This is a genomic window from Geodermatophilus sp. DSM 45219 (assembly GCF_900104025.1).
GTDB lineage: Bacteria > Actinomycetota > Actinomycetes > Mycobacteriales > Geodermatophilaceae > Geodermatophilus.
Genome location: NZ_FNIQ01000003.1, coordinates 113587 through 574959, shown reverse-complemented (window position 1 = coordinate 574959; position 461373 = coordinate 113587). Strand labels below are relative to the sequence as shown.

Annotated in this window: 428 protein-coding genes, 5 tRNA genes, 4 pseudogenes and 2 riboswitches (1 of these 439 only partly in view); of the genes and pseudogenes, 244 read left to right on the top strand and 193 right to left on the bottom strand. The window is 75.1% G+C overall.

All coding sequences use genetic code 11. The annotated features are described in order from the left end of the window. Both BLR12_RS11795 and BLR12_RS11790 read left to right on the top strand, forming a co-directional pair. Window positions 1-803, top strand: partial view of a transglycosylase domain-containing protein gene (locus tag BLR12_RS11795; RefSeq protein WP_255363438.1) — the end only. It extends 1405 nt beyond the left edge of the window; 803 of the gene's 2208 nt are visible here — the last part of the coding sequence; its start codon lies off the left edge, out of view; the stop codon is at window positions 801-803. Window positions 804-826: 23 nt separating this feature from the next. Beyond that, window positions 827-2353, top strand: a complete 1527-nt coding sequence (locus tag BLR12_RS11790) for a glycosyltransferase family 87 protein (protein WP_091377894.1) — start codon at window positions 827-829, stop codon at window positions 2351-2353. 78 nt (window positions 2354-2431) lie between these two features. Here BLR12_RS11790 and BLR12_RS11785 read toward each other — a convergent pair whose 3' ends face one another. Further along, on the bottom strand, window positions 2432-3244 hold the full coding sequence (locus tag BLR12_RS11785; protein ID WP_218120632.1) for a deoxyribonuclease IV: 813 nt from the start codon (window positions 3242-3244) through the stop codon (window positions 2432-2434). 214 nt (window positions 3245-3458) lie between these two features. Between BLR12_RS11785 and rpsF the strand changes: the two genes are divergently transcribed. From rpsF to BLR12_RS11750, 7 genes are all read left to right on the top strand, one after another. Then, window positions 3459-3746: a 30S ribosomal protein S6 gene (rpsF, locus tag BLR12_RS11780; RefSeq protein WP_091378522.1), complete on the top strand. Its 288-nt coding sequence runs from the start codon at window positions 3459-3461 to the stop codon at window positions 3744-3746. 2 nt (window positions 3747-3748) lie between these two features. Beyond that, window positions 3749-4231, top strand: coding sequence for a single-stranded DNA-binding protein (locus BLR12_RS11775; RefSeq protein WP_091377888.1), 483 nt, complete (start codon window positions 3749-3751; stop codon window positions 4229-4231). Window positions 4232-4319: 88 nt separating this feature from the next. Beyond that, window positions 4320-4556, top strand: coding sequence for a 30S ribosomal protein S18 (gene rpsR, locus BLR12_RS11770; RefSeq protein ID WP_091377883.1), 237 nt, complete (start codon window positions 4320-4322; stop codon window positions 4554-4556). Between the two features lie 2 nt (window positions 4557-4558). Then, the gene (rplI, locus tag BLR12_RS11765) at window positions 4559-5014 is read left to right on the top strand and encodes a 50S ribosomal protein L9 (RefSeq protein ID WP_091377881.1); all 456 of its coding nucleotides are present in this window, start codon (window positions 4559-4561) and stop codon (window positions 5012-5014) included. 592 nt (window positions 5015-5606) lie between these two features. Continuing rightward, on the top strand, window positions 5607-8222 hold the full coding sequence (gene dnaB, locus BLR12_RS11760) for a replicative DNA helicase (protein ID WP_091377878.1): 2616 nt from the start codon (window positions 5607-5609) through the stop codon (window positions 8220-8222). A gap of 221 nt (window positions 8223-8443) precedes the next feature. Next, entirely contained in the window at window positions 8444-10357 is a 1914-nt protein-coding gene (locus BLR12_RS11755) for a hypothetical protein (protein WP_091377876.1), read from the top strand. A 282-nt stretch (window positions 10358-10639) separates the two neighbouring features. Beyond that, the gene (locus tag BLR12_RS11750) at window positions 10640-12223 is read left to right on the top strand and encodes a hypothetical protein (RefSeq protein WP_091377872.1); all 1584 of its coding nucleotides are present in this window, start codon (window positions 10640-10642) and stop codon (window positions 12221-12223) included. 166 nt (window positions 12224-12389) lie between these two features. Here BLR12_RS11750 and BLR12_RS11745 read toward each other — a convergent pair whose 3' ends face one another. Beyond that, the gene (locus BLR12_RS11745; RefSeq protein ID WP_091377868.1) at window positions 12390-13619 is read right to left on the bottom strand and encodes a fatty acid desaturase family protein; all 1230 of its coding nucleotides are present in this window, start codon (window positions 13617-13619) and stop codon (window positions 12390-12392) included. A 26-nt stretch (window positions 13620-13645) separates the two neighbouring features. Then, window positions 13646-14737: a ferredoxin reductase gene (locus tag BLR12_RS11740; protein WP_091378519.1), complete on the bottom strand. Its 1092-nt coding sequence runs from the start codon at window positions 14735-14737 to the stop codon at window positions 13646-13648. Between the two features lie 106 nt (window positions 14738-14843). Here BLR12_RS11740 and BLR12_RS11735 point away from each other — a divergent pair, with 106 nt between their 5' ends. Next, window positions 14844-16031, top strand: coding sequence for a PucR family transcriptional regulator (locus tag BLR12_RS11735; protein WP_091377866.1), 1188 nt, complete (start codon window positions 14844-14846; stop codon window positions 16029-16031). 129 nt (window positions 16032-16160) lie between these two features. Here BLR12_RS11735 and BLR12_RS11730 read toward each other — a convergent pair whose 3' ends face one another. Beyond that, on the bottom strand, window positions 16161-16766 hold the full coding sequence (locus BLR12_RS11730; RefSeq protein ID WP_091377863.1) for a class I SAM-dependent methyltransferase: 606 nt from the start codon (window positions 16764-16766) through the stop codon (window positions 16161-16163). Between the two features lie 131 nt (window positions 16767-16897). Between BLR12_RS11730 and BLR12_RS11725 the strand changes: the two genes are divergently transcribed. Then, window positions 16898-17161 carry a hypothetical protein gene (locus BLR12_RS11725; RefSeq protein WP_091377860.1) on the top strand — a complete coding sequence of 88 codons (264 nt, stop codon included), beginning with the start codon at window positions 16898-16900 and terminating at the stop codon, window positions 17159-17161. A 52-nt stretch (window positions 17162-17213) separates the two neighbouring features. Here BLR12_RS11725 and BLR12_RS11720 read toward each other — a convergent pair whose 3' ends face one another. Further along, a complete protein-coding gene (locus BLR12_RS11720) occupies window positions 17214-17663 on the bottom strand; it encodes a pyridoxamine 5'-phosphate oxidase family protein (protein WP_091377857.1) in 450 nt (149 codons plus the stop codon). A gap of 30 nt (window positions 17664-17693) precedes the next feature. After that, complete coding sequence (locus tag BLR12_RS11715; RefSeq protein WP_091377854.1) at window positions 17694-19037, bottom strand: DNA polymerase IV; 1344 nt, start codon at window positions 19035-19037, stop codon at window positions 17694-17696. A gap of 150 nt (window positions 19038-19187) precedes the next feature. Between BLR12_RS11715 and BLR12_RS11710 the strand changes: the two genes are divergently transcribed. Next, the gene (locus BLR12_RS11710) at window positions 19188-19733 is read left to right on the top strand and encodes an NfeD family protein (RefSeq protein ID WP_218120631.1); all 546 of its coding nucleotides are present in this window, start codon (window positions 19188-19190) and stop codon (window positions 19731-19733) included. Between the two features lie 2 nt (window positions 19734-19735). Further along, complete coding sequence (locus BLR12_RS11705) at window positions 19736-21268, top strand: flotillin family protein (RefSeq protein WP_091377848.1); 1533 nt, start codon at window positions 19736-19738, stop codon at window positions 21266-21268. An 80-nt stretch (window positions 21269-21348) separates the two neighbouring features. Here BLR12_RS11705 and thiD read toward each other — a convergent pair whose 3' ends face one another. The 3 genes from thiD to thiM all read right to left on the bottom strand — a co-directional run bounded on the left by thiD (window position 21349) and on the right by thiM (window position 23605). Continuing rightward, window positions 21349-22155 carry a bifunctional hydroxymethylpyrimidine kinase/phosphomethylpyrimidine kinase gene (thiD, locus tag BLR12_RS11700; RefSeq protein WP_304440646.1) on the bottom strand — a complete coding sequence of 269 codons (807 nt, stop codon included), beginning with the start codon at window positions 22153-22155 and terminating at the stop codon, window positions 21349-21351. A 5-nt stretch (window positions 22156-22160) separates the two neighbouring features. Next, window positions 22161-22820: a thiamine phosphate synthase gene (gene thiE / locus BLR12_RS11695; RefSeq protein WP_091377844.1), complete on the bottom strand. Its 660-nt coding sequence runs from the start codon at window positions 22818-22820 to the stop codon at window positions 22161-22163. Further along, on the bottom strand, window positions 22817-23605 hold the full coding sequence (thiM, locus tag BLR12_RS11690; RefSeq protein ID WP_091377841.1) for a hydroxyethylthiazole kinase: 789 nt from the start codon (window positions 23603-23605) through the stop codon (window positions 22817-22819). Before thiM ends, thiE begins: the two co-directional genes overlap by 4 nt. Continuing rightward, window positions 23599-23693: riboswitch (TPP riboswitch) on the bottom strand. Its footprint overlaps the gene before it by 7 nt. 46 nt (window positions 23694-23739) lie before the next feature. Further along, a riboswitch (TPP riboswitch) is annotated at window positions 23740-23826 on the top strand. A gap of 7 nt (window positions 23827-23833) precedes the next feature. Between thiM and BLR12_RS11685 the strand changes: the two genes are divergently transcribed. The 3 genes from BLR12_RS11685 to BLR12_RS11675 are packed head-to-tail and all read left to right on the top strand — an operon-like array spanning window position 23834 to window position 26175. Further along, entirely contained in the window at window positions 23834-24847 is a 1014-nt protein-coding gene (locus tag BLR12_RS11685) for an alcohol dehydrogenase catalytic domain-containing protein (RefSeq protein ID WP_091377840.1), read from the top strand. A 26-nt stretch (window positions 24848-24873) separates the two neighbouring features. Beyond that, the gene (locus BLR12_RS11680) at window positions 24874-25386 is read left to right on the top strand and encodes a DUF3291 domain-containing protein (protein ID WP_091377837.1); all 513 of its coding nucleotides are present in this window, start codon (window positions 24874-24876) and stop codon (window positions 25384-25386) included. A 54-nt stretch (window positions 25387-25440) separates the two neighbouring features. Beyond that, window positions 25441-26175 (top strand): sulfite exporter TauE/SafE family protein, encoded by a 735-nt coding sequence (locus tag BLR12_RS11675; protein WP_176832469.1) that lies wholly within the window; start codon window positions 25441-25443, stop codon window positions 26173-26175. Between the two features lie 155 nt (window positions 26176-26330). Here BLR12_RS11675 and BLR12_RS11670 read toward each other — a convergent pair whose 3' ends face one another. Beyond that, complete coding sequence (locus tag BLR12_RS11670; protein WP_091377830.1) at window positions 26331-28055, bottom strand: DEAD/DEAH box helicase; 1725 nt, start codon at window positions 28053-28055, stop codon at window positions 26331-26333. Between the two features lie 439 nt (window positions 28056-28494). On the opposite strand from BLR12_RS11670, the gene BLR12_RS11660 reads away from it, so the two are divergent. The 7 genes from BLR12_RS11660 to pgm all read left to right on the top strand — a co-directional run bounded on the left by BLR12_RS11660 (window position 28495) and on the right by pgm (window position 36093). After that, window positions 28495-28728 (top strand): FitA-like ribbon-helix-helix domain-containing protein, encoded by a 234-nt coding sequence (locus tag BLR12_RS11660; protein ID WP_091377824.1) that lies wholly within the window; start codon window positions 28495-28497, stop codon window positions 28726-28728. Next, a complete protein-coding gene (locus BLR12_RS11655) occupies window positions 28725-29117 on the top strand; it encodes a type II toxin-antitoxin system VapC family toxin (RefSeq protein ID WP_091377821.1) in 393 nt (130 codons plus the stop codon). The genes BLR12_RS11660 and BLR12_RS11655 overlap by 4 nt, the downstream gene beginning before the upstream one ends. Before the next feature lie 146 nt (window positions 29118-29263). Next, a complete protein-coding gene (locus BLR12_RS11650; RefSeq protein WP_091377818.1) occupies window positions 29264-30106 on the top strand; it encodes an alpha/beta fold hydrolase in 843 nt (280 codons plus the stop codon). 87 nt (window positions 30107-30193) lie between these two features. Then, window positions 30194-31798, top strand: a complete 1605-nt coding sequence (locus BLR12_RS11645) for a methyl-accepting chemotaxis protein (protein WP_091377816.1) — start codon at window positions 30194-30196, stop codon at window positions 31796-31798. A 149-nt stretch (window positions 31799-31947) separates the two neighbouring features. Beyond that, on the top strand, window positions 31948-33696 hold the full coding sequence (gene bluB / locus BLR12_RS11640) for a 5,6-dimethylbenzimidazole synthase (protein WP_218120630.1): 1749 nt from the start codon (window positions 31948-31950) through the stop codon (window positions 33694-33696). A 285-nt stretch (window positions 33697-33981) separates the two neighbouring features. Then, the gene (locus tag BLR12_RS11635; RefSeq protein ID WP_091377810.1) at window positions 33982-34404 is read left to right on the top strand and encodes a DUF4190 domain-containing protein; all 423 of its coding nucleotides are present in this window, start codon (window positions 33982-33984) and stop codon (window positions 34402-34404) included. Window positions 34405-34458: 54 nt separating this feature from the next. After that, on the top strand, window positions 34459-36093 hold the full coding sequence (gene pgm / locus BLR12_RS11630; RefSeq protein ID WP_091377808.1) for a phosphoglucomutase (alpha-D-glucose-1,6-bisphosphate-dependent): 1635 nt from the start codon (window positions 34459-34461) through the stop codon (window positions 36091-36093). A 64-nt stretch (window positions 36094-36157) separates the two neighbouring features. On the opposite strand, the gene glpK (BLR12_RS11625) is transcribed toward pgm, so the two are convergent. The 4 genes from glpK (BLR12_RS11625) to BLR12_RS11610 form a co-directional block, all read right to left on the bottom strand. Then, window positions 36158-37675: a glycerol kinase GlpK gene (gene glpK, locus BLR12_RS11625; RefSeq protein WP_091377804.1), complete on the bottom strand. Its 1518-nt coding sequence runs from the start codon at window positions 37673-37675 to the stop codon at window positions 36158-36160. A gap of 46 nt (window positions 37676-37721) precedes the next feature. Then, window positions 37722-38444 carry an MIP/aquaporin family protein gene (locus BLR12_RS11620; protein WP_091377803.1) on the bottom strand — a complete coding sequence of 241 codons (723 nt, stop codon included), beginning with the start codon at window positions 38442-38444 and terminating at the stop codon, window positions 37722-37724. 152 nt (window positions 38445-38596) lie between these two features. Then, on the bottom strand, window positions 38597-40105 hold the full coding sequence (glpK, locus tag BLR12_RS11615; protein ID WP_091377799.1) for a glycerol kinase GlpK: 1509 nt from the start codon (window positions 40103-40105) through the stop codon (window positions 38597-38599). Next, window positions 40102-40854, bottom strand: a complete 753-nt coding sequence (locus tag BLR12_RS11610; RefSeq protein ID WP_091377796.1) for an IclR family transcriptional regulator — start codon at window positions 40852-40854, stop codon at window positions 40102-40104. The genes glpK (BLR12_RS11615) and BLR12_RS11610 overlap by 4 nt, the downstream gene beginning before the upstream one ends. Window positions 40855-40966: 112 nt before the next feature. On the opposite strand from BLR12_RS11610, the gene BLR12_RS11605 reads away from it, so the two are divergent. Continuing rightward, on the top strand, window positions 40967-42697 hold the full coding sequence (locus tag BLR12_RS11605) for a glycerol-3-phosphate dehydrogenase/oxidase (protein WP_091377793.1): 1731 nt from the start codon (window positions 40967-40969) through the stop codon (window positions 42695-42697). Between the two features lie 186 nt (window positions 42698-42883). Then, window positions 42884-44020: a M20/M25/M40 family metallo-hydrolase gene (locus tag BLR12_RS11600; RefSeq protein ID WP_091377790.1), complete on the top strand. Its 1137-nt coding sequence runs from the start codon at window positions 42884-42886 to the stop codon at window positions 44018-44020. Between the two features lie 12 nt (window positions 44021-44032). Here BLR12_RS11600 and BLR12_RS11595 read toward each other — a convergent pair whose 3' ends face one another. After that, window positions 44033-44905: a sensor domain-containing diguanylate cyclase gene (locus BLR12_RS11595; protein WP_255363437.1), complete on the bottom strand. Its 873-nt coding sequence runs from the start codon at window positions 44903-44905 to the stop codon at window positions 44033-44035. A gap of 99 nt (window positions 44906-45004) precedes the next feature. Between BLR12_RS11595 and BLR12_RS11590 the strand changes: the two genes are divergently transcribed. Then, window positions 45005-45943: a hydroxymethylglutaryl-CoA lyase gene (locus tag BLR12_RS11590; RefSeq protein ID WP_091377785.1), complete on the top strand. Its 939-nt coding sequence runs from the start codon at window positions 45005-45007 to the stop codon at window positions 45941-45943. A 97-nt stretch (window positions 45944-46040) separates the two neighbouring features. Then, entirely contained in the window at window positions 46041-46550 is a 510-nt protein-coding gene (locus tag BLR12_RS11585; protein ID WP_091378516.1) for a flavin reductase family protein, read from the top strand. A 4-nt stretch (window positions 46551-46554) separates the two neighbouring features. On the opposite strand, the gene BLR12_RS11580 is transcribed toward BLR12_RS11585, so the two are convergent. Continuing rightward, window positions 46555-48810 carry a SpoIIE family protein phosphatase gene (locus tag BLR12_RS11580; RefSeq protein WP_255363436.1) on the bottom strand — a complete coding sequence of 752 codons (2256 nt, stop codon included), beginning with the start codon at window positions 48808-48810 and terminating at the stop codon, window positions 46555-46557. A 151-nt stretch (window positions 48811-48961) separates the two neighbouring features. Between BLR12_RS11580 and BLR12_RS11575 the strand changes: the two genes are divergently transcribed. Beyond that, complete coding sequence (locus BLR12_RS11575) at window positions 48962-49663, top strand: hypothetical protein (protein ID WP_091377781.1); 702 nt, start codon at window positions 48962-48964, stop codon at window positions 49661-49663. A gap of 117 nt (window positions 49664-49780) precedes the next feature. On the opposite strand, the gene BLR12_RS11570 is transcribed toward BLR12_RS11575, so the two are convergent. From BLR12_RS11570 to BLR12_RS11560, 3 genes are all read right to left on the bottom strand, one after another. Continuing rightward, window positions 49781-50206, bottom strand: coding sequence for a hypothetical protein (locus BLR12_RS11570; protein WP_091377778.1), 426 nt, complete (start codon window positions 50204-50206; stop codon window positions 49781-49783). Then, window positions 50199-50564 carry a hypothetical protein gene (locus BLR12_RS11565; RefSeq protein ID WP_091377775.1) on the bottom strand — a complete coding sequence of 122 codons (366 nt, stop codon included), beginning with the start codon at window positions 50562-50564 and terminating at the stop codon, window positions 50199-50201. The genes BLR12_RS11570 and BLR12_RS11565 overlap by 8 nt, the downstream gene beginning before the upstream one ends. A gap of 200 nt (window positions 50565-50764) precedes the next feature. Then, window positions 50765-51751: an aldo/keto reductase gene (locus BLR12_RS11560; protein WP_091377772.1), complete on the bottom strand. Its 987-nt coding sequence runs from the start codon at window positions 51749-51751 to the stop codon at window positions 50765-50767. A gap of 72 nt (window positions 51752-51823) precedes the next feature. Here BLR12_RS11560 and BLR12_RS11555 point away from each other — a divergent pair, with 72 nt between their 5' ends. The 3 genes from BLR12_RS11555 to BLR12_RS11545 all read left to right on the top strand — a co-directional run bounded on the left by BLR12_RS11555 (window position 51824) and on the right by BLR12_RS11545 (window position 52683). Further along, complete coding sequence (locus tag BLR12_RS11555) at window positions 51824-52042, top strand: ATP-binding cassette domain-containing protein (RefSeq protein ID WP_176832468.1); 219 nt, start codon at window positions 51824-51826, stop codon at window positions 52040-52042. Between the two features lie 75 nt (window positions 52043-52117). Then, window positions 52118-52336, top strand: coding sequence for a ribbon-helix-helix domain-containing protein (locus tag BLR12_RS11550; RefSeq protein ID WP_091377769.1), 219 nt, complete (start codon window positions 52118-52120; stop codon window positions 52334-52336). Continuing rightward, window positions 52336-52683: a type II toxin-antitoxin system PemK/MazF family toxin gene (locus BLR12_RS11545; RefSeq protein ID WP_091377766.1), complete on the top strand. Its 348-nt coding sequence runs from the start codon at window positions 52336-52338 to the stop codon at window positions 52681-52683. Before BLR12_RS11550 ends, BLR12_RS11545 begins: the two co-directional genes overlap by 1 nt. Window positions 52684-52750: 67 nt before the next feature. Here BLR12_RS11545 and BLR12_RS11540 read toward each other — a convergent pair whose 3' ends face one another. Then, complete coding sequence (locus BLR12_RS11540) at window positions 52751-53704, bottom strand: quinone oxidoreductase family protein (RefSeq protein WP_091377763.1); 954 nt, start codon at window positions 53702-53704, stop codon at window positions 52751-52753. Window positions 53705-53907: 203 nt separating this feature from the next. Between BLR12_RS11540 and BLR12_RS11535 the strand changes: the two genes are divergently transcribed. From BLR12_RS11535 to BLR12_RS11505, 7 genes are all read left to right on the top strand, one after another. Next, window positions 53908-55689 carry an N-acetylglutaminylglutamine amidotransferase gene (locus BLR12_RS11535; RefSeq protein WP_091377759.1) on the top strand — a complete coding sequence of 594 codons (1782 nt, stop codon included), beginning with the start codon at window positions 53908-53910 and terminating at the stop codon, window positions 55687-55689. 2 nt (window positions 55690-55691) lie between these two features. Next, window positions 55692-57446, top strand: coding sequence for an N-acetylglutaminylglutamine synthetase (ngg, locus tag BLR12_RS11530; protein WP_218120629.1), 1755 nt, complete (start codon window positions 55692-55694; stop codon window positions 57444-57446). A gap of 234 nt (window positions 57447-57680) precedes the next feature. After that, on the top strand, window positions 57681-58055 hold the full coding sequence (locus tag BLR12_RS11525; protein ID WP_091377758.1) for a fluoride efflux transporter FluC: 375 nt from the start codon (window positions 57681-57683) through the stop codon (window positions 58053-58055). Beyond that, on the top strand, window positions 58052-58405 hold the full coding sequence (locus tag BLR12_RS11520) for a fluoride efflux transporter FluC (protein WP_091377755.1): 354 nt from the start codon (window positions 58052-58054) through the stop codon (window positions 58403-58405). The genes BLR12_RS11525 and BLR12_RS11520 overlap by 4 nt, the downstream gene beginning before the upstream one ends. 47 nt (window positions 58406-58452) lie before the next feature. After that, entirely contained in the window at window positions 58453-59874 is a 1422-nt protein-coding gene (locus BLR12_RS11515; RefSeq protein ID WP_091377753.1) for an alpha,alpha-trehalose-phosphate synthase (UDP-forming), read from the top strand. After that, window positions 59871-60644, top strand: a complete 774-nt coding sequence (otsB, locus tag BLR12_RS11510) for a trehalose-phosphatase (RefSeq protein ID WP_091377751.1) — start codon at window positions 59871-59873, stop codon at window positions 60642-60644. Before BLR12_RS11515 ends, otsB begins: the two co-directional genes overlap by 4 nt. A gap of 337 nt (window positions 60645-60981) precedes the next feature. After that, window positions 60982-62592 carry a methyl-accepting chemotaxis protein gene (locus BLR12_RS11505; RefSeq protein WP_091377748.1) on the top strand — a complete coding sequence of 537 codons (1611 nt, stop codon included), beginning with the start codon at window positions 60982-60984 and terminating at the stop codon, window positions 62590-62592. Window positions 62593-62718: 126 nt separating this feature from the next. On the opposite strand, the pseudogene BLR12_RS11500 reads toward BLR12_RS11505, so the two are convergent. Then, window positions 62719-63932, bottom strand: a pseudogene (locus tag BLR12_RS11500) (IS256 family transposase); the annotation flags it as partial. Between the two features lie 569 nt (window positions 63933-64501). Between BLR12_RS11500 and BLR12_RS11495 the strand changes: the two are divergent. The 8 genes from BLR12_RS11495 to BLR12_RS11460 all read left to right on the top strand — a co-directional run bounded on the left by BLR12_RS11495 (window position 64502) and on the right by BLR12_RS11460 (window position 77851). Continuing rightward, a complete protein-coding gene (locus tag BLR12_RS11495) occupies window positions 64502-66109 on the top strand; it encodes a methyl-accepting chemotaxis protein (RefSeq protein ID WP_091377744.1) in 1608 nt (535 codons plus the stop codon). Between the two features lie 231 nt (window positions 66110-66340). Further along, a complete protein-coding gene (locus tag BLR12_RS25535) occupies window positions 66341-67942 on the top strand; it encodes a methyl-accepting chemotaxis protein (protein WP_091377742.1) in 1602 nt (533 codons plus the stop codon). 281 nt (window positions 67943-68223) lie between these two features. Then, on the top strand, window positions 68224-69852 hold the full coding sequence (locus tag BLR12_RS11485; protein WP_091377741.1) for a methyl-accepting chemotaxis protein: 1629 nt from the start codon (window positions 68224-68226) through the stop codon (window positions 69850-69852). A 131-nt stretch (window positions 69853-69983) separates the two neighbouring features. Continuing rightward, on the top strand, window positions 69984-72377 hold the full coding sequence (locus BLR12_RS11480; RefSeq protein WP_091377739.1) for a chemotaxis protein CheA: 2394 nt from the start codon (window positions 69984-69986) through the stop codon (window positions 72375-72377). Next, window positions 72374-72829: a chemotaxis protein CheW gene (locus BLR12_RS11475; RefSeq protein WP_091377738.1), complete on the top strand. Its 456-nt coding sequence runs from the start codon at window positions 72374-72376 to the stop codon at window positions 72827-72829. The genes BLR12_RS11480 and BLR12_RS11475 overlap by 4 nt, the downstream gene beginning before the upstream one ends. 339 nt (window positions 72830-73168) lie before the next feature. Continuing rightward, the gene (locus BLR12_RS11470) at window positions 73169-74050 is read left to right on the top strand and encodes a hypothetical protein (RefSeq protein WP_091377736.1); all 882 of its coding nucleotides are present in this window, start codon (window positions 73169-73171) and stop codon (window positions 74048-74050) included. A gap of 160 nt (window positions 74051-74210) precedes the next feature. After that, window positions 74211-76295: a methyl-accepting chemotaxis protein gene (locus BLR12_RS11465; protein ID WP_091377734.1), complete on the top strand. Its 2085-nt coding sequence runs from the start codon at window positions 74211-74213 to the stop codon at window positions 76293-76295. Window positions 76296-76297: 2 nt separating this feature from the next. Then, complete coding sequence (locus tag BLR12_RS11460; RefSeq protein ID WP_255363435.1) at window positions 76298-77851, top strand: chemotaxis protein CheW; 1554 nt, start codon at window positions 76298-76300, stop codon at window positions 77849-77851. A 103-nt stretch (window positions 77852-77954) separates the two neighbouring features. Here the strand turns inward: BLR12_RS11460 and BLR12_RS11455 are convergent, their stop codons facing one another. Next, window positions 77955-79133 carry a glucose-1-phosphate adenylyltransferase family protein gene (locus tag BLR12_RS11455; RefSeq protein ID WP_091377733.1) on the bottom strand — a complete coding sequence of 393 codons (1179 nt, stop codon included), beginning with the start codon at window positions 79131-79133 and terminating at the stop codon, window positions 77955-77957. A gap of 339 nt (window positions 79134-79472) precedes the next feature. On the opposite strand from BLR12_RS11455, the gene BLR12_RS11445 reads away from it, so the two are divergent. From BLR12_RS11445 to BLR12_RS11420, 6 genes are read left to right on the top strand one after another with little or no spacing between them, the layout of a single operon-like run. Beyond that, window positions 79473-80600, top strand: a complete 1128-nt coding sequence (locus BLR12_RS11445; protein ID WP_091377729.1) for a protein-glutamate methylesterase/protein-glutamine glutaminase — start codon at window positions 79473-79475, stop codon at window positions 80598-80600. Further along, window positions 80597-81421: a CheR family methyltransferase gene (locus tag BLR12_RS11440; RefSeq protein ID WP_091377727.1), complete on the top strand. Its 825-nt coding sequence runs from the start codon at window positions 80597-80599 to the stop codon at window positions 81419-81421. Before BLR12_RS11445 ends, BLR12_RS11440 begins: the two co-directional genes overlap by 4 nt. Window position 81422: 1 nt before the next feature. Beyond that, on the top strand, window positions 81423-81806 hold the full coding sequence (locus tag BLR12_RS11435; protein WP_091377725.1) for a response regulator: 384 nt from the start codon (window positions 81423-81425) through the stop codon (window positions 81804-81806). Next, complete coding sequence (locus BLR12_RS11430) at window positions 81803-82357, top strand: chemotaxis protein CheX (RefSeq protein WP_091377723.1); 555 nt, start codon at window positions 81803-81805, stop codon at window positions 82355-82357. Before BLR12_RS11435 ends, BLR12_RS11430 begins: the two co-directional genes overlap by 4 nt. Continuing rightward, the gene (locus tag BLR12_RS11425) at window positions 82354-82716 is read left to right on the top strand and encodes a response regulator (RefSeq protein WP_091377722.1); all 363 of its coding nucleotides are present in this window, start codon (window positions 82354-82356) and stop codon (window positions 82714-82716) included. The genes BLR12_RS11430 and BLR12_RS11425 overlap by 4 nt, the downstream gene beginning before the upstream one ends. Beyond that, a complete protein-coding gene (locus BLR12_RS11420; RefSeq protein ID WP_091377720.1) occupies window positions 82713-83213 on the top strand; it encodes a hypothetical protein in 501 nt (166 codons plus the stop codon). The genes BLR12_RS11425 and BLR12_RS11420 overlap by 4 nt, the downstream gene beginning before the upstream one ends. Window positions 83214-83442: 229 nt before the next feature. On the opposite strand, the gene BLR12_RS11415 is transcribed toward BLR12_RS11420, so the two are convergent. The 3 genes from BLR12_RS11415 to BLR12_RS11405 form a co-directional block, all read right to left on the bottom strand. After that, window positions 83443-83901, bottom strand: coding sequence for an ATP-binding protein (locus BLR12_RS11415; protein WP_091377718.1), 459 nt, complete (start codon window positions 83899-83901; stop codon window positions 83443-83445). A 120-nt stretch (window positions 83902-84021) separates the two neighbouring features. Further along, entirely contained in the window at window positions 84022-85671 is a 1650-nt protein-coding gene (locus BLR12_RS11410) for a SpoIIE family protein phosphatase (RefSeq protein WP_091377716.1), read from the bottom strand. Between the two features lie 160 nt (window positions 85672-85831). After that, window positions 85832-86758: an alpha/beta fold hydrolase gene (locus BLR12_RS11405; RefSeq protein ID WP_091377714.1), complete on the bottom strand. Its 927-nt coding sequence runs from the start codon at window positions 86756-86758 to the stop codon at window positions 85832-85834. Window positions 86759-86900: 142 nt separating this feature from the next. On the opposite strand from BLR12_RS11405, the gene BLR12_RS11400 reads away from it, so the two are divergent. Continuing rightward, a complete protein-coding gene (locus tag BLR12_RS11400; protein ID WP_176832467.1) occupies window positions 86901-87716 on the top strand; it encodes an alpha/beta fold hydrolase in 816 nt (271 codons plus the stop codon). A gap of 33 nt (window positions 87717-87749) precedes the next feature. On the opposite strand, the gene BLR12_RS11395 is transcribed toward BLR12_RS11400, so the two are convergent. Together BLR12_RS11395 and BLR12_RS11390 are read right to left on the bottom strand one after the other, a co-directional pair. Next, the gene (locus BLR12_RS11395) at window positions 87750-88934 is read right to left on the bottom strand and encodes an ATP-binding protein (protein ID WP_091378504.1); all 1185 of its coding nucleotides are present in this window, start codon (window positions 88932-88934) and stop codon (window positions 87750-87752) included. A 54-nt stretch (window positions 88935-88988) separates the two neighbouring features. Further along, entirely contained in the window at window positions 88989-89588 is a 600-nt protein-coding gene (locus tag BLR12_RS11390; RefSeq protein ID WP_091377712.1) for a TetR family transcriptional regulator C-terminal domain-containing protein, read from the bottom strand. A gap of 67 nt (window positions 89589-89655) precedes the next feature. Here BLR12_RS11390 and BLR12_RS11385 point away from each other — a divergent pair, with 67 nt between their 5' ends. After that, window positions 89656-90372, top strand: coding sequence for a GAP family protein (locus BLR12_RS11385; protein ID WP_091377710.1), 717 nt, complete (start codon window positions 89656-89658; stop codon window positions 90370-90372). A 7-nt stretch (window positions 90373-90379) separates the two neighbouring features. On the opposite strand, the gene BLR12_RS11380 is transcribed toward BLR12_RS11385, so the two are convergent. Continuing rightward, window positions 90380-90781 (bottom strand): thiol-disulfide oxidoreductase DCC family protein, encoded by a 402-nt coding sequence (locus BLR12_RS11380; protein ID WP_091377709.1) that lies wholly within the window; start codon window positions 90779-90781, stop codon window positions 90380-90382. 211 nt (window positions 90782-90992) lie between these two features. Here BLR12_RS11380 and BLR12_RS11375 point away from each other — a divergent pair, with 211 nt between their 5' ends. From BLR12_RS11375 to BLR12_RS11365, 3 genes are all read left to right on the top strand, one after another. Then, a complete protein-coding gene (locus BLR12_RS11375; protein ID WP_255363434.1) occupies window positions 90993-91361 on the top strand; it encodes a phage holin family protein in 369 nt (122 codons plus the stop codon). A gap of 103 nt (window positions 91362-91464) precedes the next feature. Continuing rightward, on the top strand, window positions 91465-96432 hold the full coding sequence (locus BLR12_RS11370) for an NAD-glutamate dehydrogenase (protein ID WP_176832466.1): 4968 nt from the start codon (window positions 91465-91467) through the stop codon (window positions 96430-96432). A gap of 118 nt (window positions 96433-96550) precedes the next feature. Continuing rightward, window positions 96551-97219, top strand: coding sequence for a maleylpyruvate isomerase family mycothiol-dependent enzyme (locus BLR12_RS11365; RefSeq protein WP_255363433.1), 669 nt, complete (start codon window positions 96551-96553; stop codon window positions 97217-97219). 70 nt (window positions 97220-97289) lie between these two features. Here the strand turns inward: BLR12_RS11365 and BLR12_RS11360 are convergent, their stop codons facing one another. From BLR12_RS11360 to yaaA, 3 genes are all read right to left on the bottom strand, one after another. Then, complete coding sequence (locus BLR12_RS11360) at window positions 97290-98705, bottom strand: amidase (protein ID WP_091377704.1); 1416 nt, start codon at window positions 98703-98705, stop codon at window positions 97290-97292. 230 nt (window positions 98706-98935) lie between these two features. Then, entirely contained in the window at window positions 98936-101596 is a 2661-nt protein-coding gene (locus BLR12_RS11355) for a SpoIIE family protein phosphatase (protein WP_255363432.1), read from the bottom strand. A gap of 101 nt (window positions 101597-101697) precedes the next feature. Then, a complete protein-coding gene (gene yaaA / locus BLR12_RS11350) occupies window positions 101698-102456 on the bottom strand; it encodes a peroxide stress protein YaaA (protein ID WP_091377702.1) in 759 nt (252 codons plus the stop codon). Between the two features lie 217 nt (window positions 102457-102673). Here yaaA and fdhA point away from each other — a divergent pair, with 217 nt between their 5' ends. Continuing rightward, window positions 102674-103891 (top strand): formaldehyde dehydrogenase, glutathione-independent, encoded by a 1218-nt coding sequence (fdhA, locus tag BLR12_RS11345; protein ID WP_091377700.1) that lies wholly within the window; start codon window positions 102674-102676, stop codon window positions 103889-103891. Between the two features lie 80 nt (window positions 103892-103971). Here fdhA and BLR12_RS11340 read toward each other — a convergent pair whose 3' ends face one another. The 5 genes from BLR12_RS11340 to BLR12_RS11325 all read right to left on the bottom strand — a co-directional run bounded on the left by BLR12_RS11340 (window position 103972) and on the right by BLR12_RS11325 (window position 107602). Beyond that, window positions 103972-105081 (bottom strand): SPL family radical SAM protein, encoded by a 1110-nt coding sequence (locus tag BLR12_RS11340; RefSeq protein WP_091377698.1) that lies wholly within the window; start codon window positions 105079-105081, stop codon window positions 103972-103974. 101 nt (window positions 105082-105182) lie between these two features. After that, window positions 105183-105314 carry a hypothetical protein gene (locus BLR12_RS25210; RefSeq protein WP_255363431.1) on the bottom strand — a complete coding sequence of 44 codons (132 nt, stop codon included), beginning with the start codon at window positions 105312-105314 and terminating at the stop codon, window positions 105183-105185. 101 nt (window positions 105315-105415) lie between these two features. Further along, window positions 105416-105592: an endonuclease/exonuclease/phosphatase family protein gene (locus BLR12_RS11335; protein ID WP_255363430.1), complete on the bottom strand. Its 177-nt coding sequence runs from the start codon at window positions 105590-105592 to the stop codon at window positions 105416-105418. Between the two features lie 293 nt (window positions 105593-105885). Further along, on the bottom strand, window positions 105886-106650 hold the full coding sequence (locus BLR12_RS11330) for an SDR family NAD(P)-dependent oxidoreductase (protein ID WP_091377697.1): 765 nt from the start codon (window positions 106648-106650) through the stop codon (window positions 105886-105888). Window positions 106651-106747: 97 nt separating this feature from the next. Next, a complete protein-coding gene (locus BLR12_RS11325) occupies window positions 106748-107602 on the bottom strand; it encodes an SDR family oxidoreductase (RefSeq protein ID WP_091377695.1) in 855 nt (284 codons plus the stop codon). A gap of 177 nt (window positions 107603-107779) precedes the next feature. Between BLR12_RS11325 and BLR12_RS11320 the strand changes: the two genes are divergently transcribed. Then, window positions 107780-108688: a helix-turn-helix transcriptional regulator gene (locus BLR12_RS11320; RefSeq protein WP_091378495.1), complete on the top strand. Its 909-nt coding sequence runs from the start codon at window positions 107780-107782 to the stop codon at window positions 108686-108688. Window positions 108689-109729: 1041 nt separating this feature from the next. Then, window positions 109730-110866, top strand: coding sequence for a tyrosine-type recombinase/integrase (locus tag BLR12_RS11315; protein ID WP_091377693.1), 1137 nt, complete (start codon window positions 109730-109732; stop codon window positions 110864-110866). Here the strand turns inward: BLR12_RS11315 and BLR12_RS11310 are convergent. Then, entirely contained in the window at window positions 110844-111638 is a 795-nt protein-coding gene (locus BLR12_RS11310) for an exodeoxyribonuclease III (protein ID WP_091377691.1), read from the bottom strand. The genes BLR12_RS11315 and BLR12_RS11310 overlap by 23 nt on opposite strands. Before the next feature lie 207 nt (window positions 111639-111845). Between BLR12_RS11310 and BLR12_RS11305 the strand changes: the two genes are divergently transcribed. Both BLR12_RS11305 and BLR12_RS11300 read left to right on the top strand, forming a co-directional pair. Further along, the gene (locus BLR12_RS11305) at window positions 111846-113483 is read left to right on the top strand and encodes an LCP family glycopolymer transferase (RefSeq protein ID WP_091377690.1); all 1638 of its coding nucleotides are present in this window, start codon (window positions 111846-111848) and stop codon (window positions 113481-113483) included. Between the two features lie 139 nt (window positions 113484-113622). Next, complete coding sequence (locus BLR12_RS11300) at window positions 113623-113814, top strand: hypothetical protein (protein WP_091377688.1); 192 nt, start codon at window positions 113623-113625, stop codon at window positions 113812-113814. Between the two features lie 83 nt (window positions 113815-113897). Here the strand turns inward: BLR12_RS11300 and BLR12_RS11295 are convergent, their stop codons facing one another. Together BLR12_RS11295 and BLR12_RS11290 are read right to left on the bottom strand one after the other, a co-directional pair. Next, window positions 113898-115277 (bottom strand): hypothetical protein, encoded by a 1380-nt coding sequence (locus BLR12_RS11295; protein WP_091377686.1) that lies wholly within the window; start codon window positions 115275-115277, stop codon window positions 113898-113900. Window position 115278: 1 nt separating this feature from the next. Beyond that, window positions 115279-115791, bottom strand: coding sequence for a SigE family RNA polymerase sigma factor (locus BLR12_RS11290; RefSeq protein WP_091377684.1), 513 nt, complete (start codon window positions 115789-115791; stop codon window positions 115279-115281). 156 nt (window positions 115792-115947) lie between these two features. Here BLR12_RS11290 and BLR12_RS11285 point away from each other — a divergent pair, with 156 nt between their 5' ends. Further along, a complete protein-coding gene (locus BLR12_RS11285) occupies window positions 115948-116148 on the top strand; it encodes a hypothetical protein (RefSeq protein WP_091377682.1) in 201 nt (66 codons plus the stop codon). Between the two features lie 37 nt (window positions 116149-116185). Here the strand turns inward: BLR12_RS11285 and BLR12_RS11280 are convergent, their stop codons facing one another. From BLR12_RS11280 to BLR12_RS11250, 7 genes are all read right to left on the bottom strand, one after another. Further along, entirely contained in the window at window positions 116186-116560 is a 375-nt protein-coding gene (locus BLR12_RS11280) for a DUF1801 domain-containing protein (protein WP_091377681.1), read from the bottom strand. A 67-nt stretch (window positions 116561-116627) separates the two neighbouring features. Then, complete coding sequence (locus BLR12_RS11275) at window positions 116628-117839, bottom strand: acyl-CoA dehydrogenase family protein (protein WP_091377678.1); 1212 nt, start codon at window positions 117837-117839, stop codon at window positions 116628-116630. Window positions 117840-117899: 60 nt separating this feature from the next. Next, window positions 117900-118181 carry a DUF3040 domain-containing protein gene (locus tag BLR12_RS11270; RefSeq protein WP_091377676.1) on the bottom strand — a complete coding sequence of 94 codons (282 nt, stop codon included), beginning with the start codon at window positions 118179-118181 and terminating at the stop codon, window positions 117900-117902. Between the two features lie 259 nt (window positions 118182-118440). Continuing rightward, window positions 118441-118890, bottom strand: coding sequence for a DUF4383 domain-containing protein (locus BLR12_RS11265; protein ID WP_091377674.1), 450 nt, complete (start codon window positions 118888-118890; stop codon window positions 118441-118443). 235 nt (window positions 118891-119125) lie between these two features. Beyond that, the gene (locus BLR12_RS11260) at window positions 119126-120769 is read right to left on the bottom strand and encodes a carbamoyltransferase family protein (protein ID WP_091377672.1); all 1644 of its coding nucleotides are present in this window, start codon (window positions 120767-120769) and stop codon (window positions 119126-119128) included. Between the two features lie 94 nt (window positions 120770-120863). Beyond that, window positions 120864-122573 carry a RecQ family ATP-dependent DNA helicase gene (locus BLR12_RS11255; RefSeq protein ID WP_091377670.1) on the bottom strand — a complete coding sequence of 570 codons (1710 nt, stop codon included), beginning with the start codon at window positions 122571-122573 and terminating at the stop codon, window positions 120864-120866. 191 nt (window positions 122574-122764) lie between these two features. Beyond that, complete coding sequence (locus BLR12_RS11250; protein ID WP_218120627.1) at window positions 122765-123991, bottom strand: DUF2786 domain-containing protein; 1227 nt, start codon at window positions 123989-123991, stop codon at window positions 122765-122767. Window positions 123992-124092: 101 nt separating this feature from the next. Between BLR12_RS11250 and BLR12_RS11245 the strand changes: the two genes are divergently transcribed. The 6 genes from BLR12_RS11245 to BLR12_RS11220 all read left to right on the top strand — a co-directional run bounded on the left by BLR12_RS11245 (window position 124093) and on the right by BLR12_RS11220 (window position 128354). Next, window positions 124093-124488 carry a TOBE domain-containing protein gene (locus BLR12_RS11245; protein ID WP_091377668.1) on the top strand — a complete coding sequence of 132 codons (396 nt, stop codon included), beginning with the start codon at window positions 124093-124095 and terminating at the stop codon, window positions 124486-124488. A gap of 111 nt (window positions 124489-124599) precedes the next feature. Then, on the top strand, window positions 124600-125394 hold the full coding sequence (gene modA / locus BLR12_RS11240) for a molybdate ABC transporter substrate-binding protein (protein ID WP_091377666.1): 795 nt from the start codon (window positions 124600-124602) through the stop codon (window positions 125392-125394). After that, window positions 125391-126194 (top strand): ABC transporter permease, encoded by an 804-nt coding sequence (locus tag BLR12_RS11235; protein ID WP_091377663.1) that lies wholly within the window; start codon window positions 125391-125393, stop codon window positions 126192-126194. Before modA ends, BLR12_RS11235 begins: the two co-directional genes overlap by 4 nt. Next, a complete protein-coding gene (locus tag BLR12_RS11230) occupies window positions 126191-127243 on the top strand; it encodes an ABC transporter ATP-binding protein (RefSeq protein ID WP_091377661.1) in 1053 nt (350 codons plus the stop codon). The genes BLR12_RS11235 and BLR12_RS11230 overlap by 4 nt, the downstream gene beginning before the upstream one ends. Before the next feature lie 122 nt (window positions 127244-127365). After that, window positions 127366-127947 carry a nucleotidyltransferase family protein gene (locus tag BLR12_RS11225; RefSeq protein ID WP_091377659.1) on the top strand — a complete coding sequence of 194 codons (582 nt, stop codon included), beginning with the start codon at window positions 127366-127368 and terminating at the stop codon, window positions 127945-127947. Continuing rightward, a complete protein-coding gene (locus BLR12_RS11220; RefSeq protein ID WP_091377657.1) occupies window positions 127944-128354 on the top strand; it encodes a molybdenum cofactor biosynthesis protein MoaE in 411 nt (136 codons plus the stop codon). The genes BLR12_RS11225 and BLR12_RS11220 overlap by 4 nt, the downstream gene beginning before the upstream one ends. Window positions 128355-128367: 13 nt before the next feature. On the opposite strand, the gene BLR12_RS11215 is transcribed toward BLR12_RS11220, so the two are convergent. The 5 genes from BLR12_RS11215 to moaA form a co-directional block, all read right to left on the bottom strand. Further along, window positions 128368-129345, bottom strand: a complete 978-nt coding sequence (locus tag BLR12_RS11215; protein ID WP_091377655.1) for an SMP-30/gluconolactonase/LRE family protein — start codon at window positions 129343-129345, stop codon at window positions 128368-128370. Window positions 129346-129467: 122 nt separating this feature from the next. Beyond that, on the bottom strand, window positions 129468-129998 hold the full coding sequence (locus BLR12_RS11210) for a GAF domain-containing protein (protein ID WP_091377653.1): 531 nt from the start codon (window positions 129996-129998) through the stop codon (window positions 129468-129470). A 51-nt stretch (window positions 129999-130049) separates the two neighbouring features. Next, window positions 130050-130253, bottom strand: coding sequence for a hypothetical protein (locus BLR12_RS11205; protein ID WP_091377651.1), 204 nt, complete (start codon window positions 130251-130253; stop codon window positions 130050-130052). A 49-nt stretch (window positions 130254-130302) separates the two neighbouring features. After that, window positions 130303-130545: a MoaD/ThiS family protein gene (locus tag BLR12_RS11200; protein ID WP_091377648.1), complete on the bottom strand. Its 243-nt coding sequence runs from the start codon at window positions 130543-130545 to the stop codon at window positions 130303-130305. 116 nt (window positions 130546-130661) lie between these two features. Beyond that, window positions 130662-131714 (bottom strand): GTP 3',8-cyclase MoaA, encoded by a 1053-nt coding sequence (gene moaA, locus BLR12_RS11195; protein WP_218120626.1) that lies wholly within the window; start codon window positions 131712-131714, stop codon window positions 130662-130664. A gap of 178 nt (window positions 131715-131892) precedes the next feature. Between moaA and BLR12_RS11190 the strand changes: the two genes are divergently transcribed. The 3 genes from BLR12_RS11190 to BLR12_RS11180 all read left to right on the top strand — a co-directional run bounded on the left by BLR12_RS11190 (window position 131893) and on the right by BLR12_RS11180 (window position 134331). After that, complete coding sequence (locus BLR12_RS11190; RefSeq protein WP_091377647.1) at window positions 131893-133116, top strand: MFS transporter; 1224 nt, start codon at window positions 131893-131895, stop codon at window positions 133114-133116. A gap of 97 nt (window positions 133117-133213) precedes the next feature. Beyond that, a complete protein-coding gene (locus BLR12_RS24500) occupies window positions 133214-133393 on the top strand; it encodes a hypothetical protein (protein ID WP_091377645.1) in 180 nt (59 codons plus the stop codon). A 98-nt stretch (window positions 133394-133491) separates the two neighbouring features. Further along, window positions 133492-134331 carry an aldo/keto reductase gene (locus BLR12_RS11180; protein ID WP_091377643.1) on the top strand — a complete coding sequence of 280 codons (840 nt, stop codon included), beginning with the start codon at window positions 133492-133494 and terminating at the stop codon, window positions 134329-134331. Between the two features lie 8 nt (window positions 134332-134339). Here the strand turns inward: BLR12_RS11180 and BLR12_RS11175 are convergent, their stop codons facing one another. From BLR12_RS11175 to BLR12_RS11165, 3 genes are all read right to left on the bottom strand, one after another. After that, window positions 134340-134723: a GntR family transcriptional regulator gene (locus BLR12_RS11175; RefSeq protein ID WP_091377639.1), complete on the bottom strand. Its 384-nt coding sequence runs from the start codon at window positions 134721-134723 to the stop codon at window positions 134340-134342. Next, window positions 134720-135640, bottom strand: a complete 921-nt coding sequence (locus BLR12_RS11170) for a hypothetical protein (protein ID WP_091377636.1) — start codon at window positions 135638-135640, stop codon at window positions 134720-134722. The genes BLR12_RS11175 and BLR12_RS11170 overlap by 4 nt, the downstream gene beginning before the upstream one ends. Window positions 135641-135762: 122 nt before the next feature. Further along, window positions 135763-136572 (bottom strand): DUF3097 domain-containing protein, encoded by an 810-nt coding sequence (locus tag BLR12_RS11165; protein WP_091377633.1) that lies wholly within the window; start codon window positions 136570-136572, stop codon window positions 135763-135765. A gap of 316 nt (window positions 136573-136888) precedes the next feature. Here BLR12_RS11165 and BLR12_RS11160 point away from each other — a divergent pair, with 316 nt between their 5' ends. The 6 genes from BLR12_RS11160 to BLR12_RS11135 all read left to right on the top strand — a co-directional run bounded on the left by BLR12_RS11160 (window position 136889) and on the right by BLR12_RS11135 (window position 142571). Further along, window positions 136889-137803 (top strand): DUF2382 domain-containing protein, encoded by a 915-nt coding sequence (locus tag BLR12_RS11160; protein WP_091377630.1) that lies wholly within the window; start codon window positions 136889-136891, stop codon window positions 137801-137803. Between the two features lie 179 nt (window positions 137804-137982). Then, window positions 137983-138900, top strand: a complete 918-nt coding sequence (locus tag BLR12_RS11155) for an AAA family ATPase (RefSeq protein ID WP_176832465.1) — start codon at window positions 137983-137985, stop codon at window positions 138898-138900. 88 nt (window positions 138901-138988) lie between these two features. Continuing rightward, window positions 138989-140068, top strand: coding sequence for a vWA domain-containing protein (locus BLR12_RS11150; RefSeq protein ID WP_091377625.1), 1080 nt, complete (start codon window positions 138989-138991; stop codon window positions 140066-140068). Window positions 140069-140199: 131 nt separating this feature from the next. After that, window positions 140200-141321 (top strand): XdhC family protein, encoded by a 1122-nt coding sequence (locus tag BLR12_RS11145; RefSeq protein ID WP_091377622.1) that lies wholly within the window; start codon window positions 140200-140202, stop codon window positions 141319-141321. Window positions 141322-141481: 160 nt separating this feature from the next. Further along, complete coding sequence (locus tag BLR12_RS11140) at window positions 141482-141862, top strand: hypothetical protein (protein WP_255363429.1); 381 nt, start codon at window positions 141482-141484, stop codon at window positions 141860-141862. Window positions 141863-141905: 43 nt separating this feature from the next. Then, entirely contained in the window at window positions 141906-142571 is a 666-nt protein-coding gene (locus BLR12_RS11135; RefSeq protein WP_091377620.1) for a hypothetical protein, read from the top strand. A gap of 16 nt (window positions 142572-142587) precedes the next feature. On the opposite strand, the gene BLR12_RS11130 is transcribed toward BLR12_RS11135, so the two are convergent. The 3 genes from BLR12_RS11130 to BLR12_RS11120 all read right to left on the bottom strand — a co-directional run bounded on the left by BLR12_RS11130 (window position 142588) and on the right by BLR12_RS11120 (window position 145805). Further along, on the bottom strand, window positions 142588-143334 hold the full coding sequence (locus BLR12_RS11130; RefSeq protein ID WP_091377617.1) for a vWA domain-containing protein: 747 nt from the start codon (window positions 143332-143334) through the stop codon (window positions 142588-142590). 266 nt (window positions 143335-143600) lie between these two features. Beyond that, the gene (locus tag BLR12_RS11125; RefSeq protein WP_255363428.1) at window positions 143601-144494 is read right to left on the bottom strand and encodes an AAA family ATPase; all 894 of its coding nucleotides are present in this window, start codon (window positions 144492-144494) and stop codon (window positions 143601-143603) included. Window positions 144495-144677: 183 nt separating this feature from the next. Beyond that, a complete protein-coding gene (locus BLR12_RS11120) occupies window positions 144678-145805 on the bottom strand; it encodes an NDMA-dependent alcohol dehydrogenase (RefSeq protein ID WP_091377614.1) in 1128 nt (375 codons plus the stop codon). A 130-nt stretch (window positions 145806-145935) separates the two neighbouring features. Here BLR12_RS11120 and BLR12_RS11115 point away from each other — a divergent pair, with 130 nt between their 5' ends. The 10 genes from BLR12_RS11115 (at window position 145936) to BLR12_RS11070 (ending at window position 156843) form a co-directional block, all read left to right on the top strand. Next, the gene (locus BLR12_RS11115; protein WP_091377612.1) at window positions 145936-147381 is read left to right on the top strand and encodes a bifunctional 3-(3-hydroxy-phenyl)propionate/3-hydroxycinnamic acid hydroxylase; all 1446 of its coding nucleotides are present in this window, start codon (window positions 145936-145938) and stop codon (window positions 147379-147381) included. Between the two features lie 37 nt (window positions 147382-147418). Continuing rightward, window positions 147419-147628 (top strand): hypothetical protein, encoded by a 210-nt coding sequence (locus BLR12_RS11110; RefSeq protein ID WP_091377609.1) that lies wholly within the window; start codon window positions 147419-147421, stop codon window positions 147626-147628. 220 nt (window positions 147629-147848) lie between these two features. Further along, window positions 147849-148379, top strand: a complete 531-nt coding sequence (locus BLR12_RS11105; protein ID WP_091377606.1) for a hypothetical protein — start codon at window positions 147849-147851, stop codon at window positions 148377-148379. Beyond that, window positions 148376-148891, top strand: a complete 516-nt coding sequence (locus BLR12_RS11100; RefSeq protein ID WP_091377602.1) for a hypothetical protein — start codon at window positions 148376-148378, stop codon at window positions 148889-148891. The genes BLR12_RS11105 and BLR12_RS11100 overlap by 4 nt, the downstream gene beginning before the upstream one ends. Before the next feature lie 21 nt (window positions 148892-148912). After that, window positions 148913-150115, top strand: a complete 1203-nt coding sequence (locus BLR12_RS11095) for a cysteine desulfurase-like protein (RefSeq protein WP_091377600.1) — start codon at window positions 148913-148915, stop codon at window positions 150113-150115. 161 nt (window positions 150116-150276) lie between these two features. Beyond that, entirely contained in the window at window positions 150277-151509 is a 1233-nt protein-coding gene (locus BLR12_RS11090) for an iron-containing alcohol dehydrogenase (protein ID WP_091377597.1), read from the top strand. Beyond that, window positions 151509-152828 carry a sensor histidine kinase gene (locus tag BLR12_RS11085; RefSeq protein ID WP_091377594.1) on the top strand — a complete coding sequence of 440 codons (1320 nt, stop codon included), beginning with the start codon at window positions 151509-151511 and terminating at the stop codon, window positions 152826-152828. Before BLR12_RS11090 ends, BLR12_RS11085 begins: the two co-directional genes overlap by 1 nt. Continuing rightward, window positions 152821-153471 carry a MadR family response regulator transcription factor gene (locus BLR12_RS11080; protein ID WP_091377591.1) on the top strand — a complete coding sequence of 217 codons (651 nt, stop codon included), beginning with the start codon at window positions 152821-152823 and terminating at the stop codon, window positions 153469-153471. Before BLR12_RS11085 ends, BLR12_RS11080 begins: the two co-directional genes overlap by 8 nt. A 107-nt stretch (window positions 153472-153578) precedes the next feature. Continuing rightward, window positions 153579-154571 carry an oxidoreductase gene (locus BLR12_RS11075; protein WP_091377588.1) on the top strand — a complete coding sequence of 331 codons (993 nt, stop codon included), beginning with the start codon at window positions 153579-153581 and terminating at the stop codon, window positions 154569-154571. 52 nt (window positions 154572-154623) lie between these two features. Next, window positions 154624-156843, top strand: coding sequence for a glycoside hydrolase family 15 protein (locus BLR12_RS11070; protein WP_218120625.1), 2220 nt, complete (start codon window positions 154624-154626; stop codon window positions 156841-156843). A 4-nt stretch (window positions 156844-156847) separates the two neighbouring features. Here BLR12_RS11070 and BLR12_RS11065 read toward each other — a convergent pair whose 3' ends face one another. From BLR12_RS11065 to mftR, 4 genes are all read right to left on the bottom strand, one after another. Beyond that, window positions 156848-158359, bottom strand: coding sequence for a VWA domain-containing protein (locus tag BLR12_RS11065; RefSeq protein ID WP_091377585.1), 1512 nt, complete (start codon window positions 158357-158359; stop codon window positions 156848-156850). 1 nt (window position 158360) lies between these two features. Further along, on the bottom strand, window positions 158361-159593 hold the full coding sequence (locus tag BLR12_RS11060; RefSeq protein WP_255363427.1) for an AAA family ATPase: 1233 nt from the start codon (window positions 159591-159593) through the stop codon (window positions 158361-158363). 72 nt (window positions 159594-159665) lie between these two features. Continuing rightward, the gene (mdo, locus tag BLR12_RS11055; RefSeq protein WP_091377583.1) at window positions 159666-160958 is read right to left on the bottom strand and encodes an NDMA-dependent methanol dehydrogenase; all 1293 of its coding nucleotides are present in this window, start codon (window positions 160956-160958) and stop codon (window positions 159666-159668) included. A 267-nt stretch (window positions 160959-161225) separates the two neighbouring features. Continuing rightward, window positions 161226-161825: a mycofactocin system transcriptional regulator gene (mftR, locus tag BLR12_RS11050; protein ID WP_255363426.1), complete on the bottom strand. Its 600-nt coding sequence runs from the start codon at window positions 161823-161825 to the stop codon at window positions 161226-161228. Between the two features lie 124 nt (window positions 161826-161949). Between mftR and mftA the strand changes: the two genes are divergently transcribed. Genes mftA through BLR12_RS11030 form a run of 4 tightly spaced genes read left to right on the top strand, consistent with a single transcriptional unit; the run spans window position 161950 to window position 165489 of the window. Further along, window positions 161950-162063: a mycofactocin precursor MftA gene (gene mftA, locus BLR12_RS11045; protein WP_091377580.1), complete on the top strand. Its 114-nt coding sequence runs from the start codon at window positions 161950-161952 to the stop codon at window positions 162061-162063. Continuing rightward, entirely contained in the window at window positions 162048-162434 is a 387-nt protein-coding gene (gene mftB / locus BLR12_RS11040; RefSeq protein ID WP_255363425.1) for a mycofactocin biosynthesis chaperone MftB, read from the top strand. Before mftA ends, mftB begins: the two co-directional genes overlap by 16 nt. Beyond that, on the top strand, window positions 162431-163672 hold the full coding sequence (gene mftC, locus BLR12_RS11035) for a mycofactocin radical SAM maturase (RefSeq protein WP_091377577.1): 1242 nt from the start codon (window positions 162431-162433) through the stop codon (window positions 163670-163672). The genes mftB and mftC overlap by 4 nt, the downstream gene beginning before the upstream one ends. Further along, a complete protein-coding gene (locus BLR12_RS11030; RefSeq protein WP_369803442.1) occupies window positions 163633-165489 on the top strand; it encodes a mycofactocin system FadH/OYE family oxidoreductase 1 in 1857 nt (618 codons plus the stop codon). Before mftC ends, BLR12_RS11030 begins: the two co-directional genes overlap by 40 nt. A 43-nt stretch (window positions 165490-165532) precedes the next feature. Here BLR12_RS11030 and BLR12_RS11025 read toward each other — a convergent pair whose 3' ends face one another. The 3 genes from BLR12_RS11025 to BLR12_RS11015 all read right to left on the bottom strand — a co-directional run bounded on the left by BLR12_RS11025 (window position 165533) and on the right by BLR12_RS11015 (window position 167067). Beyond that, window positions 165533-166012, bottom strand: coding sequence for a pyridoxamine 5'-phosphate oxidase family protein (locus BLR12_RS11025; RefSeq protein ID WP_091377572.1), 480 nt, complete (start codon window positions 166010-166012; stop codon window positions 165533-165535). A gap of 223 nt (window positions 166013-166235) precedes the next feature. Further along, window positions 166236-166613, bottom strand: coding sequence for a YchJ family protein (locus BLR12_RS11020; RefSeq protein ID WP_091377566.1), 378 nt, complete (start codon window positions 166611-166613; stop codon window positions 166236-166238). A 25-nt stretch (window positions 166614-166638) separates the two neighbouring features. Next, entirely contained in the window at window positions 166639-167067 is a 429-nt protein-coding gene (locus BLR12_RS11015; protein ID WP_143018757.1) for an SPOR domain-containing protein, read from the bottom strand. 94 nt (window positions 167068-167161) lie between these two features. Here BLR12_RS11015 and BLR12_RS11010 point away from each other — a divergent pair, with 94 nt between their 5' ends. The 6 genes from BLR12_RS11010 to BLR12_RS10985 all read left to right on the top strand — a co-directional run bounded on the left by BLR12_RS11010 (window position 167162) and on the right by BLR12_RS10985 (window position 174688). After that, window positions 167162-169087, top strand: a complete 1926-nt coding sequence (locus BLR12_RS11010; RefSeq protein WP_091377562.1) for a mycofactocin system FadH/OYE family oxidoreductase 2 — start codon at window positions 167162-167164, stop codon at window positions 169085-169087. A gap of 14 nt (window positions 169088-169101) precedes the next feature. Beyond that, window positions 169102-169797 carry a mycofactocin biosynthesis peptidyl-dipeptidase MftE gene (gene mftE / locus BLR12_RS11005; protein WP_091377559.1) on the top strand — a complete coding sequence of 232 codons (696 nt, stop codon included), beginning with the start codon at window positions 169102-169104 and terminating at the stop codon, window positions 169795-169797. A 37-nt stretch (window positions 169798-169834) separates the two neighbouring features. Further along, complete coding sequence (locus BLR12_RS11000; protein ID WP_091377556.1) at window positions 169835-170377, top strand: cysteine hydrolase family protein; 543 nt, start codon at window positions 169835-169837, stop codon at window positions 170375-170377. Further along, on the top strand, window positions 170374-171939 hold the full coding sequence (gene mftF, locus BLR12_RS10995) for a mycofactocin biosynthesis glycosyltransferase MftF (RefSeq protein WP_091377554.1): 1566 nt from the start codon (window positions 170374-170376) through the stop codon (window positions 171937-171939). The genes BLR12_RS11000 and mftF overlap by 4 nt, the downstream gene beginning before the upstream one ends. A 10-nt stretch (window positions 171940-171949) precedes the next feature. Then, complete coding sequence (locus BLR12_RS10990; RefSeq protein ID WP_255363424.1) at window positions 171950-173278, top strand: GAF domain-containing protein; 1329 nt, start codon at window positions 171950-171952, stop codon at window positions 173276-173278. 117 nt (window positions 173279-173395) lie between these two features. After that, complete coding sequence (locus BLR12_RS10985; protein ID WP_091377551.1) at window positions 173396-174688, top strand: MFS transporter; 1293 nt, start codon at window positions 173396-173398, stop codon at window positions 174686-174688. On the opposite strand, the gene BLR12_RS10980 is transcribed toward BLR12_RS10985, so the two are convergent. Next, window positions 174685-175683, bottom strand: a complete 999-nt coding sequence (locus BLR12_RS10980) for an iron-siderophore ABC transporter substrate-binding protein (protein WP_091377548.1) — start codon at window positions 175681-175683, stop codon at window positions 174685-174687. The two genes, BLR12_RS10985 and BLR12_RS10980, sit on opposite strands and share 4 nt — an antisense overlap. A 317-nt stretch (window positions 175684-176000) precedes the next feature. Here BLR12_RS10980 and BLR12_RS10975 point away from each other — a divergent pair, with 317 nt between their 5' ends. The 4 genes from BLR12_RS10975 (at window position 176001) to BLR12_RS10960 (ending at window position 180900) form a co-directional block, all read left to right on the top strand. Further along, window positions 176001-176543 carry a (2Fe-2S)-binding protein gene (locus tag BLR12_RS10975; RefSeq protein WP_091377543.1) on the top strand — a complete coding sequence of 181 codons (543 nt, stop codon included), beginning with the start codon at window positions 176001-176003 and terminating at the stop codon, window positions 176541-176543. Continuing rightward, the gene (locus tag BLR12_RS10970; protein WP_091377541.1) at window positions 176540-179035 is read left to right on the top strand and encodes a xanthine dehydrogenase family protein molybdopterin-binding subunit; all 2496 of its coding nucleotides are present in this window, start codon (window positions 176540-176542) and stop codon (window positions 179033-179035) included. The genes BLR12_RS10975 and BLR12_RS10970 overlap by 4 nt, the downstream gene beginning before the upstream one ends. After that, entirely contained in the window at window positions 179032-179889 is an 858-nt protein-coding gene (locus BLR12_RS10965) for an FAD binding domain-containing protein (protein ID WP_091377537.1), read from the top strand. Before BLR12_RS10970 ends, BLR12_RS10965 begins: the two co-directional genes overlap by 4 nt. 132 nt (window positions 179890-180021) lie before the next feature. Further along, window positions 180022-180900 carry an SRPBCC family protein gene (locus tag BLR12_RS10960; RefSeq protein WP_091377535.1) on the top strand — a complete coding sequence of 293 codons (879 nt, stop codon included), beginning with the start codon at window positions 180022-180024 and terminating at the stop codon, window positions 180898-180900. Here the strand turns inward: BLR12_RS10960 and BLR12_RS10955 are convergent. From BLR12_RS10955 to BLR12_RS10945, 3 genes are read right to left on the bottom strand one after another with little or no spacing between them, the layout of a single operon-like run. Beyond that, on the bottom strand, window positions 180869-181546 hold the full coding sequence (locus BLR12_RS10955) for an alpha/beta hydrolase family protein (protein ID WP_091377532.1): 678 nt from the start codon (window positions 181544-181546) through the stop codon (window positions 180869-180871). The two genes, BLR12_RS10960 and BLR12_RS10955, sit on opposite strands and share 32 nt — an antisense overlap. Next, the gene (locus tag BLR12_RS10950) at window positions 181543-182214 is read right to left on the bottom strand and encodes an HAD-IA family hydrolase (protein WP_091377530.1); all 672 of its coding nucleotides are present in this window, start codon (window positions 182212-182214) and stop codon (window positions 181543-181545) included. Before BLR12_RS10950 ends, BLR12_RS10955 begins: the two co-directional genes overlap by 4 nt. Beyond that, the gene (locus tag BLR12_RS10945) at window positions 182211-182897 is read right to left on the bottom strand and encodes a DedA family protein (RefSeq protein ID WP_091378469.1); all 687 of its coding nucleotides are present in this window, start codon (window positions 182895-182897) and stop codon (window positions 182211-182213) included. The genes BLR12_RS10950 and BLR12_RS10945 overlap by 4 nt, the downstream gene beginning before the upstream one ends. 64 nt (window positions 182898-182961) lie before the next feature. Here BLR12_RS10945 and BLR12_RS10940 point away from each other — a divergent pair, with 64 nt between their 5' ends. After that, a complete protein-coding gene (locus BLR12_RS10940) occupies window positions 182962-184260 on the top strand; it encodes an amidohydrolase family protein (protein ID WP_091377528.1) in 1299 nt (432 codons plus the stop codon). Between the two features lie 40 nt (window positions 184261-184300). On the opposite strand, the gene BLR12_RS10935 is transcribed toward BLR12_RS10940, so the two are convergent. Beyond that, complete coding sequence (locus BLR12_RS10935) at window positions 184301-185131, bottom strand: MBL fold metallo-hydrolase (RefSeq protein ID WP_091377525.1); 831 nt, start codon at window positions 185129-185131, stop codon at window positions 184301-184303. Window positions 185132-185225: 94 nt separating this feature from the next. Between BLR12_RS10935 and BLR12_RS10930 the strand changes: the two genes are divergently transcribed. After that, complete coding sequence (locus BLR12_RS10930; RefSeq protein WP_255363423.1) at window positions 185226-186641, top strand: radical SAM domain-containing protein; 1416 nt, start codon at window positions 185226-185228, stop codon at window positions 186639-186641. Between the two features lie 46 nt (window positions 186642-186687). Here BLR12_RS10930 and BLR12_RS10925 read toward each other — a convergent pair whose 3' ends face one another. Genes BLR12_RS10925 through BLR12_RS10910 form a run of 4 tightly spaced genes read right to left on the bottom strand, consistent with a single transcriptional unit; the run spans window position 186688 to window position 190653 of the window. Next, window positions 186688-187785 (bottom strand): ABC transporter ATP-binding protein, encoded by a 1098-nt coding sequence (locus BLR12_RS10925; RefSeq protein WP_091377520.1) that lies wholly within the window; start codon window positions 187783-187785, stop codon window positions 186688-186690. Next, window positions 187782-188597 (bottom strand): ABC transporter permease, encoded by an 816-nt coding sequence (locus BLR12_RS10920; RefSeq protein ID WP_255363422.1) that lies wholly within the window; start codon window positions 188595-188597, stop codon window positions 187782-187784. The genes BLR12_RS10925 and BLR12_RS10920 overlap by 4 nt, the downstream gene beginning before the upstream one ends. Next, the gene (locus tag BLR12_RS10915; protein WP_218120624.1) at window positions 188588-189427 is read right to left on the bottom strand and encodes an ABC transporter permease; all 840 of its coding nucleotides are present in this window, start codon (window positions 189425-189427) and stop codon (window positions 188588-188590) included. Before BLR12_RS10915 ends, BLR12_RS10920 begins: the two co-directional genes overlap by 10 nt. Then, on the bottom strand, window positions 189424-190653 hold the full coding sequence (locus tag BLR12_RS10910) for an ABC transporter substrate-binding protein (protein ID WP_091377517.1): 1230 nt from the start codon (window positions 190651-190653) through the stop codon (window positions 189424-189426). Before BLR12_RS10910 ends, BLR12_RS10915 begins: the two co-directional genes overlap by 4 nt. Window positions 190654-190822: 169 nt before the next feature. On the opposite strand from BLR12_RS10910, the gene BLR12_RS10905 reads away from it, so the two are divergent. Next, on the top strand, window positions 190823-191449 hold the full coding sequence (locus tag BLR12_RS10905) for a CDP-alcohol phosphatidyltransferase family protein (protein ID WP_091377514.1): 627 nt from the start codon (window positions 190823-190825) through the stop codon (window positions 191447-191449). Here the strand turns inward: BLR12_RS10905 and BLR12_RS10900 are convergent. Then, a complete protein-coding gene (locus BLR12_RS10900) occupies window positions 191431-192846 on the bottom strand; it encodes a dihydrolipoyl dehydrogenase family protein (RefSeq protein ID WP_091377512.1) in 1416 nt (471 codons plus the stop codon). The two genes, BLR12_RS10905 and BLR12_RS10900, sit on opposite strands and share 19 nt — an antisense overlap. Window positions 192847-192910: 64 nt before the next feature. Between BLR12_RS10900 and BLR12_RS10895 the strand changes: the two genes are divergently transcribed. The 7 genes from BLR12_RS10895 to BLR12_RS10865 all read left to right on the top strand — a co-directional run bounded on the left by BLR12_RS10895 (window position 192911) and on the right by BLR12_RS10865 (window position 200895). Beyond that, the gene (locus BLR12_RS10895; RefSeq protein WP_091377509.1) at window positions 192911-194038 is read left to right on the top strand and encodes a flavin-containing monooxygenase; all 1128 of its coding nucleotides are present in this window, start codon (window positions 192911-192913) and stop codon (window positions 194036-194038) included. Continuing rightward, complete coding sequence (locus BLR12_RS10890; RefSeq protein ID WP_091377506.1) at window positions 193981-195495, top strand: TldD/PmbA family protein; 1515 nt, start codon at window positions 193981-193983, stop codon at window positions 195493-195495. The genes BLR12_RS10895 and BLR12_RS10890 overlap by 58 nt, the downstream gene beginning before the upstream one ends. Then, a complete protein-coding gene (locus BLR12_RS10885; protein ID WP_091377504.1) occupies window positions 195492-196880 on the top strand; it encodes a metallopeptidase TldD-related protein in 1389 nt (462 codons plus the stop codon). The genes BLR12_RS10890 and BLR12_RS10885 overlap by 4 nt, the downstream gene beginning before the upstream one ends. A 379-nt stretch (window positions 196881-197259) precedes the next feature. Further along, a complete protein-coding gene (locus BLR12_RS10880; protein ID WP_091377502.1) occupies window positions 197260-197559 on the top strand; it encodes a hypothetical protein in 300 nt (99 codons plus the stop codon). Window positions 197560-197663: 104 nt separating this feature from the next. After that, complete coding sequence (locus BLR12_RS10875; RefSeq protein ID WP_091377499.1) at window positions 197664-198152, top strand: hypothetical protein; 489 nt, start codon at window positions 197664-197666, stop codon at window positions 198150-198152. Window positions 198153-198349: 197 nt separating this feature from the next. Next, complete coding sequence (locus BLR12_RS10870; RefSeq protein WP_091377496.1) at window positions 198350-199375, top strand: C40 family peptidase; 1026 nt, start codon at window positions 198350-198352, stop codon at window positions 199373-199375. 59 nt (window positions 199376-199434) lie between these two features. Further along, window positions 199435-200895, top strand: coding sequence for an APC family permease (locus tag BLR12_RS10865; protein ID WP_091377494.1), 1461 nt, complete (start codon window positions 199435-199437; stop codon window positions 200893-200895). Here the strand turns inward: BLR12_RS10865 and BLR12_RS10860 are convergent, their stop codons facing one another. After that, window positions 200896-201474: a YdeI/OmpD-associated family protein gene (locus BLR12_RS10860; protein ID WP_255363421.1), complete on the bottom strand. Its 579-nt coding sequence runs from the start codon at window positions 201472-201474 to the stop codon at window positions 200896-200898. Between the two features lie 169 nt (window positions 201475-201643). On the opposite strand from BLR12_RS10860, the gene BLR12_RS10855 reads away from it, so the two are divergent. Both BLR12_RS10855 and BLR12_RS10850 read left to right on the top strand, forming a co-directional pair. Next, the gene (locus BLR12_RS10855) at window positions 201644-203740 is read left to right on the top strand and encodes an HNH endonuclease signature motif containing protein (protein WP_255363420.1); all 2097 of its coding nucleotides are present in this window, start codon (window positions 201644-201646) and stop codon (window positions 203738-203740) included. Between the two features lie 73 nt (window positions 203741-203813). Beyond that, the gene (locus BLR12_RS10850) at window positions 203814-204392 is read left to right on the top strand and encodes a gamma carbonic anhydrase family protein (protein WP_091377486.1); all 579 of its coding nucleotides are present in this window, start codon (window positions 203814-203816) and stop codon (window positions 204390-204392) included. A 4-nt stretch (window positions 204393-204396) separates the two neighbouring features. Here the strand turns inward: BLR12_RS10850 and BLR12_RS10845 are convergent, their stop codons facing one another. Genes BLR12_RS10845 through BLR12_RS10830 form a run of 4 tightly spaced genes read right to left on the bottom strand, consistent with a single transcriptional unit; the run spans window position 204397 to window position 207031 of the window. After that, window positions 204397-204888 carry a hypothetical protein gene (locus tag BLR12_RS10845; protein ID WP_091377484.1) on the bottom strand — a complete coding sequence of 164 codons (492 nt, stop codon included), beginning with the start codon at window positions 204886-204888 and terminating at the stop codon, window positions 204397-204399. After that, window positions 204885-205781, bottom strand: a complete 897-nt coding sequence (locus BLR12_RS10840) for a mechanosensitive ion channel family protein (RefSeq protein ID WP_091377481.1) — start codon at window positions 205779-205781, stop codon at window positions 204885-204887. The genes BLR12_RS10845 and BLR12_RS10840 overlap by 4 nt, the downstream gene beginning before the upstream one ends. Window positions 205782-205841: 60 nt before the next feature. Then, window positions 205842-206633, bottom strand: coding sequence for a thioesterase family protein (locus BLR12_RS10835; RefSeq protein WP_091378462.1), 792 nt, complete (start codon window positions 206631-206633; stop codon window positions 205842-205844). A 23-nt stretch (window positions 206634-206656) separates the two neighbouring features. After that, window positions 206657-207031, bottom strand: a complete 375-nt coding sequence (locus BLR12_RS10830) for a hypothetical protein (RefSeq protein WP_091377478.1) — start codon at window positions 207029-207031, stop codon at window positions 206657-206659. Between the two features lie 253 nt (window positions 207032-207284). On the opposite strand from BLR12_RS10830, the gene BLR12_RS10825 reads away from it, so the two are divergent. The 3 genes from BLR12_RS10825 (at window position 207285) to BLR12_RS10815 (ending at window position 210569) form a co-directional block, all read left to right on the top strand. Next, window positions 207285-209099, top strand: coding sequence for a BCCT family transporter (locus tag BLR12_RS10825; protein WP_091377475.1), 1815 nt, complete (start codon window positions 207285-207287; stop codon window positions 209097-209099). Between the two features lie 70 nt (window positions 209100-209169). Continuing rightward, on the top strand, window positions 209170-209574 hold the full coding sequence (locus BLR12_RS10820) for a VOC family protein (RefSeq protein ID WP_091377473.1): 405 nt from the start codon (window positions 209170-209172) through the stop codon (window positions 209572-209574). 47 nt (window positions 209575-209621) lie between these two features. Then, entirely contained in the window at window positions 209622-210569 is a 948-nt protein-coding gene (locus BLR12_RS10815; RefSeq protein ID WP_091377470.1) for an EamA family transporter, read from the top strand. A gap of 9 nt (window positions 210570-210578) precedes the next feature. Here the strand turns inward: BLR12_RS10815 and BLR12_RS10810 are convergent, their stop codons facing one another. Continuing rightward, the gene (locus tag BLR12_RS10810) at window positions 210579-211577 is read right to left on the bottom strand and encodes an ABC transporter substrate-binding protein (RefSeq protein WP_091377467.1); all 999 of its coding nucleotides are present in this window, start codon (window positions 211575-211577) and stop codon (window positions 210579-210581) included. Between the two features lie 104 nt (window positions 211578-211681). Here BLR12_RS10810 and BLR12_RS10805 point away from each other — a divergent pair, with 104 nt between their 5' ends. After that, the gene (locus tag BLR12_RS10805; RefSeq protein WP_091377464.1) at window positions 211682-212620 is read left to right on the top strand and encodes a siderophore-interacting protein; all 939 of its coding nucleotides are present in this window, start codon (window positions 211682-211684) and stop codon (window positions 212618-212620) included. A gap of 60 nt (window positions 212621-212680) precedes the next feature. Here BLR12_RS10805 and BLR12_RS10800 read toward each other — a convergent pair whose 3' ends face one another. The 5 genes from BLR12_RS10800 to BLR12_RS10780 form a co-directional block, all read right to left on the bottom strand. Beyond that, a complete protein-coding gene (locus BLR12_RS10800; protein ID WP_091377461.1) occupies window positions 212681-213508 on the bottom strand; it encodes an ABC transporter ATP-binding protein in 828 nt (275 codons plus the stop codon). Next, a complete protein-coding gene (locus BLR12_RS10795; RefSeq protein ID WP_091377458.1) occupies window positions 213505-214602 on the bottom strand; it encodes a FecCD family ABC transporter permease in 1098 nt (365 codons plus the stop codon). The genes BLR12_RS10800 and BLR12_RS10795 overlap by 4 nt, the downstream gene beginning before the upstream one ends. Further along, entirely contained in the window at window positions 214599-215693 is a 1095-nt protein-coding gene (locus tag BLR12_RS10790; RefSeq protein ID WP_176832464.1) for a FecCD family ABC transporter permease, read from the bottom strand. The genes BLR12_RS10795 and BLR12_RS10790 overlap by 4 nt, the downstream gene beginning before the upstream one ends. 79 nt (window positions 215694-215772) lie before the next feature. Next, window positions 215773-216492 carry a mycothiol-dependent nitroreductase Rv2466c family protein gene (locus BLR12_RS10785; protein WP_091377455.1) on the bottom strand — a complete coding sequence of 240 codons (720 nt, stop codon included), beginning with the start codon at window positions 216490-216492 and terminating at the stop codon, window positions 215773-215775. Between the two features lie 180 nt (window positions 216493-216672). Continuing rightward, window positions 216673-217077: a DUF2237 family protein gene (locus BLR12_RS10780; protein WP_091377453.1), complete on the bottom strand. Its 405-nt coding sequence runs from the start codon at window positions 217075-217077 to the stop codon at window positions 216673-216675. Window positions 217078-217240: 163 nt separating this feature from the next. On the opposite strand from BLR12_RS10780, the gene BLR12_RS10775 reads away from it, so the two are divergent. The 6 genes from BLR12_RS10775 to BLR12_RS10750 all read left to right on the top strand — a co-directional run bounded on the left by BLR12_RS10775 (window position 217241) and on the right by BLR12_RS10750 (window position 224163). Then, window positions 217241-219241, top strand: a complete 2001-nt coding sequence (locus BLR12_RS10775) for an acetoacetate--CoA ligase (RefSeq protein ID WP_091377451.1) — start codon at window positions 217241-217243, stop codon at window positions 219239-219241. Continuing rightward, a complete protein-coding gene (locus BLR12_RS10770) occupies window positions 219238-220008 on the top strand; it encodes an alpha/beta fold hydrolase (RefSeq protein WP_091377448.1) in 771 nt (256 codons plus the stop codon). The genes BLR12_RS10775 and BLR12_RS10770 overlap by 4 nt, the downstream gene beginning before the upstream one ends. Window positions 220009-220578: 570 nt before the next feature. Continuing rightward, on the top strand, window positions 220579-220932 hold the full coding sequence (locus tag BLR12_RS10765; protein WP_091377445.1) for a hypothetical protein: 354 nt from the start codon (window positions 220579-220581) through the stop codon (window positions 220930-220932). Window positions 220933-221092: 160 nt separating this feature from the next. After that, window positions 221093-222331, top strand: a complete 1239-nt coding sequence (locus BLR12_RS10760; RefSeq protein WP_091377442.1) for an acyl-CoA dehydrogenase family protein — start codon at window positions 221093-221095, stop codon at window positions 222329-222331. A gap of 93 nt (window positions 222332-222424) precedes the next feature. Continuing rightward, window positions 222425-223717 (top strand): MFS transporter, encoded by a 1293-nt coding sequence (locus BLR12_RS10755; RefSeq protein ID WP_091377439.1) that lies wholly within the window; start codon window positions 222425-222427, stop codon window positions 223715-223717. Between the two features lie 44 nt (window positions 223718-223761). Continuing rightward, window positions 223762-224163 (top strand): VOC family protein, encoded by a 402-nt coding sequence (locus BLR12_RS10750; RefSeq protein WP_091377437.1) that lies wholly within the window; start codon window positions 223762-223764, stop codon window positions 224161-224163. A gap of 36 nt (window positions 224164-224199) precedes the next feature. Here BLR12_RS10750 and BLR12_RS10745 read toward each other — a convergent pair whose 3' ends face one another. From BLR12_RS10745 to BLR12_RS10730, 5 genes and pseudogenes are all read right to left on the bottom strand, one after another. Beyond that, complete coding sequence (locus tag BLR12_RS10745) at window positions 224200-225195, bottom strand: ROK family protein (protein ID WP_218120623.1); 996 nt, start codon at window positions 225193-225195, stop codon at window positions 224200-224202. Between the two features lie 48 nt (window positions 225196-225243). After that, a pseudogene (locus BLR12_RS25650) lies at window positions 225244-225381 on the bottom strand (winged helix-turn-helix domain-containing protein); the annotation flags it as partial. Between the two features lie 4 nt (window positions 225382-225385). Continuing rightward, window positions 225386-226333, bottom strand: coding sequence for a carbohydrate ABC transporter permease (locus BLR12_RS10740; RefSeq protein WP_218120622.1), 948 nt, complete (start codon window positions 226331-226333; stop codon window positions 225386-225388). Then, window positions 226333-227271 carry a carbohydrate ABC transporter permease gene (locus BLR12_RS10735; protein ID WP_091377432.1) on the bottom strand — a complete coding sequence of 313 codons (939 nt, stop codon included), beginning with the start codon at window positions 227269-227271 and terminating at the stop codon, window positions 226333-226335. Before BLR12_RS10735 ends, BLR12_RS10740 begins: the two co-directional genes overlap by 1 nt. A gap of 12 nt (window positions 227272-227283) precedes the next feature. Further along, a complete protein-coding gene (locus BLR12_RS10730; protein ID WP_091377429.1) occupies window positions 227284-228687 on the bottom strand; it encodes an ABC transporter substrate-binding protein in 1404 nt (467 codons plus the stop codon). Between the two features lie 173 nt (window positions 228688-228860). Between BLR12_RS10730 and BLR12_RS10725 the strand changes: the two genes are divergently transcribed. Continuing rightward, the gene (locus BLR12_RS10725; RefSeq protein ID WP_091377427.1) at window positions 228861-229667 is read left to right on the top strand and encodes a sugar phosphate isomerase/epimerase family protein; all 807 of its coding nucleotides are present in this window, start codon (window positions 228861-228863) and stop codon (window positions 229665-229667) included. After that, window positions 229664-231010, top strand: a complete 1347-nt coding sequence (locus BLR12_RS10720) for a glucosylglycerate hydrolase (RefSeq protein ID WP_091377424.1) — start codon at window positions 229664-229666, stop codon at window positions 231008-231010. Before BLR12_RS10725 ends, BLR12_RS10720 begins: the two co-directional genes overlap by 4 nt. 7 nt (window positions 231011-231017) lie before the next feature. Here the strand turns inward: BLR12_RS10720 and BLR12_RS10715 are convergent, their stop codons facing one another. Then, window positions 231018-232730, bottom strand: a complete 1713-nt coding sequence (locus tag BLR12_RS10715; protein WP_091377423.1) for an alpha-glucosidase — start codon at window positions 232728-232730, stop codon at window positions 231018-231020. A 143-nt stretch (window positions 232731-232873) separates the two neighbouring features. Continuing rightward, window positions 232874-233263, bottom strand: a complete 390-nt coding sequence (locus tag BLR12_RS10710) for a VOC family protein (protein ID WP_091377420.1) — start codon at window positions 233261-233263, stop codon at window positions 232874-232876. Between the two features lie 97 nt (window positions 233264-233360). On the opposite strand from BLR12_RS10710, the gene BLR12_RS10705 reads away from it, so the two are divergent. Then, window positions 233361-233738, top strand: a complete 378-nt coding sequence (locus tag BLR12_RS10705; RefSeq protein WP_091377418.1) for an FKBP-type peptidyl-prolyl cis-trans isomerase — start codon at window positions 233361-233363, stop codon at window positions 233736-233738. Between the two features lie 37 nt (window positions 233739-233775). Next, a complete protein-coding gene (locus BLR12_RS10700; protein ID WP_091377415.1) occupies window positions 233776-234426 on the top strand; it encodes a DsbA family oxidoreductase in 651 nt (216 codons plus the stop codon). On the opposite strand, the gene BLR12_RS10695 is transcribed toward BLR12_RS10700, so the two are convergent. From BLR12_RS10695 to BLR12_RS10685, 3 genes are all read right to left on the bottom strand, one after another. After that, a complete protein-coding gene (locus BLR12_RS10695; protein ID WP_091377412.1) occupies window positions 234423-235385 on the bottom strand; it encodes an NAD(P)H-dependent flavin oxidoreductase in 963 nt (320 codons plus the stop codon). The genes BLR12_RS10700 and BLR12_RS10695 overlap by 4 nt on opposite strands. A 22-nt stretch (window positions 235386-235407) precedes the next feature. Beyond that, window positions 235408-235650 (bottom strand): acyl carrier protein, encoded by a 243-nt coding sequence (locus tag BLR12_RS10690; protein WP_091377409.1) that lies wholly within the window; start codon window positions 235648-235650, stop codon window positions 235408-235410. An 81-nt stretch (window positions 235651-235731) separates the two neighbouring features. After that, on the bottom strand, window positions 235732-235995 hold the full coding sequence (locus tag BLR12_RS10685; protein WP_255363419.1) for a hypothetical protein: 264 nt from the start codon (window positions 235993-235995) through the stop codon (window positions 235732-235734). Between the two features lie 81 nt (window positions 235996-236076). Here BLR12_RS10685 and BLR12_RS10680 point away from each other — a divergent pair, with 81 nt between their 5' ends. The 7 genes from BLR12_RS10680 (at window position 236077) to BLR12_RS10650 (ending at window position 245810) form a co-directional block, all read left to right on the top strand. Then, window positions 236077-236586: an SRPBCC domain-containing protein gene (locus tag BLR12_RS10680; RefSeq protein ID WP_091377406.1), complete on the top strand. Its 510-nt coding sequence runs from the start codon at window positions 236077-236079 to the stop codon at window positions 236584-236586. A gap of 206 nt (window positions 236587-236792) precedes the next feature. Further along, a complete protein-coding gene (locus BLR12_RS10675; RefSeq protein ID WP_091377404.1) occupies window positions 236793-238607 on the top strand; it encodes a phosphoenolpyruvate carboxykinase (GTP) in 1815 nt (604 codons plus the stop codon). Window positions 238608-238805: 198 nt separating this feature from the next. Next, window positions 238806-240020 (top strand): MFS transporter, encoded by a 1215-nt coding sequence (locus BLR12_RS10670; RefSeq protein WP_091377401.1) that lies wholly within the window; start codon window positions 238806-238808, stop codon window positions 240018-240020. Window positions 240021-240028: 8 nt separating this feature from the next. Further along, window positions 240029-240433, top strand: a complete 405-nt coding sequence (locus tag BLR12_RS10665) for a rhodanese-like domain-containing protein (RefSeq protein WP_091378454.1) — start codon at window positions 240029-240031, stop codon at window positions 240431-240433. Beyond that, window positions 240391-241137 (top strand): acVLRF1 family peptidyl-tRNA hydrolase, encoded by a 747-nt coding sequence (locus BLR12_RS10660; protein WP_369803441.1) that lies wholly within the window; start codon window positions 240391-240393, stop codon window positions 241135-241137. Before BLR12_RS10665 ends, BLR12_RS10660 begins: the two co-directional genes overlap by 43 nt. A 121-nt stretch (window positions 241138-241258) precedes the next feature. Beyond that, window positions 241259-243271, top strand: coding sequence for a HelD family protein (locus BLR12_RS10655; RefSeq protein WP_091377398.1), 2013 nt, complete (start codon window positions 241259-241261; stop codon window positions 243269-243271). Between the two features lie 100 nt (window positions 243272-243371). Continuing rightward, window positions 243372-245810 (top strand): transglycosylase domain-containing protein, encoded by a 2439-nt coding sequence (locus BLR12_RS10650; protein WP_091377396.1) that lies wholly within the window; start codon window positions 243372-243374, stop codon window positions 245808-245810. Here BLR12_RS10650 and BLR12_RS10645 read toward each other — a convergent pair. The 4 genes from BLR12_RS10645 to BLR12_RS10630 all read right to left on the bottom strand — a co-directional run bounded on the left by BLR12_RS10645 (window position 245756) and on the right by BLR12_RS10630 (window position 249282). Beyond that, entirely contained in the window at window positions 245756-246643 is an 888-nt protein-coding gene (locus tag BLR12_RS10645) for a YhjD/YihY/BrkB family envelope integrity protein (RefSeq protein ID WP_255363418.1), read from the bottom strand. The two genes, BLR12_RS10650 and BLR12_RS10645, sit on opposite strands and share 55 nt — an antisense overlap. Beyond that, window positions 246637-248190 (bottom strand): phytoene desaturase family protein, encoded by a 1554-nt coding sequence (locus BLR12_RS10640; RefSeq protein ID WP_091378446.1) that lies wholly within the window; start codon window positions 248188-248190, stop codon window positions 246637-246639. Before BLR12_RS10640 ends, BLR12_RS10645 begins: the two co-directional genes overlap by 7 nt. A 40-nt stretch (window positions 248191-248230) precedes the next feature. Next, on the bottom strand, window positions 248231-248425 hold the full coding sequence (locus tag BLR12_RS10635) for a hypothetical protein (protein WP_091377393.1): 195 nt from the start codon (window positions 248423-248425) through the stop codon (window positions 248231-248233). A gap of 320 nt (window positions 248426-248745) precedes the next feature. Next, a complete protein-coding gene (locus BLR12_RS10630) occupies window positions 248746-249282 on the bottom strand; it encodes a hypothetical protein (protein ID WP_218120621.1) in 537 nt (178 codons plus the stop codon). A 121-nt stretch (window positions 249283-249403) separates the two neighbouring features. On the opposite strand from BLR12_RS10630, the gene BLR12_RS10625 reads away from it, so the two are divergent. Next, complete coding sequence (locus tag BLR12_RS10625; RefSeq protein WP_091377388.1) at window positions 249404-249739, top strand: DUF3817 domain-containing protein; 336 nt, start codon at window positions 249404-249406, stop codon at window positions 249737-249739. 24 nt (window positions 249740-249763) lie between these two features. Further along, the gene (locus BLR12_RS10620; RefSeq protein ID WP_091377385.1) at window positions 249764-251089 is read left to right on the top strand and encodes a serine hydrolase domain-containing protein; all 1326 of its coding nucleotides are present in this window, start codon (window positions 249764-249766) and stop codon (window positions 251087-251089) included. Window positions 251090-251174: 85 nt separating this feature from the next. On the opposite strand, the gene BLR12_RS10615 is transcribed toward BLR12_RS10620, so the two are convergent. Further along, window positions 251175-251693 carry a hypothetical protein gene (locus tag BLR12_RS10615; protein ID WP_091377383.1) on the bottom strand — a complete coding sequence of 173 codons (519 nt, stop codon included), beginning with the start codon at window positions 251691-251693 and terminating at the stop codon, window positions 251175-251177. Between the two features lie 98 nt (window positions 251694-251791). Further along, window positions 251792-252334, bottom strand: coding sequence for a hypothetical protein (locus tag BLR12_RS10610; RefSeq protein ID WP_091377380.1), 543 nt, complete (start codon window positions 252332-252334; stop codon window positions 251792-251794). 125 nt (window positions 252335-252459) lie between these two features. Here BLR12_RS10610 and BLR12_RS10605 point away from each other — a divergent pair, with 125 nt between their 5' ends. Further along, entirely contained in the window at window positions 252460-252714 is a 255-nt protein-coding gene (locus tag BLR12_RS10605; RefSeq protein WP_091377377.1) for a DUF3253 domain-containing protein, read from the top strand. Here the strand turns inward: BLR12_RS10605 and BLR12_RS10600 are convergent. After that, on the bottom strand, window positions 252711-253190 hold the full coding sequence (locus tag BLR12_RS10600) for an Lrp/AsnC family transcriptional regulator (RefSeq protein ID WP_218120620.1): 480 nt from the start codon (window positions 253188-253190) through the stop codon (window positions 252711-252713). The genes BLR12_RS10605 and BLR12_RS10600 overlap by 4 nt on opposite strands. A 220-nt stretch (window positions 253191-253410) precedes the next feature. Here BLR12_RS10600 and pdhA point away from each other — a divergent pair, with 220 nt between their 5' ends. The 4 genes from pdhA (at window position 253411) to BLR12_RS10580 (ending at window position 257580) form a co-directional block, all read left to right on the top strand. Next, a complete protein-coding gene (gene pdhA, locus BLR12_RS10595) occupies window positions 253411-254547 on the top strand; it encodes a pyruvate dehydrogenase (acetyl-transferring) E1 component subunit alpha (RefSeq protein WP_091377372.1) in 1137 nt (378 codons plus the stop codon). After that, window positions 254544-255524 (top strand): alpha-ketoacid dehydrogenase subunit beta, encoded by a 981-nt coding sequence (locus tag BLR12_RS10590; protein ID WP_091377369.1) that lies wholly within the window; start codon window positions 254544-254546, stop codon window positions 255522-255524. Before pdhA ends, BLR12_RS10590 begins: the two co-directional genes overlap by 4 nt. Before the next feature lie 3 nt (window positions 255525-255527). Beyond that, window positions 255528-256997 (top strand): dihydrolipoamide acetyltransferase family protein, encoded by a 1470-nt coding sequence (locus tag BLR12_RS10585; protein ID WP_091377367.1) that lies wholly within the window; start codon window positions 255528-255530, stop codon window positions 256995-256997. A gap of 115 nt (window positions 256998-257112) precedes the next feature. Then, window positions 257113-257580, top strand: coding sequence for an SRPBCC family protein (locus BLR12_RS10580; protein ID WP_091377365.1), 468 nt, complete (start codon window positions 257113-257115; stop codon window positions 257578-257580). Between the two features lie 105 nt (window positions 257581-257685). Here BLR12_RS10580 and BLR12_RS10575 read toward each other — a convergent pair whose 3' ends face one another. From BLR12_RS10575 to BLR12_RS10560, 4 genes are read right to left on the bottom strand one after another with little or no spacing between them, the layout of a single operon-like run. Further along, window positions 257686-257946, bottom strand: a complete 261-nt coding sequence (locus BLR12_RS10575; RefSeq protein WP_091377362.1) for an HPr family phosphocarrier protein — start codon at window positions 257944-257946, stop codon at window positions 257686-257688. Between the two features lie 50 nt (window positions 257947-257996). Further along, a complete protein-coding gene (locus BLR12_RS10570; protein ID WP_091377359.1) occupies window positions 257997-260138 on the bottom strand; it encodes a PTS fructose transporter subunit IIABC in 2142 nt (713 codons plus the stop codon). Window positions 260139-260159: 21 nt separating this feature from the next. Continuing rightward, complete coding sequence (locus BLR12_RS10565; protein ID WP_091377356.1) at window positions 260160-261188, bottom strand: 1-phosphofructokinase family hexose kinase; 1029 nt, start codon at window positions 261186-261188, stop codon at window positions 260160-260162. After that, window positions 261185-261952 carry a DeoR/GlpR family DNA-binding transcription regulator gene (locus tag BLR12_RS10560; RefSeq protein WP_091377352.1) on the bottom strand — a complete coding sequence of 256 codons (768 nt, stop codon included), beginning with the start codon at window positions 261950-261952 and terminating at the stop codon, window positions 261185-261187. The genes BLR12_RS10565 and BLR12_RS10560 overlap by 4 nt, the downstream gene beginning before the upstream one ends. A 162-nt stretch (window positions 261953-262114) precedes the next feature. Between BLR12_RS10560 and BLR12_RS10555 the strand changes: the two genes are divergently transcribed. Both BLR12_RS10555 and BLR12_RS25200 read left to right on the top strand, forming a co-directional pair. Then, on the top strand, window positions 262115-263827 hold the full coding sequence (locus tag BLR12_RS10555; RefSeq protein ID WP_091377349.1) for a phosphoenolpyruvate--protein phosphotransferase: 1713 nt from the start codon (window positions 262115-262117) through the stop codon (window positions 263825-263827). Between the two features lie 135 nt (window positions 263828-263962). Then, complete coding sequence (locus BLR12_RS25200; RefSeq protein WP_255363417.1) at window positions 263963-264097, top strand: hypothetical protein; 135 nt, start codon at window positions 263963-263965, stop codon at window positions 264095-264097. 513 nt (window positions 264098-264610) lie between these two features. Here the strand turns inward: BLR12_RS25200 and BLR12_RS10550 are convergent. Continuing rightward, a complete protein-coding gene (locus BLR12_RS10550) occupies window positions 264611-265114 on the bottom strand; it encodes a DUF4396 domain-containing protein (protein ID WP_091377347.1) in 504 nt (167 codons plus the stop codon). A 172-nt stretch (window positions 265115-265286) separates the two neighbouring features. Here BLR12_RS10550 and BLR12_RS25530 point away from each other — a divergent pair, with 172 nt between their 5' ends. Further along, window positions 265287-267374 (top strand): GGDEF domain-containing protein, encoded by a 2088-nt coding sequence (locus tag BLR12_RS25530; RefSeq protein ID WP_091377344.1) that lies wholly within the window; start codon window positions 265287-265289, stop codon window positions 267372-267374. Between the two features lie 9 nt (window positions 267375-267383). Here the strand turns inward: BLR12_RS25530 and BLR12_RS10540 are convergent, their stop codons facing one another. Further along, window positions 267384-268229, bottom strand: coding sequence for a tyrosine-protein phosphatase (locus BLR12_RS10540; RefSeq protein ID WP_091377342.1), 846 nt, complete (start codon window positions 268227-268229; stop codon window positions 267384-267386). Between the two features lie 224 nt (window positions 268230-268453). Here BLR12_RS10540 and BLR12_RS10535 point away from each other — a divergent pair, with 224 nt between their 5' ends. Then, a complete protein-coding gene (locus BLR12_RS10535; RefSeq protein ID WP_091377338.1) occupies window positions 268454-270112 on the top strand; it encodes a tannase/feruloyl esterase family alpha/beta hydrolase in 1659 nt (552 codons plus the stop codon). A gap of 64 nt (window positions 270113-270176) precedes the next feature. Here the strand turns inward: BLR12_RS10535 and BLR12_RS10530 are convergent, their stop codons facing one another. The 3 genes from BLR12_RS10530 to BLR12_RS10520 all read right to left on the bottom strand — a co-directional run bounded on the left by BLR12_RS10530 (window position 270177) and on the right by BLR12_RS10520 (window position 274026). Then, the gene (locus tag BLR12_RS10530) at window positions 270177-271055 is read right to left on the bottom strand and encodes a 3-methyladenine DNA glycosylase (RefSeq protein ID WP_091377335.1); all 879 of its coding nucleotides are present in this window, start codon (window positions 271053-271055) and stop codon (window positions 270177-270179) included. A gap of 257 nt (window positions 271056-271312) precedes the next feature. Further along, entirely contained in the window at window positions 271313-273271 is a 1959-nt protein-coding gene (locus BLR12_RS10525; RefSeq protein WP_255363416.1) for a helix-turn-helix domain-containing protein, read from the bottom strand. Next, window positions 273271-274026 carry a 3-hydroxybutyrate dehydrogenase gene (locus BLR12_RS10520; protein ID WP_091377331.1) on the bottom strand — a complete coding sequence of 252 codons (756 nt, stop codon included), beginning with the start codon at window positions 274024-274026 and terminating at the stop codon, window positions 273271-273273. The genes BLR12_RS10525 and BLR12_RS10520 overlap by 1 nt, the downstream gene beginning before the upstream one ends. A 382-nt stretch (window positions 274027-274408) precedes the next feature. Here BLR12_RS10520 and BLR12_RS10510 point away from each other — a divergent pair, with 382 nt between their 5' ends. The 4 genes from BLR12_RS10510 to BLR12_RS10495 all read left to right on the top strand — a co-directional run bounded on the left by BLR12_RS10510 (window position 274409) and on the right by BLR12_RS10495 (window position 278139). Beyond that, a complete protein-coding gene (locus BLR12_RS10510; RefSeq protein ID WP_091377324.1) occupies window positions 274409-275374 on the top strand; it encodes an ABC transporter ATP-binding protein in 966 nt (321 codons plus the stop codon). Window positions 275375-275501: 127 nt separating this feature from the next. After that, window positions 275502-276302, top strand: coding sequence for an ABC transporter permease (locus tag BLR12_RS10505; protein WP_091377322.1), 801 nt, complete (start codon window positions 275502-275504; stop codon window positions 276300-276302). Between the two features lie 41 nt (window positions 276303-276343). After that, window positions 276344-277537: a sensor histidine kinase gene (locus BLR12_RS10500; protein WP_176832463.1), complete on the top strand. Its 1194-nt coding sequence runs from the start codon at window positions 276344-276346 to the stop codon at window positions 277535-277537. Then, window positions 277534-278139, top strand: coding sequence for a response regulator transcription factor (locus BLR12_RS10495; protein WP_091377316.1), 606 nt, complete (start codon window positions 277534-277536; stop codon window positions 278137-278139). The genes BLR12_RS10500 and BLR12_RS10495 overlap by 4 nt, the downstream gene beginning before the upstream one ends. 107 nt (window positions 278140-278246) lie before the next feature. Here the strand turns inward: BLR12_RS10495 and BLR12_RS24495 are convergent, their stop codons facing one another. Both BLR12_RS24495 and BLR12_RS10490 read right to left on the bottom strand, forming a co-directional pair. Beyond that, window positions 278247-278417, bottom strand: coding sequence for a hypothetical protein (locus BLR12_RS24495; RefSeq protein ID WP_176832462.1), 171 nt, complete (start codon window positions 278415-278417; stop codon window positions 278247-278249). A 37-nt stretch (window positions 278418-278454) separates the two neighbouring features. Continuing rightward, entirely contained in the window at window positions 278455-278670 is a 216-nt protein-coding gene (locus BLR12_RS10490) for a hypothetical protein (protein WP_091377313.1), read from the bottom strand. A 192-nt stretch (window positions 278671-278862) separates the two neighbouring features. Here BLR12_RS10490 and BLR12_RS10485 point away from each other — a divergent pair, with 192 nt between their 5' ends. Together BLR12_RS10485 and BLR12_RS10480 are read left to right on the top strand one after the other, a co-directional pair. Next, window positions 278863-279807, top strand: coding sequence for a phosphate/phosphite/phosphonate ABC transporter substrate-binding protein (locus BLR12_RS10485; protein ID WP_091377309.1), 945 nt, complete (start codon window positions 278863-278865; stop codon window positions 279805-279807). Beyond that, a complete protein-coding gene (locus BLR12_RS10480; protein ID WP_091377306.1) occupies window positions 279794-282349 on the top strand; it encodes a putative bifunctional diguanylate cyclase/phosphodiesterase in 2556 nt (851 codons plus the stop codon). The genes BLR12_RS10485 and BLR12_RS10480 overlap by 14 nt, the downstream gene beginning before the upstream one ends. On the opposite strand, the gene BLR12_RS10475 is transcribed toward BLR12_RS10480, so the two are convergent. The 8 genes from BLR12_RS10475 to BLR12_RS10455 all read right to left on the bottom strand — a co-directional run bounded on the left by BLR12_RS10475 (window position 282346) and on the right by BLR12_RS10455 (window position 286472). Continuing rightward, window positions 282346-282684 (bottom strand): lipopolysaccharide assembly protein LapA domain-containing protein, encoded by a 339-nt coding sequence (locus BLR12_RS10475; RefSeq protein WP_091377302.1) that lies wholly within the window; start codon window positions 282682-282684, stop codon window positions 282346-282348. The genes BLR12_RS10480 and BLR12_RS10475 overlap by 4 nt on opposite strands. A 37-nt stretch (window positions 282685-282721) precedes the next feature. Further along, window positions 282722-282886: a hypothetical protein gene (locus BLR12_RS24490; protein ID WP_176832461.1), complete on the bottom strand. Its 165-nt coding sequence runs from the start codon at window positions 282884-282886 to the stop codon at window positions 282722-282724. A 120-nt stretch (window positions 282887-283006) separates the two neighbouring features. Then, a complete protein-coding gene (locus BLR12_RS10470; protein WP_091377299.1) occupies window positions 283007-283435 on the bottom strand; it encodes a hypothetical protein in 429 nt (142 codons plus the stop codon). 333 nt (window positions 283436-283768) lie between these two features. Beyond that, a complete protein-coding gene (locus BLR12_RS10465) occupies window positions 283769-284389 on the bottom strand; it encodes a TetR/AcrR family transcriptional regulator (RefSeq protein ID WP_091377296.1) in 621 nt (206 codons plus the stop codon). Window positions 284390-284558: 169 nt separating this feature from the next. Further along, on the bottom strand, window positions 284559-284699 hold the full coding sequence (locus tag BLR12_RS24485) for a hypothetical protein (RefSeq protein WP_176832460.1): 141 nt from the start codon (window positions 284697-284699) through the stop codon (window positions 284559-284561). 118 nt (window positions 284700-284817) lie between these two features. After that, window positions 284818-284964 carry a hypothetical protein gene (locus BLR12_RS24480; RefSeq protein ID WP_176832459.1) on the bottom strand — a complete coding sequence of 49 codons (147 nt, stop codon included), beginning with the start codon at window positions 284962-284964 and terminating at the stop codon, window positions 284818-284820. Then, window positions 284961-285950 carry a ribokinase gene (locus BLR12_RS10460; RefSeq protein ID WP_091377293.1) on the bottom strand — a complete coding sequence of 330 codons (990 nt, stop codon included), beginning with the start codon at window positions 285948-285950 and terminating at the stop codon, window positions 284961-284963. Before BLR12_RS10460 ends, BLR12_RS24480 begins: the two co-directional genes overlap by 4 nt. Window positions 285951-285974: 24 nt before the next feature. After that, window positions 285975-286472 carry a DUF6328 family protein gene (locus tag BLR12_RS10455; protein WP_091377289.1) on the bottom strand — a complete coding sequence of 166 codons (498 nt, stop codon included), beginning with the start codon at window positions 286470-286472 and terminating at the stop codon, window positions 285975-285977. A gap of 61 nt (window positions 286473-286533) precedes the next feature. Between BLR12_RS10455 and BLR12_RS10450 the strand changes: the two genes are divergently transcribed. The 4 genes from BLR12_RS10450 to BLR12_RS10435 all read left to right on the top strand — a co-directional run bounded on the left by BLR12_RS10450 (window position 286534) and on the right by BLR12_RS10435 (window position 289416). Then, window positions 286534-286878, top strand: coding sequence for a DUF3140 domain-containing protein (locus BLR12_RS10450; protein ID WP_091377287.1), 345 nt, complete (start codon window positions 286534-286536; stop codon window positions 286876-286878). A 9-nt stretch (window positions 286879-286887) separates the two neighbouring features. Next, the gene (locus BLR12_RS10445; protein ID WP_091377284.1) at window positions 286888-287589 is read left to right on the top strand and encodes a methyltransferase domain-containing protein; all 702 of its coding nucleotides are present in this window, start codon (window positions 286888-286890) and stop codon (window positions 287587-287589) included. Between the two features lie 73 nt (window positions 287590-287662). Next, window positions 287663-288685, top strand: a complete 1023-nt coding sequence (locus BLR12_RS10440; RefSeq protein WP_091377280.1) for a type III polyketide synthase — start codon at window positions 287663-287665, stop codon at window positions 288683-288685. Window positions 288686-288762: 77 nt separating this feature from the next. After that, a complete protein-coding gene (locus tag BLR12_RS10435) occupies window positions 288763-289416 on the top strand; it encodes a response regulator (RefSeq protein WP_091377277.1) in 654 nt (217 codons plus the stop codon). Between the two features lie 84 nt (window positions 289417-289500). Here the strand turns inward: BLR12_RS10435 and BLR12_RS10430 are convergent, their stop codons facing one another. The 4 genes from BLR12_RS10430 to BLR12_RS10415 all read right to left on the bottom strand — a co-directional run bounded on the left by BLR12_RS10430 (window position 289501) and on the right by BLR12_RS10415 (window position 294887). Then, the gene (locus BLR12_RS10430; protein WP_255363415.1) at window positions 289501-291222 is read right to left on the bottom strand and encodes a sensor histidine kinase; all 1722 of its coding nucleotides are present in this window, start codon (window positions 291220-291222) and stop codon (window positions 289501-289503) included. Next, window positions 291219-291755 (bottom strand): universal stress protein, encoded by a 537-nt coding sequence (locus BLR12_RS10425; RefSeq protein WP_176832458.1) that lies wholly within the window; start codon window positions 291753-291755, stop codon window positions 291219-291221. Before BLR12_RS10425 ends, BLR12_RS10430 begins: the two co-directional genes overlap by 4 nt. A gap of 65 nt (window positions 291756-291820) precedes the next feature. Continuing rightward, window positions 291821-292678 carry a putative protein N(5)-glutamine methyltransferase gene (locus BLR12_RS10420; protein ID WP_091378439.1) on the bottom strand — a complete coding sequence of 286 codons (858 nt, stop codon included), beginning with the start codon at window positions 292676-292678 and terminating at the stop codon, window positions 291821-291823. A gap of 85 nt (window positions 292679-292763) precedes the next feature. After that, window positions 292764-294887, bottom strand: a complete 2124-nt coding sequence (locus BLR12_RS10415) for a putative bifunctional diguanylate cyclase/phosphodiesterase (RefSeq protein WP_176832457.1) — start codon at window positions 294885-294887, stop codon at window positions 292764-292766. Window positions 294888-295023: 136 nt separating this feature from the next. Between BLR12_RS10415 and BLR12_RS10410 the strand changes: the two genes are divergently transcribed. Then, on the top strand, window positions 295024-296391 hold the full coding sequence (locus tag BLR12_RS10410) for an aminotransferase class V-fold PLP-dependent enzyme (protein ID WP_091377266.1): 1368 nt from the start codon (window positions 295024-295026) through the stop codon (window positions 296389-296391). A 54-nt stretch (window positions 296392-296445) separates the two neighbouring features. Here BLR12_RS10410 and BLR12_RS10405 read toward each other — a convergent pair whose 3' ends face one another. Continuing rightward, on the bottom strand, window positions 296446-298920 hold the full coding sequence (locus BLR12_RS10405) for a GNAT family N-acetyltransferase (RefSeq protein WP_091377264.1): 2475 nt from the start codon (window positions 298918-298920) through the stop codon (window positions 296446-296448). A 158-nt stretch (window positions 298921-299078) separates the two neighbouring features. Between BLR12_RS10405 and BLR12_RS10400 the strand changes: the two genes are divergently transcribed. Together BLR12_RS10400 and BLR12_RS10395 are read left to right on the top strand one after the other, a co-directional pair. Next, window positions 299079-301172 (top strand): hybrid sensor histidine kinase/response regulator, encoded by a 2094-nt coding sequence (locus tag BLR12_RS10400; protein ID WP_091377262.1) that lies wholly within the window; start codon window positions 299079-299081, stop codon window positions 301170-301172. Beyond that, on the top strand, window positions 301169-302680 hold the full coding sequence (locus BLR12_RS10395) for a response regulator (protein WP_091377259.1): 1512 nt from the start codon (window positions 301169-301171) through the stop codon (window positions 302678-302680). The genes BLR12_RS10400 and BLR12_RS10395 overlap by 4 nt, the downstream gene beginning before the upstream one ends. A gap of 91 nt (window positions 302681-302771) precedes the next feature. On the opposite strand, the gene BLR12_RS10390 is transcribed toward BLR12_RS10395, so the two are convergent. The 5 genes from BLR12_RS10390 to BLR12_RS25525 form a co-directional block, all read right to left on the bottom strand. Continuing rightward, window positions 302772-303407, bottom strand: coding sequence for a hypothetical protein (locus tag BLR12_RS10390; protein WP_091377256.1), 636 nt, complete (start codon window positions 303405-303407; stop codon window positions 302772-302774). Between the two features lie 220 nt (window positions 303408-303627). Continuing rightward, window positions 303628-304251 carry a hypothetical protein gene (locus BLR12_RS10385; protein WP_091377254.1) on the bottom strand — a complete coding sequence of 208 codons (624 nt, stop codon included), beginning with the start codon at window positions 304249-304251 and terminating at the stop codon, window positions 303628-303630. Window positions 304252-304370: 119 nt separating this feature from the next. Beyond that, window positions 304371-304441 (bottom strand) — tRNA-Gly (locus BLR12_RS10380). 16 nt (window positions 304442-304457) lie between these two features. Beyond that, entirely contained in the window at window positions 304458-307142 is a 2685-nt protein-coding gene (locus BLR12_RS10375) for an ATP-binding protein (protein WP_091377251.1), read from the bottom strand. Between the two features lie 208 nt (window positions 307143-307350). Beyond that, window positions 307351-310014: a S8 family serine peptidase gene (locus BLR12_RS25525; protein ID WP_143018754.1), complete on the bottom strand. Its 2664-nt coding sequence runs from the start codon at window positions 310012-310014 to the stop codon at window positions 307351-307353. A gap of 242 nt (window positions 310015-310256) precedes the next feature. Between BLR12_RS25525 and dcd (BLR12_RS25180) the strand changes: the two are divergent. Then, a pseudogene (dcd, locus tag BLR12_RS25180) lies at window positions 310257-311360 on the top strand (dCTP deaminase); the annotation flags it as partial. Between the two features lie 249 nt (window positions 311361-311609). Next, a pseudogene (gene dcd, locus BLR12_RS25645) lies at window positions 311610-311897 on the top strand (dCTP deaminase); the annotation flags it as partial. Here the strand turns inward: dcd (BLR12_RS25645) and BLR12_RS10355 are convergent. The 3 genes from BLR12_RS10355 to BLR12_RS10345 form a co-directional block, all read right to left on the bottom strand. After that, a complete protein-coding gene (locus BLR12_RS10355; RefSeq protein ID WP_091377246.1) occupies window positions 311863-313116 on the bottom strand; it encodes an MFS transporter in 1254 nt (417 codons plus the stop codon). The pseudogene dcd (BLR12_RS25645) and the gene BLR12_RS10355 overlap by 35 nt on opposite strands. Before the next feature lie 27 nt (window positions 313117-313143). Further along, entirely contained in the window at window positions 313144-314124 is a 981-nt protein-coding gene (locus BLR12_RS10350; protein ID WP_218120619.1) for a DUF389 domain-containing protein, read from the bottom strand. Window positions 314125-314208: 84 nt separating this feature from the next. Beyond that, entirely contained in the window at window positions 314209-316500 is a 2292-nt protein-coding gene (locus tag BLR12_RS10345) for a (Fe-S)-binding protein (RefSeq protein WP_091377244.1), read from the bottom strand. A 342-nt stretch (window positions 316501-316842) separates the two neighbouring features. Here BLR12_RS10345 and BLR12_RS10340 point away from each other — a divergent pair, with 342 nt between their 5' ends. The 6 genes from BLR12_RS10340 (at window position 316843) to BLR12_RS10315 (ending at window position 322914) form a co-directional block, all read left to right on the top strand. Continuing rightward, complete coding sequence (locus BLR12_RS10340) at window positions 316843-317841, top strand: type IV toxin-antitoxin system AbiEi family antitoxin domain-containing protein (protein ID WP_091377241.1); 999 nt, start codon at window positions 316843-316845, stop codon at window positions 317839-317841. Window positions 317842-318092: 251 nt separating this feature from the next. After that, window positions 318093-319973 carry a molecular chaperone DnaK gene (gene dnaK / locus BLR12_RS10335; RefSeq protein WP_091377238.1) on the top strand — a complete coding sequence of 627 codons (1881 nt, stop codon included), beginning with the start codon at window positions 318093-318095 and terminating at the stop codon, window positions 319971-319973. Continuing rightward, complete coding sequence (gene grpE, locus BLR12_RS10330; RefSeq protein ID WP_091377236.1) at window positions 319970-320659, top strand: nucleotide exchange factor GrpE; 690 nt, start codon at window positions 319970-319972, stop codon at window positions 320657-320659. Before dnaK ends, grpE begins: the two co-directional genes overlap by 4 nt. Window positions 320660-320678: 19 nt before the next feature. Further along, window positions 320679-321902 (top strand): molecular chaperone DnaJ, encoded by a 1224-nt coding sequence (gene dnaJ / locus BLR12_RS10325; RefSeq protein ID WP_091377234.1) that lies wholly within the window; start codon window positions 320679-320681, stop codon window positions 321900-321902. Then, a complete protein-coding gene (locus BLR12_RS10320; protein ID WP_091377231.1) occupies window positions 321899-322384 on the top strand; it encodes a heat shock protein transcriptional repressor HspR in 486 nt (161 codons plus the stop codon). The genes dnaJ and BLR12_RS10320 overlap by 4 nt, the downstream gene beginning before the upstream one ends. A 62-nt stretch (window positions 322385-322446) precedes the next feature. Continuing rightward, a complete protein-coding gene (locus tag BLR12_RS10315; protein WP_091377228.1) occupies window positions 322447-322914 on the top strand; it encodes a MarR family winged helix-turn-helix transcriptional regulator in 468 nt (155 codons plus the stop codon). A gap of 63 nt (window positions 322915-322977) precedes the next feature. Here the strand turns inward: BLR12_RS10315 and BLR12_RS10310 are convergent, their stop codons facing one another. From BLR12_RS10310 to BLR12_RS10290, 5 genes are all read right to left on the bottom strand, one after another. After that, on the bottom strand, window positions 322978-324771 hold the full coding sequence (locus tag BLR12_RS10310) for an L-lactate permease (RefSeq protein ID WP_091377225.1): 1794 nt from the start codon (window positions 324769-324771) through the stop codon (window positions 322978-322980). 107 nt (window positions 324772-324878) lie between these two features. Next, window positions 324879-326510, bottom strand: coding sequence for a (Fe-S)-binding protein (locus BLR12_RS10305; protein ID WP_176832456.1), 1632 nt, complete (start codon window positions 326508-326510; stop codon window positions 324879-324881). Next, on the bottom strand, window positions 326511-327698 hold the full coding sequence (locus BLR12_RS10300) for an FAD-binding oxidoreductase (protein WP_091377222.1): 1188 nt from the start codon (window positions 327696-327698) through the stop codon (window positions 326511-326513). Next, entirely contained in the window at window positions 327698-329185 is a 1488-nt protein-coding gene (locus BLR12_RS10295; protein ID WP_091377219.1) for an FAD-linked oxidase C-terminal domain-containing protein, read from the bottom strand. The genes BLR12_RS10300 and BLR12_RS10295 overlap by 1 nt, the downstream gene beginning before the upstream one ends. 4 nt (window positions 329186-329189) lie before the next feature. Further along, window positions 329190-329540, bottom strand: a complete 351-nt coding sequence (locus BLR12_RS10290) for a hypothetical protein (protein ID WP_255363412.1) — start codon at window positions 329538-329540, stop codon at window positions 329190-329192. Window positions 329541-329713: 173 nt separating this feature from the next. On the opposite strand from BLR12_RS10290, the gene BLR12_RS10285 reads away from it, so the two are divergent. Beyond that, the gene (locus BLR12_RS10285) at window positions 329714-330502 is read left to right on the top strand and encodes an IclR family transcriptional regulator (protein ID WP_091377216.1); all 789 of its coding nucleotides are present in this window, start codon (window positions 329714-329716) and stop codon (window positions 330500-330502) included. Here the strand turns inward: BLR12_RS10285 and BLR12_RS10280 are convergent. The 3 genes from BLR12_RS10280 to BLR12_RS10270 form a co-directional block, all read right to left on the bottom strand. After that, entirely contained in the window at window positions 330483-331256 is a 774-nt protein-coding gene (locus BLR12_RS10280; RefSeq protein ID WP_091377213.1) for an enoyl-CoA hydratase, read from the bottom strand. The genes BLR12_RS10285 and BLR12_RS10280 overlap by 20 nt on opposite strands. Then, complete coding sequence (locus BLR12_RS10275; protein ID WP_218120618.1) at window positions 331253-332506, bottom strand: CaiB/BaiF CoA transferase family protein; 1254 nt, start codon at window positions 332504-332506, stop codon at window positions 331253-331255. The genes BLR12_RS10280 and BLR12_RS10275 overlap by 4 nt, the downstream gene beginning before the upstream one ends. A gap of 228 nt (window positions 332507-332734) precedes the next feature. Then, the gene (locus tag BLR12_RS10270) at window positions 332735-334258 is read right to left on the bottom strand and encodes an SLC13 family permease (protein ID WP_091377211.1); all 1524 of its coding nucleotides are present in this window, start codon (window positions 334256-334258) and stop codon (window positions 332735-332737) included. 222 nt (window positions 334259-334480) lie between these two features. On the opposite strand from BLR12_RS10270, the gene BLR12_RS10265 reads away from it, so the two are divergent. The 3 genes from BLR12_RS10265 to BLR12_RS10255 all read left to right on the top strand — a co-directional run bounded on the left by BLR12_RS10265 (window position 334481) and on the right by BLR12_RS10255 (window position 339705). Beyond that, the gene (locus tag BLR12_RS10265; protein ID WP_091377208.1) at window positions 334481-335656 is read left to right on the top strand and encodes a pyridoxal-phosphate-dependent aminotransferase family protein; all 1176 of its coding nucleotides are present in this window, start codon (window positions 334481-334483) and stop codon (window positions 335654-335656) included. After that, on the top strand, window positions 335653-338562 hold the full coding sequence (locus BLR12_RS10260; protein ID WP_091377205.1) for an FAD-binding and (Fe-S)-binding domain-containing protein: 2910 nt from the start codon (window positions 335653-335655) through the stop codon (window positions 338560-338562). Before BLR12_RS10265 ends, BLR12_RS10260 begins: the two co-directional genes overlap by 4 nt. A gap of 216 nt (window positions 338563-338778) precedes the next feature. Continuing rightward, window positions 338779-339705, top strand: a complete 927-nt coding sequence (locus BLR12_RS10255; protein ID WP_091377202.1) for a diacylglycerol/lipid kinase family protein — start codon at window positions 338779-338781, stop codon at window positions 339703-339705. A gap of 72 nt (window positions 339706-339777) precedes the next feature. Here the strand turns inward: BLR12_RS10255 and BLR12_RS10250 are convergent, their stop codons facing one another. Together BLR12_RS10250 and BLR12_RS10245 are read right to left on the bottom strand one after the other, a co-directional pair. Beyond that, window positions 339778-340215, bottom strand: coding sequence for an OsmC family peroxiredoxin (locus BLR12_RS10250; RefSeq protein ID WP_091377199.1), 438 nt, complete (start codon window positions 340213-340215; stop codon window positions 339778-339780). Window positions 340216-340283: 68 nt separating this feature from the next. Continuing rightward, window positions 340284-340727, bottom strand: a complete 444-nt coding sequence (locus BLR12_RS10245) for a MarR family winged helix-turn-helix transcriptional regulator (RefSeq protein ID WP_091377196.1) — start codon at window positions 340725-340727, stop codon at window positions 340284-340286. Window positions 340728-340927: 200 nt separating this feature from the next. On the opposite strand from BLR12_RS10245, the gene clpB reads away from it, so the two are divergent. The 11 genes from clpB (at window position 340928) to BLR12_RS10190 (ending at window position 353526) form a co-directional block, all read left to right on the top strand. Then, window positions 340928-343516, top strand: a complete 2589-nt coding sequence (clpB, locus tag BLR12_RS10240) for an ATP-dependent chaperone ClpB (RefSeq protein ID WP_091377194.1) — start codon at window positions 340928-340930, stop codon at window positions 343514-343516. A gap of 206 nt (window positions 343517-343722) precedes the next feature. After that, window positions 343723-344415 carry a proline-rich domain-containing protein gene (locus tag BLR12_RS10235; protein WP_091377191.1) on the top strand — a complete coding sequence of 231 codons (693 nt, stop codon included), beginning with the start codon at window positions 343723-343725 and terminating at the stop codon, window positions 344413-344415. Window positions 344416-344480: 65 nt separating this feature from the next. Then, window positions 344481-346136 (top strand): molybdopterin-dependent oxidoreductase, encoded by a 1656-nt coding sequence (locus tag BLR12_RS10230; protein WP_218120617.1) that lies wholly within the window; start codon window positions 344481-344483, stop codon window positions 346134-346136. Between the two features lie 100 nt (window positions 346137-346236). Beyond that, window positions 346237-346908, top strand: a complete 672-nt coding sequence (locus tag BLR12_RS10225) for a fasciclin domain-containing protein (protein WP_218120616.1) — start codon at window positions 346237-346239, stop codon at window positions 346906-346908. A 140-nt stretch (window positions 346909-347048) separates the two neighbouring features. Further along, window positions 347049-347651, top strand: a complete 603-nt coding sequence (pyrE, locus tag BLR12_RS10220; protein WP_091377188.1) for an orotate phosphoribosyltransferase — start codon at window positions 347049-347051, stop codon at window positions 347649-347651. A gap of 45 nt (window positions 347652-347696) precedes the next feature. Beyond that, a complete protein-coding gene (locus BLR12_RS10215; protein ID WP_218120615.1) occupies window positions 347697-349097 on the top strand; it encodes an FAD-binding oxidoreductase in 1401 nt (466 codons plus the stop codon). Between the two features lie 4 nt (window positions 349098-349101). Continuing rightward, window positions 349102-350454: an FAD-dependent oxidoreductase gene (locus BLR12_RS10210; RefSeq protein WP_091377185.1), complete on the top strand. Its 1353-nt coding sequence runs from the start codon at window positions 349102-349104 to the stop codon at window positions 350452-350454. Beyond that, window positions 350451-351047, top strand: coding sequence for a pentapeptide repeat-containing protein (locus BLR12_RS10205; protein ID WP_091377183.1), 597 nt, complete (start codon window positions 350451-350453; stop codon window positions 351045-351047). The genes BLR12_RS10210 and BLR12_RS10205 overlap by 4 nt, the downstream gene beginning before the upstream one ends. A 78-nt stretch (window positions 351048-351125) precedes the next feature. Further along, complete coding sequence (gene fbaA, locus BLR12_RS10200; protein ID WP_091377181.1) at window positions 351126-352160, top strand: class II fructose-bisphosphate aldolase; 1035 nt, start codon at window positions 351126-351128, stop codon at window positions 352158-352160. After that, window positions 352160-352582 carry a DUF3151 domain-containing protein gene (locus BLR12_RS10195; RefSeq protein WP_091377178.1) on the top strand — a complete coding sequence of 141 codons (423 nt, stop codon included), beginning with the start codon at window positions 352160-352162 and terminating at the stop codon, window positions 352580-352582. Before fbaA ends, BLR12_RS10195 begins: the two co-directional genes overlap by 1 nt. Before the next feature lie 110 nt (window positions 352583-352692). Further along, window positions 352693-353526 (top strand): GPGG-motif small membrane protein, encoded by an 834-nt coding sequence (locus BLR12_RS10190; RefSeq protein ID WP_255363411.1) that lies wholly within the window; start codon window positions 352693-352695, stop codon window positions 353524-353526. Window positions 353527-353539: 13 nt separating this feature from the next. Here the strand turns inward: BLR12_RS10190 and BLR12_RS10185 are convergent, their stop codons facing one another. Beyond that, a complete protein-coding gene (locus BLR12_RS10185) occupies window positions 353540-354157 on the bottom strand; it encodes a hypothetical protein (RefSeq protein WP_091377176.1) in 618 nt (205 codons plus the stop codon). Window positions 354158-354223: 66 nt separating this feature from the next. On the opposite strand from BLR12_RS10185, the gene BLR12_RS10180 reads away from it, so the two are divergent. Continuing rightward, window positions 354224-355513 (top strand): adenylosuccinate synthase, encoded by a 1290-nt coding sequence (locus BLR12_RS10180; RefSeq protein WP_091377174.1) that lies wholly within the window; start codon window positions 354224-354226, stop codon window positions 355511-355513. Window positions 355514-355614: 101 nt separating this feature from the next. Here BLR12_RS10180 and BLR12_RS10175 read toward each other — a convergent pair whose 3' ends face one another. After that, window positions 355615-356586, bottom strand: coding sequence for a glycerophosphodiester phosphodiesterase family protein (locus BLR12_RS10175; protein ID WP_255363410.1), 972 nt, complete (start codon window positions 356584-356586; stop codon window positions 355615-355617). A 165-nt stretch (window positions 356587-356751) separates the two neighbouring features. On the opposite strand from BLR12_RS10175, the gene rsgA reads away from it, so the two are divergent. The 10 genes from rsgA (at window position 356752) to BLR12_RS10125 (ending at window position 366236) form a co-directional block, all read left to right on the top strand. Next, window positions 356752-357816 carry a ribosome small subunit-dependent GTPase A gene (rsgA, locus tag BLR12_RS10170; protein ID WP_091377168.1) on the top strand — a complete coding sequence of 355 codons (1065 nt, stop codon included), beginning with the start codon at window positions 356752-356754 and terminating at the stop codon, window positions 357814-357816. A 46-nt stretch (window positions 357817-357862) separates the two neighbouring features. Then, on the top strand, window positions 357863-359119 hold the full coding sequence (purD, locus tag BLR12_RS10165; RefSeq protein WP_091377165.1) for a phosphoribosylamine--glycine ligase: 1257 nt from the start codon (window positions 357863-357865) through the stop codon (window positions 359117-359119). 10 nt (window positions 359120-359129) lie between these two features. Then, entirely contained in the window at window positions 359130-359510 is a 381-nt protein-coding gene (locus BLR12_RS10160; RefSeq protein ID WP_091377162.1) for a DMP19 family protein, read from the top strand. 65 nt (window positions 359511-359575) lie between these two features. Beyond that, window positions 359576-360883 carry an adenylosuccinate lyase gene (gene purB / locus BLR12_RS10155; RefSeq protein ID WP_091377159.1) on the top strand — a complete coding sequence of 436 codons (1308 nt, stop codon included), beginning with the start codon at window positions 359576-359578 and terminating at the stop codon, window positions 360881-360883. Then, window positions 360880-361746, top strand: a complete 867-nt coding sequence (locus BLR12_RS10150) for a phosphoribosylaminoimidazolesuccinocarboxamide synthase (protein ID WP_218120614.1) — start codon at window positions 360880-360882, stop codon at window positions 361744-361746. The genes purB and BLR12_RS10150 overlap by 4 nt, the downstream gene beginning before the upstream one ends. Before the next feature lies 1 nt (window position 361747). After that, window positions 361748-362497 (top strand): alpha/beta fold hydrolase, encoded by a 750-nt coding sequence (locus BLR12_RS10145; RefSeq protein ID WP_218120613.1) that lies wholly within the window; start codon window positions 361748-361750, stop codon window positions 362495-362497. 94 nt (window positions 362498-362591) lie between these two features. Next, entirely contained in the window at window positions 362592-362831 is a 240-nt protein-coding gene (gene purS / locus BLR12_RS10140) for a phosphoribosylformylglycinamidine synthase subunit PurS (RefSeq protein WP_091377157.1), read from the top strand. After that, on the top strand, window positions 362828-363505 hold the full coding sequence (purQ, locus tag BLR12_RS10135; RefSeq protein ID WP_091377154.1) for a phosphoribosylformylglycinamidine synthase subunit PurQ: 678 nt from the start codon (window positions 362828-362830) through the stop codon (window positions 363503-363505). The genes purS and purQ overlap by 4 nt, the downstream gene beginning before the upstream one ends. Next, complete coding sequence (purL, locus tag BLR12_RS10130) at window positions 363502-365850, top strand: phosphoribosylformylglycinamidine synthase subunit PurL (RefSeq protein WP_218120611.1); 2349 nt, start codon at window positions 363502-363504, stop codon at window positions 365848-365850. Before purQ ends, purL begins: the two co-directional genes overlap by 4 nt. Continuing rightward, a complete protein-coding gene (locus BLR12_RS10125) occupies window positions 365850-366236 on the top strand; it encodes a sterol carrier family protein (protein WP_091377151.1) in 387 nt (128 codons plus the stop codon). The genes purL and BLR12_RS10125 overlap by 1 nt, the downstream gene beginning before the upstream one ends. 182 nt (window positions 366237-366418) lie before the next feature. Here the strand turns inward: BLR12_RS10125 and BLR12_RS24470 are convergent, their stop codons facing one another. Together BLR12_RS24470 and BLR12_RS10120 are read right to left on the bottom strand one after the other, a co-directional pair. Beyond that, a complete protein-coding gene (locus BLR12_RS24470) occupies window positions 366419-366562 on the bottom strand; it encodes an MFS transporter small subunit (RefSeq protein WP_176832455.1) in 144 nt (47 codons plus the stop codon). Further along, complete coding sequence (locus BLR12_RS10120; protein ID WP_091377147.1) at window positions 366559-367974, bottom strand: OFA family MFS transporter; 1416 nt, start codon at window positions 367972-367974, stop codon at window positions 366559-366561. The genes BLR12_RS24470 and BLR12_RS10120 overlap by 4 nt, the downstream gene beginning before the upstream one ends. Window positions 367975-368213: 239 nt before the next feature. Between BLR12_RS10120 and BLR12_RS10115 the strand changes: the two genes are divergently transcribed. From BLR12_RS10115 to purM, 4 genes are all read left to right on the top strand, one after another. Then, the gene (locus BLR12_RS10115) at window positions 368214-369299 is read left to right on the top strand and encodes an S-(hydroxymethyl)mycothiol dehydrogenase (protein ID WP_091377144.1); all 1086 of its coding nucleotides are present in this window, start codon (window positions 368214-368216) and stop codon (window positions 369297-369299) included. Then, window positions 369299-369907: an MBL fold metallo-hydrolase gene (locus BLR12_RS10110; protein WP_091377141.1), complete on the top strand. Its 609-nt coding sequence runs from the start codon at window positions 369299-369301 to the stop codon at window positions 369905-369907. The genes BLR12_RS10115 and BLR12_RS10110 overlap by 1 nt, the downstream gene beginning before the upstream one ends. Before the next feature lie 89 nt (window positions 369908-369996). After that, window positions 369997-371535: an amidophosphoribosyltransferase gene (purF, locus tag BLR12_RS10105; protein WP_091377139.1), complete on the top strand. Its 1539-nt coding sequence runs from the start codon at window positions 369997-369999 to the stop codon at window positions 371533-371535. 19 nt (window positions 371536-371554) lie between these two features. After that, on the top strand, window positions 371555-372610 hold the full coding sequence (gene purM / locus BLR12_RS10100) for a phosphoribosylformylglycinamidine cyclo-ligase (RefSeq protein WP_091377136.1): 1056 nt from the start codon (window positions 371555-371557) through the stop codon (window positions 372608-372610). 180 nt (window positions 372611-372790) lie between these two features. On the opposite strand, the gene BLR12_RS10095 is transcribed toward purM, so the two are convergent. The 3 genes from BLR12_RS10095 to BLR12_RS10085 all read right to left on the bottom strand — a co-directional run bounded on the left by BLR12_RS10095 (window position 372791) and on the right by BLR12_RS10085 (window position 374615). After that, window positions 372791-373015 (bottom strand): DUF3073 domain-containing protein, encoded by a 225-nt coding sequence (locus BLR12_RS10095; protein ID WP_091377133.1) that lies wholly within the window; start codon window positions 373013-373015, stop codon window positions 372791-372793. 193 nt (window positions 373016-373208) lie between these two features. Further along, a complete protein-coding gene (locus BLR12_RS10090; protein WP_176832454.1) occupies window positions 373209-373448 on the bottom strand; it encodes an ester cyclase in 240 nt (79 codons plus the stop codon). A gap of 102 nt (window positions 373449-373550) precedes the next feature. Further along, window positions 373551-374615: a Glu/Leu/Phe/Val family dehydrogenase gene (locus BLR12_RS10085; protein ID WP_091378411.1), complete on the bottom strand. Its 1065-nt coding sequence runs from the start codon at window positions 374613-374615 to the stop codon at window positions 373551-373553. Window positions 374616-374730: 115 nt separating this feature from the next. Between BLR12_RS10085 and BLR12_RS10080 the strand changes: the two genes are divergently transcribed. Further along, window positions 374731-374943 carry a hypothetical protein gene (locus tag BLR12_RS10080; RefSeq protein ID WP_091377129.1) on the top strand — a complete coding sequence of 71 codons (213 nt, stop codon included), beginning with the start codon at window positions 374731-374733 and terminating at the stop codon, window positions 374941-374943. 6 nt (window positions 374944-374949) lie between these two features. Here BLR12_RS10080 and BLR12_RS24465 read toward each other — a convergent pair whose 3' ends face one another. Then, window positions 374950-375087, bottom strand: a complete 138-nt coding sequence (locus BLR12_RS24465) for a hypothetical protein (protein ID WP_176832453.1) — start codon at window positions 375085-375087, stop codon at window positions 374950-374952. A 212-nt stretch (window positions 375088-375299) separates the two neighbouring features. Here BLR12_RS24465 and BLR12_RS10075 point away from each other — a divergent pair, with 212 nt between their 5' ends. The 4 genes from BLR12_RS10075 to BLR12_RS10060 all read left to right on the top strand — a co-directional run bounded on the left by BLR12_RS10075 (window position 375300) and on the right by BLR12_RS10060 (window position 379684). Further along, on the top strand, window positions 375300-376487 hold the full coding sequence (locus BLR12_RS10075; protein WP_091377127.1) for a Gfo/Idh/MocA family protein: 1188 nt from the start codon (window positions 375300-375302) through the stop codon (window positions 376485-376487). Window positions 376488-376737: 250 nt separating this feature from the next. Then, window positions 376738-377715, top strand: coding sequence for a substrate-binding domain-containing protein (locus BLR12_RS10070; RefSeq protein ID WP_091377124.1), 978 nt, complete (start codon window positions 376738-376740; stop codon window positions 377713-377715). A gap of 71 nt (window positions 377716-377786) precedes the next feature. After that, complete coding sequence (locus BLR12_RS10065) at window positions 377787-378866, top strand: ABC transporter permease (protein ID WP_091377122.1); 1080 nt, start codon at window positions 377787-377789, stop codon at window positions 378864-378866. Between the two features lie 2 nt (window positions 378867-378868). Then, a complete protein-coding gene (locus BLR12_RS10060) occupies window positions 378869-379684 on the top strand; it encodes an ATP-binding cassette domain-containing protein (RefSeq protein WP_091377120.1) in 816 nt (271 codons plus the stop codon). A 173-nt stretch (window positions 379685-379857) separates the two neighbouring features. Here the strand turns inward: BLR12_RS10060 and BLR12_RS10055 are convergent, their stop codons facing one another. From BLR12_RS10055 to BLR12_RS10045, 3 genes are all read right to left on the bottom strand, one after another. Beyond that, on the bottom strand, window positions 379858-380517 hold the full coding sequence (locus BLR12_RS10055) for a histidine phosphatase family protein (protein ID WP_091377117.1): 660 nt from the start codon (window positions 380515-380517) through the stop codon (window positions 379858-379860). Between the two features lie 117 nt (window positions 380518-380634). Further along, window positions 380635-381822 carry a phytanoyl-CoA dioxygenase family protein gene (locus BLR12_RS10050; protein ID WP_091377115.1) on the bottom strand — a complete coding sequence of 396 codons (1188 nt, stop codon included), beginning with the start codon at window positions 381820-381822 and terminating at the stop codon, window positions 380635-380637. A 103-nt stretch (window positions 381823-381925) separates the two neighbouring features. Continuing rightward, on the bottom strand, window positions 381926-382762 hold the full coding sequence (locus BLR12_RS10045) for an aldo/keto reductase (protein WP_091377112.1): 837 nt from the start codon (window positions 382760-382762) through the stop codon (window positions 381926-381928). 63 nt (window positions 382763-382825) lie between these two features. On the opposite strand from BLR12_RS10045, the gene BLR12_RS10040 reads away from it, so the two are divergent. The 3 genes from BLR12_RS10040 (at window position 382826) to BLR12_RS10030 (ending at window position 386018) form a co-directional block, all read left to right on the top strand. Continuing rightward, window positions 382826-383866, top strand: coding sequence for a LacI family DNA-binding transcriptional regulator (locus BLR12_RS10040; protein ID WP_091377109.1), 1041 nt, complete (start codon window positions 382826-382828; stop codon window positions 383864-383866). A 110-nt stretch (window positions 383867-383976) separates the two neighbouring features. Continuing rightward, window positions 383977-384984: a Gfo/Idh/MocA family oxidoreductase gene (locus BLR12_RS10035; protein ID WP_091377107.1), complete on the top strand. Its 1008-nt coding sequence runs from the start codon at window positions 383977-383979 to the stop codon at window positions 384982-384984. Next, window positions 384981-386018, top strand: a complete 1038-nt coding sequence (locus BLR12_RS10030; RefSeq protein ID WP_091377105.1) for a Gfo/Idh/MocA family protein — start codon at window positions 384981-384983, stop codon at window positions 386016-386018. Before BLR12_RS10035 ends, BLR12_RS10030 begins: the two co-directional genes overlap by 4 nt. A 7-nt stretch (window positions 386019-386025) precedes the next feature. On the opposite strand, the gene BLR12_RS10025 is transcribed toward BLR12_RS10030, so the two are convergent. Then, on the bottom strand, window positions 386026-387024 hold the full coding sequence (locus BLR12_RS10025) for a sugar phosphate isomerase/epimerase family protein (RefSeq protein ID WP_091377101.1): 999 nt from the start codon (window positions 387022-387024) through the stop codon (window positions 386026-386028). Window positions 387025-387064: 40 nt separating this feature from the next. After that, the gene (locus BLR12_RS10020) at window positions 387065-388321 is read right to left on the bottom strand and encodes a Gfo/Idh/MocA family protein (protein ID WP_255363409.1); all 1257 of its coding nucleotides are present in this window, start codon (window positions 388319-388321) and stop codon (window positions 387065-387067) included. Window positions 388322-388473: 152 nt separating this feature from the next. Between BLR12_RS10020 and BLR12_RS10015 the strand changes: the two genes are divergently transcribed. After that, window positions 388474-389493: a LacI family DNA-binding transcriptional regulator gene (locus tag BLR12_RS10015; protein ID WP_091377098.1), complete on the top strand. Its 1020-nt coding sequence runs from the start codon at window positions 388474-388476 to the stop codon at window positions 389491-389493. A gap of 143 nt (window positions 389494-389636) precedes the next feature. Then, on the top strand, window positions 389637-391910 hold the full coding sequence (locus tag BLR12_RS10010) for a cytochrome P450 (protein WP_218120610.1): 2274 nt from the start codon (window positions 389637-389639) through the stop codon (window positions 391908-391910). Between the two features lie 33 nt (window positions 391911-391943). On the opposite strand, the gene BLR12_RS10005 is transcribed toward BLR12_RS10010, so the two are convergent. Next, entirely contained in the window at window positions 391944-392987 is a 1044-nt protein-coding gene (locus BLR12_RS10005; protein ID WP_091377093.1) for a LacI family DNA-binding transcriptional regulator, read from the bottom strand. Window positions 392988-393097: 110 nt separating this feature from the next. Between BLR12_RS10005 and BLR12_RS10000 the strand changes: the two genes are divergently transcribed. Both BLR12_RS10000 and BLR12_RS09995 read left to right on the top strand, forming a co-directional pair. Then, window positions 393098-394102 (top strand): Gfo/Idh/MocA family oxidoreductase, encoded by a 1005-nt coding sequence (locus BLR12_RS10000; RefSeq protein WP_091377091.1) that lies wholly within the window; start codon window positions 393098-393100, stop codon window positions 394100-394102. Then, a complete protein-coding gene (locus BLR12_RS09995; protein WP_091377088.1) occupies window positions 394099-394878 on the top strand; it encodes a TIM barrel protein in 780 nt (259 codons plus the stop codon). The genes BLR12_RS10000 and BLR12_RS09995 overlap by 4 nt, the downstream gene beginning before the upstream one ends. Window positions 394879-395124: 246 nt before the next feature. Here BLR12_RS09995 and BLR12_RS09990 read toward each other — a convergent pair whose 3' ends face one another. From BLR12_RS09990 to iolC, 8 genes are all read right to left on the bottom strand, one after another. Next, window positions 395125-396618, bottom strand: a complete 1494-nt coding sequence (locus tag BLR12_RS09990; RefSeq protein ID WP_091377086.1) for a CoA-acylating methylmalonate-semialdehyde dehydrogenase — start codon at window positions 396616-396618, stop codon at window positions 395125-395127. Between the two features lie 9 nt (window positions 396619-396627). Continuing rightward, window positions 396628-397596, bottom strand: a complete 969-nt coding sequence (locus BLR12_RS09985) for a sugar phosphate isomerase/epimerase family protein (RefSeq protein WP_091377083.1) — start codon at window positions 397594-397596, stop codon at window positions 396628-396630. Then, window positions 397593-398666, bottom strand: coding sequence for a Gfo/Idh/MocA family protein (locus BLR12_RS09980; RefSeq protein ID WP_091377081.1), 1074 nt, complete (start codon window positions 398664-398666; stop codon window positions 397593-397595). The genes BLR12_RS09985 and BLR12_RS09980 overlap by 4 nt, the downstream gene beginning before the upstream one ends. After that, on the bottom strand, window positions 398663-399655 hold the full coding sequence (locus tag BLR12_RS09975) for a sugar phosphate isomerase/epimerase family protein (RefSeq protein WP_091377078.1): 993 nt from the start codon (window positions 399653-399655) through the stop codon (window positions 398663-398665). The genes BLR12_RS09980 and BLR12_RS09975 overlap by 4 nt, the downstream gene beginning before the upstream one ends. A gap of 31 nt (window positions 399656-399686) precedes the next feature. After that, window positions 399687-401636 carry a 3D-(3,5/4)-trihydroxycyclohexane-1,2-dione acylhydrolase (decyclizing) gene (iolD, locus tag BLR12_RS09970; protein ID WP_091377076.1) on the bottom strand — a complete coding sequence of 650 codons (1950 nt, stop codon included), beginning with the start codon at window positions 401634-401636 and terminating at the stop codon, window positions 399687-399689. Beyond that, a complete protein-coding gene (iolB, locus tag BLR12_RS09965) occupies window positions 401633-402550 on the bottom strand; it encodes a 5-deoxy-glucuronate isomerase (protein ID WP_091377074.1) in 918 nt (305 codons plus the stop codon). Before iolB ends, iolD begins: the two co-directional genes overlap by 4 nt. A gap of 74 nt (window positions 402551-402624) precedes the next feature. Next, on the bottom strand, window positions 402625-403545 hold the full coding sequence (locus tag BLR12_RS09960) for a class I fructose-bisphosphate aldolase (protein ID WP_091377071.1): 921 nt from the start codon (window positions 403543-403545) through the stop codon (window positions 402625-402627). Continuing rightward, a complete protein-coding gene (gene iolC / locus BLR12_RS09955) occupies window positions 403538-404500 on the bottom strand; it encodes a 5-dehydro-2-deoxygluconokinase (protein WP_218120609.1) in 963 nt (320 codons plus the stop codon). Before iolC ends, BLR12_RS09960 begins: the two co-directional genes overlap by 8 nt. A 216-nt stretch (window positions 404501-404716) precedes the next feature. Here iolC and BLR12_RS09950 point away from each other — a divergent pair, with 216 nt between their 5' ends. Both BLR12_RS09950 and BLR12_RS09945 read left to right on the top strand, forming a co-directional pair. Beyond that, on the top strand, window positions 404717-405445 hold the full coding sequence (locus tag BLR12_RS09950; protein ID WP_091377069.1) for a GntR family transcriptional regulator: 729 nt from the start codon (window positions 404717-404719) through the stop codon (window positions 405443-405445). Between the two features lie 239 nt (window positions 405446-405684). Further along, window positions 405685-407028: a M23 family metallopeptidase gene (locus tag BLR12_RS09945; RefSeq protein ID WP_091377067.1), complete on the top strand. Its 1344-nt coding sequence runs from the start codon at window positions 405685-405687 to the stop codon at window positions 407026-407028. 63 nt (window positions 407029-407091) lie between these two features. Here BLR12_RS09945 and BLR12_RS09940 read toward each other — a convergent pair whose 3' ends face one another. Continuing rightward, on the bottom strand, window positions 407092-407610 hold the full coding sequence (locus BLR12_RS09940; RefSeq protein WP_091377065.1) for a hypothetical protein: 519 nt from the start codon (window positions 407608-407610) through the stop codon (window positions 407092-407094). Window positions 407611-407669: 59 nt separating this feature from the next. On the opposite strand from BLR12_RS09940, the gene BLR12_RS09935 reads away from it, so the two are divergent. From BLR12_RS09935 to BLR12_RS09925, 3 genes are all read left to right on the top strand, one after another. Next, a complete protein-coding gene (locus BLR12_RS09935) occupies window positions 407670-408536 on the top strand; it encodes an MBL fold metallo-hydrolase (protein ID WP_091377062.1) in 867 nt (288 codons plus the stop codon). Continuing rightward, entirely contained in the window at window positions 408533-409837 is a 1305-nt protein-coding gene (locus BLR12_RS09930) for a class I adenylate-forming enzyme family protein (protein WP_091377059.1), read from the top strand. The genes BLR12_RS09935 and BLR12_RS09930 overlap by 4 nt, the downstream gene beginning before the upstream one ends. Before the next feature lie 143 nt (window positions 409838-409980). Further along, entirely contained in the window at window positions 409981-411582 is a 1602-nt protein-coding gene (locus BLR12_RS09925; RefSeq protein ID WP_091377057.1) for a GMC family oxidoreductase, read from the top strand. A gap of 3 nt (window positions 411583-411585) precedes the next feature. Here BLR12_RS09925 and BLR12_RS09920 read toward each other — a convergent pair whose 3' ends face one another. Together BLR12_RS09920 and BLR12_RS09915 are read right to left on the bottom strand one after the other, a co-directional pair. Further along, entirely contained in the window at window positions 411586-413625 is a 2040-nt protein-coding gene (locus BLR12_RS09920) for a transglycosylase domain-containing protein (RefSeq protein WP_091377055.1), read from the bottom strand. A gap of 160 nt (window positions 413626-413785) precedes the next feature. Continuing rightward, window positions 413786-413980, bottom strand: coding sequence for a hypothetical protein (locus BLR12_RS09915; RefSeq protein WP_091377052.1), 195 nt, complete (start codon window positions 413978-413980; stop codon window positions 413786-413788). 186 nt (window positions 413981-414166) lie between these two features. On the opposite strand from BLR12_RS09915, the gene BLR12_RS09910 reads away from it, so the two are divergent. Together BLR12_RS09910 and BLR12_RS09905 are read left to right on the top strand one after the other, a co-directional pair. Beyond that, window positions 414167-414856 carry a phosphodiesterase gene (locus BLR12_RS09910; protein WP_091377050.1) on the top strand — a complete coding sequence of 230 codons (690 nt, stop codon included), beginning with the start codon at window positions 414167-414169 and terminating at the stop codon, window positions 414854-414856. Between the two features lie 159 nt (window positions 414857-415015). Then, on the top strand, window positions 415016-416014 hold the full coding sequence (locus BLR12_RS09905) for a glycosyltransferase family protein (protein WP_091377047.1): 999 nt from the start codon (window positions 415016-415018) through the stop codon (window positions 416012-416014). 1 nt (window position 416015) lies between these two features. Here BLR12_RS09905 and BLR12_RS09900 read toward each other — a convergent pair whose 3' ends face one another. From BLR12_RS09900 to BLR12_RS09885, 4 genes are all read right to left on the bottom strand, one after another. Continuing rightward, window positions 416016-416498 (bottom strand): GNAT family N-acetyltransferase, encoded by a 483-nt coding sequence (locus BLR12_RS09900; protein ID WP_255363408.1) that lies wholly within the window; start codon window positions 416496-416498, stop codon window positions 416016-416018. 47 nt (window positions 416499-416545) lie between these two features. Then, window positions 416546-416619: transfer RNA gene (locus BLR12_RS09895), tRNA-Phe, on the bottom strand. Between the two features lie 23 nt (window positions 416620-416642). Next, window positions 416643-416716 (bottom strand) — tRNA-Asp (locus BLR12_RS09890). Between the two features lie 14 nt (window positions 416717-416730). Further along, window positions 416731-416803 (bottom strand) — tRNA-Glu (locus tag BLR12_RS09885). A gap of 152 nt (window positions 416804-416955) precedes the next feature. Here BLR12_RS09885 and BLR12_RS09880 point away from each other — a divergent pair. Then, window positions 416956-417615, top strand: coding sequence for an AMIN-like domain-containing (lipo)protein (locus BLR12_RS09880; protein ID WP_091377044.1), 660 nt, complete (start codon window positions 416956-416958; stop codon window positions 417613-417615). Between the two features lie 130 nt (window positions 417616-417745). On the opposite strand, the gene BLR12_RS09875 is transcribed toward BLR12_RS09880, so the two are convergent. The 3 genes from BLR12_RS09875 to BLR12_RS09865 form a co-directional block, all read right to left on the bottom strand. Then, the gene (locus BLR12_RS09875) at window positions 417746-418081 is read right to left on the bottom strand and encodes a hypothetical protein (protein WP_091377043.1); all 336 of its coding nucleotides are present in this window, start codon (window positions 418079-418081) and stop codon (window positions 417746-417748) included. A gap of 23 nt (window positions 418082-418104) precedes the next feature. Continuing rightward, complete coding sequence (locus tag BLR12_RS09870) at window positions 418105-419595, bottom strand: metallophosphoesterase family protein (protein WP_091377040.1); 1491 nt, start codon at window positions 419593-419595, stop codon at window positions 418105-418107. Window positions 419596-419692: 97 nt separating this feature from the next. Beyond that, window positions 419693-420193 (bottom strand): GtrA family protein, encoded by a 501-nt coding sequence (locus BLR12_RS09865; RefSeq protein ID WP_255363407.1) that lies wholly within the window; start codon window positions 420191-420193, stop codon window positions 419693-419695. A gap of 192 nt (window positions 420194-420385) precedes the next feature. Here BLR12_RS09865 and BLR12_RS09860 point away from each other — a divergent pair, with 192 nt between their 5' ends. From BLR12_RS09860 to BLR12_RS09845, 5 genes are all read left to right on the top strand, one after another. After that, window positions 420386-421267, top strand: coding sequence for a Rieske (2Fe-2S) protein (locus tag BLR12_RS09860; RefSeq protein WP_091377036.1), 882 nt, complete (start codon window positions 420386-420388; stop codon window positions 421265-421267). A gap of 37 nt (window positions 421268-421304) precedes the next feature. Next, window positions 421305-422138, top strand: coding sequence for a hypothetical protein (locus BLR12_RS09855; RefSeq protein ID WP_143018752.1), 834 nt, complete (start codon window positions 421305-421307; stop codon window positions 422136-422138). 161 nt (window positions 422139-422299) lie between these two features. After that, on the top strand, window positions 422300-422443 hold the full coding sequence (locus BLR12_RS24460; protein WP_176832438.1) for a hypothetical protein: 144 nt from the start codon (window positions 422300-422302) through the stop codon (window positions 422441-422443). A 36-nt stretch (window positions 422444-422479) separates the two neighbouring features. Further along, window positions 422480-422552, top strand: a tRNA-Lys gene (locus BLR12_RS09850). A 154-nt stretch (window positions 422553-422706) separates the two neighbouring features. Further along, window positions 422707-423537 (top strand): sulfite exporter TauE/SafE family protein, encoded by an 831-nt coding sequence (locus tag BLR12_RS09845; RefSeq protein WP_091378399.1) that lies wholly within the window; start codon window positions 422707-422709, stop codon window positions 423535-423537. A gap of 141 nt (window positions 423538-423678) precedes the next feature. Here BLR12_RS09845 and BLR12_RS09840 read toward each other — a convergent pair whose 3' ends face one another. After that, window positions 423679-424014: a hypothetical protein gene (locus BLR12_RS09840; RefSeq protein ID WP_091377031.1), complete on the bottom strand. Its 336-nt coding sequence runs from the start codon at window positions 424012-424014 to the stop codon at window positions 423679-423681. 295 nt (window positions 424015-424309) lie between these two features. Here BLR12_RS09840 and BLR12_RS09835 point away from each other — a divergent pair, with 295 nt between their 5' ends. The 3 genes from BLR12_RS09835 (at window position 424310) to BLR12_RS09825 (ending at window position 426322) form a co-directional block, all read left to right on the top strand. Next, window positions 424310-424525, top strand: coding sequence for a hypothetical protein (locus BLR12_RS09835; RefSeq protein ID WP_091377030.1), 216 nt, complete (start codon window positions 424310-424312; stop codon window positions 424523-424525). A gap of 75 nt (window positions 424526-424600) precedes the next feature. Continuing rightward, the gene (locus BLR12_RS09830; RefSeq protein ID WP_255363406.1) at window positions 424601-425362 is read left to right on the top strand and encodes a hypothetical protein; all 762 of its coding nucleotides are present in this window, start codon (window positions 424601-424603) and stop codon (window positions 425360-425362) included. Window positions 425363-425656: 294 nt separating this feature from the next. Beyond that, a complete protein-coding gene (locus BLR12_RS09825; protein ID WP_091377026.1) occupies window positions 425657-426322 on the top strand; it encodes an SPFH domain-containing protein in 666 nt (221 codons plus the stop codon). Window positions 426323-426325: 3 nt separating this feature from the next. Here BLR12_RS09825 and BLR12_RS09820 read toward each other — a convergent pair whose 3' ends face one another. Further along, on the bottom strand, window positions 426326-426859 hold the full coding sequence (locus tag BLR12_RS09820; RefSeq protein ID WP_091377023.1) for a potassium channel family protein: 534 nt from the start codon (window positions 426857-426859) through the stop codon (window positions 426326-426328). Window positions 426860-426909: 50 nt separating this feature from the next. Next, window positions 426910-427290 (bottom strand): ArsR/SmtB family transcription factor, encoded by a 381-nt coding sequence (locus tag BLR12_RS09815; protein WP_255363405.1) that lies wholly within the window; start codon window positions 427288-427290, stop codon window positions 426910-426912. A 103-nt stretch (window positions 427291-427393) separates the two neighbouring features. On the opposite strand from BLR12_RS09815, the gene arsB reads away from it, so the two are divergent. Both arsB and BLR12_RS09805 read left to right on the top strand, forming a co-directional pair. Continuing rightward, window positions 427394-428518, top strand: coding sequence for an ACR3 family arsenite efflux transporter (gene arsB / locus BLR12_RS09810; RefSeq protein WP_091377019.1), 1125 nt, complete (start codon window positions 427394-427396; stop codon window positions 428516-428518). Next, on the top strand, window positions 428515-428937 hold the full coding sequence (locus BLR12_RS09805; RefSeq protein WP_091377018.1) for an arsenate reductase ArsC: 423 nt from the start codon (window positions 428515-428517) through the stop codon (window positions 428935-428937). The genes arsB and BLR12_RS09805 overlap by 4 nt, the downstream gene beginning before the upstream one ends. Window positions 428938-428961: 24 nt before the next feature. Here the strand turns inward: BLR12_RS09805 and BLR12_RS09800 are convergent, their stop codons facing one another. Both BLR12_RS09800 and BLR12_RS09795 read right to left on the bottom strand, forming a co-directional pair. Then, window positions 428962-430179, bottom strand: a complete 1218-nt coding sequence (locus tag BLR12_RS09800) for an MFS transporter (RefSeq protein ID WP_255363404.1) — start codon at window positions 430177-430179, stop codon at window positions 428962-428964. A 13-nt stretch (window positions 430180-430192) separates the two neighbouring features. After that, complete coding sequence (locus BLR12_RS09795; protein ID WP_091377015.1) at window positions 430193-431584, bottom strand: FAD-dependent oxidoreductase; 1392 nt, start codon at window positions 431582-431584, stop codon at window positions 430193-430195. A gap of 95 nt (window positions 431585-431679) precedes the next feature. Between BLR12_RS09795 and BLR12_RS09790 the strand changes: the two genes are divergently transcribed. The 3 genes from BLR12_RS09790 to BLR12_RS09780 all read left to right on the top strand — a co-directional run bounded on the left by BLR12_RS09790 (window position 431680) and on the right by BLR12_RS09780 (window position 434167). Next, window positions 431680-432042: an ArsR/SmtB family transcription factor gene (locus BLR12_RS09790; RefSeq protein ID WP_091377012.1), complete on the top strand. Its 363-nt coding sequence runs from the start codon at window positions 431680-431682 to the stop codon at window positions 432040-432042. Between the two features lie 51 nt (window positions 432043-432093). Beyond that, complete coding sequence (locus BLR12_RS09785) at window positions 432094-432534, top strand: heavy metal-responsive transcriptional regulator (RefSeq protein ID WP_091377009.1); 441 nt, start codon at window positions 432094-432096, stop codon at window positions 432532-432534. A gap of 304 nt (window positions 432535-432838) precedes the next feature. After that, window positions 432839-434167, top strand: coding sequence for an MFS transporter (locus tag BLR12_RS09780; protein ID WP_218120608.1), 1329 nt, complete (start codon window positions 432839-432841; stop codon window positions 434165-434167). Between the two features lie 28 nt (window positions 434168-434195). On the opposite strand, the gene BLR12_RS09775 is transcribed toward BLR12_RS09780, so the two are convergent. Beyond that, window positions 434196-435788: a putative bifunctional diguanylate cyclase/phosphodiesterase gene (locus tag BLR12_RS09775; protein ID WP_091377007.1), complete on the bottom strand. Its 1593-nt coding sequence runs from the start codon at window positions 435786-435788 to the stop codon at window positions 434196-434198. A 215-nt stretch (window positions 435789-436003) separates the two neighbouring features. Here BLR12_RS09775 and BLR12_RS09770 point away from each other — a divergent pair, with 215 nt between their 5' ends. From BLR12_RS09770 to BLR12_RS09725, 10 genes are all read left to right on the top strand, one after another. Then, window positions 436004-437410: a glycosyltransferase family 2 protein gene (locus BLR12_RS09770; RefSeq protein ID WP_091377004.1), complete on the top strand. Its 1407-nt coding sequence runs from the start codon at window positions 436004-436006 to the stop codon at window positions 437408-437410. After that, window positions 437410-438597: an exosortase/archaeosortase family protein gene (locus tag BLR12_RS09765; protein ID WP_091377001.1), complete on the top strand. Its 1188-nt coding sequence runs from the start codon at window positions 437410-437412 to the stop codon at window positions 438595-438597. The genes BLR12_RS09770 and BLR12_RS09765 overlap by 1 nt, the downstream gene beginning before the upstream one ends. Then, entirely contained in the window at window positions 438594-439634 is a 1041-nt protein-coding gene (locus BLR12_RS09760; protein ID WP_091376998.1) for an ATP-grasp domain-containing protein, read from the top strand. Before BLR12_RS09765 ends, BLR12_RS09760 begins: the two co-directional genes overlap by 4 nt. Beyond that, entirely contained in the window at window positions 439631-440779 is a 1149-nt protein-coding gene (gene wecB, locus BLR12_RS09755; RefSeq protein ID WP_091376995.1) for a non-hydrolyzing UDP-N-acetylglucosamine 2-epimerase, read from the top strand. Before BLR12_RS09760 ends, wecB begins: the two co-directional genes overlap by 4 nt. Beyond that, window positions 440776-441528 carry an HAD family hydrolase gene (locus BLR12_RS09750; protein WP_091378393.1) on the top strand — a complete coding sequence of 251 codons (753 nt, stop codon included), beginning with the start codon at window positions 440776-440778 and terminating at the stop codon, window positions 441526-441528. The genes wecB and BLR12_RS09750 overlap by 4 nt, the downstream gene beginning before the upstream one ends. 59 nt (window positions 441529-441587) lie before the next feature. After that, the gene (locus tag BLR12_RS09745) at window positions 441588-442130 is read left to right on the top strand and encodes a hypothetical protein (protein WP_091376992.1); all 543 of its coding nucleotides are present in this window, start codon (window positions 441588-441590) and stop codon (window positions 442128-442130) included. Window positions 442131-442318: 188 nt separating this feature from the next. Further along, on the top strand, window positions 442319-442819 hold the full coding sequence (locus tag BLR12_RS09740; protein WP_091376989.1) for a hypothetical protein: 501 nt from the start codon (window positions 442319-442321) through the stop codon (window positions 442817-442819). After that, window positions 442812-443513 (top strand): PIG-L deacetylase family protein, encoded by a 702-nt coding sequence (locus tag BLR12_RS09735; RefSeq protein ID WP_091376986.1) that lies wholly within the window; start codon window positions 442812-442814, stop codon window positions 443511-443513. Before BLR12_RS09740 ends, BLR12_RS09735 begins: the two co-directional genes overlap by 8 nt. 255 nt (window positions 443514-443768) lie before the next feature. Then, window positions 443769-445406, top strand: a complete 1638-nt coding sequence (locus tag BLR12_RS25175) for a DUF222 domain-containing protein (RefSeq protein WP_255363402.1) — start codon at window positions 443769-443771, stop codon at window positions 445404-445406. Further along, window positions 445325-445813 carry an HNH endonuclease gene (locus BLR12_RS09725; protein ID WP_176832452.1) on the top strand — a complete coding sequence of 163 codons (489 nt, stop codon included), beginning with the start codon at window positions 445325-445327 and terminating at the stop codon, window positions 445811-445813. The genes BLR12_RS25175 and BLR12_RS09725 overlap by 82 nt, the downstream gene beginning before the upstream one ends. Before the next feature lie 100 nt (window positions 445814-445913). Here the strand turns inward: BLR12_RS09725 and BLR12_RS09720 are convergent, their stop codons facing one another. From BLR12_RS09720 to BLR12_RS09710, 3 genes are all read right to left on the bottom strand, one after another. Then, a complete protein-coding gene (locus BLR12_RS09720) occupies window positions 445914-446087 on the bottom strand; it encodes a DUF1059 domain-containing protein (RefSeq protein ID WP_091376981.1) in 174 nt (57 codons plus the stop codon). Window positions 446088-446143: 56 nt separating this feature from the next. Continuing rightward, entirely contained in the window at window positions 446144-447289 is a 1146-nt protein-coding gene (locus BLR12_RS09715) for an EAL domain-containing protein (RefSeq protein ID WP_255363401.1), read from the bottom strand. Between the two features lie 651 nt (window positions 447290-447940). Further along, window positions 447941-448612, bottom strand: coding sequence for a hypothetical protein (locus tag BLR12_RS09710; protein WP_091376978.1), 672 nt, complete (start codon window positions 448610-448612; stop codon window positions 447941-447943). A gap of 216 nt (window positions 448613-448828) precedes the next feature. On the opposite strand from BLR12_RS09710, the gene BLR12_RS09705 reads away from it, so the two are divergent. Next, window positions 448829-449098: a hypothetical protein gene (locus tag BLR12_RS09705; protein WP_091376973.1), complete on the top strand. Its 270-nt coding sequence runs from the start codon at window positions 448829-448831 to the stop codon at window positions 449096-449098. Between the two features lie 110 nt (window positions 449099-449208). On the opposite strand, the gene BLR12_RS09700 is transcribed toward BLR12_RS09705, so the two are convergent. The 6 genes from BLR12_RS09700 to BLR12_RS09675 form a co-directional block, all read right to left on the bottom strand. Further along, entirely contained in the window at window positions 449209-451221 is a 2013-nt protein-coding gene (locus tag BLR12_RS09700; RefSeq protein WP_091376970.1) for a S8 family serine peptidase, read from the bottom strand. A gap of 57 nt (window positions 451222-451278) precedes the next feature. Further along, window positions 451279-451506: a hypothetical protein gene (locus BLR12_RS09695; protein ID WP_091376968.1), complete on the bottom strand. Its 228-nt coding sequence runs from the start codon at window positions 451504-451506 to the stop codon at window positions 451279-451281. Between the two features lie 184 nt (window positions 451507-451690). Continuing rightward, window positions 451691-453265, bottom strand: a complete 1575-nt coding sequence (locus BLR12_RS09690; protein ID WP_091376964.1) for a hypothetical protein — start codon at window positions 453263-453265, stop codon at window positions 451691-451693. Between the two features lie 371 nt (window positions 453266-453636). Continuing rightward, complete coding sequence (locus BLR12_RS09685) at window positions 453637-454125, bottom strand: AfsR/SARP family transcriptional regulator (RefSeq protein ID WP_176832451.1); 489 nt, start codon at window positions 454123-454125, stop codon at window positions 453637-453639. Window positions 454126-454729: 604 nt separating this feature from the next. Next, complete coding sequence (locus BLR12_RS09680) at window positions 454730-455434, bottom strand: peptidoglycan-binding domain-containing protein (RefSeq protein ID WP_091376959.1); 705 nt, start codon at window positions 455432-455434, stop codon at window positions 454730-454732. 328 nt (window positions 455435-455762) lie between these two features. Continuing rightward, complete coding sequence (locus tag BLR12_RS09675) at window positions 455763-456584, bottom strand: DUF2382 domain-containing protein (RefSeq protein WP_091376956.1); 822 nt, start codon at window positions 456582-456584, stop codon at window positions 455763-455765. A gap of 206 nt (window positions 456585-456790) precedes the next feature. Between BLR12_RS09675 and BLR12_RS09670 the strand changes: the two genes are divergently transcribed. Next, window positions 456791-457561, top strand: coding sequence for a TetR/AcrR family transcriptional regulator (locus tag BLR12_RS09670; RefSeq protein WP_091376953.1), 771 nt, complete (start codon window positions 456791-456793; stop codon window positions 457559-457561). Window positions 457562-457572: 11 nt separating this feature from the next. Here BLR12_RS09670 and BLR12_RS24455 read toward each other — a convergent pair whose 3' ends face one another. Further along, window positions 457573-457911 (bottom strand): STAS domain-containing protein, encoded by a 339-nt coding sequence (locus BLR12_RS24455; RefSeq protein ID WP_176832450.1) that lies wholly within the window; start codon window positions 457909-457911, stop codon window positions 457573-457575. Window positions 457912-458121: 210 nt separating this feature from the next. Between BLR12_RS24455 and BLR12_RS09660 the strand changes: the two genes are divergently transcribed. Beyond that, window positions 458122-460173 (top strand): SpoIIE family protein phosphatase, encoded by a 2052-nt coding sequence (locus tag BLR12_RS09660; RefSeq protein WP_091376952.1) that lies wholly within the window; start codon window positions 458122-458124, stop codon window positions 460171-460173. A 247-nt stretch (window positions 460174-460420) separates the two neighbouring features. Here the strand turns inward: BLR12_RS09660 and BLR12_RS24450 are convergent, their stop codons facing one another. Further along, entirely contained in the window at window positions 460421-460579 is a 159-nt protein-coding gene (locus BLR12_RS24450; protein WP_176832449.1) for a hypothetical protein, read from the bottom strand. A 35-nt stretch (window positions 460580-460614) separates the two neighbouring features. On the opposite strand from BLR12_RS24450, the gene BLR12_RS09650 reads away from it, so the two are divergent. Further along, entirely contained in the window at window positions 460615-461322 is a 708-nt protein-coding gene (locus BLR12_RS09650) for a hemerythrin domain-containing protein (protein ID WP_091376950.1), read from the top strand. The last annotated feature ends 51 nt before the right edge of the window (window positions 461323-461373 follow it).

The following is a 461373-nucleotide window of genomic DNA, read 5'->3' as shown; positions in this document are numbered from 1 at the left end:
CCGCCGGCGCCTCGATCGGCATCGGCCAGTACGAGATGCGCCCGATCGACCAGGCGCACGGCTTCGCCACCCTGGCCAACGGCGGCGTCGAGCACGAGCCGTTCTTCGTGTCGCGGGTGACCGACAGCCAGGGCGCGGTGCTGCTGGAGTACAACGGCGACGCCGGCGACCAGGTCCTCGAGGCCGACGTCGTCAACGACACCACCTACGGGATGACCGACGTCGCGGACTACTCGCGGCGCTCGCTCGACGGCGGCCGCGAGGTGGCCAGCAAGACCGGTACGCAGGGTCAGGGCGAGGACAACTCCGACGCGTGGATGGTCGGGTTCACCCCGTCGATCTCGACGGCGGTGTGGATGGGCACCGACCGCCTCGACCCGCTCGAGGACGTCAACGGCCGGATCATCTACGGCTCGGGTCTGCCCGGCGCCATCTGGCAGGAGTTCATGGACACCGTGCTGGAGGGGACGCCGGAGGAGGACCTGCCCGACCGCGCGGTCATCCGCGGCGACACCGGTGTGGGCGTGCCCGAGCCGGAGCCCGAGCCCGCCCCCGAGCCGGAGCCGGCCCCGGTGGTCACCCAGCCGACCCCGCAGGCGGAGGAGCCGGTCGTCGAGCAGCCGCCGGTCGTCGAGCAGCCCCCGGTCGTCGACCAGCCGGAGACCCCGGACACGGGAACCGACACGACCACCACGGACCCGACCGACGAGGAGACCGACACCGACGTGTCCAACGGCCGGCCGGCCGAGGGGCAGGACGGACAGGACCAGGCGCAGGACCAGGAGGAGCAGCCGACCGGCTGAGCCCCGGCGGGCAGACTGACCGCATGAGCACGATCCCGACCGGCCCGTCCGCAGCAGCGGACGGGCCGGCGGCGTCTCCCGGGGCGGACCGCCGCCGGCCCGACCGCGTCGTCCCCTCGTGGAGCGACCCGGTGGTGGCGCAGGCCAGCGAGGCCGTGGGCGGCCCGTGGGGCCGGCACGCCGTCGTCGGGCGCGCGGCGTTCTGGACCCCGCTGCGGGTCTGCCTGCTGTTCACCACCACCGTGCTGGCGCTGGCCTGGCTCAAGCAGGCCCCGTGCTCCGACGGCGACTGGACCGGCTCGCTGCAGTACACGCACCTCTGCTACTCCGACCCGGTCCCGCTGTTCGGCGTCTACGGGCAGGGAGACGGCGCGCTGCCCTACCTCGACGCCCGGGTGGAGTACCCGGTGCTGACCGGGGCCGCGATGGCGCTCGCCGCGCTGCTCTCCGGCTGGTACGACGGGCTGGCGGCCGCGGTGGGCGTGCTGCCCGCCGTCCCGCCGGTGCAGAGCTACACGATCGTGACGGCGCTGCTGATGGCGGTGTGCGCGCTGGTCGTCACCCGCGCCGTCCTGCCGCTGACCGGCCGGCGGCCGTGGGACACCGCGATGGTCGCGCTCTCCCCCGTCCTGCTCGTCTACGCGTTCAACAACTGGGACCTGCTGGCCGTCGCGCTGACCACCCTCGGGATGTGGGCGTGGGCCCGGGAGCGGCCGGTGCTCGCCGGCGCGCTGCTCGGGCTGGGCGTGGCCGCCAAGCTCTACCCGGTGCTCGTGCTGGGCGCGCTGTTCCTGCTGTGCCTGCGGGCCGGGGCGCTCGGGACCTGGCTGCGGGCGGCGGTCGCCGCGGTCGGGGCGTGGCTGGTGGTCAACGTGCCGGTCGCGCTGGTGGCGCCGGAGAACTGGGGCTGGTTCTTCGCCTTCAGCCGCCAGCGGGCGGCCAACCCGGAGTCGATCTGGAACGTCCTGCTGACCGCCACGGAGAACCGGGTCCTCGACGGGCCGCTCGCCGAGGGCGAGACGCCGTCGGTGCTCAACGCGGTCGTCGCCGTGCTGCTGCTCGCGCTGGCCGCCGGGGTCGCGTGGCTGGTGCTCACCGCCCCCGTGCGGCCGCGGGTGGCGCAGGTGGCCTTCCTGCTGGTGGCCGGCTTCCTGCTGCTCAACAAGGTCTACAGCCCGCAGTACGCCCTGTGGCTGCTCCCGCTGGCGGTGCTGGCCCGGCCGCGGTGGCGCTCGCTGCTGGTCTGGCAGGCCAGCGAGGCGCTGGTGTGGGTCATGACGATGCTCTACTACCTCGGCACGGAGAACCGCGGCGTCGAGGTCGAGTGGTTCTTCCTCGCCGTCCTCCTGCGGGACGCCGTCCTGGTGGCGCTGATGGTGCTCGTCGTCCGGGAGGTCCGGCGGCCCGACGACGACGTCGTCCGCACCAGCTGGCCGGGGGTGGACGACCCCGCCGGCGGGCCGCTCGACGGGGCGCGTGACGTGCTGACGCTGGGGCGCGGACGTCCGCGCGTTCCCGACGAGACGACTGCGGGGAAGTCGGCGCTCTGAGCGCCTTCGAGGGCCCCGACTCCCCCGCACCAGGCATTACCGGCAGCCATCCCGTTCCACGTGGAACGGGCCGCGAGGTCAGGCCAGGGCTGACCGCAGCAGGGTGATCTCCTCGGCGTGGCTCGCGGCGTCCCCGGGGGTCTCCAGGACGACGGGGCAGTCGGCGGCCCGGGCGACCTCGACCAGCAGCTCGGTGGGGATCTCGCCGTCGGCCAGCGGCGCGTGCCGGTCGCGGCTGGAGCCCTGCGGGTCGCGGCTGTTGTTCAGGTGCACCAGGTCGACGCGGCCGGTGATCGCCCGGACGTCGTCCACCGCCGTCGCGAGGTCCCAGCCGGCGGCCCAGGCGTGGCAGGTGTCGAGCACGAACCCGGCGCCGAACCCGCCGACGGCCTCCCACAGCCGCGCGATCGCGTCCAGGTCGCGGGCCATCGCGTTGCCGCCGCCGGCGGTGTTCTCGATCAGCAGGGGGACCGGGAAACCGCCGTCGTCGGCCTGCCGGGAGAAGGTCTTGCGCCAGTTGTCGGCGCCGGCGGCCGGGTCGTCAGTGCCCAGGACGTGACCGCCGTGCACCACCATGCCGCGGGCTCCGATGGCCGCGGAGAGCTGGGCGTGCTGGCCGAGCATCTTGCGGCTGGGGATGCGGATGCGGTTGTTCGTCGAGGCCACGTTGAGGACGTAGGGCGCGTGCACGAAGAGGGTCACGTCACCGACGAGGTCCGCCTGCTGGTCGGCGGACAGCCGCGGCGTCTTCCAACCCTGCGGGTCGCTGAGGAAGAACTGCACGCCGTCGGCGTCCATCTCCGCGGCACGGGCCAGCGGGCCGCCGTCGTCCATCCCGCCGTCCTGGGTCAGGCCTGGGCCGACGTGTACGCCGATCGGGTGAACTGGCACGCCGGCGAGCCTACGGTCGGGGTCCGACGGATGCGGCGCCCCGCGTCCCGTTGGCCGGTGCCCGTGGACGGCGGCGGAGCGGCTCGTCGGCGCTGGTAGCATGACCGACGCGCGTTCCACCGGTGGCTGTCACCGGCGGGGCGCGCGACGCGTGTACGACCCTCCTGCTGCAGACCTGCTGCAGCCGCTCAGACCAGAGGAGGTGGGGTTCTCCGTGCGTCACTACGAACTGATGGTCATCCTCGACCCCGACCTGGAGGAGCGCACGATCGCTCCCTCCCTCGACCGGTTCCTCACCGTCGTCACCAACTCCGGTGGCACCGTGAAGACCGAGATCTGGGGCCGCCGCCGGCTGGCCTACGAGATCAAGAAGCAGGTCGAGGGCATCTACGCCATCGTCGACATCCAGGCCACGCCCGCCGCGGTGGCCGAGCTCGACCGGCAGCTGAACCTCAACGAGTCGGTGCTCCGCACGAAGCTGATGCGGCCCGAGGTCCACTGACCATGGCCGGCGAGACCGTCATCACCGTCATCGGCAACCTGACGTCGGACCCGGAGCTGCGTTTCACGCCCTCCGGTGCCGCGGTCGCCAACTTCACCGTGGCCTCCACGCCGCGGACCTTCGACCGCCAGTCGCAGGAGTGGAAGGACGGCGAGGCGCTCTTCCTGCGCTGCAACGTGTGGCGGCAGGCGGCGGAGAACGTCGCCGAGTCGCTGACCCGCGGGTCGCGGGTGATCGTCTCCGGCCGGCTCAAGCAGCGGTCGTTCGAGACCAAGGAAGGCGAGAAGCGCACCGTCGTCGAGCTCGAGGTCGACGAGATCGGCCCGTCGCTCCGCTACGCCACCGCGAAGGTCACCAAGGCCTCGCGCGGTGAGGGCGGCGGTGGCGGCTTCGGCGGCGGTGGCGGTGGCGGCTTCGGTGGTGGCGGCGGGTCCAGCGACCCGTGGTCGACCCCGGCCCCGCCGTCCGACGAGCCGCCCTTCTAAGAGGACCCTCCTGCCCCCCACCGCTCGCAGGCTCGCGGCGGGACCCGGCAGGAGGGCCACACCTTCGTACTGAACTCTGGAGAATCCGGTGGCCAAGCCCCCCGTCCGCAAGCCCAAGAAGAAGGTCTGCCAGTTCTGCAAGGACAAGGCGACCTACATCGACTACAAGGACACGACCCTGCTGCGGAAGTTCATCTCCGACCGCGGCAAGATCCGTGCCCGCCGCGTCAGCGGCAACTGCAGCCAGCACCAGCGGGACGTCGCCGTGGCCGTGAAGAACAGCCGCGAGATGGCCCTGCTGCCCTACACCTCGACGGCGCGCTGACGATGAGCACCCAGAAGCTGATCCTGACGCAGGAGGTCACCGGTCTCGGGTCCTCCGGTGACACCGTGGAGGTCAAGGGTGGGTACGCCCGCAACTACCTCCTGCCCCGCGGCCTGGCCATCAAGGCCACCCGCGGTGCCGAGAAGCAGGTCGAGTCGCTGCGCCGGGCGCGTGCCACCCGCGAGGTGCGTTCGCTCGAGGAGGCTCAGACCGTGGCCGGCCGGCTGTCGGGTCTGACCGTGCAGGTGCCGGCGCGCGCCGGTGACGGTGGCCGGCTGTTCGGCCGCATCACCACCGCCGACGTCGTCAACGCGGTCACCGCTGCCGGTGGCCCCGAGCTCGACCGGCGCCGGGTCGAGCTGCCCAGCAGCATCAAGACCACCGGCCAGCACACCGTGACCGTGCGGGTGCACCCCGAGGTCACCGCGCAGCTGACCATCGAGGTCGTCCCCGGCTGAAGGAGGACCCCGCCCTCCACGGGCTGAGGGTGGGCCTCTGGACGGGGCCGCTCGGTGCTGTGCAGCGCCCGTGAGGGGCGTCGGACTCCGGTCCGGCGCCCCTCACGGCGTCCCGCGGGCCGTCGGGGGCAGCGCGGGCCCGGTGGCCCGGGTGTGTGCGCGACCTGTGGACGTGTGACCGCTGGGACGCCTGCGCCGGCTCCCCCGACACGCCGGGCGCCGACACCCGGATTTCTCCGGACTTTCTCCCGTCCACACCCGGTGGGTCGTCTTCGCGCAGGTCAACTGCGGGATACGGGGGACGGCGCCACGGCGTCCCCCGCTGTCTCCACATGTCGACACGTCTGTGTCCACCGACTTGTCCACAAGTTGTGCAGAAGCGCACCCACACCGGTGTTGGACTGGTCCGTCCGCACTTCCTAACGTCCTCTCCACACCCCGCGCCCGCCCGAACTGTCGGTGCCCCGGGGTAGGAACGTCTCGAACACACGTTCGAGACAGGTGTGCAGCGTACTGGTGCTCCCCCACCAGGCCCCGGCGATCACGCCGGGGCCTGTGCGCGGGTGCGCCGTGAGTGGATGGAGGACCTCCCGTGGCGGTGGCCGACGACTTCAGCCGACCGACCCCGACGGCGCCTGCCTACGACCGGCAGCCGCCGCAGGACGTCGCGGCGGAGCAGTCGGTGCTGGGCGGGATGCTGCTGAGCAAGGACGCGATCGCCGACGTCGTCGAGGTGCTGGCGGGGCCGGACTTCTACCGCCCGGCGCACCAGGTGATCTTCGACTGCGTGCTCGACCTCTACGGGCGGGGTGAGCCGGCCGACGCGATCACCGTCGCCGCCGAGCTGAACCGCACCGACCAGCTGTCGAAGATGGGCGGTGCGGTCTACCTGCACACCCTCATCCAGTCGACGCCGACGGCGGCCAACGCCGGCTACTACGCGGCGATCGTGGCCGAGCAGGCGGTGCTGCGCAGGCTGGTCGAGGCCGGCACCCGCGTGGTCCAGCTGGGGTACGGCGCGGCCGGCGGCAAGGGCGACGTCGACGACATCGTCGACCGTGCGCAGCAGGAGATCTACGACGTCACCGAGAAGCGCATGAGCGAGGACTACTCGCGCCTCGAGGACGTCCTGCAGCCGACGATGGACGAGCTGGACGCCATCGCCTCCCGGGGCGGCACCGCCCGCGGCGTCCCCACCGGCATCCGCGACCTCGACGAGCTGACCAACGGTCTGCAGGCCGGCCAGATGGTCGTCATCGCCGCTCGTCCTGGCGTGGGCAAGGCTCTCGTCCTCGACACCCCGATCGCGACGCCGACCGGCTGGACGACGATGGGTGAGGTCGCGGTCGGCGACCAGGTGATGGGTTCGGACGGGCGGCCGACGACGGTCGTCGCCGCGACCGAGGTCATGACCGGGCGCCCGTGCTACGAGGTGCACTTCTCCGACGGCTCGGTGATCGTGGCCGATGCCCAGCACCAGTGGTTGACCGACACCCGCGCCAGCCGCAGGTCCGCCCGGGCTGCCGCCGCCGGTGACGACGGCTGCCGCACCCAGCGCACGTCCGCCGAGGTGCGGACGACGGAGGAGATCGCCCGCACCGTCCGCTGCGCCACTCAGGACGCCCGCCTCAACCACTCGGTGACCAACGCTGCGGCCCTGGAGCTGCCGCAGGCCGACCTCCCGCTGCCGCCGTACGCGCTGGGCGTGTGGCTGGGTGACGGAACCTCCCGCGCCGCGCACTTCACCAGCAACGACCCGGAGATCGCCGTCTACATCGAGGCCGACGGCCTGGTGGTCGAGCCGACGGGTGTCGACAGGCGGTACGCGCTGCGGCTCCCGGCGCGGCCGGCCGTCGCTGCCCGGCCGTGCCCCATGTGCGGTGAGCCGTTCGTGCCGAAGACGTCGCAGGTGCAGACCTGTGGCAAGACGTGCGGCGGCCGGCTGCGGGCCAGCGGTGGCGTCGGCCGTCAGGCGGTCTGCCCCGACTGCGGCGGCCCCTCGTCGGGCTCTGCGCAGTGCCAGGCCTGCCGCGACGACCACGGCACCGTGCAGGGCCTGCTGCGCACCCTGGGCGTCTTCGGGGACAAGCACATCCCGATGGCCTACCTACGGGGCTCCGTGGCTCAGCGCCGCGCTCTGCTGGCCGGACTGCTGGACACCGACGGCACGGTGGCGCCGAGCGGCGTCGTGCAGTTCGCGGTGACCAATCGACGGCTGGCGGAGGATGCCCGCGAGCTCATCGCCGGCCTCGGCCACCGGGTGCGGGTGACGCGCAAGCGTGTCGGGGGCCGCAGCGAGGCGTCGTCCACCTGTTTCACGCTCACCTTCAGCACCGATGACGAGGTGTTCCGGCTGGAGCGGAAGAAGCTCGCTCACAAGGAACGCGGTGCCCGCGCGTCCACGGCCCGCGGCGTCCGGTTCATCACTGACGTCAAGGCCGTCGCGAGTGTGCCGGTGCGGTGCATCGAGGTCGACGCCGAGGACCACCTGTTCCTGGCCGGCCGCAGCTTCATCCCCACCCACAACTCGACGCTGGGTCTGGACATCGCGCGGTCGGCGACGGTGCGGCACAACCTGCCGGCGGCCATCTTCTCGCTCGAGATGAGCAAGCACGAGATCACCATGCGTCTGCTGTCGGCCGAGGCGAAGGTGCCGCTGCACCACATGCGCGCCGGCACGCTCTCCGACGAGGACTGGTCGAAGCTGGCCCGCCGGATGGGCGAGATCGCCGATGCGCCGCTCTACATCGACGACTCCCCGAACATGACCATGATGGAGATCCGGGCGAAGGCTCGGCGGCTCAAGCAGCGCAACGACCTCAAGCTCGTGGTCATCGACTACCTGCAGCTCATGACGTCGGGCAAGCGGGTCGAGAGCCGTCAGCAGGAGGTCTCGGAGTTCTCCCGTGCCCTGAAGCTGCTCGCCAAGGAATTGGAAGTGCCTGTCATCGCGATGAGTCAGCTGAATCGTGGTTCAGAACAACGGCAGGACAAAAAGCCAATGCTCTCCGACCTTCGCGAATCGGGCTCGATCGAACAAGATGCGGATATGGTCATGATGATCCACCGAGAAGACATGTATGAAAAGGAATCACCGCGCGCCGGCGAGGCCGACATCATGCTGGTGAAGCACCGCAACGGGCCCACGGCCAACGTCACCGTGGCCTTCCAGGGCCACTACAGCCGCTTCGTGGACATGGCCAACTGACCCAGGAGTGAACGCAGAGGGCCCGGAGCGACCACCGCTCCGGTCCCTGCGCGTCCACCGGTCGAGCGGGCCCGCAGGCCGAGCCGCACCTGTGCCAGCAGTCGGCCGACCACGTGCCGGCGAGCGTCCTGCTCGCCCGCTGACCTGCTCCCGTGACCCAACTTGTGGCCCCGGTCACGTTCGGTTAGACACGCAGGGGTCCCCCAGAGCTTGGAGAACCCGTGCAGCAACGACGCTGGCCCCGGGCGACCTCGACGGTCCTCGGTGTACTGGCCACGACGGCCGCCCTCACGGTCACCGCGACCCCCGCGGCGGCCGGCCCACCGGACGAGGCGGCACCCGTCTCGGTCTTCCCCTCCGACACCCTCACGGTCCGCGACCCCGCACAGCTGACCGGACGCCGGATCGCCTTGCCCACCCAGGACTGCGGACAGCCGGTGCTCTGCGGCCTGGTCAGCGAGCTCAACGAGCTCGACGGGTTCGATCTCGACCCGCGGATCGCGGTGCGCTTCGGCGGGCCGGTCGACCCGGCGGAGGCCGCCGCGCGGATCACGGTGCAGGAGGCCCGCGGCGACTGGCGCACCGGGGTCGACCGGGTGGTCCACGACCCGGCGACGAACACCGTCTACGCCCACCCCGCCGAGCAGCTGGCGCCCGGCACGACCTACCGCATCCGCGTCCAGGGCGGCCGGGACCACCGGGCCACGCACGAGACCTTCACGACGATGAGCGCCACCGACGGCCTGCTCGACCTGCGCCGCCAGATCGACAGCGGTGAGGCGTTCTCCGTCGCCGGCATCGAGGAGCGCGGTCTGCAGGTGGACGGCGTCTTCCCCGTCGCCGGCACGACCCTGCGCTGGGCCCGGGACAACGGCACGACCGACCCGCAGCCCGAGCCGCAGCCGCTCGCCCTGCTGCCGCCCACGAGCACCCTCGCGTTCGGCTCGTTCCTGGCGCCGACCTGGCTGGGCGAGGACGTCACCATCGAGCAGACGCCGACCCGGGACGACGGCCCCAAGCCGGTCGGCGACGAGCGGCTGCCGTTCCTCGCCGTCCTGCCCCAGGGGACGCCGCCGCCCGGCGGGTGGCCGGTGGCCGTCTACGGGCACGGCTTCACCCGGTCGACCGCAGACGTCCTGCTGGCGGCGTCCGCCAACGCGCGCAGCGGCATCGCGACCATCGCGACCAACGTGGTCGGGCACGGCTCGGGTCCGGAGAGCGCGTGGCTGGTCGACACCGTCACCGGGCAGACGCGGCTGCCGACCTACGGTCGCGGCGTCGACCAGGACGGTGACGGCGACATCGAGAGCACCGAGGGGTCCTCGGCGACCGGCGACGCCGCACCGGCCTCGTCCCGTGACGCGCTCCGGCAGACCGCCGCGGACGTCATGACGCTGGCGCGTGCGGTGGGCGGCACGGACCTCGACGGCAACGGGACGCCGGAGCTCTCCGGGGAGGACGTCACCTACTTCGGGCAGAGCTTCGGCGGCATCTACGGGACCATGCTCACCGGTGTCGACCCGACGATCGCCCGTTCGGTGCTCAACGTGCCCGGCGGCCCGATCACCGAGATCGCCCGGCTGTCACCGGCCTTCCGCCCGCTCACCACGGCGGCGCTCCGGGCAGCCGGGCTGCTCAACAGCGAGGACCCGAGCCGCCACTTCTTCCAGGAGCAGATGCCGCTGCGCGGTGAGGACCCGGTGAGCCTGACCGTCGAGGGGGCTGCGGAGATCCAGGAGTACCTGGCGCGGGCGACGTGGCTGTCCCGCTCGGGCAGCCCGGAGACCTTCGCGCCGCTCATCGAGCCGGAGCGGGTGGTCTTCCAGGTCGCCTTCGGGGACCAGACGGTGCCCAATCCGACGTCCTACACGACCATCGACGCCGGGGACCTGTGGTCGCGCACCAGCCTGTACCGCAACGACCGCGCGCCGCAGGCGGCGTCCAACCCGCACGGCTTCCTGCTCGACCCGCGGTTCGTGCCGGCGATGCAGCAGGGCCAGTCGCAGGTGGCCGCGTTCCTCGGTCGCGGCCAGGTGATCGACCCGGACGGTCCAGGGCTGTTGTGGGAGGTGCCGATCAGGGATCCGGCGCTGCTGCTCCCGCTGAACTACCCCTCGCCCGCGACGCGGCCCTGACCGACCGCTGACCGACGCGGAGGCCCGGGACGGACGACCGTCCCGGGCCTCCGTCGCGCGTGCCGCCCTTGTTCCACGTGGAGCACGCCTGGAATCGGCACGTCGACCCGGCCGATCCGGTGACCGGACTTCCTGGTCCGGACGCCGGACGGGATGCGGTGTGTCGCGCCGGGAGGCATGCCGGTGGTCCCTACCTTCCTGCCTGCTCGCACCGGGCGGGCAGCAGGGGACGGGGAGTCGATGTCGGGTCGTGCGCGCAGGCGCTGGCTGCGTGGTGGCCTGGTGGCCGCCGTCCTCGTCGGGGCGCTGACGGTGCCCGGACAGGCCGGCGCCGAGACCGCGCCGGCCGCCGCGGCCACGGCGGAGGCCACCCCGCCGTCCTCACTGCCGGACCCGGCGTCCCCGAACAGAGGGCCTCGGCCGGGAGCGGCCGCGGCGACGAGCACGCCGCTCACCGCGGAGGAGGCGGCGACCAGGGGGTCGAGCGAGCCGGCACCGAGGCCCGAGGGACGGACGGCGGAGGCGTCGGCCGCCATCGAGCCGGTGACCGGCGCAGCATCGAGTCCGATCACCGACAAGCACGCGGCCCTGGGCGGGGACGCCGGTGTGCTCGGTCCTGCCATCGACGTCGAGTACTGCGGTCTGCGCGACGGTGGCTGCCACCAGGACTTCACAGCCGGCCAGATCGTCTGGTCGCCGTCCACCGGCGCCCGAGCGCTGACCGACCCGGATGTCTACCGTGAGTGGGAGGCGTGGGGCCTCGAGGACGGCCCGCTCGGGTACCCGACCTCGGACACCTTCTGCGGACTGGTGAACGGCGGCTGCGGTCAGCACTTCGAGGGTGGGTCGGTCTACACCTCTCCTGCAACAGGTGCGTGGGCCGTCGACGCGGCCACGCTCCCGGCCTGGGCGGCGGCGTCGTGGGAGCGGGGGCTGGGCTACCCCACCGCCGACCTCGACTGCACCTTGCAGGACGGCAACTGCCTGCAGCGGTTCGAGCGCGGGATCATCTACTGGAGCCCGACGGGCGCCTTCGCCGTCCCGCGTGGTCCCGTCGAGGCCCGCTGGGCAGCGGGGGCGTGGGAGCGCGGCTGGCTCGGCTTCCCGACGTCCGGGCAGTTCTGCGGCCTTCGAGGCGGTGGCTGCGGCCAGCACTTCGAGGGCGGGTCGATCTACTGGTCGCCGGCGACCGGCGCCCGCGCGGTCGCGGCCGACGGCTACGGACGCTGGGCGGCACAGGGATGGGAGCAAGGCGGCCTCGGCTACCCGACGTCCGAACCGTTCCTCCAGGTCGACGGCTCCTACGGCCAGCACTTCCAGGGCGGATCCCTGTACGAGAAGTGGGGCGACGTGCGTGTCCTGCCCGCGGCGATCCGGACCAGCTACCAGCGCCACCACTGGGAACGCGGACCGCTCGGCGGGCCGACCTCCGAGGCGTTCTGCGGGCTGCGGAACGGCGGCTGCGGTCAGCACTTCGTGGGAGGCACCATCTACTGGTCACCGGCGACCGGCGCTGCCGCCGTCCGCGGCCTGGTGCTGCAGGGATACGAGTTCGAACGCTGGGAGCAGGGTGCGCTCGGCTACCCCACCACCGAGGTGTTCTGCGGTCTCCGCGGCGGCGGCTGCGGTCAGCACTTCCAGGGCGGATCGCTGTACACGCGCAGCCACGTCGCCGACATGGCGAACGGATGGGTGGCCGTCCCCGTCCTCGAACCGTTCCTGTCGGCCTGGGCGGCCCAGGGCTGGGAGCGGGGCGCCTGGGGCTACCCCCTGTCGGGCCCGCGGTACGCCGACGGGCGCACGCCATACCCGATGCAGGTGTTCGAGGGGGGCAACAAGCGATTGGTCGACGGGCGCTTCATCTGATCGGCGATCGAGCCCGGGTCGACGTGGTCGAGCCGGGTCGGACCCGTCCCGACGGTCACGGCGGCCGGGAGCCGGGGATGACGCCGTCCCGGCGACGACGGGTCCGGTGAACGCGAGAGGCCCAGGACGGCGAGCGTCCTGGGCCTCTCAAGTGCAGTGCTGTGGGTCAGGCGGCGGCGGCCGCCCGGGAGAGGCGGACACCGGCGGTCAGCTTCCGCTGGAGCGTGCGGCGGACCTTGGGGCTGCCCGTGGTCATCTTGTAGAGCACCGCGAGCTGCGGGAGCAGGTTGCGGCGGTTGGTCAGCTCCAGCCAGCCGTTCGGCAGCGACAGCCGGATGATCTTGTGCCAGGCCGAGCCGACCTGCTGCGGCAGCGGCGCGGTGTGGTAGTTCAGGCCGTAGCGGTCGAACAGGTCGCGGATCCTCGGGGCGATCTCGGCGTACCGGTTGCTCGGCAGGTCCGGGAACAGGTGGTGCTCGATCTGGTGGGACAGGTTCCCGGTCAGGATGTGCATGGCCTTGGAGCCGGAGATGTTGGCCGAGCCGAGCATCTGGCGCAGGTACCACTCACCGCGGGTCTCGCCCTCGATCGACTTCTTCTCGAAGGTCTCGACGCCCTCGGGGAAGTGCCCGCAGAGGATCACCGAGTTCGACCACAGGTTGCGCACCAGGTTCGCCGTGAAGTTGGCCGCGAGCGTGGGCAGGAAGTTCGGCCCCGACAGCAGCGGGTGGATGACGTAGTCCTTGCGCACCTGCTTGCCGATCTTGCGCAGCACGGCCTTGGCGCGCGCCCGGAACTCGGGGTCCCCGGTCCGCTTCTTGGCGATGGTCCCGGCCAGCTCCAGGTCGTAGGCCGCGATCCCGTACTCGAAGAAGCAGGCGTTGATGAAGCTCCACAGCGGCTGGCCCAGGTGGAACGGCTGCCACGGCTGGTCCTCGTCCACGCGCATGATGCCGTAGCCGAGGTCGTTGTCCTTGCCGACGACGTTCGTGTACGTGTGGTGCAGCTCGTTGTGCGAGTGCTTCCACTGGTCGGCCGGGCTGGCCATGTCCCACTCCCACGTCGTGGAGTGGATCTTCGGGTCCCGCATCCAGTCCCACTGGCCGTGCAGGATGTTGTGCCCGATCTCCATGTTCTCGAGGATCTTGGCGACCGACAGGCCGATCGTCCCGACCACGAAGGCGGGAGCGAAGCCCGAGGCCAGCAGCACGGCACGGCTGCCCAGCTCGATCTTGCGGTGGACGTCGATGACCTTGCGGATGTAGCGCGCGTCGTCCTCGCCGCGGGTGTCGATGACACTCTGGCGGATGTCGTCGAGCTCCTTGCCGATGAGCTCGATGTCCTCGGGGGTGAGGTGCTCGATCGGGTTGTCGGTCTTCTTCTGCAGCACGGTCATACGGGGCTCCCAGCGGGTCTCGGGGATCAGTGGTCGATGTCGCAGGCGCCGGCGGCGGCGCTGATGCAGGTCTGGACGAGGACGCCGTCGCCCGGCGCGGCCGTGGTGACCTCGCCGTTGCGCAGGTCCCGGACGGCGCCCTCGCGCAGCGGGAGCACGCAGCCGAAGCAGATGCCCATCCGGCAGCCGCTCGGCATGAGGACGCCGGCCTCCTCGGCGGCGTCGAGGATCGGGGTGGCCCCGTCGGCCTCGAGCGACGTCCCGGTCCTGGTGAAGGTCACGGTGCCGCCCTCGCCGGCGACGAGGACGGTGGGCCGGAAGCGCTCGGTGAACAGCCGGTCGGCGATGCCGGCGGCGTCCCAGTGCTCCTCCAGGGCCTCGAGCATGCCGACCGGGCCGCAGGCCCAGGTGGCGCGCTCGGCCAGGTCGGGGACCAGGTCGGCGATCGCGGCCGCGTCGAGCATCCCGGCGGTGTCGGTGTGCTGCTCGACCAGCCGGATCCGGCCGGCCGCGGCCAGCTCGCGCAGCTCCGCGCCGAAGACGACGTCGTCCGCCGTCGGGGCCGAGTGGACGACGACGACGTCGGTCAGCCCGGTGTGGTTGCGCAGGATGCCCATCACCGGGGTGATGCCGGAGCCGGCGGTGACGAACAGCGCCTTGCCCGGCACCGGCGAGGGCAGCACGAACTCGCCGGTGGCCTGGTCGAGGTGGACCAGGGTGCCGGGCCGGGTGCGGTGCACCAGGTGGTTGCTGACCTTGCCGTCGGGGATCGCCTTGACGGTGACGGCGATGCAGCCGTCGGGCCGGTCCAGGTGCGAGGTCAGCGAGTAGGCGCGCCACATGCGGACGCCATCGACGTCGACGCCGATGCGCACCCACTGGCCGGGCACGTGCGGCTGCCAGTCGGCGCCGGGGCGGATGACCAGCGTGGCGGCGTCCCGGGTCTCGGGGTGGACGGCGACGATGCGACCGCGCAGGTCCGCACCCGCGCGCAGCGGGTTGACCATGTCCAGGTAGTCGGCGGGCAGCAGCGGCGTCGTGGCGAGCTCGGCGAAGCGCATCACCCGGTCACGCAGCGCGCGCCGGGCCGACGAAGGGCGCGGAACGGTTGCGGTCATGACCTGATGGTTCCCGCTCTGGCGGGTGATCACTTGCGCTCTGGACGTGAACCTGGGGCGGCATACTGTCCCCTGCGAACAAACCACGCGGAGAGGCGGCGGACCGGTGGCACCGGAGCAGGACACCTTCCCCCCCGAGGTCGCCACCGCGATGCTCGCCGAGCTGCCGGCCGTGGCCGGGCAGACCGTCGCGGCGATCGTCGTCGAGGTGCCCAGCTACGCCGAGGCGTTCACCGGGCCCATGGGCCGCAAGATCGAGAACGCCGTCCAGCTGGCCCTGGGCGGGTTCCTGGAGCTCGCCACCTCGGCGGGGGGCGCGGACCCCAGCCGGCCCATCGGCCCGGCCCTGGAGGGCGCCTACCTGCTCGGTCGCGGCGAGGCGCGCACCGGCCGCACCATGGACGCGCTGCTGGCCGCCTACCGGGTGGGCGCCCGGGTGGCCTGGCGGCACATGAGCGAGACGGCGGTGGCGGCCGGCATGCCCGCCGGGTCGCTGGCCCGTTTCGCCGAGCTGGTGTTCGCCTACATCGACCAGCTGTCGGCCGCCAGCGCCTCCGGGCACGCCGACCACCTCGACAGCAGCGGGCGGCTGCGCCGGCGGCACCTGGAGCGGCTGGCCGAGCTGCTGCTCACCGGCGCGCCCCCGTACGACCTCACCACCGCCGCGGAGCGCGCGGACTGGACGCCGCCCCGCACGCTGACCGCCGTCCTGCTGCCGGAGGACCGCGCCCGCGGGGCGCTCGGGGTGCTCGACGTCCGCACCCTGCAGGCCGGCGAGGAGCTGCCCGGCCCGGAGTCCGGGACCGAGCGGGCGGTGCTGCTGGTGCCGGACGCCGACGGCTACGCCCGCACCCAGCTGCTCCGGGCGCTGACCGGGCGGCAGGCCGTCGTCGGCCCGCCCCGGCCCTGGCAGCAGGCCCGGTCCTCCTACTCGCGGGCCCTGCGGGCGCTGCAGCTGGACCTGCACCCCGACGGCGAGCTGCCGGTGGACACCGAGCTGCGGCTGGCCGAGCTGGTGCTGCGTGCCGACGGCGAGGCGCTGGCCGACCTGCGCGCACAGGTGCTCGCCCCGCTCGACGGGCTGGGCCCCGGTCCGCGGGAGAAGCTGGTGGAGACGCTGCGCTCGTGGCTGCTGCACCACGGCCGGCGGGAGAAGGTCGCCGCCGAGCTGTTCGTGCACCCGCAGACCGTCCGCTACCGCATGGGCCAGCTGCGCGACCTCTACGGCGACCGCCTGGAGGACCCGCAGGCGGTGCTGGAGCTGACCCTCGCACTCGGCGCGGGCGACCGCTGACCGCCGACCCCTCCCTGAGTTGATCATGGCGGTGTCGCACGTGACACGCGGCGACTCGTTGCGGTAGGCGGCAAGACCCCCATGATCACGGCGGGTCAGCGCGGCGGAGCGGGGCGGGGCGGTCCTCGGTCAGGCGGGGCGCAGGACGGCGACCAGGAAGTCGGACTTCGGCGTGAACGGGCGCAGGTCCCAGGTCGACAGCAGCAGGTCCTCGGCCCAGCCGGCCGCGCGGGCGTCGTCCCGGAACTCGTCGAAGGCGTAGCCGCGGCCGGCGCCGAAGCCGACCACCGCCCGCCCGTCGGGCGCGACGTGGGCGCGCAGCCGCCGCAGGACGGCGACCCGCGTGCCCGGCGCCAGGAAGGCCATCACGTTCCCGGCGGAGACCACGACGTCGAAGGGCTCGGTGATGCCCAGCGCGGGCAGGTCCAGCTCGGCGAGGTCCCCGACGAGCCACCGCGGCCCGGGGTGGTCCTCCTCCGCGGCAGCGATCAGCACGGGGTCGACGTCCACCCCGACGACGGAGTGCCCGGCGCGGGCCAGCCAGCCGCCGGTCCGGCCCGGGCCGCAGCCGGCGTCCAGCACCCGGGAGCCGCGCGGCAGCATCGCGTCGACCAGCCGCGCCTCGCCGGCGAGGTCGAAGCCCTGCGCCGCGAGGTCCCGGAACCGCTGGACGTAGGCGGCCGAGTGGCCGGGGTCCTGCTGGGTCATCCGCACCCACGCGCTCTGCTCGACCATGGCCCCATCCTCGCCGACCCGTGCGGATCCCGAGGGAACCGGCACCTGGCACCCAGCATCTCCACAGGTGCGCACCCCAGGGTCGGCATCCGAGCGGCCCAGCGGGGACCGCCGGACGACAGGAGGCCGCCATGGCTGCCAGCACGACCGAGTGCAGGATCCTCTGGCTGCGGACGCGACCTCTGGTGCGCCTCGAGCCCGACCTGTCCGTGGACGTCGCCGTCCAGGTGGCCACCGTGGCCCTGGTCGACCACCCGGATGCCGTCGTCGACCGGGTCGAGGTCGACCCCACCGGCTGGTACTCGGCCCACCTGGTCACCCGCGCAGGCGTGCGGGTCGTCGTCCGGGTGGACCAGGACCTCACGGTCACGGGGTGGATCGCGCTGGCGCGCTGACCCGCCGGCCCGGCCGGGTGTGCGGCCGGGCTCCGGCGTGCCCGGGTGGCGGTCAGGTCCGGGTGCGGTCCTCGAGGCCGCGGCCGGGGTGCCAGGAGAGGATCCGCAGCGCCGACCGGTCGTCGGTCAGCCCCGTCCACACCACCTCGACGAGGTCGAGCCGGAACACGGACGCGCCGTCGTCCTGCCGGCGCGTCTCCACCGCCCGGCCGGCGACCTTGGCCTCCCCCGGCCAGTTCGCACCGTCCTCCCCCGGGTCGGCGGTCGGGCCGTGCAGCGCGAAGCGGGGGTCGCGGCGCAGGTCGTCGACCTTGCGGGCGCCGGCCATGGAGCCGATCCGCAGCTCGCCGTCGTCGCCGAACTCGACCTCGATGCCGCTGATCCGCGGCGACCCGTCGGCCCGCAGCGTCGCCACGGTCGCGTGCCGGCCCGCCGCGAACGCCGACCGCACCCGCGCCGCCAGGTCGGGGACCTCCGCGGCGACCTCTGCCCAGCTCGCCATGGCCCCAGTGTGGCGCGGCCCGCTGACGGGTCAGCCCGCGTCGGCGCGCCATTCCGGTGGCTCCGCGGGGTGCAGCGCGGGGTCGCCGGCGGCCAGCGTGCGCACCGGGCCGGGCGGGGTGCGCGGGCCCTCGAAGCGCACCGTGACCCGGCCCAGCCCCCGGCCCCACACCCACCCGGCGCCGAGCTCGTCGTGCCGCACGTCCTGGCCCGGCCACCACCGCGACTCGGCGGTCACCGGCTCCGGCACCTCCTCGGCCGGCTCGTCCTCGACCGCCTCGTCCGGCTGCGGGTCGTCGTCCACCGCGAACAGGTCGCCCTGGGCGTACAGCGACAGCCCCGAGACGCCGACCCCCAGCAGCCGCAGCCCGCCCTGCGTGCCGGCCTCGGCGAGCAGCCGGTGCGCGATCGAGGCGATCACCCGCGGGTCGTCGGTCGGCTGGGGCAGCGTCTGCGAGCGGGTGAGCGTGGTGAAGTCGTAGCGGCGCAGCTTGAGGGTCACGGTGCGCCCCGACAGGGCGGCGGCGCGCAGCCGGGCGCCGACCCGCGCGGCCATGCTCTCGACGTACCGGCCGAGCACCGCCAGGTCGGTGAGGTCCCGGGCGAAGGTCTCCTCCTGCGAGATCGACTTGGCCTCCCGCTCGGCGACCACCGGCCGGTCGTCCTCGGCCCGGGCCAGCGCGTACAGCCCCGTGCCGTGCGCCCGGCCGGCCAGCGCCACGAGGTCGGGCAGCGACTTGGCGGCGAGGTCCCCGACGGTCTTCACGCCCACCTGGTGCAGCCGCTCGGCGGTCGCCGGCCCCACCCCGCCCAGCCGGGTCACCGGCAGGGGGTGCAGCACCTCGAGCTCGCGCCCCGGGGGGACGACGACCAGCCCGTCAGGCTTGTCGAGGTCCGAGCCGATCTTGGCCATGAGCTTGGAGCTGCCGATGCCGATCGACCCGGTCACCCCGCCGGTGGCCGCGGCGATCCGCTCCTTGAGGTCCCGGGCCAGTGCGGTGACGCCGTCCACCGACAGGTCGTGCGCCGGGCCGGCCGCGAGGTCCACGTAGGCCTCGTCGATCGACACCGGCTCGACCAGCGGGGACACCTCGCGCAGCAGCGCCATCACCACGTCGGAGGTACGGCGGTAGGCGGCGAACCGGCCGCCGAGGAACGCCGTCCCCGACGGGCAGCGCCGCCGCGCCTCGGCGGTCGACATCGCCGAGCGGGCCCCGTAGGCGCGGGCCTCGTAGGACGCCGTCGCCACCACCCCGCGGCCGCCCGTGCCGCCGACGACCACCGGCCGCCCGCGCAGCGAGGGCTTGTCGCGCTGCTCGACCGCGGCGAAGAAGGCGTCGAGGTCCAGGTGCAGGATGCTCGCCTCCCGCTGCACGCCCCACCTCCTCGTCGTCCTCGCCGGCTCCCCCATGGTCGCCCGTCCTCCTCAGGGGTGAGGTGCGGACGCCCCGGTACAGGAAGTCGTTGATCATCCCGGGCAGGAGCTGGGAGTCTGCGTCGCAGGACACCGACGGGGAGGGACAGCGTGGAGGCGGTCTTCCTCGTCGTGGGTGCGCTCGGCCTGGGCGTCCTCGTGCTCTCCCTGGTCGTCGGGGAGATCGGCGACCTCGGCGACCTCGGCGACGCCGACGGCCCGTTCTCCGTCCCGGCGGTCGCCGCGATCCTCGGTGGTGTCGGCTTCGGCGGCGCCGCGGCCGCGTCGGTCCTGCCCGAGGGGATGGCGGACGGCGGCCGGGCCGGGCTGGCGGTGGTCGCCGGGCTGGTCCTCGCCGTCCCGCTGGCCTGGGCCGCGGTGCGGCTGTCCCGCGGGCTGCGCGACATGCCCACCGCCGAGACCCTCACCCGCCACCACCTGGCCGGCACCCAGGGCGTCGTCGTCTCCGCCGTGCCCCACCCGGGCTACGGCGAGGTCCGCCTGGTCCTCGCCGGCCAGCAGATCAAGTTCGCGGCGCGCAGCGACACCCCGCTGCCCGCCGGCACACCCGTGTACGTCGTCGAGGCGCTCAGCGAGACCGCCGTCCACGTCGTCTCGACCGCGCCCCACCCCCTGCCCGAGACCGGAGGCACCTGACCGTGGACCCGACCCTGCTCATCGCCCTCGGCGGCATCGCCGCCCTGGTGCTCCTGCTCGTGCTGTTCGTGCTGTCCCGGATCAAGGTCGCCGGGCCGAACCAGGCCTTCATCGTCACCGGCCGGCAGGGCCGCGAGGTGACCAGCGCGTCGGGGATCACGTCGCGGGACGCCTCCGGGCAGAAGGTCGTCATGGGCGCGAGCGTCTTCGTGCTCCCGGTCGTGCAGAAGCTGCACACCCTGGACCTGTCGAGCCGGCGCATCCCGGTGGGCATCCGCGGCGCGGTGTCCAAGCAGGGCGTCAAGTGCGACCTGGAGGGTGTGGCCATCGTCAAGGTCGGCGGCAGCGAGGACTCCGTCCGTGCCGCCGCGCAGCGCTTCCTCAACCAGCAGGAGGGCATCGACACCTTCACCTCGGAGGTGCTCGCCGGTGCCCTGCGGTCGATCGTGGGCCGGCTGACGATCGAGGAGATCATCCGCGACCGGGCCGCCTTCGCCTCCGCCGTCGCCGAGGAGGCCGAGTCCTCGCTCACCGGTCAGGGCCTGGTGCTCGACACCTTCCAGCTGCAGGACATCCAGGCCGAGGGCAGCTACCTGGCCGACCTGGGCCGCCCCGAGGCCGCCCGGGTGCTCAAGGAGGCGTCGATCGCCGAGGCCCGCGCGCGGCAGGCCGCCCAGCAGGAGCAGCTGCTCGCCGACGAGGCGATCGCGGTCGCCCAGCGCCAGCTCGCGCTCCGGCAGGCCGAGATCACCGCCGAGACCGACGCCGCCACCGCCCGTGCGGCCGCGGCCGGACCGCTGGCCCAGGCCGCGCAGGACCAGGCGATCCTCACCGAGCAGGAAAAGGTCGCCGTCCGGACCGCGGCGCTGACCGAGCGGCAGCTGGACACGCAGGTGCGCCGTCCCGCCGACGCGCAGCGGTACAAGGTCGAGCAGGAGGCCGAGGCGCGCAAGAACGCCGCCATCCTCGACGCCGAGGCCCAGCGGCAGGCGACGATCGCCGCCGCGCAGGCCTCCGCGGAGCAGGCCCGGCTCTCCGGCGAGGGCGAGCGGGCGCGGCGGTCGGCGCTGGCCGAGGCCGAGGCGGTGGAGGGCGCCAAGCGCGGTGAGGCCGAGAAGCTGCGCCGGCAGGCGATCGCCGACGCCGTCGAGCGCGAGGGCTCGGCCGAGGCGGCCGCGATCCTGGCCCGCGGTCAGGCCGAGGCGGAGGCGCTGGACGCCCGCTCGGAGGCATTCGCCAAGTACGGCGAGGCGGCGGTCCTGGAGATGCTGGTCAAGGTGCTGCCCGAGGTCGTGCAGGCCGCCGCGGCCCCGCTGGCCGGCGTGGACAAGATGACCGTCATCTCCGCCGACGGCGCGGGCTCGCTGGGCCGCTCGGTCGCGGCCAACGTGGCGCAGGGACTGCAGCTGTCCGGCGACCTGACCGGCGTCGACATCGCCGCGCTGCTGCGCCGCTTCGCCGGCGCGACCCCGAACGGGGACGGCGCCACCCGCGTCCCGATCACGACGGCCGACGGGGAGGAGCCCGCCCCCTGACCCCGACTCCCCCGTGATCATCGGCGGGTGGCTGGCCGCCTCGGCGTGTCAGGTGACCACCTGCCGACGATCACGGCAGGTCACACCCTCCAGATGCCGGCGAAGTGGTGCACGGGGCCGTGGCCGGACCCGACGCCCAGGCTGCTCCCGGCGGCCAGCGCACGCTGCAGGTAGTCCCGGGCGGGGTCGACCAGCTGCGTCCAGTCGTCGGTGCGGCGCCGGGCGGCCAGCGCGGCGAGCGCGGAGGACAGCGTGCAGCCGGTGCCGTGCGTCGAGGTGGTGTCCACCCGCGGGCGCCGGGTGACCGTCACGCCGTCCGCGGTGGCCAGCACGTCGACGCTCTCCTCGCCGCCCAGGTGGCCGCCCTTGAGCAGCACCGCACGGGGGCCGAGCGCCAGGAGCGCGGTGGCCTGCCCGGACAGCTGGCCGACGTCGGTGGCCGGCGGCGCGTCGAGCAGGACGGCGGCCTCGGGGACGTTCGGCGTCACCAGGTCGGCCAGTGGCAGCAGGTCGGTGCGGACGGCGTCGACCGCGGCGTCGTCGATGAGCCGGTCCCCGCTGGTCGCCACCATCACCGGGTCGCACACGACCGGGCCGGCCGGGCGGTCGGCGAGCGCGGCGGCGACGGCGCGCACCACGTCTGCGGTACCCAGCATGCCGAGCTTGGTGGCGTGCACCTCGACGTCGGCGAACAGCGTCGCCAGCTGCTCGGCGACGAACCCCGGCGGGACGCCGTGGACCCCGGTGACCCCGCGGGTGTTCTGCGCGGTCAGCGCGGTGAGCACCGCCGTCCCGTAGACGCCGAGCGCGCTGAAGGTCTTGAGGTCGGCCTGGATGCCGGCCCCGCCGCTCGGGTCGCTGCCGGCGACGGTCAGGGCTGTCGGCACCCCGCTCACACCCGCACCCCCTCGATCGCCGCGCGCAGCCGGCGGGCCGCGGCGGCCGGGTCATCGGCGGTGCACAGCGCCGAGACGACGCAGACGCCGTCCACCCCGGTCGCCGCCACCTCGCCGGCCCGGCCCGCGTCGATCCCGCCGATCGCGACGGTGGTGAAGCCGGCGGCACGCGCCTCGGCGGCCAGCGCGCGGACGCCCTCCGGGCCCAGCGCCCTCCCGGCGTCCGGCTTCGTCGGCGTGGTCCACACCGGGCCGATGCCCACCACGTCGACGGTGCCGGCCGGCAGGGCCCGGGCGACGTCCAGCTCGGCAACGGAGGAGACGCTGAACCCGAGCAGCCGGTCGGCCCCCAGCAGGGCGCGCACCTCGGCCGGGGGCAGGTCGTCCTGGCCGAGGTGGACGCCGTCCGCGCCGGCCAGCAGGGCGACGTCGACGGCGTCGTTGACCCACAGGACGACGTCCGGACGGTCGGCGAGCGCCGCCTGCACCGCGCGGGTGAGCTCGAGCAGCTCGCGGCGGGAGGCGGTCTTGTCCCGCACCTGCACGGTGGTGACGCCGCCGGCCACCGCGGCGCGGACGACGTCGGCGACCGGCCGCGGGCGGGACAGCGCGGTGTCGGTGACCAGGTAGAGGGTCGGGTCGAACGCGCGACTCATCGGAGGTCCGCCGCGGCCAGGGCCTCGGCGTCGACGGCGTCCAGCGCGTCGAGCCAGGCGGGCGCGAAGGTGCCCGGGCCGGAGGCCACCCGTGCGGCCCGCTCGGCGGCGACGGCGACGTGCGCGTGTGCGGCCACGGTGCCGGTCAGCGCGTCCCCGGTGGCCGCGACGTAGGCGGCGACGAGGGCGCCGAGCGCGCACCCTGCACCGGTGGTGCGCGTCAGCAGCGCCGATCCCCCGCCGACGCGGACGGTCCGCCGCCCGTCGGTGACCAGGTCGACCTCGCCGCTGACCGCCACGACACCGCCGGTGCGCGCCGCGAGCTCGGCAGCGGCCTTGGCGGCGTCGTCGGCACTGTCGGTGCTGTCCACGCCCCGGCCGCCGGCGCCCGCGCCGGTCAGCGCCATCACCTCCGAGGCGTTGCCGCGGACGACGGTCGGCCGCAGCCCGACCAGCTCGGTGGCCAGCTCGGTGCGGTAGACCAGGCCGCCGACGGCGACGGGGTCCAGGACCCACGGCGTCCCGGCCGCGCCCGCCGAGCGGGCGGCCAGCCGCATCGCCTCGGCGGTGCGGGCGTGCACGGTGCCCACGTTGACCAGCACCGCGGAGGCGACGGCGGCGAAGTCGCCGGCCTCCTCCGGGGCGTCGACCATCGCCGGGGCGGCACCGGCCGCGAGCAGGGCGTTGGCGGTGATCGTCTGCACCACCGTGTTGGTCAGGCAGTGCACCAGGGGGGTGCGTGCGCGCAGCGCCGCGCGGGCGGCGCGCAGGTCGACGGCCGGCATGCCGGTGACATCCCTTCGCCAGTACGAACTGGAGCAGGTTCGACGGGTGTGCTCTCAGTCCCCGAGGGGGACACCCCGTGCCACGTGCTCCCCGAACGTAACACCGCCCGGGCGGGTAGCGTCCGGGCCGCTGATCACGGGAGCCCGCACCCAGCGGGCTGAGAGGGCGGCTGGGGCCGCCGACCGTTCGAACCTGTCCGGGTCATGCCGGCGTAGGGAGGCCGTCCCGTGCGTGCTGTCCGTTTCTCCGGGGCCGGGGAGCCCCTCGTGGTCGAGGACGTCGACCGCCCGCGGCCGGGCCCGGGCGAGGTGCTGCTGGACGTCGCCGCGGCGGGGGTCTGCGGCACCGAGCTGCACTTCCTCGACGGGCTGCTCACGCCGGCCCGGACGCCGATCACCCTCGGCCACGAGGTCGCCGGGGTGGTGGCCGAGCTCGGCGAGGGGGTCGGCGGCGTGGCGGTGGGCGACCGGGTCGCCGTCCACTACCTGCACGCCTGCCACCGGTGCCGCTGGTGCACGGCCGGGGACGACCACCTCTGCGACGCGCCGCTGGGCTTCCTGGCCTTCGCCAGCGACGGCGGGTTCGCCGAGCAGCTCGCCGTCCCGGCCTCGTCGGTCGTGCCCGTCCCCGACGGGGTGGACCTGCCGACCGCGGCGACGCTCTGCTGCAGCGGGACGACGGCGCTGCACGCCGTCGAGGTCGCCGGCGTCACGGCCGGCACGGAGGCGGTGGTCTACGGCGTCGGCGGGGTCGGGCTGGCCCTCGTGCAGGTGCTGCGGGAGGCCGGGGCCCGGGTGACCGCGGTGGCCCGCAGCGCGCAGCGGCTGGCGCTGGCCCGCTCGCTCGGTGCCGCGGTCACGGTGGACGCATCGGAGCAGGACGTCGCCGCCGCCGTCCGGCACGCCACCGGCGACCGCGGGGCCGACGTGGTGTTCGAGCTCGTCGGCACGAAGGAGACCAGCGCCGCCGCGCTCGCCGCCCTCGGCAAGCGGGGCACGCTGGTCTACGTCGGGTACTCCTCCGACCGGGTCGAGATCCACCCGCTGGCGATGGTCGTGCCCGAGCAGCGGATCGTCACCTCGGTCGGCAACCGGCGCGCGGAACTGGTCGCCGCTCTCGACCTGGCCGCCCGCGGGCGGCTGGTCACCACGGTCACCGAGCACCCGCTGGCCGACGCCGCGCGGGTGCTCGACGACCTGCGCGCCGGCCGCGTCGTGGGCCGCGCGGTGCTCGTCCCCTGACCGGCGCCGCCCGTAGGGTCCGCGCCGTGGACCACCACCTCGCCCAGGTCAACGTCTCCCGGCTGCTCGCCCCGCTGGACAGCCCGCTGCTGGCCGACTTCATGGCCGCGCTGGACGAGGTCAACGCCGAGGCCGACCGCGCCCCCGGCTTCGTCTGGCGGCTGCAGACCGAGGACGGCAACGCCACCGCCGTCCGCGCCTTCGGGTGGGACGCCGGCGGCAGCCACGGCGTCATCGTCAACCTGACCGTCTGGCGGGACGTCGAGGCGCTCGCCGGCTACGTGTTCGGCGGCCGGCACCTCGAGGTCATGCGGCGGCGCCGCACGTGGTTCGAGCGGGCGGCCGAGGCGACGACCGCGCTGTGGTGGGTGCCCGCCGGTTCGCTCCCGACGACGGAGGACGCCGAGGAGCGGGTGCGGCTGCTGCGGGCCCACGGCCCGACGCCGGCGGCCTTTACCTTCCGGCAGCCGTTCCCGTCGCCGGGGTCCGCGGGCGACCTGCGCGCGGAGACCTCCGACGACTGGCTCTGCCCCGCCTGAGCGCGCCGTCCGGCTGCTCCAGGTGCACCCGGGCCGTGCGACAGGATGGCCGGTGTGCTGCTCGCGTCCCTCGCCGTCCTGGTGGGCGCGACCGTGCAGGCCGCCGCCGGGTTCGGGCTGGCGCTCATCGCCGGGCCCGCTCTCGTGGCCGTGCTCGCCCCCACCGAGGCGGTGACCACGCTGATGGTGCTCGCCACGACCACGACCCTGCTCCTGCTGCTCGTGCGCCGCGGCTCGAGGCCGGCCGTCCGGTGGACCGACGTCCGCGTGGTGACCCTCGCCGCCGTGCCCGGGATCGTGGCCGGTGTGCTGGTGCTCGCCGTCGTCAGCAAGACGGCGTTGCAGCTCGCGGTGGGTGTCGGCGTGCTCGCCGCCGTGGCGCTGCAGGTCCTGCGGCGCCCGGTCCCCGGCCGGACGGGGCCGTCCCGGTGGGCCACGCTGGTCGTGGGGCTGGTCGCCGGCCTGCTCACCACCACGACCAGCACCAACGGGCCGCCGCTGGTGCTCTGGCTCGAGCGGCGGCAGGTGGCCCCGGCGGAGATGCGCGACACCCTCGCGGCGCTGTTCCTCGCCCTCAACCTGATCGGCGCCGCGGTGCTCACGGCCTCGGGGCGGGCCGGACAGGCCCTCCGGCCCGAGGTGGTGCTGGTGCTGCTGGTGGCGGCGGTCGTCGGCCACGTGGCGGGCCGCCGGCTGTTCCACCTGCTCGACGTCCGCCTGTTCCGGGCGGCCGGGCTGACGCTGTCGGCCCTGGCCGGGACGGCCAGCATCGCCGCGGCGCTCGGCTGAGCTCTCCGGGCGCCCCTCGGAGCGAGCGCCCCCACTGGAGTCGATCATGGGGTTGTCGCCGTCGGGCGCGCGGTCGACGGCGCGCGGTCGAGCAACAACCCCATGATCAACTCGGGAGGAGGAGGGGGATCACGGAGTACGGCGCGGGGTGCGACTCAGTCGGTGAGGGCGACCGGAGGCAGCCAGTCGGCGTCGAGCAGCTCGGCGATCTCCTGCAGGGCCGAGGTGTCCGCACCGGCGGCGGAGCCGCTGACCGCCAGCCGCTCGACCATCACCCGCGCCACGTGCTCCTCCACGGTGTCCGCGGCGAACGCGACCCGCCACGGCGAGACCTGGCCGTCGCGGTGCGTGCGGCCGGTCACCTGGCGGGCCTGGATGCCGGAGAAGCGCGGCTGGTGGAACAGCCCGACCCGCGGCGCCGTCGAGGCGGTCCCGCCACCGGGCAGCAGCTCCCCCGCGTGCAGGCTGATCGAGGCGGTCACGGTGAACACGCACACCGGTGCCTCCCCGGACTGGAAGCGCAGCCGCTCGGCCTCGACGTCGAACCGGTCGCGGCCGTAGATGCCCGCCACCGCGATCCCGGAGTCCAGCAGCGCCTCGCGGATCGGGTCGGCCGCCGTCTCCACGAACTCCACCGACACCGCGACCTGCCGCTCGGCCTCCACCTGCGCCTTCACCCAGTCGACGGTGGCCTGGGCGCGGATCAGGCCTGCCTTCTGCCGGAACCGCAGCAGCGCGGCCCGGCCGCGCGCGGTCTGCCGGGCCCTGCGGGCCAGCTGCATCTCGGCGCGGAACTCCTGCCACCCGGACTCGTAGGCGGCCTGCTCGGCCGGGGTCAGGGCGACCGGCGTCCCGGTGACCGACACCGCGCCCCACGGGGCAGGGCGGTGCAGCGTCGCGGGCGGGTCGCCGGCGGCCAGCCAGCCCTGCAGCCGGGCGAGGTCGGCACGGCGGGCGTCGGCGTCCTCGGTCCACGCCCACCCGTAGCGGCCTCGTTCCACGTGGAACCCGTGCTCGGCGAGCTTCGCCGGGAGGTCCGCCCAGGCGCGCAGCGGCTCCCCGTGCCGCTGCGCCAACTGCGGCGCGAGGTAGGGCAGCTCCAGGGGCGTGTGTGCCGGGGTGGCGGTGGCGGCGACGACGAACGGCACGTCCTTGCTCCGGCCGCCGCCGGAGACGGCCTTCCAGTGCTTCCACCGCTGCGTGGTCGTGTGCCGGACCATGTGCGCCTCGTCGGCGATGACGACGTCGAACCGCAGCTCCGCCACCTTCGCCAGCCGGTCCCAGGTGGTGACGCACCAGCGCAGCCCGCCGTCGCCGAAGCCGGCGATCGAGCGGGTCCAGTGCGGGATGGTGATGGCCGCCGGGCGGTCGGCGACGACCAGTACCCGCGTCCCGCCGCGCATCTCGCACACCTCCCGCGCGGCCAGGACGGCGGTCCCCGTCTTGCCCACGCCCGGGTCGTCGCCCAGCAGGAAGACGCGGTGGCCCGCGGCAGCCGAGGCGACCACCGCCTCCGCGCCGGTCGCCTGCTCCTCGCGCGGCACCAGCGGCCGGCCCGGCGGCACCGGCCGCGGGGTGTCGTTGAGCTCGTCCTCGAGGAACCGCTCGAGGGTGTACGGCGGCGGGTCGTAGGCGGCCAGCTCCGGCGGCAGCTCGCGGCCGACCCACACGTGGGCCTGCAGGTCCGCCCGCCACTGGGCGCCCGGCGCCGGCGCCCGGAAGGGGACGGCGAGCACCCACACCCGCTCCCCCGGCCCGGCGACCGGCCGCTCGGGCGTCGGCGTCGCAGTGCGGCGGGCCGGCGCCTTCCGGCGGGTCGTCGTCGCGGTGCGGGTGGTGCTGGTCGAGCGGCTCGTCGTCCGCCGACGCCGTCCGGGCATGTGCGAGGTGCTCCTCTCCTCGGGCGGCGGCTCCGTTCGGGCCGTGCCACCCCGGGATCGTGCGTCGGCCCCGGCCGGATCGCGTGGTGCCCCGCCGGGCGCCGGACCTGCGGACCGAGGGCCCTTCCCCGCCCTGCTGGTGAGCACGGCTGCAGACCGGCGCTCCTGCAGCGGTGAGCTGCTGCCTCCCGGCCCCGCCGACCGATGCCGCGGAGGTCCTCCGGAACGGCTGGGACGGCACGCGTCCGGTCCGCCTCGACGGCACGCCCCTGCCCCACCCGCCGTGGCCGGACCTCGCCGAGGGGCTGCAGACCCCGAGGACCTGGCGCTCCCGGTGGGACTGGCACGGTCCTGAGCCACGGGAGTGACGCCTGTCGGACGGCCCGGAGCACATGCGCACCACATGTGGTCACATGTGCGGCACATGTAGAGTGGCATCGTGCCGAAGATGTTGCAGGTCCGCCACGTCCCGGACGAGTTGCACGCCGTGCTGCGTGAACGGGCGGCGGAGAGCGGACTGAGCCTCTCGGAGTACGTGCTGCGCGAGCTGCAGGCGGTCGCTGCCCGGCCGAGCAAGGCCCAGGTGCTGGCCCGGGCCGCTCGCCGTGGCGGACGGCTCTCCTTCGACGAGGCGGTCGCCGCCGTGGCCGCCGGACGCGAGGACAGCACGTGATCGTCGCCGACGCGTCGGTGCTCGTGCCGGCCCTGGTGGACGACGGCTCGGCCGGTGCCCTGGCGCGCGAGCGGCTCCTGGGCTCCGACGTCCACGCGCCCGAGCTCGCGGACGTGGAGGTGCTCTCCGTCGTCCGGCGCGAGGTGCTGGGTGGCCGGCTCACCCGCGAGCGGGGCACTGCGGCGCTGGAGGACTACGCCGAGCTGGCCCTGGAACGCCATCCCCACCTTCTGCTGCTGGCGCGGGCGTGGGAGCTCCGGAACTCGATCAGCGCCTACGACGCGCAGTACGTGGCACTCGCCGAGCTGCTCGACGTCCCGCTGGTGACGGGCGACGGGCGGCTCTCCAGAGCGCCCGGCCTGCGGTGCACTGTCGACCTGCTGCGCTGACCACCGCAGGGCGGCAGCCGGGACGCCGCCGGCGGGTGCTTCCCGGCTGCCCGCGACCCGGCGGGCGCCCCCGGCTCCTGGCACCCACCCACCCGTCGCCGCCGGTGCCCCCGAGCGTCCCCTGCGGACTCTGGTGCAATGACCGGGTGACCGACGAGGAGGAGCGGCTGCACGCCCGGACGCTGGGCTCGGCCGGGCCGCGCGTGGTGTTCGTGCACGGGTTGTTCGGCCAGGGCAGGAACTGGACGACGATCGCCAAGGGGCTCGCCACCGACCACCGGGTGACCCTGCTCGACCTGCCCAACCACGGGCACTCGCCGTGGACCGACCGGGTCGACTACGTCGACATGGCCGAGCTGGTCGCCGCCGAGCTCGCCTCCTCCGGCGGGCCGGTGACCCTCGTCGGCCACTCGATGGGCGGCAAGGTGGCGATGCAGCTGGCGCTGCGCCACCCGGAGCTGCTGCGCGCGCTGGTCGTCGTCGACATCGCCCCGGTCGAGTACCCGGTCTCCGGCGGCCGCACCGACGACCCCGACGAGGAGGCATCCCCGTTCGCCGCGTACATCGCCGCGATGCGCGCGCTGGACCTCGACGCGGTGGACACCCGTGAGGACGCCGACGCCGCCCTGCGCACCGCCGTCCCCAGCACGATGGTCCGCTCGTTCCTCATGCAGAGCCTCGTCCGTGAGGGGATCGGGGCCGGCGGCGGCTGGCGCTGGCGGCTGAACCTGGAGCTGCTCGAGCGCGACCTCGGCGAGCTGCGCGGCTTCCCCGACCCGCCGCCGGGCGCCCGCTTCGGCGGTCCGGTGCTGTGGATCGCGGGCGCGAACTCGCACTACGTGCTGCCGGAGGACCGCGCCCGGATGGACGAGCTGTTCCCCGAGACGCGGCTGGTGACGGTGAAGAAGGCCGGGCACTGGGTGCACTCGGAGCAGCCCGAGGTGTTCCTGGAGACGATCCGGCGGTTCCTCGAGCGCGTGGAGGGCTGAGGATCCGATCCAGGATCTCGACTGGAGATCGGACGGAATCGGTCGAAACCCCGGGTTGCCCCATCCGATCGGCTCCCGAGGTATTCCGTGCGACTCTCCGTCCCCTCCCGTCTGCTCTCGCTCCCGTTGCGGGTGAAGGTGCTCACCGCGGTCGCGGTGGCCTGCGTCGTCGCCCTGACCGTCGGTCTCCTCGCCCTCCGCCAGGTGGCCGACGTGGCCGAGCGCGCGGAGGAGGTGCACACCGAGGCGCTGGACCCGTCGATGCAGCTGGCCGAGATCCGGCGCGCCTACCTGCAGACCCGCGTCGACGCGCTCGCCGACGAGCTGTTGCCCAAGGGTCCCGAGGACGTCGAGCACCAGGCCTACCTGGCCGACCTCGAGGCCATGGACGCCGCCATCGCGGCCTACGCCGAGGGCAGTGCGCTGACCACCGAGCAGCAGGCGGACGTCGACGCCCTGACCGACTCCTGGCGCGCGTACGAGGAGATCGTGAGCGGTGAGCTGCTGGCGCTCGCCCACTCCGGCCAGATGGACGCCTACCTGGCCCTGCGCACCACCGAGGTCAAGCCCATCGCGGTGGCCCTCAACGAGGCCCTCACCCGGCTCGAGGAGTCCGAGGCCGCCGGTGCGGAGGTCGCCGTGCAGGCGGCCGAGGACACCGCGGCGTCCTCCCGCACCCTGATCCTCGCCGTCCTCGGCCTCGGCCTCACCCTGGCCGTCGCGCTCGGCTGGCTCGTCGCCCAGCTGGTGATCCGCCCGGTGACCGCCGTCCGGGACGGCCTGGTCGCCATGGCCGCCGGGGACCTGACCGCGCGGGTCGAGGTCTCCTCCCGCGACGAGGTCGGCCAGATGGCCGGCGCCCTCAACCAGGCGGCCGAGAGCCTGCGCAGCACCGTGGCCTCGACCGCCGGGTCCGCCGCCGCCCTCGCCGCCGCCGCCGAGCAGCTCAGCGGCTCGTCCGAGGCGATCGCCGGCAGCGCCGAGCAGACCGCGGACCAGGCCGGCGCGGTGGCCGCCGCCGCGGAGCAGATCTCCCGCAACGTGCAGACCGTGGCCTCCGGCTCCGAGGAGATGGGCGCCTCGATCCACGAGATCGCGCAGAACGCCTCCGAGGCCGCCCGGGTCGCCGGCACCGCCGTCCGGGCGGCGCAGGAGACGACGGACACCGTGACCCGGCTGGGGTCCTCCTCCCAGGAGATCGGCGACGTGGTCAAGACCATCACGAGCATCGCGGAGCAGACCAACCTGCTGGCGCTGAACGCCACCATCGAGGCCGCGCGTGCCGGTGAGGCGGGCAAGGGGTTCGCGGTGGTGGCCAACGAGGTCAAGGAGCTGGCCCAGGAGACCGCGAAGGCCACGGAGGACATCGCCCGGCGGGTGCAGGCGATCCAGGGCGACACCTCGGGCGCCGTGGACGCCATCGGCCGGATCAGCACGATCATCGGCCAGATCAACGACTACCAGACGACCATCGCGTCGGCGGTGGAGGAACAGGGCGCCACGACCGCGGAGATGAACCGCAGCGTGGCCGAGGCGGCGACGGGCAGCGGGGAGATCGCCGGGACCATCAGCGGTGTCGCCCACGCCGCGTCGGCCACCACGGCCGGGGTCGCGCAGACCCGGCAGGCGGCCGAGGAGCTGGCCCGCATGTCCGGGGGCCTGCAGGAGCTGGTGCAGCGCTTCCGCTACTGACCGTGGCAGCCTCCGACGGGCGCCGTGGACCCCGGGTCCGCGGCGCCCGTCGTCGTCCCGGGCCGGTGGGGGTGCGGCCGTCGCGGCCGGGCGGGAACTACAGTCGGCCGCCCGGGGAGGCCGGGCACGGCGGCGTGGGGGGACAGCCTGTGGCGGAGACGTGGCCACGGCCGGTGCCGCTGATCGGCGACCGGACCTCGGCGTCGCAGCGGGCTGCCGACCCCGCCGGCTGGGCGATGGGCGAGGAGGTCCGCGACGCGCTGCACCGGGTGGTCGCCGGCCGCCGCGACGTTCGCCGGTTCCGGCCCGATCCCGTCCTCGGCGACGTCCTGGAGCGCGTCCTGACCGCCGCCCATGCCGCCCCGTCGGTCGGGCACAGCCAGCCGTGGCGCTTCCTCGTCGTGCAGGACCCGGCGACCCGGGACCGGGCCGCGGTGCTCACCGACCGGGAACGGCTGCGCCAGGCCGCGCAGCTGGAGCCGGACGCCGCCCGCCGGCTGCTCGACCTGCAGCTGGAGGGGGTGCGTGAGGCGCCCCTCGGCGTGGTCGTCTGCTGCGACCGGCGGACCCCGCCGGCCGGGGTGCTGGGCCGGGCCACCTTCCCCGACGCGGACCTGTGGAGCTGCGCGGCGGCCATCCAGAACCTGTGGCTGGCGGCGCGGGCCGAGGGGCTGGGCCTGGGCTGGGTGACCCTGTTCCGGCCCGAGGAGCTCGCCGGCCTGCTCGGCCTGCCCGACGGCGTCGTGACCCTGGGCTGGCTCTGCCTCGGCTGGCCCGACGAACGGCCGCCCGCCCCGGGCCTGGAGCGGGCCGGGTGGTCCCGGCGGCTGCCGCTCTCCGGCGTCGTCCTGCACGACCGGTGGCCGGATGAGTCCGCAGCGCCGGCCGCGCCGCCGTCCCACCTGCGCGCGCCGGGCCAGCAGGCGGTCGTCGCCACCCGGGACCACGCCGACCGGCTGCTCACCCCACCGGGCTCGCTCGGCGTCCTCGACCGGGCCGTGGACGGCGTCGTGGCGGCCGGCGGCGGCGCGACCTCCGGCGGCACCCTGGTGCTGGCCGCCGCCGACCACCCGGTCGCCGCCCTCGGGGTCTCGGCCTACTCCCCGGCCGTGACCCGGGACGTGGTCAGCGCATCCGTCGCCGGCACCTCGCTGGGAGCCACCGCCGCCCGGACCGCCGGCCTGGGGGTGTGCGTCGTGGACGCTGGGGTCTCCGGCGACCCCGTCCCGGGCGCGACGGTGCTCCGCCCCGCCGGTCCGCGCGGGGACCTCGTCGACCGGCCGGCCATGACGCCGGACGACGCGTGGCGGTTGCTGGACGCCGGCCGCGACCTGGGCCGCCAGGTGGCGGCCGCGGGACTGGTCGCCCTGGGCGAGGTCGGGGTCGGCAACACCACCGTGGCGGCGGCCCTCGCCTGCGGCCTCCTCGGCGCCGACCCGGAGGACGCCGTCGGGCTGGGGGCAGGCGCCGACGCCGCCGTCCTCGCGCGCAAGCGGCAGGTGGTGGCCGAGGCCGTGGCCCGGGCCCGGCGCGGCTCTCCGGCACTGACGCGGGACCCGCTCGTCGCACTGACCGAGCTGGGTGGCCCCGAGCTGGCCGTCCTGGCGGGCGTCGTGCTGGGCGCGGCCGCGGCCGGGTCCGCCGTGGTGCTCGACGGCTACGCCACCTCGGTCGCCGCCCTCGTGGCCGTGCGGCTGGAGCCCGGCGTGCAGCCCGCCCTGGTCGCCGGGCAGCGCAGCCGTGAACGCGGGCACGACCTGGTCCTGCAGGACCTGGGCCGTGAGCCGCTGCTGGACCTGCGGATGCGCGCCGGAGAGGGCGTGGGTGCGGCTCTGGCGAGCGGCCTGCTCCTCGCGGGGCTGGCGCTGCGCCGGGACACCGCCCGCGTCGACTCGTGATCCCGCGGATCCCGATGACCGGACGGGGGCGGCGCGGCAGCCGTGGGAGCAGCGACGCACCGCCCGGCTGGCGGCCATGGACCTGCTCGTGCCGAGTTCGAGGCCGTGGCCGCCGCTCCGGGAGGAACCGGCGCGGCGGACCCGCTGCAGGCCCCTCGCGGTCTCCCCAGTCGGAGTGGCCGGGCCGCGCGTCCTGCCCCCGGTCGCCTCGGCCGGCGTCACGATGGAGGCGAACGCCGGTCCACCGATCCCCGGCGGCCGCGCAGTGGACCCAGGAGCGAACCGATGGCACACGAAGGGCCGCACCAGCAGGGTGCCGGCGACCCGTACGGCAGCCAGAACGCCGGGTGGGGCCAGCAGCCGCAGCAGCCGTACGGCGGCTACCAGGCCCCGCCGCCGGCGTACCAGCCGCCCGGGGCGGGCTATCCGCCGCCCGGGGCCGGCTACCCGCCGCCCTACGGCTACCCGTACGCGCCGCCGCAGCGCACCAACGGGATGGCCATCGCCTCGATGGTGCTGGGCATCCTCTGGCTCTACTGGATCGGCAGCATCCTGGCGCTGGTCTTCGGCTACGTCGCGAAGAAGCAGATCCGGGAGCGCGGCGAGGCCGGGGGCGGCATGGCCACGGCCGGCATCGTGCTCGGCTGGGTCGGCGTGGGGTTCCTGGCCCTCGGGCTGGTCGCCGGGATTGCCTCTTCCGGCTTCTGAGCCGCACGCCGGCCGGGGTCGCGGGGACGACGGGTGCCGGGCCAGGATCGGCGCATGACCGACCCCCGTGCCGGGCAGCCGGCAGACCCCGGCGACCTGATCGACGTCGCCTCGCTGGTCACCGCGTACTACACCCTCGACCCGGACCCCGCCGATCCCGCCCAGCAGGTCTCCTTCGGGACGTCGGGTCACCGCGGGTCGGCGTTCGACCGGGCCTTCAACGAGCCGCACATCCTGGCCACCACCCAGGCCATCTGCGAGTACCGCGCGGCCCAGGGGTACGACGGGCCGCTGTTCGTCGGCCGCGACACCCACGCGCTCTCCGAGCCGGCCTGGGCGTCGGCGCTGGAGGTGCTGGCCGCCAACGACGTGACCGTGCTGGTCGACGCCGCCGACCGCTACACGCCCACCCCGGCGGTCAGCCACGCCATCCTGCGGGCCAACCAGGGCCGATCGACCGGTCTCGCCGACGGCATCGTCGTCACCCCGTCGCACAACCCGCCCCGCGACGGCGGCTTCAAGTACAACCCCCCGAACGGCGGCCCGGCCGACACCGACGCCACGAAGGTGATCGCCGCCCGCGCCAACGAGCTGCTGCGCGAGGACCTGAAGGGCGTCCGGCGGGTCCCGTTCGCCCGCGCCCGGGCGGCGGCGCGGCCGCACGACTTCCTCGGCGACTACGTCGACGACCTGCCCTCGGTGCTCGACATCGACGCGGTCCGGGACGCCGGCGTGCGCATCGGCGCCGACCCGCTCGGCGGCGCCAGCGTCGACTACTGGGCGGCGATCGCCGAGCGGCACCGCCTGGACCTGACCGTGGTGAACCCGCTGGTCGACCCCACCTGGCGGTTCATGACGCTGGACTGGGACGGCAAGATCCGGATGGACTGCTCGTCGCCGTCGGCCATGGCCTCGCTCATCGGCAAGCGCGAGCAGTTCCAGATCGCCACGGGCAACGACGCCGACGCCGACCGGCACGGCATCGTCACCCCCGACGGCGGGCTGATGAACCCCAACCACTTCCTCGCCGTCGCGATCTCCTACCTGTTCTCGCACCGGCCCGAGTGGGGTCAGGACACCGCCGTCGGCAAGACGCTCGTGTCGTCGTCCCTCATCGACCGGGTGGTCGCCGGTCTCGGCCGGCGGCTGGTGGAGGTGCCGGTCGGGTTCAAGTGGTTCGTGCCCGGCCTGCTCGACGGGTCGGTCGGCTTCGGCGGGGAGGAGTCCGCCGGCGCCTCGTTCCTGCGCCGCGACGGCAGCGTGTGGACGACGGACAAGGACGGCATCCTGCTGGCCCTGCTGGCCAGCGAGATCCAGGCCGTGACGGGGCGGTCCCCCTCGCAGCTGCACGCCGAGCTCACCGCCCGGTACGGCGAGTCGGCCTACGCCCGCGTCGACGCGCCGGCCAGCCGCGAGCAGAAGGCGGCGCTCGGGAAGCTCTCCCCCGAGGACGTGACGGCGACCGAGCTGGCCGGCGAGCCGATCACCGCCAAGCTCACCCGCGCGCCGGGCAACGACGCGGCCCTCGGCGGGCTGAAGGTGACCACGGAGGACGCCTGGTTCGCCGCCCGCCCCTCGGGCACCGAGGACGTCTACAAGGTCTACGCGGAGTCGTTCCGCGGCCCCGACCACCTGGCGCAGGTGCAGGAGGAGGCCAAGGCGGTCGTCACCGCTGCTCTCGGGGGGTGACCGGTGGACGCCGAGGGCCCGTTCTCCTCACGAGAACGGGCCCTCGGCGTTCACTGCTGCGCTGTCACTTCACGTCCTCGTCGACCCAGTCCAGGCTCTTGGTGACCGCCTTCTGCCAGTTGCGGTAGTTGCGCTCGCGCTCCTCGGCCGGCATCTGCGGCTCCCAGCGCTTGTCCTCGGCCCACTTGGCGGTGAGCTCGTCGAGGTCGGACCAGAAGCCGACGGCGAGGCCGGCCGCGTAGGCCGCGCCCAGGGCGGTGGTCTCGGCGATCTTGGGCCGGATGACCGGGACGTCGAGGATGTCGGCCTGGAACTGCATGAGCAGCTCGTTGCCGACCATCCCGCCGTCCACCCGCAGCTCGGTCAGGTCGACGCCGGAGTCGGCGTTCATCGCGTCGAGCACCTCGCGGGTCTGGTACGCCGTCGCCTCGAGCACCGCCCGGGCCAGGTGGCCCTTGTTGACGTAGCGGGTGAGCCCGACGATCGCGCCGCGGGCGTCGGAGCGCCAGTGCGGGGCGAACAGCCCGGAGAACGCGGGCACGAAGTAGGCGCCGCCGTTGTCCTCGACCGAGCGCGCCTGGTCCTCGATCTCCGGCGCGCTGGAGATCATCCCGAGGTTGTCCCGGACCCACTGCACCAGCGACCCGGTGACCGCGATCGAGCCCTCCAGCGCGTACACCGGCTTGCCGTCGCCGAGCTGGTAGCACAGCGTCGTGAGCAGGCCGTTCTGCGAGGGGACGGCCTCCTCGCCGGTGTTGAGCAGCATGAAGTTGCCGGTGCCGTAGGTGTTCTTGGCCATCCCCTTGGTGAAGCAGACCTGGCCGAAGGTGGCCGCCTGCTGGTCGCCCAGGGAGCCGGCGATCGGCACCCCGGCGAGGAAGCCGGCCTTGCGGCCGCGGCCGTACTCCTCGGAGTTGGACCGGATCTCCGGGAGCATCGACATCGGGATGCCCATCTCCCCGGCGATGTCGGCGTCCCAGGCCAGCGTCCGGTAGTCCATGAGCATCGTGCGGGAGGCGTTGGACACGTCGGTGAGGTGCAGCCCGCCGTCGGCCCCGCCGGTCATGTTCCAGATCAGCCAGGAGTCGATGGTGCCCATGAGCAGCTCACCGCGCTCGGCCCGCTCGCGGGCGCCGTCGACGTTGTCGAGGATCCAGCGCACCTTGGGTCCGGAGAAGTAGGTGGCCAGCGGCAGGCCGACCTTGTCCTTGTACCGGTCCGCGCCGCCGCCGAGGGCGCCGAGCTGCTCGACGATCCCCGCGGTGCGGGTGTCCTGCCAGACGATCGCGTTGTAGACCGGCTGACCGGTGCTCCGGTCCCAGACGACGGCGGTCTCGCGCTGGTTGGTGATGCCGACGGCGACCACGTCGGAGGTGCCGACGTTGCCCCGGGCGAGCGCCTGGCCCACCACCTCGCGGGTGTTGGCCCAGATCTCGTTGGCGTCGTGCTCGACCCACCCGGCGCGCGGGAAGATCTGCTGGTGCTCCTTCTGCCCGACCGAGACGACGGCGCCCTCGTGGTCGAAGATCATGCAGCGGGTGCTCGTCGTGCCCTGGTCGATGGCGGCCACGTACTGGCTCACGGTGGTTCCTCTCGCTTCGTCGCGGTGGGGTTCGGGAGAGCTGCGGTCAGATGGGGACGCGCGAGAGCAGGCCGCCCAGGACGGCGCCGATCAGCGGCCCGACGATCGGCACCCAGGCGTAGCCCCAGTTGCTGTCCCCCTTGCCGCGGATCGGCAGCACGGCGTGCGCGATGCGCGGGCCGAGGTCGCGGGCGGGGTTGATGGCGTAGCCGGTCGGCCCGCCGAGGGAGGCGCCGATGCCGACGACGAGCAGCGCCACGGCCAGCGGGCCGAGCTCGCCGGGCGTGTCGCCGAATCGCAGGATGATGTAGACGAGGACGAACGTTCCGATGGCCTCGGTCACCACATTCCACACGGGGCTCGCGATCGCCGGGCCGGTGGAGAAGGTGCCCAGCACCGGCTCGGTCGCCTCGTCGTAGTGCCGCCGGTAGGCCACCCACGCGATGACGGCGCCGAGGAAGGCGCCGACGAGCTGGCCGATCACGTAGACCAGTGACGACGCGAGGGTGATCGGCACGCCGGGCGCGTACTCGTCGGCGCCGCTCACCGCCAGGCCGAGGGTCACCGCCGGGTTGATGTGCGCTCCGGAGCTGGCGCCGGCGAACACGCCGGCGAAGACGGCGATGCCCCAGCCGAAGTTGATGAGCAGCCAGCCTCCGCCGTTGCCCAGGGTCTTGGGCAGGACGACGTTGGCCACCACCCCGATGCCGAGGAGCAGCAGGATGCCGGTCCCGACGACCTCGCTGCCGAAGACTGTCCACAGACTCATGCGGTGCTCCTCATCGCCGGTGATGCGGGTGCTCCGGATCGCGACCGCGCCGCGGGTGCGGGCGGACGACGACCGGGCCGGTGACGCTATTCACACCGGTGGAGAGCGGACAACGGCTGCTGTACGACGATGTCGGACAGTGCCGCCGGCCGTCAGGGCCGTTCGCCCCAGGCGATGCTCAGCCGCACCGCGTGCTCCCAGTCCGGGTAGGCGGCGTCCAGCGCGGTGACCCGCGCCGGGTCGGGCACCCACTGCGCCGAGCGGTGCCAGTTGCGCCGCAGCGCCCCGGTGTCGGACCACACGCCGACGGCGAGCCCGGCCGCGTAGGCCGCGCCGAGGGACACCGTCTCCCCCACCATCGGGCGCACCACCGAGCAGTCGATCGCGTCGGCGACGAACTGCATGAGCAGGTTGTTGGTCGTCATCCCGCCGTCCACCCGCAGCGCGGTGCGCGGCAGCCCCGAGTCGGCGTCCATGGCCCGGACGACGTCGCGGGTCTGCCACCCGGTCGCCTCCAGCACCGCCCGCGCCAGGTGCCCCTTGGTCACGTAGGAGGTCAGGCCGGCGACCAGTCCGCGGGCCCGGCCCTCCCAGTGCGGGGCGAGCAGCCCAGAGAAGGCCGGGACGACGTAGCAGCCGCCGTTGTCGGAGACGGTGCGGGCGAGGGTCTCCACCTCGGGCGCCGAGCCGATCAGCCCCAGGCTGTCGCGCAGCCACTGCACCAGCGCCCCGGTGACGGCGATCGAGCCCTCCAGCGCGTAGTGCACCGGCTCCCCGGCCAGCTGGTAGGCCACCGTGCTGATCAGCCCGTGCCGCGAGCGGACCAGCTCGGTGCCGGTGTTCTGCAGCAGGAAGCTGCCGGTGCCGTAGGTGCACTTGGCCTCGCCGGGGGCGAAGCAGGTCTGCCCGAACAGCGCCGCCTGCTGGTCCCCCAGCGCCCCGCCGATGGGCAGCGGCACCGGCAGGGCGGAGGCCGTGCCGAGCACGCCGACCGACGGGCGGATCTCGGGCAGCATCGCCGCCGGGACGCCGAAGAAGTCCAGCAGGTCCGCGTCCCACTCGCAGGTGCGCACGTCCATCAGCAGGGTGCGGCTGGCGTTGGTCACGTCGGTGACGTGCACGCCGCCGTCCGCCCCGCCGGTGAGGTTCCAGACCAGCCAGCTCTCCATCGTCCCGGCGAGCAGCTCGCCGCGCTCGGCCCGCTCGCGGGCCCGGGGGACGGCGTCGAGCACCCAGCGCAGCCGCGGCCCGGCGAAGTAGCCGGCCAGCTCCAGCCCGGTGCGCTCGCGCACCAGGGCGGCGTCGGGCCGCGCGGCCAGCCGTTCCACCAGCGGACCGGTGCGGGTGTCCTGCCAGACCAGCGCGTTGACCACCGGCCGGCCCGTGGCGCGCTCCCACACCACCGTCGTCTCGCGCTGGTTGGCGATGCCCAGCGCCACCACCTGCCCCGGCCCGGCGGCCACGTCGCGCAGCGCCTGCGCGGCGGTGAGCTGGGTGTTCGCCCAGATCTCCTCCGGGTCGTGCTCCACCCAGCCCGGCCGCGGGAAGTGCTGGCGGTGCTCGCGCTGGCGGACGGCGACCAGCCGGCCGCCGCGGTCGAAGACGATCGACCGGGTGGAGGTGGTCCCCTGGTCCACCGCCAGCACGTAGCGCTCCCTCACGTGAGGAGCTCCCGCGTGACGGACGCCGCCGCCGCGACCACCATCGCCCGCAGCTCCCCCCGCGCCCCCGGCGCGTCGAGCTCCTCGACCGGGCCGCTGATGCCCAGCGCCCCGACCACCAGCCCGCCCGGCCCGTGCACCGGCGCGGCGATCCCGGCCACGCCCAGCCGGTACTCCCCCCGCTGCTCGGCCCAGCCGCGGGCGCGGGTGGCCTGCAGCTCGGCCAGCAGCGCCGCCGGGTCGACGACGGTGCGCGGCGTCAGGGCGTCCAGCGGGACGTCGGTCAGCGACCGGGCCACCGCGGGCCGGGAGGCCAGCAGCACCTTGCCCACCGCCGTGGCGTGCGCGGGCAGCAACGCGCCGACCTCCATCTCCTGCGGCGAGTCGTCGGGCCGGAAGACGTGGTGGACGACGACGACCTGCAGGCCCGCCGGCGTCCCGAGCCGGACGGCGAAGCCGCTGCGGGCGGCCAGCGAGTCCGCCCAGTTCGACGCCCGGGACCGCAGCTCGTTGGCGTCCAGGTAGTGCGTGCCCAGGCCGAGCAGCCCGGCGCCGAGGGAGTACCGGCCGGTGCGCGGGTCCTGCTCGACGAAACCCACCGACAGCAGGGTGCGCAGCAGCCCGTGCGTCGTCGTCTTGGGCAGGTCGACCGCGCCGGCCAGCTCGGTGACGCCCATCTGGCCGCCTGACTGGGCGATGGCGTGCAGCAGGGTGGCGGCTCGCTCGATCGATTGCACGGTGCCCGGCACGGCGCGTCACCCTAGGCCCTCGGTGTACGACGATGTCGAACGCGCGACGTCGACCCGCGTCGGCGGGCGCGCCTACCGTTGACGGCGAGCAGTCCCCGCCAGAGGAGTCGGCATGCCCGTAGTCCCCGCACTCGGCCCCGATCAGCGTGCCCGGGCCTGGGCCGAACTGGCCGAGCAGCCCTTCGAGGTCCTCGTCGTCGGAGGCGGGGTGACCGGCGCCGGCGTCGCCCTGGACGCGGCGACCCGCGGCCTGCGGACGGCGCTGGTCGAGGCCCGCGACTTCGCCAGCGGCACGTCGTCCCGCTCGTCCAAGCTGTTCCACGGCGGGCTGCGCTACCTGGAGCAGTTCGACTTCACCCTGGTCCGCGAGGCGCTGCACGAGCGCGACCTCAGCGTCACCCGGATCGCGCCGCACCTGGTGAAGCCGGTGCCCTTCCTCTACCCGCTGGAGCACAGGGTGTGGGAGCGGCCCTACGTCACCGCCGGGCTGGTCCTCTACGACCAGCTGGCCCGCCTCGGCGCGCTGTCCACGCCCATGCCCCGGCACAGGCACCTCAGTCGCCGCGGCGCCCGGCAGCTGTTCCCCGCGCTCAAGCCCGACGCGCTCGTCGGCGCCGTCCGCTACTACGACGCGCAGGCCGACGACGCCCGGCACACCCTCGGCGTCGCCCGCACCGCCGCCGCCTACGGGGCGACCGTGCTGAACTCGGCCGAGGTCATCTCCTTCCACCACGCCGGCGGCCGGGTCACCGGGGTGCGGGTGCGCGACGTGGAGACCGGTGCCGAGGTCGACGTGCAGGCCGAGGTCGTCGTCAACGCCACGGGCGTGTGGACCGACGACATCCAGACCCTGGTCGGCGGGCGCGGGCGGTTCCACGTGCGGGCCAGCAAGGGCGTGCACATCGTCGTTCCCCGCGACCGGATCAACGGCGAGAGCGGGCTGATCCTGCGCACCGAGAAGTCGGTGCTGTTCGTCATCCCGTGGGGCAGCCACTGGATCGTCGGGACGACCGACACCGACTGGGACCTGGACAAGGCCCATCCGGCGGCGTCCCGGGCCGACATCGACTACATCCTCGAGCACGTCAACCAGGTGCTCGCCGTCCCGATCACCCACGACGACATCACCGGCGTCTACGCCGGGCTTCGGCCGCTGCTGGCCGGGGAGTCGGAGGTGACCAGCCAGCTCTCCCGCGAGCACGCGGTCGCGCGGCCGATGCCCGGTGTGGTGGCGGTGGCCGGCGGCAAGTACACGACCTACCGGCCGATGGCCGCCGACGCGGTGGACGCCGTCGCCGACGACGTCACCCGGTCGGTGCCGCCGAGCGTGACCGAGAACATCCCGCTGGTCGGCGCCGAGGGCTACCACGCGATGGTCAACCAGCTGCACGGGCTGAGCGAGCGCTGGGGCATCCCGCACTTCCGCGCCGAGCACCTGCTCAACCGCTACGGCTCGGAGACCCCCGAGGTGCTCGGGCTCGCCGCAGACGACCGCTCGCTGCTGGAGCCGGTCCCGGGCGCCGAGGGGTACCTCATGGTCGAGATGGTGTGGGGGGCCTCGCACGAGGGGGCGCTGCACCTGGACGACCTGCTCGCCCGGCGCACCCGCATCTCGATCGAGACGTCGCACCGCGGTGTGGTCAGCGCCGAGCCCGTCGCCCGGGCCGTGGCCGGCGTCCTCGGCTGGGACGAGGTGCGGATCGGCAACGAGGTCGACAGCTACCGGGCCCGCGTCGAGGCCGAGCGCCGCTCGCAGGAGGCCGCCGACGACCAGGCCGCCGACGCGGTGCGGATCGCCGCCCCGGACACCCGCGCCGTCGCGGTGGGCCGCGCGCTCGTGTGATCTGCGGTCCTACCGGACCGCACCGCGGCCAACGGCCGTCCCCGACGGCCGTTGAGCCGCTGCCCGTGTCCCGGTCGGGAGGCCCTCCGGGCCCCCGCGACCGGTCCACCGCGGCTGGCTGTCGTCCCCGGCCGTCGCTGAGCCGGTGAGGTGCGCCCCGGGGTGGCTGGGGAGCAGGATCGGCGCATGACGGCGACCGGTCCTGCCCTCGACCTCGTCGCGCTGGTGCGCGAGCTGACCGGCCGGCGGACGGTGTCCGGCGACGCGGTCGCCCAGCGCGACCTGCTCGGCGCGCTCACCGACGTGCTGCGCGAGCGGGCTCCGCACCTGGAGGTGACGCAGGGCGGCGACCGCGACCAGCCGTGGACCCTGCTGCGCACCCCGGTCGACCCGGACCGCCGGCAGCTGCTGTTCGCCTGCCACGTCGACACCGTCCCGGTGCCCGACCCCGGCGCCTGGGCGCGCGACCCCTTCGGCGCCGACGTCGAGGAGGGGCGGGTGTGGGGCCGCGGGACGAGCGACATGAAGGCCGGGGTGGTCGCCGCCGCGGCTGCGCTCGCCGCCGCCGACCCGGAGACGCCGGTGGCGCTGCTGCTGACCAGCGACGAGGAGACCGGCTCGCAGGGCGCCGCCGCAGCGGCGTCGGCGGTGGCCGACCAGCGGATCGGCGCGGTCGTCGTCCCCGAGGCGACCGGCAACCAGGTCGTCCTCGGCCACAAGGGCGCGCTGTGGCTCGCGGTGCGGACGGCGGGCCGGGCGGCCCACGGCAGCACGCCCGAGCGCGGGCACAACGCCGTCCTGGACCTGGTGGCCGTCCTGGGCCGGGCCGCCGGCGCGCTGCCGCTGCGCACCGACCCGTTCCTCGGCACCGAGACGTGGAACCCCGGCGTCGTGGCCGGAGGCACCGTGCCCAACGTCGTCCCCGACCGGGCCGAGGCGGTGGTGGACATGCGCACCGTCGGGGACGCCGGCGACCTGCTGCGCTGGTGGCGCGACCAGCCCGAGGTCGCCGACGTCGAGGTGCGGGTCGACCTGCCGCCGGTCGGAACCCCCGCCGACGACCCGTGGGTCGCCTCCCTCCCCGCGGCCGTCCGCCCCACGCCGGCGACCTACTTCACCGACGCGTCGGTGCTGGTCCGGGTGGTCGGCGGTGCACCCGTCGTGGTCTGGGGTCCGGGCACCCCCGCGGTGATGCACGCCGTCGACGAGTACGTGGAGGTCACCGAGGTCGAGCAGGCGGCGGCCGCCTTCTCCGCCGTCGTCGCCCGCTGGGGCGGCCCTCCTGCAGGGTCCCGCCGCGAGCCTGCGGGTGGCGAGGGGTAGGAGGGTCCTCCTTCAGCCCCGGCGGGCGCCCTTGTCGGCGTACATCGCGGCGTCGGCGGCGCGGACGAGCCCCCCGAACGCCTGCTCCGGGTCCGCGCCGCCCTCCACCGTGGCGATCCCGATGCTCATCGAGAGCGGGAGCACCAGCCCACCGGCCAGCCGCAGCGGCTCGGCGGCCGCGCGCCGCAGCCGGGCGGCGAGCGCCTCGGCGTCGACCCGCCCGCTGTTCTCGCACACGACGCTGAACTCGTCGCCGCCGACGCGGGCCGCGGTGTCGCTCGCGCGCAGCACCGAGGTCAGCCGCCCGGCGAAGGCGACCAGCACCTCGTCGCCGACCGGGTGCCCGTGCACGTCGTTGATGCGCTTGAAGCCGTCGAGGTCGATGCCCAGCAGGCTCGTCGGCGTCCCCTCGCGGCGGCCGCGTTCGAGGGCGTGCCGCAGCCGGTCGGTGAACAGCGCCCGGTTCGGCAGCCCGGTGAGCGGGTCGTGCAGCGACCGGTGCACGAGCGCGGTCTCCAGGCCCTTGCGCTCGGTGATGTCCTCGACGATCACCACCAGGTGGGCGGCGTCCCCGGTGGGTGTCTCGTCCACCCAGGCCGAGGTGATCTGCGTGGGGACGACGCTGCCGTCCCGCCGGACCAGCCGGGTCTCGTGCCGCATCACCCGGTGCCGCTCGACGACGTCGGTGTAGGCCTCCGCCGTCGCGGGTCGCTCGTCGGGGTGCACCCAGTCGAGCACCTGGCTGCCGACCAGCTCCTCGGCGCCGCTACCCAGCATCCCGGCCAGCGCCGGGTTCGCCGCGGTCACCGTCCCCGCGGGCGTGGCGATGAGGATGCCCATGGGGGCGTGGGTGAACACGGTGCGCTGGTCAGCGGGTGGCAGCACGCCCGAAGCGTCCACCACACCTCCTTCCACCGGGGGTCTGCGTTCCACGTGGAACGCCGCGCCGGGGCAGGATGGCACGCAACCGGACGAGGAGGGCCCGTGAACGAGTTCGACCTGGTGCTGCCCGCGACCGTGGACGTCCGCGAGGTCGGCATGCGCGACGGCCTGCAGCTGGAGGCGGCGGTGCCCCTGGAGGGCAAGCTGGCGATGCTGGAGGCGCTGGTGGCCACCGGCGTCCGCTGGATCGAGGTCACCTCGTTCGTCTCACCCAAGGCCGTCCCCGCGCTGGCCGACGCCGACCAGGTGGCCGCCGAGCTGCACCGCTTCGACGGCGTCGCCTTCTCCGCGCTCGTCGCCAACGCCCGCGGCGCGGTCCGGGCCGTGGACGCCGGCATCGCCGACCTGGAGTACGTCGTCTCGGCCGCCGACGGGCACAGCCGGGCCAACGCCGGCCGCAGCACGGCCGAGGCGGTGGCCGCGGTGGGTGAGGTGGCCGGCCTGGCGCACGGCGCCGGCGGCTCGCTGGAGGTCATCATCGCGACGGCGTGGGACTGCCCCTTCGACGGCCGCACGCCCATCCCCCGCACCGTGGACGTCGCCCGTGCCGCGGTCACCGCCGGCGCCGACCGGCTCTGCCTGGGCGACACCATCGGCACGACCACCCCGCTGCGGGTGGTGCAGCTGCTCGACGCCGTCCGCCGGGCCTGTCCCGGGATCGAGGTGGGCGTGCACTTCCACGACACCCGGGGCACCGGTCAGGCCAACGCGCTGGCCGCGGTCCAGGCGGGGGCCACCCAGCTGGACGCGTCGGTGGGCGGGCTGGGTGGCTGCCCGTTCGCGCCGGGCGCCAGCGGCAACATCGCCACCGAGGAGCTGGTCTACATGCTCGAGGAGTCCGGCGTGCGCACCGGGCTGGACCTCGACGCCGTGCTGGCCGCCGCCCGGGTCACCGAGGACGCCGTGGGCCACGAGCTGCCCAGCTCGCTGTACCGGGCGGGTGGCCGGTCGGTGCCGCGGCCACTGCCCGTCGTCGGGTGACGCCGGCGGGAGCACCGCAGCGAGCGCCAGCGAGCGAGGGGCGGACCCCGACCGGTGGGCACCGGGTGACCTGCCGCACCGTGGTTGGCTGGAGGCCATGAGCCAGCCACCGTCCGGGGACGGGGTGGTCGACCCCCGCACCATGCGCGACGTCCTCGGTCACTTCGCCTCCGGGGTCACGGTCGTGACCGCGCAGGGCGAGGAGGGGCCCATCGGGTTCACCTGCCAGTCGTTCAGCTCGCTGTCGCTGGACCCGCCCTTGGTCGTCATCGCACCGGCCCGCACGTCGCGCACCTGGCCGCGGCTGCGCGAGCTGGGCCGCTTCTGCGTCAACGTGCTCGCCGAGGACCAGACCGAACTCTCCGTCGCCTTCGCCCGCTCCGGCGCCGACAAGTTCGCCGGCGTGCCGTGGCGGTCCAGCCGCACCGGCCAGCCGGTGCTCGAGGGGGTCGTCGCCTGGATCGACTGCGAGCTGTGGGCGGAGTACGACGGCGGCGACCACACCCTGGTCGCCGCCCGGGTGCTGGACCTCGGCGCCGACCCGGGGCGGCGGCCGCTGCTGTTCCACCGGGGCGCCTACGGCCTGCTGGAGGCCTTCCCGAACTGAGGTCTCAGCAGAACCGGACGGCGATCAGCGCGACGTCGTCCCGGCCGTCCAGGGAGCCGGCGACCGCGGCGTCGCAGAGCTCCCGGGGGCCGGCCCCGGCCCGGGCGCCGGCCAGCCGGCCGACCAGCTCGCCGATGCCGTCGTCGAGGTCGGCACCGGGCCGCTCGATGAGCCCGTCGGTGTAGGCCACCAGCGTGGTGCCGGGCGGCAGGTCGATCGACGTCGAGGTACGGGGCAGGCTGTCGTCGACGCCGATGAGCAGGCCGGTCACGCCGTCGAGCAGCTGCACCGCGCCGTCGGGCGTGCGCAGCAGGGGCGGCGGGTGGCCGGCGCTCGCGAGGTGCAGCCGCCACGGTGCGCCGTCCTGCTCCGGGCGTTCGGCCCGGACGTAGACCATCGTCGCCATCGAGGCGACACCCAGGCCCTGCACGAGCCGGTCGACCCGGGCCAGCACGGCCGCCGGGTCGGGGTCGGGCGCCTCCCACACCGAGGCCCGGAGGAGCCCCCGTAGGTGCCCCATCGCCGCCGCGGCCGCGATGTCGTGGCCGACGACGTCGCCGACGACCACCCCGATCGACCCGTCGGGCAGCTCGAGCAGGTCGTAGAAGTCGCCTCCCACGTCGGCGGCGGTCGAGGCGCTGACGTAGTGGGCGGCCGACTCGACCCTGCCGATCGAGGGCAGGTCGGGCAGCAGCGACCGCTGCAGCGTGTCGGCGACGGCGTGCTCCTGTTGGTACAGCCGCACGTTGTCCATCGCGAGCGCGGCCCGGCGCGCGAGGTCCTCGGCGAGGTCGACGTCCTCCTGGGTGAAGGGGCGCTCGGCGTCGCTGCGGGCGAGCAGGATGGCGCCGCGGGTCCGCCGCCGGGCCACCATGGGGACGGCGAGCAGCGAGGCCGCACCGAGGCGCGCCGCGGCCTCGCGGGTCCCCGCGCTGGCGAACAGCGCGTCGAGGTCGAGGTCGGCGTGCTGCACCAGCACCGGCCGCGCGGTCGCGATGCTGCGGCGGGTGGGGGAGGTCTCCGGCAGCTGCCCGGCGTGCTGGGCGGCCAGCAGCGCCAGCTCGTCGGCGAACCCGTCGCGGTGACGGGAGGCGGTCTCCCGGACGGTCCCGGCGTCGTCGACCATGGAGATGAACACCCAGTCGGCGAGCAGCGGCACGCACAGCCGGGCCAGCCGGTCGAGGACGTCGGTGAGGTCGAGCGTGGCGATCAGCGTGCTCGTCGCCTCGGCCATCAGCGCCAGCCGGCCCTGCATGCGCTCGGCGTCGGCCCGGGCCCGCTCGGCGTCGGCCCGGGCCTGCTCGGCCTCCTGACGGGCAGCCCGCTCGGCGGCGAAGGCGGCCTCCCGCTCGCGCTCGACGCGCACCCGCTCGGTGACGTCGGTCTGCACGCCGACGAAGCTGACGAGCTCGCCCGCGCCGTCGAACACCGGGGTGATCGACAGCTGGTTCCAGAAGGCGGTGCCGTCCTTGCGGTGGTTGAGCAGCGTGGTGGTGACCGGCTGCCGGGCCTCGAGCGCGGTGCGGATCTCGACGACCGCCGCGGGGTCGGTGGCCGGGCCCTGCAGGAAGCGGCAGTTGCGCCCGACGGCCTCGCCGTACTCGTAGCCGGTGATGCGGGTGAAGGAGGGGTTCACCCAGATCAGCGGGTCGTCCGGCTGGCGGGGGTCGGTGATGGTGAAGGCGATGTCAGTGGCGACGACGGCCCGCTCCCGCAGCGCCTGCAGGTGGTCCTCGGCCGGGCCGTCGCCCTCGACCTCGAGGAAGACCACCAGGGACAACTGCTCCTCGCCGTCGGGCCCGGACAGCGGGAAGCCGGTGACCCACAGCAGCTGGTCGCTCCCGGTGCCGTCCTGGTCGCTGCCTCCGCCCGGCGCGATCCGCACCGCCTCGCCGGTGACCGGCAGGCCCTGCGCGACCAGCGACAGCGGGCCCGACGTGCTGGCCAGCGGCTGGCCGCCCAGGTCGGTGAGGCCCACCGAGGAGCCCCAGCGGTCGACGTCGACGGGGAGGCGCACGTTGCCGGCCAGCTCCACCGCCGCGCTGTTGGCGTAGGTGACCGAGCCGGCGCCGCGGTCGATGAGCAGCACCGCCACCGGGACGTCGGCCAGCACGCCGGGCAGGGCAGCCGATGCGGTGCCCTCCCGCTCGGAGACCAGGGTGGCGGCCGCGGTGAGGATCCCGGCCTCCTCGCGGCCCATGCCGCCGTCGGGGCGCTGGACGGGGGACGAGTCCCGCGGACGGTCCCGCTCGGCCGGCACGGGAACGACAGTAGTGCGGCTCCCGCCCTGCCAGCCACCACGGGGGTGAGCCGTCTGACCAGCGGTTGCGCCTGCGGAGGTGTGGCCGGCGGCTCGGCGGGAACCCCTCCGGCGGGGTGCGCCGGCGCCCCACCGGAGGGAGACGATCGACATGGGACTGCTCGACCGGCTGTTCGGCCGCCGCCGTTCCGGCTCCGACCAGGCATACGACGGGTACCAGCACGTCTCGCCGCAGTACGGCGGCTACCAGGGAGGTGGCCACCAGCCACCGCCCCCGCCGCAGGGCGGGACGTCGACCGACCAGCAGGCCGTCGAGCGCTACCGCTACCTGCTGCGCACGGCGCCGCCGGACCAGATCGAGGAGGCGCACGCCGAGGCGTTCGCCCAGCTCACCCCGCAGCAGCGGCAGGAGGTGCTGGTGCAGCTCGCCGCTGCGGTGCCCTCGTCGGAGCGGCCGCGCTCGGACGACCCCCGCACCCTCGCCCGCGCGGCCACCCGCGCCGAGGTGCGCCAGCCCGGGACGCTGGAGCGGGCCTTCGGACCGGGCCCCGGCGGGTACGGGGGCGGGTACGGCGGCGGGTACGGCCGGGGTGGACCCGGCTTCGGGAGCATGGTGGGCGCCAGCCTGCTCGGCACGGTCGGTGGCCTGGTGGTTGGGACGGCGGTCGCCGACGCGCTGTTCGACACCGGGCTCGGGGACGGCGGCCTGTTCGGCGGCGGTGACGAGGAGGCCTACGCCCAGGGCCACGAGGACGCCGGGGGCGACTACGGCGGCGACCCGGGCGGGGACCTCGCCGGCGGCGCCGACCCGGGTGGGGACTTCGGGGGCGACTTCGGCGGCGGCGAGTTCTAGGTGGACCGCGCGTCCCCCCATCCCTCGTAGGAGGACCCCCTCCTCCCCACCCTTCGCAGGCTCGGAGCGGGACCCGGGACGGGGCCGACGGGATCCGGCAAGAGCCGCCGTCCTCGATCAGCGGGACGGCGTCCGGGCGGTGCGGCGCAGCCACAGCAGGCCGGCGACCGGCAGCACCAGCGGGATGAAGAGGTAGCCGCGGCCGTACGCCGACCACACCGTCTCGTCGGGGAACGCGGCCGGCTCCAGCAGCGACAGCGTGCCGACGACCAGGACGCCGACCAGCTCGACGGTGATCGCGACCAGCGCGGTCCGCCGTCCGCCCCGGGCCAAGGCCACCGTCGCGACGACGTAGACGGCGGCGGCCAGGGCGGACAGCAGGTAGGCGACCGGCGCCTCGGCGTAGCGGGTCGCCAGCTGGACGACGGCCCGCGCGCCGGTGGCCAGCGCGAAGACGCCGTAGACCGCGACGAGCAGCCGGCCCGGTCCACCGGCGGCCGGCGGCGGCTCCCCCGCCGGCCGCTCCCCCGACGGCTCAGCCACCCGTTGCCTCCCACAGCTGCTGGAGCCGCCACACCATCACGCCCACCGCGGCGGCCGCCACGGCCAGGACGCTGCCCGCCCAGCGGGTCGGCTCGCTGCGCGCCCACAGCGCCCCGGCCACCGGGAGCAGCACGATGCCCGCCAGGTAGCCGAGGAAGGTCGGGGTGTCGGCCGGGCGCTCGCCCTGCACCAGCCGGACGACGGCGAGCACCGCCTGCACCAGCAGCAGCGCCTCCAGCACCGCCGTGCCCGCCAGGTGCAGCAGGCCGATCCGCCGCCGGGCGAGGGTCGAAGCGATCCCGGCCAGCGTGAGCAAGGCGGCGGCCACGGTGACCGCGACGACGAGCACGGGGGTCACCGGGAGGCCCCTGTCACGGCGGTGTCGGGCACGGGGCCATCCTCCCGCGTGCCGGGAACGTGCCGGTCACCGCCCGGTGAGGTCCTGGAACGGCCCCCCTGCAGGGGCCCGCCGCCGGCCCCGTCCCGGGTCCCGCTGGCTCCCTGCAGGGTCCCGCCGCGAGCTCGCGAGTGGGCGGGGGGCAGGGAGGCCCTCTTCCTTCAGCGGTGGATGCCGGACATGTCGGGGTAGCGGTCGCCCGAGGCGGCCCCGACGGGGGCGGCCTCGTCGAGCCGGCGCAGTTCCTCGTCGGTCAGCCGGACGTCGGCGGCCGCGGCGTTCTCCTCCAGGTAGGCCACCCGCTTGGTCCCCGGGATCGGCACGACGGCCGGGTTGCTCCCGCGCCCGCCCTGCGCCATCACCCAGGCCAGTGCCAGCTGGGTGGCGGTCACGCCCTTCTCGTCGGCGATCTCCCGCACCCGGTCGACCAGCGCGAGGTTCTGCTGGAAGGCCTCGCCCTGGAACCGCGGGTTGGACCGCCGGAAGTCGTCGGGCGCGAGGTCCTCGACGCTGCGGATCTGCCCGGAGAGGAAGCCGCGGCCGATGGGTGAGTAGGCGACGAAGCCGATGCCGAGCTCGGCGCAGGTGGCCAGCACGCCGTCGTCCTCGGGATCGCGGGTCCACAGCGAGTACTCGGTCTGCACGGCGGTCACCGGCTGCACGGCGTGCGCCCGCCGGATGGTCTCCGGCGCGGCCTCGGAGATGCCGGCGTGCCGGATCTTGCCGGCCGCCACCAGCTCGCCCAGCGCGCCCCAGGTGTCCTCCACGGGCACGGTGGTGTCCACCCGGTGCTGGTAGTAGAGGTCGATGACGTCCACGCCGAGGCGTTGCAGGGAGGCGTCGCAGGCGTGGCGGACGTAGTCGGGCCGGCCGTCGACGGCGCGGCCGCCGTCACGGCGGTCCACCCCGAACTTGGTCGCCAGCACCACCTCGTCCCGCCGGCCCGCGATGGCCCGGCCGACCAGCTGCTCGTTGGTGAAGGGGCCGTACATGTCGGCGGTGTCGAGGAAGGTCACGCCGAGGTCCAGCGCCCGCCGGATCGTGCGCTCGGCCTCGGCCTGGTCGCCGGTCCCGTAGAACTCGCTCATCCCCATGCAGCCCAGCCCCTGGGCCGAGACGGTCAGCTGTCCCAGTGTGCGTGTCTCCATGGCCACACCTCTGCCCGCTCGCTCCTGGTTGACACGTGCAACGGGTCGTGTGGCAGGTCAGTCAGGCCTCACTTGGCCGAGCCGCACCCCAGTAGGAGAGTCCTCGTCGTCCACGACGTCGAGGTGGCCTCCCGCTGCTCCGACCGGATCGCGGCCATGCGCGGGGGGCAGCTGGTCGCCGAGGGGCCGACCGCCGACCTGATGACGCCGGAGCTGCTGCGCACGGTGTTCGACGTGGAGGTCGAGGTGCACGAGCTGGCCGGACGCCGGATCGGCGTCCTCTGGTCGTGACCGGTCCGGCGCGGAGAGGCCCTCGACTCCAGCGGCGCGGTGGTGGTCACGGTGCCACCGGAGGAGCATCGCGGTGTGGAACTCGGCGTCAGCCTGTCGGAGGCCGACCTGGCCGCTCTCGACGAGCACGTGCGGACCGCCGGTCTGCCCTCCAGGTCGGCTGCGGTGCAGTGCGCCATCCGCCTGCTGACGCGCCAGCAGCTCGAGCAGGACTACGCGGCGGCCTGGCAGGAGTGGGACGACTCCGGTGACCACGAGGTCTGGGAGGGCGTCACCGCCGATGGGCTCCGCTGATGCGCCGTGGCGAGGTCCGGCTGGTCGACCTCGACCCCGTGCGTGGCAGTGAGGCGGGCAGCCGCCGCCCGACGGTCGTGGTGAGCAACGACCAGGCCGACGCGGTCGCCGGAAGGCTGGGCCGGGGCGTGGTCACGGTGGTCCCCGTGACGAGCGACACCACCCGTGTCTTCCCGTTCCAGGTGCTGCTGACCGCGGACGAGACCGGGCTGGACGTGGACTCCAAGGCCCAGGCCGAGCAGGTCCGGGCCGTGTCGGTCGATCGGCTCGGACCCGCCTTGGGCAGCGTGTCGCTCGCAGCGACGGCCGCCCTGGACGACGCCCTGCGGCTGCACCTGTCGCTGTGAGGTGAGGTCCTGGAACGGCCCCCTGCCCCCGCCGCGAGCCTGCGCGTGGCGGGGGCAGGGGCCGTCCTCAGGACGCCTGCGGCTGCAGCAGGATCTTGCCGGTGGTGCGCCGGCCCTCGAGGTCCTCGTGGGCGCGGCGGGCCCCGGCGAGCGGGTGGTGGTCGCCGATGCGGACGTCGAGCCGGCCGGCGGCCACCAGGTCCAGCACCGCGCCGGCCCGTTCCCGCAGCATCTCCGGCGTCCGCGTGTAGGTCGCCAGCGTCGGCCGCTGGACGTACAGCGAGCCGTGGGTGGCCAGGGAGTGCACCTCCAGCGGCTCGGGCTGCCCGCTGGCGGCGCCGTACACGATCATCCGGCCGGTGGGCCGCAGCGCGGTCAGCCCGGCGGCGAACGTCGTCCGGCCGACCCCGTCGTAGACCACCGCGGCGCCCTCGCCGCCGGACAGCTCGCGGACCCGCTCGGCGAAGCCGTCGTAGCCGACGACGACGTCGTCGGCGCCGGCCGCCCGCGCCAGCTCGGCCTTCTCCTCGGTGGAGGTGGTGGCCAGCACGTGCCCGCCGCGGTCGCGCACCAGCTGGGTGAGCAGCAGCCCCACTCCCCCGGCCGCGCTGTGCACGACCGCCCAGTCGCCCTCGGCCACCGGGTACGAGTCGGCGACCAGGTACCGGGCGGTGCAGCCCTGCAGCATGGCGGCGGCGGCCACGTCGAGGGGCACGCCGTCGGGCACCGGGACCAGCTTGTCCCGCGGTGCGGCCACCCGGGCGGCGTAGCTGCCCCGGACGTCGAGCCAGGCGACCCGCTCCCCCGTGCCGGCGACGGTGCCCGCCCCCTCCACGCCGATCACGGCGGACGGGCCGGCGGCGTAGGGCGGGCGGCCCTCGCGTTCGTAGACGTCGCGGAAGTTGACGCCCACGGCCTCGACGTCGACGAGCACCTCGCCGTCGCCGGGCTCGGGGTCGGGTACCTCGCGGACCGTCAGCACCTCGGGGCCACCCGGCCGCTCGTAGAACACCGCCTGCACGTCGTCTCCCGTCCTCGACCAGCTCGCGCGCCGGGCCACAGCCTGTCACCGGCGGTCGCGAGCCGCCCGCTGCACCCGGGCGGCGGGACGGTTCCCGCACGGGGACGCCCCGCCGTTCCACGTGGAACAGGGCCGTGTTGCTTCCGTGTGACGTGGGCCCGGGGCGGTCGCGCGGGCCCGGCGGGTGGGGTTGGATCGATGCCATGTGCGGCCTCTCCGGCGAGATCCGGTTCGACGGCTCCCTGGCCGACACCACCGCCGTGGCGCGGATGGTCGAGTGCCTGGTCCCCCGCGGGCCGGACGGTCAAGGGGCCTGGAGCAACGGGCGGGTGGCCTTCGGGCACCGTCGGCTGTCGGTCATCGACCTGTCCCCGGCGGGCAGCCAGCCGATGGTCGACAACGAGCTCGGCCTGACGGCGGTCTTCAACGGCTGCATCTACGACTACAAGGAGCTGCGCGCCGAGCTCGAGGGCCACGGCTACCGCTTCTTCTCCACCTCCGACACCGAGGTGATCCTCAAGGGCTACCACCACTGGGGCGCCGCCGTGGTGGAGCACCTGCACGGCATGTTCGCCTTCGTCGTCACCGAGCGCGACACCGGCCGCGTGGTGCTGGCCCGCGACCGGCTGGGCATCAAGCCGCTCTACCTCGCCGAGACCCCGGGGCGGCTGCGGTTCGCCTCCTCGCTGCCCGCCCTGGTCCAGGCCGGGGACGTCGACACCTCCATCGACCCGGTCGCGCTGCACCACTACCTCACCTGGCACGCCGTCGTCCCGGCGCCGCGGACGATCCTGAACGGCGTCCGCAAGCTGCCCCCGGCCACCGTGCGGGTGGTCGAGGCCGACGGCACCTCGCGCGAGCACCGCTACTGGGAGGCCCGCTACGAGCGCCGTCCCGAGCACGCCTCCTGGTCGGCCCGCGACTGGGAGGACGCGATCGAGGAGGCGCTGCGGGTCGCCGTCCGCCGGCGGCTGGTCGCCGACATCCCGGTCGGCGTGCTGCTGTCCGGCGGCCTGGACTCCAGCCTCATCGTCGGCCTGCTCGCGCAGGAGGGGCAGACCGGGCTGGCCACCTACTCGATCGGCTTCGAGGCCGTCGGCGGCCGCGAGGGCGACGAGTTCGTCTACTCCGACGTCATCGCCGAGCGCTTCGGCACCGACCACCACCGCATCCGGGTGGCCTCCGACGAGCTCGCCGCGGCCCTGGGCCACGCCATCGGGGCGATGGCCGAGCCGATGGTCAGCCACGACGTCGTCGCCTTCGACCTGCTGTCTGAGCGGGTCAGCCAGTCGATCCGGGTGGTGCAGTCCGGGCAGGGCGCCGACGAGGTGTTCGCCGGCTACCACTGGTACCCGCCGCTGGCCGGGGTCGGCCGCGAGCAGGCGGTCGAGCGGTACGCCCGGGCGTTCTTCGACCGCGACGCCGCGGACACGGCCCGGCTGGTCGCCGACCGGTACGCGGTGGACGGCGACCCGAGCCTGGAGTTCGTCCGCCGGCACATGTCCGCGCCGCACGCCGAGACCGCCGTCGACGCCGCGCTGCGCCTGGACAGCGAGGTCATGCTGGTCGACGACCCGGTCAAGCGGGTGGACAACATGTCCATGGCCTGGGGCCTGGAGGCCCGGGTCCCCTTCCTCGACCACGACCTGGTGGAGCTCGCGGCGGCCTGCCCGCCGGAGCTGAAGCTGGCCGACGGCGGCAAGGGCGTGCTCAAGGCGATCGGCCGGCGGATCATCCCGCCGGAGGTGATCGACCGGCCCAAGGGCTACTTCCCGGTCCCGGCGATCACCCACCTCGAGGGCAAGGTGCTCGACCTGGTGCGCGACGCGCTGTCCGACGACGCCGCCCGCGAGCGCGGGCTGTTCCGCCCCGAGTACGTCGACGCGCTGCTGGCCGACCCGAACGGTGAGCTCACCCCCCTGCGCGGCAACAAGCTGTGGCAGCTGGGCCTGCTCGAGCTCTGGCTGCAGACCCACGGGGTGTGACCGTGCCCCGGATCGCCGGGCACCGCCGCCGCGCGGCCGTCACCGAGCCCCCGTCGTTCACCAGCCGGTCGTGGCAGGAACCCTCGGAGCACCAGCGGCAGGGGATGGAGTACGACGTCGTCCTGGACCTCGCCTGGGGCCGGCTGGTGTTCGGGCAGACCTTCTCCGACCTCCGCGGGATCGTCGACGCGCTGCGCGCCGAGGAGAGCGACCGCCGCGACATCTGCATCTACCCGCGCGACCCGCACGTGCTGGTGGGGCTGGCGCCCGACGAGCTGTTCATCGACCCCAGCTACACCTACCGGCTCGACCTCCACCGGTACCGGCCGCGGCACGAGCTGATCCGCGGCGTCTTCGTGCGCACGGTGACCTCGCTGGCCGAGATGGAGCAGATCAACGGGATCTACGCCCGCAACGGCATGGTCACCGGCGACCCGGCCACGATGTGGACCAACCACCGCACCCGCACGTTCACCTACCTGGTCGCCGAGGACCGGCGCACCGGGCGGATCGTCGGCACGGTGACCGGGGTCGACCACGTGCTCGCCTTCGACGACCCCGAGAACGGGTCCAGCCTGTGGTGCCTGGCCGTGCACGCCCAGGACGCCCCGCCCGGGACCGGGGAGGCGCTGGTCCGGGTGCTGGCCGAGCGCTACGTGGGGCGGGGACGGGCCTACCTGGACCTCTCGGTCATGCACGACAACAGCGGCGCGATCGCGCTGTACCGCAAGCTCGGCTTCCAGCGGACGCCCGCCGTCTGCGTCAAGCGGAAGAACCCGATCAACAGCCCGCTGTTCGCCTCCCGCCCGGAGGGGCTGGAGGACCTGAACCCCTACGCGCGGATCATCGCCGAGGAGGCCCTCAAGCGGGGCGTGCGCGTCGAGGTGACCGACGCCGGGTGGGGCGAGATGCGGCTGTCGCTGGGTGGCCGCAGAGTGCTCACCCGCGAGTCGCTGTCGGAGTACACCAGCGCGGTCGCGATGAGCCGCTGCGACGACAAGCGGGTCACCCGGCGGATCGTGGAGCGGGCCGGCGTCCGCGTCCCCCGGGGCGCCACGGCCACCGACGGCGACCTCGCGGCCGCCCGCGCGCTGCTGGCCGGGTGCGGTGAGGTGGTCGTCAAGCCCGCGCGCGGCGAGCAGGGCAGGGGCATCACCGTCGGCGTGACCTCGCCCGAGGCGCTGGAGCGGGCGGTCGATGCCGCCCTGCACTTCTGCCCCGACGTGCTCGTCGAGGAGCTGGTCGCCGGCGACGACCTCCGGGTGGTGGTGATCGACCACGAGGTGGTGGCCGCCGCGGTGCGCCGTCCCGCCGAGGTCCTCGGCGACGGCCGCAACCAGGTCACCGAGCTGGTCCGCTCGACCAGCCGGCGGCGCGAGCGGGCCACCGGCGGGGAGTCGCGGATCCAGCTGGACGACGCCACCGCCGAGGTGGTCGCGGAGTCCGGCTACGCGATGGACGACGTCCCGCCCGCCGGCGAGCGCATCCGGGTGCGGCGGACGGCGAACCTGCACACCGGCGGCACCATCGAGGACGTCACCGCGCAGCTGCACCCGCAGATCGCGCAGGCCGCCGTCCGCGCCAGCCGGGCCATCGGTATCCCGGTCACCGGGCTGGACTTCCTGGTGCCCGACGTCGCCGGCCCCGACCACGTGTTCATCGAGGCCAACGAGCGGCCGGGGCTGGCCAACCACGAGCCGCAGCCGACCGTGCAGCGTTTCGTGGACCTGCTCTTCCCCGAGACCCGCCGGCGCTGAGGGAGGACCACCCTGCCCCCCCGCCCGCGCGTTCGGCGCGGGCCCCTGGAGGGTGGCCGTTCCGGGACGTCACCGGGCCCCGCGACGGGTCCTGCAGGGAGGCGGTCCGAGTACGAGGCCGGCACCGATCCGCAGCGGCGCGACCACCATGGGCCGGGGGTGGGGACGCGCCGGCTTCGCGCGGCGTGTCGCCACGGGGACGTCATGATCGTCGGTGACGGAGGGAGGGGTCGGGTGGCGTACCTGCTCGCGGCGCTGGGCGGCGCCCTCGGGGCGCTGGCCCGCTGGGGCGTGGCGACGGCGCTGCCGCACTCCCCCGGTGCCTGGCCCTGGGCGACCCTGCTGGTGAACCTCACCGGCTGCCTGCTGCTGGGCGCGCTGACCGCCGCCCTGGCCGCGCGCGTCCCGGAGCCGGGGTGGGTGCGCCCGCTCCTGGCCGTCGGCGTGCTGGGCGGCTACACGACGTACTCGGCGTTCGCCGTGGAGACTGTCGGGATGGTGGAGGCCGGTGCCCCGCTGCTGGCCCTCGCGTACGTGCTCGGTTCGGTCCTCGGCGGGGTGCTCGCCGTGGCCGCCGGCGCCCTGGCGGTCCGGAGCCGCACCCCGTGACGCCGCTGCTGGTGGTGGCCGGCGCGATGGTCGGCGCCCCGGTGCGGCTGCTGGTCATCCGGCTGGCCTCCCGCGGCGGCGGGGACCCGGCGCGGGGCACGCTGGCCGTCAACGTCGCCGGCAGCGCCCTGCTCGGCCTGCTGCTCGGGGCGGCCGCCGCTCCCCCGGCGGTCGTCGCCCTGGTGGGCACCGGCTTCTGCGGCACGCTGACCACCTTCTCGACCTTCGGGGCCGACGTCGTGCGGATGGTCGAGCAGCGGCAGCTCGCCCGTGGGCTGGCCCACCTCGCCGCCACCGTCGTCCTGGGGGTGGGGGCGGCCGCACTGGGGTACCTGCTGGCCACCGGATGAGCCTGGCGCTGCCGGCTGTGGCGGCACTCACTAGGGTCGGGAGCGGTATGGCTGGGACAACGGCAGGACAGGACCAGGACCGGGCGGACAGCCCCGTCGTCGTGGTGGCCAACCGGCTGCCGGTCGACCAGGTCACCGAGCCCGACGGCAGCACCCGCTGGCAGCGCAGCCCGGGCGGCCTGGTGACCGCGCTGGAGCCGTTCGTGGCCGGGCGGGGCGGCGCGTGGGTGGGCTGGTCGGGCTCGGCCGGCGAGGCCCCGGAGCCCTTCGAGTCCGGCGGGATGTCGCTGATCCCGGTGCCGCTCTCCGAGGAGGAGGTCGACCGCTACTACGAGGGCATGTCGAACGCCTCGCTGTGGCCCCTGTACCACGACGTGGTCGAGAAGCCCGAGTACCACCGCACCTGGTGGGACGCCTACGTGCAGGTCAACAAGCGGTTCGCCGACCGCGCCGCGGAGGTGGCCGCCGAGGGCGCGATCGTGTGGGTGCACGACTACCAGTTGCAGCTGGTGCCGGCGTTGCTGCGCCAGCAGCGTCCCGACCTGACCATCGGGTTCTTCCTGCACATCCCGTTCCCGCCCTACGAGCTGTTCACCCAGCTGCCGTGGCGGTCCGCGATCGTCGAGGGCCTGCTCGGGGCGGACCTCGTCGGGTTCCAGCGACCGAGCGCGGCGGTCAACTTCGTCCAGCTCGCCCGGCGGCTGCACGACCTGCCGACCCGCTCCTCGACGATCGAGTACGACGGCCGGACGGTCACCGCCCGTGCCTTCCCGATCTCGATCGACGTCAAGGCGTTCGAGGAGCTGGCCGGCTCGCCGGAGGTGGTCCAGCGGGCGAAGGAGATCCGCGCCGAGCTGGGCAACCCGGAGAAGCTGATCCTCGGCGTGGACCGGCTGGACTACACCAAGGGCATCACCGTCCGGCTCGACGCCTTCCAGGAGCTGCTGGAGGACGGCGTCGTCGAGGCCCCCGACACGGTGATGGTGCAGGTCGCCACGCCCAGCCGGGAACGGGTCGAGCACTACGTGCACATGCGGGAGACGATCGAGCAGCAGGTCGGCCACATCAACGGCGTCCACGGCACCCTCGGCGGCCCTGCGGTGCACTACATCAACCAGTCGGTGCCACGCGAGGAGCTGGCCGCCCTCTACCGTGCCGCCGACGTCATGCTCGTGACGCCCTACCGCGACGGCATGAACCTGGTCGCCAAGGAGTACGTCGCCGCCCGCAGCGACCTCGGCGGCGCCCTGGTGCTGTCGGAGTTCGCCGGTGCCGCCGCCGAGCTCAAGCAGGCCTTCCTGGTCAACCCGCACGACATCGCCGGGGTGAAGAACCAGCTGGTGCGGGCCCTGCGGCTGGAGCCGGCCGAGGGCGCCAAGCGGATGCGCGCGATGCGCCGCCACCTGGCGAAGAACGACCTCGAGCACTGGGCGAGCTCGTTCTTCGAGGCGCTGCAGGCGCAGGCGTGACCGGGCCGGCCGCCCCGCTCCCCTCCCCCGTCCGGCTGCCGGCGGAGCTGACCGCGGCGCTGACCGAGCTGGCACGGCAGCGGCCGCTGCTGGTGGCCAGTGACTACGACGGCGTCCTCGCCCCCCTGGTGGGCGACCCCTCGGCCGCCGTCCCCCAGAGCGGGGTGGCGGAGGCACTGGGACGGCTGGCCGCGCACGAGGACGTCGTCGTAGCCCTCGTCAGCGGCCGCGGCGTGGCCGACCTGCAGGCCGTCAGCGGCTTCGCCGGCCCCTACCGCTGGATCGGCAGCCACGGGGCGGAGTACGGGGGTCCGCTCAGCGGGGAGCTGGCGTCGCGGCGCGACGCGCTCGCCGAGCGGCTGGCCCCACTGGTCGCGGCGGTTCCCGGCGCGCGGCTGGAGGTCAAGCCGGCCAGCGTGGCCGTGCACGTGCGGCAGGTGACCGACCGCGCTGCGGCCGCCGCGTTGATCGAGCAGGCAGATGCTGCGGCCGATCCGTCACTGACGAAGAAGCCGGGCAAGGAGGTGCTCGAGCTCGCCGTCACCGACGCCGACAAGGGCAGCGCGCTGCTCCGCCTCCGCGACGACCTCGGTGCCGCGGCGACGCTCTACCTGGGCGACGACCGCACCGACGAGGACGCCTTCCGCGCCCTGTCCCCCGGCGACCTCACGGTCAAGGTCGGGGAGGGCGAGACGGTGGCCGGCCACCGCGTCGCGGACCCCGCCGCCGTCGTCGTCCTGCTCGACACGCTCGCCGACGCGCTGGACTGAGCGACCGCCGCTCCGGGGCGTGTCCCGGGGGGTGGCGGGATGACCGTCCCCCTCCCTGCCGGTCACCGACCGCTGCGGTGTCGACACGGGTCCACCGGGGGCACCGGCGGGGCGGGACGACGCGGGCCCGCCGCTGGCCGGTCGGACGGACGCCGGTCCGCGTGTGTCGACCTGTGCCCCACGGAGAGACGGTGACCCGGTGGTCGGAGAACGATCCGGATACCTGGGGCGCAGTTGTGCGGTACGCAATCGAGAGGCGTCCCATCATTCCTCCGGGGCGAGAACGCCTCCACTGCATACCGGGTCGCTCGCCCGCCGTCCCTCCTGGAGGAACCCCGTGCCCACCACCGCCCCTCCCCCCGCGGCCCGCCGTCGCGGCGGCTGGTTCGCCGACCGGCGGGTCAACACCAAGCTGCTCGTGCTGCTCGGCGTCCTCCTGGCCGTCGCCGGCGCGGTCGGGGGGGCGGCGGTCGTCCAGCTGAACGCCGTCGCGGCGGCAGCAGAGAGCAGCTACGCGGAGGGCGCCGTCCCGCTCAAGGACCTGTCCGAGGCCCGGGTCGCGAACGGCGGCATGCGCCAGCGGGTGCTGCTGCACCTGGCCGGGCCGGTGGCGGACAAGCCGGCTCGCGAGCAGCAGATCGCCGAGCTCGACGACAAGTTCGACGCCGAGATCGCCTCTCTGAGCACGACCTTCCCCGACCAGGCCCTCCTCGACGAGTACCTCGCCGCGGTCGAGGACTACCGGACCTTCCGGGACACCGTCATCCTGCCGGCCAGCCGCGCCCTGGACCCGAACGTCGCCCCGGTGCTGGCCGAGTGCGACCGCCTGTTCGCCGTCGTCGTCGAGCTGGGCGACCGGCTGGGTGACGCGCAGGTCGCGGCCGTCGAGGTGACGCACGACGAGGCGGCCGCGGCCCACCGCGCCGGCGTGGTGCAGGTCGGGGTGATCCTGCTGGTCGGCGCCCTGGTCGGCACCGCGCTGGCCCTGGTCATCGGCCGGCTGATCGTGCGCCCGCTGCACCGCGTCAAGGACACGCTGGACGCCATGGCGGCCGGCGACCTCACCCGGGACGCCGATGTGTCCTCGGCCGACGAGGTCGGCCAGATGGCTGCAGCCCTGGGGACGGCGCAGGAGAGCCTGCGCGTCGTGATGGCGTCCGTGGTGGCGTCGGCGGATGCGGTGGCGGCCAGCTCGGAGGAGCTGTCGGCGTCCTCGGCGCAGATCTCGGCCTCGGCGGAGGAGACCTCGGCGCAGTCCGGTGTGGTGGCGTCGGCCGCGGAGGAGGTCAGCCGGAACGTGCAGACCGTGGCCGCCGGTGCCGAGCAGATGGGGGCCAGCATCCGGGAGATCGCCAGCAACGCGGCGGAGGCCAGCGACGTGGCGTACCGGGCGGTCAGTGCCGCCGAGACGACCACGGCGACGGTGACCAAGCTGGGGGAGTCCTCTGCGGAGATCGGCAACGTGGTGAAGGTGATCACCTCGATCGCGGAGCAGACCAACCTGCTGGCGCTGAACGCCACCATCGAGGCCGCGCGCGCCGGTGAGGCGGGCAAGGGGTTCGCGGTGGTCGCCAACGAGGTCAAGGAGCTGGCCCAGGAGACCGCGAAGGCGACCGAGGACATCGCCCGGCGGGTGCAGGCGATCCAGGGCGACACGACCGCGGCGGTGGCCGCGATCGGGGAGATCTCCTCGATCGTGGCGCAGATCTCCGACCGGCAGACCACCATCGCCTCGGCGGTGGAGGAGCAGACCGCGACGACCAACGAGATGTCCCGGTCGGTGACCGAGGCGGCCAGCGGGTCGGGCCAGATCGCGGACAACATCACCGGGGTCTCGGCCGCGGCGGACTCCACCACCCAGGCGCTGACCCAGACCCGGGTCGCGATCGACGAGCTGTCCCGGATGGCCGCCGAGCTGCGGACCGGCGTCTCCCGCTTCACCTACTGAGCACGCCGTTCGCCGGCCCGGGTGGCGGTCGTCCTCGCGACCGCCACCCGGGCCGGTGGTGACGTCCCGCCCGGTGGTGTAGTCCGGTCCGGCCCGCGGGGTCTCCTGCAGGTTGGACCATGACGCCATCAGGGCTGGCTGTGCCACCTCCTCAGCGGATCGCTGGAGCAGGGCCATGGAGGCCTCGGAGTGGGAGCGGCGGTCGGAGACCTGCCACTCGTCGTGGGCCTCGACCAGGACCGCGCCGGCCAGGCGGAGCAGGGCGGCGGGGTTGGGGAAGACGCCGACGACGTCGGCGCGCCGCTCGACCTCCTCGTTCAGCCGCTCCAGCGGGTGGTCGACCAGATCTTCTTCCAGTGGCTCACCGGGAAGCCGGTGGAGGCCAGCAGCTCGTCGCGAGCACCGCGCAGCATCGTCTCCACCTGCGGAGATCGGCGGCCGAGCATGCCGGCGATGACGTCGAGCTGGCGTGCACGTGCTCGGCGTCGGGCTGGGCCAGGACCGTGCGGATCGCCGCGGCGACCATCTCGGCGTTGCCCTTGGGCGCCCGGGCCAGCACGTTGCGCATGACGTGCACCCGGCAGCGCTGCCAGGCCGCCCCCAGCAGCACCGCCTCGATCGCGGGCCTCCAGGCCGGTGTGGGCATCAGAGATGACCAGCTGGGTGCCGGCGAGGCCGCGGCCCTCGAGCGAGCGCAGGAACGCCGTCCAGAAGGCGCCGTCCTCGCTGTCGCCGACCGCGCAGCCGAGCACCTCGCGGTGCCCGTCGGCGGCCACCCCGGTGGCGATCACCACGGCCTGGGAGATGACCCGGCGGTTGACCCGGGCCTTGCAGCAGGTCGCGTCCGGGAAGACGTGGGGACAGGCCGTCCCGGTCAGCGAGCGGTCCCGGAAGGCAGCCACCTCCTCGTCCAGGTCGGCGCAGATCCGGCTCACCTCGGACTCGGAGATGCCGGTGTCGGCGCCGAGAGCGCGGACCAGGTCGTCGACCTTCCGCGTCGAGACGCCGTGCAGGGAGGCCTCCATGACCACGGTGACCAGCGCCTGGCCGATCCGCCGGCGGCGTTCCAGCGGCGAGGGGAAGAACGACCCGGCGCGCAGCTTGGGGATCCTCAGCTCCAGATCCCCGGCGGTGGTGGTCAGCGTGCGGGGCCGGGAGCCGGTGCGCTGCGCGGTGCGGCTCTCGGTGCGTTCGTGCGGGCCGGCGCCGATCACCGCGGTCAACTCCGCCTCGATCAGCGCTTGGTGGAGCGTCTCGGTGGCGGTGCGGATGCGGTCGTCGACGTCGGAGAGCTCGAGTGCCTCGAGCAGCTCGAGCAGGGCAGACTGGTCCAGGGCCATCGCGTGGATCTTCTGAGTGAACCTTGGCGGGTCCACGCAGAAGATCCACGCGGTGGCCCCTCGCACGCCAGCACCTCGCCGACGAGCTCACGACCTCCGACCAGCTACACCACGTCCAGGGACGTCACCGGGCCGGTTCGCGCCGATTGCGGAGGCACCCGGCATGGCGGCTCGCCGACGCGCTGGACTGACGCCGGAGGGCGCAACTCGGTTGCGGACGACCGTGTCCGGAACTCACCGGCCGGGCGCCCGGCGGTCACCGTCCCTGCGGTGTCGACCTGTGCACCCTCCAGCGAAGGCCCGGGGCGCTCCCGCCGTGAGGCGCTCGGCCGGCGACCTGCGCACTCCTGCCCGACCGCGCATCGGCCGGACCCCGGAACGCCATTCCACACCGGACGACGACTTCTCACCGGAAGTCGACACATCGCCGCGCGGGAATGGCTGACCCGCCTGGTCGGTGACGATTTCGTCGCTTGAGACCCTCAAGCGTGGGCTGGGGGCGTCGCTGTCCCCACACTTCTCTCGGCGCCATTCCGGACGCCGCCCCCGCCCCCCGAGAGAGACCTCCCATGCCTGTCCCCGCTTCCCGCTCCGTGCTCGCCCGGGCACGCGACCTCCCCGTCCTCGTCAAGATCCTCAGTGCGGTCCTCGTGACGCTCGTCGTCGCCGTCGGTGTCGGGCTGCTCGGCCTGGTCAACCTCGGGAAGACCGCGGACGAGACCCAGGCCATGTACGAGCAGAACGTCCAGCCGATGACCGTGCTGGCCCAGGCACAGCGCACGGCGATGCAGCTGCGGCTGGACACGCTCAACCACGCGACCAGCCTGGACGCCGCGTCCATGGACCGCATCGAGATCGCGATCGAGGACCACGAGGCCGAGCTGGCCGAGCTGCTCTCCTCCTACCGGCCGAGCGCCGCCGACCCGGCGGCGGTGGAGGCGTTCACCGAGCACTGGGAGGAGGTCGGACGCATCCGCGACGGGGTCGTCATCCCGCTGTCCCGAGTCAACGACCTGGCTGCGTACCAGCAGGCGCGGGACACGCAGCTCATCCCGGCGATCCAGGTCGCCGAGACCGACCTGGCCGCCGCCTTCGCCGCCGAGGAGGCGCAGGCCGCTGAGCGGGCGTCCGGGGCGCAGGCCGCCTACGCCGACTCGCGCACCACGATCATCATCGCGCTCCTCGTGGGGAGCCTGGTCGCCCTCGGGCTCGGTGTCGTCGTGGCCCGCCAGATCGTCGCCGCCGTCCGCTCGGTCGGCGGTGTCGCCGCCGCGCTGGCCGCAGGCGACCTCACCGTCCGGGCCGACCTGGCGTCGCGGGACGAGCTGGGCCGGATGGGCGACTCGCTGGACTCCGCAGTGGACGGTCTGCGCGAGCTGATGGCGTCGGTGGTGGCGTCGGCGGACGCGGTGGCGGCGTCGTCGGAGGAGCTGTCGGCGTCCTCGGCGCAGATCTCGGCGTCGGCGGAGGAGACGAGCGCGCAGTCCGGTGTGGTGTCCGGTGCGGCCGAGGAGGTCTCCCGGAACGTGCAGACGGTGTCGGCCGGCGCGGAGCAGATGGGTGCCTCGATCCGGGAGATCAGCCAGAACGCCGCGGAGGCGGCGCGGGTGGCCGCGCAGGCGGTCACCGAGGCGGAGACGACGACGGTCACGGTCACCAAGCTGGGTGACTCCTCCAAGGAGATCGGTGACGTGGTCAAGGTGATCACCTCGATCGCGGAGCAGACCAACCTGCTGGCGCTGAACGCCACCATCGAGGCCGCGCGTGCCGGTGAGGCGGGCAAGGGGTTCGCGGTGGTCGCCAACGAGGTCAAGGAGCTGGCCCAGGAGACCGCGAAGGCCACGGAGGACATCGCCCGGCGGGTGCAGGCGATCCAGGGCGACACCACCGGTGCGGTGGCCGCGATCGGGCGGATCAGCGAGGTGATCGGCAAGATCAACGACTACCAGACCACCATCGCCAGTGCGGTGGAGGAGCAGACCGCGACGACCAGCGAGATGTCCCGGTCGGTCAGCGAGGCCGCCGCCGGGTCGGGTCAGATCGCGGAGAACATCGGCGGCGTCTCGACGGCCGCGGAATCGACCACGCAGGCGCTGACCCAGACCCGCACCGCGGTCGACGAGCTGTCCCGCATGGCCGCCGAGCTGCGCACCTCGGTGAGCCGCTTCAGCTACTGAGGGACCCGGGCGCGGTCGGACGGGGCCGACCGCGCCCGGCGCTCGGGAATGGCTGCCCGTGTCGACAAGAGGACGGGCGGAGAACGGTCGCCGACAATTCTCGCAACCCCCGGTGCGACACGCACCTCGACGGAGCCGCCCGCCTCGCGGAATGGCACACCATTGCGCCGCGAGCCAGCACCGCAATTCCTCGCGACATCCCCTGCACCTCCCTTCCCCAGGAGCAGCACCATGCCCGATCGCACTCCCCCGACCGCAGGACGCTCCGGCTGGTTCGCCGACCGGCCGCTGTCGGTCAAGTTCGGCGCCCTCGCCGGCGTCAGCGTCCTGGCCTTCGGCGGCCTCGTCGGCTCGGTCCTCGTCGGCAACAGCGCCGCCCGAGAGGCCGACCAGGACATGACGGCGCTGGTCCACGCACAGGGCCTCGTCCTCCAGCTCGACACCCGGGCCAGCGAGCTCAAGGTCGACGCGTTCCGCGCGCTGGTCCGCGAGGTCCCGGCCGAGGCACGCACCGAGGTCGCCGAGGACACCGCCACCGCCGACGAGTTGCTGACCGAGCTCTCGGAGATCGAGCTCACCGGCGAGAGCGCCACGGCCGTGGCCGAGCTGCGCGCGAGCTTCGACGACTACACCGCCGCGGTCGGCGCGTTCGTCGACACCGCCGTCGCCGACCAGGCCGCCGCGCGGGCCGGCTACGAGCAGATCCAGGTCGCCAACGACCTCACCGACGGGACCGTCGGCGCGGCCAAGGACGCGCTCGAGGCGGCGACCGAGGACGCGGAGGGGGCCCTGGTCGACAGCATCGACCGCACCGGGACGATCACCCAGGTCGTGGCGGGGATCGGCGTCGCGCTCATCCTGGCGATCAGCTGGCTGATCATGCGGTCGATCACCCGGCCGCTGCAGCGGGTCAAGGCCGCGCTCGAGGCGCTGGCTGCCGGTGACCTGACCGCGTCCTCCGGCGTCACCTCGCGTGACGAGCTCGGCCAGATGGGCGCCTCCCTGGACGAGGCCGTGGCCGGCTTCCGCGCGGTGATGTCGTCGGTCGTGGCGTCGGCGGATGCGGTAGCGGCCAGCTCGGAGGAGCTGTCGGCGTCCTCGGCCCAGATCGCCGCGTCGGCGGAGGAGACCTCGGCGCAGTCCGGGGTGGTGGCCGGTGCGGCCGAGGAGGTCAGCCGCAACGTGCAGACCGTGGCCGCCGGTGCCGAGCAGATGGGCGCGAGCATCCGGGAGATCGCCAGCAACGCGGCCGAGGCCTCCGACGTGGCGCACCGGGCGGTCAGTGCCGCCGAGACGACCACGGCGACGGTGAGCAAGCTCGGGGAGTCGTCCAAGGAGATCGGCGACGTGGTGAAGGTGATCACCAGCATCGCGGAGCAGACGAATCTGCTGGCGCTGAACGCCACCATCGAGGCCGCCCGCGCCGGGGAGGCCGGCAAGGGCTTCGCGGTGGTGGCCAACGAGGTCAAGGAGCTGGCCCAGGAGACCGCGAAGGCGACCGAGGACATCGCCCGCCGGGTGCAGGCGATCCAGGGCGACACCACCGCGGCGGTGACCGCGATCGGGGAGATCTCCTCGATCGTGGCGCAGATCTCCGACCGGCAGACCACCATCGCCTCGGCGGTGGAGGAGCAGACCGCGACGACCAACGAGATGTCCCGGTCGGTGACCGAGGCGGCCAGCGGGTCGGGCCAGATCGCGGACAACATCACCGGGGTCTCGGCCGCGGCGGACTCCACCACCCAGGCGCTGACCCAGACCCGCACCGCCGTGGACGAGCTCTCCCGGATGGCCGCCGACCTGCGCACCACGGTGGGGCGTTTCACCTACTGACGCGCGCGTTCGCCACCGTTCCCGACGGGGCGGCAGCCGGGGTCCCGGCTGTCGCCCCGTCGCCATTCCCGGTCGAGGCCCACAATGGCGTGGAGCACCTGTGTCGACATGGGGACCGCCATTGTCCGGTCACCCGCACAATCGGTAACGATTGGTCCGACGGGGCGTGTTCGGGTGCACAAAACGGCGGGTGTGCCGTCACATTCATTGCGCACGGCCGAATGCCCCTCGGGGAGATGGCGGCCGACCCAGCACCCCCCATCTCTTCCCAGGAGAACGCCATGAGCACCACGTCCCTGCCCGCCGCCGGCCGGCGGCGCGCCCACTGGTTCGCCGACCGGGGGGTGAAGACGAAGGTGCTCCTCGCGGTGGGGGTCGCCTCGCTCGTCGCCGCCGTCGTCGGCCTCCTCGGCCTGCAGGCTCTCAACGCGTCCGCCCACCGGACCCAGGAGATGCTCGACGACAACGTCCACGGCATCACGAACGTGGCGGCCATGCGCGGCGCGGTCAAGGACACCCGGGTGGCCACCCGCGACGCCGTGCTCACCACCGACCCGGTCGAGGCGCAGCAGGCGCTCGATGCCATCGACGAGGTCGGGGCCCGCTTCCAGACGGCTCTCGACACCTACCTCGCCGACACCTCGGCGCCGGAGAAGCGGGAGCTGGCGACCGAGCTGGCCGAGCACTACGAGGAGTACCGGAGCCAGGCCGACACGGTCCTCGCCCCGCTCGCCCTCACGCACCAGGTCGACGCCTGGGTCGCGGCGAACGACACCACGGTGGGGCCGTTGGCCGGCGAGGTCGAGACCGACCTCAACGAGCTGCTGGAGATCGAGAAGGCGGAGGCCGAGGACGCCGCCGTCGCCGCCGCGGACGCCGCCGCCACCCAGCGGACCACCTCGCTGGTCATCCTGGTCGCCGGCATCGGGCTCGCCGTGGGCGTCGGCCTGTGGGTCGCGACCGGCATCGCGCGGGGTCTGCGCCGGGTGCAGGACGTGACCGAGGGGCTGGCTGCCGGTGACCTGACCCGGACCGCCGGGCTGGAGAGCAACGACGAGCTGGGTCGGATGGGCGCTTCCCTGGACGAGGCCGTGGCCAACCTGCGTCAGGTGATGGCCTCGGTCGTGGCCTCGGCGGACGCCGTCGCCGCGTCGTCGGAGGAGCTGTCGGCGTCCTCGGCGCAGATCTCGGCCTCGGCGGAGGAGACCTCGGCCCAGTCCGGTGTGGTGTCCTCGGCGGCCGAGGAGGTCAGCCGGAACGTGCAGACCGTGGCCGCCGGTGCCGAGCAGATGGGCGCGAGCATCCGGGAGATCGCCACGAACGCGGCCGAGGCCAGCGATGTCGCCGCGCGTGCGGTGACCGCTGCGGAGACCACGACGGCCACCGTCGCGAAGCTGGGGGAGTCCTCGGCGGAGATCGGCAACGTGGTCAAGGTGATCACCTCGATCGCGGAGCAGACCAACCTGCTGGCGCTGAACGCCACCATCGAGGCCGCGCGCGCCGGGGAGGCGGGCAAGGGCTTCGCGGTGGTGGCCAACGAGGTCAAGGAGCTGGCCCAGGAGACCGCGAAGGCGACCGAGGACATCGCCCGCCGGGTGCAGGCGATCCAGGGCGACACCACCGCGGCGGTGGCCGCGATCGGGGAGATCTCCTCGATCGTGGCGCAGATCTCCGACCGGCAGACCACCATCGCCTCGGCGGTGGAGGAGCAGACCGCGACGACCAACGAGATGTCCCGGTCGGTGACCGAGGCGGCCAGCGGGTCGGGCCAGATCGCGGACAACATCACCGGGGTCTCGGCCGCGGCGGACTCCACCACCCAGGCGCTGACCCAGACCCGGGTCGCGATCGACGAGCTGTCCCGGATGGCCGCCGAGCTGCGGACCGGCGTCTCCCGCTTCAGCTACTGAGCACCGCCCGCCGGCCGGGGTCTCCCGGCCGGCGGGCCCACGTCGGCCGTTGGGCTTGACCTGAGCACCACTCCCGCCGAACACCCACCAGAGCGCATCCCCCGCTTCCGGTACGAAGAGAGAAGAGCAACGTGGACGGTCTGGACGACATCGTCGAGGAGTTCCTGGTCGAGAGCCACGAGAACCTCGACCAGCTGGACGCCGACCTGGTCGCTCTCGAGCAGGAGCCCGACTCCCGCGAGCGGCTCTCGAGCATCTTCCGCACGATCCACACCATCAAGGGGACCAGCGGCTTCCTGGCGTTCCACCGCCTGGAGGAGGTCACCCACGTCGGCGAGAACATGCTCTCCCGGCTGCGGGACGGCGCGCTGGAGCTGACCCCGCAGCGGACCAGCGTGCTGCTGCAGATGGTGGACACCGTCCGCTCCCTGCTCGCCTCCATCGAGGCCAACGGCGGCGAGGGGTCGGTCGACGTCTCCGCCGTCGTCGCGGGCATCAGCGCCGCGATGGAGGACGCCCCGGCCGAGCCGGCGCCCGCGCCGGTCCCCGCCGAGCCGGTTGCCGCAGCCAAGGCGCCCGCGCGCAAGCGCGCCCCCAAGAAGGCGGCCGCCACGAAGGCCGCGGAGGCCACCGCGGACACCGCGCCCGCCGCCGAGGTGCCGGCCCCCGCGGCCGAGGTCCCGGCGCCGCGGCCGGCGCCGGTCGCCGAGTCCGCCCCCGAGCCCGAGGCCGCCGCGCCCGACGGCGACGCCGTCCCCGCCGCGCCCGACGGCGACGCCGTCCCCGCCGCCGAGAGCGGCACCGGCCAGACCCGCCGGGCGGTCGCCGACAGCACCATCCGGGTGGACGTCGACCTGCTCGACGAGCTCATGCTGCTGGTCGGGGAGCTGGTGCTCACCCGCAACCAGATCGTCCAGTACGTCGGGCGCTCCACCGACACCGACCTGGTGCGCGCCTCGCAGCGGCTCAACCTCATCGCCAGCGAGCTGCAGGAGGGCGTCATGAAGACGCGCATGCAGCCGATCGACCACATCTGGTCCAAGCTGCCGCGCGTCGTCCGCGACCTGGGCCTGCAGCTGGAGAAGTCCATCCGGCTGGAGATGGAGGGCCGCGACACCGAGCTGGACAAGACCCTGCTCGAGGCGGTCAAGGACCCGCTGACCCACCTGGTCCGCAACTCCGTCGACCACGGCATCGAGGACGCCGACGCGCGCGTGCGGGCCGGCAAGCCGGCCGAGGGCGTGCTGACCCTGCGCGCCCGGCACGAGAGCGGCCAGGTCGTCGTCGAGGTCGCCGACGACGGCGCCGGCATCGACCCGGCCCGGATCGGCGCCAAGGCGGTCGAGCGCGGGCTGGTCACCGCCGAGGCGCTGGCCCGGATGAGCCCGCAGGACATCCTGCAGATGGTCTTCCTGCCCGGGTTCTCGACCGCCGCGAAGGTCACCAACGTCTCCGGCCGCGGCGTCGGCATGGACGTCGTCAAGACCAACATCGAGTCCATCGGCGGCACCATCGAGGTCGAGTCGGTCCCCGGCCGGGGCACCTGCACCCGGCTGCGCATCCCGCTGACCCTGGCCATCGTCCCGGCGCTGACCGTGGAGTGCGCCGGTGACCGCTACGCCATCCCGCAGATCAGCCTGCAGGAGCTGGTCTCCCTCGACGCCGAGAAGGCGGCCAACGCCGTCGAGGAGGTCGGCGGCGCGCCGGTCTACCGGCTGCGCGGCGAGCTGCTGCCGCTCGTCCGGCTCACCGACGTCCTGGGGCTGACCTCCGACCGGCACGACGGGCACGTGGTCATCGCCGTCCTGCGCTCGGAGGGCCGGCGCTTCGGCCTCGTCGTCGACCGGGTGATCAACACCGAGGAGATCGTCGTCAAGGCCGTCGGCGGCCAGCTCAAGGCGATCGGCCTCTACTCCGGCGCGACCGTGCTCGGCGACGGCACCGTGGCGCTCATCCTCGACGTGCAGGCACTGGCCCGCCGGGCACTGCGCACCGAGACCAGCGAGCGACAGGAGTCCCGCACGGCGGCGCTGCAGGCCGCGGCCACCGACGCCGAGCGCCAGCGGATGCTGCTGGCCGCCATCGGCGGCGGCCGCCGGGTCGCCATCCCGCTGGACACGGTCACCCGGCTGGAGCAGGTGCGCACCGAGTCGGTCGAGCGCGTCGGCAACCGCGAGGTCGTGCAGTACCGCGGCGCGATCCTGCCGATCGTCCGGCTCGACCGGCACCTGGGCGCCTTCGGCGACAGCGAGCGCGAGGTCCTCGAGGTGATCGTCTACACCGACCACGGGCGCAGCGTGGCCATCGTGGTCGAGGAGATCCTCGACATCGTCGACGGCGAGGCGGCAGTGCGCAGCGACATCGACGACATGGGCCTGCTGGGCTCGGCCGTCCTCGGCGACAAGGTCACCGAGCTGCTCGACGTGCGCGCGGCGATCCTCGCCGCCGACCCCGCCTTCTACTCCGCCCCCGTCCCCGGGACGCCGGACGGCGTCCCCGCGTCCCTCCTGGAGGTCTCCCTGTGACCACTGCCCAGGCCGCTCGCCCGGCAGCAGCCATCGGCGGCCAGCTGGCCACCTTCTGGCTCGACGGCGACCTCTACGGCGTCGAGGTGGCGCACGTGCAGGAGGTGCTCAAGAGCCAGGGCCTGACCCGCGTGCCGCTGGCGCCGGCCGCCGTCGCCGGCCTGATCAACCTGCGCGGGCAGGTGGTGACCGCGATCGAGCTGCGCGAGCGGCTGGGCCGGCCCAGCCGCCCCGAGGGCACCGACGCCGTCGTCATCGTCGTCCGGCTGCACGGGGAGGCGGTGAGCCTGCTGGTCGACGCCATCGCCGACGTCGTCGACGTCGACCCGGCCGACTTCGAGGCCCCGCCGGACACCCTCGCCGGGCAGGCGCGCGACCTGATCCGCGGCGCGTTCAAGCTCGACGGTCAGCTGCTGCTGGCCCTCGACGTGCACAAGGCCGTCAGCCCCTGAAGGACCACCCTTCCCCCCACGCCTCGCCCGCTCGGCGCGGGTCCCTGAAGGGTGGCCGTTCCAGCACCTCACCACTCGGGCGCGGCCGGACCTTCCCCGGCGGCCTGCGCTCCTCCCCCGACCCCCGGTCGGCGGCCCCTCTCTCCGGAGGGTCGTCCGGCCGGGGGTCGGCGCACGTCCGGCTACGGAGTGTGATCGCGTGGGGACGGTCCAGTGCGGCGCGCGACGGCTCACCCCTGGGGGGTCCGGCCACCGGGTGACGCTCACGTGGCGCTGCGCGCCGGTCACGGTCAGTCTGGAGCGACCTCACCTCGGGGGACGTCGTCTGGGAGGCCTGCCGTGCCCTATTCGCTGGTCAGTGCCGCCACGCTCGGCTTCGACCTGGTCCGCCTGCCGGCCGGCCGCGCCGTCGCCGACACCCTCCTCGCCGGGCTCGCCGCCGACGCCCCCGCGCTCGAGCGGCTGGCCGCGGTGCACCCCGCCGCCGGCCGGGACCGCGAGCAGCGCGCGGTCGTCGCCGTCCGCGCGCGGAAGGCACGCGAGCTGGCCGCCGCCGTCCCGCACCTGCGCACCGCCGCCGACCCGCTGCCCGGCAGCGACCGGGCCGCCGTGCTCGTCGCCCAGCTCGAGCGCAGCACGATCGGGGACGCCGCCGCCCTCGAGCGGGTGCTCCGCGAGGACGTCCTCGGCCCCGAGCACCCGGCTGCCGCCCTGGTGGACCCGGACGTGCGGGACGCCGCGGCCGACGTGCTCGCCGACGCCGCCGTGGGCTCCTGGGCCGCCGCGGTGCTGCCGCCGCTGGTGCACCGCCAGCTGACCGGCCCGTTCGGCGTCGCCGTCGCCACCGGGGTCGCCACCACGCCGGAGCTCGACCTGGGCCCGGCCACCGGCGAGCTGTCCGGGCTGCTGACCGGCCTGCGCGCCCTGGACGCCGCCGGGCGGGCCCGCTGGATGACCGCCGTCGACGCCTCCCGCGCCGAGCGCCGTCCGTGGGCGGCCGCGATGCACGAGGCGTCCTGGGCCGCGCACGTCACCGGCCGCACCCGGACGCTGGCCACCGCCCAGCTGCTCGCCGTCCGGGCGTTCCTCGACGGCGGCTTCGACCCCTCCTCCGCCGCCGCGGGGGCCTGGAACGCCGTCGCCGGCTGCGTGCAGGGCATCGTCATGGCCGACCTGCTCGACGCGACCTCGGCGGCCGTGCTGGCCGTCCGCCTCCCGTAGGACGCCCCGGGAGCGCGTCCCGGGCGAGGAGCGGCGGATTCCTCACCCCTAGCGGGGAGCCGGAACGGAACTGGACTCAAGGCCAGGGCGGCCAGGGCCGAAGGTCCCGGCGTCCCGGTCACAGAGGTCCGGGCGCACACGTCCCGGAAGGCGCTCACCCATGGCCTCGGCTGCCGACAAGACCCCTGTCACCCAGACGCTGCACGAGTTCCAGAGCGTCATCGACGCGATCCACCGCTCGCAGGCGGTCATCGAGTTCGCCGTCGACGGCACGATCATCACCGCGAACCGCAACTTCCTCGACGCCGTGGGCTGGTCGCTGGAGGAGGTCCGCGGCCAGCACCACCGCATCTTCTGCGACCCCGCCCACGCCGAGAGCCAGGAGTACGCCGACTTCTGGGTCCAGCTGGCCGGCGGCGCCCACGTGTCCGGCGAGTTCCGCCGGCTGCGCAAGGACGGCACCGAGATCTGGCTGCAGGCCAGCTACAACCCGGTCCTGGACGGCGACGGCGTGCCGGTCAAGGTGATCAAGTTCGCCAGCGACGTGACCGCCGCCAAGCTCGCCACGATCGACCACCTCGGCAAGGTGACGGCGATCGACCGCGCGCAGGCCGTCATCGAGTTCGACCTGTCCGGCCGGGTGCTCACCGCCAACGCCAACTTCCTCGAGACGATGGGCTACACGCTCGCCGAGGTCCAGGGCAAGCACCACCGGGTGTTCTGCGAGCCGGAACTGGCCGCCAGCCCCGAGTACGCCGACTTCTGGCACGACCTCGCGCGCGGCCAGTTCACGAGCGGCCAGTACAAGCGGCTCGCCAAGGGCGGCCGGGAGGTGTGGCTGCAGGCGACCTACAACCCGATCCTCGACCCGACCGGTCGGCCGGTCAAGATCGTCAAGTTCGCCAGCGACATCAGCGCGGACCAGCTGCGCACCGCCGAGTACCTCGGCAAGGTCGCTGCCCTGGACCGGGCTCAGGCGGTCATCGAGTTCGCGCTCGACGGCACGATCATCACGGCCAACCAGAACTTCTGCGACGCCATGGGGTACCGGCTCGCCGAGATCGAGGGCAAGCACCACCGGGTCTTCTGCGAGCCGCAGCTGGCGCAGAGCCAGGAGTACGCCGACTTCTGGGAGCGGCTGGGCGCCGGCCACTTCGAGGGCGGGGAGTACAAGCGGCTGAGGAAGAACGGGCAGGAGATCTGGCTGCAGGCCACCTACAACCCGATCTTCGACGCCGAGGGCCGGCCCTTCAAGGTGGTCAAGTTCGCCAGCGACGTCTCCGAGGCCAAGCTGCGCAACGCCGAGATCGAGGCGCGCATCAACGCCGTCGACGCCTCCCAGGCGGTCATCGAGTTCGACCTCGAGGGCACCGTGCTGGCCGCCAACGAGAACTTCCTGCGCACGATGGGCTACTCGCTGCGCCAGATCACCGGCCAGCACCACAGCATGTTCTGCTCCGACGACTACAAGCAGTCGCAGGAGTACCGCGACTTCTGGCTGCGCCTGGGCCGGGGGGAGAGCGTCGCCGGGCGGTTCCACCGCAAGGGCAACTACGGCCGCGACGTCTACATCCAGGCGACGTACACGCCGGTCCTCGACCTGTCGGGCACGCCGTTCAAGGTGGTCAAGTACGCCTTCGACATCACCGAGCAGGTGGAGAAGGAGAAGAAGGTCGCCCAGGGCGCCCGGGACATGACCGCCACGGTGCGCAACCTCGCGACGTCCATCGACGAGATCTCCCGCAGCTCGCGGACGGCCACCGACCTGGCGCAGGAGACGTCGGGCAACGCCGAGCAGGGCGTGGAGGCGCTGCGGGCGTCGCTGGAGGCGATCGGCCTGATCCAGAAGTCCTCGACGTCGATCGGCGAGATCGTGCGGGTGATGGGCGAGATCGCCAACCAGACCAACCTGCTGGCGTTCAACGCCTCCATCGAGGCCGCGCGGGCCGGCGAGCACGGCGTCGGGTTCTCCATCGTCGCCGGTGAGGTGCGCAAGCTCGCCGAGCGGTCGTCGGAGGCCGCCCAGCAGATCGGCAAGCTGATCGAGGAGTCCGCCGAGCGGGTGGACCAGGGCTCGGAGGTCTCCAAGCGGGCCGAGGGCGCGTTCGAGCGGATCGCCAGCAGCGTGGCCCGCACGAACGAGGCGATCAGGACGATCTCGGAGTCCACGCGGGTCCAGCAGGCGGCCTCGCAGGAGGTGGACAAGCTCATCAACGAGCTGGCCACCGTCGACACCGGTTCCTGACCGTGGTGTCCCCCGCGACCTCCCCCGCCCCGGCCACCGGCACGCCGGCGGCGCCCACGGGAGCCGACGCCGTCTTCGGCCTGCTCCGGCTGGCCGACATGGACGTCGCCGTCCCGCTGGCCTCGCTGCGCGAGGTGGTGCCGTGCCCGGCGCGGCTGGCCGGCCTGCCGGCGGCCGCCGACGGCCTGCTCGGGGCGATGCCGCTGCGGACGCTGGTGCTCCCGGTGCTCGACCTGCGGCCGCTCATCGGCCGGCCGGCGGACCGGGGCCCGGACCAGGTCACCGTCGTGGTGGCGCACGGCGGCTCGGCGCTGGGCCTGCTCGTCGACGAGGTGCGGGGCATGGTGCGGGTGCGGGAGGCGGCGCTGGTCCCGGTCACCGCCACCGCGGGTGAGCTGCTGTTCGCCTCCGCGTTCCTCCACCCGGAGACCGGCTGCCCGGTCAGCGTGCTCGACGCGGCGGCGGTCCTCGGCCGGCCGGGGGTCCCCGTCGTCCGCGACCTGACGCGGGCCGCGGCTCCGCTCGACGAGCCGGGCGACGGCACCGGCGCGCCCGTGCGGCGCCTGGTCACCGTCCGCTGCGGCGAGTCGGTCCTCGCTCTCGACGTGGCCGCCGTGCACACCACGCTGCCCGGTCTCACGCCGCGCCCGTCGGTGCTGACCGGGCCGCTGTGCCGCGGCGTCGTCGACTTCGCCGGTTCCGAGGTGCCCGTCGTCGACCCGCTCGCCCTGCTGGGCCTGGGCCGGATGCCCGACGGCGACGCGGGGGCCGGTCTCGTGCTCGACCTGGGGCACGGGTACGTCGTGCTCGCCCTCGACGAGCTGCTGGACCTGCTGGAGGTCCCCGCCGCCGGTGTGCTGCCCTTCCCACCGGCGGCGACCCGCCGGCCGGACCTGCTGACCGGGACGGTGCAGCCCGGCGGGGCGGCGGCCTGCCTGGTCCTCGACGGGACGGCGCTGATGGCCGAGCCCGACCTGGTCAGCCTCGCCACGGTCAACACGCGGAGCGACGCGGCCGACCCGGCGGTGCCCACGCCGCGTTCCGGCACCGAGGACGCGGTCGACGGCGCCGGCCGTCCCTACCTGCTGCACTCGGCCGGCGTGGACGTCGCCACGCCGCTGGACCAGGTCGGCGAGATCCTGCCGTTCCCCTCCGACCTGCTCCCGGCCGACGTCGGGGGTGCCGTCCTGGGCGTGGCCTTGCACCGGGACGCCGCGGTGCCGGTGGTCGACCTGGCCACCGTGCTGGGGCGGTCCCCGGCCGGCGGGTCGGTGACCTCCTGCCTGCTGCTCGTCGAGGTCGACGGTGCCCGGGTCGCCTTCGCGATCGGTGCGCTGCGCGGCATCGAGCCGCTCACCTGGCGCGACCCGGAGCAGGCGCGCCGGGGCCCGGCCGGTGCCGGGCCGCGGGTGCTCCAGAGGGCACCGCTCGTGCAGCTGGGGTCCGAGGCCCGGCTGCTGCCCGACATCGACCTGCGGGCCCTGGCCCGCGAGTTCTCCGGGACGGGTGAGCCACGGCTGGAGGAACTGCGCGAGGTCGTCCTCACCGGCTGCTGACCCGCTGGCGGCGGTTCCCGCGCAACTGCGGTGTAGTCGGGGCCAGGGCGCTGGAGGAGAGCCCGACTTCCCGGCAGTCGGCGCTGCCGGCCGTCGGGCTCCTTCAGTCCTCGGGGTCGGGGAAGCGGGCGCCGGCGGGGAGCTCGCTGCCGGCCGGCACCTCCGCACGGCGGCCGACCAGGCTGACTCCCTCGTCCCCACCCACCGTGGCCCGCTCGCCGACCACCACGCCGTCGTCGAGCACCGCGCGGGTCACCGTGGCCCCGGTCCGGACGCGGGCGCCGGGCAGCAGCACCGAGTCGACGACGGTCGCCCCGGCCTCCACGACGACGCCGGGGGAGAGCACCGAGCCGATCACCCGGCCGCCCACGCGGGTGCCGCCGGACACCAGGCTGTCCTCCACCTCCGCGCCGCGCAGGATCCGGGCGGCGCTGCGCCGCCCGCCGCGGGTGTGCACGGCCCAGTCCGGGTCGTCGAGGTCCAGCGGCGGCTGGGGGGAGCGGAACTCGTGGTGGGCCTGCCAGTAGGACTCCACGGTGCCCACGTCGCGCCAGTAGCCGTCGAACCGGTACGCGCGGGCCGCGCCGTCGCGGGTCTGCGCCGGGAGCAGGTGGGTGCCGAGGTCCTCCAGGCCCTCCTCGCCGTGTTCGTCCTGCAGTGCCTCCAGCCGGTCCAGCGTCGGGCCGGGGGAGAAGACGAACACCTCGTTGGTCGCGGTGGTGCTGCGCGGCTCGTCGGGCTTGTAGGCGTAGTCGGTGATCCGGCCGTCCTCCCCGACCTCGACGATGCCGTAGCGCGAGGCGTCGTCCGCGGCGACCTCGGTGGTGACCATCGTGACCTCCGCGCCCGAGCCCAGGTGCGCGTCGACGACCTCGCGGTAGTCCAGCTTGTAGACGGCGTCGGCGCTCACCACCACCACCGCGTCGGCGGCGAAGTCGCGGACCAGCGGCGCGTACCGCCACAGCGAGTTCGCCGTGCCGGTGTTCCAGCCAGCCCGGTCGGTGCCCTGGTAGGGCGGCAGCACCATCAGCCCGCCGTCGGTGCGGTCGAGGTCCCACGGCCGGCCGTTGGCCAGGTGCTGGGACAGCGACGCCGGGTGGAACTGCACCGACACCCAGACGTCGGGCAGTTGCGAGTGCTCGCAGTTGCTCAGCGGGAAGTCGATCAGCCGGTACACCCCGGCGAAGGGGACGGCGGGCTTCGCGCGCTGCTCGGTCAGCAGCTGCAGGCGTCCACCGGCGCCGCCGGCCAGGACGAGGACGAGGACGCGGGGGAGGGCCATGACCTCGACCTACCCGGGCCGGCGCCCTTCACCCCCGGCGCTGGAGCACGTGTCCCGCCACGGTCACCCGCCGTTGCCCTGGAACGTGTCGACAAAGGGCGCGGAATGGTCGGTGACCGCATTCATGATCACCGGAGAAATGTCGCGCACGATGTTCCCGATCGGCTCAAGGAGAACGGGGGAGCGGCCGACAACACCCGTGACAGGCACCGACAGCAAGCGGACGCCGCAACCCGGCGGACCGCCGGCTGCGCCCCGCTCCCGGCCCCCCGGGCGGCTGCCGACGCACAGCGCCAGCTCGCACCTGGCCGGCACCCCGCACGGGGAGACGGAGGACGCATGGACCCGATCCGGGTGTTGGTCGTCGACGACTCGGTGGTCGTCCGCAAGATCGTGACCGACGTCCTCTCCGAGGACCCGGCCATCGAGGTGGTCGGTACCGCGGTGAACGGCCGCATCGCCGTCGGGAAGCTCGAGGCGCTGAAGCCCGACCTGATCACGATGGACATCGAGATGCCGGAGATGAACGGCATCGAGGCGGTCCGCGCCATCCGCGCCGGCACCGGCGGCCGGATGCGCAGCCGCGTGCCGATCATCATGTTCAGCACGCTGACCGAGCGGGGCGCGTCGGCCACCCTCGACGCGCTGTCCGCCGGCGCCAACGACTACGTCACCAAGCCGGCCAACGTCGGCAGCGTCGCGCAGTCGATGGAGAGCGTGCGCCAGCAGCTCATCCCCAAGATCAAGGCCCTCACCGGGCGCCCGCTGACCGCCGGCCCGGTCGCCGCCGCGCCCGCGCCCGTGGCCGCCGCGGTCCGCCCGCCCGCGCCCCGCACCGGTCCGGTCAAGCAGCCCGCCGTCCTGGTGATCGGCTCCTCCACCGGCGGCCCGGAGGCGCTGGCCAAGGTGCTGCCGGTGCTGCCGGCGTCCCTGCCGGTCCCGGTGCTGATCGTGCAGCACATGCCGCCGGTGTTCACCCGCCAGTTCGCCCAGCGGCTGGACCGGCTGTGCGCCCTGCGGGTCGTCGAGGCCGTCGACGGCACCCCGCTGGCGCCCGGCACGGTGCACCTCGCCCCCGGCGACCACCACCTGACCATCCGCAAGACCGGGCGCGGCCTGCAGACCGCGCTCGACCAGGCCCCGCCGGAGAACTTCTGCCGTCCCGCCGTCGACCCGCTGTTCCGCTCCGCGGTCGCGGCCTTCGACGGCGCCGTCCTGGGCCTCGTGCTGACCGGCATGGGCTCCGACGGCCGCATCGGCGCCGGGCGCATCCGCGAGACCGGGGGCGCCGTCGTCGTGCAGGACCAGGCGACCTCCGTCGTCTGGGGCATGCCCGGCGCCGTCGCCTCCGCCGGCTTCGCCGACGAGGTGCTGCCCCTCGACCGGGTCGCCGAGACCGTCCTGCGACGGCTCACCGGCCCCCGCACCCCCGCCCCCGTCCCTGCCAGCGCCGGAGGACGGCGATGACCCTCACCACCACCAGCTTCGACTGGGTCCGCCAACTGGTGCACCGGGAGAGCGCGATCGTGCTCGCCCCCGGCAAGGAGTACCTGGTGGAGGCCCGGCTGCTGCCCATCGCCCGCTCCATGGGCCTGCCCGACGTCGGCCAGCTCGTCGACTCGGTGCGCAGCCGGCCCAGCCCGGAGAACACCCGGAAGATCGTCGAGGCGCTCACCACGAACGAGACCTCGTGGTTCCGGGACGGCGACCCGTTCACCGCCCTGACCTCGACGGTGCTGCCCTCGCTGCTGGGTGCCCGCGGCCCCGTCGACCGGCTGCAGATCTGGTCGGCGGCCTGCTCCAGCGGGCAGGAGCCGTACACGATCGCGATGCTGCTCGAGGACGCGATGCCCAATGCCGCGACCCGGGTGTCCATCACCGCGACCGACCTCTCCCGCGAGATGGTCGAGCGCACCCGGGCCGGGAAGTTCAGCCAGCTCGAGGTCAACCGCGGGCTCCCCGCGCCGATGCTGGTGCGGCACTTCACCCGGGCGGGCAACGAGTGGCAGGTCTCCCCGGGGCTGCGCCGGATGGTGACCGCCAGCGAGTGCAACCTCGCCGCCCCGCTGCCGCGGATGGGCCCGTTCGACGTGGTCTACCTGCGCAACGTCCTCATCTACTTCGACCTGCCGACCAAGCAGGCGATCCTCCGCCGGGTGCGCACGCTGATGCGGCCCGACGGGTGGCTCTTCCTCGGCGCCGCGGAGACGACCCTCGGCGTCGACGACTCCTGGGAGCGGGTCGTCATCGGCCGCAGCTCCGCCTACCGCCCGCTGAAGGGGGCCTGACGTGCGTGCCTTGGTGATCGACGACTCACGCGCCATGCGGCGCATCGTGAGCGCAGCCCTGGAGGGGTTCGGCTACGAGACCCGCCAGGCCGCCCACGGCCAGGAGGCGCTCGACGTGCTCCACGAGGGCTACCTGCCGGACCTGTGCACCATCGACTGGAACATGCCGGTCATGGACGGGCTGCAGTTCGTCGCCGCCGTCCGGTCCAACCCGGCCTGGCGGGCCCTCACGCTGATGATGGTGACCTCGGAGAGCGAGCAGAGCCAGATCGTCCGCGCGCTGGCCGCGGGGGCGCACGAGTACGTCATCAAGCCGTTCACCGCCGACGCGCTGCGCGACAAGCTGGCGCTGCTCGGCCTGCTCCCCGAGGAGGTCGTCCTGTGACGACGCTGGACACCGGTGAGCGTCGGCGCAGCGCCGACGCCCGCCCGTTGATCACCGCGCTGATCGACGCGGCCACGGTCGAGGCGATCGCCGGCGAGGCGTGGATCGCCCTGGTGGGCGAGGACGAGGTGCTCGTCCCGGTCCCCGCCGAGCTGCCCGCCGACACCCTGTCCGCCTGGGTCGACGTCGTCGGCCCCTGGACCGGCACCGTCGTCCTGACCACCGGCCGGCAGACCGCCGCCGACCTGACCCGGGCCCTGCTCGGCGACGCCGCTCCCGAGATGCTCGACCACGAGGACGTCGCCGACGCCTTCGGTGAGATCGCCAACGTCGTGGGCGGCAACGTCAAGGCCGCCCTGCGCGGCTCCTCGGCACTGAGCCTGCCGGGCGTCGGCGAGGCCCCCGCCGTCCGCAACCCGGACGACGTGTGCCGCCTCGAGGTCCTGTGGCGCGGCCAGCCGCTGGTCGTGTCGGTGCAGGGTGCCCTCCCGGCCCTGCCCGTCCCCCACCCCCCGCACGAGAACCCGCACCCGAACGGAGCGTCCCTGTGAAGATCCTCGTCGCCGACGACAGCCGCGTCATGCGGCAGATCGTCATCCGCACCCTGCGCCAGGCCGGCTACGACGACCACGACATCGTCGAGGCCGAGGACGGCCGCGACGCCTACGACAAGGTCCAGGCGGAGAAGCCGGACCTGGTCCTGTCCGACTGGAACATGCCGAACATGACCGGGCTGGAGTGCCTGCAGGCGCTGCGCTCGGCGGGGTCGGCCGTGCCGTTCGGCTTCGTCACCTCGGAGGGGTCGGCGGACATGCGGGAGAAGGCCGCCGACGCCGGCGCGCTGTTCCTCATCGCCAAGCCGTTCACCGAGGAGACCTTCCGCGAGAACCTGGACGGGGTGATCGCATGAGCGCGCCGCTGACGGTGGTCCTGCCGGACGCCAAGGCCGTCAAGGACATGCTCACCGGCCTGGTGGGCAAGCCGGTCGGCGTGACGCCGGGTGCCCCGGTCACCCCGACGCCGAAGTCGCCGGTGTCGGTGGCCGTGTACGTGGACCCGTCGATGAGCGTCAACGCGCTGTGCGTCATGGACCTCGGCGCGTCGGCCTACACCGGCGCCGCCCTCGCGCTGCTGCCCCCCGGCGGCGCGCAGGACGCCGTCGAGGAGGACGGCGAGCTGACCTCGATGCTCACCGAGGCGCTGCACGAGGTCGTGAACGTGCTCTCGGCGCTGTTCAACGTCCCGGGTGCCCCGCACTCCAAGCTCTACAAGCTCTACGCCCCGGGGGACGACCTGCCCGGCGACATCGCCGGCTCGCTGGCGGACTTCAACCGCCTCGACCTGGCGATCGACGTCCCCGGCTACGGCAAGGGCGCCCTCTCGCTGGTCATCCCCTCGATGGCCTGACCCGATCGCCTTTCGCGCGCGAGAGGCACCGGACGCCCCGGGACGGCGCGGGAATCCACACCCCGCCGTCCCGGGCGCACGACCACGACGGCCCCGGGGCTCTCCGCCCCGGGGCCGTCGTCGTGCCCGGCCCCCTGCAGGGAGGAGGACCCCGTCCTCCTCACCGCTCGCACGCTCGCGGCGAGCCTCGGGACGGGGCCGGCGAGTGGCGGGGGGCAGGGGGTCTCTCTCAGCAGACCGCGGTCACGGGCTCCTCGGTGCTCGTGGGCAGGCAGGCCCAGACGTGCTTGCAGCCGTCGTCGACGTACCAGCCGTGGGCCACCGCCAGCCGGGCGACCAGGTACAGCCCCATCCCGCCCTGGGACGGGTCGCGGTCCACCGCGGGGTTCGGCATGGTGTCCGGGTCGTGGTCGCTGACGTCGAGCAGCCAGCCGCCGCTGCCGGCGATCACGGTGGCGACGACGGGGGACAGCCCGTGCCGCAACGCGTTGGAGGCGAGCTCGTCGAAGGCGAGGATCAGCCGCTCGGCCGCGGTGTCGTCGTCGTCCCGGGGGAAGCCGACCCCGTCGAGCCGGGCCCGCAGCACCGACCGTGCCGCGGGCAGCTCAGCGACGGCCTGGAGGTCCCAGCGCCACACCTCGCCCCGACCGTCGGGCAGCGGGCGAAGCGGCCACGCGAGTCGACCCACAGCCCTCTCCCCGTCCGTCGCGGTCTCGGATGTGTACGGGGGTTCCCCGGCGGCCGTGCGCTCAACCGCGCACTGGCGGTTTCCGACCCCAGGGAGTGACGCGTCTCTCGTCGCCGCTGGTCAGCTCCGCGCGTGCACGGAGATGGCGACCAGGGCCACGTCGTCCCCCGGCGTGGCGGGGAGCATCCGGGCGAGCAGCTCGTCGGCCATCTCCTCCAGCGGGCGGTCCGCCAGCGCGGCCAGGTGCCGCCGCAACCGGGCCACGCCGGTGTCGACGTCGCAGCCCCGCCGCTCCACCAGCCCGTCGGTGTAGAGCAGCACGACCGCGCCGGGCGGCAGCGGCACGGTGGCCTCCCGCCGCACCGCGGCCGGGTCGACGCCCAGCAGCAGGTCGCCCAGCCCGTCGGCCAGCACGGCCACCGTGCCGTCGGGGTGGGCGACCAGGGGCGGGGGGTGCCCGGCGCTGGCCCAGCGCAGCAGCCGCCCGCCGTCCTCGAGCCGCGCGATCGCCGCGGTGGCCAGCGTGCCCGTGTGCATCGCGGCCATCGCGGCGTCCAGGCCGCGCAGCACCTCGGCCGGCCCCGCGCCGCTGTAGTGGGCGATGCCCCGCAGCAGGCCGCGCAGCTGCCCCATCTCCGCGGCCGCGGCGGTGTCGTGGCCGGCGACGTCGCCGATGACCACGACCGGGTCGCCGCCGGGGTGCAGGAAGGCGTCGTACCAGTCGCCGCCGACGCGGGCGGCCTCTGCCGCGGGCACGTACCGGACCACCACCTGGGCGCCGGCGATGGTGGGCGGGTCGGTGAGCAGGCTGCGCTGCAGACCCTCTGCGAGCTTGGCCTGCTGGCTCTGCCGGTGCACCCGGTCGACCGCGCGCCCGGCCTGCGCGGCGACCTCCCGGGCGGCGGCCAGGTCGTCGTCGTCCAGGGTGCGGCCGGGGTCGAGGTACAGGGTGAGGACGCCGACGGTGCGGCCGTCGGCGGCCAGCGGCAGGACGACGGCGGTCGCCGGGCCCAGGGTCGCCAGCAGGTCGCGGGCCGGCCCCTCGGGCATGAGCGCGAGGACGGCGTCCACCGCCTCCCGCGCCTCGCTGCCGGCGCGCAGCGCCCGGGCGACCGGCGAGGCCGCGGGCAGCGTGTCCAGCCGCACCTGGGCGTAGCGGTCCAGCAGCGGGCGGCGGGTGGGGTCGGCGTGCCAGGAGCCCACGTCGCGGGCGCGGCCCTCGCGGTCGACGACGGTGACCACGCAGCCGTCGGTGAGCGCCGGGACGACCAGGCGCGCCAGGCTGCCCAGCGCCGACTCGCTGTCCAGGGCCCCGGAGAGCTCGCCGGTGACCGCGGCCAGCAGCGCCGTGCGGGTGCCGGCCCGCTCGGCCGCGTGCCGGGCGGCCTCGGCCTCCTCCTGGGCCCGCCGGCGGGCGGTCACGTCGATGAAGGCGAACGCGGCGCCGTCGTCCACCGGCCAGGCGTGCAGCGCCGCCCAGCCCGGACCCCCGCCGGGCTCGGGCACCTCCACCGAGACCGGCGCCCCGGAGGCACGCGCCTCGGAGCAGGCCCGGGTGACGGCGTCGGCGGTGCCGCCGAGCACCTCGGTCACCGGCCGGCCGAGCGCGCCGGCGGCCGCGCGCCCGATCAGCCGCTCGGCCTCGGCGTTGACCAGGACCACCCGCCCGGCCCGGTCCAGGCAGCCCAGCACGGCCGGCATCCGGGCGACCAGCTCGTCGGCGAGGCCGGTGTCCCGGTGCGGCCGACGCGAGCCGTGTGCTGGGATCACGACGGAAGCCACCCCTCTCGGCGGGCTGCCCCCGGCCCCTCTGTCAGAGCGCACCTCCCCGCCGCCCCGCGGGCGGGAGGGTGCCCGGATGGTGGCAGCGCGCAGGCGGCCTGCCAAGGCGCACCGGCGTGGCGTGGACACCGCGGCCGCGCCGGCCGCCTCAGCCGCGCGCGGCGGCCTCGCGGACGGCGGCGGCGACCGCCTCGACCCCCTGGGAGGCCCACAGGACCGAGTAGTGGTTGGTGTCGGGCACCTCGCGGGCGGTGATCCCGCTCGGCTCCAGGCCCAGCTGCGCCAGCCGCACCTCGTCGTAGAGGCCCGGCGTCTGGTCGAGCAGCCCGCGGGTGGCCCACAGCAGGGTGGCCGGCACCGGCAGGTCGGTGGTCGCCTCGAGGACCCGCTCGTTGAGCAGGACGTCACCGCCGTCGACCCGGACCGCCTCGGGGACGCACGCGCTGCGCAGCGCCGGCGGCTCACCCACCATGTCGCGGGCCAGGTAGGCCGCCACGGAGGGGACGTCGACCCACGGCCCCACCGCGGGGTGCCCGGCCCAGAACGCCCGCACCGCGGCGAGGTCGGGGAAGGTCATGGACAGCCGGTCCAGCGACGGCCCGAGGACGGCGGACAGCATCGCGTCCACGTCGGCGCCCGGCGGCTGCGGGAAGGCCAGGCCGCCGTCGACCAGCACCAGGCCGTGCACCCGGTCGCGCGCGGTGCCCGCGGCGGCCAGCGCGGCGACGAAGGCGCCCATCGAGTGCCCGACCAGCACCGCGGCGTCGGCCCCGGCGTCGCCGTCGGCCCCGAGGTGGCCGAGCAGGGCGGCGACGTCGGCCGCGTGCCGCTCGATGCCGTAGGGCCCGGGGAGGCCGGCCGAGGCGCCCCGGCCGCGCAGGTCGGGGGCGACCACCTCGAACTCGCCGGCCAGCGCGCCGGCCACCCGCGCCCACGCCATGGCGTTCGCGGTGATGCCGTGCAGCAGGACGGCGATGGGTGCGCCGGGGGCGTCGGCCGGCCAGTGCAGCGCGGCGAGGTCGCCGCCCTCCACCGGGACGCTGATCAGCTCGGGGTCACGGGCGGGGTCGGTCACGGTGGTCAGCCTGCCTGGAGGGCGCCGCGGTCGCAGCCCGTGCGACGCGCACCACCGGCCTGGCCGCTGCGCGGACCGGTTCCGACGCGGGGTGCGCCGTCCTACCGTGGGGGTGCACGGGGGCCGGCCCTCGGAGGACCCCGTGCCCCGGACGACGCCGACGCTCCGCCACGACACCGTCACCCTCCCCGGGGGGCTGCGGTTGGACACCGTCGGGCAGGGCGACCCGGCGGGGACGCCGGTCGTCCTCGTCCACGGTTGGCCGGACTCGTGGTTCTCCTGGAGCCGCGTCCTCGCGCACCTGGACCCGCGGCTGCGCGCCGTCGCCTACAGCCAGCGCGGGTTCGGCGACTCCGACCACCCGCCGGCCGGCTACGGCCTCGACCGGTTCGCCGACGACCTCCTCTACCTCTGCGACGCCCTCGACCTGGAGCGGGCGCACCTGGTCGGCCACTCCTTCGGCAGCTTCGTCGTCCGCCGGGTGGCCGAGCAGCACCCGGACCGGGTCGACCGGTTGGTGCTCATCGGCTCGGCCGACCGGATGGGGGAGGAACTGGTCCAGGAGGTGCGGGCCGCGATCGCCGACCTGCCCGACGAGGTCCCCGACGACTTCGCCCGGGAGTTCGCCGCCGGCACGGTGCACCGGCCGGTGGCACCGGACTTCTTCGACGCGCTGGTCGCCGAGAGCCGCAAGGCGCCGGGGCGGGTCTACCGGGACTCCTGGGAGGGGCTGGTCCGCGTCGACGACCGCGACCGGCTGGGCGACGTCGCCGCACCCACGCTGCTGCTGTGGGGAGACCACGACGCCCTGTTCGACCGCGGCCAGCAGGACCGGCTGCTGGCCGCACTGCCGGACGCCGAGCTGCGGGTGTACGCCGGCACCGGCCACTGCCCGAACTGGGAGCGCCCGGACGACGTCGCGGCGGACGTGGACGCCTTCCTCCTGCCCCGCGGCTGACCCCGGCGAGATCACGCGATCTCGCCGGAAGGGCTAGTCGGGGTGGCTGAGCAGGTAGCGGCCGAAGTGCGGCACGGTGAAGGCGATCTGGCCGCGCTCGGCCGAGTACACGAGCCCCTTCTTGATCAGCGAGTCGCGCGCGGGGGACAGCGACGCCGGCTTGCGGCCCAGCGACACCGCGACCTCCGACGTCGCCACCGCGCTGCCGTTCGGCCCGCCCAGCTCGGCCATCGCGTGCATGTACTCCCGCTCGGCGGGCGTGGCCCGGTCGTAGCGCGAGCCGAAGAAGCCGACCGCGAGCTCGGCCTCGGCCACCGGCGCGGCCACGGCGACGTCCGCGGCGGTGATGGGGGAGGCGGCGGCGACGTCCCAGGTGACCTTGCCGTAGGCCTGCACGAAGTACGGGTAGCCGTCCGCGGCCGCGTACAGGGCGTCCAGGGCCGCGGGCTCGAAGGTGACCTCCTCCCGCTCGGCCGGCGCGAGCAGCGCCCGGTCGGCGGCCGGCCGGTCCAGCCGGTCGATGCGCAGGTAGCGGAACAGCCGCTCGGAGTAGCTCTTGGACGCCGACAGCACCGCCGGCAGGTGCGGCAGCCCGGCGCCGACGACGATCAGCGGCGCGCCCTGCTGCGACAGCTCGTGGCAGGCCGCGCAGATCGCCGAGACGTCGTCGGCCTGCACGTCCTGCATCTCGTCGATGAACAGCGCCACGCCCCTCCCGACGTCGGCGGCCAGCCCCGCGGCGTCGCTGAGCAGCTCGACCAGGTCGATCTCCATGTCACCGGAGTCCGCGCGCCCGCTGGACGCCGGGACGTCGATGCCCGGCTGCCAGCGGTCGCGCACCTTGCCGTCTGCCGTCTGCCGCAGCGCGAACGCCTTGAGCACCCCCAGGACGGCCTCCATCGACTCCTGGTCGGGGTGCCGCAGCTCGCGCAGCGCCATGTGCAGCGCGGAGGAGACCGGCCGGCGCAGCGACTGGTCCGGCCGCGCCTCGATCTTGCCGGTGCCCCAGCCACGGCCGATCGCCGCCGAGCGCAGCTGGTTGAGCAGCACCGTCTTGCCGACCCCGCGCAGCCCGGTGAGCACCAGCGAGCGCTCGGGGCGGCCGTGCGCGATGCGCTCCAGGACGACGTCGAACGCCGACAGCTCGTCGTCCCGGCCGGCCAGCTCGGGCGGGCGCTGGCCGGCGCCGGGCGCGTAGGGGTTCCGCACGGGGTCCACGTCGACCACCGTATGGGGTCGTCTAGCCCGAGCGGTAGACGTGGGTAGACCGACCTAGCGCGTGGCGCCCAGCGCGGCGAGGTGGGTGGCCAGCACCTCCCGCACGCGGTCGGGGGGCAGGACCGACGGTCGGGTCACCGCGTGCACCGCCAGCCCGTCGAGGACGGCGTACAGCCGCTCGCCCTCCAGGTCGACGTCCAGGTCGGGCCGGGCGGCGCCCTCGGCGACCAGCACCCGCACCACGTCGACGCAGAACGCGTGCAGCTCGGCGGAGGACCGGTCGCGCAGCCCGGCCAGCTGCGGGTCCACCAGGGCCCGGGCGGTGAGCGCCAGCCACACCTCGGTCTCGGCCCGCCGCTCCTCGTCCAGGGGGAGCGTCTCCTCCAGCACCCGCAGCAGCCGGGGGACGAGCGGCCCGCCGGCCGCGGCGGCCGCCTCGGCGCGGGTCCGCGCGCGCTCCATCACGAGGGTCATCGCGAAGTGCAGCAGCTCGTCCTGCGTGCCGAACCAGTGCCGGAGCGCGCCCATCGACGTGCCGGCCTCCCGGGCGACGGCCCGTACGGAGGCGGCCGCGACGCCGTCCCGGCGGATCACCCGCCAGACGGCCTCGGTCAGCTCCCTGCGCCGCTGGTCGGCGTCCACGATCCGGGGCACGGCCTTTTCTAGCACGACTGTGCTACCTTGCCGTTGGCAGCACAGTCGTGCTGGAAAAGGAGGTCGGGTGGACGTCGGGGTGTTCCTGCCGCTGGTCGCGCTGGCCCTGGTCGACAGCACGAGCGTCGGCACGCTGGTCCTGCCGCTGTGGCTGATGCTGGCGCCCGGCCGGGTCCGGGTCGGTCGCATCCTGACGTTCCTCGGTGCGGTGGCCGGGTGCTACCTGCTGATCGGCGTCCTGCTGCTCCTCGGCGTGGCCGAGCTCGCCGGCCCGGTCGGCGCGGCCCTGGACAGCACTGGGGGACGGGTCCTGCAGCTGGTCGTCGGCGCGGTGCTCGTCGTCCTCGGGCTGACCGTCGAGCCGTGGACGAAGGCCGGCAAGGAGCGCCGCCGGGCGGCCCGCGCGGCGAGGGGACCGGGCCGGCTGGCCCGCTGGCGCGACCGGGCGCGCGGTGACGGACCGGCCGGCGCGGTGGTCACCCTGGCCGTCGTGGCCGTCGGGATCGAGTCCGTGTCGATGGTCCCGTACCTCGCCGCGATCGCCCTGCTGGCGACGTCCGGCCTGGGCACCGTGCCCGCCGCCGGCGTCCTGGCCGGCTACTGCCTGCTGATGGTCCTGCCCGCGCTGGTCCTGCTCGCCCTGCGCGTGACGCTGCACGAGCGGCTCACCCCGGTGCTCACCCGGGTCGAGGGCTGGCTGTCCCGGGCCTCGGGCGAGACGGTCGCCTGGGTGCTGTTCCTGCTGGGGCTCTACCTGGTGGCCGACGCCTTCCCGATCGGCTGATCCCCGGTCAGGGAGCCCGGTCCTCCGCGCGCGGGGGGAGGGCGCAGGCCGCCGTCCCGCCGGGCAGCCGCATGCGGTTGGCGGCGACCACCCGGTAGACGGCGCCGGCCAGCCGGTCGACGGGCGGCAGCTGCAGCAGCCGGCCGAGCAGCGCCCACCCGGAGCCGGCGGCGCGCAGGGCGGCGGCGACCGCGCGGGCCCCGCCGACGACCTCGCCGGCGCGCGGCACCCAGAGCACCTCCTGCCGGGCACGCGCGGCGGTGGTGCCGACGGCGGCGAGGTCCACCTCCTGCCAGGGGACGACGGCGCAGCCGGCGGGCAGCACCCGCCGGGCGACGTCGGCCGAGCGCGTGCAGAAGCCGCAGTCGCCGTCGAACACCAGGGCCGGTCGCTGCACGGGCGCGGTCATGCGGCCATCCTCCCGCTGTCCCCGAGTTGATCACGGAGTTGTGGCAGGCGACACGCGACGGCGCGCCGGCACGGGCGGCGCCAACCCCATGATCACGGCGGAGGGGGGTGGGTCTCGAGGGGGATCTCGCGGCGTCTACCCGGGGCGCTAGACGGTCGTAGAACCTCCGATGCACAGGGCGCTCCCAGGCGGCGCCGCTAGCGTGGGCGCCGTGCTGCGGTTCCTGGTGAAGGTCGTCCTCATGGCCGCCGTCTTCTACGGCGTCGCCTACCTGCTGAACGGCATCGAGGTGGTCCCGAACCCGGACGGGCCGCTCGGCGAGCCCGGCACGTACCTGTGGGTCGCCCTGCTCTTCGCCCTGGTCAACGCGATCGTCGGCCCGGTCCTCCGGCTGCTGTCGCTGCCGTTCGTGCTGGTCACGCTGGGCCTGTTCCTGCTGGTGGTGAACGCCGCCCTGCTCGGCATCACCGCCGCGATCAGCGACCGGCTGCAGGTCGACGGCGTGGGCACCGCGATCGCCGGCGGGCTGCTGCTGGCCATCGGCGGCTGGGTGGCCGACCAGCTCACCGAGCGCCGCTGAGGGGACGCCGCGTCGCTGTGACGGCAGGCAGGCCCCCTGCAGGGTCCCGCCACGAGCTCGCGAGTGGTGGGGGGCGGGGGGTCCTTGCTCTAGCGTCGCCGTCATGGCCCGCACCACCGGCACGGTCCCGGCGATCCCGGTACCGGCCCCCGCGGACGACGGCACCCCCGCCGCCGCGACCGAGCTCGCCGCCCTCGAGGCGGAACGCGACGAGAAGCGCCGCCTGCTGGAGCGCGCCGCCCGGGAGGTGCTGGACCGCGGCCCCGGGTTGCCCGCCGGCTGCGGCGCCGACGACGTCCCGGCCCTGCTGCGCCGCTACTACTGGAGCGAGCCGGCCGCGGAGGTCCTCGACCAGGACCCGGCCGACCTCGCCGCCCTGGCGCTGCGCCACCTGCGGCTGGCCGAGGTGCGCCCCGAGGGGTCGGCGACCGTCGACGTCCAGGAGCTGCCGGCCGGCGACGGCGCCGCGTCCCGCACGCTCGTCCTGGTCGTCACCGACGACATGCCCTTCCTCGTCGACTCGGTCACCGCCGAGGTGGTGCGGCAGGGCTTCGGCCTGGAGCACGTCGTCCACCCGGTGCTGGTCGTCCGCCGCGACGTGGCCGGCCGGATCCGCGCGTTCTGCGACAGCGCCGAGCCCGGGGCGTGCGGCGCCGACGCGCTCGCGGAGTCCTGGATGGCCGTCGTCCTCGACGGGCCGCTGGACGAGGAGGCGACCGGCGACCTCGTCGGCGGGCTGCGCACCGTGCTGGCCGACGTCCGCGCCGTCGACGAGGACGCCTCGAGGATGCGCGCCCGCGCCCTGGAGCTGGCCGACCGGCTGGCGGGCATGCCGGTGGCCGGGGACTCCGGGCCGGCCGACCCGCCCACCGCCCCCGCCGACCCGGCCGACGACCCCGCCGAGGCCGCCGCGCTGCTGCGCTGGCTGACCGACGGCAACTTCGTCTGGCTCGGCGCCCGAGACGTCGACCTGGTCCGCTCCCGGGGCCGGACGACGGCCCGCCCGGTGGCCGGCAGCGGGCTCGGGGTGCTCCGCTCCGACACCGGCACCGCCATCGAGGGCCCCCCGGGCACCACGCTGATCGCGGTGACCAAGGCCGACGCCCGCTCGACGGTGCACCGGCGCACCTGGCTGGACCTGGTCACGGTCACCCTGCCCGGCGCGGACGGCGGGCCGCCCCGCCAGCACCGCCTGGTCGGGCTGTTCCCGTCCGCCGCCGCCGCGCACACCGTCCGCGAGGTGCCGCTGGTGCGCCGCCGGGTGGCCGAGGTGGTCGAGCGCTCCGGCGTCCCGGCCGACAGCCACACCGGCAAGGAACTGCTCGACGTCCTGGAGACCTACCCCCGCGAGGAGCTGTTCCAGGTCGGCACCGACGAGCTGCTGCCCGTCGCGCTCGCCGTGCTGCACCTGCAGGAGCGCCGGCAGACCCGGCTGTTCCTGCGCCGCGACCCCGGCGACCGGTTCTGGTCGGCGATCGTGTTCCTGCCCCGCGACCGGTACACCACCGAGGTGCGGCTGGCGGTGCAGCAGCTGCTGCTCGAGCGGCTGGGCGGCACGAGCATCGAGTACACCGCACGGGTCACCGAGTCGGTGCTGGCCCGGCTGCACTTCGTGGTCCGCCCGCCGGTGGCCCGCGGCGGGCGCCCCTCGCTGCCCGAGGTCGACGTCCCGGCCCTGCAGGACGCGCTGACCGCCGTCGTCCGCAGCTGGACCGACGAGCTCGCCGACGCCCTCAAGGCGCGCTACGGCGCGGACGCCGAGACCCGCTTCGCCCGGGTCGCCGACGCCTTCCCGGCCGTCTACCAGGAGGACTTCCCCGCCACGGCCGCCGTCGAGGACCTGGAGCGGCTCGACGGGCTGGCCGAGGGCGAGCTCGGCCTGGTGCTGCGCCGCCCGGCCGGGGCGTCGTCGTCCGAGCCGCGGCTGGCCGTGTACCGGGTGGGGCAGCGGCTGCTGCTGTCCGACGTCCTGCCGGTGCTGCAGCACCTCGGGGTCGACGTCGTCGACGAACGGCCCTACGAGATCGACCGGATCGGCGCCCCGCTGGCCTGGATCTACGACTTCGGGCTGACCGCGCCGGTCGGCGAGCTGCCGTTCGCCGGCTCGCTGCCCGAGCGGTTCACCGAGGCGCTGTCGGCGGTGTGGCGCGGCGACGCCGAGGACGACGGCCTGGGCGCGCTCGTGCTGCTGGCGGGGCTCAACTGGCGGCAGGTCACCGTCGTCCGCGCCTACGTGCAGTGGCTGCGCCAGGCCGGGCTGCCCTTCGGCCAGCGGTACGTGGAGACGACGCTGGGCGCCCACCCCGACGTCGTCGCCCGGCTGGTCGCGCTGTTCGAGACCCGGTTCCACCCCAGCCGGGACCGCGGGCGGGCGGCCCGCGCCGAGGAGCTGGTGACCTCGCTGCGGCAGGCGATCGGCGAGGTGGAGTCGCTGGACGCCGACCGGGTGCTCACCGCGATGCTCGCCGCCGTCCTCGCCACCCAGCGGACCACGTACTACGCCATGTCGCCGACCCAGCCCGCCCCGCTGGCGCTCAAGCTCCACCCGGCGCAGGTGCCCGACGTCCCCGAGCCGCGCCCGGCCCGCGAGGTGTGGGTCAGCTCGCCGCGGGTGATGGGCGTGCACCTGCGCTTCGGCGCGGTCGCCCGCGGCGGGCTGCGCTGGTCCGACCGGCACGAGGACCTGCGCACCGAGGTGCTCGGCCTGGTCAAGGCGCAGATGGTGAAGAACACCGTCATCGTGCCGACCGGCGCCAAGGGCGGGTTCGTCGTCCGCAGGCCGCCGCCGGAGAGCGCCGGCCGGGACGCGTGGACCGCCGAGGGGCAGGCCTGCTACCGGCTGTTCATCGGCGCGCTGCTGTCGCTGACCGACGACCTGGTGGACGGGAAGGTGGTCCCGCCCGAGCGGGTGGTCCGGCACGACGGCGACGACACCTACCTCGTCGTCGCCGCCGACAAGGGGACGGCGACCTTCTCCGACCTGGCCAACGCGGTCGCGCTCGAGCGCGGCTTCTGGCTCGGCGACGCCTTCGCCTCCGGCGGCTCGGTCGGCTACGACCACAAGGCCATGGGCATCACCGCCCGCGGCGCGTGGGAGTCGGTGACCCGGCACTTCCGCGAGCTCGACCTGGACGTCCAGTCGCAGGACTTCACCGTCGTCGGCGTCGGCGACATGTCCGGCGACGTGTTCGGCAACGGGATGCTGCTGTCCGAGCACATCCGGCTGGTCGCCGCCTTCGACCACCGGCACGTGTTCGTCGACCCCACGCCCGACGCCGCGACCTCCTTCGCCGAGCGGCGGCGGCTGTTCGAGCTGCCGCGCTCCTCCTGGGCCGACTACGACCCCGCGCTGGTCAGCCCCGGCGGCGGCGTGTGGCCGCGGACGGCGAAGGCCATCCCGGTCAGCGAGCCGGTGCGGGCGGCGCTGGGCCTGGCCGGCGACGTCGACACCCTCTCCCCGGTCGAGCTGATCCGCGCGGTCCTGCTCGCCCCGGTGGACCTGCTGTTCAACGGCGGCATCGGCACCTACGTCAAGGCCGCCGCCGAGAGCGCGCTCGACGTGGGCGACAAGGCCAACGACGCCGTCCGGGTCGACGGCCGCGACCTGCGGGTGCGTGTGGTGGGGGAGGGCGGCAACCTCGGCCTCACCCAGCGCGGGCGGGTCGAGTACGCGCTGAACGGCGGGCGGGTGAACACCGACGCCATCGACAACTCCGCCGGCGTCGACACCTCCGACCACGAGGTCAACATCAAGATCGCGCTGGACCGGGTGGTCGAGGCGGGCGAGCTGGACGCGGCGGGCCGCGCGGCGCTGCTGGGGGAGATGACCGAGGAGGTCGCCGCCGCCGTCCTCACCGACAACCACGCCCAGAACGCGACGCTGGCCGTCGAGACGACGTCCGCGCGCAGCCTGCTCGACGCGCACCAGCGGCTCCTGCGCGCCCTGGAGCGCTCCGGGCGGCTGACCCGCAGCGTGGAGTTCCTGCCCGACGACCGGCAGCTCATCGAGCGCCGGCGGGACGGCCAGGCGCTCACCGGCCCGGAGCTGTCGGTGCTGCTGGCCTACGCCAAGCTCGTGACGGGGGACGCCGTGCTGGCCTCCGACCTGCCCGACGACGCGGCGCTCGAGGAGCTGCTCGTCGGCTACTTCCCGGCCGAGCTGCGCCGCCGCTTCCCCGCCGCGGTCACCGGGCACCCGCTGCGCCGGGAGATCGTCGCCACCGCGCTGACCAACCGGGCGGTCAACGTCGCCGGCGTGACCGGGCTGTTCCGGCTGGCCGAGGAGACCGGGGTGCCGCTGACCGGGGTCGTGCGGGCGCACGCGGTGGCCCGGGCGGTGTTCGAGGTGGACCGCCTCTGGGACGCCGTCCGCCCGCTGGACAACCGGGTGCCGGCGACCACCCAGGTGGAGCTGCGCACCGAGGCCACCCGGCTGGCCGAGCGGGCGGCCCGCTGGCTGCTGCGGCTGCCCGAGCTGGCCGCGGAGGAGGCGGCCCCGCTCGGGGCCGTGACGGACCGGTTCGCCGCGCCGGTGGCCGCGGTGCGCGCCGGGCTGCCGTCGTGGCTGCTGGGTGCCGAGGCCGAGGCGCACGCCGAGCGGACCGCGCGGCTGCAGCGGTCCGGCGTGCCCGCGGCGCTGGCCGCCGAGGTGGCCGCGGCGCCGCTGCTGCCGGCCGCGCTGGACCTGGCCGTCGTCGCCGAGCGCACCGGCGCCCCGATCGAGCTGGCCGGGCAGGTGCACCAGGCGGTGGCCGAGCGGCTGGCGCTGGTGCCGCTGCGCGAGCTGGTCGTCGCGCTGCCCCGCGACCGCCGCTGGCCGGCGATGGCCCGCGCCTCGCTCCGCGACGACCTGACCGGCGAGCAGGCCGCGCTCACCGCCGAGGTGCTCGCCGCCCGTGCGGGGGACGACGGGGACGCCGCGGGGCTGGTGGAGCGCTGGGTGTCCGGCTGGGACGGCACGCAGCAGCGGGCGGCCGCACAGCTGGTCGACATCGCGTCCGGGGACCGCCAGGAGCTGGCCGAGCTGCTGGTCGCCGTCCGCACCCTGCGCGGCCTGCGCCGCCGCCGGTGAAGGACCCCCCTGCCCCCCACCGCTCGCGAGCTCGCGGTGGGCCCCTGCAGGGGGGCCACCTCCGTCGCACTCGCCACGTCCGGCGATGACTTCGGGGGCCGACGGCGGTCTGCACGGCGTGACGGACACGTGGCAGTTGGTGGCGGCGGAGCGGGCCGCGCTGGTGGCGGACCTGGAGCAGCTGGACGCGGACGGCTGGCGGACACCGTCGCTGTGCGCGGGGCTGAGCGTCGAGGAGGTCGTCGCCCACCTCACCGCGGGGGCGAGCTCGGGCCCGGTCCGCTGGCTGGCCGGCCTCGCCCGGTGCCGCTTCGACGTCGACCGGATGGTCGACATGCGGCTGCGCGAGCAGCTCGGCGGGACCCCGGAGGAGACGCTCCGGCTGTTCCGCGGGGTCGTGGGCAGCAGGACGGCGCCGAGCGGCCACGTCGACGGGTGGCTGGGGGAGGCGGTCGTGCACGGTGACGACGTCCGCCGTCCGCTCGGCATCTCCCACCCGTACGCGCCCGCGGCACTGGAGCGGGTGGCGCGGTTCTACGCCGGGCGCAACTTCACGGTGCCGTCGAAGCGCCGGGCGGCGGGGCTGCGACTCCAGGCCACCGACGGCCCCTTCGGGGTGGGGGAGGGGCCGCTCGTGCGGGGTCGCACCGTCGACCTGGTGCTCGCCATGGCCGGCCGGGCCGTCGCACTCGACCACCTCGACGGTCCTGGTCTGCCGCTGTTCACGGCCCGGGTGCTGACACCGTCCGGTCGAGCACCGTCTCCAGCCGTCCAGCGCCCGTGGTGAAGACGCGCAGACGCCGGTCGAGGGTCGTCTGCGGCTGTCTAGCGTGTCGGCTAGAGAGCGCCAGACGGCGTCAGAGGAGCGGCCGGCGCTCGCCGAAGCGGGTCGCCTGCTCGAACGCGTGGCCGACCTCGAGCACCCGCCGGTCGGCCCGCGGCGGGGCGATGACCTGCAGGCCCACCGGCAGCCCATCGGGCGTGAAGCCCCCGGGCACGGACAGCGCCGGGCAGCCGGTCGGGGTGATGAGCGTGCAGGAGCGCATCCAGGACAGGTAGTCCTCCAGCGGCTCGCCGGCCACCTCGGTGGGGTACTCCTGCTCCACCGGGAAGGGCAGCACCTGCGTCGTCGGCGCCAGCAGGACGTCGTAGCGGTCGAAGAACTCCACCACCCGCTGGTACAGGGCCGTGTGGGCGATCTCGGCGCGGGCCACGTCGGCGCCGCTGAGCCGCGCACCCAGGGCGGCGTTCCAGCGGATCGACTCCTTGAGCCGGTCGGGGTGCCGCTGCGCCAGCTCGCTGAAGGTCGCGTCGAACACCCAGGCCCGCAGCGTGCCGAAGACGTCGTCGGCTCCCGACAGGTCCGGGCAGTCGGCCTCCACGGTGGCGCCCAGGTCCTCGAACACCCGCACGCCGTCGGTGAGCACCGCCGTGACCGCCGGGTCGACCCGCACCCGCCCGCCCAGGTCGGGCGCCCAGGCCACCCGCAGCCCGTCGAGCCGCTCCGGCAGGGGCTCGGCGAACGGGGCGGCGGGGTCGTCGAGGGAGATCGGCACCCGCCGGTCCGGCCCGGCGATCGCCGACAGCGCCAGCGCGACGTCGGCCACGGTGCGGCCCATCGGCCCCTGCACCGACAGCGGCGACCAGCCCATCGCCGCCGGCCAGGTCGGCACCCGGCCCGGCGTGGGCCGCAGCCCGACGACGTTGCAGAACGCCGCCGGGTTGCGCAGCGAGCCGCCGAAGTCGCTGCCCTCGGCGACCGGCGCGAACCCGGCCGCCAGCGCCGCGGCCGCGCCGCCGCTCGACCCGCCGGCCGACAGGCCGTGCCGGTACGGGTTGTGGGTGACGCCGAAGAGTGGGTTGAACGTGTGCGACCCGGCCGCGAACTCCGGGACGTTGGTCTTGCCGAGCCGCACCGTGCCGGCGGCGCGCAACCGGGCGACCACCAGCTCGTCGTCCGCCGGCACGGTGTCGGCGAGCGGCGAGCCCCAGGTGGTGCGCATGCCGCCGGTGGCGTGGGTGTCCTTGTGCACCACCGGCAGCCCGTGCAGGGGGCCGACCTCCTCGCCGGCCGCCAGCGCGGCGTCCGCGGCGTCGGCTGCCGCCCGCGCGCCCTCGGCGTCCAGCGTGACGACGGCGTTGACCTGCGGGTCGAGCCGCTCGATCCGCTCCAGGCAGGCGTCGGTCAGCTCGCGCGCCGACAGCTGCCGGGTGCGGATGAGCGCGGCCAGCTCGGTCGCGGGCCGGAGGCAGAGCTCCTCGGTGACGGTCATCCGGTGACTCTGGCACGGACCGCGGGTGTTCCCCATGCCATACCGGTCCTGCAGCACGCGCTGGGCGACCGGTGTCACCGGCCTGCTGCGCCCCGCGCACTCCCGCGCTGTTCCTGTCACCTGCGCGCGCCTGTACCAGCGCCGAGGCGGCAGGAACAGCGCGAGAGTGCGTCAGCCGACGGGGCTGATCAGGGCCGACCAGGGACGTCGGCACCGGACCGCGCGGTGACTCAGCCGGCAGGTTCGGGCGGGACGACGTCCGGCACGTCCTGCGGGCCGGCCTCCGGCGGACGGGGCCGGTCCTGGCGGTGCAGCCGGACGGCGACCAGCGCGACGTCGTCCTCGGGTCGGCCGTCCACCAGCCGCTCGAGCACCTCGTCGAGCAACCGCTGCAGGGGCAGGTGGGCCACCTCGACCAGTGCCTCGCGCAGCCGCACCATCCCCGCGTCCAGGTCGGCGTCGCGCCGCTCGATCAGGCCGTCGGTGAACAGCAGCACCGTGGAACCGCGGTCGAGGGTCACCACCGACTCCTGCCGCTCGGCCTCGTGGTCGACGCCCAGCAGCAGGTCGCCCTTCCAGGCGGCCAGCTCGGCGACGCTGCCGTCGGGGTTGATGACCAGCGGCGGCAGGTGCCCGGCGTTGGCCCAGCGCATCCGGGTGATGCTGCGCCGGCGCTCGTCGTCGGTCTGCTCGAAGCGGGCGACGGCGGCGGTCGCCAGCACGCGGGTCTGCAGCACCGCCATGGAGGCGTCCAGACCCCGCAGCACCTCCACCGGCGGGGCGTCGCTGTAGGTCGCGATGCCCCGGAGCAGCCCGCGCAGCTGGCCCATCGCCGCGGCCGCCTCGGTGTCGTGGCCGACGACGTCGCCGATGACCAGCATCGTGGCCCCGCCGGGCTGCAGGAACGCGTCGTACCAGTCGCCCCCGACCCGGGCTGCCTCGACCGCGGGCAGGTAGCGGACGGCGATCTCGGCGTGGTCGGGCTCCGGCGGCTCGGTGAGCAGGCTGCGCTGCAGGCCCTCGGCCAGCTGCTGCTGCTGGGCGTAGAGCCGGGTGTTGTCCAGGGCCAGCCCGGCGCGGTCGGCGACGTCCTGCGCGGTGGCGACGTCCTCCCGCGAGAGCGCCTCGCCGGGGCCGGCGTAGAGGGTCAGCACGCCCAGCGTGCGCCCCCGGCCGCGCAGCGGGAGGCAGACCGCCGAGGCCGGCGCCAGTGCGGTCAGCAGGTCCCGCGCCTCGCCGTCGGGCAGCAGGTCGGTCACCTCGCCGACGGTCGCCCGCACCGAATCCCCGGCCAGCAGGGCCCGGGCCACCGGCGAGGTGGCCGGCATGGAGTCCAGCCGGACGGCGGCGTAGCGCTCGACCAGCGTGCGGGAGGAGGGCTCGGCGTGCCACCAGCCGACGTCGCGGGGGCGCCCCTCGGCGTCGACCACGGTGACGATGCACCACTCGCCCAGCGTCGGGACGACCAGCCGGGGCAGGCGGCCCGTGGCGGTCTGGGCGTCCAGGGTCCCGGCCAGCTCGGCGCTCACCCGCGCCAGCAGCGCGAGCCGCTGCGCCGAGCGCTCGGCGCGCTCGCGTGCCATCTTCCGCTCGGTGACCTCGATGAAGTAGACCGACAGGCCCTCGGGGGTCGGCCAGGCGCGGATCTCGTACCAGCCGTCCAGCGGGGCGGGGTAGTGCGCGTCGAAGTTGACCGGTTGCGCGGTGCGGACGGCGTTGCGGTAGTTCTCCTCGAAGTCGCTGTTCACCGTCCCCGGGAACGCCGTCCAGATGACCTGGCCGAGCAGCTCCTCGCGGCTGCGGCCCAGCAGCCGCTCGGCCTCGGCGTTGACGTGCGTGAAGCGCCACTCGTGGTCCAGCGAGTAGAAGCCGGCCGGCATGGCCTCGAGCACGCGGGTGACGCGGAGCTCGCCGGTGCGGTCCTCGGTGGTGTCGTAGGCGGAGCCGAGCACCCGGACGGTGATCCCGCTCGGGCCGCCCAGCGCGCGACCGCGGGCCTGCACCCACCGGGTCTCGCCGTCGGGGTGGACGACGCGGTACTCGGCCTCGAAGTCGCCGCACGTCTCGATGCACACCCGCAGCGCCTCGCCGACCCGCGGCAGGTCGTCGGGGTGCAGCCGCCGGTTGAACGCGGTGATCGTGCCGTCGAAGTCCTCGGCGGTGTAGCCGAACATCGACATCAGCGGCTCGTCCCACACCAGCTCGCCGGTGCGCAGGTCCCAGTCGAACGTGCCCACGCCGCCGGCGTCCATCGCCAGCCGCCAGCGCAGGTGCTGCCGCTCGTACTCGCCGGTCAGCGCGGCGTACTCCAGCTCGGTCACCACCGAGGCGGCCAGCTGGCGCAGCGTGGCGGCGTCGGTCTCGGACCACTCCCGCGGCAGCGGGTCGAAGACGCACAGCGTGCCGACGACGTGCCCCTGGCTGTCGCTCAGCGGGGCGCCGAGGTAGGCGACGACCATCCCGCCGGTGACGGTGGGCAGGTGGCCGACCCGCTCGTCGGCGCGCGCGTCGGGGATGGCGAGGACCTCGCCGCCGACCGCGGCGAGCGTGCAGGGGGACTCGGCCAGCGGGGTCTCCCGCAGGGCGCTGCCCGGGGGCAGCCCGGCGACGCCGGCGACGGACTGGACCTCGTCCAGCAGCGAGATCTGTCCCGACTGCGCCCCCAGCAGCCGGGCCGCCAGCTCGACGAGGCGGTCGACGGCGGGCGAGCCGGCCTGCGAGAGCCGGAGCCGGCGTGCGGCGCGCAGGCGAGCGGGATCGCCGCTCAGTGCTTCCGCCGCCCACTCGACGTCGGGTGCGGGCGCGACGCCACGCTGACGCGGGGATCCCTCCACCGACACCTCTCCGTTGTCGACGCCCGGCCGGGTCGCCCCGAGGCCGTCGGCAGCCACGCTGTTCGGGCCTCCGCGTCCCCGACGTTATGCCACGTCCCCTCCGTTGGGCGCAACGATCCTGACGCAGATCACCTCACCGGCAACGCAGCGTGGCGCGCTCAGCGGGCCGCCTGCGCGCCGGGGACGACGAGGGTCAGCGCCGTCCCGCCGGGGTGTTCCACGTGGAACCCGGCGCGCCGCAGCAGCGCGCGCAGCCGGACGACGTCCCTCGGCTCGCCGGTCGTCGTGGCCAGCAGCCGGGCGACGCGGCCCTTGTGCGCCTTGTTGGCGTGGCTGACCACCGCACGGGTGCCGTCCGGACGCTCGCTGAGCACCTCGAGGGTCACCGCGCCGGGCACCGGCGCGAGCGCGGCGTAGGCGGTGCTGCGCAGGTCCACCACCAGCTCGTCCACCTCCGCGAGGACCGGGCCCAGCGCCGGCCGCCACAGCGCACGCAGCGCCGGCAGCCCGGGCAGCACGGAGCCGGCCGACAGCCGGTAGGCCGGGATCGCGTCGGTCCCGCGGACCGCGCCGAACAGCGCCGACCCCACCGCCAGTCGCCGGTCGGCCCGGGCCCGCTGGGCGCGGGTCAGCGAGCGCACGTCCAGCGCGTCGTACAGGACGCCGGTGTAGCGCTCCAGGGCCGGCGCCGTCGGGGCGCCCGGCAGCGCGGCGTTGCGGGCGACCTCGCCGTCCTGGCCCGTCGAGAGGCCCAGCGCCGCCCGCGCCGCCGGGAGGTCACCGGAGAGCTCCACCAGCGCCTTGACCAGCTGCGCCCGGACGTCGGTCAGCTCGGGCCAGGACAGCGTGGCGAGGTCGAGCGGGGCGCCGTCCCCACCGGGGGCCTTGGTCTCCGACGGTGGCAGCAGTACGAGCACGGCAGGCCACGCTACGTGTGTACAGGCCGCGTGTCGGATCCTGGGGCCGCGTCCCGGAGGGCCGCACCGGGGGTGGCGCGGACCACACTCTGGACCTGCCGTCTCCGAGCCCCCGGAGGACCGTCACGGACAGCGAGGGACCGGCCGCCGGGGGGCCTGGGCGGTGGGCACTGCGGCCGGCACAGAGGCGTGCCGGCGCTGAGGAGGAGGATCGTCCGTGGCAGGCAACAAGGCAGTCATGTACATGGGGCCGGGCAAGGTCGAGGTCGCCGACCTGGACTACCCCGGGCTGGAACTCAAGGAGGGGCCGGGGGTCAACCCGGCCAACGTCGGTCGCAAGACCCCGCACGGGGTCATCCTCAAGACGGTCAGCACCAACATCTGCGGCAGCGACCAGCACATGGTCCGCGGCCGGACGACGGCGCCGGAGCGACTGGTCCTGGGGCACGAGATCACCGGGGAGATCATCGAGAAGGGCTCGGACGTCGAGTTCCTCCAGGTCGGCGACATCGTCAGCGTGCCGTTCAACATCGCGTGCGGTCGCTGTCGCAACTGCAAGGAGGGCAAGACTGGCATCTGCCTGAACGTCAACCCCGACCGTCCCGGCTCGGCCTACGGCTACGTCGACATGGGCGGCTGGACCGGCGGGCAGGCCGAGTACGTGATGGTCCCGTACGCGGACTGGAACTGCCTGAAGTTCCCCGACCGGGACCAGGCCCTGGCCAAGATCCGGGACCTGACGATGCTGTCGGACATCTTCCCGACCGGCTACCACGGCTGCGTCACCGCCGGGGTGGGCACCGGGTCGACCGTCTACATCGCCGGGGCCGGCCCGGTCGGGCTGGCCGCGGCCGCCTCCGCGCAGCTGCTCGGTGCCGCGGTCGTCATCGTCGGCGACCTCAACGCGGAGCGGCTGGCCCAGGCCAGGAGCTTCGGCTGCGAGACCGTCGACGTCTCCCAGGGCGACCCCAAGGACCAGATCGCGCAGATCCTGGGTGAGCCCGAGGTGGACTGCGGCGTCGACGCGGTCGGCTTCGAGGCCCGTGGCCACGGCAAGGACGCCGAGCGGGAGGCGCCGGCCACGGTGCTGAACTCGCTCATGGACATCACGCGGGCCGGCGGTGCGCTCGGCATCCCGGGCCTCTACGTGACCGGTGACCCGGGGGCGGCCGACGAGGCGGCCAAGTCCGGGTCGCTGTCCATCCGACTGGGCCTGGGCTGGGCGAAGTCGCACGCCTTCACCACCGGCCAGTGCCCGGTCATGCGCTACAACCGCCAGCTGATGATGGCGATCCTGCACGACCGGGTGCAGATCGCGAAGGCGGTCAACGCCGAGGTGATCCCGCTGGAGGACGCGCCGCGGGGCTACGCCGAGTTCGACCAGGGCGCGGCGAAGAAGTACGTCCTCGACCCGAACGGGATGATCCCGGCCTGAGAAAGGACCCTCCTGCCCCCCGCCACTCGCAGGCTCGCGGCGGGCCCCTGCAGGAGGGCCACCCGCGCCGAGCGGCTGCCCTAGGTCCAGTAGAGGAGGCGGGCCTGGGGCAGTCGCTCGGGCAGCGCGGCCTCGAACCAGCCGCGCAGCCCGGCCATCGTCTCTTTCGGGTACACGTGCTTGACCGACCCGAACTTCCCGCGCTTGGTGGTGCGGCGGGCCTCGTCCATCTCCAGCCTCGTCCGCGGGTACCAGTCCAACAGCGTCTCCTTGCTGCCGGGTGTGAACCGGTGGGTGATGCACTCGACGGTGAGGTCCGCGCCGGCCGGGAGCGCGGCGGCCACCGCGTCGAGCAGGTCGCCGTACTCCTCCCGCCAGCCCTCGAGCGGCATGATCGGCGCGATCGTGAGCCCGACCGGGTAGCCGGCCGCGGCGACGGCGGCCAGCGCCGCGACCCGGCCGGCCACCGGGGACGTCGCGCCCTCGAAGCGCCGCGCCACCGACGCGGCGTTGACCGAGAAGCGCAGCCGGGTGCGCCCGCCGTGGGGCAGGTCGAGCAGGCCCGCGACGTCGTCGAACTTGGTGGTGGCCCGCAGCTGCACCGGCCCGGGCCAGTCGTGGGTGCCGAAGTGGGTGACCGCCGCGGCCAGGCCGCCGGTGAGGTGCTCGATCGCCAGCGGGTCGGTGTAGCAGGAGGCCTCGAACGTCGTCCCCTCGCCGCCGCGCTCGACGGTGCCGGAGGTGACGCTCCCGCGGCCGACGTACCCGTCGAGGTCGCCGAGCACCTCGTCCAGGTCGGCGAACACGCGCGTGACCGGCGGGCCGGACAGCGAGCCGGCGAGGTAGCAGTACTGGCAGTGCGCGGGGCAGCCCTCGGCCAGGTCGAACCGCCAGTCGGCGGACGGTGCGATCGGCTGCAGCGTGCGCTTGGACCGCGGCGGGACGACGACGGCGAGGGTGTCCTTGGCCCGCATGAACGCCGCGCGGTCGCCGTCCCCGCGCAGGTTGGGCAGCCGGTCGCCGGCCAGCAGCTCGACGTCGGACACCCCGGCGGCCTCGAGCCGGGCGAGGACGCGCTGCCCGTGCGGCCGCTCGGCGGCCGAGCGGGTGACCAGGACGCGGGACGGCGTCCAGAGGCGGGTGGGCGAGGGAGCGCTGAGCCGGGTGGGCGGGGGAGCGGTGGCGGTCATCGCCCCGTACAACACCGCGCCGGGCCGGCCTCGTCCCGGGTCCCGGCCTGAGCTCGCACAGGCTGGGGAGGACGAGGTCCTCTCCGGGTTCGGCCAGCCGCTCAGCTTCCCGGGGCGCCCGGGCGGAAGGCGTGGACCGCGGCCAGCCGCAGCTCGGTGACCGCCTCGTGCACCGGCACGCGGGCGGCGACCGCCGGGGTGGGGTCGTACCCGTCGAGCACCTCGGGCGGCACCGCGACGTCGGCCGCACCCCACGCCGCGGCGAGACCCCTCCAGCGGCGCAGCCCTCCGGCCTCGTCGTCCGCGGGGTCGGTGAGAGGTCCCTCGTGGACGCTCAGCCGGTCAGGTCCACCACCACCGGCGCGTGGTCGCTCGCGCCCTTGCCCTTGCGCTCCTCCCGGTCGATGCGCGCGCCGGACACCCGAGCGGCCAGCGCGGGGGAGCCGAGCACGAAGTCGATCCGCATGCCCTCGCGGCGGGGGAAGCGCAGCTGCGTGTAGTCCCAGAACACCTGACCGGGGTCAGCCGACCAGCAGACTTCCTGTCGATTCGGCCTCTGACCTGCAACAACAAGGTTCGGCCAACTTCACTCGTCTACGACCAATCCAGCGGTCCTGTGCCCCAGATGTGCCCCTGGTGTGCCCTGAGCGTCGGTTCAGCAGCTCTTGGGGACGCGCCGGGAGCGGGTTTGGCCCGGTGGCGAGACTTCGGGACCCGGGGGTTGCGACGTCCCGGCCGTCGGCGGCCGTGCGGTCGTCGCTGCCCGCGACCTGTCCCTGCGCCGCGGCACGGCAACCTTCGACCTCAGGCCTGCTCGGTGGGCATGATCCACAGCTCGCCTATGGCGGCGTGCCGCGGTCGGGTGACCATGTACGTGACGCCGTCGGCGACGTCATCGGGAGTCAGGACCTCGACGCCGGTGAAGAACGGGCTGATCATCTCGGACTGGACCTGCTCGCTGTTGTGCGAGCCGAGTTCGGTGGTCACAGCGCCGGGTTCAAGGACGCTGACACGGACGTGGCGCTTGGTGATCTCCTGGCGGAGCGCCTCGGTGAACCCGCTCACCCCGAACTTCGTCAGGTTGTAGACGCCGTAACCGCTCCCGGCGGTCCGGCCGGCGACCGAGCTGATGTTGACGATGTCGGCGACCCGGCGGGGGCCGCCCTGCGCTGCCTGCAGCAGGTGCGGCAGGGCGGCGTGGGTGGTGTAGAGCAGGCCCTGGTTGTTGACGGCGATCATCCGGTCCCACTCGTCGGGGTCCGTGCCGACGACCGGGCCGAGCAGCATGAGGCCGGCGTTGTTCACCAGGATGTCCAGCCGGCCGAGATGGGCGACCGTCTGTGCGACGGCGGCCTCGGCTTCGGTGCGGTCGGTGATGTCGGCGACCACCACCAGCGCGGTGCCGCCGGTCTTGTGGATGTCGGCGGCGAGGTCCTCGAGGCGGTCCTCGCGGCGGGCCACGAGCGCGACGGCGGCGCCGTGCTCGGCCAGCTGTCGAGCGGTAGCGGCGCCGATGCCGCTGCTCGCGCCGGTGACGAGGGCGACGGTGCCGGTCAGTGTCGAGGTCATGGTGCGCGTGTCTCCTTGAGCGTCGGGCGCGGGGGCCTTGCGACCCGGGTGCGTTCGCCCGTCGGGCGAACGCACCCGTGAGTCGTTCTGCGCGAGGTCAGGCGTCGGTGCTGGCGTCGTCGTGGGCCAGCGAGCTGGACAGGTCGCGGTGGGCATCGGCTTGGGCGAGCAGCTGCTGGGCCTTCGCCTCGAAGGCGGCGACGGCGTCGGCGCCGGCGGCCCAGCGCAGTGGCGGGGTGTCGGAGTCGGTGAGCTGGATCAGGGCGCGGGCGAGCTTGACGGGGTCGCCGCCCTGCTGGCCGTTCATGCCCTTCCAACCGGTGACGGTCTGCCGGGTGCGCTCGGCGTAGTCGTCGATGGTGGGCTCGGGGTAGCGGGTGGAGTCCTCGGTGAGCAGCTCGGTGCGGAAGAAGCCGGGGTTGACGAGCATCGTGCGGATGCCGAAGGGCGCGATCTCCGGCGTGAGCGACTCGTTCCAGCCCTCGAGGGCGAACTTGGATGCGGCGTAGGCGGAGGTGAACTCGCCGCCGGTGATGCCGGCGGTGGAGCTGAAGGTCACCACCAGGCCGGAGCGCTGGGCGCGCATGGCCGGCAGCACGGCGCGGGTGACGTTCAGCGGGCCGAACAGGTTGGTCTCGATCTGGGCGCGGAAGTCCTCGGGGCTGAGCTCCTCGAAGAAGCCGGCGTAGAAGTTGCCGGCGTTGTTGACCAGCACGTCGATGCGGCCGAACCGCTGCACGGCGGCGTCGATGGCGGCTTGAACGCTGGCGGGGTCGGTGACGTCCAGGGCGACGGCCAGCAGGTTCTCGTGCGCGCCGAGGGCGGCGGTGATCCGGTCGGGGTTGCGGCCGGTGGCCACGACCGCGTGGCCGGCGTCCAGGGCCGCGCGGGCGATGTCGGTGCCCATGCCGCGGCCGGCGCCGGTGACGAGCCAAATCCTCTTGTCGGTCATCTGAGTGCAGTCCTTCGGGTCTCGGGGGGGTGGGCGAGGTGGCGACCGCGGTGCGGGCGGCTGTTCGAACTCGCTGAACCGAGCAAACGCCGGTCGGCGGCGGCGTGGCAGAGCCTGCTGAGAGGGGGTACTGGCAGGGACCCCCACACCGGTTCCGGCAGACCTACCGTGGTCGCCGTGGACACCCGCAAGGACCTGCGCGAGTTCCTGGCCACCCGCCGCGCCCGGATCACTCCGCAGCAGGCCGGCCTGCCGACCTACGGCGGGCACCGGCGAGTACCCGGGCTGCGCCGCGAGGAGGTGGCACTGCTCGCCGGCGTGAGCGTCGAGTACTACACCCGGCTCGAGCGCGGCAACGCCAATGGAGTCTCCGACAGCGTCCTGGAGGCACTCGTCCGTGTCCTGCAGCTCGACGACGCCGAGCGCGCGCACCTCTACGACCTCACCCGCGGGGCGACGACGGCGGCCCGCGGCCGACGCCGTCCGGCCCGGTCCGCCGTCCGCCCGGGTGTGCAGCAGTTGCTCGACGCGATGACCGACGTCCCGGCGTTCGTACAGAACGGCCGACTCGACGTGCCGGCCGCCAACCCGCTCGCCCGCGCCCTGTACGCCGATCTGTTCGACGGCGCCGGACCCAGCGCCGCCGGCCGCCCGCCGAACCTCGCCCGCTACATCTTCCTGGACCCGCGGGCCGTCGATTTCTTCCCCGACTGGAACAAGGCCGCCTCCGACGCGGTGACCCAGCTCCGTGCCGAGGTTGGCCGCAGCCCCGACGACCGGGAGCTACGGGAACTCATCGGGGAGATCACCACCCGCAGTCAGCACTTCAGCACCCTGTGGGCCACCCACGACGTGCGCTGGCACACCACCGGCACCAAGCGCTACCACCATCCGGTCGTCGGGGACCTCACGCTGGCCTACGAGGCCATGACCCTGGCCGCCGACCCGGGCCAGACGCTGATCACCTTCACCGCTGAGCCCAACTCACCCTCGCAACAGGCACTGGCGCTTCTCGGGAGCTGGGCCGCCTCATCCACCGCGCAAGCCACCGCGCACGATCGGACGAACGAGCACCACCTGGCCTGACCAGACCTCGACCCGCGACGAGGCGACTCAATCAGAGACCCGTGCTCTTCCCGGGCATGAGGCGCTGGAGAGCCTCGACAGCTGCGTGCGAAGTCGGGGTACGGCCATGCCCGACTGCTCACCAGAGCCATCGCTGCCCTTGAGGGCTCGGCGCTGTCCCGTCGGCCGCCTCTAGAGACACCCACCGCCGAAGGCAGAGGTCGGGCGACCACTTGCCATTGAGAGCTCAACGCCTGGCGATCTGACACAGGAGAAGGCCAAGATCAAGAGGGCTACACCTCTTGCACCTGCGGTGACCTGCGGGTTTGCGCTCGGGACGCGGGCGCCTGGGACGCCTGTCGCAGACGCGACGCTGAACTCGTTGTGACGAGCAGCCGGCGGCTCGTCAGAACTCTCGACTGCCGGCACGGCGCACCGGAGCAGACGCGCGCGACGACATCCGTCGCTCCGCCGCCCAGGTCGTCAAGCGACGCGTCGTGGCGGCGCCCCTTGCCCCTACGCGCCGCCGCAGGCCGCATCTGCTGCAAGAGCCCGCCCACCAGCTCGACGACGGCCGCAAGTGCGGCCGCGCCCCTCGTCCCGCTCGCCGCGGCGCTGACTGCAATCTCCGACGCCTACCGCCGTGGGTCCAACGTCCTGGCCGAACCCACAGTCCGCGCCGACGGCGGGCCTCGGACGTCCGCTGCATAGGCGGCGCACAGCATTGCCGGACCTCAGTCAGGACCACCGGCCTTCCCGGCCCTGTCACGTCGCCACTGGAGAAGCCGGACTGGAGGAAGACCGGAGCATTCGGTAGGTCTTGACGACCGTTGACTCCCCTGTGCTGGCGAGGGGCTCACGGTACGACGGCCAGTGCATGTCGAGTGTCTGCGGAGTTGTCCACAGGGCGAGCGTCATCCCCAGATTCCGCTAAGCCGGTCGTCTCGAGGGTTCTCTACCGCAATCTAGGGGGTCCGGGCGGGGCCCTGTGGTGCCGCTGATCGTGCTGATCGGCCTGGCGTTCGGAGGGACGCGCAGCCGTGACGGACCAGCGGAGGAGTCATGGCCAGCGTCGAGAAGCGTGTCACCGACGGCCGCACGACCTACCAAGCCCGCTGGCGGGACGAGCGAGGCCGGCAGCGCAAGAAGTCGTTCGCGAAGAAGGCAGACGCCGACCGGCACGCGGCCACGGTCGAAGCAGATAAGGCGCGCGGTACGTACATCGAGCCCTCGAAGGTCACCGTGGCCGAGTACGCCCGGGAGTGGGCGGCTGCCCGCCCGCACCGTCCGACCACCGCGCGGCGGACCGAGATGATGATCCGGCTGCACATCGAGGGCACCCGGCTCGGTCGCCGGCGGCTCGCCGACGTGCGTTCGTCGGAGGTGCAGGCCTGGGCGACTGACCGCTCGACCGTGCTGGCTCCGACCACCGTGCGGCAGGCTCTCGGGCTGCTGCGGAGCGTGTACGCCGCAGCCGTCCTGGACAGGCTCGTCGCGTCGTCCCCGGTGGTCCGCATCCGTCTGCCCCGGTACGAACGGCCGCGCGTCGTGCCGCTCACGGTCGACCAGGTCGCGGCGCTCGCCGAGGCGATGCCGGCGCGGTATCGCGCCATGGTCCTCGCCCAGGCCGGGCTCGGGCTCCGCATCGGGGAGCTCCTGGCCCTGCGGGTGCAGGACATCGACTTCCTGCGCCGCACCGTGCGCGTCGAGTGGCAGTTCACCCAGGCGTCGAACGGGCAGCGCACCGAGCCGAAGACTCCCCGCTCACGACGGTCCGTCCCGCTGCCCGGAGTGGTCGCCGACGCGCTGGCGGCGCACCTGGCCGCGTACGAGCCGGCGGCGGACGGCACGGTGTTCACCACCGGGGCCGGCACGCCGCCGGGGCACGTCTACTACGGGCACAACCTCATCCGCCGGGCCGTCACCCGCGCCGGGCTGCCGCCCGGAACAACTAGCCACGACCTGAGGCACCACTACGCCAGCGTCCTGCTGGCGGGCGGCGAGTCTGTTGTGGCCGTGGCCGAGCGGCTGGGGCACGAGGACGCGTCCCTCGTCCTGAGCACCTACGGGCACCTGATGCCGGACTCCGACGACCGGACACGGACGGCGGTGGACACGGCGTGGAACCGAGCCGAATCCTGTGCCCCGGATGTGCCCCGACCCGGGGACCGGCCCGCTAGTCGGCCAGCTCGACGATGACCGGCGCGTGGTCGCTGGCGCCCTTGCCCTTCCGTTCTTGCCGATCTATCAGGGCGTTTGTCACCCGCCGCTCGAACGCCGGCGAGCCGAGCACGAAGTCGATCCGCATGCCCTCGCGACGCGGGAAGCGCAGCTGCGTGTAGTCCCAGTAGGTGTAGACGCCCGGGCCCGGGGTGTGCGGCCGGACGACGTCGGCGTACCCGGTGTCGACGATGGCGCGGAACGCGGCGCGCTCGGGTTCGGAGACGTGCGTGGAGTGCGCGAAGACCCGGACGTCCCACACGTCGTCGTCCTGCGGGGCGATGTTCCAGTCGCCGACCAGGGCGACCTGCGCGCCGGCGTCCTGCGCCAGCCAGCCGCTCGCCGCCGTGCGCAGCGCCTCGAGCCAGTGCAGCTTGTAGTCGTAGTGCGGGTCGGTCAGCGTGCGGCCGTTGGGCACGTAGAGGCTCCACACCCGGACCCCGCCGCAGGTGGCGCCCAGGGCGCGCGCCTCGACGGCCGGCTGGGGGGTGCCGAAGGCGGGCTGACCGGGGAAGCCGACCTCGACGTCCGCCAGGCCGACGCGGGACAGCAGCGCCACCCCGTTCCACTGCGAGTGGCCGACGTGGGCGACCTGGTAGCCCAGGTCGGTGAAGCGGGACCCGGGGAACTGGTCGTCACGGCACTTCGTCTCCTGCAGGGCCAGGACGTCGACGTCGGAGCGCTGCAGCCAGGCGGCCACCCGGTCGGCTCGGGTGCGGATCGAGTTGACGTTCCAGGTGGCGAGACGCACGGACACCGACCTTACGGAGTGCGTCCGGGCACGGCGTGCTGCTCCCAGGCCCTGCGGAGCGTGAGCCCGCCGACCCTCCGCGTACACGGACGGGTGTCGGCGCAGGTCGGGCCGGCCGGAACGGCGGCCCACCCGCCCAGCGGGTGGGAGCATGGCGGGAGACGGGGGCGCCGGGTCCCGGTCGTCGAGGGACCACGGGGAGGGTACGTGACCGAGCGCGACTGGGACGCGACGCGCCGCATCGGCTCGTCGCGGCCGCTGCCGCCGCCCCCGGGCGCACCCCCGCCTCCGGGAGCCCCTCCGCCCACGGGCGTGCCGCCGTCCCGGTCGGGCGCGCGCGGCCGGTCGTTCCCCGCAGCGCTCGGGCTGACCGTGCTCAACGCCGTCCTCCCGGGGACGGCGTTCCTCGCGGCCGGCCGGCGGACGCTCGGTGTGCTGACCCTCGGCGCGGTCCTGCTCCTCGTCGGGGGCGCGGCCTGGCTGGCCACCGCGGGGCAGCGCACCGCGGCGCAGCTCCTGGTCGACCCGACCGCGCTGATGTGGGTCTTCGGCGGGATCGTCGTCCTGGGCCTGCTGTGGGTGGCCGTGGTCGTGGTCGGCTACCGCCTGCTGCTGCCACCGCGCACCCCGCGCGGGCGCACGCTGCTCGGCGCGGTCGTCGTCGCCGCGCTGGTCCTCGGCATCGCCTACCCGGTGGTGATGGCCGGCCAGGTCGCGCTCGCCCAGCGCGGGCTCCTCGACGGCCTGTTCGCCGACGGTGACTCGGCGACGGTCGACGACGGCGTGGACCCCTTCGGCGACCAGGAGCGGGTCAACGTGCTCCTGCTCGGCGGGGACGGCGGCGAGGGCCGCGAGGGCGTCCGCACCGACACCGTCATCGTGGCCAGCATCGACACCGACACCGGCGACACCGTGCTGTTCAGCCTGCCGCGCAACCTGCAGGACCTGCCCTTCCCGGCCGGCAGCCCGCTGGCCGAGGTCTACCCCGACGGCTTCGAGGGCGCCAACGAGTCCGACAGCCTGCTCAACGCCGTCTACCGCACCGGGCCGGCCTGGTACCCCGACATCCTCGGCCCGACCGACGACCCGGGGGCGGACTTCCTCAAGCTGGGCGTCGGCGAGGCGCTCGGCCTGGACATCCACTACTTCGTGCTGGTCAACCTCGACGGGTTCAGCCGGCTGGTCGACGCCCTCGGCGGCATCACCGTCAACGTCAACTACTGGGTGCCGATCAACGGCATCGTCGGGGAGGAGCTGCCCGACGACTACATCGCTCCCGGGCCGGACCAGCGCATGGACGGTGTGCGGGCACTGGACTTCGCCCGCGGCCGGTACGGCCTGAGCGACTACCAGCGGATGGACCGGCAGCGGTGCGTGATCGACGCGATCGTGGATGCCGCCGACCCGGTGACCCTGCTGCAGCGCTACCAGGAGCTGGTGGCCACCACGCAGGACATCGTCAGCACCGACATCCCCCGGTCGGCCCTCGACGACTTCGTCGACCTGGCCTTCCTGGTCAAGGACGCCGAGGTCCGCAGCGTCGTGTTCGACGACACCGTCATCGACCCGGCCTACCCCGACTACGACCGCATCCGCGCCATCGTCGACGAGGCGATCAGCGCGGCGCCGACCGAGGGCACGCCGGGGACGACGGCGGACGCCCCGGCGGCGGACGACGCGCCCGCCGACGACGCGCCCGCCGCGCCCGCGCCCTCGACGCCCGCCCCGCCCGCGGAGGACGGTCAGGCGCCCCCGGCGGCGGACGTGACCGACGCCTGCGCCTACGACCCCGTCGCGGCGGAAGAGGCGCGGGCCGCCGGGGAGCCGCCGAGCAAGGCCGGCTGAGAGGCGTTCCCCGACCGCCGCTCCTGCGGCTCGTCGAGGACGGTGGCCGCGACGGGTCCGCGAGGGCTCCGGACGCGTCGCCCACGGCGGTACGACAGGCAAGCGACCGCTTGCCGATCCACAGCCTAGGGTCGTCGGCGTGACCTCACCCCGGGACGGCCGCGAGCGTCTCCTCGCCATCCTCGTGGCCGGCGTGGCCGTCGTCCTGCTGGTGTCCTCGGTGACCTGGTTCGCCAGCGACCGGGCCGTCGTGGGGGTCGCCCAGCTGTTCCTCGCCGTGGTCCTCGCGGGCGTGGCGGCGTCCCTGTACCGGCGCGCGCAGCGCCGCTGACCGCCGGACCCGCGGCGCATTCCGGCGCCACCGGGCCTCCGCGGCGAGCTGGCGCATCGCGACCACCGACGCCGGCTCCGGACTCATCCGTCCACCGACGTGACCGGCGCCTCGCCGACCAGGGCCCCGGCGGCGTCGAGGACGCGGATGCGCTCGGGGGCCGGCGGCGGCAGCGCCCCGCTGCCCGCGCCGTCGACCAGCGGGACCGTGGTGAGCAGGGTGCCGTCGGCCAGGTACACCTCGGCGACCGCGCCGGCCGCGGGCGCGCTGACCGTGAGCGTCCGGTCGCCCGCGACGGCCACGATGCGTTCCAGCAGGGCCGTCCCGGCGGGTGCGGCCTGCCCGACCGACAGCATCGTGCTGGTCGCGTCCTCCGCGGGCCCGGCGGTGCTCAGGGTGGTCAGCAGGGCCGTGATCGTGGCCCCCGAGGGCAGGGTCGCCCCGACGAGCACCGTCGTCGTGCCCTCGACGGACCCGGCGGCCAGTAGCGTCGGCGTGGCTCCGGCGGCGCCGGTCCCGTAGTGGCCGAGCATGGTCGTCGCGGCCATCTGCACCAGGTCCGCGGGGACGGCGTCCCGCAGGCCGCGGGGGTCGGCCACGGCGACCTCCGGCGGCGACGACGGCACCGGGTCGGCGTACCACGCCATGGCGGGGTTGCCGGTCCGTCCGCCCCACGTGTACTCGAGCACCACCGGACCGGGGAACCCCGCACCGGTCCCCCGGGCCACGTCGACCGCACCGGCGCCGTCCACCAGCGGGACGGGCTCCCACAGCTCGCGCTCCTCGCCGGCGGCCGACACCTCCCGGCCGGCCAGGTAGCGGGCCTCGGTGCCGGGCAGGCCGACGAGCAGCAGCACCACCCGCTCGCCCGACGTGGCGTCCCACAGCACGGCCGGCTCGCTCCTCGGGAAGCGGGACGGCGCGGTGGCCAGGGTCATCTCGGCCGGCCGGGCCTCCTCGGGCCCCGTGTACCAGGCGCCCACCACCCCGGTGTCCCCCTCGGGGGCGACGACGAGGGCTGCCCGGCCGCCGGGGACGTCGCCGGCGAAGGCCACGCGGCGGTCCTCGACCGCGGGGTCGGGCAGCCCGAGCCCGGCCGGCCGCTCCACGACGTCGGCCGGGACCCAGCTCAGGGCCCGGACGCCGGTCAGCCACTCCCCGTCGGCCGCGAGCGAGCCACGGGTCGGGGCGTCGAGCAGTGTCGGCAGCGGGTCCAGCCGGGGCCGCTCCGCCGGGGTCGCCGTCCGGCCGCCGCCGTCGGCCACGAGCGTCGAGGCGACCACCGGGACGCCGACGAGCACCAGGGCGGCGACGAGGCCGGCGGCTGCGACGGCGGCCCGGGTGCGCCGCTGGCGGCGCGCCCGGTGCCGCACCACGTCGGCCAGGTCGTGCGGCGCGGGCGCCACGTCGTCCGCGGTGGCCTGCAGCCCCCGGCGGAGGCGGTCCTCGAGGTCGGTGGACACGTCAGCACTCCTCGATCAGCGTGGCGGGGGCGGCATCCCCGAGCAGGGGGCGCAGGCGGGCGAGGCCGCGGACGGTCTGGCTCCTCACGGTGTGCACCGAGCAGCCGAGGGCCGCGGCGGTGTCGGCCTCGCTGAGGTCCTCGGCGTAACGCAGCACCAGGACGGCGCGCATCCGCGGCGGGAGGGTGGCCAGCGCGTCGGCGACCCGCTCGCGCTCGGCGACGTCGTCCGTGGCGTCCGGGCCCGCGGCGTCGAGGAGCGGCAGGGCGACGATCTCCTGCGAGCTGCGCAGCCGGCGCCAGCTGGCCGCGCTGGTGACCAGGATCCGGCGCACGTAGGGGTAGGGGTCCGCGCCGTCGATGCGCGACCAGCGCCGGTAGGCCTTCACCAGCGCCGTCTGCAGCAGGTCCTCGGCGTGGCCGCGGTCGCGGGTGAGCAGCACCGCGGTGCGCAGCAGCTCGTCGGACCGTGCGGCGACGAACGCCTCGAACGTCGTCTCGTCTCGCGTCCCCACCCGCCACCCCCTGCGTCGTCACCCCTATGACGCCAGGGGACCGCGGGCACCAACGCCGTCGTGACCGGATCGTGATCGACGGAGACCACGTTGCGAACCGACGTGACCCGCATCACGCTGGGGCGGATCTGTCGACGGACCGAGCGGAGGCCGGGCGTGAAGCTGGACAAGCAGGAGCTGCTGCGGATGCTGCACACGGAGGGCGACAACGACACGGCCGACAAGGTGGCCGCTCAGCTGCCCGACGAGATCGACACCGACCGGGACGGCGACACGCTCGACGCGATCGGGCTGGACCGCACCCAGCTCATGGCCAAGCTCGCCGCCGGCGGGTTCGGCGGCACGCTCGCCCCCTGACGCCGTCCCGGCGGCTCGGCGGCTCGGCGCAGGCCGCTCAGCGGGCGCGCAGTGCGGTCCCCAGTTCGACGGCGTGGTCGAGGAACGTGCCCACGACCTCGTCGTCGACCTGCTCCGGGGCCGTGAGCTCGAGCGCGCGGACCTGCCGCCCGGTGCCCGACAGCCGCCGCTCCGGGTCGGGCAGCCGGGCACCGTGCTCGAACACCAGCTGCACGCGGTCCGCGGTCGGGAAGAGCGCGCAGACGAAGCCGGCCACCGGGTCGCGGTAGTTGATCGAGTGCCAGCCGCGGCGCACCCGCTCCTCGAGCTGCGGGTGGGCGTCGAGCAGCACCTCGCGCAGCCGCTGGGCGGTGGCGGTGACCGTCTCCGGGTGCTCGCTCAGCAGGTCCTCGGCGTCGTCGTCCCTGGGCACGCGGGCAGCGTGGCACCGGGCACCGACACCCCGGGACGGGTGCCGGTGCCCTGGACGGGTCCGCGCGTCAGCCCGTGTAGGGGCGCTCCCGGGACAGCTCCTCCTTGGCCACCCCGCGGATGTGCACCGCGTCGGGGCCGTCGACGATGCGCAGCGTCCGGGCGTGCGCGTAGAAGCCGGCCAGCGGGGTGTCGTCGCTGACGCCGGCGCCGCCGTGCAGCTGGATCGCCCGGTCGATGACGTCGAGCGCCACCCGCGGGGCGGCGACCTTGATCGCGGAGATCTCGGTCCGCGCGCCCTTGGCGCCGTACTTGTCGATGAGGTCGGCCGTCTTGAGCACGTACAGCCGCACCTGGTCGATCTCGATGCGCGACAGGGCGATGTCCTCCCGGACGGTGCCCTGGTCGGCCAGCGGCCGGCCGAAGGCGACCCGCGCCTTGGACCGCTCGACCATGAGGGCCAGCGCCCGCTCGGCCATGCCGATGGCCCGCATGCAGTGGTGGATGCGGCCGGGACCGAGCCGGGCCTGGGCGATCATGAACCCGTCGCCCTCGGCGGCCAGGAGGTTCGAGACCGGCACCCGGACGTCGGTGAACCGCAGCTCCGAGTGGCCGTGCTGGTCCTGGTACCCGAAGACCGGCAGGTGCCGGACGATCTCGAAGCCGGGGGTGTTGCGGGGGACCAGCACCATCGACTGCTGCCGGTGCGGCGGCCCGTCGGGGTCGGTCTTGCCCATGACGATGAAGACCTGGCACCGCTCGTCGGCGGTGCCGGTGATCCACCACTTCCGGCCGTTGACGACGTACTCGTCGCCGTCGCGGACGATCGAGGTCTGGATGTTGCGGGCGTCGGACGAGGCGACGTCCGGCTCGGTCATCGCGAACCCGGACCGGATCTCCCCCTCGAGCAGCGGGTCCAGCCAGCGCTGCTTCTGCTCGGGCGTGCCGAACAGCATGAGCGTCTCCATGTTGCCGGTGTCCGGCGCCCCGCAGTTGGTGACCTCGGGGGCGATCACCGGCGACCAGCCCATGATCTCGGCGACGGAGGCGTACTCCAGGTTGGTCATCCCGCCGAGCTCGTGGTGGAACAGGTTCCACAGGCCGCGCTTGCGGGCCTCGACCTTCAGCTCCTCCAGGACCGGCGGGTGCCCGTGGTCGTCGTGGCCGCGTTCGGCGCGCCACGCGTCGTAGACCGGCTCGGCGGGGAAGACCTGCTCACGCATGAAGTCCCACATCCGGCCGCAGACGTCCTCGGCTCGGGCGGAGAGGGCGAAGTCCATGAGCGCAAGGTAGAGGGCGACGTGACCGGCGTCTCGCCGGGGTCGGCCCGCGCCGGGGCGTCAGGACGGCGGGTCGTCTTCCCGCGGGTCCTCGGTCGGTATCAGCCAGCGGCTCATCGCGATCGGGCACCCGACGAGCACCAGGACCGCCATGAGGCCGAAGGCGGCCGGCCCGACCAGCAGGGGTGCGGCGACGGCGGCCGTCGCACCGAGGACCACCAGCCAGAGGGCGCCGCGGCCGGGGTGGCCCGGGCACGGGCCGGTGGTGAGCAGGGCGGCCAGGTCGGGGTCGTCGCGGGCGAGGTCCTCGCCCAGGGCGCGCAGCACGGGGTCGTCGTCCACGGCACGGGCCTCCGTCGCGGCACGTGCGGCGCCTCGGTCTCGGGCGGCGGGGGCGCGGTCGGTGGCGTCCCCCGGTCACGCCCCACGAGAAGCGTCCGCCGCCGACGGCCGTGCCGCCAGCCCCCCGTGCGCGCCGTCCACCCGGACGCGCCGGAGGCCGGGCCCGTACGGGATCCGGCCTCCGGTGAGGTGCTGGAACGGCCCCCTCGTAGGGGCCCGCCGCGAGCGTGCGAGCGGTGGGGAGCGAGGGGGTCCTTGTTCAGACGCGCGAGCCGCGGTGGCCGACGGCGCTGCGCACCGGGCCCAGCGCGATGACCAGACCCACGATCGCGGTGAGGACGTGCAGGACGTTGTCAGCGGCGTTGATGCTGAGGAAGTCCCACGTCTCACCGATCGCGATCAGCCCGTAGACGAACGCGGCACCGTAGCCGACGGCCAGCAGCCAGCCGTAGGTGCGCGCGCCGGCCAGGGTCCGGCCCAGCAGCAGGCCGGCCACACCGATGACGATGTGGACGACGTTGTGCATGCCGTTGATCTCGAAGCCCACCAGGGTCTCGTTGGTGTCGTGGGCGAAGAAGTCGTCGAAGCCGGTCACGAAGAAGCCGACGACGCCGACCAGGAGGTAGATCGCACCGAAGGCGAGCGCCAGCATCTGGGGCCAGGTCATGGCGCCGCGGCCGGTGCCGGTGTTGCCGGATGTTGCGGACATGGGGGTCCTCCCGATGTGCCTTGCGTGGTCCGCCCTGTCTTGGACGGTCCGGGTCCGGATTACCCCTGGGGGCCGGCCGGTAACGGTCGTCCCCTGATCGGGGGACGACCGTTGCCCGACCGTTACCTGCGGGGCCCGGGCCCGTCACCAGGGAGTTCGCCGGGACGCCACCGCGCGGTTCACCCCCGCCGGGTCGCTCCCCCGGGAGGGTGAGGGAGGCCCGTCGGGGCCGGCATCAGCGCGGCGTGGACCGCGGCCTGCGGACGACGAACGGGCCGATGGCGAGCAGGTCGACCGGCGCGGAGCCGAAGCACTCCAGGGCGTCGCGCGGGTCGTCGACCATCGGGCGGCCGGCGGTGTTCAAGCTGGTGTTGACCACGACGGGGATGCCCGTGCGCCGCTCGAACGCGGAGATCATGCGGTGCACCAGCGGCTCGGTCTCGCGGTCGATGGTCTGGATGCGCGCCGTCCCGTCGACGTGGGTGACCGTCGGGATGCGGTCCTTCCACTCCGGGGCGACGTCGTGCACGAAGAGCATGTACGGCGAGGGGATCGGACCCCGGCTGAAGATCTCCGGAGCCCTCTCCAGCAGCACCATCGGCGCCACCGGGCGGAACTGCTCGCGGCCCTTGACGTCGTTCATCCGCTCCAGGTTGGCCTCGAAGCCGGGGTGCGCCAGCAGGGAGCGGTGGCCCAGCGCCCGCGGGCCGAACTCGCTGCGGCCCTGGAACCAGGCGACGATGCCGTTGTCGGCCAGCACCTCGGCCACGGCCTCGGCGACGTCGTCCGGTCGCTCGTAGTCGATCGCCGCCGTCTCCAGCCACTGCTGGATCTCCTCGTCGCTCCAGCCGCGGCCGAGCGCCGCACCGGGCATCGGCTCGGTGCGCTCGCCGAGCTCGGCGGCCACGTGCAGTGCCGCGCCCAGCGCCGTCCCGGCGTCGCCGGCGGCCGGCTGCACCCAGACCTCCTCGAACGGGCTCTCGGCGAGGATGCGGGTGTTGGCCACGCAGTTCAGCGCGGTGCCGCCGGCCAGGGTGAGGGTCCTCTCGCCGGTCTGCTCGTGCACCCAGCGGGCGAGGTCGACCAGCACCTCCTCCAGCCGCTGCTGGAGGCTGGCGGCGAGGTCGGCGTGGTCCTCGGTCCAGTCCTCGCCCTTGCCGAGACGCGGGGCGAACTCGGTGAAGTCGATCTTCTCGGTGCGGAAGCCGCCGTCGCCGGTGGCCCGGATGAGCTCGGACAGCTCGCCGAGGAAGCGCGGCTTGCCGTAGGAGGCCATCGCCATGACCTTGAACTCGTCGGAGCTGCGCAGGAAGCCCAGGTGGTCGGTGAGCTCCTCGTACACCAGGCCCAGCGAGTGGGGGAGGGCCTGCCCGGCCAGGACCTCCAGGGAGCCGTCGACGTAGCGGCCCGCGAGGTGGCTGTGCGCCTCGCCGCGGCCGTCGAGCACCAGGACGGCGTTGTCCCGCTGTGGCGCGGCCAGGCCGGCGGAGGCGGCGTGGGCCACGTGGTGCTTGACGAAGCGGACCTTCGCCGGGTCCAGCCCCGGCAGCGCGTGGGCCAGGAAGCCCGGGGCCATCTCGGCGTACTGCTTGCGCATCACGTCGCCGTCGTCGAACAGCCCGGAGTCCTCCGGCGTCCCCATCAGGGCGGGGTCGAAGGAGTAGGCGACGGCGTCGAGCTCCTCGGGGCGGATGCCGGCCTCGGCCAGGCACCAGGCCGCGGACAGCTCGGGCAGCTCCCAGGCGCTCCACGGCAGGGGGCGCTTGCCGTGCTTGCGCCGGCTGAAGCGCTCCTCCTCCGCCGCGGCCACGACCCGGCCGTCGACGACCAGGGCCGCCGAGGGGTCGTGGTAGATGGCGTTGATGCCGAGGACCTTCACGCGTGCACTCCTCCCGCCGGGCACGTCGGACGCCCGGCTCCTCTGGTGATCATCGAGCCGGCGCGCGCACTTCGCAGGACGAACCCGTCCTCCTTCAGGCGCGGCGTCCGAGCAGGTCGTGCTCCAGGACGGCGGCCAGCGCGAGGGTCTTGTAGCCGACCTCGTCGAAGAGGACGACGAGCCGGTCGTCCTCGACCCGCATGACGATCCCGGGGCCCCACTCGGCGTGCTGCACCGCCGTCGTCGGCGGGAAGGGCACGTGGTCCTCCTCGGGCTGCCGCTGGGCCAGCCCGGCGTCGCAGTTGTCGCAGTTGCCGCACGGCTGTGCCAACTGCTCGCCGAAGTAGCCGAGCAGGAACTGCCGCCGGCACTCGGTGGTCTCGGCGTAGCCGCGCATCATCTCGACGCGGCTCTGGTCGACCCGCTCGCGGTGCTCGGCGAGCGCCCGGGCGGCGGCCGCGGCGTCGCCGGGCGAGGGGGCGTCCTCGGCCGGGTGGGCGGCGCCCTCCTCGTCGAGGACGACGGCCGACACCTGCTCGAGCAGGTTGAGGTCGCGGGACAGGGGAGTGGCGGCGCGGCCGGTCTCCTCGCGCAGCTGCCGGACGTCCACGCCCTCGTCGATGCCGGCGGCCTCGGCGGCGCCGACCAGGCCGGCGACCTGCTGGAGCTCCTCCTCGGCAGGGACGCCCGCGGCGAAGAAGCGGCGCAGGCCGAGGTCCTCCTGGCGGTAGACCAGCACGGCGAGCGCGGGTCGCCCGTCGCGGCCGGCCCGGCCGATCTCCTGGTAGTAGCTGTCGACGGAGTCGGCCGGCTCGGCGTGGACGACGAAGCGGGTGTCGGGCTTGTCGATGCCCATGCCGAAGGCGGTGGTGGCGACCACGACGTCCAGCTCGTCGTCCATGAACGCGCGCTGGGTGTCCTCGCGCTCGGACCTCTTCAGGCCGGCGTGGTACGGCCGGACCCGCAGCCCGCGGTCGGTCAGCTCGGCGGCGATCTGCTCGGTGCCCCTGCGGGTGGCGCTGTAGACGATCCCCGGCACCTGCCCGTCGCCGACCAGCGCGGTGACCCGCTCGTGGACCGCCTTCTCCTTGGCGTGGGCGTCGGCGTGCTGCTCGACCTCCAGCCGGATCTCGGGTCGGTCGAAGCCGGCGACGACGACGCGGGGGTCGCGCATGCCGAGGCGTTCGACGATCTCGGCGCGCACCGGGGGCGCGGCGGTCGCGGTGAGGGCGAGGACGGTCGGGTGGCCGAGCTGCTCGATGACCCCGCCCAGACGCAGGTAGTCGGGGCGGAAGTCGTGGCCCCACGCGGAGACGCAGTGTGCCTCGTCGACGACGAACAGCGCGGGGTGCGTCGCGGCGATGGCCTCGACGACCTCGGGCTTGGTGAGCTGCTCGGGGGCGAGGAAGAGGTAGCGGACCGTTCCGTCCGCGAGCCCGTCGAGCGCGGCGCGCTGGTCACCGGCGGACTGCGCGGAGTTCAGCTGGGCGGCGCCGCCCTGCAGCCCGTCGAGCTCGTCGAGCCGGCCGACCTGGTCGCGCTGCAGGGCGATGAGGGGCGAGACGACCAGGACCGGACCGGCGCACAGCTGCCCGGCGACCTGGTAGACGGCGGACTTCCCGGCGCCCGACGGCAGCACCGCGAGGGTGTCGCGCCCGGAGACGACGGACGTCATCGCCTCCTCCTGGCCCGGCCGGAACTCCTCGAAGCCGAGCAGCTCGCGGGCGGCCTCGCGCATGCGGCGGGTGCGGACGGAGGGCGACGCCCCGGCGGGGTCGGCGTGTCTCTTGCGGGGCACCGGCATCCGCTGCCCGGCGGAGCAGATCGGCAAACGACGTGCTGGTGTCACTACAGCGACCCCGCGCGGCGCCGCTCCACCGCCCCTGGCCGAACGGGATGAGGACCCCACGTCTCCGCGGGGACGTGCGCCGCTCCACCGTGAGCGGCCGGCAGCCCGCTGGGGCGCTCCGCGGGAACGTCTCCGCGGAGCCGCGCTCAGCGCAGGGGCGAGCGCCGGGACCCGACGTCGGCGGAGTCGGCGGCGGCGCGGCCGGCCCACCAGCCCCCGGCGTCCGTGGACGCGCGGCTGCGGGTGCTGCGCACGCGCGGGAACAGCTCGGTGAACGCGTGGTCGACCGCCACCTGCCGCGAGCGGAGGACCGGCAGCAGGTCCCCGCCCTGCTCCGCGGCCGCGGCGGCGGTGGCCCGCTCCCGCGCGGTGGTCAGCCGCTCGCCGACGCGGACCGCGTAGCCCAGCAGGAACGCCCTGCGGAACGAGCGGGACGCCGACCGTCGTCCGGCCGCCCGCTCGGCCACCGCCAGCGCCTGGCCGACCTGTAGCAGCAGGGAGGTGAACAGCAGCTCCACCGCGTCGAGGTCCGCGGCGACGCCGACCAGGTTCGCGATGCCCAGACCCTGGTACCAGACCAGCCGGACGCCGTTGGCGTCGGCGACCGCCCCCAGCAGCTGCACCTTGGCCCGCACGTAGGGCTCGTCGACGTGCACCCGGCGGGCGTCCACGGCCGTGCGCCCCGGAGCCGTCCCGCCGGCCTCGAGGAGCGCGGCGTCGACGGCGTGGCGGGTCATCAGCTCCTGCGCCTTGGCCGTCAGCGACTCGGCCTCCCCGGGGAACTCCGTCGACTCCGCCTTGGCCAGCAGCGCCCGGATGCGGCGGAGTGCCCGCGCGTCGTCGGGCGCGGACGCGGGCGCCGCGCGCCGCGCACCGGCGCCCCACCGGGACGGCGGCGGCACCAGCTGGTCGATGCGCGCCGCCGTGCGCAGCGTCGAGGCCAGGACGAGCACCTCGCGCCACGCCTCGCCCGGCGGCCGCCCCTCCGCCCGGTACCAGGCCGCGACGACCCCGGGCGCACCGGCGGTGAGCGCACCCAGCTCGCGCAGCTGCCCGACCCACACCTCGGGCGCGCGGGTCGCCGCGTCGGTCAGCCGCGCGTCCTCGGCGATCAGCGCGACCACCAGCCGGACCGCGCGGGTGGTCGCCCGGAGGCGGACCGCGTGGGCGACGTCGGCCGGCTGCCAGCCGCGCTCCCACGTGCCGGCGAGGGCCGACAGCAGCACGCGCGTGGCCCCGCCGTCGCCGTCCACCAGCGGGTCGCGGTCGGCCAGCAGGGTCGCCATCCGGTCGGCGTCCTCCGCCTCGGACAGCCAGTCGCCGTGCAGCAGCAGCTCGCGGAGCCAGGGGTCGTCCGCGGTCGTGGTCGCCATGCCCGGGATGCTGCCCCGGTGGTCGGACGGCGCCGGGCAGTGGCTGTGGACGGCGGGTCGCCGTCCACAGGCCGGTGCACCCGGCGGGCTAGCGTCGCCCCGTGAGCACGTCCTACCGGATCGCCGAGGCCGCGGGCCTGCTCGGCGTCAGCGACGACACGGTGCGCCGCTGGATCGACAGCGGCCGGCTGCCGGCCTCGCGGGACGGCGGGGGTCCCACGCACGTCGACGGCGCCGACCTGGCCCGTCTGGCCGCGCAGCTGCACGAGGCCCCCGAGCCCGGCGCCACCCGCGGCTCCTCGGCCCGCAACCGGCTGACCGGCATCGTTACCCGCGTCGTCCGCGACACCGTGATGGCCCAGGTGGAGATCCAGGCGGGGCCCTTCCGGCTGGTCTCGCTCATGTCCCGGGAGGCGGCCGACGAGCTCGGCCTGGACGTCGGCGTGCGCGCCGTCGCCACGGTCAAGGCCACCCAGGTCAGCGTCGACGTGCCCTGACCTCTCCGCATCCGCGGTGCCACTGCCCGATCGGGTAGTCGCACCTGCGCCCGTCGAGCGGTTACCGTCGCCGCAGGCGCGGGTCGTGGGGCCCGCTGGAGCGGAGGTCCGATGTCCACGCGCGCCGTCCCCCTGGTGCTGCCGCTCGCCACGGCGCTCGTGCTCACCGGCTGCGGCGGGTCCGCGGACGACGCGACTGCGGCCCCGGCCACCACGGACGCCGAGGGCCCCACCGGCACGCTCACCGTCTTCGCCGCGGCCTCGCTGACCGACGTCTTCACCGACCTGGGCGAGCAGCTCGAGGCGGACGCCCCCGGCCTGGACGTGCAGTTCAACTTCGCCGGCAGCTCCGCGCTGGCCACCCAGGTCACCCAGGGTGCGCCGGCCGACGTCTTCGCCAGCGCCAACCAGCCGCAGATGGACGTCGTCACCGACGCCGGGCTGGCCGACGGCGAGCCGCAGGTCTTCGCCGCCAACGTGCTGCAGATCGCCGTCCCGGCGGGCAACCCGGCCGGGGTCACCGGGCTGGCCGACCTCGCCCGCGAGGAGCTGACCATCGCGGTCTGCGCGCCGCAGGTGCCGTGCGGGGCCGCCGCGGAGGACGTCTTCGCCGCCGCGGGCGTCCCCCCGGCGCCGGACACGCTCGAGGAGGACGTCCGGGCCGCGCTCACCAAGGTCGAGCTCGGCGAGGTGGACGCGGCGCTGGTCTACACGACCGACGTCACCTCGGCCGGCGACGCCGTCGAGGGGATCGACGTGCCCGAGGCCGAGGAGGCGGTCAACGACTACCCGATCGCACCGCTGGCCGAGGCTCCCAACCCCGAGGCGGCGGCCGCGTTCGTCGAGCTGGTGCTCTCGGAGGAGGGGCAGCAGGCGCTCGCGGACGCCGGCTTCCGCACCCCGTGAGACGGCGCCGCAGGGAGCCCGGCGTCCCCGTCCCGCTGCTGGTCCCCGCGGTCCTCGCCGTCGCCTTCCTGCTGCTGCCGCTGGCCGGCCTGGTGGTCCGCGCACCCTGGGGCGAGCTCGGGCCGCAGCTCACCAGCCCCGCCGTCGGCCAGGCGCTGCGCCTCAGCCTGGTCTCGGCGACGGCGGCCACCGGGCTGTCCCTCGTGCTCGGCGTCCCGCTGGCCTGGGTGCTGGCCCGCTCCACCGCGCGCGGCCGGTCGGTGCTGCGCGCCCTGGTCACCGTGCCGCTCGTGCTGCCCCCGGTCGTCGGCGGTGTCGCGCTGTTCCTCGTGCTCGGGCGGCAGGGCATCCTCGGCAGCTGGCTGGACGGCACGTTCGGCGTCACGATCCCGTTCACCACGACCGCCGTGGTCATCGCCGAGACGTTCGTCGCCATGCCGTTCCTGGTCATCAGCGTCGAGGGCGCGCTGCGCGCAGCCGACGCCCGCTTCGAGGACGCCGCCGCCACCCTGGGCGCCGACCGGTGGACGACGTTCCGCCGCGTCACTCTCCCGCTCGTCGCCCCCGGCATCGCCGCCGGCGCGGTGCTCTGCTGGGCCCGGGCGCTCGGCGAGTTCGGCGCCACCATCACCTTCGCCGGCAACTTCCCCGGGACGACGCAGACCATGCCGCTCGCGGTCTACCTGGCGCTGCAGCAGGACCCGGAGGCGGCGATCGTGCTCTCCCTCGTGCTGCTCGTCGTCTCCGTCGCCACGCTGCTCCTGCTGCGCGACCGCTGGCTGAGTCGGGCCGTGCGGTGAGCCTCGCCGCCGACGTGCGGGTCGGCCGTGGGCCGCTGACCGTCGAGCTCGGGATCGAGGTGGCCGACGGCGAGGTGCTCGCCGTCCTCGGGCCGAACGGCGCCGGCAAGTCCACGCTGCTGCGCGTGCTCGCGGGCCTGCTGCCGCCCGACGACGGCCGCGTGACCGTCGGGCAGGAGACGTGGGACGACGTCGACGCCGGCGTGCACGTACCCGCCCACGGGCGCCGCCTCGGCATGGTCTTCCAGGACCACCTGCTCTTCCCGCACCTCTCCGTCACCGACAACGTGGCCTTCGGCCTGCGCACCCGCGGTGTGCGGAAGCCCGCGGCGCGCCGGGCCGCCCGCGACTGGCTGGCCCGCGTCGGCATCGCCGAACTCGCTGACCGGCGGCCCGGCCGGCTCTCCGGCGGCCAGGCGCAGCGGGCGGCGCTGGCCCGCGCGCTCGTCGGCGACCCGGCGCTGCTGCTGCTCGACGAGCCGCTGTCGGCGCTGGACGCCCGCACCCGGCTCACCGTCCGCGCCGAGCTGCGCCGGCACCTGGCCGAGTACGCGGGCAGCACCGTGCTGGTCACCCACGACCCGGTCGACGCGATGGCGCTGGCCGACCGCGTGGTCGTCGTCGAGGAGGGCCGGGTCGTGCAGGCCGGGACGCCGGCCGACGTCAGCCGGCACCCGCGCACCGACTACGTCGCGCGGCTGGTCGGCCTGGCGCTCCTGCCCGGCACCGGCGAGGGGACGACGGTGCGGCTGGACGGCGGGGGCCGCGTGGCGGTGGCCGAGGAGAGCGCGGGGGAGGTGTTCGTCGCCGTCCGCCCGGAGTCGGTGGCCCTGTACCCGGCACGCCCCGAGGGCAGCCCGCGCAACGTGTGGTCGCTCCGGCTGGTCTCGGCCACGCCGCACGGGTCGACGGTGCGCTGCGAGCTGGACGGCGAGGTGCCGCTGCTGGCCGACGTCACGGGAGCCGCCTATGCCGAGCTGGGCCTGGCCCCCGGCACGCCGGTGTGGGCCTCGGTCAAGGCCTCCGAGATCGCCGTCTACGCGCGCTGAGGGTCGGGCGGCGATGATCAGCTCAGCTCACCGTTGCCGGTCCGAGCTCACCACCGGTCGTGAGCCAGGACCCGGAACGACCAGCTCAGCTGATCGTCCGGGGACGCTGAGAGGCTGGGGGGATGAGCACGGTCGCGGGACTGGTCCTCGCCGCGGGCGGCGGCCGCCGCTACGGCATGCCGAAGGCGCTGGTCGAGTACGAGGGAAGCCTGCTGGTCGAGCGCGCGGTGCGGACGGCGCAGGCGGTGTGCGACCCGGTGCTCGTCGTCCTCGGTGCGCGGGCGGTCGACGTGTGGCGCGATGCCCGGCTCGACGGCGCGCTGGTCGTGGCCAACCGCGACTGGGAGACCGGGATGGCCTCGAGCCTGCGCACCGGGCTCGACGGCCTCCGCGGGCTGCCCGGGCGGGTCGACGCGGCGCTGGTCACGCTCGTCGACATGCCGGGGATGACGCCGGAGGCCCTCCGTGCGGTCGCCGCGCACGCCGCCCCGGACGCGCTGGCGATCGCCACCTACGACGGCGTCCGCGGGCACCCGGTGCTGCTCGGCCGCGACCACTGGGCCGGTGTCGCCGCGACGGCGACCGGCGACGAGGGGGCCCGCCGCTACCTCGCCGCGCACGACGTCACCGAGGTCGACTGCACCGGGCTGGCCGATCCGACCGACCTGGACGTGCCACCCGGCGGGGTAGCGTCGGAACCGTGATCGCCCGGGTCGTGGACGCCCCCCTCTCCGTCGCCGAGCACGAGGACGCCGTCGCCGACAAGGCGGCCGGCGCGGTCGTCTCCTTCGCCGGCGTGGTCCGCGACCACGACGGCGGCCGGTCGGTCACGGAGCTGGAGTACGTCGGCCACCCGAGCGCCGAGCAGGTCATCCGCGAGCTGGCCGAGGAGTTCGCCGCCCGCCCCGACGTGCACGCCGTCGCCGTCTCCCACCGCGTCGGGATGCTGGGGATCGGCGACGTCGCACTGGCCTGCGCGGTCAGCTCCGCGCACCGCGGCCAGGCCTTCGCCGCCTGCGCCGAGCTCGTCGACCTGGTGAAGGAGCGGCTGCCGATCTGGAAGCGGCAGGTCTTCACCGACGGTGACGAGGAGTGGGTCGCCTGCCCGTGAGGCGCCGGTCGCGTCACCGGTCGACCAGCACCACCTCGAAGCGGTCCGCCGTCGGCGGGATGCCGGTGTCGAACTTGGCGTTCACCACCGCCAGGTCGCCGTCCGCCACGATCAGCGTCGTCGGGACCTGGAAGTCCTCGTCCCGGATCGTCTCCTCGACGGCCCCCGAGGTGAGGTCCGCGCTGAGCCGGGCCCGGACCACCTGGTCCAGCTCGTTCTGCACCGCCCAGAGATCGTCCCCCTCGAGCTGGATGCCGTCCACGCTCGGCACGTCGACCCCGGCGATCCGGGTGCTGGACCCGCTCTCCGGGTCCACGGTGTAGACGGCGCCGTTGGCCGAGTGCGCGACGACGAGCGTCCCGCCGTCGGGAGTGGCGGCGATCCCGTTGAGGTTGAAGTCCGCGGGCCGCTCGGCCGCCCCGCCCGTCAGCTCCAGGGTCCGTGCCGCTCCGGGCTCGCCGTCCCGGACGGGGACGAAGTACAGCCGGGGCTGCCGGCTGTCGGTGAACCAGGCGCCGTCCGGGGTGACGGTGACGTCGTTGACGAACGACCCGCCCGGGTCGCCGAGCTCGTAGGTGGCCACCGTGGCGCCCGTGCACAGGTCGTACACGTACGCCAGGCCCGGGGGGTTGCCCGGAGCGCCGGGGAAGGCGCCGCCGCCCGCCACGAAGAGGAGCTCGTGCTCGAGGTCGGCGAACATGCCGATGGCCATCCGGCCCTCGGGGGCGTCGATGAACAGCTCCGCCGTCCTGCGCCCGAGGTCTCCCCGGAAGACGTCGCCGCGGAACAGGTCCCCGGCGTAGAAGGTGTCCCCGCGGCCGGCGGCGATGCCCTCCGCCGAGCTCGCGCCGGGCAGGACGATGACGTCGTCGCCCTCCGGCTGTGCCGCGGCCGGGGCGGCGGTGACGGCCAGCACCCCCACCACCGGAGCGAGGAGCAGCGCCACCCTGCGGGTCCGGTTCGCGGGCGTGCACCGGGCAGACCTGGCCATCGACGGCCTCCTGGTCGGGCCGCGTCGAGCCCGCGCGCGGCAGGGCTCGGACGCATCAGGACGGGCGTGGGCTCACCGACGGCGCCCACTGTGGACCCGGGCGCGCCCCACGAGAAGGGTCCTCAGACCGCCGAGTCGTCCGGGTCCCCGGCCCGTAGCCGCATGCTCTCCTCGACCGGGTCCGGCGGCGTCATGCCGGCGGAGATCAACGTGCTGAGCAGGCGCGCCACCGTCTCCACCAGTGGCAGGTCACGCGCGGCGCTGCGAGGCCGGGCGCGGAACCCCCAGGCGCACAGCGTGCCGAAGAGCTCCCCCTGCGGGTCGACGAGCGGGACGCCGATGTAGGCCGCGATCCGCGAGACCGGCCCGGTCATGCGCTTGGCGAAGGCCGGGACGGCAGCGGTGACCGTGGCCGCCCGCGGCGCCTCCCCGGCGACCATGGCGCGGCAGAAGGTGTCCGCCCACGGCAGCCAGGTCCCCGGTCGGATCACGTCGGGCGGATGCGCGTGGAGGACGACCTGCCGGTCGTCCACCACGCGGGTCACCACCCACACGTCCCAACCCAGGCGCTCGTGCAGCGCGCACAGCACCCCGCAGGCCGCGGCGGGGAAGTCGCGCCACGGGGCGACGTCCGGGACGGCGGGTGCGGCCATGCCCCCATCGTCCTCTCTCCGTGACGACTCCGGTACGGAAGCGTGCGCAGATCAGCGGACGGGGGCTGCTCCGTCGTCCGGATCGTGCCCGACGGCCTCGTCACGCAGCGCGGCCTCCTCCTCGGCCTCGCCCTCCAGCCGGTGGGCCTCGCCGTGCACCTTCGCGGCGGCGTCGCCGTGCGACTCGCCGTACACCTCCTCGGCGCGGCCGACCATCTCCTCGACCTTGGCCTTGGCCCTGTCCCAGATGCTCATGTCCCCATCCTCTGGCCTCGTCTCCGCCGGGGCCGCCCCGGGTCCGCCGTCAGCCCCCGGCGAAGGGCGGCAGCACGTCGACCACCGCACCCGGCGGCAGCGCCAGCGACCGGTCCCGCGTCTGCGTGCCGTCGACGAGGAACGAGCACGCGGTGAGCACCTTCTCCAGGCGCTCGCCGTGGCTGTCCACGATCTGGCCCACGAGCTCCTGCAGCGTCCCGGCCTCGCGGGTCTCGGCGTCCACGCCGGCGGCCGCGCGGGCCCCGGCGAAGTACCGCACGGTCACGGGCACGGTGCCTCCTGGTCCGCCTCCGCCCGGCGGAGCCGGCCGGTCGGCAGAGTGCTCACGGCTCCACCTGTCCGCTCACGGGTCCGCCTGTTCGCTCACGGTCCTGTCCGCTCACGGGATCAGCCGCCGATGGCCGACATCGGCCGCGCCGGCTGCAGGAAGCTCGGATCGTCGATGCCGTGCCCGGGCAGCTTGCCGAGGGTGGCGATCCGCCAGCGGTCGGCCAGCTCGGCGTCGGTGGCGCCCTCGCGCATCGGCGTCCGCAGGTCGGACTCCTCCCGGGCGAACAGGCAGTTGCGCACCTGCCCATCGGCCGTGAGCCGGGTGCGGTCGCAGCTGCCGCAGAACGAGCGGGTCACCGAGGCGATCACGCCGACGGTCGCCGGGCCGCCGTCCACCAGCCAGCGCTCGGCGGGGGCCGAGCCGCGCTCCTCGGTGTCCGGGGTGAGCGTGTGCGCGGCCGACAGCCGCTCGAGGATGTCCTCGGCGGTGACCATCTCGCCGCGGGTCCAGGCGTGGTGGGCGTCCAGCGGCATCTGCTCGATGAAGCGCAGCTGGTAGCCGTGCTCCAGGCAGAAGTCCAGCAGCGGGACGGCGTCCGCCTCGTTCATCCCGCGCAGCAGGACGGCGTTGACCTTGACCGGCGTCAGCCCGGCGGACTGCGCGGCGGCCAGCCCGGCGAGGACGTCGTCCAGCCGGTCGCGGTGGGTGAGCTGCTTGAACCGGTCGCGGTCGACGGTGTCGAGGCTGCAGTTGATCCGGTCGAGGCCGGCGGCGGCCAGCGCGGGGGCGACCCGGGCCAGGCCGATCGCGTTCGTGGTCAGGCTGACCTCGGGACGCGGTTCCAGCGCGGTCGCGGCGGCCACGATGCCGACCAGGCCGGGGCGCAGCAGCGGCTCGCCGCCGGTGAAGCGGACCTCGCGGATGCCCAGCTGCTCGACGCCGATGCGGACCAGCCGGGCGATCTCCTCGTCGGTGAGCACCTCGACCTTGGGCAGCCAGTCCAGGCCCTCCGGCGGCATGCAGTAGGTGCAGCGCAGGTTGCACCGGTCGGTCAGCGACACGCGCAGGTCGGTCGCGACCCGGCCGTGCCGGTCCACCAGCCCGCCGGTGCCGGGGGCTGGGTCCGGACGGCGGACCACCGGGTCCGGGAGCGGGCTGGTCGAGGTCACGCCCCGAATGTAGTGCGGGGGAGGGACGGTGTGCCCCTCCCCGAACGGGCGGTCCGGTACCGGACGGGCCGGATCGCGCGGGCGCCGCGGCCGCTGTCGTTGCTACCGTCGCGGGGCCACCCGAGAGACCGGCGGGCAGCCCCGCACTCGCCTGTGGCCAGGAAGCGCGAGTCGTCCCGTGTCACCCCGCACCGTCTTCAGCCCCTACGCCCGACTGTTCGCCGTCCCCGGCTCGGTGGCGTTCTCCTTCGCCGGGTGGGTCGCCCGGCTGCCCATCCCGATGCTCGGCCTGGGCGCGGTCCTGCTCGTCGCCGGCGAGACCGGCAGCTACGGCCTGGCGGGCGCGGTCTCGGGCACGCTCGCGCTCAGCTTCTCGGTCGCCAGCCCCCAGTGGGCCCGCGCCATGGACCGCCGCGGGCAGGGCGCCGTCCTGCGCGTGGCCATGACCGGGTACCTGCTCTCCGGCGTCGCCTTCGTCGCCGCGGTCACCACCGGGGCGCCGCTGTGGACCTGGTTCGCCCTGGCCGCGCTGTGCGGTGCGAGCGGGCCCAACATCGGCTCGCTGGTGCGCGCCCGGTGGGCCGAGGCGCTGGCCGAGCCGGACCGCCGGCAGACCGCCTTCGCCCTCGAGGCCGTCGTCGACGAGGTGGTGTTCGTCGTCGGCCCGCCGCTGGTCACGCTGCTGGCCACGCTCGTCGCCCCGCCCGTCGGCTTCCTCACCGGGATCGCGCTCGGCGCGGTCGGCGGCTTCTGGCTCGCCCGCCAGCGGGCCACCGAGCCCGCCGTCCAGCCGGTGGACCCCGGCGCGCCGTCGCGGCGCTGGGCCGCTCTCAACGCGACGGTGCTGGTCGTCGCGGTCACCTACGCCGCCGTCGGCACGGTCTTCGGCGCGATGGACGTCGTCGTGGTGGGGTTCGCCGACGAGGAGGATGCCCCCGCCCTCGCCGGGCTCGCGCTCGCCGTCTACGCGTTCGGCAGCCTGGTGGCCGGCCTGCTCTACGGCGTCGCCCGGCTGCGCGGGTCGCTGGCCGCCCGCTTCGTCGTCACCGCCGTCGCCTTCGGCCTGGCCGCGCAGCTGCTGTGGGGCGTGGGTTCGCTGGTGGTGCTGGTGGCGGCGGGCTTCCTCGCCGGCACCGCGATCGCGCCGGTCCTGGTCTCGGGGACGTCGCTGGTCGAGTCGCGGGTGCCCCGGACCGCGCTCACCGAGGCGCTGTCGTGGACCACCACCGGGCTCACCCTCGGTGTCACCGCCGGTTCCGCGCTGGCCGGGGCCGCCGTCGACGCCTGGGGCGCGGAGTCCGCGTTCGCCGTCCCGGCGGGAGCCGCGGCGGTGGCGGCGCTCGTGGCGCTGGCCGGCGCACCGCTGCTGCGCAGCCGCCCGGTGGTGGTGCCGGCGGCATGAGCGTCACCGTGCGGCCGCTGGCCGACGACGACCTGCCCGCCGCCTGGTCGGCCAGGCCGACGACACCGGCCACGAGCAGTGGTGGGGTGGCCGGACGGTGGTGACGGCGGACGTCGGCGGGGTCGCCGTCCTGCCGGGGTACCGCGGTGCCCGGCTGGGGTGGGAGGTCGTCGGCACGCTGCAGCGGGCCGACCTCGGCACCGCCTCGCTGCCGTCGGCCCCGGTCCCGGGCGTCACGACCTCCGGCCCGCCCGCGCAGTTGCACGACTACTCCTGACGACGGGTTGAGCGCCCGGCTCCCGGGTAGGCGGTGGACCGGCAGGCCGCGCCCACGCGAGCGCGCGGCGCCCCCATCCGTCAGCGAGAGGAGCACCTGTGGCCAGCGTGCCCACGATCCGGCTCAACAACGGCGTCGAGATCCCCCAGCTGGGGTTCGGCGTCTACCAGGTCCCGCCGGAGGACACCGCCGACGCCGTCTCCACCGCCCTGGAGATCGGCTACCGGCACATCGACACCGCGGAGATGTACGGCAACGAGAAGGGCGTCGGGGAGGCCGTCGCGCGCTCGGGCCTCGACCGCGGCGAAGTCTTCGTGACCAGCAAGCTGAACAACGGCTTCCACCGCCGGGACGACGCGCTGCGCGCCTTCGACCAGTCCCTGGGCGACCTCGGCTTCGACCACCTCGACCTGTTCCTGGTCCACTGGCCGCTGCCGGGGATCGACGTGGACTACATCGAGACCTGGAAGGCCATGGAGGAGATCTACGCCAGCGGCCGGGCCCGGGCGATCGGCGTCTCCAACTTCCAGGCCCACCACCTGCGCCGGCTGTTCTCCGAGACCGAGGTGCGCCCGGCGGTCAACCAGATCGAGGTGCACCCCTACCTCGCGCAGGAGGAGCTGCGGGCCTTCGACGCCGACCACGAGATCGTCACCGAGGCCTGGTCGCCGATCGCGCAGGGCAAGGTGCTCGACGACCCGGTGGTGCTGCGGGTGGCCGAGCGCTACTCGCGCACACCGGCGCAGGTCGTGCTGCGGTGGCACGTCCAGCGCGGCGACGTCGTCTTCCCGAAGTCGGTGAACCGCGAGCGCATGCAGCAGAACTTCGAGCTGTTCGACTTCGACCTCGACGGTGACGCGATGGGCGACCTGTCCGCGCTGGACCGCGGCGAGCGCACCGGCCCCGACCCGGACACGTTCAACTACATCCCCGGCTGAGAGAGGGCTCAGCGCGCGCGGGCCAGGGCCGCGCGCACGATCGCCAGCACGACCTCGCCGTCCACGCCCGATGCCCGGGCCTGGGCGGCGAGGTCGTCGGCCGTCCGCTGCAGCCGTTCCTCGGCCGGGACGGCCGGGCGGCCGCCGGTGACCACCGTCCCGGTGCGCCGCCGGCTGGCCACGAGCCCCGCGGCCTCCAGCTCGGCGTAGGCCCGCGCCACGGTGCCGGTGGCGACGCCGAGGTCCGCGGCGAGTGCGCGCATGGTGGGCAGCCGGGTGCCCTCGGCCAGCAGCCCGGCGTCGACGTACGCCGCGATCTGGCTGCGGATCTGCTCGTACGGCGGCGTCGCGGCCCGGACGTCGACGGTGATGTCGAGCGCCGTCCCGCTCATGCCGGGACGACGGGCTCGCCGGCCGGCACCCGCGGTGCCCGGGTGCAGAGCACCACCGCCGCCACCAGGACGGCGAGTGCTCCGGCCAGGCCCAGTGCGCCACCCACCCACGGCAGGGCCGCGGCGGCTGCGCCCGCAGGCAGGCCGTTCCCGACAGCGTTGGCCGCGGCGCCCATCGCAGCCGAGCGGAGGGCCAGCCCGCTGACCGCGAGCAGGCCACCGCTCACCACCAGAGCCGCGGCAACCGCACCGCGCAGGACCCGGTGCGCCGACGCACGGCGCAGCGCGGCCTCGACCCGGTCGTCCGCCGTGACGACCGCGGGCCGGTTCGCGACCACCCACAGGGCCCCGACCGTGAGTGCCGCGAGCGCGAGCAACCCGACCGCGGCAGGCGCGCCGTACACCGGGCCGGCGAAGGGTGAGTGGGTGGCGAGCACCCTGCCTTCGCCTGCGGACACCGCGACCGAACGCCCGTCCGGGCCGGCGAGCGCCGCACCGGCGACGAGCGTGAGGACGGCGGCCGCGGCGGCCACCCCCGCCGTCCGGACCAGCCAGCGGGGCGCGGCGTCCAGCGACCCCCGCCGCGCCAGCCGGGCCCGGCGCACCGCGCCCTCGGGGCGCGGCCAGGTGAGCTCGGTGACGGCCAGGACCGCGGTGTGCACGACGCCGAAGGCGATCGGCACCAGCAGGGCGGTGACCCCGAGGCCGCCCGGGCCGACCGCGTCCTCCAGGCGGGCGGTGCCGGTCCACAGGGCGGCGGCGCCGCCGAGCACGACGGCGGCGAGCGAACCGAGGCGGGCGTGCGCCCGCGCGGCGGCCACGGCGCTCTCCCGGCTGGGCGGCGAGCGCCGAACGAGGCCGGTGACGACGAGGGCCACCGTGCCGGCGAGGACCGGCAGCAGCAGGAGCAGGCTCACGGCGGCGTTCCCCTCTGACCCATTGACTCAACGAATTGAGACAATGGCACCCGGGCGGTCGCCGCACAAGCAGTGGACCGTGGAGACCCGTTCCGGGGTCCGGAACGGGCCACCACCGTTCATCACTCCGTCGTGACGAAGTCGATGAGCTCCTCGACCCGGCCGATGAGCGCGGGCTCCAGGTCGGTCCAGGTGCGCACCCGGGCGAGGACGCGCTGCGCCCACACGTAGCCGGTGTCGTCCTCCCAGCCCAGCCGGCGGCACACGCCGTCCTTCCACGACTCGCCCTTGGGCACGGTCGGCCAGGCGCGGATCCCGACGACCGACGGCTTGACCGCCTGCCAGATGTCGATGAACGGGTGGCCGACGACGAGGGCGTGGTCGCCGGTGACCTGCCCGGCGATGCGGGACTCCTTGGAGCCGGTCACCAGGTGGTCGACCAGCACGCCCAGCCGCCGGCCGGACGACGGCCGGAAGTCGCGCACGATGCCGGGCAGGTCGTCGACGCCGTGCAGCGGCTCGACCACGACGCCCTCGATGCGCAGGTCGTGGCCCCAGACCTTCTCGACCAGCTCGGCGTCGTGCTTGCCCTCGACGTAGATCCGGCCCTCGCGGGCGACCCGGGCGCGGGCGCCGGCGACGTAGGTCGAGCCGGAGGCGCTGCGGGTGGGCGCCGCCGGTGCCTGCGGCCTCGGGCGGACCAGCACGACGGGCCGGCCGTCGACCCAGAAGCCGGGCCCGAGCGGGTAGGCGCGCACGCGACCGTTGCGGTCCTCGAGGTGGACGACGTCCTTCTCGCAGCGCACCACCGCGCCGACGAAACCCGAGCTGGGGTCCTCGACGACCAGGTCGCGCTCGGCCTCGACCTGCGGGCTGGGCTTCTTCACGGTGCGGGGGTGCACCAGGTCGTCGTACGGCGAGCGGGGAGGCACGTCCTCCAGGATGGCCAGCGACCGCCCCGACGACGGGGGCGACGCGCCGGTGCCCGACCCCGGCCGACACGCCCGAGGTGCTGTTGATCACGTTGGGTCACGGCGCGTCACGGTGGCCTGGCGCCCCGCGGCGCCACCCCCACGGCCCGCTGACCAGGGACGACGTGGTGCGCGACCGTCTCGCGCGCCCCTGGGTGGACCGCCAGTCGGTCGTGCCGGGTGGGTTCGTCCCGGCGTGTCCGTTTCGTGATCGACAGGGCGGACACCCATCGATCCGACAGGAACACACCCAGCTCAGATGGGAGCGACAGCCACGATGATCGGCACCGAAGCCATCAGCCGCGTGATCGGCAAGGACGTCTACGACCAGAGCGGCGACAAGATCGGTTCCGCGTCGGAGGTCTACCTCGACGACGAGAGCGGTCAGCCGGAGTGGGTGACCGTCAAGACCGGCCTGTTCGGCACCAAGGAGTCCTTCGTCCCGCTCCAGGGCGCCGACCTCACCGACGACGGTGTCCGGGTACCGGTGAGCAAGGCCCAGGTCAAGGACGCGCCTAAGGTCGACACCGACGGGCACCTGTCACCGCAGGAGGAGCAGGAGCTCTACCAGTACTACGGCCTCGGGTTCGGCCAGGGGACGACGACCGACACCACCGTGGGCCGGGTCGACACCGACACCACCACGGGCAACATCGGCACCGCGGGCATGGCCGGCACCGGCCACAACGACCGCGACACGACGTCCGCGGACATGGCCGGCACCGCCGGGCGCACCGACCGCGACGGTGACGGCGTCTACGACGACGTCCAGGGCCGCGCCGTGGGCCGCGACACCTCCGGCCCCACCACCGACGAGGCCATGACCCGCTCGGAGGAGCGCCTCAACGTGGGCACCCGCACCGAGGAGACCGGCCGCGCCCGGCTGCGCAAGTACGTGGTCACCGAGAACGTGACCGAGACCGTGCCGGTCTCCCGCGAGGAGGTCCGGGTCGAGCGCGAGCCGATCACCGACGCGAACATCGGCAACGCGATGGACGGGCCGGCCATCTCCGAGGAGGAGCACGAGGTGACCCTCCGCGCCGAGCGTCCGGTCGTGGAGAAGGAGGCCGTTCCGGTCGAGCGGGTCCGCCTGGACAAGGAGACCGTCACCGACCAGGAGCGGGTGTCGGCGGACGTGCGCAAGGAGGAGATCGAGGTCGACGGGCCGGGTACCACCGACCGTCGCGTCTGAGAAAGGGCCCTGCTGCCCCCCACGCCTCGCTCCGCTCGGCGCGGGACCCTGCAGCAGGGCCGCCCTGACGGCGGTGGCCGGCCGGAGACAGCTCCCGGCCGGCCATCTGCCGTCCGGCCCCGGGAGGTCCACCCGACCGGGCAGGCCCGCGCCGGCGCGCCGGGTGGGATGCTCGGGGCGTGAGCGAGACCACGGTGCGGCCGGTGACCGGGGCGGACGGCGGCGTCGGCGGGCCCGACGAGCTGGCCGCGGCCCTCGAGGCCACCGGCTACCTGCCCGACGAGGGGCTGGCCACGGCCGCCTACCTGGCGCTGGCCATGCACCGCCCGCTGTTCCTCGAGGGGGAGGCAGGCGTCGGCAAGACCGCGCTGGCCCAGGCGCTGGCCCGGGTCACAGGCCGGCCGCTCTACCGGCTGCAGTGCTACGAGGGCCTCGAGGCCAGCCAGGCGCTCTACGACTGGGACTTCGGCCGGCAGCTGCTGCACCTGCGCGCCGCCGAGGCCGCCCACGCCACCGGGGACACCGAGACCCTCGAGGCCTCGCTCTACGACCGCCGCTTCCTGCTGGCCCGCCCGCTGCTGCAGGCCCTGGAGGACTCCCCGAGCGTGCTGCTGGTCGACGAGGTCGACCGCGCCGACGACGAGTTCGAGGCCTTCCTGCTCGAGGTGCTGTCGGACTTCACCATCTCGATCCCCGAGCTGGGGACCATCCGCGCCGTCACCCCGCCGCTCGTCGTCCTCACCTCCAACCGCACCCGCGAGGTGCACGACGCGCTCAAGCGGCGCTGCCTCTACCACTGGCTGCAGCACCCGGACTTCGACCGCGAGGTGGCGATCCTGCGCCGCCGGCTGCCCGACGTGACCGAGCAGCTGGCCCGCGAGGTCGCCCGCGCGACGGCGAAGCTGCGCACCCTGGACCTGCTCAAGCCGCCGGGCGTCGCCGAGGCGATGGACTGGGCGACGGCGCTGCACACCCTGGGGGCCCGGGAGCTGGACCCCGACGTCGCCGCACGCACGCTGGGCGCGGTGCTGAAGTACCGCGAGGACACCGACCGCGTGCACGCCATGGCCCGGGGGGCGCTCTTCGGTGGCGGCTGAAGGAGGACCCCGTCCCTCCCACCCTCCGCAGGCTCAGGGCGCGCCTCCGGACGGGGCCGTTCCAGCACGTCGCGACGTCGTCGACACGGTGCTGGGCTTCGCGCGCACGCTCCGCGTCGCCGGCGTGGCCGCCTCCCCGGACCGGGTCGAGGCGATGCTGGCCGCCGTCGCCGCCCTCGACGTCCTCGACGCCACCGACGTGTACTGGGCCGGCCGGCTGACCCTGTGCGCCGGGCCCGACGACCTGGAGCGCTACGACGCCGCCTACGCGGCGTACTTCGGCGGTGAGTCGCCGCGGCCGGTGCCGCCCGCGGCCCACGAGAAGCAGCGCACGGTCACCACGGCCCCGCTCGAGCCGGGCGCCGGGGAGGACGACGGCGGTCCGCCGCCGGAGCTCGCCGGGCAGGCCAGCACCGACGAGGTGCTGCGCCACCGCGACGTCGCCGAGCTCACCGGTGCCGAGCGCGAGCAGCTGCGCAGGCTGTTCGCCCTGCTGGTCCCGGCCACGCCGATGCGGGCCTCCCGCCGCCGCCGGCCCGGCCCGCACGGCGCCGTGCACGCCTCCCGCACGGTGCGCCGGGCGCTGCGCGACGGCGGCGAGGTCACCCGGCTGCTGCACCGGCGCGCCCGCCCCCGCCCGCGCCGCGTCGTCCTGCTCGTCGACGTGTCGGGCTCGATGAGCCCCTACGCCGACGCGCTGCTGCGTTTCGCGCACGCCGCCGTCCGGGCGCGCCCGGCCGCGACCGAGGTCTTCACGGTGGGCACCCGGCTGACCCGGGTGACCCGGGAGCTGCGGTTGCGCGACCCGGACAAGGCGCTGGCCGCCAGCGGCTCGGCGATCCCCGACTGGTCCGGCGGCACCCGGCTCGGCGAGGTGCTCAAGGCGTTCCTCGACCGGTGGGGCCAGCGCGGCACCGCCCGGGGGGCGGTGGTGGTGGTCTGCAGCGACGGCTGGGAGCGCGGCGGCACCGACGTCCTCGCCGAGCAGATGGCCCGGCTGCAACGGCTGGCGCACGCGGTCGTGTGGGTCAACCCGCACAAGGGCCGGGAGGGCTACGAGCCGCTCACCGCGGGGATGCAGGCGGCGCTGCCGTCGGTCGACCACTTCGTGGCCGGGCACAGCCTGGCCGCGTTCCACGAACTGTCGGGAGTGATCCAGCATGCGTGAAGGACCCCCCTGCCCCCCACCGCTCGTACAAGGACCCTCTCCCCGAGCCCTTCGCACGCTCAGGGCGCGCCAGGAGAGGGCCGGGGGCCCTGCAGGGGGGCCGCCGTCCTGCCGACGAAAGGAGCCCTTCTGTGCGTGACGTACTGGACGATCTCGTCGGCTGGTGGCAGGCGGGGGAGACCGTCGGGATGGGCACGGTCGTGGCCACCTGGCGGTCGGCCCCGCGCCCGGCCGGCGCGTCGATGCTGGTCGGGCCGGACGGCACCGCGGTCGGCAGCGTGTCCGGCGGCTGCGTCGAGGGCGCGGTGTACGAGGAGGCCCGGGACGTCGTCGAGAGCGGCGTCCCCACCCTCGAGCGCTACGGCGTCAGCGACGACGACGCCTTCGCCGTCGGGCTGACCTGCGGCGGGATCCTCGACGTGTTCGTCGAGTCGGTGTCGCGCGAGTCCTTCCCCGAGCTGGGCGAGGTCGCCGGGTCGGTGGCCGCGCACGAGCCGGTCGCCGTCGTCACCTGCGTCGCCGGCCCGGAGGACCGGGTAGGACGGCGGCTGGTCGTGTGGCCCGACCGCAGCTCGGGCACCCTGGGCCTGCAGCGGCTGGACGACGCCGTGGCCGACGACGCCCGCGGCATGCTGGCCGCCGGCCGCACCGGGATGATGCACGTCGGGCACGACGGCGAGCGGCGCGGCGACGATCTGTCGCTGTTCGTCAACGCCTTCGCCCCGGCCGCTCGGATGGTCGTCTTCGGCGCCATCGACTTCGCCGCCGCCGTCGCCCGGGTCGGCGCCTTCCTCGGCTACCGGGTGACCGTCTGCGACGCCCGCCCGGTCTTCGCCACGCCCAAGCGCTTCCCCGACGCGCACGAGGTCGTCGTCGAGTGGCCGCACCGCTACCTGCAGGGCGAGGTCGACGCCGGGCGCATCGACGAGCGGACCGTGCTGTGCGTGCTCACCCACGACCCCAAGTTCGACGTCCCGCTGCTGGAGGTCGCGCTGCGGCTGCCGGTCGCCTACGTCGGCGCGATGGGCTCGCGACGCACGCACGAGGAGCGGCTGGTGCGGCTGGAGGAGGCCGGGCTGTCCAAGGAGGAGCTGGCCCGGCTGTCCTCACCGATCGGGCTGGACCTGGGCGCCCGCACGCCCGAGGAGACGGCGATCTCGATCGCCGCCGAGGTCATCGCCGGGCGGTGGGGCGGCTCGGGGGAGCGGCTGACCGGCACGGAGGGACCCATCCACCGGACGGCGGACCGCTGAGCTCCTCGACCCGCCATTGTCGCGATATTGGCGGTGCCGGGCTGCCGTCCGTGTACGACGTCGGGGTCGTGGCGCTACTGGCCTCGGCGGTGCACCGCTGCGACGGCCGGCCCGGCGGCCCGGCGGCCCGGTCCCGGCCCAGGACGGCGACCGGCGCGAGGTGATCGAGGTGCGGGCCGGGTACGGCGCGGTGGGGGACCGCTACGCCGGCCGCCCGGCGCACCGCGACGCGCAGCTGACCGTGCTCGCGGTCGAGGCGCTGGAGGCCGCGGCCGCCGCGACCGGCTCGACGCCGTTCGACCCGCTGCCCGCCCGGCGCACCGTCGTCCTGCGGGGTGCGGAGGTGGAGGCGCTGCGTGGTGGAAGGACCCCTCTGCTCCCCACCGCTCGCGCTCGCGGCGGGACCCTGCAGAGGGGCCGACCCGTGCGCGTGGCCGGCGCCGTCCCGCTGGACCCGGCCCGCGCGGGGGACGCCGTCCGCCGGCCGCACCCCCGACACGCGGCACCCGATGGGCCCGGGGGTCGTGCCGGTACCGGATGATCGCCCGGCCGGACCGCCGGGTCCGGGGACGAGGGGGAGACCCGTGCGCAACCGGACCCTGGCCCTGCTGGGCACCACCGCCCTGCTGCTGACCGCGTGCGGCTCGGACGGCAACGGCATGGCCGAGCTCAGCGGTCCCGAGGTGGCCGACCGTGCGGCGACCGCGCTGGAGGAGGCCGGCTCGGCCGCGGTCGGCGGCGAGTACGCGATGGACGGCGAGAGCGGCGAGGTCGACCTGCAGGTGCAGGGCGACGACCTCACCGGCACGCTGTCGCTCGGCGGCCTGGACGTGCAGCTGACCGCGGTCGACGGGCAGGTCTACATGCAGGCGCCGGCGGAGTTCTGGGGCGGGTCCGGTGTGCCGCAGGAGTTCGCCGCCGAGCTCGACGGCCGCTGGGTGCTCGTCCCCGGCGAGGCCGCCGCGGGCTTCCAGGAGCTGACGCTGCAGGGCCTGGCCGACGAGCTGCGCTCGCCCGGCGAGGGCGGGTACCGGGAGGAGGTCGCCACCGAGGAGCGCGACGGCGAGCCGGTCGTCGTCGTCTCCGAGGACAGCGGCGGCTCGCTGGTCGTTGCGGGCGAGGGGGAGCCGTACCCGCTGGAGGTCGTCGGCACGGAGGACGAGGGCACGCTGAGGCTCAGCGAGTTCGGCGAGGAGCAGGACATCACCGCGCCGGAGGACGCGCTGGACCTCGCCGACATCGGCGGCTGAGCCGGTCGCCGCCCGCTCAGCCGAGGACCGCGCGGACGGCGGCCGGTGCGTCCGTCGGCCGCCGCAGCGGCGCCACCCGGCCGCCCCCGGCCGCGGCCAGGGCGGCGCAGCCGGCCTCCGAGTCCGGCTCGGCCGACAGCGACAGCACGTGCAGGCGGGCGCCGGCGCGGGCCAGGGCGGCCGCCGCGGGCAGCGGGTCGGGGCTCTCGGTGGCCAGCCCGTCGGAGAGCAGCACGACGTCGCGGGCCGCCGCGCGCGAGCGGGTCAGCTGCGCGGCGGCGGTCCGCAGCCCCAGGTCGAGGTCGGTGGTCCCGCCGCCGCGCAGGTCGAACAGCCGGTCGACGACGACGTCGCTGCGCGGGTCGGCCGACAGCGGCCGCAGCACCACCGCCTGAGACCAGAACGCGACGACGGCCAGCTCGTCGCCCGGCCGCATCCGCTGGGCCAGCGCCGAGGCGGTCAGGACGGCGACCGCGAGCTCGTCCCCGGCCACCGACCCCGACGCGTCGACCAGCAGCACGCAGGCCCGCCCGGTGGACCGCCAGCCGCGGGTGTGCAGGTGGTCGACCCGCCAGTGCGGCTCGGCGCCGCGGGCGGCCAGGGTGGCGTCCAGGTCGACGTCGCTGCCGGTGTCGTCCCGCCGGGTCACCACCCGCCGGGTGCCCGGCCGGTCGGGGACGCCGGTGCGCGGGGTGCCCACCGGGAGCCGGGAGGCCAGCGACCGGGCGGCGGCGCGTAGCCCGGGGTCGAAGGCCCGGCCCATCGCGGTGAGCAGCCGGGAGGCCGCCTCGGGGTCCCGGGCGGCGAGGTCGCTGAGCGCCTGCTCGTCGAGCTGCCCGGCCTGCGGGGAGACCTGCTGGAAGTCCGGGTGCGCCCGGCTCAGCTCGTCGCGGCCGGCCCGGCGGGCGGCCTGGGCGCGGAGGAGCTGCTCGACGTCGGCGGGGTCCTCGACCGCGGCCGGCTGCGGCGGGCGGCCACCCGGCGGGGGCGCCGGTGCGCCGGAGGGGGCCTGCTCCGCCTCGTCGGCGGTCAGGCTTTTCCCAGCTCCTCACCCGCCCGGCGCCAGATGTCGGCGACGACGTCCTCCACCGGCCGCGTCGCGCCGTCGGCCAGGGTGACCTTGCCGGTCAGGGCGGCGAGCGCGGCGTCCAGGCCGGTGCTGTCCTCGTCGGCGCCGTGCCCGCGGACGGTGGCCAGCTCCACCGCGATCAGCACGGTGTCGATCGCCCCGCGCACCGAGGAGCCGATCCGCAGCTCGGGGTGGTCGCGGGTGATCCGCACCGAGCGCACCGCCCGCGCCACCAGGGGCTCTGGGCCACCGGTCGCGGCGGCGACGACGGCGAGCTCGGCGTCCTCGTCCTGGTAGCCCATCGCGACGCGGCAGGACCGGTCGTAGAGCGCGGGGGTGACCCGGGCGGTGCCGACGGCGTCGAACGGGTTCATCGCCGCCACCAGCCGGAACGTGGGCCGGGCGGTCACCCGGCCGAAGCGGGGCACGTGCATCTCCCGCTCGGACAGCACGCCGAGCAGGACGTTCATCGTCTCCTCGGGCACCCGGTTGAACTCCTCGACGTAGAGGACGGCGCCGTCGGTCATCGCCCGGGTCAGCGGGCCGGGCACGAAGTTCTCCGGGCGGTAGTCCTCGCTGAGCACCCGCGAGGCGTCGTGGTGCCCGACCAGCCGGGTGGGGGTCAGCTCGGCGTTGCCCTCGACCAGCACGAGTGGCACCCCCGCGCCGTCGGCCAGCGCCCGCAGCAGCGTCGTCTTCCCGGTGCCGGGTGGGCCCTCGAGCAGCACGTTGCGGCCGGCCGACAAGGCGGCGGCGACGACCTCGGCCTCCCGGATGCGGGCGACGACCCGCTCGCAGGCGACCCGGACCATGCCGGTGACGTCCAGGCGCCGCGCCTGGGTGGGTGTGCTCACGGTGCTCCTCGCTGGACACGCGACCGGGGCGCCCCTCGTTGAGGGACGCCCCGGTCCCGGTGACGTGCTGGAACGGCCCCCTGCAGGGCCCCGCCGGCCCCGTCCCGGGTCCCGCCGTGAGCCTGCGAACGGTGGGGAGGACGGGGTCCTCCAACGAGCGGTGGGGGGCAGGGGGGTCCTTCCTCAGTCGTAGACGATGACGCCGCGGATGTTCTTGCCGGCGTGCATGTCCTCGTAGCCCTGCTGGATGTCGTCGAGCTTGTACCGCTTGGTGATCAGCTCGTCGAGCTTGATCTTGCCCTCCTGGTAGAGCCGCAGCATCTTCAGCATGTCGGCGCTGGGGTTCTGGTCGCCGAACAGGGCGCCGCGGATCTCCTTGGTGAACAGCGCCATCATGCTGGGGTTGATCGGGATGCCCACGTCGGTGAGGTCGCCGAGGCCGGTGATGACGACACGACCTCCCTTGCCGATCGCCTCGAACGCCTGGGCGACGTGCTCGCCCTTCAGCACGCCGACGGTGACCAGTGCCTTGTCCGCCCCCTGGCCGTTGGTGACGCTGCGGCCGAACTCGGCGGCCTCCTCGATGCTGCCGAAGGCCTGCGTCGCGCCCAGCTCCATGGCCTTCTCGCGCTTGAACGCGACCGGGTCGACGGCGATCACGTGGCTCGCCCCGGCGTGCGCGGCACCCTGGACCGCGTTGATGCCGATGCCGCCGATGCCCATGACGATCACCGTGTCGCCGGCCTTGACCTCCCCGGCCTGGACCGCGGTCCCCCAGCCGGTGCCGACGCCGCAGCCGACGAGGCAGGCCACGTCCAGCGGGATGTCGTCGGGGATTTTCACCGTCGACCGGACGTCGACCGTGGTCACTTCTGCGAAGGTGCCCAGGCCGCACATCTGGCCGACCGGCGTGCCGTCCGTGGTGGTGAAGCGGAAGCTCTCCGCGTCGTCCCAGCGTGAGCCGATCAGCAGGTTGGCGCCCGAGTCGCAGATGTACTGCTGACCGTTGGCGCAGTAGCGGCACCGGCCGCACCCGGGGAGGAACGAGAAGACGACGTGGTCGCCCTCCTTGAACCCGGGGGTGCCAGGACCGACCGCCGTCACGACGCCGGCGCCCTCGTGGCCGCCCAGGAACGGGTAGTGGCCCACCCGCATGTCGCCGGTGGCGATGTGGTCGTCCGAGTGGCACATGCCGGACGCCGCCAGCTTGACCTGGAGTTCGCCCTGGCGCGGGTCGTCGGCGACCAGGTCCACGACCTCGTACTTGCCGGGGGCGGAGCGCAGGATCGCGCCGCGGGTGTTGACGGGCACGGAGACCTCCTCGTCTGTGGCATGCAGAGTGCATGACCGTGCCGGGCACGCTATGTCCCACGTCACACCAGGGGAAGCCCGGTGCAACGTCCGCGCTACCCCCCGGTGCGCCGGGTGGCAGGGTGGGGCCGTGACGCGGCGCCCGGTGGTCGTCGTCGGCGCCGGGCCGGTGGGGCTCACCGCGGCACTGCTGCTCGCCCGCCGCGGGCTCGCGGTCGTCGTCCTCGAGCGGCAGCCGGCGCCCTACGGCCTGCCGCGTGCGGTGCACCTGGACGACGAGGCGCTGCGGGCCCTGGCCGACGCCGGCGTCGCCGAGGACTTCCTGCGCATCAGCCGTCAGATGCGCGGGCTGCGGCTGCTCGACGGGGGCGGCCGCGTGCTCGCCGAGTTCACCCGCTCGTCGTCGTCGGGACCGCACGGCTGGCCGCAGGCGTCGATGTTCTCCCAGCCCGACCTGGAGGAGCTGCTGCTGGCCGCCGTCCGCCGCTCGCCGTCCGTGGACCTGCTGACCGGCTGCGAGGTCGTGGACCTGGCCTCGGACGGCGGGGTGACGCTGACCGTGCGCGACCGCTCGTCGGGCGCGGAGTCGCGACTGCGGGCGGCGGCGGTGCTCGGCTGCGACGGCGCGAACTCGGCGGTGCGGGGGCTGATCGGGGCGCGCATGCGCGACCTCGGCCGGCCCGACCGCTGGCTGGTGGCCGACCTGCGCTCGGCCGCGCCGCTGCCGCTGTGGCCCGGGGTGCACCAGGTGTGCGACCCGCGCCGGGCCGCGACCGCGATGCCGGTGGCCGGCGACCGCTACCGCTTCGAGTTCCGCCTGCTGCCCGGCGAGACCCGCGACGACCTGGCCGCCCGGCTGCCCGGGCTGCTGGCGCCGTACGGGGCGGCGGACGCCGAGGTGGTGCGGGTCGCCGAGTACGTCTACCGCGCGCAGGTGGCCGACCGCTGGCGCGCCGGCCGCGTGCTCCTCGCCGGGGACGCCGCCCACCTCACCCCGCCGTTCATCGGCCAGGGCCTGGGGCTGGGCCTGCGCGACGTGCACCAGCTGGTGTGGAAGCTGGCCGCCGTCCTGGCAGGGAGCGCGCCGGAGCGGCTGCTGGACACCCACCGCGCCGAGCGGGAGCCGCACGCCCGGGCGCTGGTGCGCCTCGCCCTGCTGCTCGGCCGGCTGATGACCGGCGGCGGGCGGGCCGCGGCGGTGCTGCGCCGGGTGGTGCTGGCCGGGGCGGCCCGGGTGCCCGCCGTCGCGCGGTTCGCCACCGGCAGCCACACCCCGCCGCTGCGCCGCGGCCCGCTGGTGGTGCGCCGCGGCCGGGCCGGCCGCCGGCTCGCGGGCACGCTGCTGCCCCGCGCCCGGGTGCTGCTCGGCGGGCGGGCGGTGCCGGTGGACGACGTCCTGGGCCCGGGGACGGCGCGGGTGCGGCTGCTCGCGCCCGGGCGGCTGGCGGTGCGGCCGGAGGGCTCGGGCGAGGTCGTGGTGGCCGACGCCGACGGGGTGCTCACCGCGTGGCTGCGCCGCGGCCGGGCGGTCGCGGTGGTGGTCCGGCCCGACCGGATCGTGCTCTCGGTGTCCTGAGCCGCGTGGACGCGCGGGATGCGGGTAGGGCCGGTGCATGCAGATCGACAAGAACCAGATCCTCGAGCTCCTCCGTTCCCAGGGCGACGACGCCAAGGCGCAGCAGGCCGACCAGGAGCTGCCGGGCACCGTCGACACCGACCAGCACGCCGGGATCCTCGAGAAGCTGGGCCTCTCGCCCATGGACCTGATCAGCAAGCTGGGTGGCGGCGGTGGCGGCGGCCTGGGCGGTCTCCTCGGCCGCTGACCCACCCCGCCGCACGTGCGCACAGCGCGGTCCCGCTCGCTCGGGGACCGCGCTGTGTGCACTCGTCGCGGGTCGCTCGCGTTCCCGCGGGAACGCGGTCGAGGCTGCACGCTCGAAGACGTTCCCGCGGGAACGTGCTCGCCACGCGACCTACGCAGTTCCGGTCACCCGACCGGGTGACCGGATGGCCGCCACCTGAGGGCCCACCGACCATGGCCGGGTGCGCGACCGCCTGCTGAACGCCCCGACGTGGGTCCAGTCGCTTCTCGGCGGTGGGCTGTTCGGCCTGCTCAACACCGTGACGGGGCGTCTCATCGGTGGGGAGAACTGGACCGAGGCCGCGGTGGGCGGCGCCATCGGAGGGGTGGTCTTCGGCGCAGTGATGGGGCCGGTCCTGACCCGGCAGCAGCGGCGAGCGAGGGACGCCGTCGGGACCCGCTCAGCCGCCGAGCTCCGCCGGGCAGCGCGCGTGGCCAACCGCGGGCCGGTACCGGATGACCGGGAGCTGCGCGAGGCCGCCCGGCGGTACGCGCTCCACCAGCGGGGTGAGGTCCTCCGGCAGCGCCGGTGGGGGATCCCCTTCTTCGTCGTGGTGGTCGCCCTCGTGGTCTGGCTCGCCCTGCGCGCCGATGCCGTGTTCTGGTGGTTAGCGGTGGGGCTCTCGCTGTTCGCGTCCGGCGCCTACGGTGTGCTGCCGCGCCGCCTCGCCCGCCGCGCGGAGCTGCTCGCCGACCCGCGGCAGCCGCGGTGAACGCCTGGCTGCTGCGCGCCCGGTGGTGGGTGGTGGGCCTGACCTACGGGATCCCCGCCGGGATCGCACTGGTCCTCGTCGAGCGGTTCGCCCAGGACGAGAGCTGGAGCGCTGCCATCACCTTCGGCGGAGTCCTCGGCCTGCTCTGCGGCGGTGCCGTGAGTGCCCTCACGACCGTGCGGCTCAGGGAGGACGCCGGTGGGATGCCGCCCGAGACGTACGCCCGGGTCGACCGGGCGACACGGCGCGGCCCCGTCCCCGCAGATCCGCAGGAGCGAGCCGCCGCGTACGACCTGGTGCTCGCCCGCTCGACCGTCGTGCGGGCGAGCCGGACGCCGAGCGCGGTCTTGATGTCCGGTCTCGCCCTCCTCGCGGCCGTCGGGGGTGTCACCCGGTCGCCGTGGTGGTGGGCGGCCGCGGGGGTGTGCGTCGCGGTGCTCGTGTTCGCCGTCCTCGTCGTCCCGCGCCGGCTGGAGCGGCGGGCGGAGCTGCTCGCCGAGCCGCCGTCCTGACTCGTTGGGCATGCTGACGCGGTGAGCTACGACGTTGCCGCCGTCCGTGCCTGCTTCCCTGCGCTGCGCGCCGGGGCCGCCCACTTCGACGGCCCGGGCGGGTCGCAGGTCCCCGAGTCGGTGGCCGCCGCCGTCGCCGCGACGATGACCGCCCCGATGGCCAACCGCGGGCGGACCACGGAGGCCGAGCGCAACGCCGACGACGTCGTCCTGGCCGCCCGGCAGGCGGTCGCCGACCTGGTCGCCGGCGATCCCGGCGGGGTGGTCTTCGGGCGCAGCATGACCCAGCTGACCTACGACCTCTCCCGGGTGCTGGCTGCCGGCTGGGGTCCCGGCGACGAGGTCGTCGTGACCCGGCTGGACCACGACGCCAACGTCCGCCCGTGGGTGCAGGCCGCGCAGGCCCGCGGTGCCACCGTGCGCTGGGCGGGGTTCGACCCGGCCACCGGCGAGCTGGCGCCCGAGGCGGTGGGCGAGCTGCTGTCCGACCGCACCCGGCTGGTCGCCGTCACCGGCGCCTCGAACCTCATCGGCACCCGCCCGGACGTCGCCGCGATCAGCGACCTGGCCCACGACGCCGGCGCCCTCACCTACGTCGACGGGGTCCACCTCACCGCGCACGCCGCGGTCGACGTCGCCACGCTCGGCGCCGACCTCTACGCCTGCTCGCCGTACAAGTTCCTCGGCCCGCACCTGGGCTGCGTCGTCGCGAGCCCCGGCCTGCTGGAGACGCTGCGCCCGGACAAGCTGCTGCCCTCGACCGACGCCGTCCCCGAGCGGTTCGAGCTGGGCACGCTGTCCTACGAGCTGCTGGCCGGCACCACCGCCGCGGTCGACTTCCTCGCCGGTCTGGGTGGCCCCGAGGGCGCCCGTCGCCCGAGGCTGGAGGCCGGCATGGCAGCCCTGGAGGAGCACGAGGACCGGCTGCGGGAGCGCATCGAGGTCGGCGTCCGCGCGCTGCCCGGCGTCACCGTGCGGTCCCGCGCCCGCACGCGGACGCCGACCCTGCTGCTCACCTTCGAGGGGCGGGACGCCGCCGACGCGTACCGCTTCCTCGCTGCGCGCGGGGTCAACGCCCCGGCCGGGTCGTTCTACGCGATCGAGGCCTCCCGCCACCTCGGCCTGGGCGACACCGGCGGCCTGCGGGTCGGGCTGGCGCCGTACAGCGACGACACCGACGTCGACCGGCTGCTGGCCGGGCTGGGGGAGTGGCTCGACACCTGACCGGTGCAGCCCGAGGTGCCTTTAGCGCGATAAAGGCAGTTCGGTCGTGCGCGACCGAACCGTGTGACAGCGGTCACGGGGAGGTTAGTCTGGGCGGCACCGCCGAACCCCCGGGAGGCCCTCGTGTCCGCTGCCGCGTGCGCTCCCCGACCGGAGCGACGGTGACCGCCGCCGCCCCGGTCCGCCTCCCGCTCCCGGCCGGCCTGCGGGTCCGGCCGGCGGAACCGCGCCCGGCCCCGACCGTCGCGGCGTTCAGCAAGTACCTGGTGCCCGAGGTCGTGTTCGGCTGGGGGGCGCTGTCGGAGGCCGGGTGGGCGGCGCGGCGGCTGGGCGCGCAGCGGCCGTTCGTCGTCACCGACGCCGGGCTGGTGCAGGCCGGCTGGTGGGCCGAGCTCGCCGGTCACCTCGCCGAGGCGGGGCTGCGGGCGACGGTGTGGCAGGAGCTGACGCCCAACCCCAAGGACCACGAGGTCGCCGCGGGCGCCGAGCGCTACCTGGAGAGCGGCTGCGACGTCATCGTCGGCCTCGGTGGCGGCTCGGTGATCGACGCGGCCAAGGCGATCGCGGTGGTCGCGAGCAACGGCGGGCAGATCCTCGACTACGAGGGCGTGGACAAGGTCACCGCCGCGATCCCGCCGACCGTGATGTGTCCCAGCACCGCCGGCACCGGCGCCGACGTCTCGCAGTTCGCCGTCATCACCGACACCACCCGCCGGCTCAAGGCCACCCTCATCGGCCGCGCTCTCGTGCCGGACATCTCGATCACCGACCCGCGGCTGCTGACGACGATGCCCGACGACCTGGCCGCCGCGACCGGCCTGGACGCGCTGACCCACGGCATCGAGGCGTTCGTCTCCCGGGCGTCCGGCCCGCTCACCGACGTCCACGCGCTGCACGCCATCGAGCTGATCTGCGGCTCGCTGCGCGGCACGATCGCCCGTCCCGAGGACCCGGCCGCGCACACCGCGATGGCCCAGGCCAGCCTCGAGGCCGGGCTGGCCTTCACCAACGCGATCCTCGGCGCCACGCACGCGATGAGCCACCAGGTCGGTGGGCTGCTCGACCTGCCGCACGGCGTCGTCAACGGCGTCCTGCTGCCGCACGTCATCCGGTTCAACGCCCGCAGCGGGCCGGACCGGTTCGTCCCGATCGCGCGGGCCATGGGCATCGACGTCACCGGGCTGCCCGCCGACGTCGCCGCCGACGCCGCCGCGGAGGAGGTGGGCCGGCTGGCCGCGGACCTGGGCTGCCCGCGCGGCCTGGCACAGCTCGGCGTGCGGGAGGCCGACGTCGAGACGCTGGCCGCGACCACGCTCGGCGACGCGTGCCTGTCGACCAACCCGCGCGACGCCGACCACGCCCAGATCGCGGCGCTCTTCCGCAGCGCCCTCTGATGCGCGCGCCGGGCATCAGCGAGCTCACCGGGCTGCGTTCCTCCAAGCCGAGCTGGTACGCCGAGTACCGGCAGACCGTCGACGACCTCGACCGCGCGCTGGGCTCCCTCGAGCACATCGCCCGCGTGCTCTCGGCCACCGGGCAGGGCGCCGACGCGCTGTGCCGGGCGGTCGTCGACGCCACCGCGGAACACCTCGGGGAGCCCTGGGCGGTGCTCGCGCTGTCCGGGACGGCGCTGCCGCTGGCCCGTCCGCGGATGCTCGGCCGCGGCCCGTCCGGGGTCGGGGTGGGGCAGATGGCGCTGCTGCCCGAGGTGGTCCGCCGTCCGGTCACCGAGGCGCTGGCCGCCGACGCCGTCGACCCGTGGCAGACGGCGGACGGCGCGGTCGTCGTCCCCCTGGTGGTCGACGGCGAGCCGGTCGGCGCGCTGGTCGCCTGCGGCGGGCCCCGGCGGACGGCGACCCCCGCGGACCTGGCCATCCTGCGGATCGTGGCCAACCAGTCGGCGGTGGCGCTGCTGTCCGAGCACCTGCTGGCGCGGTCGGAGGCGCTGCGCCGGCAGACCGAGCGGCTCTACGCCGAGGCCGAGGAGCGCGCCCGCGACCTCGCCGACCGGCACTCCCGGCTGGCCGAGGCCGAACGGCGGCTCGACGTCGCCGCGCAGCGCGAGGCGGTGGACGCCGAGCGGCACCGGATCGCCCGCGAGCTGCACGACAGCGTGGCCCAGCACGTGCTCTCGGCTGGCATGACCATCGAGTGGTGCCGGCCGGAGGTGGCCCACCACGGCGAGGTCTACGAACGGCTCGGGCACGCCAAGGCGCTCACCCGGGAGGCGGTGGAGCGGCTGCGCGGCGCCATCCACGCGCTCTCCACCCACGAGCACGGGGACGGCGACGGGCTGCCGGCCATGCTGGCCCGGCTCTCCGACGTCGCGCCGGTGCCCGGCCTCGCGGTCGCCGTCCGGGTGGAGGGCCGCCCCCGGCAGCTGCCGGCCGAGGTCGAGCACTCGCTGTTCCGGATCGCCTCGGAGTGCCTGTTCAACACCGCCCGCCACGCGAACGCCACCCGGAGCACCGTGCGGCTGGCCTACCGGCCCGACGAGCTGCGGCTCTCGGTCGCCGACGACGGCGACGGCGACCCCGACGTGCTGCGGCGGGCGCTGCGGGCGTCCGGGCGCCGGGACGACGGGTACCACCGCGGGCTGGGCAACATCGCCTCCCGCTGCACGGAGATGGGGGGGACGGTGCGGTTCACGCGGGCCCGGATGGGCGGCGTGCGGGTGGAGGTCCGGATGCCGTGGGAGGCCGTCGATGGGTGAGTCGATCCGGCTGGTCATCGTCGACGACCACGCGATCGTCCGGCAGGGCCTGCGCTCGATCCTGGAGCGCGAGCCGGACATCGAGGTGGTCGGCGAGGCGGCGTCCGCGGGCGAGGCGCTGGACCTGGTGGCCGCCAGCCGCCCGCACATCGTGCTGCTCGACCTCAAGCTGTCGGCCGGGTCCGACGTCGCCGGCCTGACCCTGTGCGGCCAGCTCACCGCGGCCACCCCGGCGCCCGGCGTGCTCGTGGTGACGACCTTCCTCGACCAGCAGCTGGTGCTGGAGGCGATCCAGCGCGGCGCCCGCGGCTACGTGCTCAAGGACGTTGATGCCGTCGCGCTGGTGGCCGCGATCCGGGCGGTGCGCCGCGGGGAGAGCGCCTTCGACAGCCACAGCGCGACGATGGTGGTGCGGTCGCTGGCCGCCCCGCCGTCCCCCGCCGCGAGCGGGCCGGACCTCACCGCGCGCGAGCGCGAGGTGCTCACCCTGCTGGCGCGCGGGCTGTCCAACGAGGCGATCGGCCGGGAGCTGTTCATCTCGGCCACGACGGCCAAATTCCACGTCGGCAACGTGATGCGCAAGCTGTCGGTCACCCGCCGCGCGGAGGCCGTCTACGCCGGCAGCAAGCTCGGGCTGATCTGAGCGGCCGAGCCGACACGCCGGAGCGGCTCCACGGTCCGTGACCGGCGCGCCGGTGCCGCGGCGCGACCCGGCCGCCCGGGGTCCGCGCGGCCCTAGGTTCCCGTCGCATGACGAGCACCGTGGCGGCGTCCGGACAGGTCCTGCTCGGCGACCGGGCCGTGCACCGGGTCGGGTTCGGCGGCATGAAGCTCACCGGACCCCGGGTCACCGGGCCACCGGCCGACCGGGACGCGGCGCTCGCCGTCCTCCGCCGGGCCGTGGAGCTCGGGGTCGACCACCTGGACACCAGCGGCCTCTACGGCCCGCACGTGGTGAACGACCTGATCCGCGAGGCGCTGCACCCCTATCCCGAGGACCTGGTCGTCGTCACCCGGGTGGGCGCCCGGAGGACGCCTGAGGGCGGCTGGGAGGAGGCCCTGACGGCGGACGAGCTGCGCCGGTCGGTCGAGGAGGACCTCGCGCACCTCGGGCTGGACGCGCTGCACGTGGCCAACCTGCGGATGCCGGGGCTGGGCGAGCCGGCGGAGCGCTCCCTGGCCGAGCCCCTCGAGGCGCTGGCGCGGCTGCAGCAGGAGGGGATCGTGCGGCAGCTCGGGGTCAGCCACATCACCAGCCGGCAGGTCGCCGAGGCACGGAGCATCGCCCCGCTGGCCTGCGTGCAGAACCACTACAACCTGATCCACCGCACCGACGACCGCCTCGTCGAGGAGCTGGCCCGGGACGGCATCGCCTACGTGGCGCTGGAGGGCGTCTCCTACACGTCCTTCTTCCCCATGGGCGAGATGTCGCCGCCGCAGTCGGCGGTCCTGGAGGCCGTCGCGCAGCGGGTGGGGGCGAGCCCGGTGCAGGTGGCCATCGCGTGGCTGCTGGCGCGCTCACCCAACGTGCTGGTCATCCCGAGTGCGACCTCGGTGGCCGAGCTGGAGCAGCTGCTCGCGGCGGGCGGGGTGACGCTCGGTCCTGCCGACACCGAGGAGCTGGACCGCATCGTGACCATGGGTGGCCCGCCCTCCGGCGGTGTCCCGGCGTGGGGCGGAGGCGGTTCCGGGGGCCGGCCCCCGTGGGTCGGCGGCGACCCGGGCGGCCGTCCTCCGGGGTGAGGACGCCGACCGTGCGGGACAGGTGAGCCAGAGAGGAACGGAGGAACGGCCGGTGATCTGCGGAGACGTGCGCCATGGCAGGCAGCGCCGGGTGCCGGCGCGTGCGGCCCTCGGCGCGGCCGCCGTCGCCGGCGTCCTCGTGCTGAGCGGCGGGGTCGGGATGGCGGGAGCGCAGGCCGCGCCTCCGGCGCCGGGCTACCCCGGCGCCGCTGCGACCTGGGCACCGGGGGACAAGGACGGCTTCGGGACGGCGATCGGCGCTCTCGACAGCACGGTCTGGTACACGCTCGAGGACGGGACCCTCAGCGAGGTCTTCGCCCCGCGGATCGACACGCAGAGCTCGCGGGACACGCAGTTCGTCGTCACCGACGGCACCACGTTCGCCGACCGGGAGGACGAGGACACCGACTCCGTCGTCGAGCTGGTCGATCCCCGCGCCCTGGTCTACCGGCAGGTCAACACCGCGACCAGCGGCCGGTACCGGATCACCAAGACCTACACCACCGACCCCGACCGGGCCGCGGTGCTCGTCGACGTCCGCTTCGAGTCCCTCGACGGGCAGCCGTACCAGGTGTACGTGCTGCACGACGTCGGTCTGGGCCTCAACGCCAACGACGACACCGGCCGCTCCGCTGATGGGCGGCTGCTGGCCACCGACGGTGCGCTGAGCAGTGCCGTCACCGCCTCGGGCGGCCTCACCGGGACGTCCAGCGGCTACCTCGAGCGCAGCGACGGCTGGTCCGACCTGCGCGCGGACTTCGTCCTCGACGACGCCTGGGACGCGCCGACCCCCGGCAACGTCGTCCAGATCGGGCGGACCGGCCTGACCGGGCTGGACGGCGGGCAGGGGCTCACCCTGTCGCTCGGCTTCGGGACGACGGAGGACGACGCCGTGCAGGCCGCCGACCAGGCCCTGGGCCGCGGCTTCGACTCGGCGCTTGCCGCCTACTCCGCGGGCTGGCACGACTACCTCGACGCCCTCGCCCCCGCCCCGGCCAGCGTCGCCCAGTGGCGCACGGAGTACGACGTCTCGGCGATGGTGATCGCGGCGTCGGAGGACAAGACCGTGCGCGGGGGCTTCGTCGCCTCCCCGGGCCGGCCGTGGGCGTGGGCGAACGAGCTGCAGCACCTCCCCGTCTACCACGCGGTCTGGTCGCGCGACCTGTACCAGCACGCGACCGCCCTGATCGCGATGGGTGACGTCGCGGCCGCCGAGCGGGCCCTGGACCACCTGTGGACGGTGCAGCAGCGCCCCGACGGGTCGTTCCCGCAGAACGCGCGGCTCGACGGTGAGCCGGTGTTCGGCGGGTTGCAGATGGACGAGGTCGCCCTGCCGATCGTGCTCGCCTGGCAGCTCGGCCGCACCGGGCCCGAGGACTGGGAGCGGGTGCGGCTGTCGGCCGACTTCCTGGTGGCCGAGGGGCCGGCCACCGAGCAGGAGCGGTGGGAGAACCTGGGCGGGTGGTCGCCGAACACCATCGCCGCGGAGATCGCCGGCCTGGTCACCGCGGCCGACATCGCGCGGGCCAACGGCGACGGCGCCCGGGCCGACACCTACCTCGCCACGGCCGACGAGTGGCGCGCCGGCCTGGCGGAGTGGACGGTGACCACCACCGGCCCGCTGTCGGCCGAGCCGTACCACCTGCGGATCACCGCCGACGGCGACGCCGATGCCGGCACGCAGATCCAGATCGCCGACGGCGGCCCGCTGGTCGACCAGCGGGAGGTGCTCGACCCCAGCTTCCTGGACCTGGTCCGGCTCGGCATCGTGCCGGCCGACGACCCGGTCGTGCAGAACACGCTGCGGCTGATCGACGAGCGGCTGGGCTACGACACCGCCAACGGCCGGTTCTGGCACCGGTCGAGCTTCGACGGCTACGGGGAGAAGGCCGACGGCACCCAGTGGGAGCCGGTCGACCCGGGCTCGCGGGAGACGATCGGCCGCGGCTGGCCGCTGCTGACCGGGGAGCGCGGCGAGTACGAGCTGGTGCCCGGTGCCGCCGTCGCTGCCCCGCCCCAGGAGCGGCTGGACGCGATGGCCCGCTCGGCCGACGACGAGTCGCTGTTCATGGCCGAGCAGGTGTGGGACGACCAGCCGCCGTCGGCCGAGGGGCCGGAGTTCGAGCCGGGGGAGCCGACGTTCTCCGCGACGCCGCTGTCCTGGTCCCACGCCGGCTTCGTCCGGCTGGCCCACGCCATCGACGCCGGCCGTCCCGTGGACACGCCGGCCGTCGTGGCCTGCCACTTCGGGACGTCGCTCTGCGAGGACTGATGGATCAGCGCGAGGCGGCGCGGGTGACGACGTCGGTCGCCCAGGTCTCCAGCCCCGAGTGGTCGCGGATGACCTCCACCCGGTCGCAGCTCTCCGCGTAGGCGGGCAGGTCGCAGCCGCCGAGCGCCCACGAGTACTTCGGCTCGGGGGTCAGCCAGATCGTCTCGCGCACCCGCCGGGAGAGGTCGGCGAAGACGTCCAGGCGCGGGGCGTTGCCGTTGCCGCGGCCGTCGCCGAGCACCAGCAGGGTCGAGCGCCGGGTGAAGGCCCCCGAGTGGTCGGCGGCGAGCGTGGCGAACACCGAGCCGTAGTCGCTGGAGGCGTCGACGTCGATCACGTCGCCGCCGAACACCAGGCCCAGCGCGTGCTCCAGCGGGTGCTCGTCGAACAGGTCGGTGATCTCGACGACGTCGTCCACGAACGCGAAGGTGCGCACCTGCGCGAACAGGTCCTGCAGCGCGTGGACGACGTGCAGCGTGAAACGGGCCGTCGTCCGCACCGAGAGGCTCACGTCGGCGACCACGACCAGCCGGGGCTTGTCCTCGGCCAGCCGGGTGGTGACCGGCCGGAACGGGACGCCGTCGTACTTGAGGTTGCGCCGCATCGTGCGGGCCACGTCGACCCGGCCGCGCGGGGACTGCCGCTTCTTGTGGGTCAGCCCGCCGTGCAGCGAGGTGGCCAGCCGGCGCAGCGACTCCTCGATCCGCGCCCGCTCGGCCTCGGTCACCTTCTCCACGGGCGCCCGCGCGAGCTCCCGCTCCTCGATCGCCATGCCGGTCATCTCGGCGAGCTTCTGCAGGTGCGCGGCGAGCAGCTCGGGCAGGTCCTCGATCACGCCGGCGAGCTGGCGGCGCAGCGCCTCGGCCACCTCGGGGTCCAGGTCGCCGACCGGGTCGGCCAGCCAGTCGCGCAGCGCCTGCTGCTGGGCCACCGACAGCTCCAGGTCCAGCTGGGTGCCCCCGCCGCGCACCAGCTCGCCGGGCAGCCCCGGGTCGTGCAGCCGGGTGACCTCCAGCTGCACCTTCTGCGCGTCGTCCATCGGCCCGCCGCTGCTCTCCGACGACAGCACGATCTGCTGGGTCAGCGAGGCCAGGTCGACCTTGTTGGCCTCCTGGTGCAGGTTGTACTGGGTGGCCAGGTCCTCGGCCTTGAAGAACTCCTTGATGTCGACCGGCTTGCCGTGGCTGTGCCCCTCCTGCACCTCCGCGTCCGGATCCGGCGACCAGGTCATCCTCGTCAGCGCGCCGGTGTCGGCCAGGTCGTCGTGCGCGTGCCCGTGGCCCTCGTCGGTCTCGACGACCGCGCGCAGGGCGAAGAAGCGGGCGAAGGTGTCGGCGAAGACCTCGGCGTCCCGGCGGTCCTTGAGCAGTGCCGCGCCGAGCGCCGCCTCCAGCGCCGCCCGGTCGCTGACGCCGACGGCGGTCGCCGCGGCGTAGGCGTCGATCGCCTCCGCCGTCGAGATCCGCATCCCGCGCAGTCGCAGCAGCCGGATGAACCGGTGCAGGGCGCCCTCCACGTCAGACCGGCCGCCGCCGCGCGCCGCCGCGGTTGGCGGCGAAGGACCGGGCGCCCTGCCCGCTGCGGACCTCCCGCGGAGCGGCCGGCGCGTCCGCGGGGCCGCCGCGGGCGCCGAAGGAGTCGTCGTGCCGGCCGGGGGTGTCCTTCGCCGCCCGCACCCGGGGGCCGTCGTCCTCGTGGTCGTGGTCGTGGGTGTGCCCGCCGTGGGTGTGCGACCCGTGCGCGTGAGTGTGGCCGGGCCCGTGCGGGTGGCCGTGGTCCAGGGACGCCGGCACCGTCGCGTTCGGGTCGACCAGCCGGGGCAGCGCCTCGCGTGAGCGCTGCACGTCGCGCTCGTACTTGGCGACGACGGAGACGGTGTCCCCGAGCACCTGGGCGTCCAGCTCGCTCACGCCCAGGACGGCCAGGGTGCGCGCCCAGTCGATGGTCTCGGAGATGCTGGGGGCCTTGCGCAGGTCCAGGCCGCGCAGCCCGCGCACGATCTGCACCAGCCGCTGGGCCGCGGCGTCGTCCAGGCCGGTGTCCTTGGACCGCAGGATCTCCAGTTCACGGTCGGCGTCGGGGTACTCGAGGAACAGGTGCAGGCAGCGCCGCTTGAGCGCCGCGGACAGGTCGCGGGTGTTGTTCGAGGTCAGGACGACGTAGGGCGCGTACTTCGCGACGAACGTGCCGATCTCGGGCACCGACACCTGGTACTCGGCGAGCATCTCCAGCAGCACCGCCTCCAGGGCCTCGTCCGCACGGTCGACCTCGTCGACCAGCAGCACGACCGGCTCCTCGGAGCGCACCGCCTCCAGCAGGGGCCGGGGGGCGAGGAAGCGCTCGTTGAAGAACGCGCTGTCGGCGCCGGCTATCTTGTCGACGGCGTCGGCCAGCGAGTCGGTGTCCTGCAGCAGCTCGGCGGCCTTGTCCCGCAGGATCTGGGTGTAGAGCAGCTGCTTGCCGTAGTCCCACTCGTAGAGGGCCTTGGTCTCGTCCTGGCCCTCGTAGCACTGCAGGCGCAGCAGCCGGCGCCCCGTGGCCGCGGCCAGCGTCTTGGCCAGCTCGGTCTTGCCGACGCCGGCCGGCCCCTCGAGCAGCAGCGGCTTGGCCAGGCGGGACATCACGAAGGTCGTCGTCGCCAGCCGGCGGTCGGCGATGTAGCCGTGCTCGGCGAAGGCGCGGGCGACGTCGTCGGGGGACTCGAAGTCGGGGGAGGGGGCGGCGGCGGAGGGCACGGGCTGGACGGTCACGCAGGACTCCTGGGCGTAGAGGACAGGGGCGGGGCGGCAGGGGGACCGCCCCGCCCCTGGGTCGGTGACGGCTCAGCTGAGGAGGTCGTCCAGGTCGCCGGTCATGCAGTGCTCGACCACCGGGCGGACGGTCTCGAACGTGCACTCCTTGGCGTTGCCCGGGGTGCAGGCGTCGCCGAGGACGTGGTTGGTGATCCGGTCGACGTCCTTGTCGTCGCCGGCGATGACCGGGGCGTTCTCGTAGAACCTGGTCGGGCCCTGGCCCAGCCGGTTCTTCGAGTAGCTGTCCTGGGTGACGTCGGTGAACTTCTCCGGGATGCCGACGTCGCGCAGCAGCCGGATGGCTGCGGCGAGTGCGGCGTCGGCGGCCTGGGGGGCGGTCATGCCGTGCGTGTCGACGCCCATGGCCTCGGCGATGTCGGCGAACCGCTGGTACTGCGTCGGCATGTTGAACGCCCACACGCGGGGCAGCGCGACGGCGTTGTTCAGCCCGTGGTGGGTGTCGTAGAAGGCGCTCACCGCGTGGCTGATCGAGTGGATGATGCCGAGGCCCCCGGAGTTGAACGCCTGGGCGGCGATGTACTGGGCGTACATCATCCCCTCGCGGCCGCCGAGGTCCTGGCCGTTCCACACCGCCTGGCGCAGGTGCTGGGAGGTCAGCTTGATGGCGTACAGCGCGTTGCCCAGCGAGGGTGCGAAGTTCAGCCGCGACACGTAGGGCTCGCTGGCGTGGGCGAGGACGTCGAAGCCGCACTGGGCGGTGTAGTCGACCGGGCAGTCGTAGTAGAGGACCGGGTCGTCGATCGCCAGCGTCGTCACCGAGGTGTCGTCGAACGCGACGTACTTGTGCGGGTTGTCCGGGTCGGTCGTGGTGTCGGTGATGACGTAGGCCCAGCTGGTCTCCGAGCCGGTGCCGGCCGTGGTGGAGACGGCGATGTGCGGCGGGTTCTTCGGGTTCTCGCTCTGGTTGAAGCCCTCGAACTCGTTGACGCTGCGGCCGTCGTGGGCCACCGAGATGCGCGCGCCCTTGCAGGCGTCGTGGCTGGACCCGCCGCCGATCGAGACGAAGCTGTCGCACTCGTTCTCCTGGTACATCGCCACGGCGTCCATGACGTTGTAGTCCTTGGGGTTCGACTCGACCTTGTCGTACACGACGACCTCGAGGCCGTGGTAGCGCATGGACTCGGCGATCTTGTCCACGATGTCGGTGCCGCGCAGGCCCGACGTCATGATCAGCGTGCGCTTGAAGCCCAGCTTGAGCGCCTCGGGGCCGATGATCTCGTGCGCGCCGGGGCCCATCAGGGCCCGGGGGAACGGGTGGAACTCCTTGATGGGGAAGGGCTTGAGGAGTTCTTCGACCTTCATGGCGGGGGGTCCTTCCTGCTGCCGGCGGGGGAGTCGTCGGCGCGGACGGTATGAGCGGGGTCACACGTCACGGCAGGGGTGGCGGGGAGGAACCGGCCGTCCGGAAGAGCAGGTCGGCCCGCCCGGGGAGGTGCTCCTGCCCGACCGGAGAGGGTGCTGCGTCGCCTTGGTCCCGACGCATCCGGGCTCACCGTCCGGGCTCCTGGCGCACGACCGGTGGTGAGCCAGGAGCCCCGGTGATCAGCTCACCTGATCACCGGGACGGCGCTACGCGGACGGCGGGCGGAGGTCGGGGAAGCCGAGCGCGAGCTGGTCGAAGGCCGCGTGCAGGGCCGCGGCGAGCGTCGTCGTCCCGTCGGCCAGCCAGACCTCGAAGGCAGTGGTCGCCGCCGCCCGGGTGCTCGTCGCGACCAGCCGGGGGAGCAGGGCGTCCGGCGTCTGGCCGAGGCGGCGGGCGACGTGCTCGGCGACCACCCGGTCGACGTCGGCGTAGCGCACCTGCGCGTGCGCCTGCAACGCCGGCTCGCCCAGGATCAGCGCCATCCGCTGCCGCAGGATCGGCAGGTCGCCGTCGGCGTAGTCGTTGACCTCGACGTAGGCCGCGCAGATCGAGGCCAGCACCGGCTGGTCCTCCCGCGTGGCCGCCAGCAGCCGCTCGAGCCGGGCGACGTGCGCGCCGAACTCGCCCCACACCGCGTCGGCCTTGGTCGCGAAGCAGCGGAAGAAGGTGCGCCGGCTGGTGCCCGCGGCGTCGGCGATCTCGTCGGCCGTGACCTGCTCGAAGCCGGTGCGCGTGAACAGCTCCAGGGCCGCCTGCTGGAGGCGGGCGCGGGTGTCCGCACGCACGTCCACGGGCGCCTCGGTCACCGCCCCATCTTGCGCCACGGGCGACCGGGGGACGGCGCGCTGCGGCGCAGGGACGCTGTTGCCCGGTGGCACTGGGTGTCACTAACCTCCCCCGCACCGCGTAACCCAGATCACAGGAGGCGCCATGCCCGAGAGCGACGACACCCAGGCCGGAGAGACCCCCGCGGTCGAGGAGACCCTGGTCGAGGAGTCCCTCGTCGAGGAGGTCTCCATCGACGGCATGTGCGGGGTGTACTGATCGACGCCCCCGCCGCGGCGCCGGCCGAGCTCTCCAGCGGAGCCGGCGCCGCACCACTGCCGGGCTCCGGCGCGCCCGCGCCCGCCCCGACCGCTGACTTCGACCCGTCGCTGCCCTGGCGGCGGGCCCGTTCCGTGGCGCTGCGCCCGGAGCCCTTCGGCGCGCTGGTCTACCACTTCGGCAACCGGAAGCTGTCCTTCCTGAAGTCCAAGCCGCTGGTCGCCGTCGTCGAGTCGCTGGGCGAGCACCCCAGCGCCGACGCCACCCTCGTCGCGTGCGGGGTCCCCGCCGCCCAGCACCCCGCCTACCGCAGGGCGCTGGCCGACCTCGCCCGTTCCCAGATGATCGAGCTCCGGGAGCCGCCCGCATGACCGCCGTCCTGCCGTCCCGACCCGCCGCCCCTCCCCGCCCCACCGGGGGGCGGCTGATCGACCAGTTCGAGTACGGGCTGGACGCGCCGATCTGCCTCACCTGGGAGCTCACCTACGCCTGCAACCTGGCGTGCGCGCACTGCCTGTCCAGCTCGGGACGGCGGGACCCGCGCGAGCTGTCCACCGCCGAGGCCGAGGCGGTCATCGACGAGCTGCAGCGGATGCAGGTCTTCTACGTCAACGTCGGCGGCGGCGAGCCCACCGTCCGCCCGGACTTCTGGCACCTGCTCGACTACGCCATCGGCCACGACGTGGGTGTCAAGTTCTCCACCAACGGCGTCAAGCTGGACCGGGCGCGCGCCGAGCAGCTCGCCCGCACCGACTACGTCGACGTGCAGATCTCCCTCGACGGCGCGACCGCGGAGGTCAACGACCGGGTCCGCGGCACCGGCTCGTACGCCACCGCGATCCGGGCGCTGGAGAACCTGGCCGAGGCCGGGATGCGCGACTTCAAGGTCTCCGTCGTCGTCACCCGGGAGAACGCCGGTCAGCTCGACGAGTTCAGGGAGCTCACCGACCGCTACGGCGCCCAGCTGCGGATCACCCGGCTGCGCCCGTCCGGCCGCGGCGCCGACGTGTGGGACCAGCTGCACCCGACCCAGGCCCAGCAGCGCGAGCTGTACTCGTGGCTGCTCGCCAACGGTGAGAAGGTGCTGACCGGCGACTCGTTCTTCCACCTGTCGGCGTTCGGCGAGGCCCTGCCCGGGCTCAACCTCTGCGGCGCCGGCCGGGTGGTGTGCCTCATCGACCCGGTGGGCGACGTCTACGCCTGCCCGTTCGCCATCCACGAGGACTTCCTCGCGGGCAACGTCCGGGACGAGGGCGGCTTCCAGCGGGTGTGGCAGCAGTCGGAGCTCTTCGCCGACCTGCGCAGCCCGCAGACCGGCGGCGCGTGCACCAAGTGCGCGCACTTCGACGCCTGCCGGGGCGGCTGCATGGCGGCGAAGTTCTTCACCGGCCTGCCGCTCGACGGGCCCGACCCCGAGTGCGTGCAGGGCTACGGCGAGAGCGCGCTGGCCGCCCGTGACCTGGAGCTGCTCACCCCGCGCAGTTCCGTGGACCACTCGCACACCGGGCCGGTGCGCGGCCAGCCGACGCTGCTCGGCATGCCGTCGATCCCGAAGGCCCCGGCGAAGCTCTGCGACGAGTCGCCGCTGGCCGGGCTCGACCTGCGCTGAACTCGCTGCTCGGCCCGCTGGTCCTGGCGGGCCGGACGGCGCCCTCCCGGGTGCTGTTCGGCCCGCACGAGACCAACCTGGGCCGCGGTCGGGCGCTCTCGGAGCGGCACGTCGCGTACTACGCGCGCCGGGCCGCGGGCGGCTGCGGGATCGTCGTCCCCGAGACCGCGTCGGTGCACCCTTCCGACCACCCCTACGAGCGGGCGCCGCTCGCCGCAGAGTGCGGTCCGGGCTGGGCGGACGTCGTCGCCGCCTGCCGCCCGCACGGCGCGCTGGTGCTGGCCTCGCTCGGGCACACCGGCGCGCAGGGCAGCTCCGGTTACGCGCAGACCGCGCTGTGGGCGCCGTCCGCCGTGCCCGACGTCGTCACCCGCGAGGTGCCGGTTCAGATGGAGCAGGCGGACGTCGACGCGCTGGTCACCGGCTTCGCGGCGTCCGCCCGGGTCGCGGTGGACGCGGGCGTCGACGGGGTGGAGGTCGACGCGGGCGCCCGCTCGCTGCTGCGCCAGTTCCTCTCCGGCCTGACCAACCTGCGCACCGACGCGTACGGCGTCGACCGGACGCGGCTGCTGCGCGAGGTGCTGGCCGCGGTCCGCACCGAGCTCGGGCCCGGCCGGGTGCTCGCCCTGCGGCTGTCCTGCGACGAGGAGGCGCCGTGGGCGGGGATCACGCCGTCCCTCGCCGTGCAGCACGTCCGTGGGCTGGCTCCGCTGGCCGACCTGCTGGTCGTCGTCCGGGGGAGTGGCCTGGCCGCGTCGTCGTACCGGCCCGACGGCCACACGCCGCCCGGCTTCAACGCCGACCTGACCCGCGCGGTGCGGGCGGCCGCGGGCGGGACGCCGGTCGTGCTGCAGGGCTCGGTGGTCGACGTCGGTGCCGCGCAGCGGGCGCTGGACGACGGGGCGGCCGACGCGGTGGAGATGACCCGCGCGCAGATCGCCGACGCCGACCTGGTGGCCAGGGCGCGGGCCGGCGTCCCGGTGCGGCCGTGCACGCTGTGCAACCAGGCCTGCCAGGTGCGCGACGTCCGCAACCCGCTGGTCAGCTGCGTCGCCGACCCGTCCGGGGGAGAGGCCCTGCCGGACGGTGCGGGGCGGCGGGTGACCGTCGTCGGCGGCGGGCCGGCGGGGCTCGAGGCGGCGCGGGTGCTGGCGGCCGCCGGCGCCGACGTCCGGCTGGTGGAGCGTGCGGACCGGCTCGGCGGTGCGCTGTGGTCGGTCGCGGCGCTGCCGGGGCGGGCGCGGTTCGCCGACCTCGCGGTGTGGCTGGCCGGGGAGGTGGTGCGGTCGGGGGTGCGGGTGGAGCTCGGGACCGGAGCCCGGTCCGGTGACGTGGTGGCGACCGGCGCCCGGCCGCGCGACGGGGTGACCGCCGCCGACGTGCTGGCGGGCGCGGCGCTGCCGCCCGGCCCGGTCGTCGTGGACGACCCCGTCGGGGGGCCGGTCGGGGTCGGGGTGGCCGAGCTGCTCGCCGCGGCCGGCCGGGAGGTCGCGCTGGTGACGCCGGACGAGGTCGCCGGCGTCCGGCTGGGCGGCGACCTGGGCCCGGCCAACGCGCGGCTGGCGCGGGCCGGGGTGCGGCGGGAGACGTCGTCGGTGCTGCGTGCGGTGGCCGACGGGGTGGCGGTGCTGGCCGACCGCTGGACCGGTACGGAGCGCCGCGTGGCGTGCGCCGTTCTGGTGGACGCCGGCCCGCCGCTGCCCGGGGACGTCCCGGCCGGGGCGCTGGCGGCCGGGGACGCCGTCGCGCCGCGCACCGTGCTCGAGGCGGTGCTGGAGGGCCGGCGCGCGGCTCAGACGCTGCTGGCGGACCCGTAGCGGGCGGGTGCGGCGGCCGCCGGGCCGCCGCACCCGCGGTCGCTCAGAGGTCGACCTTGGCGTGCTCGCCGGTGTCGGGCTTGTCGCCGGTGGCCTTGGCCTTCACGAAGCTGAACGCGGTGGCCAGCCGGTTGCCGGGGCTGTCCCAGTACTCCGCCGAGTCGCCGTCGACCTTGACCAGCACGACCGACGGGTCCTCCGGGCCCTGCGGCAGCCAGGCCTCGACGCCGCTGTTCCACAGCTCCTTCTTCTTGGCCACGTCGGAGACCACCGCAGCGTGACCGGTGAGGGAGATCCAGTTGCCGCCGGAGCCCGCGCCGACGTTGACCTGCGGCGAGGCGGCGATGTGGGCCAGCCAGGGGGCGCTGCGCTCGGCGAACAACCACAGGTCGCCGTCGAACTCGACCTCCTGCAGCGTCATCGGGCGACTGGTCAGCTTGCCTTCGGGAGTGGTCGTCGTGAGGAAGCCGAACCTCTCGCCCTTCAGCAGCTCGGCGACCTTGCGGGTGTCCTCGGCGCTCATCTCGTCCTCTCGTCGTGCGCGATCCGGTGTCGCCCACCTCCTGCCCAGGACGCCGTGGCCCGACACACGCGCGGGAGCGATGACGGACCGTCCCCACCGCTCCCCCACGGCGGAACCCGCCGACCCTCGCGCGGTTCACCCCGCTCTCGCGCCGTTGCACCAGCGCGACAGCGGGGACAACGGCGCGAGAGTCGGGGCGTGCGCGGACGCCGTCGCCCCGCGCTCACACTGCGTCGAGGTACCGCCAGGCGCCGTCGACACGTGCGAAGCGGCTGACCTCGTGCTGGCTGCCGGTCCGGCCCTCGTGCCGGTACGAGGCCCGGAACTCGACCGTGCCCTCCGCGGCGAGCAGCCCGCCGTCCGCCACGGCCAGCACGTCCAGGCCGGTCCACCGCACCGTCGGGTCGAGCTCCAGCGATGGCGGTCGCGTCGCCGGGTGCCAGGTGTCGAGGAGGTAGCCGGCGTCCCCGAGAGCGAAGGCGCTGTACCGCGAGCGCATCAGCTGCTCGGCGGTCGCCGCCGTCGCGGTGCCGTCGTGCAGCCGGCCGCAGCACTCCGCGTAGGCCAGGCCGGTCCCGCAGGGGCAGCGTCGAGGGGCCATGCCCGCGAGTCTCTCCCGACGGCGGTCAGCACTCGACGCCGTCCTCGGTGGTCCCCACGTGCATGCAGTCCAAGCCGATGGCGAACTCGCTGCGCTCCGCCGCGGTCAGCCGGCCCGGTTCGAACCGGACGACGATCCACCCGGACAGGTAGGACTCCCCGGCGAAGCGGCGGGCCGCTGCCACGGCGTGGTCCCGGTCGAGGAACCGGTACATCGTCAGCGTGTCCGACTGCACGGCCTGGGTGCACGGCAGGTCGGCGTCGCACAGCTCGTCGGTGGCCCAGCGGGCGTTCGGCACCATCGACTGCCGCCACGGGTCCTCCGCCCCGACCCAGGCGCCGAGGTCGATGAGCCTGCGGCCGTCGAAGGTCGCGAGGAACAGGATGACCGCCACCAGCGCCACCCCGACGACCGCGCCGGCTGCCACCGCGACCTGGCCCGCTGCTGTCCGCACACGGGGATGATCACCCAGCAGAGCCGTGTCCGGGCACCGTCGTGGGAGTTCCTACCGTCCTGGGGGGGAGCCGGTCCGGCAGGAGGAGGGATGCATGCGACACCTCACGGCGCCGTTCCGGGTCGGGCCGGTGACGCTGCCCAACCGGATCGTCTTCCCGGCCCACCTGACGAACTACGCCGTCGACGGCCGCTCCACCGACCGGCACGCCGCCTACTACGCGGCCCGCGCGGCCGGCGGCGCCGGGCTGGTGATCACGGAAGAACTGGCCACCGACCCCGCCGACCGGCCCTACGAGAAGCTGGTCCACGGCTACGACCCCGCTGTCCTGCCCGGGCTGCGACGGGTCGCCGACGCCGTCCACGCGCACGGCGTGCCGGTGTTCGCCCAGGTCAACCACAACGGCGGCCAGTCCGACTCGCTGCACACCCGGACCCCGGTCACCGCGCCCTCCCCGGTGCCCGACCCGCTGTTCCGCGAGGTGCCGCGCGAGGCCACCACCGCCGACATCGCCCGGCTGGTCGCCGGCTACGCCGACGTCGCCGCCCGGTGCGCCGCGGCCGGGTTCGACGGCGTGGAGGTGCAGGGCTCGCAGTCCGCGCTGGCGCGCCAGTTCCTCTCCCGCGCCACCAACCGGCGCACCGACCGCTACGGCGGCCCGCTCGAGCACCGCGTCCGCTTCCTCGTCGAGGTGCTCACCGCCGTCCGCGAGGCGCTCGGGCCCGGCCGCGCCCTCGGTGTCCGGCTCGCCGACGAGGAGGGCCTGGACGGCGGGACGACGCTGGAGGAGGCGGTGGCCACCGCGCGGCTGCTCACCGACCGCGGCCTGGTGGACTACGTCAGCACCACGGTCGGCGTGGCGACGGCGACCCTCGACCGCGTCGTCCCCCCGATGACCACCCCACCCGGGTACGCCCGGTACCTGTCCGCGGCCGTCCGCGCCGCCGTCGGCGTCCCGGTGATCGGCGTCGGCCGCTTCCTCACGCCGGCGCAGGCGGAGCAGGCGCTGGCTGCCGGCGACTGCGACCTGGTCGGTGCCGTCCGCGCCCAGATCGCCGACCCCCGGTTCGCCGCCAAGGCGGTCGGCGGGCGGGACGGCGAGATCCGCCGCTGCCTCGGCTGCAACTCCGACTGCGTCGGCCGGGTGGGCCTGAACCGGCCGCTGGGCTGCGTCGTCAACCCGCGGGCCGGCCGCGAGGCGCCGCTGCCGCTCCCGCGGCGCCGCCGCCGGGTGCTCGTCATCGGCGGCGGCCCGGCCGGGTTGCGCGCCGCCGCGACCGCCGCCGCCCGCGGGCACGCGGTCACCCTGTGGGAGCAGGCCGACCGCACCGGCGGTGCGATCCGGGTCGCGGCGTCCGCCCCCGGACGGGACGGGCTGCGCCCGCTGGTCGACGACCTCGCCGCCGAGTGCGCCCGCTCGGGGGTGGCGGTCCGCACCGGCGTGCGAGCGACCGCGGAAGCCGTGCTCGCCGACGCGCCGGACGTCGTCGTCCTCGCCACCGGCGCCCGTCCCGTGCGGCCGGAGTGGGCCGGCACGAGCGCCCGGGTGGTCGACGTCCGCGACGTGCTCACCGGCGCCGCGCAGCCGACCGGTGCCGTCCTCGTCGTCGACGACCTCGGCGCCGCCGCGGCGACCTCGGTCGCCGAGCTGCTCGCCGGCCGCGGCTGCACCGTCGAGGTGGTCACCGCGGCGATGGTCGTCGGCCAGGACCTCGGGCTCACCCTCGACCGGCCCGGCTGGGAGCGGCGGGCAGCCGCGCTGGACATCCGGCGGACGACGGAGCGGCTGGTCACCGCGGTCGACGGCCGCACCGTGCGGCTGCTGCACCACCCCACCGGCGCGGTCGAGGAGCGCACCGTCGACCGGATCGTGGTCGCGGCACCCGCCCGGGCCGACGACGAGCTGTGGACGGCGCTGCGCGACAGCGGCCTGGAGGTGCACCGGGTCGGCGACTGCCTCGCCCCGCGACGGGCGGGAGCGGCCACCCTGGACGGCGACCGGGTCGGCCGGGCGGTCTGACTAGCCTCGACCGGGTGACCTCGCTCGCCGGCGCCACCTGGCCCGACCTGCCCGAGCGCCCGCTGCTGCTGGTGCCGCTCGGCGCCGTCGAGCAGCACGGCCACCACCTGCCGCTGGCCACCGACACCACCGTCGCCTGCGCGGTCGCCGAGGCCGCCGCCGGCGACCTGGACGGCGCCCTGCTCGCCCCGGCCCTCGCCTACGGCGCCAGCGGCGAGCACGAGGACTTCCCCGGCACGGTCTCCATCGGCACCGAGGCGCTCACCGGGCTGCTCGTGGAGTACGGCCGCTCGGCCTGCCGCTGGGCCGGCCGGCTCGTCCTGGTCAACGGCCACGGCGGCAACCTGGACGCCCTCCGGACGGCCGGCTCGCAGCTGCGCACCGAGGGGCGGGACGTCGCCTGGTTCCCCTGCGGCGTGGCCGGCGCCGACGCGCACGCCGGGCGCACCGAGACGTCCGTGATGTTGCACGTGGAACCGGGTGCCGTCCGGGAGGACCGCGCGGTCGCCGGCGACACCACGCCGGTCGCCGAGCTGCTGCCCCGGCTGCGCGCCGGCGGCGTGCGCGCCGTCAGCCCCACCGGGGTGCTCGGGGACCCGGCCGGCGCGTCGGCGGAGGAGGGCGCCCGGCTGCTGGCCGGCATGGCCGGGCGGCTGGCCGCCGCCGTGCGGGGGTGGGACGTCGACCCCGCCGGGCGGCTCCGCGGCTGACGGAACCCGTCCGGCCACGCGGGGTTATGGTCCGGGCATGGGGAGCCCGTCCGGCTGGCTGGTCGTCGTCGACTACCAGGAGGTGTTCCGCGACCCGGGCTCACCGTGGACGACGCCCCGGTTCGACGAGATCCGCCCGCGCATCCGCACCCTGGTCGAGGCCTTCGGCGACCGCGTCGTCTTCACCCGGTTCGTCGTCCCCGACCGGCCGACCGGAGCGTGGGCCGACTACTACGCCAAGTACGACTACTTCACCCAGGCGCACGCCATCCCGCTGTTCCAGCTCGCCGAGGACCCGGGCGGCCTCCCCGTCGTCGACGCCCCGACCTTCGGCAAGTGGGTGCCCGCGGTCGCCGAGCTGGTCGGCGACGGCCCGGTCACCGTCGCCGGGGTGGCCACCGACTGCTGCGTGCTCTCGACCGTGCTGCCCGCCGCGGACGCCGGGCTGCTGGTGCGGGTGGTCTCCGACGCCTGCGCCGGCGCGACCGACGAGGCCCACGACGACACGATGCGGATCCTCGCCTGCTACGCGCCGCTGGTCGAGGTCACCACGACCGCCGAGGTGCTGGCCGAGGGATGAGCGGGCGACCCGGGCCGACGGTCGCCATCCCCCCGCCCGACCGGCTCCCCGACGGCACCGACGTCCGCCTGGACCCCCGCACCCGCCGCCTCGACGACGGCGCGACGCTGCTCGGCGGGTCGCCGCTGCGGCTGGTCCGCCTCGCGCCCCGCGCCGTCGACCTGCTGCGCGACGACCGGCTCCTGGTCCGCGACAGCACCACGGCCGCGCTCGCCGCCCGGCTGCTCGACGCCGGCCTGGGTCACCCGCAGCACGAGGGCCGCCCGGAGCACGACGGCGGCCCGGCGGGGGAGCTCACCGTCGTCGTCCCGGTCAGGGACCGCCCGGCCGAGCTCGCCCGGCTGCTGGCCGCGCTGCGGGCCGACCCGGACACCGCGGACGTCCCGGTGCTCGTGGTGGACGACGGGTCGGCCGACCCGGCCGCCGTCTCCGCCTGCGCGACGGCGCACGGCGCCTGCGTGCTGCGGCACGGGACCGCCCGCGGGCCCGCCGCCGCCCGCAACGCCGGCCTGCGCGCGGCCACCACCGACCTGGTCGCGTTCCTCGACTCCGACTGCGTCCCGCTGCCCGGCTGGTCCGGGCCGCTGGTCCGGCACACCGCCGACCCCCGGCTGGCGGTCGTCGCGCCGCGGATCACCGCGCTGCCGGCCGAGGGCACCGGCTGGGTGGAGCCGTACGAGGCCGCGGTCAGCGCGCTCGACATGGGGCCGCACCCCGCGCCGGTGGCCCCGGGGACCGCGGTGTCCTACCTGCCCAGCGCGGCGCTGGTGGCCCGCCGCGAGGCGCTCGGCGACGGCTTCGACGAGGCCATGCGGGTCGCCGAGGACGTCGACCTGGTGTGGCGGCTGGTCGCCGCCGGGTGGCGGGTGCGCTACGAGCCGGCGGCCGAGGTCGCCCACGAGCACCGGTCGTCCACCGGCGAGTGGCTGCGCCGCCGCGCCTTCTACGGCACCGGCGCCGCGCTGCTGGCCGCCCGGCACGGCGGTGTGGTCGCCCCCGTGGTGGTCTCGCCGTGGTCGGCCGCCGCGTGGGCGCTCGCGCTGACCGGCCGCCGCTCCGGCGCGCTCGCCGCCGCCGCGGTGCTCGCCGTCGCGACCGGCCGGCTGGCCCCCCGGCTCGCCCGCCCCGGCCGGCGCGCTCCCCTCGGGCTGGCCGCGGCCCTGGTGCTGCGCGGCAGCGCCGCCGCGGGGAAGACCCTGGCCCGCAGCGTCACCCGCCACCACTGGCCGCTGGCCCTGGGCGCCGCCGCGGTCTCCCGCCGTGCCCGGCGCGGGGTCGCCGCGGTCGCCGCCGCCGACGCCGTCCTGGCCTGGTGGCCGCACCGGCAGCAGGTGGGGCCGCTGCGCTTCGCCGCCGGACGCCGGCTCGAGGACCTCGCCTACGGCGCCGGGCTGTGGGCCGGCGCGCTGCGGGCGCGCGACCCGCGGGCGCTGCTGCCCGCCCGGCCTGCGCCGACGGCGGCTCCCCCGGAACGGTTGCGCACGACCGGCTCCCTGGTGGAAACGCGTGCGAGCGGTCACGATGGGCGGACGATGGACCCGAGCCCGCGGACCGTGACATGACGGCAGAGCCGTGACGACGCTGAACCCGTGGGTCGCGCTGCCCGACGGCCTGCCCGACCCGGCCCTCACCGGGCGGTTGCGCGCTGCCCACGAAGCCCTCGTCACCCGCTCCGACCGCCCCGCGGCGCCGGGCTCCGTGCGCGCCGTCGTCTGGGACTCCTGGCGGCGCAGCCTCGGCAGCGGCGTCGACCCCGACGGCGTCGCACCGCCGGTCGACCTGCTGGACGACGAGCTTCTGGCCTACCGCGCCGCGCACCCGCTCGCGCCGGTGCTGCCGGTGATCCGCCGGCTGCTGGTGGAGGACGCCGAGGCCGACCGGATGATCGTCGCGGTCAGCGACGCCGACGGCCGGATGCTGTGGGTCGAGGGCGACCGGCAGCTGCGTGCCCGGGCCGAGGTCATGCACTTCGTCGAGGGTGCGTGCTGGTCCGAGGATGTCGCCGGCACCAACGCCCCGGGTACCGCGCTGGCCCTCGACCACGCCGTCCAGATCTACGGCAGCGAGCACTACCGGCGCCCGGTGCAGCCCTGGAGCTGCTCGGCCGCGCCGGTGCACCACCCGGTCACCGGCGTGCTGCTCGGTGCCATCGACGTGACCGGCGGCGACCACGTGGCCAGCCCGCAGGTGCTCACCCTGGTCCGCGCCACCGTGGCCGCGGTGGAGTCCGAGCTGCGCTGGCTGCACCGCGAGGAGGCCGCCCGCCCGGTCCGTCCGGCTCCGCGCCCGGCGGCCCGGCCGGCGCCGCAGCTGGAGGTCCTCGGCCGCGAGCGCGCCCGGCTGGTGCTCCCGTCGGGCCCCGCGGAGCTCTCGCTGCGCCACTCCGAGCTGCTGCTGCTGCTCGCCGAGGCGGCGGCCGGCGGGGGCGGGCGCACGGCCGAGCAGCTGGCCGCCGAGTGCCACGCCGGCGACGCGGCCGCGGTCACCGTGCGCGCCGAGCTGTCCCGGCTGCGCCGGCTGGTCGGCGCGCAGCTGCTGGGCTCCCGGCCCTACCGGCTCACCGGCCCGCTGGAGACCGACCTGGACCAGGTGCGCCGGCTGCTCGCCCGCGGCGCCGTCGGCCCGGCGCTGGAGCGCTACCCCGGGGCCGTGCTGCCCCGCTCGTCGGCACCGGGGGTCGTCGCCGCCCGCGACCGCCTCGGCGCCGCCCTGCGGCAGGCGGTGCTGGCCGGCCGCCGACCGGAGCTGCTGCTGCGCTACACGCGGCTGCCCGAGGCCCAGGACGACGCCGTGGTGTGGCAGGCCTGCTTGGAGACCCTGCCGCCCGGCGCCCCGAGCCGGCCGGCCGTCGCCGCGCACCTGCACCGCCTGCGCCGCACCCCCCGCGGGCCGCTCCAGTAAGGACCCGCCTGCCCCCCACCCCTCGCTGTCGCTCGGGGCGGGCCCCTGCAGGAGGGCCATTCCAGCACGTCACCGGGCCGGGAATGCGGCTGAGGGCAGAGGCCTTGCCGCTGTTCCGTGACCTCCGCACCGTCCGGCGTCCCCCTGCTCAGCGCCCGGCGGGTCGTCGCCGCGATCGTCGCCCTCGCCCTGGGCGGCTTCGCCCTCGGGACGACGGAGTTCGTGACGATCGGCCTGCTGCCCGAGATCGCCGAGGGCGTGGGCGTCGACATCCCCACCGCCGGCCACGTCATCTCCGCCTACGCGCTGGGCGTGGTGATGGGTGCGCCGGTCATCGCCGCGCTGGGCGCCCGATTGCCGCGGCGCGGGCTGCTCGTCGCCCTCATGGCCGCGTTCCTGGTCGGCAACCTGGCCAGCGCGCTGGCCGCCGGCCACCCCTCGCTGCTCGTCGCCCGCTTCGTCAGCGGCCTCCCGCACGGCGCCTACTTCGGGGTGGCCTCGCTGGTCGCCGCCTCGCTGGTGCGGCCCGAGCTGCGGGGCAGGGCGGTCAGCTCGGTGATGCTGGGACTCGCCGTGGCCAACCTGGCGGGCGTGCCGGCGGCGACCTGGCTGGGCCAGGAGCTGGGCTGGCGGGCGGCGTACTGGGCGGTCGTCGTGCTCGCCGCGGCCACGGTGCTCGCGGTGCTGGCGTTCGTGCCGTCCACGCCGGGGCGGGATGACGTCACCGTCGCGACCGAGCTCACCGCGCTGCGCCGTCCCCAGGTGCTGCTGACCCTGCTGGTCGCCACCGTGGGTTTCGGCGGCATGTTCGCCGTCTACAGCTACGTCTCGCCGCTGTCCACCGAGGTGGCGGGGCTGGCGCGCGGCGCGGTGCCGTGGGTGCTGCTGGTCTACGGCGTGGGCGGCGTCCTGGGGACGGCGGTCGGCGGCCGGCTCGCCGACCGGGCGCTGTTCCGCTCCCTGGTCGGGGCCATGCTCGCCACGGGGGTGCTGCTGGGGCTGATCGCGGTCGTCGCCGGCTGGGCGCCCGGGCTGCTGGCCACCCTGTTCCTGCTGTCGGGGGCCGCCTCGGTGCTGGTCGTGACGCTGCAGCTGCGGCTGATGGAGGTCGCCGGCGAGGCGCAGATGCTCGGTGCGGCGCTGAACCACTCGGCGCTCAACGCGGCCAACGCGCTGGGCGCCTGGCTCGGCGGGCTGGTCATCGCCGCGGGCCTGGGCTGGACCGCGCCGGCCGTCGTCGGCGCCGGGCTGGCCGCGGTCGGGCTGGGGGCGCTCACCGCCTCGGCGGTGCTGCGCCGCAGGGAGGAGCGGACCGGGCCGGTGCGGACGGCGCCCGCACCGGCCCGAGGAAGGACCTCCCTGCCCCCCACCACTCGCGAGCTCGCGGCGGGACCCTGCAGGGAGGCCTAACCGAGGGTTTCCGCGAACAGCGGGACGGCGTTCTCCAGGGCGTACTGCGTGCCCAGGGCCGAGCCGCTGGAGAAGGCGTTGGACAGCGTCGGGTCCTCCAGCACCAGGGCGTTGCCCTGCTGCACCGAGGGCAGCGACTGCCACAGCGGGTTGCCGGTGATCTGCGCGGCGTCGACGAAGATCGGGAAGACGACGGTCAGCGGCGCGTCGAGCAGCGGCACCTGCTCCTCGCTGATCGAGACGAAGAAGCTCTCCCCGGCGAGGTCCTGGATCGCGGGCTTGTTGGTGAAGCCCAGCGCCTCCATGAAGTCGACGCGGGTGTCACCGCGGACGTAGGCGCCGAAGCCCTCCGACGTGTAGGCGCCGACGGCGACCTCGGTGCCCTCGAACTCCGGGTGGGCCGCGGCGGCCTCGGCGAACTGCTGCTCCACCTCGGCCTGCAGCTCGTCGGCCTGCTCCTCCCGGCCCAGCGCCTGGCCGACCAGGTCCAGCTGCTGCTGCCAGGTGGTCAGGTACGCGCCGACGCCCTCCGGCTGACCGATGGTCGGGGCGATCTGGCTGAGCGCGTCGTACCGCTCCTGGGTGGCCGGGGAGCGGGTGTCGAGGATGAGGTCGGGGTCCAGCGCGGCGACCGCCTCCAGGCTGGGCTCGAGCGTCTCGATGATCTCCGGCGCCTCGTCGTAGAGCCCCTCGGCCCACGGGCCGACGCCCTCGCCGCCGAAGGCCAGCCAGTCGCTGGCGCCCACCGGCTGCACGCCCAGCGCCAGCGCCGTCTCGGCGTCCGACCAGCCGAGCGCGACCACCCGCTGGGGCTCCTGGGGGACCTCCACCGGACCGAAGGCGGTCTCGACGGTCACCGGGAAGGCACCGGACGCCGAGCCGCTGCCCGACGCGGCGGCGTCCTCGGGGGTCTCGGTGTCACCGGAGCCGCAGCTGGTGACCAGGACGGTGGCGGCGAGCAGGGCGGCGCCGCGCAGGAACGGGCGGACAGACATGTGGATCCTTCCGAATAGGTGAGGCTCACCTAAGCCGACGTTCCTGGAGCGGTTCCACCCGGGTGTCCCGGCCCATCGGGCCGGCTGCCGTGCAACCCGCCTGCAACGTTGCCCTCCTGCCGCACCTGCGGGGTCGAAACGCATTGATCGCTCCTTCCTGCGGAGGTAGGACCGCTGATTCTTCCGCTGCTGCGACTCGCAGAGACGACGTGGTCCGGAGGTTAGCGTGGCCTAAGTCACGTGGTGCTCGACACACTCGCGGCAAGCGGAGCTGTGTGTCCGCAGCCACACGACCCCTGCAGAGGAGCGGAGGACCCGTGACCCAGATCAACGTGCGCGTGGACGGGGTGACGTACACCGACGACGTCGAGCCCCGGACGCTGCTGGTGCACTACCTGAGGGAACAGCTCGGGAAGGTCGGCACCGTCGTCGGGTGCGACACCAGCAACTGCGGCGCCTGCACCGTCCACCTGGACGGCGCGGCCGTGAAGTCCTGCACCGTGCTGGCCGTCCAGGCCGACGGTGGCGAGGTGACCACCATCGAGGGGCTGGCACCCGAGGGCGGCGGCCTGCACCCGATGCAGAAGGCGTTCCACGAGATGCACGGCCTGCAGTGCGGGTTCTGCACGCCAGGGATGATCATGGCCTCGGTCGACCTGCTCAAGGAGAACCCCGACCCCAGCGAGACCGAGGTCCGCGAGGGCATCGAGGGCAACCTCTGCCGCTGCACCGGCTACCAGAACATCGTCCGAGCGGTGCAGCAGGCCGCCGGCGAGATGCGCGGCAGCGGCAACGGGCACGCCTCCCCGGCCGAGGTCGACACCGCCGCCGCTCCGCACGTCGCGGGAGCCCAGCAGTGACCGCGGTCGAGGACCGGCCCGGAACGGACGCGCCGGAGCGCGAGGTCGGCAAGGCCCGCCGCCGCAAGGAGGACGCCCGGCTGATCACCGGCCGGACGACGTGGACCGACAACATGGTCCTTCCCGGCATGCTGCACCTGGCCGTCGTCCGCAGCCCCGTGTCCCACGCCAAGATCACCGCGATCGACGTGAGCGCCGCCCAGCAGGCCCCCGGGGTCGTCGCCGTCTACACCGGGCGGGACCTCGCCGACGAGCAGGGCTCCATCCCCTGCGCCTGGCCGGTCACCCCCGACATGGTCAACCCGGGCCACCCGTCGATCGCCGTGGACGAGGTCAACCACGTCGGCGAGGCGGTCGCGGTGATCGTCGCGCGGAGCAAGGCCGCCGCGGCCGACGCCATCGAGTTGGTGGACGTCGACTACGACGTGCTGCCGCCCGTCCTCGACATGGAGGAGGCGGTGGCCGAGGGCGCGCAGCTCACCCACGACCACCTCGAGTCCAACACCAGCTACCACTTCGTCTTCGACGCCGGGGAGGCCGGCACGGGGACCGACACCGAGCAGGCGTTCGCCGACGCCGAGGTGGTCGTCAGCCGCCGGTTCGTCAACCAGCGGCTGATCCCGGCGTTCATGGAGCCCCGCTCGGTCGTCGTCCAGCCCCAGGGCGACAACTACACGATGTGGTCGGCGACCCAGGTGCCGCACATCCTCCGGGTCATGCTCGCCTCGGTCACCGGGGTGCCGGAGCACAAGCTGCGGATCATCGCCCCCGACGTCGGCGGCGGCTTCGGCGGGAAGCTGCAGGTCAACCCGGAGGAGGTCATCGCCCTCCTGCTGGCCCGCCGGCTCGGCAAGCCGGTCAAGTGGACCGAGACCCGCAGCGAGTCGCTGATGACCGCCCACCACGGGCGCGACCAGATCCAGTACATCGACGTCGCGGCCGACCGCGAGGGCCACGTCAAGGGTCTGCGCGTTCGGCTGCTCGCCGACATGGGCGCCTACCTGCGGCTGATCACGCCCGGCGTGCCGGCGCTCGGTGCCTTCATGTTCCCGGCCATCTACAAGTTCCCCGCCTACCGGTTCGAGTGCGACGGCGTCTTCACCAACAAGGTGCCCACCGACGCCTACCGCGGGGCCGGGCGGCCGGAGGCGACCTTCGCCATCGAGCGGATCATGGACGAGCTCGCCGTCGAGCTGGGCATGGACCCCCTCGAGCTGCGCCGGAAGAACTGGATCAACGCCGCGGAGTTCCCCTTCACCACGGTGGCCGGGCTGGAGTACGACAGCGGCGACTACGAGACCGCCACCCAGCAGGCCCTGGAGCTCATCGGCTACGACGAGCTGCGCGCCGAGCAGCAGCGGCGCCGGGAGTCGAACGACCCGGTGCAGCTGGGCATCGGCTTCTCCACGTTCACCGAGATGTGCGGCCTGGCGCCGTCCCGGGTGCTGGGCTCGCTGTCCTTCGGCGCCGGCGGCTGGGAGCACGCCTCCATCCGGATGCTGCCCACCGGCAAGGTCGAGGTCGTCACCGGGTCCACGCCCCACGGGCAGGGCCACGAGACGGCGTGGAGCCAGCTGGTGGCCGACGAGCTCGGCGTCCCCTTCGAGGACGTCGAGGTGCTGCACGGCGACACCGCCATCTCCACCCGCGGCCTGGACACCTACGGCTCGCGGTCCCTGGTGGTCGGCGGCACCGCGGTGGTCAAGGCGGCCGAGAAGGTCGTCGCCAAGGCCCGGAAGATCGCCGCGCACCTGCTGGAGGCCAGCGAGGACGACCTGGAGTTCAGCGGCGGGAAGTTCTCCGTCCGCGGGACGCCGGGGGCCGAGCTCGGCATCCAGGAGATCGCCCTGGCGGTCTTCGCCGCGCACAACTACCCCGAGGACGTCGAGCCCTCGATCGACGCGGACGCCACGTTCGACCCGGTGAACTTCTCGTTCCCGCACGGCACGCACATCTGCGCCATGGAGGTCGACACCGAGACCGGCATGGTGAAGATCCGCAAGTACGCCTGCGTGGACGACATCGGGACGATCGTCAACCCGCTGATCGTCGAAGGGCAGGTCCACGGCGGGCTGGCCCAGGGCATCGCCCAGGCGCTGTTCGAGGAGGCCGTGTACGACGCCGACGGCAACCTGACCACGGGCAGCTTCGTCGACTACCTGGTGCCCTCGGCGGCGGACCTGCCGCACTTCGACACCGGCAACACGGTGCACGCGGCGCCGGGCAACCCGATCGGCGCGAAGGGCGTCGGGGAGGCCGGCTGCATCGCCAGCACCCCGGCGGTCGTCAACGCCGCGCTGGACGCCGTCCGGCACCTCGGGGTCAGCGACATCCGGATGCCGCTGACCCCCGAACGGGTCTGGCGGGCACTGCACCAGGGCGGGGACGGCGGCGACCGCGCCACCGCCGGCACCAACGCCTACGGCGGGGCCCAGACCGAGAGCACCGCCGGCGTCTCCACCCCTGCGTCCTCCCTCGGAGGTGACCGGTGATTCCCGCTGCGTTCGCGTACGCCCGTCCCAGCACCGTCGACGAGGCCCTGCAGGCCATCGCCGAGGGCGGGGACGACGTCAAGATCATGGCCGGGGGCCAGTCGCTGATCCCCGTCATGCGGCTGCGGCTGGCCGCGCCGGAGACGGTGGTCGACCTGACCCGGGTCGCCGAGCTGCGCGGCGTCCGGGACGACGGCGACGCCATCGTCATCGGGGCCATGACGACCCACCACGACGTCATGACCGACCCGCTGGTGCTGCAGCACGCACCCCTCATCGCCGAGGCGACCGAGACGGTGGCCGACCGGCAGGTGCGGGCGCGGGGCACCTTCGGCGGGGCCCTGGCCCACGCCGACCCGGCCGGCGACCTGCCGGCGGTGGCCCTCGCCCTGGACGCCGACTTCGTGATCGCCGGCCTCGGGGGGCGCCGGACGGTGCCGGCGTCGGAGTTCTTCGTCGACTACCTGACCACCGCGCTGGAGGAGGGGGAGCTGCTCGTCGAGATCCGCGTCCCCAAGCTGGCCGGTGAGTGGGGCATGCGCTACGAGAAGTTCAACCGCGTGGCGCAGGCGTGGTCGATCGTGGCGGTGGCCGCGGTCGTCCGCCGGGAGGACGGGCACATCGCCGAGGCGCGGATCGGGCTGACCAACATGGGCGCGACGCCGCTGCGGGCCAGTGCCGTCGAGGCCGCGCTGGCCGGGGCCCAGGCCAGCCCGGAGACGATCGCCGAGGCGGCGCGGTCGGCCGCCGAGGGGACCGCCCCGAGCAGCGACCTCAACGCCCAGGCCGACTACCGCGAGCACCTGGTGCAGGTGCTGACTCGCCGGGCGGTGACCGCCGCCGCCGGGCTGTAGCTTGAAGGACCCCGTCCTCCCCACCCCTCGCAGGCTCGGGGCGGTGCCCTGGACGGGGCCGCGCCCGACTCGGCCGGCCCGCTCCCGCGCGGGAGCGGGCCGGCCGCGTTCCGCACCCTCGGAGGTAGCACCGTGCAGTTGGAGAACTCGTTCACCGTCCCCGTGCCGATCGACGAAGCCTGGCGAGTGCTGCTGGACATCGAGCGGATCGCACCCTGCATGCCCGGTGCCGCCCTGGACTCGGTCACCGGCGACGACTTCACCGGCCGGGTGAAGGTCAAGCTCGGCCCGATCAACCTGACCTACCAGGGCAAGGCGTCGTTCGTCGAGAAGGACGAGTCGGCCTACAAGGCGGTCATCGACGGCCGGGGCAAGGACCAGCGCGGCAACGGCACCGCCAACGCGCTCATCACTGCCCAGCTGAAGGCCCAGGGCGACAGCACGCGGGTCGACGTCCTGACCGACCTGAACATCACCGGCCGGCCGGCCCAGTTCGGCCGCGGCGTGATGACCGACGTGGGCAACAAGCTGCTCGGCCAGTTCGCCGACAAGCTGGCCGCCCAGCTCGGTGCCGGGGACGCGGGACTCGCCGAGGCGCCCGCGCCGGCGAAGAAGGCCCCGGCGAAGAAGGTCGCCGCCGCGGCGGCCGGTGCCGCCGAGGAGGTCGCCGCCTCCGTCGAGCAGGTGCCCGGTGACAACGCGGTGGCCGAGAAGGCCCGCAAGACCGCGGCCGCGGCGAAGAAGACCGCCGCGGCGACCACCGACGCCGCGGTGGCCCCGGGGGCGACGGACACGGCTCCCATCGCCGCCAGCGCCGCCCCGGCCGCGCCCGCCACGGTCCCCGCTGCCCCCGCCGCTCGGCCGACGGGTCCCACGCAGGCCGAGCCCGAGCCGATCGACCTGCTCGAGGTCGCCGGCGGGGCCGCGCTGACCCGCTACGCCGGCCCGCTGGCCGGTGCCGCGGTGCTGGTGCTGGTGGTCACCCTCGTGCTGCGGCGCCGGCGCCGCTGACGCGCGCGGGGTCGCCGGGCACCGTCCCGGCGACCCCGCCCAGCCAGTCCACGGCGGCCAGGGCGGCGACGTCGGGGGCGCGGGTCAGCCCGTGGTCGCCGGGGACGGCGTAGAGCGAGGCGCCCGGCCGTCCGGTCAGCACCGCCGCGAGCTCCTCGGGGCGGCCGAACGCGTCGGTCTCGCCCTGCACCACGCCCAGCGGCAGCTCCACGGCGGTCAGCTCGCCGGCGCGGCTGCGCTCGGGGCGGCCCGGCGGGTGCAGCGGGAACGCCAGGCACAGCACGCCGTCCGCACGGTGCTCGGCCGCCGTCCGGCACGCCACCCGCGCCCCGGCGCTGCGCCCGCCGAGCACCAGCGGGCCGGTCAGCCGGCCGCCGTCCCGGAGCGCGGTGAGCACCGCGCGCCAGCCCTCGTCCAGCCGCGGCGGCGCGGGGGCGATCCGCCGGCCGGCGACCCGCCACGGCTGCTCGACGCCCAGCACCCGCCAGCCGGCCGCGGCCGCGTCGGCGGTGACGGCCGCCAGGTCGGCCGACCCGAGGCCGCCGCCGGCCCCGTGCCCGAGCACCAGCGTGCCGACGACGGCGCCGTCCGGCTCGGTGGCGGTGACCTGGGCCGGGCCGAGCGGGGTGTCGACCTGCCGGCTCACCGCGCGGGCAGGGCCAGCAGCGCGTCGACCGCGCCGGCCAGGTCGCCGGCGACGATCGCGGGGGGGTCGTACACGGCCGGGTAGACGCGCTCGGCGCGGGGGAACCAGGCGGCGGTCAGGCCGGCCCGCAGGGCGCCGTGGACGTCCCAGCCGTGCGCGGCGACCAGGGCCAGGCGGGCCGGCTCGACGTCGCAGACGCCGGCGGCCCACAGGTAGACCTCGCGGGCCGGCTTCCAGGCCCGGATCACCTCGCTGGACAGCGACCGCTCCACCAGCGGCCCCACGCCACCGCGCTCCAGCCCCGCCTCGGCGACGCCGGGGGAGCCGTGGGTCAGCGTCACCACCCGGATGCCGCCCTCCACCAGCCGGCGCAGCGCGGGCTCGACGTCGGGGTGCGGGGCGAGCTGGAAGAAGGCGCCGGCGACCTGCGCCCGGTCGTCGTCCCCCAGCTCGGTGGTCTGGGCCAGGGCCGCGTCGAACGCGTCCCGGAAGCGGCACCAGGTGCCCGCCGTGGCGGCGGCGAACCCGGTGAGCAGGGTCCGGGAGAAGACCGCCGTCAGCAGGTCGGCGGGCTGCCCGAGCTCGACCAGCGCGGCCCGCACGGGGGCGAGGTCGAGCAGTGTCTCGTTGACGTCGAAGGCGACGACCTCGGGCCGGACGGCGCTCACCGGCGGTCCGCGTCGTCGGCGTCGTACGTCGCAGCCGCGGTCCGGCGGGCCCGCCGGTGCCGGCGGACGTCGTGCCAGCGCTTGTAGACCAGGTACCCGATGCCGAGCGCGACGGCGGCGACGATCAGGTAGTCGAAGTACTGCAGGTACTCGTGGACGACGTCACCCAGGGCCACCCCGAGGCCGACCAGCAGGCTGTTCCAGATCAGGCTGCCGGCCGTGGAGTAGAGGACGAACTGGCCGAAGGGCATCCGCACGACCCCGGCGGGCACCGAGATGAAGCTCCGCACGATCGGCACCATGCGGCCGAAGAACACCGCCGAGCGCCCGTGCCGCTCGAACCAGGCGAAGGTCTTGTCCACGTCCGCGGTCTCCACCAGCGGCAGCCGGTCGAGGAAGGCGTGCGAGCGGCGCGGGCCCAGTGCGCGGCCGACGTAGTAGAAGAAGACCGCGCCGAGGATCGACCCGAGGGTGGCGAAGAGGACGACCGGCACGATGGACAGCCGGCCGTCGTTGATCAGCACCCCGGCCAGGCCGAGCACCGCCTCGCTGGGGATGGGCGGGATGACCGTCTCCAGCAGGATGGCGAAGCCGACGCCCACGGCGCCGAGCCGCTCCACCAGGTCGAGCAGGAAGCCGGTGATGCCGCCGGAGTCGGAGGCCGCGGCGGCGAGGATCGACATGCACCCCACGGTAACGGCGCGCTCGCACCGGGACCCGAAGGCGCCGGGGGTAGGTTCGCCACCCATGCGCCAGCGCTTCACCGCCCGGGCCGTCGTCGTCGGGGACCGGGTCGGCACCGTCGTGCCCGACGCGGTGGTCGACGTCGACGACGGCACGATCTCCTGGGTCGGCCCGGCCGCCGACGCGCCGGACGCCGGGGACGCGGAGCCGGTCGCCGTCCCGGGGGTGCTGCTGCCGGGGCTGGTCAACACCCACTCGCACGCGCCGATGGTGCTGTTCCGCGGGCAGGCCGAGGGGCTGCCGCTGGCCCGCTGGCTGCGCGAGGTCATCTGGCCGCGGGAGGCCCGGCTGACGCCGGAGGACGTCGAGGTCGCGATGACCGCGGCGTCGGCGGAGATGCTGCGCGGCGGGGTCACCACCAGCGTCGAGATGTACTTCTCCCCGGCGCGGATCGCCGCCGCCGTCGGCCGCACCGGCGCCCGCGCCGTCGTCGCGACCCCGCTGCTGCCGCTGCCGGGGATGCCGCCGCTGGCCGAGCAGCTGCGCGACGCCGTCACGTTGGCGGGCTCCTCGCCCGGGGACGGCACCGTCGAGTACGGCATCGGCCCGCACGCCGCCTACACGCTGCCCCTGCCGGTGCTCCGCGACGCCGCGGCCGCCGCCCGGGAGCACGGCCTGCTGCTGCACCTGCACGTCGCCGAGACCGCCGCGGAGGGCGCGGACCTGCTGGCCACCCACGGGCTGTCGGTGCCGGCGCTGCTGGCCGCGCACGACGTCCTGGGCGGCCGGGTGCTGGCCGCGCACTCGGTGCACGTGGACGACGGCGACCTGGAGCTGTGGCGGGAGTACGACGTCGCGGTGGCGCACTGCCCGGCGAGCAACGCCAAGCTGGCCAGCGGGATCGCGCCGGTGCGGGCGATGCTCGACCGCGGGATCCGGGTGGGGCTGGGTACCGACGGTCCGGCGTCCAACGACGGGCTGGACCTGCTCGCCGACGTCCGGCTGGCCGCGGGGCTGGCCCGGCTCCGGGAGGGCTCGGCCACCGCGCTGACCGCCGCCGAGGCGTTCTGGCTGGCCACCGGCGCGGCGGCCGACGCGATCGGCCGGCCGGACCTCGGTCAGCTCGCCGTCGGGCGCCGGGCGGACCTGGTCCACGTCGACACCGGCGACCTGCTGTTCGAGCCGGTCCTCAGCCCGCCGGACGTGCTCACCCACCTGGTCTGGTCGGGCGCCTCGCGGCTGGTCCGCGACACCTGGGTCGGCGGGCGGCAGGTGGTGCGCGACGGCGTCTGCACGACGGTGGACGCCGACGCCCTGCGCGCCGACGTCGGCAAGCGGGCGGCCCGCCTGGCCGGCGCCTGACGCGTCCCTCGCCGCCTTTGTCGCGATATCGGCAGGAGGATCACGCGCGCAGGCTGATCGTCTCGCCGCGGGTCACGGGGCGGATCTCCCCGGGCGCGCGGCGGGCGGCCACCTCGCGGACGAAGTCGCCCAGCGGCGAGGCGAACCGGTCGTAGTCGTCGTAGTGCACCGGCACGGTGACCGGTGGCTTCAGCAGCTCGACCAGGTCCGCGCCCTGCCGGCCGTCCATGGTCACGGTGAACCCGAGCGCCTTGGTGCCGCCGAGGTGCGGGATGACGACGTCCAGCGGCCCGCAGCGCTGCAGCACCTCGCCGAGCCACGGCTTGAAGACGGTGTCGCCGCTGATGTAGCCGCGCCAGGAGACCTCGCCGTCCCGCACGAACTCGAGCACGCTGCCCATCACCGGCGGCAGCAGCCGGGCGATCGGCTCGGGGCCGTGCACGCCGGGGACCGAGGTGACTCGGAGCGTGGCGCCGTCCCGGGTGAGCTCGTGCCGCTGCCAGGGGGTGAGGTCGACGGTGTCCCGGAACCCCCGCCGCTCCAGCGCCCTGGCCGCGGCCTGCGTCGTGAGCACAGGGGTGTCGCGGTCGAGGGTGCGGGTGGCGATGCGGTCCCAGTGGTCGGCGTGCAGGTGCGACAGCAGGATGGAGTCCAGCGCCGGCAGCTGGGTCGGCTGCAGCGCGGGGTCGGTCAGCCGCTTGGCCCACAGCCCCTTGCCGAGGTAGGCGCGCTGGCCCCGGCGCAGGAAGTTCGGGTCGGTCAGCAGGGTGAACGGGCCGAGCCGCAGCAGCATGGTGGCGTTCCCGCCGAAGGTCAGCGTGACGTCGTCGGCGGCGGACGACGGGGACCCGGACGAGGACGGCGCAGACATGCCCGACCGACTACCCCGGCCGCCGTCCGGCCACGCCGCGCCGGTGAACCGCCCGGAGCTGCCGTGTCGAACACCAGCGGTGAGGATGCCTGTCATGACGGACGGACCGGTCGGGCGCCTGGCGGCGGCGTGGCGGCGGCTGGCGGAGCGGACCCGGCCGGTGCACCCGGAGACGGAGAGGGCGCTGGCCGAGCGGTGGGCCGTGCTGCCGGAGCACGTGCGCACCCCGGCGCAGAGCCTGGGCCGGCACGCGGTCGGCTGCGAGGGCACGCACGGCGTCTTCCCGAAGTGCAACCTGACCTGCACGCCCTGCTACCACTCGGCCGACGCCAACAAGGTCCGCGTCGACGGCGCGCACACGGTCCGCGAGGTCGGCGCGCAGATGGCCTACGCCCGCGAGCGCCGCGGCCCCTACGCGCACGCCCAGCTGATCGGCGGCGAGGTCAGCCTGCTGGCCCCCGACGACCACGCCGAGGCGCTGCTGACGATGCGCCGGCACGGCCGCTCGCCGATGTCGATGACCCACGGCGACTTCGACCCGGAGTACCTGCGCGCCCTGGTCACGGGGGACGACGGCCGGCTGCGGCTGGACCGGGTGAGCTTCGCCGCGCACTTCGACTCGCTGATGCGCGGACGCCGCGGCGCGGTCCGCCCGCGGAGCGAGGCCGAGCTGCACCCGTTCCGGCAGCGCTTCGTGCAGATGTTCCGCGACCTGCGGGCCGAGACCGGGCTGCGCTCCTACCTGGCCCACAACATGACCGTCACGCCGGCCAACCTCGACCAGGTGGCCGAGACGGTGCGCGCCGTCCTGCCCATGGGCTACTCGATGATGAGCTTCCAGCCGGCCGCGCACGTCGGCGACGACCGCCGCTGGAAGGAGTCCTACACCGCGGTGGACGTCGACGCGGTGTGGGCGCAGCTGGAGGCTGGTCTGGGCCGCACGGTGCCGTACCAGGCGGTCGAGTTCGGCGACCCGAGATGCAACCGGCTGGGCTTCGGCTTCCTCGCCCACGGCGCCTGGCACCCCTTCGTCGACCCGGGCTCCGAGGCCGAGCTCCGCGCCCGCGACGCCTTCTTCGCCCACTTCGGCGGCATCGCCTTCAGCAACACCCCGCCGGTGCTGCTGGCGGTCAAGGTGCTGCGCGTGCTGCGCTCCCACCCGGGCGACGTCGGTGTGGCGCTGGGCTGGGCGCGGAGCCTGCTGCGCCGGGTGGGCGGGCTGCGGGCGCTGGCCGGGGCCGCCCGGGGGAAGCAGCTCGGGCTGATGACCTTCGAGGTGCACAGCTTCATGGACGCCGAGCACGTGGGCCCGGCCTGGGACATGATGCGCCGCGGCGTCGTCGCCGAGGACCCGCAGCTGCGGGCCACCCAGGAGCGGCTGGCGGCCTGCACCTACTCGATGGCGCACCCGGAGACCGGCGAGCTGGTGCCCGCCTGCGCCCAGCACTCGGTGCTCGACATCGGCGAGAACGCCGAGCTGCGCAAGCTCCTGCCACTCACCGTGGTCTGATCGCACCTCTCCGGCGAGATCGGCCATCTCGCACGCTGGGGGCCGCTCAGCCGTGCGAGATCGGCGATCTCGCCGCGTCGGACGGCGTGCCGTCCACGGGCGGCACCACCGCGCGGTCGGCCACCGGCAGCACCAGGCCGACCGTGCGCCCGGCCGGCAGCTCCTCCCCGGTCGCGAGCTCGGCCTCGACCGACGCCCCGCCGGGCCCGGGCACCTCCACCGCGACCAGCGCGCGCAGCCCGCGCCGCCGCACCCGGACGACGGTGCCGGTGGCGTCGGCGGCCGGGTCCGCGGGCGAGGTCACCCGCACCGCCTCGGGGCGGACGACGAGCACTCCCGGCCCGTCGGGCACCGGGCGGGGGACAGCGAGGGCCCCCAGCACCGAGGAGTGGACGCCGTCCCGCACCGTGCCAGGCACCTCGGTGCGCCCGCCCAGCAGCCGGCTCACCGCCAGCGACGCCGGCGCCGCGTAGAGCTCGCGCATCGGCCCGGCCTGCTGCAGCCGGCCGCCGTCGAGGACCGCGACCGTGTCGGCCAGCGCATCGGCCTCGGCGGGGTCGTGGGTGACCAGCAGGACCGTCGGGTCCAGCCGCACCCGCAGGTCGGCCAGCAGGTCGTGCATCTCCTCGCGCAGCGTGGTGTCCAGCGCGCTGAACGGCTCGTCGAGCAGCAGCACCCGCGGCTCGGCGGCCAGCGCGCGGGCCAGGGCGACCCGCTGCTCCTGCCCGCCGGACAGCGCCCGGGCCGGCCGGTCGCCGTAGCCGCGCAGGGCGACCAGCTCCAGGTGGTGCTCGGCCCGCTCCCGGGCCTGCCGCCGCGGCACGCCGCGCACCCGGTCGGCGAAGGCGACGTTGTCGCGGACCGACAGGTGGGGGAACAGCAGCGGCCGCTGGAACACCATCGCCATGCCGCGCCGCTCGGGTGGGACGCCGGCCAGGTCGCGGCCGTCCAGGAGCACGCTGCCGCCGTCCGGGGAGTCGAGGCCCGCGGTCAGCCGCAGCACGGTGCTCTTGCCCGAGCCCGACGGCCCGAGCACCGCGACGCAGGAGCCGGCGGGGACGTCGAGGGTGAAGCCGGCGAGCGCGGGTGGCTGGCCGGCCGCGTGCACCCGGGTCAGCCCGCGCAGCTCGAGGGTGCCGCTCATGCCCGTGCCCTCCGCCCGACCAGGCCGACCGCCACCAGCAGCACCAGCGGCGGCAGCACCGACGACAGCGACAGCACGGCCACCTGCGCCTCGTTGCCCGTCGCCGCGGCCGCCGACGCCACCAGCAGCGGCAGCGTCACCAGCTGCCCGCCGCCGACGAGCAGGGTGACGACGTAGTCGCTCCAGCCCACCAGGAAGGCCAGGAACGCCGCACCGGCCAGCGCGGGGGCCAGCAGCGGCAGTTGCACGTGGAACACCGTCTGCCGCGCCGTCGCGCCGAGGGTGCGCGCCTCGTCCTCGAACCCGCGGTCGTGGGCGGCGTAGGCCGCGCGCATCAGCACGGTCGTGTACGGCAGCGCCGCCACGGTGAGCAGCAGGACGACGCCGACCGGCGAGGGCACCCCCAGCCGCAGCAGCAGCACGTCGAGACCCAGGGCGACGGCGAACGGCGGCAGCACCAGCGGGGACAGCAGCACGGCGAGCACCGCACCGCCCAGCGGCACGCGGTGGGTGGCCAGCGCCCGCCCGGCCATCGCGCCCAGCGGGGTGGCCAGTGCCGCGACGACCAGGCCCAGCACCGTCGAGCGCAGGAAGCCGGTCCCGGCACCCGCGTCGACGGCGTCCCGCAGCCCCGCCGTCCCCCAGGCCTGGGGCAGCACCGCGGGGGCGGTCCACCGGTCGGCCGCCGCCCACAGCACCAGCGGGACGAGGGGGAGCACCAGCCAGGCGGCCAGCGCCGCATGGCCCGCGTGCAGGGCCCCGCCGCGAGCGTGCGAGTGGTGGGGGGCACGCGGGTCCTTTCTCAGTCCCACGCCGACAGCCTCCGCAGCGCGCGCAGGGCGAGCAGGACGGCGGCCAGCGCGAGCACCGCGGTGGTCACCGCGACCGCGGCGGCCTGCGGGCGGACGGCGAGGTCGATGGACCCGGCCAGCCGCACGGCCATCACCGGCAGCGGCTCGGGGTAGGGCCGGCCGAGCAGCGCGGCGACCTCGTAGGACCCCAGCGTGTAGACGAAGGTGACCGCCGAGGCCACGCCGAGCGCCGGGGCGGCCAGCGGCAGCGTCACGTACCGGAACCGCGCCCAGCGGCCGGCGCCGAGCAGCGCGGCGGTCTCGTCGTAGGAACGCGCCCGCGAGGCCAGCACGCTCCCCACCACGAGCGCGACGAACGCCGACTCCTTCCAGGCGTACTCGGCGACCACCGCCACCCACCACTGCCCACCCACCAGCGAGGGCCAGTCGCCGGGGGCCACGCCCAGCAGCCGCGGCAGGAAGCCGCTGTCGGCCAGCAGCAGCCCGATGGCGGCGGCACCGACCAGGTGGGGGACCGGGATGGTGAGCGCGGCCAGCGCGCCGAGCAGCCGGCTGCGGCGGACGACGGCGGTCGCCGCCAGCGCCAGGCACAGCCCGACCCCGGCGGCGAGCACGGTGGCGGCCGCGGCGATGCCCAGCGACAGCCGCGTCGCCGTCCCCAGGTCGCCGGCGGCCGCCCGCCAGGCGTCCAGCGACAGCTCCGGCTGCCCGACCAGCGGGGTCAGGCCCAGGCTGAGCAGGACGGCGGAGACCAGCGCGGCGCCGACGACGGCCGCGACCGGTACCAGGGCGGGGAGGACCAGCAGGACCGCCCGCTGCCGGGTGCTCACGGCGCGAGGACGGAGCGGCGCCACCCCTCGTCCAGCGGTCCGACCCAGTCGGCGGACAGCTCGGCCTGGGCGTTCTGCGACAGCTCCTCGTACGGCGGCACGACCGGCGAGGCCGGCAGCTGCTCGAAGGCAGCGCGGTCGGCCTCGTCGAGCCGCTCGAGGTCGAGGACGGTGAACTGCCCCCAGGTGCCCGGGTCGGCCTTGGCCACCTGCTGCTCCGGGCTCAGCGCGAGGTCGGCGACGACCTGCGCGCCGGCCGCGTCGCCCGAGGTCGAGGGGATCGCCAGGAAGCTGGCGTTGCCGAAGGTGCCCTCCTCCAGCGTCAGCACCCGGGTGGTCGGGGGGACGGTGCCGTCGGCGACCAGGTCGGTGAGCGTGGCCGGCCCGTAGGTCATGGTCATGTCGACCTCGCCGTCGGCGAACAGCCGGTCGAGCTCCTGCTGCGACTGCGGGTAGGTCTCCCCGCCCCGCCACAGCGCCGGGTCGAGCTCGGCCAGCCGGTCGAACAGCGCCGGTGCGTACTCGTCGTAGGCCTCCTGCGAGTACTCCAGCGGCACCTCGCCGGGGCCGGCGGCGACGCTGCTGAGCACCTGCCGGACGAACACCGAGCCGGTGAAGTCCGGCGGGGCGGGGTAGGTGAAACGACCGGGGTTGGCCTGCGCCCAGTCGAGCACGCCCGCCAGCGTCGTCGGCGGCTCGGGCACCCGCGCCGAGTCGTAGACGAGGGTGAACTGGGCCTTGTGCCAGGGCGACTCGCAGCCCTCCACCGGGACGCCGAAGTCGTTCTCCAGCAGCGGGTCGTCGGGGTCGGTGTGCTCCCGGTTCGGCAGGTCCAGCGCCCAGTCGCACAGCCAGGCGCCGGCCTGCCGGCCGGTGGCGTAGTTCTCCCCGTTGACCCAGACCAGGTCGACCTCGCCGTCGGTCACCCCGGCCTGCCGCTCGGAGAGCACGCGGTCCAGCGCGTCGCCGGTGTCGGCGACCGGCACGCGGCGGACGGTCACCCCGAGCCCGGCGGCGGCGGGGGCCAGGACGTCGTCGACGTAGGCGTTGCCGGCCTCGTCGCCGCCGTACATCCACAGGTCGACGGTCTGCCCGTCGGCCTCGGCGAGCACGTCGTCCCACGGCCGGTCGGCGGCCTCGGGCGCCTCGCTGCTGGGCGCGGCGCAGCCGGCGAGCGCGAGCAGTGCGGCCCCCGCGGTGATCGAACGACGTCGTCCTGCGGCCACCGGGCCCGCCTTCCTGTCGGGACGGCGGACGCCGGACGGGCCGCCTCATGGGACCTTCGATCCGGGCGGGTCGAACGGATGCCCCGGTGCGGCCCCGCTGGATCGTGCACCATCGGTCCGGAGCTCGCGCGGCGGAGACCCGCCGTGACCGTCCGTGCCGGGAGGTGCCGTGCTCGACTCGACCGCCCGGGCCCTGCTCGACGCGCCGCTGGCCCGCGCCGCGGCGCTGCTCGACCGGCCCGCGATCACCCCCGACCGGCTGACCGGGGCCAACCTGGTGCTCGGCCTGGCCAGCGCCGGCGCGGCCGCGGCGCAGCTGTGGGTGCCCGCGCTGGTGCTCTGGCTGGCCTGCCGGCTGGCCGACGGCCTGGACGGCCCGCTGGCCCGCCGCCGCCGGGCGGCCGGGCACCCGGCGGACGCGGGCGCCGGCGGCTTCTTCGACATCACGGCCGACTTCGTCGTCTACGGCGCGGGCGTCGTCGGGGTGGCGATCGGGGCGACGGCCGGCTTCGGCGCCTCGTGGCTGCCGTTCCTCGCCGTCCTGCTGGCGTACTACGTCAACGGCGCGGCGTTCCTGGCCTTCTCCTCGATCGCGGAGAAGGCCGGGCGGCAGCTGGACGACGGCCGATCGCTGTCCTTCCTCGGCGGGCTGGCCGAGGGCACCGAGACCGTCGTCGCGCACGGCCTGTGGCTGCTGCTGCCGGTCTACGCCGAGCACGTGGCGTGGGCATGGGCGGCGCTGGTCGGGGTCAGCGCCGCGCACCGGATCCGGGCGGGCTACCGCGCGCTGCGCTGAGCCCGCAGCCGGACGACGGCCCGGAGCACCCGGCGCAGCACCGGCCCGGCCAGCCGCGCGCGGACGTCGGCCACCGCGGCGTCCCACGCTCCGCCGCTGTAGGTCGGGTAGGCGTGCGTCGTGCCGGCCAGGTCGCTGGTCGTCATCCGCTTCCGGACGGCGAGGGTGAGCTCGCCGAGCACCTCCCCGGCGCGGGGGCCGACCACGGTGGCGCCCACGATGCGGCGGCGCCGGTCCAGCACCAGCGTGGTGGACCCCTCCGTCTCACCCTCCGCGACCGCCCGGTCGACGTACCCGTGGCCGACCCGCTGCACGCCGTGCCCCTCGCCGGGGGCGAGGCCGACCGAGGCCACCTCGGGGGAGGTGTAGGTGACCCGCGGGACGACGGGGTCGACCTGCCGGGTGAGGCCGAGCACCGCGTTGCCCGCGGCGAGGCTGCCGTGCACGCCGGCGGTGTGGGTGAACTGCGGGTGCCCGGTGAGGTCGCCGGCTGCCCAGATCCGCGGGTTCGTCGTCCGCAGGGCGCCGTCCACCACGACCGTGCCGTCCTCCCGCAGCCCGACCCCGGCCGTCTCGCAGCCCAAGCCGTCGGTGCGGGCCTTCCGGCCCACGGCGACCAGCAGCCGGTCGAAGGGGACAGCGGACCCGTCGGCCAGCCGCAGTGCCCCCTCGCGGACCGCGGTGACGCCGGCGCCGGTCCGCACGGTGACGCCGTCGCGCCGCAGCGCGGCGGTGACCAGCGCGGAGGCCTCCTCGGTCTCGCCGGACAGCAGCCGGTCGGCGGCGTCGACCACGGTGACCGCCGAGCCCAGCCGGGCGAACGCCTGGCCGAGCTCGCAGCCGATCGGGCCGCCGCCGAGGACGGCGAGGCGCCCGGGCAGCTCGGTCAGGTCCCAGACGGTCTCGCTGGTGAGCGGGTCGGCGTCGGCCAGCCCGTCGATCGGCGGCAGCAGCGGGGCGGCGCCGGTGGCCAGCAGGGCGTACCGGAAGCGGACCGTCCGGCCACCGACCTCGGCGGTGTCCGGGCCGGTGAGCACGGCGTCGGCGGTGGCGACGGCGACACCGGCGGCCTCGAGCGCCTCGACCGAGTCGACCGGCCGGATGTGCTCGATGGCGGCCTGCAGGTGCTTGCGCACCCGCCCGAAGTCGACGCGCACCTCGCCGACGTCCACGCCGAACCGGCCGGCCGCGCGGGCGCTCGCCGCGGCGTCGGCGGCGGCGAGCAGCGCCTTGGAGGGGACGCAGCCGGTCCACAGGCAGTCCCCGCCGGTGCGGTCGCGCTCGACGAGGAGCACTCGCGCGCCGAGGCTCGCGGCGGTCTTCGCGCCGACCATCCCCGCCGTCCCGCCGCCGATGACCAGCAGGTCCCACACGTCGTCGTCCCGTCGCCCGCGCATGTCGCGACGGTAGGCGCAGCGGGCCACCCCGGCGCCGCGCCGGCGGGCAGGGGAGGATCGCCGGGTGCCGGAGACCGTCGACGTCCTCGTGGTCGGGGCTGGGCAGGCGGGGCTCGGGACGGCGTACCGGCTGCAGCGACTCGGCGTCCGGGACCTGCTCATGGTGGACGCCGGCGAGGTCGGCCAGAGCTGGCTCGACCGCTGGGACTCCCTGCAGCTGTTCACCCCGCGCCGGTTCTCCCAGCTGCCCGGACTGCGCTTCCCGTCCGGCCCGACGCCCACGCCGTCGCGGGAGGAGATCGCCGGCTACCTGCGCGACTACGCCCGCCGCTGGGGCCTGCCGGTGCGCGAGCAGACCCCGGTGCGGCGGCTGACCCGCGACGGCGACGGCTTCTGCGCCGAGACGCCCGGCGGGGAGGTCCGCGCCCGGCAGGTGGTCGTCGCCTCGGGAGCGTTCCGCCACCCGTACGTGCCCGCGGCCGCCCGCGACCTCGCCGTCCCCCAGCTGCACTCGGCCGACTACCGCAGCCCGGACGACGTCCCGCCCGGACGCGTGCTGGTCGTCGGCGGCGGCAACTCCGCCGCGCAGCTCGCCGTCGAGCTGTCCGCGAGCCACGACGTCACCGTCGCCAGCGCGCGGGAGCCGCGGTACCTGCCCGAGCGGGCGCTCGGGGTGAGCCTCTTCGACTGGCTGCTGGTCAGCGGCGTGCTCAACGCCGACCGGGACCGGCCGCTGGCCCGGCGCATCCGGGCCCGCGGCGACGCCGTCGTCGGGCGGGATCTGGACCGGCTGCGCCGTCAGGGCGCCGTCCGGGTGCTGCCGCAGCGGGTCGTCTCGGCGGCCGGCGACCGGGTGGGCCTGTCCGACGGCAGCACCGAGCTGGTCGCGAGCGTGCTCTGGTGCACCGGCTTCGCGCCCGACACCGGCTGGGTCGACGTCCCCGGCGCCCTGGACGACGACGGCGCGCCCCGCCACCACCGCGGCGCCTCCCCGGTGCCCGGGCTGCACTGGATGGGGCTGCCCTGGCAGACCCGCGTCAACTCCGGCCTGGTCGACGGCGTGGACCGCGACGCCCGCCGGACGGCCGCCCGGGTGCACCGGGCGCTGTCGGCGGTCCCTGGTAGACAGGGGCGGTGGCTGCCTCCCGTGACGTGGACGCGTCCTTCCTCGCCCTCCCGCTCTCCGCGCTGACCGACGCCGCGCTCACCCGGGCGATCGACCTGGGCTGCGAGCACGCCGACATCCGGGTGGAGCGGATCCGCACCCAGTCGATCAACCTGCGCGACGCGCGGCTGGAGTCCCTCGCCGACGGCGAGGACCTCGGGTTGGCCGTCCGGGTCGTCCACGAGGGCACCTGGGGCTTCGCCGCCGGCGTCGTCCTCACCGCCGCCGAGGCCGTCCGGCTGGCCGAGGAGGCGGTCGCGGTCGCGCAGGTGTCCGCGGCGGTCAACACCGACCGCGTCGAGCTCGCCCCGGAGCCGGTGTACCCCGACGCGGTGTGGGTGTCCGAGTACGACGTCGACCCGTTCGAGGTGCCCGACACCGAGAAGACCGCCCTGCTCACCGAGCTGTCCGAGCAGCTGCTGGCCGCCGACGGCGTGGAGCACGTGCAGACCGGCTGCCAGGCGGTCAAGGAGCAGAAGTACTACGCCGACACCGCCGGCACCCGCACCCGCCAGCAGCGGGTGCGCATCCAGGCGGACCTCACCGCGCTCACCGTCGACCGCACCACCGGCGCGTTCGAGAGCATGCGCACCATCGCCCCGCCGGTCGGCCGCGGCTGGGAGTACCTGACCGGCACCGGCTGGGACTGGCGGGCGGAGATCGCCGAGATCCCGTCGCTGCTCACGGAGAAGACCAAGGCGCCCTCGGTCGAGGCCGGCCGCTACGACCTCGTCGTCGACCCGTCCAACCTGTGGCTGACCATCCACGAGTCGATCGGCCACGCCACCGAGCTGGACCGGGCGCTGGGCTACGAGGCCGCCTACGCGGGTACCTCGTTCGCCACCGTCGACAAGCTCGGGACCCTGCAGTACGGCTCGCCGGTCATGAACGTCACCGGCGACCGCACCGCGCCGCACGGGCTGTCGACCGTCGGGTGGGACGACGAGGGCGTCGAGGGACAGCGGTGGGACATCGTGCGCGACGGCGTGCTGGTCGGCTACCAGGTCGACCGCAACACCGCGCGGATGGGCGGAATGGCGCGGTCCAACGGCTGCTCGTTCGCCGACTCGCCGCAGCACGTGCCCGTGCAGCGGATGGCCAACGTGTCGCTGCAGCCCGCCGAGAACGGCCCCTCCACCGAGGAGGTCATCGCGGGCGTCGAGCGCGGCATCTACGTCGTGGGCGACAAGAGCTGGTCGATCGACATGCAGCGCTACAACTTCCAGTTCACCGGCCAGCGGTTCTACCGGATCGAGGGCGGTCGGCTCGCCGGGCAGCTGCGCGACGTGGCCTACCAGGCGACGACGACGGACTTCTGGGGCTCCATGCGCGTCGTCGGCGGCCCGCAGACCCACGTCCTCGGTGGGGCGTTCAACTGCGGCAAGGCCCAGCCCGGGCAGGTCGCCCCGGTGAGCCACGGCTGCCCGGTGGCGCTGTTCGAGGGCATCAACATCCTGAACACGGTGCAGGAGGCGGGACGATGAGCTGGTCGCGTCCGCAGGACGTCGTCGAGAAGGCGCTGGCCGCCTCCACCGCCGACGGGCAGGTCGCCTTCGTCGTGGAGAGCTCGGAGGCCAACCTCCGGTGGGCGAACAACAGCCTGACCACGAACGGCTCGATGCGCTCCCGGCGGGTGGTCGTCGTCTCCTTCGTCGACGGCGGCGCCGGGATGGCCACCGGCACGGTGGCGCGCACCGGCAACCCGGACGTCGAGGAGCTGGTGGCCGCCAGCGAGCAGGCCGCCCGCGACGCCGGCCCCGCCGAGGACGCCGTCCCGCTGGTGGGCGAGACCCCGCCGGGTGCGGGGGACTGGGACGCCGAACCCGCGGAGACCTCCATCGGCGTCTTCCGCGACGTCGCGCCCGCGCTCGGTGAGGCCTTCGGCGGCGCCCGCGACCGCGACGAGCTGCTCTTCGGCTACGCCGAGCACGGCATGGCCACCACCTACCTGGGGACCTCGACCGGGCTGCGGCTGCGCCACGACCAGCCCAGCGGCCGGGTGGAGCTCAACGGCAAGAGCGCCGACATGAGCCGGTCGGTGTGGTCCGGCGTCGGCACCCGCGACTTCCTCGACGTCTCGGTGGCCGACCTGGTCGCCGACGTCCAGCGCAAGCTCGCCTGGTCGCAGCGCCGCCTGGAGCTGCCCGCCGGGCGCTACGAGACGCTGCTGCCGCCGTCAGCGGTCAGCGACCTGATGATCTACGCCTACTGGACGATGGAGGCCCGCGACGCCGACGAGGGCCGCAACGTCTACGCGAAGGCGGGCGGGGGCAACCGGATCGGCGATCGGCTGGCCGCACTGCCGCTGACCCTGCGCAGCGACCCGTTCGAGCCGGGGCTGGAGGCCTGCCCCTTCCAGGTGGTCAGCGGCTCGTCGGGCTCGGCGTCGGTGTTCGACAACGGGATGGCGACGCCGGCGGTCGACTGGATCTCCGGCGGGGTGCTGACCAACCTGATCCGGCCGCGCGCCTGGGCGCTGAAGACGACGGCACCGGCCACGGCCGCCGTCGACAACCTCGTGCTCGAGCAGCCGGGCGCGACGGCGTCGCTGGACGAGATGGTCGCCGCCACCGACCGCGGCCTGCTGCTGACCACGCTCTGGTACATCCGCGAGGTCGACCCGCAGACGCTGCTGCTCACCGGCCTGACCCGGGACGGCGTCTTCCTCGTCGAGGGCGGCGAGGTGACCGGCGCGGTGAACAACTTCCGGTTCAACGAGTCGCCGGTCGACCTGCTCGGCCGGATCACCGAGGTCGGCCGCACCGAGCGCACGCTGCCGCGGGAGTGGAGCGACTGGTTCACCCGCGCCGCGATGCCCGCCGTCCGGGTGCCGGACTACAACATGAGCTCGGTGTCCCCCGCCAGCTGACAGGAGACCCGCTGCCGGCGTCCTCCCCGGCCCGGGCCGGGGTGATGTGCGGCTGTGGCACGTCTTCCAGGCGGACGTGCGCCATGCCCGCACATCGCCCACCGTGCGGTCGGTCGGCCACCCCGGGGTCGCGTGTGCACGGGTGGGACCCGTGGGACCGGCGGTGCGCCAGAACCGATCCGTCACACACCCGGGCGTGGCGATCGTGACGTTCCGCGTATGCGCCCCTACCGTCGGTTCTGCAAGGTGGACATCGGAACGAGGACCTCTCGACGTCACCACCTCGCTCGCACGCCGAGACGTGCACCGGGTGGATCCACCTCCACTCGACTCCAGACGAGCACCGGCGCGATGCCGGTTGGGTGAGGGGAGGACTCCCGTGACGAGGAGCCAGAAGCCGTCGGTGTTCCAGATCGGCAGGGTCTGGGACGACGGGACCGCGGTCGTCGTGTCCGGCTGGGGCCTCGGCCTCTGCCTCGCGGCGTGCGCCTGCCACCGGCATCCCGCAGCCGGGACGCTCGCCATCGCCGAGGACCAGGCCGCGGGCCTGCTCGGCCTGGTGAGCCACCGGGAGGGCTGCGACTGCTGCGAGCCGTGGACCGCCGACGAGCTCACCGCCATCGTCCGCGACCTGGAGCTCGTCGCCGGCCTCGACGCCTCCGAGCCGCTCGCCGGCTGAACCCGGCCGCACCTGATCTCCCGGCCCGGTCCCGTACACGCGGGACCGGGCCGGTGTCGTCCCCGGCGGTTGTGTCATGCGGTGCTCCGGGTAGGGCGGTCCCCATGCTGGGACGAGCCGCTCTCCGCGGCGCACTCGCGGGCCTGGCCGGCACCGCCGCCATGACCCTCGCCGAGAAGGCCGAGCAGTCGGTCACGCACCGGCCGGACTCCTACGTGCCCGCACGCACCCTCACGGCACTGACCACGCGCCGGCGGCTGCCGGGGTCCGCGCGCCCGCTGGTCCGCAACCACCTCATGCACTGGGGTACCGGTGCGCTCGTCGGTGCCCTGCGCGGCGTCTGGTCGGCCAGCGGTCTGCGCGGCTGGCGGGCCTCCGCCTGGCACACCTCGGTCCGGCTGGCCACCGACCAGACCCTGGAGAACGCCACGGGCGTCGGCGCGCCGCCGTGGACCTGGTCGCGCCGCGACCAGGTCGTCGACCTCGCGGGCAAGGCCGTCTACTCCTTCGTCACCGGCGCCGTGGCCGACCGGCTCGTGCCGCTCGCGCCCGACCGCACCCCCTCGGGCTCCGCGCCGCCGCGTCGCCGCTAGCGCCCACCTCCGACAGTCCGGCGCTCCTGCTGCGGTCCCCGGGATCGCTGGGACCGGTGGGACGGATGAGTCGTCCGCGCTGCTGCCTGGCCCGCGCGCCGCCCCCTACCCCTTGACGTTGCCTCCTTACCGTGCGTGCACACGCGCTCGGAACACCGCCCACTTCCCAGGGCGGGGCGCGCGAGAGGGGGCCGGTCATGAGCCGCAACCGGACGACGAGCCGACGCTGGTCGAGCGCCACGCTGGCCGGGGCCCCCATCTCCCTGGCTGTAGCGGTCGCCGTGCTGCTGGCCCCGGCCACCGCGGGCGCCACCCCGACGACCGCCGACGAGGCGGCCGGGCTGGTCGCCGAGACCGGCCGCCAGCTCTCGGTGCTCGACGAGCAGATCCACGAGGGCCAGGTGACCGTCACGGCGAAGCAGCAGGAGGCCGCCGACGCCGCCGCAGCCGCCACCAGCGCCGAGGCCGCCCTCGCCGGCTACGAGCCGCAGCTGGCCGCCCTCGCGCAGACCGCCGGCACCTCCCAGTCGCGCATGGCCGCCTTCCTCACCTCCGACTCCGCGGCCGACGTCGTCCAGCAGATGACCACCCTCGACCTCATCGCCGCCCACACCGAGGGCCTGCTCGCCGAGGTCTCCATCGCCCAGCGTGCGGCCGAGCAGGCCCGGGCCGACGCCGACGCCGCAGCCCAGGAGGCCACCGCGGCCCTGGCCGAGCTGGAGCGCCAGCGCGCAGAGGTGCAGTCGCGCATCGACGCCTACGAGGCCGACTTCGAACGCCTCTCCGCCGCCGAGCAGGCCGCCGTCACCGCCTCCATCGCCGGGCCGACGCTGTCGGTGCCGGACACCGACGCGGTCGTGGCCGCGGCACCCAGCGGGGACGTCGGCGGGGTCCTCGAGGCCGCGCTCGCGCAGATCGGCACCCCCTACGTCTGGGGCGGCTCCACCCCCAGCGGTTTCGACTGCTCCGGGCTGACCAGCTTCGCCTACGCGGCCGTCGGGGTCTCCCTGCCGCACTCCAGCCGGGCCCAGTCGCGGATGGGCACCGCGGTCTCGCGCAGCGAGCTGCAGCCCGGTGACCTGGTCTTCTTCGGCTCGCCGGTCTACCACGTGGGCATCTACGTGGGGAACGGCAAGATGGTGCACGCCCGCACCTTCGGCCAGCCGGTCGCCGTGACCAGCGTGGACATGGGCGACTACGCCGGAGCCCGCCGGATCCTCTAGGGACCGGCGGCTCCCGCCCGCCGCGCCCACCGCGGGCGGGAGCCGTAGCGTCGCGCACCGTGACCCGGGCTGCGGAGTCCCCGCCCACCACCCTGCGCCCCGACGCGATCGGCTTCGGCGACGCCCTCGTCGTCGGCCTGGCTGCGACGTCACCGGCCTACTCGCTGGCCGCGGTGATCGGGCCGATCGTGGCGCTGGTCGGCGTGCACGCGCCGGGCGTGCTGCTCGCCTCCTTCGTGCCGATGCTGCTCATCGCGGCCGCGTTCGCCGCGCTCAACCGGGCCGACCCCGACTGCGGGACGACGTTCTCCTGGGTCACCCGGGCGATGGGCCCGTGGGCCGGGTGGATCGGCGGCTGGGCGATCGCGATGACCGGCGTCCTGGTGGTGGGCTCGCTGGCCGAGGTCGGCGTCCGGTTCACCCTGCTGGCCGCCGGGCTGGACGGCTGGGAGTCCTCGACGCCGGTCGTCCTCGGGCTGACCGTGGCGCTCGTCCTGGTCATGGCGACGCTGTGCGTGCTGGGCACCGAGCTGTCCGCGCGGGTGCAGAACGGGCTGATCGTCGCGCAGACCGCCGCGCTCGCCGCCTTCGCCGTCGTCGCGCTGGTGCGCGGGGTCCGCGGGGACAGCCCCTTCGGCGCGCTGGACCCCGCGTGGTCGTGGCTGGACCCGTTCGGCTCGGGCGGCGCGGCACTCACCGGCGGGCTGCTGCTCGGCGTCTTCGCGTACTGGGGCTGGGAGTCGGCGGTCAACCTGACCGAGGAGACCCGGGACAGCCGCAGTGCCCCGGGGCGGGCCGGCGTGCTCTCGACCGTCGTCCTGCTGCTCACCTACCTCGGTGTCGCGGTCGCGGTCGTCTCCTTCGCCGGCACGGAGTACCTCGCCGAGAACGCCGGCGAGGAGGAGGCGGTGTTCGCGCTGCTGTCCGAGCAGGTCCTCGGCGGCTGGGACTGGGTGGTGCTGCTCGCCGTCGCCACCTCGGCGATCGCCTCCACCCAGACGACGATCATCCCGGCGTCCCGGACCGGGCTGTCGATGGCCCGGCGGTCGGCGCTGCCGGCCCGGTTCGGCTCGATCTCGCCCCGCCACCGGACGCCGGACGTCTCCACCTGGTGGGTCGCCGGCGTGGCGGTGGTCTGGTACCTCGGCGTGAGCGCGGTGTCGGAGAACGCGCTGTTCGACTCGATCACCGCGCTGTCGCTGCTCATCGCGCTCTACTACGCGATGACCGGCGTCGCCTGCGCCGTGTACTTCCGCCGCCGGCTGACCCGCAGCGTGCGGGACCTGCTGCTGCTCGGCGTCGGGCCGCTGGTGGGCGCCGGGATGCTCGTCTGGCTGCTGGTCCTCTCGGTGCGGGACCTCGCCGACCCGGCCAACAGCTACACCGGACAGGCCTGGCTCGGTCTCGGGCCGCCGCTGGTGATCGGCGTGGGCATCATGGCCGCCGGTGTCGTCCTCATGCTGCTGTGGCGGCGGCGCGACGCGCGGTTCTGGGCGGAGCGGCCGGCCGTCGCCGACTGATCAGTGCGGACGGCGGCCCTCGGCGAGCACCTGCACCGCGGCGGCGATGCGCCTGGCCCGGGTCTGCGGGCTCGCCGCGGTCTGCACCCGGAAGAGGACCGCGAAGCGGTCCTGCCCGGTCAGCGCGTCGAAGGCCCGCTGCGCGGCGGGCTCGGCCGCGAGTGCGGCGGCGAGGTCGTCGGGGACGGTCGCGGTGGCCGACCCGGCGTAGGCCCGCTCCCAGCGGCCGTCGGCCCGGGCCGCCTCGACCGCGGCCAGCCCGGCCGGCCGCATCCGCCCGGCGGCGGTGAGCGCCTCGACGGCCGCCACGTTCTTCTGCGACCAGACGCTGCGCGGCCGCCGCGGGGTGATCCGCTGCAGGTAGGAGCGGTCGTCGGAGCGCAGCGACTTCCCGTCGATCCAGCCGAAGCAGAGCACCGACTCGACCAGCTCGGCGTAGGTCACCGAGGGGACGCCGGAGCCCTTCTTGGCCAGCCGGACGTACAGACCGGGCGCGGTCGCGTGCTCGGCCTCCAGCCACTCCTCGAGGGCGGCCTGGTCGGGGAAGGCCAGCACCGGGAGGTCGGACGGCGTCGTCACGGCGGCCATGCTGGCGGCGTCCGGGTGCCGTCGTCCAGCGCAACGCGGTCGGGTGGACGCCGGTCATGGGGCGCTGGCCCGTCCCGACCGCCCCCTGCGTCCCTGGTCCGATCACCTGACCTGCACTTTCGGCTTGTGACCGTCGCCTCTGGGCACTAGAATCGAACACGTGTACGAAGCGACTCCAGCCAGCGCGGCGGCTGTTGACGCGCCCACGGTGGGGTGGGCGTCCGGGCCGCTGGGTGCGGTGCAGGCCGCTGCCCGGGAGATCTCGCGGTTGACGGCGGTGCAGGCGCGGGCGGTGGCGGCGTTCGCCGCCTCGCGGCCGGCGTCGGTGGACCGTCAACAGGGTGAGCGGGGTGCGATGTCGGCGGAGCGGTGGGCGGCCCGGGCGGCGGTGCTGCGGGCGGTCAGTGAGTGGGCGACGGCGGAGCTGGCGTTCGCGGTGAACCTGACCCAGCCGGCCGCCGAGGCGCTGCTGGTCGAGTCGCTGACCCTGGTGCACCGGCTGCCCGGCACCCTCGATGCCCTCGAGCGCGGGGTGGTGCACCGCGGGCACCTGTGGCACCTGATCGACAAGGTCGCCCCGGTGGCTGATGACACCCTGCGGGCGGAGATCGAGGCCGACCTGCTCGCCTGGCTGGCCCGGCGGAACCGGGTGACCTCCCCGGCGCAGCTGGGCGACCGGGCGCGGCGGGTGGTGGCCCGGCGGGACGCCGCGGCCGCGGCGCGGCGGCTGGCCCGGGCGCTGACCGAGCGCGGGGTGTACCTGCGGCCCGACCGCGCGGAGGGGATGGCCGCGCTGACGGTGGTGTGCATGATGCCGGAGGCGCGGGCGCTGCAGGCGGCGCTGGCCGGCTACGCCGACGCGCTGGCCGACGAGGACGGCGGTGCCGACGGCGCCGGGGGCGGCGCGCGGCGGACGCGCGGGCAGCGGATGGTCGACGCGCTGCTGGACCTGGTGCTGCGCCCGGGGGAGACCGACCTGCCGCCGGTGCGGGTGCTGCTCTCGGTGGTGGCGTCGATGGGCACCCTGCTGGGTGGGGACGCCCCCGGTGAGGTGGACGGGCAGCTGATCCCCGCGGAGATGGTCCGCCGGCTGGTGCAGGGCCTGGCCGGCCGCGGCGTGGTGCTGCCCGATGACGACGCGCAGGTGCTGGCCATGGCCGACGCGGCCGACCCGGCCGATCCGGCCGAGGCCGGCCAGCCCGCCGGGGTGGCCTGGCAGGAGGCCGAGCAGGCCGAGCTGGGCGCCTGGTGGGACCAGGTGGAGGCCCGGCTGCTGGCCGGCGGGCTGGAGGAGCCCGACTGGCCACCGGATGACCTGTCCGGGCAGCGCTGGGCGGACACCGCAGGCGCTCTCGACCCCGACCCCCTCGACCCCGACGGCCTCGACCCCGACGCCCTCGATCCCGACGGCCTCGACCCCGACGGCCGGGAGCGGCGGGGTGGTCCCGGCGGAGCGCCGGACACCCAGCCGCCGGCACCGGGCGCTGCACCACCGACCGACTCGGCATCCAGCGATGCGCCCGCCGGGTCGGGCTGGTGGGCGGCCGCGGACCGGGCGGTCGAGGGCGCCGGCGCGGCGGTGCACGCCGCCGGGCTGGCCCTCGGGCACGCCCGGCGCAGCGTGCGCACCGCCCGGGCCGCGGCGGCCGCGCAGGAGGCCGGCTGGCGGGCCGGCCCCGGCGGGCGGGTGGACGCCGCCCCCGACGCGCTCACCGCGCTGGCCGCGGCCGCCGAGGACCAGCGCCAGGCGCTGGCCGAGCTGCTGGCCGCCACCGCCGGGGGTGGGCTGGCCGACCGGCCGCGGATCGTGCTCACCGACGCGGTCACCGGCGCCTTCCGCACCCTGACCGACCTGCCCGCGCTGCGCCGCGCCGGGCACTGCGGCGCCCGCGCCTGCCGGCGCACCCCCGAGGCCTGCGGGCACGACCTGACCGGGCGTCCCGGGCTGCGCGGCGCCGGCCCCACCGGCGCCTACCGGCCGTCCGCGGCGCTGGACCGCCACGTGCGGGCGCGGGACCGGCGCTGCCGGTTCCCCGGCTGCCGCCGCCCGGTTCCCCGCGCCGGGGAGCTGGACCACGCCCGCCCGCACGCCGCCGGCGGGCCGACCAGTGCGGCGAACCTGGCCGGCTACTGCACCGGGGACCACCGCGGCAAACACCAGGCCCCCGGCTGGACCCACACCCTGGGCCCCGACGGCACGCTGACCGTCACCACCCCCACCGGCCTCACCGCCGTCACCGAACCCCCGCCCTACTGACCAGGCAGGCGACCGATCTCGACGACCGCCCTCCGGCGGTGCAGCCGCACCGGGCCTGTGCTGTGCTGACCCCGTGACCGAGAACTTCATCGCCGAGTTGCCGTTCGGGTCCCCGCAGATCGACGACGAGGCGTTCGTGGCGCCGACGGCCGTCGTGGTCGGGGCCGTGACGATGGGCCCCCGGTCCAGCATCTGGTACGGCGCGGTCGCCCGCGCCGACGCCGAGGTCATCGAGATCGGCGCCGACTCCAACATCCAGGACGGCTGCACCCTGCACTCCGACCCCGGCTTCCCGCTGGTCGTGGGCCGCGGCGTGACGGTCGGGCACCGGGTGGTCCTGCACGGCGCTCGCATCGACGACGACGTGCTGGTCGGCATGGGCAGCGTGGTGATGAACGGCGCGCACATCGGCTCCGGGTCCATCGTGGCCGCCGGTGCCGTCGTCACCCAGGGCACCCAGGTGCCGCCGGGCTCGCTCGTCGCGGGCGTGCCGGCCAAGGTCATCCGGCCGGCCAACGAGAACGACGGGCTGCACATCCGCGGCAACGCGGCCAGCTACACCGATCGGCTCGAGAGCGCCCGCCAGGTGCGTCCCGTCGCCCGCGGCCCGCGCCTCCCGGCCGCGCAGGACCCGGGTGGGGCCACCGGCTGACCGGTCAGCTGCCGGGCGCGCCCGTGGCCGTCGGTGCCGCGGTCGTCGGCGCCGCCGGCGCGGGGGTCTCCTCGGCCGGAGCAGTCGGCTCGGCGGTACCCGACGGCGTCTCCTCGGCCGGCACGTCCTCGGGCGTGGTCTCCGGCGCCGTCGTCGGGGCCGCGGACTCCTCCTCGGGCGTCGTCGGCTCCTCCGTCGTCGGCTCGGGGGTCTCGGTCGGGACGAGCGGGACGTCCGAGGGCGCGGGCGTCTCGACCGTGGTGCCGGTGGCCGGGACCACGGTGGTCGTGTCAGGCGGCCGGACGTAGAGGTAGAGCGTGTAGAGCCCCACGAACAGCAGCGCCAGGACGACGGTCGAGGTGCGGGCGCGGCCGAGGTGGTGCGGCACTGCCGACCACCAGCGGCGCGGCGCCGACGCCGGTGCGGTGCTGACCGAGGGCTGGGCGGGCAACTGCCGGGTCGGCTCGCCGGGCCCGTCGGTCTCGGGCGTGGTCACCGGGCGCCGTCCGCCGACGTCGGGGACAGCTCCCCGGGCGCGGGCGCGGCCGGCACGTTCAGCCCCTCCCGGCGGAACGCCTGGACGACGCGGGCGCGCAGGTCGCGGCCGACCTCGAACTGCTTGCCGGGCAGCGTGCGCGCCACCATGCGGACGTTGACCTGCTCGAGGTCGATCGTCTCCACCCCCATCACGCTGGGCGGGTCGAGCAGCAGCGGGCGCAGCCGCGCGTCGCGGAACGCCTCGGCGCCCACCTGCTTGAGGATCTCGTTGACCCGGCTGACGTCCATCGACGTCGGCACCGGGACGTCGACGACGGCGCGGGCCCAGTCGCGGGACAGGTTGGTGACCTTCACGATCTGCCCGTTCGGCAGCGTGATGACCTCGCCGTTGGCCGACCGCAGTCGGGTGACGCGCAGCGTGACGTCCTCGATGGTGCCCTCGGCGGGCTCCACCCCGCCGACGACCTGGATGGAGACGACGTCGCCGAAGCCGTACTGCCGCTCGGTGATGATGAAGAACCCGGCCAGCACGTCACCGACGATGCGCTGGGCGCCGAAGCCCAGGCCGACGCCGAGCACCGTGGCCGGCGCGACCAGCCCGCTGATCGGGATGCCCGCCCGGTCGAGGGCGGCGAAGACGGCGATGGCGTAGACCATCACGACCAGCGTCCAGGTGATCACCTGGGTCAGCGAGTGCCGGTGCTTGGCCGCCTCCGAGCGCACGAGGGCGTCGCCGTCGGTGGACCGGGCGTCGATCCGGTCGGTGATCTTCTCACCGACCCAGGCGATGAACCGCGCCAGCACCACCGCTCCCAGGACGAGCAGGACGATCTCCAGCCCGGCGCCGCGGAGCCAGGTGAGCAGTGTCTCGAGGGGCGCCTTCCAGTCCATCGCGTCCCAGTCTCCCAGACGCCTCGGCGGACGACGGCAGCGCCGAGCGCGCCGGCCCGCTCAGCGCGTCTCGACGAACAGCGCCTGCGCGGAGCGGCCGATCCGGCCGGTGGCGTCGTACAGCTCGGCGAAGCACTGACCGGCGCCGGACGGCCCCACGGTGGTCGCGGCGTCCACGCCCAGCCACTCCCCGGCCGGCGGCCGCACCAGCGCGACGGTGAGGTCGACGTTGGCGAACGTGGCCCGCCGCCAGTCCAGGACGGCGGAGATGCCGCTGGCCGCGTCGGTCATCACCAGCAGGTGCTGCAGCGGGCTCATCGGCTCGCCCTCGACCAGCGTGCACAGCGGCCGGGTCCAGGCGGCGGCCGGGCCGGGCGCGTTGAAGGAGCCGTGCGCGAAGCGCCAGTCCAGCGCCCGGTGGTAGGCGACGTCGGTGGTGAAGAACGCCGCGGTCTCCGGGCGGCTCTGCTCGGGCCCGGGCAGCGGCAGGCCGGCCTCCGGCGTCCCCTCGACCGGGGAGGTCCGCATCCGCCAGGCGGTCAGCCGCACCAGCGGCCGCGCGGAGGCGTCCGCGGTGAGCACCGCCTCGACCAGCTCGATCCGCCGTCCGGGCCGCAGCAACCGGGCGGTCACCTGCACCGGGCTCACCGGCACCGGCGCGAGGATGTCGAAGGCCAGCCGCACCGTCTGCCCGTCCGGGACCTCGGTGACCCGCTCGGCCTCCCGGGCGAGCAGCGCCGCGACCGGCCCGGCGTGCTGCAGTCCCGGGTCCCACGGCCCGATGGTCAGGTCGGTGGCGACGAACCCGTCGCCGTCCGGCAGGTACAGGGCGGTGGGCAGGCCGGCGGTCACGTCGAGGGAGTCTGCCGCCGCGGTCAGCCGCCGGTGCGGCGGGTGTCCCAGACGGCGAACGCCGTCCACGCCGCGGCGGCGAGCGCCGCGACCACCCACAGCCAGCGCAGCGACCCCGCCGGGTTGGCCAGCACCAGCAGGACGGCGACCACGAGCACCGCGCCGGCCAGCGGCGAGGTGCGCAGCAGCGTGCCGAGGGTGTCCGGTCCGGGGACGGTGATGAACACCACCAGGGCGACGACGAACAGGAAGGCGCACAGCGCGGCCAGGAAGGCCGCCGTCACACCGAGCTCACCGGGCAGGCCGACGGCGCCCAGACCCGCGAGGACGGCGCCGGCCGCCAGCCACAGCAGGAGCCTCCGTCGCCGCGCTGACCAGGGCGGACGTGGCTCGCTCACGGTCTGGTGCCTCCCCGTCGTGGTGCCTCGGTCCGGCCGGGCCGGACGCCTCGTCCCGGGGTGTGTGCCCGGTCGCCGGGGCGGGCACACAGCACCCTCCCGCTCCCCCGGGCCGGTCTCGCCCCGGTCACGGCGGTCCGCACCCGTCCGGTGACCTCCCTACCGTGGACGGGTTGCCCCGGCGCCCCACCGCGCCGGCGGCGTCCGTTCGTCAACCGAGAGAGGGAGGCGCGCCGCCACCGGCGCCACTGTCGTGACCACAACACCTGCACCCCCCAGCCCCTCCGGGGCTCCCGAGGCCCACCCCGCCGTCGCGGAACCACCACCGTCGCCCGCCGACCGCGGCGGGGCGCTGGACCGGGTCGTCTTCGGCGTCGCCGCGGTCGTGGCCCTGGCCTTCGTGGCCTGGGGCTTCGCCAGCCCGCAGGGGCTGGGGTCGGCCAGCGGCACCGCCCTGGAGTGGGTGGAGACCAACCTGGGCTGGCTGTTCGTCCTGCTCGCCTCGGCCTTCGTCGTCTTCGTGATCTGGCTGGCGGCCGGCAGGTACGGGCGGATCCCGCTGGGCCGCGACGACGAGGCGCCGGAGTTCCGGACGGTGTCCTGGGTGGCGATGATGTTCAGCGCCGGCATGGGCATCGGGCTGATGTTCTTCGGGGTCAGCGAGCCGCTGTCCCACTACGTCTCCCCGCCGCCGGGCACCGTCGCGGCCGAGACGCCGGAGGCGCTGGAGACGGCGATGGCGACCACGCTGTTCCACTGGTCGCTGCACCCGTGGGCCATCTACGCCGTCGTCGGCCTGGCCATCGCCTACGGCACCTTCCGCCGCGGCCGGCGGCAGCTGATCAGCGCCGCGTTCGCCCCCCTGTTCGGCCGGCGCCGCACCGAGGGCCTGGCCGGCAGGCTCATCGACGTCCTGGCCATCTTCGCCACGCTGTTCGGCTCGGCGGCCTCGCTGGGGCTGGGCGCGCTGCAGATCGGCAGCGGGTTGGAGATCCTCGGCTGGGCCGGGGACGCCGGCAACGGCCTGCTGGTCGTCGTCATCGCGGTGCTGACGGCGGCCTTCGTCGCCTCCGCCGTCTCCGGGGTCGCCCGGGGCATCCAGTGGCTGGCCACCACGAACATGGTGCTGGCCCTCGTGCTGGCGGTGTTCGTGTTCGTCGTCGGCCCGACGGTGCTCATCCTCAACCTGCTGCCCACCACGATCGGCACCTACTTCGCCGACCTGGGCGAGATGGCCGCGCGCACCGAGGCCAGCGGCGGCGACGCCACGGCCGAGTGGCTGCGCGGCTGGACGGTCTTCTACTGGGCCTGGTGGATCAGCTGGACGCCGTTCGTCGGCCTGTTCATCGCCCGGATCAGCCGCGGCCGCACGATCCGGCAGTTCGTCACCGGCGTCCTGCTGGTGCCCAGCGTGGTCAGCCTGGTCTGGTTCGCCGTCTTCGGCGGCGCCGGGATCGCCGCCCAGCGCGGCGGCGCCGACGTCGCCGGGCAGGCCACCGCCGAGGGGCAGCTGTTCGGCGTCCTGGACACCTACCCGCTGGCCACGCTGATGACCGTGCTGGTCATGGTGCTGGTGGCCATCTTCTTCGTCTCCGGCGCCGACGCGGCCTCGATCGTCCTCGGCTCGCTGTCCGAGCGCGGCACGCTGACCCCGAGCCGGACGACGGTGGTCTTCTGGGGCGTCGTCATGGGGGCCGTGGCGGCGATCATGCTGCTCGTCGGCGGCGACGCGGCGCTCACCGGCCTGCAGAACCTGACGATCATCGCGGCGCTGCCGTTCGCGCTGGTGATGGTCGGCATGGCGGTGGCGCTGGCCAAGGACGTGCGCTCGGACCCCGTCGTGCTGCGCCGCACGGTCGCGGCCGAGGCGGTCGAGCAGGCCGTCGTCGAGGGGATCACCCGGCACGGCGAGGACTTCGTGCTGGTCGTCGAGTCCGCGCCGGACGCCGACGGCGACGGGGTCCCGGACACGGCCACCGGCACCACCCCGCTGCCGGCCGCAGTCCACCGCGCGTCCGACGGCGGGGGGACCGTCCGCGACGTCGGCTCGCCGGTCCCCGGCCGATGAGTCCGGCCGGCCGGCCCCGTCCTACCTGGCGACGGGGCCGACCGGGCCCCCGCGACGAGCGGAGCTCACCGTGCGCTGGATCTTCGTCAACCTGCCCGTGACCGACCTGGCCGCCGCCAAGGCGTTCTACGGCGGCCTCGGCTTCGGCTTCAACGAGCAGTTCTCCGACGAGCGGACGGCGTCGGTCGTCGTCGCCGACAACATCGTGGTGATGCTGCTGACCCGCGACCGGTTCGCCGACTTCGTCCCGGACGCCGACCGGATCGGCGACCCGGCGCGGTCCACCACGGTGCTCAACGCGCTGTCGGCGGGCAGCCGGGAGGAGGCCGACGACCTGCTGGCGCGGGCGCTGGCCTCCGGCGGGAAGCCGTGGATGCCGGCCCAGGACCACGGCTTCATGTACGGGGTCAGCTTCACCGACCCCGACGGCCACGTCTGGGAGGTCGTCTGGATGGACCCGGCCGCCGTCCAGTGACCCCCCGGTAGGGGGCTCGGGGCACCACGGTCGCTACCGTCGGCCGCGTGCCCCGGCTCGGCTACACCCTGACCATCACGGCCGCGGGCCTGTTCGCCGTCAACGGCACGGTCTCCACCCTGGCCCTGCAGGCCGGCGTGCCGGCGCCGTGGCTGACCGCGCTGCGCTGCGGCGGGGCCGCGGTGGTGATGCTCGCCGTCCTGGCCGTCGTCGCGCCGGCGCGGCTGCGGGTGTCCTGGCGGGAGGTGCCGTTCCTCGCCGCGTTCGGCGCCGTCGGCATCGCGCTCACCCAGTACCTCTACTACGTCGCGATCGGCCGGCTGCCGGTCGGCATCGCGCTGGTGTTCGAGATGACCGCGCCGGTGCTCATCGCGCTGTGGGTGTGGCTGGTGCGCGGCGAGCGGGTCCGGCGGCGGCTGTGGGCGGCGCTGGGCCTGTCGCTGTCCGGGCTGGTGCTGGTCGCCGAGGTCTGGCGGGGCGGCGGCTCGCTCGACGCGGGCGGGGTCGCCGCGGCGCTGGGCGCGGCGCTGTGCCTGGCGACGTACTACCTGATGGGGGAGCGCGGCACGACCACCCGCGACCCGGTCGCGCTCACCTGCTGGAGCTTCGTCGCGGCGGCGCTGTTCTGGGCGGTCGCCGCGCCGTTCTGGCCGTTCGACCCCGCGGTGCTCGGCACGGCGGTCCCGGTGTCGCTGGGCTCGCTGGAGCTGCCGCTGTGGGTGCTGGTCGGCTGGATCGTCGTCCTCGGGGCGGCGTTGCCGTTCTGGCTCTCGCTGGCCGCGCTGCGCCACCTGCCGCCGACGACGGCCGGGCTGGTCGCCACGGTCGAGCCGGTCCTCGCCGCAGGTGTCGCCTGGCTGTGGGTGGAGCAGGTGCTGTCCGGCTGGCAGGTCCTCGGCGGCGTCGTCGTCCTCACCGGGATCGGCCTGGCCCAGACCGCCCGGACGGCGCGGCGGCCGGCTCCCGTGCCGGAGCCGGCCCCCGCGCCCGCCTGAACCGCGGCCTCAGGTCACCTTCCGGGCCTCGGTCAGCCAGCCGGCCAGCTCGGACATGTAGGCCGCCTGGGCGACGTGGTCCATGCCGATGTACTTCCAGGGGTGCTCCTGCCCGGCCTGCACCGCGGGGAGCAGCGGGTAGGTCGGCTGGGCCCGCATCTGCTCGGGCGTCTCCCCGCCGCGCAGCGAGTACAGGATCACGTCGCTCGGGTACTGCGGGACCTGCTCCCAGCTGACGGTCTCCCAGAAGTAGGTGTCGCCGCCCGGGTCGACGAAGTCCACGCCGAGGTCGGAGTAGAGCCGCAGCGACGGGTCGTCGGCGGCCTTGCCCATCCACCAGCCGTCCGAGGCGGTGGCGTAGACCGGCAGCACGGTGATGCCGCGCTCGCCCGCGGCGGTGAGCTCGGCCGAGGCTGCCTCGAAGTCCTCGCGGGCGGCGTCCACGGTGCCGGCGTCGGCACCGAGGGAGCCGGCCAGCTCGACGGTCCGCTCGATGACGTCGGCGGCCGACCCGCGGTAGGCGATCGCCACGATCGGCGCGATCTCGGCGACCTGCTCCTGCTGCTGGATCGACTCGAAGCCGTACAGCGGCTGGGCCGGGTCCAGCGTGCCCGAGGAGTCGGTCGGGTACACCGCGGTGACGATGACGTCGGGGTCGGCCGCGGCCAGCCGCTCGAGGTCGATCTGGCCGTAGCTCTCGCCGACGATCTCCAGGTCGGCCAGGTCGCGGCCCTCGAAGGCGACGTCGTCGGCCGCGGAGGTCTGCCCGAAGCTGGCGACCGGCTCCACGCCGTAGTTCCACAGCGAGGCCACCACGTCGTTGAGGCCGGCGACCCGTTCGGGGACGGCGTCGAGCTCGACGGTGGTCCCGAGGTCGTCGGTGAACGTCCAGCCGCCCCCCTCGGCCGCCGCGGCCGGCTCCGCGGTGTCGCCGGAGCAGCCGGCGGCCGCGAGCGCCGCGGCGAGGGCGAGGGTGGCGCCGACCAGGCGGCGTGGACTGCGGGGCAAGGGTCCTCCTGGGGTTCGGGACAGGTGTTCCCCTGGCGGGGCAGCCCAGGTTAGCCTCGCCTAAGTAGGTCGCCGCAAGGGTGACCCGGGACGGGGGACGACGCATGACGCTCGCCGCGCAGCCGGAGGTCGTGGCAGCTCCCGCCTGGCAGTTCTTCGACGCCACGGTGGCCGCGGTCCGCCGGCTGGGCCCCAGCTTCGTGCGGCTCACCCTCACCGGCCCGGAGCTCGCGGGCTTCGGCGCCGCGGGCGGCGACCAGCGGTTCAAGCTGGTGCTCCCCCGTGACGACGCCGGGCTGGACCGGCTCCGCGACCGCGGCCAGGACTGGTACCGGGAGTTCTGCGCGATGCCCGAGGAGCAGCGCCCGGTCATCCGCACCTACACGGTCCGCGCCGTCCGACCGGAGCGCGCCGAGCTCGACGTCGACGTCGTCCTGCACGGCATCGCCGACGGGCACGCCGGCCCGGCCGCGAGCTGGGCGGCCGCGGCGGTGCCCGGCGACCGGATCGTGCTGCTCGGCCCCGACCGCCCCGGCTCCGGCCGGCCGTGGGGCGTGGAGTGGGCGCCGCCACCCGGTGCGCGCTCGCTGCTGCTGGCCGGCGACGAGACCGCGGTCCCCGCGGTCTGCGCGATCCTGGAGTCCCTCGGCGGACCACCGCGCTCGGTGACCGCCCTGCTGGAGGTGCCCGAGGCCGGCGACGCGATGAACGTCGCGCTGCCGGCCGGGGCGACGCTGCGCTGGCTGGCGAGGGACGGGGCCCCGCGCGGGTCGCGGCTGGTGCCGGCCGTGCACGCCGCGCTGTGCGAGCTGGGCATCGCCTCGACGCCGGCCGCGCCGCCGGAGGAGGTCGGCGACGAGCTGCTGTGGGAGGTGCCCGAGGGTGGGTCGGGGGACGACGGAGCCGCCTCGGGCTGCTACGCCTGGCTGGCCGGCGAGGCGGGCGTGGTGAAGACGCTGCGCCGCCGGCTGGTCGGCGACCTCGGCGTCCCCCGCGGAGCCGTCGCGTTCATGGGCTACTGGAAGCTGGGCGCCGCCGGCTGACCGGCCCCGTCCAGAGGCTCGCCGCGAGCCTGCGAGCGGTGAGGAGGACGGGGTCCTCTTTCAGCGCAGGCGGCGGACCGGCACCACCATCGGGGTCCCGGCCACCGGGTCGGGCACGACCCGCGCCTCCAGGTCGAAGACGTCGGCCAGCAGCTGCTCGGTGAGCACCTCCTCCGGCGCGCCCGAGGCGACCAGCCGGCCGTCGTCCATCGCGACCAGCCGCTGCGCGTACCGCGCGGCCAGGTTCAGGTCGTGCAGCACGACGACGACGGTGCGGCCGCGTTCGGCGTGCAGCCGGGCCACCAGCTCCAGCACGTCGATCTGGTGCGACAGGTCCAGGTAGGTCGTCGGCTCGTCGAGCAGCAGCAGGTCGGTGCCCTGCGCGAGCGCCATCGAGATCCAGGCGCGCTGGCGCTGCCCGCCGGAGAGCTCGTCGACCGGGCGGTCGGCGAGGTCGGCCATGTCGGTCCAGGTCAGGGCCTCGGCGACGGCCGCCTCGTCGTCGCGCGACCACTGCCGCAGCCACGACTGGTGCGGGTGCCGGCCGCGGGCCACGAGGTCGCCGACGGTCAGGCCCTCCGGGGCGACCGGGGTCTGCGGCAGCAGGCCGAGCACCCGGGCCACGTCGCGGGTCGGCGTCCGCTGGATGGCGTGCCCGTCGAGGAGCACCTGGCCCCCGACCGGGCGCAGCAGGCGACCCAGCGCCCGCAGCAGGGTGGACTTGCCGCAACCGTTGGGGCCGACGATCGCGGTGAACGAGCCGTCGGTGAGCTGCAGGTCCAGGTCGCGGACGACGACCCGGTCGTCGTAGGCGAGGCTGACCGACTCGGCGGCGAGACGGACCGTTCCGGCGCGGGGCAGGGTGGTGGTCGCTGTGTTGACGGTCATAGCGTCGATCGCCGCCTTCCGCGGACGAGGAGCCAGAGCAGGTAGGGCGCCCCGACGGCGGCGGTGAGCACACCGACCGGCAGCGCCTGGGGGAGCACGGTGCGGGTGAGCAGGTCGGCGCCGACGACGAGGGCGGCACCGACCAGGCCCGAGGCCAGCAGCGGGGGCCGCGCTCCGCCGGTGAGCCGGATCGCGACCTGCGGCACGACCAGCGCGACGTAGGCGATCGGCCCGGCGGCGGCCACCGCGGCGGCGGTGAGCGCGACGGCCACGAGCACGACCACCGCCTGGGTGGGCACCAGCCGCACGCCCAGGCCCCGGGCGGTGTCGTCGCCGAACTGGACGACGCCCAGCGCCCGGCTGGTGGCCAGCGCGGCGGGCAGCAGGACGGCGAGGGCGACCAGCAGCGGTACCGCCTCGCCCCAGGTGCGGGCGTTGAGCGAGCCGGTGATCCAGACGTAGGCGGTGGCGGCGTCGTAGATCTCGGCGCGGGTGAGCAGCCAGTCGGTGACGGCCGCGGCCACCGCCCACAGCGCGATGCCGACCAGCACCATGCGGTACCCGTCGATGCCGCTGCGCCAGGCCAGCACCAGCAGCAGCAGGCCGGTGACGAGCGCGCCGAGCAGCGCCGCCAGGGGGACGCCGAGGCCGCCGAGCAGCCCGGAGCCGCCCGCCGTCCCGCCCAGCACGATGGCCGCGACCGCGCCGGCCGAGGCGCCCTGGGTGATGCCGAGGACGTCGGGGGAGGCCAGCGGGTTGCGCGCGAAGGTCTGGAACAGCGCGCCGGCCACGCCGAGGGCCAGCCCGACGAGGGCGCCCACGACGATCCGCGGAGCCCGCAGCTCCAGCACGATGAACTCCTGGGTGTCCTCGCCGAGCCCCACCAGGGTGCGCAGCACGTCGGTCAGCCCGATCGGGAAGTCACCGCGCCCGAGGCTGGCCGCGCCGAGCAGGACGACGGCGACGGCGGCCCCCACCACCACCGTCACCTGGCGCCAGCGGACCCGGCCGGACACCGGGCCGACGCGGACGGTGGTCTCCCCGGGCTGGTGGACCCGGGTCTCGGCGGCAGTCCGTTGCTCGAGCTGCGTCACGTGCTCGCCAGCCGGCGGCGGCGGATCAGCGCGATGAAGAAGGGCGCCCCGATGAGCGCGAGCACGATGCCGACCTGCAGCTCGCCCGGGCGGACGACGACCCGGCCGACCACGTCGGCGAGCAGCAGCAGGACGGCCCCGAGCAGGCCGGAGCAGGGGACCAGCCAGCGGTGCGACGGGCCGGTGAACGCCCGGACGACGTGCGGCACGACCAGCCCGACGAAGGCGATCGGCCCGCAGGCCGCCGTCGCCGCGCCGCAGAGCAGGGTCACGGCCGCGAGGCCGACCGCCCGGGCGAGCCACACCCGCTGGCCCAGGCCGCGGGCGACGTCCTCGCCGAGCCCGAGCAGGTCCAGCGCCGGGGCGTTGACCAGGGCGAGCAGCAGGCCGGCGACGATGAAGGGCGCCACCTGCCAGGCGACGTCGGCGCCGCGGCCGGCCAGCGCGCCGACCACCCAGAAGCGGAAGGCGTCGAGGCTGTCGGTGTCGCTGACCAGGATCGCCCGGACCAGGGCGTAGAACAGCGCCGACAGCGCGGCCCCGGCCAGCGCCAGGGTGACCGGGGAGGCACCGCCGCGGCCGGCCGAGCCGAGCGCGAAGACCAGCACGGTGCCCAGCAGCGCGCCGGCGAAGGCGAACCAGACGTAGCCGGCGGGCGTGCCGACGCCGAGCAGGTAGATGGCCAGGACGACGCCGAGCGAGGCGCCGGACGTGATGCCGAGCAGGCCGGGGTCGCCCAGCGGGTTGCGGGTGTGGCCCTGGGCCAGCGCGCCGGCGAGGCCGAGGGCCATGCCGACCATGAGGCCGAGGGCGGTGCGCGGGACCCGCAGCTCCCGGACGATCACCGTCTCCTCGGTCGGCACGCCGGGGTCGGTCAGTGCCTGCCACACCGAGCCGAGACCGATGCTGCGGGAGCCGACGGCGATGCTGAGCGTCGCGGCGACCCCCACGAGCACGAGCAGCAGGAGCAGGCCGAGCAGCCGGGTGCGGCGCTGCGCGGTCAGGCCGCCCCGGCCGGCCGACCGGTCCCCGCCGGGGTTCCCGAGGCCGCCCGGACGCTGCCGCGGGGCGGCGTCGGTCGACGAGGACACGAGCGGCTCCCGGGGCAGACAGCGAGGTAGGCCAGCCTCACCTTAGTCGCCCTCGCCGACGGGGGCCGCCGGCGGTCGCTCAGCGGTGCTGGCGGCGGCTGCCCCCGTGCCAGTCCTCCTGCAGGCCGGCCTCGCCCGGGCGGACGCCGAACGCCGGCAGCTGGGGCCGCTCGCGCAGGCTCCGCTTGAGCTCGGCGAACCCCGGGAAGCCGGCCAGGGCGACGACGTGGTCCCACAGCGCGACGGCGTCCTCGGGGCTGGGCAGCCGGCTGATCACCGGGCCGAAGAAGGCCGCTCCGCCGGGCGGGCGGAACTGCAGGATCGGCGTCCCGACGTCCTTGCCGGTGAGCGCCAGGGCGGCGTCGGTCTCCTCCTGGATCACGGCGTCCCACGACGGGTCCTCGACGGCGGCGCCGAGGTCGGCCGGCAGGCCGGCCTCGGCGAGGACCTGCTCGAGGAACGCGCGGCTGGTGGCCCGCTCCGGCGGCGGCTGGCCGGCCGGGTCCTCGAAGACGTGCCGACCGAGCGTGGCGTAGAGCGGGTCGAGCGCCTGGGGGCCGTGCTCGGCGCGGGCGCGGGCGGCGACCCGGAGCAGGTGCAGCCCGGCGGTGTGGCCGGCCTCGTACTCGGGCGGGAACTGCGCGTCGTAGTCGACGTGCCGGTTGAGCAGGCGGAGCGAGATGAGCCGCCACTCCACGCGGTACTCGCGCTGCTCGGCGACCATGCGCACCCACTTGCTGGTCATCCAGGCGAACGGGCAGACCGGGTCGAACCAGAAGTGCAGGTCGGCGTCGCTCACCGGGCCAGGACCTCCTCGGTCGCGCGCCGGATCTGAAGCGGGCGGAGTCGCCTGACGGAGTGCGCCGATGCGCGGTCTGGCCCGGCGGAACTGCGCATCCGCGCACACCGTCGTCGGCGGGCGTCGCCGGCCGGCCGCCTGAGCGGGGTGTCCAGCAGGTCGCTCACGGAGGGGGCCTCCTCAATCCAGGCTGCTCAGGTCGTCGGGGACGTCGACCGCGTGCTGGCGCAGGGCCTCCAGCGGGACGACCTCCAGCGCGCGGGCGTTGGTGGCCGCCAGGACGACGCCGGCCGCCGCGCCCGCCTGGTAGGCCTGCAGCCACCGCGCGGCCACCACGCACCAGCGGTCGCCGGGCTTCAGGCCGGGGAAGCCGTACTCCGGCCGCGGGGTGGACAGGTCGTTGCCCAGCTCGCGCTGCAGGGCCAGGAACTCCGCCGAGACGACGGCGCACACGGTGTGGCTGCCCAGGTCCTCGGGCCCGCTGGTGCAGGACCCGGTGCGGTAGAAGCCGGTCATCGGGTCCGTGCCGCACGGCTGCAGCGGGCCGCCCAGCACGTTCCGCTCGGCACCGCCCTCGTCGCTCATGGGACCCCATCATGTCGCCGGACGCCGGCACGCGCCCCTCGGCCGACCCGTGCCCGGCCTCGGCGCGGGGTGTGCCCACATCGTGGTCCCGCCGGCCTCCTGGGCGCGACGCGGGCACACCCGGTGGCCGCCGGAGGGCGAGCACGAGTGGCAAGGTGCTGTCGTGAGCGACGACACGTCTGCGGAGCCGGAGGTCCTCTGGCGGCCCACGCCCGAGTCCATCCGGGCCACCCGCCTCGCCCAGTTCGCCGACCGGGTCTCCAGCCGTCGGGGCCTCGACTTCGGCGACCCGGCGGACTACGACGCGATCTGGCGCTGGTCGGTCGAGCACCTCGACCAGTTCTGGGCCGAGGTGGCCGACTGGTCCGGCGTGCTGCCCGGCGTCCCGGACGACCGGGTGCTCACCCGCCGCGAGATGCCCGGCGCCGAGTGGTTCCCCGGGACGACGGTCAACTTCGCCGAGCAGGCGCTGCGGCACGCCGCCGACGGCACGGTCGACCCGGACGGTCCCGCGCTGATCGCCGTCGCCGAGGACGCCGAGCCGGTCGAGACCAGCTGGGCGCAGCTGCGCGAGCAGGTCGGGGCCTTCGCCGCCACGCTGCGCCGGCTCGGCGTCCAGCGCGGCGACCGGGTGGCCGGCTACCTGCCGAACGTCCCTGAGGCGGTCGTCGCCTTCCTCGGCGCGGCGGCGGTCGGCGCGGTCTGGTCCTCCTGCGCGCCGGACTTCGGCACCCGCAGCGTGCTGGACCGGTTCGCGCAGATCGAGCCCACCGTGCTCGTCGCCGTCGACGGCTACCGGTTCAACGGCAGGGAGTACGACCGGCGCGACGTGGTGGCCGAGCTGCGGGAGGCCCTGCCGAGCGTGCGGACGACGATCGCCGTCCCCCGGCTCCACCCGGACGAGGTCCCGGACGGCGCGCTGAGCTGGGCCGACGCGGTGGCCGACGGGCAGGAGCCGGTCGTCGAGGCGCTGCCCTTCGACGCCCCGCTGTGGATCGTCTACTCGTCGGGCACCACCGGGCTGCCCAAGGGGATCGTGCACGGGCACGGTGGCGTCGTCCTCGAGCAGCGCAAGCAGGCCGGGCTGCACATGGACATCGGCCCCGGCGACCGCTTCTCCTGGTACGCCTCCACCGCCTGGATCATGTGGAACATCTCCGCGTCGGCGCTGCTGTCCGGCGCCACGGTGGTCGTGTACGACGGCGCGCCCGCGTACCCGTCGGTCGACGCGCAGTTCGCCCTCGCGGCGCGGACCGGCATCACCTACCTGGGCACCAGCGCCGGCTACCTCACGGCCTGCGAGAAGGCCGGCGTCCGGCCGGGGGAGACCCACGACCTGGCGGCGCTGCGGTCGATCGGGTCGACCGGCTCCCCGCTGCCGGCCTCGGCGTACACCTGGGTCTACGACGCGGTGAAGCCCGACGTCTTCCTCGGCTCGCTGTCCGGCGGCACCGACGTCGCCACGGGCTTCATCGGCAGCTCGCTGCTGCTGCCGGTCACCGCCGGTGAGCTGCAGCGCCCGATGCTCGGCGTCGCCGCGGCCGCCTGGGACGAGGAGGGCCGCCCGGTGGTCGGCGAGCTGGGCGAGCTGGTCATCACCGAGCCGATGCCGACGATGCCGCTGTACTTCTGGAACGACCCCGACGGGTCCCGCTACCGCGAGGCGTACTTCGAGCCCTGGCCCGGCGTCTGGCGGCACGGCGACTGGATGGAGGTCACCGGGCGCGGCACCTGCGTCATCACCGGCCGCTCGGACTCCACGCTCAACCGGGGCGGCGTCCGGATGGGGACGGCGGACATCTACGCCGCCGTCGAGTCGGTCCCGGAGGTCGTCGACTGCGTCGTCCTGGGAGTCGAGCAGCGCGACGGCGGCTACTGGATGCCGCTGTTCGTCGAGCTGGCGGACGGCGAGGAGCTGAGCGAGGACCTGGTCGCCCGGATCAAGGCGGCCATCCGGTCCCAGGCCAGCCCGCGCCACGTGCCGGACGAGGTGCTCGTCGTCCCCGCCGTGCCGCACACCCGCACCGGCAAGCGGCTGGAGGTCCCGCTCAAGCGGCTCTTCCAGGGCGTCGACCCGGCGAAGGCGCTCAACGTCGGTGCGGTCGACGACCCGGCCGCGGTCGAGCACTACGTCCGGCTGGCCCGGCAGAGGGGGACGAGGTGACGAGCGGAGACGGCGTCCGCACGGTCGGGCACGGGGAGCACCGGGTCCTCGCGCTGCACGGCTGGTTCGGCTCGGCTGAGGGGTGGGGTCAGCTGCCCGACCTGGTGGACCCGGAGGTGTACACGTGGGCCTTCCCCGACCTGCGCGGCTACGGCGCCCGGAGGGACGAGCCCGGCGAGCACACCGTCGCCGAGGTGGCCGCCGACGCCCTGGAGCTCGCTGACCGCCTGGGCTGGGACCGGTTCTCCGTCGTCGGGCACTCGATGGGTGGGAAGTTCGCCCAGCAGGTGCTGGCCGATGCCCCCGACCGGGTCCGTCGGCTGGTGGCCGTCAGCGGCGTGCCCGCCGGGCCGACGCCGTTCGACCAGGAGGCCCGCGGCCTCTTCGGCGGCGCAGCACGGGACCGGGGCAGCAGGTACGCGATCATCGACCTCACCACCGGCAACCGGCTGCCCCGCCGGTTCGTCGACGGGCTGGTCCAGCACTCGCTCGACGCCTGCGATCCCGCGGCGTTCGCCGACTACCTCACCGCCTGGGCGGACGAGGACGTCTCGTCCGCGGTCGGGGCCGTGGCCGGGCGGGTGCCGGTGCTCTGCGTCGTCGGCCGGCACGACCCGGCGCTGGGGGAGGACGCGATGCGGGCCACCTGGCTGGAGACCCACCCGGGTGCCGAGCTCGTCGTCCTCGCCGATGCGGGTCACTACGCGATGTACGAGACCCCGCCCGCGCTCGTCGCCGTCATCGAGGAGTTCCTCGGCCGGGAGTGAGAGCTCCCCGGGTTGGACGTCGGGCCGCGAGGCGTTCCCGCGGGAACGCCCCGCGAGGCTCATCGAGGACTCGGACCGTTCGGGCTGATGAGGCTACGCACAGCACCAACGCTTCAAGGGACGAGTGGCCGTGAGCCGCGTTCGTCGCCTGAGGGGGTGAACGGACGTGAGCACACGAAGCCAGGCCGCTTTCGGCCCGCTGGGTTCGCCTGACGTGGACCAGCGTGACGAGCCGCCCTCTCGAAGCGGTCGCACGCCACCGGGGCTGCCCTGGCGCGGGATCGTCGGCGCGGGGCTTCTGCAGATCGCTTGCCTCGCCGGGCTGAGCTACCTGGCCTTCGACGACGCAGTGACGGGCGCGGCTGTCGGCATCGGCGGCCTACTCGGCTTGCTGCTGGTGAACTCACCCCTGTTCCGCCGGTGGCTTGCCCGGCTGTGTGGAACCAGTCGTTGGGGTGGCGGGCGGAGGGGCGAACGCTGGCGATAGTTGGTGGCGATCGTCCCCGAAGTCGCTCTGAGCGGCCCACCCAGGGACAGTCCGACGTCATGGTTACCGCCCATACTCGCCGCGTGGACGAGGCGGACGCTCGACGGCGCATCGAGTTGCTCGAGGAGTCGTTAGCCGAACTCCTGCAGTGGATCAGAGAGCAGGACGTCTACGACGATCAGTTCGACGAAGAGACCTCTTGGCTACCACGCCTGGAGCCGTTGGTGCGCCCGGACGGCCTCGCCCCGCTGGCACCCCTGTACGAGGACCACTTCGTCCGGCTGGCCGATCTGCCAAGCGAGTTGGAGAAGGTCTCGCGGATGGTCAAGCGAGCGGAGGGCTTGCTTGCAGGAGGCAGGTTCGAGGCCACCTTCGGACGTGCGCGATCGCGTCAGCGCCTCGCCGAGCGGCGTTCGGCACAGTCCTCAGACGGCTGAGCTCGGCTGTCCCATAGGCAGCCTTCAGGACACGGCGCCGGCTCACCGAGCAGCTGAGCGGTCGCCGTCTCGCCCCGCAGCCGGGAGTGGACGGGGTTCTGCAGGCGCGGGCGGGGAACCGGGGAGGTGACCGACCGCCCGAGGAGAGGGACCGCTGACGATGACGCCCGAGTTCGTGCCGCCCCAGCCGCCCGCGCTGCTGCCACCGTGGCACACGCCCGAGCGCGAGGCGCTGCAGCTGCAGGCCCGCCGGTTCGCCATGGACGAGGTGCTGCCGGTCGCCGACGAGCTCGACCCGCAGAAGGGCCTCATCCCGGCGTCCCTGCTGTCCCGGCTGGCCGAGCTCGGGTACTTCGGCATCACCGTCCCGGCCGAGCACGGCGGCCTGGGCCTCGGCGTCTTCGAGTACTGCATGGTCAGCGAGGAGCTGGCCCGCGCCTGGATGAGCACCGCCAGCATCCTCGCCCGCGCGCAGGGCCTGGGGACGGCGCTGGCCGACGCCGGCCCCCGTCGTGAGCTGCTGGCCCGCAGCGCCCGCGGGGAGTGGATCGGCGCCATCGCCCTGTCCGAGCCCGACGCCGGCTCCGACCTCGCCGGGGTGTCCACCCGCGCGGTGCCCGACGGCGACGAGTGGGTGGTCACCGGCCGCAAGCGCTGGTGCGGCAACGCCGAGGCCGCCGACTTCATCCAGGTGCTGGTCCGCGAGCGCGACCCCGGGCCGGGCGAACGCCGCTCGGCCGGGCTGGTCAACCTGCTGCTGGAGAAGGAGCGCGGCTCGTTCCCCGCCGGCCTGACCGGCTCGCCGATCGACAAGATCGGCTACCACGGCTTCCTCACCTGGGACCTCACCTTCGACGGCGTCCGCATCCCGCGGGGGAACGTGATCGACGAGGCGGCCGCGAGCGACGAGCAGGGCGCGGACGCCACGCGGGCCGGGTTCGCCCAGGCGCAGCTGTTCCTCAACACCGCCCGGGTGCACACCGCTGCCCGCGCCGTCGGGCTCGCCCGGGCCGCGCTGGAGGACTCGGTGCTCTACCTGCAGGAGCGCGAGCAGTTCGGCCACCCGATCGGCGACTTCCAGGCACTGCGCTTCGCCGTCGCCGAGATGGCCGCGCAGGTCGAGCAGGCCCGCGCCTTCTACCGGCAGGTCGCCCACCTGCTCGACGTCGGCGTCCCCTGCGAGCGGGAGGCGGCGATGGTGAAGCTGGAGGCCACCGAGATGTCGGTGCGGGTCACCAACCAGGCCATGCAGCTGCACGGCGGCAACGGCTACACCACCGAGCGCCAGGTCGAGCGGCACTGGCGCGACGCCCGGCTCACCACGATCTTCGAGGGCACCAGCGAGATCCAGAAGCGCATCGTCAGCGACCGGATCCTGCCGAGGTCGCCGTTGAGCTGAGCCCTGGGAGAAACCGCGCGCGCCCGCCGGATCCCGCCCGGCACCATGGTCTGTGCCGACCACGAGGCGGCACGGACGACGCGGGGGAGCACGATGGCCGGCCTGCCCAGGGCGCTGCGACCGCTGCGGCACCCCGCCTACCGGCTGCTCGCGGTCTCGCTCGGCCTGTCGCTGCTGGCCAACGGCTCCTGGGCGATCGCGGTCGTCTGGCAGGTCGTCGCGCTCGGCGGCGGCCCGGCCGAGGTGTCGCTGGTCAGCGGGCTGACCGCCGGCGGCACGCTCGCGGTCGCGCTGCTCGGGGGGGTGCTCGCCGACCGGGTGCCGCAGCGGCACATCCTGCTGGTGGTGGCGCTGCTGCAGGCCGTCCCGGTGGCCGGGGTCGCCGTCCTGTCGCTGTCCGACGGGCTGCCGCTGTCGGTGCTCGCGGGCGTGGGACTGCTCGGCGGCGTCGGGATGGGGCTGTACTACCCGGCCTACTCCGCCCTGGTCCCCGCCCTGCTGCCCGAGGACGAGCTGCTCGCCGCCAACGGCCTCGAGGGCATGATGCGGCCGTTGCTGCACCAGGTCGCCGGTCCGGTGGCCGCCGGCCTGCTGGTCGAGGCGGCGTCCCCGGGTGTCGCGCTGCTGGTCACCGCCGCGGCCGCCGCCGGCGCGGCGCTGTGCGTGGCGGCGGTCCCGGTGACCCGGGTCCGTCGCGAGCCGGCCGCCGTCCCCACGCACCCGCTGCGCGCGATGGCCGCCGACCTGCGCGAGGGCTTCGCGTACATGGTCCGCACGCCCTGGCTGCTGGCCACGCTGCTGTTCGCCTCGCTGATGCTGCTGGTCATGCTCGGCCCCTTCGAGGTGCTGGCCCCCTTCGCCATCCGCGACCGGGCCGGCGGCGGGCCGGCGGACCACGCGCTGGTGCTCACCGCGTTCGGCGTCGGCGGCGCGCTCGGCTCGCTGCTGATCTCCTCGCGCCCGCTGCCGCGCCGCTACCTCACGGTGATGAACCTGCTCTGGGGCCTGGGTTGCCTGCCGCTGGCCGTGTTCGGGCTGACCTCGCAGCTGTGGGTGATGGTCGCCGCGTGCCTGCTCACCGGCGCCACGTTCCAGGCCGGCATGGTCATCTGGGGCACGCTGCTGCAGCGGCGGGTGCCGCCGGCGCTGCTCGGCCGGGTCTCCAGCCTCGACTTCCTGGTCTCCGGCGCCTTCCTGCCGCTGTCGGTGGCGCTGGCTGGGCCGGTGAGCGAGTGGATCGGCCTCACCGCGACCTTCCTGGTCGCCGGTCTGGTGCCCGTGGTGCTCGCGGTCGTCACCATCGTGGCCGCGCGGATGCCGGCCGACGAGGTCGCCCACCCGCTGGACCGCGGTCCGGACGCCGAACGGGTCGGCAGCCCCGCCTAGACGGCGTACGGTGTACGGAGATCGCTCCGCCACCAGGAGGTCCCGTGCGCGTCACCGCCACCGCCGTGTCCCTGAACGTCGACGACGTCCCCGCCAGCAGCGCCTTCCTCACCCGCCACTTCGGGTTCCGGGAGGAGATGTCCGCCGACGGCTTCGCCTCGCTGACCCGCGACGACGTCGGCATGAACGTGGCCCTCCTCCGCCGCGGCCTGCCCACGCTGCCGGCCGACCAGCGCGACGTGCACGCGGCCGGGCTGATCCTGGCCTTCGTCGTCGACGACCTGGAGGGCGAGCTCGCCCGGCTGCAGGACGAGGGCGTGGCGATCACCATGCCGCTCACCGTGGAGGAGTGGGGCGAGCGGGCCTTCCAGGTGCGCGACCCCAACGGCGTGATCGTCCAGCTCGTCGACTGGGGAAGGACCCCCTTGACCCCCGCCACTCGCTAGCTCGCGGCGGGCCCCTGCAAGGGGGCCGGACGGGCCTTAGGGCACCGGCTGGCGGCGGCCGGCGAGCGCCCGGTCGACCGCCTCGGCGGACAGGACCTCCTCGAGCGCCAGGCGGGCCGCGCCGACCACGCCGGCCCGGTCGCCCAGGCTGCTGGCCACCACGCGCAGACCGCGCGCGGCGTGCGGCTGGGTGCGCTGGTACAGCCGCTCGCGCACGGCGCCGACGAAGTGGTCCTGGACCAGCACCAGGTCCCCGCCCAGTGCCAGGACGCGCGGGTTGAGCAGGCTCACCGCGGTCGCCAGGACGTCTCCGATCACCAGCCCTGCCTCGCGCACCAGTCGGGTGGCCTCGGCGTGGCCGGTCAGCGCCAGCTCGACGACCGACCGGCTGTCCGGGACGTCCTCGCCCTGCTCGCGCAAGGCCCGGGCCAGCGCCCGCCCGCTCGCCGACGCGGCCAGGCAGCCGCGCGCCCCGCAGACGCACAGCGGGCCGTCCTCGGGGCTGGCGATCCGCACGTGCCCCAGGTCGCCCTCGGCGCCGTCCGCGCCGCGCAGCACGTGACCGTCGACCACCATGCCGGCACCGATGCCGGTCGCGACCTTCACGAAGAGCAGTGGCGAGGAGCCCGGCTGCTCCGCGTGGTACTCGCCGAGGGCCATCGCGTTGGCGTCGTTGTCGACCACGCAGACCACGCCGAAGCGCCGCTCGAGGTGGTCGCGCAGCGGGTGGTCCCGCCAGCCCGGCAGCGCCGGCGTGTGGTGCACGACCCGTCCGGTGGCGACGTCCACCGGGCCCGGCACGCCGACCCCGAGACCGAGGACCCGGCCGGTCTCGACGCCGGCGGCGTGCAGCAGGTGGCGCCAGCGCTGCTCCACCCAGGCCAGGACCGGCTCGGGGCCGTCGGTCAGCCGCAGCTCGTGCACCGCCTCGGCAAGCGGCCGCCCGGCCAGGTCGCACAGCGCGACCGTCGCGTGCGTGACGTTCAGGTCGGCGGCCAGCACCACCCCGTGGGAGCCGTCGAGGCCGAGCACGTGCGAGGGGCGCCCGCGGGCGGAGGCCTCCTTGCCCGACTCGCGCAGGTACCCGGCGTCGACCAGGTCGTCGACGCGGGCGGCGACGGTGGAGCGGGACAGCCCGGTGAGCTCGATCAGGTCGCCGCGCGTGCGGGCCCGGCCCCGCCTGATCAGCTCGAGCAGTTGCCCGGCGCGCTCCCCCAGGTCCTCACCCCTTCTCCGCGCCGGCGGTCAGGCCGCCGGTGAGAAGCCGTTCGGTGGCGAAGAAGAGTATGACGATCGGCAGCGTCAGGATCACCGATCCGGCCATCAGCACGGTCGTCGGGATCTCGATGCTGCCGGCGAGCTGGGACAGCCCCAGCGAGACCGTCCACCGCGACCGGTCCTCGACCAGGAACAGCAGCGCGAAGAGGAACTCGTTCCACGCGATCATGAAGACGAACAGCCCGTTGGACAGGATGGCCGGCATCGCCAGCGGCAGGGTCACCTTCCGCAGCACGGTGAACCGCGTGGCGCCGTCCACGGCGGCGGCCTCCTCGATGCTGGCCGGCACGGTCTGGAAGTAGTTGCGGAGCGTGTAGATGGCGACCGCGATCGTCTGCGACACGTACACCAGCACGAGCGGGCCCAGACTGCCCCGCAGCCCGACGGCGGTGAAGAGCACGAACAGCGGGACGGCGAGCAGGATGCTCGGGAACAGGTAGACGGCGAGGAACAGCACGCTCACCTTGCGCCGCCCGGGGAAGCGCAGCCGGGCGATGGCGTACGCGCCCAGGACGGCGAAGAGCAGCGTCACCGCGACCGTGCCCAGCGCGATCAGACCGCTGTTGGCCATGAAGCGCAGGAAGCCCTGCCCGCCGGACCCGGTCGGGGTCAGCACGTCGCGGTAGGTGCCAACGGTGAGCTCGGAGAGCACCGGCCACAGCCGCGCCGGCGCGTCGAGCAGCGAGCTCAGGTCCCGGACCGAGAGCAGCACCATGTAGTAGAAGGGGAAGAGCGTGAACAGCGCCAGGCCGGCGATCACGATCCACCGCAGGACGCCGAGCACCCGCGTCTCGACGGTGTTCCGCGACCAGCGCCGCCCGGTGGGGGCCCGGGACGGACGGGTGTCGGGCGCGGCCGGCGACTCCGCCGGCGCCGTCACCATGCGGGTCATCAGGCCACCTCGTCCTTCGCCGCGGACCGGAAGTACACGGCGACCAGGACCGTCAGCACCGTGGCGAGGACCAGCGCCTGCGCCGACGCCGCGCCGATGTCCCCGCGGCTTACCAGGTAGTCGAAGACCCGCACGCTGATCACCTCGGTGCCGGCCCCGCCGCCGGTCAGCAGGTAGATGTCGTCGAAGTTGTTGAACGTCCAGATGAAGCGCAGCAGCGCCAGCACCGCGATGGTCGGCAGCAGCTGCGGCCAGACGATGTGGCGGAACACCTGCGTCGGGGTGGCGCCGTCGACCCGGGCGGCCTCCTCCAGCGTGGCCGGCGCGGCCTGCAGCCGCGCGGTGAGGAAGAGGAAGGCGAACGGGAAGGACCGCCACATCTCGAAGACGATGACCGTGACCAGCGCGGCCGGGCGCTCGGACAGGAAGGCGATCGGCTCGTCCCAGCCGAGCACTCTCGTGCCGATCTCGTTCACGATGCCGAACTGCGGGTTGAGCATGACGCCCCACACGAAGGTGGCGGCCACGACGGGCGCCACGTACGGCAGCAGCATCGACGCCCGGACGAACCCCCGCCCCCGGAAGGGGCGGCGCAGCGCGAGGGCCGCGACCAGCCCCAGCCCCACGGCCGACGCCGTCCCGCACCCGGCGTAAACCAGCGTGGTGACCAGGGCCTCCCAGAACCCCGGCGAGCTGAAGACGTCCACGAAGTTGTCGACGGTGTAGTCCCCGAACACGCCGGCGGTGCGCAGCCGGATCAACCGCAGGTCCTGGAAGGCCAGCACCACCGTCCAGAGGATCGGCAGCACCACGAGCACCAGGACGAGGACGACGGTCGGGGAGATCAGCGCCAGCCCCGTCCGGGCCTCGCGCGCCGCGAGGGTCCCGCGGCCGGAGGCGCCCGGCTCCCGGCCGCGGAACCGCTGACGTGTGGACACCGAGACCCCCGGTCAGTCCAGGGACGCGGCGATCTCGCGGAGCGCCTCGGCCGCCTGCTGGGCTGCTCCGCTCGGGTCGACCTCGCCCCCCGTCATCGCGGCGATGGCCTGCGGCACCGGCAGCTCACCGAGGGCGGCTCCGACCAGCGCGCCCTGTCCCTGGGGGATGCCCCACGAGGAGATGCTCTCCGTGCTGGTGCGCAGCGCCTCGAGGACCTCGGCCGAGTAGAAGTCCGACAGCGGGGCCCGGGTGTCCACGCCCGCCGGCATGGTGGCCCAGGCGTCGACGAACCGCGTCGGCTCGTCGGCGGTGCCCTGCCGCGCCGGGACCTTGCCCTCCGGCGCGAAGGCGATCCACTGCTCGTACCCGTCCTCCATCATGTACGTGACGAACTGGGTCGCCGCGTCGGTCTGGGCGTCGGCGGTCACGGCCCAGGAGACCACCTCGCCGAACTGCGCCGGCTCGTCGCCGTCCGGGCCGGCGATGGCGGTCACCACCCCGCTGTTGCGGGCGAGGTAGGCCGGGTCGGCGGCGCACTCGGGGCAGGTCGGCAGGGCGTCGGCGCGGAGCCCGGCCATCTCGTCGAGGATGAACGACGACCACACGACCATCGCCGACTGCCCGGCGAAGTAGGCGGCGCGGGTGGTGTCGACGTCCTGGGTGCCGGGGACCGAGTAGTCGCTGATCAGCGTGTCGTAGAACCCGAACGAGGCGACGCACGCGTCGCTGTCGAGGGTCACCTCGCCCTGGTCGTCCACCATCTCGCAGCCGTTGCCCAGCGCCAGGTGCTCGAAGGTCTGCTGGGTGAAGGCGTCGTTGGGGACCGTGGCCCCGGTGAAGCCGGCGAGCTCGGGGCTGTCCAGCGCCTGCGCCGCGGCCAGGATGTCCTCGTAGGTCTCGGGTGCCGGCAGGCCCGCGGCGTCGAAGAGGTCCTGGCGGTACACGAGCAGCTGCGCCCACCCGTCACTGGGGACGGCGAGCTGCGTCCCACCGTCGCTGGTCAGCTCCAGGGCACGCTCGGAGAACGTGTCGGCGCCCAGTTCCTCCACGACCGCGGTGGCCGCGTCGGGGTCGATCAGCTCGTTGGTCGACAGCGCGTACACGCCGGCCGGGGGCAGCGCGCCGACGACGTCGGGCAGCTCCCCGGCGGCTGCCGAGGAGGTGAGCAGCTGGTTGAACTGGTTCGGGTCGATGGGCACGAGCTCGACCTCGACCCCGCTGCTCTCGGTGAAGGCCGCCGCGATCTCCTCCTGGGCGGCGACCCGGTCGGGGAGGTTCTCCAGGGTCCACACGGTCAGCGGGCCGGCCTCGCCACCGCCGTCGCCACCGCCGTCGCCCGAGCCGCACGCGGCGACCAGGACCACGGCCCCGACCGCTGCCACCGACACCCTGACCCGTCGCTTCGTCGCGCTCATCGGCCCTCCCCGGAGTCGCCGGCGCCGCTGCCGGAGTCCGGACAGTAGCTGCTCGATCGGTGACGTGGGTCACGACGCCGTTATGCGCACGCAGCACGCATTAACCGCCGGGGATCAGCGATAAAGTGTCCGGTGCACGCACCGACTCGACGTCGACGTGGCGGGGGTGCCGGGTGAGACTCGCCGTCCAGGAGCAGCTGCTCCCCGGGGGCACGCTGCAGTCCAGGTGGGAGACCGCGCTCGCCTGGGGCTTCGACGGCATCGAGCTGCGGGGCGCGGGCGGGCACGCCCTGCGGGAGCGGCTGCCGGAGCTGCGGGCCGCCCGGCGCGACGGTGTGCAGCTGCCCACGGTCTGCGTGGACATGGACCACTTCATCGGCGACTTCGACCCCGGACGCCGGGCCGACGCGCTGGCCAACATGGCCACCCAGCTGGCCGTCGTCGGGGACCTCGGCGGGGTGGGCGCGATGACCCCGGCGGCCTGGGGGATGTTCTCCCGGCGACTGCCCCCGTTCACCCCGCCCCGCCCGCCCGAGCGCGACCGCGAGGTGCTGCTCGACGCGCTGGGCCGGCTGGGCGAGGTCGCGGCCCGGGAAGGCGTCCTCCTGCTGCTCGAGCCGCTCAACCGCTACGAGGACCACATGGTCAACACCGTGGCCCAGGCGGCGGAGCTGGCGGAGGCCACCGGGCTGGCCAGCGTGGCCGTGGGCGCGGACACCTACCACATGAACATCGAGGAGGCCGACCCGCTGGCGGCGCTCCGGGCGCACGCCGACCGCGTCGGCCACGTGCAGCTCTCCGACAGCAACCGCCTCGAACCCGGCGCGGGCCACCTGGACTGGGCGGCGCTGCTGGGGTGCCTGGAGGACATCGGCTACGACGGCTGGCTCGCCTTCGAGTGCCGGCTGTCCGGCGACCCCGCACGGGTGCTGCCCCGCGCCACGGCGATGCTGCGGTCGGCCCTGCGGATCGCGGCGTGAGCGCCGTCAGCGACCTCCCGGTCCAGCGCGGCGCCGGGCTCGCGACCCGCGCCGCCGCCGTCCTGCGGGCCAACGGCGTCGGGTCGATGACCCGGGCGGCCCCGGCCCTCTACCCGCACCAGTGGAGCTGGGACGCCGCCTTCGTCTCGGTCGGCCTCGCCCACCTCGACCCGGTGCGCGCGTGCGCCGAGCTGGACTCGCTGTTCCGCGGCCAGTGGCGCACCGGCATGCTGCCGCACGTCGTCTTCGACCCCGACGAGCACGACTACTTCCCGGGGCCGGAACGCTGGGGCTGCACCGAGGTCACCGACGACGCGCCCCGCGCCCCCCGCACCAGCGGCATCTGCCAGCCGGCCGTGCACGCCCTGGCCGTCGAGCGCATCGTGGCGATCGCCGGGCGCCAGGGACCGGCCGCGGCGCACGTGCGGGCCTGGCTCCCCGGGGCCTACCGCAGGCTGCTGGCCTGGCACCGCTACCTCGTGCGCGCCCGCGACCCGGGGTGCACCGGGCTGCTGTCCATCCACCACGGCTGGGAGAGCGGGATGGACAACTCCCCGCGGTGGGACGGCCCCCACTCCCGCGTCGCCGTCGCGCCCGGTCTCCCCCCGTACCGGCGGCGGGACACCCGGGTCGTCCGTGACGTCACCCAGCGCCCGACCCGGCTGGAGTACGACCGGTTCCTGACCGGCGTGGAGGAGCTGCGGCGGGCCGGTTACGACGACGCCCGCATCCGCGCGACGGGCAGCTTCCTCGTCACCGACGTCTTCGCCTCCGCCGTCCTCGCCGCCGCGAGCGACGCGCTGGCCGGGATCGCCCGCTCCCTGGGGGCCGGGGAGGTCGCCGAGCTCGAGGAGCACGCCGAGCGCTTCCGCGCCGGTGTCGCCGGCAGCGTCGACGCCGGGCTGGGGCTGGCGCTGGACACCGACCTGCGGACCGGAGAGCCGCTGCGCGCGGAGACGGTGGCCGGCTTCGCGCCCCTGCTCTGCGGCGGCCTGGACGCCGCGGCCGAGCGGGACATGGTGGCGCTGCTCCGGTCCGAGCGCTGGACCGGGCACCCCGGCCTGCGGCACGCCGTCCTGCCGAGCACCGGCCCCGCGTCGCCGGACTTCCGGCCCCGCGCCTACTGGCGCGGCCCCAGCTGGCCGGTGGTCGACTGGTTCGTCGTCTGGATGCTGGAGCGGCGCGGCCGGGCCGACGTCGCCGGTCCGCTGCGCCGGGCAGCGCTGGACCAGCTGGCCGAGGGCTCGTTCGCCGAGTACTACGAGCCGTTCACCGGGGAGCCGCTCGGCAGCGCGCACCAGTCCTGGACGGCGGCCGCGGCGCTGGACCTGCTGCTCCGCTGACCAGCGCTCACGGCAGGCGCAGCACCCGCGCCTCCCACGGCCGCAGGAGGGCGGGGTCGCCGTCGCCCGGCAGGTTGCCCAGCACCAGCTCGGCGCCCACCGCCTGCGGCAGCAGCTCGCCGATCGGCTGGGCCGCGCCGCCGACGTTGCAGACGACCAGCAGCGTCGCGCCGTCCAGCGACCGGGTGAAGGCGTACAGCTCGTCGTGCTCGGGCAGCAGCATCGAGAAGTCGCCCAGTGCCACCACCGGGTCGTCGTGCCGGAGCGCGATCAGCCGGCGGTGGTGGGCGAGGACCGAGGCCGGGTCGCCGCGCTGCGCCTCGGCGTTCCACTCCGCGTGGTCGGGGTTGACCGCGATCCACGGCGTCCCGGTGGTGAAGCCGGCGCTCGGGGAGGCGTCCCACTGCACCGGCGTCCGCGCGTTGTCCCGGCTCATCCGGCGCATCGCCGCCAGGACGTCGTCCGGGTCCTCGCCGTGCGCCACGGCCTGGGCGAAGTGGCCCCGCGACTCGACGTCCCGGAAGTCGTCGATGCCGGTGAACGGGGCGTTGGCCATGCCCAGCTCCTCGCCCTGGTAGACGTAGGGCGTCCCGCGGTGCAGGTGCAGCAGGGTGGCCAGGCAGGTCGCGGAGTCCCGCCGGAACCGCGGCGAGTCGTCGCCGAAGCGGGAGACCGCCCGCGGCTGGTCGTGGTTGTCCCAGTAGAGGGAGTTCCAGCCGACGTCGGCGAGCCCCGCCTGCCAGCGGCCGAACGAGGCCTTCAGGTCGCGCATCCGCAGCGGCCGCGGCCGCCACTTGGAGCCGTCGAAGTCCAGCCCGACGTGCTCGAACTGGAACACCATGTCCACCTCGGCCCGCGCCGGGTCGGTGAACAACCGCGCCTGCTCCACCGTCACCCCGGGCATCTCCCCGACGAGCAGCAGCGACTCCCGGCGGCCGTCGAACACCTCGTGGTGCATCTCCTGCAGGAACTCGTGGATCCGCGGCCCGCACAGGAAGGACGGCGTCCCGTCGCCGTAGGGCAGCCCCGGCAGCGGCGGCCCGTCGGGCAGCGAGCCGTCCGCGCCGACGTCCTTGCTGATCATGTTGATGACGTCCATGCGGAAGCCGTCGACGCCGCGGTCGAGCCAGCGGCGCATCATGGCGTACACCGCCCGTCGGACCTCGGGGTTCTCCCAGTTCAGGTCCGGCTGCTCGCGGGCGAACAGGTGCAGGTAGTACTCGCCGCTGGCCTCGTCGAGCTCCCAGGTGGGCCCGGAGAAGAACGAGTGCCAGTTGGTCGGCTCGGCGCCCGGCCGGCCGGGCTCCAGGCCGGGACGCGGCGGCCGCCACCAGTACCAGTCCCGCTTGGGTGAGTCGGGCGAGGACCGCGACTCCAGGAACCAGGGGTGCCGGTCGCTGGTGTGGTTGACCACCAGGTCCATCACCAGTTTCACGCCGCGCTCGTGCAGGGCGGCGATCAGCTCGTCGAGCTGCGCCAGCGAGCCGAACAGCGGGTCGATGTCCTCGTAGTCGCTGATGTCGTAGCCGTTGTCGGCCTGCGGCGAGGGGTAGACCGGCGAGAGCCAGACGACGTCGACGCCGAGGTCGACCAGGTGGTCGAGCCGCCGCAGGATCCCGCCGAGGTCGCCGATCCCGTCGCCGTCGGAGTCCTGGAAGGAGCGCGGGTAGACCTGGTAGACGACGGCACGGGTCCACCAGGCGGCCTGCTCGGGGGGCATGCGCCCAGCCCAGCACGGCGCGGTGCCGCCCGCACCCGGTCGCGCCAGCGTCCCGGGTACCGCCCCGAGCTCGCGAGGGGTGGGGACGGCGGGGGCCCTTCCGCTACCGGGACGACGAGGCCGCGGGCGCTGACCGGGCGGGGTCAGGCCCCGGGCATCGTGTGGTGCACCGCCTCCACGTTGTTGCCGTCGGGGTCGCGGAAGAACGCGCCGTAGTAGCCGGGGTGGTACTCCGGCCACACCCGCGGCTCGTGCAGCACCTCGGCGCCGTGGGCGCGGGCGAGGGCGAACACCTCCTCGACCGCCTCGCGGGACGGCGCCCGCAGCGCCAGGTGCACCGGCCGGTCGCCGCCCTCGGTCAGCGGGCCGAGCCACAGCTGCGGATGGCCGTCGGGGCCGGCCATCCCGACGACCGGTCCGCCGGGGGTGTCGATCCGCATCGCCTCGCACAGCCCGACCGGGGCGAACACGGTCGCGTAGAACGCCGCGGCGGCCGGGACGTCGCTGACCTGCAGCGCCAGGTGGTCGATCACGCCGTCGGACCGTAGCCCGCCCGGCGACCCCGCGGAACCGCTGTTTGGATGGGGGAGCCCGTCGGGACCCACCCGGCACGGACCCGCAGGAGCACCGATGGCCGAACCGACCCGCCCCGACGTCGAGCCGCCGACCGGCCCCGCCCCCGACGACCTGGTCATCGAGGACATCACCGTCGGCGACGGCCCCGAGGCCAAGGCCGGCGACCTGGTGAGCGCCCACTACGTCGGCGTCACGCACGACGGTGGGGAGCAGTTCGACGCCTCCTGGGACCGCGGCGACCCGCTGGAGTTCCGGCTCGGCGTGGGCATGGTCATCCAGGGCTGGGACGAGGGCATCGCCGGCATGCGCGTCGGCGGACGCCGCCGGCTGACCATCCCGCCGCACAAGGCCTACGGCGACCGCGGTGCGGGCGGGGTCATCAAGCCCGGCGCGACGCTCGTGTTCGTGGTCGACCTCGTCGGCGTGCGCTGAGGGGAAGCACGAGCTGACCAGCGGCGTTGGGCCGGGCATGCGCGTGGAGGTCTGGTCCGACGTCGTCTGTCCGTGGTGCTACATCGGCAAGCGCCGGTTGGAGGCCGCGCTCGAGCGGTTCCCGCACCGCGACGAGGTGGAGGTCGTCTGGCGGTCCTTCCAGCTCGACCCGTCGATCCCCGAGGGCGAGACCCACGAGACGCTCCCGGCGCTGGCCGCCGAGTACGGCCGCCCGGTCGAGGACATGCGGACGGTGATGCGCCACGTCGAGGAGACCGCCGCCGGCGAGGGCCTGCACTACGACCTGGCCGCCGGCGTCAGCGGCAACACGCTGCAGGCCCACGAGCTGGTCCACCTCGCCGCCGAGCGCGGGCTGCAGGGTGAGCTCGAGGAGCGGCTGCTGCACGCCCACTTCGAGGAGGGGCGCTCGGTCTTCGACGTCGACTCCCTCGCGGCGCTGGCCGTCGAGGTCGGGCTGGACGAGGCCGAGGCGCGCGCCGCCCTGGCCGACCACCGGTACCGCCCGGCCGTCCTCGACGACGCCCGGACCGCGCAGGCGCTCGGGGCGACCGGCGTCCCGTTCTTCGTCGTCGACCGGAAGTACGGCGCCGCCGGCGCCCAGCCCGCCGACCTGCTGCTGCAGGTGCTGGAGCGGGCCTGGGCCGACGCCCACCCGATCGCCGTCTAGGCCAGGAGGTCGGCGGCGGCGCGGAGCGCGCGCTCGGCCCCGGCGGCGAGCTCCCGGACGACGTCCGCCGCGGGGCGCTCCCCGGTGACCAGCCCGACCGACTCCCCGGCGTAGAGCGGAGCGGCCGACAGGTCGCCGGTCCGGCGCGCCTCGACGACGCGGCGGGCGGCGTCGGGCTCGGCGGTGAGCTCGTCCTCGCGGCCGTGCCACTCGCGGCTGAAGTCGTTGGCCAGCGCTCGTCCCGGCCAGCGCTCGGGCCAGGCCAGCCCCTGCGCCACGTCGAAGGCGCGGGTCAGCACGGTGTCCTCGCCGGTCGCCGCGCACACCCGGGCGCGGGCGGCGGGGGAGTTGAGCGCCTCGGGGCAGGCCAGCAGCGGCGTGCCGATCCACACCCCGGCCGCGCCGGCGACGAGCGCGGCGGCCACCCCCGCCCCGGTCGCGATCCCCCCGGCGGCCAGCACCGGGCGGTCGGCCAGGACCAGCACCTCCTGCAGCAGCGGCAGCATGGCGCGGTGCCCGGTGTGCCCGCCGGCCTCGGTGCCCTGGACGACCAGCAGGTCGACGCCGGCGGCCTGCGCGCGCCGGGCGTCGTCGGCGGTGTTCACCTGGGAGGCGACGGCGATGCCGGCCTCGTGCAGCCGTGCGACGGCGGGGGCCGGGTCGCCGAAGGAGACGCCCACCAGGGTGGGCCGCGCGGCGATCGCCGCGTCGAGCAGCTCCGGGCGCTCCTCGAGCGCCCAGGCCATGAGGCCGATGCCGAAGGGCAGGCCGTCGGCGGCCGGGACGGCGGCCTCCTCGGCGACGAACCCCGGTGTCGCGGCGTTCCCGACGCCGATCATCCCGAGGCCGCCGCCGAGGGACACCGCGCGTGCGAGCGCTCCGCCGGCCACACCGGCCATCGGGGCTCCGACGACCGGTGCGGCCAGGCCGAACGTGCGGGTCAGCGCTGTGCGGATCACCCCGCCATGGTGCCGGGTCCGCTCACTGCGTGGCGGGGCCGCCCTGCTCGGTCCCGGACAGCTGCCGCAGGAACTCGTGGCAGCGCCTCGCCCGTGCGCTGTCCTGCTCCATGACCTCGCGGAAGAAGCCGGCGATGTCCTGCAGCCCGGCGTTCTCCGCGTCGCGGACGTACTGGCCGTAGTCGTGCCCGGCCTTGAGCGAGTGGTACTGCACCGAGATCAGGTCGTAGGTGACGTCCTCGAAGCCGGTCTCACCGGTGGCCATGCCGTCCTCCTCGCTGGGGAACTCTGGGGGCACCGGAGTTCCCCGCCGGAGAGGCGTGAAACGGACCGCTCCGTACCGGTCTCAGGTGTTCGGCGTCTCCGACCAGGCCCCGCCGACCACGGGCGGCCCGAAGGCCTCGTCCTCGGCCAGGGCGGTGCCGGTCACGTCGCCGCCACCGGCGTCGTCGGCGGCATCGCGGCCGGCCGCCAGCTCGTCCTCGCCGGTGACCGCGGGGTCGTCCTCGGTGGAGGCGAGGTCCTCGCCCTGCCCGTAGGCGCCGGGGTCGGCCTGCAGCGTGCGGGGGTCGTTGAGGGGGTCCGGGACGTCGGGATCGGTGACGCTCATGCCCCTCTCGTGCCCGGCGGGTCCGCGAGCCAACCCCGGGGCGCCGCCGCCTGCCACGCTGGCCCCGACGAGAGGGGACCCATGACCGAGCAGAGCGCGACGGCCCGGTGTGCCGTCGTCAGCACCGAGGACGACGGCCGGCTGCGGCTGGAGTTCACCCGCTCCTGGCCCGACCCGATCGAGGACGTGTGGTCCGCGCTCACCGAGCCCGACCGGCTCGCCCGCTGGATCGGCACCTACGACGGCGAGCGCGCCCCCGGTGGCACCGGCACCTTCACGATGACGCACGAGGAGGGTGGGGCGGCGGGCGAGCCCATGGCGGTCGTCGAGTGCGGGCCACCCCGGCGGCTGGCGGTCGAGTGGGTGCAGCAGGACACCGACGCCTGGCGGGTCGACGTCGACCTGGAGTCCGACAGCGGCGGGACCGTCCTGCGCTTCGTCCAGCGCTTCCCCGCCGGCACCGACGTCACCGACTTCGCGCTGGGCTGGCACTGGTACCTCGACAAGCTCGACGCCGAGGTGGGCCGGCGGCCGGCCCCCGCGGACTGGGCGGACTTCCTCGCCGAGGTGGGGCCGGCCTACGGTCGCTGAGGCTGCACCAGGGTCGTCCGTCCCCGGGTAGACGTCCTATACGTAACATCTCTCACGGTTACAGTGGAGTTCTCCGCTTGTACGCTTTCCGGACCCCGGCACCGCGGCGGGCGCCCCGGGCGTCAGGCGGTCCGGACGACCACTGAGCAGGACGAGCACCAGCGCCGGCGGCTCCCCGCCCGGCGTACCCAGAGGATGGAGACGCCGTGACTTCTGTGGCCACCCCCGGTCTCGACAACGCCCCGACCACCCACGCCCGGCTGCTGGCCTGGGTGCGCGAGATGGCCGAGCTGACCACCCCGGACCGGGTCGTGTGGGTCGACGGCAGCGACGAGGAGTGGGAGCGGCTCACCCAGCAGCTGGTCGACGCCGGCACCTTCACCCGCCTGGACAAGAAGCCCAACTCGTTCTGGTGCGCCTCGGACCCCAGTGACGTCGCCCGGGTCGAGGACCGCACGTTCATCTGCTCGGTCGACGAGGCCGACGCCGGTCCCACCAACAACTGGATGGACCCCGGCGAGATGAAGTCGGTCATGACCGAGCTGTACCGCGGGTGCATGCGCGGCCGGACGATGTACGTCATCCCGTTCTGCATGGGCCCGGTCGAGGCCGAGAACCCGATGTTCGGCGTCGAGCTGACCGACTCGGAGTACGTCGTCGTCTCGATGCGGGTCATGGCCCGCATCGGCCAGTACGTCCTCGACGCCATGGGCCAGGACCGGCCGTTCGTGCCGGCCATGCACTCCCTCGGCGCCCCGCTCGACGAGGGCCAGCAGGACGTGCCGTGGCCCTGCAGCGACACCAAGTACATCGTGCACTTCCCCGAGGAGCGGGCCATCTGGTCCTACGGCTCGGGCTACGGCGGCAACGCCCTGCTCGGCAAGAAGTGCTACTCGCTGCGCATCGCCTCGGTGATGGCCCGCGACGAGGGCTGGCTCGCCGAGCACATGCTGATCCTCAAGCTGACCAGCCCGCAGCAGAAGACCTACTACGTGGCCGCCGCCTTCCCGAGCGCCTGCGGCAAGACCAACCTGGCGATGCTCGAGCCCACCATCCCGGGCTGGAAGGTCGAGACCCTGGGCGACGACATCGCCTGGATGCGCTTCGGCGAGGACGGCCGGCTCTACGCCCTCAACCCCGAGTACGGCCTGTTCGGCGTCGCCCCGGGCACCGGCTGGGACACCAACCCCAACGCGATGCGCACCATCGACAAGGGCAACTCGGTCTTCACCAACGTCGCCCTCACCGACGACGGCGACATCTGGTGGGAGGGCATGACCGACGAGCCGCCGGCCCACCTCACCGACTGGAAGGGCCGCGACTGGACGCCGGAGAGCGACGAGCCCTCCAGCCACCCGAACAGCCGGTTCTGCACCCCGATCACCCAGTGCCCGATCCTGGCCCCGGAGTACGAGGACCCCCAGGGCGTGCCGATCTCGGCGATCCTCTTCGGCGGCCGCCGCAAGACCACCATCCCGCTGGTCACCGAGGCGCGGGACTGGAACCACGGCGTGTTCATGGGCGCCACGCTGTCGTCGGAGACGACCGCCGCGGCCACCGGCGCCGTCGGCGTCGTCCGCCGCGACCCGTTCGCGATGCTGCCGTTCATCGGCTACCACGCCGCTGACTACGTCGGCCACTGGGTCGAGACCGGCAAGCAGCACGACGCGGCGAAGCTGCCGCGGATCTTCTACGTGAACTGGTTCCGCCGCGACGAGGACGGCGGCTTCCTGTGGCCGGGCTTCGGGGAGAACAGCCGGGTCCTCAAGTGGGTCGTCGAGCGCCTCGAGGGCACCGCGGCCGCCGGGGAGACCGCGGTCGGCCACGTCCCGACGCCGGACTCGCTCGACGTCTCCGGCCTGGACATGACCCGCGAGCAGGTGGAGAAGGCCCTCGCCGTCGACAAGGACGAGTGGCGCGCCGAGATCCCGCAGATCCACGAGTGGTTCGAGAAGTTCGGCGACAAGCTCCCCAGCACCATGTGGGACGAGCTCGCCATCCTGGAGCACCGGCTCGCCTGAGCCGGCTGCGCCGGCACCCGAGCCGGCGCCGACAGGGCCCCGCACCGGTCAACGGCGACCGGCGCGGGGCCCTGTGCCGTCTGCAGGTGACGGTCCCGGGACGGGTCCGCCCGTCACCGGGCCCCGGCCGCGACCGTCGGTTAGCGTGGGTCGTCGTACCGGAGTCAGCCCTCACCTGAGACGACAGGTCCCCTCCCCGTGCTCAATCCGTATCTGCACGTGCTCCGTACGCCGCACGCGCTGCCGATGGTGCTGGCCGCGTTCGTCGGCCGGTTGCCGCTGTCGATGGTCGGTCTCGGCTCGGTCCTGCTGATCGCGTCCGAGACCGGCAGCTACGGGCTGGGCGGGGCGGTCGCCGCGACCGGGGCCGTGACGACGGCGATCTCCGGGCCGCTGCTCGGGCGCTGGGCGGACACCCACGGCCAGCGCCGCACGCTGCTGCCGGTGCTGGTCGTCTTCGTCGCCGCGGGCTGCGTCTTCCTGCCCGCGGTGAAGGAGGACTGGCCGCGCTGGATCCTCTTCGCCTCGGCCGGGCTGGCCGGGGCCTGCATCCCCCCGGTCGCCTCGATGATCCGGGTGCGCTGGACGCACCTGCTGCGCGGCACGCACCGGCTGCCGACGGCGCTGGCGATGGAGTCGGTGGTCGACGAGTTCGTCTTCATCGTCGGCCCGGTGCTGGTCACCTTCCTCTCCACGACCGGGCACGCCACCTCCGGCGTCGTCACCGCGTTCGTGTTCGCCGTCGTCGGCAGCCTGCTGTTCGCCGCCCAGACCCGCACCGAGCCGCCACCCCACGGGCACGCCGCCCGCTCGGGCCCCTCGGCGATCCGCACCCCCGGCATCCGGGTGCTGTTCGTCGTGGGCGCCGCCATCGGCACCGTCCTCGGCACCCTGGAGATCGCGCTCGTCGCCTTCGCCGACGAGCGGGATGCGATGGCGCTGTCCGGCGTCCTCATCGCCGCGCTCGCCCTCGGGTCGATGGCCAGCGGCATCGGCTGGGGCAGCGTGCACTGGCGCCACCCGCTGCGGCACCGGCTGACCGTCGCCCTCGCGGTGCTCACCGTGCTGAGCCTGCCGCTGACCCTGGTGCAGGGCGTCTGGCTGATGGTCCCGTTCGTCGTGGTGGCGGGGCTGGCCGTCTCGCCGTCCCTCATCAGCTCCTTCACGCTGGCCGAGGTGCTGGTGCCGCGGTCGGCGACCACCGAGGCGTTCACCTGGATCGGCACCTCGCTGGGCCTGGGGGTGGCGCTGGGCTCCTCGGCCGCGGGCAAGCTGGTCGACACCAGCGGGGCCAGCAGCGCCTTCCTGGTGGCCACCGTCGCCGCCGCGGTGGCCGCCGTCGTCGTCGCCACCAACCAGCGGCTGCTGCACGTGCCCGCCGAGCACGCCGCCGAGCCGGCCATGGCCCGGTGACCGGGCCCGTGGACACCCCAGCCACCCCGCGGTCCATCGACGCGGTGCTCGCCGACGCGCGCGGCCGGATCGACCGCCTGGAGCCGGCCGAGGCCGCGGCGCGGATGGCGGCCGGCGCCCTGCTCGTCGACACCCGCCCGGTCGCCCAGCGCGAGGCCGACGGCGAGGTGCCCGGCGCCCTGCTCGTGGAGCGCAACGTCCTCGAGTGGCGGCTGGACCCGGCCAGCGACGCCCGGTTGCCCCAGGCCACCGACCACGACGTCGAGGTGATCGTGCTCTGCAACGAGGGCTACGCCTCCAGCCTGGCCGCCGACTCGCTGCGCGGGCTGGGCCTGCACCGCGCCACCGACGTCGTCGGCGGCTACCGGGCCTGGGCAGCGGCCGGGCTGCCCACCACCCGGGACAGCGCCTGACCCGTCCCCGGCCCGCCGCCGGCGGCGGCCGGCAGCTGCGCGTCCCGCCCGAGCGCCTGGGCCGCTGGCTGGACGGCGTCGCCGCACGGCACGGCACCTTCGACACCGTCGAGCCGGTGGACGGGGCCGTCCGGGTGGTCTGCGCGGACACCACCGAGGTCCTCCTGCGGGCGCCGTTCGACTGGCGGCCGGGGCCGGCTGCACAGTCCCCACCCACCCCGCCGGTGCTGTCCTCGTTCAGCGCGGCGGTCCGGGTGCCGCACCGGGCGGCGGTCCTGCTGGTGCGCCGCGGACGGTGGGCGGTCGGCGTCTTCGACGGCGCCGAGCTGGTGGTCTCCAAGGTCGACGCGCGCCAGGTCCAGGGTCGGACCGCGGCCGGCGGCTGGTCGCAGCAGCGTTTCGCCCGGCGCCGCGCCAACCAGACCGACGCGGTGGTGGGCGCCGCCGTCGAGACCGCCGTCCGGGTGCTGCTGCCGCACGCCGGTGAGGTGGAGGCGCTGTTCACCGGCGGGGACCGCGGCCTGGTGGACGACGTCCTGGCCGACCCGCGGCTGCGTGCGCTGGCCGCGCTGCGCCGCGGGCCGGCGCTGGAGGTCGGGGACCCCACGAAGGCGGTGCTGCTGGAGACCCCGTCGCAGTTCCGCGCGGTCGACGTGCACATCGTCGAACCGGGGGACCGGGCCACCCCGTCCCCGCGATCATGACGTCGCGGTGGCGACGCGCCGGCGTCCACCCGCGGGCCGTTCCCGCAACTCCGTGATCGCCGGGGCGGCCCGCCGGAAGCCGGTCGACGGAGCGCGCCCTGCCGCGTAACGTCCTCCGACCGTGTCCTCCGCATCGAGCGAGACGACCACCGCCCCCGATCCCGTCCTCACCGCCGAGCGCGCCCACCTGGCGCGCGCGGCCGACTGCCTGACCGCCATGCGCGCGGCCACCTCCGCCGTGGCCGACGCCGGTGTCGACGCCTGGGCCTCCGAGCGCCTGGGCGCCGCGCGCGCCGAGCGGCTGCGGGCCCTGGCCGCCGACCCCGGCGTGCCGCCCTTCTTCGGGCGCACCGACACCGGCACCGAGACCTTCCACATCGGCCGCCGGCACGTGCGCGACGCCGACGGCACCCCGGTCGTCATCGACTGGCGGGCGCCGATGAGCCGGCCGTTCTACCGGGCCAGCGCCGCCGACCCGCAGGGTCTGGTGCGCCGTCGCCGCTTCGGCTTCGCCGGCGGCGAGCTCACCGGCTACGAGGACGAGCTGCTGGGGGAGGGGGAGGTCGGCGACGGCCGGCTGCTGCGGGAGGAGATCGAGCGGCCGCGCAGCGGCCCCATGCGCGACATCGTGGCCACCATCCAGCCCGAGCAGGACGCGATCGTGCGGGCGCCGCTGGCCGAGTCGATCTGCGTGCAGGGCGCCCCGGGCACCGGCAAGACCGCCGTCGGCCTGCACCGGGCGGCCTACCTGCTCTACACGCACGGCGGGCAGCTGGCGCGCACCGGCGTCCTCGTCGTCGGGCCCAACCGCGCGTTCCTGCGCTACATCGAGCAGGTGCTGCCCACCCTGGGTGAGGTCGACGTCGGCCAGACCACGGTCGCCGAGCTGACCGCGCGGGTGCCGGTCCGCGGCAGCGACCCCGCGGCGGTCGCCGTCCTCAAGGGCGACGCCCGCATGGCCGAGGTGCTGCACCGCGCGCTGTGGGGCTCGATCGCCAAGCCGGCCGAGGACGTGCAGGTGCCGCTGAGCGGGCGCCGCCGCCGGGTGCCGGTCGAGCGGCTCAAGCGGTACGTCGACGACCTGCGCCGCCGCGGGCGCAGCGGTGAGGACCAGCAGGTGCTGCACCACGCCGCCGGTCGCGAGCGGCTGGCGATGCTGCTGGCCGAGGACGCGCGCCGGCAGGCCGAGGAGGCCGGCGGCAGCCCGACGGACGCCGAGACGCGGCGGGCCGCCCGCAGCGCCGAGGTCCGCGCGTTCTGCGACGCGGTCTGGCCCGCCCGGGACGCCGCGGAGCTGGTGCACGCCGTGCTGACCGACCCCGCCGTCCTGGCGCGGGCGGCCCGCGGCGTGCTGGACGACGGCGAGCAGGCGCTGCTGCTGCGCCCGGCCGGCCCGCTCCGCCGCGCGCCGTGGACCGAGGCCGACGCGGTGCTCGTCGACGAGGTCGCCGGGCTGGTGGAGCGCACCCCCGGCCACGGGCACGTGGTCGTCGACGAGGCGCAGGACCTCTCGCCCATGCAGTGCCGCGCGGTGGCCCGCCGGCTGGCCGCCGGGTCGCTCACCGTGCTCGGCGACCTGGCCCAGGCCACCAGCCCGTGGTCGGCGGCCGACTGGAGCCGGACGCTGGCGGGCCTGGGCCGGCCGGACACCGCCGTCCGCCCGCTGACCCGCGGCTACCGCGTGCCCGGCGAGGTGCTCGAGTACGCCAACCGGCTGCTGCCGGCCATCGCCCCCGGGCTGCCGGCCGCCACGGCGGTGCGCCGCGGCGCCGGCTCGCTGCGCATCCGGTCCGACGGGCCGCTGCCCGAGGTGGTGCGCGAGCTCGCCGGCGCGCCCGGCTCGATCGGGGTGGTGTGCGCCGACGCGGCCGTCGAGGAGGTCGCCGGGGCGCTGGTCGCCGCCGGGCTGCCGGCGGCCGTGCTCGACGAGGACGGCGACGCGGGCCGGCTGGCCGTCGTCCCGGCGTCACTGGCCAAGGGGCTGGAGTTCGACGCGGTCGTCGTCGTGGACCCCGCGGCGATCGTCGCCGCCGAGCCGCGCGGCCTGCACCGGCTGTACGTCGTCCTCACCCGGGCGGTCAGCACCCTGGTCGTGCTGCACGCCGGCGACCTGCCGGAGCTGCTCGCTGCGTGACAGGTGTGTCGTGCGGGGGCCAGGATGGCCGGCGGCACGGCGCGCATCGTTGTGGACGACGCCGATTCCTGTTCGAGTGGCACTCCACGGAAGGGGGCCCATGGACCTGCGCACGGACGCACGGGCCAGGACGCTGCTCAAGCTCGCCGCCACGGTCGTCGTGGCCGGAGCCCTCGTCGCGGGGCTCCTGCTCCCGTGGGTCGGCGGCCCCGCGGTGGCCGCGCAGCAGTCGACCGGCCTCCTGGGCGACCTCCCCACCGAGTTCACCGTCGACACCCCGCCCGGGAACACCGTGCTGCTCGCGGCCAACGGTGAGGTCATCACCTCCTTCTACGAGGAGAACCGCGCGCCGGTGACCGGCGACCGCATCGCCGAGGTCATGAAGCAGGCGATGGTCGCCATCGAGGACTCCCGCTTCTACGCCCACCACGGCCTCGACGTGGAGGGGACGACGCGGGCGCTGGTGCGCAACATCGCCGCCGGCGAGGTGGCCGAGGGCGGGTCGACGCTCACCCAGCAGCTGGTCAAGCAGACGCTGCTGCAGACCGCCGACACCCCCGAGGAGCGCAGCGCGGCCACCGAGCAGACCCTGGGCCGCAAGGTGCGCGAGGCCCGGCTGGCGCTGGCCCTGGAGGACACCTACTCCAAGGACGAGCTGCTCACCCGCTACCTCAACGTCGTCTACTTCGGGCAGAACGCCTACGGCGTGCAGCCGGCCGCGCAGGCCTTCTTCGGCGTCGACGCCGCCGACCTCACCCTCCCGCAGGCCGCCCTGCTGGCCGGCCTCGCGCAGAGCCCGACCGACGACGACCCGTTCACCAACCCCGAGGCGGCCACCCAGCGGCGCAACGAGGTCCTCTCCCGGATGGCCGAGCAGGAGCTGGTCGACCCGGCCGAGGCCACCGCGGCCCAGGCCACCCCGCTGGGCCTCGCGCCCGCCCCCGCTCCGCGCCGCGGCTGCGCCGAGGCCAGCGTCGGCCCGTTCGTCTGCGACTTCGTGCAGCGCCACCTCATCCAGGAGCTCGGGCTCACCCAGGAGCAGCTGGACAACGACGGTCTCATCGTCCAGACCACCCTGGACGCCGACCTGCAGCGGGCCGGGGACGCCGCGGTGCTCGAGACGCTGGCCGTGGACGACTCGCTGGCCGGCATGTTCACCGCCGTCGAGCCGGGCACCGGCCACCTGCTGGCGATGAGCGTCAACCGGGTCTTCGGCTACGACCAGGACGACCCGACCCAAGAGTCGTTCAACCTCAACCTCGCCGCCAGCAAGGGCTCGGGCTCGACCTACAAGGTCTTCACGGCCGCGGCCGCGCTGGCGAAGGGCTACTCCAGCTCCTACACGCTGACGACCTCCGACCCCTACGTGTCGCGCGTCTACCGGGACGGCGCCGGGCGCTACGACGTGGAGAACGCCGGTAGCTACCGCTCGACGCTGGACCTCACCACCGCGCTCTACCAGTCCTCCAACACCTACTTCCTCGCCCTCGAGGACGCCCTCGGCAGCGTCGAGGAGCCGGTGCGGATGGCCGAGCGGATGGGGTTGTTCCAGTTCAGCGACCCCGCCCTGCCGCAGCAGATCATCGACGAGAACCGCGGGTCGTTCACCTTCGGCGCCGAGGCCACCAGCCCGCTCGCCCTGGCCAGCGCCTACTCGACGCTGGCGGCCAGCGGCACCCAGTGCGACGTCGTCCCGGTGACCGCGGTGCTCGACCGGCACGGCGAGCCGGCGGTCGACGCGGACGGCGAGCCGCTGGCCGTCGGCGACCGCTGCACCGCCGAGGCCGTCGCCCCAGGGGTGGCCAACACGCTCAACCAGATGCTGCGCAAGGACGTCGAGCCCGGTTTCTCCGGCGCCACCGGCACCCGGGCGTACGTGCCGGGCCACCAGATCGCCGGCAAGACCGGGACGGCGCAGGACAACGACTCGATCGCCTTCGTGGGGTACACCCGGGAGATCGCGGCGAGCGTCATGGTGCTCAACCCCAAGCGCAAGGAGAACGTCGGCGGCTTCGGTGGCGGCAAGGCCGCGACCGTGTGGCACGACGCGATGGCGCCGGTCCTGGAGGCCCGGGGCAGCGGTGAGTTCCCGCCGGCCGACGAGACCGTGGAGGTGGGCAACACCCGCCCGGTCCCGGGCTGCACGTCGGTGCGGGCCTGCGCGGACGCGCTGGCCGAGGCCGGCTTCACCTCGCAGACCGTGCGGGTGGACAGCGCCCGGCGCGAGGGCGCGCTGCTGGGCACCAGCCCGCCGCGCGGCGGCCGCGCCGTGCCGGGCCAGATGATCTCGATCCTGGTCAGCAACGGCGAGGACTACGTCGCGCCGCAGCCCGAGCGGGAGCGGCCGCGGGCGCCGGAACCGGAGCCCCGGTCCGAGCCGGAGACCCGGCCCGAGCCGGAGACCCCGGAGCCGCCTGCCGAGGCCCCGGCGCCTGATCCGGAGCCCGTCCCCGAGGAGCAGGGACCACCCCAGCCGGAGGAGGTTCAGGAAGGTCGGGCCCCGGACGGGTGGGGCCCGGACGGGCGGACCGAGGACTGAGCGCCCTGCCGGAGCCGGTCGTCCAGTGACTGGGTCAGCAGCCAGCCCCCGATCACGACCAGGTGCAGCAGGAACAGCCAGAGGCTGATCGCCACGACCGCACCGACCACCGTCAGCCCGCCGAACGGCGCGCCCAGGGCCAGCGGCAGGGCCAGGAAGATCACGAAGCCCTGCAGGAAGCCCGACAGGCAGGCGGCGGTGAACAGCACGCCGGAGACCAGGGCGGGCCAGCGCAGGTGCCCGGCCGCGACCACGCCGAAGCCCCAGAGCAGCGGCACGGTGAGCGCGAACAGCACCGAGTAGTAGCCGACGGCGAGCGAGCCGAGCCGGCTGCCCTGCTCGGTGAGCTCCACCATCGCCGAGGCCGCCAGCAGCAGCGGGTACACCAGCAGCGGCGTGGCCAGCACCAGCGGCAGCGCCAGCAGCCGGCCGCGCCAGCCGGTCAGCCGGTCCTGCCGGGGGGTGAACCGCAGCAGCGCCCGGCGCAGCCCCTCGCCGTAGAACGACATCGGGATCAGCGCCAGCAGGAGGCCGAGCAGGTCGAGCCCGGTCCCCGCCTCGGCCAGCGTCCGCAGCGCCCCCGGGGCGCCCAGCTCCGGCGGCAGCAGCTGGGCCAGCCGGTCGCTGAGCCCGCGCACCCGCTCGGCCGAGGTGAGCAGCGCGGTCAGCGAGAAGGCGACGAGCAGCAGCGGCACCACCGCGATGCCGGCGTAGAAGGTCAGCCCGGCGGCGATCAGCGCGACGTCCCGCCCGTGCAGCCGCTCGGCCGCCCCGCGCAGCAGCGTCCGCGTCTCGGCGCGCAGCCGGCGCGCCGTCCAGGCCCGTCTCAGCACGGGTCCAGCAGCGCACGGGCCGCGGCGTGGCCGCCCAGCCCGCTGACCGCCCCGCCGCGCACCGTGCCGCCCGAGGAGGCGGCGACCACCCGCGGGTGCGCCGTCGCGACGCCCCAGGTGCCGGCCTGCTCCGGGGTCGCGGCGACCGGCCAGGACAGGTCGCCGTGGAAGATGTGGCCGCCGGGCATGGCCAGCGACGCCTCGACGTCCAGCGGCGAGGCCGCCTGCAGGCACGGACGGCCGTCGGCGTCGCGGGCCAGGCAGTCCAGCAGCGGCTCCGCGAGGTGCGCGTCGAGCTGGGCGACCACCCGGCGCACCGCCTCCTCGCGCGTGCCCTCGGGGTCGTCGCGGAACAGCGCGGCCGGCGTGTGCAGGCCGAAGAGGGTCAGCGTGTGCCAGCCCGCGGCGCGCTCGGCCGCCCCGAGCACCGACGGGTCGGCCAGCGAGTGGCAGTAGACCTCGAACGGGACGACGTCGGGCAGCCGCCCGGCCGCGGCCTGGGCGTACGCGGCGTCGACCTGGGAGGCGGCCTCGTCGACGTGGCAGGTGCCGGCGAAGGCCACCGCCGGGTCCACGCCGGAGCGCAGCCGGGGGAGCCGCGCCAGCACCATGTTGACCTTGAGCTGTGCGCCGTCCGCGCCGGGCTCCGGTGCCGCACCGAGGAGCCGGTCGAGCACCGCGGGCGCGGCACCGCCGACCACCCAGCCGGCGTCCACCGCCCGCTCGGTGCCGTCGTCGTCGGTCCAGTGCACGGTGACCCCGTCGTCCCGGGGCTCGAGCGCGGTCACCTCGGCCCGGGTGACCAGCTCGGCGCCCGCGCCGCGCGCCGCGGCGGCCATCGCGCCGGTCACCGCCCCCATCCCGCCCACCGGGACCCGCCAGCGCCCGGTCCCGTTGCCGACCACGTGGTACAGGAAGCAGCGGCCGGCCAGCCCGTCGTCGGCGTGCACGTCGGCGAACGTGCCGATCAGCCCGTCGGTGAGGGCGACCCCGCGGACGACGTCGTGCGACAGCTCGGCGGCGACCACGTCGGCCAGCGGCCGCTCGCGCAGGTCGTGCCACAGCTGCGGGTCGCGCAGCCGCCCGGCCAGCTCGCCGGGGCTCAGCAGCGGCTCGGTGAGGGTGGGCGCGAGGTCCTCGGCCAGGCCGGCGACGCGGCCGTAGAAGCGCTGCCAGGCGGCGAACTCGGCGTCGGAGCCGGTGAGCGCCTGGAAGGAGTGGGCGGTGGCCGCGCCCTCGTCGCGCTCGACGAGCAGGCCCGGGCCGCCGGGGACGGCGGTGTACGAGGCGACCGCGCGATCGGCGAGGGTCACCTGCAGGCCGAGGTCGGCGACGATCCGGTCGGGCAGCAGGCTGACCAGGTAGGAGTAGGCCGAGAGCCGGACGTCGACGCCGGGGAACACCTGCCGGCTCACCGCGGCGCCGCCGACCTCCGGCAGCCGCTCGAGGACCAGCACCGACCACCCGGCGCGGGCGAGGTACGCCGCGGCCACCAGACCGTTGTGCCCGGCTCCCACCACCACGGCGTCGTACCTGCGCGCACCCACCGGCGGACCGTAACCGGTGCGCCGCCGCACCGTGCCCCCGTCAGCTCACGCCGTCGTCCTCCTCGTCGGTCTGCTGCTCGTTGTCCGTCTCGGCGTCCTCGCACAGCTGCTGCTCGCTCCCGCCGACCTCGGCGGCGTTGCACTCGCCCTCGCCCCGCTCCAGGTCGGTGTTGGCGCCGCAGGCGGTGAGGGCACCGATCGCAGCCAGCACGACGAGGGGTCGCTTCAGATCCATGACCGCTGCGTGCCCCGGAGCCGTACCCGTGAACCCCGCCCGCCACAGCCGCACCACCCGTCGCGACGGACCGGCCATGTCGAGGCGAACACCGACCAGATCACACGCGGGTGATTGTCACGGCCGGGTCACGCCCCTTACCGTCAGTACATCCGTCGGGGCGTTCCGTCACCAGCCTGGGTGACACCCCACGCGGTCGCCGCCGAGCCGGCGCTCTCCTCCCCGGGAGCGCGGGGCCGGGGACCCACCGCACCTGTCCTGCCGTGATCATCGGCGGGTGGTGGCCGCCGTCGGCGTGTCGGGCAGCCACTCGCCGATGATCACGGCGCGTCGACCGCCTGGAGCAGGCCCCACACGAAGCGGGCGCGGACGTCGCCGGGCAGGTGCACCTCCCACCGGGTGACCACGCCGGGGTTGACGCCGCGCGCCCCGGGCAGCCCGACGACGTCCTCCAGGGTGTGCTCCCACACCAGCAGCCGGGCGGGGGTCGCCTGCGGCACTGGCGAGCCCGGCGCGCGGACCAGGTGCTCCTGCAGCACGCCGCCGCCCGGGCCGGTGAGCACCTCCCACCACAGGTGCGGCCACAGCGGCAGCGGCCAGCGGCGCACCTCGAGGTCCAGGTCGCCGAACCGGCGGTCCTCGGTCTCCTCCGGCGGGCCGAGCACCGCCGACCGCAGCGCCAGCCCCCGCGGCGCCCGCGGCGAGTGCTGCAGCGCCTGCCAGCGGGTGTGTGCGGCGTGCGCCTCGGCGCGGGTGGCGCCCAGCCGGGGCAGCGCCTCGGCCACCAGGTCGGGACGGACGTCGGCCATCCGGCGCAGCAGCACCAGGCAGAACTCCCGCCGCGCCAGACTCCGCACGGGCCCCGACCCTGCCACGTCGCAGGGGTGCCTTCCGCGCGCGAGGCACCCCCAGGCTGGGACGCCGGGTGGCGCGGGTCACCGCGACCGGCGCGACCGGGGTGCCGCGGCGTCGGGGACCATGGGGGCCGTGAGTCCCCGCGCCGTCGCCCTCGCCTTCCGTGCCGTCGCCCTCGCCGAGGCGTGCTCCTGGGTGGGGCTGCTGTTCGGGATGTTCGTGAAGTACGTGCTGGCGACCTCCGAGCGCGGGGTGCAGATCTTCGGCCCGATCCACGGTGGGATCTTCGTCGCCTACGTGCTGGTCGCCCTGGTGGCCGCCCGGGTGCTGCGCTGGAACGCCTGGACGACGCTGCTGGCCCTCGCCGCGTCGGTCCCGCCGCTGGCCACCCTCTGGTTCGACCGCTGGGCCACCCGCACCGGCCGGCTGCCGGTGCCCGAGGCGGCGCCCACCTCCTGAGCCGCGGCTCGCTAGCGTCTGGCCGTGCCCGACGTCGTCCTGCCGTCCACCGCCCGCCTGCTGCTCGCCCGCACCGCCCGGGTGCAGCGCGAGGGCCGGGCACCGAGCCTGGTCGCCGGGGTCGTCCGGGACGGCGGGCTGGCCTGGTCGGCCGGTCGCGGCGACGTGCCCGAGCCGCACACCGACGTCCAGTACCGGCTGGGCTCGATCAGCAAGACGGTCACCGCGGTCGCCGTGATGCGGCTGCGCGACGAGGGCCGGGTGCACCTCGACGACCCGCTCGACCGGCACGTGCCCGGCACCCCGCTGGGCGACCGCACCGTCGGCCAGCTGCTCGCCCACGTCGCCGGCGCCGCCGCGGAGAGCCCCGGCAGCTGGTGGGAGCGGGCGCCGGGCGGGACCCTCGGGGACCTGCGGCTCGGCGCGGAGCACGTCGTCCTCGGCGCGGCCCGCCGCTTCCACTACTCCAACCTCGGCTTCGGCCTGCTCGGGGAGCTGGTGGCACGGCTGCGCGGCCGGTCCTGGGAGGACGTCGTCCGCACCGAGGTGCTCGAGCCGCTCGGCATGCCCCGGACCACCCCCCGGCCGGTGGCCCCGGCCGCCGAGGGGCGCGCGGTGCACCCGTGGGCCGACGTCGTCCTGCCCGAGCCCGAGCACGACGCCGGCGTGATGGCCGCCGCCGGGCAGCTGTGGGCGACGCTGGCCGACCTCGGCCGCTTCGCCGCCTTCCTGCTCGGCGACACCGGTGACGTGCTCGCCCCCGCGACGCTGGAGGAGATGACGGTGCCCGCCGGCGTGGACTCCTCGGCGCCGGGCTGGGCGGCGTACGGCCTGGGCCTGCAGGTGCTGCGGGTCGACGGGCGCACGCTGGTCGGCCACGGCGGGTCGATGCCCGGCTTCCTCGCCGGGGTCTTCGTCGACCGGGAGGAGCGGACCGGCGCGGTCTCGCTGGCCAACACCACCGCCGGGCTCGACCCGCTGGTCCCCGGCCTGCTGGCCGACCTGCGCGCGGCCGAGCCGCGGGTCGTCGAGCCGTGGACGCCGTCCGCCCCGCCGGTGCCGTTGGAGGCGCTGGGCATCTGGTTCTGGGGCCCCGGTCCGCACGCGCTCCGGGCCCTGCCCGGTGGGCTGCTGCACCTGGGCCCGCTGCCGGGCCGCGCCGGGCGGGCCAGCCGGTTCGCCCCAGGGGACGACGGCACGTGGGTGGGCCTGGACGGCTACTACGCCGGCGAGCCGCTGCGCATCGCCGAGGACCACCTGGACGTGGGCACCTTCGTCTTCACCCGCACGCCCTACGACCCCGACGCCCCGGTGCCCGGCGGCGTCGACGAGGCCGGCTGGCGCGCCTGACGCGGGCGTCCGCTGACGGCCACGAGACCTGCGAACTCGTGGCCATCAGACGTCGATCACCACGAGTTCGTCGCACTCGGTGCGCTCAGAGGCGGTCGAAGGCGTCCATCGTCGTCTTCACCACCGCGGCGTAGGCCAGGTGCGGGACGACGTCGCTGGCCCAGTCGGTCGCCGACCAGGTGCGCGGGTCGGTGATGCCGAGGACGGTCATCGGCCCGTTGGCCGCGACCAGCACCCCCAGCGTCGTCAGGAGCGTGCCGACCAGCGGCTGCGACCGGTAGCCGGCGGCCCGCACCAGCCCGACCACGACTCCGACGCCCACGCCGGCGACCAGCCCGGTGATCGGGCCCAGGCCCTGCACCCGGTTCCACCGCGTCTCGTCGTCCCCCGGGATCTGAACGTGCGCCAGATCCGCGAGCTTCTCCACCGTCTGCTCGGGGGTGGAGCTGGTGCCGCGGCCGCGCACGACCATGTCGAGGTAGGTGACGGCGTTGAGCGCGGTGCTGCCCGCGGCACCGGCGGCAGCCCCGCGCAGCGCCCAGCCCGCCACGCTGATGCCGCGTCGTCCCTTGCCGATGGTCCCCAGCGGGGTGCGCTTCACCATGGGCCCGGGTCTACCCCCGCCGTGCGGCGCCGTACACCCAGCTCAGCGCGGCACCGGACGGCAGGGGAACTCGGCGACCAGCCGAGCGGTTCCCCGGTCTACCCGGCGGCCCGTCGCCGCAGCGCCAGCCCGCCCACCACGGCCACCGCGATGAGGACGGCGGCGCCGGCCTCCAGGACCGCGGGCGACGGCCCGCCCGGCAGCTCGGTGCCGGCCGACCCGGGCGCGGGCGTGGTGGCCCCGGTCAGCACCTGCACCTCTGCCGCGGCCTCGGCGGTCCACGGCGCGGTGCCGCCGCACAGCCCGGCGGCGAGCCGGCCGTCCTCGCGGGTGGCGAAGACGAGGAACGGTCCCTCGCCGGTGAGCTCGAGGCCGCACGAGGCGCCGGAGGCGGGGGAGACCACGCCCTGCCGGGCGGCGACCTCGCCGGCGTGGACGGTGCCGACGCGGAAGACGTGCAGGGCCGTGTCCCCGACGACCTCCCGCGACTCCAGCCGGCCGGAGAACACCGCGTCGGCGCGGAGGGCCAGCTCGGTCGGCGTCCCCCCGGTGCAGCTGCACGCCGAGGCGGGCGGGGCCAGCACCCAGCCCGCGAGCACGAGCAGCAGGGTGGCGAGCAGTGCGGGTGTCCAGCGGCGCACGGCTCCAGCATCCCCCGGCCGGTGGCGGCGCGGCGGGCAGCCGCCGACACCGCGACGCGAGTGCCGCCGGCGCGCTGGCAGGGGCCGGGTGGTGCGGCGGTCCGCGGGACCGCACGCTGGGCGGCGTGGAGGACGTCGGCGTGCGGCTGGAGCGGGCGATCGACGCGCTGCTCGACGACCGGCGGGCCGGCGCGACGATCTGCCCGTCGGAGGCCGCCCGCGCCGTCGACCCCGAGGGTTGGCGGGAGCTGATGCCCGCGGCGCGGGAGGCGGCCGGCCGGCTGGCCGCGGCCGGTCAGGTGGAGGTCACCCAGCGCGGCGAGGTGGTCGACGTCGCCACGGCGCGCGGCCCGGTGCGGGTGCGCCGCGTCGCCGGCTAGGCCTGGTCGGTCCCGGCCGCCCGGTCCAGCAGCGGCCCCATCCGGTGGTCGACCAGCCGGCGCAGCGCCAGCGCGGTGTCGGTGCGCTGCACCCCCGGGATGGCCAGCACCCGCTCGGTGATCCGCCACAGGTCGTCGGCGTCGACCGCGACCACCCGGACCAGCAGGTCGGCGACGCCCGACAGCGCGGTCACCTCCAGCACCTCGGGGATGTCCGCCAGCGCCTCGCCGACGTCGGCCAGGCCGCGCTGCACCACCTGCACGGTGACGTAGGCGCCGAGCCGGTAGCCGAGGGCCTCGGGCCGGACGCGGTGGTCGAAGGGCGCCAGCGCGCCGCTGGACTCCAGCCGCGCCAGCCGCGCCTGCACGGTGTTGCGGGCCAGCCCCAGCCGCTGCGACAGCGCCATCACCGTCGCCCGCGGGTCCTCGCCCAGGGCCCGCAGCAGGCGGGCGTCGGTGGCGTCGAGAGGGGGCACGTCGCCCAGTCTGACAGGCGCTGAGGGGCGCCGACCGGTCATCGTGCGCAGTCCGTCGTCGGGATCTTGCGCAGATCGGTGGGTGAGGTGTCTCGTCAGGGACGCCCGGGTCGTGTCACGATGGATGTGAGTGGTGCCACACCCGGGTGCCACGGGACGTCCATCCCGCCCGCGCCGCCGGTGACCCCGGCTGCGGGCGGACGACGGCGAGGAGGAGCACGTGAGCCTGTCGAGTGCGACCGAGGTGGTCGACCCGGTACCGGGGGCGGGGGCGCCGCACCTGCCTCGGCAGCCCGACCTGGTGCAGCTGCTGACGCCGGAGGGCGAGCGGGTCGAGCACCCGCAGTACGCCGTCGACCTGGACGACGCACAGCTGCGCGACCTCTACCGCGACCTGGTGCTGGTCCGCCGGTGGGACGTCGAGGCCACCGCCCTGCAGCGCCAGGGCGAGCTGGGCATCTGGGCGTCGCTGCTGGGCCAGGAGGCCGCCCAGATCGGCGCGGGCCGCGCGATGCAGCCCGACGACATGGCCTTCCCCACCTACCGCGAGCACGGCGTGGCGTGGACCCGCGGGGTGGACCCGCTGCACGTCATCAGCCTCTTCCGCGGCGTCGACAACGGCGGCTGGGACCCGGTCGCCACCGGCTTCAACCTCTACACCGTCGTCATCGGCGCCCAGTGCCTGCACGGCACCGGCTACGCCATGGGCCTGCAGCGCGACGGGGCCGAGCAGGCCGTGCTGGCCTTCCTCGGCGACGGCGCGACCAGCCAGGGCGAGGTCAACGAGGCGATGATCTGGGCGGCCAGCTTCTCCGCGCCGGTCGTCTTCTTCTGCCAGAACAACCAGTACGCGATCAGCGTGCCGCTGGAGCGGCAGTCCCGGGTGCCGCTGTACCAGCGCGCGGCCGGCTTCGGCTTCCCCGGCGTCCGGGTCGACGGCAACGACGTCCTCGCCGTCCTGGCGGTCACGCGGGCGGCCCTCGCCGCCGCCCGCGAGGGCCAGGGCCCCACCTTCATCGAGGCGTTCACCTACCGGATGGGCGCGCACACCACCTCCGACGACCCCACCCGCTACCGCCTGGCCAGCGAGCTGGAGGAGTGGAAGCTGCGCGACCCGATCGCCCGGGTCAAGGCGTACCTGTCGCGCTCCGGCGCCGCCGACGCCGACTTCTTCGCCGCCGTCGAGGCCGAGGCCGACGAGCTGGCCGGGCGGATCCGCCGGGGGACGACGGAGATGCCCGACCCGCCGGGGACGGCGATGTTCGACCGGGTCTACGCCGAGCAGACGCCGCCCCTGGCCGCGCAGCAGGCGGAGTTCGAGGCCTACCAGGCGAGCTTCGAGGGAGGCCACGAGTGAGCACCCAGACCCTCACCATCGGCAAGGCGCTCAACCTCGGCCTGCGCAGGGCGATGGAGGACGACGCCAAGGTCGTGCTCATGGGGGAGGACATCGGCCGCCTCGGCGGGGTCTTCCGGATCACCGACGGTCTGCAGAAGGACTTCGGCGAGGACCGCGTCGTCGACACCCCGCTGGCCGAGGCCGGCATCCTCGGCACCGCCGTCGGGCTGGCCATGCGCGGGTACCGGCCGGTCTGCGAGATCCAGTTCGACGGGTTCGTCTTCCCCGCCTACAACCAGATCGTCACCCAGGTGGCGAAGATCCACGCCCGCTCGCGGGGGCGGCTGCCGATGCCGATCGTCATCCGCATCCCCTTCGGCGGCGGCATCGGCGCGGTCGAGCACCACAGCGAGAGCCCCGAGGCCTACTTCGCGCACACGCCGGGCCTGAAGGTGGTGGCGGTCAGCAACCCGGTCGACGCCTACTGGGGCATCCAGCAGGCCATCGCGCACCCGGACCCGATCGTCTTCCTCGAGCCCAAGCGCCGGTACTGGGACAAGGCCGAGCTCGACCCCGACGGCACCCCCGACCCGCTGTTCGCCTCGCGGGTGGTCCGCGGCGGGGACGACGTCACCGTGCTCGCCTACGGCCCGATGGTGAAGACGGCGCTGCAGGCGGCCGAGGCCGTGGCGGAGGAGGGCCGCTCCCTCGAGGTGGTCGACCTGCGCACCCTGAGCCCGCTGGACCTGGACCCGGTGGTCGAGTCGGTGCGGCGCACCGGGCGCTGCGTCGTCGTCCACGAGGCACCGGTGACCCTGGGCCTGGGCGCGGAGATCGCCGCCCGGGTCACCGAGCAGTGCTTCCACTCCCTGGAGGCGCCGGTGCTGCGGGTGGGCGGCTACGACACGCCCTACCCGCCGTCGAAGCTCGAGGAGGAGTACCTCCCCGACCTCGACCGGGTGCTCGATGCCGTCGACCGCGCGATGGAGTTCTGACCGATGCTGCGCCAGTTCAAGCTGCCCGACGTCGGCGAGGGCCTCACCGAGGGCGAGATCCTGCAGTGGCTGGTCGCCGTCGGCGACACGGTCACGGTCAACCAGCCGCTCTGCGAGGTGGAGACGGCGAAGGCCGCCGTCGAGCTGCCCTCGCCGTACGCCGGCACGGTCACCGCGCTGCTGCACGAGGCGGGGGACACCGTCGACGTGGGCGCGCCGATCATCACCATCGACACCGGCGGGGAGGGTGCGCCCGGGCCTGCGGGGAGCGCCGCCGGCGACGGCGAGGAGGTCGCCGCCGGGCTGATCGGCGGGGCGGCTCCCGGCGGGCGGACGGCGGTGCTCGTCGGCTACGGCCCGCGGAACACCGAGGCCCGCCGCCGCCCGCGCCGCGCCGTCGCCACGGCCCCCGCGCCGCTCCCGGGCGCCGACCACTCCCGGGCGGCCGACGTCCCCGATCACCCGCCGCTGCTGGCCACCGCCCCGGACATGACCGCCAAGCCGGTCCGGCACGGCGGCCTGGAGGTGGGCCGGCAGGCCGAGGCGCACGCGGCGTCCGCCGACGCCGCGCCGTCCCGCGCGGCCGAGGTGGGACGCCGGCGGCCCCGGCCGCTGGCCAAGCCCCCGGTGCGCAAGCTGGCCAAGGACCTCGGCGTCGACCTGGCCGGGCTGACCGGCAGCGGGGACGGCGGGGTGATCACCCGGGCCGACGTGCAGCAGGCGGCCGCGGGCCCGGCGTCCGCGCCTCCTGGAGCGACCAATGTCGCGATAATGGCGGGGGAGCAGCGGATCCCGGTCAAGGGGGTGCGCAAGCACACCGCCGCGGCGATGGTGGCCAGCGCGTTCACCGCGCCGCACGTCACCGAGTTCCTCACCGTCGACGTCACCCGGATGGTGAAGCTGCGCGGCCGGCTGGCCGCGCGGCCGGAGTTCGCCGGGGTCAAGGTCAGCCCGCTGCTGTTCGTCGCCAAGGCGCTGCTGCTCGCGGCCGGCCGGCACCCGATGGTCAACAGCTCCTGGGACGAGGCGGCGCAGGAGATCGTCGTCCACGGGCAGGTCAACCTCGGCATCGCGGCGGCGACCCCCCGCGGGCTCGTCGTCCCCAACGTCAAGGACGCCGGCCGGCTGTCGCTGGCCGAGCTGGCCGGCGCGCTGACGCAGCTGACCGAGACCGCGCGGGCCGGGCGGACCGCACCCGAGGACATGATCGGCGGCACGATCACGATCACCAACGTCGGGGTGTTCGGCGTCGACACCGGGACGCCGATCCTCAACCCCGGCGAGTCGGCGATCCTGGCCTTCGGCGCGATCCGCGCGATGCCGTGGGTGCACAAGGGGAGGGTCCGGCCGCGGCAGGTGACCCAGCTGGCGCTGTCGTTCGACCACCGGGTCATCGACGGGGAGCTGGGCAGCCGATTCCTCGCCGACGTCGGCGCGCTGCTGTCCGACCCCGGGACGGCGCTGGCCTTCTGAGCCCACCGCGGAGCCGGCCGGTCGCCTGGACGGCCGGCCCCGCAACGGAGGTGTCCTGCGCGCGGACGTCGGGTAGAGCGGCTACACCCGACGAACCCGAGCAGAGGAGCCAATCGTGGCCAGCGTGCAGGAAGCCATCGACGTCGACGTCCCGATCCGGGTCGCCTACGACCAGTGGACGCAGTTCGAGTCCTTCCCGCAGTTCATGGGCGGGGTCGAGCGGATCACCCAGCTCGACGACACGCACACCCACTGGATCACCAACATCGACGGGGTCAAGCGGGAGTTCGACGCGGAGATCACCGAGCAGCACCCCGAGGAGCGGGTGGCCTGGACCAGCACCGGTGGCGACGCCAAGCACGCCGGGGTGGTCACCTTCCACCGCCTCGACGACAGCAAGACCCGCGTGATGATCCAGATCGACTGGGAGCCGCACGGCATCGTCGAGAAGGCCGGCGCGGCGCTCGGCTTCGACGACCGGCAGGTCAAGGCCGACGCCAAGCGGTTCAAGGAGTTCATCGAGGCCCGCGGCACCGAGACCGGCGCCTGGCGCGGCGACGTCCCGCGCCCCGACCAGCACTGACCTCACGCCGGCGCCCACAGCGACCCGGACACAGGACGGCGCCCGCCCCCTTCTGCAGGGGACGGGCGCCGTCGTCCGTGGGGCCCCGCTGGACGGGGCCTCCCGCTACTCGGCGTCGAGGTCCTGGGCGACCAGGCCCGCGATCTGGTCGAGGACCGCGGGGTCGTCGCTGCTCACGACGACCTCCGTCCCCTGCTTCGCGCCGAGCGTCATGATCATCAGCGGCGACCCGGCGTCCACCGGGTTGCCCCCGGCCGTGGCCAGCGTGACCGGTACCCCGGCCTTGCCGACGGCCTCGGCGATGAGGGCCGCCGGTCGGGCGTGCAGCCCGACCCGGGAACCGACGGTCACGGTCTGACTGGGCATGTGCGTTCTCCCTCGCTTCGGGGACGGGCGGTCGGCTACAGCCTGGCGGGTCAGGCGCGAGCCGGCTGGGTGACCGGGGCGGCGTTGTGGGCGTGGGCCATGTCGACGGCGTCCTCCGGGACGGCCTCGGCCTTCGGCCGGCCGATGCTCTTGGCGATGGTGACCGCGATCGCGCCGACCACCATGCCGATGGCGATCGCGAGCACGAACAGCAGGAAGTTGCTGATCGCGAAGAACACGAAGAAGCCGCCGTGCGGGGCCCGCAGCTCGATGCCGGAGGCCGCGACGATCGCGCCGGTGGTCGCGCCGCCGAGCATCATCGAGGGGATGACCCGCAGCGGGTCGGCCGCGGCGAACGGGATCGCCCCCTCGGAGATGAACGAGGCCCCCAGCAGCCAGGCCGCCTTGCCGTTGTCCCGCTCGGCCGGGGTGTAGAGCTTGGGCCGGATCGCGGTGCTCAGCGCCATCGCCAGCGGCGGCACCATGCCGGCGGCCATGACCGTGGCCATGATGACCAGCGGAGCGCCGGCGCCGGCGGCCAGGCCGGTGGTGGCGAAGACGTAGGCCGCCTTGTTCACCGGGCCGCCCAGGTCGAAGCACATCATCAGGCCGAGGATGATCCCGAGCAGGATCGCCGAGGTGCCGGTCAGGCCGTTGAGCCAGTTGCCCAGCCCGGTGAGCAGGGCGGCGAGCGGGCGGCCGAGGACGACGACCATGAGTCCGCTGGAGATGAGCGTGGCCAGCAGCGGGATGATCACGACCGGCTGCAGGCCGCGGACGCCGACCGGCAGCTTCCAGCGGCTGATCCACAGTGCGGCGAACCCGGCGATGATGCCGCCGATCAGACCACCGATGAAGCCGGCGCCCACGGTGACGGACACGGCACCGACGACGAAGCCGGGGACGATGCCGGGGCGGTCGGCGATCGCGTAGGCGATGTAGCCGGCCAGTGCCGGGACGAGGAACCCGAAGGCCGCCTGGCCCAGCACGGTGCAGACCGCGCCGAGGTAGCCCAGGAACCCGTCGTTCAGCCCCTCGGTGGGCGGGGCGGTGGGCAGGTTGAAGAAGGTGTTGTTCAGCGCCCAGTTCAGCGCGTAGCTGTTGCCATCGGCCGACGTCGGGTCGGGGTTGACGATCTGGTAGCCGCCGAACAGGAAGCCCAGGGCGATGAGCAGACCGCCCGCGGCGACGAACGGGATCATGTAGCTGACGCCGGTGAGCAGCCAGCGGCGGATCTCGGTGCCGATCCCCGGCGAGCCGGCCGCGGCCGCGGCCGGCTCGGTCGCGCCACCGGCGCCACCCGGCACCCGGCGGGCGTTCGGGTCGTCCGCGGCGGCCAGGGCCTCGCGGACCATGACGTCCGGCTCGTTGATCGCCCGCTTCGTGCCCGACTGGACCAGCGGCTTGCCGGCGAACCGGTCGCGGTCCCGGACGCCGACGTCCACGGCGAAGATGACCGCGTCGGCGTTCCGGATGACGGCCGGGTCCAGCGGGGTCGAGCCCGAGGAGCCCTGGGTCTCCACGTGCACGTCGACCCCGGCCGCCTGCCCGGCGGCGGTGAGCTTGTCCGCGGCCATGTAGGTGTGCGCGATGCCGGTCGGGCAGGCGCTGACCACGACCAGGCTGCGGCGCGCGCCGCCCGACGGGGTGCCGGCCGGCGTGGTGGACGGCGGGGTGGCACCGGCGGAGGTGGCCGTCGCCCCGGTGGTGGCGGACGCCGCGGCGGGGGCGGCGGCCGGCTCGGGGGCGACGACCTCCTGCACCAGCCGGACGACCTCGGCCTCGGAGCCGGCGGCGCGCAGCGAGGTCACGAACTCCGGCCGCACCAGCGCGCGGGCCAGCGCGGTGAGCAGGGTGAGGTGGTCGGCGTCCCCGTGGGCCGGCGCGGCGATGAGGAAGGCCAGGTCGGCCGGGCCGTCGGGGGCACCGAAGTCGACCCGGGGGCTGAGCCGGGCGAAGGCCAGCGAGGCCTCGGTCACCGCGGCCGAGCGGCAGTGCGGGATCGCGATGCCGCCGGGCAGACCGGTGGCGGCCTGCGCCTCGCGGGCGAGGGCGTCCTCGGCGAGCGCGTCGGCACTGGTGGCGCGACCGTCGCCGGCGACGAGCCCGGCGAGCCGGCGGACGACCGTGCTCTTGTCGGAACCCAGGTCGGCGTCGAGCGCCACCAGGTCAGGGGTGATGAGGTCGGGCATGGCTCACCTACTCGTGATGCGTCAGACGTCGCGGCCGGCGGCCGGGACGGTGGTGCGCGGTACAGGGGGCGGTGCGGTGGCGGTGCTGGGCAGGCCCTCGGTCCGGACGGTGGCGACCTCGACGTCGAGGGCGGCCACCTGCCCGGGCGTGGGGACGGCGGAACCCGGCAGGGAGGCGCTGGCCGCGCCGTAGGCGACCGCGCTGCGCAGCCGCTCGGCCGGCCCGCCCCCGGCGAGGTCGGCGAGCAGGTGCCCGGCCAGGCTGCAGTCGCCGGCGCCGACGGTGCTGCGGACGGCGATCCGCGGCGGGGTCGCGGCCCACACGCCCTCGCCGCAGGACAGCAGCGCGCCGTCCCCGCCGAGGGTCAGCAGCACCTCGGCCACGCCGCGCGCGTGCAGCGTGTCGACGGCGGCCAGCGCGGTGGCGCGGTTGGCGGTCAGGTGGGCCTCGGGCACGCCGGAGAGCTGGGCGAGCTCCTCGGAGTTGGGCTTCAGCAGGTCGGGCGCGGCGTCGGGGCCGGCGGCCAGCAGGGCCAGCAGGGGCGCCTCGGAGGTGTCGACGGCGACCTTCGCGCCGGTGTCGCGCAGCGCGCGCACCAGCTCGGCGTACCAGTCGACCGGGGTGCCCGGCGGCAGCGAACCCGACAGCACCACCCAGCGGGCGCCGTCGGCGTGCTCGTGCAGGGCGGCACGCAGGGCGCCGCGTGCGGCGGCGTCCAGCGGGGCGCCGGGCTCGTTGAGCTTGGTCGTGGTGCCGTCGGGCTCGGCCAGCGTGTAGTTGGTGCGCACCGGCGCGGCGACCGGCACGGTGGTCATCGGCAGGGCCAGCTCGCGCAGGGCCCGCACGATCGGGTCGTCGTCGTCCGCCGGCAGCACGGTGACGACGTCCCCGCCGGCCGCGGCGACCGCCCGGGCGACGTTGACGCCCTTGCCGCCGGGCTCGGTGGAGCTCGGCGCCAGGCGGGCGACGCCGCCGCGGGTCAGCGGGCCGGGCAGGGACAGCGTCCGGTCCAGGCTGGGGTTGGCGGTGAGGGTGACGACGCTCGTCATGCGACCACGACCTCGATCCCGGCGTCCTCGAGACGGGCGAGGTCGGCCGGCGCGGCCTCGGCGTCGGTGACCACGACGTCGACGTCGGCCGGCGTCGCGAAGCGGACCAGGTGCTCGCGGCCGAACTTGCTGCTGTCGGCGAGCACGACCACCTTCTGCCCGGCACGGATCATCGCCCGCTTCACCGAGGCCTCCGCCTCGTCGGGCGTGGTGAACCCGTGGTCGGGGGTCAGGCCGTTGGTGCCGAGGAAGGCGACGTCGGCCCGCAGGTCGGCCAGCGTGGCCACGGTCCGCTCACCGACCGCGCACTGGGTGATCCCGCGGACCCGCCCGCCCAGGACGTGCAGGTCGACGCCGGGGGCGGCGGCCAGCCGGGCCGCGAGGGGCACCGAGTGGGTGGCGACCAGCAGCCGGCGGTCACCGGGCAGCGCGTCGGCGAGGGCGGCGGTGGAGCTGCCGCCGTCGAGCAGCAGGCTGCCGTCGTTGCCGGGCAGCAGGTCGAGCGCAGCGGCGGCGATCTTGCGCTTCTGCTCGCTGCGGGTGCCGTGCCGTTCGGCGAGGGCCGTCTCGACGTAGGCGAGCGCGCCGGCGGGGACCGCGCCGCCGTGCACGCGGCGCAGCATCCCGGCGCGCTCCAGGAGGGCCAGGTCGCGGCGGACGGTCTCGGTGGTGACCCCGAACTCCTCGGCGAGAGCGGTCACCGAGACCCGGCCGCGGTCGGCGACCAGCCCGGCGATCGTCTGCTGACGCTCTTCGGCGTACACCGCACCACCTCCTCCCTGCATGCCCGGATGTGTGGGCTTTGGGTTGTGATGCTGTGGTTCTACTTCCGATGCGTTGACAAGTCAACACCTTTTCGTGACTCTGGTCATAGCCCCATGCCAGCGTCCCACCGGCCCGGACCACCCACACCGTGCGAGGTAGCCATGACCACCCACGCTCCCGGAACCGCCGACCTGCCGACCGCGGGAGGCCCGGTGGTGCTGCCCGGGACGCCCGTCGTCCCCGGGGTGGCGTGGGGTCCGGTCGTCCGCCCCTCGGGCGCGGTGGCACTGCCCACCGACGACGGCGCGGTCGTCGCCGAGGAGCAGCGCGCGGGGGAGAAGGAGCGGTTCGTCGCGGCGGCCGGCGTGGTCGCCGACCGGCTGACCGAGCGGGCCGGCGCGGCGACCGGGGTGAGCGCGGAGGTGCTCGCCACCACCGCGGGCCTGGCCCGCGACCGCGGCCTGCTCTCGGCGGTCGAGCAGCGGATCGACGGCGGCACGCCGGCCGCCGTCGCCACCGTGCAGGCGGCCCAGCAGTTCGTCGACCTGTTCACCAGCCTGGGCGGGCTCATGGCCGAGCGGGTGACCGACGTCCGCGACGTGCGCGACCGGATCGTCGCCCAGCTCACCGGGCAGGGGGAGCCCGGCGTGCCCAGCCCGCAGGAGCCCTCGGTCCTGCTGGCCGACGACCTCGCGCCGGCCGACACCGCCGGCCTGGACCCGAGGCGGATCACCGGCCTGGCCACCCGGCTGGGCGGCACCACCAGCCACACCGCGATCATCGCCCGCCAGCTCGGCCTGCCCTGCGTGGTGGCCGTCGGCGGTCTGGACGACGTCCCGGAGGGCGCGACCGTGCTGCTCGACGGCGAGCTCGGCACGGTGACCGTCGACCCGGACCCCGGGGAGGCGCGGGCCCGGGTCGAGGCCTCGCTGGCCGCCGCCGCGGCGCTGGCCGGCTACCGCGGCCCGGGCCGCACCCGCGACGGGCTCGAGGTGAAGGTGCTGGCCAACGTGCAGGACGGCGCCGGGGCCCGGGCCGCGGCCGCCGCGCACGCCGAGGGGGTCGGGCTGCTGCGCACGGAGCTGTCGTTCCTCAGCCGGGCCGAGGAGCCGTCGGTGGAGGAGCAGGCGGCGGGCTACGCCGCGGTGTTCGAGGCGTTCCCCGGCCAGCGGGTCGTCGTCCGCACGCTGGACGCCGGGTCGGACAAGCCGCTGGCCTTCGCCACCATGCCCGACGAGGAGAACCCGGCACTGGGCGTCCGCGGCCTCCGGGTCGCCCGGCGCGACCCCGGCCTGCTGGAGCGCCAGCTGGACGCGATCGCCGAGGGCGCCCGGCGGGCCGGCGCCGAGCCCTGGGTGATGGCGCCGATGGTCGCCACCGTGGCCGAGGCGGCGGACTTCGCCGCGCGCGTGCGTGCCCGCGGTCTCACCCCCGGCGTGATGATCGAGGTGCCCTCGGCGGCGCTGATGGCCGACCGGCTGCTGCGGCACGTCGACTTCCTGTCGATCGGCACCAACGACCTCTCGCAGTACACGCTGGCCGCCGACCGGCTGTCGGCCGAGCTCGCCGACCTCACCGACCCGTGGCAGCCGGCCCTGCTGGCGCTGGTGCAGGTCACCGCCGAGGCCGGTCGCCGCGCCGGCAGGTCGGTCGGCGTGTGCGGGGAGGCCGCCGCCGACCCGCTGCTGGCCTGCGTCCTGGTCGGCCTCGGGGTCACGTCGCTGTCCTGCGCCGCGTCCTCGATCGCCGGGGTCGGCGCGCGGCTGGCCGTCGTCGACACCGACGCCTGCCGGCGGGCCGCCGAGGCGGCGCTGGCGACCGACGACCCGCAGGCCGCCCGGGCCGCGGCCCGCCGGGAGCTCGGCATGGAGTGAGTGCGGCCTCACCCTCGCGGGTGAGGGATCGTCGCCGTGTCCTGAAGCTCGCCTGGCTTTCTTCGGAATATCTTTGGTAGCACCTGCATTGCTCTGGGTGCAGGCCCCCCACGTGACCGGAAGAAGGCGACACAGATGAGCAGCGTGACCTCCAGCTGGCGGCAGCGTCGGCAGGCGGCGCGGACGCGACGGGCGCTCGACCGCGCCCTCGCGCGCACCAGCAGCCCGGCGATGCGCGACGAGCTGCTGACGATGGCGAACGGCCGCTAGAGCCGTCCGCGGACGACGCACGACCCCGGCCTCCTCGGCAGGAGACCGGGGTCGTCTGCTGTCCGGCCCCGGCGACGCACGGGAACGGCCACCTCTCACAGCGGTTCTCTCGTTCGTCGAGCCGACCCCGGTGTCGGCGCTGACGGTGCTCTGCGGTCCTCGGTCGAGCCGGCACCGGGCGCGAACAGCCGGCGGACCGCCCTGAGGTCCCCCGGGACGCTCGTGCTCTGCCCACCAGGGTGGGCAGAGCACGAGCGGGCCGGACCGCACGGTGAGCGCGGGCGAGGGCGACTCGTGACGCCAGGGCCCGGGATGGGCGGCGCGGACGGCGGTCGGTGGGTGGCAGCGGCCGGACGTGGGAGGTCGGTCATCTCACCGCCGCGAGGGCACGAACCGTCGACCGATCAGCACGCCGCTGTCAGGGGCCCAGGCCGAGCCTGGTGACGTACTGGAGCGGCCCCGTCCCGGGCCCCGTCCTGAGCCTGCGAAGAGTGGGGAGGACGGGGTCCTTCCTCAGTGCAGGCCGTGGACGACGGCGTGGCCGCGACCGCGGCTGATCATCCAGCGGTTGACCGGCAGCGTCACCACGAACGCGACCGCGAGCGCCCCGGCGAGCGCGAGCCAGAACACGGCGCCGGAGATGCCGGCCTCCATGGCGCCCGGGACCGAGAGCATCACCGCGTTGTCGACGACCTCCATGACGGCGATGGAGATGGTGTCGGCCGCCAGGGCCACCCGCAGGGCGCGCCGGAAGGGCAGGCCGGCGCGCAGCACGCCCCGCATCGTCAGTGCGTAGCCGAAGACGAAGGCCAGGGCGACCGCGAGCGCGACCGTGGCCCATTCGGACAGGCCGACGGACGTGCCGATGACCATGCCGAGCACCTCGCCGATGGCGCAGCCGGTGAGGCAGTGCAGTGTCGCGCTCGCCGCCACGCCCCAGGAGGCCGGCCCGGGGCCGTGGGTCGCGCCGTGGTCCTGGTGCGGTCCCGGCGCGGGACGGTGGTCGTGCGTCGTCATGGCAGTCGCCTCCTCGCGTCGTCCGCCGGGTGGCTCTCCCGGCGGACGACACCATACCCCCCCCGGGTATTTGTGTCACTTCCGTGCTGGCGTCCCTCCATGGGGTGGCAGGGCTCAAGGCCCGTACCCGCGCTGCCGATGGAGCGGGCGTGAGCGACACGGGTGGCCGGCGGTGAGCGGTCCCGCGGCGACCGAGGCCCGCGAGACGTCCGGCGCCACCACCGGCCTGCTGCTGAACCACGTGCGCCGGCAGGGTGGGGACGACGCGGTCGCCGAGGTGCTGCGTCGCGCCGGCGTCCCGTTCACCGCCGGGGAGCTCGAGCTGCCGTCCCGCTGGACCAGCTACGACACCCGGATCCGGCTGTTCACCGCCGCGACCGAGGTGCTCGGTGACTCGCGGACCATGTTCCGGGTCGGCAGCGAGGCCCTGGGGCTGGGGCTCACGCCCGCGCTGGTGCTGCTCGTCCGCGCGATGGGCTCACCGCGCCAGGTCTACCGCCAGCTCCCGCGGGCGGTCGCCAAGTTCTCGACCACCTCGACGATGCGCGTCCTGCAGGCCGGCGCCACCCACGCCACGCTCAGCTACCGGCTGCGCGAGGGCTACCGGCACTCCCGGCTGGACTGCGAGTACGCGCAGGGCCTGATCGGGATGGTGCCGACGATCTTCGGCCTGCCGCCCGCCGAGCTCCTGCACACCGAGTGCGAGTCCGACGGCCACCCGGTCTGCATCTACCACCTGACGTGGGAGCGCCGCCGCCGGCTGGGCGGCCGCCGCCGGGACGACGACGCCCCCGAGCTGCTGGCCCTGCGCGAGCAGCTGCGCATCCTGCAGTCGGCCGCCGCCGACCTGGTCGCCAGCGAGGACGTCGACACCGTCCTGCAGCGGATCGTGGAGAAGGCAGCGGAGGCCGTGCTCGCCCCGGGCTGGGTGCTCGCGGTCGACGACCCCGCGGGCGGGCCGGCGCTGGTGCACAGCGCCGGGCTGCCGCAGCAGCAGGTCCGCGCGCTGGCCGCCGACCTCCTGGCCGGCGCGCAGACCGGCCCGAACGTCGTCTCGGTCGACGTCGCCTCGGCCCGGCGGGTGCACGGCCGGCTGGCCGCGGTCTACCGCCCCGGGGACGGCGGCCTCGGTCACGAGCGCGGGATGCTCGGCGCCTACGCCGGGTACGCCGCGGCCGCGCTGGACCTGCTCATGGCGCTGGAGACCTCCCGGCAGGAGGCCCACCGCGCCGGGGCGTTGCTCACCCTCGCCCACGAGCTGGCCGGCGCCACCGACGCCGACGACGTGTGCGCGGTGGTCGCCGAGGCGCTGCCCCGGGTGGTGGGCTGCGACAGCGCCGCGGTGCTGCTGTGGGACCCGGCCGAGGGCGCCCTGCGCACCGCGGCCTCGGTCGACCCGACCGAGGACAACCGCCGGATCATGCACGCGACGTCGATGCGCGCCGAGGAGATCCCGGAGCTGGTCGGCATGCTGACCGACCGGGAGCCGCGCTTCCTGCGGCCGGAGTCCAGCAGCCCGCTGCTGAGCCAGCTGCTGGAGGCGCTGCAGCTCACCGACGTCGTCGCCGTCCCCGTCCTGGCCGGGCGCACCTTCCTCGGCGTGGCGACGGCGAGCTGGCCGGCCGGTCGCGCCCCCGCCGTCCTGGCCGGTGACGTGCTGCACCGCCTGCGCGGCATCGGCGACCAGGCGGCGACGGCGCTGCAGCGGGCCCGCCTGCTGGAGACCGTCCGGCACCAGGCGACCCACGACGCGCTCACCGGGCTGCCCAACCGGGTGCTCTTCCTCGACCGGCTCGGCGAGGTGCTGGCCGGCACCGCCCCCGAGCAGCACGTCGGCGTCCTCTTCTGCGACCTGGACCGGTTCAAGGCGGTCAACGACTCGCTCGGCCACGCGGCCGGCGACGAGCTGCTGCGCCAGGTCGCCGCCCGGCTGCGGGCCGCGATCCGCCCCGGCGACCTGGTGGGCCGGCTCAGCGGCGACGAGTTCGCCGTCCTGCTGCCCGCGCTGGCCCGGCCCGAGGACGCCGGCCGCGTCGTCGACCGGGTGCTGGGGTGCTTCCACCAGCCCTTCCGGCTGGAGGGCAACAGCATCGCCGTGGGGAACAGCGTGGGCGCCGCCGTCCACAGCGGGCCGGGCGGCAGCGCCGACGCCCTGCTCCGCGCCGCCGACGCGGAGATGTACCGGCACAAGAAGAGGACCCCCTTCCCCCCACGGCTCGCGAGCTCGCCGCGGGACCCTGAAGGGGGCCACGAGTCGTAGCCGCGGGTGCTAGTCCCGGAGTCTCGCGCGGAGGGCGGCCTGCTCCTCGGGGCCGAAGCCGTGCGTGGTGAGCCAGCCGGCGGGCCCGCCGTGCCGCTCGGCGAGCAGCTCCAGCAGCCGGCGCATGGTCTCCGCCCGCGGCGTGTGGCTGGCGACGTCGCGGCGGACCATGTCCTCGGCGTACGTCGGCGACGAGCGCAGCTTGGCGACCAGGTCGTCGATCACCTCGGCGGTCAGCGCGTAGTCGGCGACGACCTCCTCGTCCGGCACGCCGGCCACGGTGAGCGCGAAGGCCACCACCACGCCGGTGCGGTCCTTGCCCGCGGCGCAGTGCACGACCGTCGCGCCGTCGTCTCCGGCGGCCAGGGTGCGCAGTGCGGCGACGACGTTCTCCGGACGGTGCGCCAGGTAGCCCAGGTAGGAGCGCACCGCCGGCGGCTCCTCCTGGTCGCCCTCGTCGACCTGCCGCGGCAGGATCGACTCGGCCCAGTCGGCCGGCAGCTCGGGGAGGTCGGCCTCCTCGACGGCGAACACGTCGGTGTGGTGCCCGCGCTCGGGGAGCAGGGTGAAGTGCCGGTGGGTCACCTCGGGGACGTCCCGCAGCGGGCCGCGGCCCTCCAGCAGCACCTCGGCGGTGGTGCGCAGGTCGACGACCTCGCGCAGCCCGACGTCGTCCACCAGCCGGCGGACGTCGGACTCGCTCAGGGTCTGCAGGTTGTCGCTGCGCAGGACCCGGCCGGGGACCGTCGTGCCGCCGTCGACGGTGGGCAGCCCGCCGAGGTCGCGGGTGTTCGTCGTCCCGTCCAGGCGCAGCCAGCGGTCGGTGCGCAGGCGGTCGGAGGCGCTGGGGGTCACACGGACGACGGTACGACCCGCCGGTCCGCCGGCTCCGGGCGTGGGCCCGGCCGCCACACCTGGGGGCGCGACTGTGGAGGTCCCCCACGTGGGGAGCCCCTCCGTCCCGGTCCTACGGTGTGACCTGCCTCACCCGGTGCCCACGGTGGGCGATGGGGTCCACCGGCCGTGCACTCCACCGCCGCGCCCTCACCCGGCCGCCACGGTCGAACGACAGGAGTCCCATGCACCTGACCAGAGCCAGGGCGATCGCGACGGGGGTGGCCCTCGCCGTCGTCGCCTCCCTCGGGTGGACGACGCCGGCGGGCGCCACGGACGCCGCCGCCCGTTGCGCGGCGCTCGTGGGGGTCGAGGTCCCCGCTCGTGTCATCGGCCTGCCGACGACCGGCGGGGAGGTGACCGACGCCTCCCTCGTGGCTCCGTCCGGGAGCGGCACCGCCGCGATCGGGGAGCACTGCAGGGTCAGCGCCGCGCTGCACCCCGTGGACCCCGCCGCCCCGGACATCCGCATGCAGGTGGCGCTGCCCACCACGTGGAACCAGAAGGCGCTCATGTTCGGCGGGGGTGGGTACGACGGGACCATCCCGGCGCTCGACGGGAACGTCCCCTTCGGTCCCGACGACGCCCCCCGGCCGCTCGGCCGCGGTTACGCGACCTTCGCCAGCGACTCCGGGCACCAGACGCCCCCCGGGTTCCTGCCGACCGCCTCGCTCTACGGGGAGTTCCTCGCCAACGACGAGGCGCTGCGCAACTTCGCCGGCGACGCCCTGAAGAAGACCCGGGACGCCGCGGTGTTCCTCATCGGCCGGTACTACGACCGGAACACGCCGAAGCAGACCTACTTCGCGGGCGGCTCCACCGGCGGCCGGGAGGCGCTCGCCGTCGCGCAGCGCTGGGAGCGCGACTTCGACGGGGTGATCAGCGTGTACCCGGCGTTCAACGCCGCCACCCTGGACCTGTACTTCGGCCACATGACCCGTCAGCTCGCCGCGCCGGGCGCGTTCCCCCGGCCCGGCCAGCAGGTGCTGCTCTACAACGCCGTCATCGAGGCCTGCGACGACCTCGACGGGCTGCGTGACGGCGTCATCGGCGACGAGTCGGCCTGCGACTTCGACCCCGTCGTCCTCCGCTGCCCGGAGGGCCGGGACCTCGGCGACGGCTGCCTGTCCGACCCGCAGATCACCGCGATCCGGGCCGTCTCCAGCGCGATCACGTTCGACTACCCGCTGGCCAGCGGGGAGACCGGCTACCCGGGCTTCCCGTACCTGTCCGGCGCGGACATGTCGACGCCGCTGCTCGGCCTGGGGACGACCGCGCCGGCCACCCCCATGCCGAAGACCGCCGGCTACGGCATGCAGTTCTGGGACGCCTGGGTCAAGTACGCGGTGACCCGGGACGCCGGCTACGACTCGCTGTCCCTGGACCCGCTGGCACCGGGCGTCTGGCAGGACCGCATCTCCGAGCTCACCGCGCTGCAGGACGTGAACGACACCGACCTGCGGCCCTTCGCGAGGAGGGGCGGGAAGCTCCTGCTGCTGCACGGGACGGCGGACGAGCTGGTCAGCCACCGGGCCACGGTGGAGTACTACGAGCGCCTGGTGGACACCATGGGGCAGCGCGAGGTCGACGCGTTCGCCCGCTTCTACCTGGTCCCCGGGGCCAACCACGCCAATCTCGCCACGCCGTTCGCCGCCGGCTGGGACTCCCTGACCGCCCTGGACCACTGGGTGACGACCGGCGCGGCGCCGGCCGACCCCGTCGTCCAGGACACCAACCCCGGCGCCACCCGCACGCGGCCGCTGTGCGAGTACCCGACCCACCCGCGGTACAGCGGCACGGGGAGCCCCGACGAGGCGAGCAGCTTCGACTGCGTGAAGGGATAGCCGAGGTCGGGCGCCGCCGGTGCCCACGTGGTCGACGCACCAGGTGGGCACCGGTGGCGCCCGGTCAGTCCTCCCCGAGGGCGGCGCACACGGCGAGCAGGCGGGACCGCAGCTCAGCGCCCCGGCGGGCGGACTCCCGCTGGGCGGCGACGTACTGCGCTCTGCCCTCCGGGGTCTCGATGCGCACCGGCTCGTACCCGGCGTCGCGGAGGTCGTAGGGCGAGGCGCGCATGTCCAGCTCGCGGACGTCGGCCGCCAGCACGAAGCAGTCCAGCAGCAGGTCGCCGGGGACGGCGGGGCCGAGCTTGTAGGCCCACTTGTAGAGGTCCATGGTGGCGTGCAGGCAGCCCGGCTGCTCCATCTGCACCTGGGTCGCGCGGGTGGGCTGCAGCCGGTTGCGGCCGACGGCGGCGGGCGTGAAGAACCGGAACGCGTCGAAGTGCGAGCAGCGGATCGGGTGGGCCTCCACGACCGCGTCGGTGCCGGCCTGGCCGAGCCGCAACGGCAGCGGGTGCCGGTGCTCGTCGTCCCGGTAGACCATCGCCCACTCGTGCAGGCCGAAGCAGCCGGTGTGCGCGGGCCGGGACGCGGTCGCCGCGAGCAGCCGGGCGACGAAGGCCACGGTGTCGCCGCGGTCGGCCAGGTAGGCGTCGCGGTCCAGCGCCACCGCGCCGTCGTCGCCGGTGGCGTACCAGCGCCAGGCAGCGTGCGGCGCCGGACCGTCCGGGCCGGCCTGGAGCGCCACCCCGGCGCCCGGGTGCCAGCGGCGCAGCTGCGCCGGGCGGGCGCTGTAGTACTCGTGGAGGAAGTCCTCGACCGGGTGCCGGGCGCCGGTGGCCCGCCGGGCGCGGTGCCCCGCGGTCAGCGCGTCGGCCCGCTGCGCGTGCGCCTGCGCCAGCGCCGTCCACCCGGCCGCCGGCAGGAGGACGGGGACGGCGTGCACCCGGCCAGGGTAGGCGGCAGGGACCTCCGGCCGTGTCGTGCGGGCGAACTGCCGCCGAGCATCGCCGCATGGCCGGCAAGCCCCTCCCGTGCCGCCTCGGGGTCCACTCCTACGTGCGGCAGCACCCCGCCGACGAACGGTCGCACGGCCCGGACCTGAAGGTCTGTCGCCGGTGCGGCAAGCAGATGGGGGATCTCGGCGGGCTCCCACCGGGCGCGGTGACCGGTCCGGGCTAGGAAGCGGGGACGTCGGCCCGCTCAGCCCGCAGCCGGGCCGGTGAGCCGGTGCAGCCGCAGCGCCAGGTGCACCTCGAGGGCGCGCTCGGGTGCCGACCACCCGCGGCCGAGCAGCCGGCCGACCCGGTCCAGGCGCTGGGTGACGGTGTTGACGTGCACCTTCAGCGCCTCGGCCGCCCGCGCCGGGGAGCCGCCGGCGTCGAACCAGGCGCGCAGCGTCCCGACCAGGTCGGTGCCGCGCCGCTCGTCGTAGTCCAGCACCGGGCCGAGCGTGGCGGTGACGAAGCCGTGGACGTCGCGGCCCTCGCCGACGAGCAGCCCGACGAAGCCGAGCTCCCCGGCGCTGGCCGCCTCCCCGGCCCGGCCGAGCGCGACCAGCGTGGAGGCGCACCGCTGCGCCTCGACGTGCGCGGGGGCGACGGCCGCCGGCCCCTGCGCCGGGCCGGCGCCGCCCACGGTCACCGGCCGGCCCACCGCCGCGGTCAGCTCGCGGCACACCTGGGCCGCGGCGGCGCCGGGCTCCTGACCGGGCAGGCAGAGCACCACCCGCCCGTCGTGCAGCCCGGCCAGCCCGCCGCGGACGGCGGCCAGGTGGGTGGCCTGCGCCAGTGCGCGGCCCCGGGAGCGCTCCTCGACCAGGGCGACGACGACGGCGTGCGGCCGGTCGAGGTCGGCCCCCAGCCGGCGGGCGCGCTCCCGCAACCCATCCGGGTCGCGCAGCGCCGGGCCGAGCAGCTCCTCCAGCAGCTCGCCGCGCACCCGGCCCTCGGCCTCGCTGGCGGTGCGCCGGATGAGCAGCAGCAGGGCGGTGACCAGGGCGGCGCGCTCGAGGATGCGCTGGTCGGCGTCGGACAGCTCGTCGTCCCGGTGCAGCACCAGGCCGCCGAGCAGCTCCGCGCCGGCGGTCACCGCGGCGGTCCACCAGCTGCCGTGGCGCACGGTGCGGCCGGTGGAGCGGGCCAGGGCCAGCGCGGCGGCCGGGTCCTCGGGCAGGTCGTCGTCCGCCGCGGGGGACGGCGTGCCGCGGCCGTGCTCGTCGAGGATGGTGATCCGCCCGCCGAGCGCCTCGGTGACCGCGGCCGCGACGTCCTCCACCCCGCCGCCGCGCAGCACGATGTCGATGAACCGGTCGTGGGCGCCGGCGGCCCGCTCCACCGACGTCGAGTGGGCGCGCAGCTCGCGGGTGGCCGCCGACAGCTCCTCCAGCGCCGCCCGGGTCTCCTCCAGCAGCCGGGCGTTGTCCAGCGCGATGGCGGCGTGCGCGGCCAGCGAGCCCAGCAGCGACACCTCGGAGCGGTCGAAGAGCCGCTCGCTGCGGTCGGCGGCGAAGAGTACGCCGATCACCCGCGAGCCCCGGACCAGCGGCACCCCGAGGATGGCGACCAGCCCCTCCTCGGCCACGCCGCCGTTGATTTCGTCGGTGTGCTGGAAGCGTGGGTCGGCGAAGTAGCGGGCCGTGGCGTAGGGGGCGGCGGTCTGCGCGACGAGCCCGCCGAGGCCGGCGCCCATCGGCAGCCGCAGCGCCTGGAAGCGGGCCGAGACGGAGCCGTCCGTCACCCGCATGTAGGTGTCGCCCCGGGCGTCGTCGTGCAGCGTCAGGTAGGAGACGTCGGTGCCCAGCAGCTGCCGGGCCCGGCGCACGATCGCGGTCAGGACGTCGTCGACGCTGCGCAGCGCGGCCAGGTCGCCGGCGGTGTCGAACAGCGCGGCGAGCTCGGACTCCCGGCGGCGGCGCGCGGCGAACGCGTCGCGCACCTGCAGGGCCAGCAGCTTCACCCGCTCCAGCCCGGCGACGGTGGCGCTGTCGGCACCGGCGGCCCGGGCGCGGACGACCGGCCCCTCGAACTCGATCGCCGCGGCCTCCCCCAGCAGCAGCGCGAAGTACTCGTCAGCGCCGTCGAGCTGCCCGGACCCCGGTGCCGGCCCCCTGCAGGGCCCCGCCGCGAGCTGGCGAGTGGTGGGGGGCAGGGGGTCCTTCATTAGTGGGCGCTCCACCCGCCGTCCATCACCAGGGAGCTGCCGGTGATCGAGGTCGCCGCCGGCGAGCACAGGTAGGCCACCGCCTCGGCGACCTCCTCGGGCTCGATGAGCCGCTTGATCGCGGCCGGGGCCAGCATCACCTGCCCGACCACCTCGTCCTCGGACAGCCCGTGCGCCCGCGCCTGGTCGGCGATCTGGTTCTCCACCAGCGGGGTGCGCACGTAGGCGGGGTTGACGCAGTTGGAGGTGACCCCGTGCGGGGCGCCCTCCAGCGCGATCACCTTCGACAACCCCTCGAGGCCGTGCTTGGCGGTGACGTAGGCGCTCTTGTACGCCGAGGCGCGCAGTCCGTGGACCGAGCTGATGTTGACCACCCGCCCCCAGCCGCGCTCGTACATGTGCGGCAGCGCGCCGCGGACCAGCCGGAACGGCGTCTCCAGCATCAGCCGCAGGATGAGCGAGAAGCGGTCCACCGGGAACTCGTGCAGCGGCGCCACGTGCTGCAGGCCGGCGTTGTTCACCAGGACGTCGACGTCGAGGTCCAGGGCGCCGACCGCGTCGAGGTCGGAGAGGTCGGCCGTCACCGCCGTCCCGCCGACCGCCGCCGCCACCTCCTGCGCCGCCTCGGCGTCGCGGTCGACGACGACCACGTCCGCACCGGCCTGCGCCAGCCGCACCGCGCACGCCCGGCCGATGCCCGACGCGCCGCCGGTGACCAGCGCCCGCCGCCCGCCGAGGGTCCCTGAGTCCGCCATGCCGCGGAACGCTAGGGCGTCGCGCCGTCCGCACACACGGCGGGTGCGCACACACCTCGGCGAGTCGAGGTGGGGAGGGCCCACACGGACCGGCAGCCTCCCGGTACCGGACAGGCCCACATCGGTCCCCCTCGGGACGACCGTCGGCTGGCAGACGGCCACGTGAGTGCGGTCACACGAGGGATCGGGTGGGCACATCGGCAGCCCCGTCCGAGCCCGCCGCCCACGGGTTCCCCATGACACCGGTCACGGGGAACCCGTGGCGCCCGCGCCGCAGGTCGTGAGGGACGGCACCTGTGCCGGCGCGGGGACGGCGGCAGCGTGGGGGTGCGCCCGGAGGAGCGGCCGGAACCCGGCCCGCGGGCGCACCGAGGAGGTCGCCGTGCACCCGTCCGTCGCGCCCGCCCTGCCGTCCCCGGCCGGGTCCCCCACACCCACCCCGCCGGTGCCCGTCCCGCCCGCGGTCGAGGTGGTCGACCTGCACCGCCGGTACGGCGACTTCGCCGCCGTCCGCGGCATCTCCTTCGAGGTCCGGCCCGGGGAGGTCCTCGCGCTGCTCGGCGTCAACGGCGCCGGCAAGACCTCCGCGCTGGAGGTGCTCGAGGGCCTGGCCCCGGCGTCGGGCGGGTCGGTGCGCGTGCTCGGCCACGACCCCCGGCGCGAGCGGGCCGCCGTCCGCCGGCACCTCGGGGTGCTGCTGCAGTCCAGCGGGCTGCCCGGTGACCTCACCGTCACCGAGACCCTGCAGGCCTGGGCCGGCACCCTCAGCGCACCGCGCCCGGTCGCCGAGGCGCTGGACCAGGTGCAGCTCACCGGCCGGGCCGGCGTCCGGGTGCGCAGCCTCTCCGGTGGCGAGCGCCGCCGCCTCGACCTGGCGCTGGCCCTGCTCGGCCGGCCGCGCGTGCTCGTCCTCGACGAGCCGACCACCGGGCTGGACCCGGAGAGCCGGCGCACCGTGTGGCGGCTGGTCCGCGACCTGGTGGACGACGGCGCCGCGGTCGTGCTCACCACGCACCACCTGGAGGAGGCCGAGGAGCTGGCCGACCGGATCGCGGTCATGCGCGCCGGGCAGGTCGTGCTGGCCGGAACCCGCGAGGAGATCGCCGAGACCCAGCCGGCCACCATCCGCTTCACCCTCGACGCGGGCGCCCCGCAGCCGCCGGTCCCGGCCGCCGTCGAGGTGGTGACCCCTGGCCCGCGGGTCGAGTGGCACACCCGCGCGCTGCAGCCGGTGCTCGCCGAGCTGCTCGCCTGGGCCGCCGCGAACGGCGTGGTGCTGCGCGGCCTGCAGGCCCGCGCCGCCTCGCTGGAGCAGGCCTTCCTGGCCGTCGCCAACGCCGCCTGTTGAAGGACCCTGCTGCCCCCCACCACTCGTACGAGGACCCCGTCCTGCCCACCCCTCGCAAGCTCGGGGCGGTGCCCCGGACGGGGCCGGGCCCCTGCAGCAGGGCCATCCGAACCCAGAGGAGACCGTCATGACCGCGCTTGCCACCCCCGCCGCCCCCTCGACGCCGCGCCGCGTCGGCTCGCTCGCCGCCGCGGAGGCGCGCCTGCTGCTGCGCAACCGCACCGCCGTCGTCAACTCGATCCTGCTGCCGCTGCTGCTGGTGGCCGCCATCCCGATGATGGGTCTGGACACCGACGCGCTCGGGATCGACCTGCTGGTCACCGCGGCCGGCGTTCCCCTGGTCTTCCTGACCTACTACAACCTGGTCACCACCTACGTCGCCCGCCGCGAGGACCTCGTGCTGCAGCGGATGCGCACCGGTGAGCTCACCGACGGGCAGGTGCTCGCCGCCACCGCGGTCCCGACGCTGCTGGTCACCGCCGGCCAGATCACCCTGGTCGCCATCGGCGTGGCCGTGCTGGGCCTGTTCCCCGCCCCCGTGGACGTCGTCCTGCCGCTGCTGGCCGTCGCGCTCGGTGCCGTCCTCATGGTCGTGCTGGCCGCCGCGAGCAGCGTGTTCACCCGCACGCCGGAGTCCGCGCAGATCACCACGCTGCCCGTCGTCGTCGGCGCCACGGCGCTGTCGGGCCTGTTCTTCCCGGTCAGTGCGCTGCCGGAGGCGCTCGCCACGGTCGCCCGGCTGCTGCCGCTCACCCCGGTGGTCGAGCTGGTGCAGCTGGGCCTGTCCGGCCGGACGTCGGAGGGGGAGCTCGTCGGCGGCGCCGACCTGTGGTGGGCGGCGCTGGGCCCGCTGGGCACCCTGCTGGCCTGGATCGCGATCGCCGGCTTCGCGACCGCACGGTGGTTCCGCTGGGCCCCGCGGCGCTGACCCGCCCGGCGCGCGACGGGCGGTACGGCAGCATGAGGGCCGTGCCGACCGTCGCGCGCTGGTGGAGCAGCCGCACCGACCCGCAGCGCATCGACCTCTACACCCGCTCGTCGTACTACTCGACGCTGGTGTTCGTCCCGGTCCTGCTGTTCTTCTCGGTGGCGCCGGACTGGGTGACCGCCTCCGCGTGGCAGCCGCTGGTGCTGCTCGGTTCCTCGGTGGTGACGACGGCGGCCTGCCTCGTGCTCACCCGGCGTGGCTTCCGCGACCGCGCCGCCGGCCCCGACCGGCAGGCGCTGCTGGTCGCCCTCGTCTCCGGCCTGGTCACCGTCGGAGCGGCGCTGGCCGTCACGGGAGAGGCGCCGTCGCCCGCCGGCCCGTGGGTGGCCGGCGTGCTGGGCGCCGCGGTGCTGCTGGCGCTGTCGGTCACGGTCCCCACCCGGCCGCTGATCGCCGGCGCCGCGGTCGCCGGTGTGCTGGCCGGCGGTGTGGCGCTGGTCGACGGGAACCCGCCGTTCGCCGCGGTCGTCATCGCCACCTCGATCGGCGTGGCGGTGGGGTTCTTCGTCTCGGCCTTCCGGTTCAGCGTCTGGATCCTCGACGTCGTCCTGGAGATGGAGCGGACCCGCGGGGTGCAGGCGCAGCTCGCCGTCGCCGAGGAGCGGCTGCGCTTCGCCCGCGACCTGCACGACGTCATGGGCCGCAACCTCTCGGCGATCGCGGTCAAGAGCCAGCTGGCCGCCGAGCTGGTGCGGCGGGGGAGGGACGGCGCGGCCGACGAGCTGGCCGACATCAGCCGGGTCGCCGAGGAGTCGCTGCGCGAGGTCCGCGACGTCGTCCGCGGCTACCGCCGCACCGACCTGCCCGGCGAGCTCGCCGGAGCGCGGTCGGTGCTGCGGGCGGCCGGGGTGGCCGTCACGGTGACCGGCGAGGAGCAGGCGGTGGCGCTGCCCGAGCCGGTGCAGACCGCGCTGGGCTGGGTGGTGCGGGAGGCGGTGACCAACGTGCTGCGGCACAGCCGGGCGAGCTGGTGCAGCGTCGAGCTGCTCAGCGTCGGAGGGGAGGCGGAGCTGCAGGTCGCCAACGACGGCGCCGGGGGGACGGCGGGCTCCTGGGGCAACGGGCTGACCGGCCTGGCCGAGCGGCTGGCGGCCACCGGCGGCCGGCTGTCGGCGGGCCCGGACGGCGACCGGTTCGTGCTGGCCGCGACCGTCCCCGTGGGGGTGCCCGCGTGATCCGGGTGCTGCTGGCCGACGACGAGAACCTCATCCGCTCGGCGCTCGCGGCGCTGCTCGCGCTGGAGGAGGACCTCGAGGTCGTGGCCCAGGCCGCCTCCGGGGCCGAGGCGCTGGCGATGGCGCGGGCGCACCGCCCCGACGTCGCCGTCCTGGACCTGCAGATGCCCGACCGGGACGGCATCTCCGTCGCCGCGGAGCTGGCCACGGTGCTGCCCGGCTGCGCGATCGTGATCGTCACCGGGCACGGCCGGGCCGGGCACCTCAAGCGGGCCCTGGAGGCCGGCGTGCGCGGGTTCCTGCCCAAGACGGTGAGCGCGCCGGTGCTCACCGACGTCGTCCGCACGGTGCGCCGGGGCGGGCGCTACGTCGACCCGGAGCTGGCCGCCGAGGCGATCAGCGCCGGCGACAGCCCGCTGACGCCGCGGGAGGCCGACGTCCTGGAGCTGGCGGCCGGAGGTGCCCCGGTCGAGGAGATCGCCGCGCGCGCCCACCTGTCACCGGGGACGGTGCGCAACCACCTGTCGGCCGCGGCGACCAAGCTGGGTGCGCCGAACCGGCACGCCGCGGTGGAGGCAGCGCGCCGGCACGGCTGGATCTGAAGGACCACCCTTCCCCCCACGCCTCGCATGCCGGCCTCGCCCGGAGGCTCAGCCCGAGCTCGCGAGGGTTGGGAGGGGCGAGGCCCTGCTACCTGCGGCGGGGCCGGTCAGGAGTTGCCGGGCTGGACCGGGGCGTCGTCCTGCTGGGCGTCGTCGTCGGTCGTGAGGGTGACCTCGTCGCGCTCACCACCGTCGGACCGGTCCTGGCCGGTCACACCGTCGACCAGGTTGTCCTCCGACGGGCCGGTCCCGCCACCGGCCGGCTGCGGCTCGCTCATGTCGCTCTCCTCGTGTCGTGGTGGGTCCGCCGTCGCATCAGACGCTGCCGCCGGCCCCGCCGCGCTCGGCGCGGGCCACGTCGCTGTCCGCCTTCGCCGGCAGGTCGTCGGGCTGGGCGGCGTCGCGCTCGACGGCCTCCTCACGGGTGAGGGGCACGTCGTCGAAGCCGGTGCCGGTGCTGCTGTCGTCACCACTGCCCGACGCGGTGGGGACGTCCTGCTGGATCCGGTCGCTGCCCTGGGGGTCGCTCACGGGAGCCTCCTGTCCGACGGCGGTGTCCCCCGGGCCATGCCCGCCGTCGCCCCCCTGAAACGACCAGCGGCCGTGCCCGGGGGTGGAGACGGCCGCACCGCCGCGGGACCGAGACCCCAGGGAGCCCCGTGCCCCCTCGGGAGGGTGAGCCCGACGCTCAACTGCCGTTCCGCATTTGCCGATGCAGGGCCCATGACCCGACCCGCCACCGCCCTCGCCGCCGCCGCGCTCACCACCCTGCTGGCCGCCTGCGGGACCGCGACCGCCGACACCCAGCAGCCGGCGGCCGACGCCTCCGCTCCGGCGGAGCCCGAGGGCACCACCCTCGTCATCGGTTCGGTCAGCGACGACCCGGAGGAGGAGGCGGAGGTCTTCCAGCCCTTCATCGACCACGTCGCCGATCGGCTCGGGGACGCGGGCGTGAGCGGCGGGGACGTGGTCGTGGCCGAGTCGGTCGAGGAGATGGCCGAGCTGCTGCGCACCGGTGCCGTCGACATCTACGTGGACAACATGAACGGCGTCACGCAGGTCGTCCAGGACGGCGCCGCCACCCCGCTGCTGCGCCGCTGGAAGGACGGCGCGCCGACCTACCACAGCGTCGTCGTGGCCCGGCGGGACAGCGGGATCACCACGCCGGAGCAGCTGGTCGGCCGCACGGTCGCCTTCGAGGAGGAGACCTCGACCGACGGCTACTTCCTGCCGGTCAGCACGCTGCGGCAGCTCGGCCTGACCGTCTCCCAGGTCGCCGAGCCCACCACGGCACCGGCTGCCGACGAGATCGGTTTCGTCTTCTCCGGCGACGACGAGAACACCGTCTTCCTGGTGCTGGACGGCCGGGTCGACGCCGGCGCGCTCAGCGAGGAGGACCTCGCCGAGAACGCCGGGAGCCGCGCCGACGAGCTGGTCACCGTGGCCCGCAGCATCGACGTCCCCCGGCACGGTGTCGTGGCCCGGGCCGACCTGGACCCCGCGCTGGCACGGGCGGTGACCACGCTGTTCACCGGTCTGCACGAGACCGCCGAGGGCCGCGAGGTGCTCGAGGAGTTCGACGACACCGCCCGCTTCGACGCCCTCACCGCGGCAGACCTCGCCCCCGTGCTGGACCTGCGCCGGTTCCTGGGCGATGGCACGCCCTGAGCCGCACCGGCGGCGGCCGCGGTGGTCGCCCGCCTCGCGACTGGGCCTGCCGGCCCGCTTCGCCCTGACCCTCGTCGTCGTCGGGCTGCCCATCGGGGTCGGCGGCACGCAGGTGGTCGTCGACCGGCAGGTCGCGGCGCTCGAGGCCACGGCCGAGGACAGCGTCCGTGGCGTCCTGCAGCTGCTGGAGTCCTCGGTCACCAACCTCGTGGTGACCGGGGACATCTCCGGTCTGCACGACGAGCTGGGCGACGTCCGCCGGCACGAGGGCGTCACCGACACCTTCGTCGTCGACGAGGACGGCGTCCTGCTCGCCGACGGGACCGACGACGAGGACCGCCGGTTCACCCGTCCCGAGCTGCACGCCGAGGTGCTGGCCGCCATCGCGTCCTCCCCGGGCGAGCCGTTCCTCTTCGAGCACGACCAGCACCTGGACACGGCCCTGCCGCTGATGCTCGGCGACGAGCGCATCGGCGTCGTCGTGGTCGAGTACTCGCTCGCCGAGGTGCGCGCCGAGGCGGTCCGCTCCCAGCGCACCGGCGTGGCGCTCGGGCTCGCCTTCACCGGCCTGGCCGGGCTCGCCGTCGCCCTGCTCGCGGTCCGGCTCACCCGTGCCCTGGTGCGGCTGACCGACTTCGCCCGCGTGGCGGCGGAGGACCACCTGCCCCGCGTCCTCGCGGCCGTCCGCGAGGGCCGGCCGGTCGAGGCGCACCTGCTGGCCGCGCCGGCCGAGGTGGGCAACGGCCGCGAGGCGCGCCGGCTGGCCGACGCCCTGGGCACCTACGGGTCCGTGGTGACCGGGATGGCCGGCGACCTGGCCCGGCTGCTGCGGGAGACCGACGCCCGGTTCGCCAGCGCCTTCGACGGCTCCGCGGTCGGCATGGCGATCCTCGACCCCGAGGACGGCCGGCCGGTGGCCGTCAACGACGCGCTGTGCCGGCTGCTGGGCCGGTCCCGGGCGGACCTGCTGGACGCCTCCCTGCCGGCACTCGTGCACGCCGCGGACCGCCCCGTCTACGACGCCCGGCTGACCGCGCTCCTCGAGGGCAACGCCCCCGGTGCGCCGGTGGAGGTCCGCTACGTGCGCGGGGACGGCGAGGTGGTCTGGACGATGGCCAGCGCCGCGGTCCACCGCGACGAGGACGGCGCCCTGCGCGCCGTGTTCCTGCAGCTCATCGACGCCTCCGCGCGCAAGCGGGCCGAGGGCGACCTGATCCGGCTGGCCTACCACGACGTCCTCACCGAGCTGCCCAACCGGGCCTACCTCCTCGAGACGCTCGAGCGGGCGCTGACCCGGGCCCGCCGGACGGCCGCGCCGCTGGCGGTGCTGCTGCTGGACGTCGACCACTTCAAGGTGGTCAACGACAGCCTGGGCCACGACGCGGGTGACGTGCTGCTGCGCGAGGTCGCCGCCCGGCTGCGCGCGGTCGTCCGGGACGGCGACACCGTCGCCCGCTTCGGCGGTGACGAGTTCGTCGTCGTCGCCGAGGCCCCCTGCGACGAGCCGAGCGCCACCGCGCTCGCGGAGCGCATCGGGGCGGCCCTCCGCGCGCCCGTGGTCGTCAACGGCCGCCCGGTCCACGTGACGGCCAGCATCGGCGTCTCCGTCTCCAAGGGCGGCCGCGACGCCCGGGGCCTGATCCGGGACGCCGACACCGCGGCGTACTGGGCGAAGTCCCGCGGCCGCGCCCGCCACGAGCTGTTCGACGAGGAGCTGCGCCGCCGGGCCGACGCCCGCCTGGAGACCGAGCAGGAGCTGCGGCTGGCGCTCGAGCGCGACGAGCTGGTCCCGTACTACCAGCCGGTGGTCTGCACGACGACCGGCGAGGTGCTGGGGCTGGAGGCACTGGTGCGCTGGGAGCACCCGATGCGCGGCGTCCTCGCCCCCGGCGCCTTCATCGAGGTGGCGCACGAGACGGGGCTGGTCGTGCCCCTCGGCCGGCGGGTGCTCGAGCAGGCCTGCCGGGACCTCGCGACGTGGGACGCCCTCGGGCCGGCCCGGCCCTGGGTCTCGGTCAACATCGACGCCCAGCAGCTGCACCTGGACGGCTTCGCCGACGAGGTGGCCCACGTGCTCCGCGAGACCGGCACGGACCCCGGGCGGCTCAAGCTGGAGCTCACCGAGAACGCCTTCCTCGACCAGGCCTCGGTCGAGGCGGCCCGCAGGCTCCGGGCGCTGGGCGTGCCGCTGGCCGTCGACGACTTCGGCACCGGGTACTCGTCGCTGCACTACCTGCGGCGGCTCCCCGTCGACGTGCTCAAGGTCGACCGGTCCTTCCTGGAGGACCTGTCGGTCGACCCGCAGGCCGACGCCGTCGTCCGCGCCATCGTCGAGCTCTCGCACACGATGGGCCTGACGGTGGTCGCCGAGGGCGTGGAGACCCCCGAGCAGCTGGCGACGCTCGCCGCCATCGGGTGCGATGCCTCGCAGGGCTACCTCATCGCCCGGCCGATGCCGGCCGGCTCGGTGCCCGGCCACCTCGCGGGCGAGGCGGCCCCTCCGGCGGTGCCGGTCCTCAGCGGCGCCGTCGGCACGTCCTAGGAGCGGCGGCGCCGGGCGCGCAGCACGAGGGAGGCCAGGCCGACCAGCAGGCCACCCAGGGCGGCGGCGATGACCAGGGCGAGCACCAGGGGTGCCTGCACGTCGGTGAACACCAGGCTGATCTCGACGGTCTGGGTGTTGAAGACGACGAAGAGCACCAGCAGCACGGTGACGAACAGCAGCAACGCCAGGGCCAGGGTGCGCCCGATGGTGCGGCCGGCGTGGCGCTCGGTCGTCGTACCGCCGGTGGGCGCCGGGCCCGTCGTCCCGGGGCCCGTGGTCGGACCGGTGGCGCCCGGTCGCGGGCGCGTGGGATCGGTACCGGGTGAGGTCACGGGTCGAGTCTCGCGCCGACCGCGGTCCCGCGCACGGTCAGCGGTGCGCGTCGGGCTCGGTCCCGGCCGGTGGCCAGCTCGGCCCGGCCACGCCGTCGGCGGGGCCGGGGGTGCCGCCCTGGGACTCCGGGTCGCCGGGCGGAGCGGCCTCGCCGCCGAGGGGCTGGACGTCGCGCGGCTCGTCGGGCTCGGGCATGGTCATGGCCCGAGTGTGCGTCGGCGCCGTCCGCAGGGCGACCGCACCGCCGTGCCTGCCCTGGTGCGGGGAAGTCGGGCTCTGCGCGGTGCACCAGAGCCCGACTTCCCCGCAGCCGGGCTCCGACTACTCCTCCCGGAGGACCGGGCCGGCCTCGTGGTTCGGGTGGCCCTTCGTCCGCTCGCGCTGCTTCATCCGGGCCTCGAACACGTGCCGGTCGCCGCCCGACAGCTCGGCGCGGGCGCGCTCGTCGAAGGCGCGGAAGACCGACCAGTAGTTGGCGTCGTAGTCCTCGACGATCTGGAAGGTCCAGCGGTCGGCGACGACGTTGCGGCCGACGAGGTCGCGGTCGAGGTCGTCGGCGAGCTCGGTGTGGCCGGCCTTCCGGAGCAGCTCGACGGCGTCCTGCAGCAGCAGGTCGGCCTTGCCGGAGTGCTGGTGGAAGCCGTACAGCTGCCCCCGCGCCTGCTCGATGGTCTCGAGGGCCTCGGAGAGCTTGCCCAGGCCCTCCACGGTGGTGTCGTCGAGGTCGGGCCGGCTGCGGTCGGTGCTCACCGGCCCATCCTGCTGTCCCAGGTGGCTCCCCGCCGGGCGACCGCGGAGGAGCGGGGCCCGGAGGGTTCCCGACGAGTGGTCGGGGGGTGGGGCTCAGCGCAGCCGGGGGACGGCACCTGGCCGCGGTGTCGGCCGGGAGGAGCGGGGCCCGGAGGGTTCCCGACGAGTGGTCGGGGGGTGGGGCTCAGCGCAGCCGGGGGGCGGCCCCTGGCCGCGGGGTCGGCCGGGAGGAGCGGGACCCGGAGGGTTCCCGACGAGTGGTCGGGGGGTGGGGCTCAGCGCAGCCGGGGGACGGCCCCTGGCCGCGGTGCGGTCCGGAGGACCGCAGTGGGATCAGCGGGCGACGGCGATGTCGATCAGCTGCTCGGCCAGCGCGCGACCGTGGGAGGCCGGGCCGTCGGGGCCGAGGAGCCCGCCGGAGAGGTACATCCCGTCGATGATCAGGTGCACCTGCGCGGCGAGGTCCTCGCCGGCACCGGGCGCCACCTGCTCGGCGAGCCGCTCCAGGCGGGCGTGCAGCTCGAACTTGTAGTCGGCCGCGGCGCTGCGCGCGGGGTGCTCCGGGTCGTCGTACTCGCTGCTGACGTTGGTGAACGGGCAACCGCGGAAGCCGGCCCGGGTGACGTCGGACTCGACGGTGTCGACGACGGACAGCAGGGCCGCCCGGGGGTCGTCCTCCAGGCGCGCGAGGTCGGCGTCGATCCGGGCCAGCACGGTGGCCGCCTTGCGTGCGAGGTAGGCCCCGACCAGGTCGTCCTTGCTCTTGAACAGCCGGTAGACCGTCATCTTGCCCAGGCCCGTCTCGCGGACCAGCTCGTCCATCCCGACGCTGCGCGAGCTGCGGGTCGCGAACAGCCGCTCAGCGGTGTCCAGGACGATGGCCTGCCGCTCGGCCCGGCTCCGGCGGACGGGGGCGGAGTCGTCGGCGACGAGGGGGATGGCGGCTGCGGTCACGTGCGGGATGCTGCCCCAGGGCGTGACGGAGCAGTTCGCGGCACGCCGGGAACGCCGGACAGGTGGTTGCGGTGAGTGACGAGGTACGCCCGGGCCGACCGGGACCCCGGGGATCGGTGGGACGCGTGTGACGGTTCCCGCCGCCGCGGCCGACCGATCCCCGCGGGGTTCAGCCCCGGCGGATCCTGCGCGGGTTGGCCAGCATGCGGACCAGCGGCGGGGTCGCGTCCTGGCGCGCCTGCGACTCGTCCGCCGGGCGCTCCTCGGGGGCCTCGGTGCCTACACGGGGCTGGTGCTGGGTGTCCTCCATGGGACCAGGGTCCCCCGCACGGTGGGTGACGAAACAGCCCCGACCCGGTGAACGGGGGTGGCGGCCGGGAGAGATGCGTCACGGCCCGGTCCCCTCGGCCACCGGGCCGGGACCGCGGTCAGGGGGTGTCCGCGCCGCCCCCGGACACGTCGCCGCCCTCGGCGGGCTCCTCGGCCCGCGGGGTGCGGCCGGCGTCCTCCTGGCCGGGCGGGTCGCCGCCCTCGGCGGGCTCGGGCGTGCGGGGCGGGCGCTCCGGTTCGCTCATCGGGGTCCTCCTCGGTCGTCGGCTGAGTCAGGCTGTGCCCGGTCGGCTGCCGGGTCAACCGCCTCGCCGAGCGGGACGGCGGGCGGCAGCCCGGGCCGCGCCGCGGCGACCGCGGCCGCGTCGGGGAGCGCTCCCCGGGCGCCCGGTCCGGAGGTCGACAGCGCCGCGGCGGTGGCCGCGGTCGCGACCGCGTCGGCCGGCGCGGTCCCCGCCGCCAGCGCCACGGCCAGCGCCCCGCAGAACGCGTCCCCGGCGCCGGTGGTGTCCACCGGTCGCACCGGGAGCGGTGGCTGCAGCACGGCCGGGCCGCCGGCGGGCACCAGCAGCGCGCCGCGCGCGCCGAGGGTGACGACCACCGTGCCGGCCGTCAGGGTGCGGGCCAGCGCCGCCAGCTCGCCGGGCGTCCGCTCGCCGGCGGGTGCCCCGGCCAGCTGCACCAGCTCGTGCTCGTTCGGCACCAGGACGTCGACCCGGGCGAGCAGCTCCGCCGGCAGCGGCTGCGGCGGTGCCGGGGTGAGGACGACGGTGCCGCGTGCCACCGCGGCCGCCGCCTCGACCGTCGCCAGCGGCACCTCCAGCTGGAGCAGCACCACCCGCGCGTCGCGCACCGCCGCGGTGTCGACGTCCGCGGGTGCCAGCTCGGCGTTGGCTCCCGGGACGACGACGATCAGGTTCTCCCCGCTGTCGTCCTCGACCGGGATGGTGGCGGTGCCGGTGGGGGCCCCGGGCGTCCGGTGCACCGCGGTGACGTCGACCCCCGCTTGGGCCAGCGCGGCCAGCTGCCGGTCCGCGGCGGGGTCGTCGCCGACCCGGCCGACCATGGCCACGCCGTCGCCGAGTCGCCCGGCGGCCGCGGCCTGGTTGGCCCCCTTGCCGCCCGGCGCCAGCACGGTCCCCCGGCCGACCACGGTCTCGCCGCGCCCGGGGAGCCGGGCGACCCGGACCAGCACGTCCTCGTTGAGGCTGCCGACGACGGTGACGCTCACCCGCGCAGCATGCCCCGGGGCGGGTCAGCCGTCGGCGCGGCGGCGCTGGCGCAGCGGCAGCACGTACCAGGCCACGACGCCCAGCACGACGACGAACCCGCAGGCCACGAGGGCCGGTCGGCGGCCGAGGACGACGTCGAGCACCAGCAGGACCGCAGCCGCGATGCCGAGCAGCAGCAGGGCGAGCCCGACCAGGAGCGCGCCGTCGGCGAAGGCGACCAGCTGCTCCTTGCGCCGCTGCCGGAACAGGGTGCGGTGGAAGGACACCGGCGCGATGAGCACCAGCGTCGCGGACGCCGTGCTGAGCAGCGTCACCGCGTAGACCGTCGTCCCGAAGGTGCCGAGCTCGTCGAAGCGGGCGCTGAACGGCAGCGTGAGCAGGAACGCGAACAGGATCTGCACGCCGGTGATGGCCACCCGCATCTCCTGCAGCAGCTCGGCGAGGTTGCGGTCGAGCACCTCCTCCGGCGTCTGGCCGCGGGCGACCGCCGCCCCGGCCAGGTCGCTCCGTTTCCGCGCCACCCACCTGCGGTACCGCGGTGCCCGGGGCGCGACACGCGCCAGACCGCATGCGGAGGCAGCCATGGCGCACGACGAGGACCCGGACACCGTCCGTCGCGAGTTCGGCGAGGCGGTCAACATGAGCCCCTCGGAGCTCGAGGAGTGGCTGGCGACCGACGAGTCGCAGTCGGTCGGCCAGAAGAAGGACGGCGCGGGCGAGTCCACCGGCCACGCCGAGGGACGCCGGATCGTCGAGCTGCTGCGGAAGAAGAAGGGCGACCTCGACGACGACGACCTCGCCCACATGCGCAAGGTGCACGGCTACGTCGCCCGCCACCTGGCCCAGCAGCCGGCCAAGGAGGACGTCGAGCACTCGAGGTGGCGGTACTCGCTGATGAACTGGGGGCACGACCCCCTGAAGGGCTGACGGCGACACATGACCCAGCTCCGCCCGAACGACCCCGCCCAGTACGACGACCTCGCCGACCAGTGGTGGGACGCCTCCGGCGGGTTCGCCGCGCTGCACTGGCTGGCCACCTCGCGGGCCGAGCACATCCCGCCCGCGCGGGATCCGGGCGCGGTGCTGGTCGACCTGGCTTGCGGCGGGGGGCTGATGGGACCGCACGTCGCCCGTCTCGGCTTCCGGCACGTCGGCGTCGACCTCGGCCTGCAGGGCCTGCGGGTGGCGCGCGAGCACGGCGTCCTGCCGGTGCGCGGGTCGGTGCTCGCCGTCCCGCTGGCCGACGGGTGCGCCGACGTCGTCGTGGCCGGCGAGATCCTCGAGCACGTCGAGGACGACGTCGGGGTGCTCGCCGAGTGCGCCCGGGTGCTGCGTCCCGGCGGCACGCTGGTCCTCGACAGCCTGGCCGCCACCCGGATCGGGCGCTTCCTCACCACCACCGTGGCCGAGCGGCTGCCCGGCGGACCGCCCCCCGGCATCCACGACCCCGCGCTCTACGTCGACCGTGCCCGCCTGCTCGCCGCCGCCGACGACCTCGGCCTGGAGCTGCGGCTGGTCGGCCTGCGCCCCTCGTTCCGCGACGCGGTGGCCTGGCGGCTGGGCCGGCGGCAGTCCGTGCGGATGAAGCCGGTGCGGTCCACGGCGGTCGTCTTCGCCGGCTACGGGCGGCGCCGGTGAGGCGGCCGACGGAGCGGCGGAGCGGACCGGTCGCCCGTAACGTCGGTGGCATGACCGCCCCTGAGCTGCGCCGATGAGCGCCGTCCTGACCGGCGCCGGTCGGGCGTTGCCGACGACGATCGAGCAGGACGCGGCCTGGGACGGCTTCTTCGCCGAGCACTACGCCGGCATCCGCGCCGCCAAGCGGGTCTTCGCCGGCTCCGGGGTCCGCCGCCGGCACGCCGTCGCCAACCCGATCGACGAGGACATCAGCGGCTGGAGCACCGGGGCGCGGATGCAGCGCTACGTCGAGGAGGCGCTGCCGCTGGGCAAGCAGGCCGTCGCTGCGGCCCTGGACGACGCCGGCCTCGCACCCGGCGATGTCGGCCTGTTCGCCGTCGCCACCTGCACCGGGTACGCCACCCCGGGCCTGGACATCCGGCTGGCCAGCGACCTGGGCATGCCCCCGGGCCTGCAGCGGCTGCTGGTCGGGCACATGGGCTGCTACGCCGCCATCCCGGGTCTCGCGGCGGTGGGCGACTACGTGACCGCGCGGTCCCGGCCGGCCGTGCTGCTGTGCTGCGAGCTGACCAGCCTGCACGTGCAGCCGGCGGTGCGGGAACTGGACCAGGTGGTGGCGCACGCGTTGTTCTCCGACGCCGCGGCCGCCGTGGTGCTGGAGCCCGGTGCTCGCGGCCGCCGGCTGGCCGGCGTGGTGGCCCGCACCGACGCCTCCACCGCCGACCACATGACCTGGGACGTCACCGACCTGGGCTTCCGGATGGGCCTGTCACCGCGGGTGCCCGACGTGCTGTCCCGGCACGTCGGCGACGTCGTCGACGAGCTGCTGACCGGGGCCGGGCTGCGGCTCGAGGACGTCGCCGGCTGGGCCGTCCACCCCGGCGGCCCGCGGATCCTCGACGTCGTCCGCGACCAGCTCGGGCTGGCCGAGGAGCAGCTGGCCGCCTCGCGGCACGTGCTGGCCGAGCACGGGAACTGCTCGTCGGCCACGGTGCTGCTGGTGCTGGAGGAGCTCGCCGGCGTCGACGGCCCGGTCGTGGCGATGGCCTTCGGCCCGGGCCTCACCCTCTACGCGGCCCTGTTCCTGCCCGCGTGAGTCCGTGAGGCTGGTGCCCGAACCCGCCGATCACTACGGTGTGTGAGGTGGATCACTCTGCGGAGGGGGGCGCGGCAGTGGAGTCCACCGACGCCCCCGTGCGTGTCTTCCTGGTCGACGACCACGAGGTGGTCCGGCGCGGGGTGGCCGAGGTCCTCGAGGAGGACCCGGTGATCACCGTGGTCGGCGAGGCCGGGTCGGTCGCGGAGGCGCTGGCGCGCGTCCCCGCGGTGCGGCCGGACGTCACCGTCGTCGACATGCGGCTCCCCGACGGGGACGGCGCGGAGGTGTGCCGCCGGCTCCGCGAGCGGGTGCCGGGGCTGCGCTGCCTGGTGCTGACCAGCTTCCCCGACGAGGACGCCGTGGCCGCCGCGGTCGCCGCCGGTGCCTCGGGCTACCTGCTCAAGCAGGTCCGCGGCTCGGCGCTGGTCTCCGCCGTCCGGACGGTCGCGGGGGGCGGCACGCTGTTCGAGCGGGACGCGGGGGCCTCGGTCACCGCGCGCCGCCGCCCGGCCGAGCGGGACCGCCGGCTCGCGGTGCTCACCGAGCAGGAGCGGACCGTGCTGCGGCTCATCGGCGAGGGGCTGACCAACCGCCAGATCGGCACCCGCATGGGGCTGGCGGAGAAGACGGTGAAGAACTACACCAGCCACCTGCTGGCCAAGCTGGGCCTCGAGCGGCGCACCCAGGCGGCCATCCTCGCCACCGAGCTGCGCGACCGCCCCGAGTGAGAGGACCCCCCTGCCCCCCGCCGCTCGCAGGCTCGCGACGGGTCCCGGCAGGGGGGCCGGTTCCAGCACGTCACCCGGGGCGCACTAGTCGCCGCGCGGCATCGGCACGTTCCAGCGGATCTGCGTGCCCTTCGGACCGGTGGAGGTGGTCAGCCGGCCGCCGTGCCGCTCCGCGCGGTCGGCCAGGTTGGTCAGCCCGCTGCGCACCGCGACCGCCGGCAGCCCCACGCCGTTGTCGGTGACGACCACGCGCACCTCGGCGTCGACGGTCACGGTGACCGTGACCCGGGTCGCCTGCGCGTGCCGCACCACGTTGGTGACCAGTTCGCGGACGACGGCGATGACGTCGGGCAGGAGCGCGGGCGGCAGGTCGTCCTCCCCGCGCAGCCGGACGTCGGGGCGCAGGCCCTGCCCGCCGGTGATGGACCGGACGACGTCGACGATGCGGGTGCGGACGGCGTCGGGCGAGGCGTCGTCGGCCTCGTGCAGCTCGAAGATGGCCGAGCGGATGCGGGCGATGGTGCCGTCGAGCTCGTCGACGCGCTCGGCCAGCGCGGCCGCCGTCTCGGGCCGCTCCTCCTCCAGCGACCGGCTCACGCGGTCCAGCGCCAGGCCGGTGGCGAAGATCCGCTGCACGACGTGGTCGTGCAGGTCGCGGGCGATCCGGTCGCGGTCGGACTGCACCTGCAGCCGCCGCTCGCGCTGCTGGCTGCGGGCCAGCTCCAGCGCGACCGAGGCCTGCGCGGCGAAGACGCCGGCCAGCTCCAGGGTGTCCGGGGGGAAGGGCTCGCGCCCGCGGAGCCGCATGGCCACCACCGTGCCCAGTGCCGGCCGCCCGCCGAGCGGGATCATCAGGGTGGGCCCGTAGCGGTGGGTCAGCTCCCCGACCGCCGGGTCGCGCTGGCCCCCGAGCGCCGCGGCGCGGACGTCGGGGATGAGCACCGGGACGCCGGTCCGGTGTGCCGTCCCCAATTGGCTGTCGGCCAGGCGCAGGCGCACGCCCTCGGCGTCCTCGTTGTCCAGGCCGACGGTGACCACGACGGTGAGGACGTCCTCGTCGTCGTCCGGCCCGGGCGCCAGCACGCCGGCGGCGTCGGCCGAGGCGAGGCCGGCGACCTGCTCGCCGATGGAGCGGAGCACGGTGCCCGGGTCGGCCCCGGACAGCAGCGCGGTGGCGATGTCGGTGCCGGCCTGCGCCCACGCGCGGCGGTGCTCGGCCCGTTCCACCAGCTCGGCGTTGCCGATGGCCAGGCCCGCGGTGGCGGCCAGCGCCACGGCCGCGGCCTCGTCGGCCTCGGTGAACGGCCCGCCGCCCCGCTTGACGGTGAGGTAGAGGTGCCCGAAGACCGCGCCACGCACCCGGACCGGGAGTCCGAGGAAGGAGTGCATCGGCGGGTGGCCGGGCGGGAAGCCCACCGCCTCCGGGTGCGCGGTCAGGTCGGTCAGCCGCAGCGGCGCGGGCCGCTCCAGCAGCAGGCCGAGGACGCCGTCGCCGACGGGCAACCGGCCGATCCGCGCCCGCGTCTCGGCGTCCATGCCGACCACCACGAAGCGCTCGAAGCCGGCGCCGGTGTCGTCGAGCACGCCGAGGGCGCCGTAGGTGGCACCGGTCGTCTCGACGGCGGCCTGGACGATCTCGTGCAGGGTCACGTCGACCTGCTCACTGTGGGCGGTGGTGCGGCCACCGGAGACCGGCACCTCTGCTGTGGGCAGGCATGGTGTGCCGGCGCCGGGCGGGGGCAGGGCCCGGGCGTCGGGGTCTTCCGGCGGGAGCGGCGGGGGTGGGGTGGTGCGGGTGTCGGTCACGCGCCCCGGGCCAGGCGGCGGGCCGGGTGCCGGGGGACGGCGGGACGCAGCAGGGTCTTGCCGGAGCCGGTGACCACCACGAGGTCGGCGCCCCGGGCGGCGCTGCTGAGCGCCTCGAACACCGTTCGCTCCAGGACGGAGGTGCGGACCCGGCCGGTGACGCCGGTCTCGGCGATGGCCCGCAGCACCTGGGCGTCCAGCCGCTCCAGCGCGGCCGCGATCCCGCGGCGTCCCGGGCGACCGAGGCCGGCGAGGCCCTCCTCGCCCTCGTCGTCGAGCACGCAGACGGCGACCACGGTGGCCTCCCGCCGGGCCGCCTCGCGCAGCGCCCACACCAGGGCGCCGGCGGTGGCCGGTGAGCCGTCGACCTCGACCAGCAGCCACGGGTTCTGCCGCCGCGGCAGCAGCGGGGTCAGCCGCATCGGCTCCACCCGGCGCCCCCCGCGCGCGTCGTCCCCCGTGGGATCGCCGGCCCCGGTCACCTCGGGTCGGTCCTCCTCCGGCTCGTCCCTGAGCCGCCGTGCGTCGTCCATGCGGCGATCGTGTACTGCGCCCGATCGGGGCGGCAGGGACCAAGGACCCGCGTCCGTGCTGGCCATCACGTAACTGATCCGTCCCGAATCGTGACCGCGTGTGTCACAGCACAGCGTGACGACTCCGACACCGGAGTCCGCGGGGAGGTGCCGACGACGACCGTGGCGTCCCGCTCGTCGTCCCGGACGACGGTGGCGCGCAGCCCGCCGGCCTCGACGGCGGTGGCGGTGAGCGGTGCCTGCCGTGCGCTGGTCTCCACGAGCAGCGTCCCGCCCGGCGCCAGCCAGGACCGAGCCCCGGCGGCGACCCGCCGCTGCAGGTCGGTGCCGTCCGGGCCGCCGTCCAGGGCCGCGCGGGGCTCGTGGTCGCGGGCCTCCGGCGGCAGGAGCGCCACCGCCGCGCTCGGCACGTAGGGCGCGTTGGCCACCAGCAGGTCGACCCGGCCGCGCACCGCGGCCGGCAGCGCCGCGTAGAGGTCGCCCCGGTGCACGGAGCCGCCGACCCGGGCGAGGTTGCGGCGGGCGCAGCGCACGGCCACCGCGTCGACGTCGGCGGCGTGCAGCTCCACCGGTCCGAGGGCGTCGGCCACCGCGAGCCCCACCGCGCCGGAGCCGCAGCACAGGTCCACGACCACCGGTGTCCGGCCGGAGCCCCGCAGCAGCGCGACCGCCCGCTCGACCAGCAGCGTGCTCCGCTGGCGGGGCACGAAGACGCCGGGCTCGACCACGACGCGCAGGCCGCAGAACCCCGCCCAGCCCAGGACCTGCTCCAGCGGCTCGCCGCGTACCCGCCGGTCGACCAGGGCGGCCAGGGAGCCGGGTCCGGTCGCGGCGGCCAGCAGCGCGGCGGCCTCGTCCTCGGCGAAGACGCACCCGGCCGCGCGCAGCCGTGCCACGACGGGCGCCGGGTCCTGGGGGTGCACGGGCGGCTCGACCTCCTCGGGCTCCGGCTGCCCGGGAGGGTACGGGCCGGCGGGGACGTGCACGACCACCGCTCCGGCGGGCCGGTCAGCCGCCGGCGGCGGGACGGGGCAGCTCGTCCGGGCGGCCCGAGCGCGGGGCCGGGGCCACGCGCAGCGCCGCGCCTGCGGAGGCCGGCCGGCGCCGGTCCACCGGACGGCCGGTCGCCGTCGGGGCGGGCCGGCCCAGGTGGTAGCCCTGCCCGTACTGCACACCGAGGAGCTCGAGGGCGGCCAGCTCGTCGCCGGACTCGATGCCCTCGGCCACCAGGTCCAGGTCGAGGGTGCGGCCCAGCTGGACGATGGCGCCGACCACGGCGCGGTCCTCGGTGCTGCTGGCGACACCGTCCACGAAGGACTTGTCGATCTTCAGCACGTCGATCGGGAAGCGGCGCAGGTAGCTCAGCGACGAGTAGCCGGTGCCGAAGTCGTCGAGGGCCAGCCGGACGCCGAGGTCCTTGATCGCCTGCAGCTTCACCGTCGTCCCGACGGTGTCGCGGACCAGCAGCGACTCGGTGATCTCCAGGGTCAGCCGGGCGGGGGACAGCCCGGAGGAGCGCAGCGCGTCGGCGACGTCGGCGACCAGGCCCGCGTGCTGGAACTGGCGCACCGACACGTTGACGCTGACCCGCGGGCCGCCGCCGTCGGCGCCCTGCCACACCCCGGCCTGGCGGGCGGCCTCGTGCAGCACCCAGCGGCCGATCGGCACGATCAGGCCGCTCTCCTCGGCCAGGGCGATGAACTGCGCCGGCGGGATGAGCCCGCGGTCGGGGTGCTCCCAGCGCAGCAGCGCCTCGTAGCCGCGCACGTCCCCCGAGGCCAGGTCGACGATCGGCTGGTAGTACAGCACCAGCTCCTGCCGGTCGAGGGCGTGGTACAGGTCGGCCTGCAGCCGCTCGCGGTCGAGCTGGGCGGCGTGGTGGCTGGGCGCGAAGACCTCGCAGCGCCCCTTGCCGCTGGTCTTGGCCACGTACATGGCGATGTCGGCCGCGCGCAGCAACCCGATGCCGCTGGCCGCGGCGGTGTCGGAGGTGGCGATGCCGAGGCTCACGCTGGTGCGGACGGCGCGGTCGACGACGACCACCGGCTCCTCGAGGACGGACAGCACCCGCTCGGCCACCCGCGGTGCCTGGGTGACGCCGGACTCCCCGACCAGCAGGACGGCGAACTCGTCGCCGGCCAGCCGGGCGAGGGTGTCCCCGGGGCGCAGCACGCCGCCGATCCGGCGGGCCACCACCTGCAGCAGGGCGTCCCCGGCGTCGTGCCCGATGTCGTCGTTGGTGGTCTTGAGGTTGTCCAGGTCCAGGAAGAGGACAGCGGCGGGGACGCCGTCGCGCTCCCCGGCCTCGGCCGCGCGCAGCCGCTCCATGAACAGCGCCCGGTTGGGCAGGCCGGTGAGCGGGTCGTGGAAGGCCTGCGCCCGCAGCTGCTCCTCGAGCTCCCGCCGGTCGCCGACGTCCCGGGTGGTCAGCACCAGGCCGTTGACGGCGGGGTCGGTGAGCAGGTTGGCGACGACGGTCTCCGTCCAGCGCCAGGTGCCGTTGCGGTGCCGCATCCGCGCGCCCGGGCAGGCGGTGTGCTCGCTGCCGGCGGCGACCTCGGCCAGCCGGGCCCGGAACCCGGGCAGGTCCTCGGGGTGCAGCAGGTCGTGGACGGCGGTGCCGATCAGCGCACCCGGCGGGTGGCCGAGCACCCAGCCGACCGACGGCGTCTGGTAGGTGATCACCCCGGCCCGGTCGACGACGGTGATGACGTCGGAGGCGTTGCGGACGAGCGCGCGGAAGTGCTCGCCGTCCTCCAGGGAGTCCAGCAGGCTGTTGAAGGCCCGGGCGGTCTGCCCCAGCGGGTCGTCGGAGTCGACGTCGATGCGCTGCGAGGTCGACTGCGACCAGTCGCCGGTCCGGCTGGCCTGGGTGATGCCGTCGGCGACCGTGCGCAGCCGGGCGCTGAGCAGGCTCAGCCGGCCGCCGACGACCACGCGGCAGACGGCGTAGCTGAGCCCGCCGACGAGGACGCCCGCGACGAGGCAGGCCGTGACGAACAGCGGCCGGCCGGCGGTCTGCGCCGGCACACCGAGCCAGACGGCGAACGGCGGGAAGACGACGCCGACGACCACACCCAGCCCGACCATGTACACCGCGAGGTCCCAGAAGACCCGCTGCGTGAGCCGCACGCCGCGTCGGCGGCGCTCGGTCGGTCCGTCCGTTCCGGTCCTGCCCATGGGGAGACAGTCGACCGCTGGTGCGGGTCCTTGACCCAACTCACCCCAAAGGGCTTGAGAATCGCGACGCACGGCCGATGCATCTCCCATGGCGAACGCGCAGGTCGTCCCGGAGAGCCCGCTCGTCGGTGCGGACGTCGTCGTCCCCGTGCTGGGCGGCGGGCAGCGCCGCTACGTCGACCTGGACACCGCGGCCACGAGCTCGGCCTCGGCCCGGGTCGTCCTGGCCGTGCAGGAGTTCCTGCCCTGGTACTCCAGCGTGCACCGGGGCGCGGGCGCCAAGTCGCAGTACGCCAGCGCCCGCTACGAGGAGGCACGGGCGAGCCTGCTCGCCTTCGTCGGCGCCGACCCCGCCACCCACGTCGTCCTCTTCCCGCGCAACACCACCGAGGCGCTGAACACGCTGGCGTTCCGGCTGGACCTGCGTCCCGACGACGTCGTCGTCACCACCGCCGTGGAGCACCACGCCAACCTGCTGCCGTGGCGCCGGCACGCCCGGCTGCGGGTCGTGGACGTCGACGCCCGGGGGACCTTCACCGTGGACGACGTGGTCGCCGCGCTGGACCAGCGGCCGGCGCCGCGGGTGCTGGCGGTCACCGGCGCCTCGAACGTGACCGGCTGGGTGCCCGACCTGGCCGCGATCGCCGCCGCCGCGCGGGCGCGCGGGGTGTTCGTGGTCGTCGACGCCGCGCAGCTGGCGCCGCACCGGCCGATCGACGTGACCGCGCTCGGCGTGGACGCGATCGCGCTCTCGGGGCACAAGGTCCACTCGCCGTTCGGCGCCGGGGCGCTGGTCGCCCCGCGGCGGCTGTTCGACCGCGGCGAGCCGATGCTGGTCGGCGGCGGCGCGGTGAAGGCCGTCTCCTTCGACGACGTCGTCTGGGCCGACGCACCCGACCGCGACGAGGCCGGGTCGCCCAACGTGCTCGGCGCCGTCGCCCTCGCCGCGGCCGCCGACGAGCTGCGGGCCGCTGGCTGGACCCGGCTGCTCGCCCACGAGCGGGCGCTGGTCGCCGCGCTCGACGCGGAGCTGGCGTCGGTCCCCGGCCTGCACCGGTACGGCCCGGTCGCCGGTGACCGGCTGCCGGTCGCCTGCTTCGGCCTCGACGGCGTGCCGCACGCCCTGCTCGCCGCCCGGCTGTCCGCGGAGTTCGCGATCGGCGTGCGCAACGGCTGCTTCTGCGCGCACCCCTACATGGCCCGGCTGCTGGCGCTCACCGACGAGCAGGTCGCCCAGTTCCACCGCGACGCGGCAGGCGCCGAGCGCCACCTGCTGCCGGGCGCGGTGCGGGCCAGCGCCAACCGGGCCACGACGCTCGCCGACGTCGCCGCGCTGGGGTCGGCGCTGCGCGTGATCGCCGCGACGCCGGAGCTCGCCGCCCGCTACGCCGTGGACGGGCACGGCTCGTACGCGCCGAGCGACGGCTCCCTGGTGCCGGGCGCGCCCAGCTGCTGAGAGCGCGCTGCCGGGCCGGTCCCGGTGTCCGGTCCGGCCCGGCAGCCGCCCGGCTCAGCGCGCCGCCGGCGAGACCCGCTCCGCGAGGTGGGCGAGCACGTCGGCGTTGTAGGTGTCGGTGGACTGCACGTAGGCCCAGCGCCTCTCGGGCACGGCACCGAAGCGCGACTTCTGCAGACCGGCGCTCATGCCGTAGAGGACCCGGCGCGCGCCCCGGCCCTGGGCGACCCGCAGCGCCTGCAGGAGCAGCTGCTGGTAGCTGTGGTGGGAGGCGACGTACTCGTCGTCCAGACCGAGGAAGACCGTGGCGACGGAATCGCCGGTGACCACCAGGGTGCCGAACGCCACCGGCCCGCCGGGCTCCTCCGGCAGGTGGAGCAGCACGGTCTCCCAGCCCGGCGAGTCCAGGACGGCGTCGACGATCCGCCGGGGCAGCGGGAAGACGCTCAACTCCAGGGCGCGGGCGTGCACGGCCCGGTACATCGCGTAGAGCCGGTCCCGCTGCGCGGGGGAGAGGCGGGCCGCGGCCGGGCTGCCGCCCGCCACCACCTCGACGCGGTACCGGGGCTCCCAGGGCAGGACGTGGCGGCGCTGGTGCTGGCGTCGCTTGCGGTCCAGCTGGGCGAGGAACGCCTCGTCGTCGGCGAAGTCGACGTGCCGCACCCAGGTGTCCCACAGGGGCACCCGCGCGAAGCCCTCGCCGAGGAGGAACTCGTGCAGCTCCGCGTCACCGTCGGGCAGGTCGCGCAGCACCAGCCCCGTGGCGCCGATCGCGTCCTCCTCGGCGCGGGCGCGCTGCAGCACCAGCCGCAGCGCGCCGCGCCAGTCCGCCGACCGGTCCAGCCACAGGTGGTCGCCCTGGGTGAGCAGGGCGCCCATGCCCAGGACCGGCGAGGTCAGGAAGTGCGGGTCGGCCTTCTCCCCCCGCAGGCGGGCGACCTCCGCCGAGACGTGCGCCGGGGACAGCATGTCGTCCTTCCACAGCGCCGTGGTGAAGAACGTCGCCGCCACCGGCCGGCCGGATCGGTCCCGGACGACCCAGTAGTGGAAGTCCCACGCGTCCTCGGTCTGCCCGGCCGCGCCCGTCCCGCCGGTGTCGAACACGGCCTCGTACGAGCGCAGCGCCGCGGCGGAGGAGAAGCCCTCGCCGCCGAGCAGCCGGTCCCACTCGGCGGGGTCGAGGGCGGCGATGGTCCGGTGGTGCTCCAGGCGCAGGGCCGGGATCGCCTCGGGCGCGGGCCGCGGTGCCGGGATGCGGGGCCGGCCGCGCAGCTGCCGGGCGAAGGCGCGCTGGAGGTCCTCCTCGGTGGCGCCCTCGTCGGCGATCGCCCGGGGCAGGTTCTCGGCGAGCGCGGCCACGAGGCCGGCGACGTCGTCCTCGGTGTGGTGGGCGGTGAGGGTGAGCCGGGCACCGCTGCGCTTGGCCGGGACGGCGGGGAACGAGGCGGTGTTGACGTGGTACCCGGCGGTGCGCAGCAGCTCGGTCAGCCGGTACGCGACCGACGTGACGCCCGCGCCGACGCAGCGGATGGGTGCCTCGGACGTCGAGACGACGGGCAGGCCCGCCTCGGCGGCCAGCCGGTTGAACAGCCGGATCCGTGACCGCAGCAGGGCCTGCCGCGCGGCCACCTCGGGCGTCAGGTGCAGCCGGGCGGAGGCCACGACCGCGCCGAGCATCGGCGGCTGGACCGGGCCGGAGAAGATGAGCGGGCCGCCGACGTGCCGCACCCGGCGCTCGGACCGCGCGTCGGGGAACGTGATGGCGCCACCGGCCGCGGCGAAGGACTTGTTCAGCGACGCGGCGACCACGGTGCGCCCGAGCGTGGCCGGAGCCAGGTGCTCGAGGGCGTGCCCGCGGCCGTGGCGGCCGGTCCAGGAGACGGAGTGGGCGTCGTCGACGTACAGCCAGAGGTGGTCGTGCGCGGCGGCCAGCTCGTCGAGCTCCGCCGTCGGCAGGAAGTCGGCGTACATGGAGTACAGGCCGTCGGCGGCGTACCAGACCCGCCGGTGGGTGCGGCGGTACTGCGCCAGCCGGCGGTCGAGGGTGCGCAGGTCGCCGTGCGGCACCAGCTCGACGCGCGTGCCGCCGGCCTGGACCAGCCGGGCGGCGGTCTGCACCGAGTTGTGCACCTGGTGGTCGAGCAGCAGGACGTCGCGCTCGCCCATGAGGGCGGGCATCGCGGCCAGGTGGCCCATGGTGGTCGAGGGCGTGACGATCGTCGGCCGCCCGAACAGCCCGGACAGCACCTCCTCGGCCTCGCGGTACAGCGGCGCCGAGGCGTAGACCCGCGAGGAGGAGAACTGGGTGCCGAAGCGGTCCACGGCGTCGCGGACGGCGGCCTTCATGTCCGGGTGGGTCTCCAGCCCCAGGTAGGAGCAGGACCCGAAGTTGACCAGCCGGCGCCCGTCGATGGTCACGTGCCGGCCGTCGAGCGCGGCGTCCTCCACGTGGTTGTGCAGCATGCCGCGGCGCACGCCGTCGGTCACCACCTCGTCGACGGCGTCGAGCAGGTCCTCGGTTGCGGCCACGTGTCTCCTCCGGTCCGGGCATCGGCGCCGGTCGGCACCCGTGCGGACCGTATGTCGCCGGATGCGATGGGACGCTGACGCGGGGTCATGCCACCCTGCGTGGTGACTCAGCTGTCGCTGCAATCAAGTTGCGCCCCACCCATGCCGATGCTCGGGACATGAGGACCCTGCTCTCGTCGAGCAACCGCTCCCTGGTCCGGCAGCTGCTGTCGCGCTCCTTCGGTTCCGCGGACGAGGCCGCCGTCGAGATCTGCCGGCTGGTGCGCATCGCACTCGAGGTCGACCTGGTGTTCGTGTCCGCCGTGGACGGCGAGCAGGTCGAGATGCTCGCCGTCGACGACGGGCTGGGGTCCGGGCTGGTCGCGGGCGCCCGCCTGGACCTGGGGCAGACCTTCTGCGAGCGGGCGCTCAACGGCACCGCCCCGCAGACCAGCGCCGACCTGGCCGACGGCCCGTACGCCGACCTGCCGTGGCCCGGCCGGCTCGGCGTCCGCAGCTACGCCATGAGCCCGCTGTGGGACAGCTCGGGGCAGACCACGGGCACGCTGTCGGTGCTGGACCGCCGCTCGCGGGCGTTCGACCAGGAGGAGCTCGGCCTGCTGGAGCTGCTCGGCGGCCTCCTCTCGCGCGAGCGTGAACTGGACCGGGTGCGGGCCCGGGAGGCCGCCCGCGCCGCCCAGGTGGAGGCCTCGGAGCGCCGCTACCGCTCGCTGGTCGACGACCTCGGCGACCTGGTCGTGGAGGCCGACGCGACCGGCGGCTTCACCTACGTCAACCGCGCGTTCACCGAGCTCACCGGCGTCTCCCTGGACGACATGTCCGAGTGGGGTCTGATGGACCGCGTCCACCCCGACGACCACGCCGTCGCCCAGCAGCAGGTGGCCGCCGCGCTGAGCGGTGTGGACACCACGGGTCAGGACTGGGCGCGGGAGATCCGGTTCCTCGTGCCCGACGGCAGCGTGCGGTGGATGTCGGTGCGGGGACGTCCGGTCTTCGCCGACGGCGGCGCCCTCGCCGGGTTCCGCGGCATCCTGCACGACGTCACCGTCCGGGTGGAGGCAGAGCAGCAGGTCCGGGCCGCGCTGGCCGACGCGGAGGCCGCCCGGGACGAGGCGGTCCGGTTGTCGCGGGCCAAGTCGGAGTTCCTCTCCCGGATGTCCCACGAGCTGCGCACCCCGCTCAACGCGATCCTGGGCTTCGGCCAGCTGCTCGAGCTGGGCGAGCTGGTGGGCGAGGACGCCGAGAACGTCGAGCAGATCCTGCGCGCGGGCCGGCACCTGCTCGACCTGATCAACGAGGTCCTCGACGTCGTCCGCATCGAGTCCGGCGCGCTGGGCCTGTCCCTGGAGCCGGTCGAGGTGGGTGACGTCGTCGCCGAGAGCCTGGACCTGGTGCGCACCGCCGCGGTCGCCCGCGGCATCACCGTCCGCACGCCCGACCGCTTCAACGGCGCCGCGGTCGTCGCCGACCGACAGCGGTTCAAGCAGGTCCTGGTGAACCTGCTGTCCAACGCCGTGAAGTACAACCGGGACGGCGGGTCGATCGAGGTGCGCTGGGCGCTGCCCGCGACCGGCGGCACCGACGGTCCCGCGCCGCGGCTGCGGCTGACCGTGACCGACACCGGGCACGGCATCCCCGCCGACCGGCTGGACGACGTGTTCACCCCGTTCGACCGCCTCGGCGCCGAGGGCACCGACATCGAGGGCACCGGCGTGGGGCTCTCGCTGACCCGGACGCTCGTCGAGGCCCAGGACGGCACCATCGGCGTCCTCAGCGAGGTCGGCACGGGCAGCACCTTCTGGGTCGAGCTGCCCGCCGGGGAGCCGGTGCGCGCAGCCGGGTCGGCCCAGGAGGACGAGCCGGAGGCGCAGCTGGTGCGCACCGTGCTCTACGTCGAGGACAACCCCTCCAACATCACGCTGGTCCGCCGCGTGCTCGCCCGCCGGCCGCACGTGCGGCTGGTCGTCGTCCAGGACGGCGCGGAGGCCGTGGAGGCCGCCGCCGACCTGCTGCCCGACCTGGTGCTGCTCGACCTGCACCTGCCGGGCCTCCCCGGGTCCGGGGTGCTCACCGCGCTGCGGGGGTCGGACGACGCGCGGCTGAGCAAGGTCCCGGTCGTCATCGTGACCGCCGACCTGACCTCGGGCACCGAGCGGCGGATGCTCGAGGCCGGCGCGACCCTCTTCCTGCCCAAGCCGATCGACGTCAGGCAGCTGCTGGCCGTCGTCGACGACCACCTCCCGCCGGCGTGACCCCGCCCGGCACGTCCGCCGGCCGGTCGCTGGAGCGGGCGCTGAGCCAGGCGGTCCGGACGCCGCTGCACTCGCTGCTCGGCTTCCTCGAGCTGCTGACCATGGGCGACCTCGACGCCGACCAGCGCCGGCTGGGTGACCAGCTGATGGGCAGCGCCGAGGACCTGCTCGCCGGCAGCGACCGGGTGCTCTGGCTGCTGCGGCTGCTCGGCGGCCACTACGCGCCGCGCCCGGCCCGGGTGTACCTGGCGGCCTTCGCCGCCGAGGTCGCCGCGGAGAGCGGCGGCACGGTCTCCGACGTCGTGGCTCCCGACACGCCGGCGTTCGTGGACGCCGACCTCGCCGCGCTGCACCAGCTGGTCACCGAGCTCATCGGGAACGCCGTGGCGCACGGCCGGGCCCCGGTCGTGCTCGCGGTGACCCCCGACGGGCCGCGGCGGGACGCGGTCCGGATCACCGTCAGCGACGGCGGCCCGGGACTGCCTCCGGCGGCCCGGGAGGCCCTGACCGGCCCCGAGTCCGACGACGGGCTGGGTCTGCTGCTGGTCCGTCGGCTGGCCGGGCTGCTGGGCGGCACGGTCCAGGTGCTGCCGGCGGCCGCGGGAGCGCAGGTCGCGCTGGTGCTGCCGGTCGCCGCGCCCGGCGACCGGCCGGTGGCCACGCCGACCCCGGCCGCGGGGCCCGGCGGCGCCGCGCCACCGCTGCGGGTGCTGCTCGTGGAGGACAACGCCACGAACCGGCTGCTGACCCAGCGCCAGCTGGCGCGGCTCGGGCACTCCCTGGTCGCCGTCGCGACCGGTGAGGCGGGGGTCGAGGCCGCGCTCGCCGAGGACGGCGACGGGCCGGTCGACGTCGTGCTGATGGACCGGCACCTGCCCGACATCGACGGGTGCGAGGCGACCCGGCGGATCCGGGCGGCGCTACCGGCGCACCGGGGGCACCTGCCGGTCATCGCGGTCACCGCCGACGTGACCGCCGACGCCCGGGACGCGTGCGCCGCCGCAGGCATGGACGAGGTGCTCACCAAGCCGGTGGACCTGCGCCGGCTGTCGGCCGCCCTGGAGCGCGCCGCGGCGGTCGTCGACCGGTTCCCGGACGGACGGGTCGCGGAGCCCACCGCGGGCGACCGCGGCTACGTCCCCGCGGCGCTGCACGCGGTGCTCGCCCGGGTCGACGGGGACGCCGAGGCCGCGGCGGAGCTGGTCGCGACCTACCTCGGGGAGCTGCCGGGCCGCCGGCTGCGCATCCAGGCCTCGCTGCGGCGCGACGAGCCGCGCGGGGTGTTCGCCGCGGCCGAGTCGCTGCGGACCTCCAGCGACTCGCTCGGGGTGTCCGCGGTGGCCGGCGCCTGCGCCGCGCTGGCCGCGGCGGCCGAGGCCGGCGACCTCGCCGCCGCCCGGGCGTTCCTGCCCCGCCTGGTGCGGCAGTGCCAGGAGGCGACCGCCGACCTCACCGGGTATGCGGAGCCGGCCCGGATCGCCGAGGTGCTCGGGTCCCCGGCCGGCTGACCGGCCGAGGTGGCGCCCGGCCGCCGACACGCGGGAGCCCCGGTGGCCCGTCCGGGGGACGGTCCGCCGGGGCTCCGGTGCGTCTGTGCGCTCAGGCGTCGAAGCCCGCGCGGTCGATCTTGCGGTGGTAGCGCTCGCCGAGCTTGCCGCCGAGGACCGCGCCGAGCAGCGTCGCGAGCAGGGCGGCGATCCCGGAGACGATGCCGGCGGTGGTGAGCGTGTCGCCGCTGACCGGGATGCTCGGCAGGTTCAGCTGGGACAGCACGTTGTACTGGGCGCCCAGCACGGCCCCGAGGACGGCCAGGGCGAGGATCACCAGCAGGCCGATGACCCACACGGCGATGCCCTGCCGGAGGCCGTCGAAGCGGGCCATCCGGCCGGCCACGTAGCCGCCGGCCAGGTAGGCCAGGAACAGCACGACGAGCAGGGCGATGCCGCCGGTGATCCCGATGGTGTCGGCCTGGGCGGTGGCCTGCTGGGCGGCCTGGTCGGCGGTGGAGACCTGGCTCAGGCCGAAGGCGACGCCCGCGGCGGACAGGATCGCCAGCAGGATCACCGCCAGGCCGTTGGCCGACAGCCAGCCGAAGAAGGCCGCGCCCCACTTGATGCCGCCGAAGCGGTCGTGCTGGGCGTCGACGGCGTCCCGGGCGGCGCCGCGGGTGGCGTGCGCGCCGTCGGCGGTCGTCGAGGCGCCGGGGGTCGAACGGGTGCGGTCGTGCTCGGTCAAGTCGTCTCCAGGTGGTCTGTGACCGGGTGCGGCGGCCGCGGATGGCGGGCGCCTGCGCGGACCGGTTGCGCACGCCACTGCTGGCGTCGTCGCGGTCCCTGCCGGCGGCGACCGGGTTCGCGTCGCCATGACGTCCGGTGCCCGGGGGCTCCCGCAGCAAACGAGACGCGGCCGGATCGTCTGCGATCCGTCACACAGTCAGCCGGTCGCGCGGCACCGGTCAGCCGGCGAGACCCGCGCGGTCGATCTTGCGGTGGTACCGGGTACCGAGCTTCCCGCCGAGCAGCGCCCCCAGCAGCGTGACCAGCAGGGCGCCGCTGCCGGCGACGACGCCGGCGGTGGTGGCGGTGCTCCCGCTGACCGGGGTGCTCGGCACGTCCAGCTGGGCGAGCAGGTCGAGCTGCGCGCCGAGCACCACACCGAGGACGGCGAGCAGGACGACGACGACCAGCCCGATCAGCCAGACGGCGAGGCCCTGCCGCGCGCCGTCGAAGCGGGCCATCCGGCCGGCCACGTAGCCGCCGGCGAGGTAGGCCAGGAACAGCACCACGAGCAGGGCGATGCCGCCGGTCAGGCCGATGGTCGCCGCCTGCTGGGCCGCCTCGTCGGCCGTGTCGACCCGGGCCAGGCCGAACGCGACACCGGCGGCGGAGAGGACGGTCAGCAGCAGCACGGCCAGGCCGTTGGCCGACAGCCAGCCGAAGAACGCCGCACCCCACTTGATCCCGCCGTAGCGGGCGTGCTGGGCCGCCACGGCGTCCAGCGCGGCACCGCTGGTGGCGTGCGCGCCGTCGCGGGCGGTCGGGGCGTCGAGGTCGCTGCGGGTGGGCTGGGGCTCGGTCATCACGTCTCCCGGGTCGACGGGCGGGAGGACGACGGTGCCCGCGCGGCCGTGCGGCAAACCGGGGTGCCCGGATCGGGTGACACCCTGCCGGGGAGGGAACGCGCTGGTCAGGCGGTGGGAGCGGGTGACGAGAATCGAACTCGCACTGTCAGCTTGGGAAGCTGATGTTCTACCATTGAACTACACCCGCAGAGTGCTCCGAGAGCTTACCGGAGCCCGTCGCCCGAGGGCAGCGGGGGTCCGGAACGGATGACCACAGTCGTCCCGGCCGGGCTGGGCGTGGCGGTGATCTCCCCGACGGCGCTCATCAGCATCGAGCCGCGCCCCCGGTCCATGCTCGGCACCCGCTCGCGCCACCGGCCGTAGTCGCGGACGGCGACCTCCACCCGGCCGTCGCGGACCTCGGCGCCCACGTCGATGACCGGCTCGGCCGGCTCCTGCGCGTGCTCGATCGCGTTCGTCGCCGCCTCGCAGGCCGCCAGCAGCAGGTCGTAGGCGCGGTCCTCGTCGAGGCCGGCCTCGGCGAACAGCATGCGCAGCCGGCGGCGCAGCGCAGGGATCGACGACGTCGTGGCCGGGAAGCGCCAGTGCCGGCGGACGGCGACCTGCGCGGGTGCCACCGGCCCGGCCGGCGCCGCGGACGGAGGCGGGCCGACCGGCGGGCGCGGACGCGGGGTCACCGTCGCCGCGCCGTCCGCGCCGGTGGGAGCGGGCGCGACGAGGGGAGCGGTCGCGACCCTGCGCCCGGCGGCGCGCTCGAGGACCGCACGCAGCCGGCCGAGCAGCTCGGCGGACTCGAAGGGCTTGGCCAGGTAGTCGTCGACCCCGGCGTCGAAGCCCTCGACCGCGGCCTCCTGCCCGGCGCGTGCGGTGAGCATGACGACCGGGACGTCGCGGAGCGCAGGGTCGGCCCGCAGCGCGCGGAGCAGCTCGAACCCGTCGAGGCCCGGCATCATCACGTCGGTCAGGACGACGTCGGGCCGGTGGGCGGCGGCGCACTCCAGGGCCTCCTGGCCGTTGCCGGCCGTCCGCACCGTCCACACCGGGGACAGCAGCCGGGTCAGGTAGGCCCGCATGTCGGCGTTGTCGTCGACCAGCAGGACGCTGGTGCCGGGCGTGCCTGCCGCCGCGGCGGTGCCGGCGCTCCCGGAGACGTCGTCCCAGGGGGTCACCACGCCGCCGCGCGCGGCCGCCGACGGCACGGCGGGCGCCCCGGCCACGGCGTCGGGCGCACCGAACGGCACCCGCACGGTGAACGTGCTGCCGGCGCCGGGCTCGCTCGTCGCGGTGATCCCGCCGCCGTGCAGCGTGGCCAGCTCGCGCGCGAGGGCCAGGCCCAGCCCGCTGCCCTCCCGGCTGCGGGCGGCGGTGCCGCGGCCGCGGTGGAACCGCTCGAACAGGTGCGGCAGCTCGGCCTCGGGGATGCCCACCCCGGTGTCGGCGACGGTGAGCACCAGGTCGTCGCCGTCGGGGCGCAGCCGGACGTCGATGCCCCCGACGAAGGTGTACTTCACCGCGTTGGAGACCAGGTTGAGGACGATCTTCTCCCACATCCGCGGGTCGACGTGGGCCGGCCGGGGCAGTGGCGGGCAGTCGACTGTCAGCCGCAGGCCCGCGCGCTCCGCCGCCGCGCGCAGCACCCCGGCCAGCTCCGCGGTGAAGGCGGCGACGTCGGTCTCCACCCGCACCGCCGACGCCCGGCCGGCCTCGATGCTGACGAACTCCAGCAGGTCGTCGACCAGGCGCTTGAGGCGCGTGCCGTTGCGCAGGGCCAGCGTCAGCGACTCGCGGACGTCCGCGGGCAGCGTCGCCCCGGTCTCGGCGAGGGTGTCGGCGATCGGGCCCAGCAGCAGGGTCAGCGGGGTCCGCAGCTCGTGGCTGACGTCGGCGAAGAACGCCGTCTTGGACTGGTCCAGCTCCGCGAGCGCCTCGGCCCGGGCGCGCTCCTCGGCGTAGGCCCGGGCGTTGCGCACCGCGGCGGCGAACTGGCCGGCCAGCAGCTCGTGGAAGGAGCGGTACTCCCCGTCGAGCGCGCGGTTGGGGTTGACCCCGACCACCAGGGCGCCGGCGCCGGCGCCGTCCGCACCGCCGAGGGGGAGCACGACGGCCTCGGTGACCGGGTCGCCGAACGGCCCGCCGGTGACCCCGAGGGCGGCGACCGCCGGCGGCAGCAGCTCAGCCGGTGTGGTGGCCAGCTCGGGCAGCTCCTCCGGGCGGCAGCCGACGGCGGCGGCGCGGCGCAGGTCACCGGCACCGGCCAGGTAGACCGCGGCGAACGGGACGTCGAGCGGCTCGCTGCCGAGTGCGGCGGTCATCGCCGTCACCGTCGCCGTCTCGTCGGCGAGCTCGGCGGTGGCCGAGGCGACGTCGTGCAGCAGCCGCTGGCGCCGCTCGGCCAGCACCTGGCGGGTCACCTCGGTGCACACCGCGTGCATGCCCGCGACCCGGCCGTCGTCGCCGTAGGCGGGGGCGTGCGAGACGGTGAAGTAGGTCTCCTCGCGGTAGCCGGCCCGCTCGAGGAGCAGCAGCAGCTGCGGGATCCACGACGCCTCGCGGGCGGCCATGGCGTGCTCCACGGGCTCCTGCAGCGCCGTCCAGCCCTCGGCGAGGGTCACCCGGAGGTCGTCCCCGATGGCGCCCGGGTGCTTGGTGCCGATCAGCTCCGCGTAGGCGTCGTTGTAGAACTGGGTGTAGCCCGGCCCCCAGGCCAGGATCATCGGGAACCGCGAGACCAGCACGGTGCGGACGGCGTGCCGCAGGCTGGCCGGCCACCCCTCGACCGGCCCCACCGGTGTGGTCGACCAGTCGAAGGCGGCCATCAGCCGGCCGTTCTCGCCGCCGTCGCGGAAGAGCTCGTCGTCGGCGGGGGAGGGGAGGGGGCGCGTGCTCACGTGCCGGCGCACCTCCTCGTGCTGGTCGTCTGCCCCTCCCGACGTGGCCCGTGCACGCCGATCCCGGCGCCCGGCCGCAGCCGGGCGCCGGGACCGAACGGTACCCGGGTGGTCAGCGGGGCACCCCGTCGAGTGAGCCGGTCGCCTCCGCCCGCAGCCGCGCGGCCGGACGGGGTCCGGCCGGTGGCCCGGCGGAGGAGCCGTGCGGTCAGACGCGGACGCCGCGGCAGGACGACGAGCAGTCCGTCGACCAGACCGTCCGCAGCCCGGCGAAGACCGCGCTGCGGACCAGCCGCAGCCCGTTCGGCCCCGTGCGCACGTCGGCGGAGCCGCTCCCGGCGTCCGGCGGGCCGCCGGGGCCGGCGTCGCCGCCCGGAGCGGTGCCGCCGGAGCCGCCCGGGGTCGGGCCACCGGGGGCGGTGCCGCCCGGCCCGCCCGGCGAGGTGCCGGCCGGGGCGTCGCCGTAGGTCAGCGCCGCCGTGAGGACCGAGGACCGGCCGTCCGGGGCGAAGACGTGCACGTCGTACACGCCCGCGGCCCGGGCGGGGACCCGCACGACGAGCTGGGTCGTCGACGAGCGGACGACGGTCGCGGCCGCGGCGTCGCCGATGCGGACCCGCGGACCCGCCGGCAGCGCGGTGCCGGTGATGGTCACCAGCGTGCCGCCGGCCGTGCCGACCCGGGCCGGGCTCAGCGAGGTGATGCCGAACGGACCCACGCGCGGGTAGACGTTCTCGCCACCGCCGGGAGCCGGCGTGCCGGACCCGCCCGACCCGCTGGGGGCGTCGGGGGTGGTCGGCGTGCGGGTGCCCGAGGGCACGTCCGGGACGGTCGGCGTGGTGCGGCCCGACGGGACGTCGGGGGAGCTGCCGGACCCGCCGCCGCCGGAGCCGCTCGCGCCGTCGGCGCCGTCCGCACGCGGGCCGGCCGAGCCGGCGCCGCTGTCCCCGCCCGGATCCGGGCTGCCGCCCGAGCCGGACCCACCCGGGCCCGAGCCGCCGGAGCCGGAGCCACCCGGGCCGGTACCGGTGCCCGCGCCACCCGGGGTGGACCGGTCCGTCCCGCCGCCGGAGTCACCGGACCCGGGGCTGCCCGGGCCGTCGGACCCGCCGGAGCCGTCGGACCCCCCCGGGCCGGAGCCGCCCGGGCCCGAGCCGCCCGAGGGAGGGGTGCCGGGGGTGCTGCCGCCGCCGGGCGCCGGGGACACCGCCGTCCCGACGACCAGGGGTGCGGCGTAGGTGCGGCCCAGGGCCGCCCCGTCGCGGTCCAGCTGGACGGTCAGCACGTAGCGGCCGTCGCCGAGCTCCACCGAGGGGGAGAGGGCGAGGGCGGCCGGACCGGCGGCCCGGCCGAGCGGGAAGCGCGCCGTCCCGGTGTCGTCGGTCGCGAGCGTGGTGCCGCCGACGGTGAGCTCGGCGCCGGACACGGCCCAGACCTCGCCCTCGTACTCCATGCCCAGGCCGAGCGTGACGCCGTAGTCCCCGGCGACCGGCGTGCCGGCCGCGGCGACGCCCGGGGAGACGACGCCGGCGGGGGCCGACAGCGAGGTGAAGGTGTAGGAGACGGTGTCCGCCGCGCGGGCCGGGAGGCGGGTCAGCGACAACCGGCCACCGGTGGCCGACCGCCCGGCGAACGCCGCCACCGGGTCGACGTCCTCGAGCAGCGCGCGGCGCAGCTGCTGCGGGGTCGCCGTCGGCATGGCCTGCCGGTAGAGCGCCACGGCACCGGCGACCTGGGGCGAGGCGATCGACGTCCCGCTGATCAGCCGGTAGCCGCCGTCGTTCCAGGTGGTGAAGACCAGCGTGCCGGGGGCGAACAGGTCGACCGAGCCCGCACCCCAGGCGGAGAAGTCGCTGCGGGTGTCCGCGGCCGTGGAGGAGCCGACGGTGACGACGTTGTCCTCGGTCAGGCTGGCGGGGTACACCGGCGCGGCGTCCCGGTCGCGGGCGTCGTTGCCGGCCGCGACGACGACGACCACGCCCTTGCTCGCGGCGTAGGCGACCGCCGAGCGCAGGTTGTCCAGGGCCCAGCCGCCGGCCGGACCGCCCCACGAGGCGTTGACGACGTCGGCGCCGTGGTCGGCCGCGTAGCGGATCGCCTCCGCGCCCAGGACCATGTCCACGCCGCTGCCGCTGCCGATGACCAGCGGCATGATCGTCACGCCCGGGGCCACGCCCGCGGTGCCCCGGCCGTTGCCGGCCCGGGCGCCGACCGCTCCGGCGACGCTGGCGCCGTGGGTGCCGTTGGCCCCGTTGTCGACGTCGGCGCTGTTGGTCGTGAAGTTCCAGCCGTGGCAGTCACCGGCCTTGCCGTTGCCGTCCCGGTCGGCGTTGCCGCACGCCTCGGCCGGGTTGGTCCACAGCGCGCCGGCGAGGTCCGGGTGGTCGGAGTCGTAGCCGGTGTCGACGACCGCGACGACGACGTCCTCCCCCGCGGCGGCCTCCCAGCCGGCGGTGACGTCGGCGTCGGCGTCGGCCCGGGCCGCCTGGTTGTAGGCGTTGGTCCCGGTGTTCTCCAGGTTCCAGCCGTACTGCGGCCAGAACGGGTCGGCGACCGTCCCGGCGGCGACGGGCACGGCCGGCGAGTACTCGGCGTCGGCCACCCCGGGCAGGGCCTCCAGGTGGTGCGGGGCGAGGCCCGCGGTGGCGACCAGCACGCGGTCGCCGCCCACCGGTTGGGCGTTGACGACGCCGTCGGCGCTGCCGAGCGCCGCGACCAGCTCGGCCGGCGGGACGCCCTGGTCGGCGGTGAGCACGTAGCGGGACAACCCGTCGCCGGGGCCGAAGTCGGTGGCCTCCTGCACCGCGGGGAGGGCGAGCGCGCTCACCGCCGCGGCACCGGCGTAGCCGGCGACCGACGCGGTGACGAGCACGACCGTCAGGGCACCGCGACGCAGCGACGCTCCTCGGGAACCGGACACGGACCCTCCACTCCACCGGGGGCGGTGCCCCGGACCAGCGCCGGCCCCGGAACGGGTCGGCGGGACGGCATCGGCGGTACCGGAGGCGGCATTGAGGGCCGGCCGGCCGGATTCGCCCGGAGTGGTGAGCCGGCGCGGACCCTGGACTCCGCCGCTGGCCGCCAGGCCGGGGGGAGGTCCCTACACTCCGCCGCATGCTGCTGTCCGACCGCGACATCACGGCTGCCATCGCCGAGGGCCGTCTGGGCATCGAGCCCTATGACAAGGCGCTGGTGCAGCCCTCGAGCATCGACGTCCGGCTGGACCGGTTCTTCCGGGTGTTCAACAACGCGCGGTACACCCACATCGACCCCGCGCAGCAGCAGGACGACCTGACCACGCTGGTCGAGCCGGACGGCGACGAGCCCTTCGTGCTGCACCCCGGCGAGTTCGTGCTCGGCTCGACGCTCGAGGTCGTGAGTCTCCCGGACGACCTCGCGGCGCGACTGGAGGGCAAGGCGTTGGCCCTGGAGACCCAGGTGCCGACCCCCACCGGCTGGAAGACGATGGGCGATCTCAGCGTCGGCGACGAGGTCTTCGACGAGAACGGCAGCCGGTGCCGCGTCCTGGCTGCCACGGAGGTGATGGTCGGTCGGCCGTGTCGTGAGGTCGAGCTCAGCGACGGTTCCCTGTTCATCGCCGACGCCGCTCACCTGTGGGTGACGACCAGCAAGCAGGAGCGCCGCACCGGTCGGCCCCGGACATCGTCGCCGAAGACCACGGACGAGATCGCTGCCACCCTGCGCTACGGGCAGGAGCTCAGCCACCACATCGCACTGGCCGGGGCCGCGCAGTACCCGACGGCAGACCTGCCCATCGACCCCTACGTCCTCGGGTACTGGCTCGGCGACGGCACGAGCGCCACGGGGGAGATCACCGTCGGCCGCGGCGACGAGGAGGTCCTCGCCTCCTTCGAGGCCGCGGGATACCGCGTGTGGCCGGCGACCGCCCCGGCGGCGTACCGGCTCGGCGGCGCCGTCCGGGGCGACCACCACGCGCACCGGCGCGGTGAGGGTGGGCGCTCCGCCGGCAACGACTCGTTGAGCAGCCACCTCCGCGTTCTCGGCCTGCTCGGGGACAAGCGGGTGCCCGCCGCCTACCTGACCGCCGACGTCCCGCAGCGGCTGGCGCTCCTGCAGGGGCTGATGGACTCCGACGGGTACGTCGACGAGCAGGGCCGCTGCGAGTTCGTCAACACGCGCGAGGACCTGTCCTGGGCGGTGCACGAACTCGCGGCGAGCCTCGGCCTGCGGCCGACCCGCCGGAAGAAGCGCGCGATGCTGAACGGCATCGACTGCGGCCCGGCCTTCCAGGTGGAGTTCACGCCGCGTCTGCCGGTGTTCCGGCTGGCCCGCAAGCTGGCCCGGCTCAAGACCGACGGCCGGGGCCACGAGCACCGCAGCGTGCGCGCCGTCCGGGAGGTGCCGACCGTGCCGGTGCGGTGCATCCAGGTGTCGGCTCCGAGTGGCATGTTCCTGATCGGGGACAGCTACGTCCCCACCCACAACTCCTCGCTGGGCCGTCTCGGACTGCTCACCCATTCCACGGCCGGCTTCGTCGACCCGGGCTTCTCCGGGCACATCACCCTCGAGCTGTCCAACGTGGCCAACCTGCCGATCACGCTGTGGCCGGGCATGAAGATCGGCCAGCTCTGCATGTTCCGGCTGACCAGCCCGGCCGAGCACCCGTACGGCTCGGCGGTCTACGGCTCCCGCTACCAGGACCAGCGCGGCCCCACGCCCTCGCGCTCGTTCCGCAACTTCACCCGCGCGGAGACGCGGCGTCCGGCTCCCTGACCGCCGGCACCCGGGCGGCGACCTCGTCGTCCACGAACCGCTCCCGGGTGGCCAGCCAGCCGGTGGCCAGCAGCGCCGCGACGCCGGCGAGGGCGACGGCGAACATGCCGGCGTAGCTCCCGGTCGCCCCCAGCAGGACCCCGGCCAGCAGCGGTCCGGCGCCGGCGAGCACGTACCCCCACCCCTGGACGACGGTGGACAGGGCCGCGGTGGTCTCCGGCGTCCGGGCCCGCAGGCCGATGAGCGCGAGCACCATCGCGAAGGTGCTCATCCCGAGGGCGAGCAGGGTCATCCACAGCCAGGGCACGGTCCGCGGGGCGGCCATCAGGCCCACGTAGCCGGCGACGTAGCAGGCGACGAAGACCAGCAACAGCGGCCGCTGCAGCCGCGGGCGCACGGCGAGCGGCGGGACGACGGCGTTGAGCGGGACGACGACCACCGTGTTGACGCCGAGCAGCAGCCCGGCCGTCGCGGCGTCCAACCCGGAGTCCCGCAGGTACTGCGCCGTCCAGCCGATGATGATGTAGGCCTGCATCGCCTGGAAGCCGAAGAAGGCCGCCAGCGCCACGGCCGTGGGGCTGCGCGCCAGCGAGCGCAGCGGCACCGCGGTGTGCGCCGTCCGGGAGGCACCGGGCCGCCGCGGCACCGCGAGCCACGGCAGCGCGGCGAGCAGCGCGGGCACCGCCCACACCGCGAGCGCCCAGCGCCAGCCGGCGTCCCCGGCGGCCCGCGCGATGGGCGCGGCGGACACCGAGGCGACCGCCCCGCCGGCGGCCATGGCCGTGCCGTAGGCGCCGACGAGCAGGCCGGTGCGCGTCGGGAACCACCGCTTCACCAGGCTCGGCAGCAGCACGTTGCCCAGGGCGCCGCCGACCATGGCCAGCACGGTGCCGGCGACGAAGAGCCAGAACGCCCCGGCCGCCGCCCGCAGCACCAGGCCGGCGGCCATCGCCAGCAGTGCGCCGGCCAGCACGTGCCCGTCGCGGAAGCGGGCGGCCAGCGGCGGCCCGGCGAACCCGATGACGGCGAAGCAGATGACCGGCAGGCTCGTGACCAGCCCGGTCAGGCCGCTGGAGATCCCCAGCCCGTGCTCGAGTTCCTGCAGCACCGGGCCGACGCTGTTGACCGCCGTCCGCAGGTTCAGGCCGGTGAGGACGATCGCCGTCCCGACGAGCACCAGACCCCGCCGGTCGCCGGCGGAGGCGGAGGGGCGGGACACGCCCCGATGGTCCCGCGCCGGTGCGGGCTATCGGGGGGCGGGTCCGTCCGGGGCCGGAGCGGCCGCCGTCATCCGCGGGAGGACGTGCGGGACGCGGCGCCACACCGCCCGCTGCAGGGCCAGGGTGGCCAGCGCCGCGGCGAGGATCCCGGCCACGTTGACGGCCAGCTGGGTGGCTGCGCGGCCGAACTCGGTCCCGCCACCCAGCGCCAGGGCGACCGCCATGTCCGCGGCGGCAGGGACGGTGGTCACCGAGATGAAGACGCCGACGAGGGCGCCGCTCTTGGCCGAGGTGAGCGACAGGACGCCGGCCACCCCCGCGAGCACGGCCACGACGACCGACCAGCGGTCCGGGGCGGTGATGAAGCCGGTCTCCGCGCGCTCGGCCGTGAGCACCTCGGTGCCGAACCAGCCCAGCGCCCGACCGGCCAGCGCGGCCAGCGTGGTCAGCGCGATCGCGAGCCCGAAGCCGACGGCCAGCGAGGTGCCCGCCTGCCGCGCGAGGGACGGCCGGCGGTGCACCACCGCCAGGGCCAGGCCGGCCAGCGGGGCGAACTCCGGCCCCAGCACCATCGCGCCGATCAGCAGGACGGCCGAGTCGTTGACGATCGCGACGGCGCAGAGCAGCGTCGCGATGGTCAGGAAGGCCAGGTAGGAGGCCGACAGCGCGGAGTCGGCGTCCGTCGTCCGAACCACCTGCTCCCAGACGACGGCGTCGGCGCCGTCCCCCGGGGCGCGCTCCTCGGCGCGCTCGGCGGCCGTGGACACCGCCGCGTCGACGGCCTCCATGGTGATGCCGCCGTCGCGTGCGACACCGAGCCGGCGCAGCTCGTCGACCAGCGCGTCGGCGGACTCCCGGGCGACGTCGGCCATGACCAGGTCGCCGGGTGGCGCGACCGAGGCCCCGGGCAGGACGGCGAGGTGCGCGGTGCCGGGGGAGCGGCCGAGCAGCTCGACCACGTCGTCGGTCCGGTCCGGTGGCACGGTGACCCGCAGGTGGAGCAGCACCGGCACGTTCTACCCGCACGGGCACGACGGCGCGCGCCCCGGGCGGGGGACACGCGCCGTCGTCGCCGGTGCCGGGGTCCTCTCTCAGTGCGGCGAGCCGTGCTCCGTGGCCGGCGAGCCGGTGCCGGCCACGTCGTCGGCCTGGGTGCCGACGTCCGCGCCGTGCTCGGTGCCCGGCGTGCCGACCGGGGCCATCGAGCGGAGCAGGATCTGGCTGACGTCGAGCACCTCGACGTGCTCGGCCGCCTCACCGTTCTGCTTCTTCGTCGTCAGCGCGTCGCTGAGCATGGTGATGCAGAACGGGCACGCGGTGGAGATGACGTCGGGCTCCAGGCCCAGCGCCTCCTCGGTGCGCTCCACGTTGATCCGCTTGCCGATCTTCTCCTCCATCCACATGCGCGCACCGCCGGCGCCGCAGCAGAAGCCGCGGTCCTTGCAGCGGTGCATCTCCTGGGTGGAGAGGCCCTGCACGGAGTCGAGGATCTCCCGCGGCGGCGTGTAGACCTTGTTGTGCCGGCCGAGGAAGCACGGGTCGTGGTAGGTCACCTTGCGGTCGACCGGGGTGACCGGGGTGAGCCGGCCGTCGGCCACCAACTGGCCCAGCAGCTGGGTGTGGTGCACGACCTCGTAGTGGCCGCCGACCTGCGGGTACTCCTTGCCCAGCGAGTTGAAGCAGTGCGGGCAGGTGGTGACGATCTTGCGCATCCCCGGTACCCGGCCCTCGAAGACGCCGTCCAGCGTGGCGACGTTCTCCTGCGCCAGCATCTGGAAGACGAACTCGTTGCCCATGCGGCGGGCCGGGTCGCCCGAGCAGGTCTCGCCCGAGCCGAGGACGGCGAACTCCACGCCGGCGGTGTGCAGCAGCTCGGCAACGGCCTTGGTGACCTTCTTGGCGCGGTCGTCGATGGCGCCGGCGCAGCCGACCCAGAACAGGTACTCGACGTCGTAGGGCAGCGGGCCGTCGGCCTGCCGGACCTCGAAGTCGACCTCCTTCACCCAGTCCTCGCGGGTGCTGGCCTGGACGCCCCACGGGTTGCCCCGGTTCTCCAGGTTGCGCAGCATCACGCCGGCCTCGGACGGGAAGCTGGACTCGATGAGCACCTGGTAGCGGCGCATGTCCTCGATGTGGTCGACGTGCTCGATGTCGACCGGGCACTGCTCGACGCAGGCACCGCAGTTGGTGCAGCTCCACAGCACGTCGGGGTCGATGACCCCGCCCTCCTCCAGGGTGCCGACCAGCGGGCGGTGGGCCTGGGCGTCGTTGGTCCCCTCGATGCGCGCGTAGCCCGACGCCCAGACCTGCTCGTCGCTGGGCTGCAGGACGTCGTAGTCCGGTGCGGTCTCCGACGCGGTCTTCTCACCGAGCAGGTACGGGGCCTTGGCGTACAGGTGGTCCCGCAGGTCCATGATCACCATCTTGGGGCTGAGCGGCTTGCCCGTGTTCCACGCCGGGCACTGGCTCTGGCACCGCCCGCACTCGGTGCAGGTGGTGAAGTCGAGCATCCCCTTCCAGGTGAAGTCCTCGATCTTGCCGCGGCCGAAGACCGCGTCCTCGTCGGGGTCCTCGAAGTCGATCGGCTCGCCGCCGGAGGTCATCGGCTGCAGCGGGCCCAGCGCCGGGGCGCCGTCCGCCTCGCGCTTGAAGTAGATGTTCGGGAAGGCGCTGAACCGGTGCCAGGCCACGCCCATGTTGAGGACCCGGCTGATCACGACCAGCCAGGTCAGCGAGACGACGATCTTGACGAACGCGACGACGCTCAGCAGGTCCGGGCTGTCCGGGAGCACGGTGGCCAGCAGGCCCGAGATCGGGTGCGACCAGGCCGGGGCGTCGGTCAGGTCGCTCGAGACCTTGAGCCCGCGGATCAGCAGGATGCAGACGCCGACGGTCAGGACGACGGCCTCGACGAAGTAGCCGCGGCCCTCGTTGGAGCCGGCGAAGCGGCTGGTGCGGCCCTGCCGGCGCGGGTGGTCCTTCTGGCGCCGGTAGACCAGGTAGAGGATCCCGAGGACCGTGCCGGTGCCGATGACGTCGGCGAAGAGGTTCCACACGCCCAGCTCACCGACGAGCGGCAGGTGGAAGGCCGGGTCCCAGACCTCGCCGAAGGCCTCGACCAGGGTGAGGAACAGGCCGTAGAAGCCCAGGAACACGAACCAGTGGGCGACGCCGATCGAGGACCACTTGAGCATCCGGGTGTGCCCGAGCGACTCCACGGCCAGCGTCTTCAGGCGCGGACCCAGCGGGCCGTTGCGGGTGCTGTCCGGCTGCCCGGTCCTGATGATCCGCACCATGGCCCGCACCGCGCGGTAGGCGAGCACCACCGACACGGCGAGGAAGACGAGGCTGATCGTCCCCAGGACGACCTGCAAGGGGCCCATCGAACATCCCTCCCGGACGCCTGCGCGGCGTCGGTTGATCCCCCGCCCGCCACGACGGCGGGTGGACTCGCCGCCGTCGAGGGCCGTGCGCGGGCACCGGTGCCCGCACGCGTCGGACGATAGCTGTCGGCCGCACAGGCTACTCGCCGGTAACCACCCGCCGACGAGCCCGATCCACCCGATGGTCGCCGTCGTGGTCCGATGATTAGGTGAGCTGATCGCCAAGGGTCCTGCCTCACGTCCAGTGGTGATCCAGGACGCGCGTCACCGAGCTCGGACGGCGCTGTCCACAGATGTGGGTCGACCGCCCTGCTGCAGCGGCGACCGATCGAGAGTCGGTCCGTGCACCCCGCCCTCCGCGCCGTGGCCGACCGCCAGTTCGGCGCCTTCGCCTCCAAGGACGCCATTCGGGTCGGTTACACCTACGAGGAGGTGCAGGCGCAGGTCGGCCGAGGTCGTTGGATCCGATTGCGGCGCGGCGTGTACGCCGAGAGGCCCGTGCTCGAGGCCGCGTACGGCGACCCGGTGGCCCGGCACCGGCTGGAGTGCGCGGCGGTGCTCGTCCGGCTGGGCGGGCGCGCCGTGGTCAGCCATGCGTCGGCCGCTCGCCTGGGCGGCATCGTCGTCCCCCCGTCGCGAACGGAGGTCGTCCGTCTCACCGACGACGTCCAGTGGCGACGCGGGAGGGGGTACGAAGTCGCCCGCGCCACACTGCCGTCGGCCGACGTCCGGGCGATGGGCGCGTTCCGCATCACCGCTCCCGCGCGGACACTCGTCGACTGCGCGCGGGAGTGGGCTCTCGAGGACGCCGTCGTGGCCATGGACGCAGCTCTGCATGCCGCGCTCCTGTCGCAACCGGAGCTGACGGCCGCGGTGCTGGCCGAGACCCACTGGGTGGGCGTCGGCGACGCGGCGCGGGCCGCAGGCCTGGCGGACGGGCGCGCGGAGTCCCCGCTCGAGACGCTCGGGCGGTTGCGCATCGTGGGGAGCGGGTTGCCTGCGCCGGAGCTGCAGGTGGAGATCCGCGACGCCCGCGGCCTGGTCGGTCGCGTGGACGGCTGGTACGAGGAGGCGGCCGTCGCGGTGGAGTTCGACGGGCTGGTCAAGTACGAGGACCCGCGAGACGGCCGCTCGCCGGCCCGGGTGCTCTGGGAGGAGAAGCGCCGTGAGGACCGTCTGCGGGACCTGGACATCCGGGTGGTGCGAGTCGCCCGGGCCGATCTCGGACCGGGGTGGGAGCGGGTCGGCGCCCGACTCGCCGCGCTGCTGGCGACACCGCTGACCGGGCCGCGGCGCTTCACCGTCGTCCACCGGTCGGTCCTCTCGTCACGGTCCGCCTGACGTCCTGTGCCGCGTCCAGGCTCAACGCTGCAGGTCCTGGCTCAGCACTGGTCGTGAGCCCGGAGACGGAACGATCAGCTCAGCTGATCATCGGGTGGACCGGGGGCAGGACGCGGCCGCACCCCGGGAACACTCCCACGCGGACTGCCGTTAGGGTGGGCAGGAAAGTTGAGTGGACCCCGCGCAAGGCGGACACCCGACTCCCCACACGGACCAGCACCACCCCAGCACACGGAAGAGAGGCCAGCTCCATGGCTCGAGCGGTCGGTATCGACCTCGGCACCACCAACTCCGTCGTCACCGTCCTGGAGGGCGGCGAGCCGACGGTGATCGCCAACTCCGAGGGCTCGCGCACCACCCCGTCGGTCGTCGCGTTCGCCAAGAACGGCGAGGTCCTCGTCGGCCAGTCGGCCAAGAACCAGGCCGTCACCAACGTCGACCGCACCATCCGCAGCGTCAAGCGCGAGATGGGCACGGACTGGAAGTCGTCGGAGATCGACGGCAAGCGCTACACGCCGCAGGAGATCAGCGCCCGCGTCCTGCAGAAGCTCAAGCGGGACGCCGAGACCTACCTGGGCGAGCCGGTGACCGACGCGGTCATCACCGTCCCGGCCTACTTCGAGGACGCGCAGCGCCAGGCCACCAAGGAGGCCGGTGAGATCGCGGGCCTCAACGTGCTGCGGATCGTCAACGAGCCCACCGCGGCGGCGCTCGCCTACGGCCTGGACAAGGGCGAGACCGAGCAGACGATCCTCGTGTTCGACCTCGGCGGCGGCACCTTCGACGTCTCCCTGCTGGAGATCGGCGAGGGCGTCATCGAGGTGAAGGCCACCGCCGGTGACAACCACCTCGGCGGCGACGACTGGGACCAGAAGATCGTCGACCACCTGGTCCGGACCTTCAACGCGTCCAACGGCATCGACCTGTCCAAGGACAAGCTGGCCATGCAGCGGCTCCGTGAGGCCGCCGAGAAGGCCAAGATCGAGCTGTCCGGCGCGCAGTCGACCAACCTCAACCTGCCCTACATCACCGCCGGTGCCGAGGGCCCGCTGCACCTCGACGTCACGATCACCCGCGCCGAGTTCCAGCGGATGACGCAGGACCTCCTGGAGCGCACCCGCGCGCCGTTCAACCAGGTGGTCCGCGACGCCGGCATCTCGGTCGGCCAGATCGACCACGTCGTCCTCGTGGGTGGCTCGACCCGCATGCCGGCCGTGTCCGACCTGGTGCGCGAGCTGACCGGCGGCAAGGAGCCCAACAAGGGCGTCAACCCCGACGAGGTCGTCGCCATCGGTGCGGCGCTGCAGGCCGGCGTCCTCCGCGGCGAGGTCAAGGACGTCCTGCTGCTCGACGTCACCCCGCTGTCCCTGGGCATCGAGACCAAGGGCGGGATCATGACCAAGCTCATCGAGCGCAACACCACGATCCCGACCAAGCGCTCGGAGATCTTCACGACGGCCGACGACAACCAGCCGTCCGTGCAGATCCAGGTCTTCCAGGGCGAGCGCGAGATGGCCGCCTACAACAAGAAGCTCGGCATGTTCGAGCTGACCGGTCTGCCCCCGGCGCCCCGTGGCGTCCCGCAGATCGAGGTGGCCTTCGACATCGACGCCAACGGCATCGTGCACGTGACCGCCAAGGACCTGGGCACGGGCAAGGAGCAGTCGATGACCATCACCGGTGGCTCGGCCCTCCCGAAGGACGACATCGAGCGGATGATGAAGGACGCCGAGGCGCACGCCGAGGAGGACAAGCGCCGCCGCGAGGAGGCCGAGACCCGCAACCTCGCCGAGTCGCTGCAGTACCAGACCGAGAAGTTCCTGGCCGAGAACGGTGACAAGATCCCGGCCGACAAGAAGGAGGAGCTCGGCGAGGCCCTCACCGAGCTGCGCTCGGCGCTCGGCGGCTCGGACATCGCGGCGATCAAGGCGGCCCAGGAGAAGGTCGCCCGGGTCTCCCAGGAGGTCGGCGGGGCGCTCTACGCCCAGCAGGCCGAGACGGGGGCCGCGGGCGCCGGTGCCGCCGGCGACGCCGGCACGCCCGGTGGGGCCACCGGGGCCACCGGGGCCACGGCGTCCGACGACGACGTGGTGGACGCCGAGATCATCGACGAGGACGACGACCGCCGATGAGCGAGCGGGAAGAGGAGCCGCGGGTCGTCATCCGCGACAAGCGGCGCATCGACCCGACCAGCGGCACCGTGCGGGTGCCGGCCGGTGAGCAGCCGGCCGGCGCCCGCCCGGGCGCGGATCCAGCAGGGGAGCAGATGAGCGAGTACGAGGCCGGCGACGGCGCGCAGCCGACGGTGGTGGACGACGACGGTGCAGGTGGTGACCTGGCCCGCCAGCTGGTGGAACGGACCGAGGACCTCCAGCGGGTCACCGCCGAGTACGCGAACTACCGCCGGCGGGTCGACCGGGACCGCCAGCTCGTGGTGGACCAGGCCGCCGAGCGGTTCGCCACCCAGCTGTTCCCGATCGTCGACGACATCGAGCGGGCCAGGGACCACGGCGACCTGAACGGCGCGTTCAAGGTGGTGGCCGACCGCGTCCTGGGGCTGCTCGACGGCCTGGGCGTGGAGGCGTTCGGCGTGGCCGGCGACCCGTTCGACCCGGCGCTGCACGAGGCGGTCATCCACGACACCTCGGCCGACGTCGACGTCCCGACCGCCACGACGGTCCTGCGGCAGGGTTTCCGCCGCGGCGACCGGGTGCTGCGGACGGCGATGGTCGCGGTCACCGACCCGGAGACGGTCCTGGCCGCACCCGCCGAGGACGCCGCCCCCGCGCAGCCGGGCGAGGGCCCGGCGGCCGACTGAGGCGGAGAGGGGGCGCCCGATGAGCACCCGGGACTTCATCGAGAAGGACTACTACGCCGCTCTGGGCGTCGCCCAGGACGCCGACGCGGCGGCCGTCAAGAAGGCCTACCGCCAGCTGGCCCGCGACCTGCACCCGGACAAGAACCCGGGCAACACCGAGGCCGAGGCCCGGTTCAAGGAGGTCTCCGAGGCCTACGACGTCCTCTCCGACCCCAAGCGGCGGGCCGAGTACGACGAGGCGCGTCGCCTCTTCGGGGCCGGCGGCGCGGGCGCGCGGGCCGGCTTCCCCGGCGGCTTCCCGAGCGGGGCCGGCGGCGGTCAGCCGTTCGACCTCGGTGACATCTTCGGCGCGGCCGGCGGCGGGCGCACCGGTGCCGGCGGCCTCGGCGACCTGTTCGGCGGGCTCTTCGGCGGCGGTGCCGGGCCCGGGGCCGGGGCCGGCTCGGCCCGGGCGCGCAGCCAGGCGGCGTCCGGCCCGGCCCGTGGCCAGGACGTCGAGACGGAGGCGACGCTCTCCTTCGACGAGGCCGTCCTCGGCGTGACGGTGCCGCTGCGCATGCAGAGCCCGGGCACCTGTCCGACCTGCGCCGGCAGCGGCGCGAAGCCCGGCACCAGCCCGCACACCTGCCCGGTGTGCCAGGGCGCCGGGGTGACCAGCCGCAGCCAGGGGGCGTTCGCCTTCTCCGAGCCCTGCCGCAACTGCCGCGGCACCGGCCAGGTGGTCGACGACCCCTGCCCGACCTGTGCGGGCAACGGCGTCACCAACCAGACCCGCACGATCACCGTCCGGATCCCGGCCGGCGTCAAGGACGGCCAGCGCATCCGGCTGGCCGGCAAGGGCGCCCCGGGACGGCGCGGCGGGCCGGCGGGTGACCTGTTCGTCGTCGTCCACGTGTCCGGCCACGAGCTGTTCGGCCGCACCGGCAACGACCTGACGCTGACCGTGCCGATCACCTTCGCCGAGGCCACCCTCGGTGCCACGCTGACCGTGCCCACGCTCGACGGCAACGTCACGCTCAAGGTCCCTGCCGGGACGGCGAGCGGCCAGACGCTGCGGGTCCGCGGCCGCGGCGTGCCCGGCAAGGGCCGCAACGGCGACCTCCTGGTCACCGTGGAGGTGGCGGTGCCCAAGCGGCTCACACCCGCCGCGGAGGAGGCCGTCAAGGTGCTCGAGGCCGAGCTCGGCGACCCGCGGCCGCGGATCACCGCCGCGGTGCAGCAGCAGGGAGGTGCCGCGCGGTGACCCTGCCGACCGACGGGCGCGAGCCGGCCGACGCCGGCCGCGCCGTGGCCGAGGACGCCCCGGTCTTCGTCATCTCGGTGGCCGCGGAACTGGCCGGCATGCACGCCCAGACGCTGCGGCAGTACGACCGCCTCGGCCTGGTCAGCCCCGGCCGCACCCGGGGCGGCGGCCGGCGGTACAGCCCGCGGGACGTCGCCCTGCTGCGCGAGGTCCAGCGGCTGTCCCAGGAGGACGGCGTCAACCTGGCGGGGATCAAGCGGATCATCGACCTGGAGTCGCAGGTGGAGGCGCTGCAGCAACGGGTGCAGGAGCTGATCACCGAGGTCGAGCTCGCCGAGCACCGGGCGATCGCGGCCGAGTCCGCCGTCCGGGCCGGGTTCGGGCGCGACGGCTACTCCGGTGCCGGCTACTCCGGTGCCATCGTCCCGCTGCGGCCCGCCACCTCGGCGCTGGTGGTCTGGCGGCCCCGGGAGGAGCGGTGACGAGCGTGCACGAGCACGGCACCCGGGGACACGGTGGCGACGAGCGCCGGCGAGGAGGTGTCGTGACCCAGGTCGACACCCACGAGTCGTTCGTCCGGGTGGAGCGGGAGATCGGCCTGCTGCTGCGCCGCTCCCGGGCCATCTCCGCCCGGCTGTCCCGGGAGCTGCACCCGGACCTGGACGGCGCCGCCTACGGTCTGCTGGCGCTGCTGCAGGACGCCGGCCCGCTGCGCGCCAGCGACCTGGTGGCCCGGCTCGGGCTGGACAAGAGCACGGTGAGCCGCCAGGTGTCCTCGCTGGTCGCGCTGGGCCTGGTCAGCCGCGAGGCCGACCCCGCCGACGGCCGCGCCCAGGTGCTCAGCACCTCCGCCGAGGGCGCGGCCCGGCTGTCCCGCATCCGGGACGCCCGCCGGGCCCGCTGGGAGGCCGACCTCGCCGGCTGGCCGGCCGAGGACGTCGCCACGCTCGGCGAGCTGCTGGCGCGGCTGAACCGCCTCGGTGAGGCCCGCGAGGCCGAGACAGGCGAGTAGCCGGGCCCACGCACGACGGCGCCCCCGTACCCGGCCGGGTACGGGGGCGCCGTCGTCAGCGGGTCACCCGCTCACTGGATCGGGGACCATCCAGCCGAGCACCGGTGTGGCCTGCAGGACCACGATCAGGCACATCAGCAGCAACAGCAGCATGCTCCAGCCGAACACCTTCCGGAACAGCTCCCCCTCCCGGCCGGCCATGCCGACCGCGGCGGCGGCGATGGCCAGGTTCTGCGGGCTGACCATCTTGCCCATGACGCCGCCGGAGGAGTTGGCCGCGGCGAGCAGCACCGGGTCGAGGCCGGCGTTGGTCGCCGCCTGGACCTGCAAGGCGCCGAACAGCGCGTTGGCCGAGGTGTCCGACCCGGTCACCGCGACGCCGATCCAGCCCAGGATGGGGGACAGGAAGGCGAAGAAGCCGCCGGTCTCGGCCAGCAGCCGGCCGAGGTGGCTGGTCATGCCGGACTGGTTCAGCACGTAGGCCAGCGCGAGCACCGCCATCACGGTGACGATGGCCCACTTGAGCTCGCGGTAGGTGTCGACGTAGGCCTTGAACGCCCGCCCGGGGGAGATCCGCAGGACGAGCATGGTGATCAGGCCGGCGATGATCATCAGCGTGCCGGCGGCGGGCAGCCAGTTGAAGTTGTACGTCGTCGAGGACAGCTCGGTGTCCGAGCCGGCAGCGAAGACGTTCAGCCCCGGCCACGCGAAGGACGTCGTCCACGGGGCCTGGGCCAGCGCGGCCTTCACCGGGCCGAGGCTGGCCAGCGAGAAGATGACGATGATGATCAGGTACGGGGCGTAGGCCTTGATGACCTCGTTGCGGCTGTCCTCGACGGCCGGCCGGTCGGCGCTGCCGACGGCGGGGGCGTGCGGGTCGCGCGGGGCCTGGTCGCCCGGTGCGTCCCCGAGCTGTTCGCCGGCGGTCGCGCCGACCCCGCCGGCGCCACGGGTGCCGCCGGACCCGGCGGCCACGGTGCCGGCACCGCCACCGGCCAGGGTGGCCGCGGTGACCGGCTCGTAGGCGGCCTTGCGCATCCGGACGACGGCGACGACGGCGGCCGCGGCCACGAGCGCGGCGATGATGTCGGTCAGCGGCACCGAGATGTAGTTCGAGGCGATGAACTGGGCGACGCCGAACGCGACACCGCCGACCAGCGCCTCCCGCCAGGTGTCGCGCAACCCGCGCTTGCCGTCGACGACGAAGACCAGCACCAGGGGCACGAACGCGGCCAGGATCGGCGTCTGCCGGCCGGCCATGGCACCCAGGGTGTCGACGGTCAGCCGGGCGTCGTCGCTCACGCCGGAGGTCACCGTGGCAAGCGTGATGATCGGCGTCGCCAGGGCGCCGAAGGCGACCGGGGCGGTGTTGGCGATGAGCGCCACCGCGGCGGCCTTCATCGGCTGGAAGCCCAGCGCCATGAGCATGACGACGCTGATGGCGACCGGCGTCCCGAAGCCGGCCAGCGCCTCGAGCAGCGCGCCGAAGCAGAAGGCGATGATGATCGCCTGGATCCGCTGGTCGGGGCTGACCTTCTCGAACGAGCGCCGCAGGACGTCGAAGTGACCGGTGGCGACCGTGAGGTTGTAGACCCAGATCGCGTTGATGACGATCCACAGGATCGGGAAGAAACCGAAGGCCGCGCCCTCGGACGCCGACAGCACGGCCTGCCCGACCGGCATCCGGAACGCCAGGATGGCCAGGACGATCGCGACGGCCAGCGAGATGAGCCCCGCCAACCACGCCTTGACCTTCAGGGCACCGAGGAGCACGAAGAGGGTGAGCAGCGGTATGGCTGCCACCAGGGCGCTCAGCGCCAGTGACCCACCTACGGGGTCGACGACCTGCTCGAACAACGGGGCTCCTTCCCTCGGCGGTGAGGGGACGAGGCTGGCAGGGGGACGGGTGGTGCGGGTGGTGTGGTGGCGCGGTCGTGCGGGTGGTGCCTACCAGGCGGCCGGGTTCACCGCTGCGCCGGGGTCGGGCGGGTCAGGGCGGTACCGGGCCCGTTGAGGGCCCGGTCGAGCAGCTGCTCGACCGGCACCCCGCGGATCGAGGCGTCGAGCACCTGGACCGTGTGGGCGACCGGCATCCGCTCGCCCATGCGGGCCAGCGTCGTCGCCACCTGCATCCAGCAGCCGGGGTTGGCCGTGACCATGAGGTCCGCCCCGGTCGCGAGGACGGCGGCCGCCTTGCGCTCGCCCAGCTCCCGCGCCGGCTCCGGCTGCAGCATGTTGTAGGTGCCGGCGCTGCCGCAGCAGAGCTCGGCCTCGACGAGCGGCTTGAGCTCGATGCCGGGGATCCCGCGCAGCAGCTTCCGCGGCTCCTCGCGGATGCCCTGCGCGTGGGCCAGGTGGCAGGCGTCCTGGTAGGCCACGGTCATCGGCAGCGGGTGCCGCTCGGCGACCGGGCCGATCTCGACGATGAACTCGCTGATGTCCCGGGACCTGCGGGCCAGCGCCTCGGCGCGCTCCGCCCACTCCGGCTCGTCGCGCAGCTGGTGCCCGTACTCCTTGATGTTCGAGCCGCAGCCCGCCGCGTTCACCACGACGTAGTCGACCCCGGCCCGCTCGAAGGTCTCGATCGTCCGCTTGGCGAAGTCGAGGGCCTGCTCCTCCCGGCCGCCGTGGCCGGGCAGGGCGCCGCAGCAACCCTGCCGCCGCGGCGCGATGACGTCGCAGCCCTCGGCGGCGAGCACCCGGACGGTCGCGGCGTTCACGTCGGGGAAGAAGGTGCCCTGCACGCACCCGGCCAGCAGCCCGACGACGGCCCGCCGCTGTCCCACGGCCGGGGTCCGCTCGGGGACGGACTCCACCGGGCCGAGCTTGGGCGCCAGCGACTCCATCGCCTGCAGGGGAGCCGGCAACCGGCGGATCAGGCCCGAGCGGGTCAGCAGGCTGCCGAGGCGGCTGGCCTGGTACGCCCGCAGCGGCCCGCGCAGGGCGCGCAGCCGCCGCGGGTAGGGGAACAGGTTGTAGATGAGGTCGCGGTAGAGCTTCTCGGCCCGGGAGCGCTCGTACCGCCGCTCGATCTGCGGCCGGGTGGCCTCGATGAGCTTGTCGTACTGCACGCCGGACGGGCAGGCCGTCACGCAGGCCATGCACCCCAGGCACTGGTCGAAGTGGCGCACCATCGAGTCGTCGAGCGGCTCGCCCTCCAGCGCCTCCTTCATGAGGTAGATGCGCCCGCGCGGGCTGTCCATCTCCTCGCCCCACAGCACGTACGTGGGACAGGTCGGCAGGCAGAAGCCGCAGTGCACGCAGTCGCCGATGAGCGCCGGGTCCGGCGGGTGGTGCTCGTCGAACGCCGGCTGCACGGCCTGCCGGGTGCCAGGCAGGCCCAGCAGGGTCGGCGTGCCGACGGTGGCCGCTCCGGTGCCGGCCGGCAGGTCGATGTCCTGGCCGATGTCGAGCGGCCGGCGCGCTCCCACGACCGCGGCCGGCGCCTCGTCCGCGGCCCGCTGGGCACCCGTGGGGGCACCGGACGGCAGGTCGGCGACCGAGTCGCGCACCGGGCCCACGTTCGGGGAGGCGCCCGGGGACCCGGGCGGCGGTGCGTCGCCCTGACCGTGGCTGCCCGGGGTGATCTCGGTCATCTACAACCCTCCGACGAACCGGCCCGGCGACATCCGCCGCTCGGGGTCGAACCTCTCCTTGACCCGCCGCATCAGCTCCAGCGAGTCGCCGACCGGGCCCCAGTGGTCCAGGGCGTCCCGGACGGCGTCGGGTGCCCGCAGGACCACCGCGGTCCCGTCGTGCTCGGCGATCGCGGCGCGCAGGCGGGGCAGCGCGCCGGCCGCCTCGGCGGCGGGGACGGCCGCGTAGGCCACTCCTGTGGCGGCGTGCGCGGACACGGGGGTGCCGGCGGGCAGCGCGGCCAGCACCGCGGCGAGGGCCGCCGGCGCGTGGGCGAGCCGGAGCAGCACGTCGTCCGCACCGCCGGGCCGCCGGCCGAAGTCCTCGGGCAGGTCGTCGGACTCCTCGCCGCCACCCAGCAGGGCGACGGCCGAACGCGCCTGGTCGGTCACCGACTCGGCGATCGACTCGAACAGCACGACGAGCCGCCCCGGGCCGCCGGCCGTGCCGCTCAGCTCCACCGCCGAGGGGGTGAGCGTCGAGCGGGCCAGCGCGATCGACAGCGGCCCCGCGGCCGCGACGTCCGGCAGGTCCAGGGTGACCACCCGGCGCGCGGGCGGCACCGGGTGCAGCCGCCAGGTGGTGGAGACGACGACGCCGAGCGTGCCGTGGGCCCCGGTGTAGAGCTTGCCCAGGTCGTAGCCGGCGACGTTCTTGACGACCTTGCCGCCGGCGCGGGCGAGCGTGCCGTCGGCGAGGACGACGGTGATCCCGATGAGCAGGTCGCGCGTGGTGCCGTAGCGCAGCCGTCGCGGCCCGGAGGCGTTCGCGCTCACCAGGCCGCCCAGCGTGGCGCCGTCCTCGGGCGGGTCCAGGCCGAGCAGCTGGCCCGCCTCGCCGAGCTGCGCCTGCAGGTCGCCCAGCCGGACCCCGGCCTCGGCCACGACGGTGAGGTCTCCGGCGACGTGCTCGACGATGCGGTCGAGGCCGGTGACGTCGAGGAGCAGGTCGCAGGACTCCGGCGGCGCCGCCCAGGTCAGCTTGCTGCGCCCGCCGACCGGGACGACGGTGCGGCCGTCGGCGGCCGCGGCCCGCAGGACGTCGGCGACCTCCTCGACCGTCCCGGGCCGGACGACCTCCCGCGGCACCACCCCGCCGACGGCGTCGTCGGTGCCGCCGGGCCGGCGGGTGACGGCCGGGGCCGACATCAGAAGACCTCGCCGAGACCGGCCGCCTGCACCGGGTGCTCGCCCTTGCGGACGCCGGGCCGCTCCCCGCACAGCCGTGGGGTGGGGAAGACCTTGCCCGGGTTGGCGATGCCGTCGGGGTCGAAGGCGCACCGGACCAGCTGCATCGTGTCGAGGTCGGCAGGCGTGAACTGCTTGGCCATCTTCATGCGCTTCTCGCTGCCCACCCCGTGCTCGCCGGTGATCGAGCCGCCGGAGGTGACGCAGAGCTCGAGGATGTCGCCGGCCAGCTCCTCGGCCTCGTGCGCCTGGCCCTCGACCGCGTCGTCGAAGAGCACGAGCGGGTGCAGGTTGCCGTCCCCGGCGTGGAAGACGTTGGCGACGCGGAGCCCCTTCTCGTCGGCCATGCGCTTCATCTCGGCCAGCACCTCGGGCAGCTTGGTGCGCGGGATGACGCCGTCCTGGACGAAGTAGGACGGGCTGATCCGGCCGACCGCCGCGAACGCCGACTTGCGCCCCTTCCACATCAGCCCCCGCTCGGCGTCGTCGGCCGCGATGCGGGTCTCGAAGGCGTTGCGCCGCCGGGCGATCTCCTCCACCTGCCGGAACTGGGCCTCGACCTCGACCTGCGGGCCGTCGAGCTCGATGACCAGCACCGCCACCGCGCCCTCGGGGTAGCCGCAGCTCACCGCGGCCTCGGCGGCCTCGATGGCCAGCGCGTCCATCATCTCGACCGCGGCCGGCAGGATCCCGGCCGCGATGATGTCGCTGACCGTGCCGGCGGCGTCCTCGACCGAGTGGTAGCCCACCAGCATGGTCTGCACGGCCTCGGGCACGCGGATCAGCCGCAGGGTCAGCTCGGTCGCGACACCCAGGGTGCCCTCGCTGCCGATGAACGCGCCCAGCAGGTCGTAGCCGGGGTGCTCGGGAGCCCGCCCGCCCAGGTGCACGACCTCGCCGTCGGGCAGCACCACCTCGGCGCCGAGGACGTGGTTGACCGTGAAGCCGTACTTCAGGCAGTGCGCGCCCCCGGCGTTCTCGGCCACGTTGCCGCCGATCGAGCAGACCAGCTGGGACGACGGGTCGGGCGCGTACGCCAGGTCGAACGGCGCCGCGTCCCGGGTCACCCACAGGTTGATCACCCCCGGCTCGACGGTGACCTGCCGGTTGTCCGCGTCGACCGGGCCCAGGGAGCGCAGCCGGGACATCACCAGCAGGACGCCGTCCGCACTGGGCAGCGCGCCACCGGACAGGCCGGTCCCGGAGCCGCGCGCCACGAACGGCACGCCGGCCTCGGAGCAGAGCCGGACCGTGTCGACGACGTGCTGCCGGCTCTCGGCCAGCACGACGATCGCCGGGGTGACCTTGAAGTTGGCCAGCCCGTCGCACTCGTAGGTGCGCACCTGGGTGCGGTCGGTCAGCACCCGCTCGGTACCGATCGCGGTCCGCAGCGCTTCGGCGAGGGCAGCGGTCCGGTCGGAGACGGCCGGTTCGGCGACGGCGGTCATGGCGTCACGGCATCCGTTCGTAGGCGGGCAGGGCGGGGAGGTCCTGGTACTCGTCGGCGACCGCGGTCTCCGGGAACAGCGAGCGGGCGTCGTCCCAGCGACCGGAGGCGAGGGCGTCACCGCGGGACTGCTCGATGGCCTGCACCTCCTCGTCGGTGAGGCGCTCGACCAGCTCCCGGGTGACCGTCTCGCCGTTCGACAGCTTGACGCCGTTGTCCAGCGACTGCCACACCTGGCTGCGGCTGATCCCCGCGGTGGCGGCGTCCCGCATCAGGCCGTTGGTGCCGGCCGCGCCCTGGCCACGGAGCCAGGACCGGGTGATCGCGTGACCCTCCACGCCGGCAGTGGCGCTCACTGGCTCTCCCTGAGGTCGCGGGCTGGACACCGGCCGGTTCCGCGAAGCGGCTGATGAGGGTAGTGTTCTTCCGCATCGTGGAAGAGGATGTCTGTTAACTGGAAAAGTAGTGCTGCCGCTCACCGGTGGTCAACCCGGGGCCGGGGGTGCGGCCGGCGCGGGGAGAGGCAGCGATGACGGCTGGTGGGTCGGCGGAGGGCGTGCAGTCGCTGGACCGCGCCTTCCTGCTGCTCGAGCTCATGGCCGACGCCGGCGGCGAGGTCGCCATCAGCCGGCTGGCGGCCGACAGCGGGCTCGCCGTGTCCACGATCCACCGCCTGGTGCGCACCCTCGTGGCGCGGGGCTACGTGCGCCAGCTGCCCTCGCGCCGCTACGTGCTCGGGCCGCGGCTGATCCACCTCGGGGAGCGCTCCTCGCGCGTGCTCGCCACCTGGGCCGAGCCGCACCTGTACCGGCTGGTCGACACCATCGGCGAGACCGCCAACATGGCGATGCTCGACGGCGACCGGGTCGTCTACGCCGCCCAGGTGCCCTCCCGGCACTCCATGCGGATGTTCACCGAGGTGGGCCGGCGGGTGCACCTGCACTGCACCGGCGTGGGCAAGGTGCTGCTGGCCCAGATGCCGCCCGAGACCGCCCGCCGGCTGGTCGTCCAGGCGGGCATGCCGGCCCGCACCGACCGCACGGTGACCGACCCCGACGAGCTGATCGCCCAGCTGCCCGCGATCGCCGAGCAGGGCTACGCGCTGGACGACGGGGAGCAGGAGGCCGGCGTCCGCTGCGTCGCCGTCCCCGTGCCCGGCGGAGTGGCGGCCGGGGCGATCTCGGTGTCCGGCCCGGCGGGCCGGCTCGGCCTGGACGCCGTCCCCCGCGTGGTGCCCGTGCTGCAGGCGGCGGCGGCCGCGCTGGCCAGCGAGCTGCGGGAGGACGGCGCCCCGCCGCTCAGCGTCCCGTCCAGCTGACCCGCTCGCGGGCCACGAACCCGGCGACCCCGGCGCGGAAGTCCGCGCTGCCGTAGACGGTGCGCAGCACGTCCTCGTCGCCGGGCAGGCCGGCCCGGCGCAGCCGCAGCACCGCCTGCTTGGCCGCCCACATGCTCAGCGGCGCGTGGCCGAGCAGCGTCGTGGTCAGCTCGGTCAGGACGGCGTCGAGCTCGCCGTCGGCGCACAGCTGCCCCACGAAGCCGGCCGCGGCCGCCTCCTCCGCCGACAGCAGCCGGGCCCGCAGCAGCAGGTCCAGCGTCCGGGCGGGGCCGAGGTGGTGCACCAGCAGCGAGACGCTGTTGACCGACAGGCAGTTGCCGAGGGTCCGGGCAACGGGCACGCCGAACCGGGACGACGTGGTGGCCACCCGCAGGTCGCAGGCGGCCGCCAGCGCCAGGCCACCGCCGACGCAGGCGCCCTCGACGGCGGCGACGGTGGGCACCGTGACGTCCTCGAGCCGGGTCACCACGCGCTCGATCGACTGCTCGTAGGCGATGCCGTCGTCCCCGCCGGAGAAGTCGAGGAACTGGGCGATGTCGGTGCCGGCGACGAACGCCCGGCCGCCGGCGCCCCTCAGCACGAGCACCCGGACGGAGTCGTCCGCGTCCGCCCGCTCGCAGGCCTCGTGCAGGCCCTCGTACATCGCGAAGGTCATGGCGTTGCGCTGCTCGGGCCGGTCGAAGGTGACGGTCAGGACGGCGCCGTCCTGGCCGACCGTCAGGTCGCCGCTCACGCGCCCTCCCCCGGGGCCACGGGAGCGGGCTGCGGGTGCGCCACCGGGCCGGCCACGGCGTCGACGACGTCGGCCGGCACGCCGGCGCGGGTCAGCACCGCCCGGGTGTCGGCGCCGAGCGGCGGCCCGGCGTGGCCGCGCACCGCGGGGCTGGCCGACAGCCGCATGGGCGAGCCGATCTGCCGCTGCGGCGGCAGCGTCGGGTGCGGCGCGTCCCAGAAGAAGTCCCGGGCGCGCAGGTGCTCGTCGGTGAAGACCTGGCCGTAGTCGGAGATCGGCGCGCACGGCACCCCGGCGGCGTCGAGGGCGGTGACCAGGTCGGCCGTCGTCCGGGTGGTGGTCCGTAGCTCGATGGTCCGGGCCAGCTCCTCGCGGAGGGCGTGCCGCCGGGTGGCGTCGGCGTAGCGCTCGTCGGCCAGCTCGGCGTCCATCCCGAGCGTCCGGCACAGCCCCGCCCAGGTGTTGGGGGTGTTCGCGCCGATCGTCACCCAGCCGTCGGCGGTGCGGAACGCCTGGTACGGCGCCTGGCTCTGGTGCGCCGACCCCAGGGGGCCGCCGACCTCGCCGGTGGCGAAGTACCGGCCGGCCTCCCACACGGCCAGGCTCGTGCCGGCCTCGAACAGCGAGACGTCGACCGACTGGCCGACCCCGGTGCGGTCCCGCTCGCGCAGCGCCGCGGTCACGGCCAGCGCGAGGTAGAGGCCGCAGACCAGGTCGCACACCGGGACGCCGACCTTGACCGGCTCGCCGCCCGGGGTGCCGGTGGTGCTCATCAGCCCGCTGCGCGCCTGGGCCATGATGTCCAGCCCGGGCAGCGGGGCCAGCGGGCCGTCCTGCCCCCAGCCCGAGCCCGACGCGTAGACCACCCGCGGGTTGACCGCCCAGATGCCGGCCGCGTCCAGCCCCAGCCGGGCCATGGCGCCGGGGCGCAGGTTCTCGATGACCACGTCGGCGGTCTCGACCAGGGCCAGGAAAGCCCGCCGGCCGGCGTCGGACTTCAGGTCCAGCGCGACCGACTCCTTGTTCCGGTTGAGCCGCAGGTAGGGCGAGCTCTCCCCGTCGACGAAGGGCCCGCTGGCGCGGACCGGGTCGCCGGACCGGGGGTCCTCCACCTTGACGACCCGGGCGCCGAGGTCGGCCAGCTGCATGGCGGCGAACGGGGCGGCCATGAAGACGCCGACCTCCAGCACGGTGATCCCGGTGAGCGGTGGCCGGGCGGTGGGCGGGTCGGTCGGTGCGGTCGCGGTCACGTCTGCTGCCTCCGCGTCGTGGGTGGTCGGGGAACGGGACGGTGGTCAGGGGACATCGTGGCCTGCGCACGGCAGCGCCCCGGCGGCGGGAGCCGTCCGGGGCGCTGTCGTGTCGGGCGTGGTCGGCCCCCTCCGGAGGCTCTGGCCCCTTCCCGGGTACCGCCGCGAGCTTGCGAGCGGTGGGGAGGAAGGGGTCCTTTCCCGAGCGGTGGGAGGGAGGGGGTCGTCCTACAGCCAGCCGGGCACCACCAGGATCAGCCAGGTGACCGGCGGGATGGCCGCGACCATCGAGAAGCCCCAGACCATCAGGTTGCGGAAGGTCCGGTCCCGCTCGGCCTCGGTGGCGTTCGCGACCACCAGGGCGCCGCTCGTGGAGAAGGGGCTGGAGTCGACGATGGACGACGACAGCGCCAGCGCGGTGATCAGGCCGATCGCGCCGACCGCCTCCGGACCCTGCAGGAACGGCACGGCGAGCGGGATGAGCGCGCCGAGGATGCCGGTGGTCGAGGCGAACGCGGAGACGACACCGCCGATGTAGCAGATCAGCAGCGCGGCGATGAGCGGCAGACCCAGCGCCGCCACGTTCCCGCCCAGCCACTCGGGGACCTGCTGGTCCTGCATCAGCCCGACGTACGTGACGATGCCGCAGATCAGCAGCACGGTCGGCCAGGCGATCTGACCCACGGCGCCCTTCGCGCCGCGCGGGGCGACCAGCGACAGGATGACGCCGACGGTGATCGCCATGAGGCCGATGTCGAGGTCGAAGACGAGCGCGCCGACGACCAGCAGGACCAGGCCGGCGAGGGTCAGCGAGCGGTCGCGGTCCAGCGTGGTGACCGGCTCCTCGTGGTGCTCCTCGGCCACCGCCACGGTCTGCACGGACTTGGTCTCGGCGCGGTCGTCGTCCTCGTCGTGCGGGTGCTGGTGACCCGGCTCGCCGTGCTGCGGGCTGCCCGCCGCACGGCCGGTCCGTCCGGTGACGGCAGCCCCACCGGTGCCCGTGCTGCCCACCGCGGTGCGCCGGGCCGGTCCGCCGGGGATGTCCGCGCCGGTGTCCTCGGTCGCGTCGCCGGCCACGGTCGCCGCGACGAAGTCGTCGTCCCGGGTGTCGGTCGTGTCGACCCGGCCGCCGCCGAGCAGCTTGCGGCCGCCGAAGAGGAAGAAGACCAGGATCGACAGCAGGATGTTGATGACGATCGAGGCGCCCCAGAGGAACAGCGGGCTGCCGGGCAGGTCGTTCTCCTCGACCACCGTGTTGGTGATGACGCCGAAGACCGACAGCGGGGAGAACCCGCCGGCCGTCGCGCCGTTGATGATGAACAGGCCCATCAGGACCGGGTTGATGCCGTACCGGCGGGCGAAGGACATGCCGACCGGGGCGATGATGGCGACCACCGCCGGCACGACGCCGCCGATCGCGGTGAGCGCGCCGGTGACGGCGAACATCGCCCACGGGATCGCGACCAAACGGCCGCCGGAGGCCTTCACCGCGGCGTGCACGAGCCAGTCCACCGTGCCGTTGTTCTTCGCGATGGCGAAGAGGTACGTCACGCCGACGAGGACGACGAACAGCGACCCGGGGAAGAAACCGAAGATCGCGTCGTCGTACGGCAGCTCCTCGTCGAGGCCGTAGATGAAGTAGCCGGCGATGAAGGCCGCCACCAGGGCGAGGGCGCCCATGTGGACCGGCAGCACGGTGGCGATCAGGAAGACCACCAACAAGATCAGGATCAGGACTAGCTGTACGGACACCGTTGGCCCCTGGTCGTCGGGGCGGAGCGCACCGGCGCCGCCCAAGTTCCGCTATGTGGAAAGCGTCTTTCGCTCATCGGACATCCAAGGCACGGGGAACGCCTGTGTCAAGGCTCACAGCCCGTTCGAGGCTCCTCGACACGGCTCCACCATGTGGGAGTAGCGTCCCGCATCGTGGAGTCCGGGCGCGTCGCCCGGACCGTCCTGGCGAGAGGCGATGCGATGCCGACCACGGCGACGGGCACCGGTGGCCGTCACTTCCTGCAGATCCCCGGGCCGACCAACGTGCCCGACCGCGTGCTCCGCGCGATGGCCGCACCGACGATCGACCACCGCGGCCCGGAGTTCGCCGCGCTGGGCCTGGAGGTCCTCGAGGCGGTCAAGCCGGTCTTCGGGACGACCCAGCCGGTCGTCTTCTACCCGGCCTCGGGCACCGGCGCCTGGGAGGCGGCGCTGACCAACACGCTGTCCCCGGGCGACCGGGTGCTGGCCTTCGAGACCGGCCACTTCGCCACGCTCTGGCAGGACATGGCGCACCGGCTCGGCCTGCAGGTCGAGTTCGTCCCCGGCGACTGGCGGCACGGCGCCGACCCGGACGCCGCGCGCGAGCGGCTGGCCGCCGACACCGGCCACGAGATCAAGGCCGTCATGGTGGTCCACAACGAGACCTCCACCGGGGTCACCAGCCGGGTACCGGAGATCCGGGCCGCGCTGGACGCCGCCGACCACCCGGCGCTGCTGCTGGTCGACACCATCTCCTCGCTGGGCAGCATCGAGTACGAGCACGACGGCTGGGGCGTCGACGTCACCGTCGCGGGCTCCCAGAAGGGGCTCATGCTCCCGCCCGGGCTGAGCTTCAACGCCGTCAGCGAGAAGGCCCTCCAGGCGAGCAAGACCGCCGGCCTGCCCCGCTCCTTCTTCGACTGGGCGCCCATCATCGCCGCCAACGAGCGCGGCTTCTGGCCCTACACGCCGGCCACCAACCTGCTCTACGGGCTGCGCGAGGCCCTGCTCATGATGGCCGAGGAGGGCCTGGCGCAGGTCTACGCCCGGCACACCCGGCACGCCGAGGCCACCCGTGCCGCGGTGCGCGGCTGGGGGCTGGAGGTGCTGGCGCTCGACGAGCGGGAGTACTCCGGGTCGCTGACCGCCATCTGGATGCCCGACGGTGGGGCGGACGCGGTGCGGGACCTGATCCTGCGCGAGTACGACATGTCGCTGGGGGCGGGCCTGGGCAAGCTGGCCGACAAGGTGTTCCGGATCGGGCACCTCGGCCACTTCAACGACCTCACGCTCGCCGGCACCCTCGCGGGCGTGCAGATGGGCCTGGTCCGCAGCGGCGTCGCGATCGACCCCACCGGCCTCCAGGCCGCCCTCGACCGCCTGCAGCGGCCGTGACCACCGCGCCGGAGCGCACCGCGACCGGTGCGGACGAGCTGGAGCGGGAGCTGACCCGCGCGCTGGACGGCGAGGTCGCCTTCGACGACTACACGCGGCACCTGTTCAGCCAGGACGCCTCGATGTACGCGATGACGCCGCTGGGCGTGGCCTACCCGCGGCACACCGCCGACGTCGCCGCCGCCGTCCGGCTGGCGGGGGAGGCCGGCGTCCCGGTCCTCGCCCGCGGCGCGGGCACCAGCCTGGCCGGCCAGACGGTCGGCCCGGGGCTGGTGCTCGACCTGTCCCGGCACATGCACCGGATCACCGAGCTGGACCCCGAGGGCCGCACCGCCCGGGTCGAGCCGGGCGTGGTGCAGGACGACCTGAACCGCGCCGCGGCCCGGCACGGGCTGATGTTCGGGCCGGACACCTCGACGTCCAACCGGGCGACGATCGGCGGGATGATCGGCAACAACTCCGCCGGCAGCGGGTCGGTGCGCTTCGGCATGACCATCGACCACGTCCAGGAGGTCGACGTCGTCCTCGCCGACGGGTCGACGGCGACCTTCGGGGTCGTCGACGAGGCCGAGCGGGCCCGCCGCGCGCAGGGCGACACCCTCGAGGCGCAGGTCTACCGCCGGCTGCCCGAGCTGGTCACCGAGCACGCCGCGGCGATCCAGACCGGCTTCCCGCAGTTCTGGCGGCGGGCCGGGGGCTACCGGCTCGACCGGCTGGCCGACGGGGCTCCGTTCGACCTGGCCAAGTTCATCGTCGGGTCCGAGGGCACGCTGGCCATCGTCACCTCGGCGAGGGTCGGGCTGGTGCCCAAGCCGTCGCGGACGGTCTTCGCGGTCGGCCACTTCGAGACCGTCCAGGGCGCCATCAACGCCACCGAGGACGCGCTGACCTGCGACCCGGCCCAGGTCGAGCTGCTGGACCGGACGATCCTCGACCTCTCCCGGCAGAAGATCGAGTACGCCGGGCTGGGCAGGATCCTGGTCGGCGACCCCGACGCGCTGCTGTTCGTCTCCTTCACCGGGGACGACGAGGCCGGGCTGGTCGCCCAGATGGACGAGCTGACCGCCCTGTGGGAGCGCAACGGGCACGGCTACCACACGCTGCGCGCGGTGACCCCCGCCCAGCAGGCCGCGCTGCTCAAGGTGCGCAAGTCCGCTCTGGGCCTGCTCATGGCCAACTCCGTCGGCGCCCGCCGGCCGCTGGCCTTCGTCGAGGACACCGCCGTCGACCCCAAGCACCTGGCGGAGTACACCGCCCGGTTCAAGGACGTGCTGGACCGGCACGGCCTGGAGGCCGGCTTCTACGGGCACTGCTCGGTCGGTTGCCTGCACATCCGGCCCTTCGTCGACCTCACCCAGCCTGGCCAGGTGGAGGTCATGCGCTCGGTCGCGGTGGAGGTCAAGGACCTCGTCCGCGAGTACGGCGGGGTCAACTCCAGCGAGCACGGCGACGGCCTGGCCCGCAGTGAGTTCAACCGCGAGCTGTTCGGCGACGAGCTGTACGAGGCCTTCCGGCAGGTCAAGGCGGTGTTCGACCCCGAGGGCCGGCTGAACCCCGGCAAGATCGTCGACTCGCCGTCGATGACCGACCACCTGCGTGACGCCAGCCGGCCGGAGCCCGGCCCGCTGCGCACCCGGCTGCAGTTCGACGTCGTCGGCGGGATGTTCGGCGCGGCCGACCGGTGCATGAACATCGGGCTGTGCCGGAAGTCGACCTCCGGCGCGATGTGCCCCTCCTACATCGCGACGCGGATGGAGGAGCACTCCACCCGCGGCCGGGCCAACGCGATCGTCAAGGCGCTCAGCGACCCCGACCCGCACACCGCGCTGGCCGACGAGCGGCTGCACGAGGCGCTGGACCTGTGCCTGATGTGCAAGGCGTGCAAGAGCGAGTGCCCGCTGGGCGTGGACGTGAGCGCGCTGAAGGCCGAGGCGCTGGCGGCCAAGCACGACGTCCACGGCACCCCGCTGCGCTCGCGGGCCTTCGGCGCCATCCGCACGCTCAACAAGCTCGGCTCGGCGACCGCGCCGCTGTCCAACCTGCCGGGCCGGATCACGCCGCTGCGGGCGCTGATGGACTCCCGGCTCGGCATCGCCCGGCAGCGGGACCTGCCGGTCTTCCACCGGCAGACGCTGGCGCGCTGGTTCCGCAAGCACCGGGCGCCGGCCACCCCCACCGCGGGGCCGGTCACGCTGCTCGCGGACTCGTTCACCAGCTACACCGAGCCGGGCATCGGGCAGGCCGTCGTCCGGCTGCTGGAGGCCGCCGGCCACTCGGTGCGGCTGGAGAGCCAGGGCTGCTGCGGCCGCCCGAGCATCTCCAAGGGGCTGCTGGACGACGCCCGCGGCAAGGCCGCGAAGCTCGCGGCCAACCTGTGCGCGGGGTCCGAGCCCGGATCGCCGATCGTCGGGTGCGAGCCCTCCTGCATCCTCACGCTGCGGTCCGAGCACGTCGAGCTGCTCCCCGACGACCCGAACGTCCGGGACGTGGCGGGCCGCGTGCGGCTGCCCGAGGAGCTGCTGGTCGAGGCGATCGACGCGGGCCGGCTCCGGCTGCGGGAGGACAACCCGCTGTCCGGGCGGACGATCGTCTTCCACGGCCACTGCCACCAGAAGGCCGAGGCCGGGACGGCGGCGACCGTCGCACTGCTCCAGCGGATCCCCGGCGTCACGGTGCAGGAGCTCGACGCCGGCTGCTGCGGCATGGCGGGGTCGTTCGGCTTCGAGTCCGAGCACTACGACGTGTCCATGCAGGTGGGGGAGGACCGGCTGTTCCCCGCGGTCCGCGCCGCCGACGCCGACGCGGTGATCGCCGCGACCGGCGTCTCCTGCCGGCAGCAGATCCACCACGGCACGCAGCGCACCGCGCAGCACCCGATGGAGCTGGTGCTGCAGGCCCTCGCGTGAGGCCCTCGTGAGCCGGGGGCGCTCCCCGGACGTGGCCGGACACCGCTGAACGCCGATGGCCCAGGACCGCCGCGGTCCTGGGCCATCGGCGTTCGACCTCGGCGGACCGAGGGCAGCACGGCGCGTCCCGGCCCGAGCGGCGCGGAGGCCGTCACTCCCGAGGGAGTCCGGGGCGGTTCGGGCCCGGGTGATCACCTCCTCGGCTACGGTGCGCCGGTGAGCGACGGGTCCCGGCTGCTGGTGGTGGTCAACCGGTCCGCCGGCACGGCCGGGGACGGCGCCGTCGAGGCCGCGGTCGCGACGCTGCGCACCGGCGCGGACGTCGAGGTGGCCGCCACCGGGTCGCGGGCCGAGCTGGACGAGGCGCTCGCGGCCCGCGACGGACGGCGGGTCGTCGTGCTCGGCGGGGACGGTTCGGTGCACGCCGTGGCGCGGGCCCTGGACCGCGCGGGCGGGCTCGACCCGGCCGAGCCGGTGGGCATCCTCGCGCGCGGCACCGGCAACGACCTGGCGCGGACCCTCGGCCTGCCGCTGGACGCGGTGGAGGGCGCCGCCGCCGTCCTCGCCGGCCGGGCCCGGCCGCTGGACCTGCTGGTCGACGACGCCGGTGGGCTGGTGGTCAACGCGGTGCACGCCGGCGTCGGTGCGCGGGCCGGAGCGCAGGCCCACCGGCTCAAGGAGCGCCTCGGGGTGGCCGCCTACCCGGTCGGCGCGGCCTTGGCCGGGGTGACGAGCGCCGGGTGGCCGCTCCGGGTGGAGGTCGACGGCCGGGTCGCCGCGCACCCGGCGGAGGGCTGGGCGGCCGACGGCACCTGCGACGTGCTCATGCTCGGCGTCTGCACCGGCCGCTCGATCGGCGGCGGGACGCCGCTGGCCCCGCACGCCGCACCGGACGACGGGCTGGCCGACGTGGTGGTGTCGGTCGCCACCGGACCGGTGGCCCGCGCCGCCTTCGCGGCGGCACTCGCGACCGGGGAGCACGTCGACCGGCCCGACGTCCTGGTGCTGCGGGGCGCCCGGGTGACGGTCACCGGGGGCCCGATCGACCTCGACGCGGACGGCGAGGTCGAGGAGGGCGTCGCGGCGCGGACCTGGCGGGTCCGGCGGCACGGCTGGTCGGTGCTCGTGCCGCCGCCCCGGTGACCGACTGGAACGGCCCTCCTGCAGGGGCCCGACGCGAGCCTGCGAGTGGCGGGGGGCAGGAGGGTCCTTCTCCTACTCGAGCGTGGCGTCCAGGCTGATCTCGTCGACGCCGGCCAGCGCCTTGCTCACCGGGCAGCCGGCCTTGGCGGCCTGGGCGGCCTGCTCGAAGCCGGCGGCGTCGAGGCCCTCGACCTCACCGCGGACGGTGATCGCGATCTTCGTGATGTGCGGGCCGCCGTCCTTCTGGCCCAGGGTGACGTCCGCTGCGACCTCGAGCGACTGCGGGGTGCCGCCGGCCTTGGCGATCTCGTTCGACAGGGCCATCGCGAAGCACGACGAGTGCGCGGCCGCGATGAGCTCCTCGGGGCTCGTCGTGCCGTCGGCGTCCTCGGCGGCGCGCTTGGGGAACGAGACGTGGTAGGTGCCGACCTTGGAGCTGGAGAGCTCGACCTCGCCGGAGCCCTCCTGCAGGGTGCCGTTCCAGGCCGTGCGCGCGGTACGAGTGGGCATGGGTCCTCCTCGGGACGGGTGTGTCGCGAGTGCGCTACCCCGGTCCGTGGTGGACAACCCAACGGCCGTCAGTTGGTGGTGACCCGCTCGGTGACCAGGGCGAGCTTGGCCTTGAGGTCCGCGAACTCGTCGCGGTCCATGCCGAGCGCGCAGATGATCTCCTCGGAGATCGCGGTCGCCTTGTCCTTCAGCGCGCGGCCGTCGTCGGTCAGCACGATGGCCACCGAGCGCTCGTCCTCCACCCGGCGGTGGCGGGTGACCAGGCCGGCGCTGGTGAGCCGCTTGAGCAACGGGGACAGCGTGCCGCTGTCGAGTGAGAGGCGGGCACCCAGTTGACCGACGGTCTGGTTGTCCTCCTCCCACAGCAGCATCATCACGAGGTACTGCGGATAGGTGAGGTTGATGGCGTCGAGCAGCGGGCGGTAGCGCGCGGTCATCGCCCGGGAGGCGGCGTAGAGCGCGAAGCACAACTGGTCCTCGAGGACCGCGCTCGGAGCCGGGAGACGCGTCATCCTTCAGATTCTAGGGGTCAATCCACTGGGGTACCGGGGGTTGCCCCCCGCGTCGTGACCCTGAGAGGGGAACGCGCTGGTCGGGGAGGAGGAGATCGGTGGAGTTGAGTGGAACAGACTCAACCCTTCGGTCGTTGGACAGCTCGACAGCACCCGGGCCGGACGTCCGGCCCCTCCCGAGAGGACCGCCCCCACACGCCATGCAGAGCAAGCTCACCACCCGTTCGCAAGAGGCGATCACGGCCGCCCAGCGGCTGGCGGTCGACCGTGGCCAGGCCGCGCTGGAGCCCCTGCACCTGCTCGCCGCGCTGCTCGAGCAGACCGACGGCATCGCCGGCCCGCTGCTCCAGGCCGTGGGCGCCGACGTCCACGACGTCCGGGCCAAGACCGATGCCGCGCTGCGCCGGATGCCGAGCGTCAGCGGCGCGACCGTGCCCGCGCCGTCCCCCTCGCGCGAGCTGCTCCGTGTCCTGAACGCCGCCGGGGAGCAGGCCGGCGCGCTGGGCGACGAGTTCGTCTCCACCGAGCACCTGCTGGTGGGCCTCGCCGGGGCCGGGGGTGAGGCCGGCGCGGTGCTGACCAGCGCCGGCGCCACCCGCGACGCGCTGCTGGCCGCCTTCCGCACCGTGCGCGGCACCCGGAAGGTGACCACGCCCGACCCGGAGAGCACCTTCCAGGCGCTGGAGAAGTACGCCGTCGACCTCACCGAGCGCGCCCGCGAGGGGAAGATCGACCCGGTCGTCGGCCGGGACACCGAGATCCGCCGCGTCGTGCAGGTGCTGTCCCGGCGCACCAAGAACAACCCGGTCCTGATCGGCGAGCCCGGCGTCGGCAAGACGGCGATCGTCGAGGGCCTCGCCCAGCGGATCGTGGCCGGCGACGTCCCCGAGAGCCTCAAGGGCAAGCGGCTGATGGCGCTGGACCTGGCCTCGATGGTGGCCGGTGCCAAGTACCGCGGTGAGTTCGAGGAGCGGCTCAAGGCCGTCCTGCACGAGATCGCCGAGTCCGAGGGTGAGGTCGTCACCTTCATCGACGAGCTGCACACCATCGTCGGTGCCGGGGCCACCGGCGACTCCGCCATGGACGCCGGGAACATGATCAAGCCGATGCTCGCCCGCGGCGAGCTGCGGATGGTCGGCGCCACCACGCTCGACGAGTACCGCGAGCACATCGAGAAGGACCCGGCCCTGGAGCGCCGCTTCCAGCAGGTCTTCGTCGGCGAGCCCTCGGTCGAGGACACGATCGGCATCCTGCGCGGCCTCAAGGAGCGCTACGAGGTGCACCACGGCGTCCGGATCACCGACGCCGCGATCGTCGCCGCCGCGACGCTGTCGGACCGCTACGTGACCGCCCGGTTCCTGCCGGACAAGGCGATCGACCTGGTGGACGAGGCTGCGAGCCGGCTGCGCATGGAGATCGACAGCCGGCCGGTCGAGGTCGACGAGGTCGAGCGCGCCGTCCGCCGGCTGGAGATCGAGGAGATGGCGCTGGCCAAGGAGGACGACCCCTCCTCGGTCGAGCGGCTCTCCGCGCTGCGCGCGGACCTCGCCGACAAGCGCCAGCAGCTCGACGAGCTGACCGCCCGCTGGCAGCAGGACAAGAGCGCGATCGTCCGCATCCAGCAGATCAAGGAGGAGCTGGAGCGGGCGCGGCTGGAGGCCGAGCGGGCCGAGCGGGACGGCGAGCTGGCCCGGGTCGCCGAGCTGCGCTACGGCCGGCTCCCGCAGCTGGAGAAGGCGCTGGCCGATGCCGAGGACTCGGTCGCCGGCACCGACTCGATGCTCAAGGAGGAGGTCGGCCCCGACGACATCGCCGAGGTCGTCCAGGCCTGGACCGGCATCCCCGCCGGGCGGCTGCTCGAGGGCGAGACCCAGAAGCTGCTGCGGATGGAGGACGAGCTCGGCCGGCGCGTCGTCGGCCAGCCCGACGCCGTCCGTGCGGTCTCCGACGCGGTCCGCCGGGCGCGCTCCGGCGTGGCCGACCCCGACCGGCCGACCGGGTCCTTCCTGTTCCTCGGCCCGACCGGCGTCGGCAAGACCGAGCTGGCCAAGGCGCTGGCGGAGTTCCTATTCGACGACGAGCGGGCGATGGTCCGCATCGACATGAGCGAGTACTCCGAGAAGCACTCGGTGGCCCGGCTGGTCGGCGCCCCGCCCGGCTACGTGGGCTACGAGGCCGGCGGACAGCTCACCGAGGCGGTGCGGAGGCGGCCCTACACGGTGGTGCTGCTCGACGAGGTCGAGAAGGCACACCCCGACGTGTTCGACGTCCTGCTGCAGGTGCTCGACGACGGCCGGCTCACCGACGGCCAGGGCCGGACGGTGGACTTCCGGAACACCATCCTGATCCTGACCTCGAACCTCGGCTCGCACCTCATCGCCGACCAGTCGGTCGAGGAGAGCCGGCGCCGCGAGGCGGTCCTGGAGGTGGTCCGGCAGCACTTCAAGCCGGAGTTCCTCAACCGGCTGGACGACGTCGTGGTCTTCCGCGCACTGGGCAGCGAGGAGCTGGCCGGCATCGTCGACATCCAGGTCGGGGTGCTCGCCCGCCGGCTGGCCGCCCGCCGGCTCACGCTGACGGTCACCGACGCCGCGCGCGAGTGGCTGGCGATCAACGGGTTCGACCCGGTCTACGGCGCCCGGCCGCTGCGCCGGCTGGTGCAGTCCGCGATCGGCGACCAGCTGGCCAGGGCGCTGCTGTCCGGCGAGATCCGGGACGGCGACGAGGTCGTCGTGGACGCCCCGGACGACCTCGCCGAGCAGGGCCTCACCGTCCGCCGCCGCAGCTGAGGAACGGCCCTCCTGCCCCCACCCCTCGCAGTCGCTCGGGGCGGGCTCCTGCAGCAGGGCCTTTCCAGCACGTCACCGGGCCCGCTGCCCGTCCACCGGCCGCGATCCACTCCGATCGGGTCTCGATCGACGCGTGACCCTGGCCCGGGGTCGCGGGGTGGGTGATCATCGCGGGCGGGATCCGACGAGTGAACAGGGAGTGCACGATGACGTCAGGGCAGGGCGGCCAGGACCCGCACCAGGGGTGGCAGCCGCCGCAGGAACAGCCGGGATGGCAGGCGCCGCCCGGGCAGAACTGGCAGCCGCCCCCGCCGCCCCAGGGCTGGCAGGACCCCCAGCAGGGCTGGCAGAACCCACCCCAGCAGGGGTGGCAGGCCCCGCCGCCGTACGGGTACGCGAACGCCCCGGCGCCCGGCCACGGCTTCCCGCAGGAGGCGCCGGAGCGGCCCACGACGGTGCGGGTGGGCGTCGGGGCCTTCATGGCCACGCTGATCCTCGGGCTCATCGGCTCGCTGCTGCAGTTCACCGACCTCGACGGCCTGGTCGCCGAGACGGTGGCCACGGCGAACGACCCGCTGGTCACCGAGGACGTCGTCCGGGCCAGCCTGCTGATCGGTGCGGTGCTCGGGCTGCTGCTCGTCGCACTCCAGGCGCTGTTCATCTGGTTCGCCTGGAAGGGGCGCAACTGGGCGCGCATCGTGCTCTTCGTGCTGGGCGGGCTCAGCGTGCTGGCCGGCCTGGCCGGCCTGGGCGCCGCCGGGGCGAGCACCGGGTTCCTCGACGCGCTGTCGGTGATCTCGCTGCTGCTGACGGTCGTCGGCATCGTCGCGCTCGCGCTGCGGCCGTCGTCGGAGTGGTACCGGGCGATGACCGCCCGCCGGCAGGCCGGACTGCGCTGACCTACTGTTACTGAACCGTTACCGCGGAGGTGAACCCGTAGGACGGCTGGACGCGAAGACCAGTCGTGACCACCACCGAGCAGGCCCCGGCCGCGGCGACCGGGCCGGACGGCGCGAGCGGGCGGCGGCAGGGCCGCCGCCCGCTCGCCGCCCTGGCCGGGCTGCTGGCCGCCGGCGTCGCGCTGGGCGTCGGTGAGCTGGTCGCCGGGCTGATCGGCCCGCAGTCCTCGCCGGTCGTCGCGGTGGGGGACACGGTCATCACCCTGGTCCCGGAGCCGGTCAAGGCGTTCGCGATCGCGACCTTCGGCGAGGACGACAAGATCGCCCTGGTCGTCGGCACGCTGCTGGTCATCGCCCTGTACGCGGCGGTCCTCGGCACCGTGGCGCTCCGTCGCCGGGCGGTCGGGGTGGCCGGCATCGCGCTCTTCGGCGTGGTCGGTGCGGCCGCGGCGGTGACCGGCCCGGCCGGCAGCCCGATCGACGCGCTGCCCTCCCTGGCGGGCGCCCTGGCCGGGATCGTCGCGCTGCTGGCGCTCCTGGCCCCGCTCACCGTCCCGGCGGCGGCCACCGCGACCGGTCGTCCCGACGAGGCGCCGCTCGAGCGGCTGCGCAGCGCCCTCGGCGCCGGTGACCGCAAGGGCGCGGGGCTCGACCGCCGCCGTTTCTTCCTCACCAGCGGCGCCGCCGTGGGGGCCGCCGTCGTCACCGGCGGCGCGGGCCGGGTGCTGCTGAACCGCTTCGACGTCCGCAGCGCCCGAGCCGAGATCGCCCTCCCGGCTCCGGCCTCCCCGGCCGCGCCGCTGCCGGCCGGTGCCGACCTGGCCGAGACCGTCGACGGTCTGACCCCGCTGTTCACGCCCAACGGTGACTTCTACCGGGTCGACACCGCGATCACCGTGCCGCAGATCCGCCCGTCGGACTACCGGCTGACGCTGACCGGCATGTTCGACTCCCCGCGCAGCCACACCCTCGACGAGCTGCTCGGCCGCGCCGACCTCATCGAGCGCGACATCACCCTCACCTGCGTCTCCAACGAGGTCGGGGGCACGCTGGCCGGCACCGCCCGCTGGCTCGGCGTCCCGCTGGGGGCCTTCCTGCGCGAGAACGGCATCCAGGCCGGCTCCGACCAGCTGGTCTGCCGCTCGTCGGACGGCATGACGATCGGCGCCCCCACCCGCTCGGCGCTCGACGTGGAGGACGCGATGATCGCCGTCGGGATGAACGGCGAGCCGCTCCCGGTCGAGCACGGCTTCCCGGCGCGGATGCTGATCCCCGGCCTCTACGGCTACGTGTCGGCCTGCAAGTGGATGGTCGGCATCGAGGCCTCCACCTACGACGCCTACGACGCCTACTGGACCGAGCGCGACTGGGCCCCCGTGGCGCCGATCAAGGTCGCCTCCCGCATCGACACCCCCGCTCCGCTGCGCCGGTTCGCCGCCGGCCGGCGTCCCATCGCCGGCGTCGCCTGGGCGCAGACGCGCGGCGTGGCCGCCGTCGAGGTCCGGGTGGACGACGGCGAGTGGCTGCCCGCGGAGCTCTCCCCGCAGGTGGACGCCGACCTGTGGCGGCAGTGGGTGCTCCCCTACGACTTCGCCCCCGGCGCCTACCAGCTGACCGTCCGGGCCACCACCGCCGACGGCGAGGTCCAGACCGAGGAGCGGGCCGCGCCCTTCCCGAACGGGTCGAGCGGACTGCACTCCATCCGGGTCATCGCGACCTGACCCACCCCCGAACTCGTCTCGGCCGCCGGCCGCAGGCGCGGCCCCGCCCCTCCCCGGGCGCGGGCCACCGACCCCCGCACGACGACCAAGGAGATCCCCCGTGAAGCGCATCCTCACCCGCACCGTCATGCTGGCCGCCGCCTCGAGCATGGCCGTCACGCTCAGCGCCTGTGGCTCCGAGGACACCGCCTCGGACAGCGCCGCGACCGACACCGGCGCCAGCGAGTCGTCGTCGGCCGCGCCGGAGACCAGCTCGGAGAGCGGCACCGACATGGCCGCCGCCGAGCCGTTCGGCGAGGGCTGCACCGCCGTCCCGGCCGACGGCGAGGGCAGCTTCACCGGCATGACCGACGACCCGGTCGCCACCGCGGCCAGCAACAACCCGGTGCTGTCCACGCTGGTGCAGGCCGTCACCGCCGCCAACCTGGGGGACACGCTGAACAGCGCCCAGGACATCACCGTGATCGCCCCGGCCAACCCGGCGTTCGAGGCCATCCCGCCCGCCGATCTGCAGGCCGTGCTGGCCGACAACGCCCAGCTGACCGCGATCCTGCAGCACCACGTCATCGACGGCCGCCTGGCGCCCGACGAGCTGGCCGGCACCCACACCACCCTCAACGGCGACGAGGTCACCATCGAGGGCAGCGGCGAGGACTTCACCGTCGCCCAGACTGTGACCGGCACCCCGGCCTCGGTGATCTGCGGCAACGTCCAGACGGCGAACGCCACCGTCTACATCGTCGACCAGGTGCTCGCCCCGGCCCAGGCCTGACGAAGGACCCCGTCCTCCTCACCGCTCGCAGGCTCGCGGCGAGCCTCTGGACGGGGCCTGCCCGGCACCGCTGACCTCGCGGGCCGTCGTCCGACTCCGGTCGGACGGCGGCCCGCGTCGTCGTCAGTAGGGTCGGACGGATGACACAGGACCCCCTCCCTCCGCACCCCTCGTCCCGCGGGGCGGGACCCGGGGACGGGGCCGCGCACCCCGACCGCGACCGGCTGCTCGAGCTCGTCGTCGACCTCGCCGTCGTCCACGGGCGGGTGACGCTGTCGTCGGGGCAGGAGGCCGACTGGTACATCGACATGCGCCGGCTGACGCTCCACCACGAGGGCGCCCCGCTGGTGGGCCGGGTGATGCGCCAGCTGACCGGCGACCTGCGCTACGACGTCGTCGGCGGGCTCACCCTGGGCGCGGACCCGGTGGCGACGGCGATGCTGCACGCGGCAGCTGCCGGCGAGGGCTTCCTCGACGCCTGCGTCGTCCGCAAGGCCGGCAAGGCGCACGGCCTGCAGCGGCGGATCGAGGGCCCGGACGTCGCCGGGCGCGCCGTCCTGGTGGTCGAGGACGTCTCCACCACCGGCTCCAGCCCGCTGACCGCCGTCGAGGCGCTGCGCGAGGCCGGCGCCGAGCCGGTCGCCGTGGCCGTCGTCGTGGACCGCGGCGGGCGGGCCGCGGTCGAGGAGGCGGGCCTGGAGTACCGGGCCGCGTTCACCCTGGCCGACCTCGGCCTGCAGTGAGGTAGCCCGGCCGGTCGCGGCGCGGCGGGCTCGTACGGTGTGGCAGTGACCACGGTGACGACGGCCTGGCTGGCCGAGCTGCAGGACCTCCTCGGCGCCGACGGCGTCCTGACCGACCCCGACGTCACGGCGTCCTACGCGCGCGACCAGGCGATGCTCGCGGAGTCCGGGACGCCGGCCGCCGTCGTCTTCCCGCGCAGCACCGCCGAGGTGGTCGCGGTGATGCAGACCGCCTCCCGGCACGGCGTCCCCGTCGTCCCGCGGGGTGCCGGCTCCGGCCTCGTGGGGGCGAGCAACGCGGTCGACGGCGGCATCACCCTCGTGACGACCCGCATGGACGCCGTCCTCGAGGTCTCCCCGGCCGACCGCCTGGCCGTCGTCCAGCCCGGGGTCGTCAACAAGCAGCTGAGGGACGCCGTGGCCGGTGCGGGGCTGTTCTACCCGCCGGACCCCGCCAGCTACGACTGGTGCACGATCGGCGGCAACCTGGCCATGAACTCCGGCGGCCTGTGCTGCGTGAAGTACGGCGTCACCACCGACTACGTGCTCGGCCTGGAGGTCGTGCTCGCCGACGGCCGGGTGCTGCGGACCGGCCGGCGCACGGTCAAGGGCGTCGCCGGCTACGACCTCGCCCGGCTGTTCGTGGGCTCCGAGGGGACCCTCGGGGTGATCACCGAGGCCACCCTCGCGCTGCGCCCGGCCCCGCAGGCCTCCCCGGTCACCCTCGTCGCGAGCTTCCCCACCAGCGCGCAGACCGGCCAGGTGGTCGAGTCGGTGGTCACCAGCGGGCTGGTGCCCAGCATGCTCGAGGTGATGGACCGGACCTGCATCCGCGCCGTCGACGACCTGATCCGGGCCGACCTCGACCGGGACGCGCAGGCGCTGCTGCTCGCCCGGTCCGACGCCGGCGGGGAGGCCGCCCGCCGGGAGATCGAGACGCTGACCCGGCTGTGCGAGGAGGCCGGGGCGGACTTCGTCCACTCCACCGACGACCCGGCCGAGGGCGACCTGCTGCTCACCGCCCGCCGGATGGCCCTGCCCGCGCTGGAGCGGCTCGGCAGCGTGCTGCTCGACGACGTCGCCGTGCCCCGGTCCCGGGTGGCCACCTTCATCGACGGCTGCGACGCGATCGCGGCCCGCTCCGGGCTGGTGATCGGGGTGGTCGGGCACGCCGGCGACGGCAACATGCACCCCACCGTCGTCTTCGACGCCACCGACACCGACCAGCGCGCCCGCGCCTTCGAGGCGTTCGACGCCATCCTGGAGCTCGGGCTGTCGCTCGGCGGGACGATCACCGGGGAGCACGGCGTCGGCACGCTCAAGGCCGACTGGCTCGAGCGCGAGATCGGCCCGGTGTCCATGGAGGTGCACCGCTCGATCAAGCACGCGCTCGACCCGGACGGCCTGCTCAACCCGGGCAAGGTGTTCCGGCAGGTGACACCCTGACCGCATGAGCGCAGAGCGGCTGCTGGTCGTCGGCGGGGACGCCGCCGGCATGTCCGCGGCCACCGCGGCCCGGCGGGCACGTCCGGCCGACGACCTCGCCGTCACCGTCCTCGAGCAGGGCCCGGAGGTCTCCTTCTCGGCCTGCGGCATCCCGTACTGGGTCGGCGACGTGGTGGCCGACCGCGACGCGCTCATCGCCCGCACACCGCGCGAGTTCGCCGCCCGCGACATCGACGTCCGCACCGGCACCCGCGCCGACGAGCTCGACCTCGACGCCGGCACCGTGCGCACGAGCGGCGGCGAGACGCTGGGCTTCGACCGGCTGGTGGTCGCCACCGGCGGCCGGCCGATGCGCCCGGACGTCCCCGGCCTGGACGCGCCGGGCGTCCACGGCGTGCACCGGCTGGCCGACGGCGCCGACATCCGCGCCGCGGTCGCGGCGGGCGCCCGCCGGGCCGTGGTGCTCGGCGGCGGCTACATCGGCCTGGAGATGGCCGAGGTGCTGCGGGCCCGCGGTCTCGAGGTGACGATCGTGCTCGCCGACGCGCTGCCGATGACCCTGCTCGACCCGGACATGGGGGAGCGGATCTGCAAGGGCATCGGCGACCTGGGCATCGACGTCCAGCCCGACCAGCCGGTCCGGGCCGTCGAGACGGGGGCGGACGGCGTCGCGCGGGCGGTCACCACCGACGCCGGCAGCTACCCCTGCGACCTCGTCGTCCTCGGCCTGGGCATGGGCCCGGAGGTGGCGCTGGCCCGCGCCGCCGGGCTGCGGATCGGCGAGACCGGCGCCGTCGAGGTCGACCGCACCCAGCGCAGCCGCTCCCACGAGCACGTCTTCGCCGCCGGCGACTGCAGCCAGACCTTCCACCGGCTGACCGGCGAGGCGGTGCACGTCGCGCTGGGCACGCACGCCAACAAGCAGGGCCGGGTCGCGGGCTCGGTCATCGGCGGGCGGGCGGCGCGCTTCGCCGGCGTCCTGGGGACGGCGCTGACCAAGGTGGGCGACCTGGAGATCGGGCGCACCGGGCTGTGCAGCGGGCAGGCCGCGGCGGCCGGCCACGACTTCCGCACCGAGACGATCGAGGGGACGACGAAGGCCGGGTACTACCCGGGCGCCGCGCCGATCGCGGTCAAGCTGGTCACCGACGCGGGGTCCGGGCAGCTGCTGGGCGGCCAGGTCGTCGGCGGGCCGGGCTCGGGGAAGCGGATCGACGTGCTGGCCACCGCGATCTGGGCCGGGCTGACCGCCGAGGAGCTCGCCGGATCGGACCTCTCCTACGCCCCGCCGTTCTCGCCCGTCTACGACCCCGTGGTGGTCGCCGCGCGGGTGGCGAGCCGGGTGGACCAGGGGTGAGTGGAGCCGAGGTCCGGGACGAGGACCGGTACGGCGACGACCTCTCCGGCCAGGAGCACACCGGGGTCACCTTCAGCCGGGTGGACCTGTCGGAGACCACGGACGACGGCGCGGTCTTCACCGACTGCGTCTTCCGGGACTGCCGGTTCACCCTCTCCCGGCACACCGACGCCGCGTTCCTCACCTGCACCTTCACCGGCTGCTCGTTCGCCCAGGCGGTCTTCACCGGCTGCAAGCTGGTGGGCAGCACCTTCGACCGCTGCACCTTCGACCTGGCGGTCGTCGAGGGCGGCGACTGGTCGTTCGTCGCCCTGCGGCGCGCGGACCTGTCCCGCGCGACGTTCACCGGCGCGCGGATGCGCGAGGCGGACCTCACCGGGGTGCGGGCGGTCGGGGCCACGCTGCAGGGTCTGGACCTGTCCGGCGCGCAGCTGTCCGGGGCCGACCTCTCCGGCGCCGATCTGCGCGGCAGCGACCTCACCGCACTGGACCCGCGCGAGGTCGGGCTGGCCGGCGCACAGGTCGACGGCGGGCAGGCCGTGGTGCTGGTGACCGCCCTCGGCCTGCGGGTCGGGCCGGAGCTCGAGCCCTAGCGGGGTGTCGCGGGCTGCGAGGCCGGCGGGATACTGACCCGCGAACGAGCGCCGTCCCCGACGCAAGGAGTGCTCCGCATGCCCATCGCGACCCCCGAGGTCTACGCCGACATGATCAACCGGGCCAAGGAGGGCGGCTTCGCCTACCCGGCGATCAACTGCACCTCGTCGGAGACGGTCAACGCCGCGTTGCGCGGCTTCGCCGACGCCGGCAGCGACGGCATCATCCAGTTCTCCACCGGCGGTGCGGAGTTCGGCTCGGGCACCCGGGTCAAGGACATGGTCACCGGCGCGGTGGCGCTGGCGGAGTTCGCCCACGTCGTCGCCGAGAAGTACCCGGTCAACGTCGCGCTGCACACCGACCACTGCCCCAAGGACAAGCTGGACGCCTACGTGCGCCCGCTGATCGCCCTGTCGAAGGACCGGGTGGACGCCGGCCAGGCGCCGCTGTTCCAGTCGCACATGTGGGACGGCTCGGCGATCGAGCTCACCGAGAACCTCGACATCGCCGAGGAGCTCATGGAGAAGTGTGCCGCGGCCAAGATCGTGCTGGAGCTCGAGATCGGCGTCGTCGGCGGCGAGGAGGACGGCGTCGTCGCCGAGATCAACGAGAAGCTCTACACCGCCGACGGCGACTTCCTGCGCACCGCGCAGCAGCTGGGGCTCGGCGAGCGCGGGGTGTACCTGCTCGCCGCGACCTTCGGCAACGTGCACGGGGTCTACAAGCCCGGCAACGTCAAGCTGCGCCCGGACGTGCTCGAGCGCGGCCAGGCCACGGTGGCCAAGGAGTTCGGCCTCGGGGACGGCGCCAAGCCGTTCAACCTGGTCTTCCACGGCGGCTCGGGCTCGGCGCAGGAGGAGATCCGCGAGGCGCTGTCCTACGGCGTCGTGAAGATGAACGTCGACACCGACACCCAGTACGCCTTCACCCGGCCGATCGTCGGGCACATGTTCACCAACTACGACGGCGTGCTGAAGGTCGACGGCGAGGTCGGCAACAAGAAGACCTACGACCCGCGCACGTACATGAAGCTCGCCGAGACCGGCATGGCCGCGCGCGTCGTCGAGGCGTGCGAGGACCTGCTGTCGGCCGGCCAGTCCCCGAGCGCCTGATGGGGCACCCGCACGCCAACCTGCTGGGCGAGCCGCCGGCGACGCTGCTGCCGGCCAACCCGGAGGCCGACGCGGAGCTCGCGGCCGGCGACCCCCCGGCCGAGGTCGCCGCGCACCACCCGACGGTGAGCGCGGCGTGGGCGGCGCTGGCCGAGGAGGCGATCGACCGTCCCGAGCGGGGGCTTACCGACACGATCGAGGCCTACGCCTACGCCCGGACCGGCTACCACCGCGGGCTGGACGCGCTGCGCCGCAACGGCTGGAAGGGCTACGGCCCGGTGCCCTGGTCGCACGAGCCGAACCGCGGCTTCCTGCGCTGCGTCACGGTGCTGGCCCGCGCGGCCGAGGCGATCGGCGAGACCGACGAGCAGGAGCGCTGCACCCAGCTGCTGCGCGACTGCGACCCGTCGCTGGCGCCGTAGGCGACCCACTGCGGGCGTTCCTCGTGCTCTGCCGGCGCTGCAGCACCGGCAACCCGCGAGGAACGCCCGCACTGCGGGATCCGTCGGCCCCGACCGGCACACTCGGGGCCGTGGACCACTCGCCCGGTGCCGTCACCCGCCGTCTGCGGCCCCTGCTGCTCGCCGTCCACGAGGCCCTGTCCGCCGGTGTGCGGGTCAGCGCGGCGGTCCACGACCGGCACGGCTGGAACCCGACCGCCGACCGGCACCTGGACCACCAGCTGGTCCGCCGCGAGGCGATGGAGCGGCTGCGGCCCTGGGGCGCCGGCCCCGACGAGCTCACCGACCCGCTGCAGGCCCGCCAGCTGGACCTCGACACGAGCACCGACAACCTGGGCCTGCCGATGAGCGGGCTGATCCTGCGCACGCCCACCGACGTGCTGCGGGTCTGGCGGTCCGACGACGGCGAGCTGCCCGCCGCGGCCACCGACGGGCTGCGCGCCTTCTACCGGCAGGACCCCAGCCGCCAGCTCCAGCTCGCCGTCGGGCCCCAGCCCCCGCGGGCGGCGCCGGGCCACCTGGCGCTGCTGTGGGCCGACGCCGGCGCCGTCCTCACGCGGTTCGACCTGGTCCGGCCGTGCGGGCACGTCGGCCGGCGGGTGCAGGTCGACTGGCACGTCGACCTCCGCGAGCGGCTGGGGCGCCCGCCGCCTGACATCACCCTCCGTGAGGCGAGGACGGAGAACGCGCCGTCCGTCCCCGAGATCGGTTACTCTCCGTCCCCGGCGTCCGGTGCGGACGCCCTTTCCCGGAGGTGCCGCATGGCCACCCTTCTCTGGATCCTCGCCGTCGTCCTCGTGGTCGCCGGCATCGTCGCCATCGTCCGCAAGCAGCTGCTGTGGGGGATCGTGCTCATCGTCGTCGGCCTGCTCGTGGGCCCGGGTGGGGTCAGCGTCTTCACGTGATCCGGACGGCGGATCAGGGGCGCAGCCGCCAGCGCACCCGGTCGTCGGCGTACCACGTCCACCGGGTGACCGGCCGGGCGTAGGGAACGCCGTCGCGGACGACCCTGGCCGGGTCGCAGGCGATCTGCACCGCCCGTCCGCTGGTGCGCCGGCCGGGGCGCAGCGGCAGCGTCATGACCGTCACGTCGAGGGTGTCCATCGCCCGCCAGTCGGGCCGGACGTCGAAGCGGGTGACCTGCCCGTCGGCGACCTTGACCGCGTCGTGGTGCGCCTGGGCGCCCAGCCGGCGCGCCAGCGGGCGGCGGCGCTCGTCCCCGGCGGCCTCCAGGCGGCCGTGGTGCAGCAGCACGCCGCCGTGGTCGTCGCGCACCAGCCCGAGTTCCCGCTCGCCGCCGGTGCCGATGCCGAGCGCACGGGCCAGCGCGGTGGAGTCGCCGTCGCCGGCCGGCTCCCAGGAGACCGGCGCCGCCGCGGTCCGCCCGGCCTTCCACAGGGCCGTGAGCACCCCGGCGAGCGCCGGCACCGGGCCCCTGACCAGCAGGGCGTCGGCCTCCGCGGCCGGCGCGACCGCCTCGCGCCCCGGGGCCTGACCCGGCGCGAGCCCGCGCAGGTCGAACTCGACGAGGGGCATGCCGATACCCTGCCACCTGCCAGCCGGTCGATCGCCGGTGACCGAGTCGAGGGGAACGACAGCGAGATGCCGGCAGTCGTGCTGATCGGTGCCCAGTGGGGCGACGAGGGCAAGGGCAAGGCCACCGACCTGCTCGGTGGGCGCGTCCCGTACGTCGTGCGCTACCAGGGCGGCAACAACGCCGGGCACACGGTGATCACACCGGACGGCGAGCGGTACGCGCTGCACCTGATCCCGTCGGGGATCCTGACGCCGGGCTGCACGCCGGTCATCGGCAACGGTGTGGTCATCGACCCCGAGGTGCTCATCGGCGAGCTCGCCGGCCTCGAGGAGCGCGGCGTGGACACCTCGCGGCTGGTCATCTCGGCCGACGCGCACCTGATCATGCCGCACCACCGGGCCCTCGACCGGGTCACCGAGCGGTTCCTCGGCAAGCGCCGCATCGGCACCACCGGGCGCGGCATCGGCCCGGCCTACGGCGACAAGGTGGCCCGCACCGGCATCCGCGTGCAGGACCTGCTGGACCTGTCGATCCTGCGCCAGAAGCTCGAGGGCACGCTGGAGGAGAAGAACCAGGTCCTGGTCAAGGTCTACAACCGCAAGGCCATCGACGTCGACGAGGTCGTCGAGGAGTACGCCGGCTACGCCGAGGTCCTCAAGCACCGGATCGCCGACACCCGGCTGCTGCTGGCCGACGCGCTCGACGCGGGCGAGTGGGTGCTGCTGGAGGGCTCGCAGGGCACGCTGCTCGACGTCGACCACGGCACGTACCCGTTCGTCACGTCGTCCAGCCCAACCGCCGGCGGCGCCGCGGCGGGCTCCGGCATCGGCCCCACCCGCATCGACCGGGTGGTCGGCATCCTCAAGGCCTACACGACCCGTGTCGGCTCCGGCCCGTTCCCCACCGAGTTGCACGACCAGTGGGGCGAGTACCTGCGCACGCAGGGCGGCGAGGTCGGCGTGACCACCGGTCGCGACCGCCGCTGCGGCTGGTTCGACGCCGTCGTCGCCCGCTACGCCAGCCGGGTCAACGGCATCACCGACTACTTCCTCACCAAGCTCGACGTCCTCTCCGGGCTGGAGACGGTGCCGATCTGCGTCGCGTACGACGTGGACGGCGTGCGGCACGACGAGATGCCGATGACGCAGACCGACTTCCACCACGCCACGCCGGTGTACGAGGAGATGCCCGGCTGGTCCGAGGACATCCGGCACTGCCGCACCTTCGACGAACTGCCGGCCGACGCGCAGGCCTACGTCCGCCGGATCGAGGAGCTCTCGGGCGCGCGGATCAGCGTCATCGGCGTCGGCCCCGGCCGCGACGAGAACGTCGTCCTGCACGACCTCATCGGCTGAGCTCGACGATCAGCTGACCTGGTCCAACCGGGTCCTGGCTCACCACCGGTGCTGAGCCAGGACCCCGGACGATCAGGTCACCTGATCATCCGCGGAACGCGCTACGCGGCGGCGGCGACCTGGAGTTCCTGCCGGGCGGCCACGGCGATCTCGGGCGCGTCGGTGATCAGACCGTCGACGCCGAGGGCCAGCAGCAGGCGGGCCTCGGTCTGCATGTCGCCGGTGCCGCTCGGGGCGGCACCGCGGCGCAGGTGCCGGGGGAGGAAGGCGTTCTCCGGGCGCAGCGTCCAGGGGACGACGAGCAGCCCGGCGCGGTGGGCCTGCGCGATGAGGTCGGAGACGCCGGTCATCGCCTGGTCCCCGTCGCGCAGCAGGATCCGGTGCCGGCTGGGCGCGATGCCCTGCGCGTAGGTGCTCACCTCGCGCAGGCCCGCCGGGGTGACCAGGTGGTCGTCCGTGCCGGCGTCGTCCACCAGCTGCAGCATCGTCGGCCCGCGGTGGCCGAGGTCGGCCCGCAGCTGGCGGAGCGCGGCGGCGTCGAAGCACTGGACGACGACGGTCCCGTCCGGCGCGGTCGCGCCCAGCCGCCGCAGCTCGGCGGCGACGAGCTCGGTCATCGGCACGCCGGCCTCGTGGTCGAACCAGCTGGGCTTCTTCAGCTCCGCGAGGACCCGGATCTCCCGGTCGGCGGTGGAGCGGCGGCGGGCGATCGCCACGACCTCGGCGAGGGTGAGGATCCCCTCCTGGCCGTCGTAGGTGGTGTTCAGCGGGCGCAGGCCCGGCTTGCGCTCGACGGCGCGCAGCGTGCGCAGCTCGGCGAGGGTGAAGTCCTCGGTGAACCAGCCGGTGCGCTCGCGGCCGCCGACGACACGGGTGGTGCGCCGGTCGGCGAACTCGGGCCGGCCGGCGACGTCGGTGGAGTGCGAGAGCTCGTTCTCGTGCCGGACGACGAGCGCGCCGTCGCGGCTGACCACGACGTCGGGCTCGATGAGGTCGGCACCGAGGTCGACGGCCAGCTCGAAGCTGGACGCGGTGTGCTCGGGGCGGTAGGCCGTGGCGCCTCGGTGGCCCACGACGACGGGACGGGCAGGGCGGGTCGCCGGAACCGTTGCCGGCGACGCGATCGCGCGCATGCCCCCTACAACACCCGACGAAGGTGTCAGGACGCTGAACGCGCGCCGACCGGCCGCACACAATTCGGAGGACACCGCCGTGACCTGCGCGGGACCATCGGCGGCGTGACCGATCTCTCACTCCTCGGCTGGACTGCCGACCGGGAGGCCGGGTTGCCCGCGGGGTGCGTGCCCGGTCGTGTGGCCCGGGTCGACCGCGGCCGGCTGACCGTGCTCACCGCCGGGGGCGAGCTGCGGGCGCACCCGGCAGGGGCGCTGCTCGGCGGGCCCGGCCCGGCGGTGGGCGACTGGGTGGCCCTGCGCGGGGAGCTCGCCGTCGCGGTGCTGCCCCGCCGGACCGCGTTCACCCGCGTCGTCGCCGGCCGGACGTCGGCCGAGCAGGTGGTCGCGGCCAACCTCGACGTCGTCCTCGTCGTCGACGCGCTCACCACGGCGCCGCGACTGCGCCGGGTCGAGCGCTACCTGGCCGTCGCCTGGGGCAGCGGCGCGACGCCGGTCGTCGTCCTCACCAAGGCCGACCTGTGCGACGACGTCCCGGCGGCGCTGCAGGCCGTGGCCGAGGACGCCGTGGGCGTCGACGTGCTGCCGGTCAGCTCGGTGACGGGGGAGGGGCTCGACGCCGTCCGGGCGCTGCTGGGCCCCGGGCGGACGGCGGCGGTGGTCGGGCCGTCGGGCGTCGGCAAGTCCAGCCTGGCCAACGCGCTGGCCGGGACGACGGTGGCGGCCACCCGCGGGATCCGGGAGGCCGACGGCCGCGGCCGGCACACCACGACCGCGCGCGAGCTGCACGCGCTGCCCGGCGGCGGCCTGCTCGTCGACACCCCCGGGATGCGCGAGCTCGGACTGGTCGACGACGCGGGCATCGACACCGCCTACGGAGACGTCACCGAGCTGGCCGCGCAGTGCCGGTTCCGCGACTGCGCGCACCGAACCGAACCCGGCTGCGCGGTGGCCGCGGCGATCGAGGAGGGCCGGCTGGACCCCGCCCGCTACACCGCCTGGCGGAAGCTGCAGGCCGAGGCGCACCGCCAGGCGCTGCGCTCGGACGCCCGCGCGCGGGCCGCCGAGCACGCCCGGGTCCGCGCCCTGCACCGCTCCTACCGGTCGCAGCCGAACCGTGGGAGGACCGCCCTTCCCCCCACGCCTCGCGGGCTCGGCGCGGGACCCTGACGGGCGGCCGTTCCAGCGAGTCGCGCGCTCGGTAGCGTCGCGGTCCGTGCGCGTGCTCGTGATCGGCTCCGGTGCCCGGGAGCACGCCCTGTGCGTCGCTCTGTCGTCCGACCCGGCGGTGACCGCGCTGGCCTGCGCGCCGGGGAACGCCGGCACCCGCGGGATCGCCGAACCGGCCGGGGTCGACGCAGCCGACCCGGCCGCCGTCGCCGCGCTGGCCACGTCCTGGCGGGCCGACCTGGTCGTCGTCGGCCCGGAGGTGCCGCTGGTCGCCGGGGCCGCCGACGCCGTCCGCGACGCCGGCATCGCCTGCTTCGGCCCGTCGGAGCAGGCCGCGCAGATCGAGGGCAGCAAGTCCTTCGCCAAGCACGTGATGGCCGCGGCCGGGGTGCCGACCGCGCGGTCTTGGCCGGTCGGCGGCGCGGCCGAGCTGGAGACCGCGCTCGACGAGGCCGGCGCCCCGTACGTGGTGAAGGACGACGGGCTGGCGGCCGGCAAGGGCGTCGTCGTCACCGACGACCGGGACGCCGCCGTCGCGCACGGGCACCGCGTGCTGGACGCCGGCGGCGCCGTGCTGGTCGAGGAGTACCTCGACGGTCCCGAGGTGTCGCTGTTCGCCGTCACCGACGGGACGACGGTGCTGCCGCTGCTGCCCGCGCAGGACGCCAAGCGCCGCGACGACGGCGACGCCGGGCCCAACACCGGCGGGATGGGGGCCTACGCGCCGCTGCCGTGGGCGCCGCCGGGCCTGGTCGACGAGGTGCTGGCCACCGTGCTGCAGCCGACCGTCGACGAGATGCGCCGCCGCGGTGAGCCGTTCGCCGGGCTGCTCTACGCCGGCCTGGCGCTGACCGCGCGCGGGATCCGGGTGGTGGAGTTCAACGCCCGCTTCGGCGACCCGGAGACCCAGGTGGTGCTGCCCCTGCTGGAGACGCCGCTGGCCGGCCTGCTGCACGCCGCGGCCACCGGCACGCTGGCCGACCACCCGCCGCTGCGCTGGCGGGACGGGGCCGCCGTCACCGTCGTCGTCGCGGCTCCCGGCTACCCCGAGCGACCGCGCACCGGCGACCCGGTCACCGGCGCCGACGCCGAGGGGGTGCTGCACGCCGGCACCACCGTGGACGCCGAGGGCACGGTGCGCTCGGCGGGCGGGCGGGTGCTGGCGGTGACCGCCGTCGGCGAGGACCTCGCCGCGGCCCGGCAGCGGGCCTACGAGCGGGTGGCCGGCGTCCGGCTGGCCGACGCGCACTGGCGGACCGACATCGCGCTGGCCGCGGTCGAGGGGCGGATCACCCCTGGCTGACGCCGACGAGGTGTGGAACCGCGCCTGCGACCCGTTCGCACCGTTCACCCACCCGGGGGACGCAGCCCTCGCCGCGCTGCTGCTCTGCCACGGGATGGCGATGAACGGCGGCCTGCTCCACGCGGTCGAGGGGCTCGAGATCGAGCAGCGGGAGCGCGCGGTGGCCGGGTACCGCCTGCTCGGGCTCGACGCGGCCGCCGACGCGGTCGAGGACGTCGCGCGGCAGGCCGCCGCGCTGGACGAGGACGACCTCGCGGCCGCCGAGCGGCTGGAGGAGGAGGCGAACCGGCGCTACGACGCCGCGCTGCCCGAGTGGGACGAGACGATCGACCGGGCCTTCCGGGAGCACCTGCGCCGGCACCCGGAGCAGTACGCGCCGCTGGGGGACTGAGCCCCGTCGTCGGCCGCGGCGGCGCTGCGGGAGACTGGGCCCGTGGTGCGAGGAGGCGGCGAGCTGTGATCGAGCGGTACACCCTGCCCGAGATGGGGCGGGTCTGGAGCGACCAGCACAAGTACGAGCTGTGGTGCCGGGTGGAGACCCTCGTCCTCGAGGCGCACGCCGCGGCCGGCCGGGTGCCCGCAGACGTGGTGCAGCCCGTGCGCGACGCGGCGCCGCCCACGCCTGCGCGGGTCGCCGAGATCGAGGAGACCACGCAGCACGACGTCATCGCCTTCCTCACCGCGTGGGCCGACAACACCGAGCCCCGGTCGGCCGCCGCCTACGTGCACCACGGCATGACGTCCTCGGACCTGCTCGACACCGCGCTCGCCGTCCAGCTGACCGAGGCCACCGACCTCCTGCTGGCCCGGCTCGACCGGCTGGTCGCCGTCCTCCGCGACCACGCGCTGGCCCACCGCGACACCATCAAGGTCGGCCGCACCCACGGCGTGCACGCCGAGCCCGACGTGTGGGGTCACCGGGTCGCCGACATCGCCTTCGCCGCCGCCCGCTCGCGGGACCGGCTGCGGGCCGCCCGCGAGCGGGTCGGTGTCGTCGCGATCTCCGGTGCGGTGGGCACGTACTCGCTGATCGACCCGTCGGTGGAGGTCGCCGTCGCCGACGCGCTGGACCTGCGGCCCGCCGACGCCTCCACCCAGGTCGTCATGCGCGACTCGGTCAGCGAGTGGGTCGCGTGCCTGGCGATCGTCGCGACCGTCTGCGAGACGGTGGCCCTCGAGGTGCGGCACGGCCAGCGCACCGAGGTGCGCGAGCTGTCCGAGGCGTTCGGCTCGGGCCAGAAGGGCTCCAGCGCCATGCCGCACAAGAAGAACCCGATCCGCTCCGAGCGCATCGCCGGCCTGGCCCGCGTGGTGCGCGCCGCCGTCGTCCCGGTGATGGAGGGCATCCCCCTCTGGCACGAGCGCGACATCTCGCACTCCTCGACCGAGCGGGTGTTCCTGCCCGACGCCGCGATCACCACCGACTACCTGCTGCACCTGACCACCGGTCTCGTGGCGGACCTGGTGGTCGACGCCGACCGGATGCGGGCCAACCTCGAGTCGACCGGCGGGCTGATCTACACCTCGTCGGTGCTGCTGGAGCTGGTCGAGGGCGGGGCCTCGCGGGAGGACGCGTACGCGCTGGTGCAGTCCGCGGCGATGGAGACCTGGAACAGCGGGACGCCGTTCCGCGAGACGCTGCGGAAGCGGGCCGCCGACTCCGGCGTCGCGCTGGACGAGGCACGGCTGGACGAGATCTGCCGGCCGGAGCGGTACGTGGCGAACCTGGGGCCGCTGTTCGACCGGCTGGCCGCGCTGTCGTGACGACGCTGGAGCTGCCGCTCGTCGCCCGGGGCAAGGTGCGCGAGGTCTACGACGCCGGTGCCGACCGGCTGCTGCTCGTCGCCTCCGACCGGATCTCCGCCTACGACCACGTGCTGCCCACCCCGATCCCCGACAAGGGGCGGGTGCTCACCCAGCTGTCGGTGTGGTGGTTCGAGCAGCTCGCGCCGGTGCTGTCGTCGTTCGGGGCGACCCACCACCTGCTGTCGGCATCGGACGTCCCGCCGGAGGTCGCCGGGCGGGCGATGCTCGTCCGCCGGCTGGAGATGCTGCCGGTCGAGTGCGTCGCCCGCGGCTACCTCTCCGGGTCCGGCACGGTCGAGTACCAGCGCACCGGGTCCATCCGCGACGTCCCGCTGCCCGCCGGGCTGGTCGAGGGGTCGCGGCTGCCCGAGCCGGTGTTCACGCCGTCCACCAAGGCCGAGCAGGGCCAGCACGACGAGGCGATCGACTTCGCCGCCGTCGTGGCCGCCGTCGGGCAGGCCCGGGCGGAGGAGCTGCGCGAGCTGACGCTGGCGCTGTACCGCCGCGGCGCGGAGATCGCCCTGGACGCCGGCATCGTGCTGGCCGACACGAAGGTCGAGTTCGGCGTCTCCCCGGACGGCGGCCTGGTGCTCGGCGACGAGGTGCTCACCCCGGACTCCTCGCGCTTCTGGCCGGCCACGCTGTGGTCGCCCGGCGACGTGCAGCCCTCGTTCGACAAGCAGTACGTCCGCGACTGGCTGACGTCGTCCGGCTGGGACCGCGTCTCCCCGCCGCCGGAGCTGCCCGCCGACGTGGTCGAGGCGACCCGCGAGCGCTACGTGACCGCCTACGAGCGGCTCACGGGCACGACCTTCCGCTGACGTGTCGGGCATCGCCCACCGCTCCGGCGGGTCCGGGGACCACCTGCTCCTGCTGCTGCACGGCCTGGGCGCGACGGGGGCGGTGTGGGACCGGCTGCTGCCGCTGGTCGAGCGCTCCTGGCCGGGATCCTGGGCGGTCCCGGACCTGCGCGGGCACGGCCGGTCGTCCGCCGAGCCGCCCTACGGCTACGCGGTGCACGCCGCCGACGTGGCGTCCCTGGCGGCGGGGGCCGGCGCTGCCCGGGTGAGCGTGCTGGGGCACTCCTTCGGCGGTGTGGTCGGCGCGGTGCTGGCGGGCGGCTGGTACGGCGTGGAGGTGGACCAGGTCGTCGCCGTCGGCGTGAAGATCGACTGGACCGACGACGAGGTGGCCCGGGCGCGGTCGATGGCCACCCGGCCGCCGCAGGTGTTCGCCACCGCCGCTGAGGCGGCCGAGCGCCACCTGCGGCTCGCCGGGCTGACCGGGCTCGTGGACCCGTCCTCCGAGGTGGCCGCCGCGGGCGTCCGCGAGGTGGACGGCGGGTTCTCGCCCGCGCTCGACCCGCGGGCGTTCGGCGCCGTCGGCCCGTCGGTCGAGGAGGTGCTGTCCCGGGCGGTCGCGCCGCTGCGGCTGGCGGCCGGCTCGGGAGACCCGATGGTGGGCCTCGACGCGATGCGTCGGGTCGACCCCGGTGCGGTGCTCCTGGAGGGCGCCGGCCACAACGCGCACTGGGAGGCCCCGGACGCGGTCTGGTCCCTGCTCGCCGGCTGACCCTGCGGCCGGCCGGCCGCTCGCCCCCGCGCGGGGACAGGGGGCCAACCGGACGGCGCAGAGTGGGCCGGGCCACCCCGGTACCCTCGACCGCGTGCCTCGGGTGGTCGTCGACGTCGTGCTGAAGCCAGAGATTTCCGACCCCCAGGGGCAGGCGGTGCTGGGAGCGCTCGGCCGGCTCGGGCACGACAGCGTCACGAGCGTCCGCCAGGGCAAGCACTTCGTGCTCGAGGTCGACGGGACGCCGGACGAGGCCGAACTCCGGCAGATCGCCGAGACGCTGCTGGCCAACCCGGTCATCGAGGACGTCGAGCTCCACATCCCCAAGGACTGATCGTGCGCATCGGTGTCATCACCTTCCCGGGCTCCCTGGACGACGTCGACGCCGCGCGCGCGGTGCGGCTGGCCGGCGCCGAGCCCGTCGCGCTCTGGCACGCCGAGCACGACCTCAAGGACGTCGAGGCCGTCGTCCTCCCCGGTGGCTTCTCCTACGGCGACTACCTGCGGGCCGGCGCCATCGCCGCGCGGGCGCCGATGATGCGCGACGTCGTCGACCGCGCCCGCCAGGGCATGCCGGTGCTCGGCATCTGCAACGGCTTCCAGGTGCTCTGCGAGGCCGGCCTGCTGCCCGGCGCGCTGACCCGCAACGGCCACCTGCACTTCCGCAACCGCGACCAGGCGCTGCGCATCGAGCGCGCCGACACCGCGTGGACGTCGGACTACGAGGCCGGCCAGCAGATCGTCGTCCCGGTGAAGAACGGTGAAGGCCGGTACGTGGCCGCCGACGCCGACCTCGACCGGATCGAGGGCGAGGGCCGGGTCGTCGTCCGCTACGTGGAGGGCAACCCCAACGGCTCGATGCGCGACATCGCCGGGGTGACCAGCGCCGACGGCCGCGTGGTCGGCCTCATGCCGCACCCCGAGCACGCGGTCGAGGACCTCACCGGCCCGGGCACCGACGGCCTCGGCTTCTTCACCTCCGTGCTGAAGGCGGTCGTGGCAGCGTGACCCAGGACAGCGCGACGCAGGGACTGTCCGACCTCGACACCGGGCCCGGCCCGCTGCAGCACCGGCTCGACACCGTCGAGCTCGCCGCGCGGACGCCGGACGTCGAGCAGCCCTACGGCGAGCTCGGCCTGGAGTCCGACGAGTACGCCCGCATCACCGCCATCCTCGGCCGCCGGCCCACCACCGCCGAGCTGGCCATGTACTCGGTCATGTGGAGCGAGCACTGCTCGTACAAGTCGTCGAAGGTGCACCTGCGCCGGTTCGGCGACCTGCCGCGCAGCGAGGCGCTGCTGGTCGGCATCGGCGAGAACGCCGGCGTGGTCGACGTCGGCGACGGCTACGCGGTCACCTTCAAGGTCGAGTCGCACAACCACCCGAGCTACGTGGAGCCCTACCAGGGCGCGGCCACCGGCGTCGGCGGCATCGTCCGCGACATCCTGACGATGGGCGCCCGGCCGATCGCGGTGATGGATTCCCTCCGGTTCGGCCGCGCCGACGCCCCCGACACCGCGCGCGTGCTGCCCGGCGTCGTCGCCGGGGTTGGCGGCTACGGCAACTGCCTGGGTCTGCCCAACATCGGCGGCGAGCTGCTCTTCGACGACTGCTACGCCGGGAACCCGCTGGTCAACGCGCTGTGCGTCGGCGTGATGAAGCACGAGGACGTCCGGTTGGCCAAGGCCGAGGGCGCCGGCAACAAGGTGGTCCTGTTCGGCGCGCGCACCGGCGGCGACGGCATCGGCGGCGTCAGCGTCCTGGCGTCGGAGACCTTCGACGCCGAGGGCCCGGCCAAGCGCCCGAGCGTCCAGGTCGGCGACCCGTTCACCGAGAAGCTGCTCATCGAGGCCTGCCTGGAGATCTTCCGCGAGGACCTGGTCACCGGCATCCAGGACCTCGGCGGGGCCGGCCTGTCCTGCGCGACGTCCGAGCTGGCCAGCGCCGGCACCGGCGGCATGCACGTCGACCTCGACGCCGTCCCGCTGCGCGACTCCACGCTCACGCCGGCCGAGATCCTGATGAGCGAGTCGCAGGAGCGCATGTGCGCGATCGTCGAGCCGGGCAAGGTCGAGCAGTTCCTCGCCGTCTGCCGGAAGTGGGACGTGCTGGCGACCGTCATCGGTGAGGTCACCGAGGGCGACCGGCTGACCGTCGACTGGCACGGCGAGCGCATCGTCGACGTCCCGCCGCGCACGGTCGCCCACGAGGGCCCGGTCTACGACCGGCCGATGCAGCGGCCGGCCGACCTCGACGACCTGCAGGCCGACGACCCGGCCGCGCTGGCCCGGCCCACGACGCCGGAGGAGCTGGCCGCCCACTGGCTGGCCGTCGTCGCCAGCCCCGACGGTGCGGACAAGACCTGGGTCACCGAGCAGTACGACCGCTACGTCCGCGGCAACACCGTGCTCGCCCAGCCGGACGACGCCGGCGTGGTCCGCATCGACGAGGAGACCTCCCGCGGCATCGCGCTGGCCCTCGACGGCAACGGCCGCTACGCCCGCCTGGACCCCTACGCGGGCACGCAGCTCAACCTCGCCGAGGCCTACCGCAACGTGGCGGTGAGCGGCGCCCGCCCGCTGGCCGTCACCAACTGCCTGAACTTCGGGTCGCCGGAGGAGCCGGAGGTCATGTGGCAGTTCGCCGAGGCCGTCCGCGGTCTGGCCGACGCCTGCCGCGAGCTGGGCCTGCCGGTCACCGGCGGCAACGTGAGCCTCTACAACCAGACCGGCGACGTCCCGATCAACCCGACGCCGGTGATCGGCGTCCTGGGCGTCCACGAGGACGTCCGCACCCGCGTGCCCACCGGCTGGCGGACGGCGGGGGAGACCGTGCTGCTGCTGGGCGAGACCCGGCCCGAGTTCGGCGGCTCCGCGTGGGCGTCGGTCGTGCACGGCCACCTCGGCGGCCGGCCGCCCGCCGTCGACCTGGGCGCCGAGCGGGCCCTGGGCGAGCTGCTGGCGGCGCTGGGCCGCGAGGGCCTGGTCAGCTCCGCGCACGACCTCGCCGACGGCGGCCTGGCGCAGACGCTGGCCGAGTCCGCGCTGCGGTACGGCACCGGCGCACGGCTGACGCTCGACGGGGACCCCTTCACCGCGCTGTTCAGCGAGTCGGCCGCGCGCGTCGTGGTCACCACGACCGACCCGGAGGCGGTGCGCGCCACCGCCGAGTGGACCGGCGTCCCGGTCACCGCGCTGGGGACGACGGGCGGCGACGTGCTCGCGGTCGAAGGCGTGGCGGAGCTGCCGCTGGCCGAGCTGCGGGCCGCCTGGAGCGCCACGCTGCCGGCGCTGTTCGGCACCCCGGAGGCGACCGTGGGCAGCGTCCCGGCGGGGACCGTCCCGACCAGCTGATGCCAGCAGCAGCTCCCATCCCCGCCGAGGAGCTGCGGGCCGCGGTCGCCCCCGTGCGGGCCTGGCTGGCGGGGGACGCCGAGCAGCCCCCGCGGGCGGTGCTCGGCGCCGCGGTGAAGACCACGGCCCGCTGGCTGGCCCAGCAGGTGCCCGGGCGGTCGGTCGAGCTGCGGGTGCCGCCGCACGTCGCCGTCCAGCTGGTGCCCGGTCCCCGGCACACCCGCGGGACGCCGCCGAACGTCGTCGAGACCGATGCCGCCACGTGGCTGCGGCTGGCGACCGGCGAGCTGCCCTGGGACGACGCGGTCGCGCAGGGACGGGTCAGCGCCAGCGGCAACCGCGCCGACCTGTCGGCCCACCTTCCCTTGGTCCCCTTGCTCAGGTGAGCCGCTCCGCGAGACGTGTCGACGAGTGGGGCCCGGAGGGCTCCACGAGGAGGGACGGGGTGGGCTCAACGCAGCAGGGGGACGGCACCTGGAGGCGGGGTCGTCCGGTAGGACGACGGTGAGACAGCACAGCGCCCCCGCCCGGAGTCCGGACGGGGGCGCTGCGTGTGCTGGTGCGGGGCTCAGCCGCCGAAGAGGGCGGTCGCGGCCTTGGCCGTGTTGTAGAGCCCGTAGGCGAGCGGGACGCCCACCAGGGTCCAGGCGAAGGCGATCAGCCCCACCGGGGTGTGCATGGGCTTCCGGTCGTCGGTGGTGGGGTGGCTCATCGGGCGGCGCTCCGTTCCGGGTTGGCGCGGGCGGTGGCGGGGCTGGTGGCCTGGGGCTCGAACCACTTGGCGGCGACCGGCCTGATCAGCAGGTTGGCGACGAAGCCGACCGCCAGCAGGCCCACCATGATGAACAGCGCCGGCCGGTAGTTCGCCGCGACCAGCTGACCGGGGGTGCCCTGGGTGTCCAGGACCCCGTTGACGATCAGCGGCCCGGCCACACCGGCGGCCGCCCAGGCGGTCAGCAGCCGGCCGTGGATGGCGCCCACCTGGTAGGTGCCGAAGAGGTCCCGCAGGTAGGCCGGGACCGTGGCGAACCCACCGCCGTAGAAGCTGATGATGATGGCGGCGGTCAGCACGAAGATCCAGGTCGCCGTGCTGCCCAGGGTGGCGAGGATGACGTACAGGACCATGCCGACGCCCAGGTAGACCATGTAGATCGGCTTGCGGCCGATGAAGTCCGACGTCGAGGACCACACGAACCGGCCGGCCATGTTGAACAGCGAGAGCAGCCCGACGAAGCCGGCGGCCGTGGCGGCGGCGACCGTGGAGGTCTCCCCGTTGCGGAAGAAGTCCTGGATCATCGGCGCGGCCTGCTCGAGGATGCCGATGCCCGCGGTCACGTTGCAGAACAGGACCGTCCACAGCAGCCAGAACTGCGGCGTCTTGATCGCGTTGTTGGCCGAGACGTTCTCCGTGGTGACCAGCGCCTTCTTCTTCACCGACGACGGGTCGAAGCCGTCGGGCCGCCAGTCGTTCGCCGGCACCCGCACGATGAAGGCGCCGAACATCATGAAGACCAGGTAGACCGCGGCCAGGGTGAAGAACAGCGCCGCGACGGCCTCGCCGTTGGGCACGGTGCCGGCGGTGCCGTCGTAGGTGGGGTCGTAGTAGTTCATCAGCTGGCGCGACAGCGGCGAGGCGATCAGCGCGCCGCCACCGAAGCCCATGATCGCCATGCCGGTGGCCAGACCGGGCCGGTCGGGGAACCACTTGATCAGCGTGGAGACCGGCGAGATGTAGCCGATGCCCAGGCCGATGCCGCCCAGGACGCCGTAGCCGAAGTACAGCAGCCACAGCTGGCCGGTCTCGATGCCCAGGCCGCCGACCAGGAAGCCGGAGACCCAGAAGACGGCCGAGGTGAACATCGCGGCACGGGGGCCGTTGCGGTCGACCCAGGTGCCGAAGAGGGCGGCGGAGACGCCCAGCATGACGATCGCGATCGAGAAGATGATCCCGATCGCGGTCAGGCTGGCGTCGAAGTGCTCGACGAGCGCGCTCTTGTAGACGCTCGTCGCGTACGCCTGGCCGATGCACAGGTGGACGGCGAGCGCGGCCGGCGGGATCAACCAGCGGTTGAAGCCGGGACGGGCCACGATGCGTTCTCGGGCCAGGAAGCTCGGTACTGCCACGGACGGACCTCCGGAGGTCGACAGCGGGGGATCCCCCCGTCTGAAAGGTCGTGCCACACGTCACGGACCGGCGGGAACGCTACGTCCCCGTACCACGTTCTGCGAAACCCGCTGGGGGCACGAGCTCAGGTCGAGACCGGATTGTTGCGGAGCGGGCGGCCGGATGGTGTCCAACTCATGACCGGCCGGAGTCGCCGGTCAGGCACAGGCGGGTCGCCGGTCGGGCATAGGCTCCGCCCATGGCCTACGAGGTGAGGGGCGTCGTCGCCCGCAGCAAGGGAGCGCCGGTCAGCGTGGAGACGGTGGTCGTGCCGGACCCGGGGCCGGGTGAGGCGGTGGTCGACATCGCCGCGTGCGGGGTCTGCCACACCGACCTGCACTACCGGGAGGGCGGCATCAACGACGAGTTCCCGTTCCTGCTCGGCCACGAGGCCGCCGGCACGGTGGCCGCGGTCGGCGCGGGCGTCACCAACGTGGCCGTCGGGGACTACGTGGTGCTGAACTGGCGGGCGGTGTGCGGCCAGTGCCGCGCCTGCCTGAAGGGCGAGCTGCAGTACTGCTTCGACACGCACAACGCCGCGCAGAAGATGACCCTCGCCGACGGCACCGAGTTGTCCCCGGCGCTGGGCATCGGCGCGTTCGTGGAGAAGACGCTGGTGCACTCCGGGCAGTGCACCAAGGTCGACCCCACCGCCCCGGCCACCGCCGCCGGGTTGCTGGGCTGCGGGGTGATGGCCGGGGTCGGTGCGGCGATCAACACCGGCGCGGTGCGCCGCGGGGAGAGCGTGGCGGTGTTCGGCTGCGGCGGGGTGGGGGACGCCGCGATCGCCGGCGCCAAGCTCGCCGGGGCGACCACGATCGTCGCGGTCGACATCGACGACCGGAAACTCGAGTGGGCCAGGCAGTTCGGCGCCACCCACACCGTCAACTCCAAGCAGACCGACGCGGTGGAGGCGGTCAAGGCCGCCACCGGCGGGTTCGGCGTGGACGTCGCCATCGACGCCGTCGGCCACCCGGCGGTGTTCGAGCAGGCCTTCTCCGCCCGCGACCTGGCCGGCCGGGTGGTGCTGGTCGGCGTCCCGACCCCGGACATGCAGATCACCCTGCCGCTGATCGAGGTCTTCGGCCGCGGCGGGGCGATCAAGTCCTCCTGGTACGGCGACTGCCTGCCCTCCCGGGACTTCCCGATGCTGATCGACCTGTACCGGCAGGGCCGCTTCCCGCTGGAGGACTTCGTGTCCGAGACGATCGGCATCGACGACGTCGAGTCGGCCTTCGACAAGATGCACCGGGGCGAGGTGCTGCGCAGCGTGGTGGTCTTCTGATGGCCGCACGCATCGACAAGACCGTCGTCCCCGGCGTCTTCTCCCTGGACGGGCAGGACTTCGACGTCGACAACAACGTCTGGCTGGTCGGCGACGACGACGAGGTCCTGGTCATCGACGCCCCGCACCGCGCCGCCCCGATCCTGGAGGCGGTCGGCGGGCGGACGGTGACGGCGATCGTGCTGACCCACGGGCACAACGACCACATCACCGCCGCCGTGGCGCTGCGCGAGGCCACCGGCGCGCCGATCTGGTTCCACCCCGCCGACCGGATGCTGTGGGACGTCGTCCACCCCGACGCCGCCCCCGACCGCGACCTGGCCGAGGGCACCCGGTTCACCGTGGCCGGCACCACGCTGACCGCGCTGCACACCCCCGGCCACTCCCCGGGCAGCACCTGCCTGCACGCCCCTGACCTGGCCACCGTGTTCACCGGCGACACGCTGTTCTGCGGCGGCCCCGGCGCGACCGGGCGGTCGTTCAGCGACCACCCGACGATCCTGGACTCGATCCGGTCACGGCTGCTCACCCTGCACGGTGACACCGTCGTGCGGACCGGGCACGGCGACGACACCACCATCGCCGACGAGATGCGGAACGTGCGTTGAGCAGGTGACCAGCAGCGTCGGGCGGGCGGGGTGGTGCGGACCACCCCGCCCGCCCGGTCGCACCCGTCCCGCGCCGGTACCCTCGACGAGTGCCTCGCGGTGATGGACGGCTGACGCACGACCTCGATCCCCAGTCCCCCGGACCCCAGGACGCCTGTGGCGTCTTCGGTGTGTGGGCGCCGGGGGAGGAGGTCGCGAAGCTGACCTACTTCGGTATCTACGCCCTCCAGCACCGCGGCCAGGAGGCGGCGGGCATCGCCGTCTCCGACGGCTCGTCGGTGGTGGTCTACAAGGACCTCGGGCTGGTCAGCCAGGTCTTCGACGAGGCGACCCTGGGCAGCCTGCGCGGCCACCTCGCCGTCGGGCACACCCGGTACTCCACGACCGGCGCCTCCACGTGGGAGAACGCCCAGCCGACGTTCCGCACGACCGTGGCCGGGACCGGCCTGGCGCTGTGTCACAACGGGAACCTCGTGAACACCGCGGAGCTGGCCTCCCGGGCCGCGGACGCCGGCGTCCCGGGCGCGTTCGTCGCCACCAACGACTCGGACCTGGTCACCGCGCTGATCGCCGCGCACCCCGACCTCTCGCTCGAGGCCGCCGCGATGGAGGTGCTGCCGCAGCTGCGCGGTGCCTTCAGCTTCACCTTCATGGACGAGAGCACCCTCTACGCCGCCCGTGACCCGCAGGGCGTGCGTCCCCTGGTGCTGGGCCGGCTGGAGCGCGGCTGGGTGGTCGCCAGCGAGACCGCGGCCCTGGACATCGTGGGCGCCTCCGTCGTCCGCGAGGTGGAGCCCGGCGAGCTGATCGCCATCGACGAGAACGGGTTGCGCAGCCAGCACTTCGCCCCGGCCGAGCCCAAGGGCTGCGTCTTCGAGTACGTCTACCTCGCCCGCCCCGACACCACGATCAGCGGCCGCGGCGTGCACGCCGCCCGGGTCGAGATCGGCCGGCGGCTGGCGAAGGAGCACCCCACCGAGGCCGACCTGGTCATCCCGGTCCCCGAGTCCGGCACGCCGGCCGCGGTGGGCTACGCGGAGGCCTCCGGGATCCCCTACGGGCTGGGCCTGGTCAAGAACTCCTACGTCGGGCGCACCTTCATCCAGCCGAGCCAGACCATCCGCCAGCTCGGCATCCGGCTCAAGCTGAACCCGCTGCGCGACGTCATCCGCGGGAAGCGGCTGGTCGTCGTCGACGACTCGATCGTCCGCGGCAACACCCAGCGGGCGCTGATCCGGATGCTGCGCGAGGCCGGCGCGGTCGAGGTGCACGTGCGCATCGCCTCTCCGCCGGTGAAGTGGCCGTGCTTCTACGGCATCGACTTCGCCAGCCGCGCCGAGCTGATCGCCAACGGCCTGGACGTCGACGGCGTGCGGGCCTCGATCAACGCCGACTCGCTCGGCTACGTCTCCGAGCAGGGCCTGATCGCGGCGACCGAGCAGCCGGTCAACCGGTTGTGCACCGCCTGCTTCACCGGCGAGTACCCGATCCCGCTGGAGGAGAGCGAGCTGCTGGGCAAGCACCTGCTCGAGGGCATCGGCCGCCGGGCGGTCAGCGGGTGGACCGGCCAGCAGGCCGGCAGCGCCACCGTGCCGGGCGGCGCGGACGACGCCCTGACCCGCCCGTGAGCTCCTCGAGGACCGCGCCGTGAGCCAGGAGTTCACCTACGCCGCTGCCGGCGTCGACATCGACGCCGGTGAGCGGGCCGTCGCCCTCATGCGGACGGCGGTGGAGCAGACCAACCGCCCGGAGGTCGTCGGTGGTCTGGGCGGGTTCGCCGGGCTGTTCGCGCTGGACACGGCGCGGTACCGCCGGCCGCTGCTGGCCTCCTCCACCGACGGCGTCGGCACCAAGATCGCCCTCGCCCGCCAGCTGGACCGGCACGACACGGTCGGCATCGACCTGGTCGCCATGGTCGTCGACGACCTGGTCGCCTGCGGCGCCGAGCCGCTGTTCCTGCAGGACTACGTCGCCTGCGGCCAGGTCGTCCCCGAGCGGATCGCGGCGATCGTCACCGGCATCGCGACCGGCTGCCGGCTGGCCGGTGCCGCGCTGGTCGGCGGGGAGACCGCCGAGCACGGCGACCTCATGGCCCCCGACGACTACGACCTCGCGGCCACCGCGGTGGGTGTCGTGGAGGCCGACGCGGTGCTGGGGCCCGAGCGGGTCCGCGACGGCGACGTCGTCGTGGCCATGGCGTCGTCGGGCTTCCACTCCAACGGCTACTCGCTGGTGCGCCGCGTGGTCTCCGCCGCCGGCCTGGACCTCACCGCCACGCCCGCCGGGCTGGACCGGCCGCTGGGTGAGGTGCTGCTCGAGCCGACCCGCATCTACGCGCTGGACTGCCTCGCCCTGGTCGACCGGTTCGGTGTCGAGGGCGTGCACGCCTACGCGCACATCACCGGCGGGGGCCTCGCGGGCAACACCGCGCGGGTCGTCCCCGACGGGCTCGAGGCGGTGCTCGACCGGAGCACCTGGGCGCTGCCGGCCGCGGTCTCGCTGCTCGAGGAGCACGGGGTGCCGCGCGCGGAGTCCGAGCGCGCGTTCAACTGCGGCGTCGGCATGGTCGCCGCGGTTGCCCCCGGCGTCGCCGACGGCGTCCTGGCCGCCCTCGCCGAGCGCGGCGTGCCGGCCTGGATCGCCGGCACCGTGGGCACCCGGACGGGCGCCGACGCCGCACGCCTGGTCGGCGAGTACCGCTGAGAGAGGACCCCGTCCTCCTCGCCACCCGCAGGCTCGCGGCGAGCCCCTGGACGGGGCCTGCGCGGCACTGGGCCGGAGCCTCTGGACGGGGCCGACCGCAACTCCCGGGCGTACGACGACACCGCAGTCCCCGCGGGGACTGCGGTGTCGTCGGTTCAACCCGTACCGGTCAGGCGGAGATCAACGACTGGCCGCCCAGTCGTCGTCCGTGTCGTCGTCCGCCCAGCGGTCGGTGTACTCGCCGTCGTCATCGTCGTCGTCCGTGCTCGCCCGGGAGGGCGTGGCGTACGACGACGGTGAACCGGCCAGCTCGCGCTGCAAGGCGGAGAGGTCGGTGTTCGGTGAGCTGTACTTGAGCTCACGGGCCACGCGTGTCTGCTTGGCCTTCGCTCGGCCGCGCCCCATCGGCTCGACCCCCTCGTTACGGAGTACGGGAGCCCAGCTCCGGGCTGGACGGCCCGCGTGGCGACCCCGACTGAGTGTCTTTGTCTCGACCGAGCTTACGACACGGATCGGCGACCGGCACGGGTCTCCCCCCGCTGTCGCCCGACCGGGGTCGCCGCACTGGTCGCCACGCCGCACCGCACGACTCCGGGCGTCAGGAGACCGGGGTCTGCGTTGGCTGGTCCGTACCGGTCCGAGGGGCGGGGACGGTGGACGTGCCGGACTCCACCAGGCCGAGCTGGGACGCGAAGTCCAGCCGGTCGTAGTAGAAGCGGTGGGAGACGGCCCTGCCGCCCCGGACCGTGATGACGTCGCACTCGCGCAGTCGGAGTCGCCGGCCGGTGGGCGGTAGGTCGCCCTCGGGGGAGCTGAGCGTCCCGCTGTTGGTACCCACGAGCCAGCCCTCGTCCAGCGCGTCGTCGCCGTCGAGCCGGTCGGGCTCGGGTGCCTCGCCGACGGCATCGTCCGCGTACTGCTGCCGGAGGACGCCGCGGCCTCAGCTCGGCAGCCGGATGGTCGCCAGCCGCCCGACCGAGGCGATCCGCTCCTCGGCCAGCCGGTCGGCGGCCACGGCGGGGGAGACCCCGGCCTCGTCCGCGGCCCGGAAGACCCGCAGCGCGACGTCGAAGATGCCGTTCGCGCGGGCCTCGGCGCGCTCGAAGGAGAACCCGTGGCGCTCGTCCTCGACCTGGATCACCCCGCCGGCGTTGACCAGGTAGTCCGGCGCGTAGAGGACACCGCGACGCAGCAGCTCGTCGGCGATGCCCGCGTGCGCCAGCTGGTTGTTCGCCCCGCCGCACACGATCTCGGCCTCCAGCACCGCAACGGTCTCGTCGTCCAGTGCGCCGCCCAGCGCGCAGGGGGCGTACACGTCGGTGGGCGTGCGGACCAGCGCCGCGGTGTCGGCGACGGAGTCCACCGCGGGGTGGCGGGCCAGCACCCGCTCGACCGCGCCCGCGTCGACGTCGGTCACCACCACGTCGGCGCCGTCCTCCACCAGCCGGTCGACCAGCCAGCTGCCCACCTTGCCCACCCCGGCGACGCCGACGGTGCGCCCGGCCAGCGAGGGCTTGCCCCACCGGTGCTGGGCGGCGGCGCGCATGCCCTGGAAGACGCCGTGGGCGGTGAGCACCGAGGAGTCCCCGCAGCCGCCGTACGCCAGGGACCGGCCGTGCGCGAAGCGGGTCTCCCGGGCGACGACGTCGAGGTCGGCGTTGTACGTGCCGACGTCGCAGGCGGTGAGGTAGCGCCCGCCCAGGGACTCCACGAACCGGCCGTAGGCGCGCAGGAGCGCCTCGGTCTTGTCGGTGTGCGGGTCGCCGATGACGACGGCCTTGCCGCCGCCCAGGTCCAGGCCGGCCAGGCTGTTCTTGTACGACATGGCCCGCGACAGGGCGAGGGCGTCGGCGACCGCGGCGTCCTCGCTCGGGTAGGGGTAGAACCGGGTCCCGCCGAGCGCCGGCCCCAGCGCGGTCGAGTGGATCGCGATGACCGCCCGCAGCCCGGAGCCGGGGTCGGAGCAGAAGACGACCTGTTCGTGACCGGAGCCGAGTACGTCCACGAGGCGAGCGTAGATCGCCGACGTGCGGACACTCACAGCGTCGTGCCGAATTCCCGGGGCGGCGGCGCGCTTGTATGAGGTGCACACACCTTGTCAGCATGTCCGGAGAAATGCCATGTCCCGCTCGCCCCGTTCCCTCCGCCCCTCCCTCCCGCGCGCCCGGCGCCGGACCCGCCTCACCCTCGAGCGTGAGCTGGCCGGCTACTCCTCGGCCGCCGAGCTCAACGACCTGGAGTTGATCGTCGAGGCCGGCCAGGCCGCCGACGGCGGCGAGGTCGCCACCCTGCTCCGCCAGCAGGCGCACCGACGGCTGTTCCGCACCCGCTGACCCCGGTCAGGCGAAGGGGTTCTGCCCGGCCTCGATCTGCTCCGCGAACTCGGTGAGCGCATCGAGGTCGGGGGTCCCCCCGGCCGAGCGCACGACGTCCTCGAGAGCGACGCGTACCTCCGCGGCCGGCCGGCCGGCCGGCACGGTCGTGCGCCACCTCGGCCAGCCGGGGACGCACCCGTTCGCTCAGCTGAGCGGCCAGTCGCGGCGACGGAGGGCGCAGCAGGTCGAGCAGTCCCTCCTGCAACCCCGGACGGAACAGCGACCTGCGGACCATCTCGTCCTCCCGACCTGAGCCGGGTCGCCACGATGCGTCGTTCGAGGTGACCGGTGTGGTCCCACTATCGTCGGGCCACATGACTCGTGGTGTCCGTTCCATCGGCGTGGCGGTGGTGGGCTTCGGCTGGATGGGCCGCGCCCACGCCCAGGCCTACGCGCGCGTCCGGCACCACTTCCCCGAACTGCCGGTCCCTGACCTCGTGGTCGTCGCCGACGAGGTCCCGGGCCGGGCGGAGGGTGCGGCGGAGCAGTTCGGGTTCGACTCGCCGGTCCAGGACTGGCGCGCGGTGCTCGGCGATCCCCGCGTCGCGGCGGTCAGCATCACGGCGCCCAACTTCGTCCACCGCGAGATCGGCGTCGAGATGGCGCGGGCCGGCAAGCACGTCTGGATCGAGAAGCCGGTCGGGCTGACCGCGGACGACGCCCGTGCGGTCGCCGCGGCCGTCCGGGAATCCGGTGTGCAGAGCGCGGTCGGCTTCAACTACCGGCACGCCCCGGCTGTCGCCGCCGCCCGGCAGATGATCGCGGACGGGGAGATCGGGGCGGTGACGCACGCCCGGGTCCGCTTCTTCAGCGACTACGCCGCGCATCCCGACGGGGCGCTCACCTGGCGGTTCGAGACAGCCCGGGGAGGCAGCGGCGTCCTGGGTGACCTGGCGTCGCACGCCGTGGACATGGTCCGCCACCTGCTGGGTGACATCGCCTCGGTGGCCGCGGACACCGCCGTGTTCATCGGCCAGCGGGCCCGGCCCTCCGGAGCCACGTCCGGGCACGCCCGTGCCGTGGGCGGTGAGCCGGGCCCCGTGGAGAACGACGACTACGTCTCCGCCCTGCTGCGCACGACGTCCGGTGCGCGCGTCGTCCTGGAGGCCAGCCGCGTCGCCGTCGGCGAGCAGAACAGCTACGGCTTCGAGGTGCACGGCACCGCCGGCGCGCTGTTCTGGGACTTCCGCCGGATGGGCGAGCTCGGGGTCGGCCGAGGGGTCGCCTACCAGGACCAGCCCGTGAGCACCGTGCACGTCGGCCCCGGCGCCGGCGCGTACGCCGCGTTCCAGCCCGGCTCGGGCATCGCCATGGGGTACGACGACCTCAAGGTCGTCGAGTGCGCCGACTTCCTGCGCTCCATCGCCGACGGCCGTCCGCACGGGACCCGGATCGACGACGCCGTCCACGCCGCTGTCGCGCTGGAGGCGATGGCCGAGTCCGCGGCCGTCCGCGGCTGGGTCGACGTCCCGACCCCCCGGGACGAGGTCACCGGCGGGTAGCCGCCGGGGGTTCTGCCGCACCCGCCGCCCCGGCCCGTCGCCGCCGGGAGTCCTGCCGCCCCATGGCGCCTCGGCCCGTCCCGCTCGGCCGTCGGAGCGGTGCCGGGGCGATGCCCCTGTCGGGCCGGGGCCTCGACGGGGAGGCTATTGACGGCCCATGTTAGTCGTGTCACATTCCTCATGTCAGTTTGTCCGAACATAGCGTCTCAGGGGCACCCTCCCTGGTGGATCGCGCGAGAGGAACGCACCGATGAGAACTGTCGGAAAGCCGCTGAAGACGCTGGCCGCCGTGAGCGTCCTGGGCCTGGTGGTGGCCGGGTGCAGCAGCGAGGGCGGTGCGCAGGACGAGGGCGGGGCCGCCGCCGGCGAGGAGTACACCATCGCGATGGTCACCCACGAGGCCCCCGGTGACACGTTCTGGGACAAGATCCGCAACGGGGCCGAGGCCGCGGCCGCCAACCACAACATCACGCTGAACTACTCCGCGGACCCCGACGCCGGCCGGCAGGCCACGCTCGTGCAGAACGCCATCGACAGCGGCGTCGACGGCGTGGCGGTCACCCTGCCCACGCCCGACGCCATCGGGCCGGCCGCACAGGACGCGGTCGACGCCGGCATCCCGGTCGTGGCGTTCAACGCCGGCGGGGACCAGTACCGGGACCACGGCGTCTCCATGTACTTCGGCTCGAACGAGGACCTCGCCGGGCAGGCCGTCGGCACCCAGCTCGCCGAGACCGGGTCCACCGGGAAGACCGTCTGCGTCATCCAGGAGCAGGGCCAGGTGCAGCTGGAGACCCGCTGCGCCGGCGTCGCCAAGACCTACCCCAACACCGAGATCCTCTACGTCAACGGGCGTGACCTCCCGTCGGTCCAGCAGACGATCGGGGCCAAGCTGCAGCAGGACCCGTCGGTCACCGCCATCGTCGCGCTGGGTGCGGACATCGCGCTGGCAGCACAGCAGTCCAAGGACGACGCGGGCAGCCAGGCCGCCATCGCCACCTTCGACCTGAACCAGGACGTCGCCCAGCAGATCCAGAGCGGCGGCATCGCGTTCTCGGTCGACCAGCAGCCCTTCGTGCAGGGCTACATGGCCGTGACCTCGCTGTGGCTCAACATCACCAACGGGAACGACATCGGCGGTGGTGGTCCGGTCCTGACCGGCCCGTCGATCGTCGACTCGAGCAACATCGACGCGATCCTGCCCTACACGGAGAACAACACCCGCTAGTCCGTCCGGGGGGAGCCGGGCGCCCTGCCCGGCTCCCCCCGCCCACACCCACACCCCCTGGGAGCCAGGCCATGAGCTCGTCCGTGGCGACACAGCCCTCATCCCAACCACCCCCGCCCGCCGCCGGTGCGCCCGCCGCGCCGCCCCGCCAGCAGCGGTCGCTGGTGTCCCGGGTGCTCGCCCGCCCGGAGGTCGGCGCCCTCGCGGCCGCCATCGCGGTCTTCCTCTTCTTCTACGCGGCCGCCCCGACCTTCCGGTCCCTCCCCGCGGCGTCGACCTACCTGTACGCCAGCGCGACGATCGGCATCGTGGCCGTCGGGGTGGCACTGCTCATGATCGGCGGCGAGTTCGACCTGTCCGCCGGTGTCGCGGTGACCACGGCGGCGCTGACCGCGGCGATGCTGTGCTACCAGCTGAGCCTCAACGTGTGGGTCGGCGTCGTGGTCAGCCTGGTCGTCGCCCTGGCCATCGGCTTCCTCAACGGCTGGCTGGTGGTGCGCACCGGCATCCCGAGCTTCCTGGTGACGCTCTCCACGTTCTTCGTGCTGCAGGGGTTGAACCTCGGCGTCACGAGGCTGATCACCGGTGCCGTCGCGACGCCCAACATCAACCAGCTGGACGGCTTCGACTCCGCACGGGCCGTGTTCGCCTCCGACGTCGACCTGGGTCTCATCACCCTGAACATCACCATCCTGTGGTGGGCGCTGTTCGTGGCCGTCGGCACGTGGGTCCTGCTGCGCACCCGGGTCGGCAACTGGATCTTCGCCTCCGGTGGCAACGAGGCCAGCGCCCGCGCGGTCGGTGTTCCCGTCCGCAAGGTCAAGATCGGCCTGTTCATGGCCGTCGGCTTCCTCGCCTGGTTCCTCGGCATGCACCTGCTGATGAACTTCAGCACCGTGCAGGCCGGGATCGGCGTGGGCAACGAGTTCGTCTACATCATCGCCGCGGTCGTCGGCGGAGCGCTGCTCACCGGCGGCTACGGCTCGGCGGTCGGGTCGGCGCTGGGTGCCCTCATCTTCGGCATGACCACGCAGGGCATCGTCTTCGCCGGCTGGGACCCGAACTGGTTCCGCACCTTCCTCGGCGTGATGCTGCTGCTCGCCGTCATGGTCAACCTGTACGTCAAGAACTACGCCGCTCGGAGGAAGTGACCATGACCGACACCATCGCCGAGCACGCCGCGCCAGACCTGAACAGGGGTGAACCCCTGGTCGAGATGCAGGGGGTCGGCAAGGCATACGGCGCCATCCGGGCGCTGGAGGACGTCAATCTCACCGTCAACGCCGGCGAGGTGACCTGCGTCCTCGGGGACAACGGCGCCGGCAAGTCCACCCTGATCAAGATCATCTCAGGCCTCCACCCGCACTCCGAGGGGACGCTCCGCGTCGATGGGAAGGAGCGGCACTTCTCCTCACCGCGCGAGAGCCTCGACACGGGGATCGCCACCGTCTACCAGGACCTCGCCGTCGTGGGCCTGATGGAGGTCTGGCGCAACTTCTTCCTCGGCTCGGAGATCCGCAAGGGCAACTACCCCCTCGCACCGCTGGACATCAAGGCCATGCGGGAGATCGCCGACGCCGAGCTGCAGAAGATGGGGATCCACGTCAAGGACATCAACCAGCCGATCGGCACGCTCTCCGGCGGTCAGCGGCAGTGCGTCGCGATCGCCCGGGCGGTCTACTTCGGTGCGCGGGTGCTGATCCTGGACGAGCCCACCGCGGCACTGGGTGTCAAGCAGTCGGGCGTGGTGCTCAAGTACACCGCCGCTGCCCGCGACGCCGGCCTCGGGGTCGTCTTCATCACGCACAACCCGCACCACGCCTACATGGTGGGCGACCACTTCGTCATCCTGAAGCTCGGTCGCCGGGTGCTGGACAAGAAGCGCTCGGAGGTCACGCTCGAGGAGCTGACCGCCGAGATGGCGGGAGGCCAGGAGCTCGCCGAGCTCTCCCACGAGCTCAAGCGCTAGTGGAAGGACCACCCTCCCCCCCACGCCTCGGAGAAGGACCCCGTCCTCCTCACCGCTCGCAAGCTCGCGGCGAGCCTCTGGACGGGGCCGGCGGGACCCGGGAGGGTGGCCGCGGCGCCCGCCGTCCCGGACCTTGCGGTTCGGGGCGGCGGGCGCCGTCGTGTGCGGTCAGGTCAGGGGACGCCGACCCGCAGGAGGTCGTCATCGAGGTGTGCGGTGTCGTTGAACCGGCGGACGGTCCAGCGCTCCCCGGCGAGGGCCAGCTGGGACAGCGAGGAGTTGCGGCTGCTCAGGAAGGCGAAGGGCGGCGCCTCCGTGGCCAGGGCGAGGGCCTGGGCGATGACCCCGCCGTGCGTGAAGACGGCGACCCGCCCGCCGGGGTGCGCCGCCGCGATCCGCTGCAGCGCGGCGCGGACCCGGACAGCGAGGGCCGCGGCCGGCTCCGCACCGGGGATGAGGTCCCACCGCTGCTCGGCCACGACCCGGGCGGCGACCGGGTCGCCCTGGGCCAGGCGCTGGAGGACCAGGCCGTCCTCCCACTCGCCGAGGTGCAGCTCGCGCAGGTCGGGCTCGACCCTCGGCCGGATGCCGGTGACGTCGATCAGGGGCTGCGCGGTCTCGAGCGTGCGGCGCAGCGTCGTCACGTAGACGGCGTCGAGCCCGGCGGCGCGGAGGCGTCGTCCCACCGCCTCGGCCTGCGCGCGTCCGAGCGCCGACAGCGGCGGGTCGCCCTGTCCGTCCTCGAGCAGGGGGTGGGGGTGCTCGGGGTCCGCGTGCACGACCTCCCCGTGCCGGACGAGGAGCACGTCGGTGTCGCGGTGCTCGGAGGGCACCGGGTCATCCTGCCCGGATCGCGCGACCGGCGCCCCCGGATTCCCCCGACACCGAACGGCCGCCCCTCAGGAACCCACCCCTGGCCTGCGAGGCGTGGGGGGAGGGGTGGTCCCTTCTCACGGGGCGCTGGAGCGTCGTTCGGCCTGGGCGGTCAGCTCGGCGAACAGCGCCTCGGGTGACCAGCCCGCCTGGAGGGCGCGCCACACCAGCTCGGCCTGGGTCTCCGGCGCCAGGCCGCCGATCGGCTGGTCGCGGTCGAGATCGGTCGGGAAGGCGTAGCCCTCGGCCGAGGCGGCGACGACGTTGCGCAGCGTGCGCTCGTCGGCGCCGGCGGCCCGCTGTGCGAGCAGGACCGGGTGGAGCGCCCGGCACATCGCCGTCCGGTCCACCGTCTCCATCGCCCGGCCGAACGCCGAGGAGACCTGCAGCAGGTTCGCCATGCGGCGGACGTCGGCCGAGCGGTTGGTGCCGGCACCGTGGAACAGGGCGGGGTTGAAGAACACCGCGTCGCCCTTCCGGAGCGGCAGCTGGACGAAGTGCTCGTCGAAGTAGGCGGTGAACTCCGGCCGGTGGAAGGCGACGTAGCCGGGGGCGTACTTCTGCGAGTGCGGCAGGTACATGGTGGGGCCGGTCACGACGGGCATGTCGCAGTGCGCGACCGCCCCCTGCAGGGTCATCACCGGGGACAGCCGGTGCACGTGCGCCGGGTAGGCCAGCGCCTGCTCCTCGGACATGAAGCCCAGGTGGTAGTCGCGGTGGGCGACCTGGGCCTGCCCTCCGGGGTTCACCACGTTGACCTGGCTGGTGAGCTGGTAGCCGCGGCCGAGCCACGCCTCGGAGACCAGCGCGATGACGTCGCTGCCGTAGTAGGCGGCGAAGGCCTCCGGGTCCCGGACGGCGAACTTGTCCAGCGCGCCCCAGATGCGGTCGTTGGCGCCCGGCTTGGCGAAGTGGTCGCCGCCGACGACACCGGCCGCCTTCTGCTCGTCGATCATCGCCCGGAACACCGCCGTCGCCCGGTCGACCACCGCCGTGTCGGGGAAGGCGCCGGCGAAGACGACGATCCCCGGGCCGTCGGCCAGGGCACGGGCCAGCTCGGCCTGCACCTCCCGGCGGCCTTCGGGGGTGGCGACGGAGTCGCGCAGCCGCGGGCCGTAGACGAGGACGTTCTCCCGGACCTCGTCGGCGTGGGGGTACTCGGCCAGGTCGGTGGTCGTCTCGACGAGCGCGCGGAAGTCCTCCAGGCGGCAGTCGTCCGCGGTGAACCAGCCGGGGGAGGTCCGGGCGGTGACGGGTGCGGTCATGGCGTCGTCCTTCCTGAGCGGGGTGGGCGCTCCCGAGCCTGGCGACCGGAGTGCGGCGTCCACAAGGCCGCCGATCCCTCAAGAACCCGTCATCGAGTGGTGCTCAGAACTCCTCCCAGACCTCCGGGTGCTGGCCGTTGACGCGGGTGCCGTCGGCGAGCGTGGCGATGCCGGCCATGTCCTCGTCGTCGAGCTGGAAGCCGAAGACGTCGAGGTTCTCGACCAGCCGGCCGCGGGACGACGCCTTGGGGAAGGTGACCAGGTCCTGCTGCACGTGCCAGCGCAGCACCACCTGCGCCGGCGTCCGGCCGTGGCGTGCGCCGATCTCGGTGAGCACCGGCTGCCGCAGCAGCTCCCCGCCGTTGGCCAGCGGCGACCAGGACTCCGTGACGATGCCCCGCCGGGCGTTGTCGGCGCGCTGCTCGAGCTGCGGGTCCCGGGGGTGGCACTCGATCTGGTTGACCGCTGGCACCGTCGAGCTCGCCGCCGCGAGCCGGTCGAGGTGCTCGGGCAGGAAGTTCGAGACGCCGATGGCGCGGGTGAGCCCCTCGGCGCGGAGCTCCTCCATCGCCCGCCACGACTCGACGTAGCGGTCCAGCCGGGGGAGCGGCCAGTGGATCAGGTAGAGGTCCACGTACTCCGTGCCGAGCCGGTCCAGGCTGGCCCGCAGTGCAGCCTTGGCCGTCCCGTACCCCTGGTCGCGGCCGCGCAGTTTGGTGGAGACGAAGACCTCCTCGCGCGGCAGTCCGGAGTCGGCGATGCCCTGGCCGACGCCGCGCTCGTTCTCGTAGCTGGCCGCGGTGTCGACGAACCGGTAGCCGATCTCGAGCGCCTCGCGGACGATCCGCCGGGTCTCCTCGTCGGGGAGCCGGGCGGTGCCCAACCCGAGCTGGGGGATCGCGACGCCGTCGTCCAGGGAGACGGAGGGGACCGTGGTCACCCCGCCAGCCTGGTGAGCCCGCGGGCACGCGGTCAACCCTCAGGGACCCCTCAGACTGGTGCGGTGCCACACCCCTACCCCATCCGCGAGATCGCCCGCCAGGCCGGCCTGTCCGAGGCGACCGTCGACCGCGTCCTCAACGCCCGGGGCGGGGTCCGCGCGAGCACGGTGCAGGAGGTCCACCGCGCCATCGCCGACCTGGACCGGCAGCGTTCGCAGGTGCGGCTGACCGGGCGGACGTTCCTCCTCGACCTGGTCGTCGACGCGCCGGCCCGGTTCTCCTCCGCGGTGCGGGCGGCCCTGGAGTCCCAGCTGCCGCTGGTCCGCCCGGCGACGTTCCGGGCGCGGTTCCACCTCGCCGAGGCCCCACCGGTGACCGGGCTGGCGGCCACGCTCGACGGGATCGCCCGGCGCGGGTCGCAGGGCGTCGTCCTCAAGGCCCCCGACCACCCGCTGGTCGTCGCCGCTGTCGAGCGGCTGGCCGAGGCCGGGATCCCGGTCGTCACGCTGGTGACGGACCTGCCGACCAGCCGCCGGGTCGCCTACGTCGGCCTGGACAACCGGGCGGCGGGGGCGACCGCCGCCTACCTGCTCGACCAGTGGCTGCCCGACGACGCCGCCGTCCTCGTCACCCGGGGCACCGGGTCCTTCCGGGGCGAGGACGACCGGGAGATGGGCTTCCGGGCCACCGCCCGCGCGCTGCGTCCGGGTGGGCGGCAGGTCGACCTGGTGGACGTCACCGGGGACGACGACGTGCTGCGCGGGCTCGTGCGCGACGCGCTCGCCGCCGACCCGGGCATCGCCGCCGTGTACTCGATGTACGCCGCCGGCGGCAACGCCGCGACCGTCGCAGCCTTCGCCGACGCCGGGCGCGGCTGCCGCGCGTTCGTCGCCCACGACCTGGACGCCGAGAACCTCGCCCTGCTGCGGGAGGGCCGGCTGTCCGCGGTGCTGCACCACGACCTCGCACTCGACCTGCGCCGCGCCTGCCACGTCGTGATGCAGGCGCACGGCGCGCTGCCCGGCACCCCGCGGTCCTGGCACTCCGGCGTCCAGGTCGTCACGCCGCACAACATCCCGGCGGAGCTGCTGTCGGCGAGGTGACCCGTTGAGGGGTTCTTGAGGGACCAGTGCCGTTGACCTGGGTGTGGTCCGGCGCACAGCCTCGACACGGCCCTGCGCTGCGCCGGGCCGGACGGGACCGAGGAGGGGTCGTGGCGCTGGACGTCGGGGTCATCGGGGTCGGCATGATCGGGCAGGAGCACATCCGCCGGCTGGACGGCGGGCCGGGCGGCAGCCGGGTGGTCGCGGTGGCCGACGCGGACGCCGGGCGCGCCGCGGCCGTGGCCGGGCAGCTCCCCGCCGCGAAGGCGCTGCCCAGCGGCGAGGACGTCATCGCGTCGGACGCGGTCGACGCCGTCGTCGTCACCTCGTGGGGGCCGACGCACGAGCCCTACGTGCTGGCGTGCATCGCCGTCGGCAAGCCGGTGTTCTGCGAGAAGCCGCTGGCCACGACGCAGGAGGCCTGCCGGCGGATCGTCGACGCCGAGGTCGCTGCCGGCCGGCGGCTGGTGCAGGTCGGCTTCAACCGGCGCTTCGACCCCGCGCACCGGGCCCTCAAGCAGGCGTTGGACGACGGGACCATCGGCGCCCCGCTGCTCGTGCACTGCGCGCACCGCAACGCCTCGGTGCCGCCGCACTACACCCGCGACATGTCCATCGCCGACACCGCGATCCACGAGATCGACCAGCTGCGCTGGATGTTCGGCCAGGAGATCACCGCCGCCCAGGTGTTCACGCCCCGCCGGAGCAGCCGCGGCGGCGAGCTGCAGGACCCGCTGCTGGTGCTCTTCGAGATGGCCGACGGCGTCCTCGTCGACGTCGAGGTGTCGGTCAACGTCCACTACGGCTACGAGATCCGCTGCGAGGTGTCCGGGGAGAGCGGCACCGTCGAGCTGGCCGAACCGGCCCCGGTACGGGTCCGCCGCGAGGGCACCGTCGCCGGTCTCGTCCCGGCCGACTGGCGGGAGCGGTTCACGCTGTCCTACGACGTCGAGCTGCGCGAGTGGGTCGACACGGTCCTCGCCGCGCGGCCGCCCGAGGGGCCCGGTGCCTGGGACGGCTTCGCCGCGCAGGTCGTCTCGGACGCCGCGCTGCAGTCCTTGCACGCCGGGGGCCGGGTGGCGGTGGAGCTCCCCGCGCAGCCCGAGCTCTACCGGTGACGACGGACGGGGCCGGACCTCTCCGTATCGGGGTCCTGGGGGCCGCGCGCATCGCCGAGCGGGCCATCGCCGTCCCCGCGCGGGACACCGGCAGCCGGCTGGTGGCGATCGCCGCCCGGGACCCGGCGCGGGCCGAGGCGTTCGCCCGGGCGCACGGCGTCGAGCGCGTGCTGGCCTCCTACGCCGACGTCCTCGCCGACCCGGACGTCGAGGTCGTCTACAACCCGCTGCCGAACGCGCTGCACGGTCCGTGGAACCTGGCCGCGGTCGCGGCCGGCAAGCACGTGCTGTCGGAGAAGCCGTTCGCCTCGAACGCCGAGGAGGCTGCCGAGGTCAGGGACGCCGCGCGGGCTGCGGGCGTGACGGTCGTGGAGGACTTCCACCACGTCTACCACCCGGTGGTGCGGCGGCTCCTCGACCTGGTGGACGACGGCGAGCTGGGCGACGTCGTCCACGTCGACGCCACCATCGCCATGCTGCCGCCGGCCGACGGAGACCCCCGCTGGTCGTTCGAGCTGGCCGGCGGGGCGCTCATGGACCTGGGCTGCTACGGGCTGCACGCGCTGCGAAGCCTGGCGCCGTGGACCGGCGGCGAGCCGGAGCCGGAGGCCGCCCGCGCCGGGCAGCGCGCGGGCGCCCCGGGCGTCGACGAGTGGCTCGACGCCGACCTGCGCTTCCCGTCCGGCGCCACCGCCACGGTGCGCTGCAGCATGGTGCACCCGGACCGGGACTTCTCGCTGCGCGTCGTCGGGACCCGTGGGGAGGCGAGCGCGCCGGCGTTCGTCGAGCCGAACCGGGACGACCGCGTGCTCGTGCGCACCGCGGCCGGCGAGCGAACCGAGCACCTGGGCACCCGGTCGTCCTACACGTACCAGCTCGAGGCGTTCGCCGCGGCGGTCAGGGGCGGCCCGCCGGTCCCCACGGGCCCGGACGACGCGGTCGCGACCATGACACTGGTCGACCGGTGCTACCTCCTCGCCGGCCTGCCGCCCCGGCCGCGGGCGGTGCTCGAGCCGCCCGCGGCCGGGGCCTGACCCGGCGCTACAGCTTCGCGGCCGCGGCGCGGAGGTTCTCGGCGGCGAGAGCGAGGCCTTCGAGGCGGTCGTAGGCGGCGTCCTCGTGCTCGATGTTGACCGCCATGTCCGGGTCGACCTCGGCCAGCGCCCGCAGGAACTCGGTCCACCAGTCGACGTCGTGGCCGACGCCCACCGCCACGAAGCGCCAGCCCGGGTTCTCCGGCCACGCGTTGCACCAGTAGCCGTAGCCGGTGGGCACCTTGTCCGGGGCGTCGGCCCGTACCCGGGTGAACGAGGTGTCCAGCACCCCGCGGATGTCCACCCCGGGCGTGATCATTGCGTCCTTGGCCGCGGCGTGGAACACCAGCGGGCCGAGGTCGCGGATGCAGGCCACGACGTCCATGCCCTGCCACATCAGGTGCGAGGGGTCCATCTCGGCCCCGATGTTGGTGGCGCCGACGGTGTCGACCAGCCGGCGCAGCGTCACCGGGGAGAACACCAGGTTGTGCGGGTGCATCTCGATGGCCACCCGGACGTCGTTGGCGCGGGCGAGGGCGTCGATCTCCGTCCAGAACTCTGCGGCCACGCCCCACTGGTAGTCGAGGACGTCCAGGTAGACGCCGTCCCACGGGTTGACCACCCAGGACGGGTACCTCGCGTCCGGGTCCGATCCCGGCGTGCCCGACATGGTCACGACGTTCTTCACGCCCAGGAGCCCGGCCAGCTCGATGGTGCGCCGCAGGTCGTCGGCGTGCTTGGGGCCGACGCCGGGCAGTGGGTTGAGCGGGTTGCCGTTGCAGTTGAGCCCGGTCAGCTCCATCCCGCGGGAGGTGAACGTCTCCAGGTAGTCGCGCCGGGCCTGCTCGGAGGCGAGCAGCAGGTCGACGTGGCAGTGCGGGGAGGGGATGAAGCCGCCGGTGTTGACCTCGACGGAGGTCAGGCCGTCGGCCTGCAGGACGTCGAGGGCCTGCTCCAGCGGTCGGTCGTGCAGGCAGGCGGTGTAGGCGCCGAGCTTGAGAGCCATGGGAGCAGCCTTTCGGTGGAGTCGGTCGCCACGGGGGGCGTCAGGCGGGGGGAGCGGGAACGGCCGGGGCCGCGGTCTCGACCGGCGCGGCAGAGGGCACGGGGGCGACTTCGACAGGCGCGACTTCGACAGGGGCGCCGTCGGACTGCGCGGACTCGACGACGGCCTGGACGATCTGCATGGTGTGCAGGGCGTCGGCGAAGGTGGCGTTGCGCGGCAGCGGGTCGGGGGTGCCGACGATCTGGTCCAGGAAGGCGCGGCACTGGTAGACGAACATCTCGGCGTTGCCGCCGCCCACGCCCGGCGCCTCCATGGGGTAGCCGCCGGCGACGTAGGGCATCTGCGGGCCGACGATGACCTGCCGGACGCCGCGGGTGCGGGCCTCGGGCTGACGGTCGTCGACGAGGTACTCCGAGGGCCGGTGCCAGTCGAACGAGGCGCGTCCGTCCAGCCCGTACACGTCGAAGGCCAGCCCGTTGGGCATGCCGAAGGCGGTGCGTGACACCGAGAACGACGCGGACAGGCCCGACTCGAACCGGGCCGTGAACACGGCGGTGTCCTCGTTCTCGACCTCGCCCGTCTCCTCGCTCACCGGGGCGGCGTGGTGGCCGACCACGGCGCCGAGCGGCAGCGGCCGCTCGGCGATCTGGGTGGACAGCACCGCTCCGGACACCGACACGACCGGCCCGCACAGGAACTGGCCGACGTCGATGACGTGGGCCCCGATGTCGCCGAGGGCACCACTGCCGGGTCCGCCCCTGTACCGCCAGGTCAGCGGGCCGCGCGGGTCGCAGGCGTAGTCGCACCAGTAGCGGCCGTCGAACAGGGTCAGCTCACCCAGCTCGCGGTCGTGCACGTGGTCGCGGATGGCGGCGATCGCCGGGGACCGGCGGTAGGTGTAGCCGACGGCGGTCACCACGTCCGCGGACTGCTCGGCGGCGACCATCGCCTGCGCGTCCTCCATCGAGCCGGCCAGCGGCTTCTCGCAGAGCACGTGCTTGCCGGCGGCGATGGCCGCCTCGGCGATCGGCCGGTGCAGGGAGTTGCCGACGACGATGCTGATCGCGTCGATGGAGGGGTCCTCGACGACCTCCTCCCAGCTGGGCACCGCCCGCTCGAACCCGTAGCGGCGGGCCGCGTCCCGGGCGAGCTGCTCGTTGGCGTCGGCGATCGCGGCCAGCCGGACGGGCGGCAGACCCTCGCCGAAGACGGTGTTCACCTGGCGGTAGCCGGCGGCGTGGCTGCGACCGGCCATCCCGGCCCCGACCACCGCCACGGACAGTGGCTGGAGTGACATGGCTGTTCCCCTTCGGCGGTGCGGCGGGCGCGATCCCGCCGACGTGGCACGCTGCGCGCTGGCGAGTCGCCCGGACGTTCTTAAAGCGCTTTAATGATGGCGCCGATCACAGCAGGGTGTGACGGTCGTGTCAAGGGAGGAGGGCGGTCGTCCTGAGTGCAGAGGAGTCGGCGCGTCGTCCCCGGCTGCAGGACGTCGCGGCCGAGGCGGGGGTGTCCCCGGCGACGGTGTCGCTGGTGCTGCGTGGTGCCCCGGGGCCCAGCGGTGCCACCCGCGAGCGCGTGCTGGACGCGGCGGGCCGGCTGGGATACCGGCCCGACCGCGCGGCCAGCCTGCTGGCCCGCCGGCGCAGTGGGCTCATCGGCGTCCTGATGGACGTGCGCAGCACCTTCCACGCCCAGCTCGTGGAGGACGTCCACGAGGCGGCCGAGGAGCACGGGTACGACCTGGTGCTGAGCACCGTGACCCGGAGCCGGGACGAGGCGCGGGCGGTCGAGACGCTGCTCGACTCGCGCTGCGAGGCCCTCGTGCTGCTCGGCCCGGAGGCCCCGGCCTCGCGGCTGAGCGCGCTGGACCGGCAGCTCCCGGTGGTGGCCGTCGGCCGCCCGGTGCCCTCGGCCGGTGTCGACGTCGTCCGGGTCGCCGACGAGGAGGGCGTCGCGCAGGCCGTCGACCACCTCGTCGGCCTCGGGCACCGCCGCATCGCCCACGTCGACGGGGGGCCCGGGGTCATCGCGGCCGGCCGGCGGCGCGGCTACCAGCGGGCCATGCGCGGGCACCGGCTCGGGCGGCAGGTGCGGGTCGTGGAGGGGGACTCCGGCGAGGCGTCCGGCGCGCGGGCGGCGCGGACGCTGTTCGGGTCGGACGCGCCCCCGACCGCGGTCGTGACCTACAACGACGCCTCCGCCGTGGGCCTGCTCGACGCGCTGCTGCGCAGCGGGGTGGACGTCCCGGGCCGGGTCTCGGTGGTGGGCTACGACGACAGCCCCCTCTCGCGGCTGGCGCACGTCGACCTGACCACGGTCAGCCAGGAGTCCCGGCAGCTGATGCGGCACGCGGTCGCCGCGGTGGTCGAGCGGCTGGACGGCGGTCGCACCGAGCACCGCGAGGTCGTCGTCCCCCCGCGGCTGGTCGTACGGGGGACGACCGGTCCGCCGCCGGGAGGGGACTGAACCCCGCATCGGCGAGCTCGTGCGGGATGCCGCCAGGCCGTGCCAGGCCGGGGTTTGTCCTGACAACGAGTTGACAGTGGCGTCGGTCACCCGTAAGTCTTGAAGCGCTTCAAACCGAGCCGCTCCCGACCGCGGAGACCCACATGGCCGAGACCGCCACCGCCCCGCTCACCCCCGCGCTGGACTACGACCCGTTCCGGCCGGACTTCTACACGTCCGACCCGTTCGGGACCTACCGCCGGATGCGCGACGAGGCACCCGTGTACCGCAGCGAGCGGTGGGGATGGTGGGTCCTGACCCGCTTCGAGGACGTCCGGGCGGCCATCCTCGACGCGGACACGTTCCGCAGCTTCGAGGGCATGGACATCGACGACAGCCGCCTGGAGCAGGTCCCCCCGGGGTCGATCGGGAGCATGGACAACCCCCGGCACGACCAGGTGCGCTCGGTGGTGCAGCCGTACTTCCTGCCCCGCCGGATCGCCGGCCTCGAGGACGGCGTCCGCGCCGTGGTGCGCGAGCTGGTCGCCTCCTGGCGGGACCGCGGCGCGGGGGGTCGTGCAACGGTGGACATCGCCCAGGAGCTGGCCTGGCCCATGCCCTTCGACGTGTTCTTCCACCTCATGGGCCTGCCGAGCCGGCACGCCGAGGACCCCGTGGAGCGGGCGCGGCGGGACCAGCTGGAGCGCTGGACCCACGAGCTCAAGGACCGGGTGCCCGGCACGCCGCACCTCACCCCGGTGGCGAAGGCGGCCACTGCCGGGGTGCAGCAGTTCTTCATCGACCTGCTGGAGGAGCGCCGCCGCAACGGGCGCGACGACCTGCTCACGGAGTTCGTGCACGCCGACGTAGACGGGGTGCCGTTCGTGGACGCGCAGGTCACGCCGAACTCCGAGGTCAGCGGCCTGATGATGATCCTCTTCCTCGGCGGGGTGGAGTCGACCGCCGGGCTGGCCGGCACGCTGTTCACGCTGCTCGCGGAGAACCCCGACCAGCGGGCGCTGCTGCAGGCCGACCCGTCGCTCATCCCGGCCGCGGTCGAGGAGGCCATGCGCCTCATCACGCCGCTGCAGCTCACCGCCCGGACGACGTCGCGCGAGGTCACCCTGCACGGGGTCACCATCCCGGCCGGGGGGCGGGTCGTGCTGGTCCCCGGGGCCGCCAACCGCGACGAGCGCCAGTTCCCCCACCCGGACACCTTCGACATCACCAGGCCACGGGGCCGGCACCTCGGCTTCGGGGAGGGCGTGCACGGGTGCCTGGGCGCGCCGCTGGCCCGCCTGGAGGCGCGGATCGCGCTGGAGGAGGCGCTGCCCGTCCTGGGCGACTACCAGCCGGCCGGCCCGCCGACGTTCTACCCCAGCTCGCCCAACATGTACGTCTGGGAGAACCTGCCGATCACCTTCGGCCGGGACGGACGCCGTCCGCACGTGGAGGCCGTCTCCCACCGGACGACGACCGTCACCCTCGCCACCTCGGAGTTCGAGGCCGAGGCGCTGGTGGCCGCCAAGCGGGAGGAGGCCGACGGGGTCGTCTCCCTGGACCTGCGTGAGACCGGTGACCGCCCGCTGCCGGCCTGGGAACCGGGGGCGCACGTCGACCTGGTCCTCGACGGGGCACCCACCCGGCAGTACTCGCTGTGTGGCGACCCCGCCGACCACCACGGGTACCGGCTCGGCGTCCTGCGCGACCCGGACGGCCGCGGCAGCTCGCGGTTCGTGCACGACCGGCTGTCCGTCGGCGACCGGGTGCGGGTGCGCGGGCCGCGCAACAACTTCCCGTTGGTGTCCTCGCCCCGGTACCTGTTCATCGCCGGCGGCATCGGCATCACGCCGGTCCTGCCGATGATCCGGGCCGCGGAGGCGGCGGGCGCCGACTGGGAGCTCGTCTACGGCGGCCGGCGCCGGGCGTCCATGGCCTTCCTCGACGAGCTCGCGCGGTACGGCGACCGGGTGTCGGTGCGCCCCCAGGACGAGACCGGGCTGCTGGACCTCGACGGGCTGCTCGGCACCCCCCGGCCGGACACGCTCGTCTACTGCTGCGGCCCCGAGCCGCTGCTGGCGGCGGTCGAGCGGCGCTGCGCCGGCTGGCCCCGCGGTGCGCTGCACGTGGAGCGGTTCGCGCCCCGGCCGCAGGCCGAGCCGGCGCGGGCCGAGGCGTTCGAGGTCGTGCTGGAGCGCAGCGAGCGCACCCTGACCGTGCCGCCGGACCGGTCGATCCTGTCGGTCGTCGAGGAGGCGGGGGTCGGCGTCCTCTCCTCGTGCGCCGAGGGCACCTGCGGCACCTGCGAGACCGGCGTCCTCGAGGGCGTGCCCGACCACCGGGACTCGGTCCTCACCGACGAGGAGAGGGAGGCGAACGACTGCATGATGATCTGCGTCTCGCGTGCCCGCACGGACCGGCTGGTGCTGGACCTCTGAAGAAGGACCCTCCTGCCCCCACCGTTCGCGAGCTCACGGCGGGACCCTGCAGGAGGGCCGTTCCACGACGTCACGGGGACGGGGTGGGGCGGTGGTGCTCCGGACGACGAGGCGGGGCGGGACGACCAGCTCGCGCCGCTCGACGGGGACGCCGTCGAGCCGGTCGAGGGCGCGCCCGACGGCGAGCGCGGCCAGCCGGTCGACGTCCTGGGCCACCGAGGTGAGGTCGACCGAGGTGAGCCTGGCGATGCGGCTGTCGTCGTAGCCGACCACGCTGACCTCCTCCGGGACGGCGCGGCCCGCGCGCCGCAGCACGTCGAGCACCCCGAGGGCGCAGCGGTCGTTGAACACGGTGACGGCCGTCGGCAGCGACCCGGCCAGGAGGTCCCGTGCGGCGGCGGCCCCGTCGTCCTCGCCCAGCCCGCCCGGCACGACCCGCGGGGTCAGGCGGGCGGCGCCCAGCGCCTCGCGGTACCCGCGGCGTCGCTCGGCCGCGCCGGGCGCCCGCCCGCCGTCGACGTGCACCACGTCGTGGTGGCCCAGGGCGATCAGGTGCTCGACGGCCAGGCGCATGCCCTCGTCGTCGGCGGTGCGGACGACGTCGACCGCGGCGGACCGGACCGAACGGGCGACGACGACCACCGGCAGGTGGGCCGCGAGGTCGGCGAGCGCTGCCGTGGGTGACGAGGGGCCGAGCAGCACCAGGGCCTCGCAGCGGTCCTGCAGCAGGCCGGCGACGGCGCGCCTCTCGTCCCGCCCGGGGGTGACGGCGCTCAACGCCAGCTCGTACCCGGCCCGCTCGGCCGCGGCGTACAGCCCGCTCACCAGGTCACCGTGGAAGGGGTGCTGGACGCCGAACACCACACCGAGCAGTCGGCTGCGGGAACTGCGCAGCAGCCGGGCGCGGCTGTCCGGCCGGTAGCCGATCTCCTCGGCTGCGCGTCGCACCCGGTCCCTGGTCGCGGTGCTGGCCCCCGGGGCGTCGCGCATGACGATCGAGACCAGGGCGGTGGAGACCCCGGCCCGGGCGGCGACGTCCGCCAGGGTCGGTCTCCTGTCCGGGGCCCTCGGTGGCACCCGCCGACTCTATCCCGGGAAACTAGAACGTTATAGCCATATCCCCTTGACGAGGGGAGTGGTCCCCGCCACCCTCTTCACTAGAACGTTCCAGAGACGAGGGAGGCGGCATGGATACCGTGGGTGTGGCCCTGATCGGGTCGGGGCGGATGGGGGCCTTCCACGCCGAGACGCTCGCCCGGCGCCTGCCGCACGCGCGGCTGGCGGCCGTGGTCGACCCCGCGCCGGATGCTGCCGAGCGGCTGGCCGGTGCGCTGGGTGCGGACCGGGCGTACACCGACGTGGCCCAGGCCTGGGACGATCCCGCCGTCCAGGCGGTGGTGATCGCGGCGCCGGCCCGGTCGCACGCCGACCTGGTCGTCGCCGCCGCGGGTGCGGGCCGGCACGTGTTCTGCGAGAAGCCGATGGCGGTCACGCTCCCGGAGGCCGGCCGGGCCATCGACGCCGCCCGTTCCGCGGGCGTCGTCCTGCAGGTGGGGTTCAACCGCCGGTTCGCCGCGGACTGGGGGGCCGCTCGGGCGCTGCTGGACGACGGCACGCTGGGCACCCCGCGGCTGCTGCGCTCGCTGACCCGTGACCCCGGCGGCTTCGACCCGTCCCGCGTGCTGCCGGACACGATCTTCCTCGAGACGCTGATCCACGACTTCGACACGCTGCGCTTCCTCAACCCCGGCGCCGAGGCCGTCGAGGTCTCCGCCGTCGGCGACGCGCTGGTGGAGCCGGGGTGGCGGGACCGCGGCCTGCTGGACACCGCGGTGGTCACGGTGCGGTTCGACAACGGCGCGATGGCGGTGGCCGAGGCCTGCTTCGAGGCCGCCTACGGCTACGACGTCCGTGGCGAGGTGCTCGGCTCCGGCGGCATGGCCACCATGGGCGACGGCCGGCGCAGCGGGATGGCCTTCTCCGGGCCGGCCGGGCGGCTCGTCGAGACCGTCCGCGGGGACCAGGAGCTGTTCCCCGAGGCCTACACGGCCGAGCTGGCCGCCTTCGTCGAGGCGGTCCGGCAGGGGCGCCCGGCCCCGGTGACCGGCGAGGACGCGCGCGCGGCGCTGGCCATCGCGCTGGCCGCGGCCGAGTCGGTGCGCACCGGCGGCCCGGTGCGGGTCGAGAAGTGAGCGGCTACCGCCTGGCCGCCTCGGCCGAGATGCTCTTCCTCGACCTGCCGTTCGCCGAGCGGGTGCGGCGCATCGCCGACCTGGGGTTCGAGGTGGAGATCTGGGACTGGACGGCCAAGGACGTCGACGAGCTCGTCGCGACCGGCGCCACGTTCTCCTCGATGACCGGGTACGTCACCGGCACGCTCGCGGACCCCGACGGTGCGGAGGAGCTGCTGCGCACGGCCGAGCAGTCCCTGGCCGTCGCCGAGCGGCTGGACTGCCCGCGGCTCAACGTGCACGGGACCGGGCTGGACGGCCGCGGGCTGCCGGTGGTGCCGACCGAGGTCGTCACCCCGGCGATGTGGCTGACCGCGGCCCGCACGCTCGAGCGGCTGGCGGCGCTGGGTGAGCGGGCCGGTCGGGTCTTCACGCTGGAGAACCTCAACACCGCCGTCGACCACCCCGGCACGCCGTTCGCCCGTGCCGCGGACACCATCGCGCTGGTCGAGGCCGTGGACAGCCCGCACCTGCGGCTCAACCTGGACCTCTACCACGCGCAGATCGGCGAGGGGAACCTCGTCCAGCTGGTGGAGCGGGCGCTGCCGCTGGTGGGCGAGATCCAGGTGGCCGACGTCCCCGGCCGGTGCGAGCCCGGCACGGGGGAGATCCACCACCCGGCGATCGCCGCCGCCCTCGACCGGCTCGGCTACACCGGCGTCGTCGCGCTGGAGGGCTGGGCCGCCGGAGACCCGGCCGTGGCCCTCGACCGGTTCCGCACCGCCTTCACCCTCTGACGACCCGGCAGGTCCTCCCGACGATCATGGACCTGGGGACGCGACGCGCCCCCGTCCGCCGGCGTGTCGTCACCGCAGCTCCATGATCGTCGCGGGGTTCGACCGGTCGGAGCAGCGTCCGAGCGGTCGCGTGCAGGGCCGGCGCCGGCGGAGACAGGTCTCGCCGACGCCGGCCGGTCCCGTGGCCCCGGACGACCGGCGCCGGCGGAGGCGGGTCTCGCCGGCGCCGGCCAGTCGGTGGTGCCTTCAGGCGTTCTGCGGGAAGCCCAGGTTCAGGCCGCCGTGGCTGGGGTCCAGCCAGCGGCTGGTGATGACCTTGCCACGGGTGAAGAAGTGCACGCCCTCGGCGCCGTGGGCGTGGGAGTCGCCGAACAGGCTGTTCTTCCACCCGCCGAAGGAGTAGTAGGCCATCGGCACCGGGATGGGCACGTTGATGCCGATCATGCCGACCTGCACCTCGTGCTGGAACCGGCGGGCGGCCCCGCCGTCGTTGGTGAAGATGGCGGTGCCGTTGCCGTACTCGTTGCGGTTGATCAGCTCGACGGCGTGCTCGTAGGTGTCCACCCGCAGCACCGACAGCACCGGTCCGAAGATCTCGTCGGTGTACACGCTCATCGGCGGCTCGACGTGGTCGACCAGGGTCGGGCCGAGCCAGAAGCCGTCCTCGCCGCCGTCGGGGGTCACCTGGCGGCCGTCCACGACCAGCTTGGCGCCCTGCTGCTCGCCGGCCTCGACGTAGGAGGCCACCCGGTCGCGGTGCCGCTTGCTGATCAGCGGGCCCATGTCGCTGCCCTTGCGGCCGTCGCCGGTGCGCAGCGTGTGGGTGCGCTCGGCGATCCGGGCGACCAGGTCGTCGCCGATCCCGCCGACGGCGAGCACCGCGCTGATCGCCATGCACCGCTCCCCGGCCGAGCCGAACCCGGAGTTGACCGCCGCGTCGGCGGCCAGGTCCAGGTCGGCGTCGGGCAGCACGACCATGTGGTTCTTCGCCCCGCCCAGGGCCTGCACCCGCTTGCCGTTGCGGGTGCCGGTCTCGTAGACGTAGCGGGCGATCGCGGTGGACCCGACGAAGGACACCGACCGGATGTCGGGGTGCTCGAGCAGCCGGTCGACGGCCACCTTGTCACCCTGGGCGACGTTGAACACGCCGTCGGGCAGCCCGGCCTCCTTCCACAGCTCGGCCATCCAGATCGCCGCTGAGGGGTCCTGCTCGCTGGGCTTGAGGACGACGGTGTTGCCGGTGGCGATCGCGATGGGGAAGAACCACATCGGGACCATCGCCGGGAAGTTGAACGGGCTGATGATCGCGACCGGGCCGAGCGGCTGGCGGATGGAGTACACGTCGACGTTGGTCGAGGCGTTCTCGGTGAATCCGCCGCGGACCAGCGAGGGCACGCCGCAGGCGTACTCCACGACCTCCTGGCCGCGGGAGACCTCGCCCAGAGCGTCGTCGAGGACCTTGCCGTGCTCGGCGGTGATGATCGCGGCCAGCTCGGGCTTGCGGGCGTTGAGCAGCTCGCGGAAGCGGAACAGCACCGCGGTGCGCTTGGCCAGCGAGGTGTCCCGCCAGGCGGGGAAGGCGGCGGTGGCGGCGGCGACGGCCGCGTCGACCTCCTCGGTGGACGCGAGCGCGACCTCGCCGGTGACCTCGCCGGTCGCCGAGTCGGTCACCTCGCCGGTGCGGCCGCTGGCGCCCTCGCGTCGGGCGCCGTCGATCCAGTGCGGGATGTGCGTGGGCATGGCTACCTCTCAGGGAGCGGTGTCGTCGGACAGCGGGGTCTGCGGGAAGTTCGGCCGGGACGTGCCGGCCGCGGGCCCCGAGGAGCCGTCGTCGGGGCCGGCGCCGGCGAGCGTCCCGGCGGGGAAGTGCTTGTCGACCAGCTGGCGGATCGCGTCGAGCATCCGGGTCCCGGACTCGCGGGCCTGGTCGTCCCAGCCGAAGACGCAGGTGGTCAGCACCCCGTCGAAGCCGATCCCGGCCAGCGCGGCGAAGGCCGCGTCGAAGTCGACGTCCCCGCGGCCGATCTCCGCGTGCTGGTGCACGCGGGTGGTGTTGCCGGGCGGGTTGGTGATGTACCGCAGCCCGTCGGAGGCGGTGTGGTCCATCGAGTCGGCGACGTGCACGTGGGTGAGCAGGTCTCCGGCGTGCGCGATGATCCCCGGCGCGTCGTCGCCCTGGTGGAACGTGTGCGGCAGGCAGTACAGGAAGGACACGCACGGGCTGTCGATGCCGCGCACCATGTCGACCGCCGGGTGCCCGAGCTCGATGAAGTCGTCCGGGTGCGGCTCCAGCGCCAGCTTGACGCCCTCGCGCTCGAAGAGCGGCAGCAGCTCCTCCATCGACCGCCAGAACATCGCCTCGGCGAGCTCCGGGGCCTCCGGGCGGCCGTTGAACTCGGAGTTCATGGTGTCCACGCCGAGCTCGACGCAGATCTCGACGGCCCGCTTCCAGTACCGCACCGCGGCCTGCCGCTCCACCTCCCCCGGCCCCGACCAGCGCATCACCGGCAGCAGCGAGGTCACCCCCACGCCGGCGTCGGCCAGCTTCGACCGGAAGGCGCGCACGGTGGCGGTGTCCACCCGGGGGTGCTTGAAGAACGGGACGAAGTCCTCCCGGGGCGAGAGCTCGATCCACTCGTAGCCCATGCCGGCCACCACGTCGGGCAGCTCCAGCAGCGGCGTGGTCCGAAGCATCTGCGGGTCCAGGGCGATCCTCATCGCGCCTCCAACCGGACCTCGGTGCGCCGGCCGGAGCGCAGCGCCTCCACACCGGCGGCGCACACCGCCTGGGCGGCGTACCCGTCCCACGCCCCGGGGCCGTCGACCTCGCCCCGGCGGGCGGCGTCCACCCAGCGCTGCAGCTCGATGTCGTAGGCCCGGCCGAACCGCTGCCGGAAGTCCGGGGCGATGCCGCCCGAGCGCAGCGCCCCCGCCGGTCCGCCCGTGGCGCGGACCAGGCCCTGGTCCAGGCCGATCATCGCGCTGCCGTCCTCGCCGATCACCTCGGTGCGGACCTCGTAGCCGACGCCGGTGTTCACAAAGCACTCGACGTCGACCATCCGGCCGCCGGTGGTCTCGAAGAGCACGAGCAGCGGGTCGGACTGGCCGGCGATGGCGTGCCGGGTCGCCCGCGGCCGCAGCACGGTGACCGCGGCGATCTCCTCGTCGAGGAGGAACCGGGTCACGTCGACCTCGTGCACCACCGAGTCGTTGACCATCATCTCGCTGGTGAAGTGCGGCGGGACGGCAGCGTTGCGGTGCGCGCAGTGCACGACCAGCGGCTCGCCCAGCCCGCCGGCGTCGATCAGGGCCTTGAGCTCGGCGTACTCGGGGTCGAAGCGGCGCATGAACCCCACGGTGACCAGCCGGCGGCCGGTGCGGGCGGTGTACGCCTCCTCGGTCCGCACGATCCCCAGGGAGCTGGCGGCGTCCATGGTCAGCGGCTTCTCGCACAGCACCGGCTTGCCCCGCTCGATGCAGGCGAGCACCTGCTCCTCGTGGAACCGGCCGGGCGTGGCGATCAGCACGGCGTCCACGTCGTCGTCACCGATCGCGGCCAGCGGGTCGCCGATCACCCGGCAGCCGGGCACCGCGGCCGCCACCTGCTCGGCCTTCTCGGCGAAGGCGTCGCTGACCGCGACGACCGAGGCTCCGGAGATGCGGCTGTGGAGGCGGGCGACGTGGTCGGCGCCCATCATCCCGACGCCCAGGACGGCGACCCGCAGGTCGCGCGCGGGGACGTCGGCGAGGTCCGGGAGGGCCCCGGCGCGGGTCTCTGCGGTGGTCACGCCCGGTCCTCCTCGGCGGTCGTGGTCCTCGGGGCGCCGATCTGCAGCGACGGGAAACCGCAGCTGCCGATGTAGCGGTGGGTGCGCTGCGCGATGGGGAACGGCTGGTCCGGCGGGCACGGGTACATGTCGTGCTCGACGATCGCGAACACGTCGAGGCCGTGCTCCTCGATCGCCTCGAACAGCGGCGGGTAGGCGGGCACGCCGTTCGGCGGCTCGACCATGGCACCCATCCGCACCGCCTCGGGCCAGACGACGTCCTTCTCCAGCACCTCGTCGATGACCGCCGGGTCGACCTGCTTGAGGTGCAGGTAGCCGATCCGCTCCGGGTAGGTGCGGATCAGGTGCAGGTTGTCGCCCCGGTAGTAGCTGACGTGCCCGGTGTCCAGGCACAGCGGCACGAACGCCGGGTCGGTGTCGGCGAGGAAGCGCTCGATGTCCTCCTGGTACCCGACGTGGCTCTCCGCGTGCGGGTGGTAGGCGATGGACAGGCCGTACTCCTCCTGCACCGCGCGGCCCAGCCGCTCGACGCCCGTGGTCTTGGCCTGCCAGGCCTCGGGGGTCAGCCGCCGGGGCTCGATGTCGGCCCCGGTCTTCTCGTCGCGGAACATCCCGGGGATGACGACGACGTGGGTGCCGCCCATCGCCGCGGTCAGCGCGGCGACGTCCTTCACCTGGTTCCACACCGCGTCCCAGGAGTCCGGCCGGTGCAGGTGCTCGAACACCGTGCCGGCGGACACCTGCAGGCCCCGCGCGGCGAGCTCGTCGGACAGCCGGCCCGCGTCGGTGGGCAGGTAGCCGTAGGGGCCCAGCTCGATCCACTCGTAGCCGCATGCGCTGACCTCGTCGAGGAAGCGCTGCCACGGCACCTGGGCCGGGTCGTCGGGGAACCAGACGCCCCACGAGTCGGGTGCCGACCCCACCCGGATCCGGCTGCGGCCCGGCTCGGGAGCGGCCTGGGCGGGCGCCGCGGGGTGCTGCGCGGTCATCTGTTGTCTCCTCCGTGGGCGAGCGGGCGGGTCAGGACTGGGGGACATCGCGCTCGGACGGCGCGAGGTAGGCGGGGCGCTGCACGGTCTTCCACCGGTCGTAGACCGCGCGCGCCTCCTGGGTGCTCTGCAGGGTGGACACCTCGCTGACCGGGACGTCCCACCAGGACCCGCTCGACGGCGCGTCGATCAGCGGGTCGGTCTCCACGTGCACGACCGTCGTCCGGTCGCCGGCCTTGGCCTTGCGCAGCGCGGCCTCGAAGCTGGGGCCGTCCTGGGCGACCAGGACGTCGACGCCCAGGCTGGCGGCGTTGGCGGCGAGGTCGACCGGCAGCACGTCGCCGTCGAGCCGGCCGGAGTCCGACCGGTAGCGGTAGCGGGTGCCGAACCGCTGGGAACCCAGCTGCTCGGACAGCGCGCCGATCGAGGCGAAGCCGTGGTTCTGCACCAGGACGACGACGATCTTGACGCCCTCCTGGACGGCGGTGACCAGCTCGGTCGGCATCATCAGGTAGGACCCGTCGCCGATCATGACGAACACGTCGCGGTCCGGGTCGGCCATCCGGATGCCGATGCCGCCGGGGATCTCGTAGCCCATGGTCGAGTAGCCGTACTCGACGTGGTAGCCCTTGCGGTCGCGGACCCGCCACATCTTGTGCAGGTCGCCGGGCATCGAGCCCGCGGCGCAGACCACGACGTCCCGCGGGGCGGAGACCTCGTTGACGATGCCGATGACCTCGTTCTGCGTCAGCCGGCCGCCCTCGCCCGCGCTCGGGGTCTCCGGGTGGTAGGCGGCCTGGACGGTGGCCTCCCACGCGGCGGCCAGCTCCGCGGTGCGGGCCCGGTAGCCGTCGTCGACCGACCACCCGGCCAGCGCGTCGGTGAGCGCGGTCAGCGTCTCGCGGGCGTCGGCCTGCACGCTGACCCCGGCGTGCTTGACGGCGTCCATCGAAGCGACGTTGACGTTGACGAACCGCACGCCGGGGTCGTTGAAGGCGGTGTGCGAGGCGGTGGTGAAGTCCTGGTAGCGCGTGCCGATCCCGATGACGACGTCGGCCTCGCGGGCCAGGGCGTTGGCCGCCGTCGTCCCGGTGGAGCCGATCGCACCCACCGACTGCGGGTGGTCGAAGGGCAGCGCGCCCTTGCCGGCCTGGGTCTGCCCGACCGGGATGCCGGTGGCCGAGACGAACGCGTCCAGCACGTCGGTGGCCCCGGAGTAGATGACCCCACCGCCGGCGACGACCAGCGGCCGCCGCGCCGAGCGGATGACCTCGACCGCGCGGGCCAGGGCGGCGGGCTCGGGCAGCGGCCGGCCCACGTGCCAGGTGCGCTCGGCGAACAGCTCCACCGGCCAGTCGAACGCCTCGGCCTGCACGTCCTGCGGGAAGCACAGGGTGACCGCGCCGGTCTCGGCCGGGTCGGTCAGCACCCGCATCGCGCCGAGCAGCGCTCCGGGCAGCTGCTCGGGCCGCCAGATCCGGTCGAAGTACCGCGACACCGGCCGGAAGGCGTCGTTGACGGTGACGTCACCGCTGTGCGGCTGCTCCAGCTCCTGCAGCAGCGGGCCGGCCGAGCGGGTGGCGAAGGTGTCGGCCGGCAGCAGCAGCACCGGCAGCCGGTTGATCGTCGCCAGCGCCGCGCCGGTGAGGGTGTTGGTCGAACCGGGGCCCACGCTGGTGGACACCGCCCAGGTCTGCAGCCGGTCCTTCGCCCGGGCGTAGGCCACGGCGGTGTGCACCACGGCCTGCTCGTTGCGGCCGAGCACGTAGGGCAGCGCGCCGGGGGTGTCGATCTCGGCCTGCAGCAGCGCCTGGCCGAGCCCGGCCACGTTGCCGTGACCGAAGATGCCGAAGCAGCCGGCGAACAGCCGCTGCCGCTGCCCGTCGCGCTCGGTGTGCTGCTGGGCCAGGAAGCGTACGACGGCCTGGGCGACGGTCAGCCGCACGGTCTCGGTCCGTGCCGGGGGTGGGTACTCGCTCACGGTCGGGAGGCTCCGTTCTGGTCGGTGCCGGCGGGGGAGTGGAGGGGCAGCCGGGGGTCGACGGGCTCGGCGGCCCAGGTGCCGCGGACCCACGCGTGGTCGGGGTCGTCGACGATCCGCCAGGCGCGCTCGGTCCCGGGCCCGGCCATGACGTTGAGGTAGTAGAGGTCGTGCCCGGGCGCGGCGATCGACGGGCCGTGCCAGCCGTGGGGGACCAGGACGACGTCGCGGTCGCGGACCTCGGCGAGCACGTCGATCGGCCGCTCGGGTGTGCCGTAGACCCGGTGGTAGGCCAGGCCGGGCTGGCCCTGCGGTCCGGGGGCGACCTCGAAGTAGTAGATCTCCTCGAGCTCGGACTCCACCTCGGAGGTCTCGTCGTGCTTGTGCGGCGGGTAGCTCGACCAGTTGCCCCCGGGGGTGATCACCTCGCAGGCGATGACCGCGTCGGCCTCGAAGACGCCGGCCGTGGCGAAGTTGTTCACCTGCCGGCTGCACCGGCCGGCGCCGCGCAGCTCGACGGGGACGTCGGCGGCCGGGCCGTAGCGCACCGGGAGACGGCGCCGGGCGCGGGCGCCGCAGAGGGCGAAGCGCCCGCCGCCCCGGCTGGTCAGCGTGGCCGTGACCCCGAGCGGGAGGTAGGCGAAGTCGGTGGGGCCGGCGAAGACGCCGCTGCGCCCGGCGAGGGTCAGCACCTCCCCGTCGCACTCGACGGTCAGCCCGCCCTCCAGCGGGACGACGACGACCTCGTCGGGACCGGTGTCGAGGGTGTGGCTGCCGCCGGCCGGCAGGTCGAGCGCCCGCAGGCTGGTGTGTCCCCAGCCGGCGGACTCGGGCGTCACCTCGAGGGCGTAGGGCCCGGCGGCCGCGGCCCCGGCGGGCAGGTGCAGCGACGTCGTGGCGCCGGTGGGGGTCAACGGTCCTCCAGAGGGGGCGGCCCCCTTGCAGGGTCCCGCCGCGAGCCTGCGAGCGGTGGGGGGCAAGGGGGTCCTCAGTGGACGAGGGAGACGGCGGTGTCCACGGCGGCCTCGACGTCGTCGTCCGGCGGGTAGAGCAGGGTGCGGCCGACGACCAGGCCGTGCACCGACGGCAGCGCCAGGGCGTCGCGCCAGGCGGCGTAGGTCTCGTCGGGCCGGCGGGAGGGGTCCCCGCCGAGCAGCAGCGTCGGCAGGGTGGTGGCGTCCATGACCCGTGCCATCTCGGCGACCACCGGCAGCTTCATCCAGGTGTAGGCGGAGGTCGCCCCGAGGCCCTGGGCGATGTGCACCGACTTGATGACGGCGTCGGGGCTGAGGTCGTTGCTGACCCGGCCGTCGACCCGCCGCGACAGGAACGGCTCCAGCATCGCCACGACGCCGGCGCGGGCCAGCTCGGTGACCGCCCGGCCGGAGGCCTCCAGCATCCGCACCGTGCCGGGGTCGTCGAGGTCGATCCGGTTGAGCATCTTGGCCGCGTCGAAGCGGGCCTCCACCACGCCGGCGACGTCGTACCCGGTCATCCGGTCGTCGAGCTCGAAGCTGGCCCCGGCCAGGCCGCCGCGGTTCATCGACGCGACGACGACCTTGTCCTCCAGCGCACCGAGCAGCAGCAGGTCCTCGGCGACGTCGGCGGTGGCCAGCAGGCCGTCCACACCTGGGCGGGCCAGCGCGGTGCGCAGCCGGTCGAGCATGTCGGTGCGGCTGTTCATCGCCGTCGGCCGGCCCTGGGCCGCCAGCGCGCCCCGGGCGGGGTGGTCGGCGGCGACGAGCATCAGCCGCCCGTCCTCGGGGAGGAACCCGGGCCGGCGGCGACGCGCGGCCAGTGCCCGTCCGATGGCCTGCGGGTCCCGGCTGCGCACCTCGGTGACTTCGGCGTACGTGGCGCAGACCGGCCGGGCGGTGCGGGTGTCGGGGGACAGGACGGTGTCAGACACGGGAGCCCTCCAGGGACGCGGCGACGTGCTGGTCGATCTCGGCGGCGGTCGGCATGGCCGTGGAGCACTCGAGTCGCGAGGCGACGATCGCTCCTGCGGCGTTGGCGTTGCGGAGCAGCTGCGCGAGGGGGAGCCCGGTGAGCAGGCCGTGGGCGAGCGAGCCGCCGAACGCGTCGCCCGCGCCGAGGCCGTTGACCACCTCGACCGGCGTGGGCGGGACGACGACCCGTTCGGTCCGCGTCTTGCCGAGCACCCCGCGTGGGCCCTGCTTGACGACGGCGAGCTCGATCCCGGCGTCCAGCAGCGCGTCCGCGGCGCGGTCGGGGTCGGTCTCGCCCACCGCCACCTCGCACTCCTCGCGGTTGCCCACGGCGACGGTCACGTGGGGGAGGGCAGCCTGCACCTGGGCGGTCGCCTCCTCGCGGGAGGACCAGAACACCGGCCGGTAGTCCAGGTCGAGCACGGTGTGCCGCCGGCGCCCCCGGGCCTCCCACGCGGCGTGGTGGGCCGACCTGCTGGGCTCCTCGGACAGCCCGGTCACCGTCGCCCAGAACAGCCCGGCGTCCCGGATGGCCGAGGTGTCGAGGTCCTCGGGGCGGATCTGCAGGTCCGGGGCGGCGGGCCGGCGGTAGAAGTACAGCGGGAAGTCGTCCGGCGGGAAGATCTCGCAGAAGGTGACCGGCGTGGGATGGACCGGGTCGACCACCACGAGACCGTCGTCGACGCCGAGGTCGCGCAGCGCGCGCCGGACGAACCGGCCGAACGGGTCGTCCCCGACGCCGGTGACCAGTGCGGTCGAGTGGCCGAGGCGCGCGGCGGCGACCGCCACGTTCGCCGCGCTGCCGCCGAGGAACTTGCCGAACGTCTCGACGTCCTCCAGCCCGACGCCGACCTGCAGGGGGTAGACGTCCACCCCGCTGCGTCCCATCACCAGCACGTCGAGGGCGTGTGCCACGGCTCTCCCGTCCCCCTGCGTCGTCGTTCCAGGCTCGCGACGACTGTGCTCCGGGACACACTGCCGTGTCAACACTTTGTAAAGACATAAATGCATACGAACGTCGTGATGTCGGGCTGCCCCGATCAGGTGAGGGCAGAACGACACGCGGAGGTGCGACCATGGCCGGGACGCTGTCTGGGCCCCGCGCGGCGCCCGCTCTCCCAGGAGGCACCCGTGCTCACCTTCGACATCGACCGGTCCAGCCCGACCCCGCTGTACTTCCAGCTCGCCCAGGCGATCGAGGGCGCCATCGCGGGGGGTGCGCTGCCGTCGGGCTCCAAGCTCGAGAACGAGGTGCTGCTCGCCCAGCGCTACGGCCTGTCCCGGCCGACCGTCCGGCGGGCGGTGCAGGAGCTGGTCGACAAGGGGCTGCTGGTCCGGAAGCGCGGCGTGGGCACCCAGGTGATCCAGCCGCACGTGCGTCGCTCGGTCGAGCTCACCAGCCTCTACGACGACCTCGCCCGGGCCGGCGAGGCGCCGACCACCGAGGTCCTCTCGCTGGAACGGGTGCCGGCACCCGCGGACGTGGCCGAGGAGCTCGACCTGCCCCCGGGCGACGAGATCGTCGTCGTCCGCCGGCTGCGGCGTTCGCACGGCGAGCCGCTGGCGCTCATGACCAACCACCTCCCGGGCCGGTTCCACCCGACCGTGGAGGAGCTCTCCGAGCGGGGTCTGTACCAGTACCTGCGAACCCAGGGTGTGCACCTGCGTGTCGCCCACCAGCGCATCGGCGCGCGGCTGGCCCGGGCCGAGGAGTCCCGGCTGCTCGACGAGCCCCCGCGCTCGGCGCTGCTCACGATGCAGCGCACCGCCTTCGACGACCAGGGCCTGGCCGTCGAGTACGGGCACCACCTCTACCGGGCGTCGCGGTACGACTTCGAGACGACGCTCGTCGGCCGCTGAGGCCGTCCCGTCCGGCGCGCGGCCCTCGGGCTGGCGACGCCCGTGGGCGGTGCCACCAGAAAAGGTCGCGGCCAGCCCTCAAGGTCACCCGGAAGGGTGACGAGAACACAAGGGACAGGAGTGGGCCGAGTGCCCCGTGTGCCCGGTGTGACAGCCGTGCCGCGTGGCGACTTCCGAGACCGGTGTGACCTCGTCACGCTGGGGTGGCCCCCACGCACCCCTCTTCCCCAGGGAGCGACATGCTGCACAGCCGTCCGCGCCGGCGCACGCCCGGCACCGCCGGGGTGGTGCGCAGCCTGCTGGCCGGCATCGTGGCCGGGACCGTGGTGCTCACCGGCGCCGCGCCCGCGGCCGCCGCCCCGGAACCGGTCAACCCCAGCGACGAGGAGATCGGCCAGGCGCAGTCGGCGCAGGACGCCGCCGCCGCCGAGGTGGGCCGGATCGCCGCGCTGGTCGCCCAGGCCGAGTCGCAGCTCGAGGGCTACGCCGTCCAGGCCGAGGCCGCCGGTGCGGCCTACCTGGCGGCCGAGGAGGCCCTCGCCCAGGCGCAGGCCGAGGCCGAGCGGACGGCGCTGGAGCTGGAGACCGCCGCCGCGGCCGTCGACGCGGCCGTCGCGCGCATCGCCGGCTTCTCGCGGGACAGCTACATGAGCGGCAACACGCTCTCCACCGCCGCCGCGCTGCTGGACGCCGACGGCCCGGCCGAGCTGATCCAGACCGCCGCGATGCTCGAGTACGTCTCGGCCAACCAACTCGACGTCCTCGGCCAGCTGGAGGTCGCCAAGGTCAAGCAGGCCAACGCCGACTCCGCGGCCCGCGCCGCCCGGGACAAGACCGCCGCGGCCGAGGCCGCCGCGGCCGCCGCCAAGGCCACCGCCGACCAGCAGCTGGCCGCCCAGCGTGCCGCCTACGACCAGGTCGCCGCGCAGAAGGCCCAGTACGACCAGCAGCTGCAGGCCGCCGAGATCGAGCTGCTGCGGCTGCAGGGCGCCCGCGACGCCCACGAGGCGTGGCAGCAGCAGAAGGCCGCCGAGGAGGCCGCCGCCGCCGCGGCCGCCCGCAAGGCCGAGGAGGAGGCCGCCGCCGCGGCCGCCGAGGCCCGCGCCAGCGCCCGCAGCCAGAGCTCCGGATCGAGCAGCAGCAGCGCCTCCACCAGCGCGGGCAGCTCCGGCGGCTCGGGCCCCTACGTGAAGCCCACCTCCGGCCGCACCTCCAGCTGCTACGGCTTCCGCTGGGGCGCGCTGCACGGCGGCGTGGACATCGCGGCCCCCATCGGGACCCCGATCTACGCGGCCCACTCCGGCACCGTCGCCCGGGCCGGCACGGCCACCGGCTTCGGGTACGCCGTCTACATCCGCGGGAACGACGGCGCGGTCACCGTCTACGGCCACGTCAACGAGTACTACGTCGAGGCCGGCGAGCGGGTCGACGCCGGCGAGCTGATCGCCACGGTCGGCAACCGCGGCCAGTCCACCGGCCCGCACCTGCACTTCGAGGTGCACCCCGGCGGCGCCATGTACGGCGGCCAGGTCGACCCGGTGCCGTGGATGCGCGCCCGCGGGGTGTCGATCAGCGGCTGCTGATCCGGCCTCCCTGCAGCGGCCCGCTGCGAGCCTGCGAGCAGTGGGGGGCAGGGAGGTCCTTCCTCAGCTGGGAGGCGCGGTGGACGTCAGGCCGCAGTTGGCGACGACGTAGTCGGTGAGCCCGGTCTGCGCCTCGCCCAGCTCCGCGCCGACCTGGGCCTCGGCGTCGGCGAAGGCCTGCTGTCCCTCAGGGGTGGCGAGGTCCAGGCCGCCCGCGGTGTCGGCGAGCCGGCGCAGGCCGTCGAGCAGCGCGTTCCAGTCGCCGGCGACGTCGGCCGGGGCCTCGACCTGCTCCAGCCGGGTGACGACCTGCGGCAGCTGCCCGGCCACCGCCTCGGGGGTGCCCGCGCCGAGCGTGCCCTGCAGCTCGGTGAAGGCGGTGGTGATCTGGCCGCAGAACTCCTGCGCGGCGGGGTCGGGGGCGGCCGTCCCGCTCGACGGGGCGGACGACGAGGGCGCCGGCGCCGGCGTGCTGGACGCGGCGGCCGGCTCGTCGTCGCCGGAGCCACCACAGGCGGTGAGCAGGACGACGGCGGCGGCACCGGCGAGGGCCGAGCGGAGCAGCGGGGCGGGGGAGCGCATGCGCCCGACGGTATCCGCCGCCCGCGCCGCGGCGCCGGGCCGCGGCTAGCGTGCCGGGCGTGAGGACCCCCGTCGACCCCCGCACCACCTGGGAGCTCCCGGCCCCCGGAGCGATGCCCCGGACGGCGGACCTCGAGCCGCTGGTCACCCGCGTGCTGGCGCCCAACCCCTCGCCGATGACGCTCGACGGCACCAACAGCTACCTGGTGGGCGCCCCGGGCAGCGGGCAGGCGGTGCTGGTCGACCCCGGCCCCGACGACCCGGCGCACCTGGCCGCGGTGGAGGCCGCGCTGGCCGCGCGCGACGCCCGCTGCGTCGCTGTCCTGGTCACCCACCACCACGGCGACCACGCCGAGGCAGCGCTGCCCTGGGGTGAGCGGTTCGGCGCGCAGGTCGCGGCGGCCGACGCCGGGGTCGCCGGTCCGGCCGGGCGGGTGCTGGAGCCCGGGGAGCGGCTGGCGCTGGCCGGGACGGTGCTGGACGTCGTCCCCACGCCCGGGCACACCGCCGACCACCAGGCCTTCCGGCTGGAGTCCGGCGCGGTGCTGGTCGGCGACCACGTGCTGGGGCGCGGGACGTCGGTGGTGACCCACCCGGAGGGGGACGTGCTGGCCTACCTGGAGTCGCTGCGCCGGGTGCACGACCTCGGCCCGAGCGCGCTGTACTGCGGGCACGGGCCGGAGCTGACCGAGGACCCGGGCGCGGTGCTCGACTTCTACCTGGCCCACCGGGTGTTCCGGGAGGGGCAGCTGCTGGCGGCGGTGGTGCGCGGCGCCCGGACGGTGGACGAGGTCGTGGCCGACGTCTACGCCGACGTACCGCGCGGGCTGTGGCCGGCGGCCGCGCAGTCGACCCGGGCGACGCTGGCCAAGCTCGCCGCCGAGGGGCACGCGGTGGTGGACGGGGACCGGGTGTCGCTGCCGTGAGCGTCGCCGTCGTCCGGGCGGGGGACAGCGAGCGCGACCAGCGGCGCGCCGCGGCGGCGCTGCGGGCGGCGGGGCTCGGCCCGGGCGACCGGCTGCTGGTCTCGGCCACGGCCTCCCCGGCCCTGCTGGCCGTCGTGCTGGGTGCGCTGCGCACCGGCGTCGTCCCGGTGGTGCTCGACCCCGCGCTGCCCGCGGCCGAGCGCGCCGCGCTCGCCGAGGACGCCGACCCGGGGCTGGACGCCGGCGACGACCCCGCCCGGCTGCTCACCGCGGACGGCGAGGTGGAGCTGGCCGACGTCCCGCTGGCCCGGCCGATGCACTACACCTCCGGCACGACCGGCCGCCGCAAGGGTGTGTGGTCCGGGGTGCTGGCCGGGGACGACGCCCGGGCGCTGGCCGCGGAGGAGATCGGGCTGTGGGGCTTCGGCCCGGACGACCGGCACCTGGTGCTCTCCCCGCTGCACCACTCCGCGCCGCTGCGGTTCGCCGTCCACACGCTGCTGGCCGGCGGCGAGGTGCTGCTGCCGGGACCCTTCGACGTCGCCCGCGCCGCGGAGGCGATCGGCACGCTGCGCCCGACGACCACCTTCTGCGTGCCCACCCACCTGCAGCGTCTCCTGGCCCACGGCAGCACCGACTGGTCGTCGTTCCGCCGGCTGGTGCACGCCGGCGCGCCCTGCCCGGAGCCGCTCAAGCGGGCGGTGCTGGCCGCGGCGCCCGGGGGCAGCGTGTGGGAGTTCTACGGCTCCACCGAGGCGCAGTTCACCGTGTGCTCGCCGGAGGACTGGCTGGCGCACCCCGGCAGCGTGGGCCGCGCCCGGCCGGGACGGCGGCTGGAGACCGACGAGCGCGGCCAGCTGTGGTGCGCGGTGCCGCGGTGGGCGCGCTTCGCGTACTGGCGGGCGCCGGAGAAGACCGCGGCGGCCTGGCGCGGGGACCGGGTGACGGTCGGCGACCTGGGCCGGGTGGACGACGACGGCACCGTCTGGCTCGACGGCCGCCGCGAGGACCTGGTCATCTCCGGCGGGGTGAACGTCTACCCGGCCGAGGTCGAGGCGGTGCTCGACGCCCACCCCGGCGTCGTGGAGAGCGCGGTCGTCGGCGTGCCCGACGAGCAGTGGGGACAGCGGGTGGTCGCCGCGTACGTGGGGGACGCCGACCCGGCCGACCTCGCCGGCTGGGCCCGCGAGCGGCTGGCCCCGGCCAAGCGGCCCAAGAGCCTGCACCCGGTCGGCGAGCTGCCGCGGACCTCGACCGGCAAGGTGCGCCGGCTGGACCTGCCGGGGGTCCTCGGGCTGTGAGCACGCCCGACGACAGCCGAGGGAGCATCGCAGCGAGATGCCCGGAGCCGACAGCGAGTGAGCATCGCAGCGAGCGCCAGCGAGCGAGGAGCGGAGCGAGCGCGGAGGCGACTGGGGGTGTCGAGCGAGGAGTGGATCGAGGCGTGGAGTCGGGCCGAAGGGCAGCCGAGTGGGACGTCGTCGTGGTGGGGGCCGGCACGTCCGGTGCCCCGCTGGCCGCGCGGCTGGCCGACGCCGGACGGCGGGTGCTGGTGCTGGAGGCCGGCGCGGACCACGCGGAGTTCCCCGCCGACCTGCGCGACGCCGCGCGGATGGCCGCCGCTGTCCCCGGGCACCCGGCGAACTGGGACCTCACCGGCGAGCTCACCGACGAGGTGACCTTCCCGGTCCCGCGCGGGCGGGTGGCCGGCGGCTCCAGCGCGCTCAACGGCGGCTACTTCGTCCGCGGCACCCGCGCCGACCTCGACGGCTGGGCGGCGCTCGGCAACGACCTGTGGTCGGCCGACGCGCTGCTGCCCTCGTTCGTCCGGCTGGAGGCCGACCGCGAGTACGGGGACCGGCCCGGCCACGGGGCGTCGGGCCCGGTGCCGGTGCGGCGGCCGGACGGCGACCACCCGCTGGCCGAGGCGCTCGGCGCGGCCGCCGCGGAGCTGGGCGCCCCCGCCGAGCCGGACAAGAACGCCGACGGCCCGCCCGGCTGGGGGCCGGTGCCGCTCAACGTCGCCGACGGCGTGCGGGTCAACACCGCGATGGCCTACCTCGCGCCGCGCCGCGGGCACCCCGGGCTGACCGTGCGCGGGGGCGTGCACGTGCGCCGGGTGGTGGTCGAGGGCGGCCGGGCGGTGGGCGTGGAGACGGCGGACGGCGTGGTGCGGGCCGCCGAGGTGGTGCTCGCCGCGGGGGCGGTGGGCTCGCCGCAGCTGCTGCTGCTCTCGGGCATCGGCCCGGCCGACGACCTGCGCGCCCTGGGCGTCGACGTGGTGGCCGACGTCCCCGGGGTGGGCGCGGACTGCACCGACCACCCCGACGTCTACGTCACCTGGCGCCCGGCCCGCCGGCTGCCGATGCCGCGCGACCTGCACCCGCTGTCCGGGGTCCTCAACACCCCCGACGACCTCGAGGTGCTGCCCTGGCTCAAGCCGTTCAGCCGGGTGGTGGTGCCCCGGACGTCGGTGGGCGTCGCGCGGGTGCTGCGCCGGCCGGCTGCCACGCTGCGGGCGTTGCGCGGCGCCTCGCTGCACCGGCTGCTCGACACCGCGCGGCGCCGCGACGACCTGTTCCTCGGCGTCGGGCTGCAGCGGGAGGACAGCCGCGGGCGGCTGACCCTGACCAGCACCGACCCGCTGGTGCAGCCGCGGCTGGAGTACCGCTACCTGTCCACCGACTCCGACCGGCGGCGCATGCGGCAGGGCGTGCGGCTGGCGGCCGAGCTGCTGCGGACGGCGGCCCTGGCCCCGCTGGTCGCCGGGCGCACCGGCCTGCCCGACGACGTCCTGGCGTCGGACCGGGAGCTGGACCGCTGGGTCCGCCAGCACCTGGCCACCGCCGTCCACCTGGCCGGGACGGCGCGGATGGGCCCGGCCTCCGACCCCGGCGCGGTGGTCGACCAGCACCTGCGGGTCCGCGGGGTGGAGGGGCTGCGCGTCGTCGACACCTCGGTGATGCCCACGGTGACCTCGCGCGGGCCGGCGGCGACCGCGGTGGCGATCGGCGAGCGCGCCGCGGAGCTCATGACCGGCGGCTGACCCTCACCCGCCGGGCAGCGGCGGGAGCGGGATGCCCGGTGGCGGGAAGAACACCGGTGCCTCGGCCGACAGCACCGGCAGGAAGGCGTCGTGCCAGATCTGGCCGCCGCGGCTGCCGCCGAACCCGCCGACGTCCACGTTGGCCGTGGGGTTGAACAGCATGACGCTGGCGGTGTATCGCGGGGTCGACCCGACGAAGGACACCGACGCGCGGTCCTGCGCGGTGCCGGTCTTGGTGGCGATCTGGTGGCCGGGGATCGCGGCCCGCCGGCCCGTGCCGTACGGCAGCGACGAGCCGCCGACCATCATCTGGTTGACCGTCGTGGCGATCTGCGGCGACACGACCTCCGGCGTGCAGGAGGCGCCGGTGCCCAGCGGGCTGCCGTCCTCGCGGGTCAGCGGCCGCCCGTCGCGGCCGAGGACCTCCACGACCGGGATCGGCGTGCACCGGGTGCCGTTGGCGGCGAGCGTGGAGTAGGCACTGGCCAGGGCGAGCGGGCTCGTCGCCTCCGGACCGAGGGTGAAGGAGCCGCGGTTCTGGGCGATCACCTGGTCGGCCACCGGGTCGAGCGAGGTCAGGCCCAGCCGCTGCGCCACCCGCACCGGCCCCTCCACGCTGCCCAGGTCGTCCTCCAGGGCCACGAAGTAGGTGTTCGAGGACCGGACCAGCGCCTCGTGCATGCTCAGCGTCGGCGGGAACCCGCCGTCCCCGACGTTGCTGACCGTGTAGGGGTCGAGGCCGTTGCGGTACACGCGCGAGGTGTAGGGGTCGCTCGTGGTGATCGTGTGCGTGGGCGGGAAGCCCTGCTCCAGGGCCGCGGTGGCGACGAAGACCTTGTACGTGGAGCCGGAGCCCTTGCTGGCGACCACGTTGAGGTTGACCGACGACTGCGCCGGGTCGCCGGCGTCGAAGCCGAACACCCGGTTGGCGCTCATCGCCAGCACGTCCCCGGTACCCGGCTCGACCGCGGTGAACATCGCCGCGACCGGGTCGCCCATCGGCTGGGTGGCCACCACCGCGGCGTCCGCGGAGCGCTGCAGGTCCGCGCGCATCGTCGTCCGGATGGTCAGGCCGCCGTCCTCGAGCTGCTCCTGCGTCATCCCGAGCGCACCGGTGAGGTGCTGCTGCAGGAAGTCGCAGAAGAAGCCGCCGAGCGCCGCGCCGACGCAGCCGTTGGGCGGGGCCGGCGCCGGGGCGACCTCGACCGGCCCTGCTGCGACCTCGGCCAGCTCCGCGTCGCTGACGTGCCCCTGGGCGTGCATCCGCTCGAGCACCACGTTGCGCCGTTCCCGTGCCCGCTCGGGGTCGGCCAGCGGGCTGTCGGAGGTCGGTGTCTGCACCAGGCCGGCCAGCATCGCCGCCTGCGGGAGGGTGAGGTCGGCGGCGTCGACGCCGAAGTAGGCCTGCGCCGCGGCCTGGACGCCGTAGGCGCCCTCGCCGAAGTACACGGTGTTCAGGTACCGGGTGAGGATCTCCTCCTTGGGATAGGTCTCCTCCAGCGCCAGGGCCAGCCGGGCCTCGCGGAGCTTTCGCCCGACGGTCTGCTCGGTGGCGGCCTGCCGCTCCTCGGGGGTGACCGCCGTCTGCAGCAGGGTCTGCTTCACCAGCTGCTGGGTGATCGTCGAGCCGCCCTCCTCGACGCCACCGGAGGTGACGTTGCGGACCAGCGCCCGCAGCGTGCCCTGCACGTCGATCCCGTTGTGCTCGTGGAAGCGCTCGTCCTCGATGTCGACCAGCGCCTGCTCCATGACGTCGGCGATCCGGTCCGCGCCCACGGGCGTGCGGTTGTTCCGGTAGAAGTAGGTGATCACCGACCCGTCCGAGGCCAGGACGACGGTGTTGCCCGGCGGTGTGGCGTCGGTCAGCTCGACCGGCAACGGGGCGAGCAGCGAGGCCGTGGAGCTGGCGGCCAGTCCCGGCCCGACCACCCAGGGGACCAGCAGCGCGGCGAGCAGCGCGCCGGTGAGCGGGAGGACCAGCACCAGGCGGCCCAGCGCGCGCAGCCGGGGGGAGGGGAGACCTGACCTCTGCGACCGCGCCATGCCGTCCTCGCCGCGCTCGAGCCCACGGCGTGCGGGGGAGCACTACGCCGTGCAGCGAGGATCGCGCACGACGGCGGTTGCCGACACCCGGACCGGCGCGGTCGACGGCGCGTCGCGGCGGCGCGCCGTGCGCAGCCGCCGGGACGGCGGCTCAGGGGGCTCAGCGGGCGGTCGGCAGCTCCGTGGTCGACGGGTTCACCGGCGCGGCCCAGGCGTCGGGGTGACGGCGGCCGGTGTCGGCGACCCACGCGTTGTGCGGCCGGGTGGCCGGGCGGGCGCTGAGGGCGACGATCAGCGCGAGCAGACCCACGAGCCCGACGAGGACACCGGCGATCACCATCAACGTCGCGAGCATGTACCGACGGTAGGCAGAGGGCCGCTCCGTGTCACCTGGCGGAAGTGCACCGAGGATCCGCCCTCGGTTGACCAGGTTCTGCTGATCTGGACACAGGCGTCCCTCCCGTCACGGGCGGATCACCACAGCTGGACGCGGACCGCTCGTGCGGGGTATGGGGCCGGCACCCGTCGACAGGAGGACACCGTGCCCGACCCGTTCCGGACGGCCGGACGTGCCGTCGCCGCCCCGCTCGGGGCGCTGGCCCGGTGGCGCCACGGCAAGCCGATGCACCCCCGGGGCGTGGTCCTCGACGCGGTGCTCGAGCGCACCGGCGGCCCGGCCGGGGTGGACGTGCCGTGGCCGGCGGGTCCCGGCGAGCAGCCGGCGACCGTGCGGCTCTCCCGGGGGGCCGGGCTGCCCGCGCCCCTCCCGGACGTGCTGGGCCTCGCCGTCCGCGTGCCCGGGCCGGACGGGCCGGTGGACCTGCTGCTCTCGACCGCGGGCCTGGGCCGGCTGACCCGCCGGGTGCCGGTGCCGCGGCGGGACGCGACCGGCCCCTACTCCTCGATCATGGGTTACCGCTCGGCGGCGGGACCGGTGCTCCTGGCGGCGACGGCCGGGCCCGGCGCGCGGCCGGTGGTCGCCGAGCCCGGGCCGGTGGCCGACGCCGCCCGGGCCGGCCGGCTCGGCTTCACCCTCGCCGCGGCGCCGGGGGCAGGGGAGTGGCGCCCGTTCGCCCGGCTCCGGCTGCTCGGCCCGCTGCCCGACGGTGACCCCGACCTGCACTTCGACGCCGTCCGGCACCCACCACCCGGCCTGGTGCCCGACGGGCCGATGGCGCGGTTCCGGGCGCCGGCCTACGCGGCTGCGCAGGAGGCGCGCGGCCGCGGCTGAGTTGCGCGGCGGGTCACTCCGAGGGTGGACTCGCGCACGAACGGTCACCGTGGCGGATTGGACGGGGAGCCGTCGGGTAACACCACCGGCACGAGTCAGTTCCGATCGGAGATCCGCCCTGCCCGTCGCAGCGCGCGGCCGCAGGAGGAGTAGTCGCACGTGGACCCTGCCGACCCTCCCGCAACCCCCGGGATCCGGGTGGTGACGGTGCCGTACGCCGATCCCTACGTCGACGCCGTGCTGCCCGAGGACGTGGTGGCCGTCGGCCCGGGGACCGGACCCAGCCCCTGGCTCGACCCCGGTTACCTGGCCGCGCACGCCGGCGGGGTGGACGTCGTCCACCTGCACGACGGCTACGGGCACCTGCCCGAGGACGAGGTGGTCAGCTGGACGGAGACGCTGCGGCGGACCGGCGTCCCCCTGGTCCTGACGGTGCACCAGCTGCGCGACCCGCGGCAGTCCACCCGGCGCCGGCACGACGCGCACCTGGAGGCGCTGCTGGCGACCGCCGAGGTGGTGCTCACGCTGACCCCGGGGGCGGCCGACGAGATCGCCGCGCGGTTCGGGCGGACGGCGATCGTCGTCGCGCACCCCTCGATCGCCGAGCCGGTGCCCGGGCTCGGGGCCGAGCGCGGCCTGGTCGGCCTCCCGCTTCGCGCGCCGTGCGCCGCGTTGCCCGACCCGGCGATGCTGGTCCGGGCGGCGCTGTCCGGTGCGGTCAACGGCGGAGGCCGGCTGCGGGTCTTCCTGGACGACGGGGTGGAGGCGCCCCCGGTCTTCGCCGCCGGGGACAGCCTCGAGTACCGGCCGCGCAAGGCGGACTCGTGGACGGCGCAGCTGCAGGAGCTGCACGCCGTCGTCCTGCCCGAGTGCAACGGCACCCACTCGGCGGAGCTGGAGGTCTGCCGCGACGTCGGCACCCGGGTGGTCGCGCCCAGCTGCGGTTGGTTCGCCCACCAGTGGTCCGACGTCGTCACCTACGACAACGACGAAGAGCGCGGGCTGGACCCGGTCTCCCTCGATGCCGCGGTCGCCGCGGCGCTCACCCGGCCGGCTCCCCGGCCCGCCGACCGGGCCTGGCGCACCGAGCAGCGCGCCGCCGTCCGGGCCGTGCACGCGCAGGTCTACGCCCAGGTGGTCGCCGACCGGACGCGGTGACTCACAGCTGGTGCTTGAAGCCGACGTGCGAGGCGGTGAACCCCAGCCGCTCGTAGAAGCGGTGGGCCCCGGGGCGGCGGCTGTCGGTGGTTAGCTGCACGAGACCGCAGCCGCGCCGGCGGGCCTCGTCGACGGCCCAGCCGAGGAGGGCCGCACCGATGCCGCCGCCGCGCAGGTCCGCCCGCACCCGGACCGCCTCGACCTGCAGCCGCGTCGTCCCCCCGCGGGACAGGCCCGGGATCTCGGTGAGCTGGGCGGTGCCGACGACGTCCGGGCCGTCGGTGACGGCGAGCAGCAGCTGGGCGGGGTCGGCGTCGACCGCGGCGAAGGCCCGCTCGTAAGGCGCCAGGTCGGGGGTCTCGCGGTCGCGGCCGAGCGGGTCGTCGGTGAGCAGGGCGACCAGCGCGGGGACGTCGTCGGCGGTCGCGCGGCGCAGGCCGACGGTCGCGCGGCCGGTGTGCAGCGTGGCGGGCAGCGAGGTCACCGCGGCAGTGTGCCCGGCCGGTGTGGCGGGGCCTGCGGAGGATGGTGTGGGCAGGGGCGGGGTCGAACCGCCGACCTCTCGCTTTTCAGGCGAGCGCTCGTACCGACTGAGCTACCTGCCCCTCCCGGTGTCTCCACCGGAGAGCGACCCTGACGGGACTCGAACCCGCGACCTCCGCCGTGACAGGGCGGCGCGCTAACCAACTGCGCTACAGGGCCTTGCTGTGGTGCCGTGCCCCCAACGGGGTTCGAACCCGTGCTACCGCCTTGAAAGGGCGGCGTCCTGGACCGCTAGACGATGGGGGCTCGTGTTCGCCGGGGGCAGCGAGAACTCTACATGGCCTCGCGGTGCGCTCCGACGCGGGGGTCCGTGTCCCCTGCCACGACCGGCCGCCGGGGAGCGCGACACGTGGCCCGGGGTCGCTCACGGAAGGGTCGGGGACTGTCACGCTCAGCAGGTGATCCGCCGTGCCACCGCCTGCCCGCCGCTCCTGCTCGCCGCCGTGCTGCTCGCCGGCTGCGGGACCGCGGACCCCGCCACCGCGCCGTCCGCGAGCGCCGGGGAGACGTCCGCGGCGGCGGCGGAGTCGACCGGTGCCGAGTCCGCCGTGACCAGCCCCGACGGCGAGGAGGCCGGCCCGGACGGCGAGGAGGGGGGCTCCGGTGTCCCGGCGTTCGACGGCGACACCCGGCCGGACACGCAGGAGGCCTCCGCCGACGCGCTGGTCACCGTGACCGAGGTGCGCACCGGCCGGCAGGACGGCTACGACCGCGTCGTGTTCGAGGTCGGCGGCACCGGCACCCCCGGCTGGGACGTCCAGTACGTCGACCAGGCGTACTCCCAGGGCTCGGGCGACCCGGTCGAGGTCGCGGGGGACGCCGTCCTGCAGGTGACGCTCACCGGCGCCGGCTACCCGTACGCGACCGGCGTGGAGGAGTGGGCCGGGCCCGACCCGCTGCCCGGGAACGGCACGCAGAGCGTCACCGAGGTCGCCTGGGACGCCACCTACGAGGGCACCTCGGTGGCCTTCGTCGGGACGAGGGGCGAGGCGCCGTTCCGCGTGTACTCCCTCGAGGGCCCGGCCCGGGTCGTCGTCGAGGTCGGCGACCTCGGCTGATCAAGGACCCTCCTGCCCCCCACCCGCTCGTAGGCTCGCGACGGGCCCCTGCAGGAGGGCCGTTCCAGTACGTCACCAGGCTCGCGGCCGGCCCCTGCAGGAGGGCGGTTCCAGTACGTCACCGGGGTGGCTAGCCCAGCGAGGCGGTGAGCTCCACGGAGTCGGCCTCGACCGTGGTGCAGGTCAGCGTCAGCGACGCGGCGCTCACGGTCTCCCCCTCTGCGCAGGAGATGCTGGCGTTGCCCACGCTGAGGCTCGCCCGGCCGTCCTGGACGCCGCCGAAGGCCAGCGACGTCCCGAGGATCTCGACCTGGGCGTCGCTGCCGGTCAGCGTCACCGAGCACTCGCTGCCGCTGCAGGAGAAGTTCTGCCCGCCGAACGAGCAGGCGGTCAGCGGCAGCAGCGTGAGGCCACCGGCGAGGACCCCGGCAGCGAGGCGGGCGGGGCGCGACGTCGTCGTGGTCATGGACCGAGGGTAGGGCGGCCGGGTCACCCCGTCGGGGAGGCAGGGGCCGGCGACGGGGTGGGGCCGGGCGCCTCGCCGGTCTCCAGCGGACCGACGACCTCCCGCTCGATGGTCACCTCGGTCTGGCCCAGCCCGCCGAGGGTGATCTGGTCGTAGGCGGTGAGCGCGCCGGTCTGCGGGTCCAGGTAGAGCACCGTGCAGGTGAGCGGCTCGGGGAACTCGCCCTGCAGGGCGCGCAGCCCGGCGCCGCCGGTGGAGCCCTGCACCATGAGCAGCGTGCCCTGGTCGAGCCGGGTCACCGCCCGCTCGTGCGTGTGCCCGGCCAGCACGAGGGGGACGACGCCGTCCAGCGGCGGGGCCTGCTCGGGGTCGTGCACCATGGCGATCGCCGGCTGCTCGGGCAGGGTCCCGACGAACTCGGCGAGGCCCTCGCCGCTCTCCTCCAGGGTCTCCGCGCCGTCGTCGGCGTCCGGGTCCGGCGTGAACCGGGTGTCCGGCGTGCCGACGACCTGGAGGCCGCCCACGGTGACGGCCGAGTCGTCGAGCACGGTCGCGTTCGGCTGGGCGGCGACCAGCTCGACGGTGACCGTGGAGTCGTGGTTGCCGCGGGTGAACACGTAGGGGACGCCGAGGGTGCCGACCCGGCTGACCAGCGTGTTCTCGGGCACGCTGCCCCAGTCGGTGAGGTCCCCGGTGTCGAGGACGCCGTCCACGTCGAACTGGGTGACCACCTGGGCCACCAGGTCGAGCCCGGCGGGGTTGAGGTGGATGTCGGAGACGTGCAGCAGTGCCACGTCGTCGTCGGCGCCGCCGGGCGGGGGCAGCGTGGACAGCGTCGAGTACAGGCTGCTGACGTTGGAGACCAGGTCCTCGAGGGAGGAGCGGTAGGCGTCGAACCGGGCCATGAGGTCCTCGGCGCTGCCGATGAGGCTGTTGGCGTTGACCAGCAGCCCGGTGTACGTCGGCTGGGACAGCGCCTCGGGGCGCCAGGTCGCCGCGGTGACGCCACCGGTCACCGCGACCAGCGCGGTGGACAGCCCCAGGGCGATCAGCGGTTCGCGGCGGCGGCGCAGCACCAGCAGGGACGCCGCGGTCGCCCCGCCGACGGCGGACAGCGCGGTCAGCCAGGCCACCCGCCGGACGGCGTCCTGCAGGTCGGCGCTCACCTGGTCGACGATGCCGTCCAGCCGCGCCGGGTCGGTCGCCAGCTGGGTGGCCCGGATCTCGTCGACCCGGCTCAGCTGGATCTCCAGCCGCAACGGCCCGTCGTAGGCGTCGACCTCGAGGGCACCGAGCGGCGGGATGTCCAGCGCGGCGCCGCCGCCGAGGGGGCGCAGCGCGACCGTCGCGTCGAACGGCCCGATCGCGGCCGGGACGCGGCCGAGCAGCAGGATCCCGATCCACGCCCCGGCCAGGACGACGGCCAGTCGAGCGGCCCAGCGGCCCACCCCTCGGGCGACCGTGCGAGCAGTGGCGGAGCGGCGCGCGGACGCGGCGGGGCTCGGCTGGCTCACTCGCGCCAACCTAGCGCCGGCCGGCCGCGGCGCTGCCCGGGCGCCCGGCCGGGAGCGCGACCGTCACGCGACCGTCACGCCGCGGGACGTCGGACGGTCAGGCGGGGGAGGCAGCCCTCGGGCGGAACAGCCAGCGCAGGGCGACGAAGCGCAGCAGGCCGACCAGGCCGGTGACCGTGACGACCAGCGTGACCTGCGTGACCACGCTCGCGTCGGGCACGAGGGAGTTCAGCACGCCGAGGGCGGCGCTGGTGAGCAGCAGCCCGATGACCGTGACCCCGCTGGCCTCGGCCTGTGCGGTGAGCCAGTGCACCCGCTCACCGGCGTGGAACGTCAGCCGGCGGTGCATCTCGTTGGCCAGCACCGTCGACACCGCGGTCCCCGCCACGTGCGCGGGCAGGTAGCCCAGCCACTCGAGGGCGGCGAAGAGGGCCGCGTAGACCAGCGTGGTCGAGCCGCCGACGAGGACGAAGCGCGCGAACTGGGCGAGCGTGTCCTCGCCGCGGAACCGGGTGACGAGGCTGCCGACGGCATCGCCGACCACCGGACGGCGGGTCAGCAACGACGGGCAGGTCACGAGCGCTCCTCTGTCGGCCACGGGTTCTTCCTGCAGGTTCCACCTGGGGATCGGCTGGACACCAGCGGTTATTCCCCTGAGTACCGACGGAAACGCCGTGCGGTCGGTCACGACGCCCAGCGCGTCCGGCGTGGCCGTCACCCTCGGGTGGGTCCCCACTACGGCGCGGCCGAGACGGCATCGCCGCCGGTCATCGGGGGTAGGACGCCGCCCATGAGCCTCATGGGGATCCTCGACCGCGTCGCAGACTCGGCGACCTTCGACAAGACCATCGAGCCGGCCCGGCGCGCGGTGCAGGCCGTCCTCAGACCGCAGGCCTTCAAGGACCTGCTGCACGGCACGTGGCTGGGCCACCCGGTGCACCCGGTGCTGGTGCAGGTCCCCGTGGGCAGCTGGACCTCGGCCGGCCTGCTCGACGCCATCCCGCCGCTGCGGCCGGCCGCCACCGTGCTCATCGGCACCGGCGTGGCCGCCTCGATCCCGGCCGCGCTGTCCGGCGCGGCCGACTGGTCCGAGCAGGGGATCGGCGTCCAGCGGCTGGGCGCGCTGCACGCCGTGGGCAACACCCTCGCGCTCGGGCTCTACGTCGGCTCGCTGGTCGCCCGGGCCCGGGGCCGCGGCGGCCTGGGCCGGGTGCTGTCGTACGCGGGGCTGGGGGTGGCGACGGGCTCGGCGGCGGTCGGCGGGCACATGTCCTACGCGCAGTCCTCGGGCGCCTCGCACTCGGCGACGGCGGCCCGCGCGATGAGCTCGGACTGGATCGACCTCGGCCCCCTCGACGACCTGCCCGAGGGGCGGCCGGCGCTGCGGACCGGCAGCGGCGGGAGCGTCGACGTCCCGCTGGCCGTCGTCCGCCGGGGAGCGCGGGTGGACGCTTTCATCGGGGCCTGCTCGCACCTGTCCGGACCGCTGCACGAGGGGGCCGTGGAGCAGGTGCGCGGCACCGACTGCCTGGTCTGCCCGTGGCACGGCTCGGCGTTCGACCTCGAGGACGGCCAGCCGCGGCGCGGTCCGGCGGCCAACCCGCAGGACAAGCTGGAGATCCGCATGCAGGCCGGCCGGGTCATGGCCCGGCTGCCCGGGCGCGACCGGTAGGGGCCCGGGGCGCCGCCGCCGTCCCTACCCTCGGGACGTGCGGCGGACTCCGGTGCTGGTCCTGGCGCTGCTGTGCGCCGGCTGCTCCGGGACGACCGGCGCGGGCAGCCCCGCGCCGGCGCCTCCGCCCCCCGCCGTGCCCCCCGTGCCGGGGATCGAGGCCGAGGTGGTGCGCATGCGCACCGACGTGACCGTCGACGGGCAGGTGCACGTCCGCGTGACCGACACCGGCGACGAGCCGTTCACGGTGACCGGGGTGGCGCTGGACTCGCCGGGCTTCGCGCCACTGCCGGCGACCGCGCTGACCGCCGAGTTCGAGCCGGGCCGGACGATCGCGCTGCGCACCTCCTACGGCGAGCCGGACTGCGCGGCGCAGGTGGCTCCGCTGGCGGCGCGGCTCACCGTGGTGCGGCCCGACGGCGCGGTCCAGGAGCTGCGCGTGCCGCTGGCGGGGGACGACCTGGACGTCGTCCACCGCGAGGAGTGCGCGGTGGCCGGGGTGCTCGCCGTCGCGGGCGTGGAACTCACCGGGCTGGCTGCCCGGGAGGAGGCGGTGACCGGCAGCCTCGTCCTGACCCGGTCCGGGGACGACGACCGCGCGGTCACGGTGGTCGACGCCCGGCGCAGCGTGGTGCTGGACGTCGCCGTCGACGGGCTGCCGCTGGGATTGGGCCCGGGGGAGCGGCGGGTCGAGGCCGGTGTGGAGTTCACCCCGGCGTCCTGCGAGCCGCACGTGCTGGCCGAGACCAAGCAGCCGTTCGTCTTCCCGCTGTCCGTGGTCGTGGGGGACGGCGAGCCGGTGGCCGTGCCGCTGCCGGTGGACCAGGCGCAGCAGGCGCTGCTCTGGGACCTGCTGGAGCGGGTCTGCTGAGCCCGGGATGGAGTCCGGCCCGACCGCCACGGGGGGAACGAGGCGGCCGGGCCGGAGCCTGGAGCCCGGGGACGGTCACCGGGCTGGAGTGACGGTAGGTGACTTGACGGTCTCAAGCGATCACCCGACCGGGTGAGCGGTCGTGGCGAAGAACACGCAGCGTGGGCAGGGGTTCGCTGCCGAGCCGCCTGGGCAACCCGCCGCCCGTGTTCTTCCTCTTCTCCAGCCGGCTCGGCTGCCTCGGCTCCCTCGCCGTCTCCGCGCTGCTGACCGTCCTGCTCCTGCTGCTCTTCGACGTCATCTGACCGGCCGGCCGCGCAGGTAGCCTCGCCGCTGACGCCGGGCCTCTAGCTCAACTGGCAGAGCAGCGGACTTTTAATCCGCGGGTTGTGGGTTCGATCCCCACGGGGCCCACTCGACACGGCCTCTGACCAGCGGATCCGCTGATCGGGGGTCGCTCTGCTGTGGGCGTCCTGGGCCTGACCCCTCGAGCACCCAGCACTCTGCCTCGCCGCGAGTCCGGAGCAGAGGGCCGCCCTCTTCGTCATCGCACCCCTACCGTGTGCCGGTGCAGACGTCCGAGCCCGCGCCAGCGGCGCCCGGTGCCCGTCGACGTGCACGACGGTCGACGTCAGTCGCCTTCGCCGTGGGCGCTGCGGTCGGTCTGCTCGGTGGTCTCATCGGGCTCGGTGGGGCCGAGTTCCGGCTGCCACTCCTCATCGGACTCTTCGGCTTCGCTGCGCTGCAGGCCGTCATCCTCAACAAGGCCATGAGCCTCGTCGTGGTCCTCACGGCACTGCCCGCCCGCCTGTTCGGTGTGCCGCTCACGGACCTGGCCGCGCACTGGTCCGTGATCGCCAACCTGCTGGCGGGCAGTCTGGTCGGCGCATGGGCAGGGGCGACCTGGGCGACCCGGATGCGGTCCACGACCCTCTACCGGGTCCTCGCCGGTCTCCTCGTCCTCATCGCCGTTGCCCTCGTGGCGAGCCATGTCGGCACGTTGGGCAGGCTTCCGCTGTCCCCGGTCGTCCAGGCCGTCGCCGGTGTTCTCGCGGGCGTCCTGATCGGCATCGTCGCCGCGATCATGGGTGTCGCAGGAGGAGAGCTGCTGATCCCGACGATCGTGTTGCTCTACGGCGCCGACATCAAGCTCGCGGGGAGCCTGTCCCTGGCAGTTTCCCTGCCCACGATGTTGGTGGCCTTCGCCCGCTACAGCAGGGACGACGGCTTCGCCGTCCTCCGAGGCAACCTGCGGTTCGCCGGGATCATGGCCATGGGCTCTGTCGTCGGGACGCTCTGCGGCGGACTCCTCCTGGGAGTCGTGCCGAACGCCGTCCTGCTCCCTGCGCTCGCAGGTCTCCTGTTCCTCTCGGCCGTGAAGGTCTGGCAGCACAGCTAGCCAACGCCTCGACGCCGCAGATGTCCCACACCGTCAGGCCGCCGACCCGGCGGAGCGAGTGACGAGGCGCAGCACCTCCGACCATTCCGGCCGGCTCGCTCCCTCGTGGTGGGAATCGGCGCGGAATGGCTGGAGCCGCTGTCAGCCGGAGCCGAACAGCACGAGACCGCCGATGAACAACGGCAACGACACGAACAGGAAGACGCCGAGTGCGGTCAGCGCCGAACCGCTGCCGGGCTCCTCGCGGTCGGGACCCCAGCCCAGGAACGCCCGGGTGTCGTTGTCCGCAGCCCGCGTGAACGTGGTCCCACCGGTCAGGCTGATGAGGGCGGCGACGACGATCAGCGAGAGCGCGACTTTCGTCCGGAACTCCCCGCCCTGCACCGCGAGCCAGATGCCTGCCGCGGCCAGCGCCACGGCGGCCGCGACGGCCAGGAGCACGAGCGCCGTCCAGAGACCCCGCGCGACGTCGTCCACCCGGCCACCGTAGGACCGGGAGCAGCCGCAGGGAGTGCATCCCGCGACGCGCCGTCCGGAATCGGTGACCGAGCACCCGGAGAGGCCATTCACGCTCGGAATGGGGCGCCAAGTCGACAAGACGGTGCGCGCAGAGGCGGGTCGTGGAGCCTCGCACGAGGCCCGCACAACGATCCGGTGACGGGACCATTTCCGGTGTGTCCGCCCGGCCATTCCCGAAGCGCGGGAGACCTACCTTTCCGGTTGTCAGCGGCACTTCCCCAGCCGCGACGGGACATGCCTGAGGAGAACTCTCGTGAGCGCGCTTTCCGTATCCCTCCCCCGCGCACCGATCGCGACGGACGAGGGGCTGACGCTGCTGCACGACCTGTTCACCGTCGAGCACCCGTCGACACGAGAACCGCGCCCGGCCGGCTGGTACCGGGCCGCGCTCAGGGGACGGGCGCAGCAGTGGCTGCGCAGGGCGGCCCTCTGGGGCGCCGGCCCGGACGGAGCCTGGCGTGCCTGGTGAGGACGCCGGGTCGATGACCACCTCGCCCGCCGCTCGTCCGGCGGCCGGACAACAGAGCAGGGGAGTGGAGTCGTGGTGCTGGAGCCGATCGTGACCGTGCTGGCCTTCCTCGCGTCGCTCGGGCTGGTCGTCGCGCTGGGCAGGAGCTCGACCGCCCGCTACGAGGCCGAGCGCGCCCGTGCGCAGCGGGTCCGCGAGGAAGCCGACGTCGCCGGCGCGGCGGACCACCCCGCCGGCGAGCGCGCTCCCGGGCGCGAGGGCTGGTGGCTCGTGGATGAGTCCGGGGAGCAGCCGGGCCTGCTGGCGGGTCCCTTCGCGGAGCGGATCGACGCGGACTGGGCGGCGCTGTCGGCCCGGCTGCCGGAGACGGCGCGGCCCGCCTACGGCGTCCGGCTGGTCGACGGCTCGCTGGGACGGCGGCAGTCCCCGCAGGAGCGGGCCTGGCTGGTCGAGCTCGGCCGCCAGCTGGACCGGCTGTCCGCGGACTGGGACGACCTGCTGACCGACACCGATGAGCTGACCACGCTGCTGGTCGAGGTGAGCGCGGCGCTCGTCGAGGCCGGCCTGGGTCTGTACGACTGCGCGGAGGGCAGCACCGCCGGCGGGGTGTGCCTGATCCCCGAGCCGGGCGGTCGCGGCATCCTCGTCACCTGGCGCCAGCACGACCGGATGAGCGTCGACCGGGTCCACGGCGCGCCGCTGGAGTCGGCGGTGCAGCGGACCATGAACGCCGCGATCGCCGACGTGCTGACCCAGATGGGCTTCCCGGTCATGCCCGTCGGGACGACGGGGTGCCACCTGGTCGTGGCCACGCAGGAGTCCGCGCCGGCGTCCTGACCCGCTGCCGTCCAGGAAATGGCACGCGGCCGGCGCCGTCCACCGGGTACCGTCCCGCTCGCCCGTGACCAGCAGCCGGGCGGCATCGCCGCCGCGGGTCCTGCGTGTCGGTCGCGGGCGTGCCAGGTGGTCACGTGTCTGTCCAACACGCGGGTTCGACTCCCGGGGCCGTCCGGCGCGCGGTCACCCCGGTCCCGGCGGTCTGCGGCGCCCCGTGCGCTCCCCGCCGGGGCCCGACCGCGCGCCGGGCGGTCGCGACGTACGCGGCCGGGACGACGAGAGGAGGGCGGTGCGGTGCGGATCGTGGTGCAGGAGTGGGAGCGCGTGCTGCTCCACCGGGACGGCCGGTTCGCCGAGGTGCTCGGGCCCGGGCGGCACCGGCGGCCGCGGTGGCGGCGCACGCGCGTGCGGGTCGTCGTCCGGCCGCGGCTGCTCGTCGTCCCCGGGCAGGAGGTGCTGACCGCCGACGGGCTCTCGGTCAAGGTCAGCCTCACCGTCGCCTGCCGCACGGCCGACGCGCGGCGCTGGCACGAGGCCGTGGAGGACGCGGACGCGTTCGTCTACGCGGCGCTGCAGGTGGCGCTGCGCGAGGCGGTCGCCGTCCGCACCCTCGACGAGCTGCTGACCGCCCGCGACACCGTGCCGGACGACGTCCGGACGCGGGTCGAGGCGGCTGCCGAGGCGGTCGGCGTCGTCGTGGAGAGCCTCGCGCTGCGCGACGTGATGGTCCCCGCCGAGCTGCGCCGGGCGGCCGCGGAGGTCGCGACCGCCCGCGCCCAGGGGCAGGCGGCGCTGGAGCGGGCACGGGGCGAGGTCGCGGCGACCCGGGCGCTCGCCAACGCCGCCCGGATGGTGGCCGACCAGCCGGCGCTGCTGCAGCTGCGCACGCTGCAGGCGATCGAGGCCGGCGGGGCGACGGTCCACCTGTCGGTCGGACCGGACACCCGGTCCGCAGGCTGAAGCTCAGCCCGGGCCGGGTGCCACGTCCCGCTCGGCGAGCAGCCGGTCCAGCTCGTCCTCCAGGCGGCGCAGCCGGGCGGCGAGGTCCTCGGCCTCGGCCTCGGTGGTGGCCTGCCCCTGCGCGATGAACCAGCTGGCCACCGTCGCCGTCACCAGCCCGACCAGCGACACCCCGACCACCATCAGCGAGACCGCGACCAGCCGGCCGAGCGTGGTCACGGGGTAGAGGTCGCCGTAGCCCACGGTGGTCACCGTGGTGACCGCCCACCACAGCGCGTTCCCGAACGAGGTGATCGAGGCCTCGGGAGCGCCGCGCTCGGCGTCCAGCGCGGCCAGGCCGCCGATGAACACCAGCAACCCCGCGGCGACGACCACCGCCTGACCCGAGCGCGCCAGCCCCGCGCCGCGGCGGAACAGCACCTGGCCGGCGGTGAAGACCCGCAGCACGCGCAGCGGCCGCAGCATCGGCAGCACCACGCTGAGCACGTCGATCGGGTGGCTGAGCAGGTAGCGGAGGCGCCGCTCGGCCAGTGCCACGCGGACGACGAGGTCGACGGCGAACGCGGCCAGGATGCCGGGCGGGGCGGTCAGCAGGCGGACGACGGCAGCGCGCCGTCGGCGGTGCCCGCGGTAGTGAGAACCCCGGCCAGCGCGTCCAGCGCCCCGGGGACCAGCGCGTAGTACGCCCACACCCCGCGCTTGTCCCGGGAGAGCAGCCCGGCGTCCACCAGGACCTTGAGGTGGTGCGACACCGTCGGCTGGGACAGCCCCAGCGGCTCGGTGAGGTCGCAGACGCAGGCCTCGCCACCGGCGTGCGCGGCCACGAGGGAGAGGAGCCGCAGCCGCGCGGGGTCGGCGATCGCCTTGAGCACCCGCGAGAGGTCGGTCGCCTCCCCGGCGGTGAGCGGGCGGCCGACCAGCGGGGCGCAGCAGGCCGCGGCCAGCGGGAAGGGGGCGTCGACGCTCACCCGACCAGTATGCCAACGAGATTGACGGACGTCGATGCGCCGGGCACAGTGTGGCATCGACGCGGGTCGATGCCCGCCCGATCCGGGAGGGCTCCACCACCGCATGAGCGACACCGTCGCCGAGACCGCACGCCCGGGCACTGGCCCCGGGGCCCCGGTGCTCGCGCGCCTGTCCACCCTCGACCGCTTCCTGCCGGTCTGGATCGTCGCCGCCATGGCGCTCGGCCTCGCGCTGGGCCGCTGGGTGCCGGGCCTGGACGAGGCGCTGTCCGCCGTCGAGGTCGGCAACGTCAGCCTGCCGATCGCCGTCGGTCTGGTCCTGATGATGTACCCGGTGCTGGCCAAGGTCCGGTACACCGAGCTGGACCGGGTGACCGGCGACCGGAGGCTGCTGGCCGCCAGCCTGGTGCTCAACTGGGTCGTCGGCCCGGCGCTGATGTTCGCGCTGGCCTGGCTGCTGCTGCCCGACCTGCCCGAGTACCGCACCGGCCTGGTGATCGTCGGCCTGGCCCGCTGCATCGCCATGGTGCTGATCTGGAACGACCTGTCCTGCGGCGACCGCGAGGCCGCCGCCGTCCTGGTCGCGGTCAACTCGGTCTTCCAGATCGCTGCCTTCGCGGCGCTGGGCTGGTTCTACCTCCAGGTGCTGCCCGGCTGGCTCGGCCTGCCGACGACGTCGGCGGAGTTCAGCGTCGGCGCCATCGTGCTGAGCGTCCTGGTCTTCCTCGGCATCCCGCTGCTGGCCGGCTTCCTCACCCGCGTGGTGGGAGAGCGCGCCCGGGGCCGCGACTGGTACGAGTCCCGCTTCCTGCCGCGCATCGGGCCGGTCGCCCTCTACGGCCTGCTGTTCACGATCGTGCTGCTCTTCGCGCTGCAGGGCGAGGCCGTCACCTCCCGGCCGGGGGACGTCGCCCGCATCGCGCTGCCGCTGCTGGCCTACTTCGCGCTGATGTTCGGCGGGTCCTTCCTGCTGGGCATGCGGCTGCGGCTGGGCTACGCGAAGACCTCGACGCTGGCCTTCACCGCTGCCGGCAACAACTTCGAGCTCGCCATCGCGGTGGCGATCGGCACCTTCGGCGTCACCAGCGGCCAGGCGCTCGCCGGCGTCGTCGGCCCGCTGATCGAGGTGCCCGTCCTCGTCGCGCTCGTCTACGTGGCCCTGTGGGCCGCCCGCCGGTTCTTCCCCGGCGACCCGACCGTCCCCGACCTGTCCAGGAGCGCCCGATGACCGCCGCGAAGCCCAGCGTCCTGTTCGTCTGCGTGCACAACGCCGGCCGCTCCCAGATGGCCGCCGGCTGGCTGCGGCACCTCGCCGGCGAGGCGGTCGAGGTCCGCTCGGCCGGCTCGCTGCCCGCCGACCAGGTCAACCCGGCGGCGGTCGAGGCGATGGCCGAGGTCGGCGTCGACATCGCCGCCCAGCAGCCCAAGGTGCTGACCACCGAGGCGGTCGAGGCCTCCGACGTGGTCATCACCATGGGTTGCGGCGACGCCTGCCCGGTCTTCCCGGGCAAGCGCTACCTGGACTGGGCCCTGGAGGACCCGGCCGGCAAGGGCGTGGAGTCCGTCCGGCCGATCCGCGACGAGATCGAGTCGCGCATCCGCGGCCTGCTCGCCGAGCTGCAGGTCTCTCCCGCGACCGGCCGCTGAGCCGACGCCTGCCGACCGCCCGGGTCAGCGGGCGTGCCTGCTCAGCGCCACGGCCCCGGCGGTGAGCGCGACCAGCCCGGCCAGGACGCCGAACGCGACCGGGTGGCTGCCCGTCGCCGCGGCCAGCGCGGTGCCGCCCCACGGGGCCAGGGCCGCGGCGGCGGTGACGGGCGCGGAGAACCAGCCCGACAGCGTGGCGTACCGCGCGACGCCCCAGCGGTCGGCCACGACGGTGGCCTGCAGCAGCGTGCCGGCACCTCGCGCGGCACCGGCGAGGACCGCGGCGGCGATCAGCACCGCGGGCGGGCCCGGGACGACGGCCAGCGCACCGATCGTCACCGCCGACGCCACGATGATCGCCACGGTCCGCCCGGCCGGTGTGGTTCGGGTGCTCAGCGGCGCGTACCCGATGCGGCCGAGCAGCTGCCCGGCGCCCAGCAGGCCCAGCGTGGTGGCGGCCAGCGAGGCGCTGAAGCCGCGTCCGGTGAGCAGCGGGATGAGCGCGAGGCTGGCCGCGTACAGGCCGAACGCGGTCACCGTGAGAGCCGCGGACAGCAGCAGGAAACCCGGCGTCCGGACCTCCGCCGGCACCCGGCGGGGCGTCCCGCCGGGTGCCGGCGAGGGGTGCGCGGCCGGTGGCCACGGCGGGGTGAGCGCCAGGGCGTGCAGCGGCACGGTGACCACCGCCAGCACCGCGGCGAGCACCAGGTAGGTCGCCCGCCAGTCCAACACGGTCAGCAACGCGCTGGTCAGCGGCGCGAACACCGTGCTCGACAGGCCGGCCACCAGGGTGAGCGTCGTCAGCGCCCGCACCCGCCGGGGGCCGTACCAGCGGGTCAGTGCGGCGAAGGCGGCCTGGTAGAAGACCGCCGCCATCGCGATCCCGGCGACCAGCCAGGCGGCCACGAACCAGGCGAAGGTGGGCGCCAGGGCGATGCCGACGGTGGCGGGCACGGCGAGCACCGAGCCGGCGGTCATCACCCGGCGGGGACCGTGGGAGTCGAGCAGCCGGCCGACGGGGATGCCGGCCAGCGCGGAGACGACCAGGCCGGCGGAGAAGGCGGCGGTGGCAGCGGTCGCCGACCAGCCGGTGCCGGCCGTGATGTCGGCCAGCGCGACCGGGAAGGCGTAGTAGAGGACGCCCCAGCTGGTGACCTCGGTGACGGACAGGGCCAGCAGCACGCGGCGGGGCGGACGCCGGGCGGGCTGGACGTCGGCCGCCGCGGTGCTGGTCCGGGTCACCGCCGCCGCCCGCTCAGCCGCAGCAGCTTCCTGCGACGGGCTCGGCGGACCGGCCGTGTGCCGAGCCGGTGGCGAACCCGACCCCGTCGGTCGGGCGGCCGGTGCCCGCTGCGACCTCGGCGGCCTCGCGGTCGCCGAGGTCGGTCGAGCAGACGCCGGTGGACGGCAGGTGCAGTTCCACCCGCTGCGCGGCCGCGGTGTCGCCGGCCAGCGCCGCGGCGATGGAGCGGACCTGCTCGTACCCGGTGGCCAGCAGGAACGTCGGTGCCCGGCCGTAGGACTTCGTGCCGACGACGTAGCAGCCCTCGTCCGGGTGGGCCAGCAGCGCCTCCCCGTGCGGGGGCACGGTGCCGCACGAGTGCAGGTTCGGGTCGATCAGCGGCGCGAGCCGCGCCGGGGCCTCCACCGCCGGGTCGAGCTCGAGGCGCACCTCGCGCAGCAGGTCCAGGTCGGGGCGGAACCCGGTGGCGGCGGCGACGGCGTCGACCGCCAGGTCCACCGGCGCTCCGTCCCGACCGGTGCCGGTGACCGTCAGCGGACCGCTGCCGTCGGCCGGGGGCGTGAGCGCGGTGACGGTGACCTCGCGGAGCAGGGTGACCGCGCCGGCGGCGACCGCCTCCTTCAGCGTCGAGCCGAGGAGGCCGCGGGCGGGCAGGCCGTCGGCGTCGCCGCCGCCGTAGAGGCGGGCCGGCGAGCGGCCGCGGATCGCCCAGGTGATCGCGGTGCCCGGTTCCTCGTCGCGCAGCCGGACGAGGGCCAGCAGGGTGGTGGCCGCCGAGTGGCCCATGCCCACCACCAGGGTGTGCCGGCCGGCGAAGCGTTTCCGGTCGGCACCCAGCACGTCGGGCAGCGGCCCGGCCAGCCACGGGCCGGCCCGGTCCTCACCGATCGCCGGCAGCCCGGCCGCGCCGAGGGGGTTGGGCCGGCCCCAGGTGCCGGAGGCGTCGACCACGGCGTGGGCGCGCAGGTCGACGACCCGCCCGTCACGCACGGTGCGGACCAGGTACGGGCGTCCCTCGCGGCCGACGGTGCGGGTCTTGTCCACGCCGTCCCGGCTGACCGCCAGCACGCGGGTGCCCGTCCGGATGCGCGGCGCCAGCTGCGGCGTGGCCGCCAGGGGGGCGAGGTAGGACCCGACCAGCTCCGCGCCGGTCGGCAGCGCGTCGCGGTCGGGGGCCTCCCAGCCGGTCCGCTCGAGCAGCCGGGCCGCGGCGGCGTCGACGTCGTACTCCCACGGGGAGAAGAGCCGCACGTGCCCCCACTCCCGGACGGCGGCACCGACCTCGTCGCCGGCCTCGAGCACCAGCGGCTCCAGACCGCGCTCCACCAGGTGCGCCGCCGCCGCGAGCCCCACCGGCCCGGCCCCGATCACCACGACGGGGAGGTGTGCGGTTCCGGTGGCCATCCTGATCAGCTCCTCGGGGCATCGGCCGTCGTCGATGCCGATCAACGTATCAGCGACGACTGTTGACAACAACGTCTGCGTGTCATCATGGGGCCATGGGCAGGGACCTGGGCGTGCGGCTGCTCGACACCGCCGGCCCCACCTCCGCGGCTGAGCAGGCGCGCCTGCTGGCGCCCCAGCTCAAGGCGCTGGCCGATCCCAACCGGTTGCTCCTGCTGCTGCTCCTCGCCGAGGGCCCGCACACCGTCCGCGAGCTCACCGACGCGTCCGGCCTGAGCCAGACCCTGGTGAGCCACCACCTCGGGGCCCTGCGGGAGCAGGAACTGGTCACCCTCACGCCGAGGGGCCGCAGCAACGTCTACGCGCTGTGCTGCGAGGCGCTGGCCGGCCCGGTCCGGCTGCTGGCCACCCTGGCCGCGACCACCCCCGAGGGCGCCGAGGCCTGCTGCGCGCCCTGACCTCGCGGGGACTTGACCCTGGACCCGGCTCCAAGGCCTAGCGTCCGCGCCATGACGACGACAGCCGTGCGGGGACTGCGGGTCGCGGAGCTGGCCGCGGCGGTCGGCGTGCGGCCCGACACGGTCCGCTACTACGAGCGGGCCGGGCTCCTGCCTCCTCCGCACCGCACCGCCGCCGGCTACCGCCAGTACGCCGAGGCCGCGGTCGACCGGCTCAGGTTCATCCGTGGCGCCCAGCGTCTGGGGCTCCGGCTGGCCGACATCCGCACGCTGCTCACCGTCCGGGACACGGGCACCTGCCCGTGCGAACCGGCCGAGGAGCTCCTGCGCCGGCGGCTGGCGGAGGTCGACGCGCAGATCGCCGCACTGACCGAGCTGCGCTCGCAGATGGCCGCGATGGCCGACGCCCTGCCCGCGGCGGACTGCCCCCCGCCCAGCCCCGGCACCTGGTGCCCACCCGTGGAGGGAGGTGACCCCCGATGCTCGAGCTGACCTGCGACTGCGATCCCGACTGCTGCGACGAGACGTGCGACTGCACGTGCTGACGGCCGGCTGACGGGCGTCTGCCGGGCCCGGGACCGGCGGACGCACGGGTGTGACGCCGGCCGCGCGCGGTCGTGACCGCCGGGCTGGACGGGACGGCTGGGGCGGTGCTGTGGCCACCTGCACACCCCAGAGGACGGCGGACGGCGCCGGGAGCTGCGACCGTGGACACGGGTGCCCGAGGTCGTGTGCTCTCCCCGCCCCTCGAGCGGCCACCCCCTGCGGTGGCCCGTCCCCCTCTGCGAGGTCCCCCGTGCCCACCGCTCCCGTGCTGCCCCGTGCCCGGAACCCGGTCCTGGCGGCGCCGGCACCGCCGCCGCTGCCCCGCCTGCAGGCCGCCGTCGCCGCCGTCTTCGCACTCGACGGCGCCGTCTTCGGCAGCTGGGCCGCGCGCGTCCCCGACGTCGCGGCCGCGGTCGGCGTCGGGCACAGCGGGCTCGGCGTCGCGCTGCTCTGCCTGTCCGTCGGCGCGCTGGCCGCGATGCAGGTCACCGGCGCGCTGTGCGCCCGGCTCGGCGCGGGGGTGGTGACCACCGTGGCCGCGCTGCTGCTGTGCGTGTCCCTGGTGCTGCCCGGCCTCGCCACCTCGATGCCCGGACTGTGCGCCGCCCTGCTGGTCTTCGGTGGCGCGACCGGCATGGTCAACGTGGCGGCCAACGCCGTCGGCGTCACCGTCGAGCGACGGAGGGGGCGGCCGCTGCTGTCCGGGCTGCACGCCGGCTTCAGCCTCGGCGGCCTGGCCGGCGCGCTGATCGGCGGACTGCTGGCCACCGTCGCCGGCGTGGCCGCCCACCTGGTGCTCGTCGGCGGCGCCGGCCTGCTGGTTACCGCCTGGGCGGCCCGCGCCCTGGTCGGCGCCGACGGTCCCCGCTCCGCGGCGCCCGACCCCGCCGACGCCGGGCGCGACGCGGCGCGGCCCACCGCGGTGCTCGTCGTCCTCGGTGCCGTGGCCGGCTGCACGGCCTTCGGCGAGGGCGCGCTCTCGGACTGGGGCGCGCTGCACCTGCACGAGGAACTCGGGGCGACGACGGCGCTGGCCGCGGCCGGGTACGCCGGGTTCTCCCTCGCCATGGCCTGCGGCCGCCTCGCCGGGGGCCGGCTGGTGGCGGCCCTGGGGGAGCGGCGGCTGCTCGCGGGCGGCACCGTGCTCGCCGCGGCGGGGGGCGTGGCCGCGGTGACGGCGACGACGGTGCCCACGGCGCTGGCCGGGTTCGTGGTCGTCGGGCTGGGGCTGGCCAACGTGTTCCCGCTGGCCATCTCGCGGGCCGGCGTCCTCGGTGGTGCGCGCGGCATCGCGCTGGCCACCACCGTCGGCTACACCGGCCTGCTCGGCGGCCCGCCGCTGATCGGCCTGGTGGCCGAGCACGCCGGGCTGCCCGCGGCGCTGGCCACGGTGCCGCTGCTCGCCCTGGTGGCCACGCTGCTCGTGCTGTCGGTCTCCGGCGACGCGCTGCGGGTGCCGGTGACCCCGCGCGGCCTGGTCGCCGCGGTCGCCCCCCGCGTGCAGCCGCTGGTGTCCGGCTTCGGCCACGGCACCGCCGTCTACGTCCGGGACCTGCGCGCACTGAGCCCCACGGCCTGACGGGTCCCGGTCGCCGAACGGCAGGCGGTCAGGCCCCGGCGGGCAGGACGGCGTCGCCGCTGGTCAGGGAGTCGATGGCGGCCACCCGCGCCAGCACCCCCTCGGCCGGACCCGGCCGGCCCAGCCAGAAGCCCTGGGCCTCGTCGCAGCCCAGCGCGACCAGCCGCTCCCAGGTGGCCCGGGTCTCCACGCCCTCGGCGACCACCCGCAGCCCCAGGGCGTGCGCCAGCTCGATGGTGCTGCGCACGATGACCTGGTCGGTGCCGTCCAGCTCCATCGTCGAGACGAACGAGCGGTCGATCTTCAGCGTGCTCACCGGCAGGCGGCTGAGGTAGGACAGCGAGGCGTGCCCGGTGCCGTAGTCGTCGACGGAGAGGGTGACGCCGAGTCCGCGCAGCCGCTGCAGGACGTCGAGGGCCTGGCCCGGGTCCTGCATCGCCGCGCTCTCGGTGACCTCCAGCTCCAGGCAGTCCGCCGGGAGGCCGGCGTCGGCCAGTCGTGCGGCGATGCGGTCGGGCAGGCCCGTGTCGAGGAGGACGCGGGCGGAGAGGTTCACCGCGACGGTGAGCGCCACGCCCTCGGCCCGCCAGCGGCGGCAGTCCTCCAGGGCCTGGGTGAGGACGACGTCGGTGAGGGTGCGGATGAGCCCGGTGGCCTCGGCCAGACCGATGAACTCCGACGGGGGGAGCAGGCCCCGCTGCGGGTGCTCCCAGCGGACCAGGGCCTCCACGCCCCGCACCCGCCCGTCGGCCAGCGCGGCCTTGGGCTGGTAGTGCACGCGCAGCTCGCCGTCGCGGATGCCCCGCCGCAGGTCGCCGAACAGGCTCAGCTGCGCCGGGTCGTGCCGGTCGAGCCCGGCTGAGTGGACGACGACGCCGCTCCGGTCGGCCTTGGCCGCGTACATGGCCACGTCCGCGGCGCGCAGCAGCTCGGCCGGGTCGGTGCCGGCGGTGGCCACGCCCAGGCTGCCGTCGACCTCGAGCACGATGCCGTCGACGTCGAAGGGGAGCCGCAGCGCGGCCAGCAGCCGGTCGGTCGTGCGCCGGACGGCGTCGGGGTCGGCGTCCCGGAGCAGCACGACGAACTCGTCGCCCCCCAGCCGCGCGAGCACGTCGCCGCGGCGCAGCTCCGCGGTCAGCCGCTCGGCGACGGCGCGCAGCAGGGTGTCCCCGACGGCGTGTCCGAGCGTGTCGTTGACCTCCTTGAAGCGGTCGAGGTCGAGCATCACCACGGCCAGCGGCGGGCCGCCGGCGGCCGCGTCGTCGACCGCCGCGCGCAGCTCCTCGGCCAGCCCGGCCCGGTTGAGCAGGCCGGTCAGCGGGTCCGTGCGGGCGCGCTCGCGCAGCTCCTGCTCGGCCTGCGCGCGGCGGGCGTGCTGGGCCTTGAGGTCCCGGGCGCGGCGCGACCCGAAGACCATCATGAACAGGTGCGAGGCGGCGAGCAGCAGGACGGCGTCGTCCAGCGGGCCGACCGCCGACCGCGACCAGTCCGCGATCCGGCCCGGCAGGTCGGCCAGCACGCTCGCGATCGCGACCAGGACCGTCAGCAGCACCACCACGGCCGCCTCGCGGGCCACGGTGGACCGCAGCTCGGCGGGTGTCCCCGGGCCCGGCACGTCCACGGCATCCTCCTGATCGCCGTCCGCCCCTGCTGACGTCCCGATCCCAACGGCACGGGCGCCGGTGACCTTGAGCGGCGGCGACCGCGCTCACCCCGGCGGGGCAGTCGCCGGGCGAGGCCCGGGGTGCTTCGGCTTGATCCCGGCTGCCGGGTGCCGATGAGCTGAACGGCGGAGTCCGCGCTCCGCCGCAGGTCGGAGGCGGGGGAGGTGAGGCCGTGGTCCGCGGACCGACCCCGCTCGCCCCGGCCGCCGCCGACCCGCACGCCAGCCGGCCCGAGGGCCGGCCACTGGTGTTGCTGGCGTACGTCTGCGGCTTCGCCATGGTGGCGCTCTTCTACGGCCTGGACGAGACGCTCGGCGTGATCGGCGGTGCGCTCAACGTCGTCTTCGGCATCTACTTCTGCCGGCACCTCGGGTTCGCCGTCGCCGCCGCCCGCTGGGCCGAGGCGGACATGCTCGCCGCCGACGTCGGGCTGGACACCTACACGCCGTCGGTGGCGGTCTTCGTCGGCTGCAAGAACGAGGAGCTCGTCGTCGACGGGATGGTGACGGCGCTGCTCGCGCTGGACTACCCGGCCGACCGGCTCGCCCTCGTCGTCGTCGACGACGGCTCGGACGACACCACCGGCGCCCGCCTCGACGCCTGGGCCGCCCGTGAGCCGCGGCTGCGCGTGCTGCACCGCCCGCCGGGCTCCGGCGGCGGCAAGTCCGGCGCGCTCAACGACGCCCTGCACCTGGTCGACGCCGAGATCGCCGTCGTCTTCGACGCCGACCACGAGCCGGAGGCGACGGCGCTGCGCCGGCTGGTCCGGCACTTCCGCGACCCGGTCGTCGGCGCGGTCATGGGCCGCTGCGTCATCCGCAACGGCCGCGACTCGCAGATGGCCTCGACGGTCTTCGTCGACTTCCTGTCGGGCTACCTGGTCAACGAGTACGGCCGGCAGGCGCTGTTCGAGCTGCCCGCGTACGGCGGGGCCAACTGCGCGGTGCGGATGTCCACGCTGCGCGGCCTCGGCGGCTGGAACCCGCACACCGTCACCGAGGACACCGACCTCACGCTGCGCGTCCTGATCGCCGGCCAGCGGGTCCGCTACGACCTCTCCGCCGTCGACTTCGAGGAGGCGGTGGTCAGCGCCCAGCGCTTCTGGAAGCAGCGGTACCGGTGGGCGCGGGGTCACCAGAAGTGCTTCCGCGACTACTGGCGCCCGCTCATGCGCTCGCCGCACCTGAGCCTCGTCGAGAAGGTCGAGACGGCGCTGTTCCTGCTCGTCTACCACGTGCCGCTGCTCAGCGGGATCGGCCTGCTGCTCACCGTGCTGCGGGCGTTCGGCATCGGCGACCTGCCGATCGTGGCGCTGCTGCCGCTGTCGATGCTGCTGTTCGTCGGCCCGCTGGCCGAGCTCTCCGTCGGCCTGCTCGTCGGCCGGGTGGAGCGGCGGGCCGCCTGGCGGCTGCTGGGCTTCCTGCCGGCCTTCGCGCTGTCGATCTGGATCACCAGCCGCGCCTACGTCGACGGCATGCTCGGCCATCCCTACACCTGGGTGAAGACCTCGCGGTCGGGGGCGACGTCCACGGTCCGGGTCGACCCGCCCGCGGTCGCGCCGGCCGGGACGGCGTCCTGATGGCGACGGCGGTGGCCGTCGTCCCGCTTGAGCGGGGCCGGCACCGGTACCGGCGTCCCCGGCGCCCCCGGCGCAGCGGTCGCCGGCTCGTGCCGGTGCTGCTGGACCTGGCGCTCGCGGTGGTCATCTGCGCCGTCGGCTTCGAGTACGGCGCCGGGTTCCTGCAGGTCCACGAGGCGCGCTGGGTCGCCGACGTGCTCACCCTCGCCGGGGTGGAGTCGGTGTCGGACTCCCTAGAACGGCACATCCTGGTGTTCCGGGCGGACGGCGAGATCATCCTGGCCGAGGTCACCGAGTCCTGCTCCTCGATCCTGTCGGTGCTGGGCCTCACGGCGCTGACCGCCGTCGTCCTGCGCGGCCGGCGCCAGCACGCGGTGGCCGGACTGGTCGTCGCGGTCGCCGCGCTGCTGGTGCTCAACCACCTGCGGCTGGCCGGCTCGACCCTGGCCGGCCTGGTCTGGGGCACCCCGGCACTGGTGCTCTTCCACGACTGGGTCGGCACGGTGTGGAACCTCGCGGCCACCCTCGGCGGGTTCCTGCTGATGGTCTGCATCACGCTGCCCACGGCGGAGCGCGCCGAGCAGGACGTCGCCGGGCGGCACACGGCCCGCCGTCCGGGCAGCTGGGCGCGGCCCGGCCTCGGCTACCGGCTGGCCGACGAGCAGGTGCCCAGCAGTTCACGGCGGCTCAACCTGACCGGGCTGATGTACCGCTACGTGCTGCCGACGCGGGTCGCCCGGTGGATGGGCGCACGCCGCGAGGCCGGGCGCATCGACTACCGCATCGGCCACCTGCCCTCGGCCGAGCGCGCCGCGCGGGTGCGCGCGCTGGCCGGCGACGGGCTGGGGGCGCACGCCGCGTCCCTGGTCGCGGTGGCGACCTACGACGACGACCCGGCCGTGCTCGACGTGCTGGCCGAGTCGATCGCCGCCCGGCAGTGGGAGCCGGTGACCAACCACCGGATCGCCGCCCTGCGGCTGTGGGCGCGCGGCTGGCTGCTGCGGCACCCCGACCGGGACGCCGCCCCGGAGTCCGCCCCCGTGCCCGAGCCCGCCGCCGTCCCCGACGACGGGGAGGCCCCCACTGCGCGGCTGCCGCGCGCCGCCGCCCGACCGTCCGTCCCCCCGGCGCCGCGCCCGCGCGCCGCCGCCCTCCTGCCCGCTCCGACGACCCAGGACGCCCGATGACCCCCTCGCTGCCCCAGCCCCGGCCGCCCGCGGCCACCCCGCCGTCCGACGGCGCCGCCGTCCTCGTCACCGGGTCCGGCGGCCCGGCCGGGGTGGCCGTCGTCCGCCGGCTGGTCGCCCTCGGCCACCGGGTCGTCGCCGGCGACGCCGACAGCGCCGCCGCCGGGGGCGCCCTCGCGGACGTGGCGGTCACGCTGCCCCGCGGCGACCACCCGCGGTTCGTCGAGGCGCTCGTCGGCGTCTGCACCGCGTACGGCGTCGACGCGCTGGTCGGCACGGTCGCCGAGGAGCTCCCGCACCTGGCCGCCGGCGCCGGGCTGCTGGCCGCGGCCGGGGTCGCCACCTGGCTGCCCGACGCCGCCGCGGTGGACGTCTGCTGCGGCAAGGCCGCCTTCGCCCGGGCCATGGCCGCCGCGGGGGTGCCGCACCCGGCCACCGCCGCGACCGCGGGCGAGGTGGCCGGCGTCCCCGGCCCGTGGGTGGTCAAGCCGCTGGCCGGCCGCGGCAGCCGCGGCGTCCGGCTGCTCGACGAGCCCGGTGCCGTGGTCGGGGCGCTCAGCGAGGACGGCGGCCTGATCGCGCAGACCCGGCTGACCGGGCGGGAGTTCACCGCCGACGCGCTGGTCGACCGGGACGGCGCCGTGCGGGTCGTCGTGCCGCGCTGGCGCGAGGAGACCAAGGCCGGGATCTCGGTGAAGGGCCGCACCTTCGCCTCCGACGCGGTGACCCGGGTCGTGACCGGTGCGCTGGCCGCGGTGGCGCTGACCGGGCCGGCCAACGTGCAGGGCTTCGTCGCCGACGACGGCACCGCGACCGTCGTGGAGATCAACCCCCGCTTCTCCGGCGGCCTGCCGCTGACCCTCGCCGCGGGTGCCGACGTCGTCGCCGCCTACCTGGCCGGCGTCCGGGGCGCCCCGCTGCCGGACCTGTCGTTCCGGCCCGGTGTGGCGATGAGCCGCTACTTCGCCGAGACCTACAGCAGCGACGACGGCAGCCCCGTCGTCGACCCCTGCGCCCCGGTGGCGGTGACGGCATGAGTCGTGAGCGGCACGTGCTGGTGCCGTTCGGCACCCGGCCCGAGGTGGTCAAGCTGGCCCCGGTCGTCACCGCGCTGACCGACGCCGGCCACCGGGTGAGCGTGGTCGACACCGGCCAGCACACCGACCCGCGGATGGGCGCCCAGCTGCAGGCGGCGCTCGGGCTGACCCCCGGGCACCGCTTCGCGCTGCCCACCGACCCCGCCGAGCGCACCGGCGCGCTGCACGCCGACGCGTTCCGGGCGCTGCGGCTGTCCGGCCCCGACCTGGTGCTCGCGCTCGGCGACACCAACACGGTGCCGGCCTACGCGCTCGCCGCCCGGGCCGCGGGGGTGCCGTTCGCGCACCTGGAGGCCGGGCTGCGCAGCCTCAACCCGCGCAGCGTCGAGGAGGTCAACCGGCGGGTCGCCGCGGCGGTCGCCCAGCTGCACTTCGCGCCCACCAAGCGCGCCGCGGCGTTCCTCTCCGACGAGGGCGTCCCCGCCGAGCGGGTGTTCGTCGTCGGCAACCCCGTGATCGACACCCTCGTCGCCCGCGGCGTGCAGCGGGTGCCGGTGGGGGAGCGGTCCGGCGTCCTGGTCACCGCGCACCGGCCGACCAACGTCGACGACCCGGTCCGCCTGGCCCGCCTCGTCGGCGTGGTGCGGGCGCTGGCCGAGCAGGTCGGGCCGGTCACCTTCCCGGTGCACCCGCGCACCGCCGCCCGGCTGGCGGCCACCGGCCTCGGGCACCGGCTGGAGCACCCGTCGATCACGCTGACCGGGCCGGTCGAGTACGACGTCCTGCTGGCCGCGCTGGCCTCGGCCCGCCTGGCGGTCACCGACTCCGGCGGCATCCAGGAGGAGGCCGCGTACCTCGGCGTCCCGGTCGTCGTGCTGCGCGGCTCGACGCCGCGCTGGGAGGGCGTCGAGGCCGGGACGACGACCCTCGCCGGGCTCACCGACGACCGCGCGGCGGCGGCCGTGCTGTCCGCCGCCGCCGGGCACACCAGCCGCGAGGGGCAGGAGCGCGCCGGGACGGCGCCCTGCCCGTACGGCGACGGGACGACGGGACCGCAGGTGGCCGCCGTCCTCGCCGACGAGCGCACCGACGCCCTGCTCGCCCTCGACGAACCCGACTTCACCGACGGGCGGTTGCCGTGGTGACGGAATGGGCCGGGCCCCCGCCGCTGGGCGTCGTCGTCGACCTGGACGACACCCTCTACCCGCAGGCCGACTACCTGGCCTCGGCCGCCGCCGCGGTCGGGGTCGCGGCCGGGCAGGCCGGGCTCGACGGCGACGCGGTGCACGCGGCGCTGCGTGCGGAGCTGGCCGCCGGGTCCGACGCCGGCGGGACGATCGACCGGGCGCTGCTGGCGGTCGGCGTGCCGGCGACGTCGCTGGCCGAGCTCGTGCCGCCGCTCGTGGCGGCCTTCACGCAGCACGCACCGCCCCGGCTCGCGCCCTACCCCGGGGCCGCCGACGCACTGCGGGCGCTGGCCGCGGCCGCGCCGCTGGCCTGCCTGACCGACGGCAACCCGGCCATCCAGGCAGCGAAGGTGGCCGCCACCGGGCTCGGTCGGCTGCTGCCGGTCGTCGTCGTCACCGACACCCTGGGCGGCCGCGCCGTCCGCAAGCCCCACCCGGCCGGCCTGGTCGCGGTCGCCGCGGAGCTGGGGCTGCCGCCCGAGCGGCTGCTGGTGATCGGCGACCGGCCCGGCAAGGACGTCGCCGTGGCGGCGGCCGTGGGGGCCCGGGCGATCCGGGTCCGGCAGGGGGAGTACGCCGCCGCCCCCGACGAGCCGCGCGCGTGGGCGGTCACCGACACCTTCCCCGCGGCGGCGTCGCTGGCGCTGGAGCTGCTGGGCTCACCCGTTCGGGCGGAACTGCTCCCGCACGCTGTGGTCCCGCGCTGAACCTGCCGATGCGTCCCCCGACGGGCGGGCCGGCCGCCCGGGGGACGGGGGCGCATCGGATGGACGACGGGAACAGGTCTTCGACGGCACGGCGGCTGCGCGCGGGCGCGGCCCGTGCCGCGCTGGCCGCGGTCATCGCCCTGGTGGGACTGCTCGTCCTGCCGGGTACGGCATCGGCCGCCTGGAAGGTGGAGCCGCTGCTGGACTGCCACGTGGCGAACGCCGACGGCTCGAGGACGCTCGTCGTGGGCTACACGAGCCACACGTGGGGCGTGTGGCGGGTCCCGCACGGCAAGAAGAACGACCTGTACCCGTCGCGGCTCCAGGGGGTCCAGCCGACCGCGTTCGAGTCCGGCACCACGCACGGCGCCTTCACGGTCCGGGTCACCGCGGCCGAGCTGCGCTCGGGCGCGCGGTGGGAGCTGGAGGGGTACGTCCTCGACTTCGCCGCCGCGGTCGGCTCCACCTCGCCGTGCCCGCCGTCGTCGGAGCTGCCGGAGGAGGGCAACGGGACCGGCCCGGCGATCGCGCTGGCCGCGGCGGGCGTCGTCGGCGGCGTCATGGTCCACCGGGCGAGCCGGCGCGCCCGGGCGCTGCAGTGACGCGCCGACGTCGTCTCCCCCTGTCGGGGGAGATCGGGCGCACGGGGCTACAGGGACGGCCGCAGCGCGCCGATGCGACCCCGTCGGGCGGGTCGGCCGCCCCGGACACGAGGACTGACGTCATGGACGGCCTCTCGAGGTCTTCGACGGCACGACGCGTACGCGCGCGTGCCACCCGTGCCGCCTTGGTGGCGGTCATCGCTGCGATCGGGCTGCTCGCCTCCCCCGGGACGGCGCTGGCCGTCGGGGAGGTCACGCCGGTCCTGGACTGCGTGCGCAAGAACACCGACGGCACGTACACCGCGGTGCTCGGCTACACCAACAGGGCCACCGTCCCCATCACGCTGCCCGTGGGCTCGCGGAACCGGGTGGCGCCGTCGTCGCAGGACGGCCGGCAGCCGACCACCTTCCAGCCCGGGACGCAGCGCGGGGCCTTCACCATCACGCTCACCTCGACCGAGTACACGCGGTCGGGCAACTACTGGACCATCGACGGGAAGCTGGCGTACATCGGTCAGGTCCTGGCGCCGAACGCGGCGACCTGCCCGGCGTCCACGGAGCTGCCCGAGGAGGGCAACGGGACCGGTCCGGCCATCGGCCTCGCGGCCGCGGGCGTCGTCGGCGCCGTCCTGGTCCAGCGTGCCAACCGGCGCGCCCGCGCGGCCGCCGAGAGCCGCGGCGATGCGTAGGGTCCTCGCGGTCGGGGCGCACCCCGACGACATCGAGCTGGGCTGCGGCGCCACGCTGCTGGCGCACTCGGCGGCCGGTGACGCCGTCACCATGCTGGTCATGACCGGCGGGGAGAACGGCCCCGGGGACGACGAGGCCATCACCGGCCGGCGGCTCGAGCAGGAGCAGGCCGCCCGCACCCTCGGCGCCGCGCTGCTGTGGGGCGGGCGGCGGGACTGCACCGTCACCCCCGACGCCGCCACCGTCGCCGTCGTCGAGCGGGCGATCAAGGAGGTCGACGCCGACGTCGTCTACGTGCACGCCCCCGACGACAGCCACCAGGACCACCGCGCCGTCGCCGCTGCGACGCTCTCGGCGGCCCGCCGGCTCTCCCGGGTCCTGCACTACCAGAGCCCCTCCACGCTGACGTTCGCCCCGACCACGTTCGTCGACGTGACGGCCTACCTGTCGGGCAAGCTCGCCGCGCTCGGCGCGCACGCCTCGCAGGTGGAGATGTCGGCCATGGTCGAGCCCGACGCCGTCGTGGCCTCCGCCCGGCACTGGGGCGCCCAGGCCCGGATCGGCTACGCGGAGGCCTTCGCGCCGACCCGCATGGTCATCGACCTGATGCCCACGCCCCGGCGCGCGGCCGCGGAGGTCCCCGAGGCCTACCGGCTCACCCTGTCGGCCTCGCTGGCGGCCACCACCCGCTGACGAGGTCCTGCACGAGCCCGGTGGTCCGGGCCGGTCCCTGCCGGCCCGGCCCACCGGGCTCGTCGCTGTCTGCGCCCCGATCCTCCGGCCGGTCTCGTCGCCTCCTCGTCTCGCTGCCCGCTGCCCGCCGCCGCCTGCCCTCTGCCCTCTGCCCTGGTCGTCCCTCGTGGCCGCTGACCTGCCTGCGGTTCCCGCACGCCGCTGAGCTGCAGGTTCGTCTTGTTCTGGTCGCTGATCGAACGTATGATCGAACACATGGACGGCGGGACGCAGACCAGCGCGGCGGCCGTCGTGGCGCCGACGGTGGGGTGGGCGTCCGGGCCGTTGGGTGAGGTGCAGGCCGCGTCGCGGGAGATCTCCCGGCAGACGGCGGTGCGGGCGCGGGCGTTGGCGGCGTTCGCCGAGACGCGCCCTGCGTCGACCGACCGCCAGCAGGGTGAGCGTGGGGCGATGTCGGCCGAGCGGTGGGCGGCACGGGCGGAGGTGTTGCGGCCGGTGAGCGAGTGGGCCGCGCAGGAGCTGTCCATCGCGCTGGGCATCACCACGCAGACGGCCGAGCGGGAGCTGGAGCTGTCGCGGACGCTGGTGACCCGGCTGCCGCGGGTGCTCGACGCGCTGGAGTCCGGGCTGCTGCACCCGCAGCACCTGTGGTGCCTCGTCGAGCACGTCGCCCCCATCGCCGACGACGGGCTGCGGGCCCGGGTCGAGGGCGAACTGCTGGCCTGGATGGCCGCCCGCACCCGTGTGACCACCCCGGCGGCGCTGGGGGACCGGGTGCGCCGGGTGGTTGCCAGGCACAACGCCCGCGACGCCGCCCGCGATCTGGCCCGGGCACTCAGACAGCGGGGGATCTCGCTCCGCCCGGAGCGCACGACGGGCATGTCCGCGGTGACCATCGTGTGCACCACCCCGGAGGCACAGGCCCTCTACCGGGCACTGTCCGCGTACGTCGACGCCCTGGATGCCGATCCGTCCGACACCCGCTCCCGGGGGCAGAAGCTGGTCGACTGCCTGATGGACCTCGTGCTTCGACCGGGGGAGAGCGACCTGGCGCCGGTGCAGGCACTGCTGACCCTGGTCGCTCCGTTGCAGACCGCCCTCGGTGGGGACGCGATCGGTGAGGTGGACGGCAAGCCGGTGACTGCGGGGATGGCCCGCCGACTGGTCCGCGCCTTCGCCGGCCTGGACCCCGTGGCCACCGGCACGCCTGACGCAGGCACTGCTGCCGCACCCGATGGAGCCGTCACCAGCACTGCCCCGACGGCTGACGGCCCGACTCCGCCGGCCACCGCCGCGCATGCTCGCTGCACCGACGGCGAGCCGGTCGACACCGAGGGCGGCCTGATCGAACGAGCGATCGCGCGACTGCACGGCGCGGAGTTCGACCGCTGGCTCGACGACCTGGTGCGCGAGGCCTTCGGCGAGGGTCCCGCACCCGGCGACGCCGGCTGGTCGCCCGGAGCCCCGCCCGACCCGCCCGACCCCCCGAGCGGGGCACCGGACCGCGGCCCCACACCGCAGACCTCGACGACACGGGCGGCCCGGCCGACCTCGACGCCATGCCTCCCCTGCGTGGCGGCTGGTGGGCCGCGGCCGACCGGGCGGTGGACGAGGCCGGGGACGCGGTGCACACCGCTCGTCTGGCCCTGGGGGCCGCTGAGCGGATGCTGCGCACCGCGCAGCGCGCCGACGCCGCCGACGAGGCCGCCTGGCGGGGCGATGCGGCCGGGCGGGTCGACGCCGCCACCGACGCCCTCACCGCGCTCGCCGCGGCCGCGGACAGCCAGCGCGAGGAGCTGGCCGCGCTGCTCATGGCGACCGGGGGTGGCGGGCTGGCCGACCGGCCGCGCATCGCGCTCACCGACGCGGTCAGCGGCGCACTGCTGGCGCTGACCGACCTGCCCGAACTGCGCCGGACCGGTACCTGCGGCCGCCTCGCGTGCCGTCGCGACCCCCAGGCCTGCGATCACGACCTCACCGGCCGCCCCGGCCTGGGTGCTCCCGGCCCCAGCGACGGTCACCGGCCCGGCGATCCGCTCGACCGGTTCGTGCGGGCCCGGGACCGGCGGTGCCGCTTCCCTGGCTGCCGCCGCCGTGTGCCCAGGGGCGGCGAACTGGACCACGTGCGCCGCTACCCGGACGGACCGACGGCGGCAGGCAACCTGGCCGGCTTCTGCAGCACCAACCACCGCGGCAAGCACCAGGCACCGGGATGGGCCTACGCCATGCAGGCCGACGGCACGCTCACCGTCACCACGCCCACCGGCCTCACCGCCGTCACCGAACCCCCGCCCTACTGAGCCATCCCACGCCGCTCAGCGAGGCAGGGGCGGGAGCTGCCCACGTGCATCGAGGCCCCGACCCGGCGATCCGGGTCGGGGCCTCGCACGCGGTCAGGGTTCAGGCGGTCCGGATGGCGGCGCGGACCTGGTCGACCAGGCTCGAGGGGATGTCGGTGAGACCGTGGTCGTCGCGGGCGTGACCCGCGACCGCGGCGAGGATCTCGTCGTCGGTCGGCGCGGTGAACGTCCGGCCGCACGAGGGGACGACGTCGCCACACGCGAACTGCTTCATGGACTTACCTCCTGGGGTGGGGGAGAGACCGTCGTCCGGCGGACGGCGGGGGTCGGTCAGCCGGCGCGCGCCGCGGCCAGCTGCAGCAGCAGCCGTTCCACGCGGACGATGCCGAGGGCGGCGCCGTGCGCGTCGACGCACACGACCGGGTCGAACCGGGTCTCCTCGGGCCGCGCGGCCACCCGGTGGGCGACCTCGCTGAGGCCCGCAGACGCGGGGACCCGCAGGCTCACCGGCGCACGGCGGTGGCCGGGCGGGTCGTCCCCGCGGCGGTGCGGCACGAGCAGCCAACGCGGGTGGCCGAACTCGTCGACCTCCACACCCAGGGCGCCGGGCGGTGTCTCGCCGTCCCGGACGACCAGCACCGGCTCGGCCAGGCCGGCCACGTGGTCGGTCAGCAGGGCCTGTGCGGCCTGGTGCCGCAGCCGGTCGCGGACGGCGGGGTCCAGCTGCGCCCACGGCGGACCGGGCCGTCCCAGCAGCCAGCCCTGTCCGAGCGGGACCCGGAGCCGCTGGAAGGCCTGCAGCTCGCCCCACGTCTCGATGCCCTCGGCCAGCAGCCACGCGTCGATCCGGCCGCCGAACTCCCCGAGCATCTCGACCAGGGCCAGCTTGACCTCGTCCCCGTCGACGCCGCAGACCAGCGCCCGGTCGAGCTTGATCAGCTGCGGCCGGAACTGGGTGATCTGCTGCAGTCCGGAGTACCCCGAGCCGGCGTCGTCCAGGGCCAGCAGGGCCCCTCGGGCGCGCAGCCGATCGCGCAGGTCCACCAGCGGGCGCAGGTCGCCGACGGCCTGGTGCTCGGTCAGCTCCAGGACCAGCGGCGCCAGGTCGTCGACGGCCAGCAGCGGCTCGGACAGCTCCGGCTGGGTGAGCAGGTGCGGGCTGACGTTGACGGTGAGGAAGCAGTCGGGCGGCAGCGTGGGCAGGACGGCGAGGGCCTCCCGGACGACGACCGCCTCGAGCTCCGCCCCGCGGCCGACGGCGTCCGCGGCGGCGAACCACAGGTCCGGCGGGTGCTCGCTCCGCCGTCCGTCCGGGGTGGAGAAGCGGGCCAGCGTCTCGTAGCCCGCGATCGCGCCGCGCTGCAGGTCGACGATGGGCTGGAACACCAGCCGCAGCAGCGACGGGTCGGCGAAGACGGCGGCGAGCCGGTCGTCCCAGTCGCTCGCCGTGACGTCGCCGCGCGCGGGCAGGGACACGGACACCCCATCCCATCGGCACGTGTCCGCGCTGGACCCACTCCAGCGACGTCCGGGACGCGCACTTTCCCCCCAACAGGGGAGGGCGGCTGCCCCCTGCGGGGAAGAGCGGCGCACGAGAGGGCTCTCAGACGGCTCTCACCGCCGGTTGGGGCGGGACGAGCACGGTGCAGGTGTGCGATCCCGACTGCGCCGGCACGCGGCCCTCGTCCTGCGCGCCGCGGTGGCCGCCGTCGCGGTCGTCGGCATCGCGGCCTGGACAACGCTGCGCCCGGCGTCCACCGAGGGCGAGCCGCTACCCTGGCCCATCCAGGTCGCGACGGTCCCCGGCCCGTCGATCGAGACGCGGCCGAGCCCGGCACCGGCGCCGGACGTCCAGCCACCCCCGGAACCCGCTCCCGCACCGCCCGTTGCCCCTTCCACCAGCCAGTACGCGCCGGTCGAGGCGGGGGCCTCGACCTGGGCGGTCTGGGGCGGTGCTGCCTGCAGATCGCGCTCGCCGCCGGGTGTGCCGCCGTCCCCACCTGGTGGGCGGCCCGGGCCGTCCACGGGCTGCTCGCCGTGCCGGTGGCCGTCCTGGCCTGCCAGATCGTGTACCTGCGGCTGCCGCGGCTGCTGCGGTCCGCGGAGCTGGTCGGGCTCGGCGCGGTGCTACGCGGGCTGCTGCCCGGACGGTGAGCGTCGCACCAGCACGACCGGGGTGCCCGACGTCCCCTGGCCCATCGGGTTGTCGCCCAGCGCGGTGAGCAGCTCCTCGGCCGGCAGCGCCGCCGAGGACACCGCCCGCACCGACCCACCGCGGTCGTTGACGTCGACGACCGCCACTCCGCAGCCCAGCCGCTCCTGCCAGGCCTGCGCCAGGCGGCGGGCGACCCGTGGCTCCAGCGGCGGCAGCGGCAGGTCCGGGTACGGCGGGCGCAGCCCGTCCAGGTCCCGGGCGAAGGTGCCGGCCAGCCGGTAGAAGGCACCTCGGTGCTCGAGCGGGCGCAGCAGCCCGGCCGAGAGCGCGGCGGCGAAGACCCGCACGCGGCCCTGCCGCTCCACCACCAGCTGCATCTTCTCGGGGGTCGACAGCCCGCGGCTGTCGCCGACGAGCTGCACGTGGCGGGCCAGGAACCGCGCCCGGCGGCCGGCCGCGACGGTCGAGCGCCGCACCGCGCGGTGGGTAAGCAGGACGGCGACCTTCTCGCTCACCGCGACCGTGTCGGTGCCGCGCTGCAGCTCCACCGTGCAGGCGTCGAGCACCGCGACGAGGTCGTCCCCGGGCTGCAGCCACCGGGTCCGGACCGGGTGCCGGCGCCACGTGCCGGTGCGGTCCCACACCGTGGACCAGGCCCCTCGTCGGCCATGCGCCGCTGCCTCCCCGCCGTCGTGTGCACGACAGCGAGGGTGGGGCGCCGACCGGCGGGACCGGATATGACGTGGATGAGAGAACTGCCATGCGGACACGCCGGTCACCGGGGGTGCCTGCCGCCGCGAGGGGTAGGGGCCCGGTGAGCGGTCGCGCAGTCCCGCGTGACCCCGACGGAGGGAGATGCCGTGCCCGAGGTACCGCAGCCGGTCACCGACAACAGCGTCAAGGTCCGCCAACTCAGCCACTACCAGTTCAGCTGGGTGGCCGGGGAACCCGGTAAGCCGGGTACCTACACCCTGCAGCTGGTCCTGGACCAGGGGGCGTGGGAGGAGGTCCTCACGCTGGACCCCGACGACGCGGACAACCTGCAGGACCTGCTGGCCAACACCGGCACGGTGCACTACGACATCGAGCGCCGGGTCCTGATGTTCGGCGTCACCCCCGCCGGGAGCTGACCCGGAGGACTCCGGGCCGGCAGACGGTCAGGCGTCGGGGGGCGGGGCGAGCCCTGTGGTGGCCCCGCCCCCTCGCCATGGCCCCGCCCGTAGGCGTGGAACCGGTCAGGTCACCACCTGGCGCCCTGCCCGGCGGACTGGGCCTGCAGCAGGGCGATCACCCGCGGGTCGGCCAGCGCGGTCCCCAACTGCTGGATCAGTGCGGCCTCCTGCGTCACCGGCGGGCCGGCGGAGAACGGCAGCAGGGTGCCCAGTGCGCTGCCCAGCTGCTGCCCGAGGCCGGCCTGGCCGAGCAGCCCGCCACCGAGGCCGCCGAGTGCACCGCCGAGCTGCTGGCCGATGACACCCTGTGGGGCCATCTGGGGCCCGGTCCCCTGGGGTGCCACGGCTCCCGTGCCGCCTCCGACGGGAGCCCGCGGCGACGGCGGCACGAACGCCGCGGCGCCTCCCTGGGCGGCCGCTGCGGCTCCGCCCGGGACGAGGGTGTCCTCGAACCCGGCCAGGGTCGGCAGTCCCGCACCGGTGCGGTCGGCGCCGAAGGGCAGCTGCTGGCACATCGACCGCAGGATGCTGAAGAGTCCGGCGACCCGCGCCTGGTTGCGCTCGCGGAGTTGGCTCCGGAAGACGGGGTGGTGTGCCAGCAGGAGCGCTGCCAGACCGGTCACGTGCGGTGCCGCCATCGACGTACCGGACTGGCTCTCGAACGCCCCACCGGGAACCGTCGAGATGATCCCCACTCCCGGAGCGCAGACGGTGATCTCCGGGCCGTGACAGGTGAACGTGGGGGAGAACACCCCGTCGGCCGCCAGGTACTGCGCCCGGAAGGTGGAGCTGTCCCACGTGTTGGGCCGGACCTCCTGCAGATCGCCCACCGCCGCGACAGCGATGGCGTTGGGCGAGCGTGCGGGGAACTTGACCTCGTCCCCGGAGTTGCCGGCCGCCACGATGCAGACGATGCCGTTGAGCGCGGCGGCCGCCAGCGTGTCCTCGACGGCCGGGTTGTTCTCGTCGCCGCCGAGGCTCATGTTCACGACGTCGATCTGGTGGTCGATGCAGTAGTCCAGGGCGTCGATGAGGCCGTCGTACCGCCCGCCCGGGAACACCTTGAGGACGTGGACCTCGGCCTCCGGGGCGAACCCGCGCAGCTGGCCCTCGGTCGAGCGCGCAGCGATCACACCCGCACAGTGCGAGCCGTGCCCCACCAGGTCGTTCGTCCAGCCGTTCGGGGGGTTCCCCTCGCCCAGGTCGCGACCCAGCCGGATGTGACCGAGGAGGGGGTGGGTGTTGTCGGCGCCCGAGTCGACGATCGCGATCTTCACGCCCTCCCCGTTGATCCCGGCAGGGAGGCGGTCCAGGCCCATCAGCCGCTGACCCCAACCGAACTGCATGGAGGTGGGGAAGCCCTCCACCGTCTCCCCGAAGGACTGGAGCCGGATCACGTTCGTGCTGCCGTCCGACAGCGTCGGTTCGGTGAGGTAGAGGTCCCAGTACCCACCGCCGGGCTTGACGACGAAGAGCGAACGCGCGGGCCGGTCGCCGAGCGTGTGCAGGGGCAGGGTGAGCTCCCCCTTCTGGTCGGTCAGCCCCTGCTGGGGGACGGTGTCCCCGCCGAGGGTCACCGTCGCGCCGGCCAGGGGTCGGTCGGCCTCGCCGAGGACCCGGAACCGGATCTGCTTGGGTCGGACCGCCCCCAGGGCGAGCAGGGCGCTGATGGGCGCCGAGTCGCCGACGGCGCTGACCAGCGCGCCGTACTGGAGGCGGGCGTTCTCACCGATCGTGAGGTTGGGCGCGGTGGCCGCGATCAGCTGGGCCCGCTCCGGCTCCATGTTCGTCACGAGGATGTCGGTCGCCTCGCCCGAGGAGGCCCCGAAGGTCGCCAGGGTGCGGCGGGGGCGCTTGATCCGCTTGACCACGTCGAGGCCCATCGAGTCCACCGTGGCGTTCAGCAGCCCCGCGGCCATCGGGCGGACGCCCGCGGCATGGGCGGTCAGCCCCGGCCGCGGTGCCATCAGGTACTGGCGGATGGGCGGGCCGACCCGTACCTCGCCGCCGTCCGCCGCCGGCGCCGGCGCGCCGCCGCCGTTCGCCGGGGGTCGACTGCCACGGCCTTCCGACTGGGGCATGGGGGATCCTCCTCCACAAAGGGCCGCGACTCCTACGTCGTGCCGTATGGGTTGGGTTCAGCCGTACAGGTTGAGTTCACTGTTCGGAGTGATCTGGTACTCGGTCCCCACTTGCTGTGCCAATGTCTCGGCAACGGCCGGGGGCGCCTCGAAGACGACGTAGCGCGAGTGGACCTTCTTGATGGTCACGCCGGCCATGTGCTCGGCCGCCGCCAGGAATCCACCGAATCCCTCGTCGCCGGCCCCATCTCGTCTGTCGGTCACGATGTACTGCTGGGGGTCCACGAGATCCTTCTCCTCACGATGGCGGAACGGACGTCCGAGCTTGGCCGGGGATGCGGTGCGACCGGTAGAGCGACGTGCCGCACCGCATCCCGTGCGCTCCCGTCACGGGAGCTCTGCCTGGAGCGGGTCCCCATGGGGGTGATCCGCCGATCCGTCCCATCCGCCGCCGTGCCGCTGCCGTCGCTCACCGAGCCATCTGCAGCCCCGCGGAGAACGGCAGCAGGCTGCCCAGGGTGCTGCCGAGCTGCTGACCGATGCCGGACTGGCCGAACAGGCCACCGCCCAGACCGCCCAGTGCGCCGCCGAGCTGCTGACCGAAGGCACCCTGCGGGGCCATCTGCTGCTGCGGGCCGGCGCCGAAGGGCAGGATGCTCGTGGTGGGGCTCCCGATGCCTCCGGAACCGAGGGGCTGCTGGCTCAGGTGCTGGATCAGATCACTGAGCGGAGTGGACTGGCCACTGAAGATCCCCTGCGGGGCCATCTGCTGCTGCGGGCCGCCGGAGAAGGGCAGCAGGCCGCCGGCGATGCCGCCGATGGTGCTGCCGAGACCGCTGTCCCCGAACGCGCCGCCGAGCGCTCCGCCCAGGGCGCTGCCCAGCGCGCCGCCAAAGATGCCCTGCGGGGCCATCTGCTGCTGGGGGCCGGCGGCGAAGGGCAGCAGGTTGCCGAGCACGCTGCCCAGCTGCTGGCCGAGGCCGGCCTGGCCGAGCAGGCCGCCGCCGAGGCCGCCGAGGGTGCCGCCGAGCTGCTGGCCGATGGCGCCCTGGGGGGCCATCTGCTGCTGGGGGCCGGCGGCGAAGGGCACCAGGCTGCCCAGCAGCTGACCGATCGCCCCTTGGGGGGCCATCTGCTGTTGGGGGCCGGCGGCGAAGGGCAGCAGGTTGCCGAGCACGCTGCCCAGCTGCTGGCCGAGGCCGGCCTGCCCGAGCAGGCCGCCGCCGAGGCCGCCGAGGGTGCCGCCGAGCTGCTGGCCGAGCGCCCCCTGGGGGGCCATCTGCTGCTGTTGCGGGCCGGCGTAGAAGGGCAGCAGGTCGCCGAGCACGCTGCCCAGCTGCTGGCCGAGGCCGGCCTGCCCGAGCAGGCCGCCGCCCAGGCCGCCGAGCGCCCCGCCGAGCTGCTGGCCGATGGCGCCCTGGGGGGCCATCTGCTGTTGGGGGCCGGCGGCGAAGGGCACCAGGCTGCCCAGCAGCTGGCCGATGGCGCCTTGGGGGGCCATCTGCTGTTGGGGGCCGGCGGCGAAGGGCAGCAGGTTGCCGAGCACGCTGCCCAGCTGCTGGCCGAGGCCGGCCTGGCCGAGCAGGCCGCCGCCGAGGCCGCCGAGGGTGCCGCCGAGCTGCTGGCCGATGGCGCCCTGGGGGGCCATCTGCTGCTGCTGGGGGCCGGCGGCGAAGGGCACCAGGCTGCCCAGCAGCTGGCCGATGGCGCCCTGGGGGGCCATCTGCTGCTGCTGGGGGCCGGCGGCGAAGGGCACCAGGCTGCCCAGCAGCTGACCGATCGCGCCCTGGGGGGCCATCTGCTGTTGGGGGCCGCCGGAGAACGGCAGCAGGCTGCCGAGCAGCTGACCGATGGCGCCCTGCGGGTCCATCTGCTGCTGCTGCTGCTGCTGCGGGCCGGCGCCGAAGGGCAGCAGGCTGCCGAGGGCGCCGCCGAACTGCTGGCCGAGCCCGGACTGGCCGAGCAGGCCGCCGCCGAGGCCGCCGAGGGTGCCGCCGAGCTGCTGACCCAGCGCGCCTTGGGGCGCCAACTGAGGTGCGGTCATCTCATTCCTCCTGGAGTCCGACCCCGTGATTTACCGGATGGGGCCTCTGCGTCGGTTGTTGCGGTGCGGCCGTGCCGTGTGCTCCCGCCCTGGGGATCTCGCCAGGACTGGCGACCGGTCCTGTGGTCTCGCTCTGGTGCTGCTCCGGTCGGGTCCCGCGCCGGCTGAGGCGGATGGGTCCGCCGGCGCTGGAGCCGGTGGCGGTGCAGTTCCGCGGGGACGAGGCGAAGAGTCCCCCAGGCGGCGCTTCGGCGGCGTCGCGTCCTCGTCTCGTGGGCGTCGCGAGGGCGTCTCAGGACCGTCTCGACCGACGACCGTCCGAGCGCTGGTGAGAGGAGAGGACGTCCACGTGACGGGCTGTCCCGTCCGCGTCAACGTGCCCGTGCAGATCCGGCCTGCAGCTGGTGTCCTGGCACGACGAACCGGACAGCCTCACCGAGGGCCAGTGACAGCTGGCGATCCGGAGCGACACGGAGCTCCCGCCACAGCAGGCTCTCGAACCGCCGGTACAGGCGGAGCGCCTCGGCGGTGTTCCCCTCCCTGACGTGGATCTCGATCAGCAGGCGCGTGGCGCTCTCGCGCAGCGGGTCGAGAGCGATCGCGGCCATCACCCGCTCGGTCGCCTCGACGAGCCGTCCTCGGGCCAGGAGGCACTCGGCCTGCTTCTGGAGGGCGTTGAGCTGGACCAGCCGGAGCTCCTCCCGCACACCGACGAGCCACGGGTCCCCCCAGCCGGGGAGCAGCTCCTGGTTCACACCCGCCGGGCTGTCGTCGAGGGGCTGGTCAGCGGCCAGGGACGCGCGGCACCACGCCCGCACGTCGTCGAGGTCGACGTGGACGTCCTCGGCCAGGTGCAGCATCTCGCCCCTCCGGACCAGCAGCCCCGGCACATCACGATGCAGCCGCCACAGGACCGTGCGGAGGTCGGCGAGGGCGCGAGCCCTGGTGAGGTCCGTCCAGAGCCGCCCCGCCGCTTCCTCTCGCGCGAGGGGACCCTGGACCGCGACAAGGGCGACCAGGCGCCGCGCGGAAGGGCAGACCTGCACGGGCTGTCTCCCCCGGCGCACCAGGAAGTGGCCCATCAGGGACAGGTGTGACCGGGCTGTCGCGTGGTGTCCCAACTGGCTCTCCCCCCGCGGTGGGCCGGAGCCGGCGCCGGCCGGCCCGCCGCAGTGACCCGGGTTCCGTGGTGGAGCCGCCCGTGCCGGCAAGCGGTGCCAGGAGCGCGGGCACGGCGACGACCCACTGCTTGTCGGACCGGAGTCTCGGCGGCGCCCGTCACGAGATCGTCACCTCCGGACGACCCGTGAGGCGGGGGCTGGTGCACGGAGACCGCACCGACCCCGGCGAGACGGGCGGTGGATCACCGTGCCGTGGACAGCCGTGCCCACGCAGAGGTGAGCGGCTCGTCGGTGGCCGGAGGAGCGGGCCGCACCGGGCTGCACCTCGTCCGGGACCGGCGGTTCACAGGCCCAACGCCCTCCAGGTGTCCGAGCCGACCACGCCGTCGACGGCGAGGTCCTCCCGGCGCTGGAACTCCCGCACGACCTCGTCCGTGGCCGGGCCGAAGTCCGCGTCGACGGTCAGCGTGGAGTACTCCGGGTGCTGGAGGTTGAGCGTGCGCTGCAGCAGCTCGACCGCCTCCCCCTTGCTGCCCATGCGCAGGGTCGGGCGGCCGGTGACCACCGGGGCGGGCGCGGGCGCGGTCCCCCCGGCGATCTCGGCCCAGACCCGGTCGACCGTCCCTTGATCACGGTTGATCTCGAAGTGCATGGGGTCGGTGCGCCCCGAGTAGTTCTCGCCCCAGCGGATGCAGCCCTCGTAGAGCTGCAACTGCGTCTGCACTGCGGCGACCTGGGCGGCCGACAGGTTGATGCTGGCCCGGCTGCCCAGCGGCCACCTGGTGGCGTTGAGATCGACCGCAGTGCCCGACGCGTGGTTGCTCACGTCGGAGGAGTCGCGCACATTGCGTTCCGCGTAGCCCCAGTCGTCCAACCGGCCGGCGTCGATGTCCTGGACTTCGGCGTCGAACCAGTTGGCGAAGTGTTGGAGCATCGCCCCGGTGGAGCCCTTGCGCAGGGTGACCCTGGTCCTGCCCGACGAGCCGATCGCGTAGGACTGGACGATCGTCCGGTCGTTGGCCGAATAGCCGTTCTGTGAGGCGACCATCGATGACTCCTCGTCCAGTCACGGATGTCCTCGGGCCGAGCGGGCCGCTCGTGGGGGCGCGATCACCGGGTGTCCGTTCCCGTTGTGCTGGGGATCCGCTCCGCCCGTGGAGACGCGGCACAACGTAGGGGGACGGGCGTCACGAGCCCGTCATCGCTGCATCACCACCCCGCGCCACCGGCGCCAGGTGGTCGCCGGCGGCGCCACGGCCGCCCCGTCGCCCTCGGGCCGAGCGGTCACCGCCGCCGCGAGCGGAACCAGCCGGGCACGCGACGAGGCCCCGTCGACGCGCTGGCGTCGACGGGGCCTCGTCGTGGTGTGCTGGGGATCAGACGCGGCGGTCGGTGTCCCGGACGCCGTCGACCTCGATCTCCTCCTTGCGGAGGTCCGCCGAGACCGTCTCCTGGTCGGTGACGGTCTCCTTGTCCAGGCGGATGCGCTCGACCGGCACGGCCTCCTTGGCCACCACCGGGCGCTCGGCGTGGAGGGTGACCTCGTGCTCCTCCTCGGAGATGGCCGGCCCGTCCATGGCGTTGCCCATGTTGGCGTCGGTGATCGGCTCGCGGGAGACCCGGACCTCCTCGTGCGAGACCGGCACGGTCTCGGTCACGTTCTCGGTCACGACGTACTTGCGCAGCCGGGCGCGGCCGGCCTCCTCGGTGCGGGTGCCCACACTCAGGCGCTCCTCCGAGCGGGTCATCGCGTTGTCCGTGGTGGGGCCGGAGGTGTCGCGACCGACGACGCCGGGCTCACCCACGTGGTCGGTCCGCCCACCGGTGCCGGCCAGGCCCGCGGTCCCGGCGGTCGTCGTGGTGTCCGTGACGGTGGTGTCCGTGCCCGAGCCGAGGCCGTAGTAGCGGTAGAGCTCCTGCTCCTCCTGCGGCGACAGGTGCCCGTCGGCGTCGACCTTCGGGGCGTCCTTGATCTTGGACTTGTCGTAGGGGAAGCGCAGCTGGCTGCCCGAGAGGTCGGCCTGGGCGAGCGGCACGAAGGTCTCCTTGGTGCCGAACAGGCCGGTCTGCACCGTCGCCCACTCGGGGCGGCCGGTCTCGTCGTCGAGGTAGACCTCGCCGACCTTGCCGAGCTTGTCGCCGTCCGCGTCGACCGCGGTGGTGCCGATGACCTGCTGGATCTGCTGCTCGCTGATCATGCTGCTCCTGTCGAGTGTCGGGGAGGGCTGCGGGTCCGCAGCCGCGTCCAGGCGCTCCGTCGTGCGGTGCGCTCGGGGATCTGGTGCCCAGGATGCTTACGTCGTAAACACGCTCGTGCGGGGTAGTGCGGGGATCCGGGACTGCTCAGTCGGCGCGGGCCGGCGTACAACAGGTGCCGGGGCGGCGCGACGGCGGGAGGCACGAGGTGGTCGACGAGGCCGGGCTGCCTGCTCGGGTACCCGTGGAGAAGCGGTCGCACACCGACGCGGTGAGATCGGGGACGATCCGTACCCCGCTCGACCGGCGGCGGGTGCTCACCGCGGCCATCGAGTTCATCGACCAGCACGGTCTCGAGGCGCTCACGATGCGCCGGATGGGTGCCCACCTCGGCGTCGAGGGGATGGCGCTGTACCGGCACGTCACCGGCCGCGACGACCTGCTCGACGGCGTGGTGGAGCTGGTCATCGACGAGCTCTACGGCGACCCGGACGTCTACCTGGCGCCCAAGCACGGCTGGCAGGACTACCTGCAACGGCTCGCGCACGGCGTCCGGCGGATGGCCATCGCGCACCCGGCGGTCTTCCCGCTCATCGCCACCCGGCCACCGGCCGCCCCGTGGGTGCGCCCACCGCTGCGCAGCCTGCGCTGGCTGGAGTCCTTCCTCGACGCGCTCACCGGTCACGGCTTCAGCGACGAGGCGGCGGTCGCCGCCTACCGGGCCTACACGAGCTTCCTGCTGGGGCACCTGCTGCTCGAGGTCTCCCAGCGCGGCGTGCCGATCAGCCCGCTGGACGACCCCGACGCCTCACCCACCCCCGAGGACCACTCGCTGGTCCAGTACCCGCACGTGCGCCGGCTGGCCCCGCTGCTGGCGGAGGACGAGTCGACCGCAGAGTTCGAGGAGTCGCTGGAGAACCTGCTCGAGCGCCTGCAGCGGTTGCTCCGGGAGTCACTCCGTCCGGGCCCTGCGACCTGAGCTCCGGCCGCTCAGCCCGCGACGACGTCGAACAGCTCGACCATCCCGGTCAGGCGGAGCACCTGCAGCACCGCCCGCGAGGGGCTGCGCAGCTCCGGCCGCCCACCGGCGGCGCGGTGCGCCTCGGTCTCGCGCAGGAGCATGGCCACCCCGGAGGAGCTGAGGAAGGTCGCGGCGGAGGCGTCCACGGCCACGACGGCGTCCTGCGGCCCGGCCGCCCCGCGGTCGCGGTCCCAGGAGGCGACGGTCCCGGCATCGACCTCGCCCAGCAGGTGCAGGACCAGGCCGCCGTCCGCGGGCTCCAGCCGGACGGCGCCCGGCGGGTGGGGCGGCACGGCGCTGGGGGTCACTGGTCCTCCGGGGTGAGACGTCGGGTGCGGCTGTTTACAGAGTAAGCCGCGAACGGGCGGGGCGGATCCCGGGCGTCGTGTGACCTCCGGCCGGTCGGTTGCGCGCGACAGAGTTGGACGCCGATACTCCAGGCCGCCCGTCGAGGGCCCCGGACGTGGTGGCCGGGCCGCCGGGCGCGAGAGGGCAGTGTGGACAGACCGCTGGAACCGATGCTCCTGGACCAGGCCGAGGCCGACCGGCTGCGGGGCGAGCTGGCCATCGAGGCGGCCGGCATCGGGACGTTCGACTGGGACCTGGTCACCGGCGAGCTGTCCTGGGACGAGCGCCTGCTCGAGGTCTTCGGCTACGCGGACGGGGGTTTCGACCGGACCATCGAGGCCTTCCTCGCCCGGATCCACCCCGAGGACCTGACCGCCGTGTCGGCGGCGGTGCGGACGGCTGTCGACGAGTGCGGCGACTTCGCCACGGTGTACCGCGTGCGGCTCCCGGACGGGACGACCCGGTGGGTCTCGGCGCGCGGGCGGGTGCTGTGCGACACCGACGGCCGCGCCGCGCGGGTGCTGGGCGCCGCGCACGACGTCTCCGGGCACCCCGCCGCGGGCGGCGGGGTCGCGGCCGTGCTCGAGGCGATGCCGGCCGCCTTCTACTCCCTGGACGGCGACTGGCGCTTCACCCATCTCAACGCCGAGGCCGAGCGCCTGCTGGGCCGGCCTCGCGACCAGTTGCTGGGCGAGTGCCTGTGGGACGCGTTCCCCGCCGCGGTCAACTCCGTCTTCGAGGCGAGCTACCGCAGGGCGGTGGAGACCGGGCGGCCGGTCACCTTCACCGCCCACTACCCCGAGCCGCTGCACGGCTGGTACGAGCTGCGTGCCTGGCCGACCGCCGAGGGGCTGTCGGTCTACTTCCTCGACGTCACCGAGCGGCACCGCGCGCAGGAGGAGGTCCGCCGGGCGGCCGAGCGGCTCGCCGTCGTCGCGCAGGTCGGTCGCGAGCTCGCCGGGACGTCGGTCGCCCAGGTGCTCACCGGGCGGCTGCCGGGGCTGGTCGTCCCGCGGTTGGCCGACGGCTGCATCGTCAGCGTCCTCGACGACCACGGCTCGCCGGCGGCCGTCGGGTCCGCCGCCGCCGATCCCGGGCGGGGGCAGCTGCTGGCGGACTACGCGCGGGCCCGGCTGGCGGCGCTGCAGTCGATCGCCCCGGTCGCCGACGCGCTCCGCACCGGCGAGGCCGTCGTCCTCTCCGGCGCCGAGGCGGTCGACCTGGCCCCCGCCGGCCCGGCCCGGGCCCTGCTGGCCCGGGTGGCGCCGAGGTGGATGGCCTGGCTGCCGCTGCGCGGCCGCGGTCAGAGCCTGGGGCTGATGACCCTGCTGTTCGACTCGCCCGCGCCACCGTCCGGCGCGGACGTCGCCGCGGCCCGGGAGGTCGCCGACCGCGCGGGCCTGGCGCTGGCCACCGCACGGTCCCACCTCCGCACGCGCGAGCTGGCCGAGCAGCTGCAGCGCAGCCTGCTCACCGCGCCGCCCCAGCCCGACCACTGCGAGATCGCCGTCCGCTACCTGCCGGCGACCCGGGCTGCCGCCGTGGGCGGCGACTGGTACGACGCCTTCCTCCAGCGGGACGGCGCGACCACCCTGGTGATCGGGGACGTGGTCGGCCACGACAGCGTGGCGGCCGCGGCCATGGGTCAGCTGCGCGGGCTGCTCCGCGGCATCGCCACCAGCACCGACGCCGGGCCGGCCGGGGTGCTCTCCCGGCTGGACGACTCGATGGCGCTGCTGGCCGTGGACACGCTGGCCACCGCGGTCGTCGCCCGGCTCGAGCAGTCGCCCGGCGAGCTCGCGCGGGAGGTGACCCGGCTGCGGTGGTCGAACGCCGGGCACCCGCCGCCGGTCGTGGTCCGTGCCGACGGCCGGGTCGAGGTCCTCGCGGCCCTGCGGGCGGACCTGCTGCTGGGCGTCGGCACCGGCGGCCCCAGGCAGGAGTCGGTGATCCCGCTGGCGGCCGGTGACACGGTGCTGCTGCACACCGACGGGCTCGTCGAGCGGCGCGGTGACGACCTCGACCGCGGACTGGACCGGCTTCGGGTGGCCCTGGCCGAGCTGGCGGGCCTGCCGCTGACCGAGATGTGCGACGCGCTGCTCGACCGGCTGGTCGGCCGTGTGCAGACCGACGACGTCGCCGTCCTCGCGGTCCGGCTGCACCCGCACGACGGGCCGCGCCCCCCGGAGGCCGGGCCCGGCTCCGTACCCGCCCGGTCCTGAACGCGCCGACGGGCCGGCCCCCACGGGGAGCCGGCCCGTCGTGGTGCGGCGGCGTCGGCCTCGGTCGGGACGGCGGGCGTCACCGGACCCGCGCAGGCTCCTGCTGCTGGCCGTCGTCGTCGGACGGCAGGTGGACGTCGTCGACGGCGGTGTCGACCTCGGTGACCTGCAGCCCGGTCACGCCCTCGACGCGTTGACCACGATGCGATGGAGGCCGGGAGCGCTCGCCGACCCGGGGTCCGGGCGGTCAGGCGGCGGCGCGGTCAGGGCGGGCGGGGAGCGTGTCGTCGAGACCCTCCCGCAGCTCGTCGCCGTGCGCGTCCTCGACCTGCCGGCCGGCCACCTGGGCCGCCCGCGAGCTGCCTCTCCCGGCGCCGGGGGCATGCCGCGGGTCCCCGGCGGGCACCACACGGGCTCCAGCCGCACCCGGAGGTACCTGCCGTGAGCCGTTCCATCGCCGACCAGTCCGACGCCGAGCTCGGGGGGCCGGGCAGCGTCCTGGTCCGCCAGCGCGAGGACCACGTCCGCCTCGACCGGCTGCTGCAGGAGCTGGCGGGCACGACCGGACGCGCCCAGGAGGAGGTGCTCACCCGCATCGACCGGCTGGTGTTCAGCCACGCCTTCGCCGAGGAGAGCGTGCTGTGGCCCGTGGTGCGCAGGGTGCTCCCCGACGGCGAGGAGCTGACCCTGCGCATCGAGCAGGAACACCAGGAGGTCAACGAGCTGGTCAGCGAGCTCGAGACGCTCGGCCACGACGACCCGCGGCGGGCGCAACGGCTGTCCAGGCTCGTGGAGGTCCTGGACGAGGACGTCCGCGACGAGGAGGACGTGCTCCTCCCCCGGCTGCAGGAGCGGCTCGACCCGCACGAGCTGCGGGCGCTGGGTCGCCGCTGGGACCTGGTCCGCCGCATCTCGCCGACCCGGCCGCACCCGACGGTGTCCCGCCGTCCGCCGGGCCACGCCCTCTCGGCGCTGCCGCTGACGGTGATCGACCGCAGCCGGGACGTCGTCGATGCCGCTGTCCGCCGTGCCCCCGCCGGGCTGGCTCCCGTCGGCCGGGCGGTCAGCCAGGGGCTGGCCGGGCTGGCCGGCCTGGTGGAGCGGGCACCGCTGGCCCGCCGGGGGGACCGCCCGCCGACGTCCCGCTGAGCCGACACGACAGCGGCCCCCTCCCGGATCGGGTAGGGGGCCGCTGTCGTG

Bases quoted from the DNA above. Each gene is read 5' to 3' on its own strand.
- BLR12_RS11445 (WP_091377729.1), top strand. From the start codon at position 79,473: ATGGACCCGATCCGGGTGTTGGTCGTCGACGACTCGGTGGTCGTCCGC.
- BLR12_RS11110 (WP_091377609.1), top strand. From the start codon at position 147,419: ATGCAGATCGACAAGAACCAGATCCTCGAGCTCCTCCGTTCCCAGGGC.
- BLR12_RS10025 (WP_091377101.1), bottom strand. From the start codon at position 387,024: ATGGCTCTCAAGCTCGGCGCCTACACCGCCTGCCTGCACGACCGACCG.
- BLR12_RS10115 (WP_091377144.1), top strand. From the start codon at position 368,214: ATGGCCTACGAGGTGAGGGGCGTCGTCGCCCGCAGCAAGGGAGCGCCG.
- BLR12_RS24495 (WP_176832462.1), bottom strand. From the start codon at position 278,417: ATGAGCGAGCCGCAGCCGGCCGGTGGCGGGACCGGCCCGTCGGAGGAC.
- BLR12_RS11075 (WP_091377588.1), top strand. From the start codon at position 153,579: ATGACGAGCACCGTGGCGGCGTCCGGACAGGTCCTGCTCGGCGACCGG.
- BLR12_RS11535 (WP_091377759.1), top strand. From the start codon at position 53,908: ATGTGCGGCCTCTCCGGCGAGATCCGGTTCGACGGCTCCCTGGCCGAC.
- modA (WP_091377666.1), top strand. From the start codon at position 124,600: ATGTCCACGCGCGCCGTCCCCCTGGTGCTGCCGCTCGCCACGGCGCTC.
- BLR12_RS11085 (WP_091377594.1), top strand. From the start codon at position 151,509: ATGCGCGCGCCGGGCATCAGCGAGCTCACCGGGCTGCGTTCCTCCAAG.
- BLR12_RS11000 (WP_091377556.1), top strand. From the start codon at position 169,835: ATGGGGAGCCCGTCCGGCTGGCTGGTCGTCGTCGACTACCAGGAGGTG.
- dnaJ (WP_091377234.1), top strand. From the start codon at position 320,679: ATGAGCACCCGGGACTTCATCGAGAAGGACTACTACGCCGCTCTGGGC.
- BLR12_RS10740 (WP_218120622.1), bottom strand. From the start codon at position 226,333: ATGACCCGCATGGTGACGGCGCCGGCGGAGTCGCCGGCCGCGCCCGAC.
- BLR12_RS10050 (WP_091377115.1), bottom strand. From the start codon at position 381,822: ATGACCGCACCCGTCACCGCCCGGACCTCCCCCGGCTGGTTCACCGCG.
- BLR12_RS10345 (WP_091377244.1), bottom strand. From the start codon at position 316,500: ATGGGCCCCTTGCAGGTCGTCCTGGGGACGATCAGCCTCGTCTTCCTC.
- BLR12_RS10400 (WP_091377262.1), top strand. From the start codon at position 299,079: ATGAGGACCCTGCTCTCGTCGAGCAACCGCTCCCTGGTCCGGCAGCTG.
- BLR12_RS11010 (WP_091377562.1), top strand. From the start codon at position 167,162: ATGCGACACCTCACGGCGCCGTTCCGGGTCGGGCCGGTGACGCTGCCC.
- BLR12_RS10450 (WP_091377287.1), top strand. From the start codon at position 286,534: ATGGCGCACGACGAGGACCCGGACACCGTCCGTCGCGAGTTCGGCGAG.
- BLR12_RS10650 (WP_091377396.1), top strand. From the start codon at position 243,372: ATGGACCTGCGCACGGACGCACGGGCCAGGACGCTGCTCAAGCTCGCC.
- BLR12_RS10900 (WP_091377512.1), bottom strand. From the start codon at position 192,846: ATGCGCGGGCGACGGGACGACGACGTGTGGGACCTGCTGGTCATCGGC.
- BLR12_RS09975 (WP_091377078.1), bottom strand. From the start codon at position 399,655: ATGACCGCGCAGCACCCCGCGGCGCCCGCCCAGGCCGCTCCCGAGCCG.
- BLR12_RS11325 (WP_091377695.1), bottom strand. From the start codon at position 107,602: ATGACCGACAAGAGGATTTGGCTCGTCACCGGCGCCGGCCGCGGCATG.
- BLR12_RS11020 (WP_091377566.1), bottom strand. From the start codon at position 166,613: ATGGCCCCTCGACGCTGCCCCTGCGGGACCGGCCTGGCCTACGCGGAG.
- BLR12_RS11545 (WP_091377766.1), top strand. From the start codon at position 52,336: ATGCGCCGTGGCGAGGTCCGGCTGGTCGACCTCGACCCCGTGCGTGGC.
- BLR12_RS10625 (WP_091377388.1), top strand. From the start codon at position 249,404: ATGGGGGCCGTGAGTCCCCGCGCCGTCGCCCTCGCCTTCCGTGCCGTC.
- BLR12_RS11175 (WP_091377639.1), bottom strand. From the start codon at position 134,723: ATGAGCGGGACGGCGCTCGACATCACCGTCGACGTCCGGGCCGCGACG.
- BLR12_RS11440 (WP_091377727.1), top strand. From the start codon at position 80,597: ATGACCCTCACCACCACCAGCTTCGACTGGGTCCGCCAACTGGTGCAC.
- pyrE (WP_091377188.1), top strand. From the start codon at position 347,049: ATGACACAGGACCCCCTCCCTCCGCACCCCTCGTCCCGCGGGGCGGGA.
- fbaA (WP_091377181.1), top strand. From the start codon at position 351,126: ATGCCCATCGCGACCCCCGAGGTCTACGCCGACATGATCAACCGGGCC.
- BLR12_RS11265 (WP_091377674.1), bottom strand. From the start codon at position 118,890: ATGTCCGCAACATCCGGCAACACCGGCACCGGCCGCGGCGCCATGACC.
- BLR12_RS10780 (WP_091377453.1), bottom strand. From the start codon at position 217,077: ATGAGCGACGAGGGCGGTGCCGAGCGGAACGTGCTGGGCGGCCCGCTG.
- BLR12_RS10940 (WP_091377528.1), top strand. From the start codon at position 182,962: ATGCGCCAGCGCTTCACCGCCCGGGCCGTCGTCGTCGGGGACCGGGTC.
- rplI (WP_091377881.1), top strand. From the start codon at position 4,559: ATGAGCACCCAGAAGCTGATCCTGACGCAGGAGGTCACCGGTCTCGGG.
- BLR12_RS11210 (WP_091377653.1), bottom strand. From the start codon at position 129,998: ATGGCCGCACCCGCCGTCCCGGACGTCGCCCCGTGGCGCGACTTCCCC.
- BLR12_RS10020 (WP_255363409.1), bottom strand. From the start codon at position 388,321: ATGTCACTCCAGCCACTGTCCGTGGCGGTGGTCGGGGCCGGGATGGCC.
- BLR12_RS10185 (WP_091377176.1), bottom strand. From the start codon at position 354,157: ATGCCCCTCGTCGAGTTCGACCTGCGCGGGCTCGCGCCGGGTCAGGCC.
- BLR12_RS11575 (WP_091377781.1), top strand. From the start codon at position 48,962: ATGGGACTGCTCGACCGGCTGTTCGGCCGCCGCCGTTCCGGCTCCGAC.
- BLR12_RS10060 (WP_091377120.1), top strand. From the start codon at position 378,869: ATGACCGACACCATCGCCGAGCACGCCGCGCCAGACCTGAACAGGGGT.
- BLR12_RS11360 (WP_091377704.1), bottom strand. From the start codon at position 98,705: ATGACCGTCACCGAGGAGCTCTGCCTCCGGCCCGCGACCGAGCTGGCC.
- BLR12_RS11275 (WP_091377678.1), bottom strand. From the start codon at position 117,839: ATGGACTTCGCCCTCTCCGCCCGAGCCGAGGACGTCTGCGGCCGGATG.
- mftF (WP_091377554.1), top strand. From the start codon at position 170,374: ATGAGCGGGCGACCCGGGCCGACGGTCGCCATCCCCCCGCCCGACCGG.
- BLR12_RS10440 (WP_091377280.1), top strand. From the start codon at position 287,663: ATGAGCGCCGTCCTGACCGGCGCCGGTCGGGCGTTGCCGACGACGATC.
- mdo (WP_091377583.1), bottom strand. From the start codon at position 160,958: ATGAAGGTCGAAGAACTCCTCAAGCCCTTCCCCATCAAGGAGTTCCAC.
- BLR12_RS10245 (WP_091377196.1), bottom strand. From the start codon at position 340,727: ATGACGCGTCTCCCGGCTCCGAGCGCGGTCCTCGAGGACCAGTTGTGC.
- BLR12_RS11250 (WP_218120627.1), bottom strand. From the start codon at position 123,991: ATGGCGACCACGACCGCGGACGACCCCTGGCTCCGCGAGCTGCTGCTG.
- BLR12_RS10075 (WP_091377127.1), top strand. From the start codon at position 375,300: ATGACTCGTGGTGTCCGTTCCATCGGCGTGGCGGTGGTGGGCTTCGGC.
- BLR12_RS09945 (WP_091377067.1), top strand. From the start codon at position 405,685: ATGCTGCACAGCCGTCCGCGCCGGCGCACGCCCGGCACCGCCGGGGTG.
- BLR12_RS10535 (WP_091377338.1), top strand. From the start codon at position 268,454: ATGCACCTGACCAGAGCCAGGGCGATCGCGACGGGGGTGGCCCTCGCC.
- dnaK (WP_091377238.1), top strand. From the start codon at position 318,093: ATGGCTCGAGCGGTCGGTATCGACCTCGGCACCACCAACTCCGTCGTC.
- BLR12_RS10065 (WP_091377122.1), top strand. From the start codon at position 377,787: ATGAGCTCGTCCGTGGCGACACAGCCCTCATCCCAACCACCCCCGCCC.
- BLR12_RS24470 (WP_176832455.1), bottom strand. From the start codon at position 366,562: ATGAGCCACCCCACCACCGACGACCGGAAGCCCATGCACACCCCGGTG.
- BLR12_RS10570 (WP_091377359.1), bottom strand. From the start codon at position 260,138: ATGCCCGACCTCATCACCCCTGACCTGGTGGCGCTCGACGCCGACCTG.
- BLR12_RS10805 (WP_091377464.1), top strand. From the start codon at position 211,682: ATGACGCTCGCCGCGCAGCCGGAGGTCGTGGCAGCTCCCGCCTGGCAG.
- BLR12_RS10800 (WP_091377461.1), bottom strand. From the start codon at position 213,508: ATGACCGTCAACACAGCGACCACCACCCTGCCCCGCGCCGGAACGGTC.
- BLR12_RS09920 (WP_091377055.1), bottom strand. From the start codon at position 413,625: ATGGCGCGGTCGCAGAGGTCAGGTCTCCCCTCCCCCCGGCTGCGCGCG.
- BLR12_RS11720 (WP_091377857.1), bottom strand. From the start codon at position 17,663: ATGGCGAGCTGGGCAGAGGTCGCCGCGGAGGTCCCCGACCTGGCGGCG.
- BLR12_RS10010 (WP_218120610.1), top strand. From the start codon at position 389,637: ATGGCCGAGACCGCCACCGCCCCGCTCACCCCCGCGCTGGACTACGAC.
- BLR12_RS11620 (WP_091377803.1), bottom strand. From the start codon at position 38,444: ATGAGTCTGTGGACAGTCTTCGGCAGCGAGGTCGTCGGGACCGGCATC.
- BLR12_RS10210 (WP_091377185.1), top strand. From the start codon at position 349,102: ATGAGCGCAGAGCGGCTGCTGGTCGTCGGCGGGGACGCCGCCGGCATG.
- mftA (WP_091377580.1), top strand. From the start codon at position 161,950: ATGCCCGAGAGCGACGACACCCAGGCCGGAGAGACCCCCGCGGTCGAG.
- BLR12_RS11600 (WP_091377790.1), top strand. From the start codon at position 42,884: ATGACGGCGACCGGTCCTGCCCTCGACCTCGTCGCGCTGGTGCGCGAG.
- BLR12_RS10195 (WP_091377178.1), top strand. From the start codon at position 352,160: ATGGGGCACCCGCACGCCAACCTGCTGGGCGAGCCGCCGGCGACGCTG.
- BLR12_RS10925 (WP_091377520.1), bottom strand. From the start codon at position 187,785: ATGAGCGGCACCCTCGAGCTGCGCGGGCTGACCCGGGTGCACGCGGCC.
- BLR12_RS11420 (WP_091377720.1), top strand. From the start codon at position 82,713: ATGAGCGCGCCGCTGACGGTGGTCCTGCCGGACGCCAAGGCCGTCAAG.
- BLR12_RS10425 (WP_176832458.1), bottom strand. From the start codon at position 291,755: ATGGACGACGCACGGCGGCTCAGGGACGAGCCGGAGGAGGACCGACCC.
- BLR12_RS10000 (WP_091377091.1), top strand. From the start codon at position 393,098: ATGGATACCGTGGGTGTGGCCCTGATCGGGTCGGGGCGGATGGGGGCC.
- BLR12_RS11340 (WP_091377698.1), bottom strand. From the start codon at position 105,081: ATGACCGCCACCGCTCCCCCGCCCACCCGGCTCAGCGCTCCCTCGCCC.
- BLR12_RS10635 (WP_091377393.1), bottom strand. From the start codon at position 248,425: ATGGATCTGAAGCGACCCCTCGTCGTGCTGGCTGCGATCGGTGCCCTC.
- BLR12_RS11330 (WP_091377697.1), bottom strand. From the start codon at position 106,650: ATGACCTCGACACTGACCGGCACCGTCGCCCTCGTCACCGGCGCGAGC.
- BLR12_RS09685 (WP_176832451.1), bottom strand. From the start codon at position 454,125: ATGCTGCACCTGGCCGAGGACGTCCACGTCGACCTCGACGACGTGCGG.
- BLR12_RS09990 (WP_091377086.1), bottom strand. From the start codon at position 396,618: ATGCCCACGCACATCCCGCACTGGATCGACGGCGCCCGACGCGAGGGC.
- BLR12_RS10410 (WP_091377266.1), top strand. From the start codon at position 295,024: ATGGCGAACGCGCAGGTCGTCCCGGAGAGCCCGCTCGTCGGTGCGGAC.
- BLR12_RS11255 (WP_091377670.1), bottom strand. From the start codon at position 122,573: ATGCCGGTGCCCCGCAAGAGACACGCCGACCCCGCCGGGGCGTCGCCC.
- BLR12_RS09760 (WP_091376998.1), top strand. From the start codon at position 438,594: ATGACCCCCTCGCTGCCCCAGCCCCGGCCGCCCGCGGCCACCCCGCCG.
- BLR12_RS10520 (WP_091377331.1), bottom strand. From the start codon at position 274,026: ATGGCGGACTCAGGGACCCTCGGCGGGCGGCGGGCGCTGGTCACCGGC.
- BLR12_RS10730 (WP_091377429.1), bottom strand. From the start codon at position 228,687: ATGAGCGCGACGAAGCGACGGGTCAGGGTGTCGGTGGCAGCGGTCGGG.
- BLR12_RS10265 (WP_091377208.1), top strand. From the start codon at position 334,481: ATGCCGACCACGGCGACGGGCACCGGTGGCCGTCACTTCCTGCAGATC.
- BLR12_RS09985 (WP_091377083.1), bottom strand. From the start codon at position 397,596: ATGAGGATCGCCCTGGACCCGCAGATGCTTCGGACCACGCCGCTGCTG.
- BLR12_RS11160 (WP_091377630.1), top strand. From the start codon at position 136,889: ATGATCGGCACCGAAGCCATCAGCCGCGTGATCGGCAAGGACGTCTAC.
- BLR12_RS10485 (WP_091377309.1), top strand. From the start codon at position 278,863: ATGACCCGACCCGCCACCGCCCTCGCCGCCGCCGCGCTCACCACCCTG.
- BLR12_RS11725 (WP_091377860.1), top strand. From the start codon at position 16,898: ATGGCTGCCAGCACGACCGAGTGCAGGATCCTCTGGCTGCGGACGCGA.
- BLR12_RS24485 (WP_176832460.1), bottom strand. From the start codon at position 284,699: ATGGAGGACACCCAGCACCAGCCCCGTGTAGGCACCGAGGCCCCCGAG.
- BLR12_RS10305 (WP_176832456.1), bottom strand. From the start codon at position 326,510: ATGACCGAGATCACCCCGGGCAGCCACGGTCAGGGCGACGCACCGCCG.
- thiM (WP_091377841.1), bottom strand. From the start codon at position 23,605: ATGCCGGCCGTCGACCTGCGCGCCGCCCGCGCGGCGCTGCGCGCACGC.
- BLR12_RS09700 (WP_091376970.1), bottom strand. From the start codon at position 451,221: ATGCCCCAGTCGGAAGGCCGTGGCAGTCGACCCCCGGCGAACGGCGGC.
- thiE (WP_091377844.1), bottom strand. From the start codon at position 22,820: ATGAGTCGCGCGTTCGACCCGACCCTCTACCTGGTCACCGACACCGCG.
- BLR12_RS11495 (WP_091377744.1), top strand. From the start codon at position 64,502: ATGCCTGTCCCCGCTTCCCGCTCCGTGCTCGCCCGGGCACGCGACCTC.
- BLR12_RS10300 (WP_091377222.1), bottom strand. From the start codon at position 327,698: ATGTCGGCCCCGGCCGTCACCCGCCGGCCCGGCGGCACCGACGACGCC.
- BLR12_RS10385 (WP_091377254.1), bottom strand. From the start codon at position 304,251: ATGACCGAGCCCCAGCCCACCCGCAGCGACCTCGACGCCCCGACCGCC.
- BLR12_RS09765 (WP_091377001.1), top strand. From the start codon at position 437,410: ATGGCGACGGCGGTGGCCGTCGTCCCGCTTGAGCGGGGCCGGCACCGG.
- arsB (WP_091377019.1), top strand. From the start codon at position 427,394: ATGAGCGACACCGTCGCCGAGACCGCACGCCCGGGCACTGGCCCCGGG.
- BLR12_RS11585 (WP_091378516.1), top strand. From the start codon at position 46,041: ATGAGCCAGCCACCGTCCGGGGACGGGGTGGTCGACCCCCGCACCATG.
- BLR12_RS09915 (WP_091377052.1), bottom strand. From the start codon at position 413,980: ATGCTCGCGACGTTGATGGTGATCGCCGGTGTCCTCGTCGGGCTCGTG.
- BLR12_RS10935 (WP_091377525.1), bottom strand. From the start codon at position 185,131: ATGTCTGCGCCGTCCTCGTCCGGGTCCCCGTCGTCCGCCGCCGACGAC.
- BLR12_RS11745 (WP_091377868.1), bottom strand. From the start codon at position 13,619: ATGACCGTGCTGCAGAAGAAGACCGACAACCCGATCGAGCACCTCACC.
- BLR12_RS10585 (WP_091377367.1), top strand. From the start codon at position 255,528: ATGCTGCGCCAGTTCAAGCTGCCCGACGTCGGCGAGGGCCTCACCGAG.
- BLR12_RS11380 (WP_091377709.1), bottom strand. From the start codon at position 90,781: ATGACCGCGCCCGTGCAGCGACCGGCCCTGGTGTTCGACGGCGACTGC.
- BLR12_RS10690 (WP_091377409.1), bottom strand. From the start codon at position 235,650: ATGGCCACCGGTGAGACCGGCTTCGAGGACGTCACCTACGACCTGATC.
- wecB (WP_091376995.1), top strand. From the start codon at position 439,631: ATGAGTCGTGAGCGGCACGTGCTGGTGCCGTTCGGCACCCGGCCCGAG.
- pgm (WP_091377808.1), top strand. From the start codon at position 34,459: ATGACCGACCCCCGTGCCGGGCAGCCGGCAGACCCCGGCGACCTGATC.
- BLR12_RS10945 (WP_091378469.1), bottom strand. From the start codon at position 182,897: ATGTCGATCCTCGCCGCCGCGGCCTCCGACTCCGGCGGCATCACCGGC.
- BLR12_RS09720 (WP_091376981.1), bottom strand. From the start codon at position 446,087: ATGAAGCAGTTCGCGTGTGGCGACGTCGTCCCCTCGTGCGGCCGGACG.
- BLR12_RS09795 (WP_091377015.1), bottom strand. From the start codon at position 431,584: ATGGCCACCGGAACCGCACACCTCCCCGTCGTGGTGATCGGGGCCGGG.
- BLR12_RS10575 (WP_091377362.1), bottom strand. From the start codon at position 257,946: ATGCCCAGTCAGACCGTGACCGTCGGTTCCCGGGTCGGGCTGCACGCC.
- BLR12_RS10525 (WP_255363416.1), bottom strand. From the start codon at position 273,271: ATGAAGGACCCCCTGCCCCCCACCACTCGCCAGCTCGCGGCGGGGCCC.
- BLR12_RS10760 (WP_091377442.1), top strand. From the start codon at position 221,093: ATGACGCCCGAGTTCGTGCCGCCCCAGCCGCCCGCGCTGCTGCCACCG.
- BLR12_RS11730 (WP_091377863.1), bottom strand. From the start codon at position 16,766: ATGGTCGAGCAGAGCGCGTGGGTGCGGATGACCCAGCAGGACCCCGGC.
- BLR12_RS10180 (WP_091377174.1), top strand. From the start codon at position 354,224: ATGCCGGCAGTCGTGCTGATCGGTGCCCAGTGGGGCGACGAGGGCAAG.
- BLR12_RS11455 (WP_091377733.1), bottom strand. From the start codon at position 79,133: ATGGCCCTCCCCCGCGTCCTCGTCCTCGTCCTGGCCGGCGGCGCCGGT.
- BLR12_RS10930 (WP_255363423.1), top strand. From the start codon at position 185,226: ATGACGGACGGACCGGTCGGGCGCCTGGCGGCGGCGTGGCGGCGGCTG.
- BLR12_RS24490 (WP_176832461.1), bottom strand. From the start codon at position 282,886: ATGACCATGCCCGAGCCCGACGAGCCGCGCGACGTCCAGCCCCTCGGC.
- BLR12_RS10885 (WP_091377504.1), top strand. From the start codon at position 195,492: ATGAGCTGGTCGCGTCCGCAGGACGTCGTCGAGAAGGCGCTGGCCGCC.
- BLR12_RS10555 (WP_091377349.1), top strand. From the start codon at position 262,115: ATGACCACCCACGCTCCCGGAACCGCCGACCTGCCGACCGCGGGAGGC.
- BLR12_RS09660 (WP_091376952.1), top strand. From the start codon at position 458,122: ATGCTCCTGGACCAGGCCGAGGCCGACCGGCTGCGGGGCGAGCTGGCC.
- BLR12_RS11215 (WP_091377655.1), bottom strand. From the start codon at position 129,345: ATGGCCAGGTCTGCCCGGTGCACGCCCGCGAACCGGACCCGCAGGGTG.
- grpE (WP_091377236.1), top strand. From the start codon at position 319,970: ATGAGCGAGCGGGAAGAGGAGCCGCGGGTCGTCATCCGCGACAAGCGG.
- BLR12_RS10445 (WP_091377284.1), top strand. From the start codon at position 286,888: ATGACCCAGCTCCGCCCGAACGACCCCGCCCAGTACGACGACCTCGCC.
- BLR12_RS10550 (WP_091377347.1), bottom strand. From the start codon at position 265,114: ATGACGACGCACGACCACCGTCCCGCGCCGGGACCGCACCAGGACCAC.
- BLR12_RS11515 (WP_091377753.1), top strand. From the start codon at position 58,453: ATGGCTGGGACAACGGCAGGACAGGACCAGGACCGGGCGGACAGCCCC.
- BLR12_RS11025 (WP_091377572.1), bottom strand. From the start codon at position 166,012: ATGAGCGCCGAGGACACCCGCAAGGTCGCCGAGCTGCTGAAGGGCGAG.
- BLR12_RS10715 (WP_091377423.1), bottom strand. From the start codon at position 232,730: ATGCCCCCCGAGCAGGCCGCCTGGTGGACCCGTGCCGTCGTCTACCAG.
- BLR12_RS10840 (WP_091377481.1), bottom strand. From the start codon at position 205,781: ATGGACTGGAAGGCGCCCCTCGAGACACTGCTCACCTGGCTCCGCGGC.
- BLR12_RS10295 (WP_091377219.1), bottom strand. From the start codon at position 329,185: ATGACCGCCGTCGCCGAACCGGCCGTCTCCGACCGGACCGCTGCCCTC.
- BLR12_RS10980 (WP_091377548.1), bottom strand. From the start codon at position 175,683: ATGTCTGTCCGCCCGTTCCTGCGCGGCGCCGCCCTGCTCGCCGCCACC.
- BLR12_RS10095 (WP_091377133.1), bottom strand. From the start codon at position 373,015: ATGGGGCGCGGCCGAGCGAAGGCCAAGCAGACACGCGTGGCCCGTGAG.
- BLR12_RS09680 (WP_091376959.1), bottom strand. From the start codon at position 455,434: ATGGTCGCCTCACAGAACGGCTATTCGGCCAACGACCGGACGATCGTC.
- BLR12_RS10125 (WP_091377151.1), top strand. From the start codon at position 365,850: ATGCCAGCAGCAGCTCCCATCCCCGCCGAGGAGCTGCGGGCCGCGGTC.
- BLR12_RS09745 (WP_091376992.1), top strand. From the start codon at position 441,588: ATGGACGACGGGAACAGGTCTTCGACGGCACGGCGGCTGCGCGCGGGC.
- BLR12_RS10110 (WP_091377141.1), top strand. From the start codon at position 369,299: ATGGCCGCACGCATCGACAAGACCGTCGTCCCCGGCGTCTTCTCCCTG.
- BLR12_RS09690 (WP_091376964.1), bottom strand. From the start codon at position 453,265: ATGACCGCACCTCAGTTGGCGCCCCAAGGCGCGCTGGGTCAGCAGCTC.
- BLR12_RS11775 (WP_091377888.1), top strand. From the start codon at position 3,749: ATGGCCGGCGAGACCGTCATCACCGTCATCGGCAACCTGACGTCGGAC.
- BLR12_RS25535 (WP_091377742.1), top strand. From the start codon at position 66,341: ATGCCCGATCGCACTCCCCCGACCGCAGGACGCTCCGGCTGGTTCGCC.
- mftC (WP_091377577.1), top strand. From the start codon at position 162,431: ATGACCGCCGTCCTGCCGTCCCGACCCGCCGCCCCTCCCCGCCCCACC.
- BLR12_RS11485 (WP_091377741.1), top strand. From the start codon at position 68,224: ATGAGCACCACGTCCCTGCCCGCCGCCGGCCGGCGGCGCGCCCACTGG.
- BLR12_RS10680 (WP_091377406.1), top strand. From the start codon at position 236,077: ATGACCGAGCAGAGCGCGACGGCCCGGTGTGCCGTCGTCAGCACCGAG.
- BLR12_RS09785 (WP_091377009.1), top strand. From the start codon at position 432,094: ATGACGACGACAGCCGTGCGGGGACTGCGGGTCGCGGAGCTGGCCGCG.
- BLR12_RS10565 (WP_091377356.1), bottom strand. From the start codon at position 261,188: ATGACGAGCGTCGTCACCCTCACCGCCAACCCCAGCCTGGACCGGACG.
- BLR12_RS10755 (WP_091377439.1), top strand. From the start codon at position 222,425: ATGGCCGGCCTGCCCAGGGCGCTGCGACCGCTGCGGCACCCCGCCTAC.
- BLR12_RS25175 (WP_255363402.1), top strand. From the start codon at position 443,769: ATGGACGGCGGGACGCAGACCAGCGCGGCGGCCGTCGTGGCGCCGACG.
- BLR12_RS10250 (WP_091377199.1), bottom strand. From the start codon at position 340,215: ATGCCCACTCGTACCGCGCGCACGGCCTGGAACGGCACCCTGCAGGAG.
- BLR12_RS11465 (WP_091377734.1), top strand. From the start codon at position 74,211: ATGGCCTCGGCTGCCGACAAGACCCCTGTCACCCAGACGCTGCACGAG.
- BLR12_RS10285 (WP_091377216.1), top strand. From the start codon at position 329,714: ATGACGGCTGGTGGGTCGGCGGAGGGCGTGCAGTCGCTGGACCGCGCC.
- BLR12_RS10235 (WP_091377191.1), top strand. From the start codon at position 343,723: ATGACGTCAGGGCAGGGCGGCCAGGACCCGCACCAGGGGTGGCAGCCG.
- BLR12_RS11315 (WP_091377693.1), top strand. From the start codon at position 109,730: ATGGCCAGCGTCGAGAAGCGTGTCACCGACGGCCGCACGACCTACCAA.
- BLR12_RS11080 (WP_091377591.1), top strand. From the start codon at position 152,821: ATGGGTGAGTCGATCCGGCTGGTCATCGTCGACGACCACGCGATCGTC.
- BLR12_RS11605 (WP_091377793.1), top strand. From the start codon at position 40,967: ATGCCCGTAGTCCCCGCACTCGGCCCCGATCAGCGTGCCCGGGCCTGG.
- BLR12_RS10080 (WP_091377129.1), top strand. From the start codon at position 374,731: ATGTCCCGCTCGCCCCGTTCCCTCCGCCCCTCCCTCCCGCGCGCCCGG.
- BLR12_RS10870 (WP_091377496.1), top strand. From the start codon at position 198,350: ATGAGCCGCAACCGGACGACGAGCCGACGCTGGTCGAGCGCCACGCTG.
- BLR12_RS11225 (WP_091377659.1), top strand. From the start codon at position 127,366: ATGAGCACGGTCGCGGGACTGGTCCTCGCCGCGGGCGGCGGCCGCCGC.
- BLR12_RS11370 (WP_176832466.1), top strand. From the start codon at position 91,465: ATGGCCCGCACCACCGGCACGGTCCCGGCGATCCCGGTACCGGCCCCC.
- BLR12_RS11560 (WP_091377772.1), bottom strand. From the start codon at position 51,751: ATGGAGACACGCACACTGGGACAGCTGACCGTCTCGGCCCAGGGGCTG.
- BLR12_RS09675 (WP_091376956.1), bottom strand. From the start codon at position 456,584: ATGATCAGCGAGCAGCAGATCCAGCAGGTCATCGGCACCACCGCGGTC.
- clpB (WP_091377194.1), top strand. From the start codon at position 340,928: ATGCAGAGCAAGCTCACCACCCGTTCGCAAGAGGCGATCACGGCCGCC.
- BLR12_RS10505 (WP_091377322.1), top strand. From the start codon at position 275,502: ATGACCGCGCTTGCCACCCCCGCCGCCCCCTCGACGCCGCGCCGCGTC.
- BLR12_RS09725 (WP_176832452.1), top strand. From the start codon at position 445,325: ATGGCGACCGGGGGTGGCGGGCTGGCCGACCGGCCGCGCATCGCGCTC.
- BLR12_RS10070 (WP_091377124.1), top strand. From the start codon at position 376,738: ATGAGAACTGTCGGAAAGCCGCTGAAGACGCTGGCCGCCGTGAGCGTC.
- BLR12_RS10705 (WP_091377418.1), top strand. From the start codon at position 233,361: ATGGCCGAACCGACCCGCCCCGACGTCGAGCCGCCGACCGGCCCCGCC.
- BLR12_RS25200 (WP_255363417.1), top strand. From the start codon at position 263,963: ATGAGCAGCGTGACCTCCAGCTGGCGGCAGCGTCGGCAGGCGGCGCGG.
- BLR12_RS11740 (WP_091378519.1), bottom strand. From the start codon at position 14,737: ATGACCGCAACCGTTCCGCGCCCTTCGTCGGCCCGGCGCGCGCTGCGT.
- BLR12_RS10875 (WP_091377499.1), top strand. From the start codon at position 197,664: ATGCTGGGACGAGCCGCTCTCCGCGGCGCACTCGCGGGCCTGGCCGGC.
- BLR12_RS11130 (WP_091377617.1), bottom strand. From the start codon at position 143,334: ATGGGCCGGGCCTTCGACCCCGGGCTACGCGCCGCCGCCCGGTCGCTG.
- BLR12_RS10615 (WP_091377383.1), bottom strand. From the start codon at position 251,693: ATGGTGAAGCGCACCCCGCTGGGGACCATCGGCAAGGGACGACGCGGC.
- BLR12_RS09790 (WP_091377012.1), top strand. From the start codon at position 431,680: ATGGGCAGGGACCTGGGCGTGCGGCTGCTCGACACCGCCGGCCCCACC.
- BLR12_RS09860 (WP_091377036.1), top strand. From the start codon at position 420,386: ATGAGCCTCATGGGGATCCTCGACCGCGTCGCAGACTCGGCGACCTTC.
- BLR12_RS09940 (WP_091377065.1), bottom strand. From the start codon at position 407,610: ATGCGCTCCCCCGCCCCGCTGCTCCGCTCGGCCCTCGCCGGTGCCGCC.
- BLR12_RS11670 (WP_091377830.1), bottom strand. From the start codon at position 28,055: ATGCCCGGACGGCGTCGGCGGACGACGAGCCGCTCGACCAGCACCACC.
- BLR12_RS11635 (WP_091377810.1), top strand. From the start codon at position 33,982: ATGGCACACGAAGGGCCGCACCAGCAGGGTGCCGGCGACCCGTACGGC.
- BLR12_RS10480 (WP_091377306.1), top strand. From the start codon at position 279,794: ATGGCACGCCCTGAGCCGCACCGGCGGCGGCCGCGGTGGTCGCCCGCC.
- BLR12_RS24480 (WP_176832459.1), bottom strand. From the start codon at position 284,964: ATGAGCGAACCGGAGCGCCCGCCCCGCACGCCCGAGCCCGCCGAGGGC.
- BLR12_RS10700 (WP_091377415.1), top strand. From the start codon at position 233,776: ATGCGCGTGGAGGTCTGGTCCGACGTCGTCTGTCCGTGGTGCTACATC.
- BLR12_RS09735 (WP_091376986.1), top strand. From the start codon at position 442,812: ATGCGTAGGGTCCTCGCGGTCGGGGCGCACCCCGACGACATCGAGCTG.
- BLR12_RS10685 (WP_255363419.1), bottom strand. From the start codon at position 235,995: ATGAGCGTCACCGATCCCGACGTCCCGGACCCCCTCAACGACCCCCGC.
- BLR12_RS11790 (WP_091377894.1), top strand. From the start codon at position 827: ATGAGCACGATCCCGACCGGCCCGTCCGCAGCAGCGGACGGGCCGGCG.
- BLR12_RS11205 (WP_091377651.1), bottom strand. From the start codon at position 130,253: ATGAGCATCTGGGACAGGGCCAAGGCCAAGGTCGAGGAGATGGTCGGC.
- BLR12_RS09875 (WP_091377043.1), bottom strand. From the start codon at position 418,081: ATGACCACGACGACGTCGCGCCCCGCCCGCCTCGCTGCCGGGGTCCTC.
- BLR12_RS09805 (WP_091377018.1), top strand. From the start codon at position 428,515: ATGACCGCCGCGAAGCCCAGCGTCCTGTTCGTCTGCGTGCACAACGCC.